We start from the raw sequence: 449,255 nt of genomic DNA, 5'->3' as shown, positions 1-449,255 counted from the left end.
GAAGGACAAGAACAAGCTCTACGCCCTGCACGCTCCGGAGGTGGAGTGCATCGGGAAGGTGCGACGTGAAGTTGCACACATCATTGTCTCGCCCGCTCACGAGGTTGGTGACGAGACCGGCCGTTCCGTCGGCCGTAGCCTACCTGTGCATGCGTTGCTGGCAACGGCGGCGTGTGAAGCCACGGGGACAACGTATCGGGCCCTTGGGCCGCGTCGGCTTCCGCGAGGAAACGGCGCCACCTGCCAGCATCAAGGCGGATGGGGTGCCAGGCTGAGTGGCATGGTCAACAGAAGTGAACTGCTGCAGGCATCGTTATGCACGACAAGCCAAAGATGCTGACAGGCTTGAACCAAAACGGTACGTGGTCGGCTGCGCCTCCCTTTGCTACGGCGCACACGGACAGGAAGACCACCGGTGTACAGGCAGGACCGACCCCACGCGTTGTGATGTGTACGGAACACGGTAAGCCCGACGAGCCGCCGGCAACGGCAGGCCAACCGCAAGGAAGGCTGATGGCGCAGCGGGTAAAGGAAAGCGGAGCAAGCGAACGCCGTTCTGTAATCGAACGGATACGGGTTGCGACATCACCCGGCGCGAAAGCGCGCTGACTTCCGCCAGGTCTTCCATGGCAAGAGAGACTGAGAAACCGCGATCAGGAGGAAGGCAGATGGCGGTATCCGCGATAAGGGCGCGAGCCTGTGCCGAGGATGCCGGTGCGCCTCCAACCGATGAGATGACTTGGGACCAGATCAACTGGGCTCAGGTCAACGAAGAGGTCACGCGGCTACAGGCGCGTATTGCCAAGGCCACACAGGCTGGCAGGTGGAACAAGGTCCAGGCCTTGCAACACCTGCTGACCCGCTCGCATAGCGGCAAGCTGCTTGCCGTGAAGCGAGTGACGGAGAACGAAGGCAAGAGGACGGCAGGCGTTGACGGCAAGATCTGGAAGACTCCGATGTCGAAGATGAAGGCATCGCAAGCACTGACACACAGGGGCTATCAGCCGCGACCACTGCGGCGCGTGTATATCCCGAAGAGCAACGGAAAGAAGCGCCCGCTGGGCATTCCGACCATGCGAGACCGGGCCATGCAAGCGCTGTGGTTACTGGCGTTGAACCCCGTTGCGGAAACGACAGCCGACAAGAACTCCTATGGCTTCAGGCCCCGGCGATCGACGGCCGATGCCATCGAGCACTGCTTCAATGCACTCGCCAAACGCGACTCTGCGCAGTGGGTTCTTGAAGGCGACATCCGGGGCTGCTTCGACAACATCAGTCATGACTGGCTGTTGAAGAAGATCCCGATGGACAAGATCGTTCTGCGCAAGTGGCTGAGTGCTGGATTCATCGACCAAGGAGTGCTGTTCCCCACTGAAGCAGGAACGCCGCAAGGCGGGATTGCTTCACCGGTGCTGGCCAACATGGCGCTGGATGGCATCGAAGACGCGGTGCGCTCGGCCCTCGGCCGCAGCCCGAACGCGCGACAACCTGCCAAGGCGCACGTTGTCCGCTATGCGGATGACTTCATCGTGACTGGCGCAACTCGGGAGCTGCTGGAGCAGCGGGTCAAACCGGCCGTCGAGGCATTCCTCGCGGGGCGCGGCCTGCAACTGGCGCCCGAGAAGACGCGGATCACGCATATCTGCCGAGGATTCGACTTCCTCGGGCAGAACGTGCGCAAGTACGGGAACAAACTTCTGATCAAGCCCGCGCGCAAGAGCGTGGCTTCGCTCCTGAAAAAGGTGCGTGAAGTGCTGGGAAAGAACAAGGCTGCCACACAAGCGCAGGTGATCATGTTGCTCAACCCGATCCTTCGGGGCTGGGCGATGTACCACCGGCATATCGTGGCCGCGGCGACCTTCTCACGGATCGATCATCTCGTGTGGACCAAGCTGTGGGTGTGGGCCAAACGCCGCCACCCGCGCAAGCCCCTTCGCTGGATCAAGGCGCGGTACTTCGAGCGCCAGGGTCTGCGCGACTGGATCTTTGCCTGCGCCGATCAGCCGCCGGAATTGGCCTTCAGGCCGATGCTGTTCCGGCTGGCCGGGCTGCCGATCAAGCGCCACACGAAGGTTCGCAGCGATGCCAACCCGTTCGACCCAGCATGGACCGCATACTTCCAGCGTCGTGCAAATGCCCACTGATTCCGTTGTCACGAACCCGGTCCGATCTCGGGCTGCTGGAAGGCTTGAGCCGTGTGCTGGGAAACTCGCATGCACGGTTCTCAGGGGAGAACACGCCGGCAACGGCGTGTTCTTACCCGACGGAAAGGCGCGCAAGCCGTATGAGTTTGGTGTGAAGACCGCGGTGGTGGTCTCCCACCAGCAGGGGCTGATGCTGGGAGCGCGCACCTTCCCTGGCAATCCGTATGACGGCCATATCCTGCGCGCCACACTGGAGCAGGCCACCATCCTGATGCAGGACTGGAAAGTGGCGATCCAGCACGTCGTCGTCGACCTGGGGTTTCGCGGGGTGGATGCCGACAACCCGGGCCAGCACATCCTGCACCGCGGCAAGTTCAAGCGCATGAGTCTGCAGCACCGGGGCTGGCTGCGCCGCCGCTCGGCGGTGGAACCCGCCATCGGACATTTGAAGGCCGATCACCGCCTGGATCGTTGCTGGTTGCAAGGGGCATTGGGCGATGCGCTGCATGCCCTGAGTTGCGCGGCAGGCTACAACCTGCGCTGGCTGCTGCGCGCCATCGCCCGTCTGGGGCTGGGGCCGGTTTTTTTGCGCCGACTGCGCCAGGCGCTTCGGGCTGCGCGGGCTGTCGATGCCTCACGCTCCGCTCACAGCCGTGCTCAGGCGCTTGCCTGAGAACTGGGTCTCCACCGTGGCCATCCTGACGCGGCCGGCCCATGGGGTTGTATTCAACGCTATGGACGAACGGAAAACGGATTGTGAATTTTGCAGGGCCGACTAGATAGGCAAGGATGTTTGTGTCGAGAAAGACAAGTGTCTGCGGGTTGCGAGCTAGCGCAGCGATTTCCCGCAGATGCTCGTCCACCGTCTTGGCGAAGGTGTGATGACCAAAATGCACACTGCCTCCCAGGTTTGTGTTCTTGTTGCTGTCAGACACCTGTCTTGGGCGTCAAGCATGCCTATCGTACGGGCTGGATCACTGCGGCTTTGCACTCGGGCAATACATGCGTATTTGTCGACGCTGCCCGTTACTGTTACTTTATCTCCCGCCGAAAAACCTCTGTCTGCACTCACGCGGAAAATTCTGGCATCCCCAGAATGACTTGCGACCTTGCGCGCCTTCCCGGAACACCATCTTGATGCCGCAGGACGGACAGGACGGCACCTTGTAGTCGCCGTCTGTTGCAATATGCAGCAATCGTTGCCTGGCGTCATCCGGCAGGCTGAAAATCTTCTCCATGAAATGGAACCCGTCGATCAATTGCAGCGGGTTGGATTGTGCGAACGTCAGAGCCTCAGCCGTGTATTTGCCCGTGGTCATGAAGATGCCCTTCGCAATTTTTTCGCTCACCATGACGGTATAGGGCCATATGAAGGCCCAGATTCTTTTGCTATCGCCAGATCTATCGCAAGGTTGCATCCGCGCGGTTGTACAAGTGCCGCCGGCTCCCACGCCTGTAGAATTTCCCGAAACACAAACTTCCAGAGCCCACATGGCCGCAGGGACATCAGAGCTGTCTGGCTATGACGAGTGCCACGCGCCGATGCTCGTTGGAGATCGCGATCGACGAACGGGGGAAGATACAACCCCGAAGGTCTGGATGGAGGCGCCCGCGTGAGCCATTTGACTGGCTCCGAAGCTTACCCCTTGAGCAGGCTTCTGAGGATGGCCGTGATGTCTGGCGCCGAGGGAGCCGTTCAGATCCATATCGAGCGGGGCGATGACCTCGACGCGCGCGACGCCAATGGCATGACTCCGCTCATGCTGGCTGCCACGCGCAACAAAGCCTCGATCTGCAAGCTTCTGCTCGACGCAGGCGCTGACTACGCGTTGACGGACTCCAAAGGACGAGATGCCCACGCCATAGCAATCGAGGCCGGGTCGGTTGAGGCTGCTGCCATTATCGGGTCGGCCAGGCCCGCGACTGCCGAGCCCCATGACCCCGCCTCGCCCGATGCACCAGCCGAGACAGGTGAATCCCCGAGCCAAGAGCAGGTATTCGACGACGACGGATTCGAATTCGATATGTCCGATTGGAAGCCCGAAGTCGAACGGCCGCCTCCCGAAGCGGATCCGAGCGTCTCCGAAGCCGCGATCGCAATCCAGACGGCCATCTCGGAATTTGAGCTGATCGACAGCTCCGCGGATTGGGGCGATTTGGAAGCCTACCTGCCCGAAAGGGCGTCGCCGCTTCCGAGCGAGGACGACGCCGAATGGCGCAGGCGATTGCGCCTGATGCTGTTGCGAGCCTTGCGCGAGGGCAGCGTGCCAGCAATGGCTGTCGAGAACCTCTCGAATGATGCTCGCGGCGCGGCAAGGGGCGATGTCATCACCGTTTTGACCATGGTGCTCAACGATCTCGGAGCCGAGCTCGACGAGCGATTCGAATACTCAACCCCTTTCGACGACTTCGAGGTCGATGTCAACCCCGAGGAGGCACCGGACGAGGAGGTCGAGGTCGACGACGCATTGGCCTTCGTTGGCGACTTGACCAGCTATCGCAACGAGCCGCTTCGCATCTACCAGCGCGAAATCCAACGGGAGAAGCTCCTGAGCGCCGAGCAGGAGGTCGAGCTGGCCCAAGCGATGGAGAACAGCGTGCAGCGGGCCTTGGACGCGCTGGCTTCGTGGCCAGGGGGCATTGGCAGGACCCTGGATGCGGCCCGCGCGGTCAAGTCTGGGGAGAAGCCCTTCGCGTGGATATCGTTGGGGCCGCGATCTGAGTCCCACGAGGTTGAAGCCGATGCCGACGACGAAGTCGGGTCTGCATCCGCCTTCACCTTGATCGGCGCTGACGAGGGCTCCGAGCCGCATTCTGAACCGGAGGCTCATTTGGAGTCGCCTGCCGCGCCCGATTCCCAAGACGCCGTCGACTTCTTCATCTCGATCGACAAACTCTCCGAGCTGCCGATCGACACCAACAAGGGCAGTTCAAGTTGGAGCGAAACACGATCTGCATTGGCGTCCCTGTGCCTGACTCGGCGCTTCTTGGTGGATCTCGCCGACTTCGCGAGCGAAGGTGGCAGCGTCGCCGAGGTGGAGTTCATCGAGGCGGTTCGCGAGCATCAGAGCGCGCGCGGCCGCATGGCGATTGCCAACTTGAAGCTCGTGTTCAGCTTGGCCTTGAAAGGGCTATACAGCGGTGAACTGCTCGACGACTTGATCCAGGAGGGCAACCTCGGGTTGCTCAGGGCGATCGAACTCTACGATTGGCGGCGGGGCTTCAAATTCTCCACTTACGCCACGTGGTGGATCCGCCAGCACATCAGCCGGCACATCGCCGACAAGCTGAGGACGATCCGCCTTCCCGTTCACATCCATCAACGATTGCAAAAGATCGCCCGGATCGCCAGTGACTTTCAGGGGGAGACTGGACGCCCGCCCGAGCTCGATGAAATCGCCTCGCGCGCGCGAATCGAACCCGATAAGGTCAAGGCCCTGCTTCGAATCGCCCACGACGCCGAGTCCGTCGAAGGGCTCGACCTCGATGATCTGATCGCGGCTGACGCCCGCGACGACTACATTGCGCGTGATCCCATGGACATCACTGCTGAGGGGGAACTGATCGGGTCGATCGATCGGATCCTCTCCACACTAAGCCGCAAGGAGGAGCGCGTCGTCCGGATGCGCTTCGGTCTCGGGGTCGACTCCATGACACTCGAGGAAATCGGCATGCAGCTTGAAGTGACCAGGGAGCGCATCCGACAGATCGAGGCGAAGGCCATCAAGCGTTTGCAGCATCCAACTCGGGCGGCGCCCCTGATGCGGGAAGTTAAAGGGCGTCGTCTGCCTGAATCCTATGGTGATCGGCCAGAGACGGAAAGCGATGACGTGGACGTCGAAGCCGATTTGCCCCGAGCGACCGAATCCGGTAAGCGCGAAGCGGCCCCGACCGCGGCCGGCGGCACCGACCGACCTGCGGCCCCCTCGTCGCACCTGGATCTCGCCCTTGAGGAGGCCAAGGAGTTGGGATTCATCGTCGACGACGACCGATACGGAACCTCCGGCAGGATATGGGTCAACATCGCCGACACTCCGGACAACCGCTACCGCCAAATGATCCGGAAGCTTATCGGCTTGGGGTTCGTAGTCTGGCCAGGAGAAGGTCTTTGGAAATGAGCCAGAAGACGAGAAGTACACCGCCTCGTGCATTCGCAATGCTCGAATCGCTCCGCGGCCTCGGATACTCGACGGCGACCGCCTTGGCCGACATCGTCGATAACAGCATTTCAGCAGCGGCCAAAGAAGTCCGCATCGATTTCGCGTGGGACGGGAGCAATAGCCGCATCACCGTCCTTGACGACGGATGTGGAATGACGGACGCGGAGCTTGAAAGCGCCATGCGCCTGGGCGACAAGAATCCCCTGGCTGCGCGCGCCGCCCACGACCTCGGCCGCTTCGGCATGGGACTGAAGACGGCGTCCTTTTCGCAATGCCGGCGGCTGACCGTCGCCACCGTCAAGAACGGCGTCCGAAGCTGCCTGCGTTGGGATCTGACAGAACTCGCAGTGCGCCCCGACGCTGGGTGGCTATTGTTCGAAGGCCCCGCTCCCGGATCCGAGCCCTTCCTTGCTCCCCTGGATCGAAAGAATGCCGGAACACTTGTCCTTTGGGAAACGCTCGATCGAATCGTCACCGACGGCTACAAGCCCGACGACTTTCTCTCGCTCATCGACGATGTCGACGCGCACCTAGCCATGGTCTTCCATCGCCTGCTGCAAGGCCCACGTGCGGGGCTGCGATTGCTTTTGAATGGAAACCCCGTGGCACCGTGGGATCCCTTCATGACCGCGCATCCTGCCAAGCCGTGGGCGTCGCCGGTCGCCAAAATCCACACGAGCTGCGGTACGGTTGAAGTTCAATGCCATGTGCTGCCACACAAGGATAGGCTCACGGCTGCTGAATTCGAGGCCAATGCGGGGCCTGCGGGATGGACAGCCCAACAGGGCTTTTACGTCTATCGAAACGAGCGGCTGCTGCTTGCTGGCGGCTGGCTGGGCCTGGGATCGCCGCGCGCATGGAATCGCGAGGAGTCCCATCGACTGGCCCGCATTCGTCTGGACATCCCCAACACCGTTGATGCCGAGTGGAAGATCGACGTTCGCAAATCGACGGCACGCCCCCCGGTTCCGGTCAAGCCCAGGCTGACGCTATTAGCCGAGAATACTCGCGAGCTGGCGCGCCGCGTGTTCGCCAGTCGCGGAGCCCCGGCATCGCGCCAAGACAAGATCCCTATCGACCAAGCATGGAGCGTCGAGAAGTTGCGCCACGGCATGCGCTATCGAATCGCCGAGACCCATCCCTCGGTCGCGGCGGTGTTGGAAAACGCAGGCGAGTTGCTGCCGCTGGTCAAGAGCATGCTCAGAGTCATCGAGGAGACGGTCCCCGTCCAACGCATCTGGCTCGACACGGCGGAGAACAAGGACACGCCGCAGACTGGATTCACGGGCGAGCCAAGCGACGAAGTGGCCGGCGTGTTGAGGACACTCTACGTGGACATGATCGGGCGCCGCAGGATGAGCCCCGAAGGGGCGAAGCGCGCACTTCTGCACACCGAGCCCTTCCAGAACTTTCCCGCCTTGATCGCGACGCTCGACCAAGGTCTCGTGGCGAAGCCGAATCGACCCCAAAAATCATGAAAGGCTGACCCATGGAGGAAGCGAATTCACCGCAGGAGCGGGTCGTGAGCATCGCCCAGACGCTCATGCGAGGCGAAAGCGACGAGAACAAATCGAAAGTTGTCCTGATTGCCGAAAAGCTGAAGCTCTCGATGAGTCTTCTGGCCAAGGCCGAGCTCAAGGAGGTCGACTTTGACGCTGCGCTAGCAGAGCTTGTGCGCCGCATGAGCCACTTCATGCCCGCCGACACGACGATGAAGGACAACACCGGCCACGTTGATTGGCTGACACCAGAAAGAAAGGCCGGATGGCGGTATTGGGAACGGCTCGCCCGACATCTCGAAAGAAAGCTCGCCTCCACCGTCGTCGACCAGCTTGACAAATCAACCGACGAAATTCTCGAACTCTTGGAGGATCCCAAACGCGAGGGCTCGTGGGACCGACGGGGACTCGTGGTCGGTCACGTCCAATCGGGCAAGACCAGCAGCTATTCGGCCCTCATCTGCAAGGCGGCCGACGCTGGCTACAAGATCATCATCGTGCTGGCGGGGCTCCATAACAACCTGAGGTCGCAAACACAGATCCGGCTCGAAGAGGCCTTCCTCGGCTACGAAACCTCCCCGAACCGGGAGCCCGGAAAACCCATTGGTGTCTATTGGGAGGACAGCGACCCCACCATCCATCCGCATTGCGCGACCACTCGCGAGGAAGGTGGTGACTTCAATACCGCCATCGCGAAGCACTTCGCCATCTCCCCCGAGGAACGTCCTTGGCTATTTGTAGTCAAGAAGAACAAGACGGTGCTCGGGCGTCTTCTCAAATGGATTCAGGGCCACCACGTCTCCAATACGACCGATCCAGTGACAGGGCGCAGGATCGTCACGAACCTGCCCTTGCTCGTGATCGACGACGAGGCCGACCACGCCTCGGTCGACACGGGTGAGCAGCTTTTCAGCGCGGACGGCGTCCCCGATGACGACCATCAGCCCAAGGCCATCAACGGGCTCATCCGCAAAATCCTCTACTCGTTCTCCAAGTCCGCCTACGTTGGCTACACCGCGACCCCGTTTGCCAACATCTTCATCCATCGCAGGAATGAAACGAAGGACGAAGGTCCAGACCTCTTCCCGCAATCGTTCATCAAGAACCTCTCCGCTCCGTCGAACTACGTCGGCCCCGCGCGCGTCTTCGGACTCAAAGGGCCCAACGGACGCGTGGGCGGCCTTCCCCTGGCGCGCGACATTTCCGACCAGGTCGACAAGCTCGACGGCAAGCCATTGGCCACCGGCTGGATGCTGCCCAAGCACAAAAAGGATCACATTCCCGTCTACGCGGGCCAAGAGATCCTCCCTCCGTCTTTGAGGGAAGCCATCGAGTCGTTTGTCCTGGCTTGCGTCGCGCGGGCATGCAGGGGCCAAGGTGCCGAGCACTCATCGATGCTCATCCACGTCACGCGCTACAACCGAGTCCAGTTGGAAGTCCATCGGCAAGTCGAGGAATATGTCAAACGGATGAAACAGCGGATCTCCCGCCGCGTCGACCACGAGGCGACCCTGGCCTCCTACAAGCGATTGTGGGACGACGATTTTGTGCCCACATGCGAAGCGATGGCCCAAGTCGTCCAAGAGGACGGAGGGCCGCAGAAGATCCCGAGCTGGGATGAGATCGCCGAGCAGCTTCCCAAGACGCTCGCCGAAATCCACATCCGCAAGATCACCGGTACGGCCAAGGACACGCTCGACTATTTCGAGAACAAGGACAAGGGGCTCAAAGTCATCGCCATCGGCGGCGAGAAGCTCTCGCGCGGCCTGACGCTCGAAGGACTGTGTTCAAGCTACTTCGTCAGGACGACGAAGATGTATGACACGCTGATGCAGATGGGCCGCTGGTTCGGCTATCGACCAGGCTACATCGATCTCTGCCGGCTCTATACAACCCAAGAGCTTGTGGATTGGTTCGGACACATTGCCGACGCCTCCGAGGAGCTTCGGGAGGAGTTCGACACGATGGCAGCCCAGGGTGCCAAGCCGAGCGAATACGGCCTGAGAGTGGAGTCGCACCCAGTGATGCTGGTGACCTCACCTCTAAAAATGCGCACAGCGAGGACGCTCAAACTTTCATACAGCGGAAGCTTGGCGCAGACCATTACGTTCCTCACCGACGAGGAGACCCTGGAAGGTAACTTGGACGCGGCCAAGGCCCTCGTCGCTCAAATGGGCAAGCCCACAGAGGAGCATCCGGCGCGCAAGAGAGATCAGAAGGCCGAGTCGTGGAAGCGGTCGCTGCTGTGGAAGGACGTCGGCTCGGATGCCGTTCTGGAATTCCTGCGAAGCTACAAGACAGTTCCGGGCCTCTCGCGGATCAACAGCTCGATCATCACCGAGTTCATCGAGAAGATGAACTCGCTCCAGCCGGCCCATTTGACTCGCTGGAACATCGCCCTGCTTGCTGAAGGCCCGGCGGGCAAGCCCTTCGCCTTCGCCAACGACGTCGTGGTCTCGACGTTCCCGGGCCGCATCAACACGGGCGGCAAGGACGCCTATCGGATCGGCGTGCTCACCGACCCCGCCGATGAGGCGATCGACTTCGAATATGAGCAATGGAAGGCGGCCTTGGAGAAGACCAAGGAGACCTGGAAGGTCGATCCCGCGCGGAATCGAAGCGAGAAGGAGCACGAGGCCCCAAGCGGCAAGCAGATCCGCAACGCACGCATGGCCGGCGCGGTCGGGCTCCCCGCTCCCGGTCTCTTGATGCTCTATCCGCTGGCGCCCTCAGGCGCCGGCGAGGCCGTGCCTGAGGGCTGGGACAGGCCCATCATGGCCTTCGCCATCAGTTTCCCCTCCACCGAAGGGGGCGATGGCGTGAAGGTCGAATACAAGGTCGATCACCTCTATTGGGAGAAGGAATATGGCGCGTCGGAGTGACGAGTTCGATGTCGCGTGGAGCTCGCTCTCGGGAGCCGGCGACCGCCATGGGTGGCAGTTCATACCGATTGCGCCCGCAGGCAAGTGCCGCCTCGCTGCGGGACGACGCGCCCCAGGAAACGAGGAGGCCCTCATGGCTGCGTTCCCGGCCGCGGCTATACCGTCTGCCGAAAAGCTGCCCGAGGGCCAAGGTTTCAACATCGAGCGAGTTGACCTTCACGAGGTGGGGACAACCTGGCTAGCCCTGAGCCGCAAGGACTCTGGAGACTTCGGCTTGTTCTCATCGATGGTTTGCGACGTGACTGGCGCGCTCGATGCCGAAGGCAACACGGACGAGCTGCGGCTCCTACGGGTATTTCTTGGGCGCGTGCGAGCGTGGCAAGAGTTCATGCGCAAAGGCGCACAGGCGCTGGGCCACGAAGAGGAGATCGGCTTGGTCGGCGAGCTGATGTTGCTTGCCGCGATCATCAAGGCCGGTGTCCCCGCCGCCACCGCCATCGAATCCTGGGTCGGGCCGCTTGACAGCCCGCAGGACTTCGAAATCGGGACTGGGTCGCTCGAAGTGAAGGCGACACTTTCGGCGCAAGGTTTTCCCAGCAAGATCGGCTCCTTGGAGCAATTGGACGATTCGGTCCGGCAGCCCCTGTTCATTGCCAGTGCACGCCTGCGTCAGATAGCGTCAGGCCAAAGCCTGCCGGACCATGTCGACGCCATGAGGCATGCCATCAAGGGCGACGCAGAGGCCGAGAGACTGCTCTCCGAGCGTCTCGTGGCGGCGGGCTACTTCGATGCCCACACCGACAGATATCCAAGACGGTTCGTTTCTGCCGGGACTCGCATCGTCGAGGTCGCCGGAGACTTTCCGCGACTCACGCACGGCAGGGTGCCTGAGGGGATCATGCGGGCCAAGTATGAAATCGACCTTGACAAGACACCCGGAGCGGACGTCGGAATCGAGCAAGCGTTGAAAAAATTGGGAGCAATCTGAATATGGACTTGCCTGAATTCCTGCGACAGATATACGCGTCGGTCCGAGCCCAGATGCAAGACGGGGGGCTCTACGAGGAGCTGGTCTTTTGCGGGATCGTGATGGACCACATGGCCGAGATCGGCATGACTTTCGAACCAGTCGAGTGCCATTACGAGGGAATGTTCGGCAACGCGAACCTGCGCCTGAGCGGATACGCAATTAACGATGACAACGACCAGCTTGACTTATTCGTGAGCCTCTACGCAAGTGTCGAGGACCCAACGCCCATACCCGATTCCGAGACCCTTGGTGCGCTCAAGCAATGCTTGAAATTCTTGACGCTTTGCGCGGAAGGCCGCATGGCGCCGAGGCTCGACCCATCAAGCGACGTGAGATCCTTGGCAGAGTCGATCCAAGCGAACTACGACGACCTCGAACAGGTCCGCGTTTTCGTGATCACCGACAGAGTCGCCAAGTCCAAGAGTTTCCAGACGCGCGAGGTCGGCGGCAAGGCCGTGCGTCTTGAAGTCATGGACATTGAGCGACTGCATCGGCATACTTCCGAAGGCAAGCCACGCGACGAGCTGTCGGTCGATTTCGGCGAAGTCTCCGGTTCCCCTCTGCCCTGCGTGTTCGTTCCCGGCGACAGCGACGACTACGACTATGCCCTCACGGCCATCCCGGGCGAGGCCTTGCGGCTGCTTTACGAGAAGTTCGGCGCGCGCCTCTTGGAGGCCAACGTCCGCTCGTTCCTCAGCGTCAAGGGCAAGGGGGTCAACGCCGGCATCCAGAAGACCCTGCGCGAATCTCCCAGGCGATTCATGGCCTACAATAACGGAATCGTGATCGTGGCCGATGAAATGCGCATGGCCAGGACCGATGACGGTTCGCAGGGCATCGCCTGGCTCCAAGGGCTGCAAATCGTCAACGGGGGGCAGACTACAGCGTCGCTCTACTTCACCAAGAAGAAGTATCCCGACACTGACCTTTCGCACGTTCGGGTCCCGGCGAAGATCATCGTCATGAAGACTCAGGACTCCGTCAAGGAGGAGTCCTTGGTCTCCGACATCTCGCGCTATGCAAACAGCCAAAATGCGGTGCGCCAGTCGGACCTTTCGGCCAACAAGCCCTTCCATGTCGAGATCGAAAGGCTCTCTCGGACCGTCTATTGCCCAGACGGCTCAAGCCAGTGGTTCTACGAACGCGCCGCCGGCAGCTACAACACGCTGCTGGCTCGCGAGGGAACGACGCCGGCGAGGCTCAGAGCGTTGAAGGACGCGATCCCCACTTCCCGGCGCATCACCAAGACCGAATTGGCCAAATACATCAACGCGTGGGATTGCAAGCCCGACGTGGTCAGCCTCGGGTCCCAAAAGAATTTCGACCGCTTCATGGCAGAGCTGACTCCTGCCAATGGCCAGGAGGTTCCGCTTCCGATGGCCGCCGATTACAAGACCATGATCGCCAAGGCCAAGATCTACCGGGAAACCCAGAAGCTTCTGCGCCCCATGTTCCAAGCGTTCCAAGCCAACGTCACCGCCTACACGGTCTCAGTGCTTGCAGCGACGCTCGGGAGTCGTATCGACCTCGACATGATTTGGGTCAAGCAGGCGCTCTCGCGGGAGTTGCTGGCACAGATCGCCACGTGGGCGCGCGAGGTCAACGACATCCTGCACGTCTCCGCAGGCGGTCGCATGGTGTCCGAATGGGCCAAGCGGCCCGAGTGCAAGGAGGCCGTGATGGGCGCGAGCTACTCAGCTCCTGCGTCCAAGATCCCCGAAGTGAAGGCGGGCTGACGGGCCCCGAAATCGATGGCCGATGTTGTCTCGCCCGCGGTCCGAAGCAGGATGATGTCCGGCATTCGGGGCAAGGATACGAAGCCAGAAATCCTTGTTCGAAAAGCCCTGTTTGCGGCTGGATACCGATTTCGGCTCCACAGACGCGATTTGCCGGGCGCACCCGACATCGTCATGCCCGGACGCAAGATTGCCATCTTCGCCCATGGCTGCTTCTGGCATTCCCACGAGGGATGCCGCTACGCCAAGGAGCCCTCGACCCGGCCCGACTTCTGGAAGGCCAAGCTTCAAGCTAATGTCGAGCGCGACAAGCGTGCGATGGATAGATTGGGCGCCATGGGCTGGCGTGTCCTTTGTGTTTGGGAATGCGCGACTCGAAGTCTGAATGCGGCTTTAACCCTCCAACAAGAGTTGCGAAGCTGGATCGAAGGCGATGCAGCTTCGGGAGAGATCAGCGGCATGTCGAAGTAGAAGCGATCGCACAAAGCGCGGCACAAATGCAATTTTCATGCCTGTCGTGCTGTCAACCGTCGATTCGATTGCCCTTGAATTTACCGGCGTTCCGTGGTCAATGTTGTCGCCAGAGAAGAAGATGGGCGAATTTATCCGTCGCAATCTTGCGGAACCCTGCTCAGGCTTGTGTCACTTCCACGGTTTTTGCAACGCCAACATGCTCCTCCACGAGGTGTCCATGCGGAGTGGGATGGACCTGACTGACTGATGATGCTGCGCCCGAGGTACGGGGCGAGCTTTGGGTTCGTGCTGGGGATCACGTCAAGCGTAGCGGCTTTTCGCTCGCTTCACTTACCTGCTTCGTTTCGGAGCCGCACTCGGCGCGCCGAGGTCACAAGCCTCGTGGGGAAGACAGGAACTTGTGGATCACCTTGGCGATCTTGCGGGCTAATAGCGGCGGGACGGCGTTTCCGACCTGCCCATATTGTTCGGTGCGCGTGCCTTCGAAGAAATAGTTGTCGGGGAAGGTTTGAAGCCTGGCGGCTTCACGCACCGTGAGGCTTCGGCATTGGGACGGATCGGGGTGAATGTAGTAGTGCCCGTCCTTCTTGATGTGTGCGACGACCGTCGACGACGGCTCGCCGCCAACTTGGACGCGAAAACGGTCTGCGAAGGGGATCTCCTCTGCGTCGATGTTGACATGATCTGGAAGAAGCTTGGGCGGGAAGTTGCGAAGCTTTGGTCCATAGGTCACGGCCTCGGCGAAGCAGGACGCGAAGAGGTAGCGGTAGAGGTCCGTTCGCATGTGGGACCGGGTCTCGTGTTGGATGACCCCGCCTAACCTTGGGTCCAGAATCCACTGCTGCAACTCCCTAGGCATGGCCCCGCCCGGAGCTTTCACCATCGGGATGAACCTAGCCCCTGCCGACATGTGGAGTTCCGCGTCGCTCGCTGCGATTCCCATCGCCTCTTCAATCGTGGCGCGAAGCTCCAAGTGCCAGCCTTTGAGGCTCTCGGGAGCCTTGCGTAGGGCCGAAACCCAAGCCTCGTGCGAATCCTGCTCCTTGGACAATCGGCTGCGAAGCGCGGGCAGTCCCGCCAACGCTTCGTTGACGCTCACTTTGTCGTTGGCTTTTCTAAGCAGGAACTGTTTGGGAGTCTCTTCAAGCGCGCTTGTCCCCAAGGCCACGTCGGATCGGATTCCGAAGAGGATGACCCGGTGCCGGCATTGCGGGATGCCGTAGAGCTCGCTTTTGATGACGAAGTCGACGGGGTCGAGCTCGTTGCCGTCGACCACAAGAGAACGCACCTGATAGCTCAACCCAGGTTTGGGTTCGGTCAAGTCGGAGAGGATTCTGTCGAATATGGGGCTGCCACCATGCTTCGAGTTGAGCATCCCTTTGACGTTTTCCATCACGAAGACCGAGGGCATGAACCGCTGGATGATCCGAAGGTATTCTGTGTAGAGGAAGTGCCTCTTGTCGCTTTCGAACGCGACGGGATCCTTGCCCCTCAGCCGAGATCGACCCGCGAGCGAGTAGGCTTGGCAAGGCGGCCCGCCAATGAGGACCCAATCGGATCGTTTGCCGATGGCCGAGGCTATCCAGGCGTCGACCTGCTCGTGGGGCGTGGCTCCGAGCTCGGCGCACCTTGCCTCGCTAGCAGCCTCGCACGCCGCCATGCGGATATCGCGGTGTGTCATGAACGTCTCGCGCGAGATGGCTCCGCGAACGTAGTCGTAATACGCTTCGGGGGCTTGCCCATTGGGAAACTTGCGAAACAGTGCGCGCAGCATCAAGGTCGAGTGCGCGACGGGGTCCTTCTCGATGGACACCTTGACGGCGAATCGCGGGCGCCCCTCCTCGTCCAAGAGGGACGAAAATCCTTCGCAAAGCCCCCCCGGCCCGGCGAACAAGTCGACTACGGGAATCTCACCCTGCCGCAACATCAAATCTTGTTTTCATTGGTATAAGGTCGCCGATATGCCCCGGCCGCAAGCGAGTCGGGCGCCAGCGACACGTTATAGCCTAATCTTCGCAGCTTTCGATCTTATCTGATCGTGCCCGCCTTCGTAGGCATCCATACTCGAGCGACTTGGTGATTCAAAGGGTCTCATTTCTTCATCGCGTCATGTGCTGCATCAGGCGAATCGCGAAAAACATGGCGCGTGTTCTTCTCCCAACAGAGAGTCACTCCGCCTGTACGGACTTGGAGGAATTCGGGGTTGCTGCGTCTGTTTTCAGTATGCGCTGGGATCACCCTGGATCAGGAGGTTTTCGGAAGCGTCGCCAAAGGTCTGTTCTTGGTGGCGCAGGTGGTAAGGCACGTCGCGCGACGTTTCCTTGGCCTGGTTCTTGTTGACCCAATCGAGGAAGGGCATGTGTGGTCTTTTCTGTCGTCAGGGGCAATGTGTTGGATATACCGGCGACGGTCTCTCGCCCTGTCAGCCCAGCCCTGCCTGCGCATCAAGCCAATCGCTCCACGCCTGCATCATCGCCGTGCGCTCTTCAAGGTGCTTGGTGCGGTTGTAGGCGCGGCCCAGCGGATCACGCACGGAATGGGCAAGCTGCGCCTCGATGACCTCGGGACGAAATCGCAATTCTTCATCAAGAGATGCGCTCTACAGCAAGCACTTCCGCGCGCTCCACAACCCCCCAATTTCTACTGTCAAACGAGTATTTCGGCAGCCCTGACCCATACGTCCAATACTGCCCAGGCCCAAGCTTCGTCATGCCGAAATCCATCGGCAACGTCAGACCCGGCCACAGGCGCGGATGCGCAATCGGTTCGCTCAAAGGCAGCATCCGTCCATTGATCGTCACCCCTGCTGCCATCACGTCCACCACGTCGCCTGGTAAGCCGACTACCTCCTTCAAAAATGGCGCGCCGCCATTCGGGCACGAACCAGGAACCATGAACGGCTCCAGATTCACAGGCGGGCAGAATGAAATCAGATCGCCGCGATGGATCGCTGTGTCTGAAGTAACAGGCGTCATGCGGTAGACCCCAACTGGCTCGCTCGGTGTGACGTTGATGCGCCAGCCTGCGGCGAAAGCCGAGCCGATGACCGACGCGACGACTGTGCCAGCGATCAGCGGCCAAGTAAGGCGGTTCCAGTGGAGGCGGCGCGAGAAGATGGTAAGCATGTTGTTCTCCAAATAAGAAAACCCGAAGCGCATCCGGGCGGGCCATGTGGATTCAACCGGCGCAGATCAATCCTTGCCCCTGCCTGTCGCTACAGGCGCCGCAATCGCGCACCGCGCCGCGAACTCCGGGTCTTCGTAGTAAATGATCTTCTTGGCATAGATCGGCGCGTGCCCGGCGACGAACACCAGCTCGTCCTCGGGCGGCAGGCGCATGCACTCGTCGGCCGTCAGCAGCGGGCGCTGCACGATCTGCTCGTTGGTGTTGACGTTCTGCAGCACCACGGCCAACCTGTTGCCCGAATACTGCCGCTGGGTGTGCTCCACCGTCGCGGTGCCCGCCATCTTCGACAGCAGCTCCGCCGTCTCGATCTTGTTGGGCGCGTAGGCGATGCGGATATGGCAGTTGCTGATGATGGATTCGTTCTTGGTGTAGGCCGCATACAACTGGCTCAGGTCCTGCACGATGAGCAGCGCCTTCATGCCGTAGCCCGCGATGAACGCCAACGCTTCCTGGAACACGTCCAGCTTGCCCAACGACGGGAATTCGTCGATGGCCAGCAGCAGCCGGTGCGGATAGCGCGACTTGCCACCGCCGGCGTCGAAGTCCATGCTCTCCGTCAGGCGCCGCACGGTCTGGTTCAGGATCAGGCGCAGCAAGGGCTTGAGCCGATCCTTGTCCGACGGCGACACCACCAGGTACAGACTGGTCGGCTGCTGCATCAGGGACTCCAGCGTGAAGTCCGACACCCGCGTGTTCTCCGCCACGATGGGGTCGCGGTACAGCGACAGGAAGGACAACGCCGTGGAGTTCACTCCAGACGCTTCGTTGCCCGCCTTGTTCAGGAATGACTGCGCCGCCTGTGCCGCCGCACGCCAGCCATGCGCCGTGAACTCGTCGGCCAGGCCATCCGCCAGGACAGCGTGCGAGGTGTCCTTGATCACCATCATCACCGCAGCCGACCCCTCGATCTTCGGACCGCCACCCCCACCCCCGCTCCCACCATCACCTCCTCCATCGCCCCCCGACAATTGCTCGGCAAGCTCCCGGATCGGTCCGCCGTCGGACAGGATGGCCTGCACCGTCGCCAGCGACTTGTCCCGGATCGGCTCATACAGCAGCACGAACAGGATCACGCCCGTCATCAGGTCGAAGCCCGTCTTCGCCCAGTGGTCGTTCAGCCCCTTGCCGTCCGGGTCGACGATCATGGTGGCGATGTTCTGCACGTCCTTGATCAGATTGCCGTCCAGCCGGATTTCGGCCAGCGGGTTGAAGCGTGCCGAGCCTGGGTTGGCCGGATCGAACTTGATACAGCGCTGCCCCAGCATCGTGCTGCGCCAGCCTGCCGTGAAATGCCAGCACTCGCCCTTGATGTCGTTGACCAGCACCGAGTGCTTCCAGGACAACAGGGTTGGCAGGATGATGCCCACGCCCTTGCCCGAGCGCGTCGGCGCGAACGCCAGGATATGTTCCGGCCCGGCGTGGCGCAGGTAGTGATCCTCGAAGTTGCCGAAGAACACCCCGCCAGCGTTCTTTTCTGTCGGCAGCAGGCCGGTTTCGGCCACCTCATCGGGCGAGGCCCAATGCGCCGAGCCGTGCAGGTCGTTCTTTTCACCCTCGATCTTGCGCGTGCGCCGGAACATCAGCGCCACCGGCAGGACGAGCGACAGGAAGCCGCCCACACCCATGATCAGGTGCGCATGCTCGAAGACGGTCATCACTGCAGCGCCATAGGCTGGCGAGTTGAATGTCCACGTCCACACCAGGATGTCGAACGGAAAGTACACAAACCGCCCGAGCATGGGCTTGCCCAGCGTGACGCTCCATTGCAGCGCCCAGGCGGTGTACTCGGTCGCGGCCCAGGACGACAGCAGGACGATCATCACGAACAGGCCGAGGGCCGTCCAGACGAAGCGTGTCATGTCCTTCTGCGCGCGCGGGATGTGATACAGCGTGGGTTGGTGTGAGGTTGCAGCCATGTTCTTTGCCCCTGGGGTTGAATGGCGTGGCGTTGTGTGGGCGGTGTGCATCAACAGCCCATGCCGCATCGGCGAAAGACGTTCCGATGGAGGCTTATCGCGAGGGGGCGCAAACCAAACGGAAGAAGCCCGCACGCGGCGGGCTTCAGGGAAGGTGTGTGGCCCGTGACGTGGGCCAGGCGGCGCGCACCCAGGCAGGATGCCCCACGCAAAGGGATTGAACCCGTTGCGCGCTGCCGCTGTTGCGCGTCACCTGCGGCTGGACGGCACAAAAATCAGAACGCCACGCGATAGCCGACCGAAAAGCGACCAACATCCGTGTTGGCGCTAGCCGAGGTTGGCAAACGCGTGAAGTCATCGGCGACCTGCACCGCGCCAGGCCCGGCGGTGAAGCCAAGACCCAGATCGGCGCCGGCATACGTGCCGTTTTCCGCGCCGGCAAGGCCCTGAACGCCGAACGTGCGAACCACCTTCATGCCACCGAACACCTGCACAGGGGCGGTGTTGGTCTGCGCCATGACGCCGACAGCCGTGTGATCCACGGCGAAAGCACCGATCCTGTCGTAGCCGAGTTCGGCGTAGGGCACCGCGACAACCCGTCCCACCGAGACGGGCAGATCAGCGAAACCGGAGAACTGATGTACATGCACACCCTGGCCGTGGCCTTGGGCGAAGTTGCCACCGACGAGGACGGAACCGAGTTGGTCGGAGACGCCGAGCACAGCTTCGGGCACGGACACAGACGAGGCGCTGCCAGCATGAATGTTGGTTGTAGCAATGCCAGCCGAGACGCCAAGACCGCCGGCAAAGGCAGCAGGGGCAAGAAAGACGGAGGCAAGGGCAGAGGCAAGGATGCGTTTGTTCATGATGAGTGCGGACGAGCAAGCGGACGACCCGCTTGCATGCGATGCCGAAGGGCCGCAAACCATGAAATAAAGGAGTATCTGGAATGGAGGGTTGAAATTGCTTGCTTGTTGGGATCGGTCAAGCGATCGGGCCGTTCACGGCCAGTTCCGTCCGTTCCACGTTGCCCGATAACATCCGCTGGAGCGACGGCCCCACCCCCAGACCTGCCGACGTGCCCTGGAATGAACTGCGCCTCGCAGGCGTGCAGGCACTGCGTTGCGAACAACGGATGAGTCTTGCATGGACACAAGGAAATCACCTGTGGTGACCCGCATATCGACGTCAAGCCCGAAGTGGAGCGCGGAGGTGGATCGCGTCAGGCGGTCCATGCGCCTGACCGCTGAACTGAACAAGCTTGCCTTCGATGATGCCATCAGGGTCAGGGAGATCTTCAGCGAGTTGACCGGTCAGGATGTCGACGAGACCTTCAGCCTGATCCCGCCATTCTATACGGCTGGCGGTACCAGGATACGGGTCGGGCGCAAGGTGTTCATCAACCAGTGCTGCACCATCTACGACATGGGCGGGGTGGACATCGCCGACCTCGTCATGATCGGGCCGAACGTGAACATCATCACCGCCGGCCACGCGCTGGAGCCGTCGCAGCGGCGTGCCTACATCGAGGCGAAACCAATCATCATTCAAAGGAACGTCTGGATCGCCACTGGCGCGACGATCCTTGGCGGCGTCACCGTGGGTGAGAATTCAGTGGTTGGAGCAGGAGCTGTGGTCACCAAGGACGTTCCGCCCAACACCTTCGTGGCGGGCGTGCCGGCAACCGTCATTCGCGCCTTGGAACAAGACGGCGCTTCTCGGCAAGATTGAAACCGCCCGCCAGTCCAGATAACCAAAAAACCCGCCGAAGCGGGTTTGCGAGGCGTGGAGCCGTGTCGCGCAGTCTTAACGCTCAAGCGCCTGGGCCTTGTTCGCCCGTGGGCGCTGCGTTTTCCGATCGGGCTCCACGCTTTTTGGTTCGCTGACCAGCAGCGACCGGGCGGCGCGCACCTGCTCCACATCAGCCTCGGGGATGCCGACATAGCGGGCATAGTCGTGGCCGCTGGGGTCGATGTGCAGGGTCTGGCGATCCGGCGCGGTGACCTCGACGACATGGCGCTGGTCGCTGCCGTCGTCCAGGCGCTCGACGCCACCCTTGCCAGCCAACCAGGACTGTGACTTGAAGAAATCCGCGGTGAACGCGTCGTACTCCGCCGCGGAGAGAGCCTTGGTGTCAACCACCTTCACCGCATCCGACCCTTGCGTCCCGGCACCCGGCAGGTTCACCACGTCGTCGCAGATGTCTTCGACGTTGCTCACCTTGCGCCAGAACATGGTTTTCTGGGGCGGGGCAAGCTCTTGAGCGGCTGGTGGATCGGCGGTATGCGCCCGCCGCACCTCGCTCTGGAACTTGTCCATCGCGGCGTCCAGTGCGGCTTGGCCCTCGTGCGCCGGCTGGTGCGCATCGATCACACCCGCCCACAGCTTTTGCAGCCCCGGATACTCCGCCAGCACTTGCGCAGGCGGCATGGATTTGCGCAGGAATTCAGGCGATTCAGGCTGATTGCCGTACAGGGCATTGTTCACCTCGCGCGCATGCACCTGGCGCAATGCGCCATCGATCGTCGGCCCATCGGCAAAGCCCAGCGACTCCTTGCCCATGAACACTTCCCATTGCCGCCCATGGCTCGGTCCCAGCTTTTCAGCATGCGCGATGCCAGCGAACTCCGCAAAGGTCAACGCATGAGGTTCTTGCGACAAGTCAATAACCTCCGGCCCGACAAGCTGGCCGACAAGCTGACCATCAATGCGATCGATCTTCTGCAACAAGTCCTGTTCCTGGCCCAGCACATAGTCCACCGCCTTGCCCGCCTCGGACGCCGCCCGGAACATCTCGTTCTTGTCCTGCTTCAATGCCTTGGCCCACGACTGCAGATACGCCGTGTGCTGGTCATCGTCGTGCGGGATGCCGGTCTCGGCCGCCATGAAGGCCGAGAACAGTTCGGCCCGCAGCTCTTCGCGGGCATAGCCCTCGGAGCCGAAGCGGTGGCCGCCGGTGATGCCCTCGCGGTTCAGGCGCTTCTCGGCGCCGGTGGCGTGGCCCATCTCATGCAGGGCGGTGCCGTAGTAGCCCTCGACACTCTTGAACGTGTCGTGCGGAGGCAGGGCGATCAGGTCTCCGGCCGGCGCGTAGTACGCCCGCGATCCCTGATGCACGAAGCGCACGCCGTCTTCCTGCATCGCCGTCATCAACTGCTCGCCACGTTCCAGCACAGGAATGTTCTGGCGCGGCGCCAGCGGCTCCAGCTTCAGCTTGTCGCACTGCTCGGCATTGAAGACGACGTAGTTGCGCCCCACCAGCAGATCCAGCGCGCGCTCGGCCTGCTTCCAGGAGTAATCCTTGCTGTCATGCTTGACCGTGAAAGACGCAGGCGGAACAACGGCGCCGCCGACCAGATGCACGCCGGCCGCATCGACGCCGCGCTTGCGATCGACACCAACGATGCGCCCCTGGTGAACAAGCTCCACATCGCGCCGCTGCCAGAACGGCTTGCTGTCCCAGCGCTCGATCATGACGCCTTTCTCGCCCTTGCGCACGTGGCCGCCGAGATCGTTGGACTGCTTAACCGTCACCCAGCGTGGATCGGCGTAGCCCTTCTCCAGCATCACCAGGCCCAGGATCACGCGATTGCCGCCCTGGTAATGCTTGCCCGACACCGCGTTGCGCGGCAAGCCTTGCAACGTGTGCCAGGGCTTGTTCCACGGCAATGATTGGCCGGATTCGATCGCCACAATCACCTTGTCGGTGAACTCCTGGCGGAAGTCACGTGCCGGGGCTTGCCCTGGTTCAATCCCTTCTTTTGCCCCTGCTGTTGGGTTCTCCAGATGGATGACCGGCTCGGGCTGAACCACGCCACCGGCAAGGTCCACCAGGTTGACACCGGCGTCGTCATCCGTCCTGCGTGCAACATCGGGACGCGGAAAATACGCAGGCTGCGGGCTCGGCAGATCAACCGACACCGCGCCGTCCGCGCCGAACGTGACGCTGCCGTCCGGCAACTCCCGGAACGCCGCAGCGATGACCCGTGCGTTCGCGGATCGATAGCGCTCGCCGATGATGTCGGCGAACTGGGGGAAGGTGTAGGTTCCAGGCCCCTTGTCGGCGACCAGAAACGCATAGGCCTGCACGCCCAGGCGCAGGTCGGGGTTCAGTTCCTCGATGGGGATGTTCATGTCACACCCCCAGGCCGACAGGCTCGATGCCCAGATCCAGGGCGTCCAGCAGCGCTTGGTCGTGCGTTCGTTCACCGCCTTGCGCCTCGTCCTGTTCGTTCACGGGCGCCAGGTCGTGATCGACGACGGCACCCAGACGTTGCGCATCACGCGCGGGGATTTCAAGGGTTACGGGTTTCATCATTTGCTCCTGTTTCACAAAGCGATTGACGCGCTGGATGAACACGCTGATCTCGCGCTCGATGCGCCAGGGGATGCTGTCCTGCCAGTCGTAGCCCGACAGGTTGCGGCCGACCCACTCGGCCAGCAGCCGAACGAGCCGGTCATCCTGGACGAGCGACTGGCGCACCAGCGCCTCGCGCTGCGCTTGCGTCCGTTCGCGCATGGCGATCAGAGTCCGATACCCTGGCCCATGTCCATCGTCTTGCCGGTGCGCCCGGAGCGGAAGACGGCGGGGCCGGGAAGTGCGACCTCTTCCGACTTGATCTCGCGCTTCTCGTCCTTGACCTCGCGGCCTTCCTTCTTGGCGGCGACAGCCTCCAGCTCTTCATCGACGTTGCGCACCCGCAGGCTCTTGGCGTCGGCATCCTGTTCGGCAGCCTGCCCCTGCGCGCGTTCGGCCTCGTGCGCCCTGGCGATGCTGGCGGCGACCTCTTCGTTTTCACGGGCGCGTTCGCCTGCGGTCCTGTAGGCCACGCCGATCACCGGCGCTAGCTCAGGACCGAGCGCTTCGCGGGTGCGGATCACGCGGTCGTCGCGCACGATCACCACGTCCCGCGCCAGTTCAGTGAGTGCGCCATCGCGGGTGAGGTTGGGCGCCAATTCCTTGAGCTTGCCCAGGTCGACCCCGCCGTCCGGCTTGCGCAGGTCAGCTTGCGCCAGCACGCGCAGCGCGGCATTCTGGGTTTCGCGGAACGCGGCCCCGGCAGCCAGCACCCGCTCGGCAGGCATCACCACCACGCCGTCGCCGTTGGGGGTCACCCCCAGCTTGTCGGCCTGCTCGATGGTGAGCGGATCGGCGCGCAGTTGCACCGGGCCGGTGCGCTCGGCAATCGGACGGGCCACCGCCAGATCGCCGGTGATGCCGCGCTCGACACTGGGCACGACCGCGCGCTTGAGCTGTGGGTTCAGGTCGCGGCCTTTCTTCCAGGCCATCAGCACTTCGGGTTCGCTGTTCTGCAGCGGGTAACCCAGACGGCCTGCGATCTCGGCGGCCTTGACCTTGAACGCCAAGTCGCCGGTGAGCATCAAACCTTTTTTCAGATCGAACTTCTGTGCCGAAATCTTCAGCGCCGCCCCGATGTCGCGATCATCGTTGCGCTGCACGTCCAGGCGGGAGCCGCGATCATGGATCACGGTGCGCAGGCCGCGCTTGTAATGAATCTGGCCGTCCTGGTCGATGCTGTGCACCAGGTCGGCCAGGGTTACGGCCTTGGGTGGCACACCGCCGAAGCCTTCGATGCCGGGATCAGGCGCTTTCCTGGCTTCTTCCAGCAAGGACTCCAGAACCGGGTCGCCAGGGTTGTCCTGCGCCTTCTCGCCCAGGAAATCGACCCAGCGGGCCGGGCGCGGCATGGTCTTGTCCATGTCGCGCGCTGCGGCATCCTTGCGCGCCTCGAAGTCTTCCACCAGCGCGGCGGTTTCTTTCGCCAGGACACTGTCATGCAGATGCGCAGCCACGCCCTCGGCGGTCAGGGATTCAGCCCGCTTGGCGCGGGCATCCTCGACGTCGCCTTGCAGCTTCATCCAGCGTTCGCGCCAGTCGGCATCGAACCCATCAATGGCGGCGTTGCGCTCGGTGCGCGCCGGGGCGCTCAGTTCCTCGTACTCGTGCAGCAGATCAAGGCGCTTGTGTTGCTCCACCGACAGGTCGGGGTCGGCAGCCGCCGGCATGGGTGTTGCGGCCACAAGATCAGGGGCAATGGAAAACGTGGCGGCAGGAACTTCCTGCGCTTCGGGTTTCGGTTCGGCGTCGGCTTTGGCCTGGTCAACCAGGTTGTCGAGGGTGTCGAGTGCGTTCATGGGGTTCTCCGGTTTCCGACATGTGCGGGTGATGGGCTTATGGTGTGGACACGGCAAACCGCTACCGCCCCACTTCCGCCTCGGGCTGGCGCTGCGCGACAATCTGACGGCCGTTGTTGAGGGTCACGGTTGTGAGGGTCACGGTGGGGATCGGCACCTTGTCCCACTTCGCCGCGTTCAGCACGGGGTCGCGGATGGTGCGCTTGGCAGCGCCCTGGATCGACCGATCGCGCTTGGCTTCGTCCAGCATGTTTCCCGGCGCGGGGAACAGCTTGTTGCCCCACTTGCGGGCTTCGGCCATCACGCCCAGCAAGTTCTTCTGCTCCGGGCCATAGTCGATCTGCGCCACCTTGCCATCCACGGCCTTGGCCGCCTCGCGCGCCGCGAGCCTGGAGGCATGCGAGTTGTCGGGCACGACCACGATGTCCTTGGCCATGAGCGTGTTCTTGGCGAACTCGGCCACGGCCTTCATGTTCTCCGGGGTGAACGCCGGCATGACGATGGCGCGCTCGCCGGTGGCGTGATAGATCGCCAGGGCTGATGCGACGGAGTGGGTGACCACCACCTGACCACCGAATTCGACGGGATCAGGCGCATCCCTGGCCGTCATCGGCTCGCCCAGCATCATCTTGAAGCGCATGGCCTCGGTTACCGGGATGATGGAGAACGATCCGGCGCCGAATTGCGAGCCGGGATAGACCGCGGCCTTGTCGGGGTTGACCTCGACCTTCTGCGCGCCGTCCAGACGCATGGTGTCGCCCTTGATGCGAAACATCGGCACGACGAATTGCGCCGGCTGACCGCGCATGGCGGCGGCCATCGCCTGGCGGGTGGATTCGGGGCTTTGCTTGCCGAAGTCGGCTTCGAATGCGGGGTTTTTGAACATGGTGGTTTCCGGGTTAGCGATGCCAGCGGCAAGTTGGTGCATGGACGCCGCGCGCCCCATGCCTGGCGCCTAGGGTTTGGCGTCCGCAATGGGCGCGAGGACAAGCCGTGCGTGCGCAGCGCTGACATGCGCATGGCGCAAACCCTCATTGCGCTGGCTTTTGGAGTCAGTTGATGGGGGGGTCTATGGGCTTCAGCGCTCGATGTCGTTTCCGCCGAAGCGCACCTGCGCTTTACGAAAATCAATGCTGTCACGAGAGACTTTTTGTGCCGGTGTGACGCATTGCGCAGCCTTCAGCGGATCGAGAATGTTGTGCATGATGAAGTCGTACCTTGCGCGTTCCGCCGCCTGCGGATCTGGCGTTGGCCGCGCTCGGTCTCGCTCGTCTGCTGCTTGTGTTGCGTCGACAAGCCCATGCATCAGGTTGATTTGGGGCGCCGTCGGGTTCATGCCGGTCACCTTGCCGCTGACGGCGTGGGCCGCAAGCAGCGCGGCCTGTCGCGACGCGGGGGTGTTGTCGGGAAACAGGACGATGGCGGCCTTGTCGCCCAGCACGCTTCTGGCATAGGCCGCGGCCGGGAGCATGTTGTCGGGAGTGAGCGCGCACAGCACCGGCTCGCCGGTGGCGTGATGGATCGCCAGGGCCGATGCTGCGGAATGCGCGATCACCAGGCGCGGCGATTGGGTGTCGACCAGGTTGCGCACGTCTTCCGGTGGGATCTCTTCGCCGGCAAGAATCTTCTGCCGGATGGTGACAGCCAGGCCGCCGGACGCGATCAGGCCGAACGCGTTCGACATCCGTGAACCGGGGTACACATGACAATGATCGTGATCGGGGTTGATTTCGACCTTTTGCGCGCCGCAGAGAACCAGATCATCCGTGCCGATCACCCGATGCAGAACGGGGATCGCGAACGTGGCGCGTCCGCCGGCAACCACGTAGTGCAGTTGCTTGTCAAATTTCTTGTGGTTGAGCGTGTCGTAGAGAGCATCAAAATCAGCATTGATGTAGGTCATGGGGGTCTCCGGTGATCGTCCGCATTCGCGGCTCAGGGTGGATATGCCGTGGACACGGCAAACCGTGTCGCCTGTCGCGCAGCACACGCATCGCGAAGCGGCACAGCAGCGCGGAACCGACGGTGAAGGCCGGCGTCCAGATCAGGCTGTCCGCCCAGCCGGCGCCACCGACAAAGCTCACGCCGCGTCGAACGGCAGGATCGACGCGAACGCCAGGGCCGCCAGCATCCAGGGGCGCGTTGACCAGGCGCCGCCAGGCTCCCTGCCGCACGAGACAGCCCACAGCTCCAGGCAAGGCAGAAGCGGGACGGCCGACAGCACATATGCACGCCGCTGGTGTTGGGCACCGGCCCCGGGAACCCGGCACGCCACTGCAGGCCGATCAGCAGCATGTTGCCGCCCGCGGTGAACGCCAGCGCGGCGGCCATCGCCCGGTCGATGTCGCGCCGGCGCAGGCGGCTCAGCACGATGAGCGACAGGGGCAGGACCAGGGTCAGAGAGGGATTCAACGCGACACTCCCGCATCACCACGGCCGATGTCCTTGCCCCTGCCTGGGTCTTGACTTGGCACTGGCGACGCGAACGCATCGGCCCGATCGGCGCGCACTTGCTGCGGCGAACGCGCGGTGTCGATGAACTCCCGGACGGCAGCCAGCCCCGCCCGCAGGTCGTGCTTGCGCTCCTTGAGGATGTCGTGGGCGTCGAACCCGGGCTTGTGGTTGTCCACCAGCGCCACCTTGCCGCCGCAGATTTGCGCTGCCTCGACGGCCTTGCGAATACCAACAAAATCGGACTTCTGCAGGTCGTTGTCGGCCGCGAAGACGATCTCATGCTTTGCCGCCAAGCCGGACGCCTTGAGCCAGCGCGCCACCGCTGGCAGGTTGTTGGCCGACAGTGCCGCGAGCACGACCGTGTCCTTCACGCTTCCCGCTGGCGATCCCCAGCCAGCGGTTGCCGTTCGGATGGCCTGCCCCGTGCGCACGCCTTCAACAACGACGATGCGGGCGCCGGGCCGCAGCCAGGACGCTCCCAGATCGCAGGACGGGGCAAGCTGCGCCAACAAGCCAGGGTTCGACCGGCCCTCCATATTCAGCGCCGCGCGCAAGTCTGGCTTGCACCCTGGGGGCGTGAACATCGCATCGCGCGTCGGCAGCGGCAGCGGCACGAACGCCCCGGACATCTTGCTGCCGGCGAGGACGTACTTGTCCGGCGTGGCTTCGGTGTTGCGCAGCAGTTGCTGGCCGCCGCACAGCTCGACGGAGCGGGAAGTGGGTGAGACGGGGCGGAACAGTGGGGCCAGCAGGTCGCCAGCGTTTTTGTGGTCCACCGGGAACTCGCGCAGACCGCTGGGATGCACCCAGGCGCCGCCCTTGACAAGCTGCGGATGATCATCGCGCGGGACGGGGCCGGCGTACCACGCCGCCAGCACACCCGCCACGCAGTCCGCATCCAGGGGATCATGGGCTGCAACCGCGACGTGTGCCTGGTCGGCAGCCCGTCTTGCCGGCGGCGCGGGTGGGCAACGGGGATCTGCCGCGACCTCGATCCCAAGATCGCGCGCGGTGATGTAGCGGGTCGGAGACCCGTCGCTGGCCTCGCGCCCTTCGCGCCAGGGCTTCGGCAGATCGAGACTGCCACGGTGCGAGGTGATGACGGCGATGCCGCTGTCTTTGATCAGAATGGCCTGCGCCTCGGTCGATCCGCCGCCATCGTTCGCCCGGTGCATGGTGCCTTCGCGGGCCTGGTGCGACTTGCCGATCTTCCAGCCTTGTGCCTCAAGGTTGGACAAAACCGCGTGTTGGAAAGCGGACATCGAAATCCCCGGTGAGTTGTGTCACCAGGGATATGCTCAAGTGCCGCAAATGATGCGGCCGCGCGTCCCTCAAGGAAACGCCGGGCCGCCCCTGGGGCGCTCAAAAGCCATTGGCAATCCGCTGCAGCCGTGTTTCGAGCCTCTGCGGGTTTTCGGCGTCGGCGATGCCTGCCAGCCCCTCAGCCACGATCTCTTTGAGCCTCGCATCCCGCGCGGCGCTTAGCCCCAACAAGGCGCGGATGTCGTCGGGATCGGCGCCGCTGCTGAGCAGGCGCAGACCCATCCGGCCGAATGCATCGGGCATCAAGTCTGCGTGCTTACGCATGCCGCGCGGCCCCTCGCTGCGCGCAACGATGGCAAGCTGCATGATGGTTTGGTTTTCGATGCTCATGGTTTGGCCCCCGACGCTGCTGCAGGGGGCAGCGAAGCCGGCAGCTTGGGCATGGTTGCCAGAAATTTCGTCTGGATGGCCGTGGCCTTGGCGGACGTCTGCAGGCTGGTGTAGGCCGCGGTGCCGATGCCGCCAAACGCTGCGATGCTGAGCATGGCGGCGACGATGCGGGCCGTGATGTTGTCCATGATGTTTCCTTGTTGTGTGGTTAGCCCCATGGCCAACATCCTTTAATCGTCCACATCAATCACCGCCCGCTCCCCGGTGCCCGGGTCCAGGCCGCAGTTTTCGGCCCAGAAGCCGAGCCTTTGCGCGGCTTCCGGGTACTGGTGCGCCAGCGTCGGCACGCCGTCGGCGTGGTCGGCGAGCATCGCGCCGAGTTCCCAAAGTTCGGCTTGCGCCAGGCCCATCCAAAGATCGGCCAGGCTCCAGCCCGACAGCGCCTGCAAGCAGGCATCGACATTCACTTCCCGGCTCATGATTTCGCTCCCGTGGGCTTGTAGTTCGGGCCAAATAGCGCCCAGATCAGCGGGTCGCGGCGTGGGGCAAGCTCCGGCATCGGGCCTGACTTCTTCTTGGTCTTGAGCAACACAGCGTTGCGATAAAGTTTGCTTTTGGCGTCCATGATGTTTCCTGGTTGATTGCAAACCCAGCACCGCCGGGCTTGCCTGGTTACGCGTAGGGGCCGCAAATCAGAACTGCCAGCTCACACCACCGGCCGCCGCTGTCTGCCCTGCCGTGCTGAACGCGGCGCTGAACCGGACCAGCATGTCGGGATGGCGCTCGGGAACACGGCTGATGCCGATGGCCAGGGCTTGCTGACCGCCCACCGTGGCGATGCCGACGCCCGCCGCGGTCTTGCCCGACAGGGCAGGGCCCGCAATCTGCGCCGCCGCCATCCCCATCGCGCCCATGCCGTTGATCTGCTGCCGCAGGTTCTGCTGCATCCCGGAGAGCGCCGAGTTCAACTGGTTGACGTTGACCGCATCGGTGCCAGAGGTGCCTGGGGCGACGTTGGTGATCTGGCGCTGCTGCCCGGTTGCGGCGTTGCCGACCGACACCGAGTTGGCACGGTTGGCCACCGACCCCTGGCCGACGGCCACCGAGTTCGTGCCGTTGGCCGTGGCGTTGGCACCGAGCGCCACGCTGTTGTTTGCTGCTGCAACAGCGTTGTTGCCCACTGCCGTGGTCGGGTCGGCGATGGCCTTGGCGCCATTGCCGATCGCGACTGAGCCCGCGTAACTGGCAACCGAGTTGGTGCCGTAGGCAATGGTGTTCGCCCCGGTGGCGCTCGCGCCCTGGCCGATGGCCACCGCGTTCGTGCCGCTGGAGGCCGCATGCTGGCCCTGAGCCTGGGCGTTGGTGCCGGTCGCCGTGGCGTTGGTGCCTTGTGCGATGGCGTTGGTGCCGTTGGCCGTCGCGCCATTGCCGCACACCACGTTGGAGCCGTTGGTGGTGACGCAGATGCCGTTGGTGTTGCTGACGTTGGTCGTGCTGCCTTGTGCACCGGCGGGTCCAGGTGTTGACTGGATGCTGCTGATCTGGCTCTGCACGGCCTGCTCGGCGGCGTACAACTGCCCGCCGTTGACCGCCTGCGTGCTGCCTGCGGCGACGGCGCCTGGGGCGACGTTTGAGATCACGACAGGAGAACCCCCCGAAATGCTGCCCGGATTGCCCCCCATGATGAACATCGGATTGCTGCCCCCACCGTTGGTCATCAAGCCAGCAAGCTGGCTCACGTTGACAGCATCGGTGGCCTGGACGCCCGCGCCGACGTTCGAGAGGGTGACGGGCGTACCGGTGCCGCCAGTGCCGACCAGCGCCGCCGCGTCGGTCACGGATGACGTCGTCGCCCCATATTGATCCAGATACTGCACCGCCGCGGGCGCGGCCGGGCCCGAAGACCCCAGCCCGGCATTGAGCGCGTTGATGGCCGCACCGACGTTGTTGTAGCTGGTGCCTTTCACGGTATAGCTCGGCGCGGAAACGCCGTTGCCACTCACCGCTGCGCCGCCACCCAGGGCGGACGCCGTGCTCAGGGCCAAGCCATACAGTTGCGAGCCATTGATCGCATCGGTGCTGCTGGCCGAGACCGTCCCGGCCGTCAGGAAGATGATGCCCCGCGTCTGTCCGGCGCCGCTCCCCGAGCCGATGCTGACGACGGAAGACCGTCCATCGTCATAGCTCCCGGCGCCGAGGGCAACCGACTGATTTCCGCTCGCGGTCGAGCCCATGCCAATGGCGACCGATCCCATCCCCCCGCCGCTGGCGTAGGCCGCCTGCCCAACCGCAACGGAATTGGTGGTTGAAGCGGCATCGATGCCGATTGCAATCGCATCTTGCCCGGCTGTTGTTGCGGCCCCCGCCTGGGTGTTCGTGTTCGGGCCGCCAAGGCCGCCAATCGCGATGCCGCCCGCGCCGTTGGCCACGGCGCCCAAACCAAGCGCAAGCGCCTGGGTCGACGAGGCGGAGCCGCCCAGGGCCATGCTGGACGCCCCACTCGCAGTGCCATAGATCGCGACCGACCCGGGGCCGCTTGCGACGCCGCCGTTGACCGCCAGGCTGGAAAAGCCGGACGCCTGCGACCCCGCTCCAATCGCCGTCGCGTTGGGACCCGCCGAAGCGTTTGCGCCGACGGCTGTTGACAGGCTGCCGGCCGCCGAAGCGCCCACCCCGAATGCCGAGGCGCTGGGTCCGGATGCCGATGCAGCCGGCCCGACGGCCGTTGCTCCCACGCCTTGGGCGTACGCGTTCGATCCCGCCGCAAGCGTCCCCCCGGTGGCGGACACCTGTCCGTCGATGGCGGTTGCCCCGCTGCCCAGCGCGGTGTTGTCGCTGCCGGGCGTTGTCGCATTGGGGTCGAACGTGGTGGCGTTGGCACCGATCGCGGTGTTGTTGGCGCCGATGGCGCCGGATCCGTCCGCGCCGCTCGCATTCGCGCCATAGCCCAGGTAGCTGTTATTGCCAGGGATGGGGTTGGTCGGCCCCGGCTGGTTGGTCGCGGACGGGATGAACGGTGCCGAGGTCGATGTGGACGAACCCAGGCCCGATGGCGTGGCCGAGGATGGCGACACCTGGATGGCTTTCGACCCGCTCGGGGCGCCGGTTGAGGCCCCGACGAACGACGTGGACGCAGTGCCAGCGCCGGTGATGGCCCAGGCCGGGCTGGTGTTGAGCGCCGCAGCGATTGCCGCGACGAGAATGATGTTGCGCATGTCGAGACTCCAATCCAAGGCGGCCAGCAGGTGCGATGGCCTTGGATGGGTATTGCGAGGTGCCGCAAACCATGAAAAAACCCGGCTCACGTCGCCGTGGCCGGGTGGGGGGGATGGCGCTGGGCCGAATCAATCGGTGTGATGCATCCGGATGCTCATGCCACCGCTCTGACCGTCGTGCGACAGCCCAGGCTTGCGCTTGTCCGACTCGTGCTGCAGGGCTGCGGCGCCGTCATGCAGCCGGTCGCTCAGGCTCGGTCCCTTGTCCTTGGGTTTGTTGTCCTGCTCGAACTGGCGCTGCGCCGTCGCTTGCTCGGCAGCCGATGCGGCCGAAGCCCCGCCTTCACCCCCAGGGGCGGAGGCGAAGCCATTGCCACCTGGCGTGCTGGCCGTGGTCGGCGCGGATGACAACCCGGCTTCCTGCGTCGTTGGCGCCGCCGCCTTGCCGAGTTCGGCGCCGGACTTCACGGCATCACCCGTTCCGGTCGTGGCCCCCGTGTTGGCCGCAGGGCCATCGGGCTGGAAGCGCGCGGCAGTGGCGGTAGAGCCGGAAGCATCAGCCCCGGCACTGGGCGCCTTGCCAGCAGCACCCGCTCCGGCCAGCACAGGGCCAGCGCCCGGGATCGCACCCAGCGCCGACGATGCGCCCTTGATGCCAGCGCCAGCGGACTTGCCCGCCCCAGCCGCCAGGGATTCCAGCCGTGAGGTGCCCGAGACGCCACCCACCGGGCCGCCCGGCAGCAGGGAGCTGCCGCCGATGCCGCCCTTGGGAGCAGACCCACCGCTGCCGAACGGCGCAGTCGCCAGGGCAGCAACCCTGGAGAGCGCCGCGCCACCCGCCAGACCTGCCGCGAGCGGAGCCGCGGCCATGCCGCCAGCGGCAGCGCCGGCGTTCGACAGGCTCATGCTCGGCGAGCCGTTCATCATCGATCCGGCGATGCCCGGAACCATGTAGCCGACCGCGCCGTAGGCCAGGGTGGTGACGCCCGCCGTCATGAAATCGACAGGGCCGACCACGTTGTTCGGCGGCGCCGCGGCGGCGACGGTTGCCCAGTGGGCGATGATGATGTTGGCAAGCTGCCCGCCGAATCCGGCGACGACGTAGATGGTGAACAGCTTGATGCCGACGCTCACCGCGTAGCCGAAATACTTCTCGGCGAACGGCAGCGTCCAGCGGCTCCCGGCGAAGCCCAGCATCAAGGCGCCGGCGCCGATGACGATGTAGCTCTCGATCGTCGTGATGAGAAGCTGCATGGCGATGGCGAGGTAGCCGAGCAGGATCATCAGGCCGGTCAGTCCGATGAAGATGGCCGACAACAGGTTATCGCCCAGCGCCGCCATGGACTTGCCCGGCGAAAAGAGACTGACCCCGGCCGCCGTCTGGCCGTTGTTGATGTTGTCGGCCGTGGACACCACCTTGGCCGCCGTGTCGATGCCTTCATTCAGGATTTCTGAGGGGCCGATCGAGGATGAGATCGAGGTCGGTCCGCCGCCGCCCACGGTCTGCCCAGCCTGTGTGAAGCTGTTGATGATCGGTGGAATCCAGGTCGGCGCCTCGGTCAGCAGCATGGCGAAGAAGGCGATGCCGAGAATCTTCAGCGTCATCGAGGTCAACAACTCGCCGAGATCGTTCTTGCGCAGCGTGTAGTTGATCGCCGCCCAGGAGAACTCGATGGCGGCCAGGCCGAAGAACAGGGGCCGGGCCAGGCCCAGGGCGGACGTCATCCAGCCGGTCGAGGCGGTCTGGAACGTGCTCTGGATCTGGTCGAGCACACCGTTGCCGGCGTAGGCGGGCGCGCAGGCCAGGGCGAGCAGGAACGGCAGCAGCCAGCGCGCGGTTCGGTTGAGTTTCATGGATTCACCTGTCGAAGAGGGTTGACAGGTGGGTATGCGTGGTTGCCGCAATCCGAGCTGGCCGCCGCCGGGAAAGCCTGGGCACCCGCTGCGCGGCGTTCAGGGCGGTTCACAACCCATCACCAAACGGCTTGATGCGCAGTCATCGAACGATTACACTGAATGTGTGTTCACAATCAAGCCGCTCCCCGAATTCACGGCCTGGCTCGACGACCTTGGCGATGCTGCGGTGCGCGGCCTGGTGGTGGCCAGGATCAAGCGATTGGAGCGTGGACTGCTGGGGGACGTTGAGCCTGTTGGCGAAGGCGTCTCCGAGCTACGCATCCACGTCGGGGCCGGATGGCGTGTGTACTTCACCCAGCGCGGCGCGCAATTGATCGTGTTGCTCGTCGGTGGCGCGAAGCGCACCCAGAAACGTGACATCAGGCGTGCTCGTGCGCTAGCGGCCTTGCTGGATTGACCGGAGCAACACCATGAGCAAACGTATCAAAGTAGCCGATCTACCTGAATTCGACGCTGCGCCCTACCTCGATAGCGAGGCCGCCATCGCCGCCTACCTAACTGGCATCCTTGAGGTGAACGATAGCGCCTTGCTGGCTGCAGCACTTGGCGACATCGCCCGTGCGCGCGGGATGACTGAGATCGCCAAATCGGCCGGGGTCACCCGTGAAGCCCTCTACAAAGCGCTACGCCCCGACAGCACCCCGCGCTTTGACACCATCAGCCGCGTCTGCGCGGCGCTGGGCGTGCGCTTGGTGGCGCAGGCCGTGCATCCCTGACCCGTTCGATTGCGCGCCGCCGAGCATTCAGGGGTCGTATTGCCGCCCCCAGCGCCGTGCATGTTGACTCCGGACAGGGGCAAGGATGTGGTGGTCGCAGATGTTCTTTGCCCCTGCCTTGCTTTGCCGTCCAGCAGCATATTCAGGCATGAGCCGATCCATGACCAAGCACCTGCGCGCGATGGAGCATCCGCGCGACCGGGCAGGGTGGCGTTGTCTTCCTGTCCAGCACGCCAAGCGACCACCGCGCCAGGCAGCAGGAAAGGCCGGATCAGTAAAACCCCGCCCCGGTCGTCTCCACCGCGAAGCAGGCTCCCGTGGTGTTGCCGGTGGCCCGGCACCAGCCGGATTCAATGCCGCGCTGCTGCGGATGCGCCTTGAACCAGGCGTGGCCATGTCCGGCATACGGCCCTTGCGCCAGGCTCACGCCGCGATAGAAGTTCTGACATGACACCGTGCCCTGACGCTTCGCCACGGCATCGGCGCTCACCGTGGCGTTGTCTTGGGCATCCCGTCCGGCACACCACAAGCCTTCCTGCCAGGCTGGATCGGCGGCGGACCGCGGGCTGGGATGGCTGTTCAACTGGGCTTCGTACCAGGCGACCGTCTGCCCACCGAACGGCCCCTCGCTGGTATTGACTGGGGCGCCAGCCACCTTGCCGACGCCCGGGGCGGTGATGGATGACGCCTGGTGCCCGCAGCCGGCCAGCAGGCCGACAGCGCAGGCGAGGACGAGGGTTGAGACGAGTTTGTGCTCAGACGGTTTCATGGTGCGCTCCTGGCGCGAGTGGAATGGATGGAGATGCAAAGGGGCTGTTTCGATGAGTCGCCCCGCACTCGCGCCCGAAGGCCGTCTGAATTTCTATCGTAGCTCGGAATCAGGGTTTGGGATCAATAAAACCCCGCCCCGGTGGAGCCGTCGAGGAATTGCTGATTGATCTGGTTCTGTTGCGTGGTCTGGCCGCTTTGCGCACCGATGGCGTTCATCTCGACCTGCCCGTTGGTCATCATGGTTTGCTGCAGGCCCTGCAACTGGTTCACCAGCATCCCCGAGATCTGGTTGCCCGCCTGCAGCACCTGCATGCGCCCAGCGGCGGACTGACTGGCGTTCTCCACCTGGTTCAGCGCCTGCTGCTGGGTCTGGAAGTCACTTGTCTGCAGGCCATACTGATTGAGCGCCTGCTGGATCTGGCTGGTCAGATTGCCGTTCCACTGCGACAGGTTGGCTTGGTAACTCTGGCCGTTGACGCCGTACTGCTGCTGCACGCCGGCAGCGGTGTTCTGCGTCGCATACGTCAAGCCCTGCGCGGAGCCGATCAGGTTGATGAGTTGCTGCAGATTGCCCGAGACGTTTGGCCAATTCTGCGTCGGCAGGCGCTCCAGACTGAGCGCCTGGTTGTAGACCTGCTGGAACTGCGCCTGAAGCTGCTGCGCCTGGGTCGCGTATTGCTCGACGGCCGTCAGTTCCTGCACGATCTGCTCGGGGAACGTCGCCCCGGCGATCAGGCCCGTGGCGTGAGCCGGCACCGTGGCGATGGCCGACATGGCCGCAAGGGCCAGGATGCTTTGCTTGAATGCGTTCATGGTGGAAACTCCCGTGTGGATTACTGGCCTTGCGGTACGCCGGTGGCAGCACCGATCTGCTGCAAGGTGGTGTTCGCGTCGTTGGTCCCGGCGCTGCCTGCCGCCGTGTTGAGGGTGTTGCCAATGTCGGGCGCTGCGGCAGTTGCGGCGCTGTAGGTCGCATTGCCGTCGTTCGTCGCCGAAGTCTGGATCGCCTGCTGCTGGCCATAGACCTGCTGGTTCTGGTCAACCTGCTGCTGCGCAATGGCCGCCGCTTGCGTCCAAGCCGGATCCGCCGATGACGCCCCCATGGTGTTGTCGTAGCTGGCGATCGTGTTGGCGGCGTTCATCGAGAACTCGGCATCGAGCCCGGCTCGGCCCGCCTGCGCGGCCGTCTCGGCGTCGTTCTCGTTCTGCTGGCTGGATGCGTTCAGGCTCGCCTGCTGGCTGTCGGCCGCGCTGGTGTAGGACGTGTCCGTGCTGGCCGCCGTCGCCGCCTGGCCGGTCTGCACGCCGGTTCCAGCGGTGGTCTGCCGCAAGGCCTCCTGGGTGCTGGTGGCCCCGGCGGTCTGCCCCTGCCGCACCCCCGTCATGGACTGGATCTGCTGCAAGGTGCCGGATGCGCTGTTCACGGCGGACGCCGCGGCGGCAGCGTCCATGGCGCCCGACAGAATCGGTGCGGCAGACACGCCGCCGGCATAGTCGGCATCCGCCTCGGCCTGCTTTTGCAGATTCACCGCGGTTTCATAAGCCGCGCCGCCGTAGTTGTAGGACGCAGCGTCGGCCGCCGCCTGCAGCGCGGCCTTGTAGGCGTCGATGTTGGACTGGTAGCCGTCCGTCGCCGCCTGGCTCATCATCGCCTGGGTTGCCGCGCCCGCCGCAAGGTAATCGCTGGTGTTGTTGGTCACCGTGGGCTGGCCCTGCTGCACCCCGGTCCCCTGGGTGATGCTGGCATTCGAGGCGGACTCGCCGCTCGAAGCAGAAGTCTGCGCGGCGCTGTTGTCGTTCCGGGCAACGACGGGCGCCTGGGCCGACTCGGTGCTGTACGCGCCGGCTTGCGATGACGAACCCTGCTGCTGCACCGTCACCTGCGCGTCAGCCAGGTTCTGCTGGTCGTTCGCCACGCCCTGGGCCTGGGCGGCCGCGTCCTGCCAGGCCGTGGAACCGGACAGGCCCACCCCATACCCTCCACCCCCGCCGCCACCGCTGGCGTTGGCCGCATCCTGGTTGGCAATGTCCTGCGCCGTGTTGGCCGCGTCCTGATACGCCTGCTGGTCGAAATACGCCATGCCACCCGCATAAGCACTGCTGCCGTTCTGCGTGGCGGCCGTGCGCATCGTGGTCTGCGCATCGGGCACGGGAGCAGGGGCGGGCGGCAGGGTCTGCGCCAGCGCCAGCGGCGAAGCCAGGAACGGCAACGCCGCCAGAGCGGCGGCAAGAAGGGTTTGACGCATGGCGGATGCTCCGGTGGGTCTGGATAGATGGATATGGTGTGGACACGGCAAACCGTGATGTCCACACACCTGACCACCCGCCCATCAACCCATCGGCAGCACGCGGGCCTTGCCGCCGTACAGATTGCCGATGATCTCGACGCGCTGACCCACGGCAAGCTGCACATCGGCGGCCTGGGTCACGGCGATGGCCTGTCCGTCGTCCAGCCGCACGGTGATCTGCAGGCCTTGCTCGCGGGTCGCCGCACCCTCGGCGGCACTGCCGGCGATGCCGCCGGCCACCGCGCCAAGGATGACCAGGGCCGTGGAGCCGTTGCCGTTGCCGATGCGCGAGCCGAGATAGCCACCCGCCGCAGCGCCGCCCAGCGTGCCGATGGCGGTGGAGTTCGAGGCGATCAGCACCGGCTGGATCGCCAGCACAGTGCCGAACTGGACGGCCTGCGCTTGTTGCGAACCTTGCGTGGTAGTGCCCAGCGCGGATGCCTGGGGCACGCCAGGGTTGGCGCAGGCGGACAGTAGGGCAGGGGCAAAGAGGATGGGGATGAGGAACTTGCGCATGGTGGGCTCGCTGGGTTGGTTTGAATCGGGCATCGAAGACTTTGTTCATGCTCACAAATCCTTGGCATCCGGTTTCACGACAAAGGATCCATACGGCGCAATCTGTGGTTGCGCATTCTTCCGTTGTGCTTGTTGCGCAGGCTTCCTGGCCCGCAGGTCGGACAGTATTGCTTGCATGGTCACCACGGCTTTGTCGGAGAAACCGGACCGCTTGATGCGCGGGTTTTCCGGATCGATTGAACAGGTCAAGCTGCCCAAAGTGGCGCGGTACCAGAAGTTGTCGCGGGGGGACCTGATGGCGTCGATGACTTTTCCGGGATCAAGGCCCATCAGTTCGATGGCGATCCATAAGGCGTTGTTGTCGCTGAGGAGTTTGTCGATCTCGGTGCGATGATTTCCAGGATTTGGGCTCATGATTTTTCCTTGATTGGATGGATGCGGCGGATCAGCGACCTGCCTACATGCTGATTGCAAAGCGCCGCAAACCGTCAAGCCGCGCTCCACGTCGGCACTGGCCAGGATCAATAACGCTCCCACTTCTGCGCCGCGTCGAACTGCCCGCGCTCGCGCAGCCACTGCGCCGGCCAGGCATCCCCAAGCTCACCGCGCAGTTCGCGGATGCGGGCAACGTCCTCCTTGCCGGACGCACCAACGAAGGCGATCTCGGGCGCCGACAGCCCCAGCTCGAACAGCCGCCGTCCGTCGGGATGCATGACGTAATACTGGCGCTTGGGTGTGGCCATCGCCAGAATCCCGATCTGCCGCCGGTTCAGGCCGATGCCCTCGTACAGCGGCCGGATGTTCTCCGTCATCGCTTCCGGGTTGGGCAGCAGGATCTTGGTCGGGCAGGACTCGAAGATCACATCGGCGATGCCGGATTTGGTCAGGTCGGTGAGCGACTGCGTGGCGAACACGACCGCCACGTTCGCCTTGCGCAACACCTTCAGCCATTCCCGGATCTTGGCCTTGAACGCCGGATGGCCGAGCATGACCCAGGCCTCGTCCAGCACCAGCAGCGTGGGTTGGCCCTTGAAGCGCTGCTCGATGCGGTGGAACAGGTAGGACAGAACCGGCAGCACCACCTTGTCGCCCTTGTGCATCAGGTGCTCCATCTCGAACACCTGGAACGGGTCTTCGGCCAGCGCATCGGTTTCGGCGTCCAGCAGATGTCCCGCCGCGCCGCTGACGGTGTAGTAGCCCAGCGCCTCGCGCAGCGTCACGTCCTGGAGCTGGATCAGCAGGTTGGTCATGGTGCGCTGCGCCATGCGGTCCGTGGACTGGCCGAGTTGCTGAATAGCGCGGTAGATCTTCTGCCGATGCTCCGGCAGGATCTTCACGCCCTGCAGTTCGCACAGTTGCTCGATCCACTCGGCCGCCCACACCTGTTCGTTCGGCTCGTTCACGCGGCCCAGCGGACAGAATGCCAGCTCGCCATGCTCGCCGCCGATGTCATCGTGCTGGCCACCCGCGCCCCAACACAGCGGGAGCATGGAGTAGCCCTTGTCGAAGGCAAACACTTGCGCGTTTTTGTAGCGGAACTGCTGCGCAACCAGGGTGGACAGCAGGGTGGACTTGCCCGAGCCGGTTGGCCCCAGAATGACGGTGTGCCCCAGGTCGCCTGCGTGCAGGCTCAGGCGGAACGGGGTCGCCCCGTCCGTCTTGGCGTACAGCAACGGCGGCGAGTTCGGCGGGTAGAACGGGCAGGGGTTGTTATCCGGCCCGGCCCACACCGCGGTGAACGGCAGCATGTGCGCCAGATTCAAGGTGTTGATCAGCGGGCGGCGCACGTTGGCGTGGGTGTTGCCCGGCATGGTGCCGAGATACGCTTCCACCGCGTTGACGGTCTCGATGCGCGCACCGAAGCCGGCGTTCTCGATGATCTTGCGCACTTCGCGGGCGATCTCATCCAGCGCCGTGCTGTCGTCGTGGGCCAGCAAAATGACGCTGGTGTAGTAGCCGAAGCGCACCGCGCCCGACTGGTTCTCGCTGATCGCGTCCACCGCGTCATCGGTCTGCGCCACCGCGTGCATGTTCAGGTGGGTTGCCGCACCCCCTGAACTCTCGCGCACCATATTCATCATGGACTTGCGCTTCATCGCCCACTTGCTGCGGTAGCTGTTGAGCACCTTGTCGGCCTGGCTTTGCGACAGATAGATGAAGCGGTTGCTCCAGCGGTAGGCCACCGGCAGGCGCGACAGGAAGTCGAGGATGCCGGGGGCGCTGAAACCGGGGAAGCCGTCCACCGCCAGGCACACCATCGGCATGTTGTCGAGGCGCGGCTCAAAGCCGGTGGTGAAATCATGCTGGCCGATCACCGCATCCAGATACATCGGCACCTCGACCATCTTCACCGGGCGCGGCGCCTGGAGCGTGACGCAGGATTCGAGATAGCCCAGCAGATCGCTGCTGACCGCATCGGTGTCCTCGTCGACCACGTCCGCCATGCGATGGATCCTGACCACCGTGGACAGGCGCGATTCGACTTCGCGGATGCCGTCCTTGAAACGCTGCAGATTGCGCGCGGCCACCCCCGTCTTCTCGCCACCGTCGATGAACAGGGCGGCGGCCTTGTCGGCGGCGTCCGGGTCGGGGAACCAGGAGAGGGTGAGCGCGAAGCGGCTCTCGAACCCGGCATGCTGGCCTTCGTGCTTGGCCCGGCGCATGTCGTCCAGCAGCCGCGTGGTGCGGTCGGGGAAGGCGCCCCTGGCGGCGTAGCCGGGCGCCTGCTGGCGGATGGCGTCGCAGTTCACCACCCAGCCATCGTCCAGCGACAACGCACTGTTGATGCGCGCGGCCATGCCCCGGAGTTCGCCCTTGGTGGCCGAATCGAGGTCTGGCCCCTGATACCACCAGCCGGCCAGCAGCGCGCCGGACTTGGTGAGCACGACACCGTTGTCCACCAGCGCGGCCCAGGGCAGCAGATCGGGCAGACCGGCAGAGCGGTCACGGAATTCCTGGAGAGCGAGCATGTTGATTCCTTGGGATTCTTGGGATTACTTCCACTCGCGCGACTTGCCGAACGGCGTGGCGCGACCGGGATAGAAGCGTTTGAACGCCAACGAGCGGCGTCCGGTCTTGGAGAGTTGCGGGTCGAACAGCGCGGCGCGGGACAGCGCCCAGGTGCCGAGCACCCAGAGACCGATCCCGAGCCCCGCCGCCCACAGCTTGGCCAGCGAGAACACGAAGACCCCCGCCAGCGTCATCAGAGCCAGCACCAGGGTGCGCTCACCGCCCAGCATCAGGAGCGGGCGGTTGAGCGAACCGTGGATCGGCGCGGAAATATCGTCCTGCTCGTCCATGGCGCGGGCCTCAGATCACGGCGCCGGACAGGCCCAGGGCGGAGAGGAACTTGTTGCCCATGACGATCATCGCGACGCCCAGCACCACATAGAGCGCCTTCTTGGCGATGCCGCCCAGCTCTTCGCCGAACACCAGCGCGGCGCCGGCGGCGAGGAAGGCGATCACCGAGATGCCGGTGGCCACCGGCCCGGTCAGATCGTTCTGCAGGGTCTGGATCGGGGTGTCCCAGGGCAGACCGCCGGACGTGGACGCCATGGCTTCGGCGCTGGTCGCCAGGAACACGGCGGCGACGAGGCTGAGGCGGCGCACGACGGCGGCGCGCAGGTGGCGGACGGTGGCGAATTGGAGCAGCTTCATGATGGATCCTTTCAAGATCAGTGGCGCAGCCCTCCAACGCGAGGGCCGCTTGGATGGTTATTGCAGTGAGCCGCAAACCGTGATCACCGCCCGCGCGGTTCGCGCCGCGCCCCGCGTGACGGTGTGTGCTCGACGTCGACCTGGGCGCGTTCCTGCTCGACAACGTGCTGCAGATCGGCATCCTGGACGCCCACACCCAGGCGTGCGGCCTGGCGGGCGGCCTGCTCGCGGAACGCGGCATCGCCGGTGATGAACACCTCGCCGCCGAACTTCTGCGCCGCCAGCAGCAACCCGGCTTCGAGGGTGTCGGCATCGGCCATGTGGACGTCGATGCGGGGGCCGGAATCGGTCAGGCGCACCAGGCCCTGACGGTCGCTGTACTCGATGCGCTGCGCCAGGCGGTCGATGCGGATGCGGGCATCGTCCAGGGCAAAGGCTTTCCTTGCCCCTGGGGTTGGGTCGGGAGGTGCACCGCCGATGGCGCCGGCCGCAGAGCCATGCGCACCCGCACGCAACGGATCCAGGTCTTCACCTTCGAAACCGTTCTTGTTGCCCTTGCCGCCTTTGCTGCGCTTGCGCCCGTCCTGATACTTCATGCCGCGCAGGGCCGCCGCTGCCGCTTCGTCACCGGCCGTGGCCTGGCGCGCCAGCCACTCCGGCCATTCCAGACGCGGCGCATCCTGGGTGATCGAGGTGCGCTCCGCCAGTTGGCGCTTTTGCAGTTCCTGGCGGCGCACCACGGCCTCGGCCGCCCACAGCCCTTGTGCAATCGTCCTGCTGCCATGCTCGGCGGTCAGTTCGGCAAGACGTGCGGGCTTGATGGCCTTGAGTTCCTGCCGCAGCGCCATGCGCTCGTCCTTGTGGTGCGCCCGCAGGCCGCCGACCAGGGCCTTGCGCGAGCGTTTCTGCGCCGCCTGGTCGTGCTTGTAGGCCTCGGCGAGTTCTTTGCGCGCCAGGGCGCGGGCTTCGCGTTTGGCCTGGCGCTCGGGCGTCGATCCGGTGTGCCCGGGGATGTCCTGCATGCCGGGTTCGGTGCCGGCGCGGACGTTGTCGACGAAGTGGGCATAGGTCTTCGCGGGGTGCGCCTTGCTGTTCACCAGGGCTGGAGCAGGGGCGAGATACGGGCCGAACTTCGTCTCCAGCCGCCCCAGGCTCAGGCTGTAGTGCACGCCGGATGCCTTGGTGCTGGTGGTGCGTCCATCGGGCAGGGCGGTCTCAATCACCAAGCCGCCACCATGCGGCCGCAGGGCGCAGCCGCGCCCGGCCAGCGCCTGGTGCAACGTGGCCCAGGACTGCGCGGCCAGCAGATCGTCTTGGGCGCGTTTGGTGAGCCAGTCGGCCAGGCTCGGAACGCCCGTGTGGACTTCCGCGGCCCTGGCGCCCGGCGTCGGCGCGCGCTCCTGCTTGCCGCCCAGCCCCAACTGCTGGCGCTGGGATTTGCTCAGGCGGCTGATCGCGCCGTCGATGACGACGTGCGGGCCGTTGTCGTGCGCCCAGCCCTGGTTGATCTCAAGCTCACGGCAGGCTTTGTCCAGCACCAGGAAATCCAGTTTGGGCGGGCCGGCCAGGTGGAGTTTGTCGGGGTGAACGCGGTTGGCGAGGATGTGAATATGCCAGTGATGATCGCGGTCGGTGTGCAGACCCCAGACGGCCTGGTTCTCCTGCAGGCCCAGGGCCTTGAGGGTGTGGGCTGCAGCATCGCGGCACTGCTCCGGGGTCGGATGCTCGCCGTCGCGCCAGGACAGGACGTAGTGATAAAAAGGATTGCTGGTGAACCGGTTGCGCACCCGGCCCGCTTCCGCGGTGTAGTCCATCATGCGGATCGCCAGGTCGCGATCCAGCGGGTCGGTCAGGTCGAGGCCGCCGAGTTCCAGATGGAAGCTGCCGCCGGCGACGTTGCGCTCCAGCGCATGCTCCTGCGCGCCTTGGCGGAAGATGTAGTGCACGCCATGGTGCGCGGACACCTTCCCGCCGCGTTCGTTCGACAGTTTGACGACCTTGGCGAGCATCACGCATCCCCATGCTCGCCGCCGGCATCGTCCTCACCGGAGAGCTTGCGGGCGTGCGCCAGGACAGCCTTCATCGCGGCCCAGTGGGCGCGCTTCTCCTCGTTGGTCCAGTTCGATTCCTTGGGGTACAGGCTCTTGAGCATGGCCCCGAGGCGGCGCAGCTCGAACACGGCGCTCGCATCGACGCGGCTGACGATGCGCAGGTTGCCGCCGGACAGGGCGAGGTCGCGCACGAACACGCCGGGACGCATGCCGGCCTGCGCGGCGTGGCGGTTGATGGCGTCGATCTCTGGGGTCGAGGCGCGGAAGTGAAAAAAGCGGTCGCGCGGGGTGTGCGGGGTGCGTGGGGGTTTGGCTGCGGCAGGCATGACATGCTCCGTGATGGTGTTGCTCTCACGGGCTTATGCACGGTGGGCGCAAAGCGTGGGTGGGTGCGGGGCGGCGGCAGGCAAGGCACCCGCTGCGCGGCGCCAGGACGAAGGCGGGGGCAAGAACGATCACAACCAGCAGCCGGGACAATCGACCGGCACCGGCTTGCCATGGATAACCAAGTAGGTTATTATTGCCGGATGGAGAAAAGCACGCCCCATTGCAAGCTGTCGGTCATCAAGGCCATGATCGAGGCGGGCAAGGTGCGTTCAACCGTGTCGGCACTGGCGGGCAGCGCCGCGATGGGTTTTGACTTCGTGGCAATGGTCCATGTGGTCAAGACGCTGACCGCTGGCGATTTCTACAAGAGCATGACCACGCACGCCGACCACAGGGTCTGGCAGGACGTGTACCGACCCACGACGTTCGCCGGAGAGGTCTACCTGAAACTGACGGTCATGGATGAGGTGCTCATCGTGTCATTCAAGGAGCTATGAACATGAAATGTCCAATGTGTGCAGCGGCAGAACTGGTGCATGACACGCGCGATCTGCCGTACACCTACAAGGGGGAACTGACCACCATTCCGGCAGTGACCGGCGACTTCTGCCCGGCCTGTGGAGAGGCCGTCCTCGACATGACCGAATCGGCCAGAATCAGTACGGCGATGCTGGAATTCAACAAGCAGGTCAATGCCTCGATCGTGGACCCTGGCTTCATCGTCCGTGTGCGCAAAAAGCTTGCCCTTGACCAGCGCGAAGCCGCCGAAATCTTCGGGGGCGGCGTCAATGCGTTCTCACGCTACGAAAATGGGAAGACCAGACCACCCTTGGCGCTGGTGAAGTTGCTCAAGGTGCTCGACCGGCACCCTGATCTGTTGAACGAGGTCCGGGCAGCATAAGGCCCGTCACGTCCGCGCGGCGACAAGCCGCTCCCAGTCTTTGACGCGCGGCAAATGATCGTGGATGGCCTCTTCGTAGAGACGATTCACGCTCTGCAGATCGGCCCCGGCTTCGCGGGCGCAACCCAGGATCAGCGCGGGGTCGGCTTCGGTGAACAGCGTCAGCAACAGTCCCCTCACCGCGTCTGTTCGCCCCCCGGCGTGGACGTTGACCACGCTTCCCTCGCGCAGGGCACGCGCGATGTGTTGCGGCTCGACCCAAGGGCCGACCGGGGCATTGAGGTGGCACGCCAGGAGGCCGAGCTTGCTGTTGCGCATGAGGATGATTTTGCAGCAGGCCGAGCTTTCAAGCCAGACGCTCGACATGGAAGCCGCCTGACGCCGACCATCCGCGCACGGCGGCGACCTCTTCGACCCTGCGGCCCGTGGCGGTGCGCTTGATGGAGACGACCACATTGATCGCTTCGGCGATCAGCTCCGGGTTGGGCGGCACGCCCGCTTCCTGGATCAACTGGCCGATGCGGATCAGCGCGGCGCTGGCGTCGTTGGCATGCACGGTGCCGACTCCGCCCGGGTGCCCGGTATTCCAAGCCTTCAACAGCGCCAGGGCCGAGCCGTCGCGCACCTCGCCGACCACGATGCGGTCGGGGCGCAGGCGCATGGTGGCGCGCAGCAGGCGGGTCATGTCGGTGTTGTCGCTGGTGCGCAGGAAGACGACGTTCTGCGCGTTCACCTGCAACTCGCGCGTGTCTTCGATGACCACGATGCGGTGGTCATGGTCAACCTGCGCCACGCAATCGAGGATGGCGTTGGCCGCCGTAGTCTTCCCAGACCCGGTGCCGCCACTCACAAGGATGTTTTGCCGTCCGGAAACGGCTTCCTCGATGGCTTGCTTTTGGCCCCTGGTCATGATGCCTTTTTGGAGGTAATCGTCCAGGGTGAACACCAGCAACGCCTTCTTGCGCAAGGCAAAACTTGCCCGCTCCACCAAGGGCGGGATCAGGGCTTCGAACCGGCTGCAGTCCAGCGGCAGCTCGCATTCAAGGATCGGGTTTTCTGAGGTGACTGTGGTTTCAAGCATCGCCGCGACTGTGTTGACGATGGTCAGTGACTGCACTGCAGGCACTTCGCCAACCTTCTGCATCCCTGCGCCCAGCCGGTCGACCCACAGCGTGCCATCGGGATTCAACATGATTTCCACCACGGCCGGGTCATCCAAAAACCCCAGGATTTGCTGGCCCAGCGCGCGTTTCAGCGCCTCAAGCTGCCGCGTTTTGGTCGTCGATTCGTGCGCGCTCATTTCGATACCCCTGTTGTTGATACCGGGGTATCGAACATGGCCGCAAACCACTGTTGCGCGGCTGCAAAAAAATTTTAATCGCGTGAGGACGCCGACATGCTCTGAAATTGTCATTTTTTCTCATTATAGGATGATCCTTGTTGATAGTTTGTTAATGATTTTTGATTACTGGTGATGTTTGTTAATGATGCGTTGTAGGTTGCAGGTAATTACTTCGGTTGGGAAAATTGTGGCCACTGGCACTTAAACAGGAGTTGACCATGACCACCAGCACCACCACCAAGCGCATCCGCCCCACGGCCGAACAGAGAGCCAAGGAGATTCTGCGGGGTGCTCCGAACTACATGGCAGCCAGTAATTGGAAAGACAACTGCAATTCAAACACAGTTTTCAACAAGACCTGGTTTTTGGGGCGTGAAGTGCGGCGGGTTGCATTTTTGCTTTCTGAGGGGAAGAAAACCGCCTCGCGCAGCGGTCTTGTCGTCATGCGGCACGCTGAATTGGCGCTGCAGCGGATCGCCAAGAAAATCAAGTCTAAGGGTGGCTGGATGATTGCTGAGTTTCTCAACTTGATTTTGATGCTAGGGCTTTGGGCTGCGCGAGCGATTTCCATGATTATTCCGGTTCCGCCAGCTAAACGACGCAAAAGCGATCCCCGCCAGACTGAGCTTGCGCTCTCATCATTCTTCACCATTTGACCACTTCACCAAGGACTATTGATCATGAATACCACTGACATCGATCTTCACAAAACCCCGCTGCGCGAATGGCCGGCTGAAGCTGTTATAGAAATGTCCAATCGGGCTGCAAGATACTGGCGCAATCAGCCAGCATTTTTCAAGCACGCCGGCCACCTTTATTCTAATCCCGAGGATCGCGCATCCGAAATTGTGTCGCGTGTGCTTGAGCGGTTGCAAACAGAAAAGCAGGAAAGGTACTTCGACCTACACCACCCCGACAGTGACAGCGTCGATCAAGTTAGCCTTTTCTTCGCCATTGCCAAATATGTGCGGCCGGCGATGGTAATTGAAAGTTACTCAATCCCATCGCGCACCACCGGGCAAAATGCTGGTGATGAAGACAACGATACTCCAAAAGAAATTGTGGATAGTTTAACCACAGAAATGCAAGAAGCTGCGAACAAAGACAGCGAGCGCGTGATGGAATTACTGACGATGGTGGGTGTCTCGGATAAACATTTCGCGCTGTTCGAGAACAGCGTCAAAGATTTGGAAGAGGGGCTTGGAATTTCCGAGCGAAAAATCACAGATATGAGATCGGAGTATTCCAGAGAATTTGCGGAGCGTGCTCAAGCACTTGGCGTTTGGGATGAGTTGATGGGGTTCTTGGGTGTTAAACCATCTCAAATCAATGAGGTGCGGCCCCGGAATTCAAAGGCAAAAGCAAAGGCTGTGCCCAAAAAACAAACAGTTAAAATCTTTTACCACACGATTAAAACAGGGTTAACTCTTGCGCAGCAATCTGAAATCGATGCGCTTCGATTCCATTGGGTCGGTCCGGACGAGTATGAAGTCCGGCAATGGGAGCCGGGCGGGCGCTGGGAATATAGGTGCCGAGTATTTGTTGAGGCAGGTAGTGACACGATGGATATGGACAAGGTATTCAAAGCGTTCAAAGGTCTGGCTTGATTACCACCTTGCGGCCAGCACACCCTCGGCCGGAGATAATGGGCTGGCCGCCGGTGTCCAGGTAATCACTGGCCGCACAGGTGGCAGGGCAGCATCGGCAACACGCACCTGGTGCAAAGCATCCGCTGTTGTCCACCGTGCCAGCTTCCCGCCAGGGATGCTTGGCACGACAACCCCTGCTTGCCAGAACACGCCAGCGGCGTAGCGTGCGCCGACTGCTGACTCAGTATTCCCAGTGTTGTAAGCCGACAGTGCGCCCCGCAAACTGCCGCCCGATTGCTTCCATCCGCGAAGCAGGATCGTTTGGGCGGCCTGCAGGTTCAGGCATGGGTCGAACACCTGCTGCAGACCAAGGTGCAGCGACGGCAGATTGCCGCTGTTGATCTGTGCGATACCCATGTCAACCGAGTGCCCGGCGGCGATGAACTTGCGCGCCAGGCCAACAGCTTCGAACAAGCTGTCCGGCCGGTAACTCCGGTCGGTCGTGTTGTCGTGGATCGCCAGAGGGTTACCTCCACTTTCCTGTTGCACGATGGCCGCCATGGTGACCTCTGCCACCCGCGGAGCGCACTGATGAAGAAGGGCGACCGGCATCATCGCGCAGCCCCGCCAAGCATGCCGTACCAGACCGATGCGATGAGGGCCGCCGATACGATGACCGCAACAGCGGCCATGGTGCCGATGAACCAGGCGGACTCTTCAACGTCTTTGAAGCCCTTCATTTCATCGCCTCCCACTTGCTGCCCAGCTTCTTGTCACTTGTCCGATCCGGCCACCAAGCCCCCTTGCACCCGCCGCAGCGGAAATACGCCTTGCCGGTCTTGGTCTCGTTCTTGAAAGTCGGCTTCTTGCAGGCCGGGCATTGCGGGCCGGACGCAGCAGAAGCGACAGCTTTCTGCGCAGCCCCAGCATCACCAGCCGCCTTGTCCTCGAAGCGTTTGCCCGGTTTGCCGCCATCATCACCAAAGGCTGCATGGCAATCCATGCAACGGTGATAGGCGTTCCCCGCCTTGCTTTTCAGCCTCGCGCAGCGTGCGCCACCACAGGCCGGGCAGGCGTGCATCACCATTTGTGTGTCGGTCAACTTGCCATCCAGCAGCGTGCGGGTGAACCCACGCGCAGCCTGCACCTGGCTGGCCATGAAGGCCGCCAGCGGCGCACGCCCGGCCGCAATATCGGCCAGCGCGTCCTCTTGCAGCGCCGTGGTGCCTGGATCGGCCAGTTCCGGCACGACCTTGCGCAACATGTTGATGAGCTGCACGCCGCGATCGGTCGGGTGGATTTCCTTTTTGCTGCGCTCGGTGTACTCGCGTGTGATGAGCACCTCGATCATCGAGGCCCGTGTCGCCTCGGTGCCCAGGCCGGACGTTTCTTTGAGGCGCGCCTTGAGCTTCGGGTCGGTGACCAGTTTGTGCACGCCCGTCATCGCCGCGATCAGCGTGCCGTCCGTGTAGGGCTTGGGTGGTGTGGTGCGCTTGCCGATGACCCCACCACGCTCGCAGGTGCGGGCCTCGCCCTCGCGCAGCTCAGGCAACGTGCCAGCAGCTTCGCCTTGCTCTTGCCTCTCGTCGTCATCCTTGCCACCGAGCTTTGTCCAGCCCGGCTCCAATACTGTCCGGGCCACAGCACGAAAGCCCAACCCGTCGATGTCGAACAGCGCCTCGCGCGTCTCGAATGTCTCGGGCGGCATGAACAGGCGGATGTAGGACTCGCGGATCAGGTCGAAGACACGCTTCGCATGGGCCGAGAGGCTGGCTGCATCAGGGTTCTGTCCAGTCGGAATCAGGCCGTGGTGCGCCTCGACCTTGCCGGTATTCCAGGCTGCATGCTTGCGCGCCGGGTCCAGCCCGGCAATGCCTTCGCTGCCAATTGCTTTGAGGATGCCACCAGCACTGCTGTGCATCTCGATCGGCAAGTAGGAACAGTCGGTGCGCGGGTAGGTGGTGATCTTGGCTTCGTACAGTTCCTGCGCCGCAGCTAGTGTGTCCTTGGCCGACAGACCGAAACGGCTGCTGGCGGCTTTCTGAAGCCCGCCCAGGGTGTAGGGCAGGGGAGCGGCGCGCTCACCCGTCTTGCGCGTGAACTTCGTGACACGGGCCGCCTTGCCGGTGATCCGACGCGCAGTCTCGTCGGCCTTGGCCTTGTCCAGCAGCCGGCCGTCTTCGTCAACAAAATCATCGGGCACTTGCCATGCCGCCTTGATGCCACCATCCAGGTGCGCCACGACCTGATAAAAATCGCAGGCCTTGAAGTGCTCGATCTCGCGCTTGCGATCCACCAGCAGCGCCAGGGTCGGGGTCTGCACCCGGCCGATGCTCCAGGCGCCGGGCACGCCGCAGGCCTGCAGGTTGCGGCTGAGTGCGATGGAGCCATTCATGCCCATCAGCCAGTCGGCACGTTGGCGAGCCAGGGCGGATTCGTAAAGCGGTCGCATGGTGTCGTTGCTCTGGATGCCAGCCAACGCCTTGCGCACGCTGGCATCATCGAGGCTGGACAACCACAGGCGCGAAGTCTTGCCTTTCCAGCCCAGGTGCAGCAGCACTTCGTCCACCAGCAACTGGCCCTCACGGTCGGCGTCGCCAGCGTTGACGACTTCGGTGGCGTCCTTGAGCAGATCGCGGATGACCTTGACCTGTTTGCCAGCGCCACCATCGCGCGGTGACAGCTTCCAGTGATCAGGAAGGATGGGCAGATGCGAGGCGAGCACCTTGCCGCCGTCCACGTAGTCCTCGGGTCTGGCCTGCTCCAGCAGGTGGCCGAAGCACCAGGTCACACGGGTTGCCCCCGCGCATTCGATGAAACCGTCCGACTTGCGGGCACCGCCCAGCACGCCAGCGACGGCTTGGGCGACAGAGGGTTTTTCGGCGATGATGATGCGCATGCTGGGCTCCAGGGAATAGGAGCCGGGTGCGTTGGCACCACCCACGAATCACGGCAAGGACAATAGGAATCCGTGAACCGCACCCGGCATGTGCTTATGCCGGGGTGGCGCAAAGCGTGATGGGGGGCTCAGCGACAAGCAAGGCAGCCGCTGGTGCGGCGTCAAGGCAAAGGCAGGGGCAAGAAGGAATTGGTGCTTCCGCTGTTTTCTGTCTGCAGTCTACATAGACGCATACGGGCAACAGCCGTACAATAGACTCCTCTCTAAAGCGGAGGAATTTCTCCATGGAAACAACTGCACTGCATCTGCGCCAGGCCCGCATGGAATTCAAGACCACGGCCGACATGAAAGACATGCTCAGTCAGGCCGCGGCGTTGGATGGGTTGGACTTGACCTCGTTTGTACTTGGCCCTGCCATCGAAAAAGCCCGCAAGGTACTCAGTGAGCACGCCAGCATCACGTTGACAAAGCAAGGCCAAGCAGCCTTGGTCCGATTGTTGACGCATCCGCAACAGCCAACGAAGGCCATGAAAGCGTTGATGACCTTGCCCGACTTTCCGAATCAGCAATGAAGCAGGGCGCGGCGGTTGAACTTTCGCGGTACGACCCTGGCTTGATCTATGCAGGACAAAAGCAGTTCGACTGCGAACACGCCGTCATCAATTCGTTCGTGCACAACAGCCTGAAGTCGCAGACCAAGAAAAACTTGAGCGTGGCCTATGTGCTGACAGACCCAGCGCAAGGGGACAGCTTCGTAGGCTTCTACACGATTGCTCAGCATATGATTGATGTGTCATCGCTCTCCGCCTTGCAGCTTGGGTCATTGCCCCGAAAAATTCCATGCTCAAGGCTCGTCATGCTGGGCGTGGACAAGAACTACAAAGGGCGTCAACTCGGCTCCAGACTGATGAAACACGCGCTGGCACTCACGAAGTCTGTGGCAATCCAGGTTGGCAGCTTCGGTATGTACTTGGATGCCGACCCGCTGGCTGTGGACTTCTACCAAAAGCTCGGCTTCACGCTGCTGGTTGGCGACAAGAGCCCCGATCCGTCGCCGATGTTCATCCCGCTGTTCTGCATTGCCGACTGAACGGCGGCAGGTGCTCTTTGCAGACGCGCGAGGGCAGGGGGCCAGGAAAGGGATGGTTAGCGAAGTAATCGGCCCGTTGCCGCAAATCGCGCCGAAGAAACACAGCGTGCTCCGGTTGTGGCAAGGTGGAATGCGGTGCCGCGGAAGACCGATGTAGCCATGGTGCGCAATGCCCGCGGGTTAGCGTGGTCCTGGGTGACGTCATCGACATTGGTGAATCGTCGCGGCAGTTCATAGCTGGCGTGGCGATATCCCGTTTAAGAGAGTGAGCAAGACGACGTACCCGAGGCGGCACCACATTCCGCAACCGATGATGGAGCAAGCCATGATTCAACGCAATCGCAGCGTCATCCCCAAGCCCGTCAAGGCTCGTGCAGCGGCCTTGACGATCACCCACCCCAATGCCGCAGGCATCGACATCGGCAGCGCAGCCCACTTCGTGGCCGTACCGCCGGACCGCGACGACGAGCCGGTACGCGAGTTCCCCAGCTTCACGGTCGACCTCAACGCCATCGCCGACTGGCTCAAGGCCTGCAAGGTCGACACCGTCGCGATGGAATCCACCGGCGTGTACTGGATCCCGCTGTTCGAGCTGCTGGAGTCGCGCGGCTTCACGGTGCTGCTGGTGAACGCGCGGCACGTCAAGAATGTGTCGGGGCGCAAGTCCGATGTGCTCGACTGCCAGTGGCTGCAGCAGCTCATGACCTATGGCCTGCTCAGCGGCGCGTTCCGCCCGACCGAGCAGGTCTGTGTGCTGCGCTCGCTGTGGCGCCAGCGCGCCATGCTGCTCAGGAGCCAGGGCCGCGACGTCCAGCACATGCAAAAGGCGCTGACGCAGATGAACGTGCAACTCGCCAACGTGATTGCCGATGTGGTGGGCGAGACGGGCCAGAAGATCCTGCGCGCCATCGTCGCCGGCGAGCGCGACGGCCAGGTGCTGGGTGCGATGAAGAACGTGCGCGTGAAGGCCAGTGTCGAGGAGATCGCCAAGAGCCTGCAGGGCAGCAACTGGCGGGCGGAGCACTTGTTCGCGTTGAAGCAGGCGCTGGACGCCTTCGACTTCATCGGCACGCAGCTTGCCGAATGCGACACGCAGATCGAGCAGCAGATGCAAACCCTGCAGGTTCACGACGGCGAACCCGCCAAGGGCAAGAAGCGCGGCCGCGCCCGCAACGCGCCGAAGTTCGATCTGCGCACGCAGCTCTTCAAGATGTGCGGCGTGGACCTGACGCGCATTGATGGCATCGACGTGACCACAGCGTTGGCCGTGATCAGCGAGACCGGCGCGGACATGTCGCGCTTCCCCAGTGACAAGCACTTTGCGAGCTGGATGGGCCTGTGTCCAGGCACCAAGATCACGGGCGGCAAGGTGATGAGCGGCAAGACCAAACGCTGCGCCAACCGCGCAGCGCAGGCGCTGCGACTCGCGGCGGCCGCACTGCGCACCAGCCAGTCGGCGCTAGGGGCGTACTTCAGGCGCATGTGCGCGCGCATGGACAAACCCAAGGCCGTCGCGGCCGCCGCCCACAAGCTCGCGCGGCTCATCTACACGATGCTGACCAAGGGCGAGGAATACACCGACCAAGGCCAGGCCTATTACGAAGAGAGATACCGCGAGCGCGTACTGCGCCAACTGTCCCAGCGCGCCAGCAAGCTCGGCATGCAACTCGTCGCCATGCCCCAGACTGCCTGAACAATACCTTGCCCATCAACCACTTGAGGTGAGTTTCTTAAGAGAGCGGCCAACGGCTGAAAGGGCGTACTCTGCCCACGCTTTCATCAGCTCCTTGCGTTTTTCAAGAAGGTCGCCGCGCCGGTAGGCAGCCTCAACTTTATTGCTGATCGTGTGCGCTAGAGCCATTTCAGCGAGTTCGGGGTTGAAGTTGGTCGCTTCGGACACCCAGTCCCGGAACGTGGAGCGGAAACCATGAACCGACACGTCGGTACATTTCATGCGGTCCATCAGCGCGTTCATGGCCTGATTACTGATCGGCCTTTTGATTTGGCCACCAGGGAAGACAAACTCGTCATCCAGACCCTTGAGTGACGCAAGAATCTCCAGGCTGCGCTTGGATAATGGAACGCGGTGCTCACGCTTAGTTTTCATGCGTGGGGCTGGAATGAGCCACAGGCCGGAATCCAGGTTGATTTCGCACCACTGCGCTCCGATGACCTCGCCAGTGCGGTTGGCGTTGAGGATGAGGAATTCCAGGGCTCGGGCGGCGACAGCATCGCGTGCTTGAAGTTGGGCGATGAATGCCGGCAACTCCTGCCATGGCATGGCGGGATGATGTTCAACCCGTTGCGACTTCAGAATGGCTGCGAGTAATTTGTCCAGATGCCCTTTCCAGCGAGCCGGGTTCTCGCCGATGCGCAGCTTCCGCGCTTTCGCCGCGTCCAGCACGGCTTCGATGCGCTGGCGCACGCGGGTCGCTGTTTCGTGTTTGTCAGCCCAGATTGCTTTGAGAACGTCGAGCACCTGATCGGTATCGACAACAGAGACATCCAGAGCGCCGATTTTGGGGTAGACGAATTTCTCCAGGCTGTTCGTCCACTGCCAAGCGTGCTTCTGGTTCGTCCAGCCTGCCGTTTTTGCTTCGATCAGATCCGTGGCAACGGCCTTGAACGACGACGCCGTTGATTTTGGTCGGTGTGCCAGAACACCAGCAGGGTCGGCGCTGTCAAGCAGTGCGTTGCGCATCTTGGCGGCAATTTCGCGGGCCTGGGCGAGGCTACGGGCATGCACAGGGCCAAGGCCGATCTCTCGCACCTTCCCTTCAGCCCGGTATCGGAACACCCAGGATCGAGCACCGGATTCTTTGACTCGGATGTAGAGGTTGCCGCCGTCGCTGTGGAACCCAGCGGGAAGACCAGCAACCTGGCGAGCGGAAAGTTTGTTGAAGATCTGCAAAGCAGGATCAGAATGTGTGGGACGCGGGTTCAGTTCCGCAGTTGGGAACCTAACAAGAATAAAGGGTTTACCCGTACCGATGTCGCGCGTAAGAACGCCATCAGTTCTTACTCCCGATCTTACTCTGACAAGTTGATTGCTTGTTAATGCTCTGTTTACCCTTGTTGATATTATGGGTATTTAGAAGGGACAACTATCTGAAAACACGAGAGAAATATTGATCCCTTGTTGATTGGTTGTTATTTTTATGCTACGTTTTGTTGACGTGCATGGAATTCCCCCCGGCTCCACCAACACCTTGTTTTGGATTGTTCCAAATAAGCCGTAATCTTCTAAGAAATCAGAGGGTTACGGCTTTTTCTTTGCCTTCTTAAGCCTCCGTTGTTCGCCGTTGTTTCGCGGGATCACGGGGTATCGTGCATGGGGTATCGTGCCGTCCGAAAGGAAATACCCCAATGCTCAATGACATGAAGTGCAGAAATGCCGTGCCCCTGGAGAAGCCCTACAAGCTCTATGATGGGGGTGGACTCCATCTTTGGGTGTCACCGACTGGCGCCAAGGTCTGGCGATTCAGATACCTGGTCGACGGCAAGGAAAAGCTGCTTTCGCTAGGCAAGTTCCCCGACAAAGGCATCCGGGCCGCGCGCGAAGAACGTGACCGGATGCGCGTCAGTCTGCTTGACGGAATCGATCCGAGCGGCGCGCGCAAAGTGCGCAAGGGTCTGCCGCCAGACACCGAAAACAGTTTCGAGATCGTTGCGCGCGAATGGCATCGCCGGATGAGCGTCCAATGGCAACCGTCCCACGCAGTCAGGTTGATGCAGCGGCTGGAGAAGTTCGTCTTTCCGCACATCGGCGCTGCACAGGTTGCCAGTCTCAAGGCGCCCGATGTGCTGGCCGTGCTGCGCAAAATCGAGGCGCGGGGAACGATTGAAACTGCACACCGGGTCAAAGATGTCTGCTCACAGGTCATGCGCTACGCCGTGTCAACCGGGCGTGCCGAGATCGATCCGACCACTGCCCTTCGCGGCGCACTGACGCCATCCAGAGGCAAGCACCTTGCTGCACTGACTGACCCGCTGGACGTGGCGCAACTCATGCGCAGCATCAATGCCTATCGCGGCGGGTTTGTCACCCGGATCGCCTTGCAATTGGCCCCGCTGGTGTTCCTCCGCCAGGGCGAATTGCGGCAGATGAAGTGGGCATGGGTGAAGCTCGACGCCGAGCGTCCCGAAGTTTCCATCCCCGCCGAATTCATGAAAATGAGCAAAGAACACCGGGTTCCTTTGGCGCGTCAATCCGTCGCGTTGCTGCGGGAAGCCCGACTCCTTTCGCGTGGCGACTATGTGTTCCCGAGTGTCAGGAAGCGCGAGAAGTGCATGAGTTCCGGCACGCTCAATGCCGCGCTCAAGAGCCTTGGTTATGACGTGGATTTAATGACCGTTCATGGTTTCCGGGCGATGGCAAGAACGATCCTGGATGAAGTTCTCGAATACGACTGGGATGTGATCGAGGAACAGCTTTCGCACGTCAAGCAAGGCAGCCTGGGTGCCGCGTACAACCGCACGCAGCACTGGCCGAAGCGTGTTGAGATGATGCAGGCATGGGCGGACTATCTGGACAAACTCGCCACACCGGACGTGCGCGAGGACGTGCGGACGGCTTGTGTTTCCGATGCCTGAAGTGATGCGCAGCGGCGGACATCGAAACCGTCGAAAGGGGTCAAAGGTTTTCTGTGCAGGATGTGGAGCGTGTAAACATTTTGGCTTGCGCCGCATGTTTCCCGCCCCAGACTGGTCAGGCTTCGCCCGACACCCGAGATCAAAGACCGGATTCCGCGCTTCGCTTGTCGTCGGTGATCGTGCGCATCTGATGCGCGTTTTGAGGCTGCGTTGCAGCTCCGTAGTGTTGGCATGTTTCCAACACCCAAGGAGTTGCAATGAGCAAGTTCGATGAACTTCTGACAGCGCGAACCGGCACGCCGGAACAGCGCGCCCGTGCGCACATCGGTGCGCTGCATCACGAGATTGACATGCTTTTGCGCGAAGGGACTTCGCTGCGAATCGTGGTCAATGCGCTCGCCGCCGATGTCGGCGTCGCCCCCGAAATCGTGCAGCAGGCGCTTCTTGATGCGCGCCTGATCCACAAGGGACAGGCCACCAAAGCCCCTCGAAAAAAGCGCGCCGCCGCGTCAACTGACCCGGTTGCCACCGCAGGGGAGGCGTCATGAGCTACGCAGAGGATGCCTACAAAGGCGCACTCCGTGGCCCGATCTCTGAACTCGCACAGGCATCGGCGCGTGCGCACATTGACGCCGTGACTTCGGGCGGACTGATTGGCGAAGACGCGCCGCAGCACGCCGGTTTGTGGGCTGCGCTGGCGTCAATCTGGGCCGCCGACTGGCGGGCCATGACGCGCGAGGCAGCGCGAAATACAGAGACTGTGAAAGCCGATGGGGACGCACACCGGGACATGGATGCAGTCCTGACGGCGGTGAGAACAGGCATGGTGGAGGTGATTTCCCGCGTGGACGACACGCACAAAGCAATCGCCCGATTGCCAAGTGCAGTGCTGGCATCAACGCCGCCAACCCCCCAAGTCACGCCGCCTGAACCGTTGGATTTCGACCGCATCGGGCGCGCTGTGGCGGTGCATGTTCAGCCCAACCTGAGCGTGAATGTGCATCAGCACTACGACGTGGTCGACAGTCTGAGGAAGGCCGCCAAGGACGGCTTTTCTGTGTTCTGGGCATTCGTTGGAAGTGTCGTTTGTGCTGCGCTGATGGGCCTGCTGGTTCACGTGTATGTCAAAGACAGTCACGAGATAACGGCCCTTCAGAACCAGAACGCCATGCTCGTGCAGCAGATCAAGGATGCGCAGTCGAGCCACCCCATCAAGAACACCAGGAGCTTCAAATGACACACCGCCGTCGCAGTTCCCTCGCGTCGCCGCGCACTCCTGTTGTGCTCGTTGGCGCGCTTGTCGCCATTACGATCGCCGTAGCCGTTGGAGTCGCCTCAACGACCCTTTCCGGCCGCTGGGCCAGCGTTTTCGCCGCTTGCGGCATTGCCTTCGCCGGTGGTGTCGTCGGCTTCGTGACTGGCGGGCTTTTCATGGCCTGGTCGATCTCGCGGGCCTTCTACCGGTCTGTGACAGGTGACGCGTGAGCTCGCCTGCAGAAGCGGGCCGGATTCTGGCAACGCGGGTTTCTGCTGAACTGGCCGCCAGCGTGCACGTGCATGCCGCGTTGGCCGGGATCAGCCGCAGCGCCTACATCCGGCACTTGATCGCACACAGCGGCCCGCCGCGGGCGGCTATCGATGCGCAGGGTGTGGCGGAACTGCGCCGGATCGGGCAGATGCTGCGGAATTTCCTGCGCAAGCCACCTGCGACGTGGACACCAGAGCAGACCGCCGCCTTTCATGCCGCCCTTCAACGGGTGGATGAGGCGGCCCGTCGACTGACCAAACCATGATCCCCAAGCAAGTGACCTTGAAAGCAGGCCGAAGCATTGGCTTCTCGCCTGTTCTTGACTATGTGATGCGCGCAGATGATCCAAATGCCGAAATTGACTTCGGCGTTGTCAACTATGACGCGATCCGCTCCGACGCGCCCGGACTGGCCGAAGAACTCGGCTGGGAGATGAACGGGCGGGAGGACGAGTACCGGAGCAATGGCGGGCGCGGCGGAAATCCGGTGTTCCACCTGGTCATGTCGTGGAAAGACGGCGAGCATCCCACGCCGGCACAGGCCCAAGCGGCCTGCGAGTACATGATGAACGCGATGGACATGGGCGGCAATCAAGCGGCATGGGCCTTGCACCATGACACGGACCATGATCACCTGCACCTGGTCATCAACCGCATTCGGGATGATGGCCGCATGGCCGAGATTCCCGCGTTCTCGAAAATCAGGATGCACAAGGCAGCGCGCGAGATCGAGCTGATGCAGGGGTGGCAGGCCGATCACGGGGTGTTCGTGACCATTGAGGGCATGGACGGAGCGGAGGTGCGGTTTATGTCGCGCAGGGAACGCGCAGAGCGCGGCATGCTCAAGGGCGCCGAGGGCCCGCGATTGTCAAATGCTGCCAGCGCCGCCGAGCACCGCAACGCGGGCGCGCAGTCGTTTCAGGAATGGGTGGCGTCTACACCGGCCAAGCCGATCAAGGCGACGCTGGCCAACCCTGGGGCGACGTGGGACGACTTGCATCGGGCAGCGGCGGATTACGGCGTCACGATCCAGCCCAAAGGCTCTGGAATGATCGTCACCACGACGCTGGATGACGGCCGTGTTCTGGCCGCCAAGGCGTCCCAGATGGGGCGTTGGGCAAGCAAGGCCGAATTGGAAAAGAGGCTCGGGCCGTATCAGCCACCGGGTGCGCGACTGCCGGCGCCGAGTCTGACGTATCAGCGCGTTCTGGATGCCGACATGGCGCAGGGCACCGGGCAGAGACCGAATGTGCGTGCGGAATCTGCGGAACGCACGACGCGGCGTGTCGAACGCCAGGTTGCCCGCAGAGAACTGGCCGCACGCTTTAAAGTGGATCAGGAGCTCTTGCGCCGGGAGCGACCTGTGATGCGGCAGATGATGGTGTCCAGGCATGGGATGCAACGCAAGGCGCTGACTGCAGCGCTGCGTCTGGAGAAGCCGGACGCCATCGCGAAGGCGAAGGCGTCCGGTCTTTCACACAACATGGCGCAATCCCTTTGGGCCATGGAGGCCGCCAAGCGGCGCGAGCAACTGCAAAAGCGCCAGGCGGCAGAGCGCAAGGCGCTCACGGCCAAGGTGCCGCGGTCCGAGGTGTGGCGCACCTGGCTGGATCGGCAGGCCGAGGCTGGGGATGAAGCGGCCAGGGCCGCCCTGCGCGGGATTCGATACCGCGACCAGCGCAAGAAGAGCCAAGGCATCGACGGCATTGAGGGGGAAGAACTCGACCCATTGCGCAAGCTCACCGTGGCCGCATTGCAAGCCGAGGTCGACCAGCGCCGACAGATGGTGATTTACCGCAAGCAGGATGGGCTCGAGGCGTTTACCGACACCGGCCCGCGTATCGTCATGCACGACAAGACGGATGACAGCCTGGAAGCGGCCCTGCGGATTGCGGCGCAGAAGTATGGCGGGAAAGTGGACATTACCGGGAGCAGCGAGTTTCGGGAGCGAGCGGCGCGTGAGGCAGTGCGCCTCGGGATCGAGGTTGCCAATGCCGATTTGCAGAAGATCGTCATGGACGCACAGAGGAAAGCGCCGGCGAGATCTTCGGGTGCGAGAAGTGCGGATGCCGAAGCAAGGCGAATCCATGAGGATGCCGGGCTGGTCGAAGCCGACCGACGCGCATCCCTTGAACAGCGCGTCGGAGTGCGGGAGCATCAGGCTGTACCAGGGGTGCAACCTGCGCAAGGTCCTGTATCGACCCAGCCTGTCAAAGTGCCAGAACGTGGCAAGCGCTCAGGTCAGGACAAGGGGCGCTGATCCTGCGGATTTGCTGACCTTGTGCTGGGGGGCCATCGCGCCCCCTTTCTTTGCGTGATAGCATTCGCCATCCATACCTTATTTAAGGGGGGAGAGGGGGTTTTTTAAATAGAGGCGGCTGCTCATGCAGAGAGCGTGCGCCGGTATCGCGAGCGGCAACGGTTCGCCAAGCTGGCCGGGTCAGCAGACTCGGAGGGTGCCGTTACGGCGCCCGTCACGCGTGACGCTGCTGCGCCGACCGTCACGGAAATCGTCACGGCGAGCGTCACGGCGTAACGACCGTGACGGGCGTCACATGTGACGCCATGACGGCGCCGCAGCGGCAGCTTCCTGTGCTCTCCACCATGTCTGCGGCTCCAGGCGCTGACGCGCCTTCGCCGCCCCCTTTTTGTTTTTTGCACGCACGGACTGCGCGGCCTTCAGGCGTTTGGCATCGTTCACGCATGGACTGGGGCAATGCGGAATGCGGCAGACGATACCCGGCTAGTAGCTCCTTGCCGGTGGACAGTGCCGGCGACACCGTGGGCGCAGGCTGGTGGTGCGCCAGCACTGCGCGGGCTTTGCCCTTGCGCTACCAGCCGCTTTGAGTGACTGCCTAACCCAACTGCGTATTCTGATCAAACACCCACGTGCTCCGGTTCAAAGACGCCACCAAATCTGATTCAAACCCGCCGTCGATTCCAATCCAAGCCTGCCAGGAGGTTGCAATGCCGCCAGCTATGGGAGAGATTGGCAGTGGGTGGCGCGTGACGAATGACAGAGACTGATCTCAGTCATTCATCCCCGCAGAATTGGGATGTCCACTGTTCCCCATAGAGCTGCTACTCGTCTGCCGGCAGTTGCATTGACGCTGGTGCTAGGGATGTCAAACACACGTTTCACTACATTTCAAGAGCAATAAGATCGCCAAGAGACACGTTGATTCGCTTAAGATGTAGCGCATGAAGCCCTCCGGCCTCAGTGCCATGTCCCGCGAACAGCTCAGCCAACTGCTGCGCGATAGCCCTTCCGTGCTGACGGCAGGCGAAGCCGCTAGCACGCTCGGCATGACGCACACTGCTGCGGCACGCAGGCTGGCGGCCTGGTGCCGCGCCGGATGGCTGGCGCGCGTCAGGCGCGGCGCGTACGTGCCGGTGCCGATCGAGTCGGCGTCAGCTGACATCGCACTGGAGGACTCGTGGTCAGTCGCCACCGCGATGTTCTCCCCTTGCTACATCGGTGGCTGGTCCGCCGCAGAGCACTGGGGCCTTACCGAGCAGATCTTTGGCTCGCTCTGCGTGATGACCACCAAGCGCCCGCGCAATCGCAATCCGGTGCTGCGCAAGGCGCGCTTCGAGCTTCACACTGTTGCGGCGGCCAACTTCATCGGCCTCAAGACCGTGTGGCGCGGTGGCACACGAATGCACGTCTCGGACCCCGCGCGCACTGTGATCGACATGCTGGCCGACCCGACATTGGCGGGCGGCATTCGACACTTGGTCGAAATGGTGGGAAGCCTCTTGCGTGACCAGCCGAAGGAGGCGGCCAAATTGGGCGTCTATGCCGGCAAGCTCGGCATCGGCTCTGTCTTCAAGCGGCTGGGATTCCTGCTGCAGAGAGATCACCCTGATCAAGGCGCCCTCATTGAGCTGTGCCGGCAGAACCTCTCTGCCGGTTATGCCAAACTCGACCCCGCCTTACCCGCGGACCGGCTCGCAACGGCCTGGCGCGTATGGGTGCCGGCCACTGAGGCGCGCGAGGTGCAGCCGTGATCCCGAAGCAGGAGATCATGGCCTTGGCGGCCGAGCTGCAGCTGCAGGCCCATGTGGTCGAGAAGGACTACGCCCTCGGTTGGTTCCTGGCCGGCATCACGGCGCACCCTGTCATCGGCCCTCGCTGGGTGTTCAAGGGCGGCACCTGCCTGAAGAAGTGCTACTTCGAGACCTACCGCTTCTCCGAAGACCTGGACTTCACGCTACAGGACGCCGAACACCTGGACGAAGGTTTCCTCGCCGAGGTCTTTGAGGAGGTCGGCGACTGGGTCTACGACGTGTGCGGCCTTCAGCTTCCGCCCGAAGCGCGAAAGTTCGAAGTCTTCACCAACCCCCGGGGCAGCCAGTCAGCGCAAGGGCGCGTCGGGTATCGTGGGCCGCTCGGCCGCGCGGGCGATCCACCGCGCATCAAGCTCGACCTGGCTGCCGACGAAGTGCTGGTCCTGACGCCGGTGCGGCGTCCCGTCCATCACCCGTACACTGACCTCCCGGGCGAAGGGATTCACGCCCTCAGCTACTCGTTCGAGGAGGTCTTCGCCGAGAAGATGCGTGCCCTGGCCGAGCGCCAACGGCCACGCGACCTGTACGACGTGGTGCACCTCTACCGTCGTCAAGACCTGCAGCCGGACCGTGCCGTCGTCCGCAGCACGCTCGCCCGCAAATGCGAGTTCAAGGGCATTACGGTGCCGACCTACGCGGCACTCGCCGGTCGGCCCGAGCGCACGGCCATCGAGGTGGAGTGGGAGCAGATGCTCGCCCACCAGTTGCCTACCTGCCCGCCATTCCAGGAGTTCTGGCAGGAACTGCCGGAGGTCTTCGAATGGCTGAACGAAGCCATTGCTGCGCCGACCTTTGCCGCCGTGCCGGTCACTGCCTTCGGGCGGGAGACCATGGACACCGGGTGGCGCTTGCCGCCCATGGTTCAACCCTGGGGTGCCGCGGCCAGCTCGCTGGAGACGATCCGCTTTGCCGCAGCTAACCGGCTATGCGTGCAACTGGACTACACCAAGGCAAACGGCGAGCGCACGGCGCCGACGATTGAACCGTATTCCGTACGGCGCACGAGTGCCGGGCACCTGCTGTTATTCGGAGTGAAGGCTGACACCGGCGAGTCCCGAAGCTACAGGCTCGATCGCATTAGTTCGGCAACCGTCTCCCGTCAAGCATTCAAGCCACGCTATGTGGTCGAGTTGACCGATTCCGGTCCACTGACTGTACCGTCTATCGACCGGCAGCCTGCTACCGTCTCGTCGTTTTCGCCGCCTCGATTCCCACCAGTGCGCCGACCTGGCGGCGCACTGGCGACGAGGCCACTCCGCGGTGTTGGGTTGACGTACACGTTTGCCTGCACGACCTGCGGCAAGACATTCAAGCGAGATACGTACGATGCAACGCTGAATCCCCATAAGAACAAGCAAGGCTGGCCATGCCCGGGCCGTATCGGATTCCTCAAGAGCACGTCCGCATGACTAACGAAGCTTTCGCCCGCGTGAAGATCGACGCACTGCTCGCGGCCCAGGGCTGGGACGTGCTCGACACCAACGCCGTTCGATTCGAAGTTCAACTGCCTGACGGCACGCGTGCCGACTACGTGCTGTGCGACCGCCACGGCCGCTCGCTGGCCGTGATCGAAGCCAAGCGCTACTCGGTGAGCCCGGGCGATGCAGCGGCGCAGGCTAAAGCCTACGCCCAGCAGCACGGTGTGCCTTATGCCTTCCTATGCAATGGCAATGAGGTGCTGTTCTGGGAGTGGCAGCGCGAGGCCTATCCGCGGCCCGTGAAGACGATCTTCAAGCAGGACGACCTGGAGCGCCGCATCGCCACGCTGACAGTGCGCCGCGACCCAGCGAGCGTGGTCATCGACCGCCGCATCGTCGAGCGTGACTATCAGATCGAGTGCATCGACACCCTGTGCCGAGAGATCGGCCTGGGGCGGCGCAAGCTGTTGGTCGAGATGGCCACCGGCACCGGCAAGACGCGCACGGCCGCAGCATTCATCAAGCGCTTGTTCGAGGCCAACGCGATCACCCGCGTGCTGTTCCTGGTCGACCGCATCCCGCTGGCCAAGCAGACCGAAGACGCCTTCGCCGAACATCTGCCGGATTACCCGGCCTATGTGCTGCGCGCGGGCCGGCGCTTTCAGGACGAGAAGCGCATCACCATCACTACGCTGCAGAGCATGGTGAACCTGTACGCCGATTACTCCAGCGGCTACTTCGACCTGGTCATCAGCGACGAGTGCCACCGCAGCATCTACGGCCAGTGGAGCGGCGTGCTGCGGCACTTCGATGGCGTGCAGGTCGGCCTCACGGCAACGCCATGCGTGACCGATCCTGACAGTGGCGGCGATGATGAAGACAAGGCCTTCGTGCGCGACACGCTGCGCTTCTTCGAGGTCGACGCGCCCACGTTCTCGTACAAGCTCAAGACAGCCATCCGCGATGGCTACCTGGTGCCGTACCAGATCTACAAGGCCCAGACGGTCAAGACCGCCGCCGAGGGTGGCTTCGAGGTCAAGAAGGCCGAGCTCGACTGGTCAGCCATGGACGCGGAGACCCGTGCCGAACTTGAAAAGCTGTTCGGCGACAAGGAAGCGATCACCGTCGACCCGTCCGCGCTGGAGCGCCGTTTCACGATCCCTGAGCGCAACCGCGCCATCGTGCGCGAGTACCGCCAGGTGCTCGACCAGGGCTACATCGATGCCAAAGGCGTGCTGCGCAAGCCGCTGCTGGGCAAGGCGATCGTCTTCGCCGTCACCAAGAAGCACGCCGAGACCCTGGCGCGGCTCTTCGACGCGGAGTTCGCGCACCTCAAGCCGTCGCCCGACGTGCGCTTCGCCGACTACGTGGTGAGCGGCCAGGGCGCCGATGACACGGTCGACGGCATGAGCAAGATCCGCCGCTTCAAGAAGGAGCCGTTTCCGCAGATCCTGGTGTCGGTGAACATGCTCGACACCGGCTTCGACTGCCCCGAGGTGGTCAGCCTGGTCTTTGCTCGCTTCACGCGATCGGCCATCTTGTACCAGCAGATGCGCGGTCGCGGCACGCGCAAGGCACGCAACAAGCCCACCTTCACGATGTTCGACTTCGTCGGCGTCTCGGACTACCACGGCGATGACGACGACTTCGCAGTGGGCGGCGTAATGCGCGATTCGGTGAAGCGTAAGAAGTACGAACCTCGGCGCCTGCTGGCCCTGGACATCGACGACCACATCGACCCCACAACCCGCGAGTGGGTCACCGTCGACGAGAACGGGAACATGGTCTTCCCCGAAGCATCGGAGCAGCGAGCCGCCGAGCTGGGCGCGCGCTTCGAGGCCTGGCTGTTGCAGCGCACTGACCTCGGTGCTGGTGAAGAGTCCTGGCTGCGCATGATCGGTCACCAGTTCCGCGCGAATGCCGACCACTACACCGGACCCGACGCCGAGTTCTCACTCGACCAGTTCGCCTTCCATCCCTTCTCGCAACTCGGCGGCCTGGCGCAAGCGGTGCGCATCTTCGGCCGCCAGGAGCGGCTGGCTGAAGTGATCGGCGGCCTGAACGAGCACATGTTTGGCGATGGCTCTCAAGACCAAGCGCGCGCCTCCCGAGATGAGTCTTTGGACGGCACTGGCCCATTCGTGGACTCACGGCACTGAGCGGCAGATGAACTTGGCCAACCAGCTGTCGGAACGTGGATACGTCGATCTTGGGCGGATTGACGTAGGCGTATCAACGCTTGAGCTAGCGCGTGGGCTGGCAGACGTGATTGGAGCCCGGGTCTGCGCGTCGGTTGACACATTGACGACTACAGCCCCTGGAACCAAGCCACTGAACACATACGGCGGTAACTACGCGCTCTCTCGGCTGCCGCTGCATACGGATCTGGCTCATTGGGCTGTTCCTCCCAGGTACCTGATTCTGCGTTGCGTCGTCGGAAGCCCGGACGTCGTGACTCATGTCGTACATCAGCGCGAGATCGCTCGCTTGACGCCCATCGGATTGATTGACCGAGCACTGCTGCGCCCACGGCGGAGATTGGACGGAAGGATGTTTCTGCTTCGGATGCGACACGGCAGCATCTTTCGATGGGACTCGTTGTTCCTGGAGCCGGACAATGCCGAAGCACGCCTCGTACGAGAACTCTTGGCGGAGGAGCCTTCGCGCTTCGTTCCAGATGAGGTCGTGATGGATCAGCCAGGCAAGGCGATCCTGATCGACAACTGGAGTGCGATGCATGGTCGAGGCGCGGTCCCTCCGTCTGCGGTGTCGCGTCGCTTGGAGCGCGTCTATCTGGAGGACCAGCCGAATGACTAGCAAGACACCTCATGAATGGTCGCCAGCATCGCTGCTTGCAAAGGCACAGCGTTACGCCGACCTCATGCTGGAACAGCCACGCGATCACTGGCAGTTCGGCTTCTGGTCCGCCTTATGCCTCGAAATGATCATTCGCGCCTCCGTGGCAAACGTATCCACAACCCTGCTCGCCGATGGCAAAGACTGGAACAACGTGCTGTTCGCTCTGGGGCGAAAGGGCGCAAGTTCCAAGCTGTCGACGAAGTCGATCGATGCGTCGGATGCCATCACTCGCGCCGAGGCACTATTCCCGGAGTTCAACCGTGAGATGGTCAACTTCTGCGTCATTCATCTCCAGCGGAGAAACGCAGAGCTGCATTCTGGTGGCCTGCCGTTCGATGCGCTCAACACATCCACGTGGCTACCGCAGTTCTATGCGGCGTCTGAGGCACTGCTCGGGACTCTGGGCATACCGATGGAAGAGTTCTTTGGAGCAGACGAAGCAAAGACTGCTGGCACGTTGATCCAAGCGCTGAAAGACGATGCCGCGAAAGCCGTGAAGGGGACGATCAACGCACACAGAACGATCTGGGAAGAAAAGTCTGAAGAGGAACGCAGGAAGCTCGCGAGCAAGGCAGACGATCAGTCGACACGTGCCAACGGACACCGAGTTGCGTGCCCAGCCTGCCAGAGCGTTGCCCTCGTGAATGGCGCACCCGCGGGCCCAGAGTCGTCGAGCTTCAAGGATGGAATGATCGTTCTTCGGCAGCCGATGCTGCCATCCCACTTCGAATGCAAGGCATGCGGCTTGAAGATCGCCGGGTACTCAAAACTGAATGCCTGTGATCTTGGTGGAACTTTCACAGCTACTTCTTACGCCGATCCGGTCGACTACTTCGAGGATGACTTCCGCGACCGCTTCTCGGGTATGGACGAGGACAACAACGAACCCTGAACTGAGATTCGCCGAACTTTGAGACCACTCCAGCAAAGTGATCAGCCCACCAAATCCGGAACGCCAGCGCTGGTTCCGCTCCACTCTGTAGCCCCATGCCCCTGACCCCCGACATGCGTCGGTCGATCGACCAGATCCGTGACTACCTCTTCGGCGGCGGCTACCCCGACCCGGTGAGCAACGCCGAGCAGCTCTCGTTCCTGTTCTTCTTCTACCTCGTCGAGGGCATCGACGCCGAGAATCACGCCCGCGCGCGCTTCCTCAAGAAGCCGTACACGAGCCTGTTCGATGGCACCTGGGAACTGAAGAACCCGCTCAACGCCGCAGCCGGCGTGGCCGTGCAGGATTCGCGCGGGTCCAGTGACACCGCTCTGAGCACCGCCTCCACCATTCCCCGCGAGCGCTTCCGCTGGTCGATCTGGGCCAAGGGCCTGTCCGGCGAATCGCTGGTGCGCTTCGTGCGCGACGAGGTGTTCGCCTTCTTCGCCGAGCTGGGGCAGGGCGGAGCGACCAACTTCATGGCCGGCGCGCGGCTCACCATCGACGAGCCTACGGTGCTGACCCAGGTGATCAACCTGGTCGACGGCCTGCGCCTGGACCAGGCCGACGCCGACACCAAGGGCGACCTGTTCGAGCATGTGCTGCGGCAGATCAAACAGGCTGGCGAGCTGGGCCAATTCCGCACGCCGCGGCACGTGATCCGCACGATCGTCGAGATGATCGACCCCAAGGTCGGCGAGACCATCTACGACCCGGCCGCCGGTACCGCGGGCTTCTTGGTGGCGGCCTACAACCACATGCGCCTGGCCAACTCGTCCCCCAGCGCGATCACAACCGCCGAGTTGGACGGCAAGCCGCAGCGGCGAGGCCTGGGCGACAAGCTCTCGGCGGCGCAGGTCAGCGCTCTGAACAGCGCCACCTTCTTCGGCAACGACGTGGACCCGAAGATGGTGCGACTGGCCACGATGAATCTCACGCTGCGCGGCCTGCCCGACGTGCGCATCCAGTTGCGCAACGTGCTGACCACGACGCAGGACGCCGAGCGCAAGGCCGAGCTGGGGCTGCCGGCCGACGGGTTCCACGTCATCCTGGCTAACCCGCCGTTCTCGGGCCGCGTGGACCGCGACCGCATCGTCGAGGATGTGAAGGTCGGCACCACCACCGCGACGGAACTGCTTTTCCTGAAGTACATGATGGACAGCCTGCGGCCGGGCGGGCGCTGTGGCGTCATCGTGCCCGAGGGCGTGCTGTTCGGGTCCACCGGCGCGCACAAGGAACTGCGCCGGCAGCTGATTGAGAACAACCGTGTCGAGGCCGTGCTGAGCCTGCCGGGCGGCGTGTTCCAGCCCTACAGCGGTGTGAAGACCTCGGTGCTGTTCTTCCGCAAGGGCGGGCGCACCGAGCGCGTGATGTTCCTGCACGCCGATAACGACGGCTACAAGCTCGATGCCAACCACGACACGCCCATCGAGGCCGACGACCTTCCCGCGCTGGCGCAGGCCTATGTGCTGCGCGAGTCGGCCTGGGCCAAGTGGGCGGCGCGCGACGCAGCGGCCGAGTGGGGCGAGAAGTGGTGGTTTGCCGATGCGGCGACGCTTCGGGCGAGCGACTTCAATCTTTCGGCCGGACGCTACCGGCCGATGAGCCAGGCGCAGGTGGAACACCGGGATCCACGCGAGCTACTGGATGAGCTGGCGTCAATCGAAGCGGAGATTGCCTCCAAGGTCGAGGCGCTGCGCGTAGCGCTGACTGAACGCGAAGCATGACGGTGCAGATTGCCAGGTTGGGTGACATCTGCGAGATCAATCCGCGCCTGCCGCGTGACCACGGTCTCAAAGATGACAGCAAGGTCAGTTTCGTTCCGATGGCCGCAGTCAGCGAGGTCTCGGGAATCATTGAGTCGGCCACGCTTCGACGCTACGCCGAAGTGAAGAAGGGCTACACGGCCTTCTCCGACAGTGACGTGCTATTCGCAAAGATCACGCCGTGCATGGAGAACGGCAAAGCTGCGCTCGCCAGTGGCCTCGCCGGAGGCCGAGGTTTTGGCTCGACAGAGTTCCACGTGCTCAGAGCGCGGGAGTCTGTGCTGCCCGAGTGGATCTACTACTTCGTGCGCCGCGAGCCCTTTCGTCGAGAAGCCAAGCGCAACTTTACGGGGACGGCGGGGCAGCAGCGCGTGCCGACCTCGTTCATTGAGGAAACGTTGATTCCCGTTCCACCGCTTGAAGCGCAGCGTCGCATCGTCGACCTGCTCGCCCGCGCCGAAGGCATAGTCCGCCTGCGCCGTGAAGCCCAGCAGAAGGCCGCCGAACTGATCCCGGCGATCTTCGTCGACATGTTCGGCGACCCGGCGACGAACCCGAAGCAATGGCCGATACAGCGGCTTGGCGATGTAGTGCAATCGGTCAGCGGCGGCACGCCGGCAAAGGCGCGGCCGGAGTTCTGGGATGGCGACTTGCCATGGGTAAGTCCCAAGGACATGAAGCGCGACGAAATCGTCGACGCTGAAGATCATGTCAACCGAAGAGTCCTGAGCGAGACCAGTCTGAAGCTCGTTCCTCCAGACTCGGTGCTGATCGTTGTACGCGGCATGATTCTGGTTCATACCGTTCCCGTGGCGATAACCCAGGTGCCGCTCACGATCAATCAGGACATGAAGGCGCTGCGCCCGGCGAGTTGCATCAGTGCGCCGTATCTTCAATGGGTGTTGAAGGTCAACCATGCCAAGCTACTCGGCGCTGTATCTACGGCAGCGCACGGGACGAAGAAGCTGGACACCGATGCGCTGATGGCGATGCCTGTTCCGGTGCCGCCGCCGAATTTACAGCAGCAGTTTGGCGCGCGACTTCTTGCGGTCAGATCGATCGTGAGTCAGCAACGTGAGGCATCTGTGCGAGCCAAGTCGACGTTCGATGCGCAGCTTGCACGGGCCTTCGGTTGAGGAAGCACACGTAGTATGCCGTTCCCGAAATCTGCGGCGCGATTGGAGAACCTGCAGCGGGCATGGCAGTGGATTCGTTCGAATCCGGATCGGACGTACAAGTCGCACTTCAGGGAGCTGTACTCGGCCTACGCGACTGCAGACGGGGCCCTACTCAAGCACCTGAAGAATCGACTTGATCGAAGCATCTTCGAGCCGTCCGACGCGTGCAAGCTGTTCCTGCCGAAGCCTTCGGGCATCCTGCGTCCGTACACATTGCTCGGCATTGAGGACCAGATCGTCTATCAGGCTATGGCCAACGTCGTTGCCGAACGGCTGCACCCGCGCGTCAGAAGCAAATACAACCGCCAGGTGTTCGGCCACCAGTACGCGGGAGCCTCCAGCCTGTGGTTCTATCGACGGTGGACTGACGGCTACAAGGCCTTCAACAAGGCCGCCGAGACGGTGTTTGCCAGCGGCTACGTTTGGACCGCGAGCTTCGACCTCACGGCGTTTTACGACAGCATTGATCACAACGTGCTGCGCCACATGCTCAAGGAGATTGGCCTTGAACATGACTTCTGCATGGAGCTGACCAGGCTCCTGAACAAGTGGACGGCCACGACGACGCAGATCTATCACGACCACGGCATCCCGCAGGGACCGTTGAGCTCGGGCCTGATCTCCGAAGCGGTGCTCAAGCACTTCGACGACAACTTCCGCACCCGCTTTGATGTCAAGTACTTCCGGTACGTCGATGACATCCGCCTCTTCGCGAAGAGCGAGGATCACTTGCGACACGCACTGGTCTCGCTGGATCGGCTGAGCAAAGACGTGGGCTTGTTCCCGCAGTCGGGGAAGATCGACATCCACCGGGTGACAGACATACGGGACGAGTTGAAGTCTGTCAGCTCGCCCGTGGAGACCGTGCTGACCGGCCCGGTACCTGACCAGCCCGGCATCCGGCGCCGGCTCGCGGAGTTGGCTCCCCGAGAGGACAACTATCGGGTCACTGACTCGACGCGGTTCAAGTTTCTGTTGGCCAAGGCTGATCCGTCGCTTCGCGTCCTCGACCGACTGTGGCGCGTCTTCGAACACGCGCCGCACTACTACCCGCAGGTTTCGGCCTACCTGCAGAAGTTTCGGGCGCTGCCCGACAAGCATGGCGATCGCCTGCTCGGCCACATCCAGACGCAGGACCTCTACCCAGCGATCCGGGCCAGTCTGGTGACGGCCGCGGACGATCGACTGTCGGCTACACGCACCAAGCGCCTACGCACGTCCCTGAAGACGCTGTGGAAGCCGAAGTCGAGCACACCGGAGCTGACTGCTGCCCTATGGGGCGCGCTTCATCGACTGTCACACCTGACCGAGAGCCAGACCGACTACGCGTTACTCCACTCGCGCACACCTTGGCTTCGGACGCGGCTGCACTTCGGAACGCCTTGGTTCGAGATCTCTGCAGCACGACGAGATCGACTCTTGAACGCTTCGATGCGAAGCATGGATGCTGAAGTGGCGCTGGCGGCGGCCTGGCTCGCTGCTCTGCTGGACTGCGAGATTCGCAAGCCGATCCGCGACATTCATGCGCTGGCCAAGATCGTGCTGCGGGAGAACGGCAAGCTCAGGCGGGCAGACACCAAGGTATGCGGCATCCAGCAGGCGCTGCTCGAGATGACAGGTATTGATATCGCAGTGAACTGGCGGAAGTTCTTCGGCAAGAACTATCGTCACGCCGAGTCGAAGATCGTTGCCTGCAAGGGCTACTTCAAGACGAACCCGACCGCCTGGGTCAGCATGCTCGATGTCTTCAACGATCTTTTGGTCGACGACCTGTTCAAGCGTGATGGGATGATAGGGGCCCGCAACTTGGGCAACTTCGGCGGCGTGATTGGCAACAAAGCGTTCATGGCCAAGTTTCCGAAGACATATGCCTATGTTCTGGCCGTTCACACGAAGCGCGGTGAGGGCGAGCTTGCTCATCCGATCGTGAAGGCGACCAAAGCTCCAACCGGGCGCATTCCGTTTAAGTGGCTGAAGACCGGTCGCAAGCTCATGACCGCCGCACTGGCCGAGATCAAGGCCGCAGGATATTGAAGGAGGATTTCGATGGCGCTATGGCTGATCCGAGCTGGCAAGTACGGCGAGCACGAACAACGATTCTTCGCCGACTCGGCCTGCTACCTGACCTGGGAGGGCACGGAGGACCGTGATCTTCACCAAGCGAAGGACTACGAAGGCATCAAGGCCCTGCTGACCGAGCTGTACCCCGACGAGAAGCCCAAGACGCGGATCAACTGGGCCAGCCAGATAGCGCCGTTCGTCTTCGACATCCAGCCTGGCGACTGGGTGGTGATGCCGCACAAGCACAAGCCCGCCATCGCGTTCGGCGAGGTCACCAAGGGCTACGCCTTCGAGGCCAAGGCCGACCAGACCTATCGCCACAGCATCCAGGTGAAGTGGCTGAACACCGACGTGCCGCGGTCGGCGTTCAGCCAAGACCTGCTGTACTCGTTCGGCGCCTTTATGACCGTGTGCCGAATGGCGCGCAACGATGCCGAGGCGCGCGTCCGCGCCATGGCCAAGGCAGGCTGGAAGGCACAGGCACCGGGAGCCGTGGCGCCGACGCCAGGCCAGAAGAACAAGCCGGCGTCGAGCGATCAGCCTCCCGTGATCGAAGAGCACTTCGATGTCGAGCGATCAGCCCGCGACCAGATCACCAAGCTGGTCCTGGCGCGGTTTAAGGGCCACGGTATGGCCGAACTGGTCGGCGCCATCCTGCGCGCGCAGGGCTTCAGCACCCACATCAGCCCGCCGGGCCCGGATGGCGGCATCGACATCCTGGCCGCGCCAGGCACGTTCGGGTTCTCCGAGCCTCGAATCTGCGTGCAGGTCAAGTCACAGCAGAACCCCATCGAACGCACGGTGCTCGACGCACTGGGCGGCGTGATGAAGAAAGTCAGCGCCACCCACGGCCTGCTGGTGTGCTGGGGAGGGTTTAAGAGCAGCATCGACCGCGACGAGACACAGCAGTTCTTCCACGTCCGGCTCTGGGACGCCGACGACCTAGTTGACGAACTGCTGCGCGTATACGACAAGCTCGACGCGGACCTGCGGGCGCTGATCCCACTCAAGCGGGTCTGGACGCTGGCGGCCCCTGATGAGGCATAGTTGAAATTCACGCCGTGACGCGGGTCGAGTCAGCTGATAGAGGTGGCTATCCAAACAGGGCTTGGCTGGCGGGAGATTACCGGTTCGCGGCTGCCCATGATCGTGAGTCTGCTCACAAGCGCGGGCAGGATTGACACCAAATTCGGCGCTCGTCCTACAGGCGTTCGACATCGACTTTGACAACGCCGAACAATCGCGGATAATTGCGCTGTCTCGCAAGAGATACGGGTTTGGAAGCCCGGTAGCAAAGGCGCAAACAGGAGGCCGCGCCGTGATTGTCTGACCAGACAGCACCTAGCGGCTTTTATTTTGCGCGTCAGGTAGCTCCCTTGGGGCGGGCCTGGCGGGGAGCCGCAAGGCTCGCCGGTTCCTTTGCCCGGTCTTCCAACCCGCCAGGTTCCGCCTCACCCGTTTGGAAGCGGGCGGCGGTTCGATACCGTCAGCAAAGGAGCTTCACCATGACGCAAGCGCACGAGGCCCGCAATGGGTCTTCCTCGGCCAGCCAGCAGGCGGCCCGCAGCAACATCCCATCCCCCAACCTTTCCGATAACTTCGAGATCAAGCGCGATGGCTTGACCGCCAGCGTGTACCGCGCGCCGTCCGGGCAATGGGCCTGGCGTTTGATGGACTCGCTACAGGACGAGATCGGCGGCGGGAGCGGGTACGACACGGAAGGGGATGCGGCCAACGATGCACTGGCCGAACTCACGGCACAGGACGCTCGCATCGAACGGGGCGGAATTCCCCGGGAGGCGCCGCAGCCCAAAGGCCGTGACGCCGACACCCTGGCCCGCACCATCAGCGAGATCGACGCCATCGTGCAGAGCGAAGCGGAAAGCTTGTCCGCGACGGCAAACCTGGCACGACGGGCCGTCATCGCTGCGCGCAAGCAGGTCAGCGGGGCCCTTCAAAGCCTGCTCGGCGATCTGTCCGGTGTGCTCGCCACCCTGAGCTATCAGGCAGGAGATCTGTCGAACACCGTGAACGGCGAAGCGGAGGCCGTGGGCTGCAACCATGTTCGCGACTGGGACGAGGTGCACGCATGACAACCTCTTTCCTGCTCAAGACTGGTCAAGGATCGCTGCACCTTCCCCTGCAGCAGACCACTCCCCTGTTGGGACTGTCGCGCTGGGAGGCATGCCATGGCTGACAAGATTCTCGTCACTGCTGTGGAAGGCGCGCACATGCTGTCGATGGGCCGCTCCACGTTCTGGCGCGCTGTCGGCGCCGGCATGCTGCCGCAGCCGGTGCGCATCGGCGGTCTCACCCGCTGGCGGGTTGCGGATCTGATGCGAGCTGTCGATCCCGTCAGTCTGCCTGCTAGGCCATCCACCGCCGACGCTCAGCGCGAGTAGGCCGGCTGCGCAGCCATGCATGCGGCTTGCGCCTGCCGCTTGCTGCGTCACGCCCTTTCTCGCCTTAGACCCCTTCTGCAACACCTTGCGCAATCCAGGTATGGGCCGGTTATCCGGACCACGCCTGGCGGCGGCATGACCGTTGTTGTTTTCGGAGAAATTTGATGAAAAAGAACCTTGCAGTGCACGCACCGGAGAAGCCGCAGTTCGTCATGCCTCCCGGTGAGGAGCCGATCTTCATTGAGCGCCAGTTGGTCGAGCAACTGGTGTGTCTGAAGCGAACGGCAATCCACAGACTGACGCGCAGGGGTGAGTTCCCGCGTGGAATCAAAATCTCGGGCACCGTCGGGAAAACAGGCGGCAAGGTGGTCTGGATCAAGCAGGAAATCCAGTTTTGGGTGCGTCAGCAGATCGACGACAAGCGAAGCGAGCTTGGGCAGTACATCGACAACATGGCGCGTCTGGGGGAACACGTATGAGCAAGGCCGCGACCCCCAAGAAGGCAGCGACGAAGCGAGCCACCGCGCGCGCACCCCAGGCGCGGGACAGGCTCATGAGCCTGATGCTTTCAACGCCAGAGGGGCAGAGTTACATGACGGCCATTGCCGCAGCCGGGATGCGGCTTGCCCCTCTTGATGCTGTGGTTCCTCTCGGCACATTTCTTGATGTCGTGACCCGGCAGGTACGCGACTGCACGGACATGCCGCCCGAGATCGGGCTGGCGGCCACGCTCTCGGTAATCGGCGCGGCGCTCTCGCAGAACGGCTGCGCGGTCTCCTGGCACGATGACAAGACACCGATCCATCCGGCGCTCTGGCTGCTTGTGCTGGCCCCGTCAGGAGCAGGAAAGACCTTGGTGCGGCGGACCGTGGCTGACGCACTGGGCGTCAAGCTGAGGATGCTGACCGACCCCGGCAGCGGCAAGGCATTTCTGTCTGCCCTGCAAGCCGCTGATGGGGTGGCCTATTGGATGCGCGACGAATACGGCCAGCTCCTCAAACAGATTGGCAATGGTGGGCCGCTTGGTCAGGTGCGTGACTACATGCTGCACGCGTATGACCATGACCGGATCGCGAACGAGACGATGAAGGATGGCGTCGTGGCGGTGGAGAAGCCGATCCTCTCCATCCTCGGGGTGACGGTCGACGCCACCTGGTCAAGCGCGATCGACGCGGAAATGCTGGTGGATGGACTGATGGCGCGGCACCTGTTCATGACCTGCGCCCATCGCCCCCTGTCCACACCGCGCTATCCCATTGAGCAAATGATGGAGAACGTGGCTGCGGCTGCGGGACCGTTGCGGGAGCGACTGGCGCAGACCGGTGCGTCCTACGTGATCGGGCGCAAGGCCGCTGCACTGTATGAGACGCAATGGCACGAGCTGGCGCGGTTGGTCGGGGAGAAAGTGGACCGTGCCTACTTTCGCCGCATCACCTGGTCTGCGGCCCGGTATGCCTTGATCTACCACGTCCTGCTGGAAAAGGAGGGCTTTGAAATTGGCACCGAGGCCATGTCTTGGGCCTGGCGGATGGTGCAGTTTCACATGCAGGCCACCCGCGAGGTGCTTTCACTGGCCGATCCTGGGTTCGTGCCGAAGGTTCTCAAAATCATCCAGTGGGTAGATGAGCAGATCGGGGCAGGAACTGACCTTGCGCGTCAAGGTGGCGCGGCGCTTGGGCGGGCCGTGCTTACGCGGTTTCACCGTGAGCTTGGCGGAGCGAGCGAGGCGAAGTCCCTTGTGGATTTGGCTCTGAAATACGCGAAATAAGAGGGGATACGTGGGCACCAAAACGGTGCAAGCGATTGAAATTAGGCCCAAAAAACAGCCCATCGGGAGATGCGCCGCTATGTCTATGAATACAAATAGGAAAAAGACATATTGTAAGGGTTTACACCTATGTTTCTGCTTACGCTCTGCTTACCGGTTTGTAAGCAGCTTTATTGCTGGCAAATCATATGGTTAGTTGGCTTTTTCATTTTGCTTACAGGCGGGACACCAATTTTGATGACGAAAATTTCACGATGTGGAAATTTGTGATGCGTGCTTACGCGCCATGTCACAAGAACAGTTCTCATTTGTCCCCTCGCAAAACCCGCAGCAAGGATTTGGCCTTCGCGCCGATTTCACCGATCAGCATGAAAAGACGCGCCCGCACAGCGACGGCAAAAAACAGCAATGCATGCGAACAGCGCCCGCCTGAGGCGGGCGAGGGCCGGCACGGCCCAAGGGCCGCGCCGGGTTGTCGGGTCCGTGGTTCGCACCAGCCCTGTGCGGGGTTCTGCCGTTTGGAGCCGGGGCGACTTCCCGCGCCTTTCGGGGACAGCAACGGTCGCGCCATGCTCGCTGCGCTGCGCGTGGCACGCCCGTCGCAACCCCTCATGCCGCTGCGCGGCACCGGCTTGGAAGCTCGGCCTGTGACCCGGCTCCAAACGGCAGAACCCAACCACCACAGGAGAGCAGCCATGCGCGACACCACGACCCCGACAACCAACGAATCCCTCCGGGGGGACCCTCACCAAACGGCAGGGGTGAACAGCATTGAGCAGCGCGAAGACATCCGGGCGTTGCTGGAGGCGGCAGGCTACAAGGTCCGCACCCCCTTCAACCCGAACGGCCCGCATGCAGGAGCCGTCATCGTCAGCGACCCGATCCACATGATCCGGGAACGCCACGCCGTGGTGGTCGAGTACCGCGACCAGCTCATCCGCAATCCCCGCGAAGCCCACCAATTCATCGACGACCGTCACTAACCGGCGAAACCCAACCACCTCAGGAGAAGTGTGATGACTGACTCCCCGCAATTCCAGACCCACGGCCCCATCAACGATGCCGTGGAAATCATTGGCGAACGCCGCGGCTGGGGTATCGCCTGTGGAATCCTCCAGGCACACCTGGAACTGATCGCCGAAGGGAAGGAAACAATCGGCGAGGCAATCGAGCGACTCGGCCAGTTCGCCAGCAGCCTGTGACCAGGAGCGACTACGCGCTCCATTTCACCGGTCAGCATGACCTCATGCGCCCATCATCACAACGTAGTTGCGCAACTGCGTAACTACGTAAAACAGGAAATACGTTAATGCGTTCCCTAGGAGGCTGTCGGACTTGAACCCGAGCGAATCCGATTGATCAGTGCGACGCGTTTTTTTTGACAGCGGCGCGCTGATCGAACGCTCTCGATGGTTGGCGAGACACTGTGAGGGCACATGGGGCGGCCTGGGGACTCGGTTTTGGCGTGGTCGGGGCGCACTATTGCCCTCACGCGGCTCGCAGGACGTGCATGCGCTTGATGTTCCAAGCCATGGTCACCAAGCTCCATTCGCCTTGTGCCTTGGCCAGCCCGCGCATGCTCATCTGGCGCCAACCCATCACTTGCTTGATGATGCCGAACACCGGCTCCACTGTCTGCTTGCGCAGGCCGTACAGGGCTCGGCCTGCTTGCGTGCCCAGGCGGTGTGCCATCTGCACGAGCGGATCCGTCGTCTGGGGCTCGGGCACATCGGGTGCAAAGCGCCCCATCACCGGCGTGTGATGCGACTCCCGCTTGAGCGCCAGCAGCGGCTCGATACCCGCGTCGTTGCACGCGATCACGTTGGCTTGGCTGAAGAAGCCGTTGTCCGTGATGAGCGTGTGCACCTCGCCCAGCACCGCGGGTAACGCTTGGATCTGCTGCAGCGTAGGCACAACTTCGCGCTTGTCGTTGGATGCCTGGCTCACATGCTGGGTGATCACCATCATCGTCGCGATGTCCACGCCGGCTTGTGCGTTGTAGCTTTGCTCGAAGCCCCCACCCGACACGGGCATGATGCGCGACTCTTCATCCGTGAGGTTGACCTGATCGCTGCTCCGGGGGCCGGCCTCTGGCGGCTCAGGGTCCTTGCCGCGCGGCTTCTTGCCCGCCTCGCGCTGGGCTTGGCGCTTGGCGGTCTTGGCCTCGTACTCCTGCTGCTCGACCTGATGGCGTTCGCTGGCGCGCTGCTCGATCTTGGCCTTGGCCTGCGCGATTGCGCTCAAGCGATCTGCACGCAGGGCGATCTCCGCCGGCACATCCATGCCGTCGGGTACCGTCGCGCGGTCGCTGTTCTCTGCCAGCGCCAGCAGCGTTTGTACTTCCTGGCGCAGCTGCGCCTCGATCTTGTTGGCATGAGCCCACGACAAGGCCTTGTGCTTGCTGGCGTTGGCGTCGATCTTGGTGCCATCCAGCGCGATGTGTCCGAGCTTGAGCAGCTTCATCTCGCGCGCCAGAACCAGCACCTGCACGAACAGTGCCTCCACCTCCTTCAAGAAGCGGCGGCGGAACGTCGCCAGCGTGTCGTGATCGGGGTGGGTATTGGCCGCAACAAAGCGGAACGCCACCGAGTCGTAGGTCGCCCGCTCGATCTTGCGGCTGGAGTGCACGCCGTTGGCGTAGCCGTAGATCAGCAGGCCCAGCAGCACCGCCGGATGGTGCGCCGCCGAGCCCCGGCCTGCGTACTGTCGGGCCAGATCGCCCAGATCAAGCTGCTCGATGACTTCGACCACGAAGCGCGCCAAGTGATCAGTGGGCAGCCATTCGTCCACCGACGGTGGCAACAGATATGCGGTGTCTCGGTCAACAGGGACGAAGCGGCTCATCGGCTCGGGCTCTCGGTTGTGCAGCAGCAATTGTCTCGGATAGCGTCTTCATCCGGAAGACCGCAAAGTCCGACAGTCTCCTAGGACTTGCAAGTCAAAAGGGTGGCGTTGGCAAGACCACGCTGGCCGGGCACCTGGCCGTGATGGCCGAGAGCAAAGGCGCCGGGCCTGTGGCCTTGATCGACACCGACCCGCAGGGCAGCTTGTCGAGCTGGTGGAACGAGCGCCGGGCGGAAACACCCGCCTTCGCTTCGGTGGACATCGCCAGCCTTGCCGATCATCTGTCGCTGCTTGAGAAGGCCGGTGTCAATCTGGCGATCATCGACACGCCGCCTGCGGTCACCGAAACGATTCGGAAGGTTCTGGCTGTGGCAGACATGGTTCTGATTCCGACCAGGCCGAGTCCGCACGATCTCCGCGCTGTTGGTTCGACGGTGGAGCTGGTGGAAGCCGTGGGCAAACGCATGGTGTTCGTGATCAATGGCGCAGCGCAGCGGGCCAGGATCACGGGCGAGGCGGCGATCGCGCTTTCTCAGCATGGCACCGTGGCTCCGGTCACGCTGTACCAGCGCACCGACTTTGCGGCATCGATGATCGACGGGCGCACCGCCCAGGAGATTGACCCTAGCAGCCGCACTGCCGGCGAGGTCGAGGCGTTATGGAACTACGTATCTACGCAACTACGCAAATGAACGACAAAATGGCAAAAACCGCGAGTCTCACCGCTGGCCTTGTCGCCAAGAAGGGCCACGCATCGCCGGCCGTCCTGCACGACGACACCGGTCGCGCCGGCACCAAAGCCGCCGCCGCGGGCTACTACAAGGCGCTGACGGTCAAGCTTGACCGGGAACGGTATGAGTCCTTGAAGAACCTGGGCGTGAAGCTCGACAAGAAGAGCCAGGAGATCTTTGTGGAGGCGCTTGATCTCTGGATCAAGGAAGCCTCTCTGTGCAACGGTCAGACGAGCGCCTAAGCGTCAGCGAGAATGCCATCCGATTGGTGAGTACAAGATCGACTGGGGGCCGGGGTTGCGTATCGACCTGGCCGAGGACGATCTGAAGATCATCAACCTGATCGGTGGCGGCACCAAGAATCGCCAGCAGCAGGACATCGACCAAGCGGTGGCGCTGTGGGACGACTATAAACGCCGCAAGACATCAACCTGACAAGGAAAGTGAACATGGCACTGACCCGTGGTTTCAAGGAAACCGTGGCCGCGCGCGTGCAGAACGATCCGGCCTTTGCGCATATGGCCACGAAGAAGCCCACCAAAGCCACTCCCAGTTGGAGCGACGTCAAAGCAAAGCTGGCCGATTTCGACCGCGCCGGTTTGCTGGGGCTGGTGCAAGACCTGTATGCCGCCAGCAAGGACAACAAGGCGTTTCTGCACGCCCGCTTTGGGCTGGGCGACGACCCGCTTGAGCCCTTCAAGGATGTAATCATCCGATGGATCAACCCGCCTGACTTTCGCAACCCGATCTCGGTCAGCAAGGCCAAGAAGGCCATCAGCGATTACAAGAAGGCACTAGGCCAGCCCGAGGGCTTGGCCGAACTCACGGTGTTTTACTGCGAGGAAGTGTTCGATTTTCTAGCCGGTTGCGGCATGGACGACGAAGGCTTCTATGACGCGCTGGTACGGATGTTCGAACAGGCGCTGAAATACGTGCTGGCCTTGCCCAAGGCGCAGCAGGCTGCTTTCTTGTCCAGGCTCGACCGAGTACGCCAACTCGGGCAGAACGTTGGCTGGGGCGTAGGCGATGACTTTGACCATTTCTGGTCGGCGGCCGGTTTGGCGAGTGAGGAATGAAGAAAACCAAGAAGGCTGTGCTGGGCACTTGGCGCATCACCGGCATGGAAGTCTGGGATGCCGACTACTTTGATATGGAGGCCCCGGCGCACATCACGCTCCGCGACGATCTGACCGGCGCGCTCCAGTTCGGCCTGGTGCAAGGCGACATCGATGCCCGTGTCAGCGTTGCTGATGGCGTGGCGCGTGTGGAGTTCTCTTGGTCGGGCGTGGATGAAAACGACCCGGTGAGCGGACGCGGTTGGCTGGACGTGACGGGCGATCAGGCGCAGGGACGCATCTTCATCCATCTGGGCGATGACTCGGCCTTCACTGCGGTGCGCGCGGGATGAACGGCCCAGAGGTCGATCTGGCTTTGGAGATGAAAGTCCTCCAGGCCGAAAACGCCCGCTTGGTCGCACTGCTCGAATTTCATGGGATCGAATGGCGGGTGCCGCCACAGCCAATTGTGGTTGCAGTACAGGAGCCAGAGCCATCCCGGTTGTCCACAGCTGAGAAGGTGGCATTGTTCCGTCGTCTGTTTCGCGGGCGCACGGATGTGTACCCAATCCGCTGGGAAGGCAAGACCTCTGGCAAATCTGGCTATGCCCCAGCCTGTGCCAACGAGTGGCGCGCCGGTGTCTGCGAGAAGCCGCGCGTCAAATGTGGCGATTGCAGCAACCGCTTGCTGATCCCACTGTCGGATGCGGTGATCTACGACCATCTGGCTGGCGAGCACACGGTCGGCGTCTATCCGCTGCTAGAGGATGACACCTGCTATTTTCTGGCCGCCGATTTTGACGAGGCCGACTGGCGCGATGACGCGCGAGCCTTCATGCGATCCTGCCATGAACTGGGTGTTCCGGCTGCGCTGGAAATCTCTCGGTCTGGGAATGGCGCGCACGCGTGGGTGTTTTTTGCCAGCCGAGTTTCTGCACGTGATGCCCGGCGTTTGGGCACGGCGATCATCAGCCATACGTGCTCACGCACTCGGCAACTGAAGCTGGAATCCTATGACCGCCTGTTCCCGAATCAGGACACGATGCCCAAAGGCGGCTTCGGCAACCTGATCGCCTTGCCGCTGCAGAAGTGGCGCCGCGAGAGTGGCTGCAGCGTCTTCGTTGATGCCGATCTGCGACCGTATCCCGATCAGTGGGGTTTCCTCGCCTCGATACAGCCCATGGCTGCACACGATATCGAGCCGAATATTCTGCGGGCTACGGGTGGCGTCCATCCGTTGGACGTCACCTTCATCGACGATGAAGACCTCGCCACACCTTGGAAGCGGCAGAGCACGCCGAACAACCAGCTGGTCGGGCAGATGCCCAAGTCGCTGACCGTGACGCTGGCGAACATGGTCTATTTTGAGAAGGCGCAACTGCCGCAGGCTCTGGCCAATCGCCTGATCCGTCTGGCAGCCTTTCAGAATCCGGAGTTTTACAAGGCCCAAGCCATGCGCATGTCGGTATGGGACAAGCCACGCGTCATCGGCAATGCGGAAAATTTCCCGCAGCACATCGCCTTGCCTCGCGGTCGCCTCGATGCCGCGCTGGATCTGCTACGCGATAACGGCATCACCTGCGACCTGCGTGATGAGCGTTTCGGCGGTGAACCCATTGATGTCTCTTTTGTCGGCACTTTGCGCCTTGACCAGGAGGCCGCAATTGCCGGAATGCTGAGTCACGACAATGGGGTGCTGTGCGCTCCGACCGCGTTTGGCAAGACCGTGACCGCAGCAGCGATGATCGCGCGCCGTGGCGTAAACACCTTGGTGCTGGTGCATCGAACCGAGTTGCTCAAGCAATGGCAGGAACGTCTGCAGGCTTTTCTGGGTGTTGGCAAAGGCGTGGTCGGCACCATCGGCGGTGGCAAAGCCAAACCCACCGGCAAAATCGACATCGCCGTAATGCAATCCATCTCCCGGCAAGGCGAGATCAATCCCTTGGTCGAAAATTACGGGCAGTTGATCGCGGACGAGTGCCATCACGTCGGCGCAGTGTCATTCGATGCAATCCTGAAACGGTCCAAGGCCAAATACGTGCTGGGTCTGACGGCGACACCGATTCGCCGCGACGGGCAGCAGCCCATCATCTTCATGCAGTGCGGGCCGATCCGCTACACGGCTGCCAAGCCTGCCGGTGCGCCGCACGATCTCGAAGTGCTGCAGCGTTCACGCTTTACAAGGATCGACCTGCCGACCGATGCAGGCATCCAAGACGTGTTTCGGCATCTCGCCAATGACCAAGCCAGAACAGACGACATCGCCGCCGAGGTGCGCGATGCCGTCTCGCAGGGACGCAAGGTGCTGGTTCTGACCGAACGTACTGAACACCTCGATGCGATCAAGGCGGCACTCGATGGGTTGGAGCCGGTGCCCTTCGTTTTGCACGGTCGAATGTCCAAGAAGCAGCGCGCGGCGCTGGTGGCGGACCTGGATGCACTGTCGCCCGCCGCGCCGCGCGTTCTTCTTTCCACCGGCAAGCTGGTTGGTGAGGGTTTCGATCACCCGCCGCTCGACACACTGGTGCTGGCAATGCCGGTGTCGTGGAAAGGAACGCTGCAGCAGTACGCCGGGCGTCTACACCGCGAGCATGCCAGCAAAACCGACGTGCGGATCATCGATTTCGTGGACACTGGTCACCCGGCACTGCTGCGGATGTGGGATAAGCGGCAGCGCGGCTACCGGGCGATGGGGTACCGCATAGAGGCGCAGCGTGAATTTGGCGAAATCAGCGAAATTTGTGCCGTGACAACGGCTTCCTCCTGATTCCTTGGGGAGAAACGAGCGAAATCAAGTGCCAGCACCGTCGCCGTCTTTTATGTGCGCAATATTTGCGACAAACACAGCCTTCTATGCGACAATATCTCTATCTGATCGCTCCGGGAGACTCCCATGTCCGAACGCATCAACGCTCGTCTGTCGCAACCCTTGGCTGAATTCGTAGATCGAATGGTTGGCGAGGCGGGTCTTTACGAAACACCCAGCGAATACGTACGCGACCTGATCCGCCGCGACATGGAACGGCGTGACAGCCAGTTTGTGCAGGACGCCATCCTCTCCGGTTACCGAGACTTGGCGGCAGGCCGCGCTTTTGCGTCCAGCGGCTCCTTCAAGGCCGACATGGCGGCACTCGACCGCAAGGAAGCCGATGGCTGGCAATGACGTGCCATCACCCGCCACGTTCCTGCTGACCCGGAATGCGGCGCTGGATTTGCGCCGCATCCACACACGGTCGTGCCGTGAATGGGGTGACGTGGTTGCTGATCAGTACCTCGACGATCTGTACGCTGCCATGGGCGTTGCTGCCGCGAACCCGGAGAAGGGCTGCTTGCGGCAGTACCGTTCGGCGCCATTTCTGATGGTTCCTGCGCGGCAACACTTCGTCATATATGACCTTGTGCCGCAGGGCATTGTGGTGCTGACGGTTCAACATCAGGTTCGCGACATCGAAACCCTGATTGCGGAACTGACCCCGGCCTTCGTCACTGAAGTGGAGCGTTTGAAGCGGAAAGTCTGATGCGGACTGTTCATTGCCAACCCGCAGCACTCCGCACCAGTGCTCATAAGCTAGGGAGGCAAGTCAGCACAGGGGCAACCATCCGCCACCATCACCTTGTTTTGGATTGTTCCAAATAGGCCGTGATCTTCTAAGAAATCAGAGGGTTACGGCTTTTTCTTTGCCTTCTTAAACCTCCGTTGTTCGCCGTTGTTTCGCCGGATCACGGGGTATCGTGCCGTCCGAAAGGAAATACCCCAATGCTCAATGAGGTCAGCATGATCCTCATGCGCCCATCATCACTACGTAGTTGCGCAACTGCGTAAATACGTAAAACTGGAAATACGTCAATGCGTACGCTAGTACTTGCAAGTCAAAAGGGAGGCGTTGGGAAGACCACGCTGGCCGGGCATCTCGCCGTGATGTCCGAGAGCAAAGGCGCTGGGCCTGTGGCCTTGATCGACACAGATCCGCAAGGTAGCTTGTCGAGCTGGTGGAATGAGCGCGAGGCGGAAACACCCGCCTTCGCTTCGGTGGACATCGCCAGTCTTGCCAATCATCTGTCGCTGCTCGAAAAAGTCGGTGTGAATCTGGCGATCATCGACACGCCACCTGCGGTCACCGAAACGATTCGGAAGGTTCTGGCTGTGGCAGACATGGTTCTGATCCCGACCAGGCCAAGCCCGCACGATCTCCGCGCTGTCGGCTCAACGGTTGAGCCCAAGCGAACACGATCACCTTGCTGGGTGCGTGATAGCGGAAGAACAGCCGGTATTGCTGGAAGAACTTGCCCCGGAACCAGTGCTTGTGATCTTCGCCGAGCGTGTTGCCTTGGCGGTACTCCGGCCGTGTCGGGTCTTGCGGGATGACGTCGAACGCCAGCTTGGTGATCGCCGCCAGTCGCTTGCTGGCGTTTTTCTTCACGTACCCGACGGGGTCCTTTTGCTTGAATGCCTCGACCTGCTCGGCCAAGGTTTCAAGTTGTGCGAGAAACAGCGGGTGGGCAAAAACCGTCCAGCCATGAATGACCAAAGGCGCAGGCTTGCTCGCACTCATTCATCGTCCGCCGACAGGGGGGCGTCGAGGTCGACTTCGATGCCACCGGTCAGCGATTGGAGGCGCTGCACGAAGTTGGCGTCGATGGCCTGCAGGCGTTCCGGATGGCTGGCGATGTCGCGGGCCAGGAAGCCCAAGAACTGACCGAGCACCGGGTCGTCACCTTCGGATGCGTCGACGCGGGTCAGCACGACTTCGCCGCCGGGGCGGATTGTGTAATGGATCTTGTCGCGCTTGCCGAGCCGAAGGGCGCGGCGTACCGTCTCCGGCACCGTGGTCTGGTAGCGGTCGGTCAGGGTGGATTCGACCTCGAGGATGGCGGGCATGTCGTTCTCCAGGAGTAAAAAGTGAATGCCTTGCATGGTAATGCATTCGCCTTACCGCGTCAATGCAAATGCATTGCCAACCACGTGATGCTGTCTAAAAGCCCAGTCGCCTGGCGATTGGCCCCAAGGTGCAGTCGCAGTCACCCAAGGCGACCGGGCGCTTCTCACAACAGCTAGACCGCGTACGTCGTTCGTACTAACATGGCGGCTATTGATCTAACAAACGAGGTGGCGCCATGGTTGCCATTGCATCTTCACCTGCTGCCCGGTCCGCCCGCCTGGGCCTTCGCGCCACTCCCGAACAGGAAGTTGTGCTGCGTCGTGCTGCCGAAGTGGCACACAAATCACTGACCGATTTCATCCTCGACAGCGCCTGCTTGGCCGCTGAGCAGACCCTGCTCGACCAGCGTTTGTTCATGGTCTCGGGCAGCCAGTACCAAGCCCTGATGGATTTACTGGATCAGCCAGAACAACCCAACGAGGGCTTGCGTGATCTGTTTTCGCGCAAAGCACCGTGGGATGCGAAGTGACGTTGCGCGGACCTGAGCCTCTTGGAGTTCAGCACGGGCTAGATGGATTCGACTGCGGCAAACCAGCGCTGAACGACTGGCTGCTGCGCCACGCCCAGCAGGCCCAAGGCAGCGGATCAGCCAGAACCTTTGTCGTGGCAGCTGATGATCGCGTGGCTGGTTATTTCAGCCTGACTGTTGGCCAGATCGATTCGCTGGAGGCGCCGGATCGCATCCGCAAAGGGATGGGGCAGTACCCGGTGCCGGTGGTGATCCTGGCGCGGCTGGCCGTGTCGCTGCAGGATCAGGGACGCGGCATCGGATTTGGCCTGCTGCAGAATGCCATCCGCCGCACGATGCTGATTGCCGAGCAGGCCGGCATCCGTGCGATGCTTACCCACCCTATCGACGAGGAAGCGGCAAGGTTCTATACCCGGTTCGGCTTCATTGCGTCGCCGCTGCGCGAGCAGCAGTTGTTGTTGCTACTCAAAGATGCCCGCCGCTGGGTAAGTTGAACCATGACTACTGAATCACTTCCCAACTTCACCGCACCCGCTCGCCAGCATTGGGACTCGATCTCTGCCGACATCCGCCAGCGCTTGTTGGCCAATGTCTGGTGCGGCCATTGCCGTCACGACGTGACAATCACCGATTTCAGCGGAACTATCAAAGGCAGTGATTTGCTGCTGGTGGGCAAGTGTTCTGAGTGCCATGGTGACGTGGCGCGAGTGATCGAGGCGGTGTAGACGCACCGTCTCCACCATCGGCAAGCGGAAAGACAGCTTTGTTTGCCGATCTACGGACAAACGCTAGGGATTGGGGTATCACTGGGGTATCCGTGGTGCATGAAAAGGGTCAGATGTGAGTGTTTATGGGGGTTGGACGCGGGTTCAAGTGTCCCCCCGGCTCCACCAATATCGATGCCCAACTGCGTATGCAGTTGGGCATTTTTCTTGTGCGCCCGCGTGTTTACAAGGGTTCCTGCGAAAGCCTGCGGACTTCGAGGTTCCGGGGACTCACCAAAATCTTGCCGTTTTTACTCTCTCTGGGCCGTTTTTCTCTCCGGCCCCGCTCTCCCGAAGTGGCCCGAAGTCCGCAAAGGCCGGCGCCGCTCCATTTATGAATCAATAGGTTACGCGCGGACGAATCAAGCGGTTGTTTTTCAGCATTGGTAGGCGGTTGTGGCGACCGTCCGTGTCGAACCTGTGTAAGCGTACCGAAGGGTTTTCCTTTCTCTGTTCTCTGCTGCCCTCTTGAGCATTCAAGGCCAGAAGTCGTGTATTGGCGCGGGTTTGCGGGCCGTCGGTTTGCTTCTTCGCTTGCTCGGGAGCGCGCGACCGAGACAGCGAAAGGCGCAAAAAATCGCTCTGAGGCGTGTCGTCGCGGCACGGAGGTCAGCGCGAGCCTGCCACCAGCGCCTCATGTTGCACCAGCCAAGACGCCGACAACTTGCCGCGCAGCAACTGGCTGACGCCCACCTCGATGCGTCCCAAGGCGCTGCTTTCGATCAGGTCCGGGGCCAGTTGACCTAATCTGTCGGCGCCGATTCAAATTTGAGCCACCGTGCCGACTGAATATTGAGCCAGGGGTGGAAGCCGATTTTGAGAGGGTCGGCTGTGGATAAGTGTAGGGGCTGTGCTGGTTCGGGGACCTCCTTGTTGTTGTGTTGAAGCCGATGGGCAAGCCGCGCAGGGCGTAGCCCGTAGCGGCTTGCCCATCGCGGAGCGTGCTCAGAATGGGGCGGGTTCTGCCTGCGCCGAGACGTCCTTGCGCGCCTGCTCGCGGGCCTTGATTCGCTTCTTGGCTGCAGCCGTGCTGCGGCTAAACCGGATCGACTCGTTGCCTGTTTCCACGATGTGGCAGTGGTGCGTGAGCCGGTCCAGCAGTGCGGTGGTCATCTTCGCGTCGCCGAACACGCTGGACCATTCGGCGAAGTCCAGGTTGGTCGTGAGCATCACGCTGGTGTGCTCGTACAGCTTGCTGAGCAGGTGGAACAGCAACGCCCCACCGGCCTGGCTGAACGGCAGATAGCCCAGCTCGTCCAGAATGATCAGGTCCATGCGCAGCAGGCTGGTGGCGATGCGCCCGGCCCTGCCTTGGGCCTTCTCCTGCTCCAGTGCGTTGACCAGATCGACCGTGGAGTAGAACCGCACCCGCTTGCCGTGCCGGGTGATGCCCGAGACGCCCATGGCCGTGGCCAGATGGGTCTTTCCAGTGCCAGGCGAAGCAGTCACATACTGCCCGCGAACAGCTCGTCGAGCTGGCTCGCATCAACTATCCGTTCCATCCCCGGACGGGTCATGAAGTTGAGGTGCTCGGCCGAGTCAGGCATGGAACCGAAGACTTCCTGATTGTCCGTCAGCCCGACGGCACGAGGGCGCATCTACCGCAGTGGATGACACTACCTGCGGCCGGCGATGTGCCCACGCACTGGCCTCCGCGGATGTTGCTGCGCTGCCTGCTTGCGCTGCGAGGCGAACTCGACGCAGTCCTATGTTCATCGACCATTTCCCAGGCACACGGAGGCGTCGATGAAGCCAACCCCGCCGCGAGCGATCCCGCTCGTGCAAGCCGACCTGTTCGACGCCGCAACGGCGCCAGCACCACTGACGCGATTGCAGCAGCGTCACGACGACCTCGTCGAACTGCTGAGCCAACTCCTGTGGCAGGTGGCAAGTCAGTCCGACGTCGTTGAACACATGGAGGATGACGATGAACAAGATCAACCCTGAGCACTTGGCGCGTGGCGCCTACGTGTACGTGCGCCAGTCCACAGCCGATCAGTTGCGCCACAACCATGAGAGTCGCCGGCGCCAATACGCCCTGGCCGATCGGGCACGCGCGCTCGGTTGGACCGAGGTCGTGGTCATCGACGACGACCTCGGTGTGTCCGCCGGCGGCGTCGCACGGCCAGGCTTTGAGCGACTGCTGGCGGCGATCTGCAGCGGCCAGGTCGGCGCCGTGGTGTCCATTGAGGCATCGCGCCTGGCACGCAACGGTCGCGACTGGCACACGCTGCTGGAATTCTGCGCACTGGTGGGCAGCCTCATCGTCGACGAAGACGGCATTTATGATCCACGCAGCGTCAACGACCGGTTGCTGCTGGGCATGAAGGGCACGATGTCGGAGATGGAGTTGTCCCTCCTTCGCCAACGATCCGTCGAAGCCCTCAAGCTCAAGGCGGCGCGGGGTGATCTGCACACGACGGTGGCGATCGGCTATGTGCGCAGCGAGGGCGACCGGATTGAACGCGACGCCGATCTGCGCATCCGCGAAGCGATCGCGGCCGTGTTCCGTCGATTCGCACAGGCCGGCAGCGTGCGCCAGGCGCTGCTGTGGTTCCGACAAGAGCGCATTGATCTGCCCTCGGCGGTCTACGAGAACGGCCGGCGCTGCGTGATCTGGCGTCTGCCGGTCTATAACGCGGTGCTCAAGATTCTCACCAATCCCGTCTATGCCGGCGCCTATGCGTTTGGCCGCACCGAGACACGCGTCCGGATCGAAGCCGGCCGCAAGCGCGTCGTGCACGGCCATCGTCGTGCCCAGGAGCACTGGCAGGTCTTGATCCAGGAGCACCACGAGGGGTACATTGATTGGCCGACCTATGAGCACAACCAGCGCGTGATCGCCGACAACACCAACATGCGCGGCAGCATGGCGCGCGGCGCACCCCGGCGCGGAGAGGCATTGCTGGCCGGGTTGCTGCGATGCGCGCACTGTGGTCGCAAGCTGCACGTCGCCTACAGCGGCAGCGACGGCACCATCGCCCGCTATCACTGCAAGGGGGCCGCGATCAATCATGGCGCGGTGCCTGGATGCATTTCTTTCGGCTCGCTGCGCGTGGACGAGGCCGTCTCCGGCGAAGTGCTGAGCGTGCTGCTGCCGCTTGGGGTGCAGGCCGCACTGCGTGCCATCGAGCACCATGCCAACGATGAGCACGCGACGCGGCGCCAGCTCGAACTCGCGTTGGAGCAGGCGCGCTTTGAGGCGGCGCGTGCGCAGCGGCAGTTCGACGCCGTTGACCCCGGCAATCGACTGGTGGCCGCCGAACTTGAGCGGCGCTGGAACGAGCGCCTCTCCGAGGTTACCCGGCGCGAGGCGGAGATCAAGACGCTGCAGACCGTGACCGAATGGAGCCTGACGCCACAGCAGCGCGACGACCTCATGGCCCTGGGCACCGACTTGCCGCGGGTGTGGTCCCATCCTTCGGCCAGCAACGCCGTGCGCAAGCGCATCCTGCGCTGCGTGATCAGGGAGATCGTGGCGCGCGTGGACGAGGCGCGCATCGAACTCGTCATGCATTGGCAGGGAGGCGACCACACCGAATTGAGCGTGGTGAAGAACCGCACGGGACAGCACCGCTGGACCACCGATGTTGGGGTCCAGGTTCTGATCGTGCAGCTCGCACGCCAGTTGGGTGACGCTGGCATCGCCTCGTTGCTGAATCGTCTCGGCCACCGGACTGGCAAAGGGCATACCTGGACGGAAATGCGGGTGCGTTCGTTCCGCGGCGACCACCACATTGCGGTCTACCAAAATGGAGAGCGCGAAGCGCGTGGTGAGTTGACTCTGGAGCAAGCCGCTGAAGCGCTCGGGACGAGCAAGATGACGGTGCTGCGCATGATCAGCGTCGCTACACTTCCCGCCACGCAGGCCTGCAAGGGCGCGCCTTGGGCCATCAAGGCCGCCGATTTACAGCGTCCCGAGGTCCGCGCATCGGTCTCATCGCCTGGCGTGCGTCCGCTCCCAGACGATCCTCGACAGATTTCTCTTGAACTTCAATAACGTGGTGAGGTGAGCATCATGTCGCGTGATCGGGCGGGCCGTAGAGCAGGACATTGGTGCCACTCTTGTTGCCTCCCGCCAGGTGGTGACCCAGGGCCGACGCCAGATAGGTGCGCAGCAGCGTCCGGCTCAGCCCCAGATGCGGATAGTCGTCCAGGGTGAGCCGGGCCGGAGCACTGGAGGCCACCGCGCCACGCAGCAGCGCCAGCGGCTCGGTGTCCGGCGCCAGCATGGCCTCGGCAAAGGACGCCGAGAGCAGTTCCAGCCGGGTGGACAACGTGCCCTGGCCCGCCCGCCTCAGACTCAGCAGTCCGCTGTGGGCCAGCACCCCCGCCGGCGCCAGCGCCCGCTTCACCGCGACCTCGGGCACATCCAGCAACGTCGCCAGCACCCCGATGGCCTTCGCCGGGGTCAGCACCCCCAGGGTGTCGGCGGCGTCCTCGAACAGCCGCAGCGCCTGCAACAGACAGGCACAGCCCAGCAGCCGGCAGTCCACGGCCGAGAGCTGCACCAGGGCCCCCAGGCGCGCCAGGTTCTCGCTCAACTCGACCGGCGGCACGAGAGCGTCGGCCTGCGCCTCCAGCGCTTGCCAGACCGGATCGAGGGTCTGGCGCAGGGCTGCCAAGGCCGCCTCGCTCTCCAGGCTGCCGTGCAGGCTCGCATCCCAAGGTTCGCGCGGCACACCCAGGGCGGCGAGCAGACGGGACGCCCCCTGGGGGTCGCGCACGAGCTGGCGCAGTCCGCCCAGGGGCAGCAGGATGCGCAGCAGCCACAGGCGCACCAGGGGGACGGGAGGTTCGGAGGCGCTCGCGCGCGGGGGCGTGGCGTTCAGGGCGTCGAGCAGGCGTTGGTGGCGGGTCATGGGTCAGCGTGGCAGGGAGGGGGATGAAGGGAATGGATCGGGATGGAGGGGAATCGATCGGGAAGGAACGCGATGGGCTGGAGGGGGTGGATGGAACCCGCGATTCAGCGCGCAGCGTTCTGGGGTGCATGGATGGTCTGACCTTGCCCGCGAAAAACGTATCCCTTGCTGAGTGATTCAATCCAAGCAAGGAGAATATAGAAATGACGAAGACGATAAGGCGGGCGCGGTACACGCTGGAGTTCAAGCAGGAGGCGGTGCGCCTGGTCGAAGGCGGCCAGAGCATCGCGGCGGCGGCGCGCACGCTGGGCGTGGTGGACCAGACGCTGTTCAACTGGGTCAAGGCCCACCGGCAGGGCAAGCTTACCGGTGCCGACAGCAAGGTCGTGAGCGCCGAGCAGATGGAGATCAGCCGGCTGCGGGCCGAGCTGGCGCGCGTGAAGATGGAGCGCGACATCCTGGGAAAAGCGACGGCGTACTTCGCCAAGGCAGCGAAGTGAAGTACGCCTTCATCCAACGTCACCGCCGTGTGTGGCCGATCTCGGTGCAGTGCCGGGTGCTTGGTGTCAGCGTGGCCGGCTACCACGAGCACTTCGCTCGCCGTGCCAACGCTGCCCAGCGTCGCCACCTGAGCGACGATGCGCTGCTGGTGCACATCTTGGCCATTCATGCCGAGACGCGCGGCGGCTACGGCTGGCCACGCACGTGGAAGGAACTGCTGGCCAGGGGCATCCGGGTGGGCAAGCAGCGGGTTCAGAAACTCATGCAACGGCATGGCATACGCGCCAAGGGCAAGCGCCGCTTCAAGGTCACGACAGACAGCAACCATGACCTGCCGATCGCACCCAACCTGCTCGACCGACAATTCAACGTGGCCGAGCCCGACAAGGTCTGGGCGGGCGACATCACGTACATCGCCACCGACGAAGGGTGGCTGTTCCTGGCCGTGGTCATCGACTTGTTCAGTCGTCAAGTCATCGGCTGGAGCCTGCGCCAGGACATGACGCGCGACATCGTCATCGACGCCTTGCGCATGGCGTGGTTCAAGCGCCATCCGAGCAAGCAGGCCGGGCTGATCTTCCATAGCGACCGCGGCAGCCAATACGCTGCCAAGGACTACCGTGATGCGCTGACCGAATACGGCATCACCGCGTCGATGAGCCGTCGCGGCAACTGTTGGGACAACGCCTGCAGCGAGACGCTGTTCGGCTCGTTGAAGGTAGAGCGGCTACACGGGCAACGCTTCAAGACCCGGCGCCAGGCCATGGACGAAGTCGTCGCCTGGATGCTCTGGTACAACCGCACCCGACTGCACTCGACGCTGGCCTATGTCAGCCCGATGCGGTTCGAAGAAAACTGGCTCGCCAACCAACCCCGGCACGCCAGTGCATGAGTCGGCTATGGGATACGGATTCCAGGGGCAAGGTCAGTCTCGGTGGCTTCGGCTGTCTCGGTGGCTTGGGGTGCATCCAGGCTCAGGCCGAAGGCCAGGACCACGTGGTGGTCGTAGCGGCTGGGCAGCCACATCGCCAGCCCCAGCGCTGTGCCCAGCACCCAGATCAGCGCAAGACACCCGTCTGCCGGCCGGTGGGCCAGGATCCAGCCCACACTCCACGCCAGACCCCAAGCCAGTCCCGGCAGCAGCGCCACCGTTGCCCAGGCCCAGCGCCGGGCGCGCTGCCAGTGCCGCAGGGTCTCGCCTCCCAGGGCTTGGGGCTGCAGCCGCGCCAGCGTGGCGTCCAGGGGTAGCGCCTGCAGGTCCTGGCCGCTGACCCGGAAGATGGACTTGAGCCAGGCATCGCCTCGGCCGAGGTGCAGGATGCCGCGGCCGTAGAGCGCGGCCAGGGCGAAGGCCAGCAGCAGGAATGTCTGGCTCATTGCCGCTGAACGGCAAGCCAGGGCGGCACTGCCCAGGGCGGCGGCCAGGATCAGCCAGGGGGCGAACAGGGTGGCAAGCCCCAGCGCGGCGGCCAGACGCAGGCCGGCCATGCGACGTGCGCCCTGGGGGGATTGGCCACGGCGTGCGAAGCGGCGTTGCAGCCCCAGGCGGATGCGGTGGCCGGCCGGCGAATCGGTCCAGAACAGCACGAGCAGGATGTCGCGCAGGGCGGCCAGGCGGCTGCATCGCGGCGATGGGGGTGGGGAGGGGGCTGGGGATGAGGCTTGGGGGGTGGGGTGAGGGGTGGGGCGGGTTGGCATCGTGGGCTCTCCGGGATGGGGATGCCAACCATCTCAGCACGGGACCGAGCGAATGCAAGTCGACGCAACCGTCGCGTGGGCAGGAAACGTCGTCAGCCGATGCGTCGGCGACCTGGGCAGGCCAATTCGGCTCTCCACCCTCGGAAGGCTCGGGACATGCACGAGTTGGATTCAGCGCATGACCTGTTGCCTGCGTCGCGTCAGCATGCGTTGCAGCGCAAGGAGCCACTGGCGCAAAGCCCGACGGGTCGGGTGCGTGCCGAGCCGGAGTTGCGGCGGGTCTGGCGGCCTGGCAACTGAGGCTTTACGGCTTGCCAGCTTGCGCTAGTCGTAGTAGCGAGATGGTTCGTGACAAGGCCTATGGCCAAGCCAAAGGCCACAACCAGGAAAATGATCACGACGGAGATGAGTTTGGACAGCATCATGAGATCCTCTACGGGGCCTCCAGATCGCAAATCATGGGCTGTGGTGTAGCCGCCTTCCGAATGGGGTTTGCTAGACTTCAGAGTTGGGTCACCGTTTAAGCGTCTCGATCGAACCAAAAACGCGTTCGCTCTTGACGGTACAAATGACGGTATTTTTTCAGCACAATAAAGCTTGGTATGTTTAAAATCAAAAGCTTAGGACGATTTCTGAGCGATTTCGATTCCAATACCGCCTACCAGTCTTCCTGCGAGCTTCCCCCGCGAATTTGCGCACACACAATAACTGCGACACCATGGTCATGACACCGCGAACTTGTCCCAAGCCTTGAACAACAGGGTTAGGTTCGCGCGGCTCCTTCCAGGGGCTACTGAAAGTGCGGCTTGACCGCACTTTTTCATTTCCAGAGTCACACGCCATGCCTCAAATCACGCTTCCCGACGGCTCTGTTCGTCACTTCGATGGTGACGTCACGCTCGCCCAAGTCGCTGCTTCGATTGGTCCGGGGCTAGCCAAAGCGGCGCTCGCAGGCAAGGTTGACGGCCGTCTTGTCGACTTGAGCCACACCCTCAGCCACGACGCACAAGTGGCCATCGTCACCGACAAGGACGCGGAGGGGCTGGACATCATTCGCCATTCCACGGCCCATTTGCTGGCCTATGCGGTGAAGGAATTGTTCCCGCAAGCCCAGGTCACCATCGGCCCGGTGATCGAAAACGGCTTCTATTACGACTTTGCCTACAAGCGGCCATTCACCCCGGAAGACCTGGTGGCGATTGAAGCCAAGATGGTTTCCCTTGCCGCGCAGGACGAGCCCGTGTCGCGTCGTGTTTTGCCGCGTGACGAGGCCGTCCCTTTTTTCAAGGACCAGGGCGAGATCTATAAGGCTGAAATCATCGCCAGCATCCCCGCAGGCGAAGATGTCTCGCTCTACACCGAAGGCCGGTTCACCGACCTTTGCCGCGGTCCGCATGTCCCTTCCACCGGCAAGCTCAAGGTGTTCAAGCTGATGAAGCTTGCCGGCGCCTACTGGCGTGGCGACCACCGCAATGAGCAGTTGCAGCGCATTTACGGCACGGCCTGGACTCGCAAGGAAGACCAGGCCGCCTACCTGCAGCGATTGGAAGAAGCCGAGAAGCGCGACCACCGTCGCCTGGGCAAAGAACTCGACCTGTTCCACTTCCAGGATGAGGCGCCGGGCCTCGCCTTTTGGCATCCCAAGGGCTGGGCGCTGTGGCAGGCGGTCGAACAGTACATGCGCCAGGTGTACCGTGACAGCGGTTACCAGGAAGTTCGTTGCCCCCAGGTGCTGGACGTGAGCTTATGGAAGCGGTCCGGTCACTGGGACAACTACGCCGAGAACATGTTCTTCACCGAGTCGGAAAAGCGCGAGTATGCGCTCAAGCCGATGAACTGCCCTGGCCATGTGCAAGTCTTCAACACGGGCTTGCGCAGCTATCGCGACTTGCCGCTGCGCTACGGCGAGTTCGGTGCCTGCCACCGGAACGAACCATCGGGCGCGCTGCATGGCCTGCTCCGGGTGCGCGGTTTCACCCAGGACGATGGGCACATTTTCTGTACCGAAGATCAGATCGAATCCGAAGTCACCGCTTTTCACCGGCAGGCCATGAAGGTCTACAGTGATTTCGGTTTCACCGAGATCGACCTGAAAATTGCCCTGCGACCCGAAAAACGCATTGGCGACGATGCGGTCTGGGACAAGGCAGAAACTGCGCTACGCGCGGCGCTCAAGGCTTGCGGTGTGCGTTGGACCGAACTGCCGGGCGAGGGCGCCTTCTACGGCCCCAAGGTCGAATACCACATGAAGGATTCGATCGGCCGCGCCTGGCAGGTTGGCACCATGCAGGTTGACTTCATGATGCCCGAGCGTCTCGACGCGAGCTATGTCGACGAGCATTCGGCCCGCGTGCGACCCGTCATGCTGCATCGTGCCATCGTCGGTTCGATGGAGCGTTTCATCGGCGTGTTGATCGAGCACCATGCCGGAGCCTTGCCACTTTGGCTCGCGCCGGTGCAGGCCATGGTGCTCAATATCACCGACGATTCCGCCGCCTATGCCGCCGAAGTGACACAAGCGCTGAAAAAACAAGGCTTTAGAGTCGAGTCCGATTTGCGCAACGAAAAAATCACCTATAAAATTAGGGAACACTCGTTGCAAAAAATTCCTTATCTGCTCGTGGTCGGTGATAAGGAGCGCGCATCCCAGGCTGTTGCAGTGCGGGCGCGTGGCAACAAAGACCTGGGTGTGCGTCCCCTGTCCGAGTTTTCCCAAAGAATGCTCCAGGAACTGGCTGATTTGCAATAGCCGGGGTGCACAGTTGTTCTCAGCATTGAAAGGTTGAACCATCGCTACTGTACAGAGCCGTAATGCCCCGGAAAAAAGGGCCCACCGCCTCAATCGTGAAATCACCGTCCCTGAAGTTCGCCTGTCGGGCGAGGAAAACGAGGCCCTAGGCATCGTCTCCATCACCGAGGCGCTGCGCATGGCCGAAGAACATGGCGTCGATCTGGTCGAGATCGCACCGACGGCCGTGCCCCCGGTCTGCCGCTTGATGGATTACGGCAAGTTCAAGTATCAGGAACAGAAAAAAACACACGAAGCCAAGCTCAAGCAAAAGCAAATCCAGATCAAGGAAGTCAAGTTCAGGCCGGCTACTGATGAAGGTGATTATCTGATTAAAATCAGGAACTTGAAGCGGTTTCTTGATGATGGGGATAAAGCCAAGGTTTCCTTGCGATTTCGCGGCCGCGAAATCACCCACCAAGACATTGGCATGCGTTTGCTGGAGCGTGTACGCGACGACCTCGAGCCGCATGGCCAGGTCGAGCAAATGCCCAGACTCGAAGGGCGGCAGATGATCATGGTGCTGTCGCCTCGCAAGAAAAAATAGCAGCTCAGCTGCTCGACATCCGATGCGCAGGCGCTGCCTGTGTGCGGTCCACAGCCAGATTCCCGGAGCATCGGGACTGGCTGATTACAAGTGAGCGCAGGCTCAAGTGCTGCTTCGGCAGACGCCTGCGACCATGTCAACCTCAATGGAGCAATCAATGCCCAAGATGAAAACCAAGAAAAGCGCCGCCAAGCGCTTTCGCGTCCGCCCAGGCGGCACGGTCAAGCGTGGCCAGGCGTTCAAGCGTCACATCCTCACCAAGAAGACAACCAAAAACAAACGTCATCTTCGTGGCTCCACCGAAGTGCACGCGACGAATATGGGCCATGTCGCCCAGATGATGCCGTTTGCTTGAGCTCCAGGGCTCTCGCGTTTTTTCTGATGAAGGAGTGATCAAATGCCTCGCGTCAAACGTGGTGTAACGGCTCGCGCCCGCCACAAAAAAGTTCTGGATCAGGCCAAGGGTTTCCGCGGCCGTCGTAAAAATGTCTTCCGCATCGCCAAGCAGGCGGTGATGAAGGCCGGCCAATACGCCTACCGTGACCGTCGTGCCAAGAAGCGCGTGTTCCGCGCGCTCTGGATTACACGGATCAATGCGGCAGTGCGCGAACGCGGCATGAGCTACAGCGTGTTCATGAACGGCATGAAAAAGGCCGCCATCGAAATCGACCGCAAAGTGCTGGCTGATATGGCTGTGCACGACTCGATTGCCTTCGGCAAGATCGTCGAACAGGTCAAGGCCAAGCTGGCCTGAGCCTGATTGCAGCAGCCCTGTGCTGCTCAACGACCGGATGTGCCCAGGGGCACGTCCGGCGTCCCGATGCCAAGGCCTGGTCAATCCGGGCCTTTTTTCTCGCCGCTTCGCAGCACAGTCGTAGTGCGTTCACACGAGTCTTCATGCCATGACGGAATTGCAAGATCTGGTGCATCGGGCCGAAACGGAGTTTGCGGCCATCTCGCACCCTGCCGAGTTGGAAAACGCCAAGGCGCGCTACCTTGGCAAAGCCGGGGCGATCACGGCCCTGATGAAAGGTTTGTCGCAACTCTCGCCTGAACGCAAGCGTGAGCAAGGCGCAAGCATCAATCTGGCCAAACAGGGCATTGAAGCTGCCTTGCAGCAACGGCGTGCAGCCCTCGCGGAATTGGAGTTGCACGCCAAGCTCGCAGCCGAAGCCATCGACGTCACCTTGCCGGGCCGTGGCCAGCATGGCGGTGGATTGCATCCGGTGGTGCGTTCCTGGATGCGGATCGAGGAGATCTTCAGTTCCATCGGCTTTGCCGTGGCCGAAGGCCCTGAAATCGAAGACGACTGGACCAACTTTACGGCGTTGAATTCGCCGCAGAACCATCCTGCCAGGTCGATGCAGGACACGTTCTATGTGGACGTGGAGGACGAACGCGGCCAGCCATTGCTGTTGCGCACGCACACTTCGCCGATGCAGGTCCGGCATGCGCGGGCGCATGTGCAGCGTTACGCAGCAGGTATAGGTGCAATGCCCGACATCAAGGTGATTGCTCCTGGGCGCACCTACCGCGTCGACAGTGACGCCACGCATTCGCCGATGTTTCACCAGTTTGAAGGCCTGTGGATTGGAGAGCGTGTTTCCCTGGCCGACCTCAAGGGCGTGTACACCAGTTTCCTGCAGACGTTTTTCGAGCGCGATGACATCACGCTGCGGTTTCGGCCATCCTATTTTCCCTTCACCGAACCCTCGGCCGAAATCGACATGATGTTCGACAGCGGTCCGCTCAAAGGCCGCTGGCTGGAAATTTCCGGCGCTGGGCAGGTGCATCCCACGGTGGTGCGCAACTTCGGCCTGGATCCCGAGCAATACATCGGCTTCGCTTTCGGTTCCGGCATCGAGCGCCTGACCATGTTGCGTTATGGCGTGGGTGACCTGCGCCAGTTTTACAGTGGCGACTTGCGCTTTCTCGAGCAGTTCAACCCGGCTTGATGGCCCCTAGGCCGTTGCCTCGACACGCAACCTTTCTTCATTCCACCCCGACGAAACCTAGCCCATGCAAGTGCCCGAATCCTGGCTGCGACAGTTCTGCAATCCGGACCTGAGCAGCGAACAGATTGCCGACCGTTTGACCATGGCCGGCCTCGAGGTTGAAGACATGCAGGCCGCCGCACCCGCATTCAGTGGCGTCGTGGTGGGCGAGGTGGTGAAGGTCGAACCCCATCCGAATGCAGACCGGCTGCGTGTCTGCCAAGTGCAAGTGGGACAAGCCGAGGCCTTGCAAATCGTCTGTGGCGCACCCAATGTGGCTTTGGGCATGAAGGCCCCCTGCGCCCTGCTGGGCGCCATGCTGCCGCCATCTGCGGCGGATGGGAAGCCGCTGCAGATGACTGCGGCAACCGTGCGCGGCGTGACCTCCCAGGGCATGTTGTGCTCGGCCAAGGAGCTGGGTTTGTCCTCCGATCACACTGGCCTACTGGCCTTGCCGCAAGAGCTCAAAACCGGGCAGGACTTGCGCCAGGCGCTGGACCTCGACGACTGCGTCTTCACCATCAAGCTCACGCCCAATTTGGGCCACTGTCTCAGCGTGTTGGGTGTGGCGCGCGAGCTGGCCGCAGTGACCGGAACTCCGTTGGTGCAACCCAGTTTTCCTCCCGTGATTCCGGCCCTGGATGAGGTCCTGCCGGTCCGCATCGAGGCAGCCGAACTCTGCGGTCGTTTTTCCGGCCGTGTGATCCGTGGCGTGAATGCGCAGGCCCCGACTCCTGCCTGGATGCGCCAGCGCCTGGAGCGCGCCGGCCAGCGCAGTATTTCGGCACTGGTGGACATCTCCAACTACGTCATGCTGGAACTCGGCCGGCCCTCGCATGTGTTCGATCTCGACAAGGTCGAAGGCGACCTTGAGGTGCGTTGGGGCAGGCCGGGGGAGTCGCTCAAGCTGCTCAACGGGCAGACCGTGGAGGTGGATGCGCAAGTCGGCGTCATTGCCGCTGGACGCGGCATCGAGTCCCTCGCCGGGATCATGGGAGGTGACGCCACGGCCGTCAGCCTGGACACGCGCAATGTCTACGTCGAAGCAGCGTTCTGGTGGCCCGACGCCGTCCGTGGTCGTGCCCGCCGCTACAACTTTTCCACCGATGCCGGCATGCGCTTCGAGCGCGGGGTCGATGCCGCAACAACCACGCAGCACGCCGAGCACATCACCCGCCTCATCCTCGACATCTGCGGTGGGCAGCCGGGCCCGCTCGACGACCACATCCTGCAGTTGCCGGAACGCGAACCGGTGCGCATGCGCGCGGCACGTTGCGAGCGCATCATGGGCGTGTCCATCGGCGTTGATCGCATGGCGGACGTTTTTACGCGCCTCGGTTTGCCATTCCAGCAAGAAGGATCTGGCGCTGACGTCGCTTTCCGCGTCACCCCGCCAAGCTACCGTTTCGATCTCGAGATTGAAGAAGACCTGATCGAGGAAGTCGCTCGCATTCATGGCTATGCCAACATTCCCACGGTTCCGCCCCTCGCTCAGGCCCGCATGCTGCCTGCCCCCGAAGGGCAGCGCAGTCAGCATGCGCTGCGCGAATTGCTCGCTGCCCGCGCGTATCAGGAAACCATCAATTTCAGTTTCGCCGAACCTGAGTGGGAAACCGCTCTTGTCGGCAATTCCCAACCCATCCAACTGCTGAACCCCATCGCGGCGCAGGCCAGCGTCATGCGCAGCAGTCTGCTCGGCGGCTTGCTCCAGGCGCTGCGCCTGAACTTGAGCCACAAGGCGCGGCGTGTTCGATTGTTCGAACTGGGGCGTGTGTTCATGCGCGACACGCGCGCAGCAAATGCGGCACAGCCTGCCGGCATTGCGCAGCCCATGCGCGTCGGCGGCCTGGCCTATGGCCCGGTCTGGCCCATGCAGTGGGCGCAGGCCGAACGCCTGGTGGATTTTTTCGACGTGAAGAACGACATTGAGCAGCTCTGCGCCGGCGCTGGTTTGTTGAGCTTCGAGCCATTGGTGCATCCGGCCTTGCATCCTGGTCGAAGCGCAGCGGTTTTACTCAATGGCCAAGCGGTCGGCATCCTCGGTGAGGTGCATCCCCGCTGGATGCAAAAGTACGCTTTGCCTCATGCTCCAGTGGTGTTCGAGCTCGATGCCATGGCCCTGCAATCGCAGGCCATGCCAACAGTCTGCCCCGTGGCACGTGCACCGGCCATTCTGCGCGACTTGTCTTTCGTGATGGATCGAACCATTCCCGCGGCAAGGATCCTGCAAGTCGTGCGCGAGGCGCGTACATCGGATGCGCGTTGCGGTATCGTCCAGGATGTCGAGCTTTTCGATGTCTTTCTTCCCCAGCACGAAGAAGGCAAGACGCGCAAAAGCGTGGCACTGCGCCTGACGCTACAGGCTGCGGAGACCTTGACCGATATGCAAGCCGATGCCGCAAGTGAAGGTGTGATCGAGGCCATGCGACTGACTCTCGGTGCCAGCCTGAGAAACTGACCGCGCCTACCGACGTTGAACATAGGGGAGCCACAGAACATGGAAAAACTCGTCACCACGCTACAGACGCCCAGCCTGACCAAGGCCGAGCTGTCCGAACTGCTGTACGAACGCATAGGCCTGAACAAGCGTGAGTCGAAAGACATGGTCGACGCATTCTTCGACCTCATTCGTGACGCACTGGCATCCGGACACGATGTGAAGCTTTCGAACTTCGGCAATTTCCAGTTGCGCGACAAGGCCCAGCGTCCGGGGCGCAACCCGCGCACGGGGGAAATCATTCCCATCGACGCCAGGCGCGTCGTCACCTTTCACCCCAGTCAGAAATTCAAAGAACAACTGCAGAGTCAACTCAATGACGAAGCGTGATGACCAGGAGCGGGCTTCAGCCGGCCCTGGCGGGACGCGAAAATACACCGACCTGTAGCGTCCTATAGTCCGGTCATGTCTCAACGCACACGCATTGCTTTTTCTTCCTCACCATGACCGACTCTTCGGATTTGCCGCCCATCCCGTCCAAGCGCTACTTCACCATCGGTGAAGTCAGCGAATTGTGCGGCGTCAAGTCGCATGTCCTGCGCTACTGGGAACAGGAATTCAGCCAACTGCGGCCGATGAAGCGCCGCGGCAATCGCCGCTATTACCAGCACCATGAGGTTCTCCTGATTCGCCGCATCCGCGAACTTCTCTACGACCAAGGCTTCACCATTCAGGGAGCACGGGCGCGGCTATCACAGGGCGAGGCTTCCCAGCACGACACCGAAGAGACCGCGGGATCCACGGTTCACATGCCAATGGGCCGCAGATTTTCCGATAAACAAGATGCCGCATCGCCACTTCAGCGCTTGCCCATTGGCGAGCCCGCCGTTTGGCCTGCCGCGACACAGGACGATCTACGCAGCCAATTGCAGGCATTGCGCGCGCTGTTGAGCCTCGAGTGATCTGCTATAGTCTTCGGCTTGGTCGACGGGGCGTAGCGCAGCCTGGTAGCGCACCTGCATGGGGTGCAGGGGGTCGGAGGTTCGAATCCTCTCGCCCCGACCAAATTTACTCAGTAAATCAATGACTTAGAGAACAAGCCCACACCAACACTGTGGGCTTTTTTTCGTCTAAATGGTGAATTTCGCGGGTTTATTCCCCCTAGATTCCCCCTAGATTCCCCCAAAACACACCCACGCCGCGCCTTTTACAGCTCCCCTTGCGGCTCCCCCTGCGCGGTCTGGTCGATCTCATGAGGCCGGGTGGCCACAGCGATGGTTCTCGCAGCGCAGACCTTTTCAGGCACGGCAGCGCGCACCTGCTGTGCCGCGCTTTTGCGGATTCTGTCCACAGTCTTGCCCCCGGTTTGTTGAGACAAGGTTGCGACATTGCGTAGCGGCCCGGATGCGACGATTGCGATTGCCGCTGCGCCGCATCGCCGCTCACCGCCCAATCCCTCTTGAGCGCTCGATTTCAGAGTTGATTGCGACCTGGTGCATCAGTGCACCCGCCCCATCGTCCATGCGACCGATGGTGTATTGCGCAGCATCTCCCGCACTGCCGCCGTCGGCCCGGATGCGGTCGATGGCGCGCATCCAGGCCGTGGCTGCTGCGGTCTTCTCGCCCCCGGTTTGGGCTTTCTCCCATTGCGCCAGCGCCTGGTCGATGCCGGGGTAGGGGGATTCGTTGGATTTCGTGGGTGCTGCCTGTACCTGTTTTTCAGGCATTTCGGGCGAGGCCTGTGCTGGCGCATGCACTGGCTGCCTTTCTGCGCTCTTGTCCTTGGCTTTGTCCACAGTTTCTGTGGGCAAGTGCAGCGGCTCTTTCTTCTGGGCCTTGTGTTTCAAAAGTCCTTGTTCCTGCATCCGGTTGTAGACCGCCTGTCCTGCGACGGTGAGCTGGCCTTTGGCATCAACCAGGGCCTGACGCGCCGGGTCGGTGAGCACAGCTTGCTGTTCAGCGGTCAGCGCTTTGCCTTGCCCCGCCGCTTCGATGGCGTCCCATCCCGCGACGGGCAGGTGCGCCAGAGCGGCTTCGGCGGCCATGAAGGCTGTGTCGATCACGTAGCGGGGCCGTGGCGCGCTTGGCGGTTGGGGAGCAGGTTTGACTGGCGATTGCCGCGGCTGCCGCTCCAGTTGACTTTGCAGCTCATCGGCGACGATAGGCTGCAAATCGGCATTGGTGACGACGATGCCCAGTCGCACGGCCTCACGCGCCGCCCGCTCCCGAAATTCGCTGCTTCCCGTGACGTCCACTTTGCCGCCATACTTCTGCGCTGCAATGCGCAAGGCCGCCTCCAGGGAGTCAGCAGCCTTGTCGTGCATGACGATGCGCGGCCCGGTGTCGGTGAACTTGTCCTGTCCGTCCTGCCCACGGTAGATCACCAGCTGGCGCTTGTGGTCGATCTGCACATCGAGCGCGGCCACGGTGAGCTTGCGCAGCGGGTCGAGATCTTCGCCCTCGATGCCGTCCTGCTCTTTGTGCTTCTTGCTGTTGCGCTGCTCGCGGTAGCGGATGCCGCGCAGCGCTGCCTTGGCCGTCTCATCGCCCAGCTCGGCTTGCTGCTCCAACCAGGTGCGCCACACTTCAGTCCGTGGAATCTTGGCCGTCAACGCTTTGCGCTCGACGGCCTGGCGCTTCTGGAGTGCTTCCTTGGCCTTGGCTTCTTCCCATGCCCGGTAGCTGAGAGCAACCTTAGCGTCCATGCCATCGCGCCGATGCTCGGCCAGTGCAGCGGCACGTTCTCCACGCAGCGTGTGGGTCAACGCTTGCCGCTCGTCACGGTGACGCGCGGTCATCGCATTGCGCAGCGCTTGGCGCTGTTTCCTGATCGCCTCCAGCTCGGCCTTGAAGCGCGCAGCCAGCAGGGCGCGTACCTGGGCGCGCTCAGCACGGCGGCGCTGCCGTTCGGGGTCGGCGCTGGCATGCTGCGGTTCACCCCGGAGGCTGGCGCGCTGGCCGTCCAGCGCAGCGGCATAAGTCACTTTGGGTTCTGGCATAGGGCCGCCTGATGGCTCATAGGGGCCAAGCGCTTTTTCCAGGGCGGCCTTGCTTGCCCAACGCCCCATCTGCGACGCCTTGGCCGCCAACACGCGTCCATCGTCGAGCGTGGTTGTTGCCACCATGCCGGAACCCTTGGGCTGGATTGTCACACCGTAACGCGCTGCGGCTTGGTGCACGCTTTGCCAACTTGCTTCTGGGGACTGCACGGCGATGCGGATGACCTGAGCCGGTTCTCCGGCAAGCCATGCCTGAAACGACTGTGCCCCGGCGTTGCGATGCTCAGCCGCCTTGGCCGCGTTGCTCACGCGTTGCCCCCCGTCGAGCTGCCCCAGGGCGGTGCGCTCGGCGCGGCTCATGCGCACGATGCCAGCCTTGCCCTGATCGTGGACGACGCCATAAGGGCCGGGGCTGTGTCGCCAGCCTTGAGCAAGCTCGATTTCGCGCATGGCTTTGTCCAGGAGCAGCCAGTCATACTTGGGCACCTTGGCCGTATGGCCGTCAGCATGCACGCGGTTGACGATCAGATGCGCATGATCGTGGTCGGTGTCGCGGTGCAGCGCCCACAGCGCCTCGTGCCCCTCGAAGCCCAGCGTTTTCATGAGGTGTTCGCACGCTGCGTCGATCTGCTGGCGCTCGGGATGCTCGGCCTCCTGCCAAGCGAGGGTGACGTGGTACACCGGCCCGCGCGCAGTCGTGTTGCGTGCCGCCGCAGCCGTGGCGTCGAGGATGTCGATGGCGGTCTGGCGATCCTCTGGGGTGTCCAGCGGGCAGTCGAGGTTGAGCGCGCCCATCTCGGGGCTGGGTTCTGCGACCTGGCCTGGGTTGTCGCGGGCGATATAGCGCACGGCCTCGCCAAATCCGCGTGAGGCCGCTTTACGTGTGATGACTTTGGCAAGCATCGGCGACCTCGGCGATGTGCTGGATGGTGGCGCGCCATTGCGTCAGAGCCAGCTCCACGGCGCTGCGGTCGAGCTGGCCGCGTGCGGCTAGATGCTTGAGCAGTCCGCCTTGACGCCGCAGCTCGGCTTGCAGGGTTTGCAGCCGGGCCACGCGCGTATCGCCACGCAGAGCGATGGTGCGCAGGTAGCTGCTTGTCGTCAGCATCGCCGCATCGGCCATATGGCGGATCAGTGCAGCCTCGGCAGGCGTTGCGCGCAGCGCCAGGTGAACGGTTCGCTCACGCATGAGAGTCTCCCGTCATGCGTGCGCGCAGCTTGCTCGGGTAGAGCTTGTCCCCCGGCGACGCCTTGCGTTCGATGTCGATGCGCCGCTCCACGGCATTGGCACCAAAGCGCTCAATGAGCGCGATGATGATCTTGCGGTCGCTCTCGGTCACGCCTGACGCACCGAAGCCGAGCTTGCCGCTTTTGAGCAGCATATCGGCGCGTTCGTCGGGTGATTCCCCGATGGCTTTGAACCCGGCGCTTGGTGGCCCTTCAAGCTGCTTGCGCAGGCGATAGTCCTCGTCGGATTCGTCATCCCGCTTGTCGGAACCATCGGCCCAGCTTGGCAGATCGTGGATGTCGCGCGGTTTGGCCGTGATGACAGGTGCCGGAGTTGCGGTTGTCGTCTCGGTCTTGGCAACCTCCGACGCGTGCGGCACGGTGGGCTGCGATGTCAGGCCAGCGCGTCCAAAAGCCGCCAGCAGTGCCGAAGGACGCACGCCAAGGGCGGGAGCAACGAGCCGCGCGTAGCGCGCCAGCGGCACACCGCTTTGGTGCAGTGCCTTGATGTCAGCGATACGCTCGGTCACGAACGCATCGCTGACGGTGCGCGCTGCGGCTTTGCCCGTGAGCTGACGGGAGAGTTTTGCAGCCTGATCGATGCGTTCAAAGATGGTGGATGATTGAGTCATGTCGATGCTCCATAAAGGTGAGAGAAACGCAGTGCCGAGACGCGGGACAAAACAGGGTGTCGGGCGCAGCCTGACCAAGGGGCCGGTTTCGCCTGAAGCGCGAGCGCCAGGTGAAACCCAGGCTTACCTTGCCCCACAAAAAAAACGAGTCTGCGCAGTGTGTCGTGGTGTGCCCATTAGGCTGTCCCTTGGTCGTGGCGGAAGAAACCTTGTCGTATCGCCCGCCCAGTTGGGCTCACACACCAATGCGGCAGGCCGTAGGCAGCACCGTCAACCGGGGTCAAGGTGTCAGGCAGATCAGGGTCGCCAAGAGCCTCGCGAAGTGCCCGCCACGGCAGGCCAAGGTTGCGCGCCAGCAGGCCGGTTGACGCGCGCGCGTTGGCCTCGGCTTCGTTGCGCGATAGGCCACCGTCGCATTCGAGAATTGCCGCACGTTCTTCGAAGTGCTCACGCAGGTTTTCTGCCCACAGCAGCGCCATCAGATCAGGCTTGGTTTGGCGAATCGCTTCGCGCAGGTCATCGGTCAGGCGCGATGCCGGGGACACGATCAACGTGTCGCCGTCGGGTTGGATGGTGAAACCGGACACGCGCAGGTCAGCAAGCAGGGCGCTGGGATTCATAGCGCCACCTTGTCATCGTGCGGGGCGAGCTTCACGGTTTGCAGGCTTCCCCCTTGCGAATGTTGCGAATCCTGCGAAAAGCCTTGCTGCGCTTGGCTTTGCCCCAGTTGCGAAGGCTTGCGAATGCTTGCGAATTCGCAGGCCGCCGGGGTGGTCATTCGCAGCGTTTCGCAACCATTCGCATGGTCCACAAACCCAGTATCCATGCGGGCTTTCGCAGGATTCGCAGCATTCGCACGGGTCGTTTGCGTTTTCGCCTGATCCACTCCCAGTGCGCGCACTGCACCGGTGCCAACGGCCACCAGCCCGGCGGCTAAAAGCCGGTCAAGGGCTGCGTCCCTTCGGCTTGCAGATCGGAGGATCGCCGGGCCAATACGGGGAATGTCGCGGATTGACATCGGCTCGCCCCTCGGTGCGAGCCAGCGATAGAGCGTCAGTGCCCAGTCAGGCGCCGGATCGGCCTTGCCACCCAGCGCAGTCAGCCAGCTTTGCAGCGCGTAGCGGACCAGGCGGATCGCGTTTTGCGCCGTTTCGCGGTCGATCATGGGCTCGTTCGCCCACGTCGCCATAACGCCTGCAATGCGGCAAGCCTGTTCGGTTGCGCGCAGTGCAAAGGGCCGCACGGGGCGCAGGTCGCCGCGTCGGGCCTCATGCTCCATGAGCTCGAAGAACGCGGCTAGTTCCTGCCGCGCATCGGCGGATAGTTCGATGACGGGTAGGTCGTCGCAGTGATCTGGCATGGGATCACGCAACAGTTCCGTGCAGCGCGCCAAGAAGCCGGCAATGGCTGGAGATTCGTCGGGCAGCCAAGGGCGGAACACGCGAGGAGCAAGTTCCTCGGGCCATGCCAGCAAGAAGCGGGGCCAAAAGCCGATTCCCGATAAAGACTCGTCAGATAGGGTGTCACCCAACGCCTCGGGTTGCGCCAGCAGGTGCGCCGACAAGCGCACGCCGTAGCGCTCAAATCTTCCACCGCCGCCTCGGATCACGGACAGGTGCCCACGATCCCACAAGCCGCACAAAGACGCCGCCGTCTTGGTGCGATGGTCTTGGCTCATGGCATGCCCGGCGAGCATGACGCCCGCCTCAGTCGAAAACACGCCTTGCCCGGCGACACCTTCGGCATAGGATCGGTGCAGACCCTCGATAGTGATGTCGCCTGCCAGCCGGTAAGGGGCAGGGGGAGGGGACGCAGGCTTGGGGGCATTCTTGCTCCGCTTGCTCGTACACCTCCACCTCACGCAGCCATGCCTGTCCCACTTCGCGTTGAAACTCATGGATCGCGCGCAGGGCCACGCGGTCAGCCATGTCCTTACCATCGCCAGATCGCGCCACGGTCAAGCAATACAGGCTCAGGGGTCGGACTCCGCCGTCTATGGTGCGCACGTTGGCCCGCGATTGCGCCAGCAAGGCGGCTGCTGCGAGGAACGATTGCCCGGCCATGGCGGGGGATACTTGCGCACCGTAGGCCAAGTCACATGCCACTTGCGCCAAGGGACCAAGCGCATCGGTCGGGTAGCCATCGCTGCCTGCGTCAATCTCCGGTTTGAGTAACACTTCCGCCCGGCGTATCGCAGCAGGCAGCGGCAAAGGCTCCAAAGCGTCTTCTGGCGTTCGTGGGGCAAGATGTTGACCGGCACGCGCTGCCAGGGAGTCGAGAATGGACGCACCACACGCAGTGTGATCAAGTTTTCGGGTTGCTTCGGCAATCACGCTCATGGCCGCATCCCCGCAAGTTGCACTCCGGCAAGCATCCGGGCGTGCGCCACGCTCACGCGACAGTCGTCATGGACGGGGTAACGCGCCAGCCAGCGACCGGGGCCGGTGCGCTTGACGCCCGAAAGCCGATCAAGCAGGGCCAGGGCCGTCATCGCGCACCTCCCGATCCGATGGTGGCGGGCGTCGCCACAGCCTTGCGGGGGCGGCCACGTCTGCGCAGTGATGATGCGGGATTCAGATCTGCGGCGGGTCGTGGCGCGGCGGCGTCAGGTGTGGCGCTTTTTGTGGCAAGCCACGCAGCCAGGGCTGGCAGCATGACCACGACGCGCCCGCCGATGTACGTGGTCGGCGGATAGTCGCCACGCTCGCGGCGCTTTTGTGCGGCGGTGATGCTGGTATAGCCCAGCGTCTGGCAAAGATAGGAGTCATCCAGGGCCATGACCATCGGCGCGCCCTGGGCGATCAATGCGCTGAAGAGCGTATCGACGCTAATTGGGTGGGTGGAACTATGGGGTGACATCGTCATCCTCCGTCATGCGCTGCTTGGGAGGTACGACGCGGGCTGCGCAGTGCGCAGCAAAACCGAGGAACGGAGTGCAGCCCGCGCGTCTAGGCGCGGCAGATCGGCGCGGGGACGACGCGCGCGGTGATGGCGATATGGGCGATACGGCGGTGGGCGATGCGCACAGGCGGCAGGATGGCCGCCTTACACGTCAAGGCTTGCAGACGCGGCAAGACCACGGCACGCAGTGCAGCGACCACGCCTACGGCATCGATTGTCGCGCGTAGGGCTGAAGCGATCAAGGCGACGTTGGCGCGCGCAAACTCGCGCGCCTGGCGTGCAAAGAGTCGTGCAACACCGGCGGAGGTTTCTGCCGCCGCAATGAGGGTAACGAGTAGCGCAATGATCGCCCAAGCCGAACCGGCCAACATCGCCCCGTATCCAGCAATCAAACCCATGCCAACGCCAGCCCCCAACACCGCCCCCAGCACAGGGCGGTGCTTTGCGATGGGGCGCTCCAATGCGGCGCGCAAAATCACGGGGCTAATCAACATGCGCTAAATGTAGTGCATGGTCTTGGTCCGGGCAACTACAGGTAGTGTTTCGATCAGTGTTTTGTTGGTTTTTTCCATCTGGGCAAGGTAAGCCTAGGTTTCACCTGTCGCTCGCGCTCCAGGCGAAACCGGCCCCTTGGTCAGGCTGTGCCCGACACCCTGTTTTGTCCCGCGTTTCGGCACGACGCTTCTCACACGTTTTTGGAGTCCAGGCGATCCTCGATGCGCGCGCCTTGTGCCCAGCATCGACCCTCGCTGACCTCTACGACCCGCTGACCATACCTGCCGAGTGGCGCTGGTGGGTGGCCCTTTGGGCAAACAGATCTTTCTTGTTATATCATCGGCAGTATGAAAAAGCGCGTTGTGCTCGATACCAACGTCTTGGTTGCTGCGTCACGCAGCCGCCTTGGCGCATCGTTCGCTGTACTGCGAGCGATGCGTGAGGGCCAATTGTTGGCGCTGGCATCGGTGCCCCTGGTGCTTGAATATGAAGCCGTGCTTTCGCGCCCGGAGCAGCTCGCTGCGAGTCACAGGACGGCACCGATGGTGGAGGCTTTCCTGGACGCGTTCTGCCTGCTGGCCGAGCCTGTGGAGTTGTTCTTCCTCTGGCGGCCGCAGCTCCGCGATGCCGCCGATGAGATGGTGTTGGAAACCGCGCTCAATGGCCGGGCCGATGCGCTGGTCACACTCAATGGCCGCGATTTCGTGCCCGCCCATCGGTTTGGCCTTCCAGTCCTCACGCCCGGAGCCTTTTTGCAAACCCTTCAACTGGAGAGATTCTGATGGCCAACTATGCCTTGCGCGTGCCGGATTCGCTCATGGAGTACGCCAAAAAAGTGGCGCTCGATGAGCATGTCTCGATGAATCAGTTTTTTGTGACGGCCATTGCCGAAAAGGTGTCAGCGCTCAAGACGAGCGCTTATTTCGCGCAGCGGCGTAGCCGTGGTGATCTGAGCGGGTTCGATGCCTGGCTGGAGGCCAGCCCAGATGCTGCGCCGGTCGCAGACGATGATTTGCTGCCGCCTGGCACAGTGCGATAACGGCACAGCACGGGGGTTGAAGTCAGCCCAGTTTCTTCGTGCACCTCCGTCAGAGCGGATCTTGCAGTTCGTGCATGAAACGCCCTTACGCGTTTTGTCGGGTGATGACAGCCAGGACTTTGCGGCCCTCTGCTGGGGGCGCATGGCACGATTGCCGCATCGGCGCATCATGTCCGGCTGTTTGAATTGATGCAACAGGACGACCTGGTGGCTGCCCGTCGAATGGCCGTTGCACTGTGACCTGTTCGCGCCGAACGAAAATTGACCCGGGTGTTCAACCTAACCTGCTGCCTTTTGAGGCACAGGAGTTCAGGAGTGATCACCATGGACATGATTGGCAAGATCCGGCGGTTGCATTTCCGCCAGCACAAATCCGTCCGCGAGATTGCCCGCAGCACGGGAGTCTCGCGCAACACGGTTCGCACATGGTTACGCCAGTCGGGCGATGAAGTGCCGCAGTACGCGGCACGCCGGACGCAACCTTCGATCAAGCTGGAGCCCTACGTGGAGTGGCTCCAGCAAGCCGTGGCCATCAATGCCCGACGTCCCAAGGCCCGGCGGCGCACAGCCAAGGCATTGCACGCCGAGTTGCAACGGCAAGGCTACGACGGCGCCTACAGCCGCATCACCGATGTGCTGCGTGGCTGGCGCCAGGAGGATGGCACTGCCGACTTGCACGCCTTCGTGCCGTTGACGTTCGAGTTGGGCGAAGCGTTCCAGTTCGACTGGAGCGAGGAAGGCATGGTGGTGGGTGGGGTGCACGACAAGGTGCAGGTTGCTCATCTGAAGCTGTGCGCCAGTCGCGCCTTCTGGCTGGTGGCCTATCCCAGCCAAGGCCACGAGATGCTCTTCGACGTCCACACGCGCAGCTTCCATGCGCTGGGTGGTGTTCCCCGGCGCGGCATCTATGATCCTGAGTTCAGCCAGTTCACCGTGGCCGAGATGCTTGAGCACGAGCAGCCGCAACTCATGCCCATGCCCACACCGTTCGACGGCTATGTCGATCGTTCCACCGTGTGGCGCAGGGCCCATTGCGGGTTGGGCACGAGCTTGCCCGTGGCTGTGTCGCGCAGCCATTCCGGGGTGTTGGAGTTGCCGTAAGCGATCGTTAACAAATAACTTGCTCAATCAGAGTAGGAGGACTAGTCTTGCAGGATGCAAGGCGAATCCACGATCAAGCGGCGATGGGAGGTTCTGCGCGGAGTGCTTGATGAGCGCCAGCGCCGACTGTTTGTGGGCGTCGAAGCGCTGGTGCTGGGGCGCGGCGGCATCTCCCATGTCGCGGCGGCGACGGGGGTCTCGCGTCGTACGGTGCTCTCCGGGCTCCAGGAGGTTGGGGCGCTTGCTACGCGCGGGGATGCGGCCCCGGGAGATGGAAACGCAGGAGCTCGGGTGCGAGCTCCTGGCGCAGGGCGCAAAAGGCTTGCCGAGAAGGACAGCACTCTGGTGCCCGAGTTACTCGACCTGGTCTGTCCGGCGACGCGCGGCGATCCGCAATCTCCCTTGCTATGGAGTTGCAAGAGTTTGCGGGTGCTGGCCGATGAACTCCAGGCGCGCGGCCACGTGGTGAGCCACGTCGTGGTGGGGCGGCTGCTCAAGGCCCAGGGCTACAGCTTGCAAGGCAACGCCAAGGTCATTGAGGGGCATCAGAGCCCGGATCGCAACGCCCAGTTCGAGTTCATCAATGCCACGGTGAGTGCAGCCCTGGAGGCGGGGCAACCGGCGATCTCGGTGGACACGAAGAAGAAGGAGTTGGTGGGGCCGTACAAAAACAACGGGCGCGAGTGGCACCCCAGCGGCGAACCGGTACAGGTCAAGGTGCACGACTTTGTGGATCCCGACCTGGGGCGCGCCAATCCCTACGGGGTGTATGACATCGGGGCGGACGCAGGTTGGGTGAGCGTGGGCACCGATCACGACACATCGGCGTTTGCGGTGCAGACGATCCGGCGTTGGTGGTTTGCCATGGGCTGCCCGCTTTACCCCGAGGCCCGGCAACTGACCATTACCGCCGATGGGGGCGGCAGCAACGGGCATCGGGTGCGCCTGTGGAAGCTGGAGTTGAGTCGCCTCGCGCAGGAGACGGGGTTGACCATCCACGTCTGCCACTTCCCGCCAGGCACCAGCAAGTGGAACAAGATTGAGCACCGCCTGTTCGCGTTCATCACCATGAACTGGCGCGGCCGCCCCTTGATCAGCCATGAGGTCATCGTGAATCTGATCGCCAACACCCGCACGCGCAGCGGCTTGACCGTGCACGCCGAACTCGACGCCGGCCTCTATCCCAAGGGGGTGGGCGTCTCTGACGCCGACTTCGCCGCCATTCCCATCGACCGCAACGCCTTCCACGGTGACTGGAACTACACCATCAAGCCTGCATAGAAGTGCACACTTAATTTATTAACGATCTCTAAATGGGATGCAGGGCTTTTCGCCCGCGGTTGGTCAGCGGCACCAGATCGATCAGGCGTTTGGAAAACCCGAGTGTGCCCGCGCCCAGTCCGGCGACGGCCCCGAGAGTCAGAAGACCACGTCGTGAGATGTCCATGATGTCAAACCTTTTTCGCAGTGGAGAAGGGTGCGGATTGCGCGTCGCGCGGCATGGCGGCCAGCAGCGCAGCCAGGATGCCCAGGAACAGCAGCACGCTGACACCGGTGTACCAAAGCTCCCCGAAATTCAAATGGAAGGTGTAGTAACCGGCCCCGCTCCGGTTGATGGCCTCGCCGCCGATGACGATGCCGATGCGCGCGGCATACGAGCCCCAGGTTGCACCCAGGAAGGCAAGCCATTGCGCTCCATAGCCGCGCCCAGTGGGCAGAAGCAGCAGCACGAGCGGGATCAGGAGGCCGATGACGGTCCAGTTCCAGGTGATTTCCGCGCCATACGGACCCATGAACAAGTTGGCTGCGCGCAACTCCTCAATGGAGCCAAAACGCCCGAGCCACCACATCCAGCCATACCAGGTCACGAGGCATACGCCGAGCGCAACTGCGGCAGTGATGCGATGGCCGGTCTGCGCGGCAGGCCTGGTGGCTGTGACGGCCCAGGCCAGCGCGGGAATCACCACCAGTTCGGCGAGGGCAGCCACGGCAATGGCGCTCGCGAAAAAGAGAATGGCCGCCGCAGGCGAATTCCACACCGGCACCCCATGTTCGTTCATCAGGAACACTGCGGAATGCAGCGGGGCGAACAATCCGAGAAAGACGGTGGTGACCAGCACCGGTTTGAGCCACTTCGATTCAAACACGCTGTAATGCCGGCTCCACAGGCTAAAAATGTCGGCCAGCTTGCGCCAGATGCCTGAAAGCTTCTCGATCTCGGCGCCCAGCCTCGCGCGCGGGATGCATTGGAAACTCAGCCACCAAGCCACCACCAGAAAAATCGGTAGCAGGATGATGCCGTATTTGATGATGGCCGTATCCCAGTTGGACCAGCCAAGGAAGTAGCCAAAAATGAGCCGCCCCGGTTGTTTCACTTCAGCCAGCACGTTGACGAAACCGGCCAGGATCAGCGCCACTGTTGACGCCAAATGAAATTCTATCCTGAAAAATAAAGTTCTATCCTGTCGCGTTAGATAGTGTCGTCACGAGATATGGCATGATGGCGTTGTTTGCAACGACTGCGCTATTGAGATGCCAGAGACTCTTCATCGACACGACCTATCAGACAGGCACTGGGAATTGCTCGAGCCCCATCTGCCGGGGCGAGCGGGGGTTTGGGGTGGGGTTGCGCTGGACAACCGCCAATTCATCAATGCCGTGTTCTGGATTCTTCGCACCGGCGCGCCGTGGCGAGACCTGCCGGCCTCGTATGGTGGGTGGAAAAACACCCATCGGCGTTTTTGCCGCTGGCGTGACCAGGGCATTTGGGAGTCGCTGCTCGAGCAGTTCATTGTGGAGCCTGATTTCGAATGGCTCATGCTGGATGCCAGCCATTGCAAGGTTCACCCGCACGCAGCGGGAGCGCGTGGAGGCAATCAGGGCATGAGCCGTACAAAAGGGGGCTCAACACCAAGATACATCTGGCCGTGGATGCGCATGGTCTGCCGCTCAGAGCGGCTATTACAGAAGGTACCCGAGCAGATTGCGCAGAGGCTGAGCAGTTGATGGACGGGTTCAAGATGGACTGCCTGCTTGCTGACAAAGGCTACGACAGCGATGCCATCGTGGCGAAAGCCCAAGCGCAAGGTGCCCAGGCCGTGATTCCGCCGCGCAAGAATCGCAAGCAACCCAGGGCCTATGACAAGGCGCTCTACAAACTGCGCCATCTGGTCGAGAACGCCTTCCTACATCTCAAGCGATGGAGGGGCATCGCCACGCGCTACGCGAAAAACGTCGCCTCATTCGTTGCCGCCGTACAAATTCGATGCCTCGTCCTCTGGCTGCGCATCTCGTGACGACACTATCTAAGGAACTACTGGACTGTTTACGGATTTTTCAGTCGTTACCGACTCGGGTGCTGAACGTCATGGCGGACTCAAGGCTGGCGGGCCAGGCGTTGCCGGGCCGCGTCCCGGCGCCCCGGGGTGATGGCCCCTGCGGGCGAGCCATCCAGGTTGACCCGCAGGTGCGCACCCAAACCACCCGCCTGTACGCTGGCGAGGAGAGATGCGGATACAGCAGTTGCTTGGACAACGGATGCAAAGCCGTGCCCGAGAGGGTTTGGCTTGCAGGCTGGGCGCGCATCCACCGCGCGAACTGGGTGTGAATGTCCGCCGCCAACGGCAGCAAATAGGGCGCACGACCGGGCTGGTCATCCTCAGCCGCTTGCAGTTTCAGCACCGGCAAGCCGGCCAGATAGGTCTGCGCCACCGGGCGCAGAACCTGCAATCCGGCATCCTTGGCAGCTTTCTCCGCGAGGTTACGCAGGCGGTTGAACGCCCGGGTTTGGGCCAGCGCAGCGTCCAGGGATGCAGATTTGGAAGATTCGACAGTGGAAGCTGAAGTGGAGGCAGACGGGTGGGGTACGGGGATGAGCCCAGGGTAGGGCAGGGAAAGAGGACATACGCTGAACGCACTTTGCGATCCGTTTCTGAGACGATCCCAAGCGGACCGCCGGGAACAGACAGCGTTCAGGGATGAGGATCACGCGTCCCCAGGCCCTCCGCGACCAAGGCCAACGCATTATTGATTCGGAAGTATTTAACTTGAAGTATTCGCATGCGCCATCATGTTGGTGTGATGGAAGCAACTGACATGAGATCGCTGTCGCGCGACGCGCGACACGAGAGACGCGTGCAGGTCATCCGCCTACGCAAAGCGGGCCGGACCTACGACGAGATTGCGGCGCAGACTGGGTTGAGCCGCACCGGTGTGTTCGACATCTGCAAGCGCCACGAAGCGGCGGGCGCGAAGGCCTTGCGCGACGCACCCAGTGGGCGCAAGAGCGGCGATGGCCGGCTGCTGGACGCGGCACAGGAGGCGACGGTGCGCAAGCTCATCACCGACAAGACGCCTGACCCGTTGAAGATGCCCTACGCGCTGTGGACCCGCACGGCGGTCGCGCAGCTCATCGAGCAGCGCTTTGGCATCCGGTTGGCGGTGCGCACGATGGGCCTGTACCTGGCGCGCTGGGGCTTCACGCCGCAAAAGCCGATGAAAAAGGCGTACGAGCAGTCGCCCGCGGCGGTCAAGAAGTGGCTCGAGGAGGACTACCCGGTCATCGCCGCGAAGGCCAAGTCCGAAGGTGCGGAGATTCACTGGGGCGACGAGAGCGGGCTGCGCAGCGACGACGTACGGGGTCGCGGCTTCGCGCCCAAGGGGCAAACGCCGGTGATCCGCGTCAACAACAAGCGCCACGGCCTGTCGGTGATCTCCACCGTGACCAACAAGGGGCAGATGCGCTGGCGCATTTTCGACGGCGCGCTCAACACGGACATCCTGATCGACTTCCTGCGCCGGCTGATCAAAAGGGCGAGCAAGAAGTTGTTCCTGATCCTGGACAACCTGCGGGTGCATCACGCCAAGCCCGTGAAAGCTTGGCTGGCCGAGCACGCCGATGCGATCGAGGTGTTCTACCTGCCCAGCTACAGCCCCGAACTCAACCCCGACGAGATGGCCAACGCCGACATCAAGCAAGCGGTGACGACTCTGGCCCCGGCGCGCACGAAGCTGCAACTGGTCAAGGCCACCGCACGCCACCTGCGCAGCGTGCAACGTCAGCCTGAGCGGATTCGCAAATACTTCGAACATGGACCGGTTCGTTATGCGGCTTGATTCAAGTTCGTTGATGCCGGCTCAATAAGGCACGCCCTCGGCTTGGGCACGAGAGAGCTTGGCGTGGATGGATTTTGGCACGCGCGCTACGAATTGGCCAGAAACGCTCGGCACCATCGCAACGGTCGGGTCGAAGGACGGCACAGGAAAGTCTCGGCCCCTGTTATGCAATGCAGCAGGGCCTTTCACACTAGGCTCACGATGTGACAATTTCGTGATTGTTGACTCTTGCTAAAGCAACTGCATGTCATTCATATGTCTGCATGCGTACAGCACAAGGCATGAATTCAATCATTGTTGTAGACTTGAAAAATGGAAAAAATATCCGCAACTTCAATCTTCGAATCGCTCTCGTCAGGTGTGCGGTTGGACGTGTATCGGCTGCTTGTCAAAAAGGGGCCTGAGGGCTTGGTGGCTGGCGAGATCGCGATCACCCTTGACGTGCCGCCGACCAACCTCTCCTTCCATTTGAAGGCCCTGACCCAGGCCCGCCTTCTCACTGTGGAACAGGAGGGGCGCTACCTGCGCTATCGGGCGAACATTCCATTGATGCTGGATCTGATCGCCTATCTCACCGAGGAGTGCTGCTCCGGGCGCTCGGGGCAATGTCCGGGCTTGAGCAGCGCTTCAACCTACTGCGACACGGCACTGCCGACAGCTTCGCCAACCCTAGTCGAAACCTGAGCCATGAACATCCTCTTTCTCTGCACAGGCAACTCCTGCCGCTCGATTCTGGCCGAAGCCACGTTCAACCACCTGGCTCCCGCCGGCTGGATGGCGATGAGCGCGGGCAACCATCCAACCGGGCAGGTGCATCCGCGCTCGCTGGCCTTGCTGGAGCGGGAAGGCATCCCGGCCGTTGGACTCTCCAGCAAGTCCTGGGACGACTTGCCCAAAACCCCGGACATCGTGATCACCGTCTGCTCCAGCGCCGCAGGCGAAGCCTGCCCGGCCTATCTTGGCCCGGTCCTGCGCGCGCATTGGGGTGTCGAAGACCCTGCGCATGCTACCGGGGGCGACGGGGCAATCAATGCTGCCTTCATGACAGCCTATCGCATCCTGCGCACCCGCATCGAGACCTTCCTCACCCTGCCGCTGACGGAGTTAAAGAACGATCCCGCATGCTTGAAGGAGGATCTGGATCGGATCGGAAAGCTTTTTTCATGACCATAATTTCAATTATCGATGAGGAATCAAAATGAAAGCCATTCAAGTCTATGACCCGGCGCTGTGCTGCAGCACCGGCGTGTGCGGCGTGGAGGTCGATCAAAGTCTGGTCAGCTTTTCGGCGGACGCCGATTGGGCCAAGCAAAACGGTGCGCAGATCGAGCGTTTCAATCTGGCCCGACAGCCGCTGGCATTCGCCGAAAACCCGACGGTCAAATCGTTCCTGGAACGCTCCGGCCAGGAAGCCCTGCCCCTGGTTCTGGTGGATGGTGCAGTGGCATTGGCGGGCCGCTACCCCAACCGCATGGAGCTGGCTCGCTGGGCAGGCATTCCACAACCGACAGCAGTGTCGAAAGCAGCACAGGGCTGCTGCGCCGGCAGCCACTGCTGCTGAACGCAGAGGAAGTATCACCATGAAATTTCTCGAACTGCCGCCGCGCTTTTTCTTTTTCACCGGCAAAGGCGGCGTGGGCAAAACGTCGCTGTCCTGCGCCACGGCAATCCACCTTGCCGAGCACGGCAAGAAAGTCCTGCTGGTCAGCACCGACCCCGCATCCAACGTCGGCCAAGTCTTCGGCCAGGCCATCGGCAACACGATCACCCACATCAATGGTGTGCCCGGTCTGTCGGCTCTGGAAATCGACCCGCAGCAAGCGGCACAGCAGTACCGGGAGCGCATCGTCGGCCCGGTGCGCGGGACGCTGCCGGACGACATCGTCAACGGCATCGAGGAACAGCTCTCCGGCGCCTGCACCACCGAAATCGCCGCCTTTGACGAATTCACCGCGTTGCTCACCGACTCGGCCCTGACCGCTGACTACGACCACATCATTTTCGATACAGCCCCGACCGGTCACACCATCCGGCTGTTGCAATTGCCCGGCGCGTGGAGTGATTTCCTTGAAGCGGACAAGGGCGATGCGTCCTGCCTCGGCCCATTGGCCGGACTGGACAAGCAGCGCGCCCAATACAAGGCGGCAGTGGAGGCTTTGGCCGATGCCCAGCGCACCCGCTTGATTCTGGTGGCCCGCGCCCAGCAAGCCACCTTGCGGGAGGTTGCACGCACCCATGAGGAACTCGCCGGCATTGGCCTGTCGCAGCAGTATCTGGTGATCAACGGCGTCCTGCCACCGGAAGAAGCGGCGCACGACCCCTTGGCCGCAGCCATCTGCGCGCACGAACGGGCCGCATTGGACGCAATCCCTGATGTGCTCAAGACGCTGCCCCGCGATCAGGTCGCGCTCAAGCCCTTCAACCTGGTCGGTCTGGATGCCTTGCGCCAGCTACTGGTCACGACGGCCACGCAAGCGCCCAGCACCCATGTGGCTCCGGTCGTACTTGATGCACCCAGTCTGTCCGTGTTGGTCGATGGCATCGCCGAAGACGGCCACGGTCTTGTGATGCTGATGGGCAAGGGCGGTGTGGGCAAGACCACCCTGGCCGCTGCCATCGCGGCAGAACTGGCCCATCGCGGCCTGCCGGTCCACCTCACCACGTCCGACCCGGCCGCGCATCTGACTGAAACACTGAGCGGCGCGCTGGACAACCTCATGGTCAGCCGGATCGACCCGCACATTGAAACCGAGCGTTACAGGCAGCACGTATTGGCCACCAAGGGCGCGCGGCTCGATGCGGAAGGCCGGGCGCTGCTGGAAGAGGACCTGCGCTCGCCCTGCACCGAGGAAATCGCGGTGTTCCAGGCCTTCTCGCACATCATTCGCGAGGCCGGCAAGAAGTTCGTGGTGATGGACACGGCACCGACCGGCCACACCTTGCTGCTGCTCGACGCGACTGGCGCCTATCACCGTGAAATCACCCGCCAGATGGCCGGGACCGGGCTGCACTACACCACCCCGATGATGCAGTTGCAGGACGCCAGGCAGACCAAGGTGCTGATCGTGACGTTGGCCGAAACCACACCGGTACTGGAAGCGGCAAACCTGCAAGCTGACCTGCGCCGCGCCGGGATCGAGCCCTGGGCCTGGATCATCAACAACAGCATCGCGGCTGCCACGCCGAACTCGCCCTTGCTGCGTCAGCGTGCCTGCCATGAACTGCGAGAAATCGACGCCGTCGCTACCCGCCATGCCCAGCGCTACGCGGTCGTTCCGCTGCTAAGAGAAGAGCCCGTCGGCGTCGATCGCCTGCTGGAACTGGCTGCCCGCCCCAGTCTCATCACCGAAAGAGCGTGACATGGCCCCAAAGAGATCTACAACGCGCTGTTCATCTGCACCGGCAATTCCGCGCGCAGCATCATGGCGGAAGTCATCTTGAACCATCTCGGTCGAGATCGGTTCAAGGCGTACAGCGCGGGCAGTCATCCTCGCGACGAAGTGCATCCGCTCACGCTCGAAGTGCTCACCGGTCAGCACTATGACATTCGTGGCTTGCGCAGCAAGAGCTGGACGGAGTTTGCGGCGCCGGATGCGCCATCGATGGATTTCATTTTCACAGTCTGCGATCAGGCGGCTGGCGAGGCCTGTCCCGCATGGCCAGGTCAACCCATCACCGCCCACTGGGGTTTCGCTGATCCAGCCGCGGTCGGCGGGGATCGTGAGCGTCAACTCAAGGCCTTCGCCAACGCGCACTTCCAAATTGCCGCTCGCATCCGCCTGCTCCTCGCCCTGTCCATCGACAAGATCGACCGCATGTCGCTGCAAACCCAGTTGCGTGATCTGGACCAACAGCGCGCCGAATAACAATGAAGGGAACAGCATGACGCGCCTCCTCATCATCGGCGGCAGCGACGCGGGCATCAGCGCGGCGCTGCGGGCATCAGCGCGGCGCTGCGGGCTCACGAGATCGATCCCCGAGCCGAGGTATCCGTCCTGTTGGCCGACGAGTACCCGAACTACAGCATCTGCGGCCTGCCCTTCTACCTCAGCGGCGAGACGCCGGATCACCGGCAGCTCGCCCATCGCACCGCATTCGACGGCATCGAAGTCCTGACGAACCATCGGGCCGTCGTCATTCATCCCGCGGGAAAGAGGGTCGATGTCGTGCGCGGGCCGAACGGCCGTGCGGAGACCTTGCGCTACGACCACCTGGTGATCGCGACCGGTGCCGTCCCGCTTCGTCCCCAAGGATTGCCCGGCCTCGACCTCCCCGGCGTTTATGGCCTGCACACCATGGCGGACGGCTTCGCGGTCCATCGCCATCTCACGACGGGCGAAGCGCGTTCGGCTCTTATTGTCGGTGCGGGCTATATCGGCGTCGAGATGGCCGACGCGCTGAGGCATCGGGGGGTCGATGTCACGCTCGTAAGTCAGACCGATCCCGTGTTCCCAAGCGTCGATCCGGCGTTCGGCAGGCTGATCGGGGAGGAATTGTCACGCCATGGCGTACGCGTCGTGGCTGGCTGCGCCGTCGAGCGCATCGAGACCGTCGGCGACCGGGGCGGTCTCACGGTGTCGGGTTCGGGCGGGTTTGCCGCGTCGGCCGATCTGGTGCTGGTCGCCACTGGCGCGCGACCCGACTCCACCCTTGCCGCCGCTGCGGGGATTGCGCTGGGGCCCTCGGGCGCCATCCGCGTCACGCAACGCATGGAGACTGCGATCCCTGGCATTGGGGCCGCCGGCGACTGCGCCGAGACCTGGCATCGGATACTCCAGCGGCCAGCGTACCTGCCGCTCGGGACGACCGCGCACAAGCAGGGCCGTGTGGCCGGCGAGAACGCTGTAGGCGGAGAGCGCTCTTTCGCGGGCTCGGTCGGCACCCAGACCATGAAGATGTTCGAACTCGCGATCGCGCGGACAGGCTTGCGCGAAGCCGAGGCGCGCATGGCCGGCTTTGATCCCGTCACCAGCGAGATCGAAACCTGGGATCACAAGGCCTATTACCCAGGCGCGCATAAGCTCCGCATCCGGGTGGCCGGCGATCGCCGCACTGGTCGTCTCCTGGGCGCGCAGATCCTCGGCCACTGGCGTTCGGAGGTGTCGAAACGCATCGACGTGTTCGCAGCAGCCCTGTTCCACGGCATGGGCGTCGAAGACTTGAACGATCTCGATCTCAGCTACACACCTCCGTTCAGCAGCCCCTGGGACCCGGTGCAGATGGGGGCGCAGGCCTGGATGAGCGCGGTGAAAACCGGTGCTGACAAGTCGTTCACCGCCGATCGACCCACAAATCTTGAGAAAGGAACACAGCATGAAAGTCCGTGACCTGATGACCCCGAACCCGATCCGGATCGCACCGGAGACGCCCGTGGCGGAGATCGCCCGCATCTTGATCGAGCACCGCATCAACGGCGTTCCGGTGACCGATGCCGAGGGACACCTGCTCGGCCTCGTGACCGAGGGCGACCTGGTGCATCGTGCGGCCGACGAGCGGTTGGAGCCGCGCGAATCGGTCTGGAAGGAGAACTTCTACCGCTCCGTGTTTCGCCGGCGTACGCCGGAGCCGGACAAGGCCGAGGGCCGCACGGCCGCGCAGGTCATGACGCGGGAAGTCCTCACCGTGGCACCCGAAGACCATGTCACCGTGGCCGCGCGTCTGCTGGTGGATCACAGCATCAAGTCCCTGCCGGTGATCGAGCACGAACGGCTGGTCGGCATGATCTCGCGCTTCGATCTGGTCAAGCGCCTGGCCAACAGCGGCCCGGATGCCTTCAACCCCATGCGCAAGAACTGAGCCGATGCTGATCGCACTGCTGATCTTCATCGCCACGCTCGTCTTGGTGATCTGGCAACCGCGCGGGCTGGGCATCGGCTGGAGCGCGACTTTCGGCGCCATTGCCGCCCTTCTGACCGGCGTGATTCATCTCGCCGATATTCCGGCGGTTTGGCACATCGTTTGGAACGCCACCATTACTTTCGTCGCCACCATCATCATCAGCCTGTTGCTCGATGAAGCCGGCTTTTTCGAGTGGGCGGCGCTGCGTGTGGCACGTTGGGGGCGCGGCAACGGGCGCGGACTCTTCGCCTTCCTGGTCCTGCTGGGCGCAGCCGTGGCGGCCTTGTTCGCCAATGACGGCGCAGCGCTGATTTTGACGCCGATCGTGATGGCGATGCTGCTGGCGCTCGGCTTCAGTCCGGCGGCGACACTGGCTTTCGTCATGGCCGCCGGCTTCATCGCCGATACGTCCAGCCTGCCATTGATGGTGTCCAATCTGGTCGATATCGTCTCGGCCAATTTCTTCAACATCGGCTTCAACGAATACGCCGCGATCATGGTCCCGGTGGATATCGCCGCGATCGCCGCCAGCTTGGTCGTGCTGCTGCTCTATTTCCGGCCCAGCATCCCCGCCCAATACGACATGGCGCAGCTCAAACAGCCGCATGAGGCCATTCACGATCCGGCCACGTTCCGCATCGGGTGGGTGGTGCTGGCGCTCCTGCTGCTCGGGTACTTTGGTCTTGAACCGCTGGGCGTGCCGGTCAGCGCCGTCGCGGTCGTCGGTGCGCTGCTGCTCTTCGGCGTGGCTGCGCGCGGCCATGTCATCAGCACCCGGAAGGTGTTGCGCGAAGCGCCCTGGCAGATCGTCATTTTCTCGCTGGGGATGTATCTGGTGGTGTATGGCCTGCAATGACATGTTCATAGTGCCCCTCTTCTTCAAGTGCTTGAAAACATGGACATCTGATTCTCTGCGATCTTGCGACACGGGCCATCAGTTCGCGAGATTACCTCGATGACCCGCTGATCGAGCAGATCGCTCACGCGAATCTGGTACGGCGCCCTTGGCACGACCTGCTCTGCGGGCAGCAGGCCGTCCTGGATCAGGCTGCGGATGCGGTGGTTCGTGACGCCGAGCTTGGCGGCGGCCTCCGACATGGTCAGCCATTGCCCCTCCTTCTCCGCCGAGCGGTATGCGTGGATGCCGTGCACCTTGCGTAGAGATCCCACGCGGTGCGCGGTCCACGTCTTGCCTTGGCCGGTTGGAATTCCCATGCGGTTCAGTGACGCGGCGATGTGCTCGTCGGACCATCGGCCGGCCATGCTGCGCATGAGGGCCAGCGCCTCGTCGGGCGTGCGGCATCCATGCTCGCCAGTCCGCGGCTTCGCAACCCGCAATTGCGAATGCTGGCCTCCTTGCCAATGGATCGTCAGCACGATCTCGCGCGTCTTCTCATCGACGTCGGCAATGATCTCCTTGACGAGTGCGCGCAGCAGTTGCTGGCGTGCACGCATGGTGACCCCGGGTGCATCCCATGCGGCGGCGAGATCTTGGGCAAGTCCGCCGAGATCGGGCCTAGCCACAGCCGACAGCGTTCGGTCTGCAGCGTCCAAGCGCTGCTCGCATGACCTCACTCGCTGCAGAGCCGCCTCCCAGCTCTTCTCGAGTTGAGCGGCGATCAGACGATTGTCGGGATCGCAAGCCGCGTAGCGACGCTCTGCGAGCACGGCCTCGTAGCGGGCCTGCTGCAACTCGAGCTCCCCGAGACGACGTTGGTCAGCCTGAAGTTCCATGTGCCTCTGTTCGGCTTGCCGTGCTGCTTCAATAGCCATCGGCTCGACGGCGCGCAAAATCTCTCGGGCGATGGCCTCGTCGGGTCGCCGGCCGCCGAAGGTGAAACAGCGCGGCTGCGCCAACTGCACATTGGGGCGATCGCATCGATAAACCGGTTGGCCCGCCCCTCGCCCCGTATACGCAACCGTGAGACGGCGCCCACAGCGTCCGCAGCAGAGCATCCCGGCCAGCAGCGCCCGGCCGCCACGCCCGGACTTCACACCGTCCACTCGACCGTAGGCATTGAGGGCGAGCTGCTTCTGATTGCGTTCGAACTCCGCCCAGTCGATGTAGGCCGCATGGTGATCCTTGAGCATCACCTCCCACTGCTCGAAGGGCTTGCCGTGCCCGTAGCTCTTGCGCAGCCGTCCGTCGACGAGGGCAGTGCGCTTCTCGCTCTTGCCGTAGACGTACGCTCCGGCATAGAAGGGGTTCTTGAGCACGGAGATCACGTTGCGGTAGCGGATCGGAGTCCAGTCGAAGCTCACCATCTTCTTGCCATCGGAGGGGCGGGGAAAGTGAACCTGGTCGGCGGCGAGTGACAGCAGGACCTGGCGGGCGCTGCCCAACTTGCGAAAGCGCGCGAAGATCAACTGAATCGCCTCCTGCAGGCGCATGTCCGGATCGAACCCCAGGCCGATCTCCCGATGCCAGATGTAGCCGATGGGAACGCTGATGCGCAGTTCGCCGCGCTGGGCCTTGGCGCGGGCCGCATCGAACATGCGCGCTCTGAGCACTCCGAGCTCGAACTCGCTGATACTGCCCTTCATGCCCAGCAACAGCCGATCGTTGGGTCGACACGGGTCGTAGACACCATCCAGGTCAATGACCCGCGCCTCGACCAGACCGCATAGTTCCAACAGGTGGTGCCAGTCTCGACCGTTGCGGGCCAGGCGCGAGGCGTCGAAGCACAACACAGCGCCGACTTCACCAGCGCAGAGCCATGCGACCAAGCGATCGAACCCTGGTCTGGCCACCATGCCACTTGCAGACCGGCCAAGGTCGTCGTCAATGACCTCAACCTGCACAAATCCGCGGCGGTGCGCCTCTTCAACGAGGTCGTACTGCCGCCGCTGGCTCTCCAAGTTGGTCTGAACCTGCGTCTGGGTCGATTGGCGAACATAGACGACGGCCTTGCGGCGCAGCACGGCAGCAGGCAACAGATCACTGGTCGTCATCAGCAACTCCTGGTCGTTGCACGCCCGCTGCTTGCAGCAGCAGGATCGCCAACTGCGTGACCGCAATGGCTCGTTCGCTCGGGTCCATTCCCTGGAGTACAGGGGAGTCGAACACCATGCTCAGTTGACGGGGCGGCGTCGGCGCGGACGATGCAGGCGGCATCAGGCGCGGTCTGGGTGAACTGGTCATCTTGTTCCTCGCGGGTGTGGAAAACACCGGAGGAGCTTCGTCGGAGTCCGTGCTGCCACAGCAAGTGATGGAGTTCAGCGAGCGCGGATACCGACGCGCGCGGAGCACCCAACTCCATGCCCGCGCAGGAGGCAGCGTCGAGCATCCAGGCTGCCATCACGATGACGATGCCGGCACTGACCTCCACATGAACGACCGGACCTGACGCGCGTTGTTCGCTGTACTGACGCCTCACACGACGCCCGTACAGCGGGTGCCAGCGGTAGAAGACCTCGACTTCTTGCCCGACATGGGCAGAATGACCCCGCGCTTGCACTCGGGCGCCGAAACTGGCTCTTCGTGGGCTCGCCCCAAGCCGGCAGCAGAGCCGCCGTGCTCATGACGCTGATCGAATCGGCCAAGCTCTGCGAGGTCGATCCGTGGACCTATCTCAAGGACGTGCTGACGAAACTGCCCACTTGGCCCAATCGCCGTCTGCACGAATTGCTGCCGCACAACTGGGCCGCAGCCCATACGCCGTCGTCGCCCACCACAGCCACCGCTTGATCACCGCGCCGACACGCGTCAAGATGGGTTTGCTGGACGCATACCCTGGAAATTAGCCTGCCACAGGTTGCACGCGACGCACCACTGCGCACACAAGCAGGCCACGATCAAGGGTCCAGAGGTTGGCTCGCGGTCTGCGGCGGATATCGCCTGCGCGTTCACGACTGCATGACGCCCCAGTAGAGGATGAACACGGCCACCAGCGTGGAAATGGCCCAGGCCCAGGGCGGCATCATGAACCACAGGCGCTCGACCATGCTGCCCGGGGTCTGGCCGGCCGCCTCGCCGCGCACATTGCGCTCGAAGCGGTTGAAGAACTCCTCGATCAAGCCCTTGACGGCCTGATCCACCGCACTCTGTCCCATCTGCGCGATGGCGCCGCCCACCTCGGCGCTGGCCTGATAGTTCATCCGCGTCCCGCCGTCGCTGGGCTGCAGCGCGATGAGCGCGCGGCCGATGCCGAAACCGGCATTGCCGCCATTGCCCTCGAAGCGCAGCACATAGCTGTGCGGCGGATTCACGTCTTCCAGCGTCAGCGTGCTCGAAAAGCGCGTTTTGTAGCCGGCGATATCGAGCACCTGCACGACTTCGAACTGCCCCTCGCCAGTCTGCGTCACCGATTCGCAGCCTGGAATGCACGCCTTCAGCATCCGGGTCGCGTTGAGCGCCTCCCAGGTTTGCGCAGGAGTCAGGGGAATGTTGCGTTTGCCTTGGACGTCCATGGGTGATGTCTCGACATGATTGACGGGGAAGCGGGATCGATTGTTCGGAGGGATCTGACCAACTATGGCAAACGACCGACGCGTTTCCATTTTCCACGCTAAGTATTTTCAAATGCAGCGATCTTGATTCAAGTCAAGAATATGTGTTCGGCACGATCAGCCCGGCTGGAAAATCCCATCGTTTGTCCGGGCAAACTCCATGATTCATCGTTCCGATACTTGTCTGAGTAAACGAGTCCGTCGCAGGCGCACGGGTACGACGTGGTTTTTGCGCTCTTGAAGCCGCCCAGGCTTGGGGTGTTGCACTTCAGATTTGAGGCCGCCCCCTTTCCCATGCGTTTGTGACGCAGCAAGATCAACCGTGTATGTTGCCCCAATATCAGCCACGGCTTATGCAGACTTTCCCTAATAGCTGGAGTCGGTGTGGCCCAATAAAGTCTTGCACGAGGATGCATGAGGGCAAGCCATGAATCCTCAACGACGTATGGGGTGGGTTGCCACAGGCGCGCCAAGTTGCGTGGCCCAGAGCGCTTCCTTGCGTCGAGTCCATGGAATCTTCGGCAAAGGCCAGGGCGAAGGCGGGACCACCACGGGCTCAATTCGCCGGTTTATCCCAGGGGCAGGGAAAACCTTTTTGAAACTTGTTCAAGGAGATTTATTTTGAAAAAACATCATCTTTATGGAATTATCAGTCTTCTCGTCGGGTTTGCCATCTTTTTAGGTGCGACTCTGAGTTGGTCTGGGGGATGGATGCACGGAATGACCCACAATCTTCCATTCCTGGCTCTTGGTTTTTCATTATTCATCGCGGCATTTGCATTTTTCACAGCCACTCCGAAAATGTCGCCCAAAACATCCAGCGCACAAAATTGAGATCACGGCAAAACCGTCTGCAAACCCAATGAGTCCATCATTGCGCGATGTCTTCAGGATGAGAGTTTGTTTTTCGTCTTCGTTTGCTGTGGCTGCCGTTTCCCTGCTCGCTCTGATGCAGGCATCTGCGGCAGGGGAACCGGCGACCCAAGTCCCCTCCAAGTCGGCGAGTACAGCGTCGGTCACGATTCATGTCAACGCGAGCGAAAAGGTCCTTGCGCGCGGCGCGGCTTTGTACAAACAGGTGTGTAGCGCCTGCCACGGCCCCGTGGCGTCGGATCGGCCATGGGTCGATTCGAAATTGACGTCTTTGCAACAGGCCATCCAATTTGCCCAGCACTCCGGCGCTCCCAAGCTTGGGGACGCATGGAGTTGGCAACCGCATCTCGCCAAGGGTATCGATGTTCTTGATGAGCACGCCATCCACGGCTACTCCGGCAGTGCGGGCGTGATGCCGCCACGCGGCGGATCCCATGCCAGCGACGCCGATGTGAAGGCTGCCGTGGACTTCATGCTTGCGTCGTTGGCTCCGCCACAAAATCGACCCTCCAAGAATCTGACGGGCAAGCCAGAGGACAGGTACAAGAACAATCGTGTCTCGAGGTGATGTGCGGCGACCACGCCGATTTACGATCCAACTGGAAGCCTCCGATCACCAGAGACTGATCAATCTCGCCTCGTCTCACAGCCTGACCGTCAGCGAGTACATCCGGCATGCCTCTCTAGGCTGCGAGATCGACACCTTGCCCCTGATTGAAGCCGTCAGCGAACTCAGACAGCAGGCAGACATGTTGAGAGGCCTACATGCCAACTCAGGGGGCTGTCACCATGATGTGTGGATGAGGTTTCTGGCGAGTCTGGACAGACTGCGCGATCTTGCGCGTGCGACCGCTGCGGCCACCGGACACCGAGAGACGGCGGGGTGGGTGGGCCGATCGACGGCCGAGAATATCGTCCCCGATTGATTCGACCACTGCCCCCGAAATCTTTGTCATGGATCACACCACACGCCATTTTCTCGAACAAGCCTTGCAGAGCCTGGAAACGCTGGATCTTCTGGCCGATGCCGAAGGGGACTTTCCCATTTTCTATGCCAATCCCACGGCGCAAAGCACATTCGAGCGCTTCGCCGACATGTTCAAACCCGCACTCGGTGGGATTGAACCGCGTCAGGTCATCGGCGCCCCTTTGTGGCCGATCTGCGGCAGGGGAGATGAGATGCGCATGGCCTTGCGGGACGTGGCCAGCGGAACTCGTGACGCTCTTCGCCAACAAGTGGAAATCGGGACTTTCCTGTTTTCCGTCGTGATTGCGGTCGTTCGCGACCCGCAGAGCCAAGTCTGCTGCCTGCATGCCAGTTTGCGCAATATCTCTGCCCGACGTGAAGCCGTGCAGCTCAACGAGCGACTCAAGGCAACCTTGGGAGCGCTCTCCCGTGCCGAGTCGGAAGTTGGTGAGTCGATGCAAGCGGTCGACCAAGCCATCCGCAAGGTGGATGCGGTGATGATGGACAACGAGCGCTCGGTCACCGAGCTGAACGACCAGATGAAGTCCATCGCTCTTTTGGTTCACGATATTCGCAAAATTTCCTATCAGACCAATCTGCTGGCATTGAACGCCGCTATCGAGGCAGCACGCGCCGGCGAGGCCGGACGCGGCTTTGCAGTGGTGGCTGATGAGGTTCGCAACCTCGCGCGCCAGGTGCAGGATGCCACCGTCCGCATTGAAACCAACACCGAAACCATGGCCGGGCAGGTACACCGCATCGGAAGCACCAGCAGCCAGTCCAGGAAGGAGCTGGCGACCGTTGATGTCATCGTGTCCAAGTTGCAGGGTCAGGTCCGAGACATGCAAAGGCTCGCCACGCAAATGCTGCTCAAGGCTGCGGAGGATGATCACAAAAACTTCGTTGTCAAGATTCTGGCCGAAGCCGATCGGAGCCCGCCCACCATGCCAACAGAGGACGTGTCCAATCATCACCAGTGTGCGTTTGGTCAATGGTATGACGCGCAAGGCAAGGCGACGTTCGGAGATCTCGCGGCCTTCCGCGCAATCGAGCCCATCCATGCCCAGCTCCATACCGTAGCGCGCCAGATCTTGCAATCGGCCCAAAGCAATCACCGCGCCGAGGTGATCCGATTGTCGACCACGCTGTTGGACGCTCAAGCAGACGTTCTGGAAAAGCTCCATATCCTGGGCAGCGACATCGGTCGTCAAACGACGACCCATTCCAAGCAGATTGCTGGTGAACATGCCTGAGGAATGACCCGCTCAGCAATGAGCCCAATGAAGCTCAAGACTGGATCAGTCGGATCCTTGAGTGGGTCCTCGACCTCCATCGACTGCCTCAAAACCCACCTGTTCAACCAACAGCCGTGTCAGTTCCTTGCTCGCGGCATCCTGCCCCTCCCCCATGTACGCGTGCATGCCAGAACGCCAGTTTGCTGTCCTGCAGATCCCGCGACGATGAAATGGCTCAGAGGGGCTGTTAGCGAGGTCGATGGTGCAATGACCTCCCGTGATAGGCCAACGCGTCGAGGAATGTGTGCACCCAAGTTCGACGTCTTCGCTCTCTGATTTTGCCTATGAACCCAGACGAATCAAGGGGCTCAATTCCAGTTTAGGAATCTGGTAGTGAGCGGCACTCATCAGGTCGATGCCGCAAGCCAGTTCGTCCAGCCAGTCCAGCAACTGGACGATCGCGGCTCCCTTCATCGGCGCGCCGTGCTGCGGCACGATCATGCCGATGTCGAGTTCGCGCACCATACGCACCCACAGCTTCAGAATCTTGTTGCTCACCATATAGCGGCGGTGGAAGGCTTCCATGCCCGGCGGCATGGGGTTCAGACTTTCCAGGAAGTGCGAAGCTTGCTCCCCGCTGACGAGCGATACGCCCAGGTCGCCCGAGAACAGGATCTTGCTCACCGGATCGTAGAACTGGAAATTGCCTTCGGCATGCATGAAATGCGCTGGCAGCAGCCAGAGTTCGGTACGACCGAAGCGCAGCCTTCCGCCCTCGTCGGGAACGGCGATGACGCGGTCGTCCGTCTTGCCGAGCTTGCAGAAATGCGGCGCGAAGCGCGCCCACAGCCTGGAGATGACCAGCTTGGCCTGGGTCGAGGTCATCCAGCGGTCCAGCGAGGCGATGATGTCGGGGTCGGCGTGCGAGGCCAGGATGTAGTCGAGCTTGTGCGGCGCGATGGTCTTGCGCATGGCCAGGCTCAGCTCGTTGTACGTCATGTTGCCGCCGGGGTCGAGAATGACGCCCTCACCATGGTCGACGATCAGGAACTGGTTGGCCTGCACCGCCTCGGCCTCTTCGGGCACGAGGTCGGTGAACATCACGCAGGCGTGGTTCGGATCTTTGTAGAGTTCGATGGACATGGATCACCGCGAGTGGAGAACGGGAGGCTGCGCGTCCTTCATCATTGGAATGGCAAGGCGGGCGAATGGGTGCATTTCATTTTCGGCTTGCAACACGGCCGCTGGAAGCATGCCGGGTACGGAGCCAGCGCATCAGGCCATGCGCCCATCGGGCCCACCGGTGACGCCCTCCCGAATGGTCGGGATCAACGGCTTCCGGGTGGTCGGGCGACCAAGTGCTGCGCCGAAGAGCGCGATCCAATGTTTCGTCGATATCGCTGCGCTTCTTCCTGCACATCACACGCCCCCCGGTGTTTCGACGTTCCAAGCTGCCGGGCCATCATCGCTCGGCTGGTTTCTCGGCCCAATCGACAATCGGGTCGATCCCGTAGCTTGGCGAGACGGATCGAGTCGAAGAATGCTCAGGGCCGATCGCATCGGAAACCGGTCAAACATCTTTCACGACGCTTCAGGACAAGATCGAGGGCCATTTGCGTCACTCATGTCGTGATCCAGGCGCTGCGCCCTGCTCGATATTTTGCGCATTGGCACGGTGACCTGTCGATGCATTCCGCGCGTCGATCCCCCAGCGTTGCAGTGCCGTGTCATCGCTTTCGCGGGCATCGACCCAAGCCGGGCCCAGCGTTGTGGTTTCCTTTTTCCAGAACGGGGCTTGCGTTTTGACATAGTCCATCAAGAATTCCCCGGCGCAAAATGCCGCAGCGCGATGCACGCTGGCCACCAGCACGAGGACGATCGGGTTCCCAGGCAACAAACGGCCGACGCGATGGATCACGGTGACGCCGAGCAAGGACCAGCGGCTTTGCGCCTCGGCCACCATCGCCGCGATGGATTGCTCGGTCATTCCCGGATAGTGCTCGAGTTCCATCGCCTGCACGTCGGCCGACGCTGCACCCTGTTCCGGATGACTGTCGCGGCACACGCCCTCGAAGCAGACCACCGCGCCGATGTCGCGTCGGGTCTCGCGCAATGCGCGCAGCTCAGCGCCGGCATCGAAGACTTCAGACTGGATGCGAAGGGTGTTCACGGCCTCACCCCCCGGTGACCGGCGGGAAAAATGCCACTTCGCATCCGGCCTGCAGCTCGGTCTGAGTATCCCCCATCGTCTGGTTGCAGGCCATGCGCAAGGGCCGCGCGGAATCCAGCGCCTCTGCGTGGCGCTCACTGCGTGTCATCAGCCAGGCGCGCATCTCACCCAGGGTGCGAATCTGCTCCGGCAGTTCATGGTCTTCCCGGCCCGTGCCGAGGCACTCGCGCACATGGGCAAAGTATCGAACCGTGATGTTCATGGGAACCTCCAGGATAAGGAAATCAAGGCAGATGCCGGTTCTGCACGGGTGCATGATCCATGCCGACAAATTGACCGCCGGACCGGCGGTGAGGAACGGTGGGCAGGGATGATGCCTGCGTGGCCGGAGTAGAGCCCGCTTCAGCTTGCGGCCTCTTGGCGCCAGACGCAATACCCGCGCGGCGCTGCCGGGCCGAAAGCGGCTTTCGGACCTGCACATAGGCATCCAGCGCATCGCGTTCGATGGCGTAGCGGCCGTGCCCCAGCCGCACAAGCCAACCGCGCTGCCTGAGTTGAGACAAGGCTCTGCTGGCCGACTCCATCGCCACGCCGAGCAGGGCAGCCAGATCGTCCAGCTTGGGCAGCAACAGCGTCTCGCTCCACGGCGGATCCGTCAGCGCCAAGATCAATTGCGCCATCCGGGGCGCAACGGGGCGCTGCCCCCCGTAGAGGCAGGACCAGTCGTCCGCCTGCTGCAGGGCGCGATGCCAACGCTCCATCATGTCCAGACCCCCATCGCACCGCCCTGCGTCCTTGTCCTGGAGCCGTGTGATGGGGATGCGGCAGACCCGCACGGTTTTGACGGACGAAGCCCGATGCAGAAAGGGCTGGGTGACCAGACTCTCCAGTCCGATCACGTCCCCGCGTTTGGCGACCCGGGAGATCCGGCGCTGGCCGTCGGGTTCGATGCAAGCCAGCGTGACGAGATCGGTGCGGATCACGTAAACATGGTCGCCGCGCTTCCCAGGCTCGTAGAGCACTTGCCGTGGGCCGTATTGCACGTCGTCAATATTCTCGGCAACAGCGTTCAGCTCCTCCAGGGGCCAATGCTTGAAGATGCACTGTGCGCGTATCGCGCATTGGTGGCATTGGGCGCAACCCTTGCGTACGCCCTCACTCTCGTGCTGTCGGCTCATCACGTTCGCGCTCCGGGTTGGCTTGCGACAAAGCGGCGATGCCTTGGCACAGCCTGCAGCGCATGGGAACGCGTCTTCCCGCAACATGGCGCACCCCGAGCAAGATCCTGCAGCGTGATCGCTTGTAAAAACTCCAGGCTGCAGCGATTCAAGGCCGTCTCGAGTGCCCGCAAGGCGGTGGCCTCCAGGCTGGCCCGGTTCCGCGCTCCGATCAGCCGGCCATGGGCGGCCCCACCAGGCCCTTGTTGGCTCGCCAGGACGATATCCGCCGCGGTGATCCAACGTGGCGCGCGTGCCAGCCCATAACAATCATCAGGGGCGGACTTGCAGCGCAGCAGTCCTGCGTCCATCAAGCGCTCGAACAAGGTTTTCAGGGTGGACGGGGCCATCTGCAGCGCCGCTCCGAGATCCCGCACGCTGGTGGACCCACTGCGCGCCCTGGCCAGAGCCAACATCACCTCGAGTGCAAGCTGTTCCTGGTGGGTCGGTTTCATCCGTCGCCTCCGCATGTTTGCCCCAGGACACGCTCGACGCGCGATCTTGTCCGCGGGAAACCCTCTTGTCTCGCCCACAGCCAAACGGACACCGATTCCACGAGACGCTGGCCGCGACGCGTTTGCAAGATTCGCATCACACCAGCCCTTCGAACGGCAGGAAATCGACCATCTTCCCGGCGTCGATGCCACCCTGGTCGTGGGGCAGCACCAGCAGGCCGTGTGCCGCGCTCATCGAGCGTAGGATGCCAGAGCCCTGATCGCCAGTGGTGCGTGCTCCCCAGCCGCCGTCCGCTTGGGCCTCGAGCACGGCGCGTTGGTATTCGGTGCGGCCCGGGCGCTTGCGGATCGCGTGCAGTGCGCGCACCGGCAGCAGTGGCTGCGGCTTGGGGCTAGCGCCCATCATGCGCAGCAGCGCCTCGCGCACGAAGGCGTAAAAGGTCACCATGACCGCCACCGGGTTGCCCGGCAGGCCGAACAGCACCGCTGTGTGCACCCCGCTGGCGATGCGGCCGAAAGCCATTGGACGTCCCGGGCGCATCGCGATGCGCCAGAAGGCTACGTCGCCGAGTTTGGCCATGACGGCGCGCAAATGGTCGGCTTCGCCTACCGACACACCGCCGGAGGTGATGACGGCGTCGGCGTTTTCGCAAACCTGGCGCAGCGCGGCTTCGAGCAGCGCGGGATCGTCGCGCACCACGCCGAGGTCGAGCACGTCGCAGCCCAGGCGCGTGAGCATGGCCCAGAGGGTGTAGCGATTGCTGTCGTACACGCTGCCTTGCGCGGGTGGCTCGCCCAGGCTGCGCAGTTCATCCCCAGTGGACATGAAGGCCACGCGCAGCTTGCGCCACACCATTACTTCAGGTAAGCCGAGCGATGCAACCAGCCCGATATCGGCCGGGCGCAGCAGCTTGCCCACAGCCAGTGCGGGTTGACCGGCGCGCAGGTCTTCACCACGCTGGCGGGCGTTGTCGCCTGGCTTGAGCACGCCTGCAGGGATGTGCACGACGTCGCCTTCCAAGCGCACGAATTCCTGCGGCACGACGGTGTCGCAGCCTTCGGGCATGACGGCGCCGGTCATGATGCGCACGCAGGCGCCGCTCGGCACGGCGCCGGTGTAGGCATGGCCGGCCAAACCTTTGCCGACAACTGTGGGCGCCGCCGCGCCGCCGGCCGCCAGATCGGCGCCGCGCAGCGCGTAGCCGTCCATGCCGGCGTTGTCGTGCGAGGGCACGTCGAACGGAGCGATGACGTCTGCGGCGAGCACGCGCCCGAGCGCGGCGCGAATATCGACGCGCTCGGCGGTGCGCACGGAGCGTACAAAACAGGCGATGATGTCCTGCACCTGATCGACGCGCAGGGCGTCGGGGTCGTAGCTGCCGACGCAACAGACGACGGCGGCGAGATCAGGAAACGTCAGGCTTGCGGACATGCGCTCACCCTCCGATGGCAAACATCTCGGGCTTGCGCACGGCCTGCAGCAAGCCTGCGCTATCAAACCCGCGCAACTCGGAATAGCGGTCGTCACGCCGGCTCCAGACCTGGGCGAGGGCGGCCTGCAAGTCGGCGTCGCTCGCCTGTTGTATGCCTTGTTGCGGGTCGCCGCGCAGCAGGGCGCGCAGGTCGTGGCCGTGGCTGGCGAAGAGGCAAAGGTAGAGCTTGCCTTCCATCGACAAGCGGGCGCGGTTGCAGTCGTGGCAAAAGGCCTGGGTGACGCTGGAGATGGCGCCAATTTCAAGGCTGCCGTCGTCCAGCAGCCAGCGCTCGGCGGTTGCGCCCAGCACGGTGGGGTCGAGCGCGTGCAGCGGGTGGCGCTGGGCAATGCGCGCCAGCAACTCGGCCGAGGGCAGCACCTGATCCATGCGCCAGCCGTTGGTGTTGCCCACGTCCATGAATTCGATGAAGCGCAGCACGACGCCGCTGCCGCGGAAATGCTCGATCATGGGCAGAATCTGGTCGTCGTTCACACCGCGCTGCACCACCATGTTCACCTTCACCGGATGCAGTCCGGCGGCCTGCGCCGCGGCGATGCCTTCCAGCACGGTTTGCACCGGAAAGTCCATATCGTTCATGCGGCGGAAGACGGCGTCGTCAATGGCGTCCAGGCTCACGGTCACGCGGTGCAAACCGGCCCGCGCCAGTGCTTCGGCCTTGCGCGCGAGGATGGAGGCGTTGGTGGTCATGGTCAGTTCCACCGGCTCGCCGTCCGGCGTGCGGATGGCGGCGAGCATGGCCACCAGGTCCTCCACGCCCTTGCGCAGCAGCGGCTCACCGCCGGTGATGCGCAGCTTGCGCACGCCCAAGCCGACGAACACGCGCGCCAGGCGCTCGATTTCCTCGAAGCGCAGCAGATCGGCGTGGCGCAGGAATTCGTAATGCGCGTCGAACACCTCTTTGGGCATGCAATAGGTGCAGCGGAAATTGCAGCGATCGGTGATGGAGATGCGCAGATCGTGCAGCGGCCGGCCCAGCTTGTCGGCCAGCAGGGCACCGGGCGCGAGGGAGTGCGCGGGAACGGTCGGCACGCTGGAGGCGTAGCGGTGATCGACGATGGGAATGGTTCGCTCGGACATACAGGGGCTGAGGGCGGGATGGATGCAGCGCGTGCGGCATCTCAGTTGACGATGCAGACTGCTGCGCACAAGGCGTCGGCCAGTGTGCTGCTCAGGCGGTACGTGACCTGTCGCCCGCTACGCTCGCGGCGCACGATGCCGGCCTGTCTGAGCAGGCGCAGATGGCCCGAGATATTGGGTTGGGAACTGTCAATGCAGTCAACCAGTCCATGCACGGTCTGGTCGCCGTGGCGCAACTGGCAGACGATCTGCAACCGCGTCGGGCAAGCGAGGGCTGCGAAGAGTTCGGCGGCCTCCTGGAACACCGCCTCCAGTGCGTCACCTTCTTGGGCCTGGTCGGTCGTCGCGAGGGTGTTGGCAAAAATCTGCGGGGCGTGCGTCACTCGAGCAATCCATGCTGGTAGTGCGGGGCGAAACCCTCATGCCAGGCTTCGCCGAGCTCGGAACTGAAGTAGTCCACAAGGCGATAGCTCATCGGTGTGGGCTCGTCCATGAGTGCCCGATAGACGGCAACGCCGTCCTCGGGATGCAAATCACGGTGCGCGCGCGCTGCGGTTTCGACATAGCCTTGGGAGCCGATGGCCAGCACCATGCTGCGCTGGTCGGGCTCACCGCGGTGAAAACTCTGGGCGAAATACACGACTTGGTGGGTGGTTTTTCGGGGTGATGTCTGCATCGAAATCTCCGTGCGTCGACTGAAAGTTTCACAACGTCTCGACGAAATCGACAGGCGACGGGCGCACCCGGCTGGTCTTGGCTTTGGCCACCGTGCCGACAGCGATGAAGCAAACCGCTTGTTCGTTGTCGGCAAGCCTGAACAAGTCGCGCAAGGCTCTCGACTCCATCGCCTGCCCGCTGACCAGCCCGGCGCCGAAGCCCTGGGCGTGCGCCAGCAGCAGCATGTTTTGCAGTGCACAGCCGAGCGAGACCAGGCGCTCGCGCGGCGGGATCTCGGGGCTGGCATCGTCGTGCGGGCGGGCGATGGCCAGCGCCAGGAAGGGCGCGCGCGCAGCCTTGGCCCGTGCCTCGGAGCGTTGCTGCGCGGTGGCGTCGGGGTCGCGTTCGAGCAGGGCTTGCACGAACGCCTCGCCGAGCCGCTGGCGCCCGGCGTCCGAGACATGCACGAAGCGCCAGGGCAGGATCAAACCGTGGTCGGGCGCCTGTGCAGCGGCGGTGAAGAGTTCGCGAACCTGCCCGGCATCTGGGCCGGGTTCGCCCAGCCGCTTGGGTGAGGTCTGCTGGCGTTTGCGCACGAGCTCGCAAATGAGTTCGGCGTAGTCGATCGGTTCCGCGAGAGTCATGGCGTTGGACATAGGAAAGTCAAAATATGCCGAGGGCAGCTCGATCGAGTTGGTACCCGGTTCGGCCGGCATCGGCACCTGGCCCCAGGTGCCGACGTGGCCGTGCAGCACCGCATTGACCAGCATCTGCTCGGCACCGGGTTTGCCCGCGTATTTCTCGGCCACGGCCTCGTACGCGGGGCCGACGACCTTGTGATCGGCGGCATGACAGGTCAGGCAGTTCTTCCGCCGGGCCAGGGTCAGCATGGCCGAAGCGCTGGTGCCGCCCACAGGCGCGTGGGCGGTGGCCGGTGTCTTGGCCTGGGCGTTCGGTGTCGGCGCTGCCGCGGAGAGCGAGGCGGCGTTCCACTTTTCGGCCATTCGAGGGCCGGATGCGACCACGAGTTGTGCCACTGGTGCAATGCGCCGAGCGATGGCGCGGGTGGACATCGGCGACGAATCCGGGTTTGGTCCCACTGTGTTGGACAGGTAGGAAGCGATCAGAAGCAGGACGATCACGGGCAGCGCGAAGCTCGCCGGGATGATCAGGAGCAGCTTGCGCAGGGTCGCCCCGAACGGCAGTTCGTGCGTGGGTGTGGGTTTGGAGCGCGAGGCTGGTGGGGTATGCATGGCGGTGAGGTCTGATCAAGTGCTGTTGCACGCGCCCTCAATGGCCTGGGCAAACGATCTTGCACAGATCGGCCACGAAGGTGTTGCGGATGCGGTACGTCACCGACTGACCGCTCCTCGACCGATCCACAATGCCGATCTGGTGCAGTTGGCGCAAATGCAGGGACGTGTTGGGCTGGCTGCTGCCGATCCGGTTGGCAATCTGCTGCACGTTCATGTCCTGCTCGCGCAGGTGGCAAACGATGCTCAATCGCATCGGGGATGACAGGGCGGCGAACAATTCGGCAGCGGCCTCGAAGACCGCAGTGACGTCATCCTCCCGCGTGCCGAGAGGCCTGCGCAAGATTTGTCCGCGCAAACCCGTGTTGCTGCCCATGTCGCGGGCAAAAGGAAGTTGGTAGCGCATGCTTGGCGGTGTGGAAAGACGGGAACTCCCTGAGAGATTGTGGGCGGTTACGCCAGCCGATGCCTCTTTCAATGAGGCCTCGGCTGCTCCGCCTTCTGGCCTACGGGCTTACTTCAGACTCAAAATCCACTCGACCAACTGCTTGGCCTGCGCCGGGGTGACATCGGTGTTGGCCGGCATCGGCACCTGACCCCAGGTGCCGACATGGCCATGCAACACGGCATTGACCAGCATTTGCTCGGCACCGGGCTTGCCAGCGTATTTCTCGGCCACGGCCTTGTAGGCGGGGCCAACGATCTTGGCGTCCAGCGCATGGCAGCCCAGGCAGTTCTTCTGCTTGGCCAAAGCCAACATGTCAGGGGCGGCCCAGGCTTGGGCTGCGAACAAGGCCAGGGATGTGCACAAAAGAAGTTTGTTCATCGTGTTCCTCAGTTTTGATGGCTTGACATGGAATGCACTGACTCCCGCATTCAAAAAATGGGCTCCAGGGTAGGAGCCCAAGGAACTGCCGCCCGAGGAGGAGGACAGCGGTTCCCCCAGGCCATCTCGGCCTGGGAGAATGGGGGCGATTCAAACCCCGTACATGCGGCTCTTGGTCGAGACCGTACGTTTCCAGTCGGGCATCGGGCCGACCCGACGAATGTCGGCCCAGGTTCCCTTGTGGTACTCGAGGAAATGCACATCCGTTGCGGTGGTCACCACGGAACCCACGACCCCTTTGGGCGCGCCGAAAACGACGAAGGACTGGTTGAGCTTGATGGTCGGCTCCGGGTAGGCCATTGCCATCGTGGTGCCGTAGTCGTTGTAGATTTCAACCACATCGGTCGGCTTGACGCCGAGGGTCGCCATATCCGCAGGATTCATCTGGATCACCGCCATCGGGTAACGGTCCATGATGAAGGGGTCGTATTGGTTGTTGTACCAAGACTGCCAGACTTCGTTGAACCGGCCGTTGTTGATCCAGAATTTGTACTTGGCCTTGACCTCGGCTGCCTGTTTGAGCCAACCATCCCACTTCGCTGGAAAGACCTGGATCTTGCCATTGGGCGTGTCGAACTTGTCGTCGGGATAAAGCGTCGGCGAACCCAGCAGCTTGTCTCCATCAACCTGCTTGATCGGCATCTGCACGCCGTTGTTGCCAGCTTTGCGCAGCAGTGCGTACGTGGCCATGTAGCCCGTGGCGTAACCTTCACTGTCGATTTTGGGTGCGCCCGGTCGACCGACCTGGCGGAATCCATCGTTGAAGGCATCTTCCGGGGTTGTCCACTCGAAACCTTCGAAGCGCTTGGCCATCTTGGCATTGCCTTCGGCCTCGTACATCACGCGAATGGTGTTGGCGATTCGCGCTGCGGTCAGACAGTCGGGCAAGGCTTCGCCTGGGGGATCGATGAACTTCTCGGACATGCGCAGGCGGCGCTCACCGTTCATCGAGGTGTGGTTCATTTCTCCCGGCAGAGCGCCCGGAAACATCACATGGGCCGCCTCGGCAATCATGGTGGGATAGATATCCATCATTCCAACAAACAACCCGCCCTTTTGCGTTGCCTTGTAGATCACGTCCACCATCTCCTTGGGCGTGGCGCCACGTGCCTGGCCCATGGCCTGTTTGACGATCTGACTGCGGCGAATGACGGCTTCGCGCAGAGCCTGGGCATTGTTGGTGGTCTGGAAGGTGTTGCACGCCCAGAACGTCATCATCTTGCCCTTGCCATTGATGAGGTAGGTATCAACCTCGATCAACTTGTCATGGCGCGGAATGGGAAAGTCGGCGGCCGGATAGCGGGACTTGGGTTCCGGATATGGGGGCCGTGTGTAACCTTCCTGGTGACCGCCCATGCGCACCCAGCCTGTCCCACGTCGGCTGCCCACATTGTGCGTGGCCACGACAACGGCACCAATGGCTTGTTCGGTGACGTAGTTGTTGTTGCCCCAGATGATGCCTTTCTCGAAGGCATGCATGGTGCGTGGCTGCTTACCCGGAGCCTTGGGTTTGTAGCTCCACTCCGCAGCCTGCTTGATCTGCGCCACCGAAACGCCGGTGATGCGACTGCACTCGTCCAACGACATGGCGTTGGCCTTGACAGCCGCCTCGAAACCTTCCGTGTGGTTGGCAATGAAGTCCTTGTTGATCCAGCCTTGATCGACGATGTAGGTCAACAAGCCATTGAACAGGGCGCCATCGCTCCCGGGATTGATCGCCAAGTGCAGAACCTGATCCTTGGCCAGATCCTCACAAATCGAAATCGACGGATTGCGGCGCGGATCGACGAAGATGAATTTGCCAGGACCGACCGGTTCGCCGGGGAACATTTTCTTCTTCTTGTCCACGGTGCCGCCCTGCAGATTGGGCAGCCAGTGCACGAGGAAGTAATTCGTCTGGTTTTCATAAGGATTGTTGCCGATGGACCAGATGACGTCAGCCAATTCGGCATCCTCGTAGCTGTTATTCAACTCGAAAATGCCCATGTCACGGTTGCCGAAGCATTCGGAGTTGTACGCCGGACGGTTGTGGATGCGCACCGTCGGGGTCTGGATACCGGTGAAGATCAGCTTGCCGGTGCCCCACGTGTTCTCGAAACCTCCGCCGGCGCCCCCATGGTCAAACATGGCCACAGCGATCTCATCCGGACCATCTTCGTCCAGAATTTTTTTGACCATGCCACCATAAACTTGGGAGGCGTAGTCCCAGGAAGTGTCCATCCACTGGTCACCATAGTAGACACGGGGATGAAGCAGACGCTCTTTGGTGAGGCCATCGGCGTTGTAGAAGTAGGAAGCCATTTTGCCCCCCCGGGTTGAGCTCAGCCCCTGGTTGACGACGCAGGCCTTGTCCGGCACGATCATGACGGCTTTACGCTTGCCATTCTTGTCGGTCAGCACATTGGTCATCGCCGGGGTCATGATGGTGGCGAAGGGTGGAAGTTGCTTGCGAAAATCGAGCCCCAGCGCGTTCTGGTTGGGCGCACGTCCGCCCTCGCGGTCAGCATCCCAGGTGTAGGCGTGGTAGCCACAGCCCACGATGCAGAAATGGCAGGTCAAATTGGTTTTTTGCGCATCTGCCGGCGGCAGCGCGACACGATCCTTGAATTGCGACATGGTGTTCGTCTCCTGACGGTGATGGGCTTACAGCACGTTGGCCTGGCGGCCGTAGATCAGGCCGGTGACGGCCACGGCGCGAACACTGTCGGAGGCCGGGTCGTACTCGAGTTGGATTTGCGGCAGATCTTCGGTCGCCTGGCCGCAGATCATCTGACCCGACTTCTCGGGATCGAACATGCTGTAGTGACAGGGGCACTTGAAACGCTGCGTGGCCGGGTCGTACATCAAGGGGCAGCCCATGTGGGTGCAAAGGTTGCTGTACGCCACGATGTCACCGTCGGGGCCAACGCCGCCTGCGACACGCTGCCCCATCTTGATGGCCACGCAAGGCGAGTCGCCATCCGGATAGCTGAACGACACGGGTGTGTTGGCCTGCATGCTTTGGGCCTTGCCGACGGAGATCTTGGGATACGGCAGTACTGCGGCGCCGGCGGCGGCCTGGATAGCGGCTTGGTTATTCCCCGCCGCCACGGCGGAGCCGACCGGGCTGACGGCCGCTCCGACCCCTGCTACGCTCGTGCCGGCAACTTTCAGGAAAATCCGGCGTGATACTTTTTCAGTCATGATGCCTCCTCGGGTGAGTTAAAGCTCGTTAAAGCTCGCTAACAGTTGAAGAGTCGCTTTTTACATCCGAACAAGAGCCATAGATATAGTGAAAACACGCATCCCATCAGTGGCAAGTTTATCACGGACCGCCGAGTACTCCATTTACGTTACGTTATCGTAACGTTGGATTTTGTCGCGTTACGATAACGTAACATTCGAACGTCAAAATCTCGCGCAAAGAACGACCTGTTCGTTTCCTCGATTCGAGTCAATGATATTCGGCAATACCCTAATCGCTGGAACCGAGCGGAGCTTTCCCGATCCATGTTGGTGGTAGGTCGCGTGGCTTTCACGTGAGCGCCTATCGAACTCATCGCAAACAGGGAAAGCGACATCAACATGGATCCACAACGACGCTTCTGGCTGCTCGCCACGGGCGCGACCGGCTGCATCGGCTGTGCGGCCACGGCAGTCCCGTTCATCGAATCGATGGACCCTTCGGCAGCGGCTCGGGCAGAAGGTGGCCCGATCAAAGTCGATTTCACCGGCCTAGAGCCCGGGCAGCGCAAAACAGTTTTGTGGCGCGGCCAGCCGATCGGAATCCTTCATCGCACGCCTGCGATGCTGGCTTCCTTGAATGTCACACAGTCCAGGGTCGTCGACCCTCTTTCCCAGAGCACGCAATACCCGACGCCAGAATGGGCGCGCAACCAGTGGCGCTCCACCAAACCAGAATATTTCATCTGGACCGATATCTGTACACACCTTGGATGTTCGCCCACAGATCGACTCAATCCGGGACCACAGCCAGGCTTGCCATCAGATTGGGTTGGGGGTTTTCTGTGCCCGTGTCATGGCTCGACTTATGATCTGGCAGCCAGAGTTTTCAAGAATATGCCAGCACCAGGCAATATGGCTATTCCTGATTATCATTTTGTGCGGCCCACTGAAATCATCCTTGGCGTTCCGCCGCATGGTTCGTAGGACCGTGCCGGTGCTGCGGATGATCAAGCACGCGGGTGATCAAGCCATCATCGAGGGCGCCCCTTTTCTTGGGCATCGGTAGCCAATTGACCGGAGATCAGCGCAATCGCCTCGCCTCAACTTGCTGTCCCAGGCTCACCTTCTCTTGGTTCGAGTCCCGGATTTGTCCGCCAGATTTTGGGATGGTCGATCTTCTGGAGGCGCCAGCGACGCAAGCATGAAGCCCAGCCGGGCTTAATTTGTCAAATTGCTTCTAACAGGACTTCCAGGTGGCCAAGCGCAGGTACGGTTTCGATGAGGACAAAATCGCTCGATTCCTGAAGGAAGGGCGTGGGCAAGGGCGTGGAAAGGATTACCGACCTTGGCTCAACGTCCAAGATGTGTCTTCACGGGGTCGATCTTCTCGGATTCACAGCCGCAAGACGGGTCGCGAACATCATCTGCTGTCGGATATGGAGACAGCGTTGTTCCTGTTGCTTGACTGGTCAGATGCGGTCACCGACATTCGTGAGCAGTTTCCACTGGATCGGGACGAGACACGACGCATTGCTGCCGACATGGGAGTTCGGCACCCAATCGATACACAAAGTCGCACCGACATCGTGATGACAACCGACTTCATGATTAACCTGGGGGCAGGTAACACGAGTGCGCTCGTCGCTCGGTCCGTCAAACCAGCGTCTGAGCTCGATGAGGACCGTACGCTTGAGAAGCAAGAAATCGAACGCCGCTATTGGCAAATCAAAGGGGTCGACTGGGGCTTGGTGACCGATCTCGATCTGCCTGCCCAACGTATCAAGAATCTTCGTTGGTTGCATGAGATGCAGTCATTGCAACTGATGACGGCACCGCAACCCAGCTACTGGGATGAGCGATGCGGGAACTTCTTGGCCTGTTTGCCTCAGGCGACCGGCATGTCCATCAAGCAATTCTTCCGGCTTCTGGAAAGCACGCAAGGCTTCGCCATCGGCGAAGCGCTGACCGTCTTACGGCATCTTGCTGCCAACAAACGAATCACCATCGATCTCAATGCCAAGTTCGACATGCAAATGCAAGTGGATTCGCTTGAAGTCGTAGTTCCAAATACTGCGGCGCAACAAACCAGGAAGAGTGCCTGATGCTGTTGCGAAATGATCTGCTCGAATACGGCGAGCCGCATGCTCGCACGATACGTTTGTTGTGGTTACATCCGACACAGCCTGTCGGGTTCGTGATCGACACCAAAGCGCACGATGCCACGCCGGAACTGGTGCAGTTGCAGGCCCTGCAATCCGATTTGCAAGCAGGTTGTTCAAGGTTGCTGACTGCTGACCCCTATCTGGCCATTGTGGAGGAAGCATCCCTGCCTGAGCAGCGCAAAATCAAGCGAGACCGTGCGTGGCAAATCGTTGCCGATTTGATTTGTGACGAGCCCGAGATCTATTACCCCGGGCACCGAGCACAAAAAGTCGCCGGGTGCGTCGCCGCCGGACTGGCAACGCGAGCCACCATCTACCTTTATCTACGGCGCTATTGGCAGCGCGGTCAGACGCCAAATGCATTGCTTCCCGACTACGCAAACTCAGGTGGCAAGGGAAAGGCGCGTTCAGCCAGCAGCTCGGACATCAAGCGCGGCCGTCCCCGCAAGCTCGGTGAGTTACCGAGTCTCAATGTCGACGATGGCATCCGCAAGATCTTCCGCGTCGCCGTGGCACGCTACTACACCACACAGACCAAGTTCACGCTGCGTGGTGCGTACGACCAGATGATCAAGGATTTCTTCTGCGAGCGCACGATTGATCCTGGCACTGGCCGCGTTACCCATGCCCCAAATGGCGCCGCCTCGGCCAGCGGTTTCCCAAGCTTTGGCCAGTTCAATTACTGGCTGGAGCAGGATCACGACCGACTGGACATCAAGCGTGAGCGGTTGCGACCACGAATCTATGACAAGAACCTACGCGGGCTCATTGGCACATCGACAGCGGAGGTCTGGGGTCCGGGTGCGCGTTATCAGATCGACGCGACAATCGCCGACGTGTATCTGGTTTCGCGCATCGACAGAAGCAAGATCATTGGCCGTCCAGTGCTCTACGTCGTGATCGATGTATTCAGTCGAATGATTGTCGGCATCTATGTCGGTCTTGAGGGCCCGTCATGGGTTGGAGCCATGATGGCCCTGGCCAATACGGCCTGCGACAAGCAGTCCTTCTGCAAGCGAAGCGGCCACGAGATTGATTCGGAGACCTGGCCCTGCCACCACCTGCCAGCCACGCTGCTGGGTGACCGGGGTGAAATCGAAGGCCGCATGATCGAGACGTTAATCAACAACTTCAATGTCACGGTTGAAAGTGCTGCGGCATACCGTGCGGACTGGAAAGGCATTGTTGAGCAACGATTTCGCCTGATCCCTGCCAAGTTCAAGCCGTATGTGCCTGGCTATATCGATGTGGATTACCGCGCCCGTGGTGGCAAAGACTATCGGCTTGATGCCGTACTTGATCTGGATCAGTTCACCCGGATCGTGATCGCGTGTGTTTTGTACTACAACAATCACCATGAACTGAAGAGATACGACAAGGATCGTGACCTCGCAGCCGACAACATTGCAGCGGTGCCCATTGATCTATGGAACTGGGGCATTGCGAACCGTAGTGGCAGCCTACGCCAATATCCGGAGGAGCTGGTTCGTTTCAGCCTGCTGCCGGTCGAAGAGGCCACAGTCACGCTCAACGGCATCCGCCTGCGAGGCATCTTCTACACATGCCAGAAAGCTCTGGAGGAACGGTGGTTCGACAAGGCGCGACAGCGTGGCAACTGGAAGGTGAAAATCTCCTGCGATCCACGCAACCTCGATGAAATCTACCTGCACGATCCCGAGGTGCCGATGCAATTCCAAGTCTGCCAACTAACCGAGCGCAGCCGGGCACATCAACAAATATCAGTATGGGAACTCGGGCAACTGCAAGAGGCAGAGAAGCAGATTTCGGCGAAACGACAACCACGCCAGCAACTGGCCGCGGCCGACTTGGCTGCCAGCATCGAAGGGATCGTGTCCGATGCCGTGAAGTTGAAGGGTGAACCCAGCACCGAGAGTGCGGCCAAACGCACCAAGAACATCCGCGCCAACCGCGCCGTTGAGAAGTTGGTCAATCGAAGCGCCGAGACTTTCCGCTTTCAGGCTGAACCATCGAGTCAGAACGCCAGCAAGAGTGCTGACATCATTCAGTTTCCAAACGCTGTGCCTGATGATTACAGCGAGCCGGACATCACCGAAATTCTGGGTAGCACTCAACGCCATGATGACAAGCCCTGAAACGCCGACATCTTCGTTGCCCGAGTACGAAGGCAATCCCTTTATCGCACGTCTGCCGCCATTGGGGTCGCAGCGGGAGTTGCTTGACGCCCTCGCGGCCAGGCCAGAATTTCATGCGCAGGAGAGAGGCTACGCAGCCAGTCTGCGCAAGCACTGCATCATGCGGTTGGGGCGGTACTTCGAGCCATTGGAACGCCAGATCCAGTTGGCCGATCGCTTCGGCATGCTGCTACGCCAAGGCTATGTTGGTCGCAACCCACTCACCCACGACTACATCCGGCATTTGCAAAGCGGTGCCGAGCGGATCGAGGCGAAGTCACTGACCATCCCGACTCGTCAGCCGGTGGAGAACACTGCCACCAGCTTCGCGCTGGTCGGCTGCTCCGGCATCGGCAAGTCCAAGGCTATCGAGAAAGTCCTGCACCAGTACCCGCAATGCTTCCAGCACACAGCCCCCTTTAGTCTGGTGCAAATCACATGGCTGAAACTGGACTGCCCACACCAGGGGTCTCCCAAGCAGCTCTGTATCAACTTCTTCTCGGCGGTCGATCGATTAGTTGGTACCAACTACTTCAACTGGTACGGCAGCCGTCGTGCCAGCGTGGACGAGATGATGGTGCATATGGCGCACGTCGCCAACCTCCACGCCTTGGGCGTGCTGGTCATCGACGAAATTCAACATCTGAACAAGACCAAGATCGGTCCCGATGCATTGCTGAATTTTCTTGTCACGCTCGTAAACACCATCGGCGTTCCGGTGATCTTGATTGGCACGCTCAGTGCGATCCCGCTGTTACAGGAGAACTTCCGTCAGGCCCGGCGTGCCAGTGGACTGGGCTCACTGGTCTGGGATCGCATGCCCAAGGGCAAGGCTTGGGACTACTTCATTGACCAGCTCTGGCAGTATCAATGGACATGTGAGCCGACGGAGATAAACCCTGAGATCCGTGAGGCTCTCTATGACGAGAGCCAGGGCATCATGGACATCGTCGTCAAGCTTTTCATGCTGGCGCAGTTGCGTGTGATCGGCATTGGTGAGGTTCGGCGCGGGCCAGAAAGATTGACTGTCGAATTACTTCGCAAGGTCGCCCGAGAAGACTTCCAGGTGGTTCGACCGATGCTGGATGCGCTTCGCTCGAATGACAAAAAAGCATTACTGAAATACGACGACTTACTGCCCCTGCACGCTCATGTGGATCAAGTGTTGGCTTCGGCGCTCAAGACACAGTTGCCTGACGTGGTGCTATCGCCTGCTGTCGTAGAGCCCGCGAGCGTACTAATGCAAGATGACGGCATTGACACGACTCGTGCGGCCCTGAGATCACTCGGCGTCGCCGACGATGTGGTGGACGTGTTGATCAATGAAGCGAGCGGCCTGAATCCATCAGCCGATCCGCTTTTGCTGATGGCAGCGATCACGGAGCGGTTGGCGAAGCGCCTGGTGCAGGTGCGCAAGCCCCAGGCGCGCAAGCCACCAAAGGCCTCGGCAACGCCCGCACAGGACTTGCGTCACATCGTGACGCTTGGCAAGCAGGCCGGTCAGTCCGGCTATGAAGCGCTGCTGGCCGCTGGTTTTGTGAAACCGCCATTGCTTGATCTTGCGGCGTGACGGTGGCGTAGATGCTCACGTATTTTCCGACGGTCTATCCTGGTGAACTCCTGTACAGCGTGCTTGCTCGCTACCACCGTCATGTCGGTGCGCCAAGTCCAATGCATACCCTAGATGCGTTGTTTGGCAACCGAAAAGTCATCGCCACTTTTGACTTGCCAGGGCATCTTCAGGCGTTGGCCGATCGAATTCCACCAGATCGGGCGTTGAACGTGGATCGCGTCATCGACACGCTCACGCTCTATCCCTACCTCACGGCATTCGAACCGCCCGCACTGCAAGAGAAAGTTCGCCGAGCAATGGGGCAAGGTGCCATTGATGGACTACATGTTCGCCTCGGACTATCTGCCTTTCGTATTGGGCGGGTCCAGCAACTGCGCTTCTGTCCGACATGCGCATGGGAGATGAAGGCGCTTTATGGAGAGCTTTGGTGGCGCCGTGATCACCAACTACCCGGCGTCCTCGTCTGCCCAGAACACGGGTGCCCTCTACAAGGAAGCACAGTCCGCCTAGCGAAAGTTAGCCGACACGAGTTCGTTGCGGCAACACCAGATAACTGCCCATCACATGCTCGATCAGTCGCCCCCTTGATGGAGCCTGTAAGTTTGGCGCACCTGCAACGTGTAGCTCGGAGAAGCGCCGATTTATTGTGTAGCCCACCAGACGGGCGCACCTTGTGGCAGTGGACCGGATTTTATCGCAGTCACATGCTTGAAATCGGGTTGTCCAAGTCGGATGTGACGATGAACCAGCATCGCTTTGACAGGGATTTCCGCAATTTCTTTGGCGGCGCTTTGGATCTGCTGCCCGCAGTGATGGACGACGGCGCTTTCGCAGGCGATTGGCTGGCATCAATGGTGCGCAAACATCGCAAAGCCCATCATCCTTTACATCACATTCTGGTTCAGGATTTCCTGGCACAAAGGGAGCGGCTCGATTCTGCATTCGGTGCCGGACCGTGGCCCTGTATCAACCCATTGGCAAACCACCGCTCATCGGCACCGATCAAAAGTTTCACCCAGCATTGGAACCACGGTAACAGGGTTGGTGTGTTCTCCTGTGGTTGTGGCTATGTCTACACCCGCTGCCTTCAATCGAAGACAGGCGCACTTGGGGCACCACGTTTTCTCCAATACGGGCCACTTCTGGAACCTGCATTGCGTCAACTCGTGATCGCTGGGAAAGGGCTGCGCGAGGTCGGTCGATTTCTACAACTCGATCCGAAAACTGTGGTGCGTTTGGCGGGTGAGTTGGGCATTGCAATCCCATGGAAGCCGTTGCCACGCATTGGAAAGGTGTTGGTATCGTCGGAATCAGTTGCCGACTCCGCAGCATCTTTAGCTCAAGCCAGCCCAGCAGTGCCGGTGACTCGCAACGTGGCAAGCCGGACTCGTCGTGTGTGGCCGGAGATTGATCGTGATTGGGTTACGGAGCTCAATGCATGGGTCGACATTGTTGGTAAAGAGAGTCCGCCTGTGCGCATCACTGTTGCCGAACTCGAACGTCGGGCCAACCGGCGCGACTGGCTACTCAAGCGTCGGCATCACTTGCCGTTGACGATGGAGTTCTTGGATCAAGCCGTGGAAACCGTAGAGCAATTCCAGCTTCGCCGCATTCACTGGGCCATCGCCGAATTGGAGTTGTGTGGTGCTCCCGTCAAAGCGTGGCAAATCATGCGAAAAGCCGGTCTACGCTCCCTGAAGGCCAGGTCAAACTGCTCCACCTATGGCCACCCAAACTGCTCCTGGCAGGACGGATGGATGGATTATGCGTCGGTCGGGGTGCTGAGGGCGATGCGAGCGGCGGCCTCTTTGAGCCTGTAGCTCTTGCCCTCGAACTCCAGCATGGCGGCGCGGTGCATGAGTCGGTCGAGGATGGTGGTGGCCATGGTGGCGTCGCCGAGGTATTTGCCCCAGTCCTGCACGACGCGGTTGGAGGTCACGACGATGGAGCGGCGATGCTTGTAGCGCTGGTGCACGACGGTCTGCAGCAGTTCGGCGGCGGCGTCGCCGATGCGGCGGGCCAGGAACAGGTCGTCGAGGACAAGCAGGTCGGGTTCGACGTAGGCGCGCAGCAGCGCCGCCTGCTCAGGCGGGCTGGCCAGCGCGAAGCGGGCGAACTCGGTGTCGGCCTCGACGTAGCGCACATCAAAGCCTTGCAGCGTGGCCTGGTAGGCGACGGCCTTGGCCACATGGCTCTTGCCGGTGCCGGGCGAAGCAGTCACATACTGCCCGCGAACAGCTCGTCGAGCTGGCTCGCATCAACTATCCGTTCCATCCCCGGACGGGTCATGAAGTTGAGGTGCTCGGCCGAGTCAGGCATGGAACCGAAGACTTCCTGATTGTCCGTCAGCCCGACGGCACGAGGGCGCATCTACCGCAGTGGATGACACTACCTGCGGCCGGCGATGTGCCCACGCACTGGCCTCCGCGGATGTTGCTGCGCTGCCTGCTTGCGCTGCGAGGCGAACTCGACGCAGTCCTATGTTCATCGACCATTTCCCAGGCACACGGAGGCGTCGATGAAGCCAACCCCGCCGCGAGCGATCCCGCTCGTGCAAGCCGACCTGTTCGACGCCGCAACGGCGCCAGCACCACTGACGCGATTGCAGCAGCGTCACGACGACCTCGTCGAACTGCTGAGCCAACTCCTGTGGCAGGTGGCAAGTCAGTCCGACGTCGTTGAACACATGGAGGATGACGATGAACAAGATCAACCCTGAGCACTTGGCGCGTGGCGCCTACGTGTACGTGCGCCAGTCCACAGCCGATCAGTTGCGCCACAACCATGAGAGTCGCCGGCGCCAATACGCCCTGGCCGATCGGGCACGCGCGCTCGGTTGGACCGAGGTCGTGGTCATCGACGACGACCTCGGTGTGTCCGCCGGCGGCGTCGCACGGCCAGGCTTTGAGCGACTGCTGGCGGCGATCTGCAGCGGCCAGGTCGGCGCCGTGGTGTCCATTGAGGCATCGCGCCTGGCACGCAACGGTCGCGACTGGCACACGCTGCTGGAATTCTGCGCACTGGTGGGCAGCCTCATCGTCGACGAAGACGGCATTTATGATCCACGCAGCGTCAACGACCGGTTGCTGCTGGGCATGAAGGGCACGATGTCGGAGATGGAGTTGTCCCTCCTTCGCCAACGATCCGTCGAAGCCCTCAAGCTCAAGGCGGCGCGGGGTGATCTGCACACGACGGTGGCGATCGGCTATGTGCGCAGCGAGGGCGACCGGATTGAACGCGACGCCGATCTGCGCATCCGCGAAGCGATCGCGGCCGTGTTCCGTCGATTCGCACAGGCCGGCAGCGTGCGCCAGGCGCTGCTGTGGTTCCGACAAGAGCGCATTGATCTGCCCTCGGCGGTCTACGAGAACGGCCGGCGCTGCGTGATCTGGCGTCTGCCGGTCTATAACGCGGTGCTCAAGATTCTCACCAATCCCGTCTATGCCGGCGCCTATGCGTTTGGCCGCACCGAGACACGCGTCCGGATCGAAGCCGGCCGCAAGCGCGTCGTGCACGGCCATCGTCGTGCCCAGGAGCACTGGCAGGTCTTGATCCAGGAGCACCACGAGGGGTACATTGATTGGCCGACCTATGAGCACAACCAGCGCGTGATCGCCGACAACACCAACATGCGCGGCAGCATGGCGCGCGGCGCACCCCGGCGCGGAGAGGCATTGCTGGCCGGGTTGCTGCGATGCGCGCACTGTGGTCGCAAGCTGCACGTCGCCTACAGCGGCAGCGACGGCACCATCGCCCGCTATCACTGCAAGGGGGCCGCGATCAATCATGGCGCGGTGCCTGGATGCATTTCTTTCGGCTCGCTGCGCGTGGACGAGGCCGTCTCCGGCGAAGTGCTGAGCGTGCTGCTGCCGCTTGGGGTGCAGGCCGCACTGCGTGCCATCGAGCACCATGCCAACGATGAGCACGCGACGCGGCGCCAGCTCGAACTCGCGTTGGAGCAGGCGCGCTTTGAGGCGGCGCGTGCGCAGCGGCAGTTCGACGCCGTTGACCCCGGCAATCGACTGGTGGCCGCCGAACTTGAGCGGCGCTGGAACGAGCGCCTCTCCGAGGTTACCCGGCGCGAGGCGGAGATCAAGACGCTGCAGACCGTGACCGAATGGAGCCTGACGCCACAGCAGCGCGACGACCTCATGGCCCTGGGCACCGACTTGCCGCGGGTGTGGTCCCATCCTTCGGCCAGCAACGCCGTGCGCAAGCGCATCCTGCGCTGCGTGATCAGGGAGATCGTGGCGCGCGTGGACGAGGCGCGCATCGAACTCGTCATGCATTGGCAGGGAGGCGACCACACCGAATTGAGCGTGGTGAAGAACCGCACGGGACAGCACCGCTGGACCACCGATGTTGGGGTCCAGGTTCTGATCGTGCAGCTCGCACGCCAGTTGGGTGACGCTGGCATCGCCTCGTTGCTGAATCGTCTCGGCCACCGGACTGGCAAAGGGCATACCTGGACGGAAATGCGGGTGCGTTCGTTCCGCGGCGACCACCACATTGCGGTCTACCAAAATGGAGAGCGCGAAGCGCGTGGTGAGTTGACTCTGGAGCAAGCCGCTGAAGCGCTCGGGACGAGCAAGATGACGGTGCTGCGCATGATCAGCGTCGCTACACTTCCCGCCACGCAGGCCTGCAAGGGCGCGCCTTGGGCCATCAAGGCCGCCGATTTACAGCGTCCCGAGGTCCGCGCATCGGTCTCATCGCCTGGCGTGCGTCCGCTCCCAGACGATCCTCGACAGATTTCTCTTGAACTTCAATAACGTGGTGAGGTGAGCATCATGTCGCGTGATCGGGCCTGCCGATGATCAGGGCGTTGGCGCCCTCGCCGATGAACTTCAGGGTGTGCAGCTCGAAGCAGGCCTGGCGCGGCAGCTTGGGGTTGAAGCGCCAGTCGAAGTCGGCCAGGCTCAGGCGCTCGTCCAGGCGCGCGTGCTTGAAGCGGCGCTCGGTCAGGCGCGAGCGGCGGCGGTCGAGCTCGTCCTGCAGCATGGAGGCGAAGGTGTCGAGGAAGGGCTCCTGGTTGCTCTGGGCCTGCATGAGGCGGGTGCTCAGCGTGTCGGCGATGCCGGACAGACGCAGCTCGCGCAGCGCGCGTTCGATCTCATTCATGGTCATGCGTGAAGCTCCTTGGGGTGGTGGGGTTGGGGGTTTGCGCGGCGCCACGCGCGAACAGCTCGGCGTAGACATCGGCCGAGCGGATCAGGGGGTGTTCCTGGGTCAGGGCCAGCTCGGCTTGCTGCGGCGCATCCAGGGCCGCCAGCGCGTCGGCGACGAGCCGCTCGGTGATGGCCTTGACGTGGCGGTAGCTGTGCAAGCCGTCGGTGATGGCGCGTGCGCAGGCGCAATCGATCAGGCGTTTGGGATAGCGCTCGCCCAGGGACACGATGCCCCAGAGCTTGCGCTGGCCCACGCGGCCCTCGATGGCGAACAGCATCTCGCACAGTCGCGATGCGTCGGGTCCGATGGCCTTGGCCTTGGCCTGGGCCAGGATGCGGCGGGTCTCGCGCGAGGGGTTGAACACGCGCTCGGCCTGCGGCAGCACCACGGTGCCGGGGCGCTCGGCGCGGGCGTGGCTGCGCAGCAGCGCCTGGGTGGCGAGGTCGCGGATCTCGATGCGGCGCGCAAAGAGGCGCACCAGTACCCGCGAGCCGATCGGCGCCGGGCGCGCCGCATAGCTGCAGTGCTCGACGCGCACGCAGGAGTCGTCGCAGACGGTGCGCTGGGCCTCGGTGAAGTACTGCATGCCCGATACCGGCAGCGGCTGCAGCAGCGGGCGTTCCTCCTCGAACATCGCCTGCACCTGGCGGCGCTCGGTGCCGTGGATGCGCGTGGCCGCCCACGTGCGCTCCCAATGGTCGAGGAAGGCGTTCTGCTCCTCGATCGAGGTGAAGCGGCGGCCCTTGAGCGCGGTGGCCTGGGTGTGGCCGATCGCATGCTCCACGGTGCCCTTGCGATTGGGGTCGCGCACCCGGGCCGGGTCGGCGACGACGCCGTAATGCGCCAGCGTGGCGGTGTAGACCGCGTTGAGCTTGGGTTCGTACAGGTCCGGCTTGAGCACGCCTTCCTTCAGGTTGTCGAGCACGACGTAACGACACGATCCGCCAAAGTGCCGCCAGGCCTGCTCGTGCAGTTCGGCCCAGGTCTGCTGGCTGGACTTCCACACCACGCGCCGGAAGCTGCGCCGCGAGTAGCGCAGCGTGGCCACGAACAGCCGCGGCTTGCGGTAGCGCTCGGTTCCGGGAACGAGCGTGGGGGCGCCCTCGCCGTAGTCGACCTGCATCTCCTCGCCCGGCACGAAACTCAGGCGGTCGAACTGCTCGGGCTCCTTCTGGCGCAGGCGCCCGGCGAAGCGCTTGACCGAGTTGTAGGCGCCGGCGAACGCGACCTGGTCGACCAGATCCTGATAGATCGCCGTGGCGTTGCGCTGCAGGCGCAACTGCGCCTCGATGAAGGTGCGGTGCGGCTCGCATGCCGACACCGTGGTGGCCACCGGAGTCGGTGGCCAGGGTGGAGCAGTTTGCCCGACCGAGTCGGTGGCCACCCCGGGGCAGTTTGGCCGCTCGGCGGCAAAGCGCTGCGCGTAGGCGCGGATCGTATGCCGGGACACGCCCGTGATGCGGGCGATCTCGCGCTGCGTCGCGCCCTTGCCCAACAGGGTCAAGATCGTGGTTTGGAGATGTGGTTTCAAGACGTTCACCTGTGCGTCCCCGAGACATGCAAGGGGACAGAAAGTAACGTCCTGCCGGTGTGGCCTCCGGCTACGGCGCCGCCGCGTTTACCGCGTCAAATCGCCGTGACCAGGGTGGAGCAGTTTGACCCGGCCACGAGTGGAGCACTTTGGGTGGCCTTCAGGGCGCTCAAACAACTTGGCGCGAATTCACGCAATACTTGATGAGGCCCCCATCGTGATGCGCATTGCAGCATGAGCCGTTTATTGATCAGGCAGCTTGCCAACCTCGGCACTGAACATGTCGAGATGTATTGGCTTGCAGGTCTAGTCGAGAAGGAGAGCGGTTGGTTCGTCCGGGCTGCCATGCGAGGGGTCGAGTCGGGTCGGTACAGCAAGGTCGAGTTGCCGATAGGATTGCTTCCAATTTTGTCGCTTGGGCATGTTTTCGCGCGGGGTGAACGACAGTCCTTGCCAGCGCGTGGGTTGATTGGGCAAGCGACGATTTCGGATACGTCGGAATGCGAAGAAATCACCTCGGCTGATATACCAGCAGGTCTCTATTCTTTCGACCGCAGGGGCAGTGGCATTCAGCGTCTGCTCCGGTACCGCACAGCGCAAGGGGATGTGCTGATTCCTACCATTGAGTTGGTTCGCTTCCTTTTCTTGCACAACAGCACATTGGCGAATGCCATCGTTCGTCCCGGTGCATTGAATCTGCTTTTTCACCCCGAAGCTCCTGGCTATCAACGTGTGCTGACGTTGCGCTTCACGTCAAAGCTACCCAAGAGGTGCCTGTCGCATCAGTTCGCACAGGAATTTGCGTGGATCGCACTCGATCCAGGTGCGCGGCGCGCTTGGGATAGTGTCTGCCTTCAATCCCTCGGCAAGGAGTATGTGTCCTTCATCCCGTCACAACTGAGAAATTCAGTATGGAAATTCCGAGGCGTTCAGCAGGGCAACCAATGGTTGGTGCTCGAACTCCTGCATCTGACTGGCAAGCACCATCCTTGCGACGAGTTGTATTACGGGCACCCCTCTACGAAGGAGGTCATCCGCAGCAAAGAAAACGCAGAAAGAAAGCCAGGGGCAGACACCAATGGTGATGATGATGTATCAAGGGAACACTTCGTCTACGACTATGAACTGGACGATGGGCAAGACGGAGCCAAGACGCACGGCGAAAAATCGACTGATATTTATTCCAAGCAATCTGAGTTCGACCGCAGCATCACAGTCGAAAAAGTACCGATCAAGTTGGACAGGCCGGGCGGCAACTGGACAACAGAACCAGTGTCCACCACGGGGCCGATGGTTGAGGCTCGTAAAACCATCAAAGTCAGCTCGGGCGATCAGAGACTCAGTGCAACATTGCCGCCGCTTGAGTTCAAGCTGCTCAAGCCGGCCAGTTGGGATTGTGCTGGCGACCTGAGTGCGCTGGCCGGCACAGTACAGAAAATGGCGCAAAGGAAGCCTCACTATGTCCAGTGTCGAACTATGTCCCGTTGCTTCGCGCCCGCCTGAGCCAGCAACGCCTCCTGGCCAACAACGCTGGACATAGCAATCCTCCATGCCGGGCATGTCGCCCGCAAGGAGACCATCTTGGAACCAACCCTGGAGGGCGCGATGGCGCTCGCCCGAAGTGCGACGGGACCACTTTCCCCGCACCTGCCGGCCTTCGTCACGTCATTGATCGATCAGCGCTACGCCGTCGTTTGCGTGCGAGCCAAGGCTTGGCGCGCCACAGCGTTCGATGCCTGGCTTGCGACGCAGGGCGTCGAACTTGCGGACGTCCAAGACGTGCACGTCGATGAGTTCATACGCCGCCCGTATCGCCCTCGCAGCGACTGCCAGGCCCCGCCACGTCGCCACGAGCCGAATGCCGTTCGGCAACTGCTGGGCTATCTTCGTGGGCAAGGTCTGTGCGCTGCGGCGCCCGTAGTCATCGTCCCTGCCGATGTGCTGGTGGCCAGCTTCGCGCAGTACCTGCGACGAGAGCGAGGTCTGGCCACCGCGACGATTGGCTACTACCGGACCATCACCCGCGACTTTCTCGTCCATCGCTTCGGCAGCGAGTGCATCGCTCTCGGTGCGCTGCACGCCACCGACATCATCGGCTTCGTGCAGCATCAAGCCCGGCGCCTCTCGGCGCGCGGGCTCAAGCATGTGGTCACGGCGCTGCGCGCATTCCTGCGTTTCGCCCAGTACCGAGGTGAGATCGACGAGGCGTTGATCAGCGCCGTGCCGGCGGTAGCGGCATGGTCCACCACGCCGCCGCTGCCAAGGGCAATCTCGGCCGAGCATGCACGGCGTGTCATCGAGAGCTGCGATCTGAGTACTGTCGTCGGCCGGCGTGACCGCGCCGTCTTGCTGCTGCTGGCGCGACTGGGCTTGCGCGGAGGCGAGGTCATCACGCTGCTGCTGGAGGACATCGATTGGGACGCCGGTCGTCTGTGCGTGCGTGGCAAGAACGGGCACCAGTGCTTGATGCCACTACCGGTCGATGTCGGTGAAGCTATAGCCGCGTACCTGCAGAACGGCCGGCCCGCGTGCGCCGATCGCCATCTGTTCTTGCGCTCACGGGCACCGCTGCGAGGTTTGATGCATGGGTCCGACGGCGTCGGTTCGATCGTTGGCAACGCACTGCGGCGCGCCGGAGTCGATGCGCCGCACAAGGGGTCACATCAGTTCCGCCATGCCCTGGCCGTTCGAATGTTGCAAGGCGGCGCGTCGCTGCCAGAGATCGGCGAAGTGCTGCGCCACCGCAGCCCGCTGTCCACGTCCATCTACGCCAAGGTGGACCTTGCCGCGCTTCGCCCTCTTGCGCTGCCGTGGCCGGGGAGTTCGTCATGAGCGCGCTTCGAGAGGCCGTGCGCGACTATCTTGAGTTGCGCCGCAGCTTGGGCTTCAAGCTGGAAGACGCCGGCCTGAAGCTGCCGCGGTTCATCGACTTTCTTGAGGGCCGCGGGGCGTCGCGCATCACCACGGCACTGGCATTGGAGTGGGCGCAGCAACCGACGACGGTACAACCGGCCGAGTGGGCGCGGCGCCTCGGCGAAGTGCGCTGCTTCGCGCGCTACCGCCATGCCAGCGACGCCTTGACGGAGATTCCCCCGCAGGGACTGCTGCCGCACCGGTCAACCCGTGCCAGGCCGTACCTGTATTCGGACGAGGAGGTTGAGCAGCTGCTGGCCGCCGCGCTGAAGCTGCCGACCAACTGGCACCGGACGTCGCTGTACCCTTGGAAGTTCCACTGCCTGATCGGTTTGCTGAGCACGACGGGCATGCGGATGTCCGAGGCGCTGAACCTGCAGGTCTCCGACGTCGATCTTGACCAGGCTTTGCTGACGATCCGTGGCGCCAAGCTTGGCAAGATCCGGCTCATTCCGCTGCACGCGTCCACGAGAGATGTGCTGGCGGACTACCTGCGCCGACGCAGCGAGTTCTTCGGCGCAGCCGTCTCGCCATACCTCTTTGTTTCCGATCGCGGCAACCAGATGGACCAGGCCCGCCTGCACCGGACCTTCTACACGCTGTCACGCAGCGTCGGCCTGCGCGGAGCGGACGCGAGTCACGGGCCGCGGCTCCATGACTTCAGGCATCGCTTTGCGGTGAAGGTGCTGTTGGCCTGGTATCAATCGGGCCAGGATTGCGCTCGACTTTTGCCGGTGCTGTCGACGTATCTGGGCCACGTGCGTGTTGAGGACACGTACTGGTATCTCAGCGCCTGGCCCGAGCTGATGGCGCACGCGATGGCGCGCTTGGAGCAGCGCTGGGGAGCAGCGTCATGACGGCCGGCACCAGCTTCGCCGGGCTGTTGCAGCGCTACTTCACCCAGCGCTTGATGCATCAGCGCCAGGCCAGTCCGCACACCATCGCGTCGTATCGAGACACGTTCAAGATGCTGCTGCAGTTCGCCAGGAAGCGGCTGCACAAGGCGCCGTCGGCGCTCGGATTGGAGGACGTTGACGCGCCGCTGGTGGCGGCGTTTCTCGATGACCTGGAGGCGTCGCGCGGCGTCACCGCTCGGACGCGCAACCTGCGATTGACGGCCGTGCACTCGTTCTTCCGCTTTGCGTCCTACGAGGCGCCGACCCATGCGGCGCAGATTGCCCGCGTGCTGGCCGTACCGGCGAAGAAGTTCACTCGGACGTTGGTTCCCTTCATGAGCAGGCCCGAGGTCGATGCACTTCTGGCGGCACCGGACCAGCGAACCTGGTCCGGGCGTCGCGATCACGCGCTCATGCTGGTCGCGGTGCAGACAGGATTGCGGCTGTCGGAATTGACGGGCATCCGCCGCGACGACGTGGTTCTTGGGACCGGGTCGCACGTGCGGGTGATCGGCAAGGGTCGCAAGGAACGGTGTACGCCGCTGAGCAAGAATTCGCGGGCAGTCATGACTGCGTGGATGCGTGAACCATTGAGAGCGCCTGATCAACCGGTGTTCCCCAACGCCCGCGGCGGCCCGCTGAGCGCGCACGGCGTGCAATACGTGGTGGCCAAGCACGTCGCGACAGCCAGCCGGGCGTGCACTTCGCTGGCGCGCAAACGCGTGAGCCCGCATGTGCTTCGGCACACGACGGCGATGGACCTCGTGCAAGAGGGGGTCGACCGGCCGACCCTCGCGTTGTGGCTTGGACACGAGTCGATCGAGACGACGCAGATCTACCTCGACGCAGATTTGGAGATGAAGTCGAAGCTCCTCGACAAGCTCACTCCACCCGAGGGCAAGCCGGGTCGATACCGACCCGACGACGCGCTCTTGGCGTTCCTGAAGAGCCTGTAGCTCTTGCCTGCTATGTCCCGTGTTGCTCCACCGCTTTCACAGGGCGTGTGACAGCGCTGCGGGACATAGTTCGGCACGGGACATAGTTCCGCCTATGTCCTGCGGGACATAGGCGACAGATCCAGTTTGGGATGTCACTGTGTTATCTCAAGACGGGGCGGGTGTTCTCGATGGCCAATCGCAAGCCTCGAGTGGGGCTGGTGGTAACAATCATGCCGCCGGGGTATCCGCCTATCGTGCTGCTGGATGTGGAGCGCACTGGGGATGTCGCACTGTCCCTGATTGCTTTGCGTTTCCACCGTCGCGCGACTTTTGACGTCGTCGAGGCTTCGGTCAAACGATCTCTGGATGGCTTGGTCGATGCCAGCGGTCACTGGGATCATGAGGTTGAGCAAGAATTGTCCAACGTGTGCGTTTGCGAGCGAATGCCCAAGATGCTGACCCCGAGAAACGAGGCTGATGCAGAGGGACAAACCGCTTTATGGGCGATGAAACTGCTACTCAGGCTTGGGCTGGGAGTTGCGCCCGTTGCTTCCGGCGCAGGATAGGACTTTATTTTGTGTGTTTGGTGCACGCACGGTGGCGGTTGATCAAAGCAGGACAGAACTTTTCGATTTGGGCCGCAAGTTAAAGTCTAATAAAATCAATAACTTGCGGTATTTTTAGGATGTGACTTTATTTGTTGCGAACAGCCACCACCAAGGGCATGGTGAATCGGTTTTCCACTGCGTCGGTGCGGCCGCGCCAGGCGTTGATCGCCCAGATCAACGCGAGCCCCCCGGCCACACCCAGCGCCCATGAATAGTTGGCGAACAGGATGGAAAACGGACGGTCGTGAACGACGTTGTACAACTCGTTCAACTGCCGCAGCGGCGGGACGAATTGCGGTGTGGTCAGCGGGTTAGACATGATTGGCCTCCTTGCTGATGTTGATGTCCCAATCGTGATCGTTGTGGCCCATGTCCTGCTGTTCGACCGACCACTGCGTCGGAATGCCTGGCGGGTTGTTCTGCAACTCGGTGGTCAAGCCGATATAGAACACGCGGGGCTCGTTGCCGGTTCCCGGCTTGAGCTGTTGAATGACTTCGCTCAACACCTGTTTGGTCATTGGATCGTTGCGGTCGTTCAGATCGCCGAACTGGCGCGCGCCGCCCACGCAGGTTTCGACACACGCAGGGAGTAGGCCCTGATCGACCCGCTGTGAGCAGAAGGTGCACTTGTCGGCGGTCTTGGTGATGGGATTGATGAAGCGCGCGTCGTAGGGACACGCATTGACACAGGCGCCGCAGCCCCAGCACAGGTCGTAGTCGATTTCGACGATGCCATCCTTGCGCTGCCAAGTGGCGCCGGCCGGACAAACCTCAATGCAGGACGGCCGCTCGCAGTGGTTGCACAGCCGTGGCAGGAAGGCGCGTTTGGTGTCGGGATAGGTGCCCAGTTCCACGTCCGGCACCCAGGTGCGGAACACGCCGGTAGGGATGTTGTTCTCGAACTTGCACGCAGCCGTGCAAGCCTGGCAGCCGACGCACTTGCGCAGGTCGATCAGCATGCCCCAGCGCTTGCCCTCGAACCCTTCCTTGGCGAGGTTGCCGTCTTTGGCGGTGTAGGCATAGGCCGAGCGGTCATGCCCCAATTCATAGTCGGTGCCCGACGGAGTGAGCGATGCGGGAAGATTGCCGAAGGCATCGTCCCCCGGTGGCTTGACTTCTTGCGCCGCGACCGTTGCTGGTCGATCCATGGCAACTGCGGCCGCAGTTGCCACCGTGGCGGCTGTCGTGCCCAGAGCCCTGCGAAGAAAACCGCGCCGGTCTGCTGTCCCAGCGGTTAGCGAAGTAATCGGCCCGTTGCCGCAAATCGCGCCGAAGAAACACAGCGTGCTCCGGTTGTGGCAAGGTGGAATGCGGTGCCGCGGAAGACCGATGTAGCAATGGTGCGCAATGCCCGCGGGTTAGCGTGGTCCTGGGTGACGTCATCGACATTGGTGAATCGTCGCGGCAGTTCATAGCTGGCGTGGCGATATCCCGTTTAAGAGAGTGAGCAAGACGACGTACCCGAGGCGGCACCACATTCCGCAACCGATGATGGAGCAAGCCATGATTCAACGCAATCGCAGCGTCATCCCCAAGCCCGTCAAGGCTCGTGCAGCGGCCTTGACGATCACCCACCCCAATGCCGCAGGCATCGACATCGGCAGCGCAGCCCACTTCGTGGCCGTACCGCCGGACCGCGACGACGAGCCGGTGCGTGAGTTCCCCAGCTTCACGGTCGACCTCAACGCCATCGCCGACTGGCTGATGGCGTGCCGCGTCGACACGGTGGCGATGGAATCCACCGGCGTGTACTGGATCCCGCTGTTCGAGCTGCTGGAGTCGCGAGGCTTCACGGTGCTGCTGGTGAACGCGCGGCACGTCAAGAATGTGTCGGGTCGCAAGTCTGACGTGCTCGACTGCCAGTGGCTTCAGCAGCTCATGACCTATGGCCTGCTCAGCGGCGCGTTCCGCCCGACCGAGCAGGTCTGTGTGCTGCGCTCGCTGTGGCGCCAGCGCGCCATGCTGCTCAGGAGCCAGGGCCGCGACGTCCAGCACATGCAAAAGGCGCTGACGCAGATGAACGTGCAACTCGCCAACGTGATTGCCGATGTGGTGGGCGAGACGGGCCAGAAGATCCTGCGCGCCATCGTCGCCGGCGAGCGCGACGGCCAGGTGCTGGGTGCGATGAAGAACGTGCGCGTGAAGGCCAGTGTCGAGGAGATCGCCAAGAGCCTGCAGGGCAGCAACTGGCGGGCGGAGCACTTGTTCGCGTTGAAGCAGGCGCTGGACGCCTTCGACTTCATCGGCACGCAGCTTGCCGAATGCGACACGCAGATCGAGCAGCAGATGCAAACCCTGCAGGTTCACGACGGCGAACCCGCCAAGGGCAAGAAGCGCGGCCGCGCCCGCAACGCGCCGAAGTTCGATCTGCGCACGCAGCTCTTCAAGATGTGCGGCGTGGACCTGACGCGCATTGATGGCATCGACGTGACCACAGCGTTGGCCGTGATCAGCGAGACCGGCGCGGACATGTCGCGCTTCCCCAGTGACAAGCACTTTGCGAGCTGGATGGGCCTGTGTCCAGGCACCAAGATCACGGGCGGCAAGGTGATGAGCGGCAAGACCAAACGCTGCGCCAACCGCGCAGCGCAGGCGCTGCGACTCGCGGCGGCCGCACTGCGCACCAGCCAGTCGGCGCTAGGGGCGTACTTCAGGCGCATGTGCGCGCGCATGGACAAACCCAAGGCCGTCGCGGCCGCCGCCCACAAGCTCGCGCGGCTCATCTACACGATGCTGACCAAGGGCGAGGAATACACCGACCAAGGCCAGGCCTATTACGAAGAGAGATACCGCGAGCGCGTACTGCGCCAACTGTCCCAGCGCGCCAGCAAGCTCGGCATGCAACTCGTCGCCATGCCCCAGACTGCCTGAACAATACCTTGCCCATCAACCACTTGAGGTGAGTTTCTTAAGAGAGGCTGTAGGTGTCGAGCGCCTCGCCGCGGTCGTTGACCAACAGCACCAGGTTCAGGTGCAGATGCGGCACGATGAAAGTGCTGTAGCGGGCGGTGCAGTCCTTCGGTTCCACGCCGAAAAACGCGGTGTAGAACGCAGTGCTGCGGTCGAGATCGGCCACGCGCAGGCTCAAGTGGAATTCCTGCGCGGATGGAAAGCTCGATGAGGTGTGCATGACGGGTTCCAAGGAAAGCGAAGGGAGGATGGCGCGCCCACCGATTGGACATCGGCTTACGCTGGACGATGCTGACGCAAGCGGGCTGGCCGAGGATCAGAACGCTAGATCGCCATCCACAGCGGCGATTCCCGCCTTGGCGCAGACGTCGTCGTTATCACCACCCGGCGCGCCCGAGACGCCAATGGCGCCCAGCATCTGGCCCGCAGCGTCGATGGGCATGCCGCCGCCGATCATCACCACGCCGGGCAAATTCTTGATCGCCTGTTCGGCGGAATCGGGCTTGCTCACGCGCGCGGCCACCGCGCTGGTGGTTTCGCGCCAACTCGCCGCGGTGCGCGCCTTGCCGTTGGCGACTTCCACGGTATGCCAACCGGCAAAGCGGTCGCGTAGCATCACCAGCGGCAGGCCGGAGGGATCGATCACGGTCACGGCTACTTGCCAGCCGCGTTTGACGCACTCGGCCTTGGCCGCTTGCGCCGCTTTCAGCGCGATTTCGGGGGTGATGATTTTTTGCGTCCAAGTCGCAGCCGGGCTGTCCGCCCAGGCGGCATGGCCTGCCAGAATCACGCTGGTCAGGGTCAATCGAAGGAAGGTTTTTTTTCATCTCGCGTCTCCTTTGTGGGAATTAAGGCCTTCAGGCGGTCGAACCACTGTTCGACCTGCACCCGGCTGGGAATGCCACCAGCGTGCACGACCTTGCCATCGATGACCACACCGGGTGTGCTCATCACGCCGTATTGCATGATGGAGGCGATGTCCTCGACCTTGTCGACCTGGGCTTGAATGCCCATGGCCTGGATCACGTTTTCGATCAGCTTTTGCGTGGCCTTGCAGTTGGCACAGCCGGTGCCGAGGATTTTGATGTTGGTCATGGGGATTGCTCCAAAGGATCAAAACATGAAAATGCAGGGGTTCAGCGGCAGCTCTTGCTCGAGGCTGTGGTGCTGCAGGCGTTGGTGGCTTCTTTGAAGCCCAATGCCTTGAACACTTTGGCCGGTGGGCAATAGCCGGTAAAACCCATCTGGAAAAGGTTCAGGCCGACGAAGGCGGTGAGCCAGAGCCAGGTGGGGTGCAACAGGTCGATCTGACCGGTGAGCTGCGCCAGCACTAGTACATCAACACGAAAATTTCGGAACGTAATGTCGACTGAGCTTCCGATCCGCATCCTGACGAGTGAACTTCCACTCGATGGTTTGCTGCGCGACGTTGCGAGCCTTCTGCCACGCGTCAACCTCGCACTGCAGACGGTGTTGACTTTCAACGCGTCGGTCCAGACACTGACGACTGAGGACACCGATCTCGATCTCCGCCATGTTCAGCCAGCTCGCGTGCTTGGGCGTGTCGTGGAACTGCACCCGGCGCAAGAGCTTGGTTGCTGCGCGTTTGCCCAACACGTCGTCGAAGCACTTTCTGAAGTGGATGTTCAGGTTGTCCAGAACCAGATGAACGCGCCGAGCCTTGGCATACGTATGGGTCAACAAGTTGCTGACGAAGGCCACGAAGTCGGCCTTGCCTCGGCGCTCTGTGACCGAGACGGTCCGTTTCCCGGCTTTGGGCTCGACGGCCACGAACAGATTGGTTGTGCCGTGGCGCACGTACTCGTAATCCACCTTTTCGGGGCTGCGCGATTGCATGGGCAGCGGCGCATGCCTGTGACCGATGAGTTGCAAGCTCTTCTCGTCGATGCAGATGACCGGCTCTGCCTGCGACATCGGCCGCGCATACAGCTCAAGCAAGGCGTACATGCGACTGCGGTACTCCTCAGTCAACTCACCAATGCACCACATCAGCTTGCGCCAGGGCTTGAGATCGTTTTTTTGAGCATGCGCCGCACGGTTTCTCGGCTCACGTTGGCCAGGCCAGGTTCCTGGCGTGCGGCCCGCTCGAGTTCCACCATCGTCCAGCGCTGCCGACCCGCGGGAGGCGCCGAACAAGCCAGCGCCGTCACCCGCGCTTCGTCGTCTGTGTCGTACTGGCGTGGCCGCCCTGAGCGTGCAACGTCGAAGACCGCCAACGCCACGCCGCCTTGTAGATACGCTGCGCGTGTACGCCACACAGCCGTGCGTCCCATTCCCAGCACCGCCAGGATCTGGGCCTCTGGCACGCCCCTGTCCAGCGAGGACAGAACATGCGCTCGATTGACCTCCCGCGCTTGATGCAGCCCTTTGCTGCGAATCGCGTCTACGAGCGATCGATCCTCGTCGGTCAAATGCAATTCCGTCTGTCGCATGACAACACCTCCAAGCATCAAGTCGCGATGTCGAGAGTGTATTCATGTTTCGTTATTTGCGTGTCATAGTACTAGGCTGAGCAACACCATGAATCCGGCTATGACGCTCACCATGCGATTGACAGTCATAACAGCAGTCTCCTTGTGTTTTGAGCGAAAGGGAAAACGATGTGAGAAGCCGCGTCACATCACTGCGTTGAATACATAGCCGACGATGATGATGCCCACCGTCACCACCCCGGCGAACAGGGCGATGAGCTTGGGTTTCATCACCTTTCTCAGAATCATGAACTCGGGGAAAGAAAGGGCAGTGACGGCCATCATGAACGCCAGCGTCGTGCCCAGGGCCGCGCCCTTGCCCAGCAGCGCCTGCACCACCGGGATGATGCCCGCCGCGTTGGAGTACATCGGCACGCCGATCAGCACCGCCAGCGGCACCGACCACCACGTGCTCTTGCCCATCAGGTGGGCCATGAAGTCTTCAGGCACATAGCCATGGATCCACGCGCCCACGCCCACGCCGGCGACGATATAGGGCGCGACCTTGAGCACGATCTCCCGTACATGCTTCCAGCCCTGGGCGAAACGCTGCTGCCAGTCGAGTTTGGCCTCGTCATGGCTGACCGCCGGGATGTCAAACACCCAGGGTTCGACCAGATTCACCGGGTTCATGCGCCCGATCACAGCCCCGGCGATGATGGCCACCGCCAGCCCGAGGCCCAGATAGATCGCTGCAATCTTCCAGCCGAACATGCCGAACAGCAGCGCCAGCGCCACCTCATTGACCATCGGCGCCGACACCAGGAAGGAGAACGTCACTCCCAGCGGCACACCCGCCGTGAGAAAACCGATGAACAGGGGCACCGCCGAGCACGAGCAAAACGGCGTGACGATGCCCAGCGTTGCCGCCAGCACGTTGCCCACGCCTTGGCGCTTGCCTGCCAGAATGGCCCGCGTTTTTTCCGGGGTGAAAAAGGTCTGGCTCACGCCAACGACGAACACGATCAGCGCCAGCAGCATCAGCACCTTGGGCACTTCGAAGGCGAAAAAGCTCACTGCGCTGTAGAGATGGCTGGTAGCCGCCATGCCGGTTGCGCCGGAGAGCCAGCGCATGAAGGCGTCGGTGGCGGGCTGGAGCTGGCCGTAGAGCAAAAACCAGCCGGCCACACACAGCACCGGCACGATCCAGGCGCGCCAGGCGGGGGCGACTTGCAGATCGCCGCTTGCGGCGGCGGGGGATTGGACTTGGGTGTTCATGGAAACCTCGCGAATGGAACCTTGCTGCCAGTGAAGACGAAGCGGGACGCAAAAGGATGCAGGCTTGCGCTGAGATCCTGCAAAAAACGGGACGCCAGCAACGGCATCCCGTCTTGGATTGCTGACGCTCAGATGCGCTTGAATGTCCGTTGCGTGGCGTAGAACGGCTCCACCGGGCCGACCGCCCATCACCCCCACAGGTGCTGCCGAAGTCTTGAAGTGCGGGTCGATGTGAGAGTTTTCGTGGTCCCACACCGACTCCCAAATGCCGTGCATGATGTAGGTGTAGGCGCGCAAATCACTATCGGGCTGCAGCTTGCGCAAAATCTCGGCGCTCTTGGCCGTGTCGAGCACGGGGACGATGGGCTCGGGCACGACACATGGTTTTCCACGGTCAAGAAAGTCGGCTGGCCATCGTCCACCGGACGACAGCGAAATTGCACGAGGCATCGTGACTGGTGTAGATGCCGTGGCGGTTGCCGGCCAGCGTTGTTTCGAACACGCCGCGATACGCAACCATGGGTTTGGGGCTTGGCACCGGTTTGCCGTCTTTCATCAGGACGCCGTGCAGACGCGGCAGGATGTCGTGGTCGAAGGCGGCGTCCGTCTGCGCGGCACGCGGCGCCTGCATGTCGGCAAAGCGCACGAACAGGCTGTAGAACAGGGGCAGGGTGCCGGCCTGCGCGCCACCATGGAGTTGGCAAAGGCCTGCAATCCGGCGTCGAGCGCAGCCTTGTTGGGTTGGGCGACGCGCACGTCGGCATAGAACATCACGGGACCAGTCACCTGTGCGTGCGTTTCGACCGCTCGCGCCGTGGGCGCAAAGCCAGTGGCCATGAGCAAGGTGACGGCCGCCGCAGGGGCTGAGTCCAGCAATCGACGACGGGTGGAAGAAAAGCGGTGGTTGGACATGATGGGTGTGCCTCTCTCAGGTTGGGTCTACCTGTGGAGACGAACCAAGGCCAAAAAGATAGATGCAGCAACGGGACGCCAAGGTACCGCATGCACAACGCGCCATGTCGTACTGGGCCTGCGCAAGGGGCGAAGGACTTGCAAGGCCGGGCGACGAGAGGGTCTGATTCGGCCGTGGGTGTTACGGGTACGACTTCTGCGAGCCACAGCTCGCTTGCGGCACGTGGCAGCAGACCCGCCCGGTCTGGGCATCGAAGCGCACGCCGCACACCTGCACCATGGATTCACGCAGCCGGACGCGCGCCCGCTGGACGCGGGACTTGGCCGCCGGGAGGCTCAAGCCGCGCAGCGTGGCGTAATCCCGCTGTGTCATGCCCTGCAATTCGCAATGCTCGAGCACATCACGATCGTCTGCGTCGAGCGAAGCCAGGGCGTGGGGCAAGCAGTCGGCCAGGGTGTCCACCGCGGCTTGCGCATCGGCTTGCGCCGACAGGTCTTCGGGCAACGGTTCGTGGGGATGGCGTGCGCGCAAAAGATCGACGAGCGCGTTGCGCGCCACGGCAAACAGCCAAGCGCGGGGTTCGCGCAGATCGCAGAATCCACGCCCCTGGTACAGAGCTTTGAGGAAGACCGTTTGCAGCAGGTCGGCCGCCAGTTCGCCATCGCCCAGCCGATGCTGCAAAAACCCCTCGATCTCAGCCTGATGCTTGCGCCAGGCGCGCGTTACACAGGTCTCTGCCAGTGCAGGTACGTGCTTCGATTTGCCCCAATTCAGTGTACATGGCGCCATCATAGGCACCCTGAGATAGCCCGAGTCCTTAGATGGTGCCGTCACGAGATTGCAAGCCAAAGCACCAGGCAGCGTATGTGGACGGCTGCCAGGAATGAAGCGGCGTTTTTGGCGTCGCGCGTCGCAATCCCCCGCCAGCGTTTGAGATGCAAAAACGTGTTCTCAACGAGATGGCGGTGTCGGTCGAGAGGCTTGTCATCACTGCGTTGCTCCTTTCTGTTTTGGCGAGGCGGGATCACGACGCGCAGGCCTCGAGCAGTGGCCTGCAGGGCGATGGCATCGCTGTCGTCGCCCTTGTCGGCCAACAGGTGCTCGGCGCTGAGCCCTTCAATCAAGAGCCCAACCTGCGTGCAATCTGCTGCGGTACCTTGCGTAACAAGGACTCGGAGCGGCAGACCAAACGCATCCACGGCCAGATGTAGCTTGGTGTTGAGCCCCCTTTTGTCAGGCTCATGGCTTGATTGCCGCCACGGGCACCTGCGGCGTGCGGATGAACCTTGATGTGGCTGGCATCGATCATCAGCCATGCGTCATCAGGCTCATCGATCCATTGCTCCAGCAATGCTTCCCAAGCGCCATTGTCACGCCACCGGCAGAACCTGCGGTGCGTGTTCTTCCAGTCCCCATACGAGGGCGGTAAATCCCGCCACGGTGCGCCCGTTCTCAGAATCCAACAGACCGCATTGATCAATCGCCGGTTGTCGTGTGCGATGCCGCCCCACACGCCTTGACGCCCCAACAGTCGCGGCTCAAGCAGAGCCCACGCCGCATCGGAGATGTCATGCCGTTGATGCGTCTCAGCCATTCGCCTGCACCGCTGTCTTTGCAAAACAACATCCTACTCATCTCGTGACGACACTATCTAGTACTTCGTTTCACCAAAACATTGACGATCGGGTCATCTGGAAGTCGAAGTTCTTCCACTGGAAGCGAACAGGATGTGCATTCATCTCGTCGACGCCTTGAAGGATGCGCTGCGTGAGCTCGTCAAGCGAGGCGACTCGGATGTGGCGCAGGAAGGAGCGCGCCATTTTGGAGAACGCAGACTCGACCAGGTTTAGCCACGAGCCGTGCTTGGGAGTATGGACGTACTCGAAGCGGCCAGGGCGGCCCGCCAAGTACGCCATGGTTTCTTTGGAGGTGTGGGCGCTGTGGTTGTCCAGCACGACCCGGATCACCGCTTCGCTTGGGTAATGCTCGTCGAGTCGACGAAGCAGCGCGATGAACTCGACGCTGCGGTGGCGCAACTCGACGTTGGCGATGATCTGGCCGGTATGCAAGTCCAGTGCCGCCAGAATCGACAGCGTGCCGTGGCGAACGTACTCGTAGTCGCGCCCAATGCCGGCGTGCTGGCGAGCGACCGGCGGCCTGTCCGGTGCGGTCGTGCTCAGCGCCTGCACCCCCGGCTTTTCGTCCACGCTGACGGTGTAGATCGGCGCTGGCCGCGCATCGTGCACCGCGTCGGCGCGATACAGGTTCACGTCGCGATAGACCATCAGCACCTCGGCCATCTTGCGCTCGAACTGCGCGTCGCGACGCTCCAGGTAGTAGCGCACCCGGTGCGGCTTGAGTTCGTGAGCATCCAGGATGCGCCACACGGTGGTCTTGTTCGCCTTGGCCAGTCGCTCGAAGCCCGCCTCGGCGGCATGCGTGGCCACATGCTCGGCCAAGGCCGAAAGCGTCCAGAGTTCCGCAGCAAGCCCCAAGTCCTTGGGCTTGCAACAGGCAAGATGGATCACCCAGGCCTTCGCCGCTTCGCTGATCTGCGGCGCGTGCGGCCGGTGATAGCGGTCCCGCAACCCCGTTGCCACACCGGCCGCCAGAGCCTTGTCGATGCACTTGTAGATCGTGGGCCGCGACACACCCAACGCACGCTGAATCTCGGTTGGCGCCTTCCCATCGGCGTAGGCCAGCAGTACCTTCGCGCGCTCGACTTCGCGTTGCAGCGCCGTTCGCGATCCGGCGAGTTCTTCCAACATCGACCGCTGTTCTGCGCCAAGCACCAACGCCGCCCGTCCCGTCCTTCGTGCCATGCCAGCCTCCATGAGGAATTGCTGGAGCGATATGATCGCAGGCAAAAACATTTACGTAAAGCTTTTAGTGAAACGTAGTACTAGTACATCAACACGAAAATTTCGGAACGTAATGTCGACTGAGCTTCCGATCCGCATCCTGACGAGTGAACTTCCACTCGATGGTTTGCTGCGCGACGTTGCGAGCCTTCTGCCACGCGTCAACCTCGCACTGCAGACGGTGTTGACTTTCAACGCGTCGGTCCAGACACTGACGACTGAGGACACCGATCTCGATCTCCGCCATGTTCAGCCAGCTCGCGTGCTTGGGCGTGTCGTGGAACTGCACCCGGCGCAAGAGCTTGGTTGCTGCGCGTTTGCCCAACACGTCGTCGAAGCACTTTCTGAAGTGGATGTTCAGGTTGTCCAGAACCAGATGAACGCGCCGAGCCTTGGCATACGTATGGGTCAACAAGTTGCTGACGAAGGCCACGAAGTCGGCCTTGCCTCGGCGCTCTGTGACCGAGACGGTCCGTTTCCCGGCTTTGGGCTCGACGGCCACGAACAGATTGGTTGTGCCGTGGCGCACGTACTCGTAATCCACCTTTTCGGGGCTGCGCGATTGCATGGGCAGCGGCGCATGCCTGTGACCGATGAGTTGCAAGCTCTTCTCGTCGATGCAGATGACCGGCTCTGCCTGCGACATCGGCCGCGCATACAGCTCAAGCAAGGCGTACATGCGACTGCGGTACTCCTCAGTCAACTCACCAATGCACCACATCAGCTTGCGCCAGGGCTTGAGATCGTTTTTTTGAGCATGCGCCGCACGGTTTCTCGGCTCACGTTGGCCAGGCCAGGTTCCTGGCGTGCGGCCCGCTCGAGTTCCACCATCGTCCAGCGCTGCCGACCCGCGGGAGGCGCCGAACAAGCCAGCGCCGTCACCCGCGCTTCGTCGTCTGTGTCGTACTGGCGTGGCCGCCCTGAGCGTGCAACGTCGAAGACCGCCAACGCCACGCCGCCTTGTAGATACGCTGCGCGTGTACGCCACACAGCCGTGCGTCCCATTCCCAGCACCGCCAGGATCTGGGCCTCTGGCACGCCCCTGTCCAGCGAGGACAGAACATGCGCTCGATTGACCTCCCGCGCTTGATGCAGCCCTTTGCTGCGAATCGCGTCTACGAGCGATCGATCCTCGTCGGTCAAATGCAATTCCGTCTGTCGCATGACAACACCTCCAAGCATCAAGTCGCGATGTCGAGAGTGTATTCATGTTTCGTTATTTGCGTGTCATAGTACTAGCCAATGACAGGTGAAGCGTGGCCACAGGACGTCCATCCCTCGTAGTCCCATGCCATGCATACCTTTATATCTTGAGGTGAAGCCAAGACTTTTCCAGCAGCACCTTCGCGAGGTGCCAGCGCCGGGCCGGTGCGTGAAACTTCACGGCAGGCTTGGGTTCCGCATAAAAATCGCCGCCACCGTAACCCGCCTGTCCGTTGCCATTCTCGATGAAGCATGCGCCGTGACCATCGAATCGTTCGGATGCGTCCCGGCCCAGGATGAGTGAGGCGATGTTCTTCGCGACGATCTCCGCTTCGGCATGCGCGAAGACGCCGGCCTTCGGCAGCGGTTTGCCGAGCTGCAGCGGAATCGAGACGACATCGCCGATGGCGAAGACCTGAGGAAAGCGGGTTTCCAGCGTGTGTCGATTTACGGAAACCCAGCCCGTCTCGCCGACGAGGGCACTCTCGCGGACCACGCGCGGTGCGCGGTGCGGTGGCACGCAGGCCAGGAGATCGAATTCCGCATTTGCGCCGTTCGCAAAGACGATTCGCTTTGCGGCCGCGTCGACCGACGTCACCTGATGTTCGGGGTGGTACGCGATGCCCTTCGCTTCGAGGATCTGTTTCACTGCCGCGGAGGTCTCGGGACCCGCAACCGCCATCGGCCCGGGTTCTGCGGCGAAGACCTCGATGGCAACCGCATCGCGCAGGCCACGCTTGCGATAGAACGCATCGATGAGTAGCGCCGCCTCGTAAGGCGCTGCCGGGCATTTGTACGCGGGCGCCGCCGTGAGCACGATGACGCGCCCCCGCTGCAGCGAGCCAAGCGCGGCGCGCAGGCCTTCAGCACCAGCAAGCGTGTAGAAATTGTGTCCCGCCTCCCGCAGACCCGGCACGGCTTCCGCCGCCAGCTCGGCGCCGAGCGCGACGACCAGGTAGTCCGCATCGAGGATCTCGCCGGATACCGTGACGCGGCGGGTTTCGGGATCGATCTTCTCCACCTCGCCGAGTCGCACCTGGATGCCCTTGCGCTCCAGCCGGGCGAGCGGACGCTGGATGGATGCGGCTTCGCGCAGCCCCACCATCAGCCACAGCAGCGATGGCGCGTAGAGGTGCTCGCGCTCCCGATCGACGAGCACGACGCGATGGAGACGTGGAAGGTGCTTGCGCAGCGCGCTGGCGGCGATGAGACCACCCACGCCCCCTCCGAGGACGACGACGGTCTTGGCGGTATCCATCAGAACACCAGCGTTTTGTCAGCCCACTGCGTCCACGCGGCGAGCTGCTCCATCGTGCTGCGCGGCGCGCCTTCGATCAGCTCCGTGGCGGTGATGCCGCGGGCGTCGATGCAGGTGCCGCAGACGCCGACTTCGCCGCCGTGGCGCACGATCATGCCCAGCATGTCGCCGATGTTGTAGTAGCCCGGCGCCACCTTCTGCCCGGCCTTGGCACAGGCCACCGCATCGCCGATCAGGAACAGCTTCACCTCCTCGCCGCCGGTCTTGAGCATCTGCCGGGCGAGCCGCAGGGCGTTGTAGCTGCGTTCGCTGCCATAGGGTGCATCGTTGAGTACGAATAGATATATTTCATGGGAGTCTCCCTTGCGTTGATGACATGGAATTCAAGGTCGCGATTCCAGCGGCAGCCCCAGTGCCCGCCACTCTGGCACGCCGATTTCGAGTCGTGCTGCCTTGTGGCCGTGGCGCCGCAGGATTTCCACCGCCTCGACCGACATGACGCAGTACGGGCCGCGGCAATAGGCCACCACCTGCCGGTCGCGCGGCATTTCGGCGAGCCGTTGTTCCAGCTCGGCCAGCGGCACCGACAACGCGCCGGGGATGTGCCCGTTGCGGTATTCCTGCTCGGGACGCACGTCGAGCACCACGACTTCATCGCGTCGGACGCGTCCGAGCAGGGTGGCCTGATCCACCGCTTCCAGAACGTTCTTGCCGTCGAGAAAGAGCCGGGTGATGTGCTCGATCTCGGCCAGTCTCGACTCGGCCAGATGGCGGAAGGCCAGAAAGAAATCGCAGACCTCGGTCCCCGCCAGCCGATAGGTGACGTACAGGCCCCGCTTTTCCGCCTCCACCAGGCGGCCTGTGCGCAGCACCTTGAGATGCTGCGAGGCGTTGGCGAGGGTCTGGCCGGTGGCCGCGGCGAGCGACTCCACCGTGCGTGGCCCCTGGCACAGCACATCGAGCATTTCCAGTCGCTTGGGGCTTGCCAGGGACTTGCCCAGGCGCCCGAACTGTTCGTAGATCTGATCCTTGAATGCGCGGTTGTCCATCAGCCGTGCTCCGCGATCGTCCGTTCGCGCCAGGCCGCGATCAACGCCGCGGCGGCCGCGTCGATCTCCGCTTCCCGGGTGTAGTGCCCAACCGACAATCGCACCGCACCCAGCGCCCGCTCGTTGGAAAGGCCCATCGCTTCCAGCACCCCGCTGGGCGCAGCGTCCCCGGCATGGCAGGCGGAGCCGGTGGCGGCGGCGACCCGGTCCACCACCCGCTGCAACAGGGCCGCGCCGGACACACCGGGAAAGGACACGTTGAGGGTATTGGGCAGGCGCTGCTCGGGATGGCCGTTCAAAGCGAGCCCCGGGATCTTCTGCGCCAGGCGCGCATGCAGCCGGTCGCGCAGTGCGCTCAGGCGAGCGTGAGTTTCCGGCAGGCGTTCGCGTGCCAGGCGTGCCGCGGCACCCAGGGCGACGATCTGCGGGATGTTTTCCGTGCCCGGTCGCAGACCTTGCTCCTGGCCGGCTCCGGCGAGCACGGCAGCGATCGGCGTGCCGGTGCGCACGTACAGCGCGCCGACGCCCTTGGGGGCGTAGTAGAACTTGTGTCCGGCGAGGGTCAGCAGGTCGACGCCCAGCACTTCGACATCGAGCGCGACCTTGCCGGCGGACTGGGCGGCGTCGGTGTGCATCAGTGCCCCGCGACTGTGGGCCAGGGCGGCGATTTCGGCGATGGGCTGGATCGTGCCGACCTCGTTGTTGGCGTGCATGATCGACACCAGTCCCGTGTCGGGCCGTAGTGCGGCGGCGACGTCGCCGGGAGCGACTCGGCCGTATTCATCCACCGGCACGACCGTCACCGACCAGCCCAGCGCCTGCAGCCGCCGGGCGGGCTCGTGCACCGACGGGTGTTCGACGGCGGAGATCACGACGTGCCGGCGCGCATCCCCCCATGCCCGCGCCACGCCGAGGATCGCCAGGTTGTTCGCCTCGGTGGCGCTGCCGGTGAACACGATCTCGGCCGCGCGGGCGCCGAGCAGGCGCGCGACCTCCTCGCGCGCTGCCGCCATGGCGCGTCGCGGCGCGTCCGCGTAGGCGTGATCCGAGGACGGATTGCCGAAATGCTCCTGCAGGAACGGCAGCATGGCCGCCACCACTTCCGGCGCGACCGGGGTGGTGGCGTTGTAATCAAGATAGATCGAGACCATGTCGGCATCCTATCAAAAGTACTCAATTATTCAATCGTTATATTGATTACTTGATAGGACGAGGTCAAGTGGTGTCATGCTGCAAATGGGTCACGACCGCTATCCGGATTGGGACTCAACGCGGCGATCCCCGGCAACTGTCAATCGCTCGCCAACGGTGGTGCGCGTCATGCAGAGCTGAGACGGAAAGGTCGAGCACGCTAAGGTTTGAATACCCGCGGTCAAGCAAGTCGTCCACGAGCGTGGAGGCACCCCCGCCGACATCGATGATTGATGCGGCAAACGGAACACCGGACGCCTGGATGAGCCAAACCGACTGCTCGGCATGCTCTTGGAACCAACTGACCGTGTTGGTCGGTTTTGTTGCATAAACGTGCTCCCAGTGTTTCTTGAGTTCCATGGTGGTTCCTCTTTCGGTGGTGGAGGGTCAACTCGTGTTGTGGGGGCGCCACGTCTTGTCACCCAAATCTGCGACAAGGGCGCCATAAAACCAGACCCATTGCGCCATTCGGCCCGGCTTTTCGGATTCCGCTCCGGGCTGGGGGGAGTTCATTGTCAAGCGACAGCGAGATTTGACCCCCTGCCGACATCGAGAAGTGACCCCCAGTCGTTCAATGGGTTGATGGTTCTGGATCGGGCTGGCCTGGTTAACCAGGCCAGCCCGGCGCTTGGAGCGCAGCCGGTAGCTGTCGCCACGGATGGTGATGACGTGACTGTGATGCAGTAGGCGATCGAGGATGGCGGTGGCGACGACCGCGCCGCCGAACACCGCGCCCCATTCGGCCACCGAGCGGTTGCTGGTGATCAACATGGAGCCGCGCTCGTCGCGCCGGCTGACGAGTTGGAAGAACAGATGAGCCGCATTGGTTTCGAAGGGCATGTAGCCCAGTTCGTCCAGCAGCTTGGGCTTGCTGGCGCGCAGCAATCTCCGCCCGCTGCATGAAATGCCATGCCCATCGCGCCTCAGGGATACAGCCCGCGCTCCGCCCTGGCTTCCAGCACCCGCTCGCAAGCCACGACGAAGGCGGCGGTGCGCAGGGTGATCTTGAGCCGGTCGGCGGTGTCCCAGATGTGGAGGAAGGCGCCGCCGAGGATCTTGTCCAGCCGGGCGTTGATCTCGTCCTCGCTCCAGAAGAAGCTGGAGAAGTCCTGCACCCATTCGAAATAGCTCACCGTCACGCCGCCGGCGTTGCAGATGACGTCGGGCACGACCAGCACGCCGCGCTCGGCGAGGATGTCGTCGGCCCCCGGCAAGGTCGGCCCGTTGGCGCCTTCGAGCACCAGCTTGGCCGTGGTCATGCGGGCGCGCGCCTCGGTGACCTGCCCTTCCAAGGCTGCGGGGATGAGGATGTCGCAGGGCACGCTCCAGAAGTCGTCGGGTGCAATGGCCTGCCCGCCCTTGAAACCGGCCACGCCGCCATGCTGCTGCACATGGGCTTGCAGCGCGGCCACGTCCAGGCCTTGCTCGGCCTGCAGCGCGCCGGTGTGGTCTTGCACCGCCACCAGTTTGGCGCCGGCGTAGGCGAACAGTTCAGCGGCGGTGGAGCCGACATTGCCGAAGCCCTGCACCGCCACGCGCGCGCCTTCCAGCGGCAGCTGGATGCGCCGCGCCGCCTCGCGCCCGGTGACGAACACGCCGCGCCCGGTGGCTTTCACCCGCCCGAGCGAGCCGCCGAGCTGCACCGGCTTGCCGGTGACCACGCCGGTGGCGGTGCCGCCGATGTTCATGGAGTAGGTGTCCATCATCCACGCCATGATCTGGGCGTTGGTGTTGACGTCGGGCGCCGGGATGTCCTGCTGCGGGCCGATGATGATGCCGATCTCGCTGGTGTAGCGCCGCGTCAGCCGCTCGAGCTCCTTGCGCGAGAGCCGCGACGGCTCCACCCGGATGCCGCCCTTGGCGCCGCCGAAGGGCAGGCCCACGGCGGCGTTCTTCACCGTCATCCACGCCGCCAGCGCCATCACCTCTTCCAGCGTGACCTGCGGGTGGTAGCGCACGCCGCCCTTGCCGGGGCCGCGCGAGAGGTTGTGCTGCACGCGATAGCCCTCGAAGTGCTGCACCGTGCCGTCGTCCATCTCGATGGGCACGTCCACGATCAGCGCCCGCTTGGGACGCCGCAGGGTCTCGCCCCAGCGGGCGAGGTCGCCCAGATAGGGCAGCACGCGGTCGACCTGGGCGAGATAGGTCTGCCACGGGCTGTCGGGCTGGGGGTCGATGTAGGACAGGGGATTCTTCGGGCTGGCTTTTTGCAGCATGGCGGTTTCCGTGTAGTGCGGCGCTCGTGGCGCCTTGTGGCTGATGGATTGGCGCGGTTCAGGATGGCCGGCCCGCGCCGGGTGCAGAGCTTGTTTCCTTGCCCAGATACGTTGCCTGCACCTCGGGCGATTCGAGCAGTTCGCGCGCGCTGGCCTGCAGGGCGATGCGCCCGGTTTCCAGCACATAGCCACGATCGGCCAGCTTCAGCGCCATGCGTGCGTTCTGCTCGACCAGCAGCAAGGTCATGCCCTGCTGCCGGATCTGGCGCAGGGAGCGAAAAATATCGCGCACGATGATCGGCGCCAGCCCCAGGCTGGGCTCGTCGAGCAGCAGCAATCGGGGCTTGGCCATCAGCGCGCGGCCGATGGCCAGCATCTGCTGCTCGCCGCCCGACAAGGTGCCGGCGAGCTGCCGGCTGCGCTCCTCCAGCCGCGGGAACATGAGCAAGACCTGCTTCAGACTTTGCGCCGCTTCGGCAGGCGCGCGCGTGTAGCCGCCGAGCATCAGGTTTTCCGCCACGGTCAATGTGGGAAAGACGCGGCGCCCTTCGGGAGCCTGGGAAATGCCCAGGCGCACGATGCGGTCGGCGCCCACGCGGGCGATGTCCTCGCCGCGGAAGCGCAAATGACCGGCACGCGGCCGCAGCAGGCCGCTGATGGTGCGCATCAACGTGGTCTTGCCCGCGCCGTTGGCGCCGAGCAGGGTGACGATCTCGCCCTCTTCCACCCGCAGGCTCACGCCTTTGAGCGCCTGGATCTGGCCGTAGCGCACGTCCAGGTTTTCAACTTCCAGCAGACTCATGGAACGGCTCACGGAACCACCACTCATGTCCCACCCCCGGCCGCGGCCAGATGGGCAGGCGGCGAAACCGGCGCCGGGAGGTCGTCTTCGTCGTCGTCCTTGCCGAGATACGCCTCGATGACTTCCGGGTGGTTGCGAATGTGCTCCGGCGCGCCTTCGGCGATCTTGCGCCCGAAGTTGATGCAGACGATGCTGTCGGTCACGTTCATCACCACGTTCATGTCGTGCTCCACCAGCAACACGCTGATGCCCTGGTCACGCACCGCCAGAATGGTGCGGTTGAGCGCGGCGGATTCCTGGTCGTTCAGGCCCGCCGCCGGCTCATCGAGGATCAGCAGCCTGGGCTTGGCGATCAAGGCGCGCGCCAGTTCCACCCGGCGCTGCAGGCCGTAGGGCAAGGACGCCACGTCCTCGTCGGCCACCGTGTCGAGTTCGAGCCGCGCCAGCAGCTCGCGCACCTTGGCGCGCAGCTCCACCTCTTCGCGGCGCTGAAACGGCGTGCCCAGCAAGCCCTGCCACCAATGCTGGCGCGTTTGCAAGTGCAGGCCCGCCAACACATTCACCAGCACCGTCTGGCCGTAGAACAGCCGGATGGTCTGGAAGGTGCGGAAAATGCCGGCGCGGGCAATGCGGTGGGGCGCCCATCCGGTGATGTCCCGGCCGCCCAGTTCGATGCGCCCTTCGGAAGGTTTGTAGACCCCGGTGATGAGGTTGAACGCCGTGGTCTTGCCCGCGCCGTTCGGCCCGATCAGCCCGACCACCTGCCCTTGCTCGACGGAAAAACTCAGGTCGCCCACCGCCTGCAAACCACCGAAGCGAATGCCCACGCCGTCCAGACGCAACAGCGCGCCGCTCATTCCTTCGCCTCCTGCGGCTGGGCGCGTGGCCAGATGCCCTGCGGGCGCAGCACCATCACCACCACCATGGCGATGCCGAACACGAAGTAGCGGTACTGCGCGAAGCCGCGGAAGGCCTGCGGCACGACGAACATCAGCGCGGTGCCCAGCAGCACCCCCGGGATCGACCCCTGCCCGCCCACCAGCACGATGGCGAACAGCGTCACCGATTCGGTGAACACAAAAGCCCCGGGACTCACCGCGGCCATCAGCGTGGCGAACAGCGTGCCGCCGAAACCGGCCAGCCCCGCCCCCAGCGCGAAAGCCAGCACGCGGTAGGCGCGCGCATCGATGCCCATGGTCGTGGCGGCGAGCTGGTCGTGCTTGATGTAGAACAGCGTGCGGCCGAGGTGGGAGCGGTCGAGGTTGCGGATCAGCAGCAGCACCGCCGCGAACGCCAGCCAGTCGAGCCAGAACTGCGCGTTCTGGCTGGTGAGCTGCCAGCCGAACAGGCTGGGCACGCCGATGCTGAAAATACCGTCGGCCCCGCCCGTGAGATGGCCGACGTTGTTGTCCAGCGCCAGGATGAAGATGGCGTTGAAGCCGATGGTCGCCACCAGCAGGTAGTCGCCGCGCAGCTTCACGATGGGCGCCGCCAGCACCGCGCCGACGAGGGCCGCCACCAGCACCGCCAGCGGCCAGGTGGCGAAGATGGGCCAGTTGAACTGCGTGTTGAGCACGGCCGTGACGTACGCGCCCACGCCGAAGTACACCGCATGCCCCATGTCGAACATGCCCGCCCGCCCCAGCACGATGTCCTGGCTCAGGGCGACGATGGCATACACCGCGAACAGCGAGGCAATGAACACCCAGGTCTGGTCGAGCCCGAACGGCACCGCCAGCCCCAGCACCCAGAGCGCCGCGCCGACCCGGGGATTGCGCAACAGCGCGAGGATTGGTTTCATACCTTCTCCGCCACGCGTTCGCCGAGCAGCCCGGACGGCCGCACCAGCAGGATGCCGATCAGCAGGGCGAAGGTGATGGCCTCCTGCCACGAGCTCGACATGAAACCCGCGGCAAAGGCGTTGAACAGCCCCAGCAGCACCCCGCCGAGCATGGCCCCCGGAATGTTGCCGATGCCGCCGATGATGGCGGCGATGAAGGCGTTGAGTCCGTAGGTCCAGCCCATCGTGAAGTACACCTGCCGGTAGTACAGGCCGATGAACAGGCCGCCCACCGCGCCGATGGCCGGGCCGATGATGAACACGCTGGAAATCACCCGGTTGACGTTGATGCCCATCAGCCGCGCCGCGTCCTGGTCGCTCGCTGCCGCGCGCATCGCCGTGCCGTAGCGCGTGTGGTGCACGAACCAGTACAGGATGGCCATGAGCACGGCCGAGCCCAGCATGATCAGCACCTGCACCAGGTCGATGCGGGCACCGCCGAAGGTCCAATGCATGGCCGGCAGCAAATGGCTCGGGAACACCTTGAGCTGCGGCCCCCAGATGAGCATGATGCCATTCTCGATGAACAGCGAGGCGCCCAGCGCCGACACCACGGCCGAGAGCCGGTCGGCCTTGCGCAGCGGCCTGTAGGCCGTGAACTCCAGCACCAGTCCGGCAGCGGCAACGACCACGGCCGCCAGGATGAACGCCGCCCCCACCAGCAGCAAATGGCTCTGCCCGCTGCCGGCCCCCGAGCCCAGGGCGACGAGGCCGATGTAGGCGCCGAAAATGCACAGGTCGCCATGGGCGAAATTGATCAGCCTGAGCACACCGTAGACCATGGTGTAGCCCAGGGCGATCAGGGCATAGATGCCACCGACCGTCAGACCGTTGACCAGCTGCTGCAGCACGATGCCGAGCATGAGCGCGTCCCCTCTTTCTTGTTTTGATGGGGGTCGGGCGTGGCGCGCGCACAGCCGCGCCACGCCCGACCTGCCCCTGTGCCGGGGCTCGGGTGGATGTTTACTGGGTCACGGCCGCCGGCGGATAGGTGATCTTGTACCCGCCGCTCGGGGTGATCTCGAACGCCACATACGGGCTGCCGGTGCGCTCGCCCACGGCATTCCAGGAGAACGTCCCGGTCAGTCCCTCGAAATGCTTCAATTCGTGCAAGGCTGGAATCAACTTGGCCGGCTCCACGCTCTTGATCTTCTCGGCGGTATCGAGAATGGCGCGGAAACCATCGGCGTTGGTCAGCGTGAAAATGCTGGGCGGCTCGTGGCCGTAGGCGGCCTTGAACTGGGTGAGGAATTCCTTGGCCGCCGGATACGGCAAGTCCTGCGGCGCCGGCACGTTGATGATCACCGCACCCGCCGCCGCGTTGCCGGCAATCTTGGCAAAGGCCACATTCTGGTTCGCATCGCCGCCAACGAACTTGGCTTTCATGCCCAACTGCGCCATTTGCGCCTTGATCAAACCGCCGTCGGTGTAATAGCCCGAGAAGTACACCACCTGCGGGTGCAGGGCATTGAGCTTGGTCAGCACCGGGGTGTAGTTCTGCGATCCGGCACTGATGTAAGCCTTGTCGAGCACGTCGATGCCGTCCTTCTTCGCATCCGCCACCACCGCATCGGCCAGGCCCGTGGCGAAGCTGGAGTGGTCGGTCACCACGGCGATGCGCTTGTCACCCATGGCCTTGAAATAACCGGCGGTGAACAAGGCTTCGGCGCTGTTGGGCGGCGCGTTGCGGAAAAAAGTCTTGTAGTTGCGCTGCGTCAGTTCGTCGCTGGTGCCGTCGGAGGTCTGAATGACGTTGGCGCGCGCGTAGATCGGCTCGGCGGCCAGCGCAGCGCCGCTGGTGTAGCTGCCGATCACGGCGAGCACGCCGTCGTTCACCAGTTGCCGCGCNGCGACTCTTCATCCGTGAGGTTGACCTGATCGCTGCTCCGGGGGCCGGCCTCTGGCGGCTCAGGGTCCTTGCCGCGCGGCTTCTTGCCCGCCTCGCGCTGGGCTTGGCGCTTGGCGGTCTTGGCCTCGTACTCCTGCTGCTCGACCTGATGGCGTTCGCTGGCGCGCTGCTCGATCTTGGCCTTGGCCTGCGCGATTGCGCTCAAGCGATCTGCACGCAGGGCGATCTCCGCCGGCACATCCATGCCGTCGGGTACCGTCGCGCGGTCGCTGTTCTCTGCCAGCGCCAGCAGCGTTTGTACTTCCTGGCGCAGCTGCGCCTCGATCTTGTTGGCATGAGCCCACGACAAGGCCTTGTGCTTGCTGGCGTTGGCGTCGATCTTGGTGCCATCCAGCGCGATGTGTCCGAGCTTGAGCAGCTTCATCTCGCGCGCCAGAACCAGCACCTGCACGAACAGTGCCTCCACCTCCTTCAAGAAGCGGCGGCGGAACGTCGCCAGCGTGTCGTGATCGGGGTGGGTATTGGCCGCAACAAAGCGGAACGCCACCGAGTCGTAGGTCGCCCGCTCGATCTTGCGGCTGGAGTGCACGCCGTTGGCGTAGCCGTAGATCAGCAGGCCCAGCAGCACCGCCGGATGGTGCGCCGCCGAGCCCCGGCCTGCGTACTGTCGGGCCAGATCGCCCAGATCAAGCTGCTCGATGACTTCGACCACGAAGCGCGCCAAGTGATCAGTGGGCAGCCATTCGTCCACCGACGGTGGCAACAGATATGCGGTGTCTCGGTCAACAGGGACGAAGCGGCTCATCGGCTCGGGCTCTCGGTTGTGCAGCAGCAATTGTCTCGGATAGCGTCTTCATCCGGAAGACCGCAAAGTCCGACAGTCTCCTAGGGCCTGTTCACGCTATTTCTTCACCTGCGACGGGGGACTGGGCAGATGCAGTGCAAGGCGCAAGCCGCGCCGCGGTGCTATGCACCGCAAGCGGCTTGCAACGCCGCAATGCGCTGCCCAGTCCCCCCTCCCGCAGGGTTGCCCCCAGACGGGGCGTCTGCGGCGTTGTCAGGCTTGGCAAGGGTTCACCCTTGCCGGCGCCCTCCGCCTTGCAGCCATCCCTGTCTGGGGGCAACGCAGGTGGAGAAATAGCGTGAACAGGCCCTAGGCCGCTTGCGGATGGCGATGCGTCAAATCACCATGCCCCGCCAGCAGACCAGCGATTGAAATGTCTTCATCCAACTGGTCCCAATGCAGACCGCTGGTGCTGATGGTGAAGTTCTGGCGCTGTTCAAGGCTGGCATGAAGCAGTCGCGGGAACCATGCCAACGGCACACCAAGCATGCGCCCGTCATTCAAGCTGACATACATGCTGCTATCGTCGAACGTGACCTGAACAGCTTTAACCGAAGTCTTCATGCCATTCCCTTTCGATCAAAAGTGCGTTGGCTTCAACCATGCGAAGCAGATCGCGCAGCGTGCGCGCATCGAAGCCATCATTGCTCGCCAGGCGCGCGGGGGATAGCCAGAACTTGGCATCCACACCGCCCTTGGTGACGTGGACGTGGACAGGTTCGCGGGTTGCCTTCATTGGAATAGAAGAAGAACCGGAATCCATCTTGCCGAAAAACCTCTGGCATGTCGGTCGCCCCTGAAGGTTGGCTGTGAGCTTTTTAGCCTGCGTCTGAGTGTGTAGCCTGCCCGCGCGGCCCTGCGCTCTACCATCGCCCAAGGCGACGCTGAATCAGTTCCCGTGATGCAGCGCGCCGCCCGCGCCAACCCTGACGCCCAAGCCACCGTCTTCATCGCCCGCTGAGCGGGCGTCACGACCTCCAAGATCTCCGCCGCGCAGAGCTTCGTGCGCGAGTTGTGCGAGCTGCTCGGCGTGCCCGCGCCGCATGCCACCCCTGGGTGGACAGCGCTTCAGGCGCCGCCGTGCGCATCGCCATGACCCCGGCCGCCTTGGGTCGCGGTGAAGGCCGCCTGCAAAGCGTGACGGCCGAGCAGCCCGGCGACCACGGCGAAATGCTGGTGGACTTGCGCGAGCGCGTGGGCGTGATTCATGCGGATTTGACGGTGGTGCCGAGCCTGACCAACGCGCAAATGCTGCAGGCCGATTGCAATCTGTCCTCACCCGGCGTGAAGTTGCACGGCGCGAGCTTCATCGTCACCCCCGAGCCGGCCGCCGCGCTGCTCCCCACCCCAACCCTCCCCACGCGCGGGGAGGGGGCAACTTCGCCTTCTTCGCGCAACGCCGGTTTCGCTCCTCCCCCGCCCCGTGGGGGAGGCTGGGAGGGGAATCCCTTGCACCGCGAAGCGCCGTCCTCACCGACGCGCCGCGCGGCGTGCTGGTCATCGACCTGTCCGGCCTGAGCGCCGAGCAGGTGCGCAGCCGCTACCCCGCCGTCTACCAGTGGCTGCAGGAGCGGGTCAAGCTCGAGCGCGACCAGAACCAGCGCGACACCTACCGCGACAACTGGTGGATTTTTGGCGAGCCCCGCCAAAAAATGCGCCACCAACTCGCCGGCCTGCCGCGCTTCATCGCCACGGTCGAAACCGCCAAGCAGCGCACCTTCCAGTTTCTCGACGCCGCCATCCTGCCCGACAACATGCTGGTCGCCCGTCGCCAGCGCCGATGCCTTTGATCCCGGCGTGTTGTCCAGCAGCGTGCATACCGCCTGGGCGCTGGCGCAAGGCGGCGCGCTGGAAGACCGGTCACGCTACGACAACAAAACCCGCTGCTTCGAGACTTTCCCCTTCCCTGGCGACGACACCGGCCTCGCCACCGAACTGCGCCAGCGCATCGCCGACCGCGCCCATCCGCCCCTGGCCCTCGGCCCTGCCGGAACAGGCCCTAAACTGACCGGCACCGGGGCTGGACCATCCCCAGCCAGGGATCGAACCCCAGCGCGCCACGACGCCCGGCGGCGCGGGCCGCAACAATGGAGGACGACAAACATGGGCGAGGCATTCATCGTGGCTGCCGTGCGCACGGCGGGCGGCCGGCGCGGCGGGCGGCTTGCGGGCTGGCATCCGGCCGATCTGGCGGCCAGCGTGCTGGACGCGCTGGTGCTGCGCAGCGGCGCCGACCCGGCCTGCATCGACGACGTGATTCTGGGCTGCGTCGGCCAGGCGGGCGAGCAGGCCAACAACATCGCGCGCAACGCGGTGCTGTCATCCGGCCTGCCGCAAAGCGTTCCGGCCGCGTCGGTGGACCGGCAGTGCGGCTCGTCGCAGCAAGCCCTGCATTTCGCCGCGCAGGCGGTGATGTCGGGCTGCATGGACGTGGTGATTGCCGGCGGGGTGGAGAGCATGTCGCGGGTGCCGATGGGCCTGCCGGCCAGCCTCGCGCACAAGCATGGCTACGGCAGCCCGGGGGGGCCCGCCATGCAGGCGCGCTACCCCGGCGTGGTGTTCAGCCAGTTCACCGGCGCTGAAATGGTGGCGCACAAGTACGGCCTGAGCCGCGACGCGCTCGACCGCTACGCGCTGCAAAGCCACCAGCGCGCCAGCGCGGCCGCCAAGGCCGGGCGGTTCGACGCGGAAATCGTGCCGCTGGCGGTGAGAACGGCCGAGGGCGAGCCCACCGATGCGCTGCACGCGGTGGACGAAGGCATACGCCACGACGCCTCGCTGGAGGCGATGGCCGCGGTCAAGCCCATTGCCGAGGGCGGGCTGTGCAGCGCGGCGAACGCCAGCCAGATTTGCGACGGCGCCAGCGGCGTGCTGGTGGCGAACGCGCGCGGACTCAAGGCGCTGGGAGCGCAGCCGCTGGCGCGCATCCACCACATGAGCGTGCTGGGGCACGACCCGGTGATCATGCTCGAAGCACCCATTCCGGCAACGCGCCGTGCGCTCGACAAAACCGGGCTGCGGCTGGACGCGATCGATCTGTTCGAGGTGAACGAGGCCTTCGCCTCCGTGCCCCTGGCGTGGCTGCAGGCGCTGCAGGCCGACCCGCGGCGCCTCAACGTCCACGGCGGCGCCATTGCCCTGGGGCATCCGCTGGGGGCGTCGGGCACGAAGCTGATGACCACCCTGGTCCACGCCCTGCACCAGCGCAAGGCGCGCTATGGCCTGCAGACCATGTGCGAAGGCGGCGGCATGGCGAACGTGACCATCATCGAGCGCGTTTGAGCGCGCGCAGATCTGGAGGCGAACATGACGGATTCGGCAAACCCTCCAGGGCTGCTGCAACGCGAGGGCGCGGTCGCGCGCATCGTGCCCGACCGCCCGGAGCAGCTCAACGTCATCGACGTGGGCATGGCGCGGGCGCTGCTGGGCGTTTGCGAGGCGGTTGCGGGCGCTGCCGAAAACCCCAGCGGCAAACTCCTCAAGCGCAGGCTGCGGGAGGCGTTCGCAAACGTCTATGCGGAGGGCGGTCGGGTCGTTTGATCGCCCGGTTCCCGTCCCCATGCTGTTCTCCATCCTGATCCAGCAGCCTTGGATACGTTTGGATGCCAAACCAGTCGCGTGAACGGCGAGGTCTGCCGTAAACTTTCCACGCGAGCTTTTGTGCCACTTGTGTTGTGCGATGTGTGCTTTGGAATAGGCCACACGCTCGTCCTCCTGGAGATCACGCCATGAACGCCAAACGCCTGTCCAGCCAACTCGTCACCACCTTGTTCAGCCTGGGGCTGCTTGCCGCCGCGCCGGCAGCGAAAGCCGAACTCATCGGCACCCAGCAACTCACGCAGCAAGCCGCCGGCGCGCAAGACGCCACCCTGACCCAAGACCGCCAGACTCTGGACAACTTCATGGCGCGCGCCGACGTGCAGCAGAAGCTGGAGCAAATGGGCTTGAGCCAGGACATCACGCAGCAGCGCCTGGCTGCGCTCAGCAATCAAGAAGTGGCCAGCCTGGCGGGCAAGATCGACGCCATGCCGGCCGCAGGAGATCTGGGCTTTCAGGAGATGGTGATCATCCTGCTGGTTGCCATTCTGGTGGTGCTGGCGGTTTGATCCCTCGCGCGACGCCCCCTGCGGCAAGCCGCATCCTCACGCCAGGCCGCTCGCGCCCCCTGCGCACCGCGAGCCTGGCGGCCGCCCTGGCTGCAGCGGCACTGCTCGGCGGCTGTGCCCTGCCCTTCGGCGGCGCAGCCTACAAACCGCAATACAGCAACGGCACCTTGCTCGGCGCCCCTGCCGGGCTGCCGGCGCAGGCGCAGGTGGCGGGCGTGCCGTTCTACCCGGATGACCGCAGCTACTGCGGCCCGGCTTCGCTCGCCGCCGTGCTGAACTGGTCGGGGGCCGACACCTCGGTGGCCGCACTGGCGCCGCAGCTCTACACCCCCAAGCTCGACGGCACGCTGCAATTCGACATGCTCGGCGCCACGCGCCGCGCCGGGCGCGTGGCCTATGTGCTGCCGCAACAACTGGCAGCGCTGTTCGCGCAGGTGGCCGCGGGCATTCCGGTGGTGGCGCTGCAGCGCGTGGGCGCGCCGCCGAACTGGCATTTCGCGGTGGTGACGGGCTACGACCTCAAGGCCGACACCGTCACCCTGCATTCCAGCACCGCCGCCGACCTGGTGCTGTCCATCGGCCAGTTCGACCGTTCGTGGGCCCCGGGTGGGCGCTGGGCTTTCGTCGCGCTCAAGCCAGGGCAGTTTCCGGCCGGCGTGACCGAGTTCGACTATCTCCACGCCGTGTCGCCGTTGGAAGGGGTGGCGCCCGACGCCGCGCGGCAAGCCTACGAGGCCGCGGTGCAGCGCTGGCCCAAGGCCTGGATTGCGATGATGGGCCTGGGCAACCTGGCCTATGCCCGCAAGGACTACGCCCAGGCCGCCGTTCACTTCGCCCAGGCCGCCCGCGCCCAGCCGGACGACGGCGACCCGCTGAACAACCTGGCCCAGGCCCTGCTGGCCGCAGGCGACCTGAGCGCGGCGCAAGGCACCATCGAGCAAGCCGTCCGCATCGGCAAACCGAATCCGGACGTGTACCGCAGGACGCAAGCGCAGATCGAGGCGGCGCTGAAGCGCTCGGGTATCGAATAAAAACCACAAAACTCAATGAATTCGCGATGTTCGGCCGCAGACTTGAGACTGCAGGCTGTCACAGGCAGGCAACTGCCGGACAATCCGGTGTTGTCACACGCCAGCTGGTCTGCCCACCATGAAACGCCGCCAATTTCTTCAAACCCTGCCGCCAAGCCCGCTGCTCGACCGTCTGCTGGCACGCGCCGCAGGGGCGGGGCTGCTGGGCATGGGGCTGAGCGCGACGGCAAACCCCGCGACCCTGACGGCTGATCCTGCACATCCGGCTGGTGCCCCCGCCGTGGCCTTCTACTACGGCGGCCGGATTCCGTTGGACGACCTGCGCGCCTTCGACTGGGCCGTGCTGGAGCCCGCGAACGCACTGGCGCAAGACCCCGAGGTGGTGCGCACCTTGGCGCCCCAGACCCTGGCCATCGCCTATGTGTCAGTGGGCGAAGTGCAGCCCAACCGTCCGTATTACGCCGACATCCCGAAAGCCTGGCTGCCCGCCAACAACCCCGACTGGGGCTCGCGGGTGATCGACCAGACCGCCGCAGGCTGGCCGCAATTCCTGCAGCAGCGCATCGTGCAACCCTTGTGGCAGGCAGGCTTTCGCGCGTTTTTCCTCGACACGCTGGACTCCTACCAACTGCTGGCGACGACCGACGCCGAGCGCCAGCAACAAGCCGCCGCGTTGCGCGCCACGCTGCAGGGTTTGCTGGCGGCGTTTCCCGGCATGCGTTTGCTGCCCAATCGCGGCTTCGAGCTGATGGACGCAAGCCTCGCCGGCGCCACGCTGGCGGTTGCGGCCGAGTCGCTCTATCGCGGCTGGAACGCGAGCAGCAAGCGCCATGTCGACGTGCCGCCGCAAGACCGCCAGTGGCTGCTCGACCGCTTCGCCGAGCTGCGCGCCCGCTACAAGCTGCCGGGAATCGCCATCGACTACGTGGCCGCCGACCAGCGCGAGCTGGCACGGCAGACGGCGCAGCAGATCGCCGCCGCCGGCCTCATCCCCTGGGTGGCCGACCCGGCGCTGCACAGCCTGGGCGTGGGCACGGTGGAATTGCAGCCGCGCCGCGTGCTGCTGCTGCATTCCAGCGCGCAGGGCGACAGCCCCGATCTGCTCAACCAGAGCGCCCACCTCTATGGCGCCATGCCGCTGGAAGACCTCGGGCTGGTGCCGGAATACCGCTACATGGGGGCGCCCACCATCACCGAGCCCTTGGCCGGGCGTTACGCCGGCGTGGTGCTGTGGTCCGACCGCAGCGATGTGCCCGACGCCGCGCGCGACCTGCTGCGCCGGGCCAGGGACGAGGGCGTGCCGGTGGCCATCCTCGGCCAGACCGATGTCTCGGTGCTGGCGCTGTTCGGTCTGCGGCCGGGGCAGGGCAACCTGCCGGGGCCGCTCCGCTTGCAGCGCCAGCCCGGCACGCCGAACGGCGAAATCATCCCGCTGCTGGCGGCGGGGGACACCATGCGGCTCGACGCGGGCGCCGGCAGCCAGGTGTGGCTGCGCGCCAGCGGCAGCGACGGCCAGAGCATGGACGGCGCTGCCATCACCCCCTGGGGCGGCTACGCGCTGGGCAGCTTCGGCGTCTTCAACCTGCCGGGCGACAGCGGCACGCGCTGGTCGATCGAGCCGTTCGCGTTTTTCCGCGCCGCGCTGCGCGTGGGCGGCGCCCCCATGCCCGACATCACCACCCGCACCGGGAGGCGGGCGTTTTTCGTGCATTTCGATGGCGACGGCTTCGTCAACGCCTGCGAACGGCCCGGCTCGCCGCTGGCCTGCGAAGTGCTGGTCACCGAGTTCCTGGACAAGTACCGCACGCCCACGCTGGCCTCGGTCATCATTGCCGAGATCAGCCATGAAGGCCTGTATCCGGCCACCGCCAGCCAGGCGCAGCTCTGGGCGCGGCGCATGTTCGCGCTGCCGCATGTGGAGGTGGGCAGCCACACCTGGAGCCACCCGTTCGACTGGGTGCTGGCGAGCGCAGAGCACAGCCTCGGCCAGACCAGCAAGGCACTTCCTTACGGCAACTACCTGCCGGTGCCGAACTACACGTTCAGCACCGAGACCGAGGTCGTCGGCGCGCGCGAGTTCATCCAGACCAAGCTGTGCCCGCCGGGCAAGCCCTGCAATATGCTGCTCTGGCCCGGCGACTGCAACCCGCCGAACAAGGCCGTGGCGCTCAGCTATGCGGTGGGCATGCACAACATCAACGGCGGCGGCGCCACCATCACGCGCAGCAAGCCCACCCTCTCCGCAGTCTGGCCCATGGGCATCCCCAAGGGGCGCGACTTTCAGGTGTACGCCGCGCTGTCCAACGAGGAAAGCTACACCCACAACTGGACCGGCCCCTACTTCGGCTTCGAGCGCGCCATCGAGACCTACCAGATGACCGACAGCCCGCGACGGCTCAAGGCGCTGGACGTGTATTTCCATCCCTACATCGTCACCAAACAGGCCGGCGCCGTGAGCCTGCACAAGGTGCTGGACTGGGCCACGCGCCAGCCCAGCCATCCCATCTTCGGCCTGCAGTATGCGCAAAGCGTGCTGGCCTGGCGCCGTGCCACGGTGGCACGCACGCTGGGCGGCGCCTGGCGCCTGCGCGCCGAACCTAGCCTGCGCCAATGGCGCCAGCCCGAGAGCGCCCCGGCGCCCGATCTGCGCGTCAGTACCAACCTTGCCGGTCACACCAGCCATGCCGGCATGCGTTACCTGCATGCCAGCGCCGACCAGGTCGTGCTGGGCGCGGCGGCGGCCTCGGCCGCCTCGGCCGCGCCGCAGCCAGGGTTGCCCGCGCTGCCCTATCTCATCGACGCCAACGCCGACATCAGCCGCTTCGAGCCGCTGCCCGGCGGCGGCTGGCTGCTGCAACTCGCCGGCCATGTGCCGCTGCAGGCCAGCCTCGCGCTGCCGCCCGGCTGGCGCCTCATGGTCGAGCCCGGCACCCAGATGCAGCGCGACGCCGGGCAGGTCCGTGTCAGCAGCACCAAACCGGGCGCCACGCTGCGCCTGCTGCCTCAGGCCTGATGCCACGCAAGCCCCGTCCGCATCGGCAGCTCTCGGTCGCGCCCGATGACCCCGGGCGCAGCCGGCTGTTTCCACGCGGCACCCTGCTGGGCCTGGCGCTGATGGGTGCCGCCACCCTGACGCTGATGTGGCCCGGGCGCGAACTGCTGCAACTGCTGCGCAGCACGCAGGACACCGGGCTGGCCATCGACTACCTGCAGCATCTGCTGCGCCTGCAGGGCCACGATGCCGACCTGCGCCTGCTGCTGGCACAGCGCTACATCAGCATCGGCAAACCGCAGCAGGCCCTCGCCGCGCTCGAGCCCCTCGGCGCCGAACCGAAGGCCGACGCGCTGCGGCTGCTGATCTGGAAACGCATCTGGTTCGATGCCCGCGCCCGGCACGACACCGCGCTGGCGCAGCAGGCGCGCAGCGCGCTGGCCGGCTTGCTCGGCCGCGCCACGCCCGCCAACTTCAACGATTGGCGCTCCACCCTGCTGTTGCTGCAGGGGCTGGACGAACCCGCCACCGTACGGCGGCTGGCGCCGCTGGCCTTGCGCTTCACCCCGCTGCCGCCGAGCGCCGCGCAAGATGCCGCACGGCTGTTGCTGGGGCTGGGCGAATACCGGCTGGCGGCGCAAGTGCTGTTCGCCTCGTTGCCGGCAGCGCCAGCCCAGGCCCAGCAACGCGTCCTGCTGCAGCAGGCGGCGCAGGTGCTGCTGGCCGCTGGCGATGCCAAGCTGGCTTATGCCGAAGTTGCGGCGCAGGCCCGCAAGCTGCCGCCCGACCCGGCCCTGGCCTGGAGCCTGGTGCAACTGGCGCTGGCCGCCGACCACGCGCGTGCCGCGCTGCACTGGCTGGGCCAGGCCGTTGATCTGCGCGCCAGCCCTGCCCAACTCGGCCATGCCCTGAGCCCGGCTCAAGCCGAACTGGCCTGGCGCCTGCTGCTGGCCGACGGCGACTTGCCCGGCGCACTGCATCTGGCCAACGCCGTGCTCGCCGGCACCGGCGCCACGCCAGCGGCACAAGCGCCCGGCCGGCGCCGCGTCTGGGAAGAGCGGCGCGCCCAGGTGCTGGAATGGAGCGGCCAGCCCGACGCCACCATGCAGCAATGGATGGCCCTGCTGCGTCAGCGCATCACCGCCGAGGCGCTGAGCAATGTGCGCCGCCTGGCCGGCATGCTGTCCTCGTCCAGCGGCCAGATCGCCTACTGGGAAGCCCGCGCCCGCCAGGGTGGCATGCGGGCCAATGACTGGCTGCAATACGCCCAGGCGCTGGAAAACCAGGGGTATCCCCAGCAGGCGGCGGCGGTGCTGCGGCTGGCGGCACCGGCGCACCCGCAACTGTTCGGTGCGCTGGCCTGGCTGCTCGGCAACCTGGGGGAGACCCAGGCGTCGCTGGCGGCCTATGCCCAGGGACTGAAGCTCAAGGCGCTGGACTTGCGCGCCAGCATCGACGACGCGCTGGCGCTGTTGCAAACCGGCGCGTTCGAGACGGCCCGCAGCGTGCTGGAGCAATCCCAGCAGGCGTTGGGGCCGGACGATCTGCGCGCCACTCGGCAGGGGCTGCTGGCCGACCTCGACTGGGATCTCGGCCAATCCGCCCCGGCGCTGGCTGCCTACGCCACGCTGTGGGACACACCGGCGCTGCGCCGTCACATGAAGCCCTACCAGGTGGAGCGCTTCATCGTCCTCACCCAGCGTCTGCATGGCCCGGCCGCGGCGCTGGCGCTGTTGCCCCAGGCCTGGCAGACCGCGCCGCACAAGGAGCTGGCCTTGCAATGGCTGCAGGCGCTGGTCAAGCTGCCCAGCCTGAGCGGTTTGCAGCGCTGGCAGCGCACCGTGATGCAAGGCGAGGTGGGCGCGGCGCTGCGGCAAGACGCGCGGGTGTATGCGGCGCGCGCGCAGGTCTGGCAGGCGCTGGGCCGGCGTGACGAGGCGCTGGCCGATTCGCGCACCGCCGTGCGCCTGGCACCGAACAACCGCGACGACCAGATCACCCTGCTCTGGATGCTGCTCGACATGAACCGGCGCAGCGAACTCCGCCGCGCTTTCGAGCGTTACGCGCCCCAGCTTCGCGGCAGGACCGACGGCCAGGAGGTGCTGGCCGCCGCCGCCCAGGCGCTGGGCGATTTGCCGCTGGCGCTGCAGCTCAATGCCCAGTTCTACCCGCGCAAGCGGCACGACCCGCTGTGGCTGATGAATGCCGCCGACCTGCTCAGCCGGGCCGGCGACGACGCCCGCGCCCGCGTGGTCTATGACCAGGCCTGGCAGTTGCTGCGCCAGCCGCCGCCGCAGTCGGCGGCTGGCAAGCCGGGAACGGCCATATCGCTCGATCATTTGCTGGCCGCATTGCGCCTGTCCCCGGGCCGCACTTCGGTGCAGCGGCAGCAACAACTCATCGCCATGTTGCGGGCCCGGCTGCGGCCCGGCAGGACTGGCGCGGCGCCCGCGTCGGCGCAGCAAGGGCAGCGCCAGGAACTGCAGCACGAACGGCAGGCGGATGCCGCCATCGCCGACTGGCTGCTGCGACTCGACACCACGGCCCCGGCGCGCTGGTGGCTGGCGCGCGCCGTGCTCAGCCCGGCGGACCGGCAATCGGTGGCGCTGCAAATCGCGCTGCAAGAGGGCGACCGCGAGCAGGTGCGCCGCCTGCTCGACCAGGGCGCCGGCGAGCGGCTCGATGCGATCGACCGCGCCGAGGCGCTGCGCGCTGCCGGCCACCCGATGCAAGCCCTGGCGCAGGCCGACCAGGCCTTGGAGCAGGCCGCGGCGCAAGGCCGCGCCAGCGCCGCGCTGCAGGCGCTGGCGCAACAGAACGCGCAACGACACCTCGACCTGGCGGATCGCAGCACCGTGCGCTACGCCAGCCAGCAGACCGATGCCGTGCAGCGCGATGGGCCGATCCTGCAGCAAAGCCTCACCCTGACCCCGCGCCTGAAGCTGCAACTCGGCGTGAGCAGGCAGCACCTGTCCAGCCGCGATGCCAGCATCATCACCGGCCTGCCCGGCCAGTGGCGCGATGCCCAGGCCGGCCTGCAATGGCACGACGGTGCGCTGCATCTGGGCGCCAGCCTCGGCCATAACAGCGCGCTGGGAAGCATCACGCCGCTGCAACTCGACGCCGCCTTTCCACTGCCCGGCGGGGTGCAGGCGCAGGCCCAGTTGCAACGCCACGCCGTGGCCGATGAAACCGGCGCGCTGCTGGTGGCCGGGCGGCGCAATCGCCTGCAGATCAGCCTGAGCAAGAACGTCGGCCGCTTCTGGGCCAGCGTCAGCCAGAGCGTGGCGGAGTATTCCACCCGCCAGGGCGACAGCCTCGGCTCGGGTCGCAGCCTGCAGGCGCAGGCCGGTGTGTGGCTGCGCCAGGGCGAGCCCGATCTGGCCTTGAAGCTGCTGGGCTACAGCAACCAGTTCAGCGCCACGGGCGCGCCGCAGCCGTCTTACGCCGGCATCGACCCGAGCGGGCTGCCGCCCGCGGCCGGCTTTTTCGTTCCCGCCGGCGACGACGCCGTGGGCGTGGGTTTCGCCTTCAACCAACTCGTGGCAGACCGCTACAGTGCGCACTGGCTGCCCTTCGGCGAGTTGGACTTGCTGCGTTCGCGCCGGCTCGGCAACACCACCGGCGTCGACCTCGGGCTGCAGGGCCCGGTGTTCGGCGGCGACCAGCTCTCCGTGCACTATCAACGCCAACAAAACACCACGGGGCTGGTGCGGCAATGGAGTTTGCAATACCGCATCTGGTTCGGCCCCTGATCGCAACCCGCCCCCCGTCCACCGCACCCCGACATGACCCGCACCGACATACGCGCCCACCGCCCATTTCATCAGGAGTCCGCCATGCACGCCACCCGCTTCTGGATCGCCGCCAGCCTCAGCCTCTTGTTGGCCGCCTGCGCCACCACGTCCACGCCCACCCAGTCCTTGCGGCTGGCGGCGCAGGACAAGCTGGCCGTGCTGCCCTTCGTCAACGCCACCGAAACGCCGCAGGTGCAGGAGCGGGCGCAGGCCATCACGGTGGCGCTGCTGCGGCAAAAGGGACTGACGCACGTGCTGGTCTACCCCCAGGCGCCGAGCGACAACCCGCTGGAAGCGCAGCCCGCCGCCTCCAGCACCCAGACGCTGGACTGGGCCCGCAACGAGGGGGCGCGCTACGCGCTGTCGGGCACCGTCACCGAATGGCGCTACAAGACCGGGGTGGACAGTGAGCCTGCGGTGGGGCTGACCCTGCAGATCAGCGACGTGAACAACGGCCAGGTGGTGTGGTCCGCCGCGGGCGCGCGCTCGGGCTGGGGTTACCAGGCGCTGGCCGCGGTGGGTCAGGCGCAGATTGCTGCGCTGCTGGGCGGGCTGCAGGTGCAGGCCACGGCCACGCCCAAGCTGCCCGCCAGTGCGTCCGGCAATCGGTCCGCGGCACCAGGCGCCGAACCCCCTGCCTCCCCGGCGGCGGCACGCCCCTGATGCGGGCTTGAGCCGATCCTGACCCGCGCCCGCGCCGCGCCCGATTCCCGTCGCCCATGAGCCGCATCGCCCGCCTGCGTGCCCGCATCACGCGCCGGCTGCAACCGCAGCGCACATCCCCCTGGTTGGGGCTGGTGCGGGCGCTGCGCATCTGGCGGCCCAATGCACAGGCCGATCGGCTCATCGCCGCGCTGGAGAGCGCAGCCCTGCCGGCACTGGCGCTTTACCTGAGCTGGCGCATCAACCCGCAAGACCCCTTGGGTTTGCATGCCGGCTTCCCCTGGATCTGGTTCGGGCCCTGGCTCGCCGCGGTGCGCTACGGCGCGGGCTACGGCCTGTTCGGGGTGGCGCTGTATGGCGGCATGTGGGCCCAGTTCCTCAGCCCCGACCTGGCGATCTTCCCAGGGGAGTTTTTTCTCGGTGGCGCCCTGGTCAGCCTCATCCTCGGCGAGTTCGGCTCGGCCTACAAGGTGCAATCCGTGCGCCACCGTGAAATCCAGCGGAACCTGACGGCACGGCTGGAGCGCACCAAGCGCCGGTTGTTCGTCGTGAAGGAGTCGCTCGCCACGCTGGAGCAGGAGCTCACCGATCGACCCATGACCCTGCGCGACGCCCTGCTCGACCTGCGGCGCCGCCTGGTGCAGGCGCGCAGCGCGCCGGCGAGCGGCAGTCGCGCCGTTGCCGCCCTGCCCGACCCGGGCGCCCTGCTGCAACTGCTGAGCCAGGCCTGCCGCCTGATCGAGGCCGGCATCTTCGTGCGCCGCAGCGGCGATGCCCACTGGACGCCGGTGGCGCGCCTGGGCAAGAACCTGCCCAGGCTGGACACGATGCATCCCCTGATCGAGCATGTGCTGGAAACCCACGAAATCGCCCACATCGCCCAGGCTGGGCTGGCCGATCCGAACTACAACCAATGGGTGTTCGCGGCGCCGCTGCGGCTGGACCTGTTCGAGGAGGTGGACGCGCTGCTGGCGGTGCACACCATGCCCTTCATGGCTTTCGACGACATCAATCTGCGCCGCCTGCAGGTGCTGGCCGCGTCCTACGCCGACTTCACCCAGTTGGAACTGCTGGTGGAGGATGTGCGCGCGGTGTGGCCGGCATCGCCCATCGGCATGCAGCAGGAATGGGCGCATCTGGCGGCGCTGCACAAGGCCTCGGGCCTGCGCAGCTATTGCGCCCTGTGGATGGGGCAGGCGCGGCTGAGCGAAAGCGTGCTGGACGAATTCTCCGGCCTGCAGCCGCCGGAAAGCAGCTGGTGGCGGCTGCAAACGGCCAAAGGCCATCTGGTTCTGGCGGTGCTGCTGCCCATCATCAGCGGCGCCAGCCTGACCACCTATCGACGCCAGATGATCGATGCGCTGGAGCAAATTCTTGCGCGCTTCGACCAGCCCAGCCAGACCCTGGGGGTGGACTTCTACCCGGTGCGCCACGCCGCCGACTACGCCGCCTTGCACCAGCGCATGCAGCTGCTCTGAGAGGGTGTGAACAAATCCACCATGCCCGCTCATCCCGCCCAAACGGCCCCACTCGGCGTTGCCAATGCGCGCCGTGCCGTCAGGCACGGCTGTGCTTGGCGCCTTGATTGGAACCGTTTGGGCGCCCTGCTCGGCCACGCCGGATTCATTCACACCCTCTGAGCCCACCCGAACACCATGAATCTGCTCCAGTTCTACAAGCTGATCGCCCTCTCGCTGTCGATGGAGTCGGCCGCGCTGTGGCTGCTGGGCTCACATGGAAATGCCGCCTTTCTCGGGTTCTGGCTGCTGCATGCCGGGGCCTCGGCGGCGGCCAGCTGGCTGGTCTGGCGGACCTTGCCCGCGAGCCTGCGCCGGCCGCGGATGCTGTCGCTGCTGCTGGTGTTCGTGCTGGCGCTGTTGTTCCCGCTGGTGGGCGTGGTGGGCTTGCTGCTGGCGTCGCGCCTGGCGATGCTGCGCCCGCGCCGGGTGCGCAACGAGGACGCGGTGCGCGAGGCGCCGCAACTCGAGATCTACGGCATTGACCCGCAATTGGACAAAGTCATCGACGTCCTGCCGGTCGGGCAAATTGCACGGATCGCAGCGAATGGCAAGGCACCAACGCAACAGCGCATTCGTGCCGTGCTGGCGATGCGCGACATGCCGGCGCGGCTGGCCCTGCCGCTGCTGCGCAGCCTGCTGGGAGATGGGGACGAGGAAATCCGCCTGTTGGCTTATGGCATCGCCAGCAATTGGGAGCAGCGCCTCACCGCCGACTTGCAGGAAGCGCAGAGAGATCTCGACGCGCTGCAAGCAAGGGGCGCCAGCGGCAACACCTTGGCGCATGCCGCTCGGCGCGTCGCCGAGTTGCAGATGGAATTCATCTACCAGGGTCTTGCCCAGGGTGACTTGCGCAAATTTGCTTTGGACCAAGCCTGGTACTACACCAATCTGGCCTTGAAAGCGCAGCCTGACGACCCGACTCTGCTGATGCTGCGGCTACGGCTGAGCATGGCTAGGGATGACCTGGAGAATGCCCAGAACACGCTGCTGCTGCTCGATGAAAACTCCAGCCCTTCGGTATGGGTGCCTTATGCGGCCGAACTGGCCTGGAAGCATCGCAACTACACCGCGGTCGGTGCCATCCTGGGGCAACTTCGAAACATCCAGGTCGCTCCGCGCCTGCGCTCTATCGTCCGCCTGTGGTCTCCGATGGAAGAAAAGGCATGACCAAGGAAGCAGGACAACCCGCAATCGACGTCATGCTGCTGCTCGAAGGCACCTACCCCTATGTCTCGGGCGGGGTGTCGAGCTGGGTGCACCAGATCATCAACGGCTTTCCCGAGCTGCGCTTTCACCTGTGCTTTCTCGGCTCGCGCCGGGAGGACTATGGCGAGGCGCGCTACAAGCTGCCATCCAATGTGGTGGGCTTGACCGAGCATTACCTGTTCAGCGAGGAAGTCCTGCCCAAACCACGCGGCAGCCAGGGAGACCGGGCCACGGCCGAGCTGGTGCGCAAGCTGCACGCGCAGTTGCGCGAACCGGGAGACGGTGCCGACGCTGGCCGCGACGCGCGCGCGCAGGTGCTGGAGCAAAGCCTGCTGGCGATGGAGGGCCGGCTCGATCTGCAGTATTTCCTGCATTCCAAGCAGTCCTGGAGCTACCTGACCGAGCAGTACCTGGAGCGCTGCACCGATCCGTCCTTCGTCGATTATTTCTGGACCGTGCGCACCATGCACACGCCCATCTGGACCCTGGCGGCGCTGGCCCGCACCCTGCCCGCGGCGCGCAGCTATCACACCATCTCCACCGGCTATGCGGGTTATCTGGGCGCGGTGCTGGCACGGATCACCGGCCGGCCGCTCATCCTCTCGGAGCACGGCATCTACACCAAGGAGCGGCGCATCGACCTGTTCTCGGCGCAGTGGATCAGCGACAACATGCCGGTGCTGGAACGCAATGCCGGCGAAGCGGGCTATTTCCGCGCGCTGTGGATCCGGCTGTTCGAGTCGCTCGGTCGCATGTGCTACGACGCCGCCGATCCGGTGATTGCGCTGTACGAGGCCAACCGCCTGCGCCAGCTGGCCGATGGCGCGGAGCCGGCCACCACCTGCCTGGTGGCCAACGGCATCAATGTGCCGCCGCTCGCCGCCAGCCGCAGCCAGCGCGCGGCACAACCGCCGGCGGTGATGTGCCTGATCGGCCGCGTCGTGCCCATCAAGGATGTGAAAACCTTCATCCGCGCCGTACGCGTGGCGAGCGGCCGCATGCCCGGCCTGGAGGGCTGGATCGCCGGCCCGGAGGATGAGCACCCCGACTATGCGCGCGAGTGCCGCGAGCTGGCCGACAGCCTGGAACTGGGCGATCGGCTCCGATTCCTCGGTTTCCAGAAGCTGGTCGAGCTGCTGCCCAAAGTGGGGGTGGTGGTGCTGTCGTCCATCAGCGAGGCGCTGCCGCTGGTGCTGCTCGAAGGCTATGCCGCCGGCGTGCCCGCCGTGACTACCGACGTCGGCTCGTGCAGGCAGCTCATCGACGGCCTGGGCCCGGAAGACGAGGCCCTGGGGAGTGCCGGCGCCGTGGTCGGCATCGCCGATGCCCAGGCCCTGGGCGAGGCCTGCACCGCGTTGCTGTCCGACCCGGCCGCCTATGCCCGGGCCCAGGCCGCGGCCATTGCCCGGGTCGAGCGCTATTACACCCAGCCCATCATGTTCGCCAAGTACCGCGCGGTGTACGAGGACGCGCTGGCGCGCAGCGACCGTGCCGCCGGCACAGCTCCGCCCGCACGCGGCACTGTTGCCACCGCACTGCGCGAAGGCCGCATCCCGCAAGCGGCAAAGGCCGCCAAGGCGGATGACATCCCGCATGCCGGGATCGCAGCGGACCGCCCCCCGCTGGCCAACCCCGACACCACCAGCCCCGGCATTGGCAGCAATGCGCAGGGCGCGGGGAGCGGCTGATGGCCGGCATCGGCTTCGAGTTGCGCAAGCTGTTGCGCAGCCAGTCCTACATCGGCCTGCTGCGCGCCTACAGCTATGCCTCCATCATCAGTTCCGGGCCGTGGGTGTTCTCCATTCTCGGGCTCATCGTCACCGGCCTGCTCTCGCTGGGCGTGGTGCTGCCCAACGACCGCATCATCCAGTTCCAGGTGACCGTCACCTATCTCATCATGAGTTCGCTGGTGCTCTCCGGCGGCCTGCAACTCGGCTTCACCCGCTGGGTGGCCGACGCCCTGTACGCCAAGCGCCGGGAAGAGGTCGCCCCGGCCTTTCTCGGCGTGCTGCTGATCAGCACGGCCGTGGCCGGGACACTGGGCTGGATGGCCGCGCTGTTCCTGTTTCCGCGCGAAAGCAATTTGTACCGCGTGCTGCTTGCCGGCGGCTTGCCGCTGTTGTGCGACATCTGGATCGTCACGGTGTTTCTCTCCGGGCTCAAGCAATACCGCGCGATCCTCGCCTTGTATGCAGGTGGCTACGGGCTCTCGGTGCTGCAGTCCTACCTGTTGCGGGGCTGGGGGCTGGAAGGCCTGCTGGCGGGTTTTCTCGGCGGCCAGTTCCTCATGTGGACGGCCATGATGTGGCTGGTGCTGCGCAACTTTCCGCCCACCCGCCCGATCACGCTCGACTGCTTCAAGCGCGGCTCCATGTTCCCCTCGCTGCTGGCCGGCGGCACGCTCTACAACCTGGGCGTGTGGGCCGACAAGCTGGTGTTCTGGTACACGCCCCAAACCTCCAACGTGGTCATCGGCCCGCTGCGCGCCTCCACGATCTACGACCTGCCGGTGTTCCTCGCCTACCTGTGCGTGATTCCGGGCATGGGCGTGTTCCTGGTGAAGTTCGAAACCGATTTCGTCGAGTGGTACGACAAGTTCTACACCGCGGTGCGCGCCGGCGGTGCGCTGCAGGACATCGTTCGCTTCCACGACCGCATGCAGGACACCGTGCGCGAGGGCATCTACCAGATCATCAAAGTGCAGGCCATCACCCTGCTGGCGCTCTACACCTTCGTCGGGCCGCTGTTCCACGCCATAGGCATCAGCGATCTGTACATCCCGCTGTTCCTGGTGCAGGCGGTGGCCGCCAGCTTCCAGGTCTTGCTGCTGGCCGTGCTGAACGTGTTCTTCTACCTCGACCGCCGTCGCGAGGTGGTGTTCATCACCGCGCTGCTGACCGCGCTCAACCTCGTCTTCAGCCGCGTGTCCATCACGCTGGGCGCCGAGTGGTTCGGCTACGGCTTCGCCGTGGCCCTGCTCATCACCCTGATCACCGGCCTGGTGCTGGTGCAGCGCCTGTTCCGCCGACTGGAATATCAGACCTTCATGCTGCAAGGCTCATGAACCGGTTGCAGCCGTTCGATCCAGGCGTTGCCGTGGGCGTCTCGGCCGCGTGGCGCCGGACGCAGCCCTCGTTACACTGAACCCGTCATTTTTCGCCCCGCCATGGCTCCATCATCCGCCCGGCTCCCTAGGCCAGCCCCTGCCCTTCCATCCCGCCGTCTGGCGCTGCTCGCCGGCTGCGGCCTGCTGGGCGGCGCCTGGCTCCAGGGCCGGGCGCATGCTCAAGCCGCCCCCGGCTCGAGCGCCGGCGGCAGCTCGCCAGCCTTGAACTATGCCGACGCGCCGCGCGCTGCTGCGCTGGCCGCGCAATTGGCGCAGCAGACCGGGCTGGATGCGTCGTGGATCGCCAGCCAGCTCGACCAGGCGCAGTTCCAGCCCGCGGTGGCGCGGCTCATCATTCCGGGGCGGCCGGAGCAGAAGAACTGGCGGGTGTACCGCAGCCGTTTCGTCGAGCCCATGCGCATTGGCGCGGGATCTGACTTCGTGCAGGAATTCGACGTCTGGCTGCGCAAGGCCGAGAGCCGCTTCGGCGTGCCGCGCAGCGTCATCGTCGGCATTCTCGGGGTGGAGACGATCTACGGCCGCAATATGGGTGGCTTTCGCGTGCTCGACGCCCTGGCGACGCTGGCGCTGGACTTCCCGGCCGCCGCGCCCAAAGACCGCAGCAGCTACTTTGCCAGCCAGCTCGGCGACTACTTCCTGTGGTGCCGCGGCAGCGGCTTCGACGCGACGCAGGTGAAGGGCTCGTACGCCGGCGCCATCGGCATGCCGCAGTTCATGCCGGGCAACATCTTGCGCTATGCGCTGAACTTCGAGGGCGGCAGCAAGGTGGACATCATCAACAGCGCGGCCGACGCCATCGGCAGCGTCGGCAACTACCTGGCAGGCCATGGCTGGACGGCGGGGCAGCCCACCCATTTTCAGTTGCTGGTGCCCAGCAGCATCGCCCCGGACACGCTCGCTAAACTGCTGGCACCCGACATCGCGCCGAGCTTCAGTGCGCAGGACTTGCAAGATGCCGGCCTGCCGCTGCTGCCGCAGGTGCTGGCCTATGCGGGCAAGCTGGCGGTGGTGCAACTGCCCAACGCCGGCGCCAAGCCCGACTACATTCTCGGCACGGACAATTTCTACGCCGTGACCCGCTATAACCATTCGGCCTTCTACGCCTTGGCCGTGATCGAACTGGGGAATGCAGCCATGGCCGCCGCGCAGGGCTGAGCAGCAATGGAGCAAGCATGAACCTTGCGCGGCACTCTCCCCCAGGATGAAACGGATGAACCTTGCAGCACTCCTCAAACCCCTCGCCGCCGTTTTGTTGACAAGCATCACCCTGTCAGGCTGCGGCGTGTTGGCCGCGCCCTGCCGCGTGGCGTCCGCCGGCATCAAGATGGTGCCCGTCGTCGGCCATGCGGCCGCCGCTCCCACCGACCTTTGCGCGGCGGTCATCGACCCCTGAAGGCTGCAGCCGCGCTGCAACGGACTTGCGCCCGGGTTCAAACCGCCGGCACCGCGCGGGGCCGCGCACGCAAGGCGACATGGATGCCGGCGAAGATCAGCGCCGCGCCGATCAGGTGGTAGAGCGCGATGCCTTCGTGCAGAAACAGATAGGACAGCACGGCGGCGAACACCGGCGCCAGGTTGCCGAAATAGGCCGGAATCTGCGCCCCGGTGCGGGCCACTGCCGTGCCCCAGCAGACATAAGCCAGCAGCGAGGCCAACAGGGCCGCATAGCCGATGGCCAGCACCACCGGCGTTCCCCAGTGGGTGCTTTCCCCCAGGCCCCAATGCTCGAACGCGGCGAACGGCGCGATGAACAGGCTGCCCCAGGCCATTTGCACGGTGAGCGAGGCAAAGGGGGTCAGCCCCAGCGGGCGGCGGCGTAACTCCCAGGTGTAGAAACCCCAGAGGAACACGGCCAGCAACATGATGAGGTCGCCCGTGGCCAGGTGCAACCGCAGCAGATGGTCGATCTGGCCCTTGGTCACCACGACAACCACCCCGGCCACCGACAGCGCCGCGCCCCACCACGATGCGGGACCGATCGCTTCGCGGTAGAACACCGCGCCGGTCAGCAGGATGAACACGGGTGCCGCCGAGGTGATGAGCGAGACGTTCAGCGGGGTGGTCGTGTGCAGCGCCACATACTGCAGCGAGTTGTAGCAGGCCACGCCGAGAAACCCCATGCGGGCGAGCGGCTTCCAGTGCTGCAGCAGCAGCGCACGCTGGCGCCACAAACCGGGGCCGGTGAACAGCAACGCCACCAGCAAGGCGAGGAACCAGCGGTCAAAGCTCAGCGCCAGCGGCGGAATCTGCCCCACCATGAGGCGCCCGACCACGGCGTTCCCAGCCCAGAGCAAGGGCGGCAGGATGAGCAGGAGCAGCGTGTTGAAATCAAGTTTGACATGTGGGCGCATCACGCCATTATTCCAAGCCGAAGCGATACGCGCAGCCAACGATGAAACCCGGGCTGCGAGCAGGGGCTGTCATCAGTCGGTCGCCTGCCCTCCCGCGCCAAGACCGGCTGCCATGGCCTGGGCGGGCGGGGCCGTGTCGCTGAGCCGTTGCGGCGCGGATGCTTGCGGCCATGGCAGCTGCCAGTAGTGCGGCCACTTTGCGCGCCACGATTCAAGCTCGGCCGGACGCTCGTCGCGCCACACCAAGGCGCCGGCTCGATCGGTGCGTTGCACCGGCAGGCCGAGGTCGGCGTAGCGTTGCAGCACGTCCGCATGCGGATGGCCGTAGCTGTTCATGAACCCCGCTTGCACGGCAACCAGGCGCGGCGCCACGGCCTGCAGAAATTCGGCGCTGGACGAGGTTTTGCTGCCGTGATGCGCTGCCAGCAGCAAGTCGACGCCGAGCGCGTCCGCTGCCGGCCCGGCGGCCAGGGCTCGCTCCTGTGCGCGTTCGATGTCGCCCGTGAGCAGCAGGCTGCCATGCCTGCTGGCCACGCGCAGCACGCACGAATGCGCGTTGGTGCGCTGCGCTGGCGCGGGGTCGGCGGCGGCCGGATGCAGCAGTTGGAAGTCGACGCCGTCCCAAGCCCAGCGCATGCCGGCGACGCAGGGCTGGGCACTGGCGTAACCCATGGCCAGCACGCGCTCGGCCGCGACCGAGCTGACGGCGGCCGTACCGGGATAGGCGCGTGCGATCGACGCCGCGCCGCCGATGTGGTCGCTGTCGGCATGGCTGAGCACGACGCGGTCGAGCCGCCGCTCGCCCAGCGTGTGCAGCAGCGGCAACAGCACGCGCTCGCCCGCATCGCTCTGCAGGCCGAGCGTCGGCCCGGTGTCGAACAGCAGGGTGTGGCGCGCGGTGCGCACGATGATGCCCATGCCCTGCCCGACATCGGCGATCCAGGCTTCGACATGGCCCTCGGCCGGGCGTTGTCCCGGGTTCAGCAGCAAGGGGATGATGAGCGCAAGCCCTGGCGCACGCAGGCGCCAGGGCCAGGGCAGCACCAAGGCCAGCACGCCGAGGGCGGCAAGCACCAGCGCCGGCCATTCCGGCGCAGCCGCATGCCACTGCGCCTGCGGCCAGCTCGCCAACTCGGCCAGCACGCGGGCCAAGCCGGCTTGCACCCAGGCTGCCGCCTGCCACACCCAGGCATCCAGGGGAGCAGGCAGGAGCAAGCCCAACACGGCAAGCGGCGCCACCCAAAGCGTGACCACAGGAATGGCGACGGCATTGGCCAGCGGCGACAGGATGGCGATCTGCTGGAAGAACAGCAGGGTGAGCGGCGCCAGCGCCAGGGTCACGGCCCATTGCGAACGGCCCGCGGCGCGCAGTCGCGACCAAGCCCCATGCGCCAGCGTGCGCAGGCGCGACGGCACGGGGGCGGCCATCGCTGGGGCCGGCATGGCGGGCTCCGACGGGCCCGCAGCCTCCAGGCGCGGCTTGGCCGGGTCGGCCAGGAACAAGATGCCCACGGCGCAGAACGACAGCCAGAAACCGGCCTGCATCAGCGCCCAAGGGTCCCACAACAACACGGCAAGCAGCGCCCAGGACAGGGTCTGCCGCCAGCTGATGCGCAGGCCGGACATGCGCAGCGACAGCCCGACCGCCAGCATCAGCAAGGTACGTTGGGCCGGCACACCGAAACCCGCCAGCAGGCAGTAGGCGGTGGCCGCCAGCAGGCCGAACACCCCGGCCACCGTGGGCGTGGGCAGCCACAGCGGCCCCGGGTGGCGCAGATGGGCCGTGCGGCGCCAGACGAAGCCGGCCAGCCATGCCGCCAGCCATGCCAGCATGGTGATGTGCAGGCCCGAAATGCTCATGAGATGGGCGACCCCGGTGATGCGGTAGATGGTCCATTCGCGCGACGCAATGGCCGCCTGGTCCCCCAGCGCCAGGGCGGCGATGGTGCCTGCCTGCGGATTGCCCGCGAGCGCCGCATCGATGCGTGCGCGCAAGCGGTCGCGCAGCGATTGCAAGGCGAGGTCGGCGCCGTCGTGCAAATGGCCGAGTGCCTTGGGGGGCTCGAAACGCCGCGCCTGGCTGACCGTGGCCGTGGCGCCTATGCCCTGCTCGAACAACCACAGCTCGGCATCGAAGCCCGCCGGGTTGGCCGCGCCATGCACCGGCTTCAAGCGCAGCGGCAGGCGCCAGACTTCGCCGGGATGGACCTGGGGAGCCTGGTCCGCCCCTTGGCCGCTCCCCGGGCTGGTTTGCGCCGGGGCGTCGGCAGGACCAGGCCGCTGGCGTGGCGCATGCCAGGAGACCATGACGCGCGAGGGCATGCCGGCGGCCGCATGCAGCGGTCTGAAGACAAAACGGGTGCCATTGGCACGGCGCACCGGCAAGCTTTGCACCACGCCCTCGACCAAGACCACCTGGCCCCACAAGGGCTGCGCCAGGCGGTCGGCCAGTACCCCGGTGGCGCGCCAGCCTGTGGTGCCATAACCCAGGGCTGCGGCCGAGGCGAACATCAGGACCGTTTGAAACCAGCGCCAGACATTGTTCTGGCGCGATTCGGAAACGGCGCTCAGTGGGTCCATGTGAGCCGGCTGAGCCATCTGCCCGTTGTTGCGAAGCCGCGCCGCCAGCAAGCCAGATAACGCCAGGATGGCGGCGCCTGCCAAAGCGCCATAGAAGTCTTCAGGCCAGAGCCGGGGCTGCTGCATTTGCAGCCAGCAGCCGAACAGAAGACCGAAGGCAAGGATGGGCATGGGGAGCGAAACGTGAACGTCCGCTCATTGTTGCATTTTGTTTCACCTGGGGACGCGAGCCCAGGTCGGGGCGGCAAGGATGGACGCAGCGCCATGCGCCGCGTCTTACCCGACGGTCGGATCGACTCGGCTCGGGTTCAGATCTGACCGTCGAGACGCTGCCAAGGCAGTTCCCAGGCGCCGGACAAGAGCTTGTCCAGCCAGAAGGCGCCGATCACGGTCTTCACGTCGGTGATGCTGCCTTCGCGGACCCAGCCCAGCACGTCGGCGGCCGAGGCTTCGAACACGTCGAGGAATTCATGCGCGTCGAGTTGTTGGCGGCCGGGGGTGAGGCCGCGCGCAAAAGCCAGGTGGATGGCTTCGTCGGAATAGGAAATGGCGTTGTTGATGATGCCGATGTAGGCCCACTCAGCGGCGCTGTAGCCTGTTTCCTCGCGCAGCTCGCGCCGGGCGCAGGCTTGCCAGCTTTCGCCGGCATCGAGCTTGCCAGCGGGAAATTCGATCATCACCCGGCGCATGGGCGTGCGCCATTGCCGCTCCATCAGCACACTGCCGTTGTCCAGCAGCGGTATGACCATCACCGCGCCCGAGTGCTTGATGTACTCGCGTGTGGCGAGCGCACCGTCGGGAAGTCTGACGGTGTCGCGCTGGACGTGGAGAAAATGGCCATCGAACACCGGCTCGGTCGCGACCGGGGTTTCCTGCAGGTCGGGATGCTCGGCTTGGCTCATGGCGGGCTTGCGAGGCTCGCGGATTCAGTCTTCGATGCGACGCGAGAGGTAGCGCAGCACATAGCCGGGAAAGGCCAGCACCAGGAACATGGAGGCCGAGACGGCGTAGAACTCCCATTTCTGCGGGTAGATCTGGCCCAACCGCGATTCCAGCGCCAGCGAGACACCGCCAACGATGAAATACATCACGATGACTTCAGCCAAGCGCACGAACCAGCCTTTCGGCTTCTTCAGCGGGAATACGAGAAAAAAGCGATTGGAGAAAAACGGCAGGTTGGCGCCGATGAGGGCGAGCACCAGGACCAGCCAGACGGCGGAGGATTGCATGATGATGAGAATTCCGAAAGGATGCCCGGCTCAATGCAGGGTGTTGGCGATGGCTTGATAACACAGGGTCATCAGGCCACCGGGCAGGATGCCGAGCCCCAGCACGGCCAGGCCGTTCAGGGACATGAGGACCCAGGCCACGGGCGACGCCTGAACGCGGTGCTCGCGTGTGGGTTGGTCGAAATACATGGTCTTGACCATGCGCAGGTAGTAGTAGGCACCGACCACCGAAAGCACCACGGCCAGCACCACCAACCAGACACGGCCGGTGGCGAGCAGCACGGAGAGCACTTCGAACTTGGCGTAGAACCCGGCGAAGGGCGGCAGACCGGCGAGTGAGAACATGAGGAAGGTCATGATGCCGGCAAGCCAGGGATTGGATTTGCCGAGGCCGGCGAAGTCGCGGATGTCTTCGGCTTCGAAGCCCTGGTGAGCCATGAACATGATGACACCGAAGGTGCCGAGCGTGGTGAGGACATAGATGACGAGGTAGAACATGGCCGCGCTGTAGGCGACCGAGGCGGAAATGCCGTTGCCGTTGATCATGCCCGAGAGCAGGCCCAGCAGCATGAAACCGATTTGCGCGATGGTGGAGTAGGCCAGCATGCGCTTGAGGTTGGTCTGCGCAATGGCGGCGAAGTTCCCGACGACGATGGACAGCACCGCCAACACCACCAGCATTTGCTGCCAGTCCATCGCCAGCGGGAACAAACCCTCCACCAGCAGCCGGATGGTCATGGCGAAAGCCGCAAGCTTGGGCGCGCCCCCCACCAGCAGGACCACCGCGGTGGGGGCTCCCTGGTAGACATCGGGTATCCACATGTGGAACGGCGCGGCGCCGAGCTTGAAGGCCAGACCGGAGACGATGAAGACGACGCCCATGACCAGCGCGGCGCGGCTGAGCGGCTCCAGCGCAATGGTCTTGAAGACCACGGCCAGGTCGAGCGAGCCGGTGGCGCCATAGATCATGCTCATGCCATAGAGCAGGAAGCCGGAGGCCAGCGCGCCAAGCACGAAATACTTCATCGCCGCCTCGGTGGCCAGGGCCGAGTCGCGCCGCAAGGCCACCAGGGCATACAGCGACAAGGACAGCAGTTCGAGGCCGAGGTAGATGACCAGCAGGTTGTTGCCGGAGATCATGATGAACTGGCCGAGCAGCGCGAACAGCGAGAGGCTGAACAGTTCGCCGCCCCACATGCCGCGGTCGAGGGCGTAGCGCCGGGCGTAGATCAGGCTCATGCCTGTGGCCACGGTGGTGAACAGCTTGAGCAGCATGGCCATGGGGTCGACGATGACCATGCGCTGCATGGCGAACAGGTCGAGGCCGGAGGCGTAGTAGGCGCCGCTCGTCACCGCCAGAGCCAGCAAGGTGAACAGCGTCAGGCCGTAGGCCAGGCGGTGATCCGCGTCCTTGAAAAACAGGTCGGCCAGCATGATCACGCAGGCCATGACCAGCAGAAAGATCTCGGGATAGATCGCAATCCAGTTCATGGGTGTAGCGCCTTACTGCAGTTTGGAGGCAGCCACATGCTGCAGGAGTTGGGTGACACTGGCTTGCATCGGGTCGGTGAAGAATTTGGGATACAGACCGAACCACAGCACGGCGGCGGCGAGCAGGCCGAGGATGAGGAACTCGCGGGCGCCAATGTCTTTCAAGGCGGCCACATGGTCGTTGGCCACCGGGCCGAAGAACACGCGTTTGACCATCCACAGGGTGTAGCCGGCGGCCAGGACCAGAGTGGACGCGGCCAGCAGGCCGAGCCAGAAATTGCTCTTCACCGCGGCGAGAATGACCATCCACTCGCCGACGAAGCCGCTGGTGCCCGGCAAGCCGGCATTGGCCATGGCGAACAGCACGGCGAAGGCGGCGAAATGCGGCATCTTGCTGGTGACGCCGCCATAGTCAACGATATTGCGGGTGTGCATGCGGTCGTACAGCACGCCGATGCTCATGAACATGGCGCCGGAGACGAAACCATGGGAAATCATCTGCACCAGGCCGCCCTGCACGCCGAGGTCGGAGAAGAGGAAAAAACCCAGGGTGACGAAACCCATGTGCGCGATGGAGGAGTAGGCCACCAGCTTCTTCATGTCGGTCTGCACCATGGCGACGAGGCCGATGTAGATGACGGCGATGATGGACAGGGCGATGATGACCGGTGCGAGTTCATGGCTGGCGTCGGGCACGATGGGCAGCACGAAGCGCACAAAACCATAGGCGCCGAGCTTGAGCATGATGGCCGCCAGCACGATGGAGCCGCCGGTGGGCGCTTCGACGTGGGCATCGGGCAGCCAGGTGTGCAGCGGCCACATGGGAATCTTCACGGCGAAGGCGAAGAAGAAGGCGATGAACAGCAGGATTTGTGCCGTACTCGACAGCGGCACCGTGTACCAGTCGAGGATGTTGAAACTGCCGCCGGACTGGAAGTAGAGGTAGATGAGCGCCACCAGCATGAGCAGCGATCCGAGCAGCGTGTAGAGGAAAAACTTGAACGCCGCATACACCCGGCGCGGGCCCCCCCAGATGCCGATGATGAGGTACATCGGAATCAGCGTTGCTTCAAAGAACACATAGAACAGAATGCCGTCGAGCGCGCAGAACACCCCGACCATCAGCCCTGAGAGGATGAGGAAAGACGCCATGTACAGGCCGACGCGCTCGGTGATGATCTGCCAGCCGGCGATCACCGTGATGAGGGTGATGAAGGCGGTGAGCGGGATGAACCACAGCGAGATGCCGTCGATGCCGAGGTGATAGTGGATGTTGAACGGCTCGATCCAGGGCGCGCGCTCGACAAACTGCATGCTGGCAGAGGCGGTGTCGAAACCGGTGATCAGCGGGATGGTGACGAGCAGGCTGACCAGGGCGCCGACCAGCGCCAGCCAGCGCATGGCTAGGGCGTTGGTGTCGCGTCCGAGCAGCAGGATGAGGATACCGAAGGCGATGGGTGTCCAGATGGACAGGCTCAGCAAGGGGAGCGATTGCATAGGTTTGGAACGTTAGCCGCAGGCCTTGTTGGATTTATCGGATGAACCAACCGGACAGCAGCTTGCCCGGAACGTACAGCCACATGAACACCACCACGCCGCCGATCATGGCCAGGGCGTAGTAATAGATATAGCCGGTTTGCAATTGGCGGATCAGGCCAGCGGCGATGCCGACCACGCGCGCCGTGCCGTTGACCAGCAGGCCGTCGATCAGGCCTGCGTCCGCACCCTTCCACAAACCCTTGCCAAGCAGGCGCGTGCCTGCGGCGATGATGTTCTCGTTGATCCAGTCCATGTAGTACTTGTGGTCCAGCAGGACGTAGACCGGCTTGAACATGCGCTCCACGGCCGCGGGGAAAGCCAGGTTCACCATATAGCCGTAATAAGCCACCGCGACGCCGGCTGCAGCCAGCCACAGCGGCAACGCGGTGAAGGCATGCAAGGCCATCTGCAGGGGGCCGTGGAAATGCTCGGTCAGATCGGTCATGGCCGGGTGCGCTGCTGCATTGACGCTGATGGCGCCGTTGAAAAACCCGCCGAACAGCAGCGGCTGGATCGTGAAGTAGCCGATCACGGCCGATGGAATGGCCAGCAGGATGAGGGGCAAGGTCACCACCCAGGGGGACTCGTGCGGCTCCAGCGGGCCATGGTGATGGTCGTGGCCGTCATCGGCGTGGTCGTCGTGTGCCGGCAAATCGCGGAAGCGCTCCTTGCCGTGGAAGACCAGGAAGTAGAGCCGGAAGCTGTACAGCGCGGTGACGAAGACGCTGGCGGTGACAGCGAACGTGGCGAAACCGGAGCCCGCAAGGTTGCTGGCGCCTACCGCGTCGATGATGCTGTCCTTGGAATAGAAGCCGGAGAAGAACGGCGTGCCAATCAACGCCAAGGTTCCGATCAGGAAGGTGATCCAGGTGATGGGCATGTATTTGCGCAGGCCGCCCATATGGCGGATGTCCTGGTCATGGTGCATGCCGATGATGACCGAACCCGCGGCGAGGAAGAGCAGCGCCTTGAAGAAGGCATGGGTCATGAGGTGGAAGATGGCGACGGAATAGGCCGAGGCGCCCAGCGCCACCGTCATGTAGCCGAGTTGGGACAGTGTGGAATAGGCGATGACACGCTTGATGTCGTTCTGGATGACACCGAGAAAGCCCATGAACAAGGCGGTGATGCTGCCGATGATCATGATGAAGGACAGCGCGGTGTTCGACAGTTCGAACAGCGGCGACATGCGCGCCACCATGAAGATGCCCGCCGTCACCATGGTGGCGGCGTGGATCAGCGCGGAGATGGGCGTCGGGCCCTCCATCGAGTCGGGCAGCCAGACATGCAGCGGAAACTGTGCGCTCTTGCCCATGGCGCCGATGAACAGACTGATGCAGATCACGCTCATCAGCATCCAGTCGGTGCCGGGCAGATGCAAGGCGGTCAGTTCGGGGGCCTTGGCGAAGATGGCGGTGTAATTCAGGCTGCCGGTGTAGGCCAGGGCGAGGCCGATGCCGAGGATGAAGCCGAAGTCGCCGACGCGGTTGACGATGAAGGCCTTCATATTGGCGAACACGGCCGTGGGCTTGGTGTACCAGAAGCCGATCAGCAGATACGACACCAGGCCCACCGCCTCCCAGCCGAAGAAGAGCTGGAGCATGTTGTTGCTCATCACCAGCATCAGCATGCTGAAGGTGAACAGGCTGATGTAGGAGAAGAATCGCTGGTAGCCGGGATCGTCGGCCATGTAGCCGATGGTGTAGATGTGCACGCACATCGAGACGAAGGTGACCACCACCATCATCAGCGCCGAGAGGCTGTCGATCAGGAAGCCGACGTCCATCTTCAGGCCGCCGACCTGCATCCAGGTGTAGACCGTGGCGTTGTAATGCGCCCCGCCCACGACCTGAATCAGCACCCAGACCGACAAGGCGAAGGAGAGGGCGACGCTGGCGGTGGTGACACTGTGGCTGCCGACGCGGCCGATGGCCTTGCCGAACAGGCCGGCGATGATGGCGCTGACCAGCGGCGCCAGCGCGATGACCAGCAGGATGTTGGGATTGATCGTCTCAGCCATGCCTTTAGCCCTTGAGGTGGTCGAGTTCGTCCACGTTGATCGTGGACAGGTTGCGGAACAGCACCACCAGGATGGCCAGGCCGATGGCCGACTCGGCCGCGGCCACGGTGAGGATGAAGAACACGAAGACCTGACCGTCCATGCTCTGCAGGTAATGCGAGAAGGCGATGAAGTTGAGGTTCACCGCCAGCAGCATCAGCTCGATGGCCATCAAGATCACGATGAGGTTGCGCCGGTTGAGAAAAATGCCCACCACCGAGATGGCAAACAGGATGGCGCCGAGCACCAGGTAATGCGCGAGACTGAGCGATCCCAACATGGCTTACTCCTTGCCCTCGGCTTTCATCTGCACCAGGCGCACGCGGTCTTGGCGCCGCACCTTGAGCTGCTCGGACACCCGCATCGTCTTGGTGTCCTTGCGCCGCCGCAAGGTCAGGGAAATGGCGGCGATGATGGCCACCAGCAGAATGACCGCGGCGATTTCCAGCGGATAAAGGTAATGCGTGTACAGCACCAGGCCCAGGGCATTGGTGTTGGGCAACTGCGCCAGCGCATGCGCCACCGGCGTGGATGGCTGGCCGCCGACCTGCGCCGCAGCCGTCTGCCCGCCGATCTGAAAGGCCTGCATCAGCACCGCGGCCATTTCCAGCACGATGAACACACCCACCAGGGCGGCAACCGGGAAGTAGCGCCAAAAGCCCTGCCGCATGCGGTCGATATTGATGTCGAGCATCATGACCACGAAGAGGAATAGAACCATGACGGCGCCGACATACACCAGCACCAGCACGATGGCCAGGAACTCGGCCCGCAGCAGCATCCAGATGGTGGCCGCCTGGAAAAACGCCAGGACGAGGTACAGCGCCGAGTGCACCGGGTTGCGCGCGGTAATCACGCGGAAGGCGGCGAACAGCAGCACGGCGGAAAAGATATAGAACAGCGCGGTTTGGGTGGTCATGGTGTGGACGTCAGCGGCATCGGCAAGTTGTGCCACCGTCCTGCCGGCTTGGGGCTGCAGGGCTGGCTCCAGATCCTGGAGCGGCGCTTGGTGGAGCAACGAAAAACCGGTCAGGGAACACGCAAGGTGTTCACAGCCGGCGGGGCCTTCAGCGGTATTTGGCGTCGGCCTCCTTGTTGGGCGCGATTTCGTGTTCGTAGCGGTCGCCCACGGCCAGCAGCATGTCCTTGGTGAAATAAAGATCGCCGCGTTGCTCGCCGTGGTACTCGAAGATATGGGTTTCGACAATGGAATCGACCGGGCAGCTTTCTTCGCAGAAGCCGCAGAAAATGCATTTGGTCAGGTCGATGTCGTAGCGCGTGGTGCGGCGGGTGCCGTCCTCGCGTTGCTCGCTCTCGATGGTGATCGCCAGCGCCGGGCACACCGCCTCGCACAGCTTGCAGGCAATGCAGCGCTCCTCGCCGTTGGGGTAACGACGCAGCGCGTGCAGCCCACGAAAACGCGGCGACATGGGTGTCTTTTCTTCCGGGTACTGCACCGTGATCTTGCGGCGGAACGCGTGCTTGCCGGTCAGGGCCAGCCCCTTGAAGAGTTCGACCAGGAAAAAACTGTTGAAGGTGTCGCGAACTGCAGCCATGTTTGGATTCCGGTTCAGTTCCAGATCGACCAGGGGGTCTGCATCCAGGCGCCGATCAGCACCAGCCAGACGAGGGTGACGGGGATGAAGATTTTCCAACCCAGACGCATGATCTGGTCATAGCGGTAGCGCGGAAATGTGGCGCGCACCCAGAGGAAGATGGAGACCACCAGGAAGGCCTTGATGCCGAGCCAGATCCAGCCCGGAATGAAGCTGAGGAAGGACACCGGCGCATCCCAGCCGCCCAGGAACATGATCACGGCGAGGAAGGACACCAGGATCATGTTGGCATATTCGGCCAGGAAGAACAGCGCGAACGACATGCCGGAATATTCCACCATATGGCCGGCGACGATTTCCGATTCGCCCTCCACGACGTCGAAGGGATGGCGGTTGGTCTCGGCGATGCCGGAGATGAGATACACCACGAAGATAGGCAGCAGCGGCAGCCAGTTCCATGACAAGAAGTTGAGCCCCATGCTGGCGAACTGGCCTTTCATCTGGCCCATGACGATTTCGGTCAGATTCAGGCTGCCGGAAACCATGAGCACCACCACCAGACAAAAGCCCATGGCGATTTCGTAGCTCACCATCTGCGCCGAGGCGCGCATCGCCCCCAGGAAAGCGTACTTCGAGTTGGACGCCCAGCCCGCGATGATGATGCCGTAGACCTCCAGCGAGGTGATGGCCAGCAGCAGCAGCAGGCCGGCGTTCACATTGGCCAGCGCCACATCGGGCCCGAAGGGTATGACCGACCAGGCGGCGAGCGCCGGCATGATGGTCATGATGGGCCCGAGGATGAACAGGAACTGGCTGGCCTGTGTCGGGACGATGATTTCCTTGAAGAGGAACTTCAGGCCGTCGGCAATGGGTTGCAGCAGGCCGAAGGGACCGACGCGGTTGGGGCCGATGCGCACCTGAATCCAGCCGATGAGCTTGCGCTCCCACAGCGTGAGGTAGGCGACGGCGATGAACAGCGGCAAGACGATGGCGACGATCTTGATGATGTTCCAGACGACCGGCCAGGCGACTGGGCCGAGCAGGTTCAAACCACCGGAATTGAAGGCGTCGAGCATGGGTCAGACCTTGTGCACGGAAACCGCACCGAACATGGGGCCGAGGCCCGCGGTCGCGCGATGGGCCGTGGGGATGCGCGCCACGCCAGGGGCGAGACCGGCATCGCGCCGCGCCGGCAACTCGGCGCTGTTCGCACCCTGTTTGACGGTCACGCGATCGCCGGCTTGCAGCCCCAAACGCTCCCAGGCATCGGACGGCAGTGCGATTTGCCCGGCCAGGCGCGCATCGCGCGTTTGTTGCAGCGAGGTCGAACGGCGCACGATGGCGTCGCTGCTGTAGATGGGAACTTCGGCCAGGCGCTCGAAAGCATCGGTCGACTGGGCGGCCTGGCCCAGTGCGGCGGGCGACGCGATGTCGAGCTTGGCGGGCAGTGGCATGTCGGGCTGGTGTTCCAGCGCGGACAAGATGTCGATGCCATGCAACGCCGCCTCGCGCACGGCCTCGACGGTGTCGTACTCGAATCCCGCCAAGCCGAGTTGATCGGCCAGCACGCGCAAGACTTTCCAGGCGGGACGCGACTGCCCGGCGCTACCCACCACCGGATTGAAGGTTTGCAAAACGCCCTCGCAGTTCACCAGGCTACCCGCCGTTTCGCTGAACGGAGCAATGGGCAACAGCACCTGGGCGTAGTCGGCCGCGCCATGACGGTAGGCGCTCATAGCCACCACAAAGGCGGACTGGCGCATGGCCGCGATGGCCTGCGCCGCGTCCTGCATATCGAGTTCGGGTTCGACATTCAACAAGAGCATGGCCGCGGGCGGCGTGCGCAGCATTTGCGCGGCGTTCAAGCCGCCCTGCTGGGGCTTCGCTCCGACCAGATGTGCGCCAACCGTGTTGCCCGCCTCGACGGTGTAGCCGAAGCTCGCGCCGGTGCGCGCGGCAATCCAGCGCCCCAGGGCCTCGAGTTGCACCGCCTGTGGATGCTGCGCGGCGGCATTGCCCAGCAGCACGGCCTTGCGCTGACCGGCAAGCAAGCTGAGGGCCGCGCGCTTGGCGGTTTCTCCGGCTTGCAGTCCCGCGAGCGCGGCCGGGGGTTCGATGCCTTGTTCCGCAGCCACGGCCGCAGCCACTTCGGCCAGGCCGTGCAGCCACTGGCTGGGCGGCAGAACCATGCGCGCATGCAGCGGCATGAGGGTGTCGTCGTCAGCCGCGTGCAGCAGACTGAGCTTGGCGCCCGAGCGGGTGGCGCGGCGCAGCTTGGCGGCGAGCAAGGGATGGTCCTTGCGCAGGAAGGAGCCGACGATCAGGGCCGATTGCAGATGCCGGACATCGGCAATCGGCAGACCCAGCCAGGGAATGGCGGAACCATGCGCGTGAGCTGTATCACCGGAGAAATCCGATTGGCGCAGGCGGAAGTCGATGTTCTCGCTGCCGAGCGCGCGCACCAGCTTGCTCAGCAGAAACAGCTCTTCCAGCGTGCTTTCGGGCGTGGCCAGACCACCCAGAGCCTGCGGACCATCGACTTCGATCACGCGCTTGAGGCCCTGCGCCACATAGCCGAGCGCCGTGGGCCAGTCCGTCTCGCGCCATTGTTCGCCGTTGCGGATCATGGGCTGAGTCAGGCGCTCGGGACTGTTGAGCCCTTCGTAGCTGAAGCGATCGCGGTCGGAAATCCAGCACTCGTTGATGGCTTCGTTCTCTTGCGGCACCACGCGCATGACGCGGTTGTTCTTCACCTGCATCACCAGATTGCTGCCCAGGCTGTCGTGCGGACTGACGGAGGCGCGACGCGTGAGTTCCCAGGTGCGAGCGGCGAAACGGAAGGGTTTGCTGGTGAGCGCCCCCACCGGGCAGATGTCGATCATGTTGCCCGAGAGCTCGGAGTCGATCGAGCCTTCGAGAAAGGTGGTGATTTCGGAATGCTCGCCACGGTTGGCCATGCCGAGTTCCATGATGCCGGCCACCTCCTGGCCGAAGCGCACACAGCGTGTGCAGTGAATGCAGCGGGTCATCTCCTCCATGGCCACGAGAGGGCCGGCGTTCTTGTGGAACACCACGCGCTTTTCTTCGTTGTAGCGCGAGGACGAGGCGCCGTAGCCCACGGCCAGATCTTGCAACTGGCATTCGCCACCCTGGTCGCAAATCGGGCAATCGAGAGGATGGTTGATGAGCAGCAGTTCCATGACGCCCTTCTGCGCCTGGATGGCCTTCTCCGAGTGGGTCCGCACGATCATGCCTTGGGCCACGGGCGTGGCACAGGCCGGCAGCGGCTTGGGAGCCTTTTCCACCTCGACCAGGCACATGCGGCAATTGGCCGCGATGGACAGCTTGGGGTGGTAGCAGAAGTGCGGAACGTAGATGTCGAGTTTGTGCGTGGCGTCCATCACCATGGAGCCTTCGGGCACCTCGACCTTGCGTCCGTCGATTTCCAGTTCAACCATGTCGTGTCAACCTCGTGTGCAGGCGATGCAAGGAGCTGTGCGATGTTCAGACATACGCAGGCACGATGCAGGTTTTGTGTTCGATGTGATGCTCGAATTCGGCGCGGAAATGCTTGATGAAGGATTTGACCGGCATGGCCGCCGCATCACCCAGCGCGCAAATGGTGCGCCCGGCGATGTTGTCGGACACCGAGTTGAGCGCGTCCAGATCTTCCGGCCGGCCCTGTCCGTGCTCGATGCGGTGGACCATGCGGTACAGCCAGCCGGTGCCTTCGCGGCAGGGTGTGCACTGGCCGCAGGACTCGTGCTGGTAGAAGTAGGACAAGCGCATCAAGGACTTGACCATGCAGCGGGTGTCGTTGAGCACGATGACCGCTCCCGACCCCAGCATGGAGCCGGCCTTGGCGATGGAGTCATAGTCCATCGTGCAGTCCATGACGATGTTCGCCGGCAGCACCGGGGCTGACGAGCCGCCGGGAATCACGGCCTTGAGCGCCCTGCCCTCGCGCATGCCGCCAGCCAGCGCCAGCAGCTTGGAGAACGGTGTGCCCATCGGCACCTCGTAGTTGCCCGGCAGCGCCACGTCGCCCGAGACCGAATAGATCTTGGTGCCGCCGTTGTTGGGCTTGCCGCACTCCAGATAGGCCTGGCCGCCGTTGCGGATGATCCAGGGCACCGCGGCAAAGGTCTCGGTGTTGTTGATGGTGGTGGGCTTGCCGTACAGGCCGAAACTGGCGGGGAACGGTGGCTTGAAACGCGGCTGGCCCTTCTTGCCTTCCAGCGATTCGAGCAGCGCGGTTTCTTCGCCGCAGATGTAGGCGCCGAAACCATGCGAGGCATGCAGCTGAAAGCTGTAGGCGCTGCCAAGGATGTTGTCGCCGAGATAACCGGCGGCGCGCGCCTCCTCCAGCGCCTCTTCGAAGCGGTCGTAGTCCTCGAAGATTTCGCCGTGGATGTAGTTGTAGCCCACGCTGATGCCCATGGCGTAGGCGGCGATGATCATGCCCTCGATCACGATATGCGGGTTGAAGCGCAGGATGTCGCGATCCTTGAACGTGCCTGGCTCGCCTTCGTCGGAGTTGCACACCAGATACTTCTGGCCCGGAAACTGACGCGGCATGAAACTCCACTTCAGCCCGGTGGGGAAGCCGGCGCCGCCCCGCCCCCGCAAGGCCGAGAGCTTGACCTCGGCGATCACCTGATCGGGCGGCATGCCCGGGCCGCCGTCAGCGCCGAGAATCTTGCGCAGGGCCTGGTAGCCGTCGCGAGCCACGTAATCGTTCAGGTGCCAGTTCCTGCCGTCCAGCCCCTGCAGGATTTGCGGGTCGAGATGCCGGCCGTGGAAACAGCTCTCCTGGCCCGTGGATGCATAGGCATTCATGCTGCATCTCCCTTGGCCGCTTGGCGACGCAAGTCGTCGATCATCAGGTCGATCTGCGCGTTGCCAAGAAAGCTGCACATGCGACGGTCGTTCACCAGCGCCACGGGTGCGTCACCACAGGCGCCCAGGCATTCGCTTTCCTGCAGCGTGAACATGCCGTCGGCCGTGGTCTCGCCCAGGGCGATGCCCAGCTTCTGGCTGAGGTATTGCACCGCCTGCGTACCGCCGCCAAGTTGGCAGGGCAGATTGGTGCAAACGTTGAGCTTGAAACGCCCGACGGGCCGGGTGTTGAACATGTTGTAGAAGGTGACGACCTCGTGCACGGCGATGGGCGGCATGCCGATGTAGTCGGCCACTTCGCGCTCGGACTCGGACGAGATCCAGCCGCGCTCCAGTTGCACGATGGTCAGCGCGGCAATCACCGCGGACTGCCGCTGATCGGCGGGATACTTGGCCAGTTCGCGGTCAATGCGCTGGCGGGTGGTTTCTGACAGCATGGGATTACCGATCGATTTCGCCGAACACAATGTCCATCGTGCCGATGATGGCCACGGCATCCGCAATCATGTGGCCGCGCGACATTTCGTCCATCGCCGCCAGATGCGGGAAACCCGGGGCGCGGATTTTCAGGCGGAAAGGCTTGTTGGCGCCGTCGGACACGATGTAGATGCCGAACTCGCCCTTGGGATGCTCCACCGCCGCGTACGACTGCCCCTCGGGCACGTGGAAGCCTTCGGAGAACAGCTTGAAGTGGTGGATCAGCTCTTCCATGCTGGTCTTCATCTCGACCCGCGATGGCGGCGCGACCTTGTGGTTGCTGGTGATGACCGGGCCGGGGTTGGCGCGCAGCCAGGCCACGCATTGCTGGACGATGCGGTTGGACTGACGCATTTCCTCCATGCGCACCAGATAGCGGTCGTAGCAGTCGCCTTCCTTGCCGACCGGAACGTCAAACTCCATGCGGTCGTAGACGTCGTAGGGCTGGTTCTTGCGCAAGTCCCAGACGATGCCCGAGCCGCGCAGCATGGGGCCGGTGAAGCCGAGCTGCAAGGCGCGTTCGGGCGGCACCACACCGATGCCCACGGTGCGCTGTTTCCAGATGCGGTTGTCGGTCAGCAGGGTTTCGTACTCGTCGACATACTTCGGAAAACGCTGGGTGAAGTCGTCGATGAAGTCCAGCAGCGAACCCCGGCGGTTGCTGTTGAGCGCCTTGGTATCGCGCGGACCATGCACGCTGGACTCGCGGTACTGTGGCATGGCGTCGGGCAGGTCGCGATACACGCCGCCCGGACGGAAGTAGGCGGCATGCATGCGCGCACCCGAGGCGGCCTCGTACATGTCGAACAGGTCTTCGCGCTCGCGGAAGGCGTAGAGGAAGATGGTCATGGCGCCGCAGTCCAGGCCATGCGCGCCCAGCCACAGCAGGTGGTTCAACAGGCGCGTGATCTCGGCGAACATGACGCGGATGTATTGCGCGCGCAAAGGCACATCGACACCCAGCAGCTTCTCGATGGCCAGCACATAGGCGTGCTCGTTGCACATCATGGAGACATAGTCCAGCCGGTCCATGTACGGCAGCGCCTGCATGTAGGTGCGGGTCTCGGCCAGCTTTTCGGTGGCGCGGTGCAGCAGGCCGATGTGCGGATCGGCACGCTGGATGACTTCGCCGTCGAGTTCCAGCACCAGGCGCAGCACGCCGTGCGCTGCCGGGTGCTGCGGCCCGAAGTTGAGGGTGTAGTTCTTGATCTCGGCCATGGTTGTGCTGGGTGGTTCAGGCCGTGGGGCTGGCGGGCTTGGCGCCGGCGGGCTTGAGCCCGCCATAGCCGGCTTCGCGCACGATGCGCGGCACGATCTCACGCGGTTCGATCGTCACGGGCTGATAGATGACACGCCGGCGTTCGGGGTCGTAGCGCATCTCGACCGTGCCGCTGATGGGGAAGTCCTTGCGGAAGGGGTGGCCGATGAAACCGTAGTCGGTCAGCAAGCGCCGCAGATCGTTGTGGCCCTCGAACACCACACCGTAGAGGTCGAAGGCTTCGCGCTCGTACCAGTTGGCGCTGTTCCAGACGGGATCGACCGAAGGCACCACCGGCATGTCATCGTCTTCGGCCCACATGCGAACCCTGACACGCTGGTTGAGGCTGACCGAAAGCAGATGCAGCACGACGGCGTAGCGCTTGCCCTGCCAGGGTCCGTTGGCGTAGCCGTGATAGTCCACGACACAGAGGTCGATGAGCTGCTCGAAGCGCAGCGACGCTTGGTCGCGCAGGATGGAGCAGGCGTCGAGGTAGGAAGCCGGCGGAACGTCGATGGTGATTGCGTCCACGGCCCAGGCCATGGATGCGATGCGCTCGCCCAATTGTTGCTGCAGATCGTGCTGGAGTTGTTCGAGTTTGCTGGGCATCGGAGTGTGCGGGAATGACGCTGGATTCAGGGCTTGGCAGGACGGGCTCAACGCGCGATGGTGTTGGTGCGACGAATCTTGTTCTGCAGCTGGATGAGGCCGTAGAGCAGCGCCTCGGCCGTGGGCGGGCAGCCCGGGACGTACACATCCACCGGCACGATGCGGTCGCAGCCGCGCACCACGGAATAGGAGTAGTGGTAATAACCACCGCCGTTGGCACAGGAGCCCATGGACAGCACCCAGCGCGGCTCGGCCATCTGGTCGTAAACCTTGCGCAGCGCCGGCGCCATTTTGTTGCACAGCGTTCCGGCGACGATCATCAAGTCGGACTGGCGCGGACTTGGCCGGAAGACGATGCCGAAGCGGTCGAGGTCATAGCGCGCAGCGCCAGCATGCATCATTTCGACCGCGCAGCAGGCCAGGCCGAAAGTCATAGGCCAGAGTGAACCGGTGCGGGTCCAGTTGATCAGCTTGTCGGCCGATGTGGTGATGAAGCCCTCGTTCAGAACGCCTTCGATGCTCATGCTTGTTCCTCAAGGTGCGAACCGAGATTACTCCCAGTCCAGCGCCCCCTTTTTCCATTCGTAGATAAAGCCCACCACAAGAATGGACAGGAAGATCATCATGGCCCAGAACCCCGTTGCCCCAACCTGCTTGAGCACCACGGCCCAGGGAAAAAGGAAGGCGATTTCCAGGTCGAACAGGATGAACAGGATGGCGACGAGGTAATAGCGCACATCGAATTTCATGCGTGCGTCCTCGAAGGCCTCGAAGCCGCATTCATAGGGTGCATTCTTGGCGCTGTCGGGACGGCTGGGGCCGAGAAGACGACCCAAAGCCAATGGCGCGATACCGACGCCGGTGCCGACCAGAATGAAGAGCAAAACAGGCAGATATTGCTCAAGAAACATCAGGCCTCCTCCTTGTGATTTCGTCGATGCAAACCGGAACTTTGCCAGCCAACACGCTGCTTGAGGCAGGCCGACCCGCAGCCCGCCACAGCCGCTAGAGCGTATGTGAGAACTGCTGTTTATTGTTTGATGTACTGCAACATTTTGGTGCCGACGGCGAGACTCGAACTCGCACAGCTTTCGCCACTACCCCCTCAAGATAGCGTGTCTACCAATTTCACCACGTCGGCAAAGCCTCATTCAATTCGCTGCGTTGCAAACCTTGATGGATGCAACTAAACCCGTGCATTTTAGCCACCCCGCGAGCTTCCAAGCAACGCATAACCATGCCTGTTTGCGCAACGACAAGTTTCAAGAGCGGAGCACATTGACAAGTCGCAGGAAATGATGTTGTGCGATGCAACATCCAAGCTTACTTTGCAGCGCTTGTCTTCGGAGCGGGCACTGCCGCAGGCTTGGCCGCAGAAGCAGCCTGGGCTCCAGGACCTGCGCCTGGAATCTGCGCGATGCCAGCGGGCACCGCCGATGCCGCTGGCTTGGCTGCAGCGCTGGCTGCCTGTGCCGCCACAGGTTTCCCGGCGCCTGCAAGCTTGCTCATCAAGCCACCACCCTCACCTGGCTGATTGCCGAAATAGGCCAGTGCCAGGGTGCAGATAAAAAAAAGTGTGGCGGCAACCGCCGTACTGCGACTGAGAAAATTGGCGGAGCCGGTGGCGCCGAACAGGCTGCCGGATGAGCCGGAACCGAACGATGCCCCCATGTCGGCGCCTTTGCCGTGCTGCATGAGGATCAGGCCGACCATGGTGAGCGCGGACAGGATTTGAATGACGAGGATGAGGGTCAGGGCGATATGCATGATGAAATCGGATGAGGTCGGGTTGCGGCTTCAGGCGGAAAACCTGGCTGCGTCAACAATGGCGAGGAAATCGGCAGCCTTGAGCGAAGCCCCGCCGATCAGCCCGCCGTCGATATCCGGCTGGGCAAAGAGTTCGACGGCGTTGTCGGGCTTGACACTGCCACCGTAAAGCAGGCGGGTGGCAGCGGCACCCGCATGATGGCGAACGGCGCGCTGGCGTATGAAAGCATGAACCTCCTGCGCTTGCGCCGGGCTTGCGGTGCGTCCGGTGCCGATGGCCCAGACCGGTTCATAGGCCAGGACGATCTGGTGGATGCGTTGGCCCAGCAGTTGCAACACCGCGTCGAGTTGTGCCCCGACGATGGCCTCGGTTTCTCCACGCTCACGCTGCTCCAGGGTTTCGCCAACGCACACAATGGGTGTCATGCTTGCATCGAGTGCGCGCTGGGCCTTGATGGCCACCGTGCTGTCAGTCTCGGCGTGGTAGGCCCGGCGCTCGGAATGCCCGACGATGACATGGCCGCAGGCGAAATCGCGCAGCATGCCCACCGACACTTCGCCGGTGTATGGGCCTTGTTCATGCGCGGAACAGTCTTGCGCACCCAGGTTGATGGGCGTTCTGGCCAGCAGACCCTGCGCCTGCGCCAGGTAAGGGCTGGGGACGCACACGACCACATCGCAAGCCGGCGCGGGCGCGGCAACCAAAGCGTCCAGCAGGGCCTTGTTGGCGGCCAGCGAGCCGTGCATTTTCCAGTTGCCTGCAACCATCTTGCGACGCATCTTGTGTTGTCTCCTCTTGGAATTTTCCGGAATCAGGGCCAGGTCAGCACGATCTTGCCGATGTGCTGACCACCTTCCATCAGGGCGTGCGCCTGGGCCACCTGCGCGGCTGGCAGCACCGCATGCACATGGGGCCGGACCCGGCCGGCCTCAATCAGCGGCCAGACCTTGTCACGCAAGGCCAGCGCCACGCCAGACTTGAAGGCCACGCTGCGGGCCCGCAAGGTGGAGCCCGTGATGGTCAGGCGGCGGCGCATCAGCAGCGAGGCATCGAAGCCGGCCGCAGTACCGCCTTGCACCGCGATGATGACCAGGCGGCCATCTTCCGCCATGCAGCCGAGTTCGCGCGCCACGTAGTCGCCGGCCACCATGTCGAGCAGAACATCGACGCCTCGCCCCCTGGTGTGCTCACGCACCTGCTCGGCAAAGTCCTGCGTGCGGTAGTTGATGGCGCGCTCCGCGCCGAGATCCAGGCAAGCCTGACATTTCACGTCCGACCCGGCAGTCGCCCAGACGGTGGCGCCGAGCGCATGCGCCAGTTGAATTGCCGTGGTGCCAATGCCGCTGGTGCCACCCTGCACCAGCAGCAATTCGCCGGCCTTGAGTGCGCCGCGTTCGAACACGTTGTGCCAGACCGTGAAAAAAGTCTCGGGTAGCGTGGCGGCCTCGGCATCGCTCAAGATTTCCGGCACGGGAAGGCACTGGCCCACGGGGGCAACGCAATACTCGGCATAGCCGCCGCCCGTGAGTAAGGCGCAAACCCGCTGGCCGATGCGCAGGGTGGACCCCTGCAGATCGCCGCGGAGCACTTCGCCGCAAACTTCCAGCCCGGGAATGTCGGAGGCGCCCGGCGGCGGCGGGTACAAGCCCTTGCGTTGCAGCACGTCGGGCCGGTTGATGCCGAAGGCGCGAACCCGCAGCAGCACTTCCCCAGGCCCAGGTTCAGGCCGATCGCGATCCACCCAGCGAAGAACCTCCGGTGGGCCGGGTTGACTGATCTCGGCAACGAGCATGGACGTCATGGCAGTTCAGTGGGCAGTAGGCAGGAATGGAAACGCTAGGCAAGGCTGGATCAGGACTGCTGCGGCTCGACCGGCGACGTCTGCTGGGCAACGGCTTCTTCCGCGCCGAGCAGCGCCTTGATCGACAGACGGAAGCGGCCCTTGTCGTCGGTCTCGATGACCTTCACACGCACCTTCTGGCCTTCCTGCATATGGTCGGAAACCTTGTTGATGCGCTCGTTGGCGATTTGCGAAATGTGCAGCAGGCCATCCTTGCCCGGCAGCACGTTGACCAGTGCACCGAAGTCCAGCAGCTTGACCACCGTGCCATCGTAGATCTGACCGATCTCGACCTCGGCGGTGAGCTCGCCAATGCGGCGCATGGCGTCCTTGGCGCGATCGGCGTCGGTTGCGGCCACCGTGATGGTGCCGTCCTCGGCGATATTGATCTGCGTGCCGGTCTCTTCGGTCAAGGCGCGGATGATGGCACCGCCCTTGCCGATGACGTCGCGAATGCGCTCGGGGTTGATCTTCATGGTGTAGAGGCGCGGCGCGAACTGCGACACCTCGGTGCGCGCCCCGCCCACGGCTTGCTGCATCAGCCCCAGAATGTGCACGCGGCCTTCGCGCGCCTGCGCCAGCGCCACCTGCATGATCTCGCGGGTGATGCCCTGGATCTTGATGTCCATCTGCAGCGCCGTGATTCCCGTGGCGGAACCGGCGACCTTGAAGTCCATATCGCCCAGATGGTCCTCATCGCCGAGGATATCGGTCAGCACGGCAAAACGGTTGCCGTCCTTGATCAGGCCCATGGCGATGCCGGCAACATGCGCCTTCAGCGGCACACCGGCGTCCAGCAGGCTCAAGCAACCGCCGCAAACCGAAGCCATGGACGATGAACCGTTGGACTCGGTGACTTCCGACACCAGGCGCGTGGTGTAAGCGAAATCCTCCTTCTTCGGCAGCACGGCCAGCAGCGCGCGCTTGGCCAGGCGGCCATGGCCGATTTCGCGGCGCTTGGGCGAACCCATGCGGCCGGTTTCGCCGGTGGCGAACGGCGGCATGTTGTAGTGCAGCAGGAAACGGTCGCGATACTCCCCGCCCAGGGCGTCGATGATTTGCGAATCCTGATCGGTGCCAAGCGTGGTCACCACCAGCGCCTGGGTTTCGCCGCGCGTAAACAAGGCGCTGCCATGGGTGCGCGGCAGCACGCCGGTGCGGATCTCGATGGGGCGCACGGTACGGGTATCGCGACCATCGATGCGCGGATCCCCGCTCAGAATCTGGCCGCGCACGATGCGCGCTTCCATGTCGAACAGGATGGACTCGACCTTGGTGCTGTCGACCGCCGCGCCGTCTTGGCTCAGGGCTGCGTGCACTTGGGCGTAGACCTGGCGCAGCGCATCGGTACGCGCCTGCTTCTGGGTGATTTTGTAAGCGGTGCGGAAACCTTCGCCGGCAACCATCTCGATGCGGCTGATGAGGGCCTCGTCGCGCGCTTCCGGCTTCCAGTCCCAGGCCGGCTTGCCGCCTTCGCGCACCAGCTCATGGATGGCGTCGATCGCCGCCTGCATCTGCTTGTGGCCATACATCACGGCCTCGAGCATGACGTCTTCGGACAACTGGTCGGCTTCGGATTCCACCATCAGCACGGCCGACTCGGTACCGGCGACCACCAAGTCCAGCCGGGAATCGGCCAACTGGGCCTTGCTCGGGTTCAGCAGGTACTCGCCGTTGACATAACCCACGCGGGCCGCGCCCACCGGGCCGTCGAACGGAATGCCCGAGATCGACAGCGCTGCACTGGCGGCGATCATGGCTGGAATGTCGGCATCGACCTCCGGGTTCAGCGACATCACATGGATGACGACCTGCACCTCGTTGTAGAACCCTTCCGGAAACAGCGGGCGGATCGGTCGGTCGATCAGGCGCGAGGTCAGGGTCTCGCCCTCACTCAGGCGGCCTTCACGCTTGAAAAAGCCGCCAGGAATCTTGCCTGCGGCATAGGTCTTCTCGATGTAATCGACGGTGAGCGGGAAGAAATCCTGACCCGGCTTGGCCTGCTTGGCCGCCACCACCGTGGCGAGCACCACGGTATCGTCCATATTCAGCAACACGGCCCCGGAGGCTTGGCGTGCGATTTCGCCGGTCTCCATCGTGACGGTGTGTTGGCCCCATTGGAAAGTCTTGGTGATTTTGTTGAACATCGTGAACTCCGGTTCATGGGCGCGGGACAACCCCGGCGCCCCCAATCAGTTGCCAGGCCACGGACCGCGGCCCAACTCGGCGGGAAGCACAATGCCATTCCAGCGCAACTCTGGAAACTGGAAAGTCGCATTGGAATGACACAGCAGCACTTCCCTCATCAACGGATCGCATGCACTCCGCGACCCGCACAACAAAACAAAGCGCCTGCGTCGAAGCTTCAACACAGGCGCCTTGATCGTTCCACAACCTCTTACTTGCGCAGGCTCAGCTTGCTGATCAGCGACTTGTAACGCTCGGCATCCTTGGACTTGAGATAGTCCAGCAGCTTGCGCCGACGGCTCACCATGCGCAGCAAACCGCGGCGACCGTGATGGTCTTTGGCATGGATTTTGAAATGCCCGGTCAGTTCGTTGATACGGGCGGTCAGCAGTGCAACCTGGACTTCGGGGGACCCGGTATCCTGGGCTGCGCGCGCATTGTCGGCAACGATTTGTGCCGTATTGCTCTTGTCGAGACTCATCTTGAAAGTTTCCTGGAGAGAACTGGCGAACGCAGAAGAAACCGTTCCGCGCCGTGAAAAAACGAAGAGTTTACCTGATCGCATGGCTTGAGCGCCGCATGCCGGCCGCGCCGGGCGCCCAAACATGGGAGACTCGGGTCGAGGCTGGATCCAGCCAAATTGGCTGCGGCGCCATGAAAAATCGAACGTGGCAGCGTAGATCCGTCCGTTTCCGTGAATAACTTCACACGCAGTGGGCATTTCACGCGCTGCCTGCCAAGACATCGCCCGCGGCCGTGCAATTGCAGTTACATTGCGCCGATTTGTATTGCATCGAGTGCCCGGCATGCGCCTTCAACTGCTATCCGACCTCCACCTGGAAACCGAAACCTTCGCCCCGCAGCCGGCCCCCGGTGCGGACATTCTGGTGCTGGCTGGCGACATTGACGCTGGGCACGAGGGGCTGGATCTTTTTGCCCGTTGGCCTGTGCCCGTGGTGTTCATCGCCGGCAATCACGAATTCGATCACAAAGATTTCGACGCCACCCTGCAGTCCTTGCGCACCCGCTGCGAGCGCCTGGGCATCACCATGCTGGAGCGTGAAAGCGTCATCCTGCAGTTCGGTGAGCAGCGCGTGCGCTTTCTGGGAACAACGCTCTGGAACGACTTTGACCTGTTCGGCGCGTCGGAGCGTGCCCGCTGCATGCGCGCCGCGCGCTATTTCATCGAGGAAGTGCAGCACTCCACCCGCCACGGCCTGCCGATGGATGCCGAATCCTTGCGCCAGGAAGGCCTGCGCAACAAGGCGTGGCTGAGCGATCAACTCCAAGCCGCGCCCAGCGCCCCGGGGCAATACGACAAGACCGTGGTCATCACCCACTTTGCGCCCAGTTTGCGAAGCACCGACCAGCGTTACCCGGTGAATGGTGCGACGGCAAGTTTCTGCAATGCCTACGACGACCTGATCGAGCGCAGCCACCTCTGGATCCACGGCCACCTGCACTGTCGCCACGACTATGCCGTAGGCATGTCTCGCGTGGTTTGCAATTCACGCGGGCACGCCAGCAGCGGCGAAGACTACGACTTCCAACCCGAGGGTGTCTGGGAAGTTTGAGCCTGCGTGAACGTTGGGGCTGCGCGAAAGCCAATGCTGCTTTCGGCCATACGATGGCATGCGATCAAGCCATGTCCTGCGCTGTGACTTCAGCGAGTTCAGCCAGATCCCAACGCGGACGAATGTCGAAGGCGTAGCTGTGACTGGCTTTGGCAAGCCCCGCCTGCAAACGCCGGCAAGCGGCATAGGCAATCATCGGCCCGTTGTCCGTGCACCACTGCAGATCGGGATAGCAAACGCGCGCGCCGACTTGCCGGCATGCGGCATCGAGCTTCTCGCGCAACCGGCTGTTCGCCCCCACCCCGCCCGCCACGACCAGGGTTCCACGCCCGCTCTGACGCAAGGCCTGCATGGACTTCCTGCACAGCACGTCGGTGATGGCCTCCTGCGTGGATGCGGCCAAGTCGGCGCGGCTTTGCTCGCAGATATTCGTCCCCAGTTGGTTCACCCGGGTCAGAACTGCAGTCTTCAGGCCCGCAAACGAAAAATCGAGGTTCCCGCTGTGCAGCTTGGGCCTGGGCAAGGCGAACGCCTCGGGGTTGCCGAATGCGGCAAGCCGCGCCAGCGCAGGCCCACCCGGATACCCCAGGCCCAGCAGTTTCGCCGACTTGTCGAAAGCCTCGCCGGCGGCGTCATCCACCGTCTCGCCCAGCAGCCGGTAGCGGCCTAGATCGGCCACGTCCAGCAACATCGTGTGCCCCCCCGAGACCAGCAAGGCGACGAAAGGAAAAGTCAGCATCGGGTCGGAAAGCAGGGGCGACAGCAAATGACCTTCCAGGTGATGCACGCCGAGGAGCGGCTTGTCCGCGGCCATCGCCAGTGCCGTCGCCAGGCCCGCCCCGACCAGCAAGGCACCGGCCAAGCCGGGGCCGCGCGTGTAGGCGATCGCGTCCATATCGCCCAGGGAACAACCCGCGTCGTGCAAGGTCTGCTGCACCAGGGGCAGTGTTCGCGCAATATGGTCGCGGGAAGCCAGCTCGGGCACCACGCCGCCGTAGGCCTGGTGCATGACCACTTGTGAATGCAAGGCATGCGCCAGCAGGCCATCCCGACTGTCGTACACGGCAATGCCGGTTTCATCGCACGAAGTCTCCAGGCCGAGAACGCGGATGGGCTCGGCGGCGAGTTTGGTCACGGCTTCGGGTACTGGTGGATGCATTGATTCACCCATGTGAATGGCATGGGCCAAGGTGGTGTGGTGTTGCGGGCACATTTTCGGCCGATTTTCAACCCTAAGCGCTGGGCGCTGCCCGCATCCAGGAGACTTGCGTCCAACAATCAGACAGAGCCGTTATACTTTACAGGTTTATTTCGTCCAATCCAGCCGAGCTTAGCTCGGGCTTTGCTGAAAGGTAGTTGTTTGCAATGACCACGATTCGCATCAAAGAAAATGAACCCTTCGATGTTGCACTGCGCCGATTCAAGCGCACGATTGAAAAACTCGGCCTGCTGACGGATCTGCGGGCTCGCCAGTTCTACGAGAAGCCGACCGCCGAGCGCAAGCGCAAGAAGGCTGCTGCCGTGAAGCGCCACTACAAGCGCATTCGCAGCCACATGCTGCCCAAACGTCTGTACTGAACCCTGGGCCGCCTTACTGGCAGCCAGGCCTGCCGGGCTCAGGCATAGGTTCTGGGTTTCGGTTTTTCCGGTGGTTGATGGATTCCGAATTCTGCCCGCCAGACCTCAAGTCTGCGGGCTTTTTGCCATGATGAACCTTAAAACACGCATTCAAGACGACATGAAGGCCGCCATGCGCGCCAAGGAAGCCGATCGCCTCGGCACCATTCGCCTGCTGCTGGCTGCGGTCAAGCAAAAAGAAGTGGACGAGCGTGTGGAACTCGACGATGCCGCTGTTGTTGCCATCCTCGACAAGATGATCAAGCAACGCCGCGATTCCATCAGCCAGTTCGAGGCCGGTGGCCGCGAAGACCTGGCGGCGAAGGAGCGCCTGGAAATCACCGTCCTCCAACCCTACTTGCCGGCGCGCCTGAGCGGCGACGCACTCGATCAGGAAATCCGTGCCGTGATGACTGAGGTCGGCGCCAGTGCGCCGCAAGACCTGGGCAAGGTGATGGGGCCGCTCAAGGCGCGCCTGGCGGGCCGTGCCGACATGGCCGTCGCCTCCGCCCGCGTCAAAGCCTTGCTGAACCCGGCCTGAGTTTGCGCGACGAACCCGCCGCGCTCCGACGAGCGCGGCGCCTGCCACTTCTCAAGGAAACGAAGGGTCGCTCCCGAATTGTCTTGTCCCCTCGGGGGGAGTCTGCTTGCGGACTGCTGGGGGCGCTCAGACGCGTTCGATCCGGGCGTAAGCCGAGTGGTTGTGGATGGATTCGAAATTCTCGGCCTCCACCACATAGCTGCCGATGCGTGCGTCGCTCTGCACGCGGGCGGCCACATCGCGCACCAGGTCTTCGACGAATTTCGGGTTTTCGTAGGCATGCTCGGTGACGAATTTCTCGTCGGGCCGCTTCAGCAGACCCCAGATTTCACAAGACGCCTCTTCCTCTGCCATGCGGATGAGCTGTTCGAAGGCGACCGGCGCCTTGAGTTGGGCCGTGATGGTGATGTGCGAGCGCTGGTTGTGCGCGCCGTAATCGGATATTTCCTTGGAGCAAGGGCATAGCGCCTTGACCGGCACCTGCACTCGCGCCGTGACCTGCGTGTGCTCCCCCCGCACCTGCACGATCCACGCGGCCTCGTAGTCCATCAAGCTTTGCACGCCGCTGACGGGAGCCGTCTTGCGCACGAACAAGGGGAAGCGGAATTCGAGCCGACCCGCATCGGCCTGGAGATGCAGCCGCATGGTCTGGGTCAGTGCGATGAGCCCGGCATAGTCCAGCGGTGCATCGATGGCTTCGAGGATTTCAACGAAGCGCGACATATGCGTGCCCTTCTTCTCGGCGGACAGTGCAACATCGGCGTCGACCATGGCCACGGTGGACTGGTTGCTGCCATCGGCCATGCACACGTTCAAGGGATAGCGCAGGCTCTTGATGCCGACGCGCTGGATCGGAATACGGCGGGTATCGGTCGCGCTTTGAATGTCTGGGATGGCTTCGAATGGTTTGTTCATGGTCGGGACTGGTCTTTTGGGGTCAGGCCTGGACGTGAGATTTGTTGACTTATTCATTCGGGATTATCGTGGCTTCGGCATATCCTTTGCCTGAGCAGGAATCACGGCTGGACATGCCTGCCACACGGCATTCGATGCTGATCGGCCAGCAAACACAGGCCGCGACGGCACCGTGTCAATCGTTGGCTGCGCGTCGCCGCGGCTCCGGCTCCTCGCCACCAGCCTGCGGAAAGCGCGCGCGGATGCTGCGCAACAAGCCGGTTGCGTCCAGGCCGCAGGCGGCCATGATCTGCGCCGGGTCGCCATGCTCCAGCCACGCGTCCGGCAAGCCGAGGTTGAGCACGGGGATCTGCAGCCCCAAGCCCTGCAAGGCTTCCAGACAAGCGGCGCCGGCCCCACCCTGCACCACGCCCTCCTCCACCGTCACCAGGGCATCGTGACCCAATGCCATGCGGCGCAGCATGTCCACGTCCAGCGGCTTGACGAAGCGCATATTGATGACGCTCGCATCCAACGCCTCCGCCGCCTGCAAGGCCGCATGCAACACCGGGCCAAACGTCAGAATGGCGATGCGATGGCCTGCTCTGGCCTGCGATTCGCGCCGCAGCTGGGCACGCCCCAGAGGCAGGGCATTGAGCGTGGAACGGTCGACATGCGCCCCAGTCCCGGCTCCGCGCGGGTAGCGCACGGCAGCGGGTCCGTCCAGGGCGAAACCGGTGGACAACATTTGCCGGCACTCCAACTCATCGGCGGGCGCCATCACGGTGAACCCGGGCAGGCAGCGCAGGGCGGGAATGTCGAAAGCGCCGGTATGCGTCGCACCATCGGCGCCGACCACGCCGGCACGGTCGATGGCGAACAGCACGGGCAGATGCTGAATCGCCACGTCGTGAATGACCTGGTCGTAAGCCCGCTGCAGGAAAGTGGAATAGATGGCGACCACGGGCTTCAAACCTTCACACGCCAGGCCGGCGGCGAAGGTCACGGCGTGCTGCTCGGCGATACCCACGTCGTGGTAGCGCTCGGGGAACTGCTTGGTGAATTCCACCAGGCCCGAGCCCTCGCACATGGCCGGGGTGATGGCCACGAGGCGCTCGTCACGCCTTGCCATATCGCACAGCCACTGGCCGAAGACTTGAGCGTAGGTCGGCTTGGGTGCAACAGCCGGCGGCTTGATGCCTTCGGCGGGGTTGAAGCGGCCAGGGCCGTGGTAGGTGATCGGGTCGGCCTCGGCCAGCTTGTAGCCGTAGCCTTTTTTCGTGACCACGTGCAGCAGTCGCGGCCCGGTGCGTTCGCGCAGATTTTCCAGCGTCGGAATCAGGGCGTGCAGGTCGTGGCCGTCGATCGGGCCGACATAGTCGAAACCGAATTCCTCGAACAAAGTGCCAGGCGCGACCAGGCCCTTGGCATGCTCTTCCAGCCGCCGTGCGAGTTCGAACAAAGGTGGCGGCGCGACCTTCAACACCTGCTTGGCGGCGTCGCGCGCATTGGCGTAGAAGCGGCCGGACAGCAGACGTGCCAGATAGCGATTGAGCGCACCGACGGGGGCGGATATCGACATGTCGTTGTCGTTGAGCACGACCAAGAGGTCGGCCTCGGGATGCACGCCGGCGTTGTTCAGCGCCTCGAAGGCCATGCCGCCGGTCATGGCGCCGTCGCCGATCACGGCCACCACCTTGCGTCGCTCGCCTTTGTGCTGTGCGGCCAGGGCCATGCCCAGCGCGGCCGAAATGGACGTGGAGGAATGCGCGGTGCCGAAACTGTCGTACGGAGATTCCTCGCGGCGCGGAAAACCGGACAAGCCGTTGAGTTGGCGCAATGTGCCCATCTGCTCGCGCCGCCCGGTGAGAATCTTGTGGGCGTAGGTCTGGTGGCCCACGTCCCACACCAGGCGGTCGTGCGGGGTGTCGAAAACGTAGTGCAAGGCCACGGTGAGTTCGACCGTGCCGAGGTTGGACGAGAGATGCCCGCCGGTGCGCGACACCGTGTCCAGGATGAACTGGCGCAGTTGCTGCGCCAGTTGCGGCAATTGCTCGGGTTGGAGCCGGCGCAGGTCGTGCGGATCTTGAATGCGTTCGAGCAAGTCCATGCTCAATGGCTCCGGATGACGATGCGCCGCGCCAGTTCGGCCAGCGGCTCGGCGCGCAGCCGACGTGCGGGCGGCAAGGCGTCGAGCGCCTGCAGCGCCTGGCCCAGCAGTTGCCGCGCCAGATCTTGCGCCGCTTGCAGCCCGAGCAAGGTGACGAAGGTGGCCTTGTGCTGCGCCGCATCCTTGCCAGCAGTCTTGCCCAACGTGGCGGAGTCGGCGCTGGCGTCGAGCACATCGTCCACCACCTGGAAGGCCAGGCCAATGGCGTCGGCATAGTGGCCGAGCATTGCCGCCGCACGGCTGTGCTCGTCGATCTGCAAATGGCCGGGCTCGACGCAGGCCAGGCCCATCAGCAGGCTGGCCTTGAGCAAGGCTCCGGTCTTGCGGCGGTGCATATCGCTCAGGGCCTCCACATCCAGATGCCGGCCCGTTGCCGCGAGGTCGAGCGCCTGCCCGCCCGCCATGCCACTGACGCCTGCGGCGGTGGCAAGCAGGGCGCACAGCCTGGCCTGGACGCTGCTGGGAATCTGCGGGTTGGAGGTCAACACTTCGAATGCCCGCGCCTGCAGGGCGTCACCGGCCAGCAGAGCCGCGGCTTCGCCGAACTTTATATGCGCCGTGGGTCGCCCGCGCCGCAACACATCGTTGTCCATGCAGGGCAGATCGTCATGCACCAGGGAATAGGCATGCACCAGTTCCACGGCGCAAGCGGCTGCGTCCATGGCTTGGGTGTCGGCATCGAAACATTCGCCAGCAGCCCAGACCAGCAAGGGCCTGATGCGCTTGCCGCCCAAGGCGGCGGCGTAGTGCATCGCCTCGGCCAGAGCCGGGCTGGCGGCAGCTTGCAGTGGAAGATGGGCATCGATCAGGGCCTGGATCCGGCGCATGCGCAAGTCGGCCCAGGCCTGAAACGCGCTGTCAGAGCTCATGACCTCGCGTGGCATGGCCGAGCGCGCGACCGCGCCCTGCCCTCGCATGAGCGCGTCCGCAGCCTGCATGGTGGATGATCCGAGCATGCCATCAATTCCCGGCCGAGCGGTCGCTCGCATAAGGCTTGAGTTCGGCGCCGTCCAGAATCTGGATCTGCTGCTCGACCGATTCCAGTTTCTCGCGGCAGTAACGCAGCAGGGTCGATCCGCGCTGATAGGACTTGAGCATGTCGTCCAGGCTCATCTGTCCGGATTCAAGCTGTTGCACGAGCCGCTCCAGTTCCACCACGGCCTGCTCATAGCTTTCAGGCGGACTGTCGGCTTGGGTTGATTTGCGCGGGCTGGCATTCATGCGTGTGGGAGCTTCCCCGCAGGCCTGGCTCCGGGCCTGGCGGCTCGGCAAAAGGCCGCGGGTCGTGATGAGGTTTCAGGGGTATCCATTTTATGGGTAGCGGCGAAACACATGGCCCACAGGCTCCTCAACCCCCTCTGCGGGTCCGGTCTAGAATCGCCCGGCTGTTATTTGTTTGACTTTTCAGGAGATGACAAGCCCATCATGTCGGATTTGAGTGCGCATCTGGCCCCGAGCAAAACCCAACTGCCGGTCACGGCATATTTTGACGTCGAGCTGTATGCGAAGGAGAAACAACTCATCTTCGATGCCGGACCACGCTATCTCGGGCACGAACTGGCGTTGCCCAACGCGGGCGACTATTTCGCCCTGCCCCAGGAAGGTGATGGCCGCGCCTTGGTGCGCAATGCCCAGGGCGATGTGGACTTGCTCTCCAACGTCTGCCGCCACCGCCAGGCCGTGATGCTCAAGGGCCGCGGCCAGACAGGGCGCAACATCGTCTGTCCGCTGCACCGCTGGACCTACAAGCTTGACGGCGAGTTGATCGGCGCGCCGCACTTCGATCAGGATCCTTGCCTGCATCTGCAACGCTACGCGCGACCGCAGCGCTGGAACGGCCTGCTGTTCGAGCGCAACGGCTTCGACGTCTCCCGCGCACTCCAGGGGCTGGACAAGCCGCAGGCCTTCGATTTCAGCGGCTATGTGCTCGACCACATCGAACACCATGTGTGCGACTACAACTGGAAGACCTTCATCGAGGTGTATCTGGAGGACTACCACGTCGGCCCCTTCCACCCCGGCCTCGGCCAGTTCGTGACTTGCGACAACCTGGCCTGGCAGTTCGGCACCGAGTTCAGCGTGCAGACGGTTGGCATCAACAACGCGCTGCGCAAGGCTGGCAGCGCGGCGTATGCCAAGTGGCACGAGGCGGTGCTGAATTTCCGCGAAGGCGTGCCGCCCGAGCATGGCGCCATCTGGCTCACGCTCTACCCCAACATCATGGTGGAGTGGTATCCCCATGTGCTGGTGGTGTCGGCGCTGTATCCGCTGGGGCCGCAGAAAACCATGAATGTGGTGGAGTTCTACTACCCCGAGGAAATTGCCGCATTCGAGCGTGATTTCATCGAGGCCGAACGTGCCGCCTACATGGAAACCTGCGTCGAAGACGACGAAATCGCCCTGCGCATGGATGCCGGGCGCCGCGCGCTGATGGAACGCGGCGACGACCAGGCCGGCCCTTACCAGTCGCCGATGGAAGACGGCATGCGCCATTTCCACGAGTGGTACCGGAGCAAGCTGGGTCTGCCATTGGGCCTGAACAAGCCATGAGGATGCTTGATGCTTCAGGCTGCGTTCGCGGGGCATAATCCAAGACCCCGACGCAGCCTGAGCGCATCATGACCGCATCTCGCGAGACGAATCACCAAGCCGCCCGCTACACCACGCTGATCTCCGCCGCGCAACTGCAGCAGGCCTTGGCCGGCGTTTTCGTGGCCGATTGCAGCCACGAACTCTCCGATCCTGGCGCCGGCGAACGCGACTACGCCAGCGGCCATATCCCCGGCGCCATCCACGTCCACCTCGACCGCGATCTGGCCTCGCTGCCAAACGGCAGCAACGGCCGCCACCCCCTGCCGGACCGCGCCGCGCTGGCCGATCTGCTGGCCCGACATGGCCTGCGCAGCGGCCAGCAAGTGGTGGCTTACGACCGCGCCCAAGGCCCTTATGCGGCGCGGCTGTGGTGGCTGTTGCGCTGGCTGGGCCACGACCAGGTGGCGGTGCTGGATGGCGGCTGGCAGTCCTGGGGGGCAGCGGGAGGAGCGGTGCAGACCACAAGCCCCGCGCCGCTGCCGCGCGGCGATTTCAGCCTCCGCCCGAGTTTGGCCCAGTTTGTGCAGGTCGATGACCTCGTCGCCAATCTGCGGCATCGCCAGCGCCTGCTGGTCGACGCGCGCTCGCTGCAGCGCTATGGCGGAGATGGCGAGACTCTGGACCCGAAGGCCGGCCATATTCCCGGCGCCGTTTGCCGTTTTTTCCGCGACAACCTGGGTGACGATGGCCGCTTCAAACCGGCGCAGGATCTGCGCACCGAATGGCTGGCGCTGCTGGGCAAACGCAAGCCGCATGAGATCGTGAATCAGTGCGGTTCGGGCGTCTCCGCCTGCCACAACATCCTGGCGCTGGAGCATGCCGGGCTCGGCGGCTCGGCCTTGTACCCGGGTTCGTGGAGTGAATGGTGCGCAGACCCGGATCGCCCCATGGTTCGCGGCACGGAACCGTAGGTATCGACCCCCTGCTTCGCGCGGCTGAATCAATCAGCCCAAGTCCCGCGCTGGCAAAGTTTGCACCAGATCAAATCGCCCGTTGGCTTGGGGGAGCAAGATATCGTCATATTTCGATCTTTAACCTAGCGAGGAGAACGCGATGTACACGATGATTCTGGTTCCCACCGACGGCTCCGAAACAGGCGCCAAGGCCATCGCTCCGGCCGTGCAACTGGCCAAACTGTGCGGTGCGTCGATCGTCGGCGTGACGGTGACCGATCCCTACCCCTACTCCGGCCTGGCCGAATCGGTGCCCATCACGGCCGACGCCTATCGTGCCAGCGTCAACAAGGCGGCCGAAGCCGCGCTCCAACCCCTGGGAGATGCCTGCAAGGCCGCCGGCCTGACATGTGACTGCGTCGTGGCCGAAGATGTCCACCCCTGGAAGGCCATCCTCGATACGGCCAAGGAAAAACATTGCGACCTGGTGGTGATGGCTTCCCACGGCAGACGCGGCATGCAGTCCCTGCTGCTGGGCAGCGAAACACAGAAGATCCTGACGCACTCGCAGCTGCATGTTCTCGTGGTGCGCTGAGCCGAGCCTTCAAGGCCTTGTGCATCGACCCGACTCAACCAACCTCAGGGAGGTCACCATGTTCAAACACATCCTCATCACCACCGACGGTTCCGAGCTTTCCGAGCGCGCCATTCCTTTGGCCGTCGAGCAGGCCAAGCTGAACGGGGCGCGCATCACGGCGGTGTCCGTGGTCGATCTCTACCCCTATATCGGCGCGATCGAGGTCATGCCCACCGGCATCGAAGGCTGGCAGGAAGCCATTCGCGCCCAGGCCGATGCCGCGGTGCAAAAAGTGGCGGACGCCGCCAAGGCCGCCGGCATCCCCTGCAACACCGCGGTGCAGGAAGACACCCAGGCCTGGCGCGGGCTGCTGGCCGTGGCCGAACGCGAACACTGCGATCTGGTGGTGATGTCGTCTCACGGCCGCGGCGGTCTGACATCCGCGCTGCTGGGCAGCCAGACCGCGCGCGTGCTGTCGCACAGCAAGGTGCCGGTCCTGGTGGTGCGCTGACCTCGGCCCCTTGCCAAGGGACGATCAGCCTTCGCTCGGCGCCGGGCCGAGCAGGCCCGGCAAGCTGGCGCAGGCCCCGTCCTGCGGCGGGAATTGCGCCTCCAGCGCCACGACCTCGTTCTTTTCCAACCAGGCCAGCGCCCGCTTCCAACCGTCTTTCGCCGCCTCGGCGTTGTAGCTCGGGCGGTAGTCGGCATGAAAGCCGTGGCCAGCGTCGGGGTAGACCACGATCTCCGAAGCCTTCGCCGCTCTGTCGCCCTCGGCCAGGGTCTTGCGCATCTCGGCGATGGACTCCTGCGAAATGCCCGGATCCTTGCCGCCGTACAGCCCCAGAACCGGCGCCTTCAGGCTCTTCGCGATGTCGATGGGGTTGCGCGGCGTGAGCGGCCCGGTGCTGCCCACCAGCCGCCCATACCATGCCACCCCGGCCTGCACCGGCGCATGCGCGCAGTAGAGCCAGACGATGCGCCCGCCCCAGCAAAAACCGGTGATGCCCACATGCCCGGCCTTGCCGCCGTTGGCTGCGGCCCAGGCGCGGCAGGCGTCGAGGTCTTGCAGCACCTGGGCGTCGGGCACCTTGGCGATGATGTTGCTCATCACGTCGGCAATCGTGCCGTAGGCCATGGGGTCGCCCTGGCGCACGAACAGATCGGGCGCCAGGGCCAGATAACCCTGGTGCGCAAAGCGCCGCGCGACGTCGGCGATGTATTCGTGCACGCCGAAAATCTCGGACACCACCAACACCACCGGCAGCTCGGTCTTGCCTTTGGGCTGAGCACGGTAGACCGGAATCTTCTGCACGCCGGACTCGATCATCACATCCCCCACCAGCAGGCCGTCACTGTCGGTGTGAATCGCCGTCTGCGCCATCACAGGTCCTGCGGCAGCAGCGAAGCCCACCCCCAGCGCGGTGCGCACGAAGTCGCGTCGCGACACGCCGTCATCGCTGCGACCGTTGGAGCCTGCGTGCAGCAGGCTGTTCCAGTCGGTTTGCAAATCTGCATTCCACATGCTCGTCTCCCGGGTTGAAGTCTTCCCAGTGTCGGCAAATGTTGCGGGATGTGTCAAGGCTGGGGATATAAGCGTATCAATGCGCCAGCTCCCAATTCGCGCCCATGCCCAGTTCGGCCACCAGAGGCACGGACAACTGGGCCACGCTGGCCATCAAGCGCGGAACGTGCTCGCGCACCCAAGGCGCTTCGTCCTGCGGCACTTCGAGCACCAGCTCGTCGTGCACCTGCATCACCACGCGGCTGCGCCGGCCCTGCTGCGTCAGCGCCCGATCGACCGCGATCATCGCCATCTTGATGAGATCGGCGGCCGTGCCCTGCATCGGCGCATTGATCGCCGCGCGCTCCGCACCAGCGCGGCGCGGGCCGTTGGGCGAGTTGATCTCGGCCAGCCACAGCCGCCTGCCGAACACGGTTTCCACATAGCCCTGGGCCTTGGCCTGGGCGCGGGTGCGCTCCATGTATTGGGCCACGCCGGGGTAGCGGGCGAAATAGCGATCGATGTAGAGCTGCGCCGCGCTGCGCTCGAGGCCGAGATTGCGCGCCAGGCCGAAGGCGCTCATGCCATAGATCAAACCGAAATTGATGACCTTGGCCATGCGCCGCTGCTCGTTGCTGACCTCGATGGGGGTGACACCGAAGATTTCCGCCGCGGTGGCGCGGTGAATGTCCTCCCCCTGCGCGAATGCCTCGAGCAGGCCCGCATCCTGCGACAGATGCGCCATGATGCGCAGTTCGATTTGCGAATAGTCGCTGGAGGCGATGAGCCAGCCTTCGGGCGCGATGAAAGCCTCGCGGATGCGCCGTCCTTGCGCGGTGCGTACCGGAATGTTCTGCAGGTTTGGATCGTTCGACGCCAGCCGCCCGGTCACGGCCACGGCCTGGGCATAGTTCGTATGCACCCTGCCCGTGGCCGGGTTGATCATCAGCGGCAGCTTTTCGGTGTAGGTGCTCTTGAGCTTGGCCAGGCTGCGGTGCTCGAGAATGACCTTGGGCAGCGGATAGTCTTCGGCCAGTTTCTCCAGCACTTCCTCGTCGGTCGAGGGCGCGCCGCCAGCGGTTTTTTTCTGCACCGGTAGACGCAGGCGGTCGAACAGGATTTCACCAATCTGCTTGGGGCTGCCCAGATTGAACGGCCCGCCCGCCAGTTCATAGGCCTGGGCTTCGAGCCGTTGAATCTCCCGCCCGAGTTCGGTGCTCTGCGCCCGCAGCGCTTCACCGTCCACCAGCACGCCGGTGCGCTCCACCCGCTGCAGCACCTCGCTCACCTGCATTTCGAGGGCGTAAATGCGTCTGAGCCCGGCGTCGGCTTCGATGCGCGGCCACAGCAGTTGGTGCACCTGCAGGCAGAGGTCGGAGTCCTCGCCGCTGTAGCGCGTGGCAATGTCCAGATCGACCTGATCGAAGGTGATGGCCTTGGCGCCCTTGCCGCACACCTGCTCATAGCTCAAGGTGTCGTCGCGGCCCAGGTGGCGGGCCACCAGGCTGTCGAGGCTGTGTGGCTTGTGCGCCTCCAGCACATAACTTTGCAGCAAGGTGTCGTGGGCATAGCCACGCACGGCGATGCCGGCATTGGCCAGCACATGCCGGTCGTACTTGCTGTTTTGGCCAAGCTTGGGTTTGTCAACGTTTTCCAGCCAGGGCTTGAGCCGCGCCAGCGCCTCGGCCAGCGGCAGTTGCGGCGGAGCATCCGCGTAGCGATGCGCGAGCGCAATGTAAGCGGCTTCGCCGGGCCGTACGCACAGCGAAATGCCCACCAGGCGCGCGCGCATCGGGTCGAGCGAATCGGTCTCGGTGTCGATGGCCGTGAGCGCGGCGGCGTCGATGCGCGCCAGCCAGTCGTCGAACTGGGCCCATGTCAGCACGCCGGTGTAATGGCCGGGCAGGCGCGGTGACGTTGAAGCTGCGGGGCCAGCAGCGACGTCGGCCGACGCTGGCGCCGAGGCTTCATCCGACAGCAGCGAAGCCTGCGCGGACGGCCGCGCGGCTTGCAACCCGTGGGTGAACTTTTTCAGGCCGTAGCGCGTGAAAAAAGGCAGCAGCCCGGCGGCGTTTTCCGGCGCGAGCTGCAGGTCGGCCTCAATGTCGCGGGCGTAGCCGTCCAGATCGCAATCGGTGGCGATGGTCACCAGCTTGCGCGCCGTGGGCAGCCAGTCCAGGGCGTCGCGCAGGCTCTGGCCGACGGCACCGGGAATCGCGTCGGCGTTGGCAATGACGCCGTCGAGCGAGCCGTATTGGGTCAGCCATTTCACCGCCGTTTTCGGCCCGACCTTGCTCACGCCCGGGACGTTGTCGACCGCGTCGCCCACCAGGGTGAGGTAATCGACGATGCGCTCGGGCGGCACACCAAACTTGGCCAGCACACCGGCAATGTCCTGCACCTCGTTGCTCATGGTGTTGACCAGGGTGATGTGGTCGTTCACCAGTTGCGCCAGGTCTTTGTCGCCGGTGGACACCAGGGTGCGCAGCCCCAGGGCGTGCGCGCGCACGGCAAGGGTGCCGATGACGTCGTCGGCCTCGACTCCCGGCACTTCCAGCAACGGCCAGCCCATCAGCCGAACCGCCTCGTGGATGACGCCGATCTGCTGCGCCAACTCGGGCGGCATGGGTGCGCGCTGCGCCTTGTAGTTGGCGTACATGGCATCGCGGAAGGTGGGGCCTTTGGCGTCGAACACGCAAGCCGCAAAACGGTAGCCTTTGGCCGGCGGGTACTGCTCGCGCAGGCGCCGCAGCATGGCCACCATGCCGTAGAGCGCGCCGGTGGGTTCGCCCTGCGGGCTACGCAAATCGGGCATGGCGTGGAAGGCGCGGTAGAGGTAGCTGGAGCCATCCACCAGCAGCAGGGTCGTGGCATTGTCGGGTCGGGTCGTCATGGGCGGGATTATCGGCTGCGGCCGCACCAGACAACGCCACCCACGACAGGCCCGGGCCTGCCATGCTGCTGCGCCGGCGGCGAGACGTGCCGGCCGTTAAAATCAGCGGCATGAAACTCCCCCGCATGACCGTACAGATCGCCGCTCAGCTCGCCACATGCTCAGCCTTGCTCGCAGTGCTTGGCTGGAGCGGCGCGCAAGCCTGGGCGCTGTCCCCCGCGCCGGCCAGTTCCTCGCCGCGCAGCGGTCTGTCGCCGGCGGCGCGTCTGGCCGACACCCAGCCCGCGCCCAAATTCCCGGAGCCGGTGGTGCGCAACCATGTGATGCAGGACCGCTCGGTGCGCATTCAGGAGCAACAGGTGCGCGGGGCCACCACCCAAATTCACGTGCAACCGCTGCACGGCGGTCCGGCCTACAACATCGTGCCGCCCGATGTGTCGTCCAGCACCGACCCGGCCAATATGCAAGGCCGCATGCAGTGGACCATCGGCACCTTCAAATGACCGTGGGCCGTCTCCACGGCCAGCGTCCGCAGCAAGCTCCTTTGCCCTCCCTGCCACCCGGCCCCGTCGTTGTGCAATGTGGCCGCGTTGGCAGCATGAATCACCCGCACTGATCTCCCCATGGCCGTCTTCACCCCGCTCGACGCCGCCGAAGTCCAGGCCTTCCTGAACGGTTTCGATCTCGGCTCGCTGACCGAGCTGCAAGGGATTGCCAGCGGCATCGAGAACACCAACTATTTCGTCACCACCACGCGCGGGCGCTTCGTGCTCACGCTGTTCGAGCGCCTGAACGCCGAGCAGCTTCCGTTTTATCTGCGACTCATGCATCACCTCGCAGCGCACGCCATTCCCGTGCCCGACCCGATGGCCGACCGCGACGGTCGCATCCTGCACCAGATCAAGGGCAAACCGGCAGCGCTGGTCACGCGCCTGCCGGGCCATAGCGAGCTGCAGCCCGGGACCACGCATTGCGCGCAAATCGGCACCTGCCTGGCCCGCATGCATCTGGCGGCGAGGGGCTTTGCGCTGCAGCAAGCCAATCTCCGCGGCCTGGCCTGGCAGCAGCAGACCATTCCGCTGGTGCTGCCGCACCTCGGCATGGAGCAGCGCACCTTGCTGCAAGACGAACTCGCCCACCAAACCGCATTGGCCGCCAGCCCCGCGTTCGCGCAGTTGCCGCGCAGCGCCGTGCATGCCGATCTGTTCCGCGACAACGCCTTGTTCGAAGACGGCCGGCTCTCGGGCGTATTCGACTGGTATTTCGCCGGCAGCGACACCTGGGTGTTCGATCTGGCCGTGGCTCTGAACGACTGGTGCATCGACCTGCCCAGCGGCGCGCTGGACGCGGCGCGCAGCAAGGCCCTGCTCGATGCCTACCAACACGTGCGTCCCTTGCAGGCCACGGAATCGGCCTTGCTGCCAGACGCCTTGCGCGCCGCGGCGCTGCGCTTCTGGACCTCGCGCCTGGCCGACTTTCACTTGCCGCGCGACGCCCATCTGCTGAAAGCTCACGACCCCGCGCATTTCGAGCGCGTGCTGCGCCAGCGCGTCCGGGCCGTGAACCACGGGGCATCGCTGATTGCCTGAAGCATGACGGGAAGGATGCGGCATGCAGCGCCATCTGGACACAAGACATACCCCGGCCCCGGAACAACTGCGCCGCTTGTCCGATCTTCCCGGGCCGCGAGGGCTACCTTGGCTGGGTCAGGCGTTGCGGCTTCGCCCTGCCAGGCTGCATCTCCAGCTTGAAGCCTGGAGCCGGCAATACGGGCCTTGCTACCAGTTCCGCTTCGGCCAGCGCACGATTCTGGTCGTGGCCGACCATGCCACCATCCAGACGCTGTTGCGCGAACGGCCCGAGCGCTTTCGCCGGCCCCTGCTGGGTGGGCGCATCGCGCGTGAAATGGGCTTCGACGAAGGCCTTTTCTTCGCCAACGACGAGGTCTGGCAGCGCCAGCGCCGCATGGTCATGGCCGGTCTCGACCCCGGCCATGTCAAGGCCTATTTCCCCACCCTGCTGAACGTGACCTTGCGCCTGCGTTCACGCTGGCGGGCTGCTGCGCAGAACGGGGCCCGGATCGACTTGCAGGCCGACCTCATGCGCTTCACCGTGGATGCCAGCGCCGGCCTGGCCTTCGGTGTGGACGTCAACACCCTCGACTCCGACGACGACGTCATTCAGCAGCATCTGAACCGCATTTTCCCGAAGCTGCACAAGCGTGGTTTGGCGCTGCTGCCCTACTGGCGCTATGTCCGCCTGCCCTCGGACCGCGCGCTGGACCGCAGCGTCGCCGCCGTGCAGCAGGCGATTCTGGGTTTCATCGCCGGCGCCCGCCACCGCATGCAACTCGACCCCAGCCGGCGCGAGCAGCCGCGCAATCTGCTCGAAGCCATGATCTGCGCTGCGGACCGGGCGGACAGCGACGTCAACGATCACGACGTGGCTGGCAACGTCATCGTGCTGCTGCTGGCTGCAGAAGACACCACGGCCAACACCCTGGCGTGGATGATCGAACTGCTGCATCGCCACCCGGAGGCGCTGGAGCGTGCCCGCGCCGAAGTGCGCAGCCTGGCGCCCGACCCTGCAGGCTTCACCCCCGAGCAAATGGCCGCGCTGGACTACCTTGACGCCTGCGCCCAAGAGACCATGCGCCTCAAGCCCGTCGCCCCGCTGCTGCTGGTACAGGCCGTGAACGAAACCACCGTTGCCGGCGTCCGGGTGCCGGCGGATACCGTGGTGTTCGCCCTCATGCGCCACGACAGTCTGGATGCGCATGACTTCCCCGACCCCACCGCGTTCAAGCCCGAGCGCTGGCTCAACGGCGGCCAGACGGCCCCCTCCAGTGCCGCCTCGAAGCGCGTCAGCATGCCTTTCGGTGCCGGGCCGCGCATCTGTCCCGGGCGCTACCTGGCCTTGCTGGAGATGAAAATGGCCATGGCCATGTTGCTCAGCAGCTTCGGGATCGAAACCGTCGCCCCGGCCGGGGGCGGCGCCACGCGCGAACACCTGTCCTTCAGCATGGGGCCGGTTGGTTTGCGCATGCGTTTGCGCCCGTTGCACGGAGAGTTTCAACGGCTGTCCGCCAACGGCGCGTGACGGCCGCGTGGCCCCATCCGTTGTCAGGCACGCTTCTACAATCCCGATGCGTCCTGCCTCGCCTTGTCTCTGCGCACGCAGTCCTCGCGCAACTTCCCCGCTTCAGCTTCATTCCCACCTCCCACTTTAAGTTGTACTTCTGCCCGTCCAGGGCTCATCGCCATGCAACTGCGCACCGTCCCCGCCCGCGAGGGCCTGAGTTGGGTCAAGCTGGGTTTTGTCTGGCTGTTTCGCCAGCCATGGAGCGCCATGATGATGATGGGCAGCTACATCCTCGTCGTCGGGCTGTTTTCCATGCTGCCGGTGCTGGGCGGCCTGGTGCCATTGCTGGTGGTGCAAATCGCCACCGTGGGCTTCTTGCTGGCGTCACGAAAAATCGCGCGTGGCGAAGCTGTGTGGCCCACCGTGCTGCTGACCGGGCTGCGTGAAAGCCGCTCGCGGGTGCGCGCGCTGCTGGCTTTGGGCGTGCTCTATGCCGCCGCCGTGGTGGGCGTGCTCGCCGTGGCTTCGCTGATGGACGGCGGAGCGCTGCTGCGCCTGCTGCTGTTCGGCGCCATGCCGGCGCAGGCCCTGGTGAAAAGCGGCGTGCTGCGTGATGCCGCGCTGCTGGCCACACTCAGCTACATCCCGGTGTCCATGGCCTTTTGGTTCGCGCCGCCGCTGGTGAGCTGGCATGGCATGGGGCCTTGGCAAGCCCTGTTCACCAGCTTCGTCATTTGCCTGCGCAATGTGCGCGCCTTCATGCTCTACAGCATGCAGTGGTTCTTGTTGTTTGCCACCATTCCGCTGTTGGTGGTGACACTGGCCCAGGTGGTGGGGGCCAGCGCCGAAGTGGCCACTTTACTGAGCTTTCCCGTGGCCTTGATGCTGTTCCTGGCCTTCATCCTGTCGTTCTACGGCAGCGTGCAAAGCCTGCTGCCGGATTCGGAACCCAGTCCTGTGGCGTTGCGTGGCAGGCCGCCGCAAGCGCCGCACTGAGGTCGAGATATGCCGACACCGTATGATTCGGTTCGTCACATCTTGACATGCCGAACGACGAGGTCACCATGCGCCGACTGCTGCTTGCCGCCCTGCTGTTGCTCACCGCCGCCTTGAGCGGCTGCGGCTACAACGCACTGCAACGCCAGGATGAACAGGTCAAAGCCTCCTGGGCCGAAGTTCTCAACCAGTACCAGCGCCGCGCCGATCTGGTGCCGAACCTGGTGGCCACGGTGAAAGGCTACGCCAGCCATGAAAAAGACGTGCTGACGGAAGTGACTGCGGCGCGCGCCTCGGTGGGCTCCATCCAGGCCACGCCGGAATTGGTGAACGACCCCGCAGCCTTCGCCAAATTCCAGGCTGCCCAGCAGCGAATGACCAGCGCGCTGTCGCGTCTGCTCGTGGTGTCGGAGAACTATCCGCAGCTCAAGGCCGACGCCTCGTTCCGCGACCTGCAGGCCCAGCTCGAGGGCACGGAAAACCGCATCACCGTGGCGCGCATGCGCTACATCGAGGCGGTGCAGGCCTACAACAACACGGTGCGCCAGTTCCCCGGCAACCTCACCGCCATGGCGTTCGGCTACAAGACCAAGGCCAGCTTCACGGTGGACAACGAAAAAGCCATCGCCACGCCGCCCACGGTCGACTTTGGCTCCGCCCCCCCGAAGCCGAAGCCAGCGGCCTCGCCGTGAGCGCGCAAGCATGAACGCCATGGAGTCTGCCGCCATGCGCCATCGCGGCAGGCGAGTTGCTGCCGCTTTCAGCTTCAAGGGCTGGCTGCGTCGCAGGTCTGGTGGGTGTCATGGCTTGCTGCTCGGCCTGCTGCTGTCGGCAGGCGCGGCCCTGCTGCCCGCCTGGGCTCTGGTGGCCGTGCCACCGCTCACCGCGCCCGTCACCGACCTCACCGGCACCCTGAGCGCCGCCCAGGTGCAGGCGTTGGACCAGCAACTGCAGGCCTTCGCCACGCGCAAGGGCAGCCAGATCGCGGTGCTGATCGTGCCCACCACGCAGCCCGAGGCGATCGAGCAATATTCCATACGTGTCACCGACGCCTGGAAGCTTGGGCGCAAAGGCGTTGACGACGGCGTGCTGCTGCTCGTGGCCAAGGACGACCGCGCGGTGCGCATCGAGGTGGGTTACGGGCTGGAAGGCACCATCCCCGACGCCATCGCCAAGCGCATCGTGGCCGAGACCATCACGCCGGACTTCAAGGCGGGAAACTTCGATGCCGGCATCCAGGCCGGAGTGGGCCAGCTCATGCGCCTGATCGACGGCGAGCCCTTACCGCCGCCTCGACAGGCTGCTGCACACGACCAGGGGCCGCCACTGCAGATGGCCTTGTTCGTGGTGTTCGGCGCCGTGGTGCTGGGCCAGGCGCTGCGCGCCGTTCTCGGCCGCGTGCTCGGCGCCGGTGCTTCGGCCGTCGCCGCCGGCATCGGCGGCTGGCTGCTGATCGGCTCCGGATTGCTGGCTGGAGGGGCGGCGCTGCTGGCCTTTTTCGCCGTGTTGAGTGGCATGCGCTTTGGCGGGCCGGGTGGTTTCGGCGGGGGTGGCCTCGGCGGCGGCAATGGTGGTGGCGGATTCTCCGGCGGCGGCGGCGGCTTCGGCGGCGGCGGCGCCTCGGGGCGGTGGTAAACATGAAGAGCAAACACTGGCTGCGCCATGCCTTCTACCCCACGGCGCGGGTTCACATGGTGTTTCCGCGATCCGCCATGAAGGCCATTGCCCAGGCGATTCATGCCGCCGAAAGCCGGCATGACGGCGAGATCCGGGTGGCCCTGGAAGGTGCCCTTGACTGGCCAGAACTCTGGCGCGGCATCACGCCGCGAGCGCGTGCCATCGAGCTGTTTGCACGGCTTCACGTCTGGGACACCGCCGACAACAACGGCGTGCTGATTTACCTGCTGCTGGCCGAGCGCGCCGTGGAAATCGTTGCCGATCGCGGCATCGCATCCCGGGTTGAGCCCGCGCAGTGGCAGGCCCTGTGCCGCAGCATGGAGCAAGGCTTGCGCGAAGGCCGGCATCTCGACGCGGTGCTTGCCGGTGTGGCCGGCGTCAGCGCCTTGCTGGCCGAGCATTCCACGGCGCCAACCCAGCGTCGCAACGAACTCAGCGACTGGCCGGTGGTCGTCAAGCGTTGACGCCCCTTCGTGCGTCAAGGCCAGGCTGGATCAGCCCTGGCCTTGACCACTTCAGCCCCGAGGCTCAGCCCTGCAAGGCCACCTCGGCCAGCATGCGCTGGACCTGAAGCTGCCACTGCGGCAGCGCAATGCCCAACGTGGCCTGCAGCCGATCGCAGTCCAGCCTGGAATTGGCCGGGCGTGGCGCGGGCAGCGGGTAATCGACCGTGGCGATGGGCTCCACCGCTTCGGCCGCGCAGCGCAACGCCACGCCTTGGGCCGCGGCCTGCTGCAGCACGAACTGGGCATAGCCGTGCCAGGAGGTGCTGCCGCTGGCGGTGAGGTGGTAGAGGCCGGACTGGGTCCATACGGCAGTGGCGAACGTTGCATCGGTCCGCACCCGGTGCAAGGCCAGCGCGGTGACGTCGGCAATGAGTTCGGCGCTGGTTGGGGCGCCGAACTGGTCGGCGACCACGCGCAGATGTTCTCGCTCGCGCGCCAGCTTGAGCATGGTCTTGGCGAAGTTGCCGCCACGCGCGGCGTAGACCCACGAGGTGCGGAACATGAAGTGGCGGCAACCGCTGGCGGCGATGGCTTGTTCGCCCGCCAGCTTGCTGCGGCCATAGACGCTTCGCGGCTTGGGGGCATCAAGCTCGGTGTAGGGCTCGGGCTTGGTGCCGTCGAACACGTAGTCGGTGGAGTAATGCACCAGCCAGGCTTGGTGGGCCGCCGCGTAATCGGCCAAGAGTTTGGGGGCTTCGGCGTTGATGCGTGTGGCAAGCTCGGGCTCGCTCTCGGCCTTGTCCACCGCGGTATAGGCCGCGGCATTGACGATGATGTCGGGCTGCTCGCGCTCGAGCGTGGCGCGCAGCGCGGGCAAGTCGCTCAGATCGGCCTGGGTGCGGTTCATCGCCAGCACGGAGCCCAAAGGGAGCAAGGCCCGGCGTAACTCCCAGCCGAGCTGGCCATCGGCACCCAGCAGCAGGATGCGTGGCGGGGTGTCGGCAGGCACAACGCCGGCGCTCATGCTGCGGCGCCTGAGGTTTGCACCGCGCCGCCATACTGCTTGCCGACCCACTGCCGATACGCCCCGCTGGCGACATGCGCCACCCAGTCTGCATGGTCCAGATACCACTGCACCGTGCGCTTCAGGCCCGTGGCGAAGGTCTCCTGCGGCCTCCAGCTGAGTTCGGCTTCGATCTTGCGGGCGTCGATGGCGTAGCGGCGGTCGTGGCCGGGACGGTCGGCGACGAAGGCGATCTGGGTCGTGTAGCTGCTGCCATCGGCTCTGGGGCGCAACTGGTCGAGCAGATGGCACAGGGTGTGCACGACGTCGAGGTTGCGCACTTCGTTGCGGCCGCCCACGTTGTAGGTCTCACCGAGCTTGCCGGCCTGGAGCACGCGGCCAATCGCGCGGCAGTGGTCTTCGACATACAGCCAGTCGCGCACGTTCTGGCCGTCGCCATACACCGGCAGGGCTTTGCCGGCCAGGGCGTTGTGGATCATCAGCGGGATGAGCTTTTCGGGGAACTGGTAGGGGCCGTAGTTGTTGGAGCAGTTGGTGGTGAGCACGGGCAGGCCGTAGGTGTGGTGCCAGGCGCGCACGAGGTGGTCACTGGCGGCCTTGCTGGCGGCGTAAGGGCTGTTGGGGGCGTAGGGGGTGGCCTCGCTGAAGGCGGGGTCGGTGGGTGACAGTGACCCATAGACCTCGTCGGTGGAGACGTGGAGGAAGCGAAACGCAGCCTTCTCGCCTTCGGGCAGCGCCGTCCAGTAGGCGCGGGTGGCTTCAAGGAGCTCAAAGGTGCCGTTGATGTTGCTGCGGATGAAGTCGCCGGGGCCGTGGATGGAGCGGTCGACATGGCTTTCCGCAGCGAAGTGCAGCACGGCGCGGGGGCGGTGCTGGGCGAGCAGCGCGGCCACCGCGGCGCGGTCGCCGATGTCGGCGCGCACGAAGCCGTAGCGCGCGTCGGCCTGCACGTCGGCCAGGCTCTCCAGGTTGCCGGCGTAGGTCAGGGCGTCGAGCACGAGCACGGCCTCGTCGCCGTGGCCCAGCCAGTGGTGCACGAAATTGGCGCCGATGAATCCGGCTCCTCCGGTGATGATGATCATTGGAAACCTCGCTGATGGGAATATGGCGCGGGGCGGTTGCCGCCGTGGCCCTTGCCCAAGGCCTAGCCAGCCGATCGGGGGATTCTATGAAGGCACGCGCCTGGCTCCCGCCGCGCGGCTTCGTCCGGCTTGAAACCATGGCCGCTGGGGCACAATCCGCGCATGGACAGCAGCGCATGGCAACTCTCGGGCTGGGCCGCCGCCATCGGAGCCGGGCTGCTCATCGGCATCGAGCGCGAACGCAGCCAGAACGCGGCAGAGCAAAGCCCCGCAGGCATGCGCAGTTTCCTGCTCGCGGCGCTGGCGGGCGCCGTGGCCGGCACGCTGGGCCCCGCGGCCCTGGGCGTGACGCTGGTCGCCGTGGCGCTGCACAGCTACGCCGGCTACGTGCAAACGCGCGTCCAGGACCCGGGCCTGACCACCGAACTGGCGCTGCTGCTGACCCTGCTGCTGGGCGCGCTGGCGATGCGGGCTCCCGCGCTTGCCGCCGGGCTCGCGGTGCTGGTGTCCCTGGTCCTGTGGGCCAAACCCCAACTGCATGGCTTCGTCCGCAGCGTGCTCACCGAGCCGGAAATCACGCATGGCCTGCTGCTGGCCGCGGCGGTGCTCGTGGTGCTGCCGCTGCTGCCGAATCGCCCGCTGCCCTGGCTGGCCGGGCTGAATCCGCATGCGCTATGGCTGCTCGCGGTGCTGCTGATGCTGGTGCAGACCCTGGGGCATCTGGCCATGCGCAGGTTCGGCAGGTCGCGCGGGCTGGCCCTGGCGGGTCTGGCGGGAGGCTTCGTCTCCAGCACGGCGACCATCGCCGGCATGGCGCAGCGCGCCCGCGAACAGCCCGATCTGCGCGCAGCCTGCCTTGGCGCCGCGCAGCTTTCCAATCTGGCCACGGTCATCGAGCTGGCCGTGATCGTCGGCGTCCTCGACGCCGGGCTGCTGCCCCGGTTCTGGCCGGCGCTGCTGGCTTATGGGGCGGGAGCCGCCGTCGCGGCGCTTTGGGCGCTGGGATGGAAAGTCCCCGAGGCCGGCGCCGGCGGGCAGGACGCATGGCTGTCGCAACGCCCGTTCAATCCGCGCAGCGCCCTGCTGTTCGCGCTGCTGCTGTCCCTGCTCCTGCTGCTGGCCAGGCAAGCCATCGCCGTGTTCGGAGCGCAGGGCGTGGTGCTCGCCCTGGGCCTGGCCGGCTTTGCCGACGCGCATGCGGCGTCGGCCTCCGCGGCCCAGCTTGCGGCGAGCGGACTGCTGTCCGACACGCTGGCCCTCACGGCCATGGCCGCCGCGGTCAGTTGCAACGCCGTCAGCAAGGTCTTCGCCGGATTTCTCGGCGGCGACGGCACATTCGGCTGGACCATGGCGGTTTCGCAGGCCGGTCTGCTCGCCCTGCTCTGGCTGGGTGTGCTCGTGCCTCTGCCCCTTTAAGAAATTGGCTCCTCGGCCATTCCATGGCAAGTTCACTTGCATCCACCTCGCGCGCAAGCGCTGGAAGCGCGCGGGCTGCGGCGGCACGTTCCTGCATCCTTTGGACTGGATCGGCGACGACCGCCGTGCGCGCAAGCGCTTTGTCGATCGCATCGCCACCCTCTCTCTGGAGCGCACGTTCTCGGACCTTGCGCGGGAGTATGGTGTTCATGAGAAAACCGTGCGCAACATCTTCTACGGCCGCCGCGCCGAGGCGATCAACATCCTTCGCTTCGAGTCGCCCGAGTACCCGGGCATCGACGGGATCAAGTTCGCGCGGCGCTGTCCCTTGGCCTCGCGCTTGTCGTCGCGCTTGAAAGCGGACAAGCGCTCAATCACCCGCATGCAAGTCCTGCATCAGGTCGTCCACGCTAGCGAACCGCTTGCCTCGACCCGATCCGAGCTCTGCCATGGCCTTGCGCGTGGTCGCGTTCGGAACCTTGACCTCGAAAGGCAGGCGCCGCTCATCTGCGACGCACGGCATCAGCAATCGAATCGCGTCCGCGATGGACAGACCCATTGCGCTCAGCGCATCGGCTGCACATGCCGGTTCATCGGCGAGGCGGGTGCCTGACGCCTGCAGGTTTGTCCGGCCTCTCCCGCGCACGAATCCAAGCCATCCCACACCAGGAGCATTTCAGCAGGCCCTATGGATGTTTGCCAAATCCGTGGGAGTCCGAACCCCACCCCTCCCCATGCATGGGGAGGGGTGGGGTGGGGAGGGGGAGCTTTGTGCGCCGCCTCGAGTCTGCCGCCCATTCCGGAAATCTCAATCGGCACGGGCAGGGACGCATTCCCGCACTGCACTGTTCTCCGAAGAGCCAAGAGATTTCCAGGACGGTGGATCGATAGAATCGAGCGGCTGCAGCCTCATCCAGAAAGAACCCGCGCGGCCGGGCAAGGCGCCTGCGCCATCGCCATCCTGTCGCAAACCATCGTCCAGCCCATCGCCACGCGTGGGGTAAGCACAGGCGTTCACGGACGCCCCTGACAACATGCCATTGCCCACCACCATCGACACCTCAGGGCTGCGCCTGGAATTCGCCCGTCACGGCGCTCAGGCGCTGGCCACGGCACGCACGACCTTGGCGGCCTTGCCCCACTGCCCGACCGACCTGGTGAGCAATATCGTGCTCAACGGCAGCGAGGGCCGGCCGGCCTGGCATCTGCTCTCGCGCCTGGGCGCCAAGGGTGGCGATGCCGCGGCACAAGCGGCGACCGACTTCCTGCATGCCGAACACGCGCGCATGGCCGACTGGGCCGAGCGCCTTGTGGGCGATGGCGCAGGAAACGCGCCGCTGGACATCATCCACCTCGGCGCGGGCGGTTCCGAAACCCCCATGCTGGCGCTGTTCACCGCCCTGTCGGTGCAACAGGCGCCGCGCTGCCGCGTCCATTGGGTGGCGAACCTGGACGGCGCGACGCTGGACGCGGCCTTGGGCGCCGCCAATCCGGCCCGCACCTGGGTGCTGATCAACAGCAAGTCCTTCCGCACCCAGGAGGTCATGCGCAATGCCACCGAGACCATACGCTGGCTGTCGAGCCACCTGGGCGCCGAGACCGCCCGCAGCCGGCTTGTCGCGCTGACCTCCAATGCCGACCTGGCCCAGGAGCGCTTCGGCATGCCCGCCGAGCAGGTGTTCCGCACCCTGCCCGAGATCGGCGGACGCTTCTCGGTGTGGAGCGCGCATGGACTGGTGCTGCTGCTGGCCTTTGGCCGCGACACCGTGGAACGACTGCATGCCGGCGCCCGCGCGATGGACGAGCATTTCCTGACGACGCCGCTGGACCGGAGCGCGCCAGGGCTGCTCGCAGGGCTGTCGCATGCGTATCGCGTGCGCTTCGGCCTGCCTCTGCTGTCCATCGGACTGTACGGCGACGCCTTCTCCCACATGCCGCTGTACCTGCAGCAACTGCTCATGGAGTCGCTGGGCAAGTCCACCAGCGCCGACGGGCTGCTGCCGGTGCATGTCAGCGGGCCGGCGGTCATCAGCGGCGTGGGCACGCCGGTGCAGCACACCTACTTCCAGCTCCTGCACCAGGCCGCGGTGCCGGTGTTCCACGAAATCGTCGCCGTGGTGCGGCCCTGGCATGCGCGCCTGCCCGAGCATCTGGCCCTGCTGGCGAACGCCCTGGGCCAGGCCGACGCCTTGTGGAACGGCAAGGACGCATCGAGCTGGCAGACCGAGCTGATGGCCCAGGGCATGCCGCCCGAAGCTGCCGCGCGCGCCGCGCGCCACCGCGCCTGTCCGGGAGGCAGGCCGTCCACCTTCATCTGGATGGAGCAGCTTTCGGCCTATCACCTGGGCGCGCTGCTGGCGCTGTATGAACACCGCACCGTGGTGGAGGGCTGGCTGTACGGCATCAACCCCTTCGACCAGTGGGGCGTTGAACTCGGCAAGACCCTGGCGGCGCGCATCGAACATGCCCTGCTGGCGCAGGACGCCCAAGGACTGAGCGCGGAAACCGCGGCTTCATTGCACTATCTACGAGAACAATACGCATGACTTCCGACAAGAACGACAGCCCGGCCGACGCGAGTCAGGGCGGACACAGCACACTCCTGGCCGAGCGGCGGCAGAAGCTCGCGGCGCTGCGCGCCCAGGGAACCGCCTACCCGAACGACTTCAAGCCCGACGCACAGGCGGCCGACCTGCATGCCGAATACGGCGCGATGGACGCCGAAATCCTGCAGGCCCAGGCCGTGCGGGTCAAGATTGCCGGGCGCCTGATGCTCAAGCGCGTGATGGGCAAGGCCAGCTTCGGCACCCTGCAGGACGGCAGCGGCCGCATGCAGATCTACGTCACCAACGACCACGCCGGGGAGTCCGGCCACGCGGCGTTCAAGCATTTCGACCTGGGCGACATCCTCGGCTGCGAGGGGCTGCTGTTCAAGACCCGTACCGGCGAACTCACCGTGCAGGCCGGCAGCGTGCGCCTGCTGGCGAAAAATCTGCAGCCCCTGCCGGACAAGTTCCACGGCCTGGAAGACGTGGAAACCCGCTACCGCCAACGCTATGTGGACCTCGTGGTCACCCCCGAGTCGCGCCAGCGCTTCGTGCGGCGCGGCCAGATCGTCTCGGCGCTGCGCCACGAAATGGAAGAGGCCGGTTTCGTCGAGGTGGAAACGCCCATGCTGCACCCGATTCCGGGCGGCGCCAACGCCAAGCCCTTCGCCACCCACCACAACGCGCTGGACCAGCAGATGTTCCTGCGCATCGCGCCCGAGCTCTACCTCAAACGCCTGCTGGTCGGCGGCTTCGAGCGCGTGTTCGAGATCAACCGCAACTTCCGCAACGAAGGCATCTCGGTGCGCCACAACCCCGAGTTCACCATGATGGAGTTCTACGCCGCGTACTGGAACCACCGCGACATGATGGACTACACCGAAGCGCTCATCCGCCAGGCCGCCATTCGCGCCTGCGGCACCGCGCGCCTGCCCTACCAGGGCCGCGAGGTCGATCTCGAATCGCCCTTCGCCCGCATGAGCGTGCGCGATTCGCTGGTGCAAGCCGCCGGGCTCAGCCTGGCCGAAGCCGCTGATCCCGCCGTGCTGCGCGAGCGCATCCAGGCCGCCGGCGAAAAAGCCCCGGCACACTGGAGCCTGGCCGAACTGCAATTCGGCCTGTTCGAGGCGGTGGTGGAAGCACAGCTCTGGCAGCCCACCTTCATCGTCGACCATCCGGTCGAGGTCTCGCCGCTGGCGCGCGCCAGCGATGCCGACCCCGGCATCACCGAGCGCTTCGAGCTGTTCGCCACCGGGCGCGAGATCGCCAACGGCTTTTCCGAACTCAACGACCCCGAGGACCAGGCCGCGCGCTTCGCCGCCCAGGTGGCGAACAAGGACGCCGGCGACGAGGAAGCGATGTATTACGACGCCGACTACATCCGCGCGCTCGAAGTGGGCATGCCGCCCGCGGGCGGCTGCGGCATCGGCATCGACCGGCTGGTGATGCTGCTGACCGACGCCCCGAGCATTCGCGACGTCATCCTGTTCCCAGCCTTGCGCCGCCAGGCCGGCTGAACGCGAAGTTGCAGCCGCCGCCATGAAACGTTTGCGCCAGAGGCCCGCCGGCCAGCCCTTCATCTGCCAGGAGCGCGGCGAAGTTTCGCTGCACTTCGGCATGGCCACGGTGCAAAGCCGCATGCGTGTGGCCACACCCGACAAACTGGTGCTGGACTACACCCGCGGCATGATGGCCTTCCTGCTGCTGGCGCCCGAACCCAGGCATATCGTCATGCTGGGTCTGGGTGGCGGCTCGCTGGCGAAATACTGCCACGCCCATCTGCGCCACACCCGATTCACGGCGCTGGAAATCAGCCCCGAGGTCATCGCCATGCGCGACTTGTTCGCCATCCCGCCCGACGACGACCGGCTGCAGGTGCTGTGCATCGACGGCGCCGCCTGGCTGCATGACAACCCGGCTTGCTGCGACGTCCTCATGCTCGACGGCTTCGACGCCGACGGACTGCCGCCCGCGTTGTGCAGCCAGGCCTTCTTCGACGACTGTGCCGCCGCGCTGCAGCCCGGCGGTGTGCTGGTGTCGAACATCTGGGCCAAGGACAGCCTGCGTGCCGTTCTGGTGCAACGGCTGCGTCAGAGCTTCGGCGACCATGTCGCCGCCATCCTGGCGGAGGACGGCGAAAACACCATTGCTCTGGCCAGCAAGCAGGCCGCCATGCCATGCGCAGCCGAGTTGCACGAGCGCGCCCGCCAACTCTCGGCCAGGCATGCGGTGGACCTGAGCAGCAGCGCCGCCAAATTGGCGCAGGCCCTGGCCATGACACCCAAGGCGAGCGCGTTGCGCGAACCCGCCACGCTTTGACCGGGCGATCGTCTTTGCGCGACCGCGGCTTCAACCCTGGCGCAGCAGGGCCACGATCTCATCCTTGAGCTTGAGCCGATCCAGCCGCAGCGTGTGAAGCTGCGCATCGCCGGCCGATTCCTTGCCGCGCTCGATGCGCACGATTTCCGCGCTCACCGCATCGAAACGCGCACACCGCGCGTCGAAATGGCCATTGCGTTCCCGCAGGGCGACGATGGCTTTCGCCTCCTCGGGAAATTCGCGCAGCAAATCATGGTGATCCATCCACATGGCGGGCTCCAGGTTGTCCGTCTGCCGATCTTAGGGCCTGTCCACCCCGGCCTGACCGCAGCATTGCATGCTCGCCCTTGGGCGCAGCCGAGTGCAAGCCGTGGCGCACATCAGCATACTTCTGCCAGCTTGTCGCGCTGTCACAAATCTTGGGTAAAGTCAGAGCATCGCCGAGCACCGGCGAGACCTGCCGTACACACGACCGAGCGAGGCCGCCCTGATGAGTCCACCCCTGCATGTGATTTTCTGGCGCCATGCCGAAGCCGAAGACATCGACGCTGACGCTGATGCCAAGGCCGCCGACCAGGCTGATCTGCGCCGCGCCCTCACCCGCCAGGGCCGACGCGACGCCAGCCGTGTGGCCGCATGGATCAAGGCCCATGTACCCAAACCCTGGGTGGTGTGCGCCAGCCCCGCACTGCGCGCACGACAGACGGCGATGGCGCTGGTGGACTACCCGGTGGACGAACCGCGCCTGGCGCCCGACTGTGGTGTGGACGATCTGTTGGCCGTGATCGCCGATCACGACGACGCCCACAGCGCCCTGGTGCTGTGCGGCCACCAGCCCACCATGGGCAGCGCCGCGTTGCGCTGGCTCAGCGGTTGCGAGCAAGCCTTCAGCCTGCGCAAGAGCGGGCTCGTCTGGGTGGCCGAGCGCCAGCGCGAAAGCGCCTCCGCCCGCATGCTGCGCGCCTGCATCAGCGCCGATCTGCTGGATTGAGGCGAGCGACCCTCGGCACTTCGCCTCCGCCTCACAGTGCCCACTTGGGCATCACGGCGCAGGCTTCGTGACGACGAAAGGTCAGCCATGGCTTTCCTCCCCATGCAGCGCGCAGGCGCCATGCCTGAATTGCCTGGCGTGGCGCCGAGCGCCAACCCGGCCGCTCCCAGAGAGCCCTGGACGTGGTGCGCGCCAGCGACTTGCCCTATGCCGATTTTTTCCGGCATGACCTGCGCGCCAACCGGCCCGTGGTCATCGACAACGCCGTGACCGCCTGGCCCGCGTTGCAAAAATGGACGCCGCACTATTTCAAGCAGCACTTCGGCCAGCATCAGGTCCAGGTGTCGTACACCAAGCGCATGGTCTTCGCCGATTTTGCCGACGCCGTGCCGGCCTCCAGCGAGCAGCGCCCCGGCCCCTGTTTGTAGCGGCGGTTCTTCCACGAGCACTTGCCCGAGTTGCTGCCCGACCTCATCCCGCAGAACGTCTACGGCTTTCCGCTGCGCCATGTCAGCCCCTTGATGCCTGAGCGCTGGAGGCGCCCCGACGGTTTCCTCAAACTGCTGATGGGCGGGCCCGGCAGCAAGTTCCCGGTAATGCACGACGACCTGGAACACGCCCATGCGCAGATCACCGAAATCTATGGCGAGAGGGAGTATTCCCTGTTCCCGCCCGAGGACACGCCCTATCTCCACCCCTCGCCGGTGCAGACCAGCCTGTCGCAAATCGACCAGCCGCACGAGCCCGATCTGCAGCGCTTTCCGCTCATGGCGCAAGCCTCGCCACACCACACCGCGCTCAAACCGGTGCGGATGATTTTCATCCCCATGGGCTGGTGGCGCGCGGCGCGGCCGTTTTCCGTCTCCATTTCGATTTGCACCGCCATCATGGACCGCTCGAATTGGCCCGGTTTCGTGCGCGACGTCTGCGCCACCCCGGAAGGCCGACCATTCAAGCGCCTGCTCAAACGCGGCCATCGGATCTGGAGAGCGCCGGCGCCGTGATGCGCGCGATGAAGAACCTGCAAACGGCAGCTCCAGGCCTGGCCCGCGCCCTTGTCTTTCCGGCCAAGCTCGCACCCATCTCCGCCGAAGTCAGCCCCGGGCCTTCGGCACGGCCGTTGAACGTCCGCGTTCCCACGGCCTGAGGCCGCAAGAGGCTGCATCCCGGCCTCTCGCACGACGCTGTGCGCCGGCTCCGACAGGCTGGGGCAGCCTGGTGAACGACGCGTCTGAAACGTGTCATCACAACGTCATGTGACCATCATCGAACCGTCACATCCTGTTCGTATCGTATCGATAGGAACAGGAGCCATCGATGCACAAACACCAAGAAATCGGGCCGAGCGCACTGGCCTTTCACGAACCCGCATTGGCCCATGGGAGAAGCCAGGGCCATGCCGCGCGCAGAACTGCTGCGGGCGCCGAGCACGCTGCCGGCTGCGCAGGCCTGACCATGGCCTGGGCGCGCCAGCCGCACGAGGTGCGCGAAGCCCAGCGGCTGCGCTGGAAAGTGTTCGCTGAAGAACTTGGGGCGCGCATCGCCACGCCTTCGCCCGGTTTCGACATCGACATCTTCGACCCTTATTGCGACCACCTGCTGGTGCGCAACGCCGAGGGCTTGCTGGTGGGCACTTACCGCGTGCTGCCGCCGCACCAGGCCCAACGCGTGGGCGGACTGTATTCAGAGACCGAGTTCGACATCACCCGTCTGGTCCACCTGCGCCCGCGCCTGCTGGAACTGGGACGCTCCTGCGTGCACCAGGGCTACCGCAGCGGCGCCGTCATCATGGCGTTGTGGGCCGGCTTGGCGCATTACATGCAAAGCAACGGGCTGGACGCGATGATCGGCTGCGCCAGTGTGTCCATGCGCGACGGCGGGCATTACGCCGCCAGCCTCTGGGCGCGGCTGCGCAAGACCCATCTGGCAGCGGTGGAGGATCACATGCAACCGCGCCTGCCGCTGCCGGTGGGTAGCCTGCGGCAGGATTTGCCGGCCGAAGCCCCGCCGCTGCTCAAAGGCTATTTGCGGGTGGGGGCAAGGATCTGCGGCGCGCCCGCCTGGGACCCGGACTTCAACACCGCCGACTTCCCTTTGCTGATGCGACTGGCCGATGTGAACCCACGCTATGCGCGCCATTTCCTGAGTGCCGCAGAAGCCTGAGCGGGCGTGGCCGCCGCGCGCTGACATCAAGCCGTCGCAACGGTGTCGAGTTGCAGTTCGACGCCGGCGCGCTGCCATTCCGCAACTTCCTGCTCCAGGCTGTACTGCGTCAACGGCGAGGCTTTCAACCAACGTGCGCTGGCCTCGATGCGCGCGCCCAGCACACCGCTCTTGCCCGCGCCCGGCAGCAGCCGCAGGCCACCGGGTTCGACATCGTGGCGATTGCGCGCCATGAGCACGGCCAGACGCAGCGCCAGCACGGCGCGCAGGTCCAGGTTGATGGTGTCCAGGCCGCCGAGCTTCTTCAGCTTGCCGCCGTGGCTCAGCACCATGTCGGCCATGGTCGCCTGCTCGCTGCGGGAAAAACCGGGCATGTCGGCATTGGCCACGATATAGGCCGAATGCTTGTGATACGCGCTGTGGGAAATGGACAGCCCCACCTCGTGCAGTACGGCCGCCCAGCGCAACGTTTGCTGCTGGGTCGAGGTCGCTTCCGGGTTGAGCTGCAGGAACAGCGCCAGAGCCTGCTCCTCCACACGCCCGGCCTGTTTCACGTCCACGGCGTATCGCTGCATGAACTGCTGCACGGTGAGTTCGCGCATGTCCTGCTGCTGCTCGCGGCCCAGCAGGTCGTACAGCACCCCCAGGCGCAAGCCGGCGTCGGTGGCTTCCATGTCCTTGATGCCGAGTTCCTCGAACACCCCGAGCATGATGGCCAGGCCGCCCGGCGCCACGGCAATGCGGTCGGACTTGAGACCGACCATCTTCAGGGTTTCAAGGTTGCCGGCACGCACATAGATTTTGCGCAACTCGCGCAGGCCGGCGCGGGTGATGCCGAGCGACTGCCCATGCGGATTGAGCTGGTTGCCGACCAGGATGTCGGCCAGCGCCCGCGCCGTGCCGCTGGAGCCAACGGCGTTGGTCCAGCCGGTTTTGCGGAAGGCGCTCGCGATGATTTGCACCTCGCGCCGGGCGGCCAGTTCGGCGGCCTTCATGCGCTGCTCGTCCACCAGTCCGCCGGGGAAGAAATCGCGGCTCATGGAGACGCAGCCGATGTAGAGCGACTCCATCAACCGGGGCTCATGGCCCTGGCCGATGATGAATTCCGTGGAACCGCCGCCGATGTCCACCACCAGCCGGTTGCCCGCCGCGGGTGCCACCGAATGCGCCGCGCCGATATAGACCAGCCGCGCCTCCTCGCGCCCGGCGATGACCTCGATGGGAAATCCCAGGGCCGCTTGCGCGCGCTCCAGAAACACATGGGCGTTCTTCGCCACCCGCACCGCGTTGGTGGCCACGGCGCGCACCCGCTCCGGCTGGAACTGGCGCAGGCGCTCGCCGAAGCGGCTGAGCGTGACCAGGGCGCGCTGTTGCGACTCTTCGGTGAGGTTCTTGTTCGCATCCAGCCCCGCGCCCAGGCGCACCGGTTCGCGCAACGAATCCAGCGGATAGATCTGTGCGCCGTGGCTGTTCTCGCTGGCCTTGCCCACCAGCATGCGAAAACTGTTGGAGCCGAGATCGACCGCTGCCAAGTGTTGAATGTTCAGGGACATGGGGGCGATTGCAATACCGGAAAATGACAGGCATTTGAAGCTGTCATGCTGATTTCATCAAAGAATGACATCCTAAGCGCTAGTCTTCTTGTTTTCGTCCTGCCCGGCCCGGCAAACCCTCGCCTCGTCTTGCTCCGCACATGCCCGACCACCCCGATCCACGACTGCTCAACCGCGAACTCGGCATTCTCGCCTTCAACCGCAGGGTGCTGGCGCAGGCTCAGGATGCAGCCATCCCGCCGCTGGAACGCCTGCGCTATCTGTGCATCGTCTCGTCGAACATGGACGAATTCTTCGAGACCCGCGTGGCGCAACTGCAAGATCTGCTGGAGCACGACGCCAACAGCATGACGCCCGACGGGCTGCGCGTGATCGATGCGCTGCAACTCGTCGCGGAGGAGGCGCACGCCCTGGTCGCCGAGAAGTACCGTGTGCTGCAACAAGGCATCTATCCCCTGCTGCAATCGGTGGGCATACGCTTCGTCACCAGCGGCGAATGGACGCCGGCGCAACAGCATTGGGCGCGCAGCTATTTCGAGCGCGAGGTGATGCCCGTGCTCACCCCCATCGGCCTCGACCCGGCGCACCCCTTCCCCAAGGTGCTGAACAAAAGCCTGAACTTCGCCCTGCTGCTGGACGGCACCGATGCCTTCGGCCGCAATGTCGACCTCGGCATCATCCAGGCGCCGCGCGCCCTGCCCCGGGTGCTGGCGATGCCGCAGGAGGTGGGCCAGCACCGCTACAGCTTCGTGCTGCTGTCGTCGCTGATGCAGGCTTTCGCCGGTGATCTGTTCAGAGGCTTGAGCGTGCTTGGCGTGCACCAGTTCCGCGTCACGCGCAACAGCGAACTGTTCGTCGACGATGACGAAATCACCAATCTGCGCACCGCCCTGCAGGGCGAACTCCGGGCCCGCCATTACGGCGACGCCGTGCGCCTGGAGGTTGCCGCCGGCTGCCCGCAGCCCCTGGTGGAGCGGCTGATGCGCGAGAACGGGCTGAAGCCTGAGGACTGCTATCCGGTGGACGGGCCGGTGAATTTGATGCGCCTGCAAACCGTCATCGACATGGTGGCCGAGCCGACGCTGAAATACATCCCGCACACACCGTCCCCCATCCCGCATTGGCCGGGGGCCGGTGCCGAGGTCTTCGATCGCATTCGCGCCGCCGACGTGCTGCTGCACCATCCCTACGACGAGTTCGCCCCGGTGGTGGACCTGGTGCGCGCCGCCGCGCGCGACCCCGACGTGCTGGCCATCAAGCAGACCATTTACCGCGCCGGCCACAACTCGGCGCTGATGGAGGCCCTGATCGAAGGCGCCCGCAACGGCAAGGAAGTGACCGTGGTGCTGGAGCTGATGGCGCGGCTCGACGAGGAAACCAACATCAACTGGGCCGCGCGCCTGGAGGCGGAAGGCGCGCATGTGGTGTACGGCGTGGTGGGCTTCAAATGCCATGCCAAGATGCTGATGGTGGTGCGGCGCGAGAAGCGCGGCCGGCGCTCGCCGCAGTTGTGCCGCTACGTGCATGTGAGCACCGGCAATTACCACATTCGCACCGCCAGCCTCTACACCGATTTCGGCCTGATGACGGCCGACGAGGCCATTTGCGCCGACGTCAACCAGGTGTTCCTGGAAATCACCGGCTCATCGCAGTTCGAACCGCTCAAGCGTCTGTGGCAGTCGCCGTTCTCGCTCTTGGACAACCTGCTCAAAGCCATCCGCAACGAGGCCCGCATCGCCAGAACGGGCAAGCGGGCGCGCATCTGGGCGCGGGTGAATGCGCTGCTGGAGCCCACGGTGATCGAGGAGTTGTACAAGGCTTCGCAGGCCGGCGTTGAAATTCGCCTGCTGGTGCGCGGGCCCTGCATGCTGCGGCCGGGCGTGCCGGGGCTGTCGGAAACCATACGCGTGCGCTCCATCATCGGCCGCTTCCTGGAGCATTCGCGGGTGTTCTATTTTTTCAACGGCGGCAAGGAAGACGTGTGGATTTCATCGGCCGACTGGATGGAGCGCAACCTGTTCCGCCGGGTTGAAATCGCCACCCCCGTGCTGGACCCCAAGGCCAAGCGCAAGGTCATCGCCGAAGGTTTGAAGGTGCACTGGAAATGCCCGGGCAACGCCTGGGACATGAACGCGCAAGGCTCGTGGAAGCGTCCGCGCGGTGGTCGCACGGGCTGCGGCAGCCATCAGGCGCTGATCGACTCGCGGTCGGCCCGAGGCGCATCCGGCGCTCCAGCTGCCTGACCTGGCTTGGCCAGATCCAGCCGCGCCAGCGGAAAACGCACGCTGAAGGTGCTGCCCAACCCGGGTTGGCTGCTGATGCGCAGCTCGGACTGGTGCCGCAGCAGCGCATGCTTGACGATGGCCAGCCCCAGCCCGGTGCCGCCGGATTCGCGCGAGCGCCCGCGGTCCACGCGGTAGAAGCGCTCGGTCAGGCGGGGAATATGTTCCGGCGCAATGCCGATGCCTGTGTCGCTGACGCTGAACTCGGCGTAGGGGTCGCCGTAGTCCGGATGCAGCACGCGCCAGGTGATGCGCACCTCGCCACCCGGCGGGGTGTAGCGCACGGCATTGCTCACCAGATTGCCGAATGCGCTGGTGAGTTCGGTGCGCGCGCCGCGCAAACCGCCCGCGTCGGCGCTGGCCTCGATGCGATGGCGCCCGGCCGACAGCGCGCGTGCATCGGCTGCCAGCCGCTCGACCATCTGCCGCATGTCCATGCGTTCCTCGGCCGGTTGATGCGGGTCGCCTTCCAGGTGCGCCAGGGTCAGCAGGTCGTCGACCAGATGGCGCATGCGGTCGGACTGTTCCTGCATCAGCCCGAGGATGTGGTCGCGCTCCTCGATTGAAAACTCCAGGGCGCGCAAGGATTCGACGAAACCGGCGATGACGGTGAGCGGCGTCTTGATTTCGTGCGAGACGTTGGCGACGAAGTCGCGCCGCATGGCCTCGGTGCGCTCGACCTGGGTGACGTCGCGCGACAGCAGCAGCTTCTCGCCCTCGCCATAAGGGATGATCTGCACGCTCAGCAGCAAGGGGCCATAGCTGCCGTTGCGGCGCATGAGCAGCGGCTCGTCGAAGCGCTTGGCGCCCATGTAAGCGAAGAACTCGGGGTTGCGGATCAGGTGCACGGCGTGCTGGCGCAGGTCGCGTTTCGGGTCCAGTCCGAAATGTGCTGCCGCGGTATCGTTGCACCAGTCGATCTGGTCGCTGGCGTCCATCAGGATCACGCCATTGGGCGAAGCCTGCAGCGCCTCGATGAAGCGCTTGAGTTTGTCTTCCTCGTGCGCCACGCGGGTTTCCCACAGGCGCAACTGGCGCGCAGCGCGATAGAGCATCTCGGCCCAGACGCCACGTGCCGTGGGAATGTTGTCGTGCCGCGGCCATTTCAGCCACGCCAGGACACGAAGCTGCGCAGCGGTGTCGACGCCGATCACCACCAGCGCCACGGCACAGGCCACCAGCGCCGCTGGCAACGGGCCGAACCACCAGCCAACGAGGCCTGCGCCCACCAGCATCAGGACGATCACACCGATCAGGCGGAAGATGACGGCGCGCATGAAGGTTGGACTTGGTGGCGGAGCAAACGGTGGGGAGATACGAGGACAGCGGCGGGCCTTGGTTCGGGGCTGGTTCGAGGCATCCTGCGGCCTGTCGCCGCGGGCGCGCAACAGCGCCTCAGATGCCGGCCGATACACCGGCCTCAAGCCCCGGGCGCGAGTTGCAGCGTAGGTGCATTTTGCCGCAGCGTGAAGCGATAGCCGGCACCGCGCACGGTCTCCACCAGCTCGGCGCAATGCACCGGGGCCAGGGCTTCACGCAGGCGTTTGATATGCACGTCCACCGTGCGCTCCTCGATGAACACATGGTCGCCCCAAACCTTGTCGAGCAGGGAGCCGCGGCTGTGCACGCGCTCGGGGTGGGTCATCATGAAATGCAACAACTTGAACTCGGTCGGTCCCAGGCGCAAGTCCTGCTCGCTCGCGCCGCCGGTGAAGGTGACGCGGCGCGTGGACGGGTCCAACGCCAGGCCGCCGGCACGCACCGGCTCGTCGGTGAGCTGGGGCGAGCGCCGGCGCAGCACCGAGCGGATGCGGGCCAGCAACTCCTTGGGCGAGAATGGCTTGGTGATGTAGTCGTCCGCGCCAGCGTCGAGCCCGGCGATGGTGTCGGCCTCTTCGCTGCGGGCGGTCAGCAAGATGAGCGGGATGCTGCGGGTGCGCGTGCCCTGGCGCAACTCGCGCGCCAGCGCCAGGCCGGACATGCCGGGCAGCATCCAGTCGATCAGCATGACGTCGGGCAGGATGTCGCGAATCAGGCGCAAGGCCTCTTCGGCGCTGCCGGCCAGAATCGGGCAGTGCCCGGCATGACGCAGGTTGACCGCCAGCAGTTCGGCAATGGCTGGTTCATCTTCGACGACGAGAATATTGCTGGCCATGGTCATGGTTCAGAGTGAGCTGGCCACCTCGTTGAAAGCGTCCTTGTTGTGGCGCACATCGGTGCCGCGCACCACATAGATGACGAACTCGGCGATGTTCTTGGCGTGATCGCCGATGCGCTCGATGGCCTTGGCGATGAACACCAGATCCAGACTGGCCGAGATGTTGCGCGGGTCTTCCATCACATAGGTGATGAGCTTGCGCATGAAGGAGTCGAACTCGTCGTCGATGGCGGTGTCGCCATGCACGATTTCCACCGCGGCCTTTTCGTCCAGCCGGGCGAAAGCATCGAGCGCCTTGCGAATCTGGGCGATGGCCAGGTCGGATTCGCGCGTGATTTCGTTGAACGAGATGCCGAGGTTCGAGCCCGACTCGATCAGGTCGCGCGCCATGCGGGCGATGCGGTCAGCCTCGTCGCCGACACGCTCCAGGTTGGTGATGGTCTTGGAGATCGCCATCAGCAGGCGCAGGTCGCGCGCCGTGGGCTGGCGCTTGGCGATGATCTGGGTGACATCGGCATCGATATCCACCTCCATCTGGTTCACGCGCTTCTCATTGAGCAGCACGCCGCGCGCAGCCTCGACGTCGAAGTGGCGCAGGGCGTACACCGCCTGTGCGATTTGCGACTCCACCAGCCCGCCCATCTCCAGCACTTGGGTGGAGATGGAACTGATCTCGGCATCAAATTGCGTGGAAATATGCTTGTCGCCCATGATTGCTCTCCGTTCAGCCAAATCGGCCGGTGATGTAGTCCTCGGTTTCCTGCCGCTTGGGTTTCAGGAAAAGCTGATTCGTATCGCCAAACTCGACCATCTCGCCCAGATACATGTAGGCGGTGTAATCGGAAACCCGCGCCGCCTGCTGCATGTTGTGCGTGACGATGACGACCGTGTAATCTTTTTTCAACTCGGTCACCAATTCCTCCACCTTGGCCGTGGAAATGGGGTCGAGCGCCGAGGTGGGTTCATCGAGCAGCAGCACCTCGGGTTTGATGGCGATGCCGCGCGCAATGCACAGGCGTTGCTGTTGGCCGCCGGACAGGCTCATGCCGTTCTGCTGCAATTTGTCTTTCACTTCGTCCCACAAGCCAGCGTTGGTCAGGCTGGCTTCCACGCGCTCGTCCATTTCGGCGCGGCTGAGTTTTTCATACAGACGAACACCGAACGCGATGTTCTCGTAGATCGACATGGGAAACGGTGTGGGCTTCTGAAACACCATGCCGATCTTGGCGCGGATCAGGGAAACATTCTTTTTCGATGTCAGAATGTTCTCGCCGTCGATATTGATTTCACCCTCGGCACGCTGGTCTGGATACAACTCGTACATGCGATTGAACATTCGCAGCAAGGTCGATTTGCCGCAACCCGACGGGCCAATGAACGCCGTCACCTGATTCTGGGGAATGTCGAGATTCACATCTTTGACCGCTTTGAACTTCCCATAGTAGAAATTCAAATTGCGGGTCTTGATCTTGATCGCCTGATCCCTCAACTCGGCGAGTTTCGCTTTTTCAGGCTTGGTAGCAATGGAAGTTTGCATGGTCGTGGCATGAGAGTTGAATGACGCGGCGCTCAGACTTTCGGCCCGCCTCGATTGAGGAGCCAGCGGGAACCAAAGCTCAACAGCAGGATGAACACCACTGCGACGAAAGCGCCAGCCCAAGCCATTTGTTGCCAGTTGCTATAGGGGCTCATCGCAAATTGAAAGATGACGACAGGCAGGTTCGCCATGGGATGACTGAGGTCCAGGCTGAAATACTGGTTGTTGAGCGCCGTGAACAGCAAGGGTGCGGTCTCTCCGCTGATGCGTGCGATGCCCAGAATCACCCCGGTAAGAATGCCGGTGGACGCGGCCTTCCAGGTAATCTTGGTCACCATTTTCCAATAGGGTGTGCCCAGTGCAATGGCGGCCTCGCGCAATGAGCCGGGGACCAGGCGCAGCATTTCGTCGGTCGTGCGCACGACCACCGGAATTAGGATCAGGGCCAGCGCCACGCCACCGGAAAAGGCCGAGAAGTGTCCCAACGGATCGACCAGAATGGCGTAAGCGAACAGGCCGATGACGATGGAGGGTGCACTCAGCAAAATGTCGTTGAGAAAGCGCACGACGGCACCCAGCTTGTGCTTGACGGCGAATTCACCGAGCCAGGTGCCAGCCAACACGCCGATCGGCGTGCCGATCGCAACGGCGATCATCAGCAACAGCAAGCTGCCAACAAAAGCGTTGCGCAGACCGCCGCCCGTGCCCCCGGGCGGCGGCGTGTCCTGGGTGAAAAGCTGCAGATTCAATGCTGGCAAGCCATAGCGCAAAGTCGTCCAGAGTATCCAGACCACCCAGAACACACCGAAGATGGTCATGAGCACGGCAATCGTCATATTGATCCAGTTGATCAACTGACGGCGGGCATAGAGCGACATCATGACTTCTTGCCCTCAAGACTGGATTCCAGACGCAGGAGCAAAAGTTTCGCCAGCGCCAGGACGATGAAGGTGATGACGAAAAGAATCAGACCGAGCGCCAGCAACGAGGATTTATACAAGCTCGTCGTGGCCTCGGTGAATTCGTTGGCGATGACCGAAGCGATCGAACTGCCAGGCATCAAGAGGCTGGCGCTCAGATTGTTGGCGTTGCCGATGATGAAGGTCACCGCCATGGTCTCACCCAAAGCGCGGCCGAGACCCAGAAAAATACCGCCCGTCACCGCGGTGCGGGTGAATGGAAGAATAACGTGACGTGCAACCTCCCAGGTCGTTGAGCCCAGCGCGTAGGCTGACTCTTTCAAGGCTGCAGGCGTGATGAGGAACACGTCACGCATGATGGAGGCGATGAATGGAATGATCATGATGGCCAGCACGATGCCGGCCGAGAGCATACCAATACCCATCGGCGGCCCTTGAAATAGCACGCCAATGCCAGGAATAGCACCGAGATGGTCGTTGATCCAGGGCTCGATCTGGGCAAAGCGCGGTGCGAACACGAGCAGCCCCCACATGCCGTAGATGATGCTTGGAATGGCCGCCAGCAGTTCGATGACGGCCGAAATCGGGCCGCGCAACCAGCGCGGCGACAGTTCTGAGATGAACAGGGCGATGCCGAAACTCACGGGCACCGCGATCACCATCGCAATTGCCGAACTCACCAGCGTGCCGATGATGAACACCAGCGCGCCATACTCGTTGGTGACCGGGTCCCAAGTGCTGGTGACGAGGAATTTCCAGCCGAAGGTGTGCAGCGCCTGCCAACCCTCGACAACCAGCGAGATCATGACTGCAACCAGCGTCGCCGCCACGATGAAGGCGATGAAACCCGTGCCTTTTCGGAACAAAAAATCCGCGGAAGAAGAACTCTTCTTCCCCGCGGATTTCTGCTCCGAAGCTGCAACCAATTCAAACTGTTCGCTTGCCACAACCTCGGAACCATTCATATCGAGCTTCTTTCTGATCAATCAGATACCCAGATTTGTTTTCCAGTAGGCCTTGATGGCAGCAACAGTAGTAGGAGGCAGCGGACCGAAGGCGATGGACTCGGCCATGGACTGGCCCTTGTCAAATCCCCACAGGAAGAATTTGGTCACTTCCTCGTTGGTGGCTTTGGGTGCATTCTTGCGCAGGATCTGCCAGGTGCAGCCCGAGATCGGCCAAGTGTCAGGCCCAGTGTGGTCGGTGAGGATCACATAGAAATCTTGCGCCTTGGTGAAGTCGACGTGGGCTGCTGCATCCTGGAAGCCCTTGAGGCTGGGGCTGACGACCTTGCCATCGCGGTTGATCATGCGGGCATAGTTCATTTTGTTTTCGAGGATGTATGCGTACTCGACGTAGCCAATCGAACCTGGAATACGTTGCACGTACGCGGCCACACCTTCATTGCCCTTGCCGCCCACGCCAACCGGCCAGTTCAGCGAGGTGTTGGCGCCGACTTTTTCTTTCCACTCGGGGCTGATCTTCGATAGATAGTCAGCAAACGTGAAGGTGGTGCCCGAGCCGTCAGAGCGATGTACCACAGTGATGGCTATGTCGGGCAGCTTCACGCCTGGGTTAAGTTTTTCCAGCGCGGGATCGTTCCACTTCTTGATCTTGCCGAGGTAGATGTCAGCGACGACCGGGCCGCTGAGGATCAGTTCACCCGGCTTGATGCCAGGCAGGTTCATAACCAGATCTTCGCCCGCAACAGCGGTGGGGAATTGGATCAGCCCTTTCTTGGCGAGTTCTTCGGGTTTGAGGGGCATGTCGCTGGCGCCAAAGGCCACGGTGCCGGCCTCGATCTGCGCGATGCCGCCGCCGGAACCGATAGACTGGTAGTTCACCTTGTTACCGGTTTCCTTTTCGTAGGCAGCGGACCACTTCGCCACCAGCGGATACACCCAGGTGCTTCCAGCACCGGTCAAATTCACGCCAGCAAAGGCGGTGGTCATCAGGCTGGCAGCAGCCACGCCGGACACGGCAACAGCAACTGCAGCTTTGGCAAACAATCGACGATTCAATTTCATGAGTCACTCTCCTAGGGATGGATTCGGCGTGGTTCTTAGCCACGACAGCCATCCTAGGTATGCATTGTGACAATCATATGACGGCCATGGGTGCCCTGCGGCATCACAATGGACGCAGCGAGTCGGCGAGTTCTCGCGCAGTCTGCTCGCCAACTTGCGCATCGGCATGTTCAACCATGATGCGCAGCACCGGTTCGGTGCCGCTGGGGCGAATGAGGACGCGGCCGCTGCCGTTGAGGCTGCCTTCCGCGGCGGCCCGGGCCTGGGCAAAACCCGCGTGTGTCTTCCAGTCCAGGCCGGGCGGGAGCTTGACGTTGAGCAGCGTCTGTGGAAACAGGCGCAGGGCGGCGAGTTGCTCGGCCAGGCTCCTGCCGGTGCGCACCACCAACTCCAGCATTTGCAGGGCGGCGACGACGCCGTCGCCCGTCGTGTGGCGGTCCAGCAGCAGGATGTGTCCGGAGCCCTCCCCGCCCAGTTGCCAACCGCGTGCCAGCAGTTCCTCCAGCACATAGCGGTCGCCCACGGCTGCGCGCACGAACTCCAGGCCCTGCGCCTTGATGGCCTGCTCGACGGCGAGATTGGTCATGAGCGTGCCCACCACGCCGGTGGGTTTGCGGTCCACCGCCAGCAGGTAGAGCAATTCGTCGCCGTTGAACAGGCGGCCTTGGCTGTCCACGATCTGCAAGCGGTCGGCATCACCATCGAGGGCAATGCCGTAGTCGGCGCGATTGGCCTTGACCGCGCGGATCAAGGCATCCGGCGCGGTGGCGCCGACGTCTTTGTTGATGTTGAAGCCGTCGGGCTGCACGCCGATGGAAATGACCTCGGCACCGAGTTCGTGAAACACCGCCGGGGCAATATGATACGCCGCGCCATGGGCGCAGTCCACCACCAGACGCAGACCTTTCAAGGTCAGGTGGTTGGGAAAGGTGCTTTTGCAGAACTCGATGTAGCGCCCTGCCGCATCGTCCAGCCGGCGTGCTTTGCCGAGTTGTTCGGAAGGCACGCAACCCTCGGCGGCGGGCAGTTCCGCTTCGACTTCCAATTCCCAGGCATCGGGCAGTTTGCTGCCGCCGGCGGAAAAGAACTTGATGCCGTTGTCGGCAAACGGGTTGTGTGAGGCGCTGATGACCACGCCCAGATCCAGCCGCAGCGCCCGCGTGAGGTAGGCCACGCCGGGCGTGGGCAGTGGCCCGACCAGCACCACATCACAGCCAGCGGCCGAAAAACCGCATTCCAGCGCCGCTTCGAGCATATAGCCCGACACCCGCGTGTCCTTGCCGATGAGCACCACCGGGCGCTCCACGCCATGCCGACGCAGCACGCGCCCGGCAGCATGGCCCAGGCGCAAGCCGAATTCAGGGACGATGGGGCTCTTGCCCACGCGTCCGCGCACGCCATCGGTTCCGAAATACTGTCTGTTCATCTTGGCTCCATCGCTTGAAGGTTGGTGCACTGTAGGCATTGGGTTGGATTTTGCCAAACCGCGATTGCGGGATGATGGAAGGCTGCCCTCAACCGCGCAAGGCCGTCCATACTTTCAAGGCGTCGACGGTGGCGGCAACGTCATGCACGCGAACGATCCGTGCGCCTGCGGCGACGCAAGCCAGCGCCGCGGCAAGACTGCCGGGAAGGCGGTCGGCAACCGGGCGCCCGGAAGTGCCGCCGATCATGGACTTGCGCGAAACCCCCACCAGGACTGGATAGCCGCAAGCCGTCAGCGCTTCGAGCCCCTGCGCCAAGGCAATGTTGTGAACCAGGGACTTGCCAAAACCGAATCCAGGATCGAGGCAAAGGCGAGAGGCGGGAACGCCCAGCGCCAGGAGACCAGCAGTTCGCTGCAACAGAAAATCGCGCACTTCGACCGCCACGTCGCCATAGTGAGGTTGGAGTTGCATGGTGCCGGGTTCGCCCTGCATGTGCATCAGACAGATGCCGGCTTGCGAAGCTGCGACGATGGCCTCGGCCCCAGGCATGCGCAGAGCATAGACGTCGTTGATGATGTCCACGCCCAGATCGAGCGCACGCTGCATGGTCTGGGGCTTGTAGCTGTCGACCGAAATCGGCACACCCCACTGCACGGCCTCGCGCAACACGGGCTCGATGCGCGCCCACTCGGTGTCGGCATCCACAGCGCGGGAGCCGGGCCGCGTGGACTCGCCGCCGATATCGAGGATGTCGGCTCCCGCCTCCACCAGCCCGCTTGCATGACGGATCGCCGAGTTGGCGTCGTCATGCTGGCCGCCATCGGAAAACGAGTCCGGCGTGACGTTGACGATGCCCATGACCAAGGGGCGCGAAAGCGCCAACCGGAATCGACCCGCCGACCAGGGTTGAATCATGGAATGTCGATCCAGGCGTGGTTGGGTTGCCGATGAAAAAACGGCCCGGTGTCGACCGGGCCGTTGCTTCGAATGGGCGACTCAGGCAGCCGATGCCGATGGCGCGTCGGCGGGCAAGCCGCTGGGCCGCCCTGCGGCCGGTGGCTGCTGGCCCGTGGTGGTCGCACCAGGCGGTTTGGGCGCGCGCGGCGGGCGGCCGGACATGATGTCCTCGATCTGGTCGGAGTCGATGGTTTCCCACTCCAGCAAGGCCCGGGCCATGGCATGCATCTTGTCCTTGTTGTCCTCGATGAGCTTGCGTGCAAGCGCGTATTGCTCGTCGATGATGCGGCGAATTTCGCCATCGACCTTCTGCATGGTCTGTTCGGACACATGGGTGGTCTTGGTGATGGAGCGGCCGAGGAACACCTCGCCTTCGTTCTCGGCGTAGACCATCGGCCCGAGAGCATCCGACATGCCGTAGCGCGTCACCATGTCACGCGCCAATTGCGTGGCGCGCTCGAAGTCGTTGGATGCGCCGGTGGTCATCTGGTCCATGAACACTTCTTCGGCGATGCGCCCACCGAACAGCACCGAGATCATGCTGAGAATGCGGTCCCGATCCATGCTGTAGCGATCGTTCTCCGGCAACTGCATGGTCAGGCCCAGGGCGCGGCCGCGCGGGATGATGGTGACCTTGTGCACCGGGTCGGTCTTGGGCATCAACCTGGCGACCAGGGCATGGCCGGACTCGTGATAAGCCGTGTTGCGGCGCTCGTCCTCGGGCATGACCATGCCCTTGCGCTCGGCGCCCATCATGATCTTGTCCTTGGCGCGCTCGAAATCTTCCATCTCGACCAGCCGGCCACTACGACGGGCGGCAAACAGCGAGGCCTCATTCACCAGGTTGGCCAGATCGGCGCCAGAGAAACCAGGCGTGCCGCGCGCGAGAATGTCGGCACGCACATCGGGGCCGATGGGGGCCTTGCGCATGTGCACGATCAGAATCTGCTCGCGACCACGAATGTCCGGAAGCTGCACATAGACCTGGCGGTCGAAGCGGCCAGGACGCAGCAGTGCCGGGTCGAGAATGTCGGGACGGTTGGTGGCCGCGATCACGATGACGCCGAGGTTGGTGTCGAAACCATCCATCTCGACCAGCATCTGGTTGAGGGTTTGTTCACGCTCGTCGTTGCCGCCGCCGAGGCCCGCGCCGCGATGCCGCCCGACGGCGTCGATTTCATCGATGAAGATGATGCAGGGTGCATGCTTCTTCGCCGTCTCGAACATGTCGCGCACGCGGGATGCGCCCACGCCGACGAACATTTCGACGAAGTCGGAGCCCGAAATGGAAAAGAAAGGAACCTTGGCTTCGCCGGCCACGCTCTTGGCCAGCAGCGTTTTACCTGTGCCAGGAGGGCCGACAAGCAAGACCCCGCGAGGGATGCGCCCACCGAGTTTCTGGAATTTTTGCGGGTCTTTGAGAAAGTCGACCAGTTCTTTGACTTCTTCCTTCGCTTCATCGCACCCGGCCACGTCAGCGAAAGTCACGGTGTTGCTGGATTCGTCGAGCAGGCGTGCCTTGGACTTGCCAAAACTGAACGCGCCCCCACGGCCGCCGCCCTGCATCTGACGCATGAAGTAGACCCACACGCCGATGAGCAGCAGCATGGGGAACCAGGAGATCAGGATCTGCATGAGGAAGGACTGCTCCTCGCGTGGGGCGCCGGTCACCTGCACGCCGTCCTTGATGAGGTCTCCCACCATCCACAGGTCGCCAGGCGAAGTCAGCGCATAGCGCCGGCCTTCGGTCGTGGTCACGTCCAACGTGCCGCTCTGATGCACGATCACCTTTTTCACGCGGCCTTGCTTGGCCTCTTGCATGAACTGGGTGTAGCTCACGGAGTCGGTCGGTGCCGTGCGATCGAACTGCTTGAACACGGTGAAGAGCACCAGCCCGATCACCAGCCAGATTGCAACTTTGGAAAACCATTGATTGTTCAAAACAGACTCCTGGGGCTCCAGTGTGGAGCAAACGAGTGAATCGCAGCACTCTCAATCTGCGCCCGATTCTAGGCGAATCAAGCCTTGACCCCTGTATTTCTCCGAGTAAACCCACAAGGCCGAAGGAAATTTTTAGCCTGTAGCTATGAAAATTACCACAACAATAGCTTACTCAGGAATCGTCGCCGCCATTTTGGGATCCATCCCCAAAATGAACACCTCTGCCGAGCGGTCCCGCGAAGCCTTGGGTTTGATCGCCTTCACGGTTTTGAACTGCAGTTTGAAACGGTTGACGATCTGGCTGAAATAGCCCGTGTGAAAGCTCTTGATCAGCATCACGCCATCATCGCTCAGCCAGTTGCGCGCAAAGTCGAGCGCGAGGTCGGCGAGGTGTTCGATGCGCGCAGCGTCGGCCGAGGCGATGCCCGAAAGATTGGGCGCCATGTCCGACAGCAAAACATCCACCCGCCTGCCCTGCAGCGCCGCTTCGAGTTGGGCCAGCACTTCGGCTTCGCGGAAGTCGCCCTGAATGAACTGCACGCCGGTCACCGGTTCCATGGGCAGCAAATCCAGCGCAACGACCGTTCCGCGCAGGCTGCCGTCGGGACTGGCCAGTTTGCGACCCAGGTATTGCGACCAGGCTCCGGGCGCGCTGCCAAGATCCACCACGACATGGCCGGGCTGAACGAGCTTGTTGGCTTCGTCGATTTCCTGCAGTTTGTAGACGGCGCGCGAGCGGTAGTTGTCCTTCTGCGCCCGCTTGACGAACGGGTCGTGCAGATGCTCGTTCAACCAGGCTTTCTTGAAACGATTTTTTTTCATGAGGACAGGTTTTTCATCGAGGCATTTGAAGTTGCCGATGGCGCGGCGGGCAGAAGACGGATAATCCAGGCATGACCACCTTGCACCTCACACCAGCCGACCGAAGCACCAAGCGCGCCCAGGCCCATCCGCTCAAACCGACCGTGCTCATCGGCGACCAGGGTCTGACCGAAGCGGTCATGGCCGAAATTGATCGCGCCTTGTCGTCCCACGGTCTGATCAAGGTGCGTGTGGCCTCGGATGATCGCCTGGCCCGTGCCGAAAGCATGGAACGCATTTGTGAAACTCTCGGTGCCGCGCCGGTGCAAAGTATCGGCAAGATTCTGGTGCTGTTCCGGCCCATTCCGCTCGAACGCGATGACGCTTCAACGGGCAAAACCAAGGGCGCCGGCCCCAAGCAGGTGAAAGTTGTCGTGCCCTCCACCAGCCCCACCCACCGCGCCCGCATCAAACGCGTGACCGTGCTGGGGAACGAGCGGCTGACGGCCACGGGCAAGGTCAAGCGCGCCAAACCACGTCAATCCAGCATCAAAAAAATTCGTCTGGGCTGAAGTCGTTCCAGCGAGCCGCCAGAACCGTCTGGCTCAAGCTCCGGTTCGCCATTCAGCTGCGGCCGGCAGCTTCCAGACATACGCAAAAACGCACACCGCCTGCAACAAATAGACCAGGCTTGCGGCTGCATGCCACATGCCGGCATTGGGTGCATGGTTGACGGCAGCTTGAATCAGGTTGGGCACCACGCCGAACTCGCCGAGCACGGCAAAGAAAATGCCGCCAAGCACCAGGAAAAAAGGCGTTGCCGCCGAGAGCGGCTGGGCGTGACGGCGCTCCAGCAAAGCCAGCACGATGCCGAGGATCACGGCGGCAAGGGTCATGAGATAAAACAGGCGACTGGCCACCATGGCGGCCAGCATCTTGTCCGGCACGATGGCAAAGGCCGTTGGCGCGCCGATCAGGCCAACTGCCGCCAAGCCGCCAAGCCACAAGGCTGCGAACAGGAAGCGCAGGCGCAAGTGCATGAGCGCGTTCATGTGTATTTCACCTTGACGATTTCATAGCCACGCACGCCGCCCGGCGCCATGACCTGGGCGATGTCGCCCTCCTCCTTGCCGATGAGCGCACGGGCGATGGGCGAACTCACCGAAATCATGCCCAGCTTCAAGTCGGCCTCATCGTCGCCGACGATCTGGTAGACCACGACATCGCCGCTTTCCTCGTCCGACAACTCCACGGTGGCGCCGAACACCACGCTGCCTTCGGCATGCAGTTCGGCAGGGTCGATGATTTGCGCCGACGACAGCTTGGTTTCCAACTCGGCAATTCGGCCTTCGATGAAGCCCTGACGATCTTTCGCCGCTTCATACTCGGCGTTTTCCGACAAGTCGCCCTGTGCCCGTGCCTCGGCAATGGCTTGAATGACGGCATGGCGCTCAACGGATTTGAGGCGCTGCAGTTCGGCCTTGAGTTTTTCCGCGCCACGGCGGGTCATGGGTGTTGGCATGGGTGATGCATCCGGTGATGGAGTTTCAAAAAAAACGCCGCAGCAGCGCACTGCCACGGCGATTCATCGGTGTACTGCTTCAGTGTGCCAAACGCAGCGACTGATGTAAAGCCTGCAGGGGATAGACCTCGAACTGCTGCAGGCATTTCATGCCTTCCACCGCGGCTTCGGCCCCTGCAATGGTGGTGAATGTGGCCACGCGGCTGGCCAGGGCGGTGATGCGGATGGCACGTGAATCGGCAATGGCGTTGCGCCGCTCTTCAACCGTGTTGACCACCAGCACGATGTCGCCGTTTTTCATCATGTCGACGACATTGGGCCGGCCTTCGGTCACCTTGTTGACCACTTCCACGGGCAGGCCAGCCGCCACCAAGGATGCCGCCGTGCCGCGCGTGGCCGTGAGCAGGAAACCCATGGCCACCAACTCGCGCGCGACTTCCACCATGCGCGCCTTGTCGTTGTTCTTGACGGACAAGAACACCTTGGCGCTGCCGGGAACGCCCGCCTCGGGCAAGCGCGAACCCGCAGCGATTTGCGATTTGACGAAAGCCTCGCCAAAGCTGCGGCCCACACCCATCACCTCACCGGTGGATTTCATTTCGGGGCCGAGTATGGGATCGACACCGGGGAATTTGACGAAGGGGAAAACCGCCTCTTTCACACTGAAGTAGCCGGGCACGACTTCAGCGGGAATGCGCTGCTGCGCCAGGGTCTGGCCGACCATGCAGCGCGCGGCGATCTTGGCCAGTTGCAGGCCGGTGGCCTTGGAGACGAAGGGAACGGTGCGGGAAGCACGGGGATTGACCTCGAGCACGAAGATGCGGTCTTCGCCGCCGTCTTGCTGGATCGCGAACTGCACGTTCATCAAGCCCACCACATTCAGCCCATGCGCCATGGCCACGGTCTGGCGCTTGAGCTCGGCGATGGTGGTGGCCGACAGCGAATACGGCGGCAGCGAGCAGGCCGAATCGCCCGAGTGCACGCCGGCCTGTTCGATGTGTTCCATGACGCCGGCGACGAACACGTCGTGGCCGTCGCAGATGGCGTCGACATCGCATTCGATGGCATCGTTGAGAAAGCGGTCGAGCAGCACCGGCGAGTCGTGCGACACCTTGACCGCCTCACGCATATAGCGTTCGAGATCGCGCTGCTCGTGCACGATGTCCATCGCCCGCCCGCCCAGCACATAGCTGGGGCGCACCACCAGCGGATAGCCGATGTCCTCGGCCTTGGCGATGGCCTCCGCCTCGGAGCGCGCGGTGCGGTTGGCCGGCTGCAGCAAACCCAGGTCGTTGATGAGATGCTGGAAACGCTCGCGGTCCTCGGCGGCGTCGATCATGTCGGGGCAGGTGCCGATGATGGGCACACCCGCGGCCTCCAGCGCCAGCGCCAGCTTCAGCGGCGTCTGCCCGCCGTATTGCACGATGACGCCGGCGGGTTTTTCCTTGTCGACGATTTCCAGCACGTCTTCCAGCGTCAGCGGCTCGAAGTAGAGCCGGTCGGAGGTGTCGTAATCGGTGGAGACGGTTTCGGGGTTGCAGTTGATCATGATGGTCTCGTAGCCGTCTTCGCGCAACGCCAATGCCGCATGCACGCAGCAGTAATCGAACTCGATGCCTTGGCCGATGCGGTTGGGCCCGCCGCCCAGCACCACGATCTTCTTGCGGTCGGTGGGCTCGGCCTCGCACTCGTCCTCGTAGGTCGAGTAGAGGTAGGCGGTCTGCGTGGCGAACTCGGCGGCGCAGGTATCGACCCGCTTGTACACCGGGCGCACGCCCAACTCGTGGCGGCGCTTGCGCACGGCACTTTCCGTGGACTTGAGCAGATAGGCCATGCGGCGATCCGAAAAGCCTTTGCGCTTGAGCCAGCGCAGGGTGTCGGCATCGAGCGCTTCGAGCTGGGTGCGCTCGAGCTGCAGTTCGGTATCGACGATGTCCTTGATCTGCGCCAGGAACCAGGGGTCGATGCGGGTGAGCTGGTGCACATCATCGAGGCTGAAGCCCTGCGCCAGCGCATCGCCCAGATACCAGATGCGCTCGGGGCCGGGCTCGCCGAGTTCGCGCTCCAGCGTCTCGCGGTCGGTGGTTTTCTGGTTCAGGCCGTCAACGCCGACTTCCAGACCGCGCAGCGCCTTCTGGAAACTTTCCTGAAAGGTCCGGCCGATGGCCATGACCTCGCCCACCGACTTCATCTGCGTCGTCAGACGTGAATCGGCCTGGGGGAATTTCTCGAAGGCGAAGCGCGGAACCTTGGTGACAACATAGTCGATGGTCGGCTCGAACGACGCCGGGGTGACGCCACCGGTGATGTCGTTGCGCAGCTCGTCAAGCGTGTAGCCCACGGCCAGCTTGGCCGCGATCTTGGCAATGGGGAATCCCGTGGCCTTCGAGGCCAGCGCCGAGGAACGTGACACGCGCGGATTCATCTCGATGACGATCAGCCGTCCGTCAGCCGGATTCACCGCGAACTGCACGTTCGATCCGCCGGTATCCACCCCGATTTCGCGCAGCACGGCGATGCTGGCGTCGCGCATGACCTGGTACTCCTTGTCGGTCAGGGTTTGCGCCGGGGCGACGGTGATCGAGTCGCCGGTGTGCACCCCCATCGGGTCGAGGTTCTCGATCGAGCAGACGATGATGCAGTTGTCCGCGCGGTCGCGCACCACTTCCATCTCGAACTCTTTCCAGCCGATCAGCGATTCCTCGATCAACAGCTCACTGGTCGGCGAGGCTTCGATGCCGCGTTTGCAAATGGTCTCGAACTCTTCCGGGTTGTAGGCGATGCCGCCGCCAGTTCCCCCAAGCGTGAAGCTGGGGCGAATGACGGTGGGAAAGCCGATGGTCTTCTGCACGCCCCAGGCTTCGTCCAGGGTATGGGCGATGCCCGAACGCGCCGAACCCAGGCCGATGCGGGTCATGGCCTGCTTGAACTTCTGCCGGTCCTCGGCCATATCGATGGCCTCGGGCTTGGCACCGATGAGTTCCACGCCGTACTTGGTCAGCACACCGTTGTGGTGCAGGTCGAGGGCGCAGTTCAGCGCGGTCTGTCCGCCCATGGTCGGCAGGATGGCATCGGGCCGTTCGCGGGCAATGATGGTCTCGACCACTTGCCAGGTGATGGGCTCGATATAGGTGACGTCGGCCGTTTCCGGGTCGGTCATGATCGTGGCCGGATTGCTGTTGACCAGAATGACCTTGTAACCCTCTTCGCGCAAGGCCTTGCAGGCCTGGGCCCCGGAATAATCGAACTCGCAGGCCTGGCCGATGACGATGGGGCCGGCGCCGATGATCAGGATGCTGTGAATGTCTGTGCGCTTGGGCATGGGCGATGCTAGTGGAATGCTGGAAAAAATCGGGCTGGATCACTTGATCGACGCCGTGGCGAGCCGCGCGCTGAAGGCCATGAAGGCCGTGCCCACCACGCCGGTGAGCGCGGCGGCAAGGCGGCGATGGCGGCGGAACGCCTCGGCCAGGCGCGAACCGGCGAAGATCAGCGTGGAGAGATAGAGCAGGCTGAAAAATTGCACGATGCCACCCAGGATGAGGAAGGACAGCGCCGGATGCGCATAAGCCGGATCGACGAATTGAATGAAAAACGAAATGAAAAAGAAAATGGCCTTGGGGTTGAGCAGACTGATGAGCAACGCCTTGCCCAGGGGATGCGCGGCGTCGACCCGTGCCGGTGGCGCGGTTGGCGCTTCGGCCTGCTTGTAGCGACGCAACGCGGCGCGCAGCATGTTGAAGCCGATCCAGGCGAGGTAGGCCGCACCCACCAGCTTGACGACGATGAACAGCCAGGCCACCGCTTCGAGCAGACTGGCCAGGCCCGCGGCGGCCAGCACCATGAGCACCGTGTCGCCGATGAAAATGCCGCAGGCACCGAGATAGCCCTGCTTCACGCCGCGCTGCGCGGCCACGCTCAGCACGTACAACGAGTTTGGCCCCGGCAGCAGCACGATGAACACCACACCGAGCACATACAGCCCGATATTGGTGATGCCGAACAAGTCGTGCATGGCGGCCAGACCCAGGCTTCAGGCCGCAGCCCGTTGACGCTGCATCAAGCCAACAAAGCGGTCGAACAGTTCGCCAATATCGTGGGGACCTGGGCTGGCTTCAGGATGGCCCTGGAAACAGAACGCAGGCTTGTCGCGGAATTCAAACCCCTGCAAGGTACCGTCGAACAAGGAAACATGGGTGGTGCGCACATGCAGCGGCAGGGTTTCGGCATCGACAGCGAAGCCGTGGTTCTGACTGGTGATGCTCACCCGCCCGGTATCGAGGTTTTTCACCGGATGGTTGGCCCCATGGTGACCGAATTTCATCTTGAAAGTACGCGCGCCTGCCGCCAAGGCCATGATCTGGTGACCCAGGCAAATGCCGAATATGGGCACGCCATGATCGATCAAGCTGCGGGTTGCGGCGATGGCGTAATCGCAGGGCTCAGGGTCCCCCGGCCCGTTCGACAGGAAGACGCCGTCCGGTCGCAAGGCCAGCACCGCTTCGGCCGTGGTCTGCGCCGGCACCACGGTGACGCGGCAGCCACGCGAGGCCAGCAAACGCAAGATGTTGAACTTGACGCCGAAGTCGTAAGCAACGACGTGAAAGCCAGGTTTGCCCAACTCGCCATAGCCCTGCTCCAGTGACCAAGTGGTTTGCCCCCAGGCATAGGGCTCGGCCGTGCTCACGACCTTGGCCAGATCCATGCCGGCCAAGCCAGAAAAGCTGCGCGCCTTGGCAAGCGCTTGCTCCACATGGGCCGAACTGACGCCTTGGCCGAGGGGCAATGCCATGAGGCAGCCGTTTTGCGCGCCTTTGCTGCGCAGCAGCCGGGTGAGTTTGCGCGTGTCGATGCCGGCCAGGGCAACCGTGCCCGAGCGCCGCAAATAATCGCCCAAGCCTTCGGTTTTGCGAAAATTCGAGTCGAGTTGAGGTAGATCCTTGATGATGAGGCCAGCGGCATGGACTTTCGCGGCCTCCACATCCTCCTGGTTCACGCCGACATTGCCAATATGCGGGTAGGTCAGCGTGACGATTTGCCGACAATAACTCGGGTCGGTGAGAATTTCCTGATAGCCAGTCATGGCAGTGTTAAACACCACCTCACCCGTGGTTTCCCCGGCTGCGCCAATGGAAACACCGTGAAAGACCGAACCGTCGGCAAGGGCCAAAATCGCTTTGGGTTGCAACGGCAGCATTGATTTGTTCTCCGGGCGCGCTTGATGTGGCGTGGCTTGTTGTAGCGTTGAAAACACGCTGTGTTTGGGGTGCGTCGGGTGCGCAAACAACCTCTGTATCCGAACTCGACCCAGCATGACGCAAATCTTTCAAATTATAGCCGTGCCTCCCACCCGCTCCCCCAGCTTCGCACCAAGGTTGGCTTGCGCCGTTCATCCGGGGTGCGGCGTGTCGACCCCGTCTTGGAGGCGCCCCCTCGACAAGCCGATACATTCGGCGGCCAGCCGACCCATCAGAGCGGATCCGGGGTGTGCGATGCTCTGAAAAATCCGTGAAATTCGCTTCTGCAGCCCATCGGCGTCCTCTGGCAAGGTCACGCGCCACCGCCTCCATCGCGGAGGAGACCGGGCCGCGAACAGCGCCCTTCACATCATCGCCATCGGACGGCTGCGCACAGACCCTCGAACGAAGGAGTACGTGGCGCGGCGCATCGCCGAAGGACACTCCAAGCTGGAGCTATCCGCTGCCTCAAGCGATACATCGCACGTGAGGTCTTCACCTTGATTCGACAACGAACCCGGGAGATCGCACAGACGCAATTCGCTGCTTGACACATAGAAGGGCGTCCCGGGTAGTCAGTACACCAGCGAGCACTTCCAGGACCTGCTCAAGGAGCAGGGGATCCAGTGCAGTTGGTGCTGGAGTTGGGCGAGCTGCAATCCAGGGCTGGAACCCACGCAAGCGCCATGGCGATCACCGAGAACGATGTAGTTGCGTTGCTCGACACGCTTTTCGACGGCATGAGCGTCAGCATCGAACGGCAGCGCAGAAAAAACAAGGCCGCACTGGGCGGCCTGTTGAATCGAATCGAGATAAGCCAGGAATCGGACTTGCCGGGCCTGTGCTGCCAGATTGAACCCTATTGCAGGCTTGAAGCTGGCGTCCCCTAGGGGATTCGAACCCCTGTTATCGCCGTGAAAGGGCGGTGTCCTAGGCCTCTAGACGAAGGGGACAGGACTGGTCATGACCTACTGCTGATTGCCTATTGGTGGAGGTAAGCGGGATCGAACCGCTGACCTCTTGCATGCCATGCAAGCGCTCTCCCAGCTGAGCTATACCCCCGAAAGGCACAAAAGCTAAAATCATAAACCATTCCCATGGCTTGGCGCAAGGCTTTGGGCGCAAAAATTAGCCATATGGTTGGCCTCTGTGCACGCCAACTCAATGTCGCATTGTCCCGTCGACTGCGGTCACGGGCTCGACATTGGTCGCTGCCGGCGCTGGGGCCGAAACTGCAGGTGGCTCCTCCGGCAATGGTTGGGGTGCACGCTCCAAGGCTAACTCCAGCACTTTGTCAATCCATTTGACGGGAATGATCTCCAGGCTGTTCTTGATGTTCTCCGGGAACTCCTGCAGGTCTTTCACGTTTTCCTCGGGAATCAGCACAGTCTTGATGCCCCCTCGATGCGCCGCCAGCAGCTTTTCCTTCAAGCCGCCAATTTCAAGCACCTCGCCGCGCAGCGTGATTTCCCCGGTCATCGCCACATCGGCACGCACCGGGATGCCAGTGAGCGCCGAGACGATGGCTGTGGTCATGGCCACGCCGGCGCTGGGACCATCCTTCGGCGTCGCCCCTTCAGGAACGTGAACGTGAAGATCGCTCTTCTCGAAGGCCTCGTCCTTGATACCCAGGCGCTTGGCGCGAACGCGTACGACCGTACGCGCAGCCTCCACCGACTCCTTCATCACGTCGCCGAGCGATCCAGTACGCGTGATCACACCCTTGCCAGGCATTTTCGTGGCTTCGACGGTGAGCAACTCGCCGCCGACCTCGGTCCATGCCAATCCGACGACCTGGCCGACCTGATTCTCACGCCCTGCAAGGCCGAAATTGAAGCGCCGCACCGACAGGAAGTCATTCAAATTGTCAGCCGTGACGGTCACCTTGCCGTCGTACTTCTTCAGCACCTGCCCCTTCACGGCCTTGCGGCAGATCTTGGAGATTTCGCGCTCCAAGGAACGCACGCCGGCCTCGCGGGTGTAGTAGCGCACGATGCCGCGAATGGCGTCTTCCGTCACGTCCAGTTCGTTGTCTTTGACGCCGTTGTTCTTCATCTGCTTGGGCAACAGATAGCGCTGGGCGATATTGACTTTCTCATCCTCGGTGTAACCCGACAGGCGGATGACCTCCATGCGGTCGAGCAGAGCCGGCGGAATGTTGAGCGAATTGCTGGTGGCGACGAACATCACGTCGGACAGGTCGAAATCGACCTCGACATAATGGTCGCTGAACGTGTGGTTCTGCTCAGGGTCAAGCACCTCCAGCAGGGCTGAAGACGGGTCGCCGCGGAAGTCCATGCCGAGTTTGTCCACCTCGTCAAGCAGGAACAGGGGGTTGCGCACCCCCACCTTGTTCAGGCTTTGCAGGATCTTGCCAGGCATCGAGCCGATGTAGGTGCGGCGATGGCCGCGGATCTCGGCTTCGTCGCGCACGCCGCCAAGGGCCATGCGCACGAACTTGCGGCCCGTGGCACGCGCCACCGACTGTCCGAGCGAGGTCTTGCCAACTCCGGGCGGGCCGACGAGGCAGAGGATGGGCGCCTTGACCTTCTCCACGCGCTGCTGCACGGCGAGGTATTCCAGGATGCGTTCCTTGACGCGCTCCAGGCCATAATGGTCCTCGTCCAGCACCTGCTCGGCGAAGGCAAGATCGTGCTTGATCTTGGATTTCTTCGCCCATGGCAGATTGACCAGCACGTCGAGGTAGTTGCGCACCACGGTGGCCTCGGCCGACATGGGCGACATGAGTTTCAACTTCTTCAACTCGGCGTCGGCCTTCTTGCGCGCTTCCTTGGGCATGTGCGCGGCCTTGATCTTCTTCTCCAGCTCCTCGATATCGGCGCCTTCTTCGCCCTCGCCGAGCTCCTTCTGGATGGCCTTGACCTGCTCGTTCAAGTAGTACTCACGCTGGCTTTTCTCCATCTGACGCTTGACGCGGCCACGGATGCGTTTTTCAACTTGCAGAATGTCGACCTCGCGCTCGAGCTGCTCCAGCAGGTTCTCCAGGCGGGCGTGAATATCGGCAAACTCCAGCACCTGTTGCTTGTGCTCGAGCTTGAGCGGCAGGTGGGCGGCGATGGTGTCGGCCAGACGACCAGGATCGTCGATACCGGAAATGGAGGTGAGAATTTCCGGCGGGATTTTCTTGTTCAGCTTGACGTATTGGTCGAACTGCGTGACCACGGCACGACGCAACGCCTCGGACTCGGCCGAGACTTCGGAAGCAGCCTCGACCAACTCGACTTCACAGATGAAAAAGTCGCCGTTGTCTTCGACCTGACTGGCCTTGGCGCGCTGCACTCCCTCCACCAGCACCTTCACCGTGCCGTCGGGCAGCTTGAGCATTTGCAGAATGCTGGACATGCAGCCCATGTCGAACAGGTCCTCGGGCTTGGGTTCGTCTTTGGCCGCCGTTTTTTGCGCGACCAGCATGATTTGCTTGCCGCTCTCCATGGCAGACTCCAAGGCCTTGATGGACTTGGGCCGGCCCACGAACAGCGGGATGACCATATGCGGGAACACGACCACGTCTCGCAAAGGCAAGAGCGGTACTGCGGATGTGGCCTGGACGTCGGCCTGGGAAGCGGGAATCTGGGATTCGGCCATGGGGAGCACCCTTGAATGGAATGAACTGCAAATGGGGCATCAAGCCCGGATTACAAGGCAACCCGCGTGCTCTGGCGGGAAAGGCTTCAGGCTCCCGCAGCCTTGGGAGGGTCTTGGTAGGTCAAGAGCGGCTTTCCGGCGGTATTGATGGTGTTTTCATCCACCATGACGCTGGTGACACCCTTCAGATTGGGAATCTCGAACATGGTTTCCAGCAGGGACTGCTCGACGATGGAGCGCAGCCCGCGCGCGCCGGTACGACGCTGCAGGGCCTTGTGGGCAATGGCCGAAAGCGCTGATGGGCGGAATTCCAGCTTGACCCCATCCATCTCGAACAACTTCTGGTATTGCTTGACCAGGGCGTTGCGCGGCTCCGTCAGGATTTGCACCAGTGCTGCCTCATCGAGTTCGGACAGCGTGGCCGCAACCGGCAAACGGCCCACCAACTCTGGAATCAGACCGAACTTGATGAGATCCTCAGGTTCGATTTGACGGAAGGCTTCCGACACGCTTTGCTGCGACTTGGTGCGCACCGTGGCGGAAAAACCGATGCCGGATTTTTCCGAGCGGTTCTGGATGATTTTCTCCAAACCGTCGAAAGCCCCGCCGCAAATGAACAGAATATTGGTGGTGTCGACCTGGATGAAGTCCTGGTTCGGATGCTTGCGCCCGCCCTGCGGCGGCACCGAAGCCATGGTGCCCTCGATGAGTTTGAGCAGCGCCTGCTGCACGCCTTCTCCCGACACATCGCGGGTGATGGATGGGTTTTCCGATTTACGCGAAATCTTGTCGATTTCGTCGATGTAGACGATGCCGCGCTGCGCCTTCTCGATCTCGTAATTGCAACTCTGCAGCAGCTTCTGAATGATGTTCTCGACGTCCTCGCCCACATAGCCGGCTTCGGTCAGCGTGGTGGCGTCCGCAATGACGAAGGGCACGTTGAGCACCCTCGCCAGGGTCTGCGCCAGCAGGGTCTTGCCCGAGCCGGTGGGGCCGATGAGCAGGATATTGCTCTTGGCCAGTTCCACTTCGCCCGGCTTGGCCGCGTGTTGCAGACGCTTGTAGTGGTTGTAGACAGCCACCGAAAGGGTGCGCTTGGCCGATTCCTGGCCAATGACGTACTGGTCGAGAATGTCCTTGATTTCCTGCGGAATGGGCAAGTCGGACTTGGCCAGGCGCTCGGCCTTGTCTGATGCGACGGCCTCGTCGCGGATGATCTCGTTGCAGAGGTCGATGCATTCATCACAGATGAAGACCGAAGGACCCGCAATGAGCTTTTTCACCTCATGCTGGCTTTTGCCGCAAAAGGAACAGTACAGAATCTTCTCGCCTGCGGGGGTTTTCTTGTCAGCCATGGCCGGTTGCTTGAAAGACTGGGTGAATGACGCGCCTTGAAACGAGCGTCTTAGCTGCGCTTGGCAATGACTTCGTCGAGCAGCCCGTAGTCCTTGGCCTGCTCGGCGGACATGAAAAAGTCGCGTTCGGAGTCCTGCGCGATTTTCTCCAGCGGCTGCCCGGTGCGCTCGGCAAGAATGGCGTTGAGCCGCTCGCGCAGGTAGAGAATTTCGCGCGCCTGAATTTCGATGTCGGTAGCCTGCCCCTGCGCGCCACCCGAGGGCTGGTGAATCATCACGCGGGAATTGGGCAGGGAGTAGCGCTTGCCCTTGGCACCGGCTGCCATCAGGAAGGCGCCCATGCTCGCGGCAATGCCGGTGCACAGCGTGGAGACATCGGGCTTGATGAACTGCATGGTGTCGTAGATGGCCAGGCCGGCCGAAACCGAGCCGCCGGGCGAGTTGATGTAGAGCGAGATGTCCTTGTCGGGATTTTCCGACTCCAGAAACAGCAATTGCGCAACGACAAGATTGGCGGTCTGGTCATTGACCGGGCCGACCAGAAAAATCACCCGTTCGCGCAGCAGACGCGAGTAGATGTCATAGGCACGTTCACCCCGTCCGCTCTGCTCGATGACGATGGGAACCATGCCGAGATTTTGGGTTTCGATAGCGCTCATGGATCTGCATTTCAATGGAATGAGGCAAGGTTAGCATGGCACCGACTGTGCTTGGAACCCTGCCGCGAAAACCTGCCACACAGGCATGACATCCCCATGAAAAAGCCGCCCGGCCACCGTGCAAACGGCAGGCGGGCGGCCCCTCGGATGCCTGCCTCAGGCGGCTTGCGTCTGCATCACCTCATCGAAGCTCAGAGTCTTGTCGGTGGTCTTCGCCCGGGAGAAGACGAAATCGGCCACATTGTGTTCAATCACGATGGATTCGACCTCGGACAAACGCTGCGGGTCACCGTAGTACCAGCGCAACACGTCCTGGGGAGTTTCGTAGCTGGACGCGAGCGACTCGACATGCGCGCGCACCTGCTCGGGCTTGGCATGCAGTTCATGCTCTTTCACCAGTTCGGCCACGATCAGCCCCAAGCGCACGCGGCGCTCGGCCTGCTCGCGGAACAGGTCGGGTGACAACGGCAGTTTCTCAACGTCTTTCATGCCACGCGATTGCAGGTCCTGGCGGGCCGATTGCACGAGTTGCTCGATTTCCTTGCTCACGATGCTGGCCGGCAGGTCGACGCTGTTGACCTTGAGCAAGCCTTCCATCGCCGCCTGCTTGTTGCGCGCGGCCAGACGGGCGGCAATTTCGCGTTCCAGGTTTTTGCGAATGTCGTCACGCAGCTTCTGCATGTCGCCGTCGGCCACGCCCAAGGCTTTGGCGAAGTCGGCATTCAGCTCGGGCAGTTGCGGGGCTTCCACCCGTGTCACAGTGAGCGAGAACTGCGCGGTCTTGCCGGCCACTTCGCGGCCTTGGTAGTCCTCCGGGAAATGCAGGTCGAAGCTGACCGTGGAGCCGGGCTTCTGGCCACGCGCTGCGGTTTCGAACTCGGGCAACATGCGGCCTTCACCCAGCACGAACTGGAAGTCGTCGGCGCTGCCACCGGGGAACGCCACGTCGTCGAGCTTGCCGATGAAGTTCACGGTGAGTTGGTCGCCGTCGCGTGCCGCGTTGTCGGCCTCGTCGCGGGCCTGGAACGTGCGGCGTTGCTTGCGCAGGATTTCCATCGTCTTGTCGATGGCGGGTTCGTCCACGCTGCTGGTGATGCGCTCCAGTTCCAGACTGCTCAGATCGCCCAGGGCCACATCGGGATACACCTCGAACACGGCGTCGAAAGCAATCGCCTCGGCAGCGTCAGTCGTCTCGTGCGGGGTGAATGCGGGCATGCCGGCCACGCGCACATGCGCGGCATTCACGGCTTCATAGAACACATTGCCCACCTTGTCTTGCAGCACTTCGGCCTCGACCGATGGGCCGTAGCGCTTTTGCATCACCGACAGCGGCACCTTGCCAGGGCGAAAGCCGGACACGCGTGCGGTACGAGCCAGGTTTTTCAAACGGGCCAGAACTTCGCTCTGCAGTTCGGTCTTGGGCACCGAAACGGTGATGCGGCGTTGCAGTTTGTCCAGGGTTTCTACGGCTGTCATGGGAATTCCGATCGTGAAAAAGAATGAGGATGCCGTGGTGCGAGGGGGGGGACTCGAACCCCCACGCCGGTGAAGGCGTCAGGACCTAAACCTGGTGCGTCTACCAATTTCGCCACCCTCGCAAGGGACCAGGCGCAACATGCCTGCACGCTTGCGAACTGCGGCCATCGCCATCGCAAGCCGGATGCAAGACTGCACTGCGCCATCGGCAAACGCTCTATTTTATCCTCTGGCCTGCGCGGGCCTCCGCACGAAGCAACCCACCCCACAGCCATGAGACCCCATGCAGCCTGAAAATCCACCCGCAACGGGTTTCGCCCCACGCGGCACGTCGTGGTACTACGCCACGCTGCAGCTACCGCCAGCGCAACGCCAGCCTCTGCTCGCGCTGCAAGCGTGGTGGCGGGCCGTGCGCAGCATTCCCCACGGCGTGACGGACGCTGGGGTGGCGGCTGCCAAGCTGGCCTGGTGGGAGGTGCAGATCGGTCAATGTCGGGATGGGCGGCCCGATCACCCCCTGCTGCTGACCTTGCAACCGGCACTGAAAGCGGCTGATGTGCCACCTGAACCCATGCTGCAGGCGCTGGCGCAGGTTGAGGAGGTGTTGCGGCAAAACCGCTGGCTGGACTGGCAGGGACTGCTGCGCCACCTCGGCGACGGACCCGGCCAGGTGGCCCGTGTCGCCTGCCTGCTCGCTGGGCAGAGCGCCCCCCCGGCGCTCGATTACGCGCAAGCGCTGGGCGCGGCCCTGGCCCAGGTGAACCTGGTGCGCGACGTCGGGCGCGACCTGCGCCGAGGCTGGATCTTCCTGCCTGTGGACGCCTTGGCCACGCATGAGGTGAAGGCACGCCAGTTGCTGGACGGTACGGATTCACCGCAAGTGCGCGCGCTGCTGCGCGACGCCGCCACACGCGCCCAGGCCGCGCTGGTGACGGCCGATGCGCTGCGCCCGAAGGGCATGGGCATGGCTGCTCGGCCCGCCGTGGCACTGTCCAGGATGGCGCATGCCTTGCTACGCGAAATGGAGCGCGAAGACTACGACCTGCTGGGGCGACGCATCGACCTCACGCCCACGCGCAAGCTGTGGTCGGCGTGGCGGGCGAAGTGGGCGGTGCGCTGAGATCAGCCTGGGTTGCATCGGGCTGCAACCCAGGCAGCAAGCCACGAATCAGGCCGCCCATCAGGCCGATCCCAAGTCAGGACGCTTCCAACTCGTTCTTGAGCTGGCGGTATTCGTCCAGTGCATCCGGGTTGGCCAGGGCGGTGAGGTTTTTCACCGGCTCGCCATGCACCAGATTGCGCACCGCCAGCTCCACAATCTTGTTGCTCTTGGTGCGGGGAATGTCGTGCACCTGCACCACGCGGGCGGGAACGTGGCGTGGCGTGGTGTTGTTGCGAATGGCCAGCTTGATGCGGTTGATGAGCGCCTCGTCCAACTCCAGGCCCTCGCGCAGCTTGACGAACAGCACCACGCGCACGTCGTTGTAGGTGCCGGGCGGCCAGTTCTGGCCGATGACCAGGGACTCCACCACCTCTGGCAGTTGCTCCACCTGGCGATAGATTTCCGCCGTGCCGATGCGCACCCCACCCGGGTTGAGCGTGGCGTCGGAGCGGCCATAGATGATGTAGCCATGGTGCGCCGTGCGCTCGATGTAGTCGCCGTGGTGCCACACCCCGGGCATGCGGGTGAAGTAGGCGTCCATGTATTTGCTGCGTCCCTTGTCCATGCTGCCGTCCACCAGGAAGCCCAGTGGCATGGTGGGAAAGGGCTGGGTGCAGACCAGCTCGCCCTTTTGCCCATCGGGCAGGGGCTTGCCGTCTTCGTCGAACACGGCCACGGCCATGCCCAAGGCGGCTGCCTGGATCTCGCCGCGCCACACCGGATGGGTCGGGGTGCCGAGGGTGAAGCAACTCACCAGATCGGTGCCGCCGGAAATGGAACTCAGGCAGACATTGCGCTTGATGCGCTGGTACACCGTGTCGAAACCCTCGGCCACCAGCGGCGAGCCGGTGGAAAACACGCTGCGCAAGGCGCTGAGCTGATGGGTTTTGATCGGCTCCAGCCCGGCCTTGTCCATGGCCTCGATGAACTTGGCCGACGTGCCGAAATGCGTCATGCCGACCGCGTCGGCATAGTCGAACAGGATGTTGCCGCCAGCCGCGAATGGCGAGCCGTCGTAGAGGCACAGCGTCGCGCTTTGCGTGAGGGCCGAGACCAGCCAGTTCCACATCATCCAGCCGCAAGTGGTGAAGTAGAAGACGCGGTCGCCGGTGTGCACATCGGCATGCAGGCGCATTTCGCTCAGGTGCTTGAGCAGCACGCCACCGGCACGGTGCACGATGCACTTGGGCACACCCGTGGTGCCGCTGGAATACAGGATATAGAGCGGGTGGTCGAAAGGCAGTTGCACGAAGCGCACCTCGCCGCCGGCAAAGGGCGCCAGTGCTTCGGCCCACAACCTGGCCTTGGGGATGGCGGCCAAGTCGGTGCGTGCGCCCAGCGCTTGGGCCACATAGGGCACGATGAGCACGGCTTGCAGGCTTTCCAGCCGGGGAACGGCCTCGGCCAGTTTGTCGCGCACGTCCACGGTCTTGCCGGCGTAGAAATAACCGTCGCAAGCCACCAGCACTTTCGGCTGCACTTGGCCGAAGCGGTCGATCAGGCCCTGAGCGCCGAAATCGGGCGAGGCCGAGGTGAACATCGCCCCCAGGCTGCTGGCCGCGAGCATGGTGATGATGGCTTCGGGCAGATTGGGCAGATAGGCCGCGACGCGGTCGCCCGGACCCACGCCCTGCGCCGCCAGCCATTGCTGCATGCGCGAGACTTCGGCATGCAGTTGCCGCCAGCTCAGTTCACGCCGCACCTTGTCTTCGCCCCAGAACAGGATGGCGGTGAGGTCGTCCTTGCGGCGCAGCAGGTTCTGCGCGAAATTGAGCCGGGCGTCGGGGAAGAAACGGGCGTCGGGCATGCTGTCGGCCGGCAGGTAAACCCGCTCGCCGCGATGCTCGGCTTTCACGTCGGAGCTATCCCAGACCGCGCCCCAGAAGTCGCCCAGGTTGTGGATGGACCATTGCCACAGGGCTTCGTAGTCCACCAGTTGCAGGCCGCGGCGCTGGTTGACGAACTGGCGAAACGCCGTGACATGCGCCGCGGCGATGCGTTCGGGGCTGGGCTGCCAGAGCGGCTGGTTTTGCTCGAGCGTGAGCGGTGCGTTCATGCTGTCTCCTCCAACAAGGGTTTCGCAGGCTTGGGCCCGCTGTTCATCAGCTCGCAATCAGCCGCCGCAGTTCCTCGGGCAGCGGCGCGCTTTTGCGCAGGGCATGGTCGATCCACACCGTCTTGGCGCCGCCGCTGGCGTAGAGCGTCGTGGCGTCGTCGGTGCGGCGCAGCTCATAGAAGGTGTCGAAGCTGCTGCGCCCGGGGTTGGCGACGAACATGCTGACCCGCACATCGCCCGGGTGGCGCAGTTCCTGGTGAAAATTGCAAAAGGCGTTGACGATGACCGGCCCCTGCCCTTGCGGCGCAGCGCCCATGTCCAGGCTGCTCAGCCAGTCCAGCCGGGCAATTTCCATGTAGCGGAAGTACACCGTGTTGTTGACATGGCCCATCGCGTCCATATCGCCCCAGCGTATGGGAACGACGATGTCGAAAACAGGCCGCTTGCGCTCGGGAAGATCGAGATGCATCGCTCGGTCGTGTCGGTCTCAGACGCCGAAGCCGTCGTCGGCGGCAATCACCGCGCCGTTGACGAAGTGGCTCTGGCCGCTGGCCAGCATCAACAGCACGCCGTCCAGGTCTTCGGGTTTGCCCACACGCTTGCGCGGCAGCATGTCGATGAGTTTCTGGCCGGCTTCGGTGGCCCAGTGGCCGTGGTTGATCTCGGTGTCGATGTAGCCGGGGCAGATGGCGTTGGTGTTGATGCCGTAGCGCCCCCACTCCAGCGCCATGGCCCGCGTCATGTGCACCACGGCGGCCTTGCTCATGGCGTACACGCCAATCTGCGGCAGCACGCGCAACCCGGCCATGGAAGCGATGTTGATGATGCGCCCGCCCGCCCAGGTGCCCGGCGCTGCTCCCTTGGAACGGGCGATCATGCGCTTGGCCACTTCCTGTGCGACGAAGAAGGCGCCGCGCGTGTTGGTGTCGAACATGCGGTCGTAATCGTCGGGCGAAATCTCGGTGAGCTTGCGCGCCACCGACATGCCCGAGTTGTTGACCAGAATGTCGATATTGCCCATCTCGGTCTCGGCATGGGCCACGGCCGCGCCGATGCTGCCGGTGTCGGTCACGTCCAGCTTCACCACATGGGCGTCGCCGCCCTCGGCCTCGATGTGGGCACGCAACTCCTTCAGCCGCTCGGTGCGCCGCCCCGCCAAGACCACGCCGGCGCCAGCTTGCGCCAGCACGCGGGCAAACTGCCAGCCAAGGCCGCTGGAGGCGCCGGTCACCAGCGCCACGCGGCCGGATAAGTCGATGGAATATGCCATGTCTCTCTTCTGTGGATGTTCTGTGAATGTTCTGTGAATGTTCTGTCAACGGGCAGGCCTGAACCGCACTTGCGGCGCCGGCCACGGCATGCAGCCATAGTACGAGCGATGCCGCGTCGCAACAACGCCGCGATGCTGCCCAGCGCCCGCGCAGCGTGCGGGCATGGCGCCCGCAACCCCCAGGCAGACGGTCTTTGCCGATAATGTCGATATGTCCGAGCGAACCATTCCCATCGTCGATCACCGCTACGCCTCCAGCGTGCCGGCCGTTCCCGCGCACTCCCACGCGCCCGGTGCGCTGCTGGCCGACAAGTTGGGCCGGCCGCTGCACGATCTGCGCATCTCCATCACCGATCGCTGCAATTTCCGCTGCACCTATTGCATGCCGAAAGAGGCGTTCGACGCGCATTACGAATTCCTGCGCCACGCCGATCTGCTGCGCTTCGAGGAAATCGAGCGCCTGGCGCGCGTGTTCGTCAGCTTGGGCGTGCGCAAACTGCGCATCACCGGCGGTGAGCCGCTGCTGCGCAAGGGCGTGGAGGACCTGGTGGCCATGCTCGCCGCCATCCGCACGCCGGACGGCGAGCCGGTGGAACTGACCATGACCACCAACGCCTCCATCCTCGCGCGCAAGGCCGAAGCACTGGCGCGGGCCGGTTTGCACCGCGTGACCGTGAGCCTGGACGCCATTGACGACGCCGTCTTCCGCCGCATGAACGATATGGACTTCCCGCTGCAAACCGTGCTGGAAGGCATCGCCGCGGCGCAGACCGCCGGACTGCGTCCGGTGAAGGTGAACATGGTGGTGCAGCGCGGTGTGAACGACGACCAGATTCTGCCCATGATCGAGCATTTCCGCGGCAGCGGCGTGGTGCTGCGCTTCATCGAATTCATGGACGTGGGCAACACCAACGGCTGGCGCATGGATCAGGTCCTGCCCTCGGCCGAGTTGCTGGCGCGCATTGCCCAGCGCCACCCGCTGCACGCGCTCGACCCCACCGTGCTGGGCGAAACCGCCGAGCGCTGGCTGCTGGACGACGGCAGCCTTGAAATTGGCGCCATCTCCAGCGTCACCCGGGCCTTTTGCCACGACTGCAACCGCGCCCGCTTGTCGATGGAAGGCAAGCTCTACCTTTGCCTCTTCGCCAGCCACGGCCACGACCTGCGCGCCCTGCTGCGCGGCGACCCGCAACAAGGCATACAACAGGCGAGCGACGCCGACTTGCAGGCCGCCATCGCCCAGGTGTGGAGCCGGCGTGACGACCGCTATTCCGAGTTGCGCGGCAGCGCTGCGGCCCGGACCCAGCGCGCCGAGCGCCGGGTGGAGATGTCGTATATCGGCGGTTGATTGCGCCGTGGCGCCGGCGTGCCTCGTCTTGACGTTCGTGAAATCCCGCCCGCCAGGCGAACCCCATGCACCCACCCGCAACCTGAGTCCACCATGCCTGAAACCCTTGCACCGGATGCCATCACCGGCCTCATTCTTGCTGGCGGGCGTGGCTCACGCATGGGTGGCAACGACAAGGGCCTGCAACCCTTTCGCGGCCTGCCACTGGCCATGCACGCGCTGCTGCGGCTGCAGGCCCAGGTGTGCATGGTGATGATCAACGCCAACCGCAATCTTGCCGCCTACGAGGCTTTCGGCGTGCCGGTCTGGCCCGACGCCGACCCGCTGGCCTATGCCGGACCACTGGCCGGCTTCGCCACGGGGTTGACGCATTGCGACACCCACTGGCTGCTCACCGTGCCCTGCGACAGCCCGCTGTTCCCGCTCGACCTGGCTCAGCGCCTGGGGCAAGGCGCGGTTGACGCATCGGCCGAGGTGGCGATGGCACGTGTGGGCGGACGCACCCAGCCCGTGTTCTGCCTGCTGCGCGCCGATCTGCTGGAAAGCCTGACGTGTTTTCTCGATGGCGGCGGCAGCAAGATCGACGCCTGGACCGCCACCCTGCACACCGTGGAAGTCGATTTCGACCATCCCGGCGATTTCGAGAACGTCAATTCCCTGCCCGAACTGCGCGCGCTGGAACAGGCCGCTCCCTCCCCGGCCCCAACCGTCCGCTAAAGCCACGCCATGCCAGCTTCCTCCAGCGCCGTGCCTCCCCCCGATCTCGCCCAGGTCGTCAGTTGCGTCAGCGGCTACGACCCCAAGGCCCTGCCGGTGGACAAGGTGCAGGAAGTCATCCGCCGTTTCGTGCAGCCCGTGCGCGTGGCCGAGCGCGTGGACCTGCGCGCCGCGTTCGGCCGGGTGCTGGCCGAAGACGTCATCGCGCCGATGGACGTTCCCGCCCACAACAACTCCGGCATGGACGGCTACGCCTTGCGCTCCGGCGACCTCGGCGCCGATGGCGCAGCAACCTTGCGCATCGCCGGCACCGGTCTGGCCGGGCATGAGTTCAGCGGCGACGTTGCCGCGGGAAGCTGCCTGCGCATCATGACCGGCGCCGTGCTGCCCGCCGGCTGCGACACCGTCGTGCCGCAAGAGTTCTGCCGCGTCGAGGGCGGACAGGTCCACATCCCCGCCGGCGTGCTCAAACGCGGCGACAACGCCCGCATGCGCGGCGAAGACCTGCGCGCCGGCCAGCCCGCGCTGCTGGCCGGCAAGCTCCTGCGTCCGGCCGACATCGGGCTCATCGCCTCGCTCGGCCAAGCCGAGGTCATGGTGTGGCGCCGTCTGCGCGTGGCCTTTCTGTCCAGTGGCGACGAACTGCGCTCCATCGGCCAGCCGCTGAGTGAGGGCTGCGTCTACGACAGTAACCGCTACACCCTCTGGGCCATGCTGCAGCGCCTGGGCTGCGACGTGCTCGACCTCGGCGTGGTGCGCGACGACCCCGCGCTGCTCGAGGCCGCGCTGCGCCAGGCCTGCGAAAACGCCGACGCCGTCATCACCTCCGGCGGCGTCAGCGTCGGCGAGGCCGACCACCTGCGCAGCGTCATGGCCGCGCTCGGGGACGTGGCGTTCTGGCGCATCGCCATGCGCCCCGGCCGCCCGATGGCCTTCGGCAGCATCGCCAGCCACGGCCGCCGTGCCGTGCTGTTCGGCCTGCCCGGCAACCCCGTGGCGGTGATGGTCACGTTCTACGCCTTCGTCCGCGACGCCCTGCTGCACATGATGGGCGCGCCCATCAAGCCCCTGCCCTTGCTGCCGGTCGCGGCACAAACCACCCTGCGCAAACGCCCCGGCCGCACCGAATACCAGCGCGCCGTGCTCACCCCCCTGCCTGACCAACCCGGCCGCTACAGCGCCCGCACCACCGGCGACCAGGGCTCCGGCATCCTGCGCTCCATGAGCGAGGCCGACGGCTTCATCGTCCTGCACCACGAACAAGGCAGCGTGCAGGCGGGGGAGATGGTGGATTTTTTGCCGTTCGAAGGGCTGGTCTAGGGCCTCTCAAAAAATCTTGTTGATCAAGTCCTCGCCCAGGCCGATGCCGGCGCCCATTTCCATGGCTTGGCCGAAGCCGGAGCCGAGAAAACCGCTGAGGGCCCCCATCAGCCCGCCGCCTGCGGGCCGGCCGTAGGCGGGGGCCATGGCGCCCTGGCCCATGCCTTGGGGCATGTAGCCGGGCTGGGACGCGGCGGACATGGGCTGCAGTTGGTTTTGCTGGTTCTGCCACATGGCATGGATGGCTTGCAACAACTGGTTCATCTGCTGTTGCTGGGCCTGCACGGCCAGAGCGACTTCACGCAGGTCGAGCAGCCATTCGCGGGCGTCGGTGTTGCCGCCTTGCGCGGCGGTTTGCAGCTTGCCGGCCAGTGCCTGCAGTTCCTGCGCAATGGTCTGGTCCTGAGCTTGAAGTTGCTGGTAGTTCTGGTCGATGGTTTGGAGATCCATGGTGCTTGCGTTTCGTTTCGGTGATGGAAGGATGCAGGGATTGTGGTGCCGGATGGGTGCACGACAAGGCATGGGCGGGGTAAGGAAAGGTAAAACCGGCGGCGAGAGTTTGCCGCGATGCCGCCGGGGGGATGCCACGACAGCCGCGAATGAGGGATGCCGGCGCGGCCGGCCGCGGCCTAAGATGCCCTGCGATCCGAACCCCGCGAGGCGCTGCCCTCGTCGCATCCGCTTTCAAGGAAACGCAGGGCAGCCCCAAGTTTCCTTGACCCCCACGGGGGGCGGGTCGGCGCGCCGACCCTGGGGCACTCACACTCATCAACATCAGCTCAAAGCGAAAGGCCCTGGCGCGCATGTGTGGCATTGCAGGCATTCTGGATTGGCGGCATGCGCCCGACCCGGCCGAGGTGCGTGCCATGACGCAACGCCTGCATCACCGTGGCCCGGATGCGAGCGGCATCCACCATGAAGGCCCGATTGCGCTGGGGCATGCGCGCCTGAGCATCATCGACCTCGAAGGCGGCGTGCAGCCCATGGCGAATGCCGAACGCCATCTGTGGCTCACGTTCAACGGCGAAATCTTCAACCATGTGGAACTGCGGCGCAGCCTGCAAGCGCGTGGCCACCGCTTCGCCACGCGCTCGGACACCGAAGTCATTCTTCACGCCTATGTGGAATATGGCGACGCCTGCGTCGAGCACCTGAACGGCCAGTTCGCTTTCGCGCTGTGGGATGCCCGCCGCCAACGTCTGCTGCTGGCGCGCGACCGCGTGGGCATACGCCCGCTGTTTTTCACACAGCTTGGTGGACCCATGGGTGGCCGCTTCGCCTTTGCCTCGGAGGTGAAGGCGCTGTTCGCGCTGCCGGAGGTGCCGCGCAGGCTTGACGTCCAGGCGCTGGGCGAAATTTTCACCACCTGGGCGCCGCTGTCGCCGCATGCGGTGTTCGCCGGCGTGCAGAGTTTGGGGCCGGGCGAGTGCATGGCGGTGGACGCGCAGGGCTCGCGTACCTGGCGTTACTGGGACTGGAGCTTTCCAGCGCAAGGCGCTGAATCTGCCGAGCCCTACGCCCATGCGGACGAAGCCGCGGAGGCGCTGCGCGAGTTGCTGATCGACTGCGTGCGCCTGCAACTGCGCGCCGACGTGCCGGTGGGCGCCTACCTCAGCGGCGGGCTGGATTCGTCGGTCATCACCACCCTCATCCACCACCACACCAGCACCCCGCTGCGCACCTTTTCGCTCACCTTCGACGACGCCGAGTTCGACGAGAGCGCCGAGCAGCGCCTGCTGGTGGGCCACCTGCGCTGCGAGCACAGCACCCTGCACTGCACCCGGGCTGACATTGCCGCAGCTTTTCCGCTGGCCGTATTCCATGCCGAATCGCCCATCCTGCGCACCGCGCCGGCACCGCTGATGCTGCTGGCCGGGCATGTGCGCGACAGCGGCTACAAAGTGGTGCTCACCGGCGAAGGCGCGGACGAAGTGTTCGGCGGCTACGACTTGTTCAAGGAGGCGCGGGTGCGGCGCTTCATGGCGCGGCAGCCGCAGTCCGCCTGGCGCGGCGCGCTGCTGGACCGGCTCTATCCCTATCTGCAGCATTCCCCCGCGGCCGGCCGCGCGCTGGCGCAGCGTTTTTTTGCCGATGGCGCCGAACATCTGGGCCGGCCCGGCTTCGGCCACCTGCCCCGCTGGACCACGACGCAGCGCACCTGGCAGTTTTTCTCGCCCGCCGTGCGCACCGAACTGGGCGACTGGAACGCGCTGCAAGCCATCGCCAGCCAGGTGCCGCCCGAGTTCGCGCACTGGCAGGCGCTGCAGCAAGACCAGTACATCGAGGCCCACACCCTGATGAGCGGCTACCTGCTGTGCTCGCAGGGCGACCGCATGGCCATGGCGCATTCCATCGAGGGCCGTTTTCCGTTTCTGGACCACCGCCTCATCGCCTTCGCCAACCGGCTGCCGCCGCGCTACAAGCTCATGGGCCTGACCGAGAAATGGCTGCTCAAACGCGCCATGCGCGGCCTGCTGCCCGAGACCCTGCGCACCCGCACCAAGCAACCCTACCGCGCCCCCGACAGCCAGAGTTTTTTCGAGCAAGGCAAGCCGGTGGATTACGCCGCCGAACTGATGAGCCCGGGCGCCATTGCCGATGCCGGCTATTTCGACCCCGCTGCGGTGAGCAAGCTGTTCGCCAAATGCCAGGCCGGGCGGGCCATCGGCTTTGCCGACAACATGGCTTTCGTCGGCGTGCTGTCCACGATGCTGCTGCATCAACAGTTTTTTGCCCCGCCATCACCCACCCCGCAAGCGCGGGAGGCCCGGCTGGCGGCCTTCCCGTAAGCTCGTTTGCGTTCTGTCTCGCGCACTCAAACATCTCACTCACGGCACGACCGGGTTCCCCTTTCCTCATCACTGTTTCAGCCCCGCCCAAACCGTGCTGCTCCACGACTTTTTCGCCACCACCGCAGTTCGCCTTCCCGCCAAAACCGCGCTCGTGCGTGAAGGCCGGCGCAGCAGCTATGCCGACATCGCCGCGCAGGCCGAGGCACTGGCACTCAGCCTGCACCAGCACGGCATTCGTCGCGGCGACCGCGTGGCGCTGTTTCTCGACAACTCCGAAGAGATGGTCGCAGCCGTGTTCGCGGTGCTGCAAGTGGGCGCGGTGTTCATGCCGGTCAACACCCTGACCAAGGCCGACAAGCTGGCCTACATGTTGAACGACGCCCAAGCCAGCGGCCTGGTGACGCAAACCGCGCTGGCCAGCGTTGCACGCGAAGCCCTGGCGCACGCGCCCAGCGTGCACCGCTGCTGGATGGTGGGCGACGAAACGCCAAGCGGCGAAGCAAACGGCACCATCGGCCACGCCGCGCGCCTGCCCTACCCCGCGCCACGGCCTTCGAACACATCGTTGCCCAAGCTGGACGCTGCTGTGATCGACCAAGACCTGGCCGCCATCATCTACACCTCCGGCTCCACCGGCCACCCCAAGGGCGTGATGCTCACGCACCTGAACATGGTGACGGCGCAACAGTCCGTGAGCCAGTACCTCGGCCTGCGCGAGGACGACATCATCGCCTGCGCCCTGCCGCTGGCGTTCGACTACGGGCTCTACCAGGTGCTGATGGCGTTCAAGCTTGGTGCCACCGTGGTGCTGGAACGCTCGTTCACCTATCCGGTGAAGGTGTTGCAGACCATGGCGCACGAAGGCGTCACGGTGTTCCCCGGCGTACCCACCATGTTCGCGCTGCTCACCGCGCTGGACAACATGGCCGACTTCGACCTCTCCCGCCTGCGCCTGATCACCAACACCGCCGCCGCCTTGCCGGAGGCGCATATCCGCCGCATTCGCGCGCTGTTCCCGCAAGCCACGCTGTACTCCATGTATGGCCTGACCGAATGCAAGCGCGTCACATATCTGCCGCCCGATCAGCTCGACATTCGCCCCACCAGCGTGGGGCGTGGCATGCCTAATGAAGAAGTTTGGCTAGTGGATGAGGCCGGACACTGCCTGCCCAACGGCAGCACCGGCGAGCTGGTCATACGCGGCAGCCATGTCATGCGCGGCTACTGGAACAAGCCTGCTGAGACCGCCGAGCGCCTGCGGCCCGGGCCGCTTGCGGGTGAGATGGTGCTGTACTCGGGCGACGTGTTTCGCACCGACGCCGAGGGCTGGCTGTACTTCGTTGGCCGCAAGGACGACATCATCAAAAGTCGTGGCGAGAAGGTCAGCCCGCGTGAGGTGGAAAACGTGCTGCACGAGTTGCCGGGCGTGCTGGAAGTGGCCGTGGTCGGGGTGGACGACACCCTGCTCGGCCAGGCGGTGAAGGCCTTCATCGTGCTGGCGCCGGGGCGCGCCTACACCGAGCGCGACATCATCAAGCACTGCCATGCACGGCTGGAAAACTTCATGGTGCCAAAATGGGTGGAGTTCGCCGCCAGCCTGCCCCGCACCGATACCGGCAAGATCAGAAAAACGGGGATGCGCTGAGACCGATCCCCGTTTCTCCAGGCCAAAAAATCAACACAGAGAACACCATGTCCGATACCAAGTACCAGGTTCGACGCTACATCGACGACAACTTCATCATGGGTTCGGACGGCACACCGTTCACCGACGCCGATTCCCTGCTCGACCTGCACATCGTCGACTCCACCGGCATCCTCGAACTCATCCTGTTCCTGGAAGAGACGTTCGGCATCCAGGTGCTGGACGCCGAGATGGTGCCCGAGAACCTCGACAGCCTGAACGCCATCGAGGCCTATGTGCAGCGCAAGCACCAGACCAAGGTCGCGGCGTGAGCGCAACAACCCAAGCTGCCACGGCGCCAAACCCCGCGGTGCTGCTGACCCCCGCCGTGTTCGCGCTCGACTGCGCGGCCGAGGTCGAACGCATCGGCCAGCATCTGCGCACCAGCCTGGCGGCCATGCGCAAGCGCGGCGTGGTGCTGGGCCTGTCGGGCGGGGTGGACAGCTCCGTCTGCGCGGCCTTGGCGGTGCACGCGCTGGGACCGGAGAAGGTGCAGGGCCTGCTCATGCCGGAGCAGGACTCCAGCCCCGACAGCGCCGATCTGGGCGCAGCCGTCGCAACCCAGCTCGGCCTGCGCTGCGCCACCGAGAACATTGCCCCCACGCTCGCTGCCATCGGGTGCTACCGCTGGCGCGACGACGCCATCCGCACCCTGTTCCCTGATTACGACGACGCCTGGAAAAGCAAGATCGCGATTGCCGGTGGCTCGGCCGGCAAGGTGCATTTCTTCGACCTCGTCGTGCAGGCGCCCAACGGCCCGGAGCAGCGCGCGCGCCTGCCGCTGCGCGAGTATCTGCAAATCGTCGCGGCCACCAGCTTCAAGCAGCGCATCCGTAAAACCGTGGAATATTTTCATGCCGACCGGCTGAACTACGCCGTGCTGGGCACGCCCAACCGGCTGGAATACGACCAGGGCTTTTTCGTCAAGAACGGCGACGGCGCGGCCGACATCAAACCCATCGCCCATCTCTACAAAACCCAGGTCTACGCCCTCGCCCGCCACCTCGGCCTGCCAGCGGCCGTGTGCCATGCCGCCCCCACCACCGACACCTACAGCCTGCCCCAGGGCCAGGACGAGTTCTACTTCACCCTACCCCATGCGCACATGGACCTGGCGCTGTGGGCCCACAACCATCGACGTCCTGCCGCCGAACTCGCCGCGGCCCTCGGCTTGAGCGAGGAGCGCGCTGCGGGCATCTACACCGAAATCGAAGCCAAGCGCCGTGGCACCCGCTATCTGCACCTGCGCCCGCAACTGGTGGAAGCGGTGGCGGAGGTCTGCCCCGAGGATGCGCCTTGAACACGAGGCAACTCCCCACCGCCACCGGCCCGGCGAACCATCGCCATGACGCTGTCCTGCTTGGCGCGGACTACGCCGAGCGCTGGCATCACCTCGAACAAGCCTTGTCCACCCTGCCCGACAAGCCCGAGGAAACGCCCAACTCCTGCCTGCGCGCGCTGTGGCACATGGCCGGCGGTTCCGCCTTGTCCGTTGCGGCAGCGCACGACCAAGCCCTGCCTGCGCTGGACGCCGCGCAACTGGCTGCACTTGACGCGCTGATTGCCCGCCGCCTGCAAGGCGTGCCTGTGGCTTACCTCACCGGCCGCCAGCGTTTCATGGGTCTGGATTTGCTCGCCGGGCCCGAGGCGCTGATTCCGCGCCGCGAGACCGAAATGCTCGGCGTTGCAGCGCTCGCCAAGTTGCGCGAGATGGCGCCATGGCGCGATGCGGCGCAAGTCATCGATGTGTGTTGCGGCTCGGGCAATCTGGCCTTGGCGCTGGCTGCGGCTGAGCCCATGGCGACCGTCCATGGCGCCGATCTCTCGGCCGAGGCCATCGCGCTGGCTGGCAGGAATGTGGCGCTGCAGGAACTGGGGGAACGCGTCGCGCTGCATACCGGCGACCTGCTGGCCCCGTTCCATGCCCCGGAGTTTCAAGGCCACATCGACTTGATCGTGTCCGCCCCACCCTATATCTCCACCGCCAAGCTCGACGCCATGCCGGCGGAAATCATCGGCCACGAACCGGCCCTGGCTTTCGACGGCGGTCCGTTCGGCGTGAACATTCTGATGCGCCTGATGCGCGAATCTCCGGCGCTGCTGCGCGCCGGCGGCTGGCTGGGCATCGAAGTCGGCCTGGGGCAAGGCCCGGCGATGCAGCAGATGCTGCGCAAGAACGCCAGCTTCGACGCGGTGGAAACCGTGTGTGACGCCAGTGGCCAGATTCGCGTGCTGCTCGCAAGGAAGCGCGACATGGCCGCGGCCAACGCCAACGATCGTGGCTAGCGCGCCCGAGCAAGCCAGCTACCGGGTCGAGCCTGCCGATCTCGACAAAGACGCAGCGCAGATCGTCGCCCTCTGGTCGTTCAATCTCGGCCATGCCGAGCGCAGGCAAGCCAAGCTCGACTGGTTCTACCGCAACAATCCGGCGGGCGTCCCTCAGGTCTTGTTGCTCAAGCATGGGCAGAGCGTGGAGCCCATCGGCACCGTCGGTCTGGGCGCCCGCATCCTGCGCTGCGGGCCGCATTCGGTGCGGGCCGGGCTCATGGCGGACTTCGCCGTGAACACCCAGCATCGCACCCTGTTCCCGGCACTGACCCTCCAACGCGCGGTGCTGGAGCAGGGCCTGGCAAGGCATGAACTGCTGTACGGCTTCCCCAATGCCAAGTCCCTGCCCGTGGTCAAACGCGCCGGCTTCGACGTTGCCGGCGGCCTGAGCCGCTATGTGCGCGTGCTGCACACGCAGGACTATTTGCCGAATTGGCTTCCGAGATGGCTGCGGCGCAGCCTCGGTGGCGTGCTGGATATCGCCTTGCGACTGCGCCACGGGCTGCTGCCCAGGCTGCTGCTGCGGGAGCATTTGCAGGCTGCGTGGCTGGATCAAGCCGACGCGCGTTTCGACAGCTTGTGGGCCGAGCAGCAGGTGGGCAACGCAGGGGTCATCGGCGTGCGCGACCGCGCCTTTCTCAACTGGCGCTTCCGTTCCACCGCGCTGCATCGCTACCGCATTTTCACCATCGGCAGGGCAGCGTCCGAGCGCCCCCGGAAGTCCGCAAGCGGAGTTGCGCCAGCAGCTCCGAGGACATTTGGAATCGATCCGACGCTTCCCGGCGGCAGGTTGCTCGGCTATGCCGTGTGCGAAGCCGATGGCGCATCGCTGCATGTGCGCGACTTGCTCGCGGCAAACCCAGCGTCGCAACATCTCCCGGTCTTGCTGCGCATGCTCATGCGTGACGCGCGCCGGCAAGGCTATCGCAGCGTCTCGCTGGAATTCATGGGGCCGGCGGAACTGGTCACGCTCTTGCTGCGCGCCGGGTTACGCGAGCGCGAACATCGATCCCAGCCCTTGATTCTCGCCATGACCGCGCCCATGCGCGCCGTCATGCAGGGCCGCCCCTGGTATCTCACCCGGGCCGACGTCGACGCCTGACATCGACGCCCGGGCAGAAGACGGCAGCAGGCTATTCCTTGGCGTGGTTGATCGAATATTTGGGGATCTCGATGGTCACGTCCTGATCGCTCAGGATGGCCTGGCAGGACAGGCGCGAGGTGGGCTCCAGGCCCCAGGCACGGTCCAGCAGATCGTCCTCGCTCTCGTCGGTTTCGCCCAGCGAGGCATAGCCCTGGCGCACGATGACGTGGCAGGTGGTGCAGGCGCAGGACATTTCACAGGCATGCTCGATGGGAATGCCATGCTCCAGCAAGGCTTCGCACACGGATGTGCCACGCCCGGCCTCGACCTTGGCGCCTTGCGGGCAGTATTCGTGATGCGGCAGGATGGTGATGATGGGCATGGTCTCAACGCTCGGAAGGGTTCGCCGCCGTCGCAGACGGCGTGGCGTCTGCCAGGCTGGCGACGCTGCGTCCAGTCAACGCCGCGCGAATGCTGCGGTTCATGCGCAGTGCGGCAAAGGGTTCGGTGATGCGCGCCAGGTGTTCGGTGGCGGCGCGGATGGCGAGATGGTCGTCGCCGCGTGCGACCTGCGCCAAGGCGGCCATGGCCGCGTGAATGCGGTCGCGCTCATCGGCACCCAGCAAATCGGCGTCGGCCTGCATCGCGTTGCGGGTCGCGTCGAGCATGCGCTCGGCGTCCACCCGCTCCTCGTGCAGCACGCGCTGCGCGGCATCGAGATCGGCCGCGGCGAAGCTGGCTTGCAGCATGTCGGCAATCTGCGTGTCGCTCAAACCGTAGCTGGGTTTGACGTCCACCTGCGCCTGCACGCCGGTACTCTGCTCGCGCGCGCTCACCTCCAGCAGGCCGTCGGCGTCCACTTGAAACGTGACGAGAATGCGCGCGGCGCCGGCCGTCATCGGTGGAATGCCGCGCAGTTCGAAGCGCGCCAGCGAGCGGCAATCGGCCACCAGTTCGCGCTCGCCCTGCACCACATGGATGGACATGGCCGTCTGCCCGTCCCTGAAGGTGGTGAACTCCTGCGCCCGCGCGGTGGGGATGGTGGTGTTGCGCGGAATGATGCGCTCCACCAGCCCGCCCATGGTTTCCAGCCCCAGCGACAGCGGAATGACGTCGAGCAGCAGTGGATCGTCGTCACTGTGATTGCCGGCCAGCGCGTGCGCTTGGCGCGCGGCGCCGATGGCCACGATCTCGTCGGGATTCAGGTTGACCAGAGGCTCGCGGCCGAAATAGCGCCGCACGGCATCGCGCACCACCGGCATGCGGGTGGAACCGCCCACGAGCACGATGCCGGCAATGTCCTCCGGCGCGATCTGCGCGTCGGCCAGCACCTGCGCCAGCAAAGTGACGGTGCGTTGCGTGAGCGCCTGCGTGCAACTGGCGAATGCCTCCTGGCTGACGGTCTGGTCGATGTGCTGGCCCGGCCGGAGTTCGGCCTGCACCCGCACCATGTCCTGGCTGCTCAGCAACTCCTTGGCGCTGCGTGCGGCTTGCAGCAAGGCGCTGCGCGCCCTGGCTTCCAGTTCTCCCAGGCCGGCGTGCTGCGCCAAGGCGAACGCGAACAGGCGGTCGTAGTCGTCGCCGCCCAGCGCGGTATCGCCGCCGGTGGCCATGACCTCGAACACGCCCTGGGTCAGGCGCAACACCGACACATCGAAAGTCCCGCCGCCGAGGTCGTACACGGCGTATACGCCTTCGGCCGCCTGGTCGAGGCCATAGGCCACGGCAGCGGCGGTGGGCTCGTTGATCAAGCGCAGCACGTTCAGCCCGGCGACGCGGGCGGCGTCTTTCGTCGCCTGGCGCTGGGCGTCGTCGAAATACGCCGGAACGGTGATGACTGCACCCACCAGCTCGCTGCCCAGTGCCGTCTCGGCACGCTGCTTCAGCACCCGCAGAATGTCGGCCGAGACATCGACCGGCGTCTTCAGGCCTTGCGCGGTGCGCATCGCCACGACCCCTGGCTGCTCGGCAAACCGGTAGGGCAGATGCAGCTCCGTGCCGAGGTCGGCGAGGCTGCGGCCCATCAAGCGCTTGGCCGAAACGATGGTGTTGTGCGGATCGTCGACCTTCGCAGCCAGCGCGTCCCAGCCGACGATGGGCTCATCCTGCGGCAGGTAGCGCACCGCCGAAGGCAACAACACCCGGCCTTGTGCGTCGGGCAGGCATTCCGCCACGCCACTGCGCACGACGGCGACGAGCGAATGCGTGGTGCCGAGGTCGATACCGACCGCCACGCGGAGCTGGTGCGGGTCGGGTGACTGACCGGGTTCGGAGATGTGGAGCAGAGCCATGCGGCGAAGAGTGCGTTGGAACGCACGGTTGATGGCAGCGCTCAGGCTGCCGGATGGGCGGGATGGGCAGGGTGTGGAGCTTGGCTGGCGGCGCGCATGGCGAACGGACCGAGGTCTTGCCGGAACCTGTCGATGAACATGAGCACGCGCACCTGCTCGGCCGCCTCAAGCGCAGCCCGCGCCTGTTCGTCTTGCGAGGTGCCGTCCAGCAGCACGGTGAGTTGCGCCAGGGCCTGGCTGCGAGCCTGCTCGACCGTTTGCAGCAGGTCACGGATGGCCGCGGCATCGCCGGCATCGCGCGCTTCGTCGAGCGCTTCGCGCCACTGCATCTGCTGCATCAGGAATGCCGTGGGCATCGCCGTGTTGCGCTCGGCATGGATGGCGGCACCGCGCAGCCCACACAGATAAGCGGCGCGCAACTGCGGATCTTTCAGCGTGCGGTAGGCCGTGTTCACCTGGGTAGACCATTGCATGGCCAGGCGTTTCTCCGCAGCAGATGCGCCGGCAAAACGGTCGGGATGCACGGCGGCCTGGATCTGGCGCCAGGCCTGGGTCAAGGCCGCGCCATCGAGCGCGAAGCGCTGCGGCAGGCCGAAGAGGGTGAAGTGATCTTGGGTGAAATCGGCGTGGCCTTGCGCCTGGGGCATTGCAGCAGTGGGCATGCGTGAGTCTGGATGCGAGGCCGTGGATGCAAGGACGGGTCAAACCCGGAAGGATTCGCCGCAACCGCAACGATCGCGCTCGTTGGGGTTGTTGAACTTGAAGCCTTGCTGCAGACCTTCGCGCACGAAGTCGAGTTCGGTCCCATCGAGATAACTCAGGCTCTTGGTGTCGATCAACACCTTGACGCCATGGCTCTCGAACACCTGATCGTCCGAGGTGACGGCATCGGCATATTCCAGCTTGTACGCCAGGCCGGAACAGCCGGTGGTCTTGACCCCCAGACGCACGCCCACGCCCTTGCCGCGCTGAACCAGGTAGTTCTGCACATGCTTGGCGGCTTTTTCGCTCAGCGTGATCGACATGTCATTTCTCCGTTCAAAGCGCGCTCAGGCAAGCTCGGCTCGTGCAGGCTCTGCGGAACCTGTCGCAGACGCATGGCCCAGGCGCGATTGGTAATCTTTCACCGCCGCCTTGATGGCATCTTCGGCCAGGATGGAGCAGTGGATTTTCACCGGCGGCAGGGCCAGTTCCTCGGCAATTTGCGTGTTGCGAATTTGCATGGCGTCGTCCAGCGTCTTGCCCTTCACCCATTCGGTGACGAGCGAGGAGGAGGCGATGGCCGAGCCGCAACCGTAAGTCTTGAAGCGGGCGTCTTCGATGATGCCCTCGGCGTTGACCCTGATTTGCAGCTTCATCACGTCGCCGCAAGCCGGCGCGCCCACCATGCCGGTGCCCACCGTAGGGTCGTCCTTGGCAAAGGAGCCGACGTTGCGCGGATTCTCGTAATGCTCGATGACTTTATCGCTGTAGGCCATGATGGTCTCCTGATGGCGGGCTGCGCCTTAGTGCGCCGCCCATTGAATGGTGCTGATGTCAATGCCGTCCTGGTGCATCTCCCACAGGGGAGAAAGCTCGCGCAGTTTGGCCACCTTCTCGTGCAGAATTTTCACGGCGTAGTCGATGTCTTCTTGCGTGGTGAAGCGGCCGATGGTCATGCGCAGCGAAGAGTGCGCCAGTTCGTCGCTGCGGCCCAGCGCCCGCAGCACATAAGAGGGTTCCAGACTGGCCGAAGTACAAGCCGAGCCGCTGGACACCGCAATGCCCTTGATCGCCATGATGAGCGACTCGCCTTCGACGAAGTTGAAACTGGCGTTGACGTTGTGCGGCACGCGGTGCTCGAGGTTGCCGTTGAAGTAGACCTCTTCGATGTCTTTCAGTCCGTTCAACAAGCGATTCTGCAACATGCGGATGCGCTCGATCTCGGTGCCCATTTCCAGCTTGGCGATGCGATAAGCCTCGCCCATGCCGACGATCTGGTGCGTGGGCAGCGTGCCGGAGCGCATGCCGCGCTCGTGCCCGCCGCCGTGCATTTGCGCCTCGATGCGCACCCGCGGCTTGCGCCGCACGAACAGCGCGCCGATGCCCTTGGGGCCGTAGGTCTTGTGCGAGGCCAGGCTCATCAGGTCGATGGGCCAGTTCTTCAGGTCGATGGTCACCTTGCCCGTGGCCTGCGCTGCGTCCACATGGAGAATGATGCCGCGTTCGCGGCAAATGGCGCCGATCGCCTGCACGTCCTGGATGACGCCGATTTCGTTGTTCACCAACAGCACCGAGGCCAGGATGGTGTCCGGCCGCAGCGCCGCCTTGAAGCGCTCCAGGTCGAGCATGCCGTCGGGCTGCACGTCGAGGTAGGTGACCTCGAAGCCCTGGCGTTCGAGTTCGCGGCAGGTGTCGAGCGTGGCCTTGTGCTCGGTCTTCAGGGTGACGATGTGCTTGCCCCGCCCCTGGTAGAAATGCGCCGCGCCCTTCAGCGCCAAGTTGATGGACTCGGTTGCGCCCGAGGTCCAAACCAGTTCCTTGGCGTCGCAGTTGACGAGGTCTGCAACTTGGGCGCGCGCTTTTTCCACCGCGGCTTCAGCCTCCCAGCCCCAGGCGTGGCTGCGCGACGCCGGATTGCCGAAGTGCTCGCGCAGCCACGGAATCATGGCATCGACAACACGCGGATCGACCGGCGTGGTGGCGCCGTAATCCATGTAGATGGGAAAGTGGGGAGTGGTGGACATGGGTTGGCTCGTTGAAAAGTGAGTGACCCAGGCGCTTGGCCCGGTTCGGCCTCAGGTCATGGTCTGGGCGAGATTGAACACGGAATTCGCTGCCCGCACCTTCACCGGCTTGTTTGTCGGCATGGGCGATACGGGTTTGCGCACGACCGCCACTTCTTCGATGGTCACGCCTTGCGCCAGATTTTGGTCAACCATGGTTTTCAGGTTCACCGAATCGAGAAACTCGACCATGCGGGTGTTCAGCGCCGCCCACAGATCGTGGGTCATGCAACGGCCTTCGCCATCTTCGCCCTGGCAATTTTCCTTGCCGCCGCACTGCGTGGCATCCAGCGGCTCGTCCACGGCAATGATGACGTCGGCAATGCTGATTTCTTCGGGCTTGCGTGCCAGGCTGTAACCACCGCCGGGGCCGCGAACCGACTCGACCAGTTCGTGCCGGCGCAGCTTGCCGAACAGTTGTTCGAGATAGGAGAGGGAGATATGTTGGCGCTGGCTGATGCTGGCCAGGGTCACGGGCCCGAGATGCTGACGCATGGCCACGTCGATCATGGCCGTCACCGCAAATCGCCCTTTTGTCGTCAGTCGCATGGTGAATCTCCAAGTGTGTGAGCGGATGGCCGCCGCAGTCGCCAAGCCGACTGCCACGCATCGCCTCTCAAGTCTGCCGCCGGTCGACCCTCGGGGAAAATCCCTATCGGGCAAGGCCACCGCAAGCGGGGGTCTAGGGGCGCTCAATACCTGACGAATTCAGTAGGATTCTAGCAGAACCCCAAGCGAATCCGTCAACTACTAGGACTTTTTGTCTAGGACAAAATTCCATGAGCGGCCTTATACGCCAAACTCTTGCATAGGGTCAGAGTCAGCACCAAAGCCCCAAGTTCCACTCGGGAATAGAGGTTTTCGCAAGCTGCTGTTTTGAATGCAATTTTTTATGCCCTGCCATGGCCGCGGACCGATCCAGGGTTTCCAAGGGTGCCGCATGCTGTGCCAGAGTCCAAGCCACCTAAAACTGTGAAAGCAATTTTCGACGAGAATCAGGAACAATCAACCTGAAATTTCGATGAGACTGACACTCCGGCAACTCGACGTGATGGTGGCCATTGCCCGCAGCGGCAGTACCACCGAGGCTGGCAAACAGCTGGCGCTGTCGCAATCGGCCGTGAGCGCAGCGCTGGCTGAGCTGGAATCCCAACTCGGCACCCGTGTGTTCGACCGGGTCGGCAAACGCGTGGTGCTGAACGATTGCGGACGCCTGCTGCTGCCCCGGGCGCTGGCGCTCCTGGACCAGGTACGTGAGGTGGAAACCTTGTTCGCCGATGGCGCCGCGGCGCTGCGCGTGAGCGCCAGCACCACCATCGGCAACTACCTGATGCCGGTGGTGCTGGGCACGTATCAGCGGCATTGGCCTCTGGCCCAGATCCAGCTCGAGGTGCGCAACACGCAAGACGTGATTCAAGCTGTGGCTGATTATCAAGTGGACATCGGCTTCATCGAAGGCGCCTGCCGCCACGACGAGCTTGAAATTCATCCCTGGCTCAGCGATGAGCTGGGGGTGGTGGCAGCGCCGGGGCATCCCCTCGCCCAGGGGCCGGTCGCGCTGGAACAGCTGGCGGCTGCGCGCTGGATACTGCGCGAGCCGGGCTCGGGCACGCGCGAAACGGTGGAAGCGCTGCTGCTGCCGCACCTGCGACGTTTCGGTTCCACCATGCACCTGGGCAACTCCGAAGCCATCAAGCATGCCGTGGCGGAGGAACTCGGCGTGAGCTGCCTGCCGCTGCGCGTGGTCCATGACCTGCTCGTCGCGGGACGCCTGGTGCGCGTGGCCACACCCCTGCCCACGCTGGAGCGCACGCTCTGCCGCATTCAGCCCAAGCGCAAGGTCTTCTCCCCGCCCTTGCAGCGCTTCATCGACCATTGCAGCGCCTGGCGCGAAGCCACGGCGTGAAGTCCCGCAGCACTTGCCGCAATCCGCGGCAAGTGCCAGAAGCGTCTGGCCGCTCCACAAGCGCCGCAACCGCGGCGTGCCGGCGCAGAAACGCTATTGATCTGCGCGCGCGCCAGTGAACGCGCGCCTGCCCGCGCGCCTCCAGCCGCTGGGCATTGCATGCCTTGCGATTCATCGAGCTTTTCTCCGTGCGCCCCGGATCCCGGGGGTAATCCCCTGCAGATTGCGTCAGTTACATCCATATACTTCGCGCTACAAATTCCAACAGCGCGCGGGCGGCACTCCGTTTGCCACGACCGAGGGGCGCGTTTCAAGACAAGGAGACTCTGTGAATCAACTGCTTTCCCTTTCCCGGCTGATCGACTGGATCAACGACAAATTCGGCAAACTCACCTGGGGCCTGGTGTTCGCTTCGGTGTTCATCAGCGCCGGCAACGCTGTCGTGCGCAAGCTCTTCGACTACAGCTCCAACGCCTGGCTCGAAATCCAGTGGTATCTGTTCGCCGGAGTCTTCCTCCTCGGTGCGGCTTATACCTTCCTGCACAACGAGCATGTACGCATCGATGTGCTCTCCAGCCGTCTCTCCAAGCGCGGGCAGACCTGGATCGACATCCTCGGCATCGTCTTCTTCCTGCTGCCGTTTTGCTTCGAGGTGGTACGGCTGTCGCTGCCCGTGGTCGGCAACGCCATGGCTTCGGGAGAAATGTCGTCCAACGCCGGCGGCTTGATGCGCTGGCCGGTATTTGTGCTGCTGCCCATTGGCTTCACCCTGCTGGCGCTGCAAGGCCTGTCGGAGTTGATCAAGCGTGTCGCCTTCCTCATGGGTCTTGCCCCCGACCCCACCTTGCGCAAAGGCGAGAAGACGGCCGAAGAAGAACTTGCCGCATTCATGCTCGAGCAGACCGCACGTGAAGAAGCGGCAGCTGGCAAAAAGGCCTGAGGGGACGACATGGACTTCATCATCGCCAATATCGCGCCGATCATGTTCGGCGCCCTCGTCGTCTTCCTGCTCATCGGCTTTCCGGTGGCCTTCAGCCTGGCAGCCTGCGGCCTGCTGTTCGGCTTCATCGGCGTCGAACTCGGCCTCATGCCGCAGGCGCTGCTGGAAGCCATTCCGCTGCGCATCATCGGCATCATGCAGAACGACACGCTGCTGGCCATTCCCTTCTTCACGCTCATGGGGTTGATCCTCGAACGCAGCGGCATGGCCGAGGACTTGCTCGACACCATCGGCCAGCTGTTCGGACCCATTCGCGGCGGTCTGGCTTACGCGGTCATTCTCGTGGGCGCCATGTTGGCCGCCACCACCGGCGTGGTCGCGGCATCGGTCATTTCCATGGGGCTGATTTCGCTGCCCATCATGCTGCGCTACGGCTACGATCGGCGCGTGGCCAGCGGCGTCATCGCCGCTTCGGGCACGCTGGCGCAGATCATTCCACCCTCGCTGGTGCTCATCGTCATGGCCGACCAGCTCGGCAAATCAGTGGGCGATATGTACAAGGGCGCTTTCGTCCCAGGCTTCATCCTCACCGGCCTCTACATCGTCTATATCTTCGCCGTGACCATGGTGAAGCCACATCTGGCGCCCGCCCTGCCACCCGAGGCCCGCACCATCCGCGAGCCCGACGGCACATCCGGCCTGCGTTCGCTTTCGCTGCTGTTCATCGCCTGTCTGGGCGTGGGCTTCGGCTGGGCGCACTACTACGACACCTTCCTCACCTGGCGCGACAAGACGCCGACCACCGCGCCGCTGGACGAGACCATCGTCGTCTCCTTGTCGGTGGCCGTGCTGTTCGCCCTGGTTCTGGCCCTGTTCAACAAGGGCCTGCGCCTGAGCCTGCTGTCGCGCATGGCGGAGAAGGTCACCTTCGTCCTGATACCGCCGCTGCTGCTGATTTTCCTGGTGCTGGGCACCATTTTTCTTGGCATCGCCACGCCCACCGAGGGCGGCGCGATGGGGGCGATGGGCGCGCTCATCATGGCCCTCGTACGGCGCAGGCTGGACTTCAAACTGTTCGGCCAGGCGCTCAACACCACGGCCAAGCTGTCCACCTTCGTGATGTTCATCCTGATTGGCTCCACCGTGTTCAACCTCGTGTTCCAGGGGCTGGACGGGCGGGTCTGGGTCGAACACCTGCTGACCAATCTTCCTGGCGGTCAGCTCGGCTTCCTCATCGTGGTGAACATCCTGATCTTCGTGCTGGCGTTCTTCCTCGACTTTTTCGAGTTGTCCTTCATCATCATCCCGCTCATCGGGCCGGTGGCCGACAAACTGGGCATCGACCTCATCTGGTTCGGCGTGCTGCTGGCAGTGAATATGCAGACCTCGTTCATGCACCCGCCGTTCGGCTTCGCGCTGTTCTACCTGCGCAGCGTCGCACCGAAAGACGATTACACCGACAAGGAGACGAAAAAACGCATCGCCCGTGTCACCACGGGGCAAATCTACTGGGGCGCCGTGCCCTTCGTGCTGATCCAGATCGTGATGGTCGCGCTGGTCATCGGCTTCCCCGGCCTCGTCACGGGTTCGCTGGGTCGTCACGACAAAATTGACCTGGACAAGGTCAACATCGTGGTTCCGGCGAACGACCAGAGCTACACCACCGAGGCGCCGCCGAATTTCGGAACCTCGAATGCGGCACCGGGTCGCGATGGCGCATCCCAGCCAGCGGCAGCGGCATCGGGTGCCACTGGGGACGCCGGCAACGCCGAAGCCGACGACATCATGAAGGCTTTGCAAGCGCCCGTGCAAGGCGCTTCCGCTGCCAAGCCTTGACCTGCAAGCGACGCTGACCGCGATGCGGTCCAGCGTCGCCCTCAGCTGACTTCAGCCTCCGTCGCGTCGGCGTAGGCCGACACCGGGATGCAGGCGCACTGCAGATTGCGGTCACCCCAGACATTGTCGATCCGTCCCACCGGCACCCAGTACTTGTGGCTGCGCAGGGCCCGTACCGGGAAAGCCGCTTGCTCGCGGCTGTAGGCATGGGGCCAGTCGGCCCCGAAGGTGGCGGCCGCCGTGAAAGGAGCGGCCTTGAGCGGGTTGTCTTCGCGCGGCAGGGCGCCCTGCTCCACCAGGGCGATTTCACTGCGGATGGCGATCATGGCTTCGACAAAACGGTCGACTTCAGCGAGCGACTCGCTCTCGGTCGGCTCGATCATGAGCGTGCCGGGAACCGGGAAGCTCATGGTCGGCGCGTGGAAGCCGTAGTCCATCAGGCGCTTGGCGACGTCTTCGTTGCTGATGCCGCTGGCGTCTTTCAGGCCGCGCAAATCCAGAATGCATTCATGCGCGACGAAGCCGCTGTCGCCGGTGTAGAGCACCGGGAAATGGGGCGCCAGGCGACGCGCCATGTAGTTGGCGCTGAGGATGGACACGGCGCTGGCCGCAGTCAGTCCGGCCGCGCCCATCATGCGGATATACATCCAGGTGATGGGCAGAACCGAGGCATTGCCAAGGGCCGCGGAACTCACCGCACCCACCGCCTTGCCGGCGTCGCCACTGCTGGCGTGGCCGGGCAGGAAGGGAGCCAGATGCGCGCGTACCGCCACCGGACCGACGCCGGGACCGCCGCCGCCATGCGGGATGCAGAAAGTCTTGTGCAGGTTGAGGTGGGAAACGTCGGCACCGAACTCGGGCGGGCTCGCCAGCCCGACCATGGCGTTCATGTTGGCACCATCCACATAAACCTGGCCGCCATGCTGATGGACGATGTCGCAAATTTCGCGCACGCGCGGCTCGAACACGCCGTGGGTGGATGGATAGGTGATCATGCAGGCCGACAGCCGCGCCGCGTGCTGCTGCGCCTTGGCGCGCAAGTCGTCGAGATCGACGCTGCCTTGCGCGTCGCAAGCCACCACCACCACCTGCATGCCGGCCATTTGTGCCGAAGCCGGGTTGGTGCCGTGGGCCGACGAGGGGATGAGGCAGATGTCGCGCTGCGTCTCGCCACGACTCTCGTGCCAGGCATGGATGGCCAGCAGACCGGCGTACTCGCCCTGCGAGCCCGCATTGGGCTGCAGGCTGACGGCGGCGTAGCCCGTGGCTTGCGACAACCATTGCTCCAGATCTGCGGCGAGGCGCGCATAGCCCCGGGTCTGCTCGGCCGGGGCGAAGGGGTGGATGCTGCCGAACTCGAGCCAGGTGATGGGGATCATCTCACTGGTGGCATTGAGCTTCATGGTGCACGAACCCAGCGGAATCATCGCCCGGTCGAGCGCGATGTCCTTGTCGGCCAAGCGGCGCAGATAGCGCAGCATCTCGGTCTCGCTGTGGTGGCGGCTGAACACCGGGTGGGTGAGGTAGTTGCTGGTGCGGGCAAGCGCCAGCGGGTAACGCGGCGCCACACCCTTGGCATGGGCGGCGAACAGGCTGGCGTCCGGCCGGCTTGCGCCGCGCGCCTGGGCAAAGGCACCCAGCACCTTGAGCAGATCCTCGCGCGTGACGGTTTCGTCGAGCGCAACGCCCACGCGGTCGCTGCCGGCATGGCGCAAGTTGATGCCAGCTTGCTCGGCGGTCGCGTGCACCGCTGCGGTGTGGGCGCCTGTCAAGACCGTGAGGGTGTCGAAGAAGGCCGCATGCTGCAAGCACCAGCCTTGCGCCTGCAGCGCATTGGCCAGGATGACGGTGTAGGCGTGCACCCGCTGGGCGATGCGGCGCAGGCCCTGCGGGCCGTGATAGACGGCGTACATGCTGGCCAGCACGGCGGGCAACACCTGCGCGGTGCAGATATTGCTGGTGGCCTTTTCGCGGCGGATATGTTGCTCGCGGGTTTGCAGCGCCAGGCGGTAGGCCGGCTGGCCGTGGCTGTCCACGCTCACCCCCACGAGCCTGCCGGGCATCTGGCGCTTGAGTCCATCGCGCACCGCCATATAGGCGGCGTGCGGGCCACCGAAGCCCAGCGGCAAGCCGAAGCGCTGGGTGTTGCCGACGGCAATGTCGGCGCCCAATTCACCCGGCGAAGCCAGCAGCGTGAGCGCCAGGATGTCGGCCGCGACGATGACCACGGCGCCCTGCGCCTTGGCCGCGGCGATGAGCGCGCGATGGTCGTGCACGCCGCCATCCACACCGGGATACTGCAGGAGCACGGCGAAATGCGGCACTTGCGCGGCTTGCGTGGCGGGGCCGACCACCACCTCCAGATCGAGCGGGCGCGCACGGGTGCGAATGACTTCCAGCGTCTGCGGCAGCACGTCGTCGGCCACGAACATGCTGCGGCTGGCGCTCTTGCCGCCACGCAGCGCCAGGGTCATGGCCTCGGCCGCGGCGGTGGCTTCGTCGAGCATCGAGGCGTTGGCCACGTCCAGGCCGGTCAGGTCGGTGACCATGGTCTGGAAGTTGATGAGCGCTTCCAGCCGGCCCTGGCTGATTTCCGGCTGATACGGCGTGTAGGCGGTGTACCAGGCCGGGTTCTCCAGCACATTGCGCTGAATCACGCCGGGCATGTGCGCGTTGGCATAACCCTGGCCGATGAAGCTGCGCATCACCCGGTTTTGCGTGGCGATGTGGCGCAACTCGGCCAGCGCAGCCTCCTCGCCCACGGCGGCCGGCAACTCGAACGGCCGGGCGCGGCGGATGTCGGCAGGAATGACTTCGCGCATCAAGGCTTCCAGATCGGGCTGGCCCAGTACGCGCAGCATTTGCGCCTGCTCGGCTTCGCTCGGGCCGATGTGGCGGCGCTGGAAGGCGGCGGCGTCTTCCAGTTCGGTGAGGGTGGGTTCGGTTTGCATCAACATGGTGGAACTCGTCTTGGTCAGCGCCAGCCTCCGGGCCGCAGCATGCGGCAGGCGATGGCAGGGAGGTTTTCAGGCGCCTTGCAACAGTTTGTCGTAGGCGGCCTGGTCCATCAGCGCGTCCAACTGTGCGGGGTCGCTCGGGCGCATCTTGAAAAACCAGCCCGACCCTTGCGGATCGGAATTCGCCATCGAAGGATCGGCCACCAGGGCGTCGTTGCCGGCGGTGATTTCGCCGGACAGCGGCATGTAGACGTCGGCCGCGGCTTTGACCGACTCGACCACGCCAGCCGTGTCTTTCTGCGCAAAGGTCTTGCCGACGGCGGGCAATTCGACGAACACCACATCGCCCAAGGCGTCTTGCGCATGAACGGTGATGCCGACCGTCACGGTGCCGTCGGCTTCGAGGCGAACCCATTCATGGTCGGGGGTGTACTTGATGGTCATGGTGAACTCCGTGTCGGTCAATGTGGACATGAAAAACGATGAGGAAAAAAAGCCGGCGAACTGCAGTGCGCAGGTTCAATTGCGCACATAGCCGTGAGGCGTGAATGGCATGGGGGCAACACGCATGGGCACCTGTTTGCCACGAACCTGCGCGAACAGGGCATTGCCGGGAACGGCCATGGCGCTTTCGACATAGCCCATGGCGACCGGCGCATTGGCCGTGGGGGTGAGGCTGCCGCTGGTGACGCGTCCAAGCTCGCGGCCGCCGGCGTCCACCAGGATGGTGCCCTCGCGCACCGGCACGCGCTCTTCGGCGACGAGCCCGACGCGCTTGCGTGCCACGCGAGCCGGGTCGTCAAGCTGCGCGAGGATGACCTCGGATCCGGGGAACCCGCCGGCGCGCGCCCCGCCTGTGCGGCGCACCTTCTGCATGGCCCATTGCAAGCTGGCCTCCACGGGCGTGGTGGTCTCATCCATGTCATGCCCGTAAAGACACAGCCCGGCTTCCAGGCGCAGGCTGTCGCGCGCGCCCAGGCCCACGGGCCGCACGTCGGGCAGATCGAGCAAGGCGCGGGCCAGCGGCTCGGCATCCCGCTGGCGCACCGAAATTTCGACGCCATCTTCGCCGGTGTAGCCGCTGCGGCTGATGAACACGGGGTGCCTGCAGACGGACGCGGGCAACTCGAACCAGGCAGCGTCCATGAAGCGCAGCTTGGCCACGTCCGGCAGCAGGGTTTGCAGCGCCGCCAGCGCCTTGGGGCCTTGCAGCGCCATCAGCCCCTGGCCAGGCAGTTCTTCAATGCGGCAGCGCGCACCGATGCGCTCGCGCATCCACGCCAAATCCTGGGTCTTGCAGGCGGCGTTGACGATGAGGAAATACTCGCTGTCCTGACCGCTTTCCAGCGGACGGTGGGTCAGCATCAGGTCGTCGCGGATCCCGCCTGCATCGTTGGTGAAATAGCCGTAGCGCTGACGCCCCTGGGGCAAACCTGCCACGTCGATGGGGATGAGGCTTTCGAGCGCCGCTGCCGCATCCGACCCGGAAATGCGCACCTGGCCCATATGCGAGACATCGAACAGACCGGCTGCGGCGCGGGTGTGGAGATGCTCGGCCATGATGCCGCCTGGATACTGCACCGGCATGACATAACCGGCGAACGGCACCATCTTGGCGCCCAGCAACTGGTGCAGCAGGAATAAGGGGGTTTGCAGCAGGACGGGCTCGGTTTGGACAGACACGCAAGGCTCCAATGGGGGCGGAAATCCACCAGGGCATGCCCTGGTGACGACGCCCCGCTGTCCTTGGTACCTGAGAGATTGACCGGGCGCCTCCGGCGCTCGGCTTGCCCCTTCGGTGGACGCCGCACATGCCGCGGGCGCCGCTCTCCAGTGAGGTAACCCGTGAGGGTGTCATCAGTCCTTTTGCCTGAGCGGTACACCCGGCGATCCCGGGTTTACGCCTTCGGCGGCCAAGGCGCCGCGCAACGGCACTTCGACTCTCTCCTGACGACAGCCAAGTTTAGCCCAAGCAAGCGGCTTATTTGCGTGAACGCATGCCCAGGGCCTTGCGTGCCTTTTCGTTGCGTTCCTTCTTGCGCTCGTCCATCCCGCGCATGGCGCGCTTTTGCGAGACGGCGAACATCGGATCGATGATTTCCCACCAGACGAAGACGATGGCCAGCGGGATGGCGATCCACCACCAGGACAGGGTCGCAAAGGGACCGATCGCGGCGAACTTCAGCCCCAGTAGCACGATTGCAACAACCAATACCCACATGACCGTTCTCCATTCATCAAGACCAAAATCAAAATCAGGATCAAAATGCAATCGTTTGCAGCATCATGACACGCAACTCAGCCCACGCGTCGGTTAGCATTCTCGCTGCTGTCGCGCCATTCATGCCGAGCATGTCAACCGCCTGCATGGCGTCGCGTTATAGCGCATAGCTTCGCTCAACCTTGGAGATCTGGAATGAAGAAGATTTTGATTGCTGTCGGTCTGGCTGTCGCCGCCGTGTCCCAAGCCAACGCTGCCGACATGATGGCTCTGGCCAAGGCCAAGAACTGCCTGGCTTGCCACGCTGTCGACAAAAAGCTCGTTGGCCCTTCGTATCAGGACGTGGCCGCCAAGTACGCCGGCAAGCCCGGTGCCGAAGCCACCCTGGTGAATGCCGTGCTGCACGGTGTGTCCGGCGTCTGGGGCCCGGTTCCCATGCCTGCCAACCCCCAAGTGACCCCGGCTGAAGCGAAGGAATTGGTGACCTGGATTCTGAGCATGAAGAAATAATTATTCCCTCGGGAATGATTCTGCAAAACGGGAGTGCGATGCACTCCCGTTTTTTTTGGTGCTTGCTGCAACCACTCAGCAAGCACCGCGACTACTTGCTGAGTGCTGTTTTCCGGCCCTCGGGGAAACTTGAAATCGTGATGGCGGGATCGACAAGTTCACCATCCCGGTTGAAACGAATGTCGGTCTTGGTCACGCCGTCATAATCCAGATGCCGGATGTCATGCCGATAGACCGCTGGATTCGTCGACCCAGCTTTCATCATCGCGTGCGCCAGCACCATGGTGGCGTCGTAGGCATAGGGTGAATACAGTTGGAACGCGTTCGCGCCGAATTGGGCGGTGAAGCGTCGTTGCCAGGCCTCTCCACCAGGCATGCGTGATACCGGAACGCCGCCATCGGCACAAATCACGTCCGAATTCGCCGCTGCACCTGCAAGCCTGGCAAGTTCCGGGGTGCAGATGCCATCGCCCCCCAGCAAGCGCGCCTTGATGCCCATGCCGCGCATTTGCTGCAGCATGGGGCCAGCTTGCGCAGCCATGCCCCCAAAAAAAACCACATCCGGATTCATGGTCTTGATCTTGTCCAGCAGGCTGCTGAAATCCATGACGTCGGCCTGGATGGTTTCGCGCGCTTCGATCTGCAGGCCCACCAGTCGGGCCACGCGTGAAAAGGCGTGGCTCACGCTGATGCCATAGGTGCTGCGATCATCCACGACGACCACGGTCTTGGCCTGCAGGCCCTTCTCGGCATACAGCGCCAGGCCGGCACCAATGGCGTAGTCGTTGGCGATGATGCGGTAGAAGGTATCGAACCCTTGCTGCGCGAGTTTGGGGTCGCTGGATGAGGGCGTGATTTCGGGAATGCCCGCCTTGAAGTAAATCGGCGAAGCCGCCGCCGTGCAACTGGAATCGAGATGGCCAACCACGCCGTTCACATGCGCGGCGACAAACTTCTGCGCCACTTCGGCAGCACGCTTCGGGTCGCCGCGATCATCCTGGGCGTCGAGCACCCACACAACCGGCCGACCGGCGATCGAGATGTGCTGACGGTTCAACGCGTCGATGGCCAGGCGCACGCCGTCGGTGTTGTCCTCGCCATAGGCCGCCTGCGGCCCTGTCAGAGGAGCGGCGCTGCCGATCACCACGGTGACCGGGGGAGCCTCGCTTTGCCCGACGGGCTGACTGGATGCGGCAACAGGAGCCGGCGCGCCTTGAGCCCAGCCCAAAAGACAAGCCCAAACAGCGAGAACGATCGACGAACGGGACGTGAATGTCATGGGGAATCGTGCGAGAGCGGTTGTCCGGCATTGTGCAATGCAAACCTGCCCTGCCACGCACAAACGAAAAAGGCCCAGATCCGTGAAGATCTGAGCCTTGAATTGGTGCGCCCGGCAGGATTCGAACCCACGACCCCTTGGTTCGTAGCCTCTTCATTTCCCAGCAGATTTGTTTCGTAGAACCAACAACTTAGACGCCTCCACTTGTCCCATTCAATCCGTCTAGCCAATTTGTTAAGTCCTTGATTTTCAAACGTAGATCAGGCGTTTATGGGACAACTAAGTGAACTGCCCCGGGCTTCGCAGAGGCTTGTTGCAGGTGATAGTTTTGCCTCCATACGCACATCTCCGGTGCCAAAAGCACCTGATTGCCCACCAATTGTGGGGCACGCCGTCAATAATTTTGCGATGACCCGCTCTATTCGTCGATAGGCCAGACAAATTTTGAGAAATTTTCAATCTATTGCATATTTTAAGATGTAACCGCTGGAATAAATCATGACGGATACCGCCCATCATACTCCAAGGAGTTCAATGAAATGTTCTGCTTGTAACGTTGTTTACTAATGGTCGTTTTTTGGGATCGCGCTTTGCTTACTTGTTAGGTCCCGGGATCGACTGGATCATGCATGTGCACGCTTCGGATGGCCTCCACATCGGAAAACATTTGGCTTGATCCGGTTTCTGTATCCCCAACAGAAGGAGCGAAGTGATGCATGCATTGCAGAGGATGGTGTTCGTTTCATCCCTATTCACGCTGACCCTGGCCGCGGCGCGCGCCGACGAGTTGACTGTGCGCATCGGCACGGCGGGGCCGCTCACCGGGCCGCAGTCGGCGTATGGACAGGACGCTGTCAACGGCGTGATCATGGCGATGAAGACGCTCAATGCGCAGCACGCCGAGATTGACGGCAAGCCGGTGCTGTGGAAGGTCGACACCGAGGATGACCAGGCCGACCCCAAGCAGGCCACCGTGGTGGCGCAGAAGTTCGTCGATGAAAAGGTCAATGGCGTGGTCGGCCATCTGGATTCGGGTTGCACCTACCCGGCCTCGCGCATCTACGACCAGGCCGGCATCCCGGACATCACCCCCTCGTCCACCGATCCGAAAATCGCGCAGCAAGGTTTCAAGACCTTCTTCCGCATGCTGGCCAACGACAACGCCATTGGCGCGGGGTTGGCGCAGTACGCGGCGCACACCCTTCACCTCAAGACCGTGGCTGTGGTCGATGACGGCACCGCCTATGGACAAGGCATCGCCAAGGTCTTTTCCGCAGATGCCAAGAAGGATGGCCTGCGCGTCGTCGACCGCGAACACACCAGCGACCATGCTACCGACTTCAGTGCCATTCTCACCAAGATCAAGGCCGATCATCCGGCGCTGATTTTCTACGGCGGTGCGTACACCCAGGCCGGGCCGATGCTGCGCCAGATGCAGCAGCTCGGCATCAAGAGCCGGTTCATGGGCGGTGACGGCATCTGCACCAGCGAACTGGCCAAGCTCGCGGGCTCGGCCGTCGACGGCACCATCTGCGCCGAAGGCGGCGCGCCGCTGAAGGACATGCCGGGCGGGCCCGCGTGGAAGACGCGCTACGACCAGGAGTTCGGCGCCGGTGCCCTGCAACCCTTCTCGTCCTACGCCTATGACGCCACCATGGTGCTGGCGCACGCCATGATGAAGGCCAAGTCGGCAGATCCCAAGGTCTATCTGCCCTTCATCCGCAACATCGACTACGACGGCGTGACCAAGAAGCGCATCCGCTTCACCGCCACCGGTGAATTGGTGCATCCGGTCATCACCTTATCGCAATTCAAGGGTGGACAGAAAGCGCCGCTGGCGGTGGAGAGCGTGCAATGAAGTGGAGCACGGCCGCAGTTGGATGCGGCTGTTGATCGTTGTTTTCAACCTTTTGTCAATACGGAGGTTATTGCCATGTATGCCGACACCGATGCCGAATTCAGTGGAGAGCGCTCGACGAACTATCAGGACGCCCTGCGTATTTATCCGGAGGCGTGGCATCACGATTTGAGATTGATGCACGACATGCTTCAACCAAGACCGGGAGAATCCATTGTGGAGGTTGGTGCCGGAACAGGTTACTTCAGCCGCGAAATCGCCGGAACGCTCGGATCGAACGGTCGCCTGGACATCGTTGATCCCGCGCCAGAGCAGACGCAAGGGCTTGCCGAGATCCTGTCGCGCAATGTCTGCATCCACCACCAAGCTGCAGAAGATCTGGATCTGGCGTTCAAGGGTTTCGACGCTGTATGGAGCCGCGGGGCCATCCACCATGTCCGCGACAAAACCCGGGCGTTTGAGCGATTCGCCGCGCACACCAAACCCGGTGGGCGGCTGGTGATCACCGACATCTTCGCGGGCACGGCCCTGGCACGTTATTTCGACAGCTTCATCGCCCGCTCCTGCGTGACTGGCCATGAGGTGTCATTTTTGTCCCAAGAGTTCGCCACCACATTATGTGGATTGACGGGATGGGGCCGTCCCGCGTTCTACGACAACACGGCTCGGTGGCGATTTGCGGATTCTCAGCATCTGGGCAAATTTTTGCGTCTGCTGTTTTCAGCCAAGCCGCATTACTCGGACGAGGATTGTCTTAAGGGAGTCCGCGATTTCCTGACAGTGCAGGACATAGACGGGAGTTGCACCTTGCTTTGGCCGATGACCACCCTGGTTGCGCACCGTGCGGCGACGCATTGACTAACCCGCATGTCAAGACGGGAATCCATGCCCGATGCTTCAACACAAGCCGTGCGCGACGCATCCGTGTCGTCGCTCGGCTTATTGCTCGCCGTCTCCCTCGGCCTGTCCATGGTGCAACTCGACATCACCGTGGTCAATGTCGCGCTGCCGGCGATTCATCGCGAGTTGCACACCAGTCTTTCTGGCCTGCAATGGGTGAGCGACGCCTACGCCCTGAGCTTCTCCAGCCTGATGCTCGGCGCGGGCGAACTGGCCGACCTCCATGGGCGCAAGCGCGTCTACACCATCGGCCTGGTGGTGTTCGTGCTGGCCTCGCTGCTGTGCGCCCTTTCCCCGAACCTGGCCTGGCTGAACGCGGCGCGGGTGGCGCAGGGCGTGGGCGCCGCGGCGCTGCTGCCCAACTCTCTGGCCATCCTGCGACAGGCCTTCGTCGATGCGCGGCTGCGGGCGCGGGCCATCGGCCTGTGGGCTGGCATCTCCGGGGTGGCGCTGGTGGCCGGGCCGACGCTGGGCGGGGTGCTGGTGGATGCGCTGGGCTGGCGGGCGATCTTCTGGATCAATCTGCCGGTCGGGCTGGCCGCTTTGCTGCTGACCGCGCGCTCGGTGCGCGAATCCCACGGCGATACCCAGCGGCGGCTGGACGTGACCGGGCAGGCGCTGGCCACTGTTTGTCTTGCCGCCATGCTGTTTGCCTTGATCGAAGGCCATGCGCTGGGCTGGACCGCGCCGCCTATCCTGCTGGCTGGCGGTGCCACAGCGTTGGCCGGCGGACTCTTTGTCTGGTGGGAAGGCCGCGTGGCGCAGCCGCTGATTCCGCTGGCCTTCTTTCGTCGCCCGGCTTTCACCGGGGCCAATGTGGCGGCAGGGCTGATGAACTTCGGGGTCATGGGCATGTTGTTCGCCATGAGCCTGTTCTTTCAGCATGCGCAGGGCTTGTCGGCAGCGCAGGCCGGAGTGCGGCTGAGCCTGATGTTCCTGCCCTTCGTAGCATTGGTGTCTTTTGGCGGGCGGTTGGTGGGGCGGTTCGGCGCGCGCTGGACGGCCGTGGCCGGCCTAGCGCTGATGGGCATCGCCTATCTCGGTCTGACGCGGGTACAGGCGCAGACGCCGTTCAGCGCAATGGCGCCCTGGCTGCTGCTGGCCGGGCTGGGCCTGGTGCCGGCCATGCCGGCCGTGGTGCATGCGGCCATCGGCGCCGTGCCGCCGGAACGCGCGGGCATGGCTTCGGCAGTGAACAACACCGCGCGTCAGGCTGCAGGCGCACTGGGCATCGCCTTGCTCGGCGGCTTTTTGCATCTGCACGCGGGGGGCATGGTTGGCGCGGGCGCGGCGCTGCTGGGGGCGGCGCTGGCCTTGTTGGCAGGGGCGCTCATTGGTGCTTGGACGATACGCTGAGAGTTTCACTCAAGACAAACCGAACGCCATCTGCATCTGTGCTTTGCAGCAGCAGAGCAAGCCGTATGCACAGTGACCACGATCGTCAAAACCGCATTGGGAGTGCCACATGGATGCCAAGACTAAAAGTGAAACAACACAGCTCATCGCCCATTTGAAACAGCTCTTCGGAGATCGATGTGCGCTTGGCCAAGCCATTCGCTATCAGCACGGCAAAGATGTCTCCTTTCATCCGACATGTCCCCCTGATGCCGTCATCTTTGCGCAGTCCACTCAGGAAGTCGCAGCAGTCGTCACACTATGTCATGCATCATCGGTGCCAGTTATCGCATTCGGTACGGGAACGTCATGTGAAGGTGGCGTGGGCGCGATCGCCGGTGGCATCTGCATCGATCTGTCGCAGATGAACACTATCCTGCAGGTCAACACGGCAGACTTCGATTGCCGTGTGCAAGCAGGTGTCACGCGCAAGCAGTTGAATGCCGAATTGCACGGAACCGGGCTTCACTTTCCCATTGACCCGGTGGCAGATGCCTCGCTGGGCGGCATGGCTTCGACGCGTGCATCCGGCACGAACGCCGTGCGCTATGGAACGATGCGAGAGAACGTGATGTCCCTTCAGGTCGTCATGGCTAACGGCGAGGTCATCGAGACTGGAGGGCGCGCCAAGAAATCAGCCGCTGGCTATGATCTGACGCGCCTCTTTACCGGAGCTGAAGGCACGCTGGGAGTGATTACTGAACTGACCCTCAAACTGCACCCGCTCCCCGAAAGCGTGAGCGCCGCGCGATGCGGCTTCCCTAGTCTCAAGGCAGCGATCGAGACGGTGATCCAGGTGATCCAGGCGGGTATACCCATCGGCCGCATCGAGTTTCTGGATGAACTGCAAGTTGCAGCCTGCAATCGGTATTCGAAGCTCGATCTGCCCGAAGTGCCAACGTTGTTTTTCGAGTTCCAGGGGTCGCCTGCGAGCCTTGCGGAGCAAGTCGAGATGGTGGAGATGATCGCGCGTGAACACGGTGGCACAGGTTATACCTCGGCCACGACACCGGAGGCTCGCTCCCAACTCTGGCAGGCACGGCATGATGTGTGGTGGGCGGCGTTGGCCCTACGTCCAGGATGCCAAGGCATACCGACCGATGCATGCGTGCCGATCTCAAAGCTCGGTGATGCCGCGCTTGCAGCTCGGCAGGACGTCCTGGAGTTGGGGCTCACCGCGCCGATGTGTGGTCACGTCGGTGATGGCAATTTCCATCTGTGCATCGTCGTTGATCCCGGCGATGCTGATGAGATGGCCCGCGCAGAGGAACTCAACGCCCGTCTGATGCGCCACGCCATCAGCCTCGGTGGAACCTGTACCGGTGAGCATGGCATTGGGTACGGAAAGCTGGACTTTCTTGAACTGGAACGGGGGCCATCAATGCATGCCATGGTCGCGATCAAGCGCGCCCTGGATCCTCGCAACATCATGAATCCGGGCAAGGTCGTGCGCATCGTGTCTCAGGGGTGACACCGTAGAACGCGCGCGAGCGTCGAGTGTCGATGGGCAGATCGGCCCCTCACCGCCCCCCATACGCCGGCAGGATCATCGTCCGGTTCACCAGCACGTTGAAGGCATAGCCCGGACGGATGGTCAAGGTCGGCTGGATGCTCAGGTTCTTGTTCAACAGATTCGTGCCCACGTTGTCCATCTGCTGCGCCAGGGCCGCGGCCGCCTGCTGACTCGCGGACGGCGTGTTGAGCGCCCCGGCATTCTGCGGCTGGCTCAACTGCGCCCCCACGCCCAGCAGGCTCATCAGCACCGCGCTGCCGAAGATCCGCAGGCCGTGGTTGTCGACCTGGTCGTGGAAGCCGGCCTGCCCTTGCCCGTCCGTACCGGCCATCCCCCGCAGATCGATCATCGCCCCGTCGGGGAAGATCAGCCGATCCCACGCCACCAGCACCCGACTCTGGCCATAGGCTACCGCGCTGCTGTACACACCGACAATGCGCGTGCCTTGGGGAATGACCACAACATCCGGATGCAGGCTGTCGTACACCGTCTGGCGCACCTGGGCCGTGATCGTGCCCGGCAGATCGCTGTCGATGCCGCTCAGCATCACCGCCGGAATCACCGAGCCTGCGAACAGCTCATGGTCGCTGATCGGTGGCTGTGCCACTGCATCCAGATACCCCGCGGACTCCGACGACGCCTGGTGCTCCACGCTGGTCAGGAAGGCCTGATTGCGGTCCTGCGAGTCCTGCGCCTCCGCCGTCTCACCAAGCCCCAAACCCGTGGACCGCTGCAAGGCTGCAAGCGCCTTCTGCACCTGGGGGTCCGCAGCGCCCTGCGGCGTCGCCGCCAGCGCGCTGAGTCGGCGCCAGGCATCCGCGGTCGACGCGCCGTCACCACGCGGCGGCCCGCCGCGCATCATCCCCAGTTCCGCAGCGCTGGTCTGGGCCACCTGCGCACTCTGCGCCGCTAGCACCCGACCTTCCAGGTCCTTGTAATGCTGCGCCGTCAACCACTGGCGGTACTTCTGCGCTGGCGTGAGCTGCGATGCCTGTCCTCCTGCAGGCAGGGCTGCGGCAACCTGGGATGCACCACCGCGCAGGGCAGAGCTCGCACCAGACGCAGGGGCCGTCCCACCTGCATGCCTTCGCGCTGCATCGGCCTGTGCAGCCCGCTGCGCCGCCCGCATCATCGCGTCCACGTCCGGCCGGGTCTGGCCCACCATCGCCCCGGATGCACCATCCACCGCAGCCTTGGGTCGGTTCCCCGCCGTCAGCACACCCAGCAGCATGCCACCTGCAAGTGCCCCACCGCCGATGAAGGCCACCACCTTGAAGTTCTTGCTCAGCCGGGCACCGCCCAGGCGTGGGATCCCTTGGATGCGGATCCCCACCCTGCCCACCCTGCCCGAGCTGCCCTGATTGCCCTTGGCGTCGTGGGTCTGCGCCGCCCCACCATCCACATCCTGGCGGATCAGCGCCTGGTCGACCGAAGTCGGCTCCTGTCCGGCGTCATGCATGCCGCGCTCCGCTCACCGCGCCCAGAATCCGGCGTTGACCGGATCGTGACGGCAACTGACGCTGCGGGCGTTCTTGCCCACGCCCACGACCAGTTTGAACTGTTGGGGCAGGCCGTCGAGGACGAAGTACCCGTGTACCAGGCGGCTGTTCATCAGCGCGGTCTGGCCCCCCGTGGTGTCGAACACGGCCGGGGCATCGGTATCTTGCATCGTGCCGGGCATCTGCAGATAGGTGTGCCCACCACCGGCGAACACCCGCACCGGCTTCAGGTCGGCGTTGTCCAGATCGCTGTGGCCATCATCCGCCTTGCAGCGGAAGTCGAAGTCGAGCTGGGCCGGATCGATGCGCCCCAGTGGAGCGACCACGGCCTGCTTGCGCGCCTCCGTCTTGGCCTGCTCGGCCGCCCTCGCCTCTTGAGCCCGCTGCTGCAGGTGGATCACCAACTGCTGCGGGTCGTAGAAGCCGATCAGCGGCACGTAGTCATGCGGATCACTGACCAGGGTCAGGTAATAAATCCGTCCAACATCGGTGGTCACCACCAGATTGGTCACCAGACCGGCTTGGGTGGGCTTGACCACCACCACGGGGCGGCTTGCGGCATCCGCGGACTGCACCAACCAGCGCACCGAGTCGCCGATCGCAATATTGGTGATGCGCTCGCCCTGCATCAAGTCGATGACGCAGATATGCAGCGGCGCACAGGTCACCGTCGGGCGGCTCTGGCCATAGGGGTACAGCACCTGGCCGTTGGTGCCCACCAGGCTGGCGGCAACACCGGTCCTGAGCCAGTCCTGCGAGGCGTCCTCGGTGGCACGGTGGCTGAGCGGGATCGGTGCCCTGGCCTCGTAGAGTTGCCGGCTGGTGGGGTTGGCAAGGGTCACGGTCTCGTGGACCCGCGTTGCGCCCGACGATGGGGTCGATGCCGGAGCGGCCCCTGATGCCAGCGCTGCAGGCGCGGCCGAGGCGGTCGCGCCCATGCACGTCAGTAGAGCGAGGATGCGAAGAACCTTCATGGGCTCGTCCTTGGGTTGAGGGGCAAGACATCCGATGACCCCTGAGCTGGCGTTGACGCCAGGAGATGGGCTGTGGTGTTGCCGTTCATGCAGCACCGCCCACCACGGGCGTCCAGGACAGGCTCTTGACGAAGATCCCCAGTGGGTTGTCCAGCATCACCTGGGGACTGTCCGTGAGTTTGGGGTCGATGCCGGTGGTGATGTTGGCCCTCCAGTGCTGGGCCGGCTGCACCGCACCGCCCTGGCTGCGCACCTCGTTCCAGCCCACCTGCCAGGTGTTGCCGCTCACCGGCAGCACGCTGGTGATGGTGACGTTGACCGTGAAGTCGCCGAAGGGTGGGTGCTGGCGGTAGTAGCGGTTGAGGGCGCTGGCGGCATCGCTGCCGGCCATGGCGTAGACCCGGGCGATCAGGGTTTTCTGGGCAGCGGGGTCGGGGATGACGCTGCGGGCGTTCCACACCCAGTTGGCGAGCTGGGCTTCGAGGATGCGCTGGTCGACGGCGCCGCCCGTGACGGGCTGCGCCATGGCCACCGGGTTGCCCATCGTGTCGAGGGCCACCACGTAGGGCCGGATCTTGGACTGGGCGCCGACGAAGGTGATGCCGACCACGGCGACCGCGGCCACCGCCAGACTGGCGAAGGCCGCCAGGCGCCAGGTCCGGGCCCGCGCGAGCGCATCGCCATAGCGTTCGTCCCACTCGCGCCGGGCGTTCAGGTAAGGGTTGGCATCAGTCATGGGCTCTCCGGGGCTCATCCCCGCAACACGGGGCCTGTCCTTAATGGCGGCTGAGGAAACGCCGACCTGTCATCCGGCTGGGCGCGACCGAAGGGCTAATCCGGATGGACCAGACGAATGGTCAGCCCGCCGGCATTCCCGTCATGCCCGGTGACATGCTGCAGCGCTCTGCCGGCGGCGTTGTCCTGGATCTGTCCCATGCGCGCAGCAAGCCGGTCCAGGCTCGATGACGCGCCAGCCTGCGCACGATCTCCCGCAGCGCCTGCGCCTGCGGTCGGCGCGCCCACCGTATCGGCGTTGCCGCTTGCGGGAGGTACCAGATCCGAGGTGCGCGATGCCGTGGCCTGCGCGCCTGAGCCCTGGTCCGCCCCCACTTGCTGCGGGTTGGTCGACTGCGGTGGATCCATGGGCGGGTTGCTAAACGTTTGCGCGTTGGCCATGCTGGACGGCAAGGCCGGAATGGCTGCGCGCGGGGTTTGCGCGGGCCCTGCGTTCCATGCTGCCGTGGAGCCCCCACCGCTGGGATTCCCACGTGCAAGGTCTGCAGCCCCCTGCCCTGCAGCCCCGGTCATACTGCCCAGCGCCGCCAGCCTGTCCATGCCACCGACCGATCCCACGGCACCTGGCGTGCCCGCAGTCCCTCCATCTCCCACTCCTCCGCCTCCCACACCTCCCCCACCCACCCCGAGCGGCAGCCCGCCACCAGCCGAGCCCTGGGTCAGTGTGGCCAGCCTGGCCAGTCCCCCCGTAGCCGCAGCCCCGGCTGCAATGACTCCGGCGGAGATCCCGGCCATCGGCGCGGCCATGTTGCCCAAGCTCATGCTCGGCGTGCCGTTCATGAAGCTGCCGGCAAGCCCCGGCACGTTCCAGGCCACGCCGCCGAACACCAGGGCCGAGAGCCCGATGTCGAGCAGATTGGACAGGGGCGGCACACCATGGGCATCGAGCCTGGCCTTGAGCAGGGCCAGTTCCTGGGCGGTGAGCGTGGTGCCGAAACCGACGATCAAGTAAACCACGAGCAGCTTGACCCCGACGCTCACCGCATAGCCGAAGTACTTCTCGCCCCAGTTCGCGGTCCAGCGCGAGCCCATGAAGCCGAGCATGACGGCGCCTCCCCCCAGCACGATATAGCTCTCGATCAAGGTCATGAGGAACTGCAGGGCGATCAGGGCATAGGCGATCACGACGATGAAACCGGTCAGACCCACGACGATGTCGGCCAGCAGGGCCTGGCCGATTTCGGTAAGGCCGTACTGGGCGTTGCTCACCGCCGTGATGATCCGGGTGGCGAGGTTGACGCCCTGATCGAACACGCCGCTTGGGGTCAGGGGTGGGGTGCCGCTGATGGTCTGGCCCATGGTGGTGAAGCTCTGGATGACGAGGGGCATCCAGGTCGACGCCTCGAGCATCAGGGTGTAGAAGAAGGCCAGCGCCGAGACCTTGAACAGCACCGCCACCATGAAGTCGCTCAGGTCGTTCTTCTGCAAGGTGTACTGCGCCCCCGACCAGACGAGCTCGAACACCGCAAGCGCCGCGAAGATCGTCTTGGCATAACCTTCGGCGATGCGCATCCAGCCGGTGGAGGCAGCCTGCATGCTGCTCTGGATGGTGTCGAGCACCCCTGCGGCATGGGCAGACGGGCTGCTCACCATCACGGCGAGCAGGAGCAGGCAAGAGCCGAACTGCAGGCCGGTTGCCACGCGGATGACCTTCATCCTCAACCCCCAGGCGTGTAGTTCGCGTTGCCGTCGAGCCAGTCCTGCTGCACGTTGCGGTCGTGCTGGCGGGTGTTGACCTGAGTGCCGATGAAGTTGAGCATCGCCTGGTTGCCGGCCTGGATGTCGGACTGCAGGCTTTGCAACTGGTTGAGCATGAGTCCGGAGATCTGGTTGCCGGCCTGCAGCACCTGCATGCGCCCGGCGGCCGATAGGCTGGCCTCCTGGACCTCCTGCAGGGCCGATTGCGTGGTCTGGAAGTTCGTCGCATTCAGGTCGTACTGCTGCAAGACGCCGGCGATCTGGTTGTTGAGATTGCCGGTCCACTGCTGCAGACTTGCCGCATAGTTGCTCAACACGGCGTTCGGCGCGCCGTACTGCGCCTGCACCGCGGCGACGGTGTTCTGCGCGGCATAGCTCAAGCCCTGCGCGTGGCCGACGAGTTGCACCATCTGTTGCAGCGGGGCACTCGCGCTGGCCCACATCTGCATCGGCAGGCTCGTCAGGTTGCGCGCCTGGTTCATCACCATCTGGATCTGCTGGGTGAGCTGATCGGCCTGGGCCACATACTGCTCCACCAGGGTGATCTCCTGCACGATCTGCTCGGGGAAGGTGGCCCCGGCGATCAAGCCCGTGGCGTGGGCCGGGGACGTGGTGATGGCTGTGGTGATGGCTACGCTGGCCACCACGTTCGCGACCCGAGCAGCAAGGCAACGGATGCGAGGCTTCCTGGTGTTCATCGATATGACTCCCAGTGTTGGGCGGCCTGGTGCTGGCCGCGTTCGCGCAGCCACTGGGCAGGCCAGGCATCGCCCAGCTGGCTTCGCAGTGCGCGGATGCGGGCGAGGTCTTCCTTGCCGGAGACGCCGACGAAGGCCAGTTCAGGGTCGGACAGGCCGAGTTCGAACAACCGGCGGCCGTCCGGGTGCATGACGTAGTACTGGCGCTTGGGCGTGGCCAGCGCGAGGATCTCGATCTGCCTGCGGTTCAGACCGATGCCCTCATAAGCAGGCCGCACGTTCTCGGTCTGGGCTTCGGGGTTGGGCAGCAGGATCTTGGTCGGACAGGACTCGACGATCACGTCGGCAATGCCCGACTGGGTCAGGTCGCTCAGCGACTGGGTGGCGAACACCACTGCGGTATTGACCTTGCGCAACACTTTCAGCCACTCGCGGATCTTGGCCTTGAACACCGGGTGGCCGAGCAGGATCCAGGCCTCGTCGAGCACCAGCAGCGTGGGCTGGCCCGCCAGGCGCTGCTCGATGCGATGGAACAGATAGCTCAGCACCGGCAGCACCAGCTTGTCGCCCTTGTGCAGGAGGTGTTCCATCTCGAACACCTGGAACGGGTCCTCGGCCAGACCGTCGACCTCGGCATCCAGCAGGTGTCCGGCCATGCCGCGCAGGGTGTAGGCCTGCAGGGCGTCGCGCAGGGTCTGGTCCTGCACCAAGGCCAGGAGGTGCGTCAGCGTGCGCTGGCGCTGCTGGTCGGTGGACTGACCCAGTTGCACCACGGCACGGTAGATCTCCTGGCGGTGCTGCGGCAGGATGGTGAGGCCCTGCAGCTCGCAGAGCTGCTCCAGCCATTCGGCGGCCCAGACCTGCTCGCCGGGTTCATGCACCCGGCCCAACGGGCAGAAGGCCAGATCGTCATGCTCACCGCCGATGTCGTCATGCCGGCCGCCCGCGCCCCAGCACAGCGGCAGCAGGGAATAGCCCTTGTCGAAGGCGAACACCTGCGCTTTGGGGTAACGGAAGTGCTGCGCCACCAGGGTGGCCAGCAGGGTGGATTTGCCCGACCCGGTGGGGCCAAGGATGACGGTGTGGCCGACGTCGCCGGCGTGCAGGGTGAGCCGGAACGGCGTGGCGCCGTCGGTCTTGGCGTACAGCAATGGGGGGCTGTCCGGCGGATAGAAGGGACAGGGGTTCTTGTCGGGTCCTGCCCACACGGCGGTGAACGGCAGCAGGTGCGCCAGGTTCAGGGTGTGGATCAGGGGGCGGCGCACATTGGCTGCGGTGTTGCCCGGCATGCTGCCGAGGTAGGCCTCCACCGCATTGACCTCCTCGATGCGGGCGCCAAAGCCCTGGTTCTCGATCCACTTGGCCACCTCCCGCACCATCTCGTCCAGGATCTCGGCATCCTCATGCGCCAGCAGCAGCACACTGGTGAAGTAGCCATAGCGCACCATGCCGCTGGAGGCCTCGGCCAGGGCCTGCACGGCGTCGGCCGCCATGCGGTCGGCATCGGCATTGATGTGGGTGGCCTGGCCGCCGGCGTTCTCGCGCAGCAGGTTGAGCATGCTCTTGCGCTTCATCGCCCACTTGCTGCGGTAGCGGTTCAGTACCGTCTCGGCCTGGCCGGGATCCAGGGCGATGAAGCGGTTGCTCCAGCGGTAGGACAGCGGCAGGCGGGAGAGGACGTCGAGGATGCCGGGGAAGCTGTACGAAGGCAGTCCGGTCGTTCCGCCCGCCGCCTGGCCCACCGCGATGCAGGCCAGATGTCGGCGCCCGACGCGGGGCACGAAGCCGGTGGCGAAGTCATGGTGGCCCAAGATGGCGTCCAGATACATCGGCACCTCGGGCATGACGACCGCGCGGCGGGCCGGGGAGAGACTGACGCATTGCTCCAGGTGGGCCAGCAGCGGGCTGCTCACCGTCCCGCTGCGTGCATCGACCCGGTCGGTGAGGCGCCGAATGTGCAGCAGGCTGGAGAGCCGGCCTTCGAGTTCGCGGATCTGCTCCTGGAAGCGTTCCAGGTTGCGACTGGCCGTGGCCTTGATGCGGCCATCGACGAACAGGTCGGCAGCCCGGCTGGCAGCGTCCGGCATCGGGAACCAGGTGACGGTGAGCACGTAGCGGCTGGCATAGCCCACCGCCGTACCCTCGTGCGCGGCACGGCGCAGATCGTCGATCAACCGGGTGGTGCGATCGGGGAAGGCGCCCTGGGGCGCATAGCCTGGTGCTGGCGCGCGCACGGCGTCGCAGTGGAGCACCCAGCCATCCCCCAGCTTGAGGGCGGCATTGAGGCGCGCGGCCATCGCCCTGAGTTCCTCGGGCGTGGCGGAATCGAGGTCGGGGCCGCGGTAGTCCCAGGCGGCGAGGAAGGCGCCAGCCTTGGTCAGCACGATGCCGTCGTCGACCAGAGCGGCCCAGGGCAGCAGGTCGGGCAGACCGTAGGCGGTGGTGCGGAACTCCTTGAGGGCCAGCATCAGCGGATCTCCCTGGGCTTGGCGAAGGGGGTGGCCTGCGCCGGGTAGTGGCGGCGGTACTTGAGCGCACGCAGCCCAGTCTTGGAGAGTTGCTCGTCGTAGCGGGCGACACGGGTCAGGGCCCACTGACCCACCACCCAGAGGGTGATGCCGATGGCCGCGGCCCAGAGCTTGGCCAGGGAGACGATGAACACCCCGGCGATGACGCCCAGCATCAGCACCAGGGTGCGCTCGCCGCCCAGCATCAGGATGGGGCGGTTGAGCGCGTCGTGCAGCGGGGTCTTGGTGTCGTCGGTGAGCATGGGGGTGGGGTGGATGGATGGGTCGGATGGGTTTGCAGGGTGGACGGGTGTTCACATCACCATCGCGCCGGACAGGCCGAGTGCCGTCAGGAATTTGTTGCCCAGCACGATGAAGGCCACTCCCAGCACCACGTACAGGGCTTTCTTGGCGATGCCGCCGAGTTCCTCGCCGAACACCAGGGCGGCGCCGGCGGCGAGGAAGGCGATCAGGCTGATGCCGGTGGCCACCGGGCCGGTCAGGTCGTTGGTGAGGGTCGAGACGGCGCTGTCCCAGGGCAGGCCGCCGGCGCCGGTGGCGAAGGCGTCGGTCAGCGTGGCGGCGAATACGGCGGCGGCCAAGGCCAGGCGTCGGGCGGCCCGGGTGCGGAGTGGGTGCAAGTGGCGTTTCATCGGTGCGTCCTTGGGGAGTCGAGAGCCTGGGTTGCGATGCAGCCCGTAGCCTTAATCCAGGCGGAGGAAACACGCCGCTCGACGGCGTCGCATCGTCCTCCAATCGGAGATGCAGGCTCCGTTTTTTGACCGTGCCCGAGCATGTCGCCGTGCAACTGGGCTTCGACACGACCGAGGTGTCCGCCCGGGCGGATGTGCTGGCAGACAGTTCTCGCAAGCTGGTGCCGATAATCAGCCGCTTGCGGGTGCGTTTGGGGAATCGGTTCGGTGACCTCTCGGCCCCGGCTCAGGGTGACGAGGACGAGGCATCAATCGTCCAATTCGGCCGCCACGACATCATCCCCAGCGTCTGCGGCGACCCCTCCGGTTATCTGGTCGCCAGCAAGGGCGAAGGCAACGTGGCCTAGATCAAATGGGCCAATCGGGCCATCTTCCTGCCGGACAAGAACGGCAAGCCATAGCTCAATGACAACGACTTTTGGGACATCGTCAGCGGCGTCGTTGCCTTCAAGGGCCTCAAGGGCGCAGGTACTCTGCACATCAAGACCGCCAACCCGACCGACCGCATCTTCATCATCGACGGCAATTTGGCGCCCGCCCAGCCCTGAACATGTCTATTTCATATTCTGCGAACCGTTTTGGCGTGTTGGCCTCTCTTCGTTTCCGAGGGCCGTCCTCAAACGCCAACCTTTCCAAGGAGATCGATATGTTCTATGTTAAAAATGTCCCCACTTGGGAGCGTGTCCTTCGCGTCGTCATGGGCCTGATGGCCTTGGGTTTCGCCGCCATTCATTGGGGCGGCTCGCCCGTCGCGATCGGGGCTGGTGTCATGGGCGCTGTGCTTTCCATGACCGGACTCTTCGGCTTTTGCCCGATGTGCGCCATGGTCGGCCGCAAGCTCGACAAGGGTGCCTGAGCGATGGGGGACAGCGGAATCGAACGCGACAGCCTGGTCCTCGCCGCACAGACTGGCGACCCTGCCGCCATCGGGCGCCTGCTGGCTCTGTGCCAGGCCGACGCCCGCCGCTATGCCCGCAAGCATTGCCAGGTCAGCGATGTGGACGACGCCGTCCAGGAGTCCCTCTTGGCCATCTCACGCAAGGTCAAGGGTCTCAAAGCCACCGCTGCCTTCTCGTCTTGGCTGTTCACGGTCATCAAGCGTGAATGCCGCAAGCTTGAGCGGGCGATGTTCCGCCATGACGCTCTTGGCGAAGACATGGAAGAGCAGTTGTTGGCCAAGAAGAGCGACCACGATTTGCGGATCGACTTGGCCGCCGCCCTCGAGTCGTTGCCGGCCCATTACCTCGAAGTCGTGCTGCTGCGCGACTTCGAGGAGCTCGCCATCGCCGAGATCGCCGAGCGGCTCGGCGAACAAGCCGGAGCCGTCAAGAGCCGGCTGCACCGGGCCCGCGAACTCGTGCGCGAATACATGCTCGGCCCCGACGCTTCCAAGCATTGAACACCGGTCGGGCGCACCGCAAAATACAGGCACCACGAGAGAAACTGCACCGATAACACATTGGCGGCGCCATGAAGGACAAGGGGCATGGGAAACAGGTCTACCAAACCAAGCCCGCCGAATCGGTGAACTGGCTTCAGGAGCATGGACAGGTCCCCGCCACCGGCCGTTCGAGGCCTCAAAACGCAACCCGCGCCGAATCACGGCGCTGGCGATTCTCTTTTGATGTTTAGCGCCTACCTCACACATACGGTGTGCCATCTCTGTGGACCAACTTCCACTTTCCCTCAACGAGCAAGGCCTTGAGGTCGTCATCGGGATAGCTTCCTTCGTCTCCGGGTGTTCTGTCGCCAACTTCGAGGTACACAACGTCCTCCGTGGTTTCGTTGACCAGGCGGTGTCCGTTGCCTGTGCCCGCCTTGAAACCTGCGCACATTCCAGGAGAGAGCTGGGTTCGGCCTTCATCGGTATGGAGTGTTGGCCACCCCTGCAAAACATAGACAAACTCATCTTGCTTGGTATGGGCATGACGAAGGGCCGAAACTGCGTTATTGATCCGGCACGATGAAGTCATCATGCGGCGTACTTGACGAGGTGGTCCTGGAAGTAAGGCATGACCCGCTCGGGGTTGGCTTGGATGAAGGTCATGTGCTCGCTCGCAGCGGCGTGGAGCTTGGCCTTGGTTCGCACCGGCACCTTCGTGCCGATCGCATGCTTGAGGTCGGCGTTGAGCCGTTCGTCGGGATTGAGCTCCGGGCTGTAACTGGGCAGTTGTCATAAAACCAGACACATTGAGCCATCTGTCCAGTCTACGTTTTGGCTGCCACAGCAAGCAGCGCCTTGGGATTTGTACGCGCGATAGTGAGCAAGGTACGCGCCGCCCCACTGGGTTGCTTGCGGCCTTGTTCCCAGCCTTGCAGGGTGCGAACTGAGACGCCGAGCAGTGCGGCAAACTGGGATTGAGACAAACCCGTGCGTTGGCGGGCTTCAGCGGCCGGCGAGATCACGACCTGTGTTTCCCCCGCCTTCATTTGGCGCACCGATTCCAGCAACTCGGCAGCCAGGTCACGGGTGGCCTCATAGGCCCTGAGTTGCGCATCCGAGAGCGGTTTAGCTTTCGAGGGCATGGCGAATCTCCTTCAATTTGGCACCGGTGATGTTGTCGGTCTTGCCCTTTGCGTACAGCGTCAGAAGAACCACTTCCTCCTCGGCTGCGCGTGTGAAGTAGATGACACGTACACCACTGGATTTTCCTGAACCTGCCCGACGCCAGCGAACTTTGCGAATGCCACCGGACTCGGGCACCACGTCCCCGGCGTTCGGATACTGGGCAAGATGAGCAGCAAACTCGCCGCGTTCCTCCTCGCTCCAGTACAGAGGCCATTGTTTCTGGAACAGGAGGGTCTCGATCACCGTGAACATCTGTAAACTATACGCCCAAGGAGCATGTTCGTCGAGGCCGTTGCGAAACGGTCAGACACGCGCGGCGGGTCGCATCCACATCCAGGAAAGAAGACAAAAGGGACCGATGTGTCCCGATTCGGAGATGCTGGTCAGGTTCCCCCAGAAGGAAAACGGCGGCCGACGGTGCTGAGAAACTGGATCAAACGTTGCAGCCATGCTGCAATCCCTGCGAGGGCGCGCTGGAGGTCCCGCACCCAGTCACGCCGGCCCCTTTAGCGCCGTCGCACCGTCGACGCCCAAACCTTGAGCATTGCAGCAGCAAGGATGGACTTCAGGAAACCCCCGAACACAAAAGGCAGGACCCCGGCCGTGATCGCCTTGACCGGTCCGATCATGGCCGCCAGCCAGCCAGCGCCAAGCAGCAAGCACAGCGCATTGCCAGCGAGCATGGCCAGAAACGCAAGGAAGGGGCGCGACCCATTCCAGCCACGCTCGGCCAGCCAGCCGGCAAGCGCTCCGGCGAGCGGAAAGGCCAACAGATAGCCACCGGTCGGGCCCATGAAATGGGCAACCCCTGCCGCTCCACCCGCGAGAACCGGCAAGCCCAGGGCTCCCTCGATCAGCCACGCGATGATCGTCACACTGCCAAGGCGCCAACCGTACAGGGCACCGATCAAGGTCACTGCCAGCGTCTGCAAGGTCATCGGCACGGGGACCATGGGCACGGTGATCCACGACGACGCGGCAAGCAGCAGTGTGCCCAGGACGATGGCGAACAGCTTCACCGGGCGCGAGGCATCCAGGAGTGACAACAGCCGCGTTGCCGTTCCGGCCAATGCGTGCGAGGGGTTGGTGTTCACGGTCTTCATGCCTTCATGGTTGCAATGCGATTATCGGGATCGAGCAGGGCGATGCGTGGATGGAAGGCGCGGGCCACGGCGTCGTCCATAGGGACATAGGTGCAGATGATGAGCAGATCGCCGATGGCCGCATGCCGGGCGGCCGATCCGTTGAGGGTGATGCGTCCGCTTCCCGCCGGCTCGGCAATGGCATAGGTGCTCAGACGCGCCCCGTTGGTGACGTTGTAGACCTCGATCTGCTCGCCGGGAAGGATGTCGCAGGCGTCCAGCAGGGCCTGGTCGATGCCACAGGATCCCTCATAGTGCAGATCGGCGCCGGTCAGCGTGGCGCGGTGCAGCTTGGCGCGCAGCATCACACGCATGGGGGCAGTATGTGCGGGGTTGGCAGACATCGCTGTTGCTCAGACAGTGGCCATCACGCTGGCCTGCTCGGTGCGGCGGGTGGCGTCGGCCTGGAGGGTGCGTGGGCAATCTGGGCTTGCAGTTCGGCGTCGGCGGGCGTCATGCGGGGAATTCGGATGGGGTGTTGTGGTCCGATTATCGCTGCGTCCCAGGGACGGCAATCTTTTGAATCTTGCACGCCGTATGCCGCTGCCCTTCAGAGTCGACGGAGACAGCGATGCTTCACGATGCTCCACCGTTGCGTGCCCTATTCCGTTGCAGCCCGGCGAGGCTGGAATTCAACACTCCATTCCAGACGCCCCAATCAACCGCCTGCGTTGGCCATCCCCCGAATCTGCTGGATGTCAATCGCCCCCCAATAGCGGCTGTCGAAGCTCTGCGCGGCCAGCGCCGGTCTGGCCCCGCTGCCGTAGACCCAGTACTGCCCCTTGCCAAGCACGAAACGCCCCTGCTGATGCGGCAGGTGGATCCAGGGGTAGGCGGCCGTGCGAAGCAGCTGGCCGCTGTTCGGCAACTCCCGGCCGTTGATCCAGACGCCCTGCAGGCTCCCCACGATGGAATCCCCCGGCACACCTACCACGGTCTTCAACATCGGCATGCCACCGCCCGGGCAATCGCCGGACAGGTAGAACGGGAAAGCACGCGGCGTCACCCACGCCGGTGGGCAGAGTTCGACCTTTGTGCCCCGCGAGAGCGTCTCGTCATCCTGAAGCGGGCGGAGCCGGTAGAAGCCAAGCGGCTCGCTCTCGGTGAGATTGATCCGCCACCCCTCTCGCGTGGCAAGTTGAACCGCCCCGAGGGTCATGGCCATCAAGGCCAATGGCACCATCAGACGGCCCCAGTGGATGCGGCACCGTTGGTGCCCAGGACCGCACGGACAGGCTCCTTGGGCTTGCATCACGTGGGCTGCTGGAGCGGTGAGAAGGCGCCGGGGAGTTTGCACCGACGTTTGCATTTCGCTAACATTACCTCATGTTCTCGATCGAATACAGCCGCGAGGCGTTCAAGAGCCTCAAGGCCATGCCGCGCAATCTGGCGACGACGGTGCGCGACAAGATCGAGCAGTTGGCAGCTGCGCCCCACGGACCGAACAACAACGTGAAGAAGCTGCAGGGGCGCCCTGGCTACCGGTTGCGCGTCGGCGATTGGCGCGTGATCGACGAGATTCATGACGACCGCCTGGTGGTGATGATCCTGGCGGTTGCCCCACGAGGAGGTGCATACCCATGAGCACGATTCAATTCATCGAACGCAACGGGAAGCGGGAATACGCCGTGGTTCCGATGGAGTTGTTTGCGCGGCTCATGCGTGCCGCCGAGAGCCTGGATGACGTTGCCCTGTTCGATGCCGTGAAAGCTGCCGACGATGGGTTTCGAGTGCCGGGCGCGGTCGCGCATGCCATCCTGGACGGTACCCATCCTGTCAAGGCCTGGCGCGAATACCGCGGATTCACCCAAGACGCTTTGGCCGAGAAGGCCGGCATCAGCAAGGCCTATCTCAGCCAGATCGAGACAGGCAAGCGGATCGGAGTGGCCAGAACCCTCAAAGCCCTCGCAGCTGCACTGGGCGTGACGCTCAATGAGCTCCAGCCCTGATTCCCGCAACCCGGCCTGAATCATCCCCTTCTGCCTCAAGCCCCTCTGCCTCATACCCCTCTGCCGGTTGCACGCGCCGGCCCCAGTTTGATGCGCTCGGCCAGCGCCGCGTCCCGGTAATACTTGATCTTCTGGCAGTACACCGGCGCATGCCCGGCGACGAACACCAGTTCATCGTCCGGCGGCAGACGCATGCACTCGTCGGGGGTCAGGAGCGGCCGCTGCACGATCTGCTCATTGGTGTTGACGTTCTGCAGCACCACCGCCAGCCGGTTTCCGGAGTATTGGCGCTGGGTGTGACTGACGGTGGCTTGGCCCACCATCTTGGACAGCAGCTCGGCCGTCTCCACCTTGTTGGGGGCGTAGGCCACCCGGATGTGGCAGTTGCCGAGGATGGACTCGTCCTTGCCGTAGGCGGCGTAGAGCTGGCTCAGGTCCTGCACGATCAGCAAGGCCTTCAGGCCGTAACCGGCGATGAAGGCCAGGGCCTCCTGGAACACGTCGAGCTTGCCCAGACTGGGGAACTCGTCGAGCACGAGCAGCAGGCGGTGGGGATACAAGCTCTTGCCCGAGCCGTCGGCGTTGAAGTCCATGCCCTCGGTCAGGCGTCGGGTGACCTGGTTGATCACCAGACGCAGCAGCGGCTTGAGCCGGTCCTTGTCGCTGGGCGGGACCACCAGGTAGAGAGAGGTCTTCGGCCCCGGATGCTGGGCATCCCTGCCGCCCATCAGGCTTTCCAGGGTGAAGTCGGAGAAGCGGGTGTTGTCGGCCACCAGGGGATCGCGGTACAGCGACAGGAAGGACAGCGCGGTGGACAACACCCCGGAGGCTTCGTTGTCGGCCTTGTTCAGATAGGACTGGCAGGCCTGGGCCACCACCTCCCAGCCGGGCCGTTGATCCATCAGCATGGGAATGGGGGGAGCACGGTCCAGGAGTTGCCCGGACTGGCAACTCGCCAGGGCCAGGTCCTTGAGGTAATGCATCACCGCCTTGAAGCCGGTAGCCGCGGGCTGGGGCTTGCCGTCCTTGCCTGGGGTCGGGTGCTTGTCGGCCTGCTCCCGGGTGGCGCGCTCGGCGATCTCGCGCACCGGGCCGCCGTCCGACAGGATGGACTGCACCGTGTGCAGACAACGTAAGGGATGGCCTGGCTCCCAGTGCAGCAGCACGAACAGCAGCACCCCCGTCATCAGGTCGAAGCCGGTCTTGGCCCAGTGGTCGTTCAGACCCTTGCCGTCGGGGTCGACGATCATGGTGGCGATGTTCTGCACGTCCTTGACCAGGTTGCCGTCCATGCGGATTTCTTGCAGCGGGTTGAAACGGGCCGAGTCGGAACAGGTCGGGTCGAACTTGAGCACCCGCTGGCCCAGCACCTGCTGCCGATAGCCGCTGGTCAGATGCCAGTTCTCGCCCTTGATGTCGTGCACCAGCACCGAGTCATCCCAGGACAGCAGGGTCGGGATCACCACGCCCACGCCTTTACCCGAACGTGTGGGAGCGAACACCATCATGTGCTCGGGGCCCTTGTGGCGCAGATAGCGCACCCGACCCCCATGGTCCCAAGCGCCGAACAGCACGCCGCCCTGGTTGCTGGCGTCGGCCAGGATGCCGGCGGCGGCCACTTCGTCCCCTGCTGCCCAATGCGCCGAACCATGCAGGTCGTTGCGCTCGGCATCCGCCTTGCGCGTGCGCCGGTAGGCCAGACCCACCGGCAGCACCAGGGCGAAGAATCCGCCCACGCCCATGATCAGATGGGCGCGCTCGAAGATCGTCATCACGGCCAGGCCGTAGGCGCTGCGGTTGAAACGCCAGGTCCAGACCAGGATATCGAAGGGGGAGTAGAGGAAAGGTGGCAGCAGGGGTTGGCCCAGCGCTGCGCTGAACCCCAGCGCCCAGGCGGCATACTCCGTCGCCGCCCAGCACGACAGCAACACGAGCAGGGTGAACAGTCCCAGCCCCACCCAGACGAAGCGGGTGATGTCCTTCTGCGCCTTGGGGATGTGCACCAGGGCGTCGGCTGCGGTGTGCATGGAATGCGTGGGATGCGTGGAATGGATGGGATGGACGGAAATCAGCGGCTCCGCTCCAACTCAGCGTCACGCGTCGGCAGCGGCGAGAGGTCGAGCAGTGGCAGGTGGGGGGCGGGATGGGTCTCGGGCCCAGTCATCTCCTGAGCAGGGCCGAGCACGACGAACGACCTACTGGCCATCACCCGCGGCACGTCGGCCTCGGGGATGCCGACATAGCAGGCATCGTCGTGCCCACTGGGATCGATGTGCAGGGTCTGACGCTGCGGGGCCGTGACCTCGACCACATGGGTCAACGGGGCACCACCCTCCACCTCCTCAACGCCGCCCTTGCCGGCCAACCACGGCTGACAAGCGAAGAAGTCGGCGGTGAACTGGTCGTAGGCCGCGGCGGACAGCGCTTGGGCATCGATCACCTTCACCGCCTGGACACCCTGCGGTCCGGCCCCCGGCAGGTTGATCACGCCGTCGCAGACGTCCTCGACATTGCCGACCTTGCGCCAGAACATGGAGCGGGCGGGTTGGGAGGATGGGTTGGGTTCCGACGCCATCGACGCTGGGTCCTGCGTCGCAGGCTTCTCGATCTGATGCTTCTGGACTTGATCCACGTGATCCATGGGCTGATGCAGCGCGATGACCGCGGCCCACTGCTGCTGCAGGTCGGGGTATTCGGCCAGGACCTCGGCAGGTGGCATGGACGTGCGCAGGAAGTCCGGCGCATCGGGCTGGCTGCCGTAGAGGGCGTTGTTGACCTCGCGCCGGTGCACCTGGCGCAGCGCCCCTTTGGGGGTCGGTCCATCGGCGAAACCCAAGGACTGCTCACCCAGGAGCACTTCCCACTGCCGGCCATGGTTGTGCAGTGCTTCCACCGTCGCGGCGGCGGAGAATGCGGCAAAGGTCATCGCATGCGCTGGCTGGGCCTGCGCCTTGTCCATCGCGGCCTGGACGTCCCGGGTCTGTGCCAGCTGCAGCGCGCGTTCCTTGCCCAGGACGTAGTCCACCGCTTTGCCGGCCTCGGCCGCAGCGCGGAAGATCTCGTGCTTGTCGTGCTGGAGCACCTTGGCCCAGGACTGGATATAGGCCTTGTGCTGCTCCTCGTCATGGGGGATGCCGGTCTCGGCCGCCATGAAGGTGCTGAACAGCTCGGCGCGCAGTTCTTCCTTGGCATAGGCTTCGGAGCCGAAGCGGTGGCCGCCGGTGATGCCCTCGCGGTTCAAGCGCGGCTGGGCGCCCGTGGCGTGGCCGATCTCGTGCAAGGCGGTGCCGTAATAACCCTCGGCCGACTTGAAACGCTCGCGCGGAGGCAGGGAGACTTCGTCGCGCCTGGGCGAGTAGAAGGCATGTTGCGGATGCGTGGCGAAGCGCAGGCCATCGTCGCGCATGGCCTGCATCAGCTGCTCGGCACGGTCGACGGCTTGGACCTTGTTCTCCGGCACCTTCAGCGGCGCGATCTCGAGTCCGGTGCACTGTTCGGCGTTGAACACGGTGTAGACCCGCCCGACCACGGTGTCGAGTTGCTGGTGAGCAGCGCCCCAGCTCAGCTCCTGGCCCTTGTGGCGCACCGTCAGATCGCCAGGCTTGACGGTCCTGGTGGACGCCTTGTCGGTGGGCACGCCGATCTGCACCCGGCCTTGGGCTTCGTCGAACACCTTCACCCGCATGCGGTTCAGGCTGATCTCGACATCCCGCCGCTCCCAGAAGGGCTGGTCCTTCCAGAGTTCGATCGGGATGCCCTTCTCGCCCTTGGCGACCCGCCCTCCGAGATCGTTGACCTGCTTGACGGTGCCGTAGCGGGGATCGGCATAGCCGCGCTCCATCTGGGTCAACAGCAGGATCATGCGGTTGCCGCCGTGGTAGGCGCGGTCGCTGACCATGTTGCGCGGCAGTCCATGCTCCAACTCCTGCCAGGGCCGGTCCCAGGGAATCTGGCCTTGCTCCAGCGCGGCCACCATGCGGTCGGTGATCTCCTGGCGCAGGTCGCGCTCCTGGCGCTGGGGCTTGGGGGTCGGGGTAGCTTGCTTGCCCCTGGGTTCTGGGGTCGGCTGCACTTGCTGGGTTTCAGCCATGGTGGGGCTTCGGTTCAGCGGGATCGGCAAGTTCGAACACGGCGCCGAACGCCTGCTCGGCTTCGGCACGGGTCGGGGCTTGGCATTCGACGAAGACGTCGGACTGGATGGCAGACGGCATGGTGTGGGGGGTCGAGGCTTGGGGGGTCGAGGCTTGGGGGGTCGAGGCTTGGGGGGTCGAGGCTTCGGGGGTCGAGGCTTGGGGGGTCGAGGCTTCGGGGGTCGAGGCTTCGGGGTTCGCAGCTTGGCGCTTCGTCAGGTCGTGGTGGGTCTTCATCGAAGATTCCTTGGGTGGGTGGCTCAGTGCCCCATGCCGACGGCATGCGCGGTGGCGATCATCGGCAGGGGACTGAGGTCGAGCAGGGGCAGGACGGAGGTGGGTCGAGACTCCAGGATCCTGGAGTCGCCCTGTTCCTGGGCTTGCTCCTGGGCTCGCTCTTGCTTGACGGTCTGGCGCTGTGGCTTGCCGAGCACCGCGTCGATGTTGCGGGTGCGCAGTTGCTGCTGCAACTGCGCGCGCTCCTCCTCGACCTTGGCCTGCAGGCTGCGATGGGCGAGCTGTCCCAGCGGAGTCGGCTGGTCCGTGTCGTCGATCAGGTCGCGGTGCCGGCCGTCGTTGAGCAACAAGCGCTGCGCGGGGGTCAGCGGCTCGCCGAGCGTTGCCGCTGCAAGCGCTCGCTCGGCCTCGGGCGAGAGGTGGGCCAGGATGGCTTCGGCGGCCATGTGGTCCTGGTCGATGGCGTAGCGCTCGCCAGCGGGGCCATCCGGCGGCTGCGCCTCGCGTTCGAGGTCCTCGGCAGCATCGTTCAAGGCCTTGAAGGGGTCTGTGGTTTCAAGAGCGGTGGGCTGCGTTGGCACTTCAGGTTCGGCAATGGCGGATTGCGGCATGGGAGGCTCCTGGCGGGGCATGGATGGAACTGGCGCGGGATTGGCCTTTGGCGCAACGGGTGCAGAGGCCGGGCTGGGTTGGGTGGAGAGGATCACTGCTGGCGGGAGTCTGCGCTCGAGCTGCCGCGGCGTCAGGGTGGCGGCCAGCGTGCGGCGAATGGCCTCGACGCCGCCGTCGCGCAACTGGTCACGGGCGTCGTAGCCGGGCGGGGTGGGGCCATGGGGATGGAGCGGCAGGGCAATGCGGGTGCGGGCGCTGCCCAGGATGCGGGCGGCGCGCACGGCATCGGTCTGTCCCTTGTGATGGGTGTTGGCGCCATCGTGGTCGGCGTAGAGCACGGGGTGGCCTTGCAGCTTGCCGTGCAGACGGCGTGCGACCTCGGGCAGGTTCTGGGCCGACAGGGCGGCGATCACGGGTAGGCCGGTGGCCTGATGGATGGCCAGCGCGGTGCCGATGCCCTCGCAGATCACCACATGGTCGGCCTTGCACGCTGTCTCATAAGCCCGCAGGGGGGCTTCGACGTCGGCGCCGTCGATCGGGATGACGGCAAAGGCGCCTCGAGTGGGGGTGCCACGACGAAGCGCTTGTCGGGGGACTGGCCGGGAGCCGCCCAGTTGATGCGCTGGGCACCGACCCACGCAGGCTCGCCCGCGGCATCGACGGCCAACATGGGGACCAGCAACTGCGCCCTGCCCTGACGCAGGCCGGCGGGATCGAGCTGGGGTTGCTGCAGATAGGGGAAGTCTTGCGGTGGGTGGGCGGCCTCCCAGCGCGCCAGGGCGTCTTGGATGGCGGCGGCCTGGCGCTCGACTTGCTGCTGGCACCAGGCTTGGCGTTGGGTTTCGAGCTGTGCCTGTTCTGCGGGGGTGAGTGGGCGAGCCAGCTCCGGCTGGAAGGGGATGGGTTGGCCATCCGCCTTGAAGTTGATGACCCAGCCGCTGCCGTCCGGGCGCAGCAGGTAGCCGGCGTCGTTCTTGCCGGATGGCGTGTCGCCGACGTCGGCGCGGTGGATCTGCCCGTCGGCGGCGAGCCGATCGGGATCGATGATCACGTCCTGCAAACGGGCGAAGCCCAGGAACTGCTGATGGGGTGCGGGCGCTGGGTCCACGACCTTCCCTCCTTCAAGGCTGCGCCGCAGAGAGTCCGGGGCTTGGCCTTAATCGGGAGGGGGGAAATGGGGGATGTCGAACCCGGTCTTCTCGTGCTCAAATGTCAGGTCCTCACCCAGCGCATCGCGGCGCCAGCGAACTGCTGCAGAGCTTGTAGCCAAAGTAGCTCTTGCCATGCTTCTTGGTCCAGCGCGCTTGAACGTCCTTCTGCCGGCGCTTCGCAGGCGACCACTCGGCCGGCATCACGTCCTGCTGAACAATGGCCTTCTCGTCCTTGTTCAGCGTCCGCTTCGGCACCGGCACGATGCTAACGTCGATCATCTGCCCGCCACGCGCAATGTAGCCATGACGGTCGAGTTGCCGGTTCACCACCTCGAAGAGGTCGACTCGCGCCTCTCGCTCCAAGTCGACCAGGACATCGGTCGTTTCGACAGCGACATGCAGATGCGGGAACCGCTCGTGAAACCCGTCCAGTGCGTATTTCGGCGAACGTGACCGACGATTCCGGTCGAACGTGACCGACGATTCCGGTCGAACGTGACCGGTTGTGCGGCATGAGGTGTTGCGCGCTCACAGTTTAGGTTGGTCGGTCACGATCAGTCGGGTTTTGCCTCCTTTTTGGGCGGTTTCTGGGCCTGGCGCAGCGAGTCGCCGGTCAGGGTGAAGCGGTGGTGCTGCTGCATGAGACGGTCGAGGATGGCGTCGGCGATGGTGACGTCACCGATCCAGGCATGCCAGTGCTCGATGGGCAGTTGGCTGGTGATGATGGTGGCGCGCTGGCCGGCGCGGTCGTCGATGATTTCCAGCAGGTCGGCGCGTGTCTGGCTGTCGATCGCGCTCATGCCCCAGTCATCGAGCAGCAGCACGTCCGTCTTGGCCAACTGAATCAGCCATTTCCCGAAGGTGCCGTTGCCGTGGCGGATGCGTAGTTCTTCACCCAGGCGCGGCACGTGCTGATAGAAGGCCGAGTGACCGCGCCGGCAGGCGTGCTGCGCCAGAGCGCAAGCCAGCCAGGATTTGCCCGCGCCGGTCGGGCCTGTGATGAACACGGCATGTCCGGCGCTGATCCACTCGCCCAATGCCAGGCTCATCACGGCACGGCGTTCCAGGCCGCGCCCGGCACGGGTGTCGACGTCCTCGATGGCGGCCTGGGTGTACTTGAGGCGTGCTTCCTTGAGCAGACGGGCGCGGCGTTTGTCGTGCCGCAGGTGGACCTCGCGTTCGACGAGCAAGGTCAGCCTTTCTTCGAAGCTCATCCCGGCCATGCCGGCTTGGGTGAGCTGCTCCTCCAGTGCGAAGGCCATCCCCTGCAGCTTGAGATCGCGCAGTTGCTCCAGCGTGGTGTTGATCATCAGGGTTGGTGCCTGCTGTTTCATTGGTAGTAGTCGGGGCCGCGCACATGCGCGTGCTGCGGGCTGTTCCATTCGGGCGCCTGGGTCGCGGCCTGGCGGTCGCGGTCGTTGGCGAGGATGTCGCGCACATGGCTGTACCTGGTCGTGCCCAGCTCGGCGGCGATCACGCAGGCAGCTTCCAGGCGTGGCTTGCTGTACTTCTTCGCCAGCGACAGCAGCCCCAGGCAGGCGCGGTAGCCATGCTCGGGGTGACGTCGTTCTTTGAGCAGGCGGCGCACGATGTGGCTGGTCATGGGGCCAATGCCGTTGCCCCAGTGGATCAGGCGCTGCGGGGTCCATTCCAGGTGGGCGCGGTGCGCGGCAGAGAGATGGTCGGGAACGGTTGTGAAGCCGCCGCGATGCGCGTTTCTGGCGTGGGCAGCCACCCGCTGGCCTCGGTGTAGCAGCTCAACCCCGTGCGCGGTGATACGGGTTTCGAGTTGCAGGCCGACCAGGTTCTGCGGCACGCTGTAGCGGTGGCCGTCGATCTCGACGTGGTGATCGATATGCACCCGCACCGTCTTGTAGCTTGCCCATTCCCAAGGCTGGGCTGGAAGCGCTTGCAGCGCCGGCGCGTCGAGCGCTGCGAAGCTGCTGGCGCGGCTGCCGGGCAACTTCTGGAAGGGCTTGTCGTTGAGCTGCTTGAGCAGGGGCTCGATGGCCTCGTTGACATCGTCGATGCAATGGAAGTGCTGGCGGCGCAGCCGCATCAGAATCCAGCGCTCGACCACCTGCACCGCCGACTCGACCTTGGCCTTGTCCTGCGGCCGATAGGGGCGCGCCGGCAGCACCGAGGTGCCGTCATGCCGGGCGAAGTCCTCCACCGTCTCGTTGGCTCGCGGCTCGTAGCGGTGCATGGAGTTGGTGTTCTTGCCATCCCTTCATCGCCTTCTCCTGCGGACAGTCCTTGTGACGGGCTGTCATATTTAACACTATTGACCCGGCCAGCTTTATCCGTGAGTCCGTTCGCTCTGAGCCTGTCGAAGAGCCGTGCTTCGACAGGCTCAGCATCAACGGTGCGCATGTCTCATTCCCGTTTAACTCGTGCCGGATCAATAGTCCTGTGTTGTGTCGTCCTGTACCGTGTCCTTTTCGAACTTCGTCGAGGACAATAACCATGATGCACGCCACGGTTAAACATGGGCCAGCGCTGGCCCGAGCACCCATGATGACCCTTTCAGATGACGGTTTGGTCCGTCTTTCCCTGGAAAATTTAAGGGTGATCCCTTTCATTCATCTACTGTCTGTGTTGGATGAACATGACGGACCGCCACCCGCCGGTGAAGGCGCAAGTCTGGACCCGATCTCCGGTTACACCGAATGGGTGAGCACTGCTTCCCCGGTGATTACCCTGGGCTGGGACTGGTGATTGGATGTTTGCGTGATGCCATGCATTTATACCCATATCGGCGCGCCCCGGAGCAATGTGATGATCGTGGATGCGCAGCACCGCGACCTGGGCAGACGGAAAATCGATGCTGCGCTGGGCACGTTGATCTCAACATTGTCTTGGCAAACGGCGGTCGCGAAGCATATTGGTTCCCGCTACGCATGATGGCCTGTCAATTCTGACAGTTACACGTCTGTTGTGGCACCGGTTCAATCCACCTCCAAGTGTTCGAGCCAATTGGAGGTGGTATGCAGATCGTGTCAGGATCCACAGCACAACTTCATCCAGGCTTGCACGCAAGCGTTGGACGCTATCGTCACCAAGTATTTGTCGAGAAGCTCGGCTGGGACGTGCCCTCGCAAGAGGACATTGAAGTCGATCAGTTCGATCGCCCGGACACCGTCTATGTCGTGGGTCGGGATGGTCAGGGGCATGTCTGCGGCTGTGCCAGGCTGCTGCCCACCACGCGACCCTACCTCCTGGGCGAGGTGTTTCCGCAACTGTTGAATGGCCTTGCGCCACCGGTATCCCCGGATGTCTGGGAATTGTCGCGCTTTGCGGCCACGGATTTCAACAGCCGAACCACGTCAGCGTTGGGGAAGATGTCCTCGAAAGCGGCGATTGAATTGATGCGTGCGTCGATTGCTTGCGCCTCTGAGCAAGGGGCCAAACAACTCATTATGGTGACCAATATCGGGGTGGAAAGGTTGTTGCGCAGGGCTGGCTTTGAATGTCACCGAGCTGGGCCGCCCATGGTGGTTGATGGGCATCCGATTTTTGCAGGCTGGGTTTTGTTTGCCTGAACATGTTGACAGCTACCGCGATGACGAAAATTATGCAGTCTGATAAATGCGCCCTTTCGAAACATAAAACCTACAGAAATGGCAATGCACAACGCTACCGTTGCGAAAAGCATTCCATTTGTAACAACATAGCCATTACCTGTACCACTCACAATTGGCCCAACTACGCTACCTAAGGTAGTCGTCCTTGATTTATTCATCTTCAAGCGGCGCCGAGATCCTGGGTCGACAACACGCCGACGATGCTGGCGCTAATCTCAGTTACCAACCCACCCAGCGAGAAACACACCATGCAACCTGATAAGCAAGATATTGTGATGCGTCTGAAGGAGATCATCTCTACTGACCTGGGCATGGACATCTCCCCACAGGAGATCGATGACGAGGACGGGTTCATGTCCAAGCTCGGCGTGGATTCCATGGGTTTCGTCGAGCTCAAGTTTCAGTGCGAGGAGGTGTTCGGCATCAGCATCAATGACGATGAGTTCGTGCCGGACAACTTCACGAACTGCGCGACGCTGGCCGCCTTTGTCCTCACGAAGACCGTGGCCGCCGATCTGCAATCGCAATGAAGACGGACTGCAAAGTGGGCCCCATGCCTTTCGCGGATTTCGACCTTGATGCGCGCGTCATTGAGGCCTCAGGTGTCGGCCAGGGCGCGGGCATCCGCGTCAACGTTCGCGCACTGGCCGATGCTTGGCGCTCCCAGCTGCTGCCTGTTGGCAGCGTGGTGCTGATCTGCATGCCCAATGGCAAGCCGCTGCTGGGGCATTTTCAGGCAGTGCTGCAGGCCGGGTTAGTCCCCGCGATGGTGGCCCCCAACACGCCGGCAGCGAGGCTCGTGCAAATGGCGCAGGATTTCCATGCCGGCGCGATCGTGCGGCCGCATATTAGCGCGGACTTGACTCTGGATCTGGGGCTTACGCCCAAGCAGGCACGCGCCGACGGGGAAATCGCGCGAATGATGAAGGCCCCGCCGCCTCTAACTCGCCCTGGCGAGGTGATCCTGACCACCTCCGGCACTTCCTCAGAGTTCAGCAGTGGCTGCGTGCACTCGATCGATTCTCTGCAGCGCAACGCGCGCCGGCATGCTCAGGCCACTGGACTTCGATCGGACGACGTGGTGCTGGCCCATCTGCCGCTGTACTACTCCTATGCGCTGGTCGCACAGGCGCTAGCTTGCATGGAGTGTGGTAGCACGCTCGTAGTCGGAGGGCCGCCCTTCATGACCCGCCGGTACGCGCAGGACATCATGCGCCACGGCGTGACGATCAGCTCGGTCACGCCGCTGCTGCTGCGCCAACTACTGGACAACCCGGAGGATCGCCTGCCCTCCTGCCTGCGCGCGCTCACCGTGGGCGGCGACGCACTGCCCACCGCACAGACGCGGCAGTTCCTCGCGGACTATCCGGGCCGCGAACTGTACTTGACCTACGGCATCACCGAGGCCGGGCCGCGTGTGGCCACGCTCGCGGCACATGCCTCTGCGCCTGAGCACTGGGCTTCAATGGGGCTACCGCTGGAGGATACCGAGGTGCGCTTGGTGGATGTCCGAGGTGGCGTGGAAGCGGCGCAGAGGGCGGTGGACGGCACGACAGAGGGCGAATTGTTGGTGCACTCGGACACACTGCTACTGCGAAAGATCGGCCGCAACGCGGTGTATCCGCTGGTCGAAATCGATGGCAAGGCCTGGCTGCGCACCGGTGACGTGTTCCGCGTCGGTGCCGATGGCCATCTGTTCTTCCGACACCGCAAGTCCGACTTCATCGTGCTCAACGATGAAAAGGTCAACCTCGCGGCCATCAAGCAGTACTGCCGTTCCCTGTCAGGCGTGCTCACCTGCCAGACGCGTTCGCTCAAGCACGACGGCGCTACCACCGGCTTCTCGCTCGAGATCGTGGTTGATCAGGCGCTGGTGCCCCACGACTCTCTCGACGCACTACGCCTGCAAGTGCTCAAGGGCCTGAAGCGGCACGAGCGGCCGACCACCCTGAACCTCGTTCCGGCCAACCAGAGCGGCCTGGACCGCTACAAGTAGAAGGAGCCTGCCTTGAATAGCCAAAAAATCGAACTGGCCCGTGATATCGTCCGCCAGCATGCGCTGCGCGGCGTAGAGGACGTGCTAGCGCTGCTGCCTCGGCACATGTGTCACATCGTGCAGGAATCTGAGGTATTCGGTACCTACCAGCCGCAGATCGTGCGGCTGAGCCAGCCGGAATCCGAATGGGAGCGGCTGGACGCCGCCTACCGGCGCTACCGCGATGAGATCATCCCCGCGCTCGCTGTGGAGGATTACCTGCGCGCGATCGCCGAACGCCGCGAAGATCGGCTGCCCTGCTTCTGCTCGGAGATGAGCGACGTGGCGGGCGTGCTGGTCCACTTCGCCACGGGCAGGAAGGTGTACGCGATCCGTCAGATCTTCGTGAACTACCTCTACCTGCCGCAGCGCTGGCATTGCGTGAACGCGCTGGTGGCGGGCGATCGCATCCGCTATTTCGACTCCTCCGCCTACCGGCAGGTGCTGGATCGTGAGAAGCGCAAGCTGGTCAGCCCCAGCGATCTCGAGGGTTTCAATTACGCGGACATAGCGGAGCGCTTCCTCGTGGGCAAGCGGTGGCTGCAGAGCGAGCCGTTCGAGCGATCCATCGGACTGCAGGGCGGCAATCTCAAGGACAGCTTCTATCCCAACCCCTTCCCTGGCCGCGCGATCGACGAGTACCTCCATGAATTCTGCTGAAAACCATAACCGTATCGCGGTCACCGGGCTTGCGTGGCACACCGCCTTGGGCGACCAGCTCGCTCCGGTCTGGGCGCAGTTGTTGGCGGGGCGTACCGGTCTCGCGCCGGTGCCCTCGGACTACCCTCTGCGCAACGAGTTGGCGGCCGCGCTGCCGACGCGGGACGCGCCGGAGCCGCCAAAGTACAAGATCAGGCGAATCACGCGCAGTTGCGTCGAGGCCGCGGCGCGCGACGCGGGGCTGGATCTGCAGGCCGAGTCGTCGTCTTGTTTCATTGTGGTGGGTACGAGCTTCGGTGCACGGCTGGACGACGAGCAGGCCAGCTGCGAACCATTGGACCAGTGGGTGCAGGAGGCCCTAAGCGGTCTGGCAGTCACGCCGGTGAGCCTGTCCACTGCCTGCTCTTCCGCTGCCGACGCGATCCTGATCGGAGCGCAGCTGCTGCGCGCGGGCGTGGCACGTCGATGCATCTGCGGCGGGGCGGACATACTGGGAGAGTCCAAGCGGCTCGCGCATTCGGCGCTGGGTACGATGTCGCCCACGTTGCTGCGCAGCTTCGACCAGCGCCACGACGGCACCCTTCTCGGCGAGGGCTCTGGCTTCGTGGTGCTTGAGCGTGTCGGCGAGCGTGGCGGCGCGGTGCCCTACGTGCTGCTGCGCGGTTGCGGCTCGGCCAACGACGCGGCCGGGCTGACCGCGCCGGCTGAGCAGGGCGAGGGCATCCGGTTGGCAATTCAGCGCTCACTGCAGGACGCGAAGCTGGACACCTCGCGCGTGGGCCTGATCAACGCGCATGGCTCGGGCACCTTCACCAATGATCGGGTCGAGAGCAAGGCCTACCGGGCGATCTTCCATGCCTCGCAGCCGACAGTGTTCGCCACCAAGGGGGCGTTCGGCCATTCGCTGGGTGCCACCGGCGCGCTCGAAGCCATCGCCCTGATTCTGGCGCTGGCCCAGCGTGAGGTGCCGCCCATCCACGCGCTAGAGCAGCCGCTGCAGGCGCTTGGCCTTCCAGTGCCCGTTGGTGGCCGGCCTCTGGCGACGCAGGCAGACATTGGCCTGAGTCTGACCATCGGCTTCGGCGGCTTCAACACCAGCCTCGTCTTTGAACGGACCGAGCACCATGACCGCCGACTTCACGCCTGATGCCTGCTACGAGGTACTGAGTGTTGGCCGCGCGAGCAGTCTGGACTACGGTAGCTTGGACAAAACACTGCGCGCCGGCCTGAAGACGGCAGACCCATTGGTTTGGTCGGTACTGGCCTGCGTGGCCGGCCTGCACGAGTTGCACCGGCAGGCTCTGCAGGAATGCGCCGATCAGATCGGACTGATTCAGTACGGCGACGGATTTCCGAGAGCCACCGCAAGCAGGGTATTCGAGGAAATCCGCAGCCGCCGGCGCGTCTCGCCGAACACCTTCGTGAACGCCAATGCAGGCGCTGCGTTGTCGGTGTGCTGTACCAAGCTCGGCTACCGAGGGCCGACCATCAACCTGACTATGCCGCGCGTGCAGGCGCAAGCCATCGCGCAGGTGTTGGCTGCGCGATGGCTTAGAGATGCCCACGCTGCCTACTTGTACTTCGTGGCCACCAGCGACGGTGGCGAGGGTGGCTTCCAGGTCGAGGGCACGCTAGTACGGCGCGTCGCGTCCTGATGTGGCCTTCCTCTTTCTGTTTTGCTCTTTTTTTCTACCACTTCACACTTCACTGAATGAAACGGACTCATTCCATGGACCATCAATACGATATCGCCATCATTGGCAGCGGCATCTCGGGCGCTATGCTCGCTAGCATCCTGGCCAAGAACCAGCTCAGGGTCATCCTCATCGACGCAGGTACACATCCGCGCTTCGCTGTGGGTGAGTCCATGGTGCCCGAGAGTGCTGTGCTGCTGGAGATGCTGGCGCTGCGCTACGGGATTCCCGAGCTTGCCTATCCGGGCAATATCGCGAATATCAACAAGCACATAGGCACGTCCGCGGCGGGCGTCAAACTGGCCTTCGCGTTCGCCTGGAACGGCAGGGGTCAGGAGCAGGATCCATCGCAGGTGGTGTCCACGCCGGTGCTCGCACCCGAGGCGCATCTGTTCCGCCAAGACGTCGACGCCTACTACGTCGCACTGGCTGCGCGTCTGGGCGCGTCGGTTCGCCAAATGGCGCCGATTCGGGAGATGGAGTTCTTCGACGACGGCGCAGTGTTGCACGTGGGCGAGGGTGAGCAGATCAAGGTGCGTTACGTGGTGGACGCGGCCGGCTACCGCTCACCGCTGGCTGCCTTGCTAGGGCTGCGCGACGGCGCGCGTCCGATGCAGGCCAATACCCGCTCGATCTTCACGCACATGGTGGGTGTGAAAACCTACGAGGACGTGGTCGCCACGCCGCCCATCAGCGGCACGCCGACCCATTTGGGCCAGAGCACGCTGCATCACATGTTCGACTGCGGCTGGCTCTGGATCATTCCGTTCGACAACCATCCGTTCAGCACCAACCCGTTGTGCAGCGTGGGGCTTCAGTTCGATATAGGCAAACATGGACCGGCCACGAGCGACCCCGAGGGCGAGTTCCAACGCTTCATCGCCCAGTACCCCTCGATAGCTAGGCACTTCGAGGGTGCGGCGCGCGTGCGGGAATGGACCGTGGCGCCGCGCTTGAACTACACCAGCCGCGCCACTACGGGTGACCGCTACTGCCTGCTCGGTCACGCGGTTGGCTTTGTCGATCCACTGTTCTCGCGTGGACTGGTGAATACCTTCGAGTCGATCACGCGCCTGGTGCCCGTGCTGCTGCGCGCGGCGACCGAGGACCGTTGGCAACGCGAGGACTTTCTGTCGCTGGAACGATACAGCCTGGACGTAGTGCGTATCAACGACCGGCTGGTGGCCAATTCCTACACTGCGTTCACTTCGTTCCCTTTGTGGAATGCTTGGTTCCGTATTTGGTTGAGCGGTAGCTACATCGGCGTGCTGCGCCTGAGGAAGCTGCTGTCGGAATACAAGGCCACGTGCGATGGCGACGCGCTTGACCGCAGCTTCGAGCAGGCGAGCTTTTCTGGCCATCTGTCGATTGAGAGCCCGCATTTCGAGGCCATGTTTGACGCCGCCTGCACCGCGATGGAAAGCTTCGCGGCCGGCACACTCGGGCGCGATGAAACGATCAAGACCCTGCACCAGCTCTACGCCGACAACCGTGCCCATTTGCCTTTGGACTTCTCCGACTTCTCCAACCGCTACCTGTCGCGGCCAACCCAGGAATTCGCGAAATCCCTGCTTGACTGGGCCAACCACGCGCCCGCGGGCCTGGCCCAAAAGCTCCAACGTGGCACTCAGGTGGCGCCGGTCGAATTCTTGGACGCCTACCGCTGGGGCGACCGGCTTGGCTTGGCCGCAATGGCCGATGGGGCCCGCGCGTGCGGCGGCGCCACGTCCGTGATTACGTCCATGCCTGCGCCCACTGAAGCTAACGTGGTGGGCCCGGATGCCAGGTCCACGCACGGCAACCGGGCGGCATCGTGAACCCAAACCACAGCAGCAATGATGCCCTGCAGCGCCGCCGGCGTCAGGCGGTCGCGCGCGGGGTCAATCAGGCGCATCCGGTCTACGCCACGCGCGCACTGAACGCCACGGTCTGGGATACGGATGGCCGGGCCTACATTGACTTCACCGGGGGCATCGCGGCGCTTAACACCGGCCACCTGCACCCTCGGGTGGTGGCTGCGGCGCAGCAGCAGCTTGCGCGGTTCACACACACGTGCTTTGCCGTACTGCCGTATGAGACCTACGTGGCGGTGTGCGAGCGCATGAACGCGCTCGCGCCCGGCGATTTCGAGAAGCGGACGTTGCTCGTGACCACCGGCTCGGAGGCGGTGGAGAGCGCGGTGAAACTCGCTCGCGCCCACACGCGGCGCGTTGGCCTAATCGCGTTCGAGGGCGCTTTCCATGGCCGCACGCTGATGACCTTGGCATTGACCGGCAAAATCAAACCCTATGCCGCGGGCATGGGGCTGATGCCGGGAGGGGTGTTTCGCGCGCGCTTTCCAATCGCACGCCAGGGCATCAGCACCGACGAAGCGATGGCCAGCATCGAGCGCATCTTCCAGGCCGATGCTGCGCCCGAGGACGTCGCCGCAATCTTGGTCGAGCCGGTTCAGGGCGAGGGCGGTTTTCATGCGGCACCCGCCGATTTTCTTGCGCGGCTGCGCGCGCTGTGCGATGAGTACGGCATCGTGCTCATCGCCGACGAGATCCAGAGTGGCGCGGGCCGCACCGGCAGCTTTTTCGCGATGGAGCAAACTGGTGTGAGCGCGGACCTCACCACCTTCGGCAAGTCGGTCGCGGGCGGTTTTCCACTCGCGGGCGTGACCGGCCGCGCGACCATCATGGACAGCGTTGTACCTGGCGGACTGGGCGGCACATATGCCGGCACGCCGCTGTCCTGCGCGGTAGCCCTGGCCGTGCTCGATGCGATTGAGGACGAGCGGCTGCTCTCGCGCGCGAAGGAACTCGGGCAACAGCTGCAATCCCGTCTGCGGCATATGCAGTCGCAACTGCGACTGCTAAGTGATGTGCGCGGCCTCGGAGCGATGGTGGCCATCGAAATCGGCGCCGACGCGGTGCCCGGCGAGGCACCGGGCAACACTCCAGCCGATCTGACGGCCCGGTTGGTCGCTGAGTCCCGCGCACAGGGGCTGTTGCTGCTTGCGGGCGGGCCGCGAGGCAACGTGATCCGGCTGCTCGTGCCGTTGACGGCACCGCCCGGCCAGGTGGATGAAGGGCTGGACATCCTGGAGCGCTGCCTAACCGCGCTTGGGTGAAGCACACGCGCTCTGCTTTGATAGGACCGAACGAGGTGGCGGCGACCGCGCGCTAACCGCTGTGACCCTGCCATCCCGCCACGCCACACTTCATCGCCTGTTCATCGAACACTGTCACGCTTCATCCGCATCGCGATCCATCTCACCGACATCGCAAAGGACATCCGCCGTGCCCACACAAACCCTCTCCCAACTCCTGACCACGCACCGCTCAATCCGGCGTTACCGGCCTGACCCGCTGGACCTCGAGCTGGTCTTGCGCATCTGCCAGGAGGCGGTGGCGGGCGCATCGTCCTCGGGCAACCTCAACAGCGTCTCAATCGTGCTCACGCAGGACCCGCAGCGCAAGGCCAAGCTTTACGAGTTGCACGCGCGCCAGCCCATGATCCTGCAGGCTCCGCTGGTCATGACCTTCTGCGCCGACAGCTACCGCACACGCCGTTGGCTCGCGCGCGGCGCGGCGGCGGACAACTTCAACAACTTCATGGGCTACCATGTGAGCGCCTTGGACGCGATGATTGTCGCGCAGAACGTCTGCCTGGGTCTGGAGTCGGTCGGGCTGGGCATCTGCTACATGGGCTCGACGTTGACCGCGATGGCCGAGATTGCCGAATTTCTGGAGCTACCTGACACCTGCGTGCCGATCGCGAGCATTGTCGCGGGCCATCCCGACGAAGACCCAGCCAAGCGTGACCGACTGCCTTTGAAGGCGCTGGTTCACCGCGAGAGATATATCTGCCCGAGTGACTCGGACATCGCGCAGATCTATGCGAGCCGTGAAGAGAGCGCTGTGGCACGTTACCAATCCGACCCTGCACTGAAGGCATGCTGGGCCGTGCATGGCATCACTTCAATGGCGCAGTGGTATTCGAGCAAGTTCAAGTACCATCCCGAAACCCTCCTTGCTGACTCGGCCCAGCTACAACGTGCGCTCGTGGCCCGCAACTTCCTGCCTCCGGGCTGGGTGGCGCAGCCTCTTGAGCCGCCGGTATCCTGAATGCTCCAGATGTCTGGATCTGATTGGGTGGATCACCGGCACGCGCACCGCATCGACGACGGCTGGTAGCAGAGAGAAGAGTCCGACCATGCCGGCCTCGGCTTGTGCTGCGTTGAAGGCACCCCGATGCCCGCCCGCCTCCATGCCTTGAACGACGATGGCGTCCGCACCGGCGCGCTCCGCACGGCGGGCTTCGGTGACTGTGGTCACTGTTGCAAACCACTGGATGCCGCGCGACTTCGCTTTCGCGATGAAGTCGCATGGGTAGATCCCCATGATGGAGGAGACCACGGCGGGACCGATATCCAGAATGGCGTCGCACTGCGCCGCGAAATCAGGCATCCGCACATCGCCATCTTCGCGGCTGGGTCGTGGACCCCAGTTGCCGAGAAAGGCACACATCGCCTCCTCGGTTGGGCCGTCACGGATCGGAGCGGGGTCGGGAATCCACAGGTTGATCTGAAATCCCCCGTCGCTGCCCGCTCTGAACGCCGATGTCCAGTCCCGAATGGCATCGGGCTGCATGAGCAGCGCGCCGCAAGCGCCGAGTCCTCCGGCATTTGCAACGGCAATCGAGAGTGAAGCCGGGCATGCCCCTGCCATCGGCGCCAGCAGGATTGGCATCCGAAGATTGTTCGCATCGCAGAAGCGGTTGGCGCGCGCCAGAGCAGGATTCGTCGTCGGCATGATGGACCTCATGGTTCATCGCAAGACCCAGACCCTACATCGGCGGCATCGGGCGTCCATTCGCCAACACCCTGTTCCACGGGACGTATGGCACTTTGTGTCCGCACCATGGCAAGGCCTGTTGCCGCAAGGAGGGTCAGCGCCGCGAGCAGCAGCGGCGCATCGAAGCCGTGCAGCCGCGCGGCCAGCCACGCCGCAGTCAACGGCCCGACGATCTGTCCGCTGCCGAACGCGGTGGTCAGCGCGGCGATCAGGCGGGTGTGGTCGTGCGGTACAAGCAGGCGCGCTTCGCGCATGACCACCATGACGACCGGCATGAGCACACTGCCGATCAACATGGTCGCCAACGCGAGACCGATGATGCTCGGCCAGACCAGAATCAGGGTGATGCCCAAGATCATTGAGATACAAGTTCCGGCCAGCGCGCGGCGGTTGTCGATGGACCGAAGAATGCGCGGCAGCAGCAGGGTCAGGACAATGGTCGCGGCGCCGTAGAGCGGCCAGAACGCACCCAGCGAGAACATGCATTGACGCTCCACCTTGCCCGATTTGCCCATGCCGTGCACGCGCACGTCGCCGGGCACCTCGCTCTCGCCGGCGACGCTCACCGTCGTGAGGTCGTAGAACACCACCGATAGATCCTGATCGACCAGCAGGCGCAGCAGCATCGACAGCGTCTTACCGAGGGCGTCGGCATGTTCGTCGATCACGTCCATCGCCCGCAGCAGGTGCTGGTGCTGCGGCGCCTGCGAGGAGGCATACTGCGCCGGCAGGGCCACCGTGTCCTGCCAGCGCAACACGCCGAGCTTGCTCTGCGTGTCGCTGAGGCGGTTCCACACCATGGCACGCAGGCACCCCAGCACGTCGACCTCGGTCTTGGAGCGGCGCCAGGCACCGGCCAGTTCATCGAGTTCGAGCTGCTTCTACAACTGCGACAGCGCCCACACGTCCTCCGCCTGGCGGCTGGCGTGCCACTACAAGCATTCCAGATGAAACGGCGCTGCGGCGCGCTCAAGTCATTGTTCAACACGCTCAGACCTGCGCGCGACCCGCCCGCGCGTGCCGAAATCGGCCTCCAAGTGTCGAACTTGGGAGGCCCACAGAGATCGATCGGTTCGTTTTCAATGGCGCCCACCTTTGCCTTTCTTGGGCGGGTCAGATTGTTGCGACATCGACTGCAAGGTACCCACGGTATCCGGCTCCAGCAGAGCCGTTGCTTGGGGATCTTTGCGCACTTGTTCATAAAGGCGCGCGCCCATCGCATTGATCAGAAGACGGCCCAGGACGTCCGCTTTGACGTACTCGATGGCTAATAAACCGAGGATGCTATTGTCGGTGACCACAGCTTCGTCCGCTGTGGACGTGCCGAACTCGGCAATCACGGCGTCCCGATCGTCGGCAACCACCAGCGACAGGCGACGGCCCCCGAGTCGTTCGCGCGCGCTTGCACCACATTCGGTCAAGTCGTAGCAGTAGGGGCCCGTCAACCTCGCCGACCCATAAACCGCGACATGAACCTCGACGCCACGTGCGCTGGCCTGCTCGAGCGCGACGCGAAACTCGGGCATCTCCTCATCCCAGATCGCCGCGAACAGTCGGCGACTGGCGGCATGAATTGCCGCGTCGAATGCAGCGGCAATTGCAGAGCGCTGGCGCAGCGACCACACCAGCCCAGGCTCCCGCGCTGCAGGCATCGCGGAGAGCGATCGATCGACTTGCGACAGGTCCGCCTCGAACCGGCGGCGGATCGCATCCAGGACTTCCGGGTAAGGCACGGCTGCATACAGCACCGGCTCCGAGCGTTGCACCAGCGCGGCTCCTTTGGCCTCCAGGCGCTGCAGTGTCTCGTAAATCTTGGACGGCGGGACGCGCGAGAGCTTGCCGACCTCATGCCCATTCAGCGGCGACTGCTGGACCAAGGCGCAATACGCCTGCGCCTCATATTGCGAGAAACCGAGGCGCAACATCGCAGCGAGCAGGTCGTCTGGTAGGGGATTGTTGAGCATGCATGAAAGGCTAGCATGGTCCTCTGTTTATGGATACACTACCGCAGTAGTGTAGTTAATGGAACTGCACGCAACCGGAGATCACCAGCATGCGAAAGCTCTATTCCTCAGGCTCGACTTGGGAGCAAACCGTCGGTTATTCGCGGGCCGTTCAAAGCGGAAGTTCGCTCTACGTTTCGGCAACCGCTGCTGGCGGTCCCGATGGCAAGGTCGTCGGCAGCGATGTGTACGCACAGACACGCTATATCTTGGAAAAACTTGGAAAGGTACTGGCCGACGCGGGCTTTGGCTTTGATGACGTGGTGCAGAGCCGGCTCTATCTCACGAATATCCAGACATGGAAGGATGCTGGTAGGGCGCACGGGGAGGTTTTTGGGGCGATTCGGCCCGCTCTGACCCTGCTGCATGTTCTGCCCTTCGTTGATCCCGAAATGCTCGTCGAGGTCGAGATCACGGCAGTCAAGACGAAGTCCGACGCGACCGCATCCTGAACGGCGGAGATTCAGTGAATACGGTTTGTCAGCCTGAACTGGAGAAACACGGGTCTGGGCTGACCGCTTTCATCGCCCTTGCGGCGGGGATGGCGATTGCCAATAACTATGCCCTTCAACCGGCCTTACCTGATGTGGCCAGGACACTCCACATCCCGCTTGCTTCGACAGGATGGATCGCCGGGTGTCTACAGATCGGTTACATGCTGGGGATCGTGCTGCTGGTTCCCTTGGGGGATCGGCTCAGTGCTTCGCGGCTGGTGGTCTGGCAATTTGGGCTCCTGGCCGTGGCGTTGTTCTGGGCGGCGGTTTCTCCCACGTTTTTGTCGCTCTTGCTGGCCTGTGTGTGGGTCGGTGCGATGGCCACGAACGCCGTTCACCTGCAGACGATCGCGTTTCGCATCGCAGAACCCCAACAGCGAGGCCGCATGGTTGGAACGGTAGCCGCGGGCATTTCGGCTGGAATCCTGCTCAGTCGCTTCGTCGGTGGATCCTTGGCGCAGGCCAGCAGTTGGCGGATGATGTTGACGGGATTTGGGCTCTGCGCGTTGATCTTTACCGCTCTGTCGTTGCGCTTGCTCCCCGATCAGCGTGAACGAAGTTCGCAGGGCTACGCCGCATTGCTGACGTCACTGCCGACGCTGCTGCGCAAGCATGCATTGCTGCGAGAAGGAGCGCTCGTCGGGGCCTGTTGGTTTTTTGTGTTCAGTATGTTGTGGGTCACACTGATGCTGCAGGTCTCCACAGCCCCATTGCACCTGAACACCACACAGGCAGGTCTACTGGGTTTTGCGGGAGGTGCTGGACTATTGGCAACACGCCCCGCCGGTCGACTCGCCGACCGCTTTGGTGCTCGCCCCTTGATCCTATCCGGACTGTTCTTGGTCATGGCCGGTGTCGCCATGCTGGGGCTGTGGCCACAGTCTCTTCCACTCACCATCGCTGGAATCGTGCTGTTCGACGTCGGCTGCTTTGCGGCTCAGGTGGCGAACCAGACGCGACTCATGGCGATTGATGCTGAAGCGCGCAGTCGAATCTACAGCGTCTATATGTTCATCTATTACGCGGCAGGAGCCGCCGGCTCGATCATGGGTCCCTTGGTCTTGAGCCGATGGGGATGGACCGGTGTGACGGTTCTTTGCCTTGTGCTGACCATGGGTGGCGCGGCATGGACGGTGCGCATGCATCGACACTCTGAACTGCTGCAGAAGCAAGGGTGAATTACGGACCGCAGGTGCAGCCGCCGTCATGCCCAACGGTCAATTTTCGGTCGGCGCCAACACTCCGGAGGCAGCGCAGCGCGGGCTCGATTTTTTTGGATGCGCTACTCAAGCAGCAAGACCAGGCGGTGGACATTGTGGCGGTGGCGGAAGCCAACCCACCAGCGAGAACGCGGTGAAGACGCAAATCTGGTGCGCCATTGCCACGTACGTGCTGACCGCCGTCATCAAAAAGGAGCTTCACCTCGATGCATCGCTTTACACATGTCTACAGATTCTGTCGGTCTCGGTTTTCGAGAAAACCCAGCTTTCGTGCGCCTTGCAGCCCGATCGCACCCAACACGAACTTGCCTTGATCGCTAACCAATTGAATCTGTTCGAGATTTAGCCGGACACTACTGGGACTAGCGCATTGTGAACATGCGAGTTCAAACAAGAGCTTCGCCGAAACCCCCGCCTCCGGGGGTTTCGATGACGAACACATCCCCCGCTTGCATCTCCACGCTGGCCGTGGGCCCCAGTCGCTGTATCAGCCCGCCCGCCCGCTCGACGCGGTTGATGCCCAGGGCACCTGGCTGACCGCCCGCCATGCCGAAAGCCGCCACCTTGCGGCCATTCGACAGGATGGAAGCGGTCATCGGCTCCAGGAAGCGGATGCGCCGCACGCCGCCGTCCCCGCCCCTCCAGCGCCCCGCGCCGCCCGAACCCTCGCGGATGGTGAAGCTCTCCAACCGCACCGGATAGCGGAACTCCAGCACCTCCGGGTCGGTCAGGCGCGAGTTGGTCATATGGGTCTGCACCACCGCCGTGCCGTCGAAGCCGCCAGTGAGCCGGCCCTGCGCGTCGAACACGCCGCCTGCGCCGGAGCCGCCGGCGATGGTTTCGTAATACTGGTGGCGGGCGTTGCCGAAGGTGAAGTTGTTCATCGTGCACTGGCTGGCTGCCTGCACGCCGAGGGCGCCGAACAGGGCGTTGGTGATGCACATCGAGGTTTCCACATTGCCGGCCACGACCGAGGCCGGTGATGCGGGCGCCAGCATCGAGCCCTCGGGAATGAGGACCTGCAGCGGCTTGAGGCAACCGGCGTTGAGCGGAATGTCGTCGTCCACCAGGCAGCGGAAGACGTAGAGCACCGCCGCCATGGTCACGGCCCTTGGCGCGTTGAAGTTGTTGGCCTGCTGCGGCGAGGTGCCGGTGAAATCGATGACGGCGCTGCGCGCTGCCTGGTCCACGCGTATCGCCACCGCGATGCGCGCGCCGTTGTCCAGATCGAGCACGAAGCTGCCGTCGTGCAAGGCGCCGATCACGCGGCGCACGGCCTGCTCGGCGTTGTCCTGCACATGGCGCATATAGGCCTGCACCACCGCCAGGCCGTAGTCCGCCACCAGTTGCTGCAGCTCCTGCGCGCCTTTCGCATTGGCCGCGATCTGCGCCTTGAGGTCGGCGAGGTTCTGCTGCGGATTGCGCGCCGGGTTGTTGCCGCTCGCCAGCAAGGCCAGGATCTCGGCTTCACGCAAGCGCCCTTGCGCCACCAGCTTGAAGTTGTCGATCACCACGCCCTCCTCCTCGATGCTGCGGGAGAACGGCGGCATGGAGCCGGGGGTGGTGCCGCCGATGTCGGCGTGGTGACCACGCGAGGCGACGAAGAACAGCACGCTGCGGCCAGTGGCATCGAACACCGGCGTGACCACGGTCACATCGGGCAGATGCGTGCCGCCGTGGTAAGGGTCGTTGAGCATGAACACATCGCCGGGTCGCAGGCTGCCGGCGTTGCGCTGGATCACGGTGCATATGCTCTCGCCCATCGACCCCAGGTGCACCGGCATGTGCGGCGCGTTGGCGATGAGGTTGCCTTCGACGTCGAACAACGCGCAGGAAAAGTCCAGCCGCTCCTTGATGTTCACCGACACCGCCGTGTTCTGCAGTTGCGCCCCCATTTGTTCGGCGATGTTCATGAACAGGTTGTTGAACACCTCCAGCAGCACCGGGTCAGCCTTGGTGTCGTGCGTCGAAGCGGCGGCCCGTGGGGCGATGCGCGTGAGTTCCAGATGGTTCAGCGCTGTGATGCGCGCCCGCCAACCGGGTTCAACGGCAATCGTGGTATTGGCATCGGCAATGACCGCTGGCCCATCAATTCGCTGGCCGGGCGCACCGATGTTGCGCAATACGAGCGCGGCGTCATGCCAAACGCCGCCACTGTAGAGCTGGATACGATCCCGGATCGGCATCGCATCCTCTACGGCATCTTCGAGCTGACTCTCGCGTATGACGTCGCCGCCGCCAGCGGCTTCCACCGATACTGACTCCACCACAAGCGGACGCGAAGGCAGCAGGTGTGCGAAGCGCTGTTGATAGCTTTGTTCGAAGCGCTGCGTGATTTCTTTGAGACTGCCCGCGTCAACCGCCAGCACGGAATCTGTGCCCTGGTAGCGCACATGCACGCGCTGCAGTACATGGATGCGATCGAGTGCTACCCCCTGCCCGAGTAACTGCTCGCGGGCTGCGACGGACAAGCCCCGGAGCGCTTCGTCGATGTGCGCTCCCGCTTCAGCATCGAGTTCAACCTCCACGCTGCGCTCCAGTATCACCGTTTGTTCGGCCAGCCCCATGCCGTAGGCCGACAGCACACCGGCCAGGGGATGGATGAACACGCGCTCCATGCCCAACGCATCGGCCACACGGCAGGCGTGCTGCGCCCCGGCGCCGCCAAAGCATTGCAGGGTGTAGCGCGTGACGTCGTGCCCGCGCGCCACCGAGATGCGCTTGATGGCCCCCGCCATGGCCTGCACCGCAATGTTCACGAAGCCCTCGGCCACGCCCTCGGGCGTCTGGGCGCGGCCCGTGTCTCGCGCGATCCGCGCCGCAAGTTCGGTGAAGTGGCGGTGCACGGTCTCGGCATCCAGCGGCTGATTGCCCTGCGGACCGAACACGGAGGGGAAATGCGCCGGCTGGATGGTGCCCAGCATCACATTGGCGTCGGTCACGGTGAGGGGTCCTCCGCGCCGGTAGCAGGCCGGCCCGGGGTTGGCCCCAGCCGAATCGGGCCCCACGCGCATACGCGCGCCGTCGAAGTGCGGCATCGAGCCCCCGCCAGCCGCCACCGTGTGGATGCTCATCATGGGCGCGCGCACGCGCACCCCGGCCACCTGGGTCTCGAAGGCGCGCTCGAAGCTACCGGCGTAATGCGACACATCGGTGGAGGTGCCGCCCATGTCGAAGCCGATCACCCGTTGGTGGCCTGCCATTTCCGCCGTGCGCGCCATGCCGACGATGCCGCCCGCCGGCCCCGACAGGATGGCGTCCTTGCCGCGAAACGCATGCGCCTCGGTCAGACCGCCGCTGGACTGCATGAACAGCAGCCGCACCCCCGGCATCTCGGCCGCGACCTGGTCCACATAGCGCCGCAGGATGGGCGAGAGATAGGCGTCCACCACGGTGGTGTCGCCGCGCGAGACAAACTTCATCAGCGGGTTGGTTTCGTGCGAGGTGCTGACTTGTGTGAACCCGATGTCGCGGGAGATCTTCCCTGCCACCTGCTCATGGACAGCGTAGCGATAGCCATGCATGAATACGATGGCCACCGCGCGCAAGCCGGCGTCGAACGCCTCTTGCAACCGCGTGCGCAGGTCCCCTTCATCCAGCGCGCGCACGACCTCGCCGTCAGCACCCAGGCGTTCGTCAGCCTCGATGACGTGCTGGTACAGCAACTCGGGCAGCACGATATGGCGGTCGAATAGCCGCGGCCGGTTCTGGTAGGCGATGCGCAAGGCATCGCGAAAGCCCCGCGTCGTCACCAGCGCCACCGGCTCGCCCTTGCGTTCCAGCAGCGCGTTGGTCGCCACGGTCGTGCCCATCTTCACGCACTCCACCCGATCCGGCGTGATCGACGCATCAGGCGCCAGGCCCAGCAGTTGCCGGATGCCCGCCACTGCTGCGTCGCGGTACTGCTCCGGATTCTCCGAAAGCAGCTTGTGGGCGAGAAGAGTCCCATCAGGCTTGCGCGCCACGATATCGGTGAAGGTGCCGCCACGGTCGACCCAGAATTGCCAGCGCCCGGATGTGCTCAGGTTGTTGTCTTGCATGTTGCTCATCGGAATGTTGATGGTTTTGGTAGGGAGTATCGAGTGACTCTCTCAAGTAAGTCGCTGGAGATGCGCAGTGTTTCCTGGTCCCAAGGGACGGACTTCGCTGCGACGTCCAAGGTGCCCACTCAACTAAAACTGCATCAGAGTGAACTAGCAGCGCGCGCCGCTTGGTCATAAAGGCCGCTCATGGTCCGGAGCATGCGCGCGACTTCTCCGAGATCCTGGTTCATCTGCGCATCAAGATTGGCGATCAGACACTGCTCCCGCACCTCTCGGTATTTGTACACGGCCTCTTCGCCCGCAGATGTCGGGCTGTAGAACACCTCCTTGCCGATCTTCTCGGTCTGTGCAAGGCCGGCGGCAACCAACTTCTTAAGGGCGTAGGCCACCACATGGACGTCCTCATAGTTGAGGACAAAGCAGATGTCGGCCAACTTCTTGTTGCNTCGGTTCCAGGACGGTTACACCCTGGTACACGGTGCGTACGGTCCGCTTCGACCGCTGTCTCATCGCCAACACATCCAGACCGACAGCCGCACGCTGAGTTTGGAGAACGTGCCCAGAGCCCTGGCCAACTTCGACACCCGGGGTTTCATCAAGCTGGTCGCCGAAGTCGGCTCCGGACGCCTGATCGGCGTGCAAGCGGTGGCTGCCGAAGCCGGTGAACTCATCCAGACAGCGGCACTCGCCATCCGCAACCGCATGACGGTGCAGGAACTGGCCGATCAGTTGTTCCCCTACCTGACCATGGTGGAAGGCCTGAAGCTGGCCGCCCAGACCTTCACCAAGGACGTGACACAACTATCGTGTTGCGCGGGGTGAGCTGTTCGCGACCCCTTCGCCCCAAGCGACGGTAGCACGCGGATACGTCTTTATGCCCATCGGGGTGTCAGGAACTTTAGCCTATTCCGACCCATCCACTGGGGAGTATGCAACCCGATCCCCCCGAAGTCCCCGCGTCGGTTGATTTGCACTTGCTCGAGGCGGCTTGCACCCATGCAGCCGTCGTCCCCCCCTTCCACCCAACCCCAAGGAACTTTGCCCGATGAAACCCTGCTTGCGTCTGTCCAGCCTTGCCTTGTTCGCACTGATGGCTGTGGCGGCTCCCGCCGCTCCTGCATATGCCTCCCCGGCGGGCACATCCGCGCTCTTGGTCGGAGCCTTCCCGGCCCCACCCATGGGGGGCGGCCCGGGCAAGATGGCAGTGGTGCGCTGGCCCGGCAATGCTGCGCATGTGGTGGCCTTTGGCCAGGCCGGCACCCCCAAGGGGAATAGCTTTTTTGTCGGTGTGAATGCGCAGGACCACCAAGTCTTCATCCCGAGTCTTGCCGGGACCACCAATGTGATCGACCTCCGTACAGACAAACCAGTCCGGCAATTCAAGAGCATCCCGGGTGGGCGCGTGGCAGTCGTCTCGCCCGACCACCGTCTGGTGTTCGTGCTCTCCGGCAAGGCTTTGGCGGCGTACTCAACCCGCGATGATGCGTTGCGCTACGAGATATCGGTTGGTGGCAATGCGCTGGCGTTCAACGCGGACGCCAGCCACTTGTATGTGGGTGGCAATATGGATACGGCCATCGCCGATATCGATCCCTCCACCGGTCACATCCTGCGGCGGATCCCCATCGGCCATTCCGGCGATCTGGTCTGGGCGCGCGGGCTGTTGTTCTCTGCGGACATCCAGAGCGGTGTGATGAGCGCATTCAATCCCGTGACCAACGCGATCTTCAGCATGCCCACGGCTGAGGTCGATCCCCATTTTGCGTACGCCAAAATCCCCGCCGCCACGGCTGGGTTCATGCAACTGGCGGTCAGTCCCGACCAGAACAGCGTGTACGCGGCTGGGTTCTCCGGGCATATTCTTCGGTTCTCCACCACCGGGCCGCGCTATCTGGGTGAGGTCAAGGTCGCTGTCGGCAAGGCAGGTCCCGACAAGCTCAGCGGCCTCGCGGTGCTGCCCCATGGCGCCGAGGCCATCACGACCATCGAGAACCGCCACGAGTCCGTGGTGGTCGATCTGCGCAACGGCCAGGTGCTCCAACGCCTGCCAGGCATCGCCAGCAATCGCTGGGTGCTGGCGCACGAATCCGAGTGATTTGTGATGGATGACTGGAACCCGATCAACAAGGAGATTGAGATGTCCAAATTCCTGCTGGCCTTTGCTGCCGCATTTGTTCTGGTCCAGAGCGCCTGGGCACAAGCCCCGCGAGTGATTGAGGTGCGCAGCACGCATACGGTTGCGCAGACGCTGCAGCACTTGGAACACGCGGTCCAGCAACGCCATTTGCACATCGTGGCGGTGGTGGATCACAGCGGCTTGGCGCACAAGGCGGGGCTGGAACTTCGGCCCACCAAGCTGGTGATCTTCGGCAATCCGGCCTTGGGCACGAAGTTGATGCAGATGAACCAACAGGCAGGACTTGGGCTGCCTTTGAAAATGCTGGTCTGGGAAGACGCCGAGCATCGGGTCTGGTTGGGCTATACCGACCCTGCGGTGTTCGCCCAGCGCTACGCCATCAGTCCCTCGGCCCAGCCCATTCTGACCATGACCAAGGTCCTGCATGCGATCGCTGCTCAAGCCGCTGGGGGCTAGGCATTGAGACGAAGTCATCGCATTGCCGATGACTGGATCCGAACGCACCACGGCTGATGTACGCAAAACTGTTGCAACCTTCTCGCGCAGGCTTTGAGAGGGCGATCCATGATGCCCGGCTTCATCTCGGATCTCATTGATATTGATGTTGATATAAGCGCTAACTTATATTTAATCTGCGCGATGTTTTCTGGTGAATCAATCCGCAACGATGCGGATGATTGGTGCGGATTGACGTTGAATCCATGAAAATTATGGATGTCACCAAACATAATAATGCGTTAGCTTTATTGCGGATAAGGCGCACAATTCCCCAGACCTAACCGCCAGGGAATGGCACAGCCGGCCGCGACGACTTGCAGTAGGCGGTCGATTTTTGCAGCCCCCGGTCGATAGGAATGCATGAATTTTCCACGCAACCCGAGGATGCAAAGATGCATAAGCGAGATTGGAGGCGCCTGGCGCGTCACACCCTGTTGGCCGCAGGGATGGCCATGGGCGGCATGGCGCTGGCGCAAGCCGCCAATCCGTCCATGCTGAGAGATTTCAGATTCGACCACCCCACCTTCGTGCACAAGCTGCCGTTTGCGCAGTACAACCTGGTCCTGCAGATCAGCGAGGCCAACCCCGCGTTGTGGAGCCTCACGCTGAACAATGCGCAGAACGTCCTCGATTATTTTGGGCACGATAAAGCACGTGTTGTGATCGTGGCGTATGGGCCGGGTCTGAAAGTGCTTTTGAAGAACAGCCCCTTGGCAGCCCGCATCGCATCCGAAGACGCCGAAGGCATCGAATTCGACGCCTGCCACGTCACCATGGAGGCGATGGCCAAGACGCTTGGGCACCTGCCTGAACTGGTGCCGCAAGCCGTGGTCGTGCCGGGGGGTGTGGTACGCATCATGCAATTAGAGAAAGATGGCTTTGCTTATCTCAAACCTTGAATGGATCAAGGTGTTAACGATGGATTGCGGGGTCTAAGGAAGCACTGATTTATTCGCCCGACCGTGACGGGGTGGTCGAGCCGAGCTTGAACTGGGACAATGGTGAGGGGTGGCCAACCACGAGGAACGGCAGTGCAGACGAGCTTTTCTGAGTACGAGTACGCGAGCAAGGCGCGTGTGACCAGGCGGGACCGGTTGCTCGGCGAGATCGAGGTGATGACGCCGTGGGGCGAGTTGGTTGCCGCGATCGAGCGGCACTATCCCAAGGGCGGCGGACGGGGCCGTCCGCCGATCGGTCTGGAGCGCATGCTGCGCATGTACATCGTGCAGAACTGCCTGGGGTTGTCGGACGAGGGGATCGAGGATGCGGTCTACGACAGCCAGGCGATTCGCCGGTTCGTGGGCATCGACCTGGGGCGCGAAACGGCACCGGATGCCACGACGCTGTTGAAGTTCCGGCGCCTGCTGGAAGACAAGCAGTTGACGGATGTGATCTTCACGACGATCAACGCGCACCTGGCGGCGAAGGGCCTGTTCCTGCGGCGCGGGACCGTGGTGGATGCGACGATCATTGCCGCGCCCCCGTCGACGAAGAACGAGGCGAGAGCGCGCGATCCCGAGATGCACCAGACGAAGAAGGGCAACGCGTGGAAGTTCGGCATGAAGGCGCACATCGGCGTCGATGCCGAATCGGGTTTGGTGCATACGGTCATCGGCACGGCGGCCCACGTGGCCGACGTGACCCAGGCTCAGGCGCTGCTGCACGGCGACGAGGAGGATGCCTTCGGCGACGCTGGCTACGCGGGCGTGGACAAGCGCGAGGAGAGCGTCGGTGTCCCGGTCAACTGGCATGTCGCCATGCGCCCCGGCAAGCGGCGGGCGCTGCCCCAGCACGGCTGGGGCGAGAAGCTGGAGTGGGTCGAGCAGATCAAGGCCAGCCTGCGGGCCAAGGTCGAGCATCCCTTCCACGTTGTGAAGAACCTCTTCCGGCATCGCAAGACCCGCTACCGCGGCCTGGCCAAGAACGCCGCGCAACTGCTCACGCTGTTCGGCATGGCCAATTTGATGCTCGCGCGCCGCCATATTTTGAACCTCGGCGCCCGAGGTGCGTCCGGCATTTGAAAAGTGGAGGGAAAAACGCCCCCAGGCGTCTGTTTGGGCCTGATTTCTGAGCCATTTCGACCGCATCTGCATCATTTTGAAGCAGCGCTCCGCCGCTGGTCCAGAACCCGTCACCGCAACGTCATTTGTTCAGCGCTTCCCTAAGGAGGAATAAGGTTAGATGCCTGACACGCCATGGATTTGCGACGAGTGTAGAAGCGTACGAGTGGGGCTGCCATCGCGGTAGTAATCAGCGCAAATATCACCAGCATCGAGTAGACTCGAAGCGGCAAAATGTTCAACTGCAGGCCAACGGACAACACGATTAATTCCATTAGCCCTCGCGCGTTCATCAACGATCCGATAATTGCTGCGTCATTCGCAGACTGGCGAGCCAAGCGTGCCCCAAAGTATGAGCCGGAAAATTTGCCAATAAAACCTACGCAGAGGAACATGCTGAGCCAGAACCACGAGCTGTAGCCATCGATTGCAGAAATGGATGTATGCAGGCCTGTATAGGAAAAAAACACCGGCATTAGAACAATGCGGATGAAACCACCAAACCACTGATCCCACAGTTCACGCAATTTTTGAATTTCGCGCAACAGCATACCTGGCAATAATGCGCCGAAGGCACTATGGAAGCCGAGGTTAGACGTGACCCAGGCCGACGCGAAGACAAAGCAAACTACGATGGTCATCACCGCTCGTAAGCTATTGCGACGGATTTCTTGCAGAATGATCGGGCTGATCACGTAGCGTGTCGCTACGATGCAGCAGGCGAGATAGGCCGTGAGTTCGAAAACACTGCGCACGCTGTTGGCAACACTAGCCTCGGCAGTAGAGAGCGATGCAACAAGCGCGAGCAGCAGCCAGCCGGCTACGTCGGTGATTATGGCGGCAGATAGCGCGGCAGATGCAGCCGGGTACCGGCCTAGATCGAGATCTACGACCATCCGTGCCATGACGGGCACAGCAGACACAGACAGTGCGGTGCCGCAGAACAGGGTGTACGGCAGAGCTGGAACGCCTGGCGCGAGCATGTCCTTCGACGACAGTGCGACAACCACTCCACCAACGAAAGGTGCCACGAAGCCTAGACTTGCAACAATTCCAGGCAGATAAAGGCTGGAGATCGACCCTGGGGCGCGCCTGTAGCTGTGTAATCCGATCTCGAACATCAGCAGCACCAGTCCAACTTCGCCAAGTTGCGACATGCTAGGCGAAGCGATCGGCGCAAACATTGCACCATAAAATGATGGCGTAAGTGCGCCAAATACCGATGGGCCGAGCAAGATTCCAGCAATGATTTCGCCAACCACGCGGCACTGGCCGAGATGTTCTGCAATCCATCCGCATGTATGACAAGCTAGGATTATAATTGAAAGCTGGAGTAACCACATGGCGGTATACTTCAGACAGTGGCTCGACTGTCAAAATCCACGGCTGCAAAATGCTGCAGTTCCAAGATATCTGAGGAAGCTAGCGGCGGAGTGCGATTCACTGGCTGAGTGAACATCGCCTTTGAGGCCCCATTGTCAGCGGACCGAAATTTCGCCTGCAACGCTGCAGATCTGGCTCGATGCTCGGATAATAAGGCGATTATTTCCATGGCGATCTAAATTAAGGCGGAAGATCTCGTGAAAACACGCGGATTCAGGTACATGAAACCCAGCACGCAAAAATCGGATGCCTATCAATAATCATGGGAGGCCCCGCGCGGTGCGCCTGGAAGCCAGCCCTCCGCAGCAACCTTTCCACCCCAATATTGGTCACCATAATCAGCCGCTTGGCCCCTTGCTCCGCAGCGCAAACAATAGACGCGCGCATCAATGCGATGGCCGCTTCTGAGGACATCTTTCCCAGCGCTGACGTGGTCTGACTGTTGAAATCCGTGGCCGCGAAGCGCGATAACTCCCAGACATCCGGGGATGCAGGTGGGGCGAGGCCGTTCAATAGTTGTGGGAAAACCTCGCCCAGGAGGTAGGGGCGCGTGGTGGGCAGTAGCCGGGCGCAGCCGCAGACATGCCCCTGATCATCCCGGCCAACAACATAGACGGTGTCCGGGCGATCGAACTGGTCGGCTTCAATGCCATCTTTGGAAGGGACGTTCCATTCCAGCTTCTCGACGAAAACCCGATGTCGGTAGCGCCCGACGCTGGTGTGCAAGCCCTGCTGGAGCTGCGCTGGGGATCCTGTCACGATCTGCATACCACCTCCAATTGGCATAGATACTTGGAGATGTATTCAACCTGCGTCAACACGGACGCGTAACTGTCAGCTCTGACAGGTCATCACGCGTAGCGGGAACTAATGAATTGCGCAACAGCCCCTTGCCAGGGCCATGAGGCGATCAGGCGCTCCAGTTCTGCGTCGGTTTTGCGCATGCCCAGATCATGGTGCTGCGCATCCACCAGCATCACGTTACTCCGGGGGGAACCAAGCCGGGTGTAGACGAACGGCGTCGCGCAAACATCCAGCCACCAGTCCCAGCCCAGGGTGATCACGGGGGTCGCGGTGCTCATCCATTCGGCGTAGCCGGAGATCTGGTCCAGATTTGCACCTTCACAGGAGGGTGGTGATCCGTCATGTTCATCCAACCCGGACAGCAGATGGATGAATGGGATCGCCCTTAAACTGTCCAGGGTGAGACGGACTAAGCCGTCATCTGAAAGGGTCATCATGGGTGCTCGGGCCAGCGCTGGCCCATGAGTAACAGTGGCGTGCATCACGGTTGTCGTCCTCGACGAAGTTCGAACAGAATACGTTACATGACGACACAGTACAGGGCAAGTGTCAAATATGACAGCCCCTCTCAAGGACTGTCCGCAGGAGAAGGCCGTGAAGGGATGGCAAGAACACGAACTCCATGCATTGCGGACGATCACGTGTGACGCGCAATTGTTCGAGGTCGTCGTCTCAATGGTCCAATCCCTCGGATTCGACCATTGCTCCTATGGGCTGCGTACGCCACTACCGGTCTCCCGACCCAAGGTGCTGTTGCTGACCAATTATCCGCGTGCCTGGCAGGATCGATACAAGGAGAAGGGTTATCTCGCTGTCGACCCGACGGTCCGCCATGGCACACGTTCCCTGCAGCCCGTCGTTTGGTCGGACGCGTTTTTCACCTCGAATCGCGATTTCTGGGAAGAAGCCCGATCGTTCGGCTTGTGTGTTGGCTGGGCGCAATCCAGCCGGGACGTGAACAGCACGATGGGGATGTTGTCGGTGTCGCGATCGGGGGAGCCGATCTCCGAGATCGAGCTGCGCGACAAGGAGGTCAAGCTGGCTTGGCTGACGCAGATGGCGCATCTCGGGATGTCGCGCATCCTCACGGCCAAGCTGATGCCCGAAGCGGAAGCCCAACTCACCGCCCGCGAAATCGAGGTGATGCGCTGGACGGCGGAAGGGAAAACCTCGTCGGAGATCGCCGACATCCTCAACATCTCCGAGCGCACGGCGAATTTTCACATTGCCAATGCGATCACCAAGCTGAATGCACCGAACAAGACCGCCGCAGTCATTCGAGCCGGAATGCTGGGGATGCTGGGTTGACCGCCTCAGCTGCGCCCAGAACGACGCGGAAGCGGTGACCATCGAACCTTCTAGACATCTTGCACACCCTGTCAAGATTGACAGGTGGCTGCACGTGATGCCCAAAATACGATAGATGGTTTGCGTTTCTGTGTGCCCAGGGCAACTCTTATCAGCCGATGCATTTCATCACACAGATTGATCAGCTCGCAGCCTGCAGCACTTCGCCTCATCCTCATCCAAACCGATGGAATCCACGATGGCATCCTTCAAATATGCAATCCACCTCCGCCAGGACAGTAACAACGCATTCGATCAAAAACACCCGCCCGGCATCGTTGCGCCGTACGCCGGCATTTATCGTTGCGTTGTGTGCGGGGAAGAGATTGGCATTGCGCAGGGGCACACGCTGCCGCCGCAAAACCATCATCAGCATCCCGCCGGGCGTGGCAGGATCGAGTGGCAGTTGCTCGTGCAAGCGCACGGCCATTGAGGCGTTTTCGTTCTGGACCCATTGATGACGACAGCACACAAACAACCGCACGCTGCATGCGCCCCTGCAACCGCACCTATGCCTACGCCCTCTTCTTCCGACGCAAAACAAACAACCGCCAGACCACCTCGTTCGGAAACAAGCGTCCTGGCTAAATTCGCCCTTGTTCTTCCGATCATCTACATCGCCCTGTGCCTGATCGGGTTCGGTGTTTCGCTGGCCGTGGAGAGCCATCTGGGCATTCCCCATTCGTCGCTGTACAAGGGTCAGATCGATCTGATCGATCTCTCTTCGATCGGCATGTTTTACCTGCTTTCGCTGATTGGCAAAATTGCCTTCAATCTCAACAATCACCTGTTCACGTTTTTTGGCTATCTGCTCTTTCAACCATGGCACAGTAACTGGCTCGAAGCGGTTTCTATTGCCCTCGTCATTGGCCTAGCCGCATTCTTCGTGCTGACTGTCTTTTTCCATAAGCAACAGCAAGCAGCCGCCGATTCCAATAAGCCCTGGAGGGGACAGCGGAGGTGGGAGCAAATCACCGCTCGCCTCCCCAAGGCCAAGGCAACTCTCCGCGGCAAAGGGTGGAGGGCCATGCTGGCAATTGCCATTGGTGTGCTGACTCCGCCGCTGTTCGTGCTGCTGCTGGCGATAGCGATGATCGTTGTCGCATTCGCACTTTCTACGCCTGTTTTCATTGGCATCGTCTCGGGCACGGCCCTGATTTGCCAGGACACCCACGGCGCAGCCATTGGTTGCTCTCCCATGGTCCGAACGGCAAAGACCTCGACCCCCGCGTCTCCCGCGCAACAAATCATCACGGTTCATTTGAAAGACGGCAAGGACATCGCCGGGGTGTACCTGCTGTCGACCCCCAGCGCGGTACTGATCTTTCAACCCCAGACGCGGCAGGCGATGGCGATCGTCACCGAATCGATCGCCGACATGTCGTTCAAGCTGGCCCCCCTGAGCAGGTGACCTCATCCCGCTGCACTCACGCCACACGCTCGACCCCAAACCCAGCCCCTGCCGACCACCCCCGCACCGCCGCCACCTCCTCGACCCTGCGCCCTTCCACCGTCCGCCGGATCGCCACCACCACATTGACCGCCTCGGCAATCAACTCGGGACTGGGCGGCACCCCCGCCTCTTGCACGAGCTGGCCGAGGCGAACCAGCGCAGCGCCGGCATCATTGGCATGCACCGTTCCCACGCCCCCGGGGTGCCCGGTGTTCCAGGCCTTGAGCAAGGCCAGCGCACTGCCATCACGCACCTCCCCAACGACGATGCGATCGGGCCGCAGGCGCATGCTGGCGCGCAGCAAGCGCGTCATGTCGGTGGTCTCGCTGGTGCGCAGGAACACCACGTTCCGGGCCTGCACCTGGAGTTCGCGCGTGTCCTCGATCACGACGATCCTGTGGTTGGGGTCCAACCGGGCCATACCGTCCAGGATGGCATTGGCAAGCGTGGTCTTGCCCGTTCCAGTGCCGCCACTGATGAGGATATTGCGCCGGTCTGCCACCGCCTGCTCGATCGCCTGCTGCTGCGCTTGGGTCATGATGCCCTGGGCGACGTAGTCCTCCAGCGTGAACACCAGGCTGGCCCGCTTGCGCAGCGCAAAGCAGGCTCGCTCCACCAGGGGAGGGATCAGCGCCTCGAAGCGGCTGCCGTCCAGCGGCAACTCGCATTCCAGGATCGGCCGCTCAGCTGTCACCACGGTGTCCAGCATGGCGGCGATGGTATTGACGATGGTCAGCGCGCGCACGGCCTCGATCCTGCCCGTGCACACCATGCAGTCCCCCAGGCGTTCCACCCAGAGCGTGCCGTCCGGGTTGAGCAGGATCTCGACGACCTGGGGATCGTCCAGGGGACCCAGGATCTCGACCCCCATGGCGCGGCGCAAGGCCTCGCTGTGCCGGGCATGCACCTGCTGTGCGCTGCTCATCGTGCCGTAACCACTTCACCCCGTGTCCGATCTCCTGCCATGCCGACTCCCGCATCGGCCCACGAACTGGGGGCCCTCCCCTGAATCGGCCGGCAGGAAACGGCTGAGGGGCGCCCAGCAACGCAAGGGCCCTGTTAGCGCCCTAGATCCTTCCCCTCCTCCCTGGAACCCAGCGGCTGCAGGTCGACCATCGGCAGAAGCGGCACCGACTCGACCGGCTTGGCCGCATCGGTGCCCTTGCCCTGCTGGGGTCGGTCAGGCCCTGCCTGGTACTGCCCGTGAGCCCTCCCCTGCATCCGCCCCTGCGCATCCCGGACGATGGCTTGCAGGTCGGGATTGCTCACCGCCAGTCCGAGCCGGACCGCCTGCCGTGCCGCGCGTTCGCGGAAGGCGCTGCTGCCGGTGATCTCCACCTGGCCGCCATACTTCTGCGCCGCGATGCGCAAAGCGGCTTCCAGAGTGGCGTCCGCCTTGTCATGCAGGACGATCAGAGGGCCGGTGTCGGTGAACTTCGCACTGCCGTCCTGCCCGCGGTAGATCACCTGTTGCCGGCGGTGATCGATCGCGGCGTGCAAGCCGGCCACGGTGAGCTGGCGCAAGGGGTCGAGCTCCTCCCCGGCGATACCGTCCTGCGGATGCGACCGCTTGCGCTGCTGGCGGTAGCGGATCCCACGCAGTGCCGCCTGGGCGGCTTCATCGCCCTGCCCGGCTTGTTGCTCCAGCCAGCTGCGCCAGACCTCGGTGCGTGGCAGCCTGGCCGTCAGGGCCTTGCGTTCCTCGGCCTGCCGCTGCTGCAGGGCTTCGCGTTCGCGGGCCGCCTGGAACGCCCAGATCGACAAGGCCACGCTGGGGGCCATGGCGCTTGATCGGGTTTGTTGCCGGATGCGTTGACGTGATACCCGATGTGCCGCAACCAAGACCGCGCGCTGCGCCTGCTGCTGGTCCCGCAGGACCTGGCGCTGCCTGGGTCTCTCGGCCTTCAGCCGGTCCTGCTCGGCCTGGAAGCGGGCGGCCAAGGCTAGGCGGGCCTGCGCACGGTCCTCACGCCTGGCCGCGCGCTGCGGATCCTCGTTGCGCACCGACCCATGGACTCGGGCTGTTTCAACCCGCACCCGGTCGGCGTGGATCTGCTGCTGGTAGCTTCGTTGAGGCTTCGGGTTCGATGCGGGTGCCTGATAGGGACCGAGGACCTTCTCCAGTTCCGCCTTGCTCGCCCAGCGGCCGAGCTGCGAGGCCTTGGCGGTCAGGACACGGCCGTCGTCCAGCCGGGTGCAGGCAATCATCCCCGAACCCTTGGCTTGGAGGCTGACACCATGCCTGGCCAACACGGCATGGGCGTCGGCCCATTGCACACCTGGGCGGCTGAGGACTTGCTTGAGATCGGTGGCAGGCCTGTCCGCCACCCAGGTCTGGAAGGAATCCGATCCGAGTCGGTGCTCGGCCGCGGCAGCTGCACGGCTGATGGCGGGCCGGCGGACGTCGGCTTCCGTCCAGAGCCCCATTTGCTGCGCCTGCTTGCGCGACAGGATGGCGATCTGACCCGGCTTGGGCTCCACCACGACCCAGGCACCATGGTCATGGCTCCAGCCCTGGAGGATCTCGATCTCTCGGCAGGCCTTGTGCAGGATTGCGTAATCGAACCGGGGTGGGCCCACCTTCTTGCCGAGCTGGGGATGGATGGTGTTGACGATCAGATGCAGGTGATCATGGTCGGTGTCGCGGTGCAGGGCCCAGAAGGCTTCGCAATCCTGCATCCCCAGGGAGGTCATCACATGATCGACGGCCTGCGTGCATTGCTGACAACTCGGATGCTCGCCCTCGGGCCAGCTCAGACTCAAGTGGTAGACCGGGTTCTTGCGGAGGCGCACCGAGCGGGCTGCGGTGGCGTTCATCATCGCGGCTGCCCACCGACGTTGCTCCGCCGTGTCCAGATCAGCGTCGAGGTTGACCAGACCCATGTCTTCCACAGGAATGGGATCCAGCCCCCTGGCCCTGGACGCCGGGTCGTCGCGGGTGACGTACTGGAGTGCATCGGTGAAGCCGCCCCGGGCCGGTCCGGACTTGCGCAGTGTGATGACCTTGGGGATCACAGCCGGCGCTCGATGGCCTTGACGACTTCCAGCAGCTGCTCGTAACCAGCCCAGTAGCGCTTCTTCTCTTGCGCCGTCCAATGGGCCTGCTTGGGATAGAGATGTTTGAGCAGGCCCCCCAAGCGTCGCAGTTCGGCAATGGCGGTCTGGTCGGTCAGGGTAGTGATCCGACGACCCATCGTGGCGCGGCGAATGAAGGCGCTGAGGGTCAGCCCGCAGGCCTGCGCTTTGTGGACCACGGCCTGGTAATCGTCCCGAGCCCAGCGAATCTCGACGCGCTTCTGGGGTGGACGCTGGGTGGCTTGCTCGGTGTCCTGCCGAGTGGCATTCCGGGTTGGATCCGCGACGGGGAGCGGTGATGACTGCATGCCCTTGAATCCGCTGGCAGGAAACAGCCGCCTCCGGGTTGCCGATGGGATGCTTGCCGCTACCACGCGGCCGACGCTGGTGGCCAGCATGCGGACGGCGGAGGGGCAATTCCCGTACAGGATAAGGGTTGTCCGTACAAGCCCGGAGCCGCGACAAGACGCGCCCCGGACTCGACGCGCAACCCCCTGGTCAGGCTGCGCCCGACACCCGCCATCTGCAGTGGCCACCAAGGGCTCTCCGCGGTTCCCTTGTCGCACCTGCCCCTTGCCGCACCTGTCCTTCCACGACTCTCCCGTTTCCTGCCCGCCGATTGAGGCTGGGGCCCCGTGGATGCGGGGCCACCGCCACAAGCTGATTTCCCCTGGAGACGAGATGGCAGATCCCGAGATGGCCGATGCACCACCGTTCGATGCGGCGGCGGCCGACGCCCAGCGCCAGACCGCCTCGGAGCGGCTGCTGGCCCGGCTGCAGGCGCGCCAGGCGGCGCAGAGGGCTGTGAGCCCCCGCGAGTACGCCCAGCGCTATGTGCGGGAACAGGAATCGCTGATCACAGAACTGCTCGGGAGTGGGGCCTCGTTCGACGAGGTCCTGGCCGAACTGAGCCTGACGTTCGCGGCCATTCCGAAGGCCGATCTGCGCCATGCGCTGGGGCAGTTGCGCGAGCGGCAGCGCCAGCGGCTCCGGTCGCGGGAGGTCCCGAAGCCTGCGCCGCAGTCCGCAACACCGGTTTCTGTCACCACGGCTGCTCAGCGCGTCTCCACCCTCCCCGATCTGCCAGCCTGGGCCGACGGCTCGGATCAGCGCGCCGACGAGTCGGATGCGGACTACCGGCTGCGCAAGCAGTTCGAGGGACCGCCCGAGGCCAGGCGGGCGTTCATTGGCGAAGACAAACTCTGAAGGAGATTTCCATGCTGAAAACCTTTCTGATCGACGGTGACAAGGGTGGCGTGGGCAAGAGCCTGGCTGCACGTGCCCTGGTGCACCACTATGTGGCCCAGCCGGAGGCCGAGCGCCCACGCCTGCTGGTGTTCGATGCCGACCGTTCCAACCCGGACGTGTGCGGCGAGGGTGGGCTGCAGGCGGATGGCGCCATCCTGGGGGCGGCGCTGATCGATCTGTCCAGCGAAAGCGGCTGGATCGATTTTGGCACCAGGATCGCGATGGCGGTGGAGGAGTCCCAAACGGTGGACTACCGCATCATCGTCAACATGCCGGCGCAGATCGGCAGCCGGGCCTTCGACGGGTCCATCCCGATCGTGGATGCCGTCCTGCGGGAAGCCCACACCGTTCCGGTCTGGCTGCTCAGCCGCACCCAGGAGAGCATCCGGGCGCTGCGCTACCGGCTGCGCCACATGGCGGTGCGATATGGCGCGGGACTCGTTGTGAAGAACCTGTTCTTCGGCCAGGCGCAGCAGTTCTCACTCTGGACCCTGGATGCGCTGCGGCGGCAACTGGTCGTGGAGGGGGCCTGGGTGGAGGCCGAGCTGCCGGAACTCAATGACCAGTTGACGGTGATGCTGGGGCGCAAACCCTTGCATGACGTGCTGGCCGCGGGCATCGATGGCAAGCCCCTGCCCTTTGGCTATCGCCTGGCGCTGCAGTCCTGGCTGGACCGCTCAGGTGCGGCAATGGCGAAGGTCGAAACCGTTGGAAACCCAGCTGGGAAGGTCATTGGGAATGCGGTCGGGAACGCGATCGGGAATGCGGCCGGAGGTGCGGCCAGGGGGCGGTGATGGCATACTCGAATGCCGAGCAGATCTTCCTGGACGCGCTGGGGGCTTTGCCGACCGAGGCGCAGTGGAAGGACATCCGCGCCATCCTGGGCACGCTGGAGCGCTGCCGCATTCTGGTGGACGATCCGGCCACGGCTCCGCACCTGGTGGATCTGGCCTGGCGCTGGGCGCGCATCCCGCGGCATGCGGAGGTGTCGGCGGCGATGCGGGCGTTGAGTCTGGAGTTCCTCGATCGGGTCGATGCGTTGTCCGGCAGAACGCAGCAGTTGGTGGAAAGGGTCGATGCCCTGCCGGCGGTGCTGCAGCGGCAGGGGCTGCAGGAGCAGAAGGTGCCCAGGATGCCGTCCATCGACCTGGCGGAGCTGGCGGCACGGCTGGCCGCGGCGATGCCGCCACTGGTCGTGAACGCCCGGGTGGACGTCGGGATCAAGGAGCGGCTGCGGGAGGTGCTGAGCGCAAGCTGTCTCATCGCTTTCGGGCTGGCGCTCGGGGCGACGGGCTATGGCAGTTGGTGGTGGGGACAGTACCGTCAAGGGGAGATGCTGGCACCGGTGTTCGCCCGGCAAGCCACGGAGCTCCAGCACCAGCAGGTGACGATCGACCGGCTGCGAACCGAGTGTCGGCATGCGCGCTGAAAGCTTGCGATGCTTGGGGATGGCACTGCAGCAGTGGGGACGATTGTTGGCGGTCGGCGTGTTGGGCGTGCTTCTGGGGATGGGCTGGCTGCTCGGAGGGTCTGGGCTCTGGGGGCCGTTCTTGTCCATGGGGCTGGTCGTGGTGGTGGCGGCCGGGCGTGAGGCCACCGAGCGCTTTCTTGCGGCATGGGGCTACTACGCCACGGGCTGCTGGCCGATCATCGGGGCGGCCACGGGGTATTGGGGGCCGGGGCATCTTGAGGCGGGTGTTGCGGCCTGGGCGGCATGCTCAGCGGCATTGGCAGGGCCCTGGATTGGGGCGTCTGGGCCTGTGGGTCTGCTCCTCGCGCTGGCGGCGACGGCCTTGCCGCCACTGGGTGTGATCGGCTGGTTGTCGCCGCTGAATGCGTCCGGGGTGTTGTTCCCGGGGTTGGGGTGGATGGGGTTGGGGAGCTTGGTGCTGCTGGCCATCGCCATGCAGGCGCTGGTGCGCAGGCTTACGGGAGGGGATGGGGACGAGGATCGGGACAAGTGCGGGGACGGGAAACGCAGGTGGTTTCCAGCGCGGGCTGCCGTGCTGGGCTTGACGGTTGTTGCCATGGTGGCGAATGGTGATGCCTATCGCGACGAGCGCGTTGGCACTGCCGTGAAATTGCCAAAGGGCTGGGTCGGGGTCCGGACGCATGTGGTGCCCAGCAGGAACAGCGTCCTCGGCACGATCGAGAACAACCAGATCCTCATCGAGGCGGCACGGGCCCAGGGTCGGGGAGCGCGGGTGGTGGTCTTGCCGGAGGCTCTTCTGGGGGATTGGCTGCCGGGGACGCGGCAGGAGTTCGCTGCTGCCGTACCGCCAGGACAGATCTGGCTGATCGGTGCGCAGGCTGGGAAGGCGGATGCGGTGGTGCTGGTGAGCCATGGCCGTGCCGCGGTGCGACTTGCGACCAGGGCCGCGGGTCTGCTGCTCGGCGGCGACTGGCAGCCTTGGGTACAAGACTCGCTGCAGCCCGCCTGGTGGCAGCGGGTTTTTGTGATCGGTGGGAAACGGGTGTGGGCCGCGCTGTGCGTCGAGCAGGTGCAGCCGTGGACCTGGCTGGAGGCGCTGTGGCAGAGGCCGGATGTGATCCTGGCGATGTCGAACGACTGGTGGGCGCCAGAGGGGAATGCAGCACCGGAGATTCAGGCCGCCAGCGCCCTGGCTTGGGCCAGGCTCATGGGGGTGCCGTTGGTGGGGGCGGTGAATCGGTCATGGTCGTAGCGATGAGTTTTGCTCACTCGATCATCTCCAGGACACTGGACTTCCCCACGCCCCAGTCGCCGTGGAAACCGATCGTGACAGGGTGATCCGGTTTCTCGCGCAGCAGTCCGATGATGGTCGTCGCGAACGCTTCGTTGTTGAGCAAATCAACTTTGGTTTCGTTGTCAGTCGGAATCACCCTTGCCTCCTCGACGCATTCGTTTTGTTCGATGCTGCTGTTACACACGCGAGTAGGGATACGAGCTCTTGATATAGACGTGCAGAAACTTCCCCTTCGAATCCGAAGCCATGAAGTCGTGATAGACCGATTCCGGTACGTTGTAGTACTGGTAAGTGCCACCACTCTTGAATTCGACTTCCAAGGTCTCTGAAGCAGCTTCATAACCCGCAGACAAGATCGTGGACGAAGCCACCATTTCGCGTTCCATATCGGCAATCTCCTCGGGCTTAAGTTTTTCGCGCGTATAACGGGCAGCAGCCCACAATGAATTTTGCGCTCGCCAAGATGCAGCGAGCCGTGTGTAGTCTTCGCTGATGCGCTCGCCCTTCCAGCGTTTTGCTACCGCGGGGTCCTCACTCTGTGGGCGGTGCTCTTCATTCGGCAAGGCGATGCGGCAACGCAACGGAAGGCGTGCAGCTTCGCCCGTGATGATTGCTTCTCCGGTTCGCAGCACGGGAAGACTTTCGACGATGCCGGACAGATTGTCTGGCAGCGTACCCTGGACTTTGCTCCGATCCGCCGCGTTGGAAAGCCGCAAGGCGATGAATGTGCCGCACTGCGACAGGATCGTTTCGTCGACTTCGGAAGGACGTTGACTGACGATCATTGCGCCGATGCCGAACTTGCGTCCTTCCTTGACGACCCTCTGCACGATGTCACGCGCCGGCCCACCGCCCTCCTTTGAGAGATAGCGGTGCGCCTCTTCCATGACGACAAGCATGGGGCGGTGAATGCCACCCTCGCTCTTCTCGCGCCCCCAGAATAAGCCTTCATAGATGATCTTCAAGATGGCCGCGATCAATTGTGCAAGCACGGCGCTTGGTATGCCGGAGAGGTCCAGAATGGTTATGGGTTTTCCATGGCCGAGCCAAGTACTCAGCAAATCCGGCAGGTCTTTCTCGGTACTGCCGTCGAGCTTGGGCTCCCACGCACCTGGATGTAGCAGGAAGTCATAGCGTCGATCGAGAAGACGCGACCGCATCTGATCCAACGGCCGCCGGATGCTGAGAACACCGATGTTGTTGATGAACGGCGCGGTTGACCCCAGGCCATTTGGCTTGTATTTGGGCGCCTTCAATGTTTCCGCATCGCCCGCCTCTACGAGCGCAGGCTTGGTCTTGGCTGAGTCTTCCCAGGTTTTGATCTCCGGGTCGACCAACTCAAACCACAGTTTCTTCAGATTGAACGGAACAGGGCTGTCCGCCGTCATCGACGTGACGTCCAAGCCGGCAAACGACACCGCGTTGGCGAGTGTCATCTTGTAGTCCAGAACCTTGTCGAGGATCTGGCTCATGGCTTTGTCGTCGAGCTTCCCCATCAGGAAGGTCAGCAGGTCAGCGGGGTCAAGCGCCCAGAATGGGATGTGCAACGGTTCTTCGCCATCACTGGGGTTGACCCGAAAGACTGTTGCGATGGATTGCAGGGCACGGCTGTACTCGCCGTGGACATCGAGCAGCAGAACACTCGCGCTGGGAAAGCCCCCATGCGCTTCGCCGGTTTCCCCCAGAACGATCGATCGCAGCAGGCTAGCGACCGTAGTCGATTTCCCCGCGCCCGTAGAACCGAGCACTGCGCTATGTCGTGTGACCAGCTTATCGAGGTCGATACGGACTGAGATGCCTTCAGCGTTGGCCAAGCGGCCAATGACAACCTGTCCACCGTCAGCCGAACCGTAGATCACAGCCAAGTCTTCTTCGGTGACCAAGTGCACTTCATCGTTGACACTTGGGTATTGGCTGATCCCACGTTCGAAGGACGAGCCGACGATCTCGCCGACCAGTTGGATCGTCATCCAACGGTCGCCGCGATCATTGGGCTCGCGCGCTGCCTCTGGCGTCGCGTTCGCACCAACCTCCGCGACGATGCCGTACAGATCGTGATAACCCTGTGGGATGCGCACGAAACTGCCTACCTGGCCGATGCGGTAGCTCTTGCCGCCGATGATGGCGATGCCCGAGGCCACACTCGGCGACTGCCGGATGCTGACTGTCGCGCCGGTCACGGCACCCACGTGCCCCAACAATGTCGGCTTCGAGTTCATGCAACACCAGCCGATGACACTACCGCCGCGTCTTCCTGCGTGGAAGAAGCCGCGGCAGTCGATGACTCTGCCGTCGGTAGTGGAGGCGGGAAATGCTGAGCCGCGCGTGATGATGCGAAGAACCGCGCGAGCCGGTCGAAACGGCCAAGTTGAAACTGTGCGGCCCCGCTCCTCTCATCGAGGTCCCAATAAGTGGCTCGAATAGCCCCCCAGTCGCGCGTTGGCAAGTCGCCCGGCATCCACGGCGCCGCGATGCCATTGATCATGGCCTTGTCCGGGGAATACAAGCTCATGTTGGCGCGGCGCCCCGCGATGTCGCGGGCATGAATTTCTTGTTCGAGCGGTTTGAACTGGAACGCGAACACGCTGGCCGACGGATTGGCGGCCAGGCATTCATCGATCCGCGCGGAAATGTGCGCGTCAGCGAAGGAAAACCCGCTCGCGATCAGCAACGTGTCGGGCATCATCAGGAACGCCCGCAAGCGGTCGAACAGCGCGGCATACGGTGCCTTCTGCGTCTGGTCGTATTTCAGATGCTCGGGGAACACCAAGTGGGTGGCATTCGCCTTCCCCGTGCGCACCACTTCGCCTCGCGCATTGGCGGCCCAGCCGAGCGAACCATGCAGCTTCCACAAGCGCGTCCAACGCGCTGGCAGGTCATTGCTCGCCACAGTAGACGGATCGAAAAAGGGTTCACTGGCACCGCTGAACCCGTCAAAAAACGGGACGCGCGTGCGCTCCAGCGCTTGCTCGAACAACAGGTCGTAGTTGGTGGTGAAAATTTCCACTGGGTGTTCGCGTCCCGTGCCGCTGATCCACGTCACGAACTCGGTGTACGGCGAAGGACCGTCGTGAAGGGGCTTGTTGACGATGGTGCCGATCTGCTCGCAGATGGCTTCGCTCAGCTTTTTGTACCCATCCCCATCAAGGTCATGAACCTTCGTCTTGCCAATGACGCCGGCCAAACTGCGCACTCGCGACAGGACCGTTTCAATGTTTGGGGTTTTCAGTTCGGCCCATACGGCGTCCAGGGTCTTGCCGTAGTCGGCTTTCAGCGCTTCCATCACCATGTCGGTGAGGCCTGCCACAGCAGGGATCAGCGGCTTGTCGCTACCAGGAGGGAAGATACCGGCCGGCGCGCCCGCCCCGACCAAGAGGCCAATCCGCTTGCGTCCCTGGGCAATGATCTGCCGCAGGCTGGCCATGTACTGGTCTGGATTGTGGACACTGACGGTCATCGAGCACTCCCTTTTTGGTGCAACCTATGGCGATTTTTGCCTTTGAGTTTTAATTGTTACATTTTACGCTCAATTTGTCTCCTAGAGAGAGACGAACTTGCCGCTGAGTATCGTTGATGTTATATTTAACGCGCAGTTCGTTTCTTTTCGAGGTGCATATTGAGCGCAAAATATCATTTGCAAACGAAGACGCTAGGCCCACGCGCAGCGCAGCTCTTCACTGAGCTGAATGAACTACGCCGGTCTACGTTCACCTTGGCGGATGTGGAATCGATCACCGGCCTATCGGCTGCGGCGGCCCGCAATCTCGTGCACAAGGCCCAGCAGCGAGGCTTGGTCACGCGACTGAAGCCTGGCCTGTACAACCTCGTGCCATTCGAACTCGGCCGGGCCACTGAGCACATCGATAGCCCGTACTTGATCGCGCGTGAACTCGCCGGTGCAGCGCCCTACTTCCTGTCGCACGGCACAGCGCTTGAACTGCACCGCATGGTGACGCAGCCAAACTTCACCGTGTATGTGTCATGTACGCGGCGCGTGCGTCCGCAGACGGTGGGCGGCTATGACTTTCGGTTTGTCCACATTAAGGCGGAGCAAGAATTCGGGGTCATGAAGCACTGGATCGACAAGGAACGCTTCGTGATGATCAGCGACATGGAGCGCACCATCATCGATGGTCTCCGACACCCGGCATTTGCCGGTGGCGTTACCGAAGTCGCCAAGGGGTTGTGGATGAAGCGGGACGTGCTGAAAGTCGAACGGCTGGTGGACTACGCACGACGCCTCGGCGTCGGCGCCGTCGTGCGTCGTCTCGGCTACCTGCTGGAACACTATGGCTTGGCCGATGCTCCGGTGCTGGAACAATTGCGCGGCATGCTGACGGCAACGTACCAGCGCCTCGATCCACTGCTCCCCGTCGAGGGGGCGTTCCTCTCACGTTGGAGGCTCCAGCTCAACGTGACTCCCGAAGAACTGGATGCCGTGAGGCTTGGCTGATGATTCCCCAACGCAACATTTCCATGATTTCCAACACGCTGGTGACCGCTGGCGGGCGACGCATCCCCGAGGCCGTCATCGAACGCGATTACGTGCTGGCCTGGTTCCTGACCGGCTTAGCTGGTCATCCGTTACGTGAGGCGCTGGCCTTCAAAGGTGGCACCGCCCTGCGGCGCTGCTGGTTCGAGGACTATCGGTTTTCGGAAGACCTGGATTTCACGCTGACCCGTCCGATTACCCTTGAAGATATCCTTGCTGGGTTGGGCGAAATCTTCGTGACCGTCGAAGCCGCCTGCGGCCTGCGGATCGCTTTCGACCGCGAAGACCGCCACGGCCACCAGAATAGCCATACGTTCTATCTGCGCTACCAGGGACCACTGCCCGCCGCGAACGATGTAAAGGTTGATATCACGATCAACGAAGTCCTGTGCTTCCCGCTGCGAGACCGCCCGATTCAGCGCACCTACGACAGCTTCGATGACTTGCCCGAAGGGCCGACCGTGAAGGTCTACGCCATCGAGGAGATCGTGGTTGAAAAACTGCTGGCCTTGAGCGATCGGGCGCGCAATGAGCCGCGCGACCTTTATGACCTCTGGTATCTGTTCGGTTCCACCAACTTGCGCGTTGCGGAGATGCGTGCCGAACTCGATACCAAGTTGGCATTGCGACAGCGCGTCGTTGCAGGCATGGAGCATGCAATCGCCACCAAGGAAGATCGTCTTCGGCGGCTCTGGGCCGCTCGTCTCGCGCACCAGATGAACCATCTTCCGCCATTCGATGATGTCTTTCGGGAAGTGCTGCGCGCGGTACGCGCCGCCGACTTGCCGAAGGCGGAAGACTGATCGGTTGCCTGCGTACCCAAGGAGATGCTATGGATGTCTCCCCACGGGGACTGATGCAGGAGCACCGAGATGAAGCCGTCATGTGTTGAGGAGAAAGCCCCGCTGTGGTGGGGTGGGTCCTCCGATAAATACGGCATCAAAGTATCAACGATGAGTCCCTTGGCGCCTCTTCACGGTCGAAGTACGCACGACCATGGAGGAGCCGGTCATCCATGAATTGCTCAAGGGAAGCCATACCCGGATCATATGCAAAAACCGACAAACCATCCATGTTTTTGCGTATGCGTTGGGTAGTCTGCTCACGTCAGACCCTTCACCCCCACCCCTTTGTCACCTCACCGATTGAGGCCATGACCCCGATCCAGCTGATCCTGGCCTGCGCCCCGCACGTCGCCCCCATCACCCTGGCCGCCATCGTCCAGCAAGAAAGCGCTGGCTTTGTCCTCGCCATCCACGACAACACCAGCGGCCGGACCTACCATCCGGCTGACCTGCACGCCGCCGTCGCCCTGGCCCGCCGCCTGATCGCCGCCCACCACGCCGTCGATCTCGGCCTGGCCCAGATCGACAGCAACAACCTGCCCGCGCTGCACCTCGGCGTCCAGGCCATCTTCGATCCCTGCACCAATCTTCGCACCGCACAGACCATCCTGCTGGCCGGATGGCCGCAATCCGGCGGCGACCTGCGTGCAGCACTGTCCAGCTACAACACCGGCGCCGCCACCAGCCTAGCCGGTGCGCGTTACAGCGCCCGTGTGTATGCCCAGGCCGGAGTGTCGATCCCGGCGATCCCCGGTGGCAAGCTGGCCCCATGGGCCCTGGCCGGAACTTGGCCAGCCGGCGCAGCGCAGGGTGCGCCACTGCTCCCCTTCCGCCCCCCGATCACCTGGACCCCACAGGCCAGCCCCTTGACGCCCGCAGAACAAGGCCTGGACGTGCACTGGCCGACAGCACCAAGCCCTTCACCCCAGTCTTGATCCGGCGGCTACCTGCCTCGCCGATCCCTGGCGCACACCCCGGCCCGGCACACCCCCCTCAACCCTCCCCCCGCGCCCGGGCCAGCTTCTGCCGCACAGCCTGGCGCGTGACCCCGGTCAACGCAGCGATCGTGCCGTGCGACACCCCGCGCTGAGCCAGCAGCAGTGTGGTGGGCAGATCAGCCGCAGTCTTGCGCCGCTGCCGATCCCTGGCCTCGGCTGCAGCTTCCAGCGCACGTTGATCCTCCGCCTCGATCAAGGCTTCCAGCACCGATGGCGACGCCAGCCGATCCACGGCACCCAGGACGGCCCCCTCCCCATGCTCATCCTCCTCATCCGGTCCGAAGTCCACAGCATGCGGCGCCAGCGCCTCGCGCAGGGCCAGCTTCCACAGCCGACCCATGATGTAACCCCGCGTGCTGCCGAGCCGGCTGTCGTAGTCGCTGTGTCCGCTGGCGATCACCCAGCACAGCAACTGGGCTTCCTGACGGATGTCGTCCACCGGCAACCGCGCACGCGCCGCCACGTTGTGCAGCTCGTGTTGACTCAGGTCCGCATAGATCGCCGCCGCGTTCATGTCCCACCCGCCTTCCTGCGCGTTGCCGGTTCGCGCTTGCGCTTGGTTGCCTGTTCCCGCTCGCGTTCCCGCGCCGTCGCCTCCTCCCGTGCGCACCGCAGCACGGTGATCATCTGCCCTGTATCCAGCAGCGCCTTGCGTGCCGCGGGCGGCAAGGCCATGAACTGGGTCCACGCCTGTGCACTGTCCAGCCGTCCGGCATCGATCAAAGCCTGCGCCACGGGATCGCGCACGATCGCCAGCATCGCCTGCACCCAGGCGGTGTGCCGGCCCAGCGCCCGGGCGACCGCCTCGACCGGCATCCCCGCCTCGACCAGACGCAAGACCATGCCGGCCTGCTCGCTCAAGGAGAGCGCCTCGCGGTGCAGGTTCTCGCAAGCCTGCACCACCCGTTCGGCTGGCCCTTGCAACTGCAGCACCCGCGCCTGCAGCACAGGCCAGTTCAGAAGCTGGGCCGCGCGCCAGCGCCGCTCCCCATACACCACCCGCCACCCGGCCCCATCCCGGCGCACGCCGATGGGCTGGAGCTGACCCACCATGGCCATGCTCTGGGCAAGCTCTTCCAGCGTCTGGGGATCGCAAGCCCGGCGCAGCGACTGTGGGTCGGGTCTGATCAACTGCAGCGGCAGGTTGATGATGGGGTCGACATGCCAGAGGTCCTGGCGCGGGTCCAAACCTGTCGTGGTGGATTCCCCGCTCATCGCTGGGCTCCCTGGTCGGTGCTGAACAGGCGCAGCTGCGCCGCACACACGGCCTGAGACGGCTCTTGCAGTTCACCCCCGGCCGCCTGACGCATGGACCCCAGCGTCGGCGCCAACAACGGGGTCAACAACGGGGCCAATGCCCGCCGTGCCAGATCGGCCGTGGCCTGGGTCAGCCTGGGGATGCCCGCTCCCACCCCCTGGGCCAGCACCCGACTTGCGGCCTCGGCATGGCCGATCAGCACCGGTGCCTGCAGCGCCCGGCCCTGCAGCCGGTTCCAGGCATTGGCGTCCCCCGTCAGCAAGGCCGGGTAATCGGACGGTGGCTGGGCAGCGTAGGCGCGGTAGGCCTCGCAGAACTTGTGCTGCAGATAGGACAGTTCATCGATCAGGGTGCGACAGACCTTGGGCCAGCCGCCCTGGTCCTCGATGGCCAGGTGGATCAGCGCATCGTCGAACACCACGTCGCGGTAGGCCCCGACGCTGCGCAGGGCCTGCTGCACCTTGCCCCAGGCCTGCAGGGCGCGGTCGGTCCTGGTGCCGTCGATGCGCCGGACGATGTCCGCCGGTTTCGGGAAATAGCACCCGGCGTCCGGATCGGCGAAGTGGCCGCGGAAGGCGGTCTCGACCCGGTCGGCGTCATAGGGCTGCAGCAACTGCCACCACATCAAGCCGGCGCCTTCGGAGATGACGCGGTCGTAGATCTCGCTGGCCGCCACCAGCAGGGCCTGGAAACGATCGAAGTCGCTGAGGTTCATGGGGACGCTCCTTCCGGGATGTTGGGGGTGGATGTATGCGCTACGGGTTCATTCACTGCAGGCTCATGTGCTGAGGGCTCAATCCGCGCTTTGAGCGACGCCAGGTTGACCTGGCTCTGCGAACCGCGGCGCGAGAGTTCTTGCGGCGTGAGCCCGGGCGGGCCGGTCCCCCGCACAGACCCTGCCTCGGCCCAGCCCCCTGCACGAACGGCATCGCGGCGGCGACCTTCGGCCACGGCCAGCGCGTAGTCGAAGGACTTGCCCTTGGCCACTGCGGTGGATGCGGCATCGGCCAGCTCCGGCACGGTCATGCCAGCCCGGAGCAGGGCCAGGAGCTTGGGATGCGCGGGCTGGGTCATGGCCAGACCTGCCGCGCGCATCGCTTTGCAGGCGTCACGTGGGGCGTCACGTGGGGCGTCACGTGGGGCGTCACAGGTGACGTCACCTGGCGCGTCACGCCCGCGCACGGTCTGTGCTTGAGATTGCCCTTGAGCTTGGTCTTTGGGGGTGAGGTCTGGAGCGGGGGGCGTCACCGGTGACGTCATGGCCGTCACGGCGGTGACGCTGGGTGACGTCACCGCTTGCGTCACAGCAGGCGTCACAGGCGGCGTCACCCGTGACGCGTCCCGCTGGAGGCCGTCCTGCGGGATCTCCTGCAGCGGCGATGGTTCAGCGTTCTTGTCCTCATTGCGCCGCGCCCGCAGCCGACGCATGCGCTCGGCACTGCTGCTGACCCGGCGCGTGGGCCGGGCGTCGTCCAGGGATCCGCGCACGCGCTCCCACGCATCCAGCGCCAGCTCGGCCAGCATGGGGTGATACAGCCGCTCATCGGCACAGACCATCCAGCCGCGCAAGGCCACCGCCTGGACCTGGCGCCAGCGCGCGGTTGTCAGCCCTCCGGCCAGATACGCCAGGATGCGGTCATCCGCGGGAAGACTGGCAGCAGGCACCTGGGTCCAGGCCTTGCACCACAACGCCACCGCCGCCTTGAACTCCATGCCGGTGGCCAGTGCGAACAGATCCGAGTCCATCAAGCGCCCGACGTCCAGCGGCAGGAAGGGCATGCCGCGCAGATCGCAGTCCGATGGCGTCAGCGGCGCCGGCAGGGACTCCAGGGCCGGAGTGAGCCCGGGTTCCGGAGCCAAACCACTGCGGAAGGACGTCAGAGAGGTCATGGCGGCGGAGCATAGTTGCGTTTGCTACTGTTTACAAGTATCGTGTGCTTCCGTTTTGTTTGCTAGGGTTGAGCTCATGGATGAAGATGCCTTGCAGGTCTGGCGTTTGGAACGACTGCGCGGAGCGGCCGCGCAGTTCGGCAGCGCCGAGGCGTTGGCGCGGGCGCTGGGGCATCGCAATGGCGGCTTCATCCGTCAGATGCTGCGCAATCGGCGCAAAATCAAAGAGGACACCATCTTTGCCATCGAGGACCTGGCCGGGATGCAGGGCTGGTTCGATCGCCAGGATGCCGCGGGATCAGTGCCAAGGGCAGCAGCGATGGTGGCACGGTCCACCGCGCAGCAAAAGCCACGCACCCTGGCCGCCCTGATGGACGAGCTCGGGGATCGGCTGCAGCACGCCACCCCCTCGACGCGCAAGGCGGTGGCCGATCTGCTCAGCACCTATGCCTTGAATCCTGCCGAAGGACGGAACATCGCCCAAGCCATCGTCATGCTCATCGAGAATGATCCCCGCGCTCGATGATCGCACCTTGCTGCCTCCGGGCGTGTGGGACTGCACCTTGGTCGAGGTGCAGGATCAGTTTTGCTGGAACGCGCATCGCCAGCACCTCTGGCGGCTGTTCCTGCGCTTCCTGGCCGAGGAGATCGTGCCGATGCATCTCGGTTGTCCGCTGTACATCGACGGCAGCTTCACCCGCGCCAAGGCGGTGCCCGACGACATCGACGTGGTGGTGGACCTGGCGGGGATCGACGACGTGCGCGCGCTGAGCTTGGGCCTGGCCCTGCGCCTGCGCCACGATGCGATCAAGACGGCCTACCACGTCGACGTCTGGGCCCGGCACCCGATGCTTCCGCATGATTTTGCGGCGTATTTTCAGTACGCTGGGGACAAGTGCGCGGCGGAGCTCAATCTGCAGCCGCGCGATCCCAAGGGCATCCTGAGGGTGGTGCGACCATGAACTGGACGGACAACGCAGACCAGTCCTTGCGCGCGGTGCTGGAGAACATGGTGGCCGAGGGGCTGTTCGCCCAGAGCCTGGGCATGCAGGTCACCCCGGCCCAGGTGGTCTCAGCCAGCCATGCGATGCTGCTGGACCTCATCCGTGTCAGCCTCCCCCTGGCGCATGTGATGGACCAGTCGGATCTGGTGCTGCATGCGCAAGGACCGGCATTGCGCGAAGGTGCCTTGCGCCTGGGCGCGTTCAACTGGGTCGTGACCACGGCCGAGAAGGCGCTGCGCCGACTCTCGAGCAATCTGTTCGATCTGGCGCAGCGCGATGCCAAGCGCTTGTCGCGGGGCCTGGATCTACGCCTCACCGGGATGGCCCCAGGAAGTTTGTACATCGGGGTGAAGGTCGAATCCGTCGTCTCGGCCTTGTTCACCGTGGCGGACGAGCCGCTGATCGGCAGCGTCCGGGAGGCGGTGCACAGCCTGCCCCGCGCCTCCAGCCTGATCGGCGAGGACCGCATCAGCACCGCGGCCCTGCGTGACGTGGTCCCCGACCCGGCGCAACGCGACAGCCTGCTGGAGACGCTGCTGTCGTTGACCCCCACGGGGCGCCAGGACATCGAGACGGTCAATGTCGGCGCGCCGGGCGAGAAGAGCGCGGCCTTGTCCAAGCGCGCACGCCTCGTGCTGCGCGACTATCTCCGCCGGCCCGACCTGCTGCAGCGCAAGACCGGGGCCTTCGTCGGCGAGGTGCGCGAGATCGACCTGGACGCCGGACGCTTCCACCTGCGGGGGGTGCAGGGTGTGGGGGCGATCCGCTGCGTCGCCACCATCGACCACACCCGGGCCAAGCTGATGCTGGGGGAGACGGTGCGCATTCGGGGCGACTACGAGTGCGATCGCAACGGCAAACCGCGGCTGATGCTGGCCACCGAGATCGAGGTGATCCCGGCGCCCAGGCAAGCTCCGCTGCTGGACGACTAGTCTGGGGCCGAATCAGCCGGGTGGCAGGGGGCGTTGCCGGGGGGCGATGGGAGCGCGATACGGAGAGGCAGCAATACCTTGTTGCATCAATCGTATCGTGTGCTATTGCATGGATTCGTATCTCCTGCTACCTTGCACACCATGCAGCCCCTTCACGCGCTCCCAACCCCAGCCTGCCATGCACCGGTGGCTGTGCCTTTGCCTGAGGACCAGCCATGATGTTCTGGCGATGCCCGGTGGACTACGCCCTGGTGGGTGAGCGTGATGGCTGGGCCGGGCGCCCGCCGCAGGCTGCGTTGGCGCGCAAGCTGGCGTATCGCCAGGGCTATGCCGCCGGCCAGCAGGCCCGGGCTACGCGGGTGAACGATGAACCCAGCCAGGGGTCGGGTGTGCCGATCCGCAGGAAGGAAGCCTCATGACCTCGAAAGCCGTCATCCTGGGCGTTGTCGGGCTGACTGCAGTGGCCTTGCTGGCTGGGTGCGGCAAGACTCCCCAGCAGATGACTCAAGCGCCGGGCGGGACCCGCCACGACGTGGGTTGGTCTCTGCAGCACCGAACAGCCATCCAGACCACCCTGGACGCCTGCACGAAGCGGTATGGCAAGGGTGCGGCCTTGCTGCAGACTGACCATGACTGCCGCGAGGCTGCCGGGGCGTATGGCGTGAGGGGGCTGGGTGGGGGCAAGCTCTGACGGTCGGAGTCGCCCTCATTCCTCCTTTCTCCTCGCACCAGACGCCACGTTCCACGTTTCAGAACCTCAATCCTGACCATGACCACCCTGATCTCACCCGAAGCCCAGCGGCAGCAGTTGGAGCAGGCGCAGCGGGTGCTGGCCATGGCGCGCCTGGGGCAGTTGCCGACGCCCACGCAAGCCAGGCAGACGCTGGCGGTCATCACGGCGCAGCAGCAGGTGATGCGGCAACGGGGGGACAGCGCCCTGGATCTGGAGCCTGCGCGCGTTGCCGCCTCGCTGCTGGTGCTGGGCCACCGCGTCCATGCGGCGATGGGCATCGACGCCGTGCGGGCGCTGGGGCGCTGCCTTGCGCAGATGGCGGACGAGTGCGAAGAGGATCGGACATGATGACCCAACGCAGATCAGCCTTGCCGTGGCTTGCGGCGTACCTGCGGATACAGCGCCCTCGCTCAGACACAAAGACGGGATGGTCGGGAATGCGCATCCACGAAAAGACTACGCCGGGCGGAATCCATGCAATGCACCAACACGACTCGGCTCAGATGCCCTCCGGGTTCCGATGGAGACTGGCGTGACCCCTGTTGTGACTGCGCTGAACGTCGCCTTGACGGGCCTCTCAGTTGTGGGCAATGCGTTCATCAAGCGCCGCAATCGACGGGGCTACTGGTTCTTGCTGATCGGCAATGCCATGGGACTGACGATGTTCATGCCGCTCGGCCAGTGGATCACGGTGGCGCTGTATGGCGACTTCACCGCGTCCTGCATGCAGGGGTTGGCCCATTGGGGGCGGTTGGAACAACAGCAAACGATTGGCCCCTGAAGCAAGAAAGGCAAGACTATGGATATGTTCCTTACCACTGCCGAATTGCGAGAGCTGACTGGGCGCATGCGCCCAAGTGCCCAGATTCGGGCATTGCGATCCATGGGCATTCCACATCGTGTGCGTCCGGACGGCACTCCGACCGTAACGCGATCATTCGTTGAAGCCGATCTGGGTGCCACCATATCTCAACGACGCCAAGCTGAACTTGAGCCGGCCTGGGAAAATATCTGACCGTTAAAGGGGAAGAGGAATGCCACGCCCCCGCAATTCTGAAAACCGCGGCTTGCCGGCACGATGGAAGCATCGGCACGGTGCTTATTACTACAGCGTCCCACCTGGTCTTGAAGACCTTTGGGAAGGCAAACAGCAATTCCGCCTCGGAAAAACCCTTCCAGAGGCCTACAGAATCTGGGCCGAGCGTCTGGGTTCCACGCCCGAAGTGAGATCGGTCGGTCAGCTTCTCGACCGCTACGCACTGGAGGTCGTGCCGACCAAGGCACCGCAGACCCAGGAAAGCAATCAACTTGCAATCAAGAAGCTGCGCGCCGTGTTCGGGGCGCTACCGATATCCGCGATAAAACCTCAAACGGTCTACAAGTACGTAGACAAACGCAGCGTCAAAAGCAAAAGCGTTGAAGGCCGCGTCACAGGTGGTCGGGTTGTTGCACATCGCGAGGTCGAAGTCCTTTCCCATGCCTTCACGAAGGCGGTGCAATGGGGCTACATCGACCGCCATCCGTTCAAGTTCGAAGTCAGGTTGGAAGGAGAGAGTCCTCGTACCCGATACATCGAGGACTGGGAAGTGATTGAATCTTTGTCGTTGCCTTCCACTCGCAAGAAAGGCAGCGTCGGGATGATCCAGGCCTATATGCGTATCAAACTGATCACTGGCCTCCGCCGGGGTGACCTTCTGCGTCTCACAATGACCGATTTCCAGGAGGATGGCATCCACGTCCAGCCGAGCAAGACAGCAAACACTACCGGCAAGCGGCTCATCATCGAATGGTCAGCGGAGTTGCGTGCGGCCATCGAGATGGCCAAGGCCATGCGCCCGGTGCTCTCCCCTCACTTGTTCTGCAACCGCCGAGGCGAGAGCTACGTGGATGAGAGCGGCCACGCCCACGGCTGGGACTCCATGTGGCAGCGCTTCATGGAACGCATCTTGTCAGAAACGAAGGTAAAAACCAAGTTCACTGAGCATGACCTGCGCGCGAAATGCGCGAGTGATGCCGAGACACTTGCACATGCCCGCCAACTGCTCGCCCATGCCGATGAGCGCACGACAATGCGTGTCTATCGGCGCCGCCCAGAACGGGTCAAACCGCTCCGCTAATGGGACAACCCCTCGTGAATTGGACAAACCAAGAAAAATGCCCTAGCGAACAACTTCGCTAGGGCATTGATTTCATTGCAATAAATTGGTGCGCCCGGCAGGATTCGAACCCACGACCCCTTGGTTCGTAGCCAAGTACTCTATCCAACTGAGCTACGGGCGCAAGCAAAACGGCAATTATATACAACTGAAAACGCGTCGTTTGGGGTCAGCCATCCCCCAAGAACCCAGGTGCTGATGGCACGGGCCGATGCGCGCCGCAATCCTGTTGTTTCAAGCGGACTGTCAGCCTGGATGGAAGCGACAATGCGCGGCTATGTCCATCGCACGGGTCTTTTCTTTCAGCCTGCTCTTGCTCGCCGCCAGCCGCCTGCTGGGCGTGCTGCGCGACGCCGTGGTCGCCACCCAGTTCGGCCTGAGCGGCCATGCGGATGCGGCGCTCGTGGCCATGTCCTACCCGGACTTCACCGTCTCGCTGCTCTGGGGGGCGGCAGTGCCGGCGGTGATGGTGCCGCGCATGGCCGGACGGGCGCCCGAGGTCATTGCCGCCGAGGCTGCGCGCTGGAGCCGGTTTGCGTTGGTGGCCTTTGCCGGCGCCGGGCTCGCGAGTTGGCTGCTGCAGGCTCCCATCACCCATTGGCTGGCGCCGGGGCTGGTGGGTGTTGACGCCCATCTGGCCGCCCACACCCTGGGACTGGCGGCTCTGGTGGCCTTGCCGGCCGGTGCGGTCGCCATGGTGAGCGCGGCTGCACTGCAGGCGCAAGGGCGCTTGCAGTGGCAATACGCCGGGCACGTGGTGTTCAATCTGGTGCTCATCGCCGGGCTGGTGCTGGCTGCGCGCTTGCACCAATTCGGCTGGATTGCCGCCGGCATCGTCGCCGCCGCCATCGCCAGGTGGGCGCTGATGCGACGCGTTGCCAACTTGCCACATGCCCCGTCGGCAAACTCGCCCTTCTGGCCCGACGCGAATGGACTGCAGGCCGCCGCACTGGCCCTGGCAGCCTCTGGCTTGACGGTGCTCTACACCCTGGCGGCGCGCGCCTTCGCATCAAGCGCCGGGCCCGGGCGCCTGGGCGTGTTCCATTACGCCCAGCGCGTCGGCGAGTTGCCGCTGCATACCCTGTTCGCCGTGGCTGCAGCGCTCGCCCTGGCCCGTTTGTCGGCGGCAGAAGCTGCTGGAGACGCGGCAGGCGCACGCCTGCGCGGGCGGCAGTGGATGCAGTCCATGCTGCTGCTGGCAGCGCTGCTCGGCGCCTGCGGCATGCTTGCTGCGCCGCTGGGCGTGCGCCTGGTGTTCGGCTGGGGGCATATGAACACGGCCGATCAGGGCGAGGTGGTGCAATCCATGCGCTGGATTCTGGCGTTATTGCCACTGCAGGCGGCGCAACTGGTGCTGGCGGCGCGGCTCAACAGCCACCGCCGCATCGCCGACCAGGTGCTGGGCTATGGCTGCGGCCTGCTGGCGCTGTTTGCCCTTGGCTGGTGGCTGCCCGACGTCTGGTGGCGGGCATTGGCCGCCTATGGCGCGGCCTATCTGGTGGCCACCGCCGTGCTGTGGCAACGCCTGGGCACCCGCACCGACGATTTCGAGTTGCGCAACAGCGGCTTGTTGCTGGCCTCCCTGGCACTGCTGGGTGCCATGGGCTGGCTGCTTGACGCGGCGCCCGCTTCCACCTCCGGCATGCAGCCACTGGCGCTGCCCGCAGTGCTGGCAGGCGCGCTGTTTACCGTGGGTTTGGCAGTGTTGCTGCGTTGGGACACACTGGGCTCCGAGGTCGGCCGCAAGCTGCTGCGCCGTTACACTCGGCACTGATTCAAACCGCCAATTTTCCACCCCGCATGGACTGGATTCAGATCACCAACAATGCCGAATTCGCAGCCCTGGCCCAGGCTTGCGGCGTGGGCCGGATCATGGTGGATCTGGAGCGGCTGGGCAAGCAGGCGCGCCAAGGCGGACTGGGAACGTTCATTTCCGACCACCGTCCCGAGGACATTGCCCGCGTGCGCGCGGCGGTGCCGAAGGCCGATCTGATCGTGCGCATCAATCCGCTGCATGCCGGCAGCGGCGACGAGATCGGGCAGGCCATCGCTGCCGGAGCCGACACCCTGATGCTGCCGATGTTCGAGCAGCCGGATGTGTTGCAGGCCTTCCTGCACCATATCGCTGGCCGCGCTCGCGGCATGGCCTTGCTGGAGACCCGGGCGGCGCTGGAATCGCTGCCCGCCTGGGCCACCTTGCCGGGGCTGGATGAAATCTACGTCGGCTTGAACGACTTGCACCGCCAACTCGGCGCCCGCTTCATGTTCGAGCCGCTCGGCAGCGGCGTGGTCGAGCGCGTGGCGCAGGCCGCGCAGGCCGCCGGCAAGCGCTTTGGCTTCGGCGGCATTGCGCGGCTGGACGAAGGCCTGCTGCCCGGCCGCGTGGTGCTGGCCGAGCATCTGCGCCTGGGTTCCAGCAGCGTGATCCTCTCGCGCACCTTCAATCGCGAAATGTTGGAAGGCGTGCACAAACCCGGGCACGCACAGGCAGGGCTGGCCTGGCAGGGCGTCTACCGCTGCGAAATCGCGCGGTTGCGGCATGCCGCGCAGGTGCTGGCCACACGCACGCCGGACGAAGTAGAGAGCGATCGCCTGCTGGCCCGCGACCTGATCGCCAAGGCTGCCGCCATCTTGGGCGAGTCGGCGCCAAGCGCTGCACAGCCCACGCACGCGTCGGCAGCTTGAACACTTGGCCCCTTTGGACCGGGCGCCGCACAGTGCGCCTGCGCACCCAGCGCTGCCACGACATGCACTGACCTCCCCATGAAGCGCCTGTTCGACCTCGCCATCGCCCTGGCCGCCGCCTTGCTGCTGGCGCTGCCCATGGCCTTGGTGGCCCTGGCGGTCTGGTTCGACAGCGGCCGTCCGGTGCTGTTCGGCCAGTTGCGCGTGGGGCGCGGCGGCCGCCCCTTCATGGTGTTGAAATTCCGCAGCATGGTGGTGGATGCCGAGCGCCTGGGGCCGCAGCGCACCGCCAGCGGCGACCCGCGCATCACCCGCGTTGGGCGCATCCTGCGGCGCACCAGCCTGGACGAACTGCCGCAACTCATCAACGTGCTGCGCGGCGACATGAGCCTGGTCGGCCCGCGCCCCGACGTGCCCGCACAAGCGGCCGACTACACACCCGCCGACTGGGCCCTGCGCTGCAGCGTGCGCCCTGGCATCACCGGCCTGGCGCAGGCGTTGTACCGTTCGCGCGCCACGCCCCAGCAACGCCTGCAGGCCGATCTGGACTATGTGCGCCACCACGGCGTGCGGCGCGACCTGTACATCATCTGGCTGACCGCAAGGCAACTGTTTCGGGCCGGCGGCAACTGAGACAGCGCCGCCGCTTCACTGCTCTTTGTCCGCCCTTGCCCGCTGCCAGTTCGAACGCAACTCGCCCGCGCGGCGGGCCTTTCCGATCCCGTGTCACCGACAATCCCACTTTTCACTTCGGCTTGAACCATGTGCGGCATCTACGGCTATTTCGACCGCTCCGGCAGCAGCCTTGCAGCGCAGGCGCTGGCGGCGATGGACGCCAGCCTCGTCCACCGCGGGCCGGACGACAGCGGCGTGTTCGAAGCAAAGGGAGTCGCCATCGGCAACCGGCGGCTGTCCATCATCGACATCGCGGGCGGCCATCAGCCCTTCGTCAGCGACGACGGCAAGATCGCGCTGGCGCAAAACGGCGAGATCTTCAACCATGTGGAGCTGCGCGCCGGACTGCAGCGCCAGGGCGTGCGCTTCCACACCGACCACAGCGACACCGAAGTGCTGCTGCGCCTGTACGAGCGCGAAGGTCTGGACTTTCTTCCGCGCCTCAACGGCATGTTCGCCATCGCCATTTTTGATGCGCGCAATCCCGACCTGCCAACCCTCCATCTGGTGCGAGACCGTATTGGCGTCAAACCCCTGTTCGTGCAGGACGACGGCAGCCGCGTGCTCTTCGGCTCCGAGATCAAGGCGCTGCTGGCCGCGCAGCCGGGTAAGCCCACGCTCGACCTGCCCGCGCTGCAGCACTACCTCGCCTACAACTATGTGCCGCCGCCCTTCACCCTGTTTGCGGGCGTTCGGCATGTGATGCCCGGCACCGTGCTCAGCCTCACATCAACCGGCAGCGCAACCCGGCGCTGGTGGAGCCTGGCCGAGCAGCAACCTGCCGCACAACACTTCAGCGCCTGGCAGGACGACTTCCTCGCCCTGCTCGACGACGCCGTGCGCCTGCGGCTGCGCGCCGACGTCCCATTCGGCGCGTTTCTCTCCGGCGGGGTCGATTCCAGCACCGTGGTGGCGCTGATGGCGCGGCATATGGGCACCCCCGGGGCGGGGCCGAGCCCGGCCCGGCCCCCAGGGGAGTCGAGGGAACTTGGGGCGGCCCGGCGCTCCCTCGAGCGCGAGCCGGTGCGCAGCTTCTGCATCGGCTTTCCGGACCCGCGCTTCGACGAGTCGCCCTTCGCCCGCGACGCGGCGCAGCGCTTCGGCGCAACGCACCGCGAGCAGATCGTCCAGCCCGACATGCTGGACGACTGGGCGAATGTGCTGTGGCATTGCGACCAGCCGCACGGCGATGCCTCGTTCATGCCCACGCTGAAGGTGAGCGAACTCGCCGTGCAGGACGTCAAAGTCGTGCTCACCGGCGACGGCGGCGACGAACTCTTCGCCGGGTACGACAAATACGCCGGCTTCATGGCCGACCCCGCGTTGCGCGACTTGCCCGCCGCCGGCTTCGCCCGGCAATACGTCGAGCACACGGGCCTGTTCGGCGCCCAGGCCCGCGCCGCCCTGTTCCAGCCCTGGCTACGCCGCAAACTGGCCGACGTGGACAGCGTGCGCGACGTGGCCGCGCCCTGGTTCGAGCAGGCTGCGCACTTCGACCGCGTCAACCAGATGCTCTTCCTCGACATGATGTTGCTGCTGCCGGGCAACAACCTGGTCAAGCCGGACCGCATGGGCATGGCCGTGTCGCTGGAGGCGCGCACGCCCTTCCTCGACTGGCGGATGATGGAATTCGCCTTCCGCGCCGAAGGCGGCACCAAGCTGCACAACGGCGACAAGAAGCACTGGTTCAAACGCGCGGTGGAACCCCTCATCGGTGCCGACCTCGCCCACCGCAAAAAGCAGATGTTCACCGTGCCGATCGGCGACTGGTTCCGCGGCGCGCGCAAACAATGGCTGCACGACCTGCTGTTCGCCCCAAACGCCTTGGGCACGCGCCTGTTCGACATGGCGCAGGTGCGCAAGCTGTTCGACGACCATGTGTCGGGTGGCGCCAACCACACCCGCGAGCTGCGCGCCCTGGCCGCGCTGGAACTGTGGGCGCAGCGCTTCGAGCCGCAGCTTCCAGACTGAGCACAGCGCCCCGATGAACACGACCACAGCCAGCACACCAGCCAATCCATCAGCCAGCCCACGCCTTCTCGCCGTGGCCTACGGTGGCGGGCATATCGCCATGATGCTGCCGGTGCTCAAGTCGTTGCGCGCGCGCCTGCCGGGCGCGCACATCGACCTGCTGGCCCTCACCACCGCCCGACGCGCCGCGCTGGACGCGGGCGAAACGCCGCTGGGCTATGCGGATTTGCTGCATCTGCTCTCGCCCGAAGAACAAACACAGGCGCTGGGCCTGGGCCGCGCCCTGCAAGCCGGCAACACCCACCCCGACATTCCCGAGGCCGAAACCCTGGCCTATCTCGGCGTCAACGCCTGGGATTTGCAGCGGCAGCTCGGCGCGGTGGCCGCACAGCAAGTGCTCACGGAAAAAGGCCGCCACGGCTTCTACCCCATCGGTTTTTTCCGCCGCATCCTCTCGCAGTTCAAACCCGATCTGGTGCTGGCGACCAACTCGCCACGCAGCGAACAGGCGGTGGTCGATGCAGCATCGGAGGCAGGAGTTCCCAGTCTGTCCATGCTCGACCTGTTCGGCCTGGCTGCGCCCCTGGAAGTCCGCGAGCGGACCTCCCCCCCCGAGCGGGAGCGAAAGCCTGGGGGCGGCCCGTCGGCTTTCGTCGGCGACGCCTTCGCCGCCCGCACCCGCCACCCCAGCCGCGTCTGCGTGCTGAGTGATGCCGTGCGCGACAACCTCATGCGCGCAGGCTGGGCGCCGGAGATCATCGCCATCACCGGCAACCCGGCGTTCGACGCCCTGCACAGCGCCGCCACGCGCCAAGCCGCCGCCGCATTCCGCGCTCAACTCGGCTGGCAAGACAAAAAGGTGGTTCTGCTTGCCGCCCACCCGGAACCGCGCAGCCATCCCGATACCCGCTGGCCCGAAGGCGACGCGCTGCCGCTGGCGATGGAAGCCGAATTGCGCCGCTGGACGCAGACGCGCCCGGATGCCGCACTCATCGTGCGCCACCATCCCAACCACTGGCACCGCTACCCGCGCCTGCCCGACAGCCCCGCAGTGCATTTCAGCGTGCCCGGCGCAGAGCCCATCGACCCGCTGATCCTCGCTGCCGATGGTGTCGTGGTGCAAACCACCACCGTGGGCCTGCAGGCGGCCAGCGTGGGCATTCCGGTGCTGGCCATGCAATGCTCGCCGGGCGCACTGTCGGCCTTCAGCTTCGCCACCCTGGGCATTGCCCAAGGCGTGGCGGATGTGCCCGACTTGCCAGCCGCCGTCAACGCCGTTCTGGACCACCGCCCCGAACCCACGACCTGGGCGCGACCGACCCTGGCGGCCGATGCGGTGGCGGATGAAGCGCTGGCGCTGCTCGGCAACGCGACGCTCTCGCCATTCCACAAGCCTGCTGCAATCAGCGCACTATAATTTGTACATTCTTTCTGTACAGATTGGATTCGAGTCTTGCCATGACCACCATCTCACTCACCTCTCTGCGTGACAATCTGCCGTCCCTGGTCCGCCGCGCCCAGCAAGGCGAGCGCATTGCCATCACCGTGCGAGGAAAAACCGTGGCGGAACTTGGCCCCAATCGCACCCAGAATGCACGCGATGCTGCACTGCAACGGCTTGCCGCACAGCGCGGGCGGGTGATCGCAGGCGATGTTCTCGCACCCATGACGGACGCGTGGAATGCCGATGCCGATCATCTGTGACACGCACGCCCTGCTGTTTTGGGCGGATGCACCGCAACGACTCGGCCCCAAAGCCCGTCAAACCATGGATGAAGCCGCGGAAAGCGGCGACCTGGCCTGCTGCAGCATCAGTCTCTGGGAAATTGCCATGCTGGGTGCCAAGGGCAGGCTCACCATCGCCGCAGACAACGTGGCAGGCTATATCGACGACATCATCAGTGCCCTCAACTTGCAAGTCTTGCCGATCACCGCACGCATTGCGCAGCGTACCCAGCACCCGGATCTTTTGCGCAACGATCCAGCCGACCGTCTGATTGCCGCCACCGCGCTGGAATGGCGCGCTCCGCTGATCACCGTGGATGAAAAACTGCATCGGCTTCCCGGCTTGCGCTGCATTTGGTGAACCCCATGACCACCATCGCCACCATCTGCGCGCGCGGCGGCAGCAAGGGGCTGCCGGGCAAGAACATCCTGCCGTTCGCGGGCAAACCGCTCATCGCGCACAGCATTGCCTTCGCGCTGGCGCAGCCGGCCATCTCCGGCGTGTACGTCTCCACCGACGACGCCGAGATCGCCCGCGTTGCGCGCGAGGCTGGCGCGACCGTGCCCTATCTGCGTGCGCCCGAACTGGCGCGGGACGACACGCCGAAACTGCCCGTCATCGAGCATCTCGTCGCACACCTGGAAGCGCAAGGACAGACGATTGAACGCATCGTCGATCTGCAGCCCACCTCGCCGCTGCGGCGGCGCGAAGACCTGGACGGTTGCCTCGCCCTGGCGGACGCCTCCGACGCTCCCGGCCTCGTGCTCACCGCCTTCGACAGCGGCTTCAACCCCTATTTCAACCTCGTCGAGCAGCAGCCCGACGGCCACGTGGGCATCAGCAAAGGCGGCGGCCTGGCCGCACGGCAAAGCGCGCCCGCCGTGTGGGCGCTGAATGGCTCCATCTACGTCTGGCGGCGGGCTGCGCTGCGCCATGCGGCCAGTCACGGGCTGTGGAGCGTGAAGGTCGCGGCCCACATCATGCCCGCCGCGCGTTCGGTGGACATCGACACCGCCGACGACTTCGCCCTCGCCGAATGGCACTATGCACGTGAACAAGCGCGCCAATCGTCCTGAATCCGAAGCCATGCCCAACGACCGCGTGTTCATCATTGCCGAAGCCGGCGTCAACCACAACGGCCGGCTCGACCTCGCCCTGCAACTGATTGACGCCGCCCACGCCGCCGGGGCCGACGCGGTCAAGTTCCAGACCTTCCGCGCCGAGGACCTGGCCCTGCCCGGCACCGCCACCGCCGCCTATCAGCAAGGCAATACCGGCGAGACCGACCAGCTCGCCATGCTGCGCAAGCTCGAACTCAGCGCGGAGCAACATCGGGCCGTGGCCGCGCATTGCGCGCGGGTGGGCATCGAATTCATGTCCACGCCGTTTTCGGAAAACGCGGTGGATCTGCTCACCAGTCTGAACGTGCGGCGGCTGAAAATCTCCTCGGGCGAAATCGTCAATCGCCCGCTGCTGGAGAAAGCCGCAGCCAGCGGCCTGCCGCTCATCCTCTCCACCGGCATGGCCGATCTGGGCGAGGCGCAGCAAGCGGTGCGCTGGGTGCGCGCCATATGGGAACAACGCGGAACGCCCCAGGCCGCCGCACCGATGCAAGCGCCGCTGGTGCTGCTGCACTGCACCTCCGCCTACCCCGCGCCCGACGCCGCGCTCAACCTGCGCGCCCTGCGCACTTTGGCCGACGCCACCGGCCTGCCCGTCGGCTATTCCGACCACAGCCTGGGCAACGCCGCCGCGCTCGCCGCCGTGGCGATGGGTGCCGGCGTGGTGGAAAAGCACATCACCCTCGACCGCAAGCTGCCCGGCCCCGATCATCAGGCATCGAGCGAGTTGCCCGAGTTCACCGCCCTGGTGCAAGACATCCGCCGCATCGAAGCCATGCTGGGCGATGGCGTGAAAGCGCCGCGCCCGGATGAGCTCGAAGTGCGCGCCGTCGCCCGTCGCAGCGTAGTGCTGGCCGCAGCGTTGTCCGCCGGCACGGTGCTCAAGCGCGGCCACCTGCAACTGCGCCGCCCCGCCAGCGGCATTGCCGCAGCGGAACTCGACGCCGTCATCGGCAAACGCCTGCGCGCCGACACCGCCGCCGGCCGTGCCTTGCAATGGGCCGATCTGGCATGACCCGCCGCATTCTTTACCTGAGCGGGACCCGCGCCGACTTCGGCTTGATGCAGCGCAGCCTGCGCACCGCCGCCGCGCATCCGGCGCTCGATGTCGCCGTGGCCGTCACCGGCATGCACTTGCACCCGGACTACGGCCACACGGTCGATGAGATCGCCGCCAGCGGCTTGGCGCTAGCGGCGCGCATTCCCAGCGACGTGCAGGCGCGCGACCGCAGCGGCATGGCGCGCGCCGTCGGCCAAACCCTGCTGGGCCTGGTCGACGTGCTCGCCGCCGAGCGCCCCGACGCCCTGCTGCTGCTGGGCGACCGCGGCGAGATGCTGGCCGGGGCCACCGCCGCGCTGCATCTGGGCGTGCCCGCCATTCACATTCATGGCGGCGAGCGTTCGGGCACGGTGGACGAAGCCGTGCGCCACGCCATCAGCAAACTCGCCGCGCTGCATTTCTGCGCCACCACGGAATCGCGCGAACGGCTGATCGCCATGGGTGAAGAGCCGCGGCGGGTGCATGTGGTCGGCGCGCCGGGGCTGGACGATCTGGGCGCCGCGCTCACCGCGCCGCGCGCCAGCGCACTCGATGCGCTCGGTCTGAAGGCTGGTCGCCCCTACGCTCTGGTCGTGTTCCACCCCGTCGTGCAAGAGGCCGAAGACGCCGCCCAGCAAACCGGGGCGCTGCTGGAGGGTCTGCGCGCTGCCGGTGCAGGCACGGACTTCGACGTCATCTGGCTCGCGCCCAATGCCGACGCCGGCTCGGGCCACATCGTGCAAGCGCTCGAAGCGCAACGCTGGCCGGGGCTCAAGCGCATCACCCATCTGCCGCGCCCGGCGTATCTGGCCGCACTGCGCCACGCCGCCGTGCTGGTCGGCAATTCCTCCTCGGGCATCATCGAAGCCGCCAGCTTCGGCACGCCGGCGGTCAACGTCGGCACGCGGCAGAACCTGCGCGAGCGCAACGCCAACACCGCCGACGTTCCCGTCGAAGCCGCCTCCATCGCCACCGCCGTGCGGACTTCCATCACTCACGGTCCCTGGCCGCCGCACAATGTCTATGGCGACGGCCAGACTGCCGCGCGCATCGCCCATCTGCTCGCTACCCTGCCCTTGTCCGCCGACCTGCTGCACAAGGTCAACCGCTACTGAATGTCCATGTCCGCCCCATCCGACAAGCCCCTGTTGATCGTCTTCGGTGCCGGCGGGCATGGCCGCGTCGCTGCCGATGCTGCGCTGTGCAGCGGCGCGTTTCGCGGCGTGGTGGCAAGCGACCGCAACCCCGCCGCCTGGGGCACCGCGCTGCTGCCCGGCGTGCCCGTGCTCGCGCCCGAAGCCCTGGCCGATCTGCCCGCGCCGCTGGCCCTGCATGTGGCCATCGGCAACAATCCGGTGCGGCGGCAAGAGGCCGACCAACTTCGCGCCGGGTTGCCGCAAGCCACGCTTTCCACCATCGTTCACCCCCACGCCAGCGTGGCGGTTACGGCGCGCATCGCCCCCGGCTGTCTCATCACCGCGCAATGCGTGATCGGGCCGCTGGCCGAGCTGGGCGCAGGCGTCATCGTCAACCACGGTGCCGTGGTCGATCACGACTGTCGCATCGCCGCCTGGGCCCACATCGCCCCCGGCGCCAAACTCGGCGGCGCGGTGCGGGTGGGCGAAGCCGCATTGGTCGGCGCCGGCAGCACCGTGCTGCGCAATCTGCACGTCGGCCGCAACGCCACGCTGGGCGCCGGCGCCGTGCTGCTGCAGGACCTGCCAGATGACCAGGCCTGGGCGGGAGTGCCCGCCCGCCCGCTTCAAGGTGCTTCCGCATGAAACCCGAATCCTTCACCCGGCTCTGCATCCCCCCGAACGCCAGTCTGCATGACGCCCTGGCGCGGCTCGACGCCACCGCGCAAGGCATCCTGCTCGTCACCGCTGGCACTGATGGCGTAACCGGCCGCCTGCTGCGCACCGTGACCGACGGCGACCTGCGCCGCGCCGCGCTGGCGGGGGTGGAGGCCGCGTCGCCACTGTCGGTGCTGCCCTCGCATCCGCCGCTCACGGTCGGGCTGCAGGCCACCCAGCGCGACGTGCTGGCGTTGATGGACGCGCATCGCATCGACCATGTTCCGGTGGTGGACGCGGCAGGCCGCGCGGTCGACCTCATCACGCGGCGCGAGTTGTCGCAGCGCGTCTATCTGTCCTCGCCGCATCTGGGCGAGGATGAAGTCGGGCTGGTGCAAGAGGCCTTCAGCAGCAACTGGATCGCCCCGCTCGGCCCCCATGTCGACGGCTTCGAGCAGGAACTCGCCGCGCTGGTGGGTGTGCAACACGCGGCGGCCACCAGTTCGGGCACAGCGGCTCTCCATCTCGGGCTGCGGCTGCTGGGTGTCGGGCCGGGGGATGTGGTGTTGTGCTCCAGCCTCACGTTCGTGGCCAGCGCCAACCCCATCAAGCAACTCGGCGCCACGCCGGTGTTCATCGACTCGGAGCCCGAGAGCTGGAACATGTCGCCGCAGGCGCTGGCGGCGGCGCTGGCCACACTGCGCGCGCAAGGCATCACGCCGAAAGCCGCCGTGGTCGTCAACCTCTACGGCCAGAGCGCCGAGATGCGCGCGCTGCTGCCGCTGCTGCACGCCGCCGGCGTGCCCATGCTGGAAGACGCGGCCGAATCGTTGGGCGCGAGCTACCACGGCCAGCCCAGCGGCAGCTTCGGCCGGCTTGCGGTGTTCTCCTTCAACGGCAACAAGATCATCACCACCTCGGGCGGCGGCATGCTGGTGAGCAACGACGCCGCGCTCATCGCCCACGCCCGCGCCCTCTCCACCCAGGCGCGCGAACCGGCGCGGCATTACGAGCATGTGGAAGACGGCTACAACTACCGCCTGAGCAATGTGCTCGCGGGCATCGGCCGCGGCCAATTGCGTGTGCTGGAGCAGCGGGTGCAAAGCCGCCGCGCCGTGTTCGAACAATACCGGCAGGCGCTGGCGGGCGTGCCGGGCCTGCGCTGGATGGCCGAGCCCGAAGGCCACCGCTCCACCCGTTGGCTCTCGGCCTTCGTACTCGAAGGCGAAGGCGCCCAGGCGCGCCGCGATGCCCTGCTCGACTTCCTGGAGCGCCACAACGTCGAAGCCCGCCCGGTGTGGAAGCCCATGCACCTGCAGCCGCTGTATGCCGGCTGCCGCTACTTCCCGCATGCGCCGGCTCAAGGAAACGCCGGGCCGCCCCAAGTTTCCTCGCCCCCCTCGGGGGACGGGCCGGCTGGCCGGCCCTGGGGGCTCACACACGACGTGAGCCGCGCCCTGTTCGAAGGCGGCGTTTGCCTGCCCTCGGGCTCGAACATGAGCGCGGCGCAGCGCGAGCGGGTGTGCGAGCTGGTGGCGCGCGGCTTGGAGCTGATGGTGCAGACGGCATGAAACTCAGGCGCCGCACCACCAGCCGCATCGGCTGGCTTCCTCCCTTGAACGACGCGGCCGTGGTGGCACTGGCCTGGCTCGCGTCCTTCGCCTTTCGCTTCAGTCTGTTCAGCAACAACGCGCCCGCCAATATCGTGCACATCGTCGCCGTCAGCCTGCCGCTGGCGGTTGTGGTGTGGGGCGGCTGCCTGCTGGCCTTCGGCGCGTATCGCACGCCGTGGCGCCACGCCAGCCTGCCGGACGTGCGCCGCCTGGCCACGGCCTCGGGGGTTGCCGCGCTGGCGCTGGCGGCGGCGCTGCTGGTCATACGCCTGCCCAATTTTCCGCGCTCCATCGTCTTCATCCATCCGCTGCTGGCGGGTGCCGGCTTGCTCGCCCTGCGCCTGCTGGCGCGCATGCGCGCCGAGCGCAGCAGCCTGGGCGCGCTGCGCGAGAGCGCCCAGCCGCTGCTGGTGCTGGGCAGCCTGGACGACGCCGCCACCGTGCTGCAAACCCTGCGTGCCAGCCAGCAATGGCGGGCCGTGGCCATCTACAGCCCAACGCCCTCGGAAGCCGGCCGCAGCCTGCAGGGCATGGACGTGCTCGGGCCGCCGCTGAAGCTGGGCACCGCCGCGCGGCAGCTGGGCGTGAGCCACGCCCTGGTGGCTGGCGCCGCAGGTTCATCCGCCCGCCGCCTGCTGCTGGAGCAGGCCAGCGATGCGCGCCTCGCCCTGCTCACCCTGCCGCGCGCCGACGACTGGCTGCAAGCCGGGGCCGGGGCACCCGCGGCCGGCCCGCGCACCCTGGAACTCGACGATCTGCTGGGACGCGAAGCCGTGCAGCTCGACGTGCGCGGCCTGTCGGAGCTGCTGGCCGGGCGCTGCGCCCTGGTCACGGGTGCGGGCGGCTCCATCGGCTCGGAACTGTGCCGCCAGCTCGCCCGGTTCGGCGTGGGCAAGCTGGTGTGCGTCGATGTGTCCGAGTTCGCCATCTACCAGTTGGAGCAGGAGCTCAAGGCCCGCCACCCGGAGCTGCCGGCGGTCTACCTCACCGCCAATGTGCGCGAGGCCGAGCGCCTGCGTTTGTTATTTGCCGCCCACCGGCCGGCGGTGGTGTTCCACGCCGCGGCCTACAAGCATGTGCCGCTGATGGAGGGCGACAACGCGATCGAGGCGGTACGCACCAATGTGCTGGGCACGCTGCACGCCGCGCGCGCCGCAGCCGCCTGCGGCGCGCAGCGCTTCGTGCTCATCTCCACCGACAAGGCCGTGAACCCCACCAATGTGATGGGCGCGAGCAAGCGCCTGGCCGAGCGTGCCTTGCAGGCCGTGGCCAGGCAGCACCCGGGCACGCGCATGGTGGCCGTGCGCTTCGGCAATGTGCTGGGCTCCAGCGGCAGCGTGGTGCCGCGCTTCACGCAGCAAATCGCCGCCGGCGGTCCGGTCACGGTGACGCACCCGGACATCGTGCGGTTTTTCATGACCATTCCCGAAGCCGCGCAACTCGTGCTGCAGGCCGGGCTGATGGGCGAGAGCGGCGAAATCTATGTGCTCGACATGGGCGAGCCGGTGAAGATCGTCGAACTCGCGCGGCTCATGATTCGCCTCTCCGGCAAGAGCGAAGACGAAGTGCCGGTGGTGTTCACCGGCCTGCGTCCTGGCGAAAAGCTGTTCGAGGAATTGCTGGCCGACGACGAAACCACCTTGCCCACGCCCCACCCCAAACTGCGCGTGGCGCGGCATGGCGACGCCGATGCCCGCACCCTCGACCTGAACGCGCTGGTCGCCTGCATCGCCACGCCCAATACGGCCCTGGCACGCCAGGAAAGCCCGGGCCGCGCCCAAGCTTCCACACCCTCCTCGGGGGGCGATTCCTTGCCGAGCGGCGGCCCTGGGGCCACGCCCACTGCAGAGCCCGATGCCGCCCAGGTCAAGGCCCTGCTGGCTGCGCTGGTGCCCGAATATCAGGCCCAAGTCGAAGTGCAAGTCCAGCTCCAGAACCCCACCAACCCTTCCCGGCCCGCGCCATGAACCCACCCATCCTCATCGCCCGTGACGTCGACAAACGCTTCGCGGGTGGGCCGCAGACGGTCGAAGTTCTGGCCGGCGCCAGCCTGCAGGTGCAGGCGGCCCAATCGCTGGCCATCACCGGCGCCTCCGGCTCGGGCAAGAGCACGCTGCTGCATGTGCTCGGCGGGCTGGACCGGGCCGACTCCGGCAGCATCCAGGTGTGTGGCCGCGACTGGGCGGCGATGAACGCCGCCGAGCAAGGCGCCTGGCGCAACCGCTGCGTCGGCTTCGTCTACCAGTTCCATCATCTGCTGCCGGAATTCACCGCGCTGGACAACGTCATGATGCCGCTGCGCATCCGCCGCGAAGCCGCCGCATCGGCGCAGGCCAAGGCCAGCGAGATGCTGGAGCACGTGGGCCTGGGGTCGCGCATCCACCACAAGCCGGGCGAGCTGTCCGGCGGCGAGCGCCAGCGCGTGGCCGTGGCGCGCGCCCTGGTCACCCGCCCCGCCCTGCTGCTGGCCGACGAGCCCACCGGCAACCTCGACACCGACGCGGCCCAGGTGATTTTCGACCTGCTGGCGCATATCACCCGCGAACACGGCACCGCCATGGTGCTGGTGACCCACGACCCGGAACTGGCCAAGCGCTGCGACAGCGTGCTGCACCTGAGCAAAGGGGCCTTGCGGGCGCCGCAACCGCGGCGGGAACAGCCGCTGGAAGCTTGAGCGCCCTGCTCTGCCTCGGGCCGGGCCCGCTCAGGGCCTCGGGGCCTCGCGCAGGCTGCGGAGATGGTCGCCCGCGGTGCGCAGGAAGTGGTCGAGGGCCGACTGGATCATGCTGCTGTCGGCATTCCTTCCGGCTTCCAGCCAGTCATGGAACATGGCGTGCAGTTCCTGGTGGGCGAGGACGAGCGGGCTGTCGTGCGGCAGACCGCTTTGCTGCAGCCACTGGCAGATCGCGCACTGCTCCTGCGGATGGCTGATGGACAGGTCCGGAGTCTGTACCGATTGGCGCGACGCCAGCAGCAGGTCCACGTCCAGCCCCACCAGCATGTCGGCAATGCGCGTGAGCAAGCCCGGCTCGCTCGGCCGCATGCGCTGCGACCAGCTCTGCAGCCACGGACCGAAGTCCGAGGCGGGCATGGGCCGGGCAATGCCGTAGCCCTGCGCCTGCGGCACGCGCAGGGCGCGCAGGGCCTCGACGATGTCTTCGGTCTCGGCGCCCTCGGCGACGAAATCCACCCCCAGGCCGCGCGCCAACTGCGTCAGGCTCTGCACGAAGCGCAAGTCCTGCGGCCGCTCGGCCAGGCCGCGGATGAAGCCCTGGTCGAGCTTGATGATGTCGATCGGCAGCTCTTTCATGCGCAGCAGCGAGGAGTAGGCACTGCCGACGTCGTCCAGCGCGATGCGGCACCCCACGGCGCGCAGCTCCGACAACGCTTGCTGCGCCGTGGCGAGCGAAAGAAAGTCGCTGTGCTCCAGAATTTCGAGCACGATGCGCCTGGCCGAAAAGCTCGCGGTGGCGACGACGTCGTTCACCAGGGCCAGCGCCTCGCCCGAGGCCAGCATGCCGGGGTCCATGTTCACCGCAATGCTCAGCTCGGCGCCCAAGTCGCGCTGCCATTGCTGGGCGTCGGTCACGGCCTGGCGCAACACCTGGCCGGTCAGGGCGACGAGGCCATCGCGGCCGAGCTGATGAATGAAATCCAGCGGCGGCATGAGTTTGCCGTTGCCGTCATCCAGCCGCGCCAGCGCTTCCACCTCCGTCACCCGCCCGCTCGTCAGGTCGACCACGGGCTGGTAGTGCACGCGCAGGCCGCCCTCGGCGAAGCGGTCACGCACCAGACGCAGGTGGTTGAAGTGGTCGCGGTCGGTGGCGGGCTGGTAGACGCGCCAGAACGGAGCACTGGCACTGCGCGACTGCTGCTTGATGGCATAGAGCGCCTGGTCGGCGTGGCGCAGCAACTCGTCGGGCTCGCTGGTGTCGTCGGGGTAGATGGTGCAACCCAGGCTGGCGCGCACATGCACCATGCGCTCGCCGCCGGGCAGCGCCACGGGCAGGTCCACCGCGCGGCGAATGCGGCTCAGCATCGGCTCCAGGTCGTCGCGCGTGGCCATGCCCTGCAACACCAGCGCGATCTCGTCGCCACCCAGGCGGGCCACGGTGTCGCTGGAGCGCACCGCCTCCACCAGGCGCGCCGCCACGGTGCGCAGCAGGCCATCCCCGGCGGCATGGCCGTAGTTGTCGTTGATCTGCTTGAAATCGTCGAAGTCCAGAATGCCGACCGCGATGAATCCGCCCTGCACGTCCACCTGCGACAGCGCCTCCTCCAGCCGCAGGCGCAGGCCGCGGCGGTTGAGCAGGCCAGTGAGCGGATCGTGCTCCGCCAGCCAGGAGATATGCCGGTGCTCCTGCTGCAGCCGGCGGCGCAGGTCGAAGGCGTCGAGCCCGTGGCCGACGAGCACGGCGACCCGCTCCAGCAACTCCACCACCTGCGGGGTGAACACGCCAACCCGATCGGACACGACGCCGAGAAGGGCCCAGCGATGCCCGCCGCGCAGAATCGGGGTGATGGCCACCGAGCGTACCCCGGCCTCGCGCATCTCCTCGCGGTACATCGCGAAGGCGGGATCATTCAGGTAGTCGTTGCTGAACTGCAGGCACTTGCTGTTCCAGACCCGCGCCGCCAGGCTCTGGCCTGCCTGTTCGCCTGCCACCTTGGGGCGGTACCAAGTCTCGCTGATCTGGGTCCGCCCGGCCTGGGCCAGCAGGTCGATATCGCCTTGCGGCCCGGCGCGGCCCACCAGAGCCGCGCTGAACAGGTCGCTTGCGCTCAGGCGCTCGCAAGCCTGCTGCAACATTTCGGACAGATCTGTTGCGCTCAGCACCAGTTCCTCCTCGGCCAGCAAGGCGCGGTACAGGCCCTGCGTGCTCGCGTTCTCGGCCTCCAGCGCGTGGCGGGCGCTCACGTCGTTCATCAGGCCGACGACATGGGTGATCGCTCCGGCTTCGCCGCGCACCGGGGCTAGGCTCATCTCATTCCAGAACACGCCGCCATCGGCCCGGACGTTGCGCAACTCCACGCTGCAACTGCGGCCCTCGCGCAGCGCCGCGCGCACTTCCGCCAAGGCCGGCTGATCGCGCTCGCCTCCTTGCAGAAACCGGCAGTTGCGTCCCAGCGCCTGCGCCGCGGTATAGCCGGTGATGCGCTCGAAGGCCGGATTCACATACACCAGCGGATAGTCGGGCGCTTGGGCGTCGGCCACGCACATGCCGGCTTCGCTGGCCTCGATCGCGGCCTTGAGCATTTGCAGCGACTGCCCCTGCTCGCGCAACTGGCGCATCAGGCGCATGCGCCCGAGTTTCAGCCCCAGCACGGCGTGCAGATGCCAGACCAGGCGCTGATTGTGGACTTGCTCGAAAAAACCAGGTTTGCGGCTGTACATCGCCAGCAGATCGCGCCGGCCGTCTATGCCCTGCATCGGCAAGATCGCGCCTCCACGCCAGCCGGCCTGCTCGCCAGCGTCGCGCCATGCCACGGTGCGCGGGTCAGTCGCCCATTCGGTCACGATTTGCGGCATGCCGGTCGTCCATGCCAGAGCCGTGGGCCCTTGCTCATGCACCTCGCCATCGAAACCGATGGCAACACCAGCCAGGTAGGCCGCCATGCCGACGCCGTCAACCGCGTCGAAAACCAGTTCGCCATCGGGTCCGCGATGCCCGAGCCACACGGCGTCCAGCCCCGCGCGGTGCAACAAAAATTCCAGCAGTTCGGGGTAAAGAACCGACTCCTGGTCGACCGACAACAGCAGCAAGTCCAGTTCCGTCGCCACATTGGCGTGGGCAAGCGCTTCCAACGTCGCCTCCGCCTGCGATGTGGATCTCCTGCCTTCGTCCGTCAGATCGGCGTCAGATTCGGTTTTTTGCATGGCTTCAGAGCATACCGGCAAACACCGCTATCCCGATGTCTTGATCGGGAACCCATGCTGCTGAAAGACAAATTCAATCCGCATCCTCCACCGCCTCCAGCACCATGCGGGTCTGGGTGCGGCCCTGCCAGGTGTTGGTGTCCAGGCGCCAGGCGACGCGGGCCTGGGCGGGAAGGAAATCGCTGCGGTTCCAGGCGATGAGTTCGCGCGTGGCGCCGGCTCCGGCTCCGGCCGGGGCGTCGAGCAGGCGCACGCGGGCCTTCATGTGGCGCTCGCCAAGCTGTCCTTGCTGCAGCACCTCCACCCGGCTGGCGAACACCGGCGCGGCGAAGCCCTGGCCCCACACCTGGGCCTGCAGCAATTGCGCCACGTCCGGGGTGAACCACTCGGCGCCCAATTCCCCGTCCACCTCCAGCCTGCGCGCCAGCAGCGCGGGCGAAAGCCACGCGCTGGCGACGGCTTCGAAAGCAGCGGCGAAGCGGGCGAAGCCATCGGCGGCAATGGTGCAGCCCGAGGCGGCGGCGTGCCCGCCGAAACGCACCAGCAGCCCGGGTTCGCGTTTGGACACGAGGTCGAGCGCGTCGCGCAGATGAAAGCCGGGGATGGAGCGGCCCGAGCCGCGCAACTGGCCGTCCGCGCCCGGCGCGAAGACGAAGGCGGGACGGTGGTGCAATTCTTTCAGCCGCCCGGCGACGATGCCCACCACGCCCTCGTGCCAGTCCGGCGAGAACAGGCTGATGGAGGCGTTCGCAGCCGCGTCGCCCTGGCCCTGCAGCCGCGCCAGGGCTTCCTGCGCCTGCTCGCGCATGCCGGCTTCGATGCCGCGCCGCTCGCGGTTGATGGCGTCGAGCGTCTGCGCCAGTTGCATGGCGCGCTCGCCATCGTCGGTGATCAGGCATTCGATGCCCACGGTCATGTCGGCCAGCCGTCCCGCCGCGTTGATGCGGGGGCCGAGGGCGAAGCCCAGGTCGAAGCTGCTGGCCAGCGCCGGTTCTCGGGCGGCGGCGGCGAACAGCGCGCGCACGCCGGGCTGCATGCGGCCCTCGCGCATGCGCTTGAGGCCATGCGCCACCAGCAGGCGGTTGTTGGTGTCGAGCTTCACCACGTCGGCCACCGTGCCCAGCGCCACCAAGTCGAGCAGCCCGTCCAGCCGGGGCTGGGTGGCAGCCGTCAAAACGCCGCGTGCGCGCAGCTCGGCGCGCAGCGCCAGCAGCACGTAAAACATCACCCCCACGCCGGCCAGGTTCTTGCTCGGAAAGGTGCAGCCCGGCTGGTTGGGGTTGACGATGACGGCCGCATCCGGCAGGCGCTCGCCGGGCAGGTGGTGGTCGGTGACGAGCACCCGCATGCCGAGTTGCAGGGCACGCGCCACGCCCTCCACACTGGCGATGCCGTTGTCCACGGTGACGATCCAGTCGGGCTTCCCGCCCGGCTGCTGCGCCACCAGATCGGCCACCGCGGGCGACAGGCCGTAGCCGGTGGTGAAGCGGTTCGGCACCACATAGCCCACCTGCGCGCCCAGCATGCTCAAGCCCCGCAGGCCCACGGCGCAGGCGGTGGCGCCGTCGCAGTCGTAGTCGGCGACGATGCACAGGCGCTCGCCGCGCGCAATGGCGTCGGCCAGCACGCGCGCCGCCTGCTCGGCGCCCAGCAAGAGCTTGGGCGGCAGCAGCGCGGACATGTCGGGCTCCACCTCGGCCGGGTCGTGCACCCCGCGCGCCGCCAGCAACTGCGCCAGCAGGGGGTGAATGCCGGCGTTCCGCAAAGTGTGAACGACGCGCGGCGGCGCGTCACGCGCAATGAATTTCATACCTGCGGCCAACCTCTACACCAGGCCCAGCAGCACATGCGCGTCGGCCCGGCGCCAGAACTGCCAGCGGCGCGCCTTGTGCAGCTCGAACCCGATCCAGCGCCGGTCGCCAGCCAGCACCACCTGGGCGCCGGCATGGTCGCGCAGCGCCTGGTCGATGGCCCCGGCGGCCGCCTGGTCGAGCGCCGCGACGGCCGCGCCCAGCGCCTCGGCATCCGTCTCGCGCGTGGCCTGTGGCTGCAGCACTTGCAGCGGGTGGGGATGCCGGCTGGCGGGCAGCTTGGGCAGGCCGGCATGCGCCGCCGGCCACCAGGCCGTGGCGCTCTGGGCGGCCTGGCGCTGCATCACGAAAGGGTTGCGCAGGCCGGCCGGCAGCGCGCCACAGCCATGCAGCCAGAGGGTGTTGGCCTCGGGCCGGCCGGCGCGCATGCGCGCCTCGTTCACCGGGTGGTATTGCCACACCATCTGCATTTCGGTGAGCAACTGGCGCCAGGGCCGCGCCGGGGTGCCGGCCGGCATCCACGCCGCCACGTTGCGGGCAATGGCGCGGGCGGGGTCGGCCGTCACCACCTCGGCCAGGCTGGAGTGGGCCACCAGCCAGCGGCCCGGGTTGCCGGCATCAACATGCCAACCCGCGTCGCTCAGCAGCGGCCGCACGGCGTCGAGCAAGGCCTGGGCCTCGTCCACGGTGAGCTGCAGCGCGGCGGGGTTGGCCAGGCTCAGGCTCTCGCGCCCCAGTTCCAGGTGGGCAGGCAAGGCCAGGCCCCACGGCAAGCCACGCAGCGCCTGCCCCGCCGCCAGCGCCGCCAAGGCACCCCAGGGCGCCTGCTCGGACAAGACCGCCGCAGCGTGTGACGGTGCCGCCGCCTGCGCAGGCGCGTGTTCGACATTGGGCGCGGCGTTGGGCGCGGTGGCTGCGTCCGGGGCTGGGTCCAGCACGGCGCCAGGCTGGCCCAGCGCGGCCAGCAGCCAGCGCTCGGCGGGGGACAGCCAGGCGGCTTCGGCGTCTTCGTGCAGGGCTTCTTGCAAGCTCACTTCCGCCAGCCGCAAGCAGCGGCTGAGGCGGGGCATGGAGGTGGCGGCCAGAGCCTGCTGCCAGGGAGCACCAGCGACTGGCGCGGTGTCGATCAGGATGGTGTGCATGCCGAATTATCCCCCGTGACCCAGCCCTGAAGCCGGCGTCGGTACGTCACCATCGCTCGCCCGGCGGCGCTTTTCGCCCCTGGGACGGGTCGGGGCGCGGCCGGGACGGCCGCGCCCATCGGCAAATCTCAATAGCATGGCATGGGTCTGCGGCCGCATCGCGCCTTTCTCGCAGCCGTTGCGCCGTTGCAGCGGGCCGCCATGAGCGCGCTTCGTCACCGCATCCCCACATCTCCTCACCGCATCTCCTCACCGCATCTCCTCACCGCATCTCCTCACGACATCCCCGCTCAAACCATGACCACCACCAAAATCGCCATCGTCACGGGTTCCTCATCCGGCATCGGTGAAGCCACCGCCCGGGCGCTTGCCGCCGCCGGTTACACCGTCTATCTCGGCGCCCGCCGGCTCGACCGGCTGCGCGCCATTGCCGCCGACATCCAAGGCCGCGCCCTGCCGCTGGACGTGACCGACAAGGCCAGCGTGGAGGCCTTCGCCGCCGCGCTGCCCAAGCACGTGCATGTGCTGGTGAACAACGCCGGTGGCGCCATCGGCCTGGGGCCGGTGGCCGAGTTCGACGAAGACCAGTGGCTGGCCATGTTCCAGAGCAATGTGCTGGGCCTGGCGCGCATGACCCGCGCGCTGCATGGGCGGCTGCAGGCCAGCGGCGACGGCCATGTCATCAACATCGGCTCCGTCGCCGGGTTCGAGACCTACGTCGGCGGCGCCGGCTACACCGCGGCCAAGCACGCGGTGCGCGCCATCAGCGACACCCTGCGGCTGGAATGGCTGGGCCAGCCGATGCGCGTCACCGAGATCGACCCCGGCCTGGTGGAAACCGACTTCTCGCTGGTGCGCTTCGACGGCGACGCCGCCCGCGCCGCCAAGGTCTACGCCAACACCCGCCCCTTGTCGGCCGGCGACGTGGCCGACGCCGTGGTCTGGGCCGCCACCCGCCCGGCGCATGTGAACATCGACCAGATCGTCATCCGCCCCACCGACCAGGCCCGCGCCGACAAGGTGTTTCGGCGCACGGGGGTTTGAGGCGGGCGCGGGCGCAAGCGCCTCAGGCGCGACGCTGCGGCACTGGCGGCCGAATCAGGCTCTCGGCCGGAATGCCGAGGTCGCGGTGCAGGTTCCAGATCATGCGCAGCGTCAAAGGGCGCTTGCGGTTGAGCACTTCGTACACCCGGTTGCTGCGTCCGATCATCGGTTCCAGGTCTTTCGGCGTCAGCCCTTTCTGCTCCAGGCCAAATCGAATCACCTCCACCGGGTCCGGCAAGTCCAGCGGGTAATGCCGGCGCTCATACGCCTCGACCAGCGTCACCAGCACGTCCAGGCGTTCGCCCTGCGGCGTATTGGCGTTGGCTGTCATCAGCCGATGCAACTTCATCCAAGGCTGCGCGGTAGTCGCGCTCGGTGCGAATCGGCTTGATTTCCATGCTGCTCTCCTTCAAATCGTCTGCGCGTCGATGGCGTCGTATTGCGCATGCGTGCCCAGGAAGCGCACATATCCGCAGGACAACATCATTTTCAGCGACGACACCAGCGCCCTGCTGCTGCAGAACCGCCAGGAAGTGATGCGCTGTTCGGTGGCCGATACCGTCGCGCTGGACAAGCTGCTCAAACTCTTCTTCGGGTTCGAGCGACCCGAGATTGCCGGATTTCGCGCCGCGGTCGAGCAGTTCAAGGCCAACCTGCCCGCCGTGCCCGACGCCCTGCGCCAGATGATCGACTTGCAAGAGCGCGGCAACCCCGCCTTTCGCGCCGCCGCCGCGCGCTTTCTCGCCCACGCGCAAGAGGCCATCAACCCCGCGCTGCTCGAAGCCGACGTGCGCGAGATGTTGATCCAGCACAGCACGGCCGACCTGTTCGGCAGCGTGAGCGAAGAGAACGTCGCCCGCATCAAGCGGCAGAACGCGCGGCGCATCAGCGTGGTCATTGGCAAACCTACTTTTCGTGGGAGCTGAATGAAGACTGGTATCAGCTTTCCCAAATTTTTCCGAGGGGTGTAGCAACCAATCCGTACATTGCATTTGTCGAAGGTCGACACCTACCGCCTCAAGGACCACAAGGGGCGCGTCATCGACCTCCTCGCCCGTGTGACCACCGTGAGCGTGGAAACCCTGCGCATCGTGCAGGCGATGCGGGCGGCGGCGCGGTAAGCGCACCGGCCATGGGGTTGTCGGTGCATGGGCCGCGTGGGGGAGCGCGTTTGGAAACAAGGTCGCACCCAAAACCAAACAGAAGTGTTGCATTGATCCGATGAAAAATAACACATCTGTTACTATTCAGCTGTGAACTCGAAGCAGTTGAAAAAGGGCTGGAACAGCAAGGCGCGAGCTTTCAGCCCGGCAAGGGTTCACACCTGAAAGTCTTCCTGAATGGCAGGCAATCCGCGTTGCCGATGCATGGCACCAAGGAACTCGGCAAGGGGATTGAGGCCGCCATCAAGCGCCAGCTTGGTTTGAAATGAGGAACCCCCATGTTTGACTACCCCGTGACCCTGACCCCCGATGACGGCGCCGTCATGGCGACGTTCGCCGATGTGCCCGAAGCCATCACCTTCGGCATGGATGAGGACGAAGCCTTGCTTCAAGCAGTGGATGCCCTCGAAATCGCGCTGTCGTTCTATGTGGATGCCCGCCTAGCGTTGCCCGCAGTCAGCCAAGCCGCGCCGGGACAAAAAACCGTGCGCCCTTCGGCGCTGGAATGCGCGAAGCTGGGCGTGTATCAAGCAATGACCGAGCAGGGCATCAAGAAAGCGGAACTCGCCCGTCGCCTGGGCTGGCATATGCCACAGGTTGATCGCTTGTTTGACTTGCGCCATGCCTCCAAACTGGATCAGATCGAGGCCGCGGCGAATGTGCTCGGACGGCATATCGAGATCACTGTAGCCTGAGACGCTTGCGTCCGATCGCGCGTTGTATGGAACGCCTGTCGCTCCGTTTGCTCGGTTCGCACCGTTTGCCCCGTGCGCCTGTCTGCCGTGAACACCAGCCGCTCCCTCATCGTCTCGGCGTTCGCAACGGTAGGGCAGAAAGTCCGCGACAGGCCCTGACTCCAGGCGAAGGCGCGAGAAAAGGCGCAAGCGAGCCCGGATGGCTCGCGCTCAAGCGCCGCGCGCTAAGGGCCATGGCCCGCAGGCACGGCCTCAGCAGCGCCCGGTCTTGCATCTGACGCAACGGCCCTGACTTAACTGCCCTGGCGCTCTCCCTCCCCATTACTGCGCCAACCCCGCCGTCACCGCGTCCATGCGTTTCAGCACCTCGGTCGTGAGCTTGGGCAGCACGGCCAGGGCGCCGAGATTTTCGTGCAGTTGGGCCAGTTTGGAGGCGCCGAGGATGACGCTGCTGACGCGCGGGTTGTGCGCCACCCAGGCCAGCGCCAGTTGCGCCACGCTGCAGCCGAGTTCCCTGGCAACCGCTTCGAGTTCGCCCACGGCGGCGTTCTTGCGGGCGTCCAGCAGCCCCTCGCGCAGGAAGCTCACGCTTTCCATCGCGCCACGGCTGCCGGCGGGCACGCCCTGGCGGTATTTGCCGGTGAGCAGGCCGGAGGCCAGCGGGCTCCAGGTGGTGAGGCCCAGGCCCATGTCTTCATGAGAAAACGCACGGCCGCCCGAAGTTTTCTCATCCCCCTCGGGGGGCGGCTGATGCGCAGCAGCAGCCTGGGGGCTCTCGTACAGCCGGGCGTACTCCTGCTCCACGCGCTTGCGGTGGAACAGGTGGTATTGCGGCTGCTCCATCACCGGCTTGTGCAGGTGGTGGCGCTCGGCCATGTCCCAGGCGGTGCGAATTTCGTCGGCGGTCCATTCGCTGGTGCCCCAGTAGAGCGCCTTGCCTTGCTCGATGATGTTGTGCATGGCCCAGACGGTTTCGTCCACCGGGGTGTGCGGGTCGGCGCGGTGGCAGTAGATGAGGTCGATGCAGTCGAGCTTCATGCGCTTCAAGCTGCCATCCACCGCCTGCAGCAGGTACTTGCGGTTGAGGGTGTCGCGGCCGTTGATGCGGGGTTTGTCGGCGCTGCCACGGTCCAGGCCCCAGAAGAACTTGCTGGAGACGACGTAGTCGAGCCGGTTCCACCGGAGCTGGGCCAGCGCCTCGCCCATCAGGGCTTCGCTCTGGCCGTTGGCGTAGACCTCGGCGTTGTCGAAGAAGTTGACCCCGGCGTCGCGCGCCGCGGCCATCATCTCGCGCACGCCGGAGGCGTCCACCTGGTTGTGGAACGTGACCCAGGAGCCGAGCGAGAACAGGCTGACCTGCAGCCCGCTGCGGCCGAGCCGGCGATACAGCATGGGGGGTGTGGAATCTGTCATGGGGTGTAGCCTCCAAGTGGGTGCATGGGGTTCGGGCGAGAGGCAAGCTGGGTGCAAGCTGCTCGCGAATGCGCTGTGAACCCTGGAGCTTAGGACGTATGTGCAATTCCCTGCGCGTGCAATGCGGCGAAAAATCCGCCGCAAAATCGGGCTGCTGCGCACGGCATCTTTCTCCCGGCTTGCCGCGCATTCCGGCCCGCCTTTTTCTGACTGTCCGGCCGGCCGACCGACCACCGTTCAACCCCACCCGTACACTGCGCCCCCATGGCCACGTCCCCCCATTCTCCCAGGCTGTCTTCGTTGCCTTACGAACTGCTCATCGGCTGGCGCTACACCCGCGCCGGGCGGCGCACGCGGCGCAATGGCTTCATCTCCTTCATCTCCTTCATCTCGGTGGCGGGCATCGCCCTGGGCGTGGCGGCGTTGATCGTGGTGATTTCGGTGATGAACGGCTTCCAGAAAGACGTGCGCGACCGCATGCTCAACGTCATTCCGCATATCCAGGTGTTCAGCGTGGATGGCGGGCCGCTGACCGACTGGCGCGGCGTGGCGAACATCGTGCAGCGCAACCCGGCCGTCACCGGCGTGGCGCCCTTCGTGTCGGGCCAGGCGCTGCTGGCGCAGGGCAACACCTTGTTCGGTGTGCTGGCCTGGGGCATCGAGCCGCAAGAGGAGGGCAAGGTGTCGGCCATTGCCTCGCACATGGTGGCCGGCTCGCTTGCAGCGCTCAAGCCCGGCAGCTTCACCGTGGTGCTGGGCAATGAGCTGGCGCAGCGCCTGGGGGTGGGCATCGGCGACCAGGTGACCATGGTGGTGCCCAGCGGCAGCCTCACGCCCGCGGGCATGATTCCGCGCCTGCGCACCCTGCGGGTGGTGGGGCTGTTCAACGTGGGGCACTACGAGTACGACAGCACGCTGGCGCTGCTGAACCTGGACGACGCCGGGAAAATTTTCCTCTCCGGCGGCCCCACCGGCCTGCGGGTGCAGACTCGAAATATCGACGACGCGCCGGCCGTGGCGCAGCAGTTGCAGACCGCGCTGCCGCCCAACCTGGTGGCGCAGCCGTGGACCGAGCAGAACCGCACCTGGTTCGAGGCGGTGGTGATCGAGAAACGCATGATGTTCATCATCCTGGCGATGATTGTGGCGGTGGCGGCGTTCAACCTGGTGTCCACGCTGGTGATGACGGTGACGGACAAGCAGTCGGACATCGCCATCCTGCGCACCCAGGGCGCCAGCCCCGGCTCCATCATGGGCATCTTCGTCGTGCAGGGGGCGATCACCGGGGTGATCGGCGTGCTCTCGGGCGTGCTGCTGGGCTGCCTCATCACCTTCAACATCGACCCCATCGTCGGCTTCCTGGAATGGGTGTTCCACACCCAGTTCCTGCCGAGGAGCGTGTATCTGATCCACAAGATGCCAAGCGACCCGAGAGCCTCGGACATCATCGCCATCACCGTGGTGGCACTGGTGCTGGCGCTGCTGGCGACCATCTACCCGAGCTGGCGCGCCTCGAAAGTGCAGCCGGCCGAGGCTTTGCGCTACGAATGAAGCTCAGCAGAGCCGTTGTTTAAACGCCGGGCCGTCCCGGGCGATGCGCGGCGGCATGCGGAAGCTGGTGACGAAGGCGGGGATGTCCTCGGGCCGCATGGGGGGCGAGATGGCGAAGCCCTGCAGGCCATCGGCCGAGCTTTGCCACAGCAGGTCGAGATGGGCCTGGGTTTCCACGCCTTCGATCACCGTGCGCATGCCCAGGGCATGGCCGAGGGCGAGGATGGCGTCGAGAAACAGCCGGTCGCGCGGGTGAACGGGCAGGTCGCGCACGAAGGCCTGGTCGATCTTGAGCACGTCCACCGGCAAGGTTTTCAGGCGCAAGAGCGAGGCGTAGGCGGAGCCCACGTCGTCCATGCCGATGCGCACGCCCTCGGCGCGCAGGGCGCTGAGCTGCGCCAGCACGACGTTCTCGCCCAGCACCTCTTCGGTTTCCAGAATTTCCAGGCTGAGCATGCCGGGCTCGAGCTCGGGGTGGCGCGCGATTTCAGCCAGCACCTGGGCTGAAAAATCCGTGGCCAGCAGTTCCTGCGGCGCGACGTTGACGGAAATCCCGATGTGCAGCCCCTGGCGCACCCAGGCGGCAAGGTCGGCCAGGGCTTGCTGCAACACGCGTGTGCCCAGCAGGGTGAGTTCCATGGGCCCGAGCTCGCGCAGGAAGGCGTCGGGCTGCAGCAGGTCGCTGTCCTGGCGCAGGCGGGCGAGCGCTTCGACATGGTGGATGCGGCCGCTGGCGCGGTCGAGCACGGGCTGGTAGTGCAGCACCAGGTCGCCGGTGTCGATCTTGCGGCGCAGCTCGGCACGGCGGTCGGGCGTGCTGAACGAGGCGCTGGCCATGGCCGGGTCGTACAGCCGGTAGGCGCTGCGCTGCGGCCCGCGCCGGCTCTTGTGGGCGTACAGCGCCATGTCGGCGTGGCGCAGCAGGGTGTCCGGGGTTTCGCGGTCGTAGGGGTAGATGGTGATGCCGCAACTGGTATCGACCTGCAGGCTGAGCGGCGGGTTGCCGACCTGCATGGGCCCGCGCAGGTGTTCGAGAAAACTCCGGCAGACGGGTTCGAGCTCGGCCAGCTCCTTGCTGCCTTCGAGGATGATGACGAACTCGTCGCCGCCCATGCGCAGGGCCAGGGCGCCGGCGGGAAGCTGGGTCTTGAGGCGCTCCGCCACGCCGCGCAGCACCTGGTCGCCGACCAGATGGCCGTACACGTCGTTGATGGACTTGAAGCCGTCGAGGTCGAGATACGCCAGGGCCAGCAGGGTGCCGTTGACATCGGCGCGGGCGATGGCCTGCTGCAGGGCGCTCTCCAGCATGTTGCGGTTGGGCAGGTGGGTGAGCGTGTCGTGCAGCGCCAGCCACTGCTCGCGCTGGCGCACCTGCTGCAGCGCGCGGTGGCTGGCCATTTCGTCGAGCGCGTGGTCGAGCAGGCGGGCGACGCGGGTGATGAGCTCGCGCACATCGTCCTGGAACAGGCCGCGCGCGGGCGAGGTCACGACCAGAATGACTTCGGGCCGCCCGGCGCGCAGCAGCGGCACGGCGGCGATGCTGTGCCAGCGGTGGGCAACGACGAAGTCGCGCCGCGGCAGGTTGATGGGGTCGGCCGGAAAATCGTTGTGCACCCGCAGCTCGCCGGCCAGCCAGGCGCGCACCGCGAGCGCGGGTTGCGGGTCGTCGAGGCGCAGTTCGATTTGCCCCAGACCGTGCGAGCCGTTGCCGGCACTGGCGAGCACCTGGAACACCCCGGCCGCATCCGGGCGGCCGATCCACGCGGCGTTGAACAGACTGGATGCGGCCAGCGCCTCGCAGGCGGCGTGAAACAGCGCCAGCTCGTCGCCCTGGCGCGCGTGCTGCTGCACGATTTCGCCCAACTCCGCCAGCGCCGCGTACAGGCTTTTCAGGCGCTCGCTGCGCCGCTGGCGCTCGCGCTGGTCGCTCACGTCGTGGAACACCAGCACGGCGCCGCGCGCTTCGCCATCGTGTCGGGTGATCGGCGCGGCCGAGTCTTCGATCGCCAGCACCCGGCCGTCGCGGGTGCTCAGCTCGGTATGATTGCCCAGCACCACCACGCGGCCGGTCGCCAGGGCGCGCGCCACCGGGCAGGGCGCGGGCGGATCCTCGCCTTCCACCGCGATGCGAAACACCTGCTCGATGGGCTGGCCCAGGGCCTCGGATGCCGGCCAGCCGGTGAGGCGCACCGCCTCCGGGTTCATGCGGCTGATGCGGCCCCGCGCGTCGGTGGCGATGACGGCGTCGCCAATGGAGGAGAGCGTCACGTCCAGCTCGTCGCGCTGGCGCCGCAGCCCGTCCAGGGCCTGCTCGCGGCCGCGCTCGGTGCGGCCGAGTTGGCGCAGGGCGCTGGCGAACAACCAGGAGCCGGCTGCAAACAGCCCGAGAAACAGCAGCAGGGTGCCGGCCAACTGCCCGGCCCAGCGCTGCAGCAGGCTGCGCGTGGGCAGGTCGGCGCCGATGACGAAGGGGTAGTCGGGCACGCGGACATAGGCGCCGACGAGATGCCGGTTCGCGCTGCTGGCCACACCCGAGAACATGCCGGAAGTGGCTTGCGGTTGGCCTCGGATGGCTTCGAGCATGATGCCGCTTTGGGGTTGACCGTAAGGCAGGTGCGGAGGCGGCGGAAAGCGCAATTGCAGCAGGCCGTCGTTGCGCAGCACGACGAAGGCCATGCCCTCGCCCGGCGCCTGCAGCAAACCGAGCGCGCGCGGGAACACGGAGACGGAGGCCTGCGCCAGCACCAGCCATTGCTGAGGAAACGCCCTGCCAGCCAACGTTCGCCCGGCACCCCCGGGAGACGGCATCTGCGCGCCGCCGGGCACGGCCGAAAGCGGCAGATATTCCAGCGCCATCCAGCTGCCGGCGGCACGCTTGTCGGGAATGGGCGGCCCGAGGCAGAAGGTCTTGTCGCGCAGGCAGGCGGCGTAGGCCGCGCGGGTGGGTGGCGTCAGTTGGGCGTCTTGCAGTGGTGGCGGTGGCAGTGCGCCACTGCGGGCGACGTAGCGGCCTTGGGCATCCGCCAGGGCGACGCCTTCGACGCCGGGCCGTTCAAGGAGGTAGGTGTCGAGCTGCTGCTGCGCCGACTCGGGCCGCACCAGCAGGCGCCGTCCGAGGCGCTGCATGGCGTCTTCGCGCGCGCGCAGCGTGGAGCGCCATTCGATGGCGTATTCGGCGGCGAAGGCGCGCAGGCGCTCCTGGCTCTGGTTGCGGATGTCCTGCCAGGCGCGCCAGGCGTTCCACGCCATGAACAGCGCCGCGCACACGGCAACGCCCAGCCAAAGCCGCCTGAGGCGGCTGTGCAAGTATGAGCCCATGCGTGCGGCGGCATGGAGGTCTGTGGCTGAATCGATGACTCGCTCGAGGGGGTGAGATGGCTGAACGATGCCGACGATTAGAGCGTGCCCGCACAGGCTTGCAAATCCCCGGACATGCGGGGGCGGGCCTGGGCAACACGGAACAAGTCCCTTGTGCGCATCGCATCACGAGAACTGATTCAGCGTCGCCTTAAACTTCGGCGCATCGCGGCCCTGCGCCGTTCCGCACCATCCAACGAGAAAACCCCATGAGCGAATCCGGAGTCCACGCCCACGCCCCGCATGAAGAGGCGGTGCATCACGCGAGCGAAGGCAAAAATCACACGCTGAACCAATGGGTCGCCATCTTCACCGCGCTGCTGGCCGCGCTCGGGGCCATCGTCAGCTACCAGGGCAGCCACCTGATGAACGAGGTGCTGCTGTACAAAAACGAGGCGGTGCTGAAAAAAACCCACGCCACCGATGAATGGAATTACTACCAGGCCGTGAGCACCAAGCAGCACTTGATGGAACTGGCGCACGACCTGGCGCCGGCCGACAAGCAGGCCGGGATTGTGGCCAAGATCACCAAATACCAGGGCCAGAAAACCGAGATCAAGGCCCGGGCCGACGCGCTGGAAGCGGCGTCGAACAAAGCCAACGAGGAGTCCGATCGCCTCAACCGCCCGCACACCGGCATGGCGCGCAGTCTGATCTTTCTGCAGATCGCCATTTCGCTGGCCTCGATCACCGCGCTCACCGGGCGCCGCTGGCTGTTCGGCGTCGCCATGCTCAGCGCCCTGATCGGCGTTGGCTTGTGGGTGACGGCGCTGGGCTGGGTGGCGGCATGACGGCGCGTTGGCATGGCCCGCTGGCGCGGAAGGCCGAGCGATGAGCGGCCCCTGGTGGTATGCCTGGGGCGGGCTCAACCACGCGCTGTTCCTCGCCATCAACCACGCCGCCGGCGGCTGGCTGTGGGACCACCTCGCGCTATGGGGCACGGCCGCCGGGGACCACATGCTCTACCCCGTCTACGCCGCCGTGCTGCTGGCGCTGGCGCTGAAGCGGCCGAACTGGATCGCGGTGCAGGCGGTGCTGGTGTTCCTGGTGGCCTATCTGATCGACTGGGCCATCGTCTCCGGCATCAAGCCCTGGCTCGACTTTCCCCGCCCGCCCAAGGCGCTGGGCGAGGCGGCGGTGCACATCCTCGGCCGTGCCGAGTACGTGCACAGCTTTCCCTCCGGCCACACGGCCTTTGCCTTCGTGCTGATGGCCAGCCTGTTGCCCGGCGCGCACTGGGTGCTCAAGGCCTTGCTGGTGCTGTTCGCGCTCTGGGTGGGGTGGTCGCGCATGGCGGTGGGCGCGCATTTCCCGGCCGACGTGCTGGGCGGCGCCCTCATCGGCCTGCTCTCGGCGTGGCTGGCGGCGCAGGCGCTGCGGCTGCTGGGGTATGCGCGGGCGAAGCGTTGAGCAAAGCGTTGAGCGACGCGCTCAGGCCGCGCAGCAGGAAAGCTGCGTGACGTCGCGGGTGAAGGTCTGGGCGGCGAGCTTGAGGCCCTCGACCATCGTGAGATAGGGGAACAGGGCGTCGGCCAGGTCGTGCACGGACATGCCTGCGCGCAGGGCCAGCGCCGCAGCCTGGATCATCTCCCCCGCCCCGTCGGCAACGATCTGGGCGCCGAGCAGCCTGCCGCTGCAGGCCTCGGCCACCAGCTTGACGAAGCCTCGGGTATCGAAATTCGCCAGCGCGCGCGGCACCTGTTCGAGCGCGAGCACGCGGGTGTCCACGGCCAGCCCGGCGGCGCGCGCCTGCGTTTCGGTCATGCCGACGGTGGCGACCTGCGGGTCGGTGAACACCACCGCGGGCATGGCCGCGAGGGCCAGGCGCGCCTGGCCGCCGAGCATGTTGGCCGCGGCGCGCGAGCCGCTCGCCGCGGCCACGTAGACGTATTGCGGCAGCGCGGTGCAGTCGCCCGCGGCGTAAATACCCGCGGCGCTGGTGCGCAGGTCGGCGCCGACGACGATCTGCCCAGCCGCGTCCGCCTGCACGCCTGCGGCTTGCAGGTTCAGCGCGTCGGTGTTGGCCGCGCGCCCCGTGGCGACGAGCAGCGCCTCGGCTTCGAGCGGGCCGGCGCTGGTGCGCAGGGTGAAGCGGCCCCCCGCGTAGTCCACGGCGTGGCTGGCGGTCTGCAGCAGCACCTGCATGCCCTCGCCGCGCAGGATGTCGGCAAGCATCGTGCCGATCAGCGGGTCTTCGCGCGAGAGCAGGCTGCTGCGCGCAACAACCGTCACCCGGCTGCCCAGGCGGGCGTAGGCCTGTGCCAGTTCCAGCGCGACGACCGAGGCGCCGAGCACCAGCAGGCGCGGCGGCACGGCATCGGCCTGCAGCGCTTCGGTGGAGGTCCAGTACGGCGCGCCGGCAAGCCCGGGGAGATCGGGTATAGCGGGTCTCGCCCCAGTGGCGATCAGGCAGCGGTCGAACGTCACCGTCTCCTCGCCGCCCGCGGCCAGGCGCACGCGCAGCGACGCGGGCCCGGCGAAGCTCGCCCGCCCCTGCACGCGGCGAATCGTGGCGTGGCGCGCGACCACGTTGTCGTATTTGGCGGCCCGCAGCGCGTCCACCCGCGCCTGCTGCTGCGCCAGCAGCGCGGCGCGGTCGATCGCCGGCGCGCAGGGTGCGATGCCGGCGTCGAACGGGCTCGTCTTGCGGGTGTGCGCGACGTGCGCGGCGCGGATGAAAATCTTGGACGGCACGCAACCCACGTTGACGCAGGTGCCGCCCAGCGTGCCGCGCTCGATCATGGTGACGCGCGCGCCCGCCTCGGCCAGGCGGGTGGCCGCGGCCATGGCGGCCGAGCCGCTGCCGATCACGGCCACGTGCAAGCCGCTTTCAACGTTCGTAGGCAGCCCGTGGCCCGGTGTCGCGACGGCCGGTGTTTTGCTGGTATCGGTGGCGCAGCAGTCGCGCAGCGCGGGGGCTAGCTTCTCGGGCGCGTTCATCAGCGCACGACCTTGACCACCTTGCTCGGATAGCCGGCGTCGGCCACCGCCTTGAGCAGAGCGGCGACCTGGGTCTTGCTGTCGTCGAACTGCACCTGAGCCGTCTTGGCGGGGAAATCGACGCTCACATGGCTCACGCCGGGCACGTCGTCCAGCGCTTTTTTCACCGTGATCGGGCACACCGCACAGGTCATGCCGGGCACCGAGAGCTGGGCGGTTTCTGTGGCGGCCCACGCCGGCAGCGCGAAAACACACAGGGCGAGAGCGAACAGGATTTTGCGCATGGGAGACTCCTTGGGTTCAGTAAAAGAATGGGGCGACATACGGGAAAGCGAAGGCGATGGCGATCAACACCACCACCACCCAGAACACGACCTTGTAGGTCACGCGCACACCCGGCAGGGCGCAAACCTCGCCAGGCTTGCACGCGGTGGCGGGCCGGAACATGCGCCGGTACGCCAACGCCAGTGCGACGAGCGCGGCACCCAGGAAGTACGGCCGATACGGTTCGAGCAGCGTGAGGTCGCCGATCCAGGCACCGCTCACGCCCAGCGACACCAGAATCAACGGCCCGAGGCAGCAGCTCGACGCCAGAATGGCCGCCAGGCCGCTGGCCAGCAGCGCCGCCTTGCCCTGGGGGGCTTGCGGGGCGGGGTTCACGTCCGTGTTCACCATCGGTCTCCTTGTATGAATGCGTCAAGGGTGGTAGTGTGGTGCCGTACTTAAGTACGGACACAAGCAATGACACAAATTTTTACATCTGAGACAGACTTGAGCATTGGACAACTGGCCGCCGCCGGTGCGGTGAACGTGGAAACCGTGCGCTTTTACCAGCGCCGTGGACTGCTCGGCACGCCGGACAAGAGCTACGGCAGCATTCGCCGCTACGGCACCAGGGACCTGGTGCGCCTGCGCTTCATCAAGAGCGCGCAGCGCCTGGGCTTTTCGCTCGACCAGGTGGCCGATTTGCTGCGCCTGCAAGACGGCACGCATTGCGACGACGCCCGCCACCTCGCCGAAGCCAAGCTTGCCGACGTGCGCGAAAAGCTCGCCGATCTGCAGCGCATCGAGTCGGCACTCGGCACACTGGTGGCACGCTGCGCCAACCACGGCGGCAGCATCACCTGCCCGTTGATCGAGTCCTTGCAAGCGGGTTGAGCCGCGAGCGCTCGGGTCTGGCCGCTCAGCGGCCTCGCGTCGATGCCGCGGGCCAAGCCCTGCTCATACCCCTGGCCATGCGCGCTCGACGATCGCCAGCATGTCCACCCCCTGCGGCAGCACGCCGAAGATGCGGCCGCCGCGTGCGCAGCCCAGGCGGCTGGCGATGAACGCGTCGGCCACGAACGTCGGCGCGTGCTGGCGCAGCAGCACGGCCTGCACCAGCAGCACCAGGTCTTGCGCCAGGGCGCGGGCCTGTGCCGGGTCGCGCAGCGCCTCGATGCGCAGCGCGTCCAGCGCCGCCAGGGCGCGGGTCAGCGCGGCGTCGCCCTGGGAGGCGTCGGCCAGCCAATCCTGCAGGGCCTGCGCCGCTTGCGGCTCGCGCTGCAGGGCGCGCAGCAGGTCCAGCGCCATGACGTTGCCCGAGCCTTCCCAGATGGAATTGACCGGCGTCTCGCGCAGCATGCGCGCCAGCGGCTGCTCCTCCACATAGCCGCTGCCACCCAGCACCTCCATGCACTCGCCCACGGCCTCGATGGCGCGCTTGCACACCCAGAGCTTGGCCGCAGGGGTGAGGATGCGGCGCATCGCGGCTTCCAGTTGGAGGCTAGAGCCCCCAGGCCGCTGCTCCGCAGCAGCCGCCCCCCGGGAGGCGCTTTCCTCGCGGTCAAACGCCGCGGCGAGGCGCAGCGCCAGCGTGGTGGCGGCCTCGGTTTCCAGCGCCAGGTCGGCCAGCACGGCCTGCATCAAGGGCTGCTCGGCCAGGTGTTTGCCGAAGGCGCTGCGCTGGCGCGCGTGGTGCATGGCCTGCACCAGGGCGGCGCGCAGCAGCGCCGTGCTGCCCAGCACGTTGTCGAGCCGGGTGTAGGTGGCCATTTCCAGGAGGATGGGAATGCCGCGCCCGGGCACGCCCACCAGCAAGCCCCAGGCGTCCTGGAACTCGACTTCGGCGCTGGCATTGGAGCGGTTGCCCAGCTTGTCTTTCAGGCGCTGCGCGCGCAGCGCATTGCGCGTGGCGTCAGGCCGCCAGCGCGGAACGTAGAAACAACTCAGGGCGTCGCTGCCATCGCGCGCCAGCACCAGATGGGCGTCGGACTGCGGCGCCGAGAAAAACCACTTGTGGCCGACCAGGGCGTACTCCGCACCACGCCCGCCCGCGCCCAGCGGCCGCGCCAGCGTGGTGTTGGTGCGCAGGTCGGAGCCGCCCTGCTTCTCGGTCAGACCCATGCCGACCAACATGCCGCGCTTGGCGGCCAGCGGCGCATCGGCGGGGTCGTACTCGCGGCTGAACAGGTGGGGCTCGAGCTGCGCCCAGAGGGCCGGCTCGCGCCGCAGGATGGGAATGGACGCAAAGGTCATCGTGGTCGGGCACAGCGTGCCGGCCTCCACCTGGCCCTGCATGAGGTAGCCGGCCGCCCGCGCCACATGCGCCCCGGGACGCGGCTCGGCCCAGGCGGCGCTGTGGAAGCCGCGCTGGAAAATGCCGCGCATGAGACTGTGCCAGGCGGGGTGGAAGTCCACCGCGTCGATGCGCCGGCCTTGCGGGTCGAAGTCACGCAGCACCGGACCGTAGACGTTGGCCAGGCGCGCCTGCTCCTGCAACGTGGCACGGCCCAGCTCGGCACCCACGGCGAGCAGCGCGGCATCGGCCCAGGCCGCGCCTTCGCGCTGTGCGCCCTCGCGCAGCGCGGGGTCGGTGGCGTAGCGGTTGTAGTCGGCCAGCGGCTCCACCATATTGCCGACTTCGTGAGTAGTCCAGTTCATCGTGTCTCCAGTCTCGTCGTTCGTGGGTCAGCATGCAGTTTCTCCCTGCGTTATAGGCGAATTGCGTCGGCTCGTGCAAGTACCATGCAGCCTTTGCCCATCGGATCTTCAAGGACGCCCGTCTCGATGCCCGCGATGTCGCACTGCGCCCACCCGTTCCGCCCTTTGCCACGCGCCCGGCGCGGCCAGCCATGAGCACGCGCAAATCCAGCCTGTTCGACTTGCGCGCCGGAGCGGTGGACGCGCTGCACCTGGCGCTGAAAACCGCCGACATGGCGGCGCTGCAGGCCGCACTGCAGCAGCGCTTCGACGCCGCGCCCGAGTTTTTCGCCGGCGATGCCGTGGTGCTGGACCTGCGCCGGCTGGACGACGACGCCCGCCTGGACGTGAACGCCCTGGCCACCTGGCTCACCGGGTTGCGCCTGCGCCCGATTGGCGTGGTGGCCAACGACGCGCAGGCCGACTGGGCCGCTGCCGCCCTGCCCCGGCTGGACACCCACGCCGCGCCGCGCAAGCCGCCCGCGGCCGATGCCGCAGAAGCCGCCGACAGCTCGCGGGCCGCCCCCCGGCCAGGCTCGGCCGCCCCCGGCACCGCGCCACCGTCCGCGCAGCCTGCCGCCGCCGCAAGCGCAGCGCAGCCGCAGGCCCATGCCGCGCCCGCCCACGCCACCCTGCTGATCGACAAGCCTTTGCGCTCGGGCCAGCGTGTGTACACCCCGGGCGACTTGATCGTGCTCGACGTGGTGAGCCACGGCGCCGAGATCATTGCCGGCGGCAATATTCATGTGTATGCCCCGCTGCGCGGCCGCGCCCTGGCGGGCGCCCACGGCGCCGAGGGCGCCCGCATTTTCAGCACCTGCTTCGAGCCCGAGCTGGTGGCCATCGCCGGCGTTTACCGCACCGCCGACCAGACGCTGCCCGACAGCATCAAGGGCAAGCCGGCGCATGTGCTGCTGGACGGCAACGCCTTGCGCATCGAAGCGCTGAAACTGAAGTAATCCCGCCGCCCCGCCCCCAATCTTCAACCACCAACACCCAGCAACCATGGCCAGAATCATCGTCGTCACATCCGGCAAAGGCGGGGTCGGCAAGACCACCACCAGCGCCTCCTTCGCCACCGGCCTGGCCCTGCGCGGCCATAAGACCGCCGTGATCGACTTCGACGTCGGCCTGCGCAACCTCGACCTCATCATGGGCTGCGAGCGCCGCGTGGTGTACGACTTCATCAACGTCATCCAGGGCGAGGCCAACCTCAACCAGGCGCTGATCAAGGACAAGCAGTGCGACAACCTGTTCGTGCTGCCCGCCTCGCAAACCCGCGACAAGGACGCGCTGACGAAGGAAGGCGTGGAGAAGGTGCTCAAGGACCTGGACACGATGGGCTTCACCTACATCGTGTGCGACAGCCCGGCGGGCATCGAGAGCGGCGCGCTGCTGGCCATGCACTTCGCCGACGAGGCGCTGATCGTCACCAACCCGGAAGTCTCGTCGGTACGCGACTCGGACCGCATCCTCGGCATCCTCGGCTCCAAGACCAAGCGCGCCATCGACGGCGCCGAACCCATCCGCGAGCACCTGCTCATCACCCGCTACAACGCCAAGCGCGTGGCCGAAGGCGAGATGCTGTCGATCGAAGACATCCAGGACATCCTGCGGCTCAAACTCATCGGCGTCGTGCCCGAAAGCGAAAGCGTGCTGCAGGCCTCCAACCAGGGCCTGCCGGCCATCCATCTGGACAACAGCGACGTGGCCAGCGCCTACCAGGACGTGATCGCCCGCTTCCTCGGCGAAGAGCGCCCCATGCGCTTCACCGACTACCAGAAGCCTGGGTTCATCAAGCGCCTGTTCGGCCGTTGATGGGAGACAGCGCCATGTCCATCCTGTCTTTCCTGCTCGGCGAAAAGAAGAAAACGGCGTCCATCGCCAAGGAGCGGCTGCAGATCATCCTCGCCCACGAGCGCGTCTCGGGCGCGCCGGCCGACTACCTGCCGGCGCTGCAGCGCGACCTCGTCGCCGTCATCTCCAAGTACGTCAAAATCAATCAGAACGACATCCAGGTCAAGCTCGAACGCCAGGATTCGCTGGAAGTGCTGGAAGTGAAAATCGAGATTCAGCAGGGGTGATGTGCCGTTGCCGTGCGTGGGGCCGAAGTGCTGCGGGCCTTGAACTCTTGCACATGGGTGATGCTTCCCCAATGTGTGACGGTTCGAACCCTTCCCCACCCCAACCCTCCCCATGCATGGGGAGGGAGCAGGCCCCTCCTCGGCCATGGAGGGGACAGGGGAGGCTGGGAGGGGCATCTCTCCAGTTCGCGCAGCGCCGTTCTCTCCTCCCCCACGGGTGGGGGAGGCTGGGAGGGGGAGCTTCGCACCCCGCTTCGGGCCTGCTGCCAACGCTGACCATCGCCAGAGCCGACAAACAATGGCCTGAGCCCACCGCGATCACCCCATGACCCAACAAGCCCCCGCGCAACCCACACTCGCCACCAGCCGCTGGCGCCTGGTCGATCTTGCGGCCGTGCTCATGGCCTTCACGCTGCCCCTGCCCACCGCGCTGGGGTCCGTCGCCACCGTCCTGCTGCTGCTCGCCTGGCTGCTCAGCGGCCGCTGGGGCGAACAGTTTCAGCGCTGGCGTGCCGTGCCTACGGCCATGTGGGCCACGGCCCTGCTGCTGATGTTCGTCATCGGCACCACCTACAGCGCCGGCACCGGGCATGGGGTGAGCAACTTCATGGGCAAGTACGCCAAACTGCTGCTCGTGCCGGTGCTGATCATGGCGCTGATGGACCCACGCTGGCGCCGCCGCGCCATCAACGCTTTTCTGCTGGGCGCGGTCATCGCCACGGCCCTGTCGTATGCCCGGTTCTTCAACTGGGTGCCCACGCGCTCGCATGAGTCCGTGGTGCAAGGCCATATCCACTTCGGCACCATCGTGGCCTTCGCCGCCTACTTCTTCGCCCGCAAGGCGTTCGAGCCTGGCCGCTGGCGCTGGCTGTGGGTGCTCGTGGCGGCGTGGATGGCATTCGATCTGCTCTACATCAACATCGCCCGCACCGGCTATGTCGTCGTGTTCGCCCTCATCGTGCTGCTGGCCTGGCAGCGCTTCAGGTTGCGCGGGCTCGTGATCGGCAGCGTGGCCGCCGTCGTGCTGGCTGGGGTGGCGTTCACGGCCTTTCCGGTGGCCAAGCTGCGGCTGGAGCAGGCCGTGAGCAACATCCAGCAGTACAAGCAGTTCGAGCGCACCCGAGAGGGCAATCTGGACACCAATTCACTCGGTTTGCGCCTGCAGTTCTGGCGCAACAGCTTGCGACTCATCGCGCAGCACCCCATCCTCGGCACCGGCACCGGCAGCCTGCACGAGGAGTACGCCAAGCTCGTGGCTGGAACCAACACGCTGGACGCCGTCAACCCCCACAACGAATACCTCAGCACCACGGTGCAACTCGGCATCATTGGCCTCGCGCTCCTGCTTGGCATGGGCATTGCCGCATGGCGCGACGGCCTGAAGCTGCCCGTCATCGAGCGCGACGCCCTGCAAGGCGTGATCGTCACCATCGCCGTGGGCAGCCTGTTCAACTCCCTGCTGCTGGATGTGAACGAAGGGCGGTTTTTCGTGGTGATGCTGGGCTTGCTGCTCGCGGCGGTGGCGCATCAGGTGCGGAAACAAGCTGAAGGAATTGCTGTTTGACCCGCCAGGTCACTCTTTCCACGTTTTTCCGATCAATCACGTTCAAGCTCACCGATGGCGCGACCAACCTATGGCTTGACCTGGTGGGGGCGGCAATGGCTGCAGGCACTGACCCACCTTGACTATGACAACCGACTGCCACGTGGGCGCACCTACGCCAACAAAGGAGCCGTCAAGCATCTCGTGGTCAATGGTGGTGAGATCCACGCCCAGGTTCAAGGAAGTCGCCCTCGACCTTACGCCATCAGTCTGAGTGTCCCACCTCTTGCCCAAGCCGACGCCGCACGACTGCTGGACGGCGTCGCAGACAATCCGGCTTTGATCGCCCGCTTGCTGAACCGGGAGCTCGACCCCGCCGTGCTTGAACTGGCACACAGTTTGGGAATCGCCGTGTTTCCCACACGCTGGCAAGACCTGGACATGCACTGCTCCTGCCCCGACTGGGCCGTACCCTGCAAACATCTGGCGGCGGTGATCTACATTCTGAGCCGGGACATCGATGGCGACCCGTTTCGGGTGTTTGCGCTGCGCGGCGTGGATCTGGTGGGCGCCCTCAAAGCCCGCGGCATCCACATCGATGCGCAAGCGGCCGTCACTCTGCCTTCGGTTGCCGATCTCCTGCTGCTGCAGGATCCACCCGACGCGCACTCCAGGCTGGTGGACGAGGCTGACACGATCGACCCGTTCGCCCCCCTGGACTTCTCGGCCCTGCCCGATCTGACCGATTCGCTGCTTCGGGTGCTGCCCGCGCAGCCTGCTTTTTCGGCGCCTGGGGATTTTCGGGAAGAGATGCAGCGCGCCATGCGCCAGGTGGCCAAAACGGCACAGCGTGCCTTGACCGCGATGCCCGATGCCGACGCCGCATCGGCAAGCCCGTTGCTGCCACCGGACCGGCCTCGCCTCGAACTGGACGCCTCCTACACCCCGACACTCAAGGGGCTGGATGCCGTCTCCGGTTGGGATGGTTTATTGCAAGCTCTGGGAAGTCTGAACCCGGAGCGACTTCCTGACCTGCAAGCGGAGGTCGCAGCCTTGTTCGAATTGCGCCTGTTCGCCTTGCATCTGCTGGCACGCGGGGCGGTGATCCCGGAGGTCTTCACACGGAGTGACGGCTCCACGTGCTTACGCTGGGTTCCCGCGCAACTCGACCCGTTGGTGCGTCAACTGCTGCAGCAGATCGCCACCAGACTGCCCGAGGGTCTGCTGGCGTTTCGTCAAGGGCGGCGCAAGCTCACGCTCACCCCTCTGACCCAGGCGATCACCTTGTGCAGCCTCATGCTCGACCTGTACGTGAAGGCCTGGGTCGAGCCGCCCCAATCGATGGATGCGATCCGGTCCTTGTTCTTCGCCACGGGACGCGCGCACCTCGACGGCCCTGGCGAAAGCGCCATCCCCGGCAGCATCCAGTCCTGGCTCTCGCGTTTGCATCTGGCTCAAAGGCGCCACGCTCCCCTGCTCGTTCTGCAGGAAGCCTCGCGCAAAGCAGCCGATCTGACCCTGTCGGTGGCCATTGAGTCTGTATCGGCTGTGATGCAGGAGCCGGTGCCACTGGCCACGGTGCTCCAGCATCCGGACTGGACCCAGGAGCGTTACGCCGTGCTGCAAACGGTGGCGATGCTGGCGGAGTTCTTTCCGCCGCTCAATACCTATGTCCGCAGCGGCGCCAAGACTCCACTCGAACTGGCGGCATCGGATCTGCCGTCCTTCTTGTTCGACACCCTGCCCATCATTCGGCTGCTGGGCATGCGTGCCCTGCTCCCCAAGGCGCTGGACCAAGTGCTGCGGCCGCGTTTGTCGATGCGCGTGAGCGGCAAAACCCAGGCGGGCAACAGCTTCTTCGGCATGGACGATCTCTTCAAGTTCGACTGGACCGTTGCGGTGGGGGAGCATCAACTCACCCACCACGAGTTCGACAGGTTGGTCGGCAGCGCCGCGGGCATGATCCGCTTCAAGGGGCAGTATGTTGTGCTTGACCCCGGCGCCATGGAGCGTCTGCGCGCACAACTCGCCAAACCGCCCAGGCCCACCGGCGCGGAATTGCTGCGCGCAGCACTCGCGGGTGAGTACGCCGGCGCCACCCTGGGACTGGATGCCGAGGCGCAAGGGATCATCCGGACCTTGCTCGACGCTGGCGATGTCGCGTTGCCCGCTTCCATCCACGCCACCCTGCGTCCGTATCAAGAACGAGGCTATGCTTGGCTGTACCGCAACGCTCGGGCTGGTCTGGGCAGTGTGCTAGCCGACGATATGGGCCTGGGTAAGACTCTGCAAGTCATCACCACGCTGCAGCGTCTCAAGGATGAAGGAGCCCTGGAGGCCGCCAAGGTACTGGTGGTGATGCCCACCAGCCTGCTCACCAACTGGCAGAAGGAAATCTCCCGGTTTGCGCCTGAGCTGACGGTGGCTGTGTTCCATGGGGCCAAGCGGGAACTCAAAGCAGACCGTCCAGATGTCTTGCTCACAACCTATGGCGTCGTGCGCGCCGAGACGGCCACGCTCAAGGCCATGGCCTGGCATCTGTTGGTGGTGGACGAGGCGCAGAACATCAAGAACCCGGCGGCTGCCCAGACCAAGGCGGTGAAGGCCATTGCAGCGCGGACCTTCATCGCCATGAGCGGCACCCCGGTGGAGAACCGACTGTCGGAGTACTGGAGCATCATGGACTTTGCCTGTCGTGGCTATCTGGGAACGCTGGCGCATTTCACGAAAGAGTACGGAGTGCCGATTCAGACGCATCGCGATCAGCTTGTTCTGGGGCGTTTCAAACGGGTCACGGCCCCTTTTCTGCTGCGGCGCCTGAAGTCCGATTCACGCATCATCCAGGACCTGCCGGCCAAGATCGAACAGGATCAGTACTGCGCCTTGTCCAAAACCCAGGCCGCCTTGTATGCATCGGTGGTCAAGGAAGGACTGCGGGTGATTGCCGGCGAGTCCGACACCTTCAAGCGCCAGGGACTGGTGCTGCAGATGATTCTGGCCTTGAAGCAAATCTGCAACCATCCGGCCCAATACCTCAAGCAGGGCTCTACGGACTCGAGCCTCTCAGGCAAGGCCGAGCGCTTCCTGGAACTCGTCGACGCCATCCACGCCAGCCACGAGAAGGTCTTGGTGTTCACCCAGTTCCGGGAGATGGGCGCCATCCTGCGCCAGTGGCTCAAGGACCGCCATGGCCGCGAGCCGCTGTACCTGCATGGAGGCGTGGCCCGCGCCAGGCGCGACACCCTGGTGGAGCGGTTTCAGAACGATTGCACCGAGCGTGTCTTCCTGCTCTCGCTCAAGGCCGGCGGCACGGGCCTGAACCTGACAGCGGCCTCGAACGTGATTCATTTTGATCTGTGGTGGAACCCTGCGGTAGAAACCCAAGCCACGGATCGGGCTTATCGCATCGGGCAGCAGCGCAATGTGCAGGTGCACCGCCTGATCACCCGGGCGACGTTCGAAGAGCGTATCAATGCCATGATCCAGAGCAAGCGCGAACTGGCGGATCTGACGGTCGGCACGGGTGAGCGCTGGATCGGCCAGCTTGGGAACGCAGAACTCAAGGAGCTCTTTACCTTGGGCTGAACGGGCATTGCCCGAACTCGACGGGGGCCTGAACCGAAGCAGCATGCCACGCAAGCTGACCCCAACAACGTGAAAGCACATGTTCAAGACACCTACCCCGAAGACCTCGCCCATCGCTATGGCTGCGGCCGCCACAACCTGCATGGCTTTGACATCCTCACTGGCGCGAAGACGGGGGATTCTTACGGTGCTACGCATGAGTTGTCCCATACTGCAGCCTTATCCTGTTTGTTCGCGCCGAGTCAATGTTGACCGATGCGCTGGCGGTCCTCATTTATACTTAACTATACGATTTTCAAGTATAAAGATCAGCCATGCGCGAACATCCCCTTGCGATCCAGACGCTCTACGCCCAGTTGCTGCAAATCTGCCAGTCGTCCCCCTATCCTGGCGACGGATTTGCTGCAACCGGAGACGTCCGCGCCGTCTCAAAAATCATTCATGGTGCGACCTACTGGTATGCACAGTACACCGACCCCAGGGGCATCCAGGTCCAGCATTACATCGGGGCAGCGGCTGACACCACCGTGCAACGGACTCTCGCCCGGCTCGAAGACGAAGACGCACGGGCTGAGGCCGTTCAGCGGATGGCTTTGGTCAAGGCACTTGTTCAGTCAGGCTACATTGCACCCACCAGAGCAGCCGCTGGCGCTCTGCAAGTGCTGGAGCGTATCGGCGTCTTTCGATCCGGATGCGTGATGATCGGAACCCCGGCTTATGGTGTCATCCTCAACATGCTCGGTTATCGCGAGCACCCGGCTGTGCTAACGAATGACTTGGATCTTTCCTTTTCGCGGTACAGCCTTGCTGTCACGCAAATGGACATCGAGCAGGATCTGTTTGCGTGGGAACCCAAGCTTTTTGCCGTACCGCAACTCAACCGACGCCATGCCGAGGTGTCACTCAAGGTCAGAGGCCAGGATGTTCATATCGACTTTCTGACACCAGGCCGCATCGACGAGGACACGCCGATCAAGCTGCCCTCCGGCATTCATGCCCAGCCGCTGCCATTTCTTGACTATCTCGTCAATGCCACCCAACAAGCTGCTGCCTTGGCACCCTATGGTGCGCTTGTGAACGTGCCAGAGCCGGCGCGCTTCATGTGGCACAAGCTGGCAGTAGCCGCGATGCGTCCGGCAGCTTTTGCCGCCAAGCGTAAAAAGGATTTACACCAAGCGGCCGCGCTGTTCAAGGTTTTGTCGACTCAAAATCAAGACGATGCGAGCCAGGCTCTTCGACGGGTCAAAAAATCGATGGATGGACGGCATTTGGCCAAGGCTATTTGCAAGACGCTTTCAGCGCCTGAAATGAAATCCATCGAGATTTGGGTCCGGACGCACTGTGCGTGGCTATTCGACGATGCAGCAGCGCCAACCCAACCCGACTCATATCCAAGCGCCACCTCATCATAAAACTGCATGGTTATAGACCGTCGCTGGCAAAAGATGTGGCGCCACCTCTCAAGAAACAAAATGGGTTGAAGGCCGGTTTCATGCTGGCACCGGGTTTGGATGGATCTGGAAGCCAAGGGCAGCGGCGCGGCGCTTGAGGGCGACGATTGAGCGCTCGCGCTGCTGATCTTCATAGCGCTGCTGGCCTTGATCGACGAACGCCTCGCCACGCGTCAGCATGAAATACACCATGCGCGCCAGCTTGTGCGCGGTGGCGGTATTGGCACGCGGCTTGTCCATGCGGCCCGACAAGCGGCGGTAGAACGCGCCGAGGGCCGAGTCGCTGTGCGACAGGCTCATCGCGGCCATCTTCAGCGCCTGCCTGACCCGATTGGCGGATCGCCGGGTCTTGGCTGACAGCACCTTGCCGCCGCTGATCTTCGTGCCCGGACACAGCCCCAACCAAGAACAGAAGTGCTTGACGTTGGCAAAGCGACTCAGGTTGGGGCCGACCTCCGAGAGGATCTTCATCACCGCAGCCAGACCCAGGCCGTTGATGCGCGTGAGATCGACGCCGGCCCAGTTGGCCAGAATCTGGCGTGCGTCGAACTGCGCGCGCAGCTTGCTGCCTGCACGAGGCGTCTTGCCCAGATCGACCTTGGCCGCGCCAAGCTGGCTCAGCAGTCCTTGCAGCTTGGCGTCGCATTCGCCCAGGTGCCGGGCAATGTCGTCATACATCGCCAGCGCCTGGCGCAGCACGAACAGGTGCTCATCGCGCCAATTGCCCGTCAAGGCCTTGGCAATCTCCGTCTCACTGGCCTTGACACGAGCGTTGCGATACCGGGCCAGCGTCTTGGGGTCGCGCTCGCCAGCGACGATGGCGCGGATGATGGCTTGTCCCGTCAGTCCCATGACATCGGTCAGAACCTCGGTGAGCTGGATGTTCATCTGCACCAGCGCCTTTTGCATGCGCTGCACCCAACTGGCCTGCTCGGCCAAGAGCACGTCGCGCTGACGGGCCACGGCACGCACCACACAGACCTCATCGGTCGGGCGGAACGCCGCGCGCAAGAACCCCAGGCTCATCAACTTCTGCAACCACTGGCAGTCCTGCACATCGCTCTTGCGCCCAGGCACATACTTCATCTGCCGCGCATCGACCAAAAACACCGTCAAGCCGCGTTGCTCCAGCACCTCGAACACCGGGATCCAGTACACCCCGGTGGACTCCAGCGCCACGGTGTCGACCCCACACGCGAGCAGCCAGTCGGCCATGGCGTGCAGATCGTCGGTCATCGCACCGAACTCGCGCACCGGTTCGTCGCAGGCTTGCCGGGGTACCGCCACCCAGTGGCTCGACCCTCCTACGTCGATACCCGCCGCGTTGGGGAAGACCAGATCATCATCTCGCTTGCGCATCGCCATCGTTTGCTCCAAGATTGTCAACGAACGGCAGCGCCATGGGAGTCGTCGAATTCGACTCGATCTCTCAAACGGGATGCACATCGCTGTGCTCACCACTGTCGCCGACGATTCCCGGACCATGCTCACGAGCGGGCTCACCTCACGGCGTCCTACAACGCCGCAGGCTCGCACCAATGACTTGTCGGTCATCTCGGCACTGCCGTTCACCTTGTAGCCCAAAGATCGTTTCTTCGCAAACGCCGGGCGCCCCCAGGGGCTTGGGATGCTCACGAAGAGCCGATTTATCTTCTCCGGCCGTAGAATCGATACCGTCGACTATGTTGCAGACGTAAATGAGGCAGCTAGCGACTCCATCTGTCACGTGTTCACACGCGCCGGCGATATGCCACATAGAATCTAGATGATTACCCCGGCAACGGAGCAAGTCCACCTCGTTCCCAACGGGGCACGCCACGTCCCAGAGCGCCAAGTCAGCAGGCGGTGCCGCCTTGAGATCGCACTGTGCGATCATGTCAGCCAGCAGGTGCTTGCGCTTGTCGGCGAGAAAGTCTTGCTTGCTCATACCCTCGACAAAGTGACAAGCGTCCTTGGCGGCTTGCCGAATGTGATCCAGATCATCGGCCAGACGAGACAGGCTGACATCGGACAATCCATCCGTCCTCTCGGCTTCGCTCATATTGGCATGGCCTCGGCGAGCACCTTATCCCGGAATCTGGCTGGCAGGTCACTGGGCGTCAGCACATCAACCGGCACGCCGAGCAAATCCTCAAGAGCGAGCTGTACCCCCCAAGTCAAACAATGTTGCCCCGGGCAAGGCATCGACCAATATGTCGAGATCACTACCATCCTGGTCCGTGCCATGAAGCACGGACCCGAAGACGCGGG

The 449,255-nt window shown here is 64.1% G+C and carries 436 protein-coding genes, 6 tRNA genes, 28 pseudogenes and 2 riboswitches (2 of these 472 cut by a window edge); of the genes and pseudogenes, 234 read left to right on the top strand and 236 right to left on the bottom strand.

The genetic code is table 11. The features are described from left to right. The 3 genes and pseudogenes from THIX_RS11090 to THIX_RS11075 form a co-directional block, all read left to right on the top strand. A pseudogene (locus tag THIX_RS11090) lies at positions 1–58 on the top strand (IS5 family transposase); its annotated part reaches 857 nt to the left of the window's first position; the annotation flags it as partial. A 610-nt stretch (positions 59–668) separates the two neighbouring features. Then, complete coding sequence (gene ltrA, locus THIX_RS11080) at positions 669–2,144, top strand: group II intron reverse transcriptase/maturase (RefSeq protein WP_112486291.1); 1,476 nt, start codon at positions 669–671, stop codon at positions 2,142–2,144. 91 nt (positions 2,145–2,235) lie between these two features. After that, positions 2,236–2,736: pseudogene (locus THIX_RS11075) on the top strand (transposase); the annotation flags it as partial. 445 nt (positions 2,737–3,181) lie between these two features. On the opposite strand, the gene THIX_RS11070 reads toward THIX_RS11075, so the two are convergent. Continuing rightward, positions 3,182–3,496 (bottom strand): topoisomerase DNA-binding C4 zinc finger domain-containing protein, encoded by a 315-nt coding sequence (locus THIX_RS11070; protein ID WP_233224518.1) that lies wholly within the window; start codon positions 3,494–3,496, stop codon positions 3,182–3,184. Positions 3,497–3,817: 321 nt separating this feature from the next. Here THIX_RS11070 and THIX_RS11065 point away from each other — a divergent pair, with 321 nt between their 5' ends. The 7 genes from THIX_RS11065 to THIX_RS22985 are packed head-to-tail and all read left to right on the top strand — an operon-like array spanning position 3,818 to position 14,172. Beyond that, on the top strand, positions 3,818–6,262 hold the full coding sequence (locus THIX_RS11065) for a sigma-70 family RNA polymerase sigma factor (RefSeq protein WP_158540859.1): 2,445 nt from the start codon (positions 3,818–3,820) through the stop codon (positions 6,260–6,262). A gap of 38 nt (positions 6,263–6,300) precedes the next feature. Further along, entirely contained in the window at positions 6,301–7,782 is a 1,482-nt protein-coding gene (locus THIX_RS11060) for an ATP-binding protein (RefSeq protein WP_112486287.1), read from the top strand. Between the two features lie 44 nt (positions 7,783–7,826). Continuing rightward, a complete protein-coding gene (locus THIX_RS11055) occupies positions 7,827–10,685 on the top strand; it encodes a Z1 domain-containing protein (protein ID WP_233224517.1) in 2,859 nt (952 codons plus the stop codon). Next, positions 10,669–11,673 (top strand): PD-(D/E)XK motif protein, encoded by a 1,005-nt coding sequence (locus THIX_RS11050; RefSeq protein ID WP_112486285.1) that lies wholly within the window; start codon positions 10,669–10,671, stop codon positions 11,671–11,673. Before THIX_RS11055 ends, THIX_RS11050 begins: the two co-directional genes overlap by 17 nt. A gap of 2 nt (positions 11,674–11,675) precedes the next feature. Beyond that, complete coding sequence (locus THIX_RS11045) at positions 11,676–13,451, top strand: AIPR family protein (RefSeq protein ID WP_112486284.1); 1,776 nt, start codon at positions 11,676–11,678, stop codon at positions 13,449–13,451. Positions 13,452–13,466: 15 nt separating this feature from the next. Then, positions 13,467–13,922, top strand: coding sequence for a very short patch repair endonuclease (locus THIX_RS11040; protein WP_112486283.1), 456 nt, complete (start codon positions 13,467–13,469; stop codon positions 13,920–13,922). A 37-nt stretch (positions 13,923–13,959) separates the two neighbouring features. After that, positions 13,960–14,172: a hypothetical protein gene (locus THIX_RS22985; RefSeq protein WP_146748517.1), complete on the top strand. Its 213-nt coding sequence runs from the start codon at positions 13,960–13,962 to the stop codon at positions 14,170–14,172. A gap of 123 nt (positions 14,173–14,295) precedes the next feature. Here THIX_RS22985 and THIX_RS11035 read toward each other — a convergent pair whose 3' ends face one another. The 6 genes and pseudogenes from THIX_RS11035 to THIX_RS11010 all read right to left on the bottom strand — a co-directional run bounded on the left by THIX_RS11035 (position 14,296) and on the right by THIX_RS11010 (position 19,893). Further along, positions 14,296–15,738 carry a DNA cytosine methyltransferase gene (locus THIX_RS11035; RefSeq protein ID WP_233224516.1) on the bottom strand — a complete coding sequence of 481 codons (1,443 nt, stop codon included), beginning with the start codon at positions 15,736–15,738 and terminating at the stop codon, positions 14,296–14,298. A gap of 405 nt (positions 15,739–16,143) precedes the next feature. Beyond that, on the bottom strand, positions 16,144–16,284 hold the full coding sequence (locus tag THIX_RS11030; RefSeq protein WP_199195276.1) for a hypothetical protein: 141 nt from the start codon (positions 16,282–16,284) through the stop codon (positions 16,144–16,146). 63 nt (positions 16,285–16,347) lie between these two features. After that, positions 16,348–16,515 (bottom strand): annotated as a pseudogene (locus THIX_RS11025) (integrase); the annotation flags it as partial. Beyond that, positions 16,511–17,050, bottom strand: a complete 540-nt coding sequence (locus THIX_RS11020) for a S26 family signal peptidase (RefSeq protein ID WP_158540858.1) — start codon at positions 17,048–17,050, stop codon at positions 16,511–16,513. The pseudogene THIX_RS11025 and the gene THIX_RS11020, both read right to left, overlap by 5 nt. A 66-nt stretch (positions 17,051–17,116) precedes the next feature. Further along, positions 17,117–19,027: a type IV secretory system conjugative DNA transfer family protein gene (locus tag THIX_RS11015; protein WP_112486280.1), complete on the bottom strand. Its 1,911-nt coding sequence runs from the start codon at positions 19,025–19,027 to the stop codon at positions 17,117–17,119. Between the two features lie 275 nt (positions 19,028–19,302). Then, a complete protein-coding gene (locus tag THIX_RS11010; protein WP_112486279.1) occupies positions 19,303–19,893 on the bottom strand; it encodes a hypothetical protein in 591 nt (196 codons plus the stop codon). A gap of 367 nt (positions 19,894–20,260) precedes the next feature. On the opposite strand from THIX_RS11010, the gene THIX_RS11005 reads away from it, so the two are divergent. Then, on the top strand, positions 20,261–20,758 hold the full coding sequence (locus tag THIX_RS11005) for a sugar O-acetyltransferase (RefSeq protein WP_112486278.1): 498 nt from the start codon (positions 20,261–20,263) through the stop codon (positions 20,756–20,758). Between the two features lie 75 nt (positions 20,759–20,833). Here THIX_RS11005 and THIX_RS11000 read toward each other — a convergent pair whose 3' ends face one another. The 13 genes from THIX_RS11000 to trbL (THIX_RS10950) all read right to left on the bottom strand — a co-directional run bounded on the left by THIX_RS11000 (position 20,834) and on the right by trbL (THIX_RS10950) (position 34,359). Continuing rightward, complete coding sequence (locus tag THIX_RS11000; RefSeq protein WP_112486277.1) at positions 20,834–23,161, bottom strand: ArdC family protein; 2,328 nt, start codon at positions 23,159–23,161, stop codon at positions 20,834–20,836. Position 23,162: 1 nt separating this feature from the next. Beyond that, on the bottom strand, positions 23,163–23,546 hold the full coding sequence (locus tag THIX_RS10995) for a hypothetical protein (protein WP_112486276.1): 384 nt from the start codon (positions 23,544–23,546) through the stop codon (positions 23,163–23,165). Positions 23,547–23,551: 5 nt separating this feature from the next. Then, a complete protein-coding gene (locus THIX_RS10990; protein ID WP_112486275.1) occupies positions 23,552–25,183 on the bottom strand; it encodes an LPD7 domain-containing protein in 1,632 nt (543 codons plus the stop codon). A 61-nt stretch (positions 25,184–25,244) separates the two neighbouring features. Then, complete coding sequence (locus THIX_RS10985) at positions 25,245–26,069, bottom strand: hypothetical protein (protein ID WP_146748516.1); 825 nt, start codon at positions 26,067–26,069, stop codon at positions 25,245–25,247. A 192-nt stretch (positions 26,070–26,261) separates the two neighbouring features. Then, entirely contained in the window at positions 26,262–27,086 is an 825-nt protein-coding gene (locus THIX_RS10980) for a hypothetical protein (protein ID WP_112486273.1), read from the bottom strand. 32 nt (positions 27,087–27,118) lie between these two features. Then, positions 27,119–27,595: a hypothetical protein gene (locus THIX_RS22980; protein WP_146748515.1), complete on the bottom strand. Its 477-nt coding sequence runs from the start codon at positions 27,593–27,595 to the stop codon at positions 27,119–27,121. Beyond that, positions 27,592–28,899 carry a hypothetical protein gene (locus THIX_RS10975; RefSeq protein ID WP_112486272.1) on the bottom strand — a complete coding sequence of 436 codons (1,308 nt, stop codon included), beginning with the start codon at positions 28,897–28,899 and terminating at the stop codon, positions 27,592–27,594. The genes THIX_RS22980 and THIX_RS10975 overlap by 4 nt, the downstream gene beginning before the upstream one ends. Before the next feature lie 100 nt (positions 28,900–28,999). After that, the gene (locus THIX_RS10970; RefSeq protein ID WP_146748514.1) at positions 29,000–29,266 is read right to left on the bottom strand and encodes a hypothetical protein; all 267 of its coding nucleotides are present in this window, start codon (positions 29,264–29,266) and stop codon (positions 29,000–29,002) included. Between the two features lie 20 nt (positions 29,267–29,286). Beyond that, entirely contained in the window at positions 29,287–29,478 is a 192-nt protein-coding gene (locus tag THIX_RS10965; protein WP_146748513.1) for a hypothetical protein, read from the bottom strand. A gap of 42 nt (positions 29,479–29,520) precedes the next feature. After that, the gene (locus THIX_RS10960; protein WP_112486269.1) at positions 29,521–29,769 is read right to left on the bottom strand and encodes a hypothetical protein; all 249 of its coding nucleotides are present in this window, start codon (positions 29,767–29,769) and stop codon (positions 29,521–29,523) included. Next, entirely contained in the window at positions 29,766–29,915 is a 150-nt protein-coding gene (locus THIX_RS23390) for a hypothetical protein (protein WP_158540857.1), read from the bottom strand. Before THIX_RS23390 ends, THIX_RS10960 begins: the two co-directional genes overlap by 4 nt. Before the next feature lie 67 nt (positions 29,916–29,982). Beyond that, positions 29,983–32,505: a YadA family autotransporter adhesin gene (locus THIX_RS10955; protein WP_112486268.1), complete on the bottom strand. Its 2,523-nt coding sequence runs from the start codon at positions 32,503–32,505 to the stop codon at positions 29,983–29,985. Between the two features lie 129 nt (positions 32,506–32,634). Continuing rightward, positions 32,635–34,359, bottom strand: coding sequence for a P-type conjugative transfer protein TrbL (gene trbL, locus THIX_RS10950; RefSeq protein ID WP_112486267.1), 1,725 nt, complete (start codon positions 34,357–34,359; stop codon positions 32,635–32,637). Positions 34,360–34,525: 166 nt separating this feature from the next. Here trbL (THIX_RS10950) and THIX_RS10945 point away from each other — a divergent pair, with 166 nt between their 5' ends. Further along, positions 34,526–34,819: a type II toxin-antitoxin system RelE/ParE family toxin gene (locus THIX_RS10945; protein ID WP_112488310.1), complete on the top strand. Its 294-nt coding sequence runs from the start codon at positions 34,526–34,528 to the stop codon at positions 34,817–34,819. A gap of 13 nt (positions 34,820–34,832) precedes the next feature. Then, positions 34,833–35,138: an addiction module antidote protein gene (locus THIX_RS10940; protein ID WP_112486266.1), complete on the top strand. Its 306-nt coding sequence runs from the start codon at positions 34,833–34,835 to the stop codon at positions 35,136–35,138. Positions 35,139–35,409: 271 nt separating this feature from the next. On the opposite strand, the gene THIX_RS10935 is transcribed toward THIX_RS10940, so the two are convergent. The 10 genes from THIX_RS10935 to THIX_RS10890 form a co-directional block, all read right to left on the bottom strand. After that, positions 35,410–35,907 (bottom strand): hypothetical protein, encoded by a 498-nt coding sequence (locus THIX_RS10935; protein WP_112486265.1) that lies wholly within the window; start codon positions 35,905–35,907, stop codon positions 35,410–35,412. Between the two features lie 122 nt (positions 35,908–36,029). Next, positions 36,030–36,722, bottom strand: coding sequence for a P-type conjugative transfer protein TrbJ (gene trbJ, locus THIX_RS10930; protein ID WP_112486264.1), 693 nt, complete (start codon positions 36,720–36,722; stop codon positions 36,030–36,032). 20 nt (positions 36,723–36,742) lie between these two features. After that, positions 36,743–38,155 (bottom strand): hypothetical protein, encoded by a 1,413-nt coding sequence (locus THIX_RS10925; protein WP_112486263.1) that lies wholly within the window; start codon positions 38,153–38,155, stop codon positions 36,743–36,745. Positions 38,156–38,239: 84 nt separating this feature from the next. Continuing rightward, a complete protein-coding gene (locus THIX_RS10920) occupies positions 38,240–38,713 on the bottom strand; it encodes a glycine zipper 2TM domain-containing protein (RefSeq protein ID WP_112488309.1) in 474 nt (157 codons plus the stop codon). Positions 38,714–38,764: 51 nt separating this feature from the next. Beyond that, on the bottom strand, positions 38,765–39,127 hold the full coding sequence (locus THIX_RS10915; RefSeq protein ID WP_112486262.1) for a hypothetical protein: 363 nt from the start codon (positions 39,125–39,127) through the stop codon (positions 38,765–38,767). A gap of 107 nt (positions 39,128–39,234) precedes the next feature. Then, positions 39,235–41,682, bottom strand: a complete 2,448-nt coding sequence (locus tag THIX_RS10910; protein ID WP_112486261.1) for a transporter — start codon at positions 41,680–41,682, stop codon at positions 39,235–39,237. Between the two features lie 24 nt (positions 41,683–41,706). Next, complete coding sequence (gene trbD / locus THIX_RS10905) at positions 41,707–42,012, bottom strand: conjugal transfer protein TrbD (protein ID WP_112486260.1); 306 nt, start codon at positions 42,010–42,012, stop codon at positions 41,707–41,709. A 10-nt stretch (positions 42,013–42,022) separates the two neighbouring features. Continuing rightward, the gene (locus tag THIX_RS10900; protein ID WP_112486259.1) at positions 42,023–42,370 is read right to left on the bottom strand and encodes a TrbC/VirB2 family protein; all 348 of its coding nucleotides are present in this window, start codon (positions 42,368–42,370) and stop codon (positions 42,023–42,025) included. An 83-nt stretch (positions 42,371–42,453) separates the two neighbouring features. Continuing rightward, entirely contained in the window at positions 42,454–44,379 is a 1,926-nt protein-coding gene (traI, locus tag THIX_RS10895) for a TraI/MobA(P) family conjugative relaxase (protein ID WP_112486258.1), read from the bottom strand. After that, positions 44,379–44,747, bottom strand: a complete 369-nt coding sequence (locus THIX_RS10890; RefSeq protein WP_112486257.1) for a hypothetical protein — start codon at positions 44,745–44,747, stop codon at positions 44,379–44,381. The genes traI (THIX_RS10895) and THIX_RS10890 overlap by 1 nt, the downstream gene beginning before the upstream one ends. Before the next feature lie 201 nt (positions 44,748–44,948). Here THIX_RS10890 and THIX_RS10885 point away from each other — a divergent pair, with 201 nt between their 5' ends. Beyond that, complete coding sequence (locus THIX_RS10885) at positions 44,949–45,245, top strand: type II toxin-antitoxin system MqsR family toxin (protein ID WP_112486256.1); 297 nt, start codon at positions 44,949–44,951, stop codon at positions 45,243–45,245. A gap of 2 nt (positions 45,246–45,247) precedes the next feature. After that, positions 45,248–45,649 carry a type II toxin-antitoxin system MqsA family antitoxin gene (locus THIX_RS10880; RefSeq protein WP_112486255.1) on the top strand — a complete coding sequence of 134 codons (402 nt, stop codon included), beginning with the start codon at positions 45,248–45,250 and terminating at the stop codon, positions 45,647–45,649. A 6-nt stretch (positions 45,650–45,655) separates the two neighbouring features. On the opposite strand, the gene THIX_RS10875 is transcribed toward THIX_RS10880, so the two are convergent. Together THIX_RS10875 and trbB (THIX_RS10870) are read right to left on the bottom strand one after the other, a co-directional pair. After that, positions 45,656–46,015 (bottom strand): hypothetical protein, encoded by a 360-nt coding sequence (locus THIX_RS10875; protein WP_233224514.1) that lies wholly within the window; start codon positions 46,013–46,015, stop codon positions 45,656–45,658. After that, entirely contained in the window at positions 45,996–46,949 is a 954-nt protein-coding gene (gene trbB / locus THIX_RS10870) for a P-type conjugative transfer ATPase TrbB (protein WP_112486254.1), read from the bottom strand. The genes THIX_RS10875 and trbB (THIX_RS10870) overlap by 20 nt, the downstream gene beginning before the upstream one ends. A 260-nt stretch (positions 46,950–47,209) precedes the next feature. Here trbB (THIX_RS10870) and THIX_RS10865 point away from each other — a divergent pair, with 260 nt between their 5' ends. Together THIX_RS10865 and THIX_RS10860 are read left to right on the top strand one after the other, a co-directional pair. Continuing rightward, entirely contained in the window at positions 47,210–47,647 is a 438-nt protein-coding gene (locus THIX_RS10865) for a hypothetical protein (RefSeq protein ID WP_146748512.1), read from the top strand. Between the two features lie 24 nt (positions 47,648–47,671). Beyond that, entirely contained in the window at positions 47,672–48,598 is a 927-nt protein-coding gene (locus tag THIX_RS10860) for a hypothetical protein (protein WP_112486252.1), read from the top strand. Here the strand turns inward: THIX_RS10860 and THIX_RS10855 are convergent, their stop codons facing one another. From THIX_RS10855 to THIX_RS10850, 3 genes are read right to left on the bottom strand one after another with little or no spacing between them, the layout of a single operon-like run. Then, positions 48,599–49,192 carry a lytic transglycosylase domain-containing protein gene (locus THIX_RS10855; RefSeq protein WP_256360007.1) on the bottom strand — a complete coding sequence of 198 codons (594 nt, stop codon included), beginning with the start codon at positions 49,190–49,192 and terminating at the stop codon, positions 48,599–48,601. Then, on the bottom strand, positions 49,192–49,320 hold the full coding sequence (locus THIX_RS24595; RefSeq protein ID WP_256359974.1) for a hypothetical protein: 129 nt from the start codon (positions 49,318–49,320) through the stop codon (positions 49,192–49,194). The genes THIX_RS10855 and THIX_RS24595 overlap by 1 nt, the downstream gene beginning before the upstream one ends. After that, positions 49,317–51,479: a DNA topoisomerase 3 gene (locus tag THIX_RS10850; protein WP_112488307.1), complete on the bottom strand. Its 2,163-nt coding sequence runs from the start codon at positions 51,477–51,479 to the stop codon at positions 49,317–49,319. Before THIX_RS10850 ends, THIX_RS24595 begins: the two co-directional genes overlap by 4 nt. A gap of 320 nt (positions 51,480–51,799) precedes the next feature. Between THIX_RS10850 and THIX_RS10845 the strand changes: the two genes are divergently transcribed. The 3 genes from THIX_RS10845 to THIX_RS10835 all read left to right on the top strand — a co-directional run bounded on the left by THIX_RS10845 (position 51,800) and on the right by THIX_RS10835 (position 54,262). Next, positions 51,800–52,051 (top strand): DUF1778 domain-containing protein, encoded by a 252-nt coding sequence (locus tag THIX_RS10845; protein WP_158540856.1) that lies wholly within the window; start codon positions 51,800–51,802, stop codon positions 52,049–52,051. Further along, positions 52,048–52,569: a GNAT family N-acetyltransferase gene (locus tag THIX_RS10840; protein WP_112486249.1), complete on the top strand. Its 522-nt coding sequence runs from the start codon at positions 52,048–52,050 to the stop codon at positions 52,567–52,569. Before THIX_RS10845 ends, THIX_RS10840 begins: the two co-directional genes overlap by 4 nt. Before the next feature lie 313 nt (positions 52,570–52,882). Further along, positions 52,883–54,262, top strand: coding sequence for an IS110 family transposase (locus THIX_RS10835; RefSeq protein ID WP_371413000.1), 1,380 nt, complete (start codon positions 52,883–52,885; stop codon positions 54,260–54,262). Positions 54,263–54,277: 15 nt separating this feature from the next. On the opposite strand, the gene THIX_RS10830 is transcribed toward THIX_RS10835, so the two are convergent. After that, positions 54,278–55,480 carry a site-specific integrase gene (locus THIX_RS10830; RefSeq protein WP_199195274.1) on the bottom strand — a complete coding sequence of 401 codons (1,203 nt, stop codon included), beginning with the start codon at positions 55,478–55,480 and terminating at the stop codon, positions 54,278–54,280. A 455-nt stretch (positions 55,481–55,935) separates the two neighbouring features. Here THIX_RS10830 and THIX_RS10825 point away from each other — a divergent pair, with 455 nt between their 5' ends. The 21 genes from THIX_RS10825 to THIX_RS10725 all read left to right on the top strand — a co-directional run bounded on the left by THIX_RS10825 (position 55,936) and on the right by THIX_RS10725 (position 78,345). Beyond that, positions 55,936–57,162, top strand: a complete 1,227-nt coding sequence (locus THIX_RS10825; RefSeq protein WP_112486248.1) for an integrase arm-type DNA-binding domain-containing protein — start codon at positions 55,936–55,938, stop codon at positions 57,160–57,162. Positions 57,163–57,419: 257 nt separating this feature from the next. Further along, positions 57,420–57,710 (top strand): hypothetical protein, encoded by a 291-nt coding sequence (locus THIX_RS10820; protein ID WP_112486247.1) that lies wholly within the window; start codon positions 57,420–57,422, stop codon positions 57,708–57,710. After that, a complete protein-coding gene (locus tag THIX_RS10815; protein ID WP_112486246.1) occupies positions 57,707–58,399 on the top strand; it encodes a hypothetical protein in 693 nt (230 codons plus the stop codon). The genes THIX_RS10820 and THIX_RS10815 overlap by 4 nt, the downstream gene beginning before the upstream one ends. Continuing rightward, positions 58,396–58,647, top strand: coding sequence for a hypothetical protein (locus THIX_RS10810; protein WP_146748510.1), 252 nt, complete (start codon positions 58,396–58,398; stop codon positions 58,645–58,647). Before THIX_RS10815 ends, THIX_RS10810 begins: the two co-directional genes overlap by 4 nt. Continuing rightward, positions 58,644–58,955: a hypothetical protein gene (locus THIX_RS10805; RefSeq protein WP_112486244.1), complete on the top strand. Its 312-nt coding sequence runs from the start codon at positions 58,644–58,646 to the stop codon at positions 58,953–58,955. The genes THIX_RS10810 and THIX_RS10805 overlap by 4 nt, the downstream gene beginning before the upstream one ends. Further along, positions 58,952–60,949: a TraI/MobA(P) family conjugative relaxase gene (gene traI, locus THIX_RS10800; RefSeq protein ID WP_112486243.1), complete on the top strand. Its 1,998-nt coding sequence runs from the start codon at positions 58,952–58,954 to the stop codon at positions 60,947–60,949. Before THIX_RS10805 ends, traI (THIX_RS10800) begins: the two co-directional genes overlap by 4 nt. Before the next feature lie 965 nt (positions 60,950–61,914). Further along, complete coding sequence (locus THIX_RS10795; protein ID WP_158540855.1) at positions 61,915–62,700, top strand: type IV toxin-antitoxin system AbiEi family antitoxin domain-containing protein; 786 nt, start codon at positions 61,915–61,917, stop codon at positions 62,698–62,700. Beyond that, entirely contained in the window at positions 62,697–64,169 is a 1,473-nt protein-coding gene (locus tag THIX_RS10790; protein ID WP_146748509.1) for a nucleotidyl transferase AbiEii/AbiGii toxin family protein, read from the top strand. Before THIX_RS10795 ends, THIX_RS10790 begins: the two co-directional genes overlap by 4 nt. Next, positions 64,166–66,337 (top strand): DEAD/DEAH box helicase family protein, encoded by a 2,172-nt coding sequence (locus THIX_RS10785; RefSeq protein ID WP_112486240.1) that lies wholly within the window; start codon positions 64,166–64,168, stop codon positions 66,335–66,337. Before THIX_RS10790 ends, THIX_RS10785 begins: the two co-directional genes overlap by 4 nt. Before the next feature lie 650 nt (positions 66,338–66,987). Next, complete coding sequence (locus tag THIX_RS10775) at positions 66,988–67,929, top strand: hypothetical protein (protein WP_146748508.1); 942 nt, start codon at positions 66,988–66,990, stop codon at positions 67,927–67,929. A gap of 95 nt (positions 67,930–68,024) precedes the next feature. Continuing rightward, positions 68,025–69,695 carry a class I SAM-dependent DNA methyltransferase gene (locus THIX_RS10770; RefSeq protein ID WP_112486237.1) on the top strand — a complete coding sequence of 557 codons (1,671 nt, stop codon included), beginning with the start codon at positions 68,025–68,027 and terminating at the stop codon, positions 69,693–69,695. Next, a complete protein-coding gene (locus THIX_RS10765; RefSeq protein WP_112486236.1) occupies positions 69,692–70,870 on the top strand; it encodes a restriction endonuclease subunit S in 1,179 nt (392 codons plus the stop codon). The genes THIX_RS10770 and THIX_RS10765 overlap by 4 nt, the downstream gene beginning before the upstream one ends. Before the next feature lie 15 nt (positions 70,871–70,885). After that, positions 70,886–72,946, top strand: a complete 2,061-nt coding sequence (locus THIX_RS10760; RefSeq protein WP_112486235.1) for an RNA-directed DNA polymerase — start codon at positions 70,886–70,888, stop codon at positions 72,944–72,946. A 12-nt stretch (positions 72,947–72,958) separates the two neighbouring features. Beyond that, positions 72,959–74,020 carry a restriction endonuclease gene (locus tag THIX_RS10755; RefSeq protein ID WP_112486234.1) on the top strand — a complete coding sequence of 354 codons (1,062 nt, stop codon included), beginning with the start codon at positions 72,959–72,961 and terminating at the stop codon, positions 74,018–74,020. A 458-nt stretch (positions 74,021–74,478) separates the two neighbouring features. Further along, positions 74,479–75,066, top strand: a complete 588-nt coding sequence (locus THIX_RS10750; RefSeq protein ID WP_112486233.1) for a hypothetical protein — start codon at positions 74,479–74,481, stop codon at positions 75,064–75,066. A gap of 96 nt (positions 75,067–75,162) precedes the next feature. Further along, positions 75,163–75,375, top strand: coding sequence for an AlpA family transcriptional regulator (locus THIX_RS10745; RefSeq protein ID WP_112486232.1), 213 nt, complete (start codon positions 75,163–75,165; stop codon positions 75,373–75,375). A 164-nt stretch (positions 75,376–75,539) separates the two neighbouring features. Continuing rightward, on the top strand, positions 75,540–75,854 hold the full coding sequence (locus tag THIX_RS10740; RefSeq protein ID WP_112486231.1) for an AlpA family transcriptional regulator: 315 nt from the start codon (positions 75,540–75,542) through the stop codon (positions 75,852–75,854). Beyond that, complete coding sequence (locus tag THIX_RS10735) at positions 75,851–77,143, top strand: DUF3987 domain-containing protein (RefSeq protein WP_112486230.1); 1,293 nt, start codon at positions 75,851–75,853, stop codon at positions 77,141–77,143. Before THIX_RS10740 ends, THIX_RS10735 begins: the two co-directional genes overlap by 4 nt. 286 nt (positions 77,144–77,429) lie before the next feature. Continuing rightward, on the top strand, positions 77,430–77,576 hold the full coding sequence (locus THIX_RS23385; RefSeq protein ID WP_158540832.1) for a hypothetical protein: 147 nt from the start codon (positions 77,430–77,432) through the stop codon (positions 77,574–77,576). A gap of 262 nt (positions 77,577–77,838) precedes the next feature. Next, positions 77,839–78,126 (top strand): hypothetical protein, encoded by a 288-nt coding sequence (locus THIX_RS10730; protein WP_146748507.1) that lies wholly within the window; start codon positions 77,839–77,841, stop codon positions 78,124–78,126. Between the two features lie 33 nt (positions 78,127–78,159). Then, entirely contained in the window at positions 78,160–78,345 is a 186-nt protein-coding gene (locus tag THIX_RS10725) for a hypothetical protein (protein WP_112486228.1), read from the top strand. 286 nt (positions 78,346–78,631) lie between these two features. On the opposite strand, the gene THIX_RS10720 is transcribed toward THIX_RS10725, so the two are convergent. Further along, the gene (locus THIX_RS10720; protein ID WP_112484377.1) at positions 78,632–79,987 is read right to left on the bottom strand and encodes an IS1182-like element ISThsp16 family transposase; all 1,356 of its coding nucleotides are present in this window, start codon (positions 79,985–79,987) and stop codon (positions 78,632–78,634) included. Positions 79,988–80,016: 29 nt separating this feature from the next. On the opposite strand from THIX_RS10720, the gene THIX_RS10715 reads away from it, so the two are divergent. From THIX_RS10715 to THIX_RS24210, 9 genes and pseudogenes are all read left to right on the top strand, one after another. Further along, positions 80,017–80,679: an AAA family ATPase gene (locus tag THIX_RS10715; RefSeq protein ID WP_371412999.1), complete on the top strand. Its 663-nt coding sequence runs from the start codon at positions 80,017–80,019 to the stop codon at positions 80,677–80,679. After that, positions 80,676–80,960, top strand: a complete 285-nt coding sequence (locus THIX_RS10710) for a hypothetical protein (RefSeq protein ID WP_112486226.1) — start codon at positions 80,676–80,678, stop codon at positions 80,958–80,960. The genes THIX_RS10715 and THIX_RS10710 overlap by 4 nt, the downstream gene beginning before the upstream one ends. Before the next feature lie 55 nt (positions 80,961–81,015). Then, on the top strand, positions 81,016–81,153 hold the full coding sequence (locus THIX_RS10705) for a hypothetical protein (protein WP_199195273.1): 138 nt from the start codon (positions 81,016–81,018) through the stop codon (positions 81,151–81,153). 14 nt (positions 81,154–81,167) lie between these two features. Further along, a complete protein-coding gene (locus THIX_RS24215; protein ID WP_233224511.1) occupies positions 81,168–81,794 on the top strand; it encodes a hypothetical protein in 627 nt (208 codons plus the stop codon). After that, positions 81,791–82,126 (top strand): hypothetical protein, encoded by a 336-nt coding sequence (locus tag THIX_RS10690; RefSeq protein ID WP_112486225.1) that lies wholly within the window; start codon positions 81,791–81,793, stop codon positions 82,124–82,126. The genes THIX_RS24215 and THIX_RS10690 overlap by 4 nt, the downstream gene beginning before the upstream one ends. Next, positions 82,123–84,540 (top strand): DEAD/DEAH box helicase family protein, encoded by a 2,418-nt coding sequence (locus tag THIX_RS10685; protein ID WP_112486224.1) that lies wholly within the window; start codon positions 82,123–82,125, stop codon positions 84,538–84,540. Before THIX_RS10690 ends, THIX_RS10685 begins: the two co-directional genes overlap by 4 nt. Before the next feature lie 126 nt (positions 84,541–84,666). Further along, complete coding sequence (locus tag THIX_RS10680; protein ID WP_112486223.1) at positions 84,667–84,936, top strand: CopG family transcriptional regulator; 270 nt, start codon at positions 84,667–84,669, stop codon at positions 84,934–84,936. After that, complete coding sequence (locus THIX_RS10675) at positions 84,923–85,291, top strand: type II toxin-antitoxin system RelE/ParE family toxin (protein ID WP_112486222.1); 369 nt, start codon at positions 84,923–84,925, stop codon at positions 85,289–85,291. Before THIX_RS10680 ends, THIX_RS10675 begins: the two co-directional genes overlap by 14 nt. Positions 85,292–85,620: 329 nt before the next feature. Further along, a pseudogene (locus tag THIX_RS24210) lies at positions 85,621–85,908 on the top strand (AAA family ATPase); the annotation flags it as partial. A 58-nt stretch (positions 85,909–85,966) separates the two neighbouring features. Here the strand turns inward: THIX_RS24210 and THIX_RS24205 are convergent. Together THIX_RS24205 and THIX_RS10665 are read right to left on the bottom strand one after the other, a co-directional pair. Continuing rightward, a pseudogene (locus THIX_RS24205) lies at positions 85,967–86,326 on the bottom strand (type II toxin-antitoxin system YhaV family toxin); the annotation flags it as partial. Further along, positions 86,323–86,652, bottom strand: coding sequence for a type II toxin-antitoxin system PrlF family antitoxin (locus tag THIX_RS10665; RefSeq protein WP_112488302.1), 330 nt, complete (start codon positions 86,650–86,652; stop codon positions 86,323–86,325). The pseudogene THIX_RS24205 and the gene THIX_RS10665, both read right to left, overlap by 4 nt. Positions 86,653–86,888: 236 nt before the next feature. On the opposite strand from THIX_RS10665, the gene THIX_RS10660 reads away from it, so the two are divergent. The 3 genes from THIX_RS10660 to THIX_RS10650 are packed head-to-tail and all read left to right on the top strand — an operon-like array spanning position 86,889 to position 87,907. Beyond that, positions 86,889–87,182, top strand: a complete 294-nt coding sequence (locus tag THIX_RS10660; protein ID WP_112486220.1) for a DUF1778 domain-containing protein — start codon at positions 86,889–86,891, stop codon at positions 87,180–87,182. Beyond that, positions 87,179–87,676 (top strand): GNAT family N-acetyltransferase, encoded by a 498-nt coding sequence (locus THIX_RS10655; RefSeq protein WP_112486219.1) that lies wholly within the window; start codon positions 87,179–87,181, stop codon positions 87,674–87,676. The genes THIX_RS10660 and THIX_RS10655 overlap by 4 nt, the downstream gene beginning before the upstream one ends. Positions 87,677–87,679: 3 nt before the next feature. Next, on the top strand, positions 87,680–87,907 hold the full coding sequence (locus tag THIX_RS10650) for a hypothetical protein (protein ID WP_112486218.1): 228 nt from the start codon (positions 87,680–87,682) through the stop codon (positions 87,905–87,907). 984 nt (positions 87,908–88,891) lie between these two features. On the opposite strand, the pseudogene istB (THIX_RS10635) reads toward THIX_RS10650, so the two are convergent. After that, positions 88,892–89,395: pseudogene (gene istB, locus THIX_RS10635) on the bottom strand (IS21-like element ISThsp19 family helper ATPase IstB); the annotation flags it as partial. Positions 89,396–89,692: 297 nt separating this feature from the next. On the opposite strand from istB (THIX_RS10635), the gene THIX_RS10630 reads away from it, so the two are divergent. Next, complete coding sequence (locus THIX_RS10630) at positions 89,693–89,893, top strand: hypothetical protein (protein ID WP_112486169.1); 201 nt, start codon at positions 89,693–89,695, stop codon at positions 89,891–89,893. Further along, the gene (locus THIX_RS10625) at positions 89,874–91,946 is read left to right on the top strand and encodes a recombinase family protein (protein WP_112486168.1); all 2,073 of its coding nucleotides are present in this window, start codon (positions 89,874–89,876) and stop codon (positions 91,944–91,946) included. The genes THIX_RS10630 and THIX_RS10625 overlap by 20 nt, the downstream gene beginning before the upstream one ends. 16 nt (positions 91,947–91,962) lie before the next feature. On the opposite strand, the gene THIX_RS10620 is transcribed toward THIX_RS10625, so the two are convergent. Next, a complete protein-coding gene (locus THIX_RS10620; protein ID WP_112486217.1) occupies positions 91,963–92,808 on the bottom strand; it encodes a hypothetical protein in 846 nt (281 codons plus the stop codon). A gap of 203 nt (positions 92,809–93,011) precedes the next feature. Between THIX_RS10620 and THIX_RS10615 the strand changes: the two genes are divergently transcribed. Continuing rightward, a protein-coding gene (locus THIX_RS10615) for an IS3 family transposase (protein ID WP_112486216.1) occupies positions 93,012–94,201 on the top strand; the annotation gives its coding sequence in 2 pieces (ribosomal slippage) (positions 93,012–93,270 and positions 93,270–94,201; 1,191 coding nt in all). 5 nt (positions 94,202–94,206) lie between these two features. On the opposite strand, the gene THIX_RS10610 is transcribed toward THIX_RS10615, so the two are convergent. Further along, positions 94,207–95,007, bottom strand: coding sequence for a hypothetical protein (locus tag THIX_RS10610; protein WP_146748505.1), 801 nt, complete (start codon positions 95,005–95,007; stop codon positions 94,207–94,209). A gap of 156 nt (positions 95,008–95,163) precedes the next feature. Here THIX_RS10610 and THIX_RS23375 point away from each other — a divergent pair, with 156 nt between their 5' ends. The 10 genes from THIX_RS23375 to THIX_RS10560 all read left to right on the top strand — a co-directional run bounded on the left by THIX_RS23375 (position 95,164) and on the right by THIX_RS10560 (position 103,838). Continuing rightward, positions 95,164–95,307, top strand: a complete 144-nt coding sequence (locus THIX_RS23375) for a hypothetical protein (protein ID WP_158540853.1) — start codon at positions 95,164–95,166, stop codon at positions 95,305–95,307. 541 nt (positions 95,308–95,848) lie between these two features. Beyond that, on the top strand, positions 95,849–97,756 hold the full coding sequence (thrS, locus tag THIX_RS10600) for a threonine--tRNA ligase (protein WP_112486213.1): 1,908 nt from the start codon (positions 95,849–95,851) through the stop codon (positions 97,754–97,756). A 40-nt stretch (positions 97,757–97,796) separates the two neighbouring features. After that, a complete protein-coding gene (infC, locus tag THIX_RS10595) occupies positions 97,797–98,342 on the top strand; it encodes a translation initiation factor IF-3 (RefSeq protein ID WP_112486212.1) in 546 nt (181 codons plus the stop codon). 157 nt (positions 98,343–98,499) lie between these two features. After that, positions 98,500–98,697 (top strand): 50S ribosomal protein L35, encoded by a 198-nt coding sequence (rpmI, locus tag THIX_RS10590; RefSeq protein ID WP_112486211.1) that lies wholly within the window; start codon positions 98,500–98,502, stop codon positions 98,695–98,697. 42 nt (positions 98,698–98,739) lie between these two features. After that, a complete protein-coding gene (gene rplT, locus THIX_RS10585) occupies positions 98,740–99,096 on the top strand; it encodes a 50S ribosomal protein L20 (protein WP_112486210.1) in 357 nt (118 codons plus the stop codon). A gap of 148 nt (positions 99,097–99,244) precedes the next feature. Continuing rightward, a complete protein-coding gene (gene pheS, locus THIX_RS10580) occupies positions 99,245–100,297 on the top strand; it encodes a phenylalanine--tRNA ligase subunit alpha (protein WP_112486209.1) in 1,053 nt (350 codons plus the stop codon). A 64-nt stretch (positions 100,298–100,361) separates the two neighbouring features. Beyond that, positions 100,362–102,794 (top strand): phenylalanine--tRNA ligase subunit beta, encoded by a 2,433-nt coding sequence (gene pheT, locus THIX_RS10575; protein ID WP_112486208.1) that lies wholly within the window; start codon positions 100,362–100,364, stop codon positions 102,792–102,794. Between the two features lie 39 nt (positions 102,795–102,833). Continuing rightward, on the top strand, positions 102,834–103,163 hold the full coding sequence (locus tag THIX_RS10570; protein ID WP_199195271.1) for an integration host factor subunit alpha: 330 nt from the start codon (positions 102,834–102,836) through the stop codon (positions 103,161–103,163). A gap of 113 nt (positions 103,164–103,276) precedes the next feature. Continuing rightward, positions 103,277–103,735, top strand: coding sequence for a MerR family transcriptional regulator (locus THIX_RS10565; protein ID WP_112486206.1), 459 nt, complete (start codon positions 103,277–103,279; stop codon positions 103,733–103,735). A 26-nt stretch (positions 103,736–103,761) separates the two neighbouring features. Continuing rightward, a tRNA-Pro gene (locus tag THIX_RS10560) sits at positions 103,762–103,838 on the top strand. A 377-nt stretch (positions 103,839–104,215) separates the two neighbouring features. Here THIX_RS10560 and traI (THIX_RS10550) read toward each other — a convergent pair. From traI (THIX_RS10550) to THIX_RS10515, 9 genes and pseudogenes are all read right to left on the bottom strand, one after another. Next, on the bottom strand, positions 104,216–106,675 hold the full coding sequence (gene traI / locus THIX_RS10550; RefSeq protein WP_112486204.1) for a TraI/MobA(P) family conjugative relaxase: 2,460 nt from the start codon (positions 106,673–106,675) through the stop codon (positions 104,216–104,218). Then, on the bottom strand, positions 106,650–106,961 hold the full coding sequence (locus tag THIX_RS10545) for a Mobilization protein MobB (RefSeq protein WP_013105715.1): 312 nt from the start codon (positions 106,959–106,961) through the stop codon (positions 106,650–106,652). The genes traI (THIX_RS10550) and THIX_RS10545 overlap by 26 nt, the downstream gene beginning before the upstream one ends. Further along, a complete protein-coding gene (locus THIX_RS10540; RefSeq protein WP_112486203.1) occupies positions 106,954–107,631 on the bottom strand; it encodes a hypothetical protein in 678 nt (225 codons plus the stop codon). The genes THIX_RS10545 and THIX_RS10540 overlap by 8 nt, the downstream gene beginning before the upstream one ends. 176 nt (positions 107,632–107,807) lie before the next feature. Beyond that, on the bottom strand, positions 107,808–108,251 hold the full coding sequence (locus THIX_RS10535) for a hypothetical protein (protein ID WP_112486202.1): 444 nt from the start codon (positions 108,249–108,251) through the stop codon (positions 107,808–107,810). Continuing rightward, positions 108,248–109,528 carry a DUF3987 domain-containing protein gene (locus THIX_RS10530; protein WP_252997372.1) on the bottom strand — a complete coding sequence of 427 codons (1,281 nt, stop codon included), beginning with the start codon at positions 109,526–109,528 and terminating at the stop codon, positions 108,248–108,250. Before THIX_RS10530 ends, THIX_RS10535 begins: the two co-directional genes overlap by 4 nt. Beyond that, a pseudogene (locus tag THIX_RS24835) lies at positions 109,473–109,970 on the bottom strand (DUF3987 domain-containing protein); the annotation flags it as partial. The pseudogene THIX_RS24835 and the gene THIX_RS10530, both read right to left, overlap by 56 nt. Continuing rightward, positions 109,967–110,122 (bottom strand): hypothetical protein, encoded by a 156-nt coding sequence (locus THIX_RS23785; protein ID WP_199195270.1) that lies wholly within the window; start codon positions 110,120–110,122, stop codon positions 109,967–109,969. The pseudogene THIX_RS24835 and the gene THIX_RS23785, both read right to left, overlap by 4 nt. Then, positions 110,119–110,490 carry a hypothetical protein gene (locus THIX_RS10520; protein ID WP_146748504.1) on the bottom strand — a complete coding sequence of 124 codons (372 nt, stop codon included), beginning with the start codon at positions 110,488–110,490 and terminating at the stop codon, positions 110,119–110,121. Before THIX_RS10520 ends, THIX_RS23785 begins: the two co-directional genes overlap by 4 nt. An 89-nt stretch (positions 110,491–110,579) precedes the next feature. Next, positions 110,580–111,026: a hypothetical protein gene (locus THIX_RS10515; protein ID WP_112486198.1), complete on the bottom strand. Its 447-nt coding sequence runs from the start codon at positions 111,024–111,026 to the stop codon at positions 110,580–110,582. A gap of 44 nt (positions 111,027–111,070) precedes the next feature. Between THIX_RS10515 and THIX_RS24830 the strand changes: the two genes are divergently transcribed. The 6 genes and pseudogenes from THIX_RS24830 to THIX_RS10490 all read left to right on the top strand — a co-directional run bounded on the left by THIX_RS24830 (position 111,071) and on the right by THIX_RS10490 (position 114,448). Further along, complete coding sequence (locus tag THIX_RS24830) at positions 111,071–111,469, top strand: type IIL restriction-modification enzyme MmeI (protein WP_371412896.1); 399 nt, start codon at positions 111,071–111,073, stop codon at positions 111,467–111,469. Next, positions 111,390–111,809 (top strand): putative toxin-antitoxin system toxin component, PIN family, encoded by a 420-nt coding sequence (locus tag THIX_RS10505; RefSeq protein WP_233224510.1) that lies wholly within the window; start codon positions 111,390–111,392, stop codon positions 111,807–111,809. The genes THIX_RS24830 and THIX_RS10505 overlap by 80 nt, the downstream gene beginning before the upstream one ends. Then, on the top strand, positions 111,809–112,066 hold the full coding sequence (locus tag THIX_RS10500; protein ID WP_112486195.1) for a hypothetical protein: 258 nt from the start codon (positions 111,809–111,811) through the stop codon (positions 112,064–112,066). Before THIX_RS10505 ends, THIX_RS10500 begins: the two co-directional genes overlap by 1 nt. 52 nt (positions 112,067–112,118) lie before the next feature. After that, positions 112,119–112,303: pseudogene (locus tag THIX_RS24200) on the top strand (4-hydroxy-tetrahydrodipicolinate synthase); the annotation flags it as partial. An 87-nt stretch (positions 112,304–112,390) separates the two neighbouring features. Beyond that, positions 112,391–113,074, top strand: a pseudogene (gene istA / locus THIX_RS10495) (IS21 family transposase); the annotation flags it as partial. 147 nt (positions 113,075–113,221) lie between these two features. Continuing rightward, positions 113,222–114,448, top strand: a complete 1,227-nt coding sequence (locus THIX_RS10490) for an ISAzo13 family transposase (RefSeq protein ID WP_112486194.1) — start codon at positions 113,222–113,224, stop codon at positions 114,446–114,448. A gap of 28 nt (positions 114,449–114,476) precedes the next feature. On the opposite strand, the gene THIX_RS10485 is transcribed toward THIX_RS10490, so the two are convergent. Both THIX_RS10485 and THIX_RS10480 read right to left on the bottom strand, forming a co-directional pair. Further along, positions 114,477–114,614, bottom strand: coding sequence for a twin-arginine translocation signal domain-containing protein (locus THIX_RS10485; protein ID WP_112486193.1), 138 nt, complete (start codon positions 114,612–114,614; stop codon positions 114,477–114,479). Positions 114,615–114,618: 4 nt separating this feature from the next. Beyond that, positions 114,619–115,596 (bottom strand): hypothetical protein, encoded by a 978-nt coding sequence (locus THIX_RS10480; protein ID WP_146748503.1) that lies wholly within the window; start codon positions 115,594–115,596, stop codon positions 114,619–114,621. 103 nt (positions 115,597–115,699) lie between these two features. Here THIX_RS10480 and THIX_RS10475 point away from each other — a divergent pair. After that, a protein-coding gene (locus tag THIX_RS10475; protein WP_112486191.1) for an IS5 family transposase occupies positions 115,700–116,463 on the top strand; the annotation gives its coding sequence in 2 pieces (ribosomal slippage) (positions 115,700–116,072 and positions 116,072–116,463; 765 coding nt in all). A 40-nt stretch (positions 116,464–116,503) separates the two neighbouring features. On the opposite strand, the gene THIX_RS10470 is transcribed toward THIX_RS10475, so the two are convergent. Then, positions 116,504–116,896 (bottom strand): hypothetical protein, encoded by a 393-nt coding sequence (locus THIX_RS10470; protein WP_031406984.1) that lies wholly within the window; start codon positions 116,894–116,896, stop codon positions 116,504–116,506. Positions 116,897–117,247: 351 nt separating this feature from the next. On the opposite strand from THIX_RS10470, the gene THIX_RS10465 reads away from it, so the two are divergent. The 9 genes and pseudogenes from THIX_RS10465 to arsB form a co-directional block, all read left to right on the top strand. Next, on the top strand, positions 117,248–118,282 hold the full coding sequence (locus tag THIX_RS10465; RefSeq protein ID WP_031406978.1) for an IS630-like element ISCARN25 family transposase: 1,035 nt from the start codon (positions 117,248–117,250) through the stop codon (positions 118,280–118,282). 312 nt (positions 118,283–118,594) lie between these two features. Further along, on the top strand, positions 118,595–118,966 hold the full coding sequence (locus THIX_RS10460; RefSeq protein ID WP_112486190.1) for a helix-turn-helix transcriptional regulator: 372 nt from the start codon (positions 118,595–118,597) through the stop codon (positions 118,964–118,966). Between the two features lie 3 nt (positions 118,967–118,969). Beyond that, positions 118,970–119,449: an arsenate reductase ArsC gene (locus THIX_RS10455; protein WP_112486189.1), complete on the top strand. Its 480-nt coding sequence runs from the start codon at positions 118,970–118,972 to the stop codon at positions 119,447–119,449. A 31-nt stretch (positions 119,450–119,480) separates the two neighbouring features. Then, complete coding sequence (gene arsD / locus THIX_RS10450; protein WP_112486188.1) at positions 119,481–119,843, top strand: arsenite efflux transporter metallochaperone ArsD; 363 nt, start codon at positions 119,481–119,483, stop codon at positions 119,841–119,843. Between the two features lie 19 nt (positions 119,844–119,862). Next, positions 119,863–121,641 carry an arsenical pump-driving ATPase gene (gene arsA, locus THIX_RS10445; RefSeq protein ID WP_112486187.1) on the top strand — a complete coding sequence of 593 codons (1,779 nt, stop codon included), beginning with the start codon at positions 119,863–119,865 and terminating at the stop codon, positions 121,639–121,641. Between the two features lie 63 nt (positions 121,642–121,704). Continuing rightward, positions 121,705–122,148, top strand: a complete 444-nt coding sequence (locus tag THIX_RS10440; protein WP_233224509.1) for an arsenate reductase ArsC — start codon at positions 121,705–121,707, stop codon at positions 122,146–122,148. Between the two features lie 75 nt (positions 122,149–122,223). Then, positions 122,224–123,609, top strand: a complete 1,386-nt coding sequence (locus THIX_RS10435) for an FAD-dependent oxidoreductase (protein ID WP_371412998.1) — start codon at positions 122,224–122,226, stop codon at positions 123,607–123,609. Further along, on the top strand, positions 123,596–124,078 hold the full coding sequence (locus THIX_RS10430; protein WP_031406964.1) for a CBS domain-containing protein: 483 nt from the start codon (positions 123,596–123,598) through the stop codon (positions 124,076–124,078). The genes THIX_RS10435 and THIX_RS10430 overlap by 14 nt, the downstream gene beginning before the upstream one ends. Positions 124,079–124,082: 4 nt before the next feature. Next, positions 124,083–124,973, top strand: a pseudogene (gene arsB / locus THIX_RS10425) (arsenite/antimonite efflux transporter); the annotation flags it as partial. A gap of 26 nt (positions 124,974–124,999) precedes the next feature. Here arsB and THIX_RS10420 read toward each other — a convergent pair. Then, positions 125,000–127,072, bottom strand: coding sequence for a recombinase family protein (locus tag THIX_RS10420; protein ID WP_112486185.1), 2,073 nt, complete (start codon positions 127,070–127,072; stop codon positions 125,000–125,002). Beyond that, a complete protein-coding gene (locus THIX_RS22970) occupies positions 127,059–127,262 on the bottom strand; it encodes a hypothetical protein (protein ID WP_146748502.1) in 204 nt (67 codons plus the stop codon). The genes THIX_RS10420 and THIX_RS22970 overlap by 14 nt, the downstream gene beginning before the upstream one ends. Positions 127,263–127,571: 309 nt before the next feature. Between THIX_RS22970 and THIX_RS10415 the strand changes: the two are divergent. Further along, positions 127,572–127,808 (top strand): annotated as a pseudogene (locus THIX_RS10415) (transposase domain-containing protein); the annotation flags it as partial. 158 nt (positions 127,809–127,966) lie between these two features. Here the strand turns inward: THIX_RS10415 and THIX_RS10410 are convergent. Next, a complete protein-coding gene (locus THIX_RS10410) occupies positions 127,967–128,530 on the bottom strand; it encodes a CoxG family protein (RefSeq protein ID WP_112486184.1) in 564 nt (187 codons plus the stop codon). Positions 128,531–129,190: 660 nt separating this feature from the next. Here THIX_RS10410 and THIX_RS22965 point away from each other — a divergent pair. From THIX_RS22965 to THIX_RS24815, 5 genes and pseudogenes are all read left to right on the top strand, one after another. Next, positions 129,191–129,403: a hypothetical protein gene (locus THIX_RS22965; protein WP_146748501.1), complete on the top strand. Its 213-nt coding sequence runs from the start codon at positions 129,191–129,193 to the stop codon at positions 129,401–129,403. A 28-nt stretch (positions 129,404–129,431) separates the two neighbouring features. Continuing rightward, entirely contained in the window at positions 129,432–130,010 is a 579-nt protein-coding gene (locus THIX_RS10405; RefSeq protein ID WP_081857908.1) for a cytochrome c5 family protein, read from the top strand. After that, positions 129,997–130,368, top strand: a complete 372-nt coding sequence (locus THIX_RS24825; RefSeq protein ID WP_371412895.1) for a hypothetical protein — start codon at positions 129,997–129,999, stop codon at positions 130,366–130,368. The genes THIX_RS10405 and THIX_RS24825 overlap by 14 nt, the downstream gene beginning before the upstream one ends. A 28-nt stretch (positions 130,369–130,396) precedes the next feature. After that, a pseudogene (locus tag THIX_RS24820) lies at positions 130,397–131,176 on the top strand (methyl-accepting chemotaxis protein); the annotation flags it as partial. Positions 131,177–131,251: 75 nt separating this feature from the next. Next, positions 131,252–131,662: a CZB domain-containing protein gene (locus THIX_RS24815; protein WP_371412997.1), complete on the top strand. Its 411-nt coding sequence runs from the start codon at positions 131,252–131,254 to the stop codon at positions 131,660–131,662. Positions 131,663–131,986: 324 nt separating this feature from the next. Here THIX_RS24815 and THIX_RS10390 read toward each other — a convergent pair whose 3' ends face one another. The 14 genes from THIX_RS10390 to THIX_RS10320 form a co-directional block, all read right to left on the bottom strand. Further along, positions 131,987–132,787, bottom strand: coding sequence for an MBL fold metallo-hydrolase (locus THIX_RS10390; protein ID WP_112486182.1), 801 nt, complete (start codon positions 132,785–132,787; stop codon positions 131,987–131,989). A gap of 475 nt (positions 132,788–133,262) precedes the next feature. Then, positions 133,263–133,814: a molybdenum cofactor biosynthesis protein MoaE gene (locus THIX_RS10385; protein ID WP_112486181.1), complete on the bottom strand. Its 552-nt coding sequence runs from the start codon at positions 133,812–133,814 to the stop codon at positions 133,263–133,265. 4 nt (positions 133,815–133,818) lie between these two features. Then, positions 133,819–134,076 (bottom strand): molybdopterin converting factor subunit 1, encoded by a 258-nt coding sequence (moaD, locus tag THIX_RS10380; protein WP_031406945.1) that lies wholly within the window; start codon positions 134,074–134,076, stop codon positions 133,819–133,821. 22 nt (positions 134,077–134,098) lie between these two features. Then, positions 134,099–134,992 carry a Crp/Fnr family transcriptional regulator gene (locus THIX_RS10375; RefSeq protein WP_158540850.1) on the bottom strand — a complete coding sequence of 298 codons (894 nt, stop codon included), beginning with the start codon at positions 134,990–134,992 and terminating at the stop codon, positions 134,099–134,101. Then, positions 134,992–135,486, bottom strand: a complete 495-nt coding sequence (locus THIX_RS10370) for an Rrf2 family transcriptional regulator (RefSeq protein ID WP_199195269.1) — start codon at positions 135,484–135,486, stop codon at positions 134,992–134,994. Before THIX_RS10370 ends, THIX_RS10375 begins: the two co-directional genes overlap by 1 nt. Before the next feature lie 136 nt (positions 135,487–135,622). Then, positions 135,623–136,918 (bottom strand): gephyrin-like molybdotransferase Glp, encoded by a 1,296-nt coding sequence (gene glp / locus THIX_RS10365; RefSeq protein ID WP_031406939.1) that lies wholly within the window; start codon positions 136,916–136,918, stop codon positions 135,623–135,625. Between the two features lie 4 nt (positions 136,919–136,922). Next, entirely contained in the window at positions 136,923–138,059 is a 1,137-nt protein-coding gene (gene moaA / locus THIX_RS10360; RefSeq protein ID WP_112486178.1) for a GTP 3',8-cyclase MoaA, read from the bottom strand. A 41-nt stretch (positions 138,060–138,100) separates the two neighbouring features. After that, a complete protein-coding gene (locus tag THIX_RS10355; protein ID WP_031406935.1) occupies positions 138,101–138,442 on the bottom strand; it encodes a helix-turn-helix transcriptional regulator in 342 nt (113 codons plus the stop codon). Next, the gene (locus THIX_RS10350; protein ID WP_051849131.1) at positions 138,439–138,735 is read right to left on the bottom strand and encodes a hypothetical protein; all 297 of its coding nucleotides are present in this window, start codon (positions 138,733–138,735) and stop codon (positions 138,439–138,441) included. The genes THIX_RS10355 and THIX_RS10350 overlap by 4 nt, the downstream gene beginning before the upstream one ends. A 28-nt stretch (positions 138,736–138,763) precedes the next feature. Continuing rightward, positions 138,764–139,969, bottom strand: coding sequence for a nitroreductase family protein (locus THIX_RS24185; protein ID WP_233224508.1), 1,206 nt, complete (start codon positions 139,967–139,969; stop codon positions 138,764–138,766). A gap of 37 nt (positions 139,970–140,006) precedes the next feature. Next, complete coding sequence (locus THIX_RS10335; protein ID WP_233224507.1) at positions 140,007–140,375, bottom strand: metalloregulator ArsR/SmtB family transcription factor; 369 nt, start codon at positions 140,373–140,375, stop codon at positions 140,007–140,009. A 108-nt stretch (positions 140,376–140,483) separates the two neighbouring features. Continuing rightward, positions 140,484–140,795: a c-type cytochrome gene (locus THIX_RS10330; RefSeq protein WP_112486176.1), complete on the bottom strand. Its 312-nt coding sequence runs from the start codon at positions 140,793–140,795 to the stop codon at positions 140,484–140,486. A 150-nt stretch (positions 140,796–140,945) separates the two neighbouring features. Next, positions 140,946–143,471: an arsenate reductase (azurin) large subunit gene (locus tag THIX_RS10325; RefSeq protein ID WP_112486175.1), complete on the bottom strand. Its 2,526-nt coding sequence runs from the start codon at positions 143,469–143,471 to the stop codon at positions 140,946–140,948. 27 nt (positions 143,472–143,498) lie between these two features. After that, positions 143,499–144,038, bottom strand: a complete 540-nt coding sequence (locus THIX_RS10320; protein WP_112486174.1) for an arsenate reductase (azurin) small subunit — start codon at positions 144,036–144,038, stop codon at positions 143,499–143,501. A 381-nt stretch (positions 144,039–144,419) separates the two neighbouring features. On the opposite strand from THIX_RS10320, the gene petA reads away from it, so the two are divergent. From petA to THIX_RS10295, 5 genes are all read left to right on the top strand, one after another. Then, on the top strand, positions 144,420–145,004 hold the full coding sequence (gene petA, locus THIX_RS10315) for a ubiquinol-cytochrome c reductase iron-sulfur subunit (protein ID WP_031406920.1): 585 nt from the start codon (positions 144,420–144,422) through the stop codon (positions 145,002–145,004). A gap of 269 nt (positions 145,005–145,273) precedes the next feature. Continuing rightward, positions 145,274–146,122, top strand: a complete 849-nt coding sequence (locus tag THIX_RS10310; RefSeq protein ID WP_112486173.1) for a TnsA endonuclease N-terminal domain-containing protein — start codon at positions 145,274–145,276, stop codon at positions 146,120–146,122. Further along, positions 146,122–148,296, top strand: a complete 2,175-nt coding sequence (locus THIX_RS10305) for a Mu transposase C-terminal domain-containing protein (RefSeq protein WP_112486172.1) — start codon at positions 146,122–146,124, stop codon at positions 148,294–148,296. The genes THIX_RS10310 and THIX_RS10305 overlap by 1 nt, the downstream gene beginning before the upstream one ends. Next, entirely contained in the window at positions 148,280–149,905 is a 1,626-nt protein-coding gene (locus THIX_RS10300; protein WP_199195268.1) for an ATP-binding protein, read from the top strand. Before THIX_RS10305 ends, THIX_RS10300 begins: the two co-directional genes overlap by 17 nt. An 11-nt stretch (positions 149,906–149,916) precedes the next feature. After that, complete coding sequence (locus THIX_RS10295) at positions 149,917–151,728, top strand: TnsD family Tn7-like transposition protein (protein WP_112486170.1); 1,812 nt, start codon at positions 149,917–149,919, stop codon at positions 151,726–151,728. On the opposite strand, the pseudogene THIX_RS10290 reads toward THIX_RS10295, so the two are convergent. Then, positions 151,671–152,129 (bottom strand): annotated as a pseudogene (locus THIX_RS10290) (ATP-binding protein); the annotation flags it as partial. The gene THIX_RS10295 and the pseudogene THIX_RS10290 sit on opposite strands and share 58 nt — an antisense overlap. A gap of 297 nt (positions 152,130–152,426) precedes the next feature. On the opposite strand from THIX_RS10290, the gene THIX_RS10285 reads away from it, so the two are divergent. Together THIX_RS10285 and THIX_RS10280 are read left to right on the top strand one after the other, a co-directional pair. Next, on the top strand, positions 152,427–152,627 hold the full coding sequence (locus tag THIX_RS10285) for a hypothetical protein (RefSeq protein WP_112486169.1): 201 nt from the start codon (positions 152,427–152,429) through the stop codon (positions 152,625–152,627). Beyond that, on the top strand, positions 152,608–154,680 hold the full coding sequence (locus THIX_RS10280; RefSeq protein WP_112486168.1) for a recombinase family protein: 2,073 nt from the start codon (positions 152,608–152,610) through the stop codon (positions 154,678–154,680). The genes THIX_RS10285 and THIX_RS10280 overlap by 20 nt, the downstream gene beginning before the upstream one ends. Before the next feature lie 31 nt (positions 154,681–154,711). On the opposite strand, the pseudogene THIX_RS10275 reads toward THIX_RS10280, so the two are convergent. Next, positions 154,712–155,035: pseudogene (locus THIX_RS10275) on the bottom strand (ATP-binding protein); the annotation flags it as partial. Continuing rightward, a complete protein-coding gene (gene istA / locus THIX_RS10270; protein ID WP_112486167.1) occupies positions 155,022–156,617 on the bottom strand; it encodes an IS21 family transposase in 1,596 nt (531 codons plus the stop codon). The pseudogene THIX_RS10275 and the gene istA (THIX_RS10270), both read right to left, overlap by 14 nt. Before the next feature lie 225 nt (positions 156,618–156,842). Here istA (THIX_RS10270) and THIX_RS10265 point away from each other — a divergent pair, with 225 nt between their 5' ends. From THIX_RS10265 to THIX_RS10245, 5 genes are all read left to right on the top strand, one after another. Beyond that, entirely contained in the window at positions 156,843–158,111 is a 1,269-nt protein-coding gene (locus tag THIX_RS10265; protein WP_112486166.1) for a hypothetical protein, read from the top strand. Between the two features lie 78 nt (positions 158,112–158,189). Next, positions 158,190–159,440, top strand: coding sequence for a site-specific integrase (locus THIX_RS10260; RefSeq protein WP_146748500.1), 1,251 nt, complete (start codon positions 158,190–158,192; stop codon positions 159,438–159,440). Further along, positions 159,437–160,378: a tyrosine-type recombinase/integrase gene (locus THIX_RS10255; RefSeq protein ID WP_112488300.1), complete on the top strand. Its 942-nt coding sequence runs from the start codon at positions 159,437–159,439 to the stop codon at positions 160,376–160,378. The genes THIX_RS10260 and THIX_RS10255 overlap by 4 nt, the downstream gene beginning before the upstream one ends. Next, positions 160,375–161,373 carry a site-specific integrase gene (locus THIX_RS10250; RefSeq protein ID WP_112486164.1) on the top strand — a complete coding sequence of 333 codons (999 nt, stop codon included), beginning with the start codon at positions 160,375–160,377 and terminating at the stop codon, positions 161,371–161,373. The genes THIX_RS10255 and THIX_RS10250 overlap by 4 nt, the downstream gene beginning before the upstream one ends. 170 nt (positions 161,374–161,543) lie before the next feature. Further along, entirely contained in the window at positions 161,544–161,921 is a 378-nt protein-coding gene (locus THIX_RS10245) for a hypothetical protein (protein WP_146748499.1), read from the top strand. Positions 161,922–162,048: 127 nt separating this feature from the next. Here the strand turns inward: THIX_RS10245 and THIX_RS10240 are convergent, their stop codons facing one another. After that, entirely contained in the window at positions 162,049–162,282 is a 234-nt protein-coding gene (locus THIX_RS10240) for a hypothetical protein (protein ID WP_112486162.1), read from the bottom strand. After that, positions 162,275–163,111 (bottom strand): 4Fe-4S dicluster domain-containing protein, encoded by an 837-nt coding sequence (locus THIX_RS10235; protein WP_112486161.1) that lies wholly within the window; start codon positions 163,109–163,111, stop codon positions 162,275–162,277. Before THIX_RS10235 ends, THIX_RS10240 begins: the two co-directional genes overlap by 8 nt. 343 nt (positions 163,112–163,454) lie before the next feature. Between THIX_RS10235 and THIX_RS10230 the strand changes: the two genes are divergently transcribed. After that, positions 163,455–164,834, top strand: coding sequence for an IS110 family transposase (locus tag THIX_RS10230; protein WP_371412996.1), 1,380 nt, complete (start codon positions 163,455–163,457; stop codon positions 164,832–164,834). Positions 164,835–164,871: 37 nt separating this feature from the next. On the opposite strand, the gene THIX_RS10225 is transcribed toward THIX_RS10230, so the two are convergent. The 28 genes and pseudogenes from THIX_RS10225 to THIX_RS10090 form a co-directional block, all read right to left on the bottom strand. Beyond that, entirely contained in the window at positions 164,872–165,093 is a 222-nt protein-coding gene (locus tag THIX_RS10225) for a VOC family protein (RefSeq protein ID WP_233224506.1), read from the bottom strand. Between the two features lie 96 nt (positions 165,094–165,189). After that, positions 165,190–165,678: a heme-binding protein gene (locus tag THIX_RS10220; RefSeq protein ID WP_233224505.1), complete on the bottom strand. Its 489-nt coding sequence runs from the start codon at positions 165,676–165,678 to the stop codon at positions 165,190–165,192. Further along, entirely contained in the window at positions 165,675–165,968 is a 294-nt protein-coding gene (locus tag THIX_RS10215) for a thioredoxin family protein (protein WP_112486160.1), read from the bottom strand. Before THIX_RS10215 ends, THIX_RS10220 begins: the two co-directional genes overlap by 4 nt. Positions 165,969–166,009: 41 nt before the next feature. After that, on the bottom strand, positions 166,010–166,204 hold the full coding sequence (locus tag THIX_RS10210; protein WP_233224504.1) for a DUF2892 domain-containing protein: 195 nt from the start codon (positions 166,202–166,204) through the stop codon (positions 166,010–166,012). Between the two features lie 7 nt (positions 166,205–166,211). Continuing rightward, positions 166,212–166,883, bottom strand: a complete 672-nt coding sequence (locus THIX_RS24180; protein ID WP_112486155.1) for an IS630 family transposase — start codon at positions 166,881–166,883, stop codon at positions 166,212–166,214. After that, on the bottom strand, positions 166,883–167,326 hold the full coding sequence (locus THIX_RS10200) for a helix-turn-helix domain-containing protein (protein ID WP_112486154.1): 444 nt from the start codon (positions 167,324–167,326) through the stop codon (positions 166,883–166,885). The genes THIX_RS24180 and THIX_RS10200 overlap by 1 nt, the downstream gene beginning before the upstream one ends. Before the next feature lie 183 nt (positions 167,327–167,509). Next, positions 167,510–168,958, bottom strand: a complete 1,449-nt coding sequence (locus THIX_RS10195; protein WP_233224503.1) for a permease — start codon at positions 168,956–168,958, stop codon at positions 167,510–167,512. Positions 168,959–168,977: 19 nt separating this feature from the next. After that, on the bottom strand, positions 168,978–169,229 hold the full coding sequence (locus THIX_RS10190) for a hypothetical protein (RefSeq protein WP_146748498.1): 252 nt from the start codon (positions 169,227–169,229) through the stop codon (positions 168,978–168,980). 447 nt (positions 169,230–169,676) lie between these two features. After that, positions 169,677–170,285 carry a sigma-70 family RNA polymerase sigma factor gene (locus THIX_RS10185; protein ID WP_112488297.1) on the bottom strand — a complete coding sequence of 203 codons (609 nt, stop codon included), beginning with the start codon at positions 170,283–170,285 and terminating at the stop codon, positions 169,677–169,679. A gap of 41 nt (positions 170,286–170,326) precedes the next feature. Next, positions 170,327–171,090, bottom strand: a pseudogene (locus THIX_RS10180) (IS5 family transposase). A 70-nt stretch (positions 171,091–171,160) separates the two neighbouring features. Continuing rightward, positions 171,161–172,318 (bottom strand): IS630 family transposase, encoded by a 1,158-nt coding sequence (locus THIX_RS10175; RefSeq protein WP_112488296.1) that lies wholly within the window; start codon positions 172,316–172,318, stop codon positions 171,161–171,163. Between the two features lie 88 nt (positions 172,319–172,406). Continuing rightward, positions 172,407–173,078, bottom strand: coding sequence for an IS630 family transposase (locus tag THIX_RS24175; RefSeq protein WP_112486155.1), 672 nt, complete (start codon positions 173,076–173,078; stop codon positions 172,407–172,409). Then, a complete protein-coding gene (locus tag THIX_RS10165) occupies positions 173,078–173,521 on the bottom strand; it encodes a helix-turn-helix domain-containing protein (RefSeq protein WP_112486154.1) in 444 nt (147 codons plus the stop codon). Before THIX_RS10165 ends, THIX_RS24175 begins: the two co-directional genes overlap by 1 nt. 139 nt (positions 173,522–173,660) lie before the next feature. After that, positions 173,661–174,818 carry an NAD(P)/FAD-dependent oxidoreductase gene (locus THIX_RS10160; protein WP_112486153.1) on the bottom strand — a complete coding sequence of 386 codons (1,158 nt, stop codon included), beginning with the start codon at positions 174,816–174,818 and terminating at the stop codon, positions 173,661–173,663. Next, complete coding sequence (locus THIX_RS10155; RefSeq protein ID WP_112486152.1) at positions 174,818–175,165, bottom strand: DsrE/DsrF/TusD sulfur relay family protein; 348 nt, start codon at positions 175,163–175,165, stop codon at positions 174,818–174,820. The genes THIX_RS10160 and THIX_RS10155 overlap by 1 nt, the downstream gene beginning before the upstream one ends. Before the next feature lie 36 nt (positions 175,166–175,201). Next, entirely contained in the window at positions 175,202–175,867 is a 666-nt protein-coding gene (locus THIX_RS10150) for a metalloregulator ArsR/SmtB family transcription factor (RefSeq protein ID WP_112486151.1), read from the bottom strand. Then, on the bottom strand, positions 175,867–177,018 hold the full coding sequence (locus THIX_RS10145; protein WP_112486150.1) for a cysteine desulfurase family protein: 1,152 nt from the start codon (positions 177,016–177,018) through the stop codon (positions 175,867–175,869). The genes THIX_RS10150 and THIX_RS10145 overlap by 1 nt, the downstream gene beginning before the upstream one ends. Before the next feature lie 115 nt (positions 177,019–177,133). After that, positions 177,134–177,418, bottom strand: a complete 285-nt coding sequence (locus THIX_RS10140; RefSeq protein ID WP_199195267.1) for a hypothetical protein — start codon at positions 177,416–177,418, stop codon at positions 177,134–177,136. 27 nt (positions 177,419–177,445) lie between these two features. Continuing rightward, positions 177,446–177,943, bottom strand: a complete 498-nt coding sequence (locus tag THIX_RS24690; protein WP_305798533.1) for an ATP-binding protein — start codon at positions 177,941–177,943, stop codon at positions 177,446–177,448. 38 nt (positions 177,944–177,981) lie between these two features. Next, a complete protein-coding gene (locus THIX_RS10130; protein ID WP_112486149.1) occupies positions 177,982–179,274 on the bottom strand; it encodes a Glu/Leu/Phe/Val dehydrogenase in 1,293 nt (430 codons plus the stop codon). A gap of 58 nt (positions 179,275–179,332) precedes the next feature. Then, on the bottom strand, positions 179,333–180,070 hold the full coding sequence (locus tag THIX_RS10125; protein ID WP_112488295.1) for an ABC transporter ATP-binding protein: 738 nt from the start codon (positions 180,068–180,070) through the stop codon (positions 179,333–179,335). Positions 180,071–180,099: 29 nt separating this feature from the next. Continuing rightward, positions 180,100–180,933: an ABC transporter ATP-binding protein gene (locus THIX_RS10120; RefSeq protein WP_112486148.1), complete on the bottom strand. Its 834-nt coding sequence runs from the start codon at positions 180,931–180,933 to the stop codon at positions 180,100–180,102. Further along, positions 180,930–181,877 carry a branched-chain amino acid ABC transporter permease gene (locus THIX_RS10115; protein WP_112486147.1) on the bottom strand — a complete coding sequence of 316 codons (948 nt, stop codon included), beginning with the start codon at positions 181,875–181,877 and terminating at the stop codon, positions 180,930–180,932. The genes THIX_RS10120 and THIX_RS10115 overlap by 4 nt, the downstream gene beginning before the upstream one ends. Then, the gene (locus tag THIX_RS10110) at positions 181,874–182,779 is read right to left on the bottom strand and encodes a branched-chain amino acid ABC transporter permease (protein ID WP_112486146.1); all 906 of its coding nucleotides are present in this window, start codon (positions 182,777–182,779) and stop codon (positions 181,874–181,876) included. The genes THIX_RS10115 and THIX_RS10110 overlap by 4 nt, the downstream gene beginning before the upstream one ends. A 100-nt stretch (positions 182,780–182,879) precedes the next feature. Then, complete coding sequence (locus THIX_RS10105) at positions 182,880–183,752, bottom strand: branched-chain amino acid ABC transporter substrate-binding protein (protein WP_233224501.1); 873 nt, start codon at positions 183,750–183,752, stop codon at positions 182,880–182,882. Between the two features lie 14 nt (positions 183,753–183,766). Beyond that, positions 183,767–184,570 (bottom strand): annotated as a pseudogene (locus tag THIX_RS10100) (IS1182-like element ISThsp16 family transposase); the annotation flags it as partial. A gap of 348 nt (positions 184,571–184,918) precedes the next feature. Further along, positions 184,919–185,173, bottom strand: coding sequence for a DUF2442 domain-containing protein (locus THIX_RS10095; protein ID WP_112486145.1), 255 nt, complete (start codon positions 185,171–185,173; stop codon positions 184,919–184,921). Continuing rightward, complete coding sequence (locus tag THIX_RS10090) at positions 185,157–185,345, bottom strand: DUF4160 domain-containing protein (protein ID WP_233224500.1); 189 nt, start codon at positions 185,343–185,345, stop codon at positions 185,157–185,159. The genes THIX_RS10095 and THIX_RS10090 overlap by 17 nt, the downstream gene beginning before the upstream one ends. Positions 185,346–185,665: 320 nt before the next feature. On the opposite strand from THIX_RS10090, the gene THIX_RS24170 reads away from it, so the two are divergent. From THIX_RS24170 to THIX_RS10020, 15 genes are all read left to right on the top strand, one after another. Next, positions 185,666–186,127 (top strand): hypothetical protein, encoded by a 462-nt coding sequence (locus THIX_RS24170; RefSeq protein ID WP_233224499.1) that lies wholly within the window; start codon positions 185,666–185,668, stop codon positions 186,125–186,127. Continuing rightward, positions 186,100–186,399, top strand: a complete 300-nt coding sequence (locus THIX_RS24165) for a hypothetical protein (protein WP_233224498.1) — start codon at positions 186,100–186,102, stop codon at positions 186,397–186,399. Before THIX_RS24170 ends, THIX_RS24165 begins: the two co-directional genes overlap by 28 nt. A gap of 313 nt (positions 186,400–186,712) precedes the next feature. Beyond that, a complete protein-coding gene (locus THIX_RS10080) occupies positions 186,713–187,891 on the top strand; it encodes an acetyl-CoA C-acetyltransferase (protein ID WP_112488294.1) in 1,179 nt (392 codons plus the stop codon). Positions 187,892–187,915: 24 nt separating this feature from the next. After that, positions 187,916–188,149, top strand: a complete 234-nt coding sequence (locus tag THIX_RS10075) for a hypothetical protein (protein WP_112486144.1) — start codon at positions 187,916–187,918, stop codon at positions 188,147–188,149. A 188-nt stretch (positions 188,150–188,337) separates the two neighbouring features. After that, a complete protein-coding gene (locus tag THIX_RS10070) occupies positions 188,338–188,715 on the top strand; it encodes a PA2779 family protein (RefSeq protein WP_112486143.1) in 378 nt (125 codons plus the stop codon). After that, the gene (locus THIX_RS10065; RefSeq protein ID WP_233224497.1) at positions 188,712–189,746 is read left to right on the top strand and encodes a PA2778 family cysteine peptidase; all 1,035 of its coding nucleotides are present in this window, start codon (positions 188,712–188,714) and stop codon (positions 189,744–189,746) included. Before THIX_RS10070 ends, THIX_RS10065 begins: the two co-directional genes overlap by 4 nt. A gap of 118 nt (positions 189,747–189,864) precedes the next feature. Continuing rightward, entirely contained in the window at positions 189,865–192,759 is a 2,895-nt protein-coding gene (locus THIX_RS10060; RefSeq protein ID WP_112486142.1) for a bifunctional glycoside hydrolase 114/ polysaccharide deacetylase family protein, read from the top strand. After that, on the top strand, positions 192,759–196,493 hold the full coding sequence (locus tag THIX_RS10055) for a tetratricopeptide repeat protein (RefSeq protein WP_112486141.1): 3,735 nt from the start codon (positions 192,759–192,761) through the stop codon (positions 196,491–196,493). The genes THIX_RS10060 and THIX_RS10055 overlap by 1 nt, the downstream gene beginning before the upstream one ends. A 33-nt stretch (positions 196,494–196,526) precedes the next feature. Continuing rightward, on the top strand, positions 196,527–197,198 hold the full coding sequence (locus THIX_RS10050; RefSeq protein ID WP_233224496.1) for a penicillin-binding protein activator LpoB: 672 nt from the start codon (positions 196,527–196,529) through the stop codon (positions 197,196–197,198). Positions 197,199–197,254: 56 nt separating this feature from the next. Beyond that, complete coding sequence (locus THIX_RS10045; protein ID WP_112486139.1) at positions 197,255–198,676, top strand: hypothetical protein; 1,422 nt, start codon at positions 197,255–197,257, stop codon at positions 198,674–198,676. Between the two features lie 177 nt (positions 198,677–198,853). Then, a complete protein-coding gene (locus tag THIX_RS10040; protein ID WP_112486138.1) occupies positions 198,854–199,885 on the top strand; it encodes a hypothetical protein in 1,032 nt (343 codons plus the stop codon). Continuing rightward, the gene (gene pelF, locus THIX_RS10035) at positions 199,882–201,612 is read left to right on the top strand and encodes a GT4 family glycosyltransferase PelF (RefSeq protein WP_112486137.1); all 1,731 of its coding nucleotides are present in this window, start codon (positions 199,882–199,884) and stop codon (positions 201,610–201,612) included. The genes THIX_RS10040 and pelF overlap by 4 nt, the downstream gene beginning before the upstream one ends. Further along, entirely contained in the window at positions 201,612–202,988 is a 1,377-nt protein-coding gene (gene pelG, locus THIX_RS10030) for an exopolysaccharide Pel transporter PelG (RefSeq protein WP_112486136.1), read from the top strand. The genes pelF and pelG overlap by 1 nt, the downstream gene beginning before the upstream one ends. Positions 202,989–203,090: 102 nt before the next feature. Next, positions 203,091–204,206 carry a lytic murein transglycosylase B gene (mltB, locus tag THIX_RS10025; protein WP_112486135.1) on the top strand — a complete coding sequence of 372 codons (1,116 nt, stop codon included), beginning with the start codon at positions 203,091–203,093 and terminating at the stop codon, positions 204,204–204,206. Between the two features lie 55 nt (positions 204,207–204,261). After that, positions 204,262–204,444, top strand: coding sequence for a DUF6726 family protein (locus THIX_RS10020; RefSeq protein ID WP_112486134.1), 183 nt, complete (start codon positions 204,262–204,264; stop codon positions 204,442–204,444). Positions 204,445–204,481: 37 nt separating this feature from the next. Here the strand turns inward: THIX_RS10020 and THIX_RS10015 are convergent, their stop codons facing one another. The 24 genes from THIX_RS10015 to rpsO all read right to left on the bottom strand — a co-directional run bounded on the left by THIX_RS10015 (position 204,482) and on the right by rpsO (position 229,375). Further along, positions 204,482–205,402 carry a DMT family transporter gene (locus THIX_RS10015; protein WP_112486133.1) on the bottom strand — a complete coding sequence of 307 codons (921 nt, stop codon included), beginning with the start codon at positions 205,400–205,402 and terminating at the stop codon, positions 204,482–204,484. Between the two features lie 72 nt (positions 205,403–205,474). Then, positions 205,475–208,153, bottom strand: a complete 2,679-nt coding sequence (locus THIX_RS10010; RefSeq protein ID WP_112486132.1) for a DNA internalization-related competence protein ComEC/Rec2 — start codon at positions 208,151–208,153, stop codon at positions 205,475–205,477. A gap of 137 nt (positions 208,154–208,290) precedes the next feature. After that, entirely contained in the window at positions 208,291–208,884 is a 594-nt protein-coding gene (locus THIX_RS10005; protein ID WP_112486131.1) for an NUDIX domain-containing protein, read from the bottom strand. 24 nt (positions 208,885–208,908) lie between these two features. Further along, complete coding sequence (locus THIX_RS10000; protein WP_112486130.1) at positions 208,909–209,211, bottom strand: DUF2818 family protein; 303 nt, start codon at positions 209,209–209,211, stop codon at positions 208,909–208,911. Positions 209,212–209,241: 30 nt separating this feature from the next. Continuing rightward, a complete protein-coding gene (gene nuoN / locus THIX_RS09995; protein WP_112486129.1) occupies positions 209,242–210,702 on the bottom strand; it encodes an NADH-quinone oxidoreductase subunit NuoN in 1,461 nt (486 codons plus the stop codon). Positions 210,703–210,714: 12 nt separating this feature from the next. Then, positions 210,715–212,199 (bottom strand): NADH-quinone oxidoreductase subunit M, encoded by a 1,485-nt coding sequence (locus tag THIX_RS09990; protein ID WP_112486128.1) that lies wholly within the window; start codon positions 212,197–212,199, stop codon positions 210,715–210,717. Positions 212,200–212,233: 34 nt separating this feature from the next. Continuing rightward, complete coding sequence (gene nuoL / locus THIX_RS09985; RefSeq protein ID WP_112486127.1) at positions 212,234–214,261, bottom strand: NADH-quinone oxidoreductase subunit L; 2,028 nt, start codon at positions 214,259–214,261, stop codon at positions 212,234–212,236. Between the two features lie 4 nt (positions 214,262–214,265). Beyond that, a complete protein-coding gene (gene nuoK / locus THIX_RS09980) occupies positions 214,266–214,580 on the bottom strand; it encodes an NADH-quinone oxidoreductase subunit NuoK (protein WP_112486126.1) in 315 nt (104 codons plus the stop codon). Positions 214,581–214,583: 3 nt separating this feature from the next. Continuing rightward, entirely contained in the window at positions 214,584–215,219 is a 636-nt protein-coding gene (locus THIX_RS09975) for an NADH-quinone oxidoreductase subunit J (RefSeq protein WP_112488292.1), read from the bottom strand. Between the two features lie 148 nt (positions 215,220–215,367). Beyond that, entirely contained in the window at positions 215,368–215,856 is a 489-nt protein-coding gene (gene nuoI / locus THIX_RS09970; RefSeq protein ID WP_112486125.1) for an NADH-quinone oxidoreductase subunit NuoI, read from the bottom strand. Between the two features lie 14 nt (positions 215,857–215,870). Further along, on the bottom strand, positions 215,871–216,932 hold the full coding sequence (gene nuoH, locus THIX_RS09965) for an NADH-quinone oxidoreductase subunit NuoH (protein WP_112486124.1): 1,062 nt from the start codon (positions 216,930–216,932) through the stop codon (positions 215,871–215,873). Positions 216,933–216,935: 3 nt separating this feature from the next. Beyond that, positions 216,936–219,314 (bottom strand): NADH-quinone oxidoreductase subunit NuoG, encoded by a 2,379-nt coding sequence (gene nuoG / locus THIX_RS09960; RefSeq protein WP_112486123.1) that lies wholly within the window; start codon positions 219,312–219,314, stop codon positions 216,936–216,938. Positions 219,315–219,360: 46 nt separating this feature from the next. Next, positions 219,361–220,695, bottom strand: coding sequence for an NADH-quinone oxidoreductase subunit NuoF (gene nuoF, locus THIX_RS09955; RefSeq protein ID WP_112486122.1), 1,335 nt, complete (start codon positions 220,693–220,695; stop codon positions 219,361–219,363). Then, a complete protein-coding gene (nuoE, locus tag THIX_RS09950) occupies positions 220,692–221,192 on the bottom strand; it encodes an NADH-quinone oxidoreductase subunit NuoE (RefSeq protein WP_112486121.1) in 501 nt (166 codons plus the stop codon). The genes nuoF and nuoE overlap by 4 nt, the downstream gene beginning before the upstream one ends. Positions 221,193–221,196: 4 nt before the next feature. Next, positions 221,197–222,450: an NADH-quinone oxidoreductase subunit D gene (locus THIX_RS09945; RefSeq protein ID WP_112486120.1), complete on the bottom strand. Its 1,254-nt coding sequence runs from the start codon at positions 222,448–222,450 to the stop codon at positions 221,197–221,199. A 16-nt stretch (positions 222,451–222,466) separates the two neighbouring features. Then, the gene (locus THIX_RS09940) at positions 222,467–223,099 is read right to left on the bottom strand and encodes an NADH-quinone oxidoreductase subunit C (protein WP_112486119.1); all 633 of its coding nucleotides are present in this window, start codon (positions 223,097–223,099) and stop codon (positions 222,467–222,469) included. Positions 223,100–223,146: 47 nt separating this feature from the next. Next, positions 223,147–223,623, bottom strand: coding sequence for an NADH-quinone oxidoreductase subunit B family protein (locus THIX_RS09935; RefSeq protein ID WP_031404004.1), 477 nt, complete (start codon positions 223,621–223,623; stop codon positions 223,147–223,149). A 27-nt stretch (positions 223,624–223,650) separates the two neighbouring features. Then, positions 223,651–224,010: an NADH-quinone oxidoreductase subunit A gene (locus THIX_RS09930; protein ID WP_112486118.1), complete on the bottom strand. Its 360-nt coding sequence runs from the start codon at positions 224,008–224,010 to the stop codon at positions 223,651–223,653. Between the two features lie 145 nt (positions 224,011–224,155). Continuing rightward, positions 224,156–224,240, bottom strand: a tRNA-Leu gene (locus THIX_RS09925). 182 nt (positions 224,241–224,422) lie between these two features. Continuing rightward, positions 224,423–224,866 (bottom strand): preprotein translocase subunit SecG, encoded by a 444-nt coding sequence (gene secG, locus THIX_RS09920; protein ID WP_112486117.1) that lies wholly within the window; start codon positions 224,864–224,866, stop codon positions 224,423–224,425. Between the two features lie 30 nt (positions 224,867–224,896). Then, a complete protein-coding gene (gene tpiA / locus THIX_RS09915; RefSeq protein ID WP_112486116.1) occupies positions 224,897–225,646 on the bottom strand; it encodes a triose-phosphate isomerase in 750 nt (249 codons plus the stop codon). A gap of 32 nt (positions 225,647–225,678) precedes the next feature. After that, a complete protein-coding gene (locus THIX_RS09910) occupies positions 225,679–226,659 on the bottom strand; it encodes an NAD(P)H-quinone oxidoreductase (RefSeq protein WP_112488291.1) in 981 nt (326 codons plus the stop codon). 59 nt (positions 226,660–226,718) lie between these two features. Continuing rightward, positions 226,719–228,854, bottom strand: coding sequence for a polyribonucleotide nucleotidyltransferase (pnp, locus tag THIX_RS09905; RefSeq protein ID WP_112486115.1), 2,136 nt, complete (start codon positions 228,852–228,854; stop codon positions 226,719–226,721). A 251-nt stretch (positions 228,855–229,105) separates the two neighbouring features. Then, positions 229,106–229,375 carry a 30S ribosomal protein S15 gene (rpsO, locus tag THIX_RS09900; RefSeq protein WP_112486114.1) on the bottom strand — a complete coding sequence of 90 codons (270 nt, stop codon included), beginning with the start codon at positions 229,373–229,375 and terminating at the stop codon, positions 229,106–229,108. Between the two features lie 325 nt (positions 229,376–229,700). Here rpsO and THIX_RS09895 point away from each other — a divergent pair, with 325 nt between their 5' ends. Further along, positions 229,701–230,468, top strand: coding sequence for a metallophosphoesterase (locus THIX_RS09895; RefSeq protein ID WP_112486113.1), 768 nt, complete (start codon positions 229,701–229,703; stop codon positions 230,466–230,468). A 64-nt stretch (positions 230,469–230,532) separates the two neighbouring features. Here THIX_RS09895 and tsaD read toward each other — a convergent pair whose 3' ends face one another. Then, the gene (gene tsaD, locus THIX_RS09890) at positions 230,533–231,579 is read right to left on the bottom strand and encodes a tRNA (adenosine(37)-N6)-threonylcarbamoyltransferase complex transferase subunit TsaD (RefSeq protein WP_112488290.1); all 1,047 of its coding nucleotides are present in this window, start codon (positions 231,577–231,579) and stop codon (positions 230,533–230,535) included. A gap of 254 nt (positions 231,580–231,833) precedes the next feature. On the opposite strand from tsaD, the gene rpsU reads away from it, so the two are divergent. Further along, entirely contained in the window at positions 231,834–232,046 is a 213-nt protein-coding gene (gene rpsU, locus THIX_RS09885) for a 30S ribosomal protein S21 (RefSeq protein WP_018913976.1), read from the top strand. A 130-nt stretch (positions 232,047–232,176) separates the two neighbouring features. Further along, a complete protein-coding gene (locus THIX_RS09880) occupies positions 232,177–232,626 on the top strand; it encodes a GatB/YqeY domain-containing protein (RefSeq protein ID WP_112486112.1) in 450 nt (149 codons plus the stop codon). 126 nt (positions 232,627–232,752) lie between these two features. Here THIX_RS09880 and folE2 read toward each other — a convergent pair whose 3' ends face one another. The 4 genes from folE2 to THIX_RS09860 form a co-directional block, all read right to left on the bottom strand. Beyond that, positions 232,753–233,541: a GTP cyclohydrolase FolE2 gene (gene folE2 / locus THIX_RS09875; RefSeq protein WP_112486111.1), complete on the bottom strand. Its 789-nt coding sequence runs from the start codon at positions 233,539–233,541 to the stop codon at positions 232,753–232,755. A 175-nt stretch (positions 233,542–233,716) separates the two neighbouring features. Beyond that, on the bottom strand, positions 233,717–235,636 hold the full coding sequence (gene dxs / locus THIX_RS09870) for a 1-deoxy-D-xylulose-5-phosphate synthase (RefSeq protein WP_199195265.1): 1,920 nt from the start codon (positions 235,634–235,636) through the stop codon (positions 233,717–233,719). Continuing rightward, positions 235,633–236,574: a farnesyl diphosphate synthase gene (locus tag THIX_RS09865; RefSeq protein WP_112488289.1), complete on the bottom strand. Its 942-nt coding sequence runs from the start codon at positions 236,572–236,574 to the stop codon at positions 235,633–235,635. Before THIX_RS09865 ends, dxs begins: the two co-directional genes overlap by 4 nt. A 76-nt stretch (positions 236,575–236,650) precedes the next feature. Beyond that, positions 236,651–236,911 carry an exodeoxyribonuclease VII small subunit gene (locus tag THIX_RS09860; protein WP_112486109.1) on the bottom strand — a complete coding sequence of 87 codons (261 nt, stop codon included), beginning with the start codon at positions 236,909–236,911 and terminating at the stop codon, positions 236,651–236,653. A gap of 204 nt (positions 236,912–237,115) precedes the next feature. Between THIX_RS09860 and THIX_RS09855 the strand changes: the two genes are divergently transcribed. From THIX_RS09855 to THIX_RS09840, 4 genes are all read left to right on the top strand, one after another. Then, on the top strand, positions 237,116–238,240 hold the full coding sequence (locus THIX_RS09855; protein ID WP_112486108.1) for an aromatic ring-hydroxylating dioxygenase subunit alpha: 1,125 nt from the start codon (positions 237,116–237,118) through the stop codon (positions 238,238–238,240). Positions 238,241–238,308: 68 nt separating this feature from the next. Beyond that, the gene (locus THIX_RS09850) at positions 238,309–239,193 is read left to right on the top strand and encodes a sulfurtransferase (protein WP_112486107.1); all 885 of its coding nucleotides are present in this window, start codon (positions 238,309–238,311) and stop codon (positions 239,191–239,193) included. Positions 239,194–239,335: 142 nt separating this feature from the next. Beyond that, complete coding sequence (locus THIX_RS09845) at positions 239,336–239,770, top strand: universal stress protein (RefSeq protein WP_112486106.1); 435 nt, start codon at positions 239,336–239,338, stop codon at positions 239,768–239,770. Positions 239,771–239,828: 58 nt separating this feature from the next. Beyond that, on the top strand, positions 239,829–240,263 hold the full coding sequence (locus THIX_RS09840; RefSeq protein WP_112486105.1) for a universal stress protein: 435 nt from the start codon (positions 239,829–239,831) through the stop codon (positions 240,261–240,263). Between the two features lie 24 nt (positions 240,264–240,287). Here THIX_RS09840 and THIX_RS09835 read toward each other — a convergent pair whose 3' ends face one another. Beyond that, positions 240,288–241,274 (bottom strand): dienelactone hydrolase family protein, encoded by a 987-nt coding sequence (locus THIX_RS09835; RefSeq protein WP_112486104.1) that lies wholly within the window; start codon positions 241,272–241,274, stop codon positions 240,288–240,290. 76 nt (positions 241,275–241,350) lie between these two features. Then, positions 241,351–244,146, bottom strand: coding sequence for a DNA polymerase I (polA, locus tag THIX_RS09830; protein WP_112486103.1), 2,796 nt, complete (start codon positions 244,144–244,146; stop codon positions 241,351–241,353). Between the two features lie 110 nt (positions 244,147–244,256). On the opposite strand from polA, the gene THIX_RS23775 reads away from it, so the two are divergent. The 7 genes from THIX_RS23775 (at position 244,257) to THIX_RS09795 (ending at position 250,364) form a co-directional block, all read left to right on the top strand. Then, a complete protein-coding gene (locus tag THIX_RS23775) occupies positions 244,257–244,649 on the top strand; it encodes a hypothetical protein (RefSeq protein WP_199195264.1) in 393 nt (130 codons plus the stop codon). A 120-nt stretch (positions 244,650–244,769) separates the two neighbouring features. After that, a complete protein-coding gene (locus THIX_RS09820) occupies positions 244,770–245,735 on the top strand; it encodes a homoserine kinase (RefSeq protein WP_112486102.1) in 966 nt (321 codons plus the stop codon). A 22-nt stretch (positions 245,736–245,757) separates the two neighbouring features. After that, entirely contained in the window at positions 245,758–247,245 is a 1,488-nt protein-coding gene (locus tag THIX_RS09815; RefSeq protein WP_112486101.1) for a cytochrome P450, read from the top strand. A gap of 162 nt (positions 247,246–247,407) precedes the next feature. Beyond that, positions 247,408–248,223 (top strand): BPSS1780 family membrane protein, encoded by an 816-nt coding sequence (locus THIX_RS09810; protein ID WP_112486100.1) that lies wholly within the window; start codon positions 247,408–247,410, stop codon positions 248,221–248,223. 47 nt (positions 248,224–248,270) lie between these two features. Then, complete coding sequence (locus tag THIX_RS09805; protein ID WP_112486099.1) at positions 248,271–248,915, top strand: LemA family protein; 645 nt, start codon at positions 248,271–248,273, stop codon at positions 248,913–248,915. Between the two features lie 10 nt (positions 248,916–248,925). Next, entirely contained in the window at positions 248,926–249,858 is a 933-nt protein-coding gene (locus tag THIX_RS24520; protein WP_252997371.1) for a YgcG family protein, read from the top strand. Between the two features lie 2 nt (positions 249,859–249,860). Continuing rightward, positions 249,861–250,364 carry a TPM domain-containing protein gene (locus tag THIX_RS09795; RefSeq protein WP_112486098.1) on the top strand — a complete coding sequence of 168 codons (504 nt, stop codon included), beginning with the start codon at positions 249,861–249,863 and terminating at the stop codon, positions 250,362–250,364. 64 nt (positions 250,365–250,428) lie between these two features. On the opposite strand, the gene rfbD is transcribed toward THIX_RS09795, so the two are convergent. Together rfbD and rfbB are read right to left on the bottom strand one after the other, a co-directional pair. Further along, positions 250,429–251,370 (bottom strand): dTDP-4-dehydrorhamnose reductase, encoded by a 942-nt coding sequence (rfbD, locus tag THIX_RS09790; protein ID WP_112486097.1) that lies wholly within the window; start codon positions 251,368–251,370, stop codon positions 250,429–250,431. Beyond that, the gene (rfbB, locus tag THIX_RS09785; protein WP_112486096.1) at positions 251,367–252,452 is read right to left on the bottom strand and encodes a dTDP-glucose 4,6-dehydratase; all 1,086 of its coding nucleotides are present in this window, start codon (positions 252,450–252,452) and stop codon (positions 251,367–251,369) included. Before rfbB ends, rfbD begins: the two co-directional genes overlap by 4 nt. 162 nt (positions 252,453–252,614) lie before the next feature. Here rfbB and THIX_RS09780 point away from each other — a divergent pair, with 162 nt between their 5' ends. Continuing rightward, the gene (locus THIX_RS09780; RefSeq protein WP_112486095.1) at positions 252,615–253,868 is read left to right on the top strand and encodes a DUF4010 domain-containing protein; all 1,254 of its coding nucleotides are present in this window, start codon (positions 252,615–252,617) and stop codon (positions 253,866–253,868) included. Next, positions 253,843–254,091, top strand: a pseudogene (locus tag THIX_RS24155) (helix-turn-helix domain-containing protein); the annotation flags it as partial. The gene THIX_RS09780 and the pseudogene THIX_RS24155, both read left to right, overlap by 26 nt. A gap of 83 nt (positions 254,092–254,174) precedes the next feature. Here THIX_RS24155 and THIX_RS24150 read toward each other — a convergent pair. Together THIX_RS24150 and THIX_RS09765 are read right to left on the bottom strand one after the other, a co-directional pair. Further along, positions 254,175–254,252: pseudogene (locus tag THIX_RS24150) on the bottom strand (type II toxin-antitoxin system mRNA interferase toxin, RelE/StbE family); the annotation flags it as partial. Continuing rightward, on the bottom strand, positions 254,239–254,490 hold the full coding sequence (locus tag THIX_RS09765) for a type II toxin-antitoxin system RelB/DinJ family antitoxin (RefSeq protein WP_233224736.1): 252 nt from the start codon (positions 254,488–254,490) through the stop codon (positions 254,239–254,241). The pseudogene THIX_RS24150 and the gene THIX_RS09765, both read right to left, overlap by 14 nt. 412 nt (positions 254,491–254,902) lie before the next feature. Here THIX_RS09765 and THIX_RS09760 point away from each other — a divergent pair, with 412 nt between their 5' ends. The 3 genes from THIX_RS09760 to THIX_RS09750 are packed head-to-tail and all read left to right on the top strand — an operon-like array spanning position 254,903 to position 258,733. After that, positions 254,903–256,414: a phosphoheptose isomerase gene (locus tag THIX_RS09760; RefSeq protein WP_112486093.1), complete on the top strand. Its 1,512-nt coding sequence runs from the start codon at positions 254,903–254,905 to the stop codon at positions 256,412–256,414. Next, on the top strand, positions 256,411–257,931 hold the full coding sequence (gene lysS, locus THIX_RS09755; protein ID WP_112486092.1) for a lysine--tRNA ligase: 1,521 nt from the start codon (positions 256,411–256,413) through the stop codon (positions 257,929–257,931). Before THIX_RS09760 ends, lysS begins: the two co-directional genes overlap by 4 nt. Before the next feature lie 22 nt (positions 257,932–257,953). Further along, positions 257,954–258,733 (top strand): transferase, encoded by a 780-nt coding sequence (locus THIX_RS09750; RefSeq protein WP_112486091.1) that lies wholly within the window; start codon positions 257,954–257,956, stop codon positions 258,731–258,733. Between the two features lie 30 nt (positions 258,734–258,763). On the opposite strand, the gene THIX_RS09745 is transcribed toward THIX_RS09750, so the two are convergent. Further along, the gene (locus THIX_RS09745; protein WP_112486090.1) at positions 258,764–259,003 is read right to left on the bottom strand and encodes a YdcH family protein; all 240 of its coding nucleotides are present in this window, start codon (positions 259,001–259,003) and stop codon (positions 258,764–258,766) included. Positions 259,004–259,223: 220 nt separating this feature from the next. Between THIX_RS09745 and THIX_RS09740 the strand changes: the two genes are divergently transcribed. From THIX_RS09740 to THIX_RS09730, 5 genes are all read left to right on the top strand, one after another. Continuing rightward, positions 259,224–259,724 carry a histidine phosphatase family protein gene (locus THIX_RS09740; RefSeq protein WP_112486089.1) on the top strand — a complete coding sequence of 167 codons (501 nt, stop codon included), beginning with the start codon at positions 259,224–259,226 and terminating at the stop codon, positions 259,722–259,724. 182 nt (positions 259,725–259,906) lie between these two features. Then, a complete protein-coding gene (locus THIX_RS24145; protein ID WP_233224494.1) occupies positions 259,907–260,152 on the top strand; it encodes a cupin-like domain-containing protein in 246 nt (81 codons plus the stop codon). Positions 260,153–260,173: 21 nt separating this feature from the next. Continuing rightward, positions 260,174–260,728 carry a cupin-like domain-containing protein gene (locus THIX_RS24140; RefSeq protein ID WP_233224493.1) on the top strand — a complete coding sequence of 185 codons (555 nt, stop codon included), beginning with the start codon at positions 260,174–260,176 and terminating at the stop codon, positions 260,726–260,728. Then, positions 260,725–260,871 carry a hypothetical protein gene (locus THIX_RS24135; protein WP_233224492.1) on the top strand — a complete coding sequence of 49 codons (147 nt, stop codon included), beginning with the start codon at positions 260,725–260,727 and terminating at the stop codon, positions 260,869–260,871. Before THIX_RS24140 ends, THIX_RS24135 begins: the two co-directional genes overlap by 4 nt. Positions 260,872–261,041: 170 nt before the next feature. Then, positions 261,042–261,887 carry a GNAT family N-acetyltransferase gene (locus THIX_RS09730; protein WP_233224491.1) on the top strand — a complete coding sequence of 282 codons (846 nt, stop codon included), beginning with the start codon at positions 261,042–261,044 and terminating at the stop codon, positions 261,885–261,887. 26 nt (positions 261,888–261,913) lie between these two features. Here the strand turns inward: THIX_RS09730 and ppx are convergent, their stop codons facing one another. Beyond that, a complete protein-coding gene (ppx, locus tag THIX_RS09725) occupies positions 261,914–263,440 on the bottom strand; it encodes an exopolyphosphatase (RefSeq protein WP_112486088.1) in 1,527 nt (508 codons plus the stop codon). Between the two features lie 140 nt (positions 263,441–263,580). On the opposite strand from ppx, the gene ppk1 reads away from it, so the two are divergent. After that, entirely contained in the window at positions 263,581–265,683 is a 2,103-nt protein-coding gene (ppk1, locus tag THIX_RS09720) for a polyphosphate kinase 1 (RefSeq protein ID WP_112486087.1), read from the top strand. On the opposite strand, the gene phoR is transcribed toward ppk1, so the two are convergent. From phoR to THIX_RS09665, 11 genes are all read right to left on the bottom strand, one after another. Continuing rightward, positions 265,626–266,999 (bottom strand): phosphate regulon sensor histidine kinase PhoR, encoded by a 1,374-nt coding sequence (gene phoR, locus THIX_RS09715; RefSeq protein ID WP_112486086.1) that lies wholly within the window; start codon positions 266,997–266,999, stop codon positions 265,626–265,628. The genes ppk1 and phoR overlap by 58 nt on opposite strands. Before the next feature lie 143 nt (positions 267,000–267,142). Beyond that, positions 267,143–267,877, bottom strand: a complete 735-nt coding sequence (gene phoB / locus THIX_RS09710; protein WP_162497982.1) for a phosphate regulon transcriptional regulator PhoB — start codon at positions 267,875–267,877, stop codon at positions 267,143–267,145. A gap of 9 nt (positions 267,878–267,886) precedes the next feature. Then, on the bottom strand, positions 267,887–268,591 hold the full coding sequence (gene phoU, locus THIX_RS09705) for a phosphate signaling complex protein PhoU (protein ID WP_112486084.1): 705 nt from the start codon (positions 268,589–268,591) through the stop codon (positions 267,887–267,889). A gap of 13 nt (positions 268,592–268,604) precedes the next feature. Next, entirely contained in the window at positions 268,605–269,417 is an 813-nt protein-coding gene (gene pstB, locus THIX_RS09700; protein ID WP_112486083.1) for a phosphate ABC transporter ATP-binding protein PstB, read from the bottom strand. A 32-nt stretch (positions 269,418–269,449) separates the two neighbouring features. Beyond that, on the bottom strand, positions 269,450–270,253 hold the full coding sequence (pstA, locus tag THIX_RS09695) for a phosphate ABC transporter permease PstA (protein WP_256360006.1): 804 nt from the start codon (positions 270,251–270,253) through the stop codon (positions 269,450–269,452). Positions 270,254–270,294: 41 nt separating this feature from the next. After that, on the bottom strand, positions 270,295–271,302 hold the full coding sequence (gene pstC, locus THIX_RS09690) for a phosphate ABC transporter permease subunit PstC (protein ID WP_112486081.1): 1,008 nt from the start codon (positions 271,300–271,302) through the stop codon (positions 270,295–270,297). A 21-nt stretch (positions 271,303–271,323) separates the two neighbouring features. After that, entirely contained in the window at positions 271,324–272,364 is a 1,041-nt protein-coding gene (gene pstS / locus THIX_RS09685; protein ID WP_112486080.1) for a phosphate ABC transporter substrate-binding protein PstS, read from the bottom strand. Positions 272,365–272,467: 103 nt separating this feature from the next. Further along, positions 272,468–273,790, bottom strand: a complete 1,323-nt coding sequence (gene glmM / locus THIX_RS09680) for a phosphoglucosamine mutase (RefSeq protein ID WP_112486079.1) — start codon at positions 273,788–273,790, stop codon at positions 272,468–272,470. 88 nt (positions 273,791–273,878) lie between these two features. Then, a complete protein-coding gene (gene folP, locus THIX_RS09675) occupies positions 273,879–274,706 on the bottom strand; it encodes a dihydropteroate synthase (protein ID WP_112486078.1) in 828 nt (275 codons plus the stop codon). Between the two features lie 81 nt (positions 274,707–274,787). Then, positions 274,788–276,689 carry an ATP-dependent zinc metalloprotease FtsH gene (gene ftsH / locus THIX_RS09670; protein WP_112486077.1) on the bottom strand — a complete coding sequence of 634 codons (1,902 nt, stop codon included), beginning with the start codon at positions 276,687–276,689 and terminating at the stop codon, positions 274,788–274,790. 168 nt (positions 276,690–276,857) lie between these two features. Beyond that, positions 276,858–277,511 carry an RlmE family RNA methyltransferase gene (locus tag THIX_RS09665; protein WP_112486076.1) on the bottom strand — a complete coding sequence of 218 codons (654 nt, stop codon included), beginning with the start codon at positions 277,509–277,511 and terminating at the stop codon, positions 276,858–276,860. Positions 277,512–277,582: 71 nt separating this feature from the next. Here THIX_RS09665 and THIX_RS09660 point away from each other — a divergent pair, with 71 nt between their 5' ends. After that, positions 277,583–278,062, top strand: a complete 480-nt coding sequence (locus THIX_RS09660) for a YhbY family RNA-binding protein (protein ID WP_112486075.1) — start codon at positions 277,583–277,585, stop codon at positions 278,060–278,062. Between the two features lie 33 nt (positions 278,063–278,095). On the opposite strand, the gene THIX_RS09655 is transcribed toward THIX_RS09660, so the two are convergent. The 5 genes from THIX_RS09655 to carA form a co-directional block, all read right to left on the bottom strand. Continuing rightward, positions 278,096–278,542, bottom strand: a complete 447-nt coding sequence (locus tag THIX_RS09655; RefSeq protein ID WP_112486074.1) for a DUF4149 domain-containing protein — start codon at positions 278,540–278,542, stop codon at positions 278,096–278,098. After that, positions 278,539–279,012: a transcription elongation factor GreA gene (gene greA / locus THIX_RS09650; RefSeq protein WP_112486073.1), complete on the bottom strand. Its 474-nt coding sequence runs from the start codon at positions 279,010–279,012 to the stop codon at positions 278,539–278,541. Before greA ends, THIX_RS09655 begins: the two co-directional genes overlap by 4 nt. A 79-nt stretch (positions 279,013–279,091) precedes the next feature. Further along, positions 279,092–282,334, bottom strand: coding sequence for a carbamoyl-phosphate synthase large subunit (gene carB / locus THIX_RS09645; protein WP_112486072.1), 3,243 nt, complete (start codon positions 282,332–282,334; stop codon positions 279,092–279,094). A 39-nt stretch (positions 282,335–282,373) separates the two neighbouring features. After that, on the bottom strand, positions 282,374–283,027 hold the full coding sequence (leuE, locus tag THIX_RS09640; RefSeq protein ID WP_112486071.1) for a leucine efflux protein LeuE: 654 nt from the start codon (positions 283,025–283,027) through the stop codon (positions 282,374–282,376). A gap of 18 nt (positions 283,028–283,045) precedes the next feature. Continuing rightward, entirely contained in the window at positions 283,046–284,209 is a 1,164-nt protein-coding gene (gene carA / locus THIX_RS09635) for a glutamine-hydrolyzing carbamoyl-phosphate synthase small subunit (protein WP_112486070.1), read from the bottom strand. Between the two features lie 337 nt (positions 284,210–284,546). On the opposite strand from carA, the pseudogene THIX_RS09630 reads away from it, so the two are divergent. Beyond that, positions 284,547–284,800: pseudogene (locus THIX_RS09630) on the top strand (transposase); the annotation flags it as partial. Positions 284,801–284,935: 135 nt separating this feature from the next. Further along, the gene (locus THIX_RS09625; protein WP_146748496.1) at positions 284,936–285,139 is read left to right on the top strand and encodes a hypothetical protein; all 204 of its coding nucleotides are present in this window, start codon (positions 284,936–284,938) and stop codon (positions 285,137–285,139) included. On the opposite strand, the gene THIX_RS09620 is transcribed toward THIX_RS09625, so the two are convergent. The 7 genes from THIX_RS09620 to THIX_RS09590 all read right to left on the bottom strand — a co-directional run bounded on the left by THIX_RS09620 (position 285,127) and on the right by THIX_RS09590 (position 291,467). After that, a tRNA-Glu gene (locus THIX_RS09620) sits at positions 285,127–285,202 on the bottom strand. The genes THIX_RS09625 and THIX_RS09620 overlap by 13 nt on opposite strands. Positions 285,203–285,235: 33 nt before the next feature. After that, positions 285,236–285,311: transfer RNA gene (locus tag THIX_RS09615), tRNA-Ala, on the bottom strand. 99 nt (positions 285,312–285,410) lie between these two features. Beyond that, positions 285,411–287,855 carry an endopeptidase La gene (lon, locus tag THIX_RS09610; protein WP_112486068.1) on the bottom strand — a complete coding sequence of 815 codons (2,445 nt, stop codon included), beginning with the start codon at positions 287,853–287,855 and terminating at the stop codon, positions 285,411–285,413. An 86-nt stretch (positions 287,856–287,941) separates the two neighbouring features. Further along, positions 287,942–289,210 carry an ATP-dependent Clp protease ATP-binding subunit ClpX gene (gene clpX / locus THIX_RS09605; protein WP_112486067.1) on the bottom strand — a complete coding sequence of 423 codons (1,269 nt, stop codon included), beginning with the start codon at positions 289,208–289,210 and terminating at the stop codon, positions 287,942–287,944. Between the two features lie 50 nt (positions 289,211–289,260). Beyond that, a complete protein-coding gene (gene clpP, locus THIX_RS09600; RefSeq protein ID WP_112486066.1) occupies positions 289,261–289,869 on the bottom strand; it encodes an ATP-dependent Clp endopeptidase proteolytic subunit ClpP in 609 nt (202 codons plus the stop codon). Between the two features lie 156 nt (positions 289,870–290,025). After that, positions 290,026–291,345, bottom strand: a complete 1,320-nt coding sequence (gene tig, locus THIX_RS09595; RefSeq protein WP_112486065.1) for a trigger factor — start codon at positions 291,343–291,345, stop codon at positions 290,026–290,028. Between the two features lie 35 nt (positions 291,346–291,380). After that, positions 291,381–291,467 (bottom strand) — tRNA-Leu (locus tag THIX_RS09590). A gap of 161 nt (positions 291,468–291,628) precedes the next feature. On the opposite strand from THIX_RS09590, the gene THIX_RS09585 reads away from it, so the two are divergent. Next, positions 291,629–292,465 (top strand): squalene/phytoene synthase family protein, encoded by an 837-nt coding sequence (locus tag THIX_RS09585; protein WP_112486064.1) that lies wholly within the window; start codon positions 291,629–291,631, stop codon positions 292,463–292,465. 76 nt (positions 292,466–292,541) lie between these two features. Here THIX_RS09585 and THIX_RS09580 read toward each other — a convergent pair whose 3' ends face one another. The 3 genes from THIX_RS09580 to THIX_RS09570 are packed head-to-tail and all read right to left on the bottom strand — an operon-like array spanning position 292,542 to position 295,833. Beyond that, on the bottom strand, positions 292,542–294,563 hold the full coding sequence (locus THIX_RS09580; RefSeq protein ID WP_112486063.1) for an acetoacetate--CoA ligase: 2,022 nt from the start codon (positions 294,561–294,563) through the stop codon (positions 292,542–292,544). Positions 294,564–294,609: 46 nt separating this feature from the next. Beyond that, positions 294,610–295,032 carry a thioesterase family protein gene (locus THIX_RS09575; protein WP_112486062.1) on the bottom strand — a complete coding sequence of 141 codons (423 nt, stop codon included), beginning with the start codon at positions 295,030–295,032 and terminating at the stop codon, positions 294,610–294,612. An 18-nt stretch (positions 295,033–295,050) separates the two neighbouring features. Continuing rightward, positions 295,051–295,833, bottom strand: a complete 783-nt coding sequence (locus THIX_RS09570; protein WP_112486061.1) for an SDR family oxidoreductase — start codon at positions 295,831–295,833, stop codon at positions 295,051–295,053. A 211-nt stretch (positions 295,834–296,044) separates the two neighbouring features. Between THIX_RS09570 and moaA (THIX_RS09565) the strand changes: the two genes are divergently transcribed. From moaA (THIX_RS09565) to glp (THIX_RS09555), 3 genes are all read left to right on the top strand, one after another. Then, positions 296,045–297,181: a GTP 3',8-cyclase MoaA gene (gene moaA / locus THIX_RS09565; RefSeq protein ID WP_112486060.1), complete on the top strand. Its 1,137-nt coding sequence runs from the start codon at positions 296,045–296,047 to the stop codon at positions 297,179–297,181. Between the two features lie 93 nt (positions 297,182–297,274). Continuing rightward, positions 297,275–297,898: a molybdenum cofactor guanylyltransferase MobA gene (gene mobA, locus THIX_RS09560; RefSeq protein WP_112486059.1), complete on the top strand. Its 624-nt coding sequence runs from the start codon at positions 297,275–297,277 to the stop codon at positions 297,896–297,898. A 9-nt stretch (positions 297,899–297,907) separates the two neighbouring features. Next, positions 297,908–299,218: a gephyrin-like molybdotransferase Glp gene (gene glp / locus THIX_RS09555; protein WP_112486058.1), complete on the top strand. Its 1,311-nt coding sequence runs from the start codon at positions 297,908–297,910 to the stop codon at positions 299,216–299,218. 6 nt (positions 299,219–299,224) lie between these two features. Here the strand turns inward: glp (THIX_RS09555) and THIX_RS09550 are convergent, their stop codons facing one another. Continuing rightward, complete coding sequence (locus tag THIX_RS09550; RefSeq protein WP_112486057.1) at positions 299,225–299,668, bottom strand: hypothetical protein; 444 nt, start codon at positions 299,666–299,668, stop codon at positions 299,225–299,227. 353 nt (positions 299,669–300,021) lie between these two features. Between THIX_RS09550 and asnB (THIX_RS09545) the strand changes: the two genes are divergently transcribed. From asnB (THIX_RS09545) to THIX_RS09520, 6 genes are all read left to right on the top strand, one after another. Further along, entirely contained in the window at positions 300,022–302,007 is a 1,986-nt protein-coding gene (gene asnB, locus THIX_RS09545) for an asparagine synthase (glutamine-hydrolyzing) (protein ID WP_112486056.1), read from the top strand. Positions 302,008–302,101: 94 nt separating this feature from the next. Continuing rightward, positions 302,102–303,655, top strand: coding sequence for a class I adenylate-forming enzyme family protein (locus tag THIX_RS09540; RefSeq protein WP_112486055.1), 1,554 nt, complete (start codon positions 302,102–302,104; stop codon positions 303,653–303,655). Between the two features lie 47 nt (positions 303,656–303,702). Next, positions 303,703–303,966: an acyl carrier protein gene (locus tag THIX_RS09535; protein WP_112486054.1), complete on the top strand. Its 264-nt coding sequence runs from the start codon at positions 303,703–303,705 to the stop codon at positions 303,964–303,966. Beyond that, positions 303,963–304,994: an NAD(+) synthase gene (gene nadE, locus THIX_RS09530; protein WP_199195263.1), complete on the top strand. Its 1,032-nt coding sequence runs from the start codon at positions 303,963–303,965 to the stop codon at positions 304,992–304,994. The genes THIX_RS09535 and nadE overlap by 4 nt, the downstream gene beginning before the upstream one ends. Continuing rightward, the gene (gene prmC, locus THIX_RS09525) at positions 304,991–305,980 is read left to right on the top strand and encodes a peptide chain release factor N(5)-glutamine methyltransferase (protein WP_233224489.1); all 990 of its coding nucleotides are present in this window, start codon (positions 304,991–304,993) and stop codon (positions 305,978–305,980) included. Before nadE ends, prmC begins: the two co-directional genes overlap by 4 nt. Beyond that, positions 305,973–307,124: a GNAT family N-acetyltransferase gene (locus tag THIX_RS09520; RefSeq protein WP_112486053.1), complete on the top strand. Its 1,152-nt coding sequence runs from the start codon at positions 305,973–305,975 to the stop codon at positions 307,122–307,124. The genes prmC and THIX_RS09520 overlap by 8 nt, the downstream gene beginning before the upstream one ends. A 31-nt stretch (positions 307,125–307,155) precedes the next feature. On the opposite strand, the gene fdx is transcribed toward THIX_RS09520, so the two are convergent. The 7 genes from fdx to iscR are packed head-to-tail and all read right to left on the bottom strand — an operon-like array spanning position 307,156 to position 312,711. Continuing rightward, positions 307,156–307,488, bottom strand: a complete 333-nt coding sequence (gene fdx / locus THIX_RS09515) for an ISC system 2Fe-2S type ferredoxin (RefSeq protein WP_112486052.1) — start codon at positions 307,486–307,488, stop codon at positions 307,156–307,158. Between the two features lie 4 nt (positions 307,489–307,492). Continuing rightward, a complete protein-coding gene (gene hscA / locus THIX_RS09510; protein ID WP_112486051.1) occupies positions 307,493–309,397 on the bottom strand; it encodes a Fe-S protein assembly chaperone HscA in 1,905 nt (634 codons plus the stop codon). 41 nt (positions 309,398–309,438) lie between these two features. Continuing rightward, complete coding sequence (gene hscB, locus THIX_RS09505; RefSeq protein WP_233224488.1) at positions 309,439–310,059, bottom strand: Fe-S protein assembly co-chaperone HscB; 621 nt, start codon at positions 310,057–310,059, stop codon at positions 309,439–309,441. A gap of 39 nt (positions 310,060–310,098) precedes the next feature. After that, positions 310,099–310,422, bottom strand: a complete 324-nt coding sequence (gene iscA, locus THIX_RS09500; protein WP_112486049.1) for an iron-sulfur cluster assembly protein IscA — start codon at positions 310,420–310,422, stop codon at positions 310,099–310,101. 24 nt (positions 310,423–310,446) lie between these two features. Then, a complete protein-coding gene (iscU, locus tag THIX_RS09495; protein WP_112486048.1) occupies positions 310,447–310,875 on the bottom strand; it encodes a Fe-S cluster assembly scaffold IscU in 429 nt (142 codons plus the stop codon). 27 nt (positions 310,876–310,902) lie between these two features. Next, positions 310,903–312,123, bottom strand: coding sequence for an IscS subfamily cysteine desulfurase (locus THIX_RS09490; RefSeq protein WP_112486047.1), 1,221 nt, complete (start codon positions 312,121–312,123; stop codon positions 310,903–310,905). Between the two features lie 51 nt (positions 312,124–312,174). Next, positions 312,175–312,711, bottom strand: coding sequence for a Fe-S cluster assembly transcriptional regulator IscR (iscR, locus tag THIX_RS09485; RefSeq protein WP_112486046.1), 537 nt, complete (start codon positions 312,709–312,711; stop codon positions 312,175–312,177). Between the two features lie 472 nt (positions 312,712–313,183). Here iscR and THIX_RS09480 point away from each other — a divergent pair, with 472 nt between their 5' ends. From THIX_RS09480 to THIX_RS09470, 3 genes are all read left to right on the top strand, one after another. Further along, a complete protein-coding gene (locus THIX_RS09480; RefSeq protein WP_112486045.1) occupies positions 313,184–314,068 on the top strand; it encodes a LysR family transcriptional regulator in 885 nt (294 codons plus the stop codon). A 328-nt stretch (positions 314,069–314,396) separates the two neighbouring features. Next, positions 314,397–315,008: a TRAP transporter small permease subunit gene (locus tag THIX_RS09475; RefSeq protein ID WP_112486044.1), complete on the top strand. Its 612-nt coding sequence runs from the start codon at positions 314,397–314,399 to the stop codon at positions 315,006–315,008. Positions 315,009–315,017: 9 nt separating this feature from the next. Next, on the top strand, positions 315,018–316,844 hold the full coding sequence (locus tag THIX_RS09470) for a TRAP transporter large permease subunit (protein WP_112486043.1): 1,827 nt from the start codon (positions 315,018–315,020) through the stop codon (positions 316,842–316,844). A 41-nt stretch (positions 316,845–316,885) separates the two neighbouring features. Here THIX_RS09470 and gcvP read toward each other — a convergent pair whose 3' ends face one another. The 4 genes from gcvP to THIX_RS09450 all read right to left on the bottom strand — a co-directional run bounded on the left by gcvP (position 316,886) and on the right by THIX_RS09450 (position 322,073). Beyond that, positions 316,886–319,801, bottom strand: a complete 2,916-nt coding sequence (gcvP, locus tag THIX_RS09465) for an aminomethyl-transferring glycine dehydrogenase (RefSeq protein WP_112486042.1) — start codon at positions 319,799–319,801, stop codon at positions 316,886–316,888. Between the two features lie 69 nt (positions 319,802–319,870). Next, on the bottom strand, positions 319,871–320,245 hold the full coding sequence (gene gcvH, locus THIX_RS09460) for a glycine cleavage system protein GcvH (RefSeq protein ID WP_112488284.1): 375 nt from the start codon (positions 320,243–320,245) through the stop codon (positions 319,871–319,873). Positions 320,246–320,320: 75 nt separating this feature from the next. Then, positions 320,321–321,484, bottom strand: coding sequence for a glycine cleavage system aminomethyltransferase GcvT (gcvT, locus tag THIX_RS09455; RefSeq protein ID WP_112486041.1), 1,164 nt, complete (start codon positions 321,482–321,484; stop codon positions 320,321–320,323). A 47-nt stretch (positions 321,485–321,531) separates the two neighbouring features. After that, positions 321,532–321,645: riboswitch (glycine riboswitch) on the bottom strand. A 4-nt stretch (positions 321,646–321,649) separates the two neighbouring features. Beyond that, a riboswitch (glycine riboswitch) is annotated at positions 321,650–321,761 on the bottom strand. Positions 321,762–321,782: 21 nt separating this feature from the next. After that, entirely contained in the window at positions 321,783–322,073 is a 291-nt protein-coding gene (locus tag THIX_RS09450; RefSeq protein ID WP_233224487.1) for a TIGR04438 family Trp-rich protein, read from the bottom strand. Positions 322,074–322,217: 144 nt separating this feature from the next. On the opposite strand from THIX_RS09450, the gene THIX_RS09445 reads away from it, so the two are divergent. Further along, the gene (locus THIX_RS09445; RefSeq protein ID WP_112486039.1) at positions 322,218–322,532 is read left to right on the top strand and encodes a c-type cytochrome; all 315 of its coding nucleotides are present in this window, start codon (positions 322,218–322,220) and stop codon (positions 322,530–322,532) included. Between the two features lie 91 nt (positions 322,533–322,623). Here THIX_RS09445 and THIX_RS09440 read toward each other — a convergent pair whose 3' ends face one another. Beyond that, on the bottom strand, positions 322,624–323,811 hold the full coding sequence (locus THIX_RS09440; protein ID WP_112486038.1) for a branched-chain amino acid ABC transporter substrate-binding protein: 1,188 nt from the start codon (positions 323,809–323,811) through the stop codon (positions 322,624–322,626). Positions 323,812–324,523: 712 nt separating this feature from the next. Between THIX_RS09440 and THIX_RS09435 the strand changes: the two genes are divergently transcribed. The 4 genes from THIX_RS09435 to THIX_RS09420 all read left to right on the top strand — a co-directional run bounded on the left by THIX_RS09435 (position 324,524) and on the right by THIX_RS09420 (position 329,435). Then, entirely contained in the window at positions 324,524–325,669 is a 1,146-nt protein-coding gene (locus tag THIX_RS09435; protein ID WP_112486037.1) for a branched-chain amino acid ABC transporter substrate-binding protein, read from the top strand. 75 nt (positions 325,670–325,744) lie between these two features. Continuing rightward, entirely contained in the window at positions 325,745–326,527 is a 783-nt protein-coding gene (locus THIX_RS09430) for a class I SAM-dependent methyltransferase (protein ID WP_112486036.1), read from the top strand. A 51-nt stretch (positions 326,528–326,578) separates the two neighbouring features. Continuing rightward, positions 326,579–327,925: an MFS transporter gene (locus tag THIX_RS09425; protein WP_158540848.1), complete on the top strand. Its 1,347-nt coding sequence runs from the start codon at positions 326,579–326,581 to the stop codon at positions 327,923–327,925. Between the two features lie 109 nt (positions 327,926–328,034). Further along, on the top strand, positions 328,035–329,435 hold the full coding sequence (locus THIX_RS09420) for an FAD-binding oxidoreductase (RefSeq protein ID WP_112486034.1): 1,401 nt from the start codon (positions 328,035–328,037) through the stop codon (positions 329,433–329,435). 49 nt (positions 329,436–329,484) lie between these two features. Here the strand turns inward: THIX_RS09420 and THIX_RS09415 are convergent, their stop codons facing one another. The 8 genes from THIX_RS09415 to THIX_RS09380 form a co-directional block, all read right to left on the bottom strand. Further along, a complete protein-coding gene (locus THIX_RS09415) occupies positions 329,485–330,936 on the bottom strand; it encodes a TrbI/VirB10 family protein (RefSeq protein WP_112486033.1) in 1,452 nt (483 codons plus the stop codon). A gap of 12 nt (positions 330,937–330,948) precedes the next feature. Next, positions 330,949–331,950 carry a TrbG/VirB9 family P-type conjugative transfer protein gene (locus tag THIX_RS09410; protein WP_199195262.1) on the bottom strand — a complete coding sequence of 334 codons (1,002 nt, stop codon included), beginning with the start codon at positions 331,948–331,950 and terminating at the stop codon, positions 330,949–330,951. A gap of 85 nt (positions 331,951–332,035) precedes the next feature. After that, a complete protein-coding gene (locus THIX_RS09405; protein WP_112486031.1) occupies positions 332,036–332,686 on the bottom strand; it encodes a type IV secretion system protein in 651 nt (216 codons plus the stop codon). Positions 332,687–332,781: 95 nt separating this feature from the next. After that, complete coding sequence (trbL, locus tag THIX_RS09400) at positions 332,782–334,401, bottom strand: P-type conjugative transfer protein TrbL (RefSeq protein WP_112486030.1); 1,620 nt, start codon at positions 334,399–334,401, stop codon at positions 332,782–332,784. A 2-nt stretch (positions 334,402–334,403) separates the two neighbouring features. Then, positions 334,404–335,141, bottom strand: a complete 738-nt coding sequence (gene trbJ, locus THIX_RS09395) for a P-type conjugative transfer protein TrbJ (RefSeq protein ID WP_112486029.1) — start codon at positions 335,139–335,141, stop codon at positions 334,404–334,406. After that, positions 335,138–337,609 (bottom strand): transporter, encoded by a 2,472-nt coding sequence (locus THIX_RS09390; RefSeq protein ID WP_112486028.1) that lies wholly within the window; start codon positions 337,607–337,609, stop codon positions 335,138–335,140. Before THIX_RS09390 ends, trbJ (THIX_RS09395) begins: the two co-directional genes overlap by 4 nt. Further along, on the bottom strand, positions 337,609–337,911 hold the full coding sequence (gene trbD, locus THIX_RS09385) for a conjugal transfer protein TrbD (RefSeq protein ID WP_112486027.1): 303 nt from the start codon (positions 337,909–337,911) through the stop codon (positions 337,609–337,611). The genes THIX_RS09390 and trbD (THIX_RS09385) overlap by 1 nt, the downstream gene beginning before the upstream one ends. Before the next feature lie 51 nt (positions 337,912–337,962). Continuing rightward, a complete protein-coding gene (locus THIX_RS09380) occupies positions 337,963–338,289 on the bottom strand; it encodes a TrbC/VirB2 family protein (protein WP_233224486.1) in 327 nt (108 codons plus the stop codon). A 137-nt stretch (positions 338,290–338,426) separates the two neighbouring features. On the opposite strand from THIX_RS09380, the gene THIX_RS24130 reads away from it, so the two are divergent. The 3 genes from THIX_RS24130 to THIX_RS09365 all read left to right on the top strand — a co-directional run bounded on the left by THIX_RS24130 (position 338,427) and on the right by THIX_RS09365 (position 339,760). Then, positions 338,427–338,708: a hypothetical protein gene (locus tag THIX_RS24130; RefSeq protein ID WP_233224485.1), complete on the top strand. Its 282-nt coding sequence runs from the start codon at positions 338,427–338,429 to the stop codon at positions 338,706–338,708. A gap of 203 nt (positions 338,709–338,911) precedes the next feature. Next, the gene (locus tag THIX_RS09370; RefSeq protein WP_371412889.1) at positions 338,912–339,217 is read left to right on the top strand and encodes a DUF2892 domain-containing protein; all 306 of its coding nucleotides are present in this window, start codon (positions 338,912–338,914) and stop codon (positions 339,215–339,217) included. A gap of 3 nt (positions 339,218–339,220) precedes the next feature. Beyond that, positions 339,221–339,760: an RNA polymerase sigma factor gene (locus THIX_RS09365; RefSeq protein ID WP_112486024.1), complete on the top strand. Its 540-nt coding sequence runs from the start codon at positions 339,221–339,223 to the stop codon at positions 339,758–339,760. Between the two features lie 241 nt (positions 339,761–340,001). Here the strand turns inward: THIX_RS09365 and THIX_RS09360 are convergent, their stop codons facing one another. The 7 genes and pseudogenes from THIX_RS09360 to THIX_RS09330 form a co-directional block, all read right to left on the bottom strand. Further along, positions 340,002–340,337: a cupin domain-containing protein gene (locus tag THIX_RS09360; protein WP_199195261.1), complete on the bottom strand. Its 336-nt coding sequence runs from the start codon at positions 340,335–340,337 to the stop codon at positions 340,002–340,004. Next, positions 340,334–340,531, bottom strand: a pseudogene (locus tag THIX_RS09355) (IS630 family transposase); the annotation flags it as partial. The gene THIX_RS09360 and the pseudogene THIX_RS09355, both read right to left, overlap by 4 nt. A 38-nt stretch (positions 340,532–340,569) precedes the next feature. Next, positions 340,570–340,887, bottom strand: coding sequence for a DNA-binding transcriptional regulator (locus THIX_RS09350; RefSeq protein WP_112486023.1), 318 nt, complete (start codon positions 340,885–340,887; stop codon positions 340,570–340,572). Beyond that, positions 340,871–341,182 (bottom strand): type II toxin-antitoxin system RelE/ParE family toxin, encoded by a 312-nt coding sequence (locus tag THIX_RS09345; protein WP_112486022.1) that lies wholly within the window; start codon positions 341,180–341,182, stop codon positions 340,871–340,873. The genes THIX_RS09350 and THIX_RS09345 overlap by 17 nt, the downstream gene beginning before the upstream one ends. 254 nt (positions 341,183–341,436) lie before the next feature. Then, complete coding sequence (locus tag THIX_RS09340) at positions 341,437–341,949, bottom strand: biotin transporter BioY (protein WP_233224484.1); 513 nt, start codon at positions 341,947–341,949, stop codon at positions 341,437–341,439. 80 nt (positions 341,950–342,029) lie between these two features. Next, entirely contained in the window at positions 342,030–342,377 is a 348-nt protein-coding gene (panD, locus tag THIX_RS09335; protein WP_112488283.1) for an aspartate 1-decarboxylase, read from the bottom strand. A 353-nt stretch (positions 342,378–342,730) separates the two neighbouring features. Beyond that, a complete protein-coding gene (locus THIX_RS09330; protein WP_112486020.1) occupies positions 342,731–343,324 on the bottom strand; it encodes a S26 family signal peptidase in 594 nt (197 codons plus the stop codon). Between the two features lie 74 nt (positions 343,325–343,398). Between THIX_RS09330 and THIX_RS09325 the strand changes: the two genes are divergently transcribed. Both THIX_RS09325 and THIX_RS09320 read left to right on the top strand, forming a co-directional pair. Next, positions 343,399–343,656 (top strand): type II toxin-antitoxin system RelE/ParE family toxin, encoded by a 258-nt coding sequence (locus THIX_RS09325; RefSeq protein WP_112486019.1) that lies wholly within the window; start codon positions 343,399–343,401, stop codon positions 343,654–343,656. Further along, entirely contained in the window at positions 343,653–344,021 is a 369-nt protein-coding gene (locus tag THIX_RS09320) for a helix-turn-helix domain-containing protein (protein WP_112486018.1), read from the top strand. Before THIX_RS09325 ends, THIX_RS09320 begins: the two co-directional genes overlap by 4 nt. Before the next feature lie 50 nt (positions 344,022–344,071). Here the strand turns inward: THIX_RS09320 and THIX_RS09315 are convergent, their stop codons facing one another. From THIX_RS09315 to THIX_RS09285, 8 genes and pseudogenes are all read right to left on the bottom strand, one after another. After that, complete coding sequence (locus tag THIX_RS09315) at positions 344,072–346,048, bottom strand: type IV secretory system conjugative DNA transfer family protein (protein ID WP_112486017.1); 1,977 nt, start codon at positions 346,046–346,048, stop codon at positions 344,072–344,074. A 41-nt stretch (positions 346,049–346,089) separates the two neighbouring features. After that, the gene (locus THIX_RS09310) at positions 346,090–348,111 is read right to left on the bottom strand and encodes an ArdC family protein (RefSeq protein ID WP_112486016.1); all 2,022 of its coding nucleotides are present in this window, start codon (positions 348,109–348,111) and stop codon (positions 346,090–346,092) included. Then, the gene (locus tag THIX_RS09305) at positions 348,104–348,388 is read right to left on the bottom strand and encodes a hypothetical protein (protein WP_112486015.1); all 285 of its coding nucleotides are present in this window, start codon (positions 348,386–348,388) and stop codon (positions 348,104–348,106) included. Before THIX_RS09305 ends, THIX_RS09310 begins: the two co-directional genes overlap by 8 nt. A 23-nt stretch (positions 348,389–348,411) precedes the next feature. Next, positions 348,412–349,473 (bottom strand): toprim domain-containing protein, encoded by a 1,062-nt coding sequence (locus THIX_RS24125; RefSeq protein WP_233224482.1) that lies wholly within the window; start codon positions 349,471–349,473, stop codon positions 348,412–348,414. Further along, entirely contained in the window at positions 349,467–350,108 is a 642-nt protein-coding gene (locus tag THIX_RS24120; RefSeq protein ID WP_233224481.1) for a hypothetical protein, read from the bottom strand. The genes THIX_RS24125 and THIX_RS24120 overlap by 7 nt, the downstream gene beginning before the upstream one ends. A 148-nt stretch (positions 350,109–350,256) precedes the next feature. Further along, a pseudogene (locus THIX_RS09295) lies at positions 350,257–350,490 on the bottom strand (IS5/IS1182 family transposase); the annotation flags it as partial. A gap of 215 nt (positions 350,491–350,705) precedes the next feature. After that, positions 350,706–351,485 carry an IS21-like element helper ATPase IstB gene (gene istB / locus THIX_RS09290; protein WP_371412888.1) on the bottom strand — a complete coding sequence of 260 codons (780 nt, stop codon included), beginning with the start codon at positions 351,483–351,485 and terminating at the stop codon, positions 350,706–350,708. Continuing rightward, positions 351,482–352,354 (bottom strand): annotated as a pseudogene (locus THIX_RS09285) (IS21 family transposase); the annotation flags it as partial. The pseudogene THIX_RS09285 and the gene istB (THIX_RS09290), both read right to left, overlap by 4 nt. A gap of 263 nt (positions 352,355–352,617) precedes the next feature. Here THIX_RS09285 and THIX_RS24115 point away from each other — a divergent pair. The 10 genes and pseudogenes from THIX_RS24115 to THIX_RS09230 all read left to right on the top strand — a co-directional run bounded on the left by THIX_RS24115 (position 352,618) and on the right by THIX_RS09230 (position 362,236). Further along, positions 352,618–353,055 (top strand): annotated as a pseudogene (locus THIX_RS24115) (DUF4902 domain-containing protein). A gap of 83 nt (positions 353,056–353,138) precedes the next feature. Then, positions 353,139–353,693: an acyl-homoserine-lactone synthase gene (locus THIX_RS09270; RefSeq protein WP_112486011.1), complete on the top strand. Its 555-nt coding sequence runs from the start codon at positions 353,139–353,141 to the stop codon at positions 353,691–353,693. A gap of 242 nt (positions 353,694–353,935) precedes the next feature. Then, positions 353,936–354,265 (top strand): acyl carrier protein, encoded by a 330-nt coding sequence (locus THIX_RS09265; protein ID WP_233224480.1) that lies wholly within the window; start codon positions 353,936–353,938, stop codon positions 354,263–354,265. Between the two features lie 23 nt (positions 354,266–354,288). Then, complete coding sequence (locus tag THIX_RS09260) at positions 354,289–355,731, top strand: class I adenylate-forming enzyme family protein (RefSeq protein WP_112488280.1); 1,443 nt, start codon at positions 354,289–354,291, stop codon at positions 355,729–355,731. 12 nt (positions 355,732–355,743) lie between these two features. Then, positions 355,744–356,430 carry a hypothetical protein gene (locus THIX_RS09255; protein WP_112486010.1) on the top strand — a complete coding sequence of 229 codons (687 nt, stop codon included), beginning with the start codon at positions 355,744–355,746 and terminating at the stop codon, positions 356,428–356,430. Further along, complete coding sequence (locus tag THIX_RS09250; RefSeq protein ID WP_112486009.1) at positions 356,417–357,577, top strand: beta-ketoacyl synthase N-terminal-like domain-containing protein; 1,161 nt, start codon at positions 356,417–356,419, stop codon at positions 357,575–357,577. The genes THIX_RS09255 and THIX_RS09250 overlap by 14 nt, the downstream gene beginning before the upstream one ends. Continuing rightward, positions 357,555–358,085, top strand: coding sequence for a hypothetical protein (locus THIX_RS09245; RefSeq protein WP_112486008.1), 531 nt, complete (start codon positions 357,555–357,557; stop codon positions 358,083–358,085). The genes THIX_RS09250 and THIX_RS09245 overlap by 23 nt, the downstream gene beginning before the upstream one ends. Before the next feature lie 74 nt (positions 358,086–358,159). Then, positions 358,160–359,941: an NAD(P)/FAD-dependent oxidoreductase gene (locus tag THIX_RS09240; RefSeq protein ID WP_112486007.1), complete on the top strand. Its 1,782-nt coding sequence runs from the start codon at positions 358,160–358,162 to the stop codon at positions 359,939–359,941. Further along, on the top strand, positions 359,935–361,239 hold the full coding sequence (locus THIX_RS09235; protein ID WP_199195374.1) for an aminotransferase class III-fold pyridoxal phosphate-dependent enzyme: 1,305 nt from the start codon (positions 359,935–359,937) through the stop codon (positions 361,237–361,239). The genes THIX_RS09240 and THIX_RS09235 overlap by 7 nt, the downstream gene beginning before the upstream one ends. Before the next feature lie 169 nt (positions 361,240–361,408). Further along, a complete protein-coding gene (locus THIX_RS09230) occupies positions 361,409–362,236 on the top strand; it encodes a nitroreductase family protein (RefSeq protein WP_112486005.1) in 828 nt (275 codons plus the stop codon). Here THIX_RS09230 and THIX_RS09225 read toward each other — a convergent pair. From THIX_RS09225 to THIX_RS09215, 4 genes and pseudogenes are all read right to left on the bottom strand, one after another. Next, the gene (locus THIX_RS09225) at positions 362,159–362,923 is read right to left on the bottom strand and encodes a nitronate monooxygenase (protein WP_112488279.1); all 765 of its coding nucleotides are present in this window, start codon (positions 362,921–362,923) and stop codon (positions 362,159–362,161) included. The two genes, THIX_RS09230 and THIX_RS09225, sit on opposite strands and share 78 nt — an antisense overlap. An 8-nt stretch (positions 362,924–362,931) precedes the next feature. Beyond that, positions 362,932–363,447, bottom strand: a complete 516-nt coding sequence (locus tag THIX_RS09220) for a YbfB/YjiJ family MFS transporter (RefSeq protein ID WP_233224734.1) — start codon at positions 363,445–363,447, stop codon at positions 362,932–362,934. Then, positions 363,436–363,897 (bottom strand): annotated as a pseudogene (locus tag THIX_RS24110) (IS1634 family transposase); the annotation flags it as partial. The gene THIX_RS09220 and the pseudogene THIX_RS24110, both read right to left, overlap by 12 nt. 147 nt (positions 363,898–364,044) lie before the next feature. Then, on the bottom strand, positions 364,045–364,929 hold the full coding sequence (locus tag THIX_RS09215; RefSeq protein ID WP_112486004.1) for a TrmB family transcriptional regulator: 885 nt from the start codon (positions 364,927–364,929) through the stop codon (positions 364,045–364,047). Positions 364,930–365,018: 89 nt separating this feature from the next. Here THIX_RS09215 and THIX_RS09210 point away from each other — a divergent pair, with 89 nt between their 5' ends. The 3 genes and pseudogenes from THIX_RS09210 to THIX_RS09200 form a co-directional block, all read left to right on the top strand. Continuing rightward, a complete protein-coding gene (locus THIX_RS09210) occupies positions 365,019–365,420 on the top strand; it encodes a RidA family protein (protein ID WP_112486003.1) in 402 nt (133 codons plus the stop codon). A 14-nt stretch (positions 365,421–365,434) separates the two neighbouring features. Further along, the gene (locus THIX_RS09205; RefSeq protein WP_146748492.1) at positions 365,435–366,640 is read left to right on the top strand and encodes an MFS transporter; all 1,206 of its coding nucleotides are present in this window, start codon (positions 365,435–365,437) and stop codon (positions 366,638–366,640) included. Between the two features lie 160 nt (positions 366,641–366,800). Beyond that, positions 366,801–367,028 (top strand): annotated as a pseudogene (locus THIX_RS09200) (IS4 family transposase); the annotation flags it as partial. 40 nt (positions 367,029–367,068) lie between these two features. On the opposite strand, the gene THIX_RS09195 reads toward THIX_RS09200, so the two are convergent. Beyond that, entirely contained in the window at positions 367,069–370,722 is a 3,654-nt protein-coding gene (locus THIX_RS09195; protein WP_112488277.1) for a hydantoinase B/oxoprolinase family protein, read from the bottom strand. Positions 370,723–370,865: 143 nt separating this feature from the next. After that, positions 370,866–371,159 (bottom strand): winged helix DNA-binding protein, encoded by a 294-nt coding sequence (locus tag THIX_RS09190; protein ID WP_112486001.1) that lies wholly within the window; start codon positions 371,157–371,159, stop codon positions 370,866–370,868. Between the two features lie 82 nt (positions 371,160–371,241). On the opposite strand from THIX_RS09190, the pseudogene THIX_RS09185 reads away from it, so the two are divergent. The 6 genes and pseudogenes from THIX_RS09185 to THIX_RS09165 form a co-directional block, all read left to right on the top strand. Further along, positions 371,242–371,547 (top strand): annotated as a pseudogene (locus tag THIX_RS09185) (mercuric reductase); the annotation flags it as partial. 355 nt (positions 371,548–371,902) lie between these two features. Then, positions 371,903–372,820, top strand: coding sequence for a YncE family protein (locus THIX_RS09180; protein ID WP_158540846.1), 918 nt, complete (start codon positions 371,903–371,905; stop codon positions 372,818–372,820). A gap of 42 nt (positions 372,821–372,862) precedes the next feature. Beyond that, a complete protein-coding gene (locus THIX_RS09175) occupies positions 372,863–373,318 on the top strand; it encodes a DUF302 domain-containing protein (RefSeq protein ID WP_158540845.1) in 456 nt (151 codons plus the stop codon). Between the two features lie 108 nt (positions 373,319–373,426). Then, complete coding sequence (locus tag THIX_RS23365; protein ID WP_158540844.1) at positions 373,427–373,567, top strand: hypothetical protein; 141 nt, start codon at positions 373,427–373,429, stop codon at positions 373,565–373,567. Between the two features lie 239 nt (positions 373,568–373,806). Further along, positions 373,807–374,259, top strand: a complete 453-nt coding sequence (locus THIX_RS09170) for a DsrE family protein (RefSeq protein ID WP_233224477.1) — start codon at positions 373,807–373,809, stop codon at positions 374,257–374,259. Between the two features lie 99 nt (positions 374,260–374,358). Beyond that, complete coding sequence (locus tag THIX_RS09165) at positions 374,359–375,381, top strand: IS5 family transposase (RefSeq protein ID WP_112485998.1); 1,023 nt, start codon at positions 374,359–374,361, stop codon at positions 375,379–375,381. Positions 375,382–375,521: 140 nt separating this feature from the next. On the opposite strand, the gene THIX_RS09160 is transcribed toward THIX_RS09165, so the two are convergent. The 3 genes from THIX_RS09160 to THIX_RS09150 all read right to left on the bottom strand — a co-directional run bounded on the left by THIX_RS09160 (position 375,522) and on the right by THIX_RS09150 (position 378,044). Further along, the gene (locus THIX_RS09160; RefSeq protein ID WP_112485997.1) at positions 375,522–376,763 is read right to left on the bottom strand and encodes a cation:proton antiporter; all 1,242 of its coding nucleotides are present in this window, start codon (positions 376,761–376,763) and stop codon (positions 375,522–375,524) included. 253 nt (positions 376,764–377,016) lie between these two features. Then, on the bottom strand, positions 377,017–377,571 hold the full coding sequence (locus THIX_RS09155; RefSeq protein WP_112485996.1) for an acyl-homoserine-lactone synthase: 555 nt from the start codon (positions 377,569–377,571) through the stop codon (positions 377,017–377,019). An 83-nt stretch (positions 377,572–377,654) separates the two neighbouring features. After that, positions 377,655–378,044 carry a DUF4902 domain-containing protein gene (locus THIX_RS09150; protein ID WP_233224476.1) on the bottom strand — a complete coding sequence of 130 codons (390 nt, stop codon included), beginning with the start codon at positions 378,042–378,044 and terminating at the stop codon, positions 377,655–377,657. A 157-nt stretch (positions 378,045–378,201) separates the two neighbouring features. On the opposite strand from THIX_RS09150, the gene THIX_RS09145 reads away from it, so the two are divergent. The 3 genes from THIX_RS09145 to THIX_RS09135 all read left to right on the top strand — a co-directional run bounded on the left by THIX_RS09145 (position 378,202) and on the right by THIX_RS09135 (position 380,365). Then, the gene (locus THIX_RS09145; protein ID WP_233224475.1) at positions 378,202–378,915 is read left to right on the top strand and encodes an autoinducer binding domain-containing protein; all 714 of its coding nucleotides are present in this window, start codon (positions 378,202–378,204) and stop codon (positions 378,913–378,915) included. Between the two features lie 238 nt (positions 378,916–379,153). Then, the gene (locus THIX_RS09140) at positions 379,154–379,387 is read left to right on the top strand and encodes a hypothetical protein (RefSeq protein ID WP_112488275.1); all 234 of its coding nucleotides are present in this window, start codon (positions 379,154–379,156) and stop codon (positions 379,385–379,387) included. 24 nt (positions 379,388–379,411) lie between these two features. Further along, positions 379,412–380,365 (top strand): hypothetical protein, encoded by a 954-nt coding sequence (locus THIX_RS09135; RefSeq protein WP_146748490.1) that lies wholly within the window; start codon positions 379,412–379,414, stop codon positions 380,363–380,365. A 16-nt stretch (positions 380,366–380,381) separates the two neighbouring features. Here the strand turns inward: THIX_RS09135 and trbB (THIX_RS09130) are convergent, their stop codons facing one another. The 3 genes from trbB (THIX_RS09130) to THIX_RS09120 form a co-directional block, all read right to left on the bottom strand. Then, positions 380,382–381,332 carry a P-type conjugative transfer ATPase TrbB gene (gene trbB, locus THIX_RS09130; RefSeq protein WP_112485992.1) on the bottom strand — a complete coding sequence of 317 codons (951 nt, stop codon included), beginning with the start codon at positions 381,330–381,332 and terminating at the stop codon, positions 380,382–380,384. Positions 381,333–381,466: 134 nt separating this feature from the next. Further along, positions 381,467–383,422, bottom strand: coding sequence for a TraI/MobA(P) family conjugative relaxase (gene traI / locus THIX_RS09125; protein WP_112485991.1), 1,956 nt, complete (start codon positions 383,420–383,422; stop codon positions 381,467–381,469). Next, on the bottom strand, positions 383,419–383,790 hold the full coding sequence (locus THIX_RS09120) for a hypothetical protein (RefSeq protein ID WP_146748489.1): 372 nt from the start codon (positions 383,788–383,790) through the stop codon (positions 383,419–383,421). Before THIX_RS09120 ends, traI (THIX_RS09125) begins: the two co-directional genes overlap by 4 nt. Positions 383,791–384,163: 373 nt before the next feature. Between THIX_RS09120 and THIX_RS09115 the strand changes: the two genes are divergently transcribed. Genes THIX_RS09115 through THIX_RS09100 form a run of 4 tightly spaced genes read left to right on the top strand, consistent with a single transcriptional unit; the run spans position 384,164 to position 387,414 of the window. After that, a complete protein-coding gene (locus THIX_RS09115) occupies positions 384,164–384,688 on the top strand; it encodes a hypothetical protein (protein WP_146748488.1) in 525 nt (174 codons plus the stop codon). Between the two features lie 11 nt (positions 384,689–384,699). After that, positions 384,700–385,524: a hypothetical protein gene (locus THIX_RS09110; protein ID WP_112485988.1), complete on the top strand. Its 825-nt coding sequence runs from the start codon at positions 384,700–384,702 to the stop codon at positions 385,522–385,524. Beyond that, the gene (locus THIX_RS09105; protein ID WP_112485987.1) at positions 385,524–386,159 is read left to right on the top strand and encodes a hypothetical protein; all 636 of its coding nucleotides are present in this window, start codon (positions 385,524–385,526) and stop codon (positions 386,157–386,159) included. Before THIX_RS09110 ends, THIX_RS09105 begins: the two co-directional genes overlap by 1 nt. After that, a complete protein-coding gene (locus tag THIX_RS09100) occupies positions 386,149–387,414 on the top strand; it encodes a conjugal transfer protein TraB (protein ID WP_233224474.1) in 1,266 nt (421 codons plus the stop codon). Before THIX_RS09105 ends, THIX_RS09100 begins: the two co-directional genes overlap by 11 nt. A gap of 13 nt (positions 387,415–387,427) precedes the next feature. Here THIX_RS09100 and THIX_RS09095 read toward each other — a convergent pair whose 3' ends face one another. From THIX_RS09095 to THIX_RS09085, 3 genes are read right to left on the bottom strand one after another with little or no spacing between them, the layout of a single operon-like run. Beyond that, complete coding sequence (locus THIX_RS09095; protein ID WP_199195399.1) at positions 387,428–387,592, bottom strand: P-loop NTPase fold protein; 165 nt, start codon at positions 387,590–387,592, stop codon at positions 387,428–387,430. Between the two features lie 40 nt (positions 387,593–387,632). Beyond that, a complete protein-coding gene (locus tag THIX_RS09090) occupies positions 387,633–389,675 on the bottom strand; it encodes a helicase HerA-like domain-containing protein (RefSeq protein ID WP_112485986.1) in 2,043 nt (680 codons plus the stop codon). Continuing rightward, positions 389,672–390,913 carry an SIR2 family protein gene (locus tag THIX_RS09085; protein WP_112485985.1) on the bottom strand — a complete coding sequence of 414 codons (1,242 nt, stop codon included), beginning with the start codon at positions 390,911–390,913 and terminating at the stop codon, positions 389,672–389,674. Before THIX_RS09085 ends, THIX_RS09090 begins: the two co-directional genes overlap by 4 nt. Before the next feature lie 159 nt (positions 390,914–391,072). Here THIX_RS09085 and THIX_RS09080 point away from each other — a divergent pair, with 159 nt between their 5' ends. The 3 genes from THIX_RS09080 to THIX_RS09070 all read left to right on the top strand — a co-directional run bounded on the left by THIX_RS09080 (position 391,073) and on the right by THIX_RS09070 (position 393,728). After that, positions 391,073–391,909, top strand: coding sequence for a type IV toxin-antitoxin system AbiEi family antitoxin domain-containing protein (locus THIX_RS09080; protein WP_112485984.1), 837 nt, complete (start codon positions 391,073–391,075; stop codon positions 391,907–391,909). A 23-nt stretch (positions 391,910–391,932) separates the two neighbouring features. Further along, positions 391,933–392,751: a nucleotidyl transferase AbiEii/AbiGii toxin family protein gene (locus THIX_RS09075; protein WP_199195257.1), complete on the top strand. Its 819-nt coding sequence runs from the start codon at positions 391,933–391,935 to the stop codon at positions 392,749–392,751. Positions 392,752–393,101: 350 nt separating this feature from the next. Further along, the gene (locus THIX_RS09070; protein ID WP_112485982.1) at positions 393,102–393,728 is read left to right on the top strand and encodes a lytic transglycosylase domain-containing protein; all 627 of its coding nucleotides are present in this window, start codon (positions 393,102–393,104) and stop codon (positions 393,726–393,728) included. A 58-nt stretch (positions 393,729–393,786) separates the two neighbouring features. Here the strand turns inward: THIX_RS09070 and THIX_RS09065 are convergent, their stop codons facing one another. From THIX_RS09065 to THIX_RS09050, 4 genes are read right to left on the bottom strand one after another with little or no spacing between them, the layout of a single operon-like run. Next, complete coding sequence (locus THIX_RS09065; protein WP_112485981.1) at positions 393,787–394,305, bottom strand: hypothetical protein; 519 nt, start codon at positions 394,303–394,305, stop codon at positions 393,787–393,789. After that, positions 394,302–395,006 (bottom strand): ParB/RepB/Spo0J family partition protein, encoded by a 705-nt coding sequence (locus THIX_RS09060; protein ID WP_112485980.1) that lies wholly within the window; start codon positions 395,004–395,006, stop codon positions 394,302–394,304. Before THIX_RS09060 ends, THIX_RS09065 begins: the two co-directional genes overlap by 4 nt. Further along, entirely contained in the window at positions 395,003–395,764 is a 762-nt protein-coding gene (locus THIX_RS09055) for a DUF6475 domain-containing protein (RefSeq protein ID WP_112485979.1), read from the bottom strand. The genes THIX_RS09060 and THIX_RS09055 overlap by 4 nt, the downstream gene beginning before the upstream one ends. Further along, positions 395,761–396,939: a DUF1376 domain-containing protein gene (locus THIX_RS09050; protein WP_112485978.1), complete on the bottom strand. Its 1,179-nt coding sequence runs from the start codon at positions 396,937–396,939 to the stop codon at positions 395,761–395,763. The genes THIX_RS09055 and THIX_RS09050 overlap by 4 nt, the downstream gene beginning before the upstream one ends. A gap of 76 nt (positions 396,940–397,015) precedes the next feature. On the opposite strand from THIX_RS09050, the gene THIX_RS09045 reads away from it, so the two are divergent. From THIX_RS09045 to THIX_RS09005, 9 genes are all read left to right on the top strand, one after another. Then, positions 397,016–397,465: a hypothetical protein gene (locus THIX_RS09045; protein ID WP_112485977.1), complete on the top strand. Its 450-nt coding sequence runs from the start codon at positions 397,016–397,018 to the stop codon at positions 397,463–397,465. Next, complete coding sequence (locus THIX_RS09040) at positions 397,446–397,901, top strand: hypothetical protein (protein ID WP_112485976.1); 456 nt, start codon at positions 397,446–397,448, stop codon at positions 397,899–397,901. Before THIX_RS09045 ends, THIX_RS09040 begins: the two co-directional genes overlap by 20 nt. Continuing rightward, complete coding sequence (locus THIX_RS09035; RefSeq protein WP_112485975.1) at positions 397,898–398,875, top strand: hypothetical protein; 978 nt, start codon at positions 397,898–397,900, stop codon at positions 398,873–398,875. Before THIX_RS09040 ends, THIX_RS09035 begins: the two co-directional genes overlap by 4 nt. A 215-nt stretch (positions 398,876–399,090) precedes the next feature. After that, positions 399,091–399,294: a hypothetical protein gene (locus THIX_RS09030; RefSeq protein WP_112485974.1), complete on the top strand. Its 204-nt coding sequence runs from the start codon at positions 399,091–399,093 to the stop codon at positions 399,292–399,294. Further along, positions 399,291–399,566: a hypothetical protein gene (locus THIX_RS09025; protein ID WP_112485973.1), complete on the top strand. Its 276-nt coding sequence runs from the start codon at positions 399,291–399,293 to the stop codon at positions 399,564–399,566. The genes THIX_RS09030 and THIX_RS09025 overlap by 4 nt, the downstream gene beginning before the upstream one ends. A gap of 78 nt (positions 399,567–399,644) precedes the next feature. After that, a complete protein-coding gene (locus THIX_RS09020) occupies positions 399,645–399,956 on the top strand; it encodes a hypothetical protein (RefSeq protein ID WP_112485972.1) in 312 nt (103 codons plus the stop codon). 184 nt (positions 399,957–400,140) lie between these two features. Then, positions 400,141–400,389, top strand: a complete 249-nt coding sequence (locus tag THIX_RS09015; RefSeq protein WP_146748487.1) for a nicotinamide mononucleotide transporter — start codon at positions 400,141–400,143, stop codon at positions 400,387–400,389. An 18-nt stretch (positions 400,390–400,407) separates the two neighbouring features. Further along, complete coding sequence (locus THIX_RS09010; protein WP_112485970.1) at positions 400,408–400,623, top strand: DUF4224 domain-containing protein; 216 nt, start codon at positions 400,408–400,410, stop codon at positions 400,621–400,623. 19 nt (positions 400,624–400,642) lie between these two features. Continuing rightward, entirely contained in the window at positions 400,643–401,725 is a 1,083-nt protein-coding gene (locus THIX_RS09005) for a tyrosine-type recombinase/integrase (protein WP_112485969.1), read from the top strand. A gap of 86 nt (positions 401,726–401,811) precedes the next feature. Here THIX_RS09005 and THIX_RS09000 read toward each other — a convergent pair. Continuing rightward, a tRNA-Arg gene (locus THIX_RS09000) sits at positions 401,812–401,888 on the bottom strand. A 153-nt stretch (positions 401,889–402,041) separates the two neighbouring features. Between THIX_RS09000 and THIX_RS08995 the strand changes: the two genes are divergently transcribed. The 14 genes from THIX_RS08995 (at position 402,042) to THIX_RS08930 (ending at position 417,061) form a co-directional block, all read left to right on the top strand. Beyond that, positions 402,042–403,538: a lipid II flippase MurJ gene (locus tag THIX_RS08995; protein WP_112485968.1), complete on the top strand. Its 1,497-nt coding sequence runs from the start codon at positions 402,042–402,044 to the stop codon at positions 403,536–403,538. Between the two features lie 26 nt (positions 403,539–403,564). Further along, on the top strand, positions 403,565–404,449 hold the full coding sequence (locus THIX_RS08990) for an aldolase/citrate lyase family protein (RefSeq protein ID WP_112485967.1): 885 nt from the start codon (positions 403,565–403,567) through the stop codon (positions 404,447–404,449). A gap of 78 nt (positions 404,450–404,527) precedes the next feature. Then, complete coding sequence (locus THIX_RS08985) at positions 404,528–405,082, top strand: sugar transferase (protein WP_112485966.1); 555 nt, start codon at positions 404,528–404,530, stop codon at positions 405,080–405,082. A gap of 129 nt (positions 405,083–405,211) precedes the next feature. Beyond that, positions 405,212–407,095, top strand: coding sequence for an asparagine synthase (glutamine-hydrolyzing) (asnB, locus tag THIX_RS08980; RefSeq protein ID WP_112485965.1), 1,884 nt, complete (start codon positions 405,212–405,214; stop codon positions 407,093–407,095). A gap of 13 nt (positions 407,096–407,108) precedes the next feature. Continuing rightward, a complete protein-coding gene (locus THIX_RS08975; RefSeq protein WP_112485964.1) occupies positions 407,109–408,512 on the top strand; it encodes a UDP-glycosyltransferase in 1,404 nt (467 codons plus the stop codon). A gap of 41 nt (positions 408,513–408,553) precedes the next feature. After that, positions 408,554–408,799 carry a type II toxin-antitoxin system Phd/YefM family antitoxin gene (locus THIX_RS08970; protein ID WP_112485963.1) on the top strand — a complete coding sequence of 82 codons (246 nt, stop codon included), beginning with the start codon at positions 408,554–408,556 and terminating at the stop codon, positions 408,797–408,799. Continuing rightward, positions 408,783–409,181, top strand: coding sequence for a type II toxin-antitoxin system VapC family toxin (locus THIX_RS08965; RefSeq protein WP_112485962.1), 399 nt, complete (start codon positions 408,783–408,785; stop codon positions 409,179–409,181). The genes THIX_RS08970 and THIX_RS08965 overlap by 17 nt, the downstream gene beginning before the upstream one ends. Before the next feature lie 5 nt (positions 409,182–409,186). Next, positions 409,187–409,897 (top strand): cytidylyltransferase domain-containing protein, encoded by a 711-nt coding sequence (locus THIX_RS08960; RefSeq protein ID WP_112485961.1) that lies wholly within the window; start codon positions 409,187–409,189, stop codon positions 409,895–409,897. Positions 409,898–409,907: 10 nt separating this feature from the next. Then, positions 409,908–410,957 (top strand): N-acetylneuraminate synthase, encoded by a 1,050-nt coding sequence (neuB, locus tag THIX_RS08955; RefSeq protein ID WP_112488273.1) that lies wholly within the window; start codon positions 409,908–409,910, stop codon positions 410,955–410,957. Continuing rightward, the gene (gene neuC, locus THIX_RS08950; RefSeq protein WP_112485960.1) at positions 410,954–412,096 is read left to right on the top strand and encodes a UDP-N-acetylglucosamine 2-epimerase; all 1,143 of its coding nucleotides are present in this window, start codon (positions 410,954–410,956) and stop codon (positions 412,094–412,096) included. Before neuB ends, neuC begins: the two co-directional genes overlap by 4 nt. Positions 412,097–412,102: 6 nt before the next feature. Further along, positions 412,103–412,762 (top strand): acetyltransferase, encoded by a 660-nt coding sequence (locus tag THIX_RS08945; RefSeq protein ID WP_112488272.1) that lies wholly within the window; start codon positions 412,103–412,105, stop codon positions 412,760–412,762. Then, positions 412,759–414,345 (top strand): aminotransferase class I/II-fold pyridoxal phosphate-dependent enzyme, encoded by a 1,587-nt coding sequence (locus THIX_RS08940; protein ID WP_112485959.1) that lies wholly within the window; start codon positions 412,759–412,761, stop codon positions 414,343–414,345. The genes THIX_RS08945 and THIX_RS08940 overlap by 4 nt, the downstream gene beginning before the upstream one ends. Beyond that, a complete protein-coding gene (locus tag THIX_RS08935; protein ID WP_112485958.1) occupies positions 414,342–416,354 on the top strand; it encodes a UDP-N-acetylglucosamine 4,6-dehydratase family protein in 2,013 nt (670 codons plus the stop codon). Before THIX_RS08940 ends, THIX_RS08935 begins: the two co-directional genes overlap by 4 nt. Further along, the gene (locus THIX_RS08930) at positions 416,351–417,061 is read left to right on the top strand and encodes an ABC transporter ATP-binding protein (RefSeq protein ID WP_112485957.1); all 711 of its coding nucleotides are present in this window, start codon (positions 416,351–416,353) and stop codon (positions 417,059–417,061) included. Before THIX_RS08935 ends, THIX_RS08930 begins: the two co-directional genes overlap by 4 nt. 30 nt (positions 417,062–417,091) lie before the next feature. Here THIX_RS08930 and THIX_RS08925 read toward each other — a convergent pair whose 3' ends face one another. From THIX_RS08925 to THIX_RS08915, 3 genes are all read right to left on the bottom strand, one after another. Beyond that, the gene (locus THIX_RS08925; protein ID WP_158540843.1) at positions 417,092–420,193 is read right to left on the bottom strand and encodes an EAL domain-containing protein; all 3,102 of its coding nucleotides are present in this window, start codon (positions 420,191–420,193) and stop codon (positions 417,092–417,094) included. 145 nt (positions 420,194–420,338) lie between these two features. Beyond that, positions 420,339–422,075, bottom strand: a complete 1,737-nt coding sequence (gene recJ / locus THIX_RS08920; protein WP_112485955.1) for a single-stranded-DNA-specific exonuclease RecJ — start codon at positions 422,073–422,075, stop codon at positions 420,339–420,341. 15 nt (positions 422,076–422,090) lie between these two features. Beyond that, positions 422,091–423,218, bottom strand: a complete 1,128-nt coding sequence (locus tag THIX_RS08915) for a hypothetical protein (protein WP_112485954.1) — start codon at positions 423,216–423,218, stop codon at positions 422,091–422,093. A 297-nt stretch (positions 423,219–423,515) separates the two neighbouring features. On the opposite strand from THIX_RS08915, the gene THIX_RS08910 reads away from it, so the two are divergent. Then, positions 423,516–424,262 carry an SDR family NAD(P)-dependent oxidoreductase gene (locus THIX_RS08910; RefSeq protein ID WP_112485953.1) on the top strand — a complete coding sequence of 249 codons (747 nt, stop codon included), beginning with the start codon at positions 423,516–423,518 and terminating at the stop codon, positions 424,260–424,262. A 22-nt stretch (positions 424,263–424,284) separates the two neighbouring features. Here the strand turns inward: THIX_RS08910 and THIX_RS08905 are convergent. Then, positions 424,285–424,660, bottom strand: a pseudogene (locus THIX_RS08905) (type II toxin-antitoxin system HigA family antitoxin). A 51-nt stretch (positions 424,661–424,711) separates the two neighbouring features. Here THIX_RS08905 and THIX_RS08900 point away from each other — a divergent pair. The 4 genes from THIX_RS08900 to THIX_RS08890 all read left to right on the top strand — a co-directional run bounded on the left by THIX_RS08900 (position 424,712) and on the right by THIX_RS08890 (position 426,120). Beyond that, on the top strand, positions 424,712–425,188 hold the full coding sequence (locus THIX_RS08900; protein ID WP_199195256.1) for a hypothetical protein: 477 nt from the start codon (positions 424,712–424,714) through the stop codon (positions 425,186–425,188). Between the two features lie 66 nt (positions 425,189–425,254). Continuing rightward, a complete protein-coding gene (locus THIX_RS24585) occupies positions 425,255–425,383 on the top strand; it encodes a hypothetical protein (protein WP_256359973.1) in 129 nt (42 codons plus the stop codon). Between the two features lie 107 nt (positions 425,384–425,490). Beyond that, positions 425,491–425,694 (top strand): type II toxin-antitoxin system HicA family toxin, encoded by a 204-nt coding sequence (locus THIX_RS24105; protein ID WP_371412994.1) that lies wholly within the window; start codon positions 425,491–425,493, stop codon positions 425,692–425,694. Between the two features lie 9 nt (positions 425,695–425,703). Continuing rightward, a complete protein-coding gene (locus THIX_RS08890) occupies positions 425,704–426,120 on the top strand; it encodes a type II toxin-antitoxin system HicB family antitoxin (protein ID WP_112485952.1) in 417 nt (138 codons plus the stop codon). A gap of 321 nt (positions 426,121–426,441) precedes the next feature. Here the strand turns inward: THIX_RS08890 and THIX_RS08885 are convergent, their stop codons facing one another. After that, entirely contained in the window at positions 426,442–427,512 is a 1,071-nt protein-coding gene (locus THIX_RS08885; RefSeq protein WP_112485951.1) for an aldo/keto reductase, read from the bottom strand. 285 nt (positions 427,513–427,797) lie between these two features. Between THIX_RS08885 and THIX_RS08880 the strand changes: the two genes are divergently transcribed. Further along, positions 427,798–429,084, top strand: a complete 1,287-nt coding sequence (locus THIX_RS08880) for a lipoprotein-releasing ABC transporter permease subunit (RefSeq protein WP_112485950.1) — start codon at positions 427,798–427,800, stop codon at positions 429,082–429,084. Between the two features lie 3 nt (positions 429,085–429,087). Here THIX_RS08880 and THIX_RS08875 read toward each other — a convergent pair whose 3' ends face one another. Continuing rightward, positions 429,088–432,402, bottom strand: a complete 3,315-nt coding sequence (locus THIX_RS08875) for an EAL domain-containing protein (RefSeq protein ID WP_112485949.1) — start codon at positions 432,400–432,402, stop codon at positions 429,088–429,090. 248 nt (positions 432,403–432,650) lie between these two features. Between THIX_RS08875 and THIX_RS08870 the strand changes: the two genes are divergently transcribed. Beyond that, positions 432,651–433,232, top strand: coding sequence for a DUF4337 domain-containing protein (locus THIX_RS08870; RefSeq protein ID WP_112485948.1), 582 nt, complete (start codon positions 432,651–432,653; stop codon positions 433,230–433,232). 40 nt (positions 433,233–433,272) lie between these two features. After that, positions 433,273–433,851, top strand: a complete 579-nt coding sequence (locus THIX_RS08865; RefSeq protein ID WP_112485947.1) for a phosphatase PAP2 family protein — start codon at positions 433,273–433,275, stop codon at positions 433,849–433,851. 21 nt (positions 433,852–433,872) lie between these two features. On the opposite strand, the gene merA is transcribed toward THIX_RS08865, so the two are convergent. The 3 genes from merA to merT are packed head-to-tail and all read right to left on the bottom strand — an operon-like array spanning position 433,873 to position 436,056. Continuing rightward, on the bottom strand, positions 433,873–435,381 hold the full coding sequence (gene merA, locus THIX_RS08860; protein ID WP_112485946.1) for a mercury(II) reductase: 1,509 nt from the start codon (positions 435,379–435,381) through the stop codon (positions 433,873–433,875). Beyond that, positions 435,381–435,665 (bottom strand): mercury resistance system periplasmic binding protein MerP, encoded by a 285-nt coding sequence (gene merP, locus THIX_RS08855; protein WP_112485945.1) that lies wholly within the window; start codon positions 435,663–435,665, stop codon positions 435,381–435,383. Before merP ends, merA begins: the two co-directional genes overlap by 1 nt. 16 nt (positions 435,666–435,681) lie before the next feature. Beyond that, positions 435,682–436,056: a mercuric ion transporter MerT gene (gene merT, locus THIX_RS08850; RefSeq protein ID WP_112485944.1), complete on the bottom strand. Its 375-nt coding sequence runs from the start codon at positions 436,054–436,056 to the stop codon at positions 435,682–435,684. A gap of 66 nt (positions 436,057–436,122) precedes the next feature. On the opposite strand from merT, the gene merR reads away from it, so the two are divergent. Then, complete coding sequence (gene merR, locus THIX_RS08845) at positions 436,123–436,539, top strand: Hg(II)-responsive transcriptional regulator (protein ID WP_112485943.1); 417 nt, start codon at positions 436,123–436,125, stop codon at positions 436,537–436,539. A gap of 63 nt (positions 436,540–436,602) precedes the next feature. On the opposite strand, the gene THIX_RS08840 is transcribed toward merR, so the two are convergent. Beyond that, entirely contained in the window at positions 436,603–438,303 is a 1,701-nt protein-coding gene (locus tag THIX_RS08840) for an acyl-CoA dehydrogenase family protein (RefSeq protein WP_112485942.1), read from the bottom strand. A 191-nt stretch (positions 438,304–438,494) separates the two neighbouring features. Between THIX_RS08840 and minC the strand changes: the two genes are divergently transcribed. From minC to THIX_RS08810, 6 genes are all read left to right on the top strand, one after another. Then, a complete protein-coding gene (gene minC, locus THIX_RS08835) occupies positions 438,495–439,301 on the top strand; it encodes a septum site-determining protein MinC (RefSeq protein WP_112485941.1) in 807 nt (268 codons plus the stop codon). 46 nt (positions 439,302–439,347) lie between these two features. Beyond that, positions 439,348–440,160, top strand: a complete 813-nt coding sequence (gene minD, locus THIX_RS08830; protein ID WP_112485940.1) for a septum site-determining protein MinD — start codon at positions 439,348–439,350, stop codon at positions 440,158–440,160. A gap of 14 nt (positions 440,161–440,174) precedes the next feature. Then, positions 440,175–440,426, top strand: coding sequence for a cell division topological specificity factor MinE (gene minE, locus THIX_RS08825; RefSeq protein WP_112488270.1), 252 nt, complete (start codon positions 440,175–440,177; stop codon positions 440,424–440,426). Between the two features lie 325 nt (positions 440,427–440,751). Beyond that, on the top strand, positions 440,752–441,990 hold the full coding sequence (locus tag THIX_RS08820; RefSeq protein ID WP_112485939.1) for an O-antigen ligase: 1,239 nt from the start codon (positions 440,752–440,754) through the stop codon (positions 441,988–441,990). Positions 441,991–442,044: 54 nt separating this feature from the next. Continuing rightward, positions 442,045–445,554 (top strand): SNF2-related protein, encoded by a 3,510-nt coding sequence (locus tag THIX_RS08815; protein ID WP_112485938.1) that lies wholly within the window; start codon positions 442,045–442,047, stop codon positions 445,552–445,554. A gap of 314 nt (positions 445,555–445,868) precedes the next feature. Continuing rightward, positions 445,869–446,966, top strand: coding sequence for a GSU2403 family nucleotidyltransferase fold protein (locus tag THIX_RS08810; RefSeq protein WP_112485937.1), 1,098 nt, complete (start codon positions 445,869–445,871; stop codon positions 446,964–446,966). Between the two features lie 78 nt (positions 446,967–447,044). Here the strand turns inward: THIX_RS08810 and THIX_RS08805 are convergent, their stop codons facing one another. From THIX_RS08805 to THIX_RS08795, 3 genes and pseudogenes are all read right to left on the bottom strand, one after another. After that, positions 447,045–448,370 carry an IS110-like element ISCARN20 family transposase gene (locus tag THIX_RS08805; protein WP_086558138.1) on the bottom strand — a complete coding sequence of 442 codons (1,326 nt, stop codon included), beginning with the start codon at positions 448,368–448,370 and terminating at the stop codon, positions 447,045–447,047. 139 nt (positions 448,371–448,509) lie between these two features. After that, positions 448,510–449,046, bottom strand: a complete 537-nt coding sequence (locus THIX_RS08800; protein WP_112485936.1) for a hypothetical protein — start codon at positions 449,044–449,046, stop codon at positions 448,510–448,512. Beyond that, a pseudogene (locus THIX_RS08795) lies at positions 449,043–449,255 on the bottom strand (nucleotidyltransferase family protein) (it continues 76 nt past the right edge of the window). Before THIX_RS08795 ends, THIX_RS08800 begins: the two are co-directional and overlap by 4 nt.

It is taken from the genome of Thiomonas sp. X19 (assembly GCF_900089495.1).
Taxonomy (GTDB): Bacteria; Pseudomonadota; Gammaproteobacteria; order Burkholderiales; family Burkholderiaceae_C; genus Thiomonas_A.
The sequence above is the reverse complement of the archived record's forward strand: the minus strand, read 5'-3'. Positions and strand labels throughout refer to the sequence as shown.

What these genes read in the sequence shown, in the direction of transcription:
- ltrA (WP_112486291.1), top strand. Translation starts at nt 669, where the DNA reads ATGGCGGTATCCGCGATAAGGGCGCGAGCCTGTGCCGAGGATGCCGGT.
- THIX_RS11070 (WP_233224518.1), bottom strand. Translation starts at nt 3,496, where the DNA reads ATGGTGAGCGAAAAAATTGCGAAGGGCATCTTCATGACCACGGGCAAA.
- THIX_RS11065 (WP_158540859.1), top strand. Translation starts at nt 3,818, where the DNA reads ATGTCTGGCGCCGAGGGAGCCGTTCAGATCCATATCGAGCGGGGCGAT.
- THIX_RS11060 (WP_112486287.1), top strand. Translation starts at nt 6,301, where the DNA reads ATGCTCGAATCGCTCCGCGGCCTCGGATACTCGACGGCGACCGCCTTG.
- THIX_RS11050 (WP_112486285.1), top strand. Translation starts at nt 10,669, where the DNA reads ATGGCGCGTCGGAGTGACGAGTTCGATGTCGCGTGGAGCTCGCTCTCG.
- THIX_RS11045 (WP_112486284.1), top strand. Translation starts at nt 11,676, where the DNA reads ATGGACTTGCCTGAATTCCTGCGACAGATATACGCGTCGGTCCGAGCC.
- THIX_RS11040 (WP_112486283.1), top strand. Translation starts at nt 13,467, where the DNA reads ATGGCCGATGTTGTCTCGCCCGCGGTCCGAAGCAGGATGATGTCCGGC.
- THIX_RS22985 (WP_146748517.1), top strand. Translation starts at nt 13,960, where the DNA reads ATGCCTGTCGTGCTGTCAACCGTCGATTCGATTGCCCTTGAATTTACC.
- THIX_RS11030 (WP_199195276.1), bottom strand. Translation starts at nt 16,284, where the DNA reads ATGCCCTTCCTCGATTGGGTCAACAAGAACCAGGCCAAGGAAACGTCG.
- THIX_RS11020 (WP_158540858.1), bottom strand. Translation starts at nt 17,050, where the DNA reads ATGCTTACCATCTTCTCGCGCCGCCTCCACTGGAACCGCCTTACTTGG.
- THIX_RS11015 (WP_112486280.1), bottom strand. Translation starts at nt 19,027, where the DNA reads ATGGCTGCAACCTCACACCAACCCACGCTGTATCACATCCCGCGCGCG.
- THIX_RS11010 (WP_112486279.1), bottom strand. Translation starts at nt 19,893, where the DNA reads ATGAACAAACGCATCCTTGCCTCTGCCCTTGCCTCCGTCTTTCTTGCC.
- THIX_RS11005 (WP_112486278.1), top strand. Translation starts at nt 20,261, where the DNA reads ATGCGCCTGACCGCTGAACTGAACAAGCTTGCCTTCGATGATGCCATC.
- THIX_RS11000 (WP_112486277.1), bottom strand. Translation starts at nt 23,161, where the DNA reads ATGAACATCCCCATCGAGGAACTGAACCCCGACCTGCGCCTGGGCGTG.
- THIX_RS10995 (WP_112486276.1), bottom strand. Translation starts at nt 23,546, where the DNA reads ATGCGCGAACGGACGCAAGCGCAGCGCGAGGCGCTGGTGCGCCAGTCG.
- THIX_RS10990 (WP_112486275.1), bottom strand. Translation starts at nt 25,183, where the DNA reads ATGAACGCACTCGACACCCTCGACAACCTGGTTGACCAGGCCAAAGCC.
- THIX_RS10985 (WP_146748516.1), bottom strand. Translation starts at nt 26,069, where the DNA reads ATGTTCAAAAACCCCGCATTCGAAGCCGACTTCGGCAAGCAAAGCCCC.
- THIX_RS10980 (WP_112486273.1), bottom strand. Translation starts at nt 27,086, where the DNA reads ATGACCTACATCAATGCTGATTTTGATGCTCTCTACGACACGCTCAAC.
- THIX_RS10975 (WP_112486272.1), bottom strand. Translation starts at nt 28,899, where the DNA reads ATGTCCGCTTTCCAACACGCGGTTTTGTCCAACCTTGAGGCACAAGGC.
- THIX_RS10970 (WP_146748514.1), bottom strand. Translation starts at nt 29,266, where the DNA reads ATGCAGCTTGCCATCGTTGCGCGCAGCGAGGGGCCGCGCGGCATGCGT.
- THIX_RS10965 (WP_146748513.1), bottom strand. Translation starts at nt 29,478, where the DNA reads ATGGACAACATCACGGCCCGCATCGTCGCCGCCATGCTCAGCATCGCA.
- THIX_RS10960 (WP_112486269.1), bottom strand. Translation starts at nt 29,769, where the DNA reads ATGAGCCGGGAAGTGAATGTCGATGCCTGCTTGCAGGCGCTGTCGGGC.
- THIX_RS23390 (WP_158540857.1), bottom strand. Translation starts at nt 29,915, where the DNA reads ATGGACGCCAAAAGCAAACTTTATCGCAACGCTGTGTTGCTCAAGACC.
- THIX_RS10955 (WP_112486268.1), bottom strand. Translation starts at nt 32,505, where the DNA reads ATGCGCAACATCATTCTCGTCGCGGCAATCGCTGCGGCGCTCAACACC.
- trbL (WP_112486267.1), bottom strand. Translation starts at nt 34,359, where the DNA reads ATGAAACTCAACCGAACCGCGCGCTGGCTGCTGCCGTTCCTGCTCGCC.
- THIX_RS10940 (WP_112486266.1), top strand. Translation starts at nt 34,833, where the DNA reads ATGAGCAAACGTATCAAAGTAGCCGATCTACCTGAATTCGACGCTGCG.
- THIX_RS10935 (WP_112486265.1), bottom strand. Translation starts at nt 35,907, where the DNA reads ATGAAACCGTCTGAGCACAAACTCGTCTCAACCCTCGTCCTCGCCTGC.
- trbJ (WP_112486264.1), bottom strand. Translation starts at nt 36,722, where the DNA reads ATGAACGCATTCAAGCAAAGCATCCTGGCCCTTGCGGCCATGTCGGCC.
- THIX_RS10925 (WP_112486263.1), bottom strand. Translation starts at nt 38,155, where the DNA reads ATGCGTCAAACCCTTCTTGCCGCCGCTCTGGCGGCGTTGCCGTTCCTG.
- THIX_RS10920 (WP_112488309.1), bottom strand. Translation starts at nt 38,713, where the DNA reads ATGCGCAAGTTCCTCATCCCCATCCTCTTTGCCCCTGCCCTACTGTCC.
- THIX_RS10915 (WP_112486262.1), bottom strand. Translation starts at nt 39,127, where the DNA reads ATGAGCCCAAATCCTGGAAATCATCGCACCGAGATCGACAAACTCCTC.
- THIX_RS10910 (WP_112486261.1), bottom strand. Translation starts at nt 41,682, where the DNA reads ATGCTCGCTCTCCAGGAATTCCGTGACCGCTCTGCCGGTCTGCCCGAT.
- trbD (WP_112486260.1), bottom strand. Translation starts at nt 42,012, where the DNA reads ATGGACGAGCAGGACGATATTTCCGCGCCGATCCACGGTTCGCTCAAC.
- THIX_RS10900 (WP_112486259.1), bottom strand. Translation starts at nt 42,370, where the DNA reads ATGAAGCTGCTCCAATTCGCCACCGTCCGCCACCTGCGCGCCGCCGTC.
- traI (WP_112486258.1), bottom strand. Translation starts at nt 44,379, where the DNA reads ATGCTCGCCAAGGTCGTCAAACTGTCGAACGAACGCGGCGGGAAGGTG.
- THIX_RS10890 (WP_112486257.1), bottom strand. Translation starts at nt 44,747, where the DNA reads ATGCCTGCCGCAGCCAAACCCCCACGCACCCCGCACACCCCGCGCGAC.
- THIX_RS10885 (WP_112486256.1), top strand. Translation starts at nt 44,949, where the DNA reads ATGGAGAAAAGCACGCCCCATTGCAAGCTGTCGGTCATCAAGGCCATG.
- THIX_RS10880 (WP_112486255.1), top strand. Translation starts at nt 45,248, where the DNA reads ATGAAATGTCCAATGTGTGCAGCGGCAGAACTGGTGCATGACACGCGC.
- THIX_RS10875 (WP_233224514.1), bottom strand. Translation starts at nt 46,015, where the DNA reads ATGTCGAGCGTCTGGCTTGAAAGCTCGGCCTGCTGCAAAATCATCCTC.
- trbB (WP_112486254.1), bottom strand. Translation starts at nt 46,949, where the DNA reads ATGAGCGCGCACGAATCGACGACCAAAACGCGGCAGCTTGAGGCGCTG.
- THIX_RS10865 (WP_146748512.1), top strand. Translation starts at nt 47,210, where the DNA reads ATGACCACCAGCACCACCACCAAGCGCATCCGCCCCACGGCCGAACAG.
- THIX_RS10860 (WP_112486252.1), top strand. Translation starts at nt 47,672, where the DNA reads ATGAATACCACTGACATCGATCTTCACAAAACCCCGCTGCGCGAATGG.
- THIX_RS10855 (WP_256360007.1), bottom strand. Translation starts at nt 49,192, where the DNA reads ATGCCGGTCGCCCTTCTTCATCAGTGCGCTCCGCGGGTGGCAGAGGTC.
- THIX_RS24595 (WP_256359974.1), bottom strand. Translation starts at nt 49,320, where the DNA reads ATGAAGGGCTTCAAAGACGTTGAAGAGTCCGCCTGGTTCATCGGCACC.
- THIX_RS10850 (WP_112488307.1), bottom strand. Translation starts at nt 51,479, where the DNA reads ATGCGCATCATCATCGCCGAAAAACCCTCTGTCGCCCAAGCCGTCGCT.
- THIX_RS10845 (WP_158540856.1), top strand. Translation starts at nt 51,800, where the DNA reads ATGGAATTCAAGACCACGGCCGACATGAAAGACATGCTCAGTCAGGCC.
- THIX_RS10840 (WP_112486249.1), top strand. Translation starts at nt 52,048, where the DNA reads ATGAAGCAGGGCGCGGCGGTTGAACTTTCGCGGTACGACCCTGGCTTG.
- THIX_RS10835 (WP_371413000.1), top strand. Translation starts at nt 52,883, where the DNA reads ATGGAGCAAGCCATGATTCAACGCAATCGCAGCGTCATCCCCAAGCCC.
- THIX_RS10825 (WP_112486248.1), top strand. Translation starts at nt 55,936, where the DNA reads ATGCTCAATGACATGAAGTGCAGAAATGCCGTGCCCCTGGAGAAGCCC.
- THIX_RS10820 (WP_112486247.1), top strand. Translation starts at nt 57,420, where the DNA reads ATGAGCAAGTTCGATGAACTTCTGACAGCGCGAACCGGCACGCCGGAA.
- THIX_RS10815 (WP_112486246.1), top strand. Translation starts at nt 57,707, where the DNA reads ATGAGCTACGCAGAGGATGCCTACAAAGGCGCACTCCGTGGCCCGATC.
- THIX_RS10810 (WP_146748510.1), top strand. Translation starts at nt 58,396, where the DNA reads ATGACACACCGCCGTCGCAGTTCCCTCGCGTCGCCGCGCACTCCTGTT.
- traI (WP_112486243.1), top strand. Translation starts at nt 58,952, where the DNA reads ATGATCCCCAAGCAAGTGACCTTGAAAGCAGGCCGAAGCATTGGCTTC.
- THIX_RS10795 (WP_158540855.1), top strand. Translation starts at nt 61,915, where the DNA reads ATGTCCCGCGAACAGCTCAGCCAACTGCTGCGCGATAGCCCTTCCGTG.
- THIX_RS10785 (WP_112486240.1), top strand. Translation starts at nt 64,166, where the DNA reads ATGACTAACGAAGCTTTCGCCCGCGTGAAGATCGACGCACTGCTCGCG.
- THIX_RS10775 (WP_146748508.1), top strand. Translation starts at nt 66,988, where the DNA reads ATGACTAGCAAGACACCTCATGAATGGTCGCCAGCATCGCTGCTTGCA.
- THIX_RS10770 (WP_112486237.1), top strand. Translation starts at nt 68,025, where the DNA reads ATGCCCCTGACCCCCGACATGCGTCGGTCGATCGACCAGATCCGTGAC.
- THIX_RS10765 (WP_112486236.1), top strand. Translation starts at nt 69,692, where the DNA reads ATGACGGTGCAGATTGCCAGGTTGGGTGACATCTGCGAGATCAATCCG.
- THIX_RS10760 (WP_112486235.1), top strand. Translation starts at nt 70,886, where the DNA reads ATGCCGTTCCCGAAATCTGCGGCGCGATTGGAGAACCTGCAGCGGGCA.
- THIX_RS10755 (WP_112486234.1), top strand. Translation starts at nt 72,959, where the DNA reads ATGGCGCTATGGCTGATCCGAGCTGGCAAGTACGGCGAGCACGAACAA.
- THIX_RS10750 (WP_112486233.1), top strand. Translation starts at nt 74,479, where the DNA reads ATGACGCAAGCGCACGAGGCCCGCAATGGGTCTTCCTCGGCCAGCCAG.
- THIX_RS10745 (WP_112486232.1), top strand. Translation starts at nt 75,163, where the DNA reads ATGGCTGACAAGATTCTCGTCACTGCTGTGGAAGGCGCGCACATGCTG.
- THIX_RS10740 (WP_112486231.1), top strand. Translation starts at nt 75,540, where the DNA reads ATGAAAAAGAACCTTGCAGTGCACGCACCGGAGAAGCCGCAGTTCGTC.
- THIX_RS10735 (WP_112486230.1), top strand. Translation starts at nt 75,851, where the DNA reads ATGAGCAAGGCCGCGACCCCCAAGAAGGCAGCGACGAAGCGAGCCACC.
- THIX_RS23385 (WP_158540832.1), top strand. Translation starts at nt 77,430, where the DNA reads ATGTCACAAGAACAGTTCTCATTTGTCCCCTCGCAAAACCCGCAGCAA.
- THIX_RS10730 (WP_146748507.1), top strand. Translation starts at nt 77,839, where the DNA reads ATGCGCGACACCACGACCCCGACAACCAACGAATCCCTCCGGGGGGAC.
- THIX_RS10725 (WP_112486228.1), top strand. Translation starts at nt 78,160, where the DNA reads ATGACTGACTCCCCGCAATTCCAGACCCACGGCCCCATCAACGATGCC.
- THIX_RS10720 (WP_112484377.1), bottom strand. Translation starts at nt 79,987, where the DNA reads ATGAGCCGCTTCGTCCCTGTTGACCGAGACACCGCATATCTGTTGCCA.
- THIX_RS10710 (WP_112486226.1), top strand. Translation starts at nt 80,676, where the DNA reads ATGAACGACAAAATGGCAAAAACCGCGAGTCTCACCGCTGGCCTTGTC.
- THIX_RS24215 (WP_233224511.1), top strand. Translation starts at nt 81,168, where the DNA reads ATGGCACTGACCCGTGGTTTCAAGGAAACCGTGGCCGCGCGCGTGCAG.
- THIX_RS10690 (WP_112486225.1), top strand. Translation starts at nt 81,791, where the DNA reads ATGAAGAAAACCAAGAAGGCTGTGCTGGGCACTTGGCGCATCACCGGC.
- THIX_RS10685 (WP_112486224.1), top strand. Translation starts at nt 82,123, where the DNA reads ATGAACGGCCCAGAGGTCGATCTGGCTTTGGAGATGAAAGTCCTCCAG.
- THIX_RS10680 (WP_112486223.1), top strand. Translation starts at nt 84,667, where the DNA reads ATGTCCGAACGCATCAACGCTCGTCTGTCGCAACCCTTGGCTGAATTC.
- THIX_RS10675 (WP_112486222.1), top strand. Translation starts at nt 84,923, where the DNA reads ATGGCTGGCAATGACGTGCCATCACCCGCCACGTTCCTGCTGACCCGG.
- THIX_RS10665 (WP_112488302.1), bottom strand. Translation starts at nt 86,652, where the DNA reads ATGCCCGCCATCCTCGAGGTCGAATCCACCCTGACCGACCGCTACCAG.
- THIX_RS10660 (WP_112486220.1), top strand. Translation starts at nt 86,889, where the DNA reads ATGGTTGCCATTGCATCTTCACCTGCTGCCCGGTCCGCCCGCCTGGGC.
- THIX_RS10650 (WP_112486218.1), top strand. Translation starts at nt 87,680, where the DNA reads ATGACTACTGAATCACTTCCCAACTTCACCGCACCCGCTCGCCAGCAT.
- THIX_RS10630 (WP_112486169.1), top strand. Translation starts at nt 89,693, where the DNA reads ATGAAGCCAACCCCGCCGCGAGCGATCCCGCTCGTGCAAGCCGACCTG.
- THIX_RS10625 (WP_112486168.1), top strand. Translation starts at nt 89,874, where the DNA reads ATGAACAAGATCAACCCTGAGCACTTGGCGCGTGGCGCCTACGTGTAC.
- THIX_RS10620 (WP_112486217.1), bottom strand. Translation starts at nt 92,808, where the DNA reads ATGACCCGCCACCAACGCCTGCTCGACGCCCTGAACGCCACGCCCCCG.
- THIX_RS10610 (WP_146748505.1), bottom strand. Translation starts at nt 95,007, where the DNA reads ATGCCAACCCGCCCCACCCCTCACCCCACCCCCCAAGCCTCATCCCCA.
- THIX_RS23375 (WP_158540853.1), top strand. Translation starts at nt 95,164, where the DNA reads ATGCACGAGTTGGATTCAGCGCATGACCTGTTGCCTGCGTCGCGTCAG.
- thrS (WP_112486213.1), top strand. Translation starts at nt 95,849, where the DNA reads ATGCCTCAAATCACGCTTCCCGACGGCTCTGTTCGTCACTTCGATGGT.
- rpmI (WP_112486211.1), top strand. Translation starts at nt 98,500, where the DNA reads ATGCCCAAGATGAAAACCAAGAAAAGCGCCGCCAAGCGCTTTCGCGTC.
- rplT (WP_112486210.1), top strand. Translation starts at nt 98,740, where the DNA reads ATGCCTCGCGTCAAACGTGGTGTAACGGCTCGCGCCCGCCACAAAAAA.
- pheS (WP_112486209.1), top strand. Translation starts at nt 99,245, where the DNA reads ATGACGGAATTGCAAGATCTGGTGCATCGGGCCGAAACGGAGTTTGCG.
- pheT (WP_112486208.1), top strand. Translation starts at nt 100,362, where the DNA reads ATGCAAGTGCCCGAATCCTGGCTGCGACAGTTCTGCAATCCGGACCTG.
- THIX_RS10570 (WP_199195271.1), top strand. Translation starts at nt 102,834, where the DNA reads ATGGAAAAACTCGTCACCACGCTACAGACGCCCAGCCTGACCAAGGCC.
- THIX_RS10565 (WP_112486206.1), top strand. Translation starts at nt 103,277, where the DNA reads ATGACCGACTCTTCGGATTTGCCGCCCATCCCGTCCAAGCGCTACTTC.
- traI (WP_112486204.1), bottom strand. Translation starts at nt 106,675, where the DNA reads ATGCTTGCCAAAGTCATCACACGTAAAGCGGCCTCACGCGGATTTGGC.
- THIX_RS10545 (WP_013105715.1), bottom strand. Translation starts at nt 106,961, where the DNA reads ATGCGTGAGCGAACCGTTCACCTGGCGCTGCGCGCAACGCCTGCCGAG.
- THIX_RS10540 (WP_112486203.1), bottom strand. Translation starts at nt 107,631, where the DNA reads ATGACTCAATCATCCACCATCTTTGAACGCATCGATCAGGCTGCAAAA.
- THIX_RS10535 (WP_112486202.1), bottom strand. Translation starts at nt 108,251, where the DNA reads ATGAATCCCAGCGCCCTGCTTGCTGACCTGCGCGTGTCCGGTTTCACC.
- THIX_RS10530 (WP_252997372.1), bottom strand. Translation starts at nt 109,528, where the DNA reads ATGAGTTTCAACGCGAAGTGGGACAGGCATGGCTGCGTGAGGTGGAGG.
- THIX_RS23785 (WP_199195270.1), bottom strand. Translation starts at nt 110,122, where the DNA reads ATGACGGCCCTGGCCCTGCTTGATCGGCTTTCGGGCGTCAAGCGCACC.
- THIX_RS10520 (WP_146748504.1), bottom strand. Translation starts at nt 110,490, where the DNA reads ATGTCACCCCATAGTTCCACCCACCCAATTAGCGTCGATACGCTCTTC.
- THIX_RS10515 (WP_112486198.1), bottom strand. Translation starts at nt 111,026, where the DNA reads ATGTTGATTAGCCCCGTGATTTTGCGCGCCGCATTGGAGCGCCCCATC.
- THIX_RS10500 (WP_112486195.1), top strand. Translation starts at nt 111,809, where the DNA reads ATGGCCAACTATGCCTTGCGCGTGCCGGATTCGCTCATGGAGTACGCC.
- THIX_RS10490 (WP_112486194.1), top strand. Translation starts at nt 113,222, where the DNA reads ATGCAAGGCGAATCCACGATCAAGCGGCGATGGGAGGTTCTGCGCGGA.
- THIX_RS10485 (WP_112486193.1), bottom strand. Translation starts at nt 114,614, where the DNA reads ATGGACATCTCACGACGTGGTCTTCTGACTCTCGGGGCCGTCGCCGGA.
- THIX_RS10465 (WP_031406978.1), top strand. Translation starts at nt 117,248, where the DNA reads ATGGAAGCAACTGACATGAGATCGCTGTCGCGCGACGCGCGACACGAG.
- THIX_RS10460 (WP_112486190.1), top strand. Translation starts at nt 118,595, where the DNA reads ATGGAAAAAATATCCGCAACTTCAATCTTCGAATCGCTCTCGTCAGGT.
- THIX_RS10455 (WP_112486189.1), top strand. Translation starts at nt 118,970, where the DNA reads ATGAACATCCTCTTTCTCTGCACAGGCAACTCCTGCCGCTCGATTCTG.
- arsD (WP_112486188.1), top strand. Translation starts at nt 119,481, where the DNA reads ATGAAAGCCATTCAAGTCTATGACCCGGCGCTGTGCTGCAGCACCGGC.
- arsA (WP_112486187.1), top strand. Translation starts at nt 119,863, where the DNA reads ATGAAATTTCTCGAACTGCCGCCGCGCTTTTTCTTTTTCACCGGCAAA.
- THIX_RS10440 (WP_233224509.1), top strand. Translation starts at nt 121,705, where the DNA reads ATGGCGGAAGTCATCTTGAACCATCTCGGTCGAGATCGGTTCAAGGCG.
- THIX_RS10430 (WP_031406964.1), top strand. Translation starts at nt 123,596, where the DNA reads ATGAAAGTCCGTGACCTGATGACCCCGAACCCGATCCGGATCGCACCG.
- THIX_RS10420 (WP_112486185.1), bottom strand. Translation starts at nt 127,072, where the DNA reads ATGACGACCAGTGATCTGTTGCCTGCTGCCGTGCTGCGCCGCAAGGCC.
- THIX_RS22970 (WP_146748502.1), bottom strand. Translation starts at nt 127,262, where the DNA reads ATGACCAGTTCACCCAGACCGCGCCTGATGCCGCCTGCATCGTCCGCG.
- THIX_RS10410 (WP_112486184.1), bottom strand. Translation starts at nt 128,530, where the DNA reads ATGGACGTCCAAGGCAAACGCAACATTCCCCTGACTCCTGCGCAAACC.
- THIX_RS10405 (WP_081857908.1), top strand. Translation starts at nt 129,432, where the DNA reads ATGAGTCCATCATTGCGCGATGTCTTCAGGATGAGAGTTTGTTTTTCG.
- THIX_RS24815 (WP_371412997.1), top strand. Translation starts at nt 131,252, where the DNA reads ATGCAAAGGCTCGCCACGCAAATGCTGCTCAAGGCTGCGGAGGATGAT.
- THIX_RS10390 (WP_112486182.1), bottom strand. Translation starts at nt 132,787, where the DNA reads ATGTCCATCGAACTCTACAAAGATCCGAACCACGCCTGCGTGATGTTC.
- moaD (WP_031406945.1), bottom strand. Translation starts at nt 134,076, where the DNA reads ATGAACATCACGGTTCGATACTTTGCCCATGTGCGCGAGTGCCTCGGC.
- THIX_RS10375 (WP_158540850.1), bottom strand. Translation starts at nt 134,992, where the DNA reads ATGAGCCGACAGCACGAGAGTGAGGGCGTACGCAAGGGTTGCGCCCAA.
- THIX_RS10370 (WP_199195269.1), bottom strand. Translation starts at nt 135,486, where the DNA reads ATGAAACCGACCCACCAGGAACAGCTTGCACTCGAGGTGATGTTGGCT.
- glp (WP_031406939.1), bottom strand. Translation starts at nt 136,918, where the DNA reads ATGTCCGCAAGCCTGACGTTTCCTGATCTCGCCGCCGTCGTCTGTTGC.
- moaA (WP_112486178.1), bottom strand. Translation starts at nt 138,059, where the DNA reads ATGTCCGAGCGAACCATTCCCATCGTCGATCACCGCTACGCCTCCAGC.
- THIX_RS10350 (WP_051849131.1), bottom strand. Translation starts at nt 138,735, where the DNA reads ATGCAGACATCACCCCGAAAAACCACCCACCAAGTCGTGTATTTCGCC.
- THIX_RS24185 (WP_233224508.1), bottom strand. Translation starts at nt 139,969, where the DNA reads ATGCATACCCCACCAGCCTCGCGCTCCAAACCCACACCCACGCACGAA.
- THIX_RS10335 (WP_233224507.1), bottom strand. Translation starts at nt 140,375, where the DNA reads ATGCGCTACCAACTTCCTTTTGCCCGCGACATGGGCAGCAACACGGGT.
- THIX_RS10330 (WP_112486176.1), bottom strand. Translation starts at nt 140,795, where the DNA reads ATGAACAAACTTCTTTTGTGCACATCCCTGGCCTTGTTCGCAGCCCAA.
- THIX_RS10325 (WP_112486175.1), bottom strand. Translation starts at nt 143,471, where the DNA reads ATGTCGCAATTCAAGGATCGTGTCGCGCTGCCGCCGGCAGATGCGCAA.
- THIX_RS10320 (WP_112486174.1), bottom strand. Translation starts at nt 144,038, where the DNA reads ATGACTGAAAAAGTATCACGCCGGATTTTCCTGAAAGTTGCCGGCACG.
- petA (WP_031406920.1), top strand. Translation starts at nt 144,420, where the DNA reads ATGGATCCACAACGACGCTTCTGGCTGCTCGCCACGGGCGCGACCGGC.
- THIX_RS10305 (WP_112486172.1), top strand. Translation starts at nt 146,122, where the DNA reads ATGCTGTTGCGAAATGATCTGCTCGAATACGGCGAGCCGCATGCTCGC.
- THIX_RS10300 (WP_199195268.1), top strand. Translation starts at nt 148,280, where the DNA reads ATGATGACAAGCCCTGAAACGCCGACATCTTCGTTGCCCGAGTACGAA.
- THIX_RS10295 (WP_112486170.1), top strand. Translation starts at nt 149,917, where the DNA reads ATGCTCACGTATTTTCCGACGGTCTATCCTGGTGAACTCCTGTACAGC.
- THIX_RS10285 (WP_112486169.1), top strand. Translation starts at nt 152,427, where the DNA reads ATGAAGCCAACCCCGCCGCGAGCGATCCCGCTCGTGCAAGCCGACCTG.
- THIX_RS10280 (WP_112486168.1), top strand. Translation starts at nt 152,608, where the DNA reads ATGAACAAGATCAACCCTGAGCACTTGGCGCGTGGCGCCTACGTGTAC.
- THIX_RS10265 (WP_112486166.1), top strand. Translation starts at nt 156,843, where the DNA reads ATGAGCCGTTTATTGATCAGGCAGCTTGCCAACCTCGGCACTGAACAT.
- THIX_RS10255 (WP_112488300.1), top strand. Translation starts at nt 159,437, where the DNA reads ATGAGCGCGCTTCGAGAGGCCGTGCGCGACTATCTTGAGTTGCGCCGC.
- THIX_RS10250 (WP_112486164.1), top strand. Translation starts at nt 160,375, where the DNA reads ATGACGGCCGGCACCAGCTTCGCCGGGCTGTTGCAGCGCTACTTCACC.
- THIX_RS10245 (WP_146748499.1), top strand. Translation starts at nt 161,544, where the DNA reads ATGGCCAATCGCAAGCCTCGAGTGGGGCTGGTGGTAACAATCATGCCG.
- THIX_RS10240 (WP_112486162.1), bottom strand. Translation starts at nt 162,282, where the DNA reads ATGTCTAACCCGCTGACCACACCGCAATTCGTCCCGCCGCTGCGGCAG.
- THIX_RS10235 (WP_112486161.1), bottom strand. Translation starts at nt 163,111, where the DNA reads ATGGATCGACCAGCAACGGTCGCGGCGCAAGAAGTCAAGCCACCGGGG.
- THIX_RS10230 (WP_371412996.1), top strand. Translation starts at nt 163,455, where the DNA reads ATGGAGCAAGCCATGATTCAACGCAATCGCAGCGTCATCCCCAAGCCC.
- THIX_RS10225 (WP_233224506.1), bottom strand. Translation starts at nt 165,093, where the DNA reads ATGCACACCTCATCGAGCTTTCCATCCGCGCAGGAATTCCACTTGAGC.
- THIX_RS10215 (WP_112486160.1), bottom strand. Translation starts at nt 165,968, where the DNA reads ATGACCAACATCAAAATCCTCGGCACCGGCTGTGCCAACTGCAAGGCC.
- THIX_RS24180 (WP_112486155.1), bottom strand. Translation starts at nt 166,883, where the DNA reads ATGTGGTGCATTGGTGAGTTGACTGAGGAGTACCGCAGTCGCATGTAC.
- THIX_RS10200 (WP_112486154.1), bottom strand. Translation starts at nt 167,326, where the DNA reads ATGCGACAGACGGAATTGCATTTGACCGACGAGGATCGATCGCTCGTA.
- THIX_RS10185 (WP_112488297.1), bottom strand. Translation starts at nt 170,285, where the DNA reads ATGGCGCCATGTACACTGAATTGGGGCAAATCGAAGCACGTACCTGCA.
- THIX_RS10175 (WP_112488296.1), bottom strand. Translation starts at nt 172,318, where the DNA reads ATGGCACGAAGGACGGGACGGGCGGCGTTGGTGCTTGGCGCAGAACAG.
- THIX_RS24175 (WP_112486155.1), bottom strand. Translation starts at nt 173,078, where the DNA reads ATGTGGTGCATTGGTGAGTTGACTGAGGAGTACCGCAGTCGCATGTAC.
- THIX_RS10165 (WP_112486154.1), bottom strand. Translation starts at nt 173,521, where the DNA reads ATGCGACAGACGGAATTGCATTTGACCGACGAGGATCGATCGCTCGTA.
- THIX_RS10160 (WP_112486153.1), bottom strand. Translation starts at nt 174,818, where the DNA reads ATGGATACCGCCAAGACCGTCGTCGTCCTCGGAGGGGGCGTGGGTGGT.
- THIX_RS10150 (WP_112486151.1), bottom strand. Translation starts at nt 175,867, where the DNA reads ATGGACAACCGCGCATTCAAGGATCAGATCTACGAACAGTTCGGGCGC.
- THIX_RS10145 (WP_112486150.1), bottom strand. Translation starts at nt 177,018, where the DNA reads ATGGTCTCGATCTATCTTGATTACAACGCCACCACCCCGGTCGCGCCG.
- THIX_RS10140 (WP_199195267.1), bottom strand. Translation starts at nt 177,418, where the DNA reads ATGGAACTCAAGAAACACTGGGAGCACGTTTATGCAACAAAACCGACC.
- THIX_RS10130 (WP_112486149.1), bottom strand. Translation starts at nt 179,274, where the DNA reads ATGCTGCAAAAAGCCAGCCCGAAGAATCCCCTGTCCTACATCGACCCC.
- THIX_RS10120 (WP_112486148.1), bottom strand. Translation starts at nt 180,933, where the DNA reads ATGAGCGGCGCGCTGTTGCGTCTGGACGGCGTGGGCATTCGCTTCGGT.
- THIX_RS10115 (WP_112486147.1), bottom strand. Translation starts at nt 181,877, where the DNA reads ATGAAACCAATCCTCGCGCTGTTGCGCAATCCCCGGGTCGGCGCGGCG.
- THIX_RS10110 (WP_112486146.1), bottom strand. Translation starts at nt 182,779, where the DNA reads ATGCTCGGCATCGTGCTGCAGCAGCTGGTCAACGGTCTGACGGTCGGT.
- THIX_RS10095 (WP_112486145.1), bottom strand. Translation starts at nt 185,173, where the DNA reads ATGAAGACTTCGGTTAAAGCTGTTCAGGTCACGTTCGACGATAGCAGC.
- THIX_RS10090 (WP_233224500.1), bottom strand. Translation starts at nt 185,345, where the DNA reads ATGAAGGCAACCCGCGAACCTGTCCACGTCCACGTCACCAAGGGCGGT.
- THIX_RS10080 (WP_112488294.1), top strand. Translation starts at nt 186,713, where the DNA reads ATGGGCGAGGCATTCATCGTGGCTGCCGTGCGCACGGCGGGCGGCCGG.
- THIX_RS10075 (WP_112486144.1), top strand. Translation starts at nt 187,916, where the DNA reads ATGACGGATTCGGCAAACCCTCCAGGGCTGCTGCAACGCGAGGGCGCG.
- THIX_RS10070 (WP_112486143.1), top strand. Translation starts at nt 188,338, where the DNA reads ATGAACGCCAAACGCCTGTCCAGCCAACTCGTCACCACCTTGTTCAGC.
- THIX_RS10060 (WP_112486142.1), top strand. Translation starts at nt 189,865, where the DNA reads ATGAAACGCCGCCAATTTCTTCAAACCCTGCCGCCAAGCCCGCTGCTC.
- THIX_RS10055 (WP_112486141.1), top strand. Translation starts at nt 192,759, where the DNA reads ATGCCACGCAAGCCCCGTCCGCATCGGCAGCTCTCGGTCGCGCCCGAT.
- THIX_RS10050 (WP_233224496.1), top strand. Translation starts at nt 196,527, where the DNA reads ATGACCCGCACCGACATACGCGCCCACCGCCCATTTCATCAGGAGTCC.
- THIX_RS10045 (WP_112486139.1), top strand. Translation starts at nt 197,255, where the DNA reads ATGAGCCGCATCGCCCGCCTGCGTGCCCGCATCACGCGCCGGCTGCAA.
- THIX_RS10040 (WP_112486138.1), top strand. Translation starts at nt 198,854, where the DNA reads ATGAATCTGCTCCAGTTCTACAAGCTGATCGCCCTCTCGCTGTCGATG.
- pelF (WP_112486137.1), top strand. Translation starts at nt 199,882, where the DNA reads ATGACCAAGGAAGCAGGACAACCCGCAATCGACGTCATGCTGCTGCTC.
- pelG (WP_112486136.1), top strand. Translation starts at nt 201,612, where the DNA reads ATGGCCGGCATCGGCTTCGAGTTGCGCAAGCTGTTGCGCAGCCAGTCC.
- mltB (WP_112486135.1), top strand. Translation starts at nt 203,091, where the DNA reads ATGGCTCCATCATCCGCCCGGCTCCCTAGGCCAGCCCCTGCCCTTCCA.
- THIX_RS10020 (WP_112486134.1), top strand. Translation starts at nt 204,262, where the DNA reads ATGAACCTTGCAGCACTCCTCAAACCCCTCGCCGCCGTTTTGTTGACA.
- THIX_RS10015 (WP_112486133.1), bottom strand. Translation starts at nt 205,402, where the DNA reads ATGCGCCCACATGTCAAACTTGATTTCAACACGCTGCTCCTGCTCATC.
- THIX_RS10010 (WP_112486132.1), bottom strand. Translation starts at nt 208,153, where the DNA reads ATGCCCATCCTTGCCTTCGGTCTTCTGTTCGGCTGCTGGCTGCAAATG.
- THIX_RS10005 (WP_112486131.1), bottom strand. Translation starts at nt 208,884, where the DNA reads ATGAGCCAAGCCGAGCATCCCGACCTGCAGGAAACCCCGGTCGCGACC.
- THIX_RS10000 (WP_112486130.1), bottom strand. Translation starts at nt 209,211, where the DNA reads ATGCAATCCTCCGCCGTCTGGCTGGTCCTGGTGCTCGCCCTCATCGGC.
- nuoN (WP_112486129.1), bottom strand. Translation starts at nt 210,702, where the DNA reads ATGAACTGGATTGCGATCTATCCCGAGATCTTTCTGCTGGTCATGGCC.
- THIX_RS09990 (WP_112486128.1), bottom strand. Translation starts at nt 212,199, where the DNA reads ATGCAATCGCTCCCCTTGCTGAGCCTGTCCATCTGGACACCCATCGCC.
- nuoL (WP_112486127.1), bottom strand. Translation starts at nt 214,261, where the DNA reads ATGGCTGAGACGATCAATCCCAACATCCTGCTGGTCATCGCGCTGGCG.
- nuoK (WP_112486126.1), bottom strand. Translation starts at nt 214,580, where the DNA reads ATGTTGGGATCGCTCAGTCTCGCGCATTACCTGGTGCTCGGCGCCATC.
- THIX_RS09975 (WP_112488292.1), bottom strand. Translation starts at nt 215,219, where the DNA reads ATGACCACCCAAACCGCGCTGTTCTATATCTTTTCCGCCGTGCTGCTG.
- nuoI (WP_112486125.1), bottom strand. Translation starts at nt 215,856, where the DNA reads ATGGCTGCAGTTCGCGACACCTTCAACAGTTTTTTCCTGGTCGAACTC.
- nuoH (WP_112486124.1), bottom strand. Translation starts at nt 216,932, where the DNA reads ATGCTCGACGCCTTCAATTCCGGTGGTTTGAACCTGCTCGGCCCAGTC.
- nuoG (WP_112486123.1), bottom strand. Translation starts at nt 219,314, where the DNA reads ATGGTTGAACTGGAAATCGACGGACGCAAGGTCGAGGTGCCCGAAGGC.
- nuoF (WP_112486122.1), bottom strand. Translation starts at nt 220,695, where the DNA reads ATGAATGCCTATGCATCCACGGGCCAGGAGAGCTGTTTCCACGGCCGG.
- nuoE (WP_112486121.1), bottom strand. Translation starts at nt 221,192, where the DNA reads ATGCTGTCAGAAACCACCCGCCAGCGCATTGACCGCGAACTGGCCAAG.
- THIX_RS09945 (WP_112486120.1), bottom strand. Translation starts at nt 222,450, where the DNA reads ATGGCCGAGATCAAGAACTACACCCTCAACTTCGGGCCGCAGCACCCG.
- THIX_RS09940 (WP_112486119.1), bottom strand. Translation starts at nt 223,099, where the DNA reads ATGCCCAGCAAACTCGAACAACTCCAGCACGATCTGCAGCAACAATTG.
- THIX_RS09935 (WP_031404004.1), bottom strand. Translation starts at nt 223,623, where the DNA reads ATGAGCATCGAAGGCGTTCTGAACGAGGGCTTCATCACCACATCGGCC.
- THIX_RS09930 (WP_112486118.1), bottom strand. Translation starts at nt 224,010, where the DNA reads ATGTTTCTTGAGCAATATCTGCCTGTTTTGCTCTTCATTCTGGTCGGC.
- secG (WP_112486117.1), bottom strand. Translation starts at nt 224,866, where the DNA reads ATGCATATCGCCCTGACCCTCATCCTCGTCATTCAAATCCTGTCCGCG.
- tpiA (WP_112486116.1), bottom strand. Translation starts at nt 225,646, where the DNA reads ATGCGTCGCAAGATGGTTGCAGGCAACTGGAAAATGCACGGCTCGCTG.
- THIX_RS09910 (WP_112488291.1), bottom strand. Translation starts at nt 226,659, where the DNA reads ATGCTCGTTGCCGAGATCAGTCAACCCGGCCCACCGGAGGTTCTTCGC.
- pnp (WP_112486115.1), bottom strand. Translation starts at nt 228,854, where the DNA reads ATGTTCAACAAAATCACCAAGACTTTCCAATGGGGCCAACACACCGTC.
- rpsO (WP_112486114.1), bottom strand. Translation starts at nt 229,375, where the DNA reads ATGAGTCTCGACAAGAGCAATACGGCACAAATCGTTGCCGACAATGCG.
- THIX_RS09895 (WP_112486113.1), top strand. Translation starts at nt 229,701, where the DNA reads ATGCGCCTTCAACTGCTATCCGACCTCCACCTGGAAACCGAAACCTTC.
- rpsU (WP_018913976.1), top strand. Translation starts at nt 231,834, where the DNA reads ATGACCACGATTCGCATCAAAGAAAATGAACCCTTCGATGTTGCACTG.
- THIX_RS09880 (WP_112486112.1), top strand. Translation starts at nt 232,177, where the DNA reads ATGAACCTTAAAACACGCATTCAAGACGACATGAAGGCCGCCATGCGC.
- folE2 (WP_112486111.1), bottom strand. Translation starts at nt 233,541, where the DNA reads ATGAACAAACCATTCGAAGCCATCCCAGACATTCAAAGCGCGACCGAT.
- THIX_RS09865 (WP_112488289.1), bottom strand. Translation starts at nt 236,574, where the DNA reads ATGCCACGCGAGGTCATGAGCTCTGACAGCGCGTTTCAGGCCTGGGCC.
- THIX_RS09860 (WP_112486109.1), bottom strand. Translation starts at nt 236,911, where the DNA reads ATGAATGCCAGCCCGCGCAAATCAACCCAAGCCGACAGTCCGCCTGAA.
- THIX_RS09855 (WP_112486108.1), top strand. Translation starts at nt 237,116, where the DNA reads ATGTCGGATTTGAGTGCGCATCTGGCCCCGAGCAAAACCCAACTGCCG.
- THIX_RS09850 (WP_112486107.1), top strand. Translation starts at nt 238,309, where the DNA reads ATGACCGCATCTCGCGAGACGAATCACCAAGCCGCCCGCTACACCACG.
- THIX_RS09845 (WP_112486106.1), top strand. Translation starts at nt 239,336, where the DNA reads ATGTACACGATGATTCTGGTTCCCACCGACGGCTCCGAAACAGGCGCC.
- THIX_RS09840 (WP_112486105.1), top strand. Translation starts at nt 239,829, where the DNA reads ATGTTCAAACACATCCTCATCACCACCGACGGTTCCGAGCTTTCCGAG.
- THIX_RS09835 (WP_112486104.1), bottom strand. Translation starts at nt 241,274, where the DNA reads ATGTGGAATGCAGATTTGCAAACCGACTGGAACAGCCTGCTGCACGCA.
- polA (WP_112486103.1), bottom strand. Translation starts at nt 244,146, where the DNA reads ATGACGACCCGACCCGACAATGCCACGACCCTGCTGCTGGTGGATGGC.
- THIX_RS23775 (WP_199195264.1), top strand. Translation starts at nt 244,257, where the DNA reads ATGAAACTCCCCCGCATGACCGTACAGATCGCCGCTCAGCTCGCCACA.
- THIX_RS09820 (WP_112486102.1), top strand. Translation starts at nt 244,770, where the DNA reads ATGGCCGTCTTCACCCCGCTCGACGCCGCCGAAGTCCAGGCCTTCCTG.
- THIX_RS09815 (WP_112486101.1), top strand. Translation starts at nt 245,758, where the DNA reads ATGCAGCGCCATCTGGACACAAGACATACCCCGGCCCCGGAACAACTG.
- THIX_RS09810 (WP_112486100.1), top strand. Translation starts at nt 247,408, where the DNA reads ATGCAACTGCGCACCGTCCCCGCCCGCGAGGGCCTGAGTTGGGTCAAG.
- THIX_RS09805 (WP_112486099.1), top strand. Translation starts at nt 248,271, where the DNA reads ATGCCGAACGACGAGGTCACCATGCGCCGACTGCTGCTTGCCGCCCTG.
- THIX_RS24520 (WP_252997371.1), top strand. Translation starts at nt 248,926, where the DNA reads ATGAACGCCATGGAGTCTGCCGCCATGCGCCATCGCGGCAGGCGAGTT.
- THIX_RS09795 (WP_112486098.1), top strand. Translation starts at nt 249,861, where the DNA reads ATGAAGAGCAAACACTGGCTGCGCCATGCCTTCTACCCCACGGCGCGG.
- rfbD (WP_112486097.1), bottom strand. Translation starts at nt 251,370, where the DNA reads ATGAGCGCCGGCGTTGTGCCTGCCGACACCCCGCCACGCATCCTGCTG.
- rfbB (WP_112486096.1), bottom strand. Translation starts at nt 252,452, where the DNA reads ATGATCATCATCACCGGAGGAGCCGGATTCATCGGCGCCAATTTCGTG.
- THIX_RS09780 (WP_112486095.1), top strand. Translation starts at nt 252,615, where the DNA reads ATGGACAGCAGCGCATGGCAACTCTCGGGCTGGGCCGCCGCCATCGGA.
- THIX_RS09760 (WP_112486093.1), top strand. Translation starts at nt 254,903, where the DNA reads ATGCCATTGCCCACCACCATCGACACCTCAGGGCTGCGCCTGGAATTC.
- lysS (WP_112486092.1), top strand. Translation starts at nt 256,411, where the DNA reads ATGACTTCCGACAAGAACGACAGCCCGGCCGACGCGAGTCAGGGCGGA.
- THIX_RS09750 (WP_112486091.1), top strand. Translation starts at nt 257,954, where the DNA reads ATGAAACGTTTGCGCCAGAGGCCCGCCGGCCAGCCCTTCATCTGCCAG.
- THIX_RS09745 (WP_112486090.1), bottom strand. Translation starts at nt 259,003, where the DNA reads ATGTGGATGGATCACCATGATTTGCTGCGCGAATTTCCCGAGGAGGCG.
- THIX_RS09740 (WP_112486089.1), top strand. Translation starts at nt 259,224, where the DNA reads ATGAGTCCACCCCTGCATGTGATTTTCTGGCGCCATGCCGAAGCCGAA.
- THIX_RS09730 (WP_233224491.1), top strand. Translation starts at nt 261,042, where the DNA reads ATGCACAAACACCAAGAAATCGGGCCGAGCGCACTGGCCTTTCACGAA.
- ppx (WP_112486088.1), bottom strand. Translation starts at nt 263,440, where the DNA reads ATGTCCCTGAACATTCAACACTTGGCAGCGGTCGATCTCGGCTCCAAC.
- ppk1 (WP_112486087.1), top strand. Translation starts at nt 263,581, where the DNA reads ATGCCCGACCACCCCGATCCACGACTGCTCAACCGCGAACTCGGCATT.
- phoR (WP_112486086.1), bottom strand. Translation starts at nt 266,999, where the DNA reads ATGCGCGCCGTCATCTTCCGCCTGATCGGTGTGATCGTCCTGATGCTG.
- phoB (WP_162497982.1), bottom strand. Translation starts at nt 267,877, where the DNA reads ATGGCCAGCAATATTCTCGTCGTCGAAGATGAACCAGCCATTGCCGAA.
- phoU (WP_112486084.1), bottom strand. Translation starts at nt 268,591, where the DNA reads ATGGGCGACAAGCATATTTCCACGCAATTTGATGCCGAGATCAGTTCC.
- pstB (WP_112486083.1), bottom strand. Translation starts at nt 269,417, where the DNA reads ATGCAAACTTCCATTGCTACCAAGCCTGAAAAAGCGAAACTCGCCGAG.
- pstA (WP_256360006.1), bottom strand. Translation starts at nt 270,253, where the DNA reads ATGACGATTGCCGTGCTCATGACCATCTTCGGTGTGTTCTGGGTGGTC.
- pstC (WP_112486081.1), bottom strand. Translation starts at nt 271,302, where the DNA reads ATGAATGGTTCCGAGGTTGTGGCAAGCGAACAGTTTGAATTGGTTGCA.
- pstS (WP_112486080.1), bottom strand. Translation starts at nt 272,364, where the DNA reads ATGAAATTGAATCGTCGATTGTTTGCCAAAGCTGCAGTTGCTGTTGCC.
- glmM (WP_112486079.1), bottom strand. Translation starts at nt 273,790, where the DNA reads ATGAACAGACAGTATTTCGGAACCGATGGCGTGCGCGGACGCGTGGGC.
- folP (WP_112486078.1), bottom strand. Translation starts at nt 274,706, where the DNA reads ATGATTCAACCCTGGTCGGCGGGTCGATTCCGGTTGGCGCTTTCGCGC.
- THIX_RS09665 (WP_112486076.1), bottom strand. Translation starts at nt 277,511, where the DNA reads ATGAAAAAAAATCGTTTCAAGAAAGCCTGGTTGAACGAGCATCTGCAC.
- THIX_RS09660 (WP_112486075.1), top strand. Translation starts at nt 277,583, where the DNA reads ATGACCACCTTGCACCTCACACCAGCCGACCGAAGCACCAAGCGCGCC.
- THIX_RS09655 (WP_112486074.1), bottom strand. Translation starts at nt 278,542, where the DNA reads ATGAACGCGCTCATGCACTTGCGCCTGCGCTTCCTGTTCGCAGCCTTG.
- greA (WP_112486073.1), bottom strand. Translation starts at nt 279,012, where the DNA reads ATGCCAACACCCATGACCCGCCGTGGCGCGGAAAAACTCAAGGCCGAA.
- carB (WP_112486072.1), bottom strand. Translation starts at nt 282,334, where the DNA reads ATGCCCAAGCGCACAGACATTCACAGCATCCTGATCATCGGCGCCGGC.
- leuE (WP_112486071.1), bottom strand. Translation starts at nt 283,027, where the DNA reads ATGCACGACTTGTTCGGCATCACCAATATCGGGCTGTATGTGCTCGGT.
- carA (WP_112486070.1), bottom strand. Translation starts at nt 284,209, where the DNA reads ATGCTGCCGTTGCAACCCAAAGCGATTTTGGCCCTTGCCGACGGTTCG.
- THIX_RS09625 (WP_146748496.1), top strand. Translation starts at nt 284,936, where the DNA reads ATGGCGATCACCGAGAACGATGTAGTTGCGTTGCTCGACACGCTTTTC.
- lon (WP_112486068.1), bottom strand. Translation starts at nt 287,855, where the DNA reads ATGGCCGAATCCCAGATTCCCGCTTCCCAGGCCGACGTCCAGGCCACA.
- clpX (WP_112486067.1), bottom strand. Translation starts at nt 289,210, where the DNA reads ATGGCTGACAAGAAAACCCCCGCAGGCGAGAAGATTCTGTACTGTTCC.
- clpP (WP_112486066.1), bottom strand. Translation starts at nt 289,869, where the DNA reads ATGAGCGCTATCGAAACCCAAAATCTCGGCATGGTTCCCATCGTCATC.
- tig (WP_112486065.1), bottom strand. Translation starts at nt 291,345, where the DNA reads ATGACAGCCGTAGAAACCCTGGACAAACTGCAACGCCGCATCACCGTT.
- THIX_RS09585 (WP_112486064.1), top strand. Translation starts at nt 291,629, where the DNA reads ATGCAGCCTGAAAATCCACCCGCAACGGGTTTCGCCCCACGCGGCACG.
- THIX_RS09580 (WP_112486063.1), bottom strand. Translation starts at nt 294,563, where the DNA reads ATGAACGCACCGCTCACGCTCGAGCAAAACCAGCCGCTCTGGCAGCCC.
- THIX_RS09575 (WP_112486062.1), bottom strand. Translation starts at nt 295,032, where the DNA reads ATGCATCTCGATCTTCCCGAGCGCAAGCGGCCTGTTTTCGACATCGTC.
- THIX_RS09570 (WP_112486061.1), bottom strand. Translation starts at nt 295,833, where the DNA reads ATGGCATATTCCATCGACTTATCCGGCCGCGTGGCGCTGGTGACCGGC.
- moaA (WP_112486060.1), top strand. Translation starts at nt 296,045, where the DNA reads ATGTCCGAGCGAACCATTCCCATCGTCGATCACCGCTACGCCTCCAGC.
- mobA (WP_112486059.1), top strand. Translation starts at nt 297,275, where the DNA reads ATGCCTGAAACCCTTGCACCGGATGCCATCACCGGCCTCATTCTTGCT.
- glp (WP_112486058.1), top strand. Translation starts at nt 297,908, where the DNA reads ATGCCAGCTTCCTCCAGCGCCGTGCCTCCCCCCGATCTCGCCCAGGTC.
- THIX_RS09550 (WP_112486057.1), bottom strand. Translation starts at nt 299,668, where the DNA reads ATGGATCTCCAAACCATCGACCAGAACTACCAGCAACTTCAAGCTCAG.
- asnB (WP_112486056.1), top strand. Translation starts at nt 300,022, where the DNA reads ATGTGTGGCATTGCAGGCATTCTGGATTGGCGGCATGCGCCCGACCCG.
- THIX_RS09535 (WP_112486054.1), top strand. Translation starts at nt 303,703, where the DNA reads ATGTCCGATACCAAGTACCAGGTTCGACGCTACATCGACGACAACTTC.
- fdx (WP_112486052.1), bottom strand. Translation starts at nt 307,488, where the DNA reads ATGCCCATCATCACCATCCTGCCGCATCACGAATACTGCCCGCAAGGC.
- hscA (WP_112486051.1), bottom strand. Translation starts at nt 309,397, where the DNA reads ATGGCTCTGCTCCACATCTCCGAACCCGGTCAGTCACCCGACCCGCAC.
- hscB (WP_233224488.1), bottom strand. Translation starts at nt 310,059, where the DNA reads ATGCCCACTGCTGCAATGCCCCAGGCGCAAGGCCACGCCGATTTCACC.
- iscA (WP_112486049.1), bottom strand. Translation starts at nt 310,422, where the DNA reads ATGTCGATCACGCTGAGCGAAAAAGCCGCCAAGCATGTGCAGAACTAC.
- iscU (WP_112486048.1), bottom strand. Translation starts at nt 310,875, where the DNA reads ATGGCCTACAGCGATAAAGTCATCGAGCATTACGAGAATCCGCGCAAC.
- THIX_RS09490 (WP_112486047.1), bottom strand. Translation starts at nt 312,123, where the DNA reads ATGTCCACCACTCCCCACTTTCCCATCTACATGGATTACGGCGCCACC.
- iscR (WP_112486046.1), bottom strand. Translation starts at nt 312,711, where the DNA reads ATGCGACTGACGACAAAAGGGCGATTTGCGGTGACGGCCATGATCGAC.
- THIX_RS09480 (WP_112486045.1), top strand. Translation starts at nt 313,184, where the DNA reads ATGAGACTGACACTCCGGCAACTCGACGTGATGGTGGCCATTGCCCGC.
- THIX_RS09470 (WP_112486043.1), top strand. Translation starts at nt 315,018, where the DNA reads ATGGACTTCATCATCGCCAATATCGCGCCGATCATGTTCGGCGCCCTC.
- gcvP (WP_112486042.1), bottom strand. Translation starts at nt 319,801, where the DNA reads ATGTTGATGCAAACCGAACCCACCCTCACCGAACTGGAAGACGCCGCC.
- gcvH (WP_112488284.1), bottom strand. Translation starts at nt 320,245, where the DNA reads ATGACCATCAAGTACACCCCCGACCATGAATGGGTTCGCCTCGAAGCC.
- THIX_RS09445 (WP_112486039.1), top strand. Translation starts at nt 322,218, where the DNA reads ATGAAGAAGATTTTGATTGCTGTCGGTCTGGCTGTCGCCGCCGTGTCC.
- THIX_RS09440 (WP_112486038.1), bottom strand. Translation starts at nt 323,811, where the DNA reads ATGACATTCACGTCCCGTTCGTCGATCGTTCTCGCTGTTTGGGCTTGT.
- THIX_RS09435 (WP_112486037.1), top strand. Translation starts at nt 324,524, where the DNA reads ATGCATGCATTGCAGAGGATGGTGTTCGTTTCATCCCTATTCACGCTG.
- THIX_RS09430 (WP_112486036.1), top strand. Translation starts at nt 325,745, where the DNA reads ATGTATGCCGACACCGATGCCGAATTCAGTGGAGAGCGCTCGACGAAC.
- THIX_RS09420 (WP_112486034.1), top strand. Translation starts at nt 328,035, where the DNA reads ATGGATGCCAAGACTAAAAGTGAAACAACACAGCTCATCGCCCATTTG.
- THIX_RS09415 (WP_112486033.1), bottom strand. Translation starts at nt 330,936, where the DNA reads ATGCATGACGCCGGACAGGAGCCGACTTCGGTCGACCAGGCGCTGATC.
- THIX_RS09410 (WP_199195262.1), bottom strand. Translation starts at nt 331,950, where the DNA reads ATGAAGGTTCTTCGCATCCTCGCTCTACTGACGTGCATGGGCGCGACC.
- THIX_RS09405 (WP_112486031.1), bottom strand. Translation starts at nt 332,686, where the DNA reads ATGACTGATGCCAACCCTTACCTGAACGCCCGGCGCGAGTGGGACGAA.
- trbL (WP_112486030.1), bottom strand. Translation starts at nt 334,401, where the DNA reads ATGAAGGTCATCCGCGTGGCAACCGGCCTGCAGTTCGGCTCTTGCCTG.
- trbJ (WP_112486029.1), bottom strand. Translation starts at nt 335,141, where the DNA reads ATGAACACCAGGAAGCCTCGCATCCGTTGCCTTGCTGCTCGGGTCGCG.
- THIX_RS09390 (WP_112486028.1), bottom strand. Translation starts at nt 337,609, where the DNA reads ATGCTGGCCCTCAAGGAGTTCCGCACCACCGCCTACGGTCTGCCCGAC.
- trbD (WP_112486027.1), bottom strand. Translation starts at nt 337,911, where the DNA reads ATGCTCACCGACGACACCAAGACCCCGCTGCACGACGCGCTCAACCGC.
- THIX_RS09370 (WP_371412889.1), top strand. Translation starts at nt 338,912, where the DNA reads ATGTCTATTTCATATTCTGCGAACCGTTTTGGCGTGTTGGCCTCTCTT.
- THIX_RS09365 (WP_112486024.1), top strand. Translation starts at nt 339,221, where the DNA reads ATGGGGGACAGCGGAATCGAACGCGACAGCCTGGTCCTCGCCGCACAG.
- THIX_RS09360 (WP_199195261.1), bottom strand. Translation starts at nt 340,337, where the DNA reads ATGATGACTTCATCGTGCCGGATCAATAACGCAGTTTCGGCCCTTCGT.
- THIX_RS09350 (WP_112486023.1), bottom strand. Translation starts at nt 340,887, where the DNA reads ATGCCCTCGAAAGCTAAACCGCTCTCGGATGCGCAACTCAGGGCCTAT.
- THIX_RS09345 (WP_112486022.1), bottom strand. Translation starts at nt 341,182, where the DNA reads ATGTTCACGGTGATCGAGACCCTCCTGTTCCAGAAACAATGGCCTCTG.
- panD (WP_112488283.1), bottom strand. Translation starts at nt 342,377, where the DNA reads ATGCTGCGCGCCAAGCTGCACCGCGCCACGCTGACCGGCGCCGATCTG.
- THIX_RS09330 (WP_112486020.1), bottom strand. Translation starts at nt 343,324, where the DNA reads ATGCAAGCCCAAGGAGCCTGTCCGTGCGGTCCTGGGCACCAACGGTGC.
- THIX_RS09325 (WP_112486019.1), top strand. Translation starts at nt 343,399, where the DNA reads ATGTTCTCGATCGAATACAGCCGCGAGGCGTTCAAGAGCCTCAAGGCC.
- THIX_RS09320 (WP_112486018.1), top strand. Translation starts at nt 343,653, where the DNA reads ATGAGCACGATTCAATTCATCGAACGCAACGGGAAGCGGGAATACGCC.
- THIX_RS09315 (WP_112486017.1), bottom strand. Translation starts at nt 346,048, where the DNA reads ATGCACACCGCAGCCGACGCCCTGGTGCACATCCCCAAGGCGCAGAAG.
- THIX_RS09310 (WP_112486016.1), bottom strand. Translation starts at nt 348,111, where the DNA reads ATGGCTGAAACCCAGCAAGTGCAGCCGACCCCAGAACCCAGGGGCAAG.
- THIX_RS09305 (WP_112486015.1), bottom strand. Translation starts at nt 348,388, where the DNA reads ATGAAGACCCACCACGACCTGACGAAGCGCCAAGCTGCGAACCCCGAA.
- istB (WP_371412888.1), bottom strand. Translation starts at nt 351,485, where the DNA reads ATGAAACAGCAGGCACCAACCCTGATGATCAACACCACGCTGGAGCAA.
- THIX_RS09270 (WP_112486011.1), top strand. Translation starts at nt 353,139, where the DNA reads ATGCAGATCGTGTCAGGATCCACAGCACAACTTCATCCAGGCTTGCAC.
- THIX_RS09265 (WP_233224480.1), top strand. Translation starts at nt 353,936, where the DNA reads ATGCTGGCGCTAATCTCAGTTACCAACCCACCCAGCGAGAAACACACC.
- THIX_RS09260 (WP_112488280.1), top strand. Translation starts at nt 354,289, where the DNA reads ATGCCTTTCGCGGATTTCGACCTTGATGCGCGCGTCATTGAGGCCTCA.
- THIX_RS09250 (WP_112486009.1), top strand. Translation starts at nt 356,417, where the DNA reads ATGAATTCTGCTGAAAACCATAACCGTATCGCGGTCACCGGGCTTGCG.
- THIX_RS09245 (WP_112486008.1), top strand. Translation starts at nt 357,555, where the DNA reads ATGACCGCCGACTTCACGCCTGATGCCTGCTACGAGGTACTGAGTGTT.
- THIX_RS09240 (WP_112486007.1), top strand. Translation starts at nt 358,160, where the DNA reads ATGGACCATCAATACGATATCGCCATCATTGGCAGCGGCATCTCGGGC.
- THIX_RS09225 (WP_112488279.1), bottom strand. Translation starts at nt 362,923, where the DNA reads ATGCCGACGACGAATCCTGCTCTGGCGCGCGCCAACCGCTTCTGCGAT.
- THIX_RS09220 (WP_233224734.1), bottom strand. Translation starts at nt 363,447, where the DNA reads ATGTTCTCGCTGGGTGCGTTCTGGCCGCTCTACGGCGCCGCGACCATT.
- THIX_RS09215 (WP_112486004.1), bottom strand. Translation starts at nt 364,929, where the DNA reads ATGCTCAACAATCCCCTACCAGACGACCTGCTCGCTGCGATGTTGCGC.
- THIX_RS09210 (WP_112486003.1), top strand. Translation starts at nt 365,019, where the DNA reads ATGCGAAAGCTCTATTCCTCAGGCTCGACTTGGGAGCAAACCGTCGGT.
- THIX_RS09195 (WP_112488277.1), bottom strand. Translation starts at nt 370,722, where the DNA reads ATGCAAGACAACAACCTGAGCACATCCGGGCGCTGGCAATTCTGGGTC.
- THIX_RS09180 (WP_158540846.1), top strand. Translation starts at nt 371,903, where the DNA reads ATGGGGGGCGGCCCGGGCAAGATGGCAGTGGTGCGCTGGCCCGGCAAT.
- THIX_RS09175 (WP_158540845.1), top strand. Translation starts at nt 372,863, where the DNA reads ATGTCCAAATTCCTGCTGGCCTTTGCTGCCGCATTTGTTCTGGTCCAG.
- THIX_RS23365 (WP_158540844.1), top strand. Translation starts at nt 373,427, where the DNA reads ATGATGCCCGGCTTCATCTCGGATCTCATTGATATTGATGTTGATATA.
- THIX_RS09170 (WP_233224477.1), top strand. Translation starts at nt 373,807, where the DNA reads ATGGCCATGGGCGGCATGGCGCTGGCGCAAGCCGCCAATCCGTCCATG.
- THIX_RS09165 (WP_112485998.1), top strand. Translation starts at nt 374,359, where the DNA reads ATGGTGAGGGGTGGCCAACCACGAGGAACGGCAGTGCAGACGAGCTTT.
- THIX_RS09160 (WP_112485997.1), bottom strand. Translation starts at nt 376,763, where the DNA reads ATGTGGTTACTCCAGCTTTCAATTATAATCCTAGCTTGTCATACATGC.
- THIX_RS09155 (WP_112485996.1), bottom strand. Translation starts at nt 377,571, where the DNA reads ATGCAGATCGTGACAGGATCCCCAGCGCAGCTCCAGCAGGGCTTGCAC.
- THIX_RS09150 (WP_233224476.1), bottom strand. Translation starts at nt 378,044, where the DNA reads ATGATGACCCTTTCAGATGACGGCTTAGTCCGTCTCACCCTGGACAGT.
- THIX_RS09140 (WP_112488275.1), top strand. Translation starts at nt 379,154, where the DNA reads ATGGCATCCTTCAAATATGCAATCCACCTCCGCCAGGACAGTAACAAC.
- THIX_RS09135 (WP_146748490.1), top strand. Translation starts at nt 379,412, where the DNA reads ATGACGACAGCACACAAACAACCGCACGCTGCATGCGCCCCTGCAACC.
- trbB (WP_112485992.1), bottom strand. Translation starts at nt 381,332, where the DNA reads ATGAGCAGCGCACAGCAGGTGCATGCCCGGCACAGCGAGGCCTTGCGC.
- THIX_RS09120 (WP_146748489.1), bottom strand. Translation starts at nt 383,790, where the DNA reads ATGCAGTCATCACCGCTCCCCGTCGCGGATCCAACCCGGAATGCCACT.
- THIX_RS09115 (WP_146748488.1), top strand. Translation starts at nt 384,164, where the DNA reads ATGGCAGATCCCGAGATGGCCGATGCACCACCGTTCGATGCGGCGGCG.
- THIX_RS09110 (WP_112485988.1), top strand. Translation starts at nt 384,700, where the DNA reads ATGCTGAAAACCTTTCTGATCGACGGTGACAAGGGTGGCGTGGGCAAG.
- THIX_RS09105 (WP_112485987.1), top strand. Translation starts at nt 385,524, where the DNA reads ATGGCATACTCGAATGCCGAGCAGATCTTCCTGGACGCGCTGGGGGCT.
- THIX_RS09100 (WP_233224474.1), top strand. Translation starts at nt 386,149, where the DNA reads ATGCGCGCTGAAAGCTTGCGATGCTTGGGGATGGCACTGCAGCAGTGG.
- THIX_RS09090 (WP_112485986.1), bottom strand. Translation starts at nt 389,675, where the DNA reads ATGAACTCGAAGCCGACATTGTTGGGGCACGTGGGTGCCGTGACCGGC.
- THIX_RS09085 (WP_112485985.1), bottom strand. Translation starts at nt 390,913, where the DNA reads ATGACCGTCAGTGTCCACAATCCAGACCAGTACATGGCCAGCCTGCGG.
- THIX_RS09075 (WP_199195257.1), top strand. Translation starts at nt 391,933, where the DNA reads ATGATTTCCAACACGCTGGTGACCGCTGGCGGGCGACGCATCCCCGAG.
- THIX_RS09070 (WP_112485982.1), top strand. Translation starts at nt 393,102, where the DNA reads ATGACCCCGATCCAGCTGATCCTGGCCTGCGCCCCGCACGTCGCCCCC.
- THIX_RS09065 (WP_112485981.1), bottom strand. Translation starts at nt 394,305, where the DNA reads ATGAACGCGGCGGCGATCTATGCGGACCTGAGTCAACACGAGCTGCAC.
- THIX_RS09060 (WP_112485980.1), bottom strand. Translation starts at nt 395,006, where the DNA reads ATGAGCGGGGAATCCACCACGACAGGTTTGGACCCGCGCCAGGACCTC.
- THIX_RS09055 (WP_112485979.1), bottom strand. Translation starts at nt 395,764, where the DNA reads ATGAACCTCAGCGACTTCGATCGTTTCCAGGCCCTGCTGGTGGCGGCC.
- THIX_RS09050 (WP_112485978.1), bottom strand. Translation starts at nt 396,939, where the DNA reads ATGACCTCTCTGACGTCCTTCCGCAGTGGTTTGGCTCCGGAACCCGGG.
- THIX_RS09045 (WP_112485977.1), top strand. Translation starts at nt 397,016, where the DNA reads ATGGATGAAGATGCCTTGCAGGTCTGGCGTTTGGAACGACTGCGCGGA.
- THIX_RS09040 (WP_112485976.1), top strand. Translation starts at nt 397,446, where the DNA reads ATGATCCCCGCGCTCGATGATCGCACCTTGCTGCCTCCGGGCGTGTGG.
- THIX_RS09035 (WP_112485975.1), top strand. Translation starts at nt 397,898, where the DNA reads ATGAACTGGACGGACAACGCAGACCAGTCCTTGCGCGCGGTGCTGGAG.
- THIX_RS09030 (WP_112485974.1), top strand. Translation starts at nt 399,091, where the DNA reads ATGATGTTCTGGCGATGCCCGGTGGACTACGCCCTGGTGGGTGAGCGT.
- THIX_RS09025 (WP_112485973.1), top strand. Translation starts at nt 399,291, where the DNA reads ATGACCTCGAAAGCCGTCATCCTGGGCGTTGTCGGGCTGACTGCAGTG.
- THIX_RS09020 (WP_112485972.1), top strand. Translation starts at nt 399,645, where the DNA reads ATGACCACCCTGATCTCACCCGAAGCCCAGCGGCAGCAGTTGGAGCAG.
- THIX_RS09010 (WP_112485970.1), top strand. Translation starts at nt 400,408, where the DNA reads ATGGATATGTTCCTTACCACTGCCGAATTGCGAGAGCTGACTGGGCGC.
- THIX_RS09005 (WP_112485969.1), top strand. Translation starts at nt 400,643, where the DNA reads ATGCCACGCCCCCGCAATTCTGAAAACCGCGGCTTGCCGGCACGATGG.
- THIX_RS08995 (WP_112485968.1), top strand. Translation starts at nt 402,042, where the DNA reads ATGTCCATCGCACGGGTCTTTTCTTTCAGCCTGCTCTTGCTCGCCGCC.
- THIX_RS08990 (WP_112485967.1), top strand. Translation starts at nt 403,565, where the DNA reads ATGGACTGGATTCAGATCACCAACAATGCCGAATTCGCAGCCCTGGCC.
- THIX_RS08985 (WP_112485966.1), top strand. Translation starts at nt 404,528, where the DNA reads ATGAAGCGCCTGTTCGACCTCGCCATCGCCCTGGCCGCCGCCTTGCTG.
- asnB (WP_112485965.1), top strand. Translation starts at nt 405,212, where the DNA reads ATGTGCGGCATCTACGGCTATTTCGACCGCTCCGGCAGCAGCCTTGCA.
- THIX_RS08975 (WP_112485964.1), top strand. Translation starts at nt 407,109, where the DNA reads ATGAACACGACCACAGCCAGCACACCAGCCAATCCATCAGCCAGCCCA.
- THIX_RS08970 (WP_112485963.1), top strand. Translation starts at nt 408,554, where the DNA reads ATGACCACCATCTCACTCACCTCTCTGCGTGACAATCTGCCGTCCCTG.
- THIX_RS08965 (WP_112485962.1), top strand. Translation starts at nt 408,783, where the DNA reads ATGCCGATCATCTGTGACACGCACGCCCTGCTGTTTTGGGCGGATGCA.
- THIX_RS08960 (WP_112485961.1), top strand. Translation starts at nt 409,187, where the DNA reads ATGACCACCATCGCCACCATCTGCGCGCGCGGCGGCAGCAAGGGGCTG.
- neuB (WP_112488273.1), top strand. Translation starts at nt 409,908, where the DNA reads ATGCCCAACGACCGCGTGTTCATCATTGCCGAAGCCGGCGTCAACCAC.
- neuC (WP_112485960.1), top strand. Translation starts at nt 410,954, where the DNA reads ATGACCCGCCGCATTCTTTACCTGAGCGGGACCCGCGCCGACTTCGGC.
- THIX_RS08945 (WP_112488272.1), top strand. Translation starts at nt 412,103, where the DNA reads ATGTCCGCCCCATCCGACAAGCCCCTGTTGATCGTCTTCGGTGCCGGC.
- THIX_RS08940 (WP_112485959.1), top strand. Translation starts at nt 412,759, where the DNA reads ATGAAACCCGAATCCTTCACCCGGCTCTGCATCCCCCCGAACGCCAGT.
- THIX_RS08935 (WP_112485958.1), top strand. Translation starts at nt 414,342, where the DNA reads ATGAAACTCAGGCGCCGCACCACCAGCCGCATCGGCTGGCTTCCTCCC.
- THIX_RS08930 (WP_112485957.1), top strand. Translation starts at nt 416,351, where the DNA reads ATGAACCCACCCATCCTCATCGCCCGTGACGTCGACAAACGCTTCGCG.
- recJ (WP_112485955.1), bottom strand. Translation starts at nt 422,075, where the DNA reads ATGAAATTCATTGCGCGTGACGCGCCGCCGCGCGTCGTTCACACTTTG.
- THIX_RS08915 (WP_112485954.1), bottom strand. Translation starts at nt 423,218, where the DNA reads ATGCACACCATCCTGATCGACACCGCGCCAGTCGCTGGTGCTCCCTGG.
- THIX_RS08910 (WP_112485953.1), top strand. Translation starts at nt 423,516, where the DNA reads ATGACCACCACCAAAATCGCCATCGTCACGGGTTCCTCATCCGGCATC.
- THIX_RS08890 (WP_112485952.1), top strand. Translation starts at nt 425,704, where the DNA reads ATGTTTGACTACCCCGTGACCCTGACCCCCGATGACGGCGCCGTCATG.
- THIX_RS08885 (WP_112485951.1), bottom strand. Translation starts at nt 427,512, where the DNA reads ATGCTGTATCGCCGGCTCGGCCGCAGCGGGCTGCAGGTCAGCCTGTTC.
- THIX_RS08880 (WP_112485950.1), top strand. Translation starts at nt 427,798, where the DNA reads ATGGCCACGTCCCCCCATTCTCCCAGGCTGTCTTCGTTGCCTTACGAA.
- THIX_RS08875 (WP_112485949.1), bottom strand. Translation starts at nt 432,402, where the DNA reads ATGGGCTCATACTTGCACAGCCGCCTCAGGCGGCTTTGGCTGGGCGTT.
- THIX_RS08870 (WP_112485948.1), top strand. Translation starts at nt 432,651, where the DNA reads ATGAGCGAATCCGGAGTCCACGCCCACGCCCCGCATGAAGAGGCGGTG.
- THIX_RS08865 (WP_112485947.1), top strand. Translation starts at nt 433,273, where the DNA reads ATGAGCGGCCCCTGGTGGTATGCCTGGGGCGGGCTCAACCACGCGCTG.
- merA (WP_112485946.1), bottom strand. Translation starts at nt 435,381, where the DNA reads ATGAACGCGCCCGAGAAGCTAGCCCCCGCGCTGCGCGACTGCTGCGCC.
- merP (WP_112485945.1), bottom strand. Translation starts at nt 435,665, where the DNA reads ATGCGCAAAATCCTGTTCGCTCTCGCCCTGTGTGTTTTCGCGCTGCCG.
- merT (WP_112485944.1), bottom strand. Translation starts at nt 436,056, where the DNA reads ATGGTGAACACGGACGTGAACCCCGCCCCGCAAGCCCCCCAGGGCAAG.
- merR (WP_112485943.1), top strand. Translation starts at nt 436,123, where the DNA reads ATGACACAAATTTTTACATCTGAGACAGACTTGAGCATTGGACAACTG.
- THIX_RS08840 (WP_112485942.1), bottom strand. Translation starts at nt 438,303, where the DNA reads ATGAACTGGACTACTCACGAAGTCGGCAATATGGTGGAGCCGCTGGCC.
- minC (WP_112485941.1), top strand. Translation starts at nt 438,495, where the DNA reads ATGAGCACGCGCAAATCCAGCCTGTTCGACTTGCGCGCCGGAGCGGTG.
- minD (WP_112485940.1), top strand. Translation starts at nt 439,348, where the DNA reads ATGGCCAGAATCATCGTCGTCACATCCGGCAAAGGCGGGGTCGGCAAG.
- minE (WP_112488270.1), top strand. Translation starts at nt 440,175, where the DNA reads ATGTCCATCCTGTCTTTCCTGCTCGGCGAAAAGAAGAAAACGGCGTCC.
- THIX_RS08820 (WP_112485939.1), top strand. Translation starts at nt 440,752, where the DNA reads ATGACCCAACAAGCCCCCGCGCAACCCACACTCGCCACCAGCCGCTGG.
- THIX_RS08815 (WP_112485938.1), top strand. Translation starts at nt 442,045, where the DNA reads ATGGCGCGACCAACCTATGGCTTGACCTGGTGGGGGCGGCAATGGCTG.
- THIX_RS08810 (WP_112485937.1), top strand. Translation starts at nt 445,869, where the DNA reads ATGCGCGAACATCCCCTTGCGATCCAGACGCTCTACGCCCAGTTGCTG.
- THIX_RS08805 (WP_086558138.1), bottom strand. Translation starts at nt 448,370, where the DNA reads ATGGCGATGCGCAAGCGAGATGATGATCTGGTCTTCCCCAACGCGGCG.
- THIX_RS08800 (WP_112485936.1), bottom strand. Translation starts at nt 449,046, where the DNA reads ATGAGCGAAGCCGAGAGGACGGATGGATTGTCCGATGTCAGCCTGTCT.